The organism is Xanthomonas sp. DAR 80977, from assembly GCF_041240605.1.
Lineage (GTDB): Bacteria > Pseudomonadota > Gammaproteobacteria > Xanthomonadales > Xanthomonadaceae > Xanthomonas_A > Xanthomonas_A bundabergensis.
In genome coordinates this window covers 4323735-4779934 of record NZ_CP162487.1, presented here as the reverse complement: position 1 = coordinate 4779934, position 456200 = coordinate 4323735, and the positions used below count along the sequence as shown (strand labels likewise).

Here is a 456200-nt window from a genome sequence, read left to right as displayed (position 1 = left end):
CAGCGAATCGGCGTTCCGCAACGGCTCGCTGCAGGGCGCCTACCTGATCCTGGCCGCGCGCTCGCTGGGCCTGGATGCCGGCCCGATGTCCGGTTTCGACAATGCCAAGGTCGATGCGGCCTTCTTCGCCGGCACCGCGATCAAGTCCAACTTCCTGGTCAACCTGGGCTATGGCGACCCCGCCGGCCTGTTCCCGCGCCTGCCGCGGCTGAGTTTCGACGAAGCTGCGCGCATCGAGTAAGCCGTCCCATTTCGCTTCGCCCTCACACCGTTGTGCCCGTGTTTGCTGCAGTTTCCCCCAACCACCCGATTTCCCAGGAGCTTCGCCCATGAACAAGACCCGCACCCTGCTGCTCCCGCTCGCCCTGGCGCTGGCCGTCGTCGTCGCTCAGCCCGCCACCAGCGCCTTCGCCGCGCCGGCCGCCGCTGCCGCCACCGCGATCAAGGGCGCCACCGGCACCTACAAGCTCGACCCGTCGCACACCGACGTGCTGGTGCAGTGGAACCACCTCGGCTTCTCCAACCCCACCGCGCACTTCGGCGACGTCGACGGCACCCTGGTCTACAACGCCGAGAACGTGGCCAAGTCCAGCGTCCAGGTGACCCTGCCGCTGTCGGGCCTCAACAGCTTCACTGCCAAGTTCGACGAGCACCTGAAGAGCGCCGACTTCTTCGACGCCGCCAAGTTCCCGACCGCCACCTTCAAGAGCACCAAGGTGAGCGCGGCCGGCACCAACAAGCTGAGCGTGGCCGGCGACCTGACCATCAAGGGCGTGACCAAGCCGGTGGTGCTGGCGGTGACCCTCAACGGCGCCGGTCCGCACCCGATGCGCAAGGTGCCGGCGCTGGGCTTCGATGCCAGCACCACGATCAAGCGCAGCGATTTCGGCCTGGGCGCCTACGTCCCGAACGTCAGCGACGAGGTCAAGATCCGCATCACCACCGAGGCGCTGCAGGACGCGAAGTAAGCCTGCGCGTTGCGGTAATGGTGGCGGCCTGACATTCGGCCGCCGCCCTCCACGAAACGCCCGCCATCCGGCGGGCGTTTTCGTTTGCGGCAGTGTGGTTGGACGCGGCGATCTCGGTGGCTGGAACCGGTGGCGAAGCGTGCAACCACGAGTGTTCCAGTTGGCTGCAGTCGGGACTGAAGTCCCTCCCACAAAAGGCACACTACCCTTGTGGGAGGGACTTCAGTCCCGACGAGCAGCACCGTGGCCACCGCATCGCCAAGCCCCTGTGTAGGAGCGGCTTCAGCCGCGACCGGAGAATGAAGCGATCGGATCGATCGATTCAAGAAAAGCGTCGCGGCTGAAGCCGCTTGTGTCTTCTACGGGTCTATCGTTGAGGTGAGAGCGGAGTGCGGCAGGCCGCTAAGTCGCAGTGCGTCGCAAGCACGGGTAGGAGTCAGGGCCGCCGCACTCCGTTTCTCCTGCCCCACAAGCCCGAACAGTTGCCTGAGCCGCGAGCTCGAACCGACAAGCATGGGCATCGGCAGGAGATCTCTCGTCCCTGAGTCTACTGCGGAGAACGTCCATGTCGCTGCAACGCTTTGTCGGGATTGATGTCGCCAAGGCCGAACTGGCCATTCATGTCTTGCCAGACGGGCTGGACTGGACCCAGGCCAATACGCCCGAGGAGCAGGCCCGCCTGGCCCTGCGGCTGGCGTCGCTGGGATGCGAGCGGATCGTGCTGGAAGCCAGCGGCGGCTACGAACGGGCGGTCCTGCAAGTGCTGTCACAGGCTGGCCTGCCCGTGGTCCGGCTGTCTGCCCAGCGCCCCCGGGCGCTGGCGCACGCGTTGGGGCTCAAGGCCAAGACCGACGCCCTGGATGCGCGGTTGCTGGCCGTGGCGGCCCAATGCCTCCCCGGTCAGCCCACTGCCGTGCTGCCTGCGCCAGTGCAAGCGCTGCGCGAACTGCTTCACCTGCGCAGCACCCTGGTCGCCCAGCGCGATGCGCAGCGCCGGTGCATGGAGCACGTGACCTGCGAGGCGGTGCGTGACCAGTGGCTCGAGGTGATCGCGCTGCTGCAACAGCGCATCAAGGAGATCTCCCGGCAAATCGCCCAGGTCGGTGCGGCCTGTTCACGCTTGCCGACCGTGCCTGGGCTTGGCCCGATCCTGCGCGCCACCCTGGCGGCCCGGCTTCCCGAGCTGGGCAGCGTGCCACCGCGCAAGATCGCCGCCTTGGTCGGGCTGGCGCCGTTCAATCGAGACAGCGGCCGCTGGCACGGCCAACGCCGCATCCAGGGCGGACGCGCCGACGTGCGGCGGGTGCTGTACATGGCCACCTGGGCCGCGATCCGTGCAGGCTCGCCGCTGTCACACACCTACGCACGCCTGACCAGCGCGGGCAAACCCGCCAAGGTCGCCATCGTCGCGTGCATGCACAAGTACCTGCGATGGCTCAACGCCATCGCACGCGATCAGGCACCTTACAGCCCCCCTGCGATCGCTTCTGCATGACAGTTGACTCCTACAGTGGCTCCGCAGGGAGGCATGCTTTTTGTGGGAGGGACTTCAGTCCCGACGCATGACAGCGTGGCCGCCGCATCGCCAGGCGCTTGTGTAGGAGCGGCTTCAGCCGCGACCGAAGAATGAAGCGATCGGATCGATCGATCCAAGAAAAGCGTCGCGGCTGAAGCCGCCCCTACAGTGGCCCCCAGCGAGGGAGTGCGCTCCTTTGTGGGAGGGACTTCAGTCCCGACGCGTGAAAAACAACGGCATCCACATCGGGCGCGCAATCGCCAAACTTATGCTTCTTCTTCGCGCCCGGACTTCCAATACCCCGTCGCGCGGATCCACTCCTTGGGCACGTTGAGGCGGCCTTCGACGAACTTGCGCATCATCCGCGCGCGTGCCGATTCGCAGGCGATCCAGTAGAACGCGTCGCCGTCCGGTGCCTCGAAATCGCGCAGCGCGTCTTCCAGCAGCTGGCTGCTCAGCACGGGCACGCCGTTGCGTTCCAGCCAGGTGATGCGCACCTGCGCGCGCGACGGCAACGCCTGCCGGTCGGCGAAGCCGGGGATCTCGATCAGCGCCTCCACCTGCGCGCCGGCCGGCAGTTCCTCCAGCCAGCGGCCGATCGCCGGCAGCGCGGTCTCGTCGCCGATCAGCACGTAGGCGGCGTAATCGTCGGCGGCGACAAACGAGCCGCGCGGGCCGCCGACCACCAGCGCGTCGCCCGGGTTGGCCCGCGCCGCCCAGCGGCAGGCCGGGCCGTCGCCGTGCAGCACGAAATCCAGGGTCAGCTCCTGCGCCGCGGCGTCGTAGTGGCGCGGGGTGTAGTCGCGCGCCGGCGAGGGCGCGGCATCGGCCGGATACACTGGGCCGTTGTCGGTCATCGTCGGCAGCACGAACACGCCATCGGCGTTGGGGAAGAACAGCTTGACGTGGTCGTCGGGTCCGGCGCTGACGAAGCCGTCCAGCGCCGGGCCGCCGACCACGATGCGGCGCATGTGCGGGGTCAGCGGTTGGGTGCGCAGCACCTGCAGGTGGCGGATCCGCAGCGGATGGCGCAGCAGGCGGTTTTCATGGGTGTTCATGCGGAAAAGTCCTTGGGGGAAAGGGGAGCGGCGCGCTGCGCCGGCAGGCAGGGCGGCGATGCGGCGGCGGTGCGCGGACGGCACTCAGCCATCGGCGTCGCGCTCCATGCCGTCGGCGGCCTGCATCAGCAGCTGCGCGACGCGTTCGACTTCCGCGTCGGTCCAGCGGCCGTGGCGCGCCAGCAGGCCATGCTTGATCCGGCGCATCGCCTCGCGCACCGGTGCCGGCACGTTGGCGCGGACCAGCGCGCGCGCGCTGTGGTGGGTGCGTTCCACCGCCGCGTCCAGCTGCGCGCGCTGCGCCTGCACGAAGGCCAGGCCGTCGGCGGTGATCGCGTAGCGCTTGCGCGCCGCGTCGGCGTCCGCCTGCACCAGGCCCTGCGCCTCCAGCTGCGCCAGGGTCGGGTAGACGGTGCCGGCGCTGGGCGTGTACAGCCCATGGAACAGGTCGGCGACCGCGCGGATCAGCTCGTAACCGTGGCGCGGCTGGGTCTCGATCATCGCCAGCAGCAGCAGGCGCAGGTCGCCATGGCCGAGCGGGCGGCCGCCACGCCCGCCGCCACGACCATGTGGACCGCGGCCGGGGCTGTCCTCGTCGAACAGGCGGCGTGGGTGACGGTGATTGGGGTCGGTGGGGCGGGGCATCGTTTCGATATGTCTAAGTTTCGCGAAAAGATATATCGAATCTAGGCGGCGGGCAAGGCCGTGAGGGCGGGGGCTGTGCAGGTGGGGTGGGCGATCGTTCAGCCGCGCGGGCAGGCAGGTGGCTGGAGCCTTGGTGTTGTGTGGCGTGAGGCGTGAGGCGTGGGGTGTGCATGGCGCGGGGCGCGGCTTGATTGGTCGCGTCGCGACTGAAGTCGCTCCCACAGAAGAAGTCGCCCCCACAAAAGGCGCGGGGCCGGAAGTGGTACCGAAAGACAAGGCCCGGCCTGGGCAGTCCGCGATGCGCTGTGCAGCACTGTTGTGGGAGCGACTTCAGTCGCGACGCGGGATCGGTCGGTACTTGGCTTCGGGGCCTGCCTGTCGGGGCTGAAGCCCCTCCTACAGTGCGCCGGGCGGGTTGGTCGCGCACGTTCGACGGTCGCGCGCTTCTTGTAGGAGCGGCATCAGCCGCGACCAACGAAGTCGTCAGGCGCTCCGGCCCCGGACGCTGTCGGGACTGAACTCCCTCCCACACTGCAGCGCGCCGGTTATGTGCACGCTTCCCTGTGGGAGCGGCTTCAGCCGCGACGAACCCAGCTCAACCGCCTTCGCCCTCCTCCAGCACCCGCCGCTGCATCTCGTCCAGGTACGCGTCCAGCTCCTGCACCGAGGTGAAGATCTCGTTCAACGGCACCGCCTTGACCACGTCGAACACCTTGCGGATCTGCGGTTGCGGGTTGACCACCAGCACCCGGCCGTCGCGGGTGGCCAGCACCTTGCGCGCCTTGAAGATCGAGCGGATGCCGGCGCTGCTGATGTAGTCCAGGTGCGACAGGTCCAGCACCAGGGTGGTGATCTGGGTGGCCAGCAGCGGCGCCAGCGCCTCGTCCAGGGCCTGGTAGGTATGCGTGTCCAGGCGCCCGCTGAGGATGATGCGCTGGCGCCGGTCCTGCGTGGGTTCGATTTGCAGGCTCAACGTGGTCATGCGGGGAACTCCTGGGGGGCGGGGTCGAAGGGCTGCAGCAGGGTGATGCGCACGACGTTGCGGCCGGCGTCGTGACGGTAGTCGATGTGGTCGGCCAGCTGCCGCACCAGGTGCAGGCCGAGGCCGCCGATCGGACGCTGCGCGATGTCCGCGTCCAGGTCCGGCACCGGTGCGGCGCGCAGGTCGAAGGCCGGGCCGCTGTCGTGGAATTCCAGCACCAGCGCGCCAGTGTCCACCTGCAGCAGCACCTCCACCGGCGGCTGTTCGCTGGCCAGGTGACCGTGCTCGAGCGTGTTGCAGGCCAGTTCCTCCACGATCAGCCTGGCCCGGCTCACGTGCTCCCCGGTCACGCCGTGGCGCAGCAGCGCGGCCTCCAGCGTGTCGCTCAACTGCGCCAGCGTGTCCAGCGCCGGCACCATCTGCAGCCGTAGTTTCATGTGCCTCCCTCCCGCATCCGATCCTGGCGCAGGCGAATCGCCAGCAAGGTAATGTCGTCGGACTGCGGTGCGGCTGCGGTGAACGCGTGCACCGCGGCCAGCACCTGCGCGCACTGCGCCTGCGCGTCGATGCCGGGCTGCAGCGCGGCCAGCAGCCGCTCGGCGCCGTAAGGCTGATCGTGCGCGTCCATCGCCTCGGTGATGCCGTCGGTGTAGCTCAGCAGGGTGGCGCCGGCGGCCAGGCGCCCGCGCACCACCGGGTAGCAGGTCTGCGGCTCGATCCCCAGCGGCGGGCCCGATTCCAGCGCCAGCAGCTGCGCGTGGCCGTCGGCGCCGAGCAGCACCGGCGGCTCGTGGCCGGCGCTGGACAGCCAGTAGTCGCCGCTGTGCACGTCGATCAGCCCGCACAGCACGGTGGCGAACATGCAGGTCTCGTTGCCCTCGACCAGGCGCTTCGAAGCCGCGATCAGGATCGCGTCCGGGCGGTTGTGGCGGCGCGCGGCCACCTCCAGCACGGTCATCGCCCGGGCCATGAACAGCGCCGCCGGCACGCCCTTGTCGGACACGTCGCCGACCACGAACCACAGCAGCCCCGGCTCGGTCTCGAAGAACTGGTAGAAATCGCCGCCGACCATCGTCGCCGGCTCCAGCAGCGCGTAGGTCTCCAGGTGCTTGTGCGCGCTGTCGAAGGTGCGCCCGTCCGGCAGCATCGCCTGCTGGATGTCGCGCGCGATCGACAGTTCGCTCTGCATCCGCTGCCGCGCCTGCGCCAGCGTGGCGATCTCCGCCAACTGCAGCTTGATCGAGCCGCGCGCGCGGTCGAAGGCGCGCGCCATCACCCCCACCTCGTCCTGCCGCTCCACGTGGCGCAGCGGGTAGTCGAACTCGCCCTGGCTGAAATGCCCGGCCGAATTGGTCAGGTCCTCGATCGGCCGCGCCAGCCGTGCGGTGTAGCGGTGCAGCAGCCACAGCCACAGCAGCAGCGCGGAGCCGCCGCCCACCCCCACCCACAGCGCGATGCGGTTGAGCCCGGCCAGGATGTAGCGCTCGGACACGGTCAGCGCGAAGGTCCAGCCGGTGTCGCCGACCGCCGCGCTCTGGGTCAGGTAGCGCTCGCCGTCGGGGGCGGTGTGGGCGAAGCGCACCGGCGCATGCGTGGACAGCGCGGCGGCCAGCGGCGACAGGTCCGGCCGGGCGCGCGCCACATGCGCCTCCAGGGTGCGGTGGAAGCGCAGCGCCGGGTCCGGATGCAGCACGAACAGTCCGTCCGGCGACAGCAGCATCGGCTGCAGCCCGGCGCTGGCCGGCAGCTCGGCGACGATGGCCTGCAGCCGCTTCAGCGGCACGTCCACGCTGACCATGCCGATCGCCCGCGCCTGCGCGCCATCGCCGGGCAGGCGCAGCGGCAGGTTGTAGGTGGTGAGGTAGTCGCCGCCGGTGGAGGCGTCGCTGTACGGCTCGGACCACCAGGGTGCCTGCGCCGCCAGCGTGCGCCGGTACCAGGGCATGCTGCGGTAGTCGAAGCCCAGCGTGTCGGCCGATTGCTCGACCAGCGTGCCGTGCATGCGCCGCAGGTGCCAGGCGAAGCCGCGGTCGTCGCCCTTCAGCGCGCCGGGCTCGATCACCAGCAGCGCCCCGGCGATGTCCGGGTCGCCCTCCAGGGTGGCGTGCAGCAGGCTGCGCAGGTTGAACGGCTGGCGCCCGACCGCGGACGCGCCGGCGGCCAGGGTGCGCCCGCTCACCTGCACCGAGCCCAGCGTCGCGTCCAGGCTGCGCGCGGTCTGCTGCGCCAGCCCGGCCACCTCCTCGCGCGCATTGCGCACCACCACCTGGCGCGCGCCCAGGTAGAACAGCAGCGCCAGGCCCGCCAGCAGCGCCACCTGGATCAGGCTGCCCCACAGCATCAGCCGGGTGCGCAGGCTGTGCCGCCAGGCGACCGCGGGAGCGTCCTGCACTGACGAGAAGACGGCGATGGCGGCGCTCCGCGGGAGTCGGCTCCGATCATAAGCGCAGCCGCGCCCGCCCGCGCGGCCGTTGTCGCGCGCTGTCCCGGGCCAATGTGACAGTCCGTTCCATACGCTGCCGTACGAGGTCCGGCGGGGCGGTTGCGCTACACTTGGAGGCTTCGAAAAACACATGCAATCGCGCGCGTGCGTGCGACCTACGGGAGCGCTATGAACTGGTTGAACGAGGTGCTGCAGAACGATCCGAACCCCACTGAGACCCAGGAGTGGATCGAATCGCTCAAGGCCGTCATCGATGTGGCGGGCCCCGAGCGCGCGCATCAGCTGCTGGAGGACATGGTCGAACTGACCCGCCGCTCCGGCGCCTACCTGCCGTTCTCGCCGACCACCGAGTACGTCAACACCATCGCGCCCGCCAACGAGGCCAAGAGCCCGGGCGATGCGGCCATCGAGTGGAAGATCCGCTCGATCATCCGCTGGAACGCCATGGCCACCGTGGTCCGCGCCAACCGCAAGCCCGGCGACCTGGGCGGCCACATCGCCTCCTTCGCCTCGGCCGCCACCCTCTACGACGTGGGCTTCAACCACTTCTGGCGCGCCCCGTCCGACAAGCACCCCGGCGACCTGCTCTACATCCAGGGCCACAGCGCCCCGGGCATCTACGCCCGCGCCTTCCTCGAAGGCCGCATCAACGAGACCCAGCTCGACCATTTCCGCATGGAAGTGGACGGCCAGGGCATCTCCTCCTACCCGCACCCGTGGCTGATGCCGGACTTCTGGCAGACCCCCACCGTGTCGATGGGCCTGGGCCCGCTCAGCGCCATCTACCAGGCGCAGTTCATGAAGTACCTGGAGCACCGCGGCCTGATCGAGAAGTCCGACCGCAAGGTGTGGTGCTTCATCGGCGACGGCGAGAGCGACGAGCCGGAAACCCTGGGCGCCATCGCCCTGGCCGGCCGCGAAGGCCTGGATAACCTGATCTTCGTGGTGAACTGCAACCTGCAGCGCCTGGACGGCCCGGTGCGCGGCAACGGCAAGATCATCCAGGAGCTGGAAGGCGTGTTCCGCGGCGGCGGCTGGAACGTCATCAAGCTGCTGTGGGGCGGCTACTGGGACGCGCTGCTGGCGCGCGACACCGACGGCGTGCTGCGCAAGCTGATGATGGAAACCGTCGACGGCGAATACCAGAACTGCAAGGCCTTCGGCGGCGCCTACACCCGCGCCAACTTCTTCGGCAAATACCCGGAGACCGCGGCCATGGTCGCCGGCCTGTCCGACGACGACATCTGGCGCCTGAACCGCGGCGGCCACGACCCGCACAAGGTCTACGCCGCCTACCACCAGGCGGTGAACACCAAGGGCATGCCCACCGTGATCCTGGCCAAGACCGTCAAGGGCTACGGCATGGGCTCCTCGGGCGAATCGCTCAACCCCACCCACCAGACCAAGAAGCTGGACGACGACGCCGTGCGCGCGTTCCGCGACCGCTTCAACATCCCGCTCAGCGACAAGCAGCTGGCCGACGCCGAGCAGGTGCCGTTCTACCACCCCGGTCCGGACTCGCCGGAAGTGCAGTACCTGCAGGAACGCCGCGCCGCGCTCGGCGGCTACCTGCCGCAGCGCCGCCGCAAGGCCGACCAGTCGTTCACCGTGCCCGGCCTGGACAAGTACGACCGCCTGCTCAAGTCCAGCGGCGAGCGCAGCTACTCCACCACCATGGCCTTCGTGCAGAGCCTCAACATCGCCCTGCGCGACAAGGACCTGGGCCCGCGCATCGTGCCCATCGTGGCCGACGAAGCGCGCACCTTCGGCATGGAAGGCATGTTCCGCCAGATCGGCATCTACGCCCCGTTCGGCCAGAAGTACAAGCCGGTGGACGCCGACCAGCTGATGTTCTACCGCGAGGACCAGTCCGGCCAGGTGCTGCAGCAGGGCATCAGCGAGCCGGGCGCCATCTCCTCGTGGCTGGCCGCCGGCACCAGCTACTCGGTCAGCAACGTGCCGATGCTGCCGTTCTACATCTACTACTCCATGTTCGGCTTCCAGCGCGTGGGCGACATCGCCTGGCAGGCGGCGGACATGCGCACCCGCGGCTTCCTGCTCGGCGGCACCGCCGGCCGCACCACGCTCAACGGCGAAGGCCTGCAGCACGAAGACGGCTTCAGCCAGGTCATCGCCGGGTCGATCCCGAACGTGCGCAGCTACGACCCCACCTTCGGCTTCGAGGTCACCGTGGTCATGCAGTACGGCATGAAGCGGATGATGCAAGAGCAGGTGGACGAGTACTACTACATCACCCTGATGAACGAAAACTACACCCACCCGGAAATGCCGGCCGGTGCAGAGGACGGCATCATCAAGGGCATGTACCTGCTGCAGGACGCCGGCAAGCCCAAGAAGGGCGAACTGCGCGTGCAGCTGCTGGGCTCGGGCACCATCCTGCGCGAAGCCATCGCCGCCGCCGAGCTGCTGGACAAGGACTTCGGCGTCACCGCCGACATCTGGTCCTGCCCCAGCTTCAACGAACTGCGCCGCGATGGGTTCGATGCGGAGCGCTGGAACCGCCTGCATCCGGAAGGCGAGCAGCGCAAGCCTTATGTGACGCAGCTGCTGGAAGGGCGGCAGGGGCCGGTGATCGCCGCCACGGATTACGTGCGTGCCTTTGCCGACCAGATCCGCGCTTTCGTGCCGACGCACTACACCGTGCTGGGGACGGATGGCTTCGGCCGCTCGGATACCCGCGCCAACCTGCGGCGGTTCTTCGAGGTTGACCGCTACTACATCGCGCATGCGGCGATTGCGGCGCTGGCGAAGGATGGCAAGATGACTGGGAAGGATGTGGCTCGGGCGATCAAGCAGTACAAGATCGATGCGGAGAAGGCTAATCCGGTTGGGGTTTGATGGTTCAGCATGCTGACAAAAGGGCGGCTATGATGCCGCCCTTTTTTGCATCTAGCCTCCCGTTCAACGTCAGCCTAAACTGACCTGACCTTAATATTTGGATGAGCCATGGCCGGCGCAACATTTGATGACTCCCTCAGCAAGGTTTGTTCGCTCATTTCTTCGATGGGCCATGGGGTGCTTCTCGAGCAAGGATGGTTCGTGCGCGATGCTGCTGGGGCACTAGCGCTAATAGTTCCAGATAGGCTCGCGCATACGGTCGATATGTCCTTGCTTAGGGGAGCCATTGCTGAGCACCTTGGCCGTTACAGTCAATGTATTCCTGACAATGTGACGAAGCAGAGCGACCACTCCTTGGGCGAGATGAGCCATCTAGCATTGCCTGAAATGGTGCAGCTAGGGGACGGTTCAGAAGTGAAGGCGTGTGTTATTGATCGACGTGCAAACGGACAAGATTGGTTGCTGCCTCCGTCGATCTCTAAATCTGACGACGCTCAGCCACCTAGGCTTGTATTTTGGAGTTTGAAGGGCGGAGTGGGTAGGACAACTGCATTGTCCATGCTGGCTTCAAGTTTGGCGAATGATGGACACAACGTTCTAGTAATTGATCTGGATTTAGAGGCTCCGGGAGTTGGTGATCACTTGCTTCGTGAGAGCGATCGGCCACTCTATGGAGTATTGGATTACCTTGTAGAGCTTCGGGCGGGAAGTGTGGACGCCAACGCCATGCTTGTTGACGCGATCGGCACAAGTGGTCTCACTCGAGGTGCTGGCCTAGTGCACGTTTGCCCTGCGGTAGGATCAACAACGTACAAAAATCCAGGTTTGTTCCTCGGCAAGCTTTTTAGGGCTTATGGCGGTCAGATAATTGGTGGCGTAGAGACTACATTTGCTGGGCGCATTGATCGTTTAATATGCGGTCTCACATCGCGAGGACGCTACGACGCTGTCCTAATTGATGCTAGGGCAGGTATGAGTGAGTCTACCGCTGCATCGATTCTGAATTTAAACGGGGACGTCTTGCTATTCGGGCACAATACCCCGCAAACGTTTTCCGGATATAGTTTCGCTTTTGCTCATATGTCGCGTTTCGTGCTGGGTGGAAATTTTGAATGGGTGATGCGATTAAAGATGGTTCATGCAAAGGCGAGCCTGAAGGCGAGCGATCAGGCGGCGTTTCGCGACGAGGCCTTTGAGATTTTCTCGAAATCGCTCTATGGAGATAGTGAAGAGATCGGCTTTTCGCTCGATGATCTTGAGGCGCCACATTATGCTTGGATTATAGCAGATGATGGAAATTTTCGGGATTTTGATCCGATCGGTAATCCTGATGTTCTGTCAGGCGGCATAGCGTTGGCAGCTTTCGGTGATTTTATTAAGTCGTGTAAAGAACGGTTGAGGGTTTGACGTGGCTACCCGCGCTAACATTGTTCATAGCCTTAGAGAAGGTCTGCGGTCTCTGCCGTTAGATGTCTCCCATAACGCTTCTAGGCCGCCTGCGCCTGAGGAGGTCTACGCGCCTCGAGGGCATGAGGGGGCACTAGATCCGGATCGTGCGATTGTTGTCGGCAATCGTGGTGTTGGAAAAAGCTTCTGGTCCGGAGCGCTTATCGAGGATAAGACTCGCGAACTATTGGCTTACGCATATCCGAAGTTGAAGTTGGGCTCTGTTCGCGCTTTCCTGGGATTTTCAGGTGAGGATTTTTCGAGTGGAATTTCTCCGTCCAGTCGAATTCTTGCAGCTCTCCTAAAAGAGGGTGCAGAACCTGAGGCTATTTGGCGTGTTGTATTTATGAAGGCATTGGATGAGCGATGGAAGGATCTCACATTTAGTGATGCAGTAAGAAAGATCCAGCTGGATCCGGAAGCCTATGAGAAGGCTATGATTAATGCCGATCGCGCGCTCAAGGCTGAGGGGATCAAGCTCATTATAGTTTTTGATGCTCTTGATCGCCTTGGCGATAGTTGGCAAACGGTGCGTGAGCTGACTCGCGGACTGCTAAGGCTCGCTCTCTCATTAAGGAGCTACACGTCGATTAGGGCAAAGATATTCATTCGTCCTGATCAGGCGGATGATAATCTGGCTTTTGATTTTCCAGACGCATCCAAGCTCAGGGCGGAACGGGTTGAGTTAAAATGGTCAACAAATGACCTATATGGGTTGTTGTATAGCCGATTACTTAATTTGCCAGATTCTGCGTCTTCTCTATTAGATCTCCTCCATTCTCGGAAGTTGACTGTTACCAAAGAGCGTGGTGTTTCTGTGATTCCTGAAGGGCTAAAAATGGACGAGTCGGCCCAGGCGGGCCTCTTCTCCGTATTGGCAGGGGAATATATGGGGAGCGATCATCGCCGCGGAAGAACATATACTTGGCTGCCTAATCACTTGGGTGACGCGCACGGACAGACAGCGCCTCGAACATTTCTGACTGCATTAAAAATAGCTGCGGATAAAGGGGTGCATGATGCATCTGCATCTAAACGTCAAGCCATTGACCATCACGGAATTAAGGAAGGTGTGCAGAAAGCTTCTCAAGTTAGATTTGATCAACTCTCGGAGGATCATATTTGGATTAAAGACGTCCTGGGGGCGCTTTCAGGTATGGAGGTTCCCTGTGCGGAGCAGGCTATTATTGTGCGTTGGAAAAATGGCGGGGTGGTGAGAAAGATAAGGAAGGATGTTGAGGCGGGAAAATACCTTGGGCCGCTAGAATTGCAAGGTGGCGCTGCCGAAGCATCATTACTTGACGCGTTGACTCGATTGGGTATCACCGAGCGGCGTTCAAGTGGTAAAATAAATATTCCAGATATTTTCCGCGTTGCCGCTAGTTTGAAGCGGCGAGGTGGTGTTAAGCCCCCATCTAAATAATTAAGAATTTTAGCTTTTGGGGCCTATCCGTCCGAGCAGAGGGGCGAGCAAAGAGGCGGGGGTAATTAAGTCGCCAATTCCTATGGTCCACCGCGGCCGAGTAACGGGGTCAGGTTGACTTATTCGGTGGTCGTGGTGGGTTTGCGTGGCCGATGGGCGGGCCTGGCGCCAGCGAAGCGGTGGGTCTTGTTCTCGACCATGGTGCGGAATGCGTCGTAGCCAAGGGCGCGCTGCTGCTGGAGGTGAATGCGGATGTCGGCTAGCAGGTCGTTGGTCAGGACCTTATCGAGCAAGGTGCGATATGCGCTGCACCGGGGTGGGGGCAGAGTGCACTTCCTCAGACCATGGTGTTTGGCTACGCCGAGATCAGGCGCCGGAAGGTGAAGACGCGGTGCGGCGGCATCCCATGCAGTAGCGCGCCTTGGAAGATCCAGCCTTTCAGGCAATGGTAGAACGTGCGCTGGGACGCCCATCAGGCAATAACGCTCTGTCCCTCTCCCGCCACGCGGGAGAGGAGGGGCCGCAGCGGAAGAGAGCGCTCTTCCCCTGGCCGGCCCGCATTCGCAAGGACCGCGAATATGCCCCCGAAAATCGACAATAACGGGGTCAGGTTCACTTCTGGCTGTAAGTGAACCTACCGTCCGTTTCCCGAGAACGAACGAAGGAGGTCGAGATGAACCACAAGCGGGGAAGTTCCAAGGCACGCCGAGCGGGGTGCCTGCTGTGCAAGCCCAACAAACTTGGGCAGGGCATGGAACATAAGGTCGGACACTATGGGTTCGGCAAACTGCGTAAGGCTGCTGCTGCGGTGCAGGATCTACGAGACGCGCTGAGCCATTGATCGATGACCGAATAACGGGGCAGGTTCACTTCTGGCTATAAGTGAACCTGACCCCCGTTTTTCTAACCCCGTTTTTCAGACCCCGTTTTCAATGCTGGCGAAGGACGGAAAGATGACCGGGAAGGATGTGGCGCGGGCGATCAAGCAGTACAAGATCGACGCGGAAAGGTGAACCCGAACGGGGCGTGATACGGCATCGATGTAAAAAAGGCGGCCTTCGGGCCGCTTTTTTTTGGCACTTCATTTTTTAGATGCGAAAACGAGCGCAAAAAATAGGTTTCCCTGGCAAATTGAAAGCTTTCTGTGAGTCGCATTTTTTAGACTAAGAAGCCCTAAGTCTTGAAACTTAGCGGCGCTCGGGTCATGCTATAGCTATCTAGGGAAGGAGGACGTATGGTCGATTTCACGAAGCTGGGAAAGTCGGGAGAAAAGAAAGCTCCGGCGAGCCTCGCGGAGACATTTTCACGGCTCGATAGACAAGTAACTCACGTCGAGTTACGGCCTTCTCAAATAAAAATTTTCGAAAAGCTAGACGGTACATCCAATCAGCGCGATGTGGTGGTCAAGTTAAATACCGGCGGAGGGAAAACTACTACTGGGCTGATATATCTATGGCACAAAATGCAGCAGGCCAGCGGCGAGCCGGGTGTCTATCTTGTTCCAACTGTCCAGCTTGCCGAGCAGGTAGTTGAGGAAGGTTTGAGGGTCGGAGTTAAAGTTTCTCCGTGGCTAGCTAAAGAAAGTTATCCTCCAGAAGAGGCTTTGGCTGGAAGAAGTCTCATAGTTTGCACCTATGATAAATTTTTCAATGGGAAATCCACTTTCGCTCGTCGCGACGTAAGGCTGACGCCATCGGCTATTGTTCTCGATGACGTCCACGCGGGTGTTGAGGCAGTTAGAAAATGCTTTACTGCGGATCTGGCTGCCGAGGCGCGGGCTGAATTAATAAGTTTATTGAACGCAGATATGGAAGCGTGTGATGCCTCTGCGTGGACCAGAATTCAGATGGATGATCCAATGGGGATTGTTGAGATTCCTTATTGGATATATACGGAAAAGCTTGAGACGATTCGGTCTATTGTAAATAGGTACTCAACTATTTCAGAGGTTGCATTCGCTTGGGAATATTTATCTCAATGCCTTGAGATTTGTCGCTTGGTCCTGTCTGGAACGGGGGCTACATTGACAGTTGACCCGGTTCCGCTTGAATACGTTCCACACTATACCGGAGCAAAAAATCGCCTGTTCATGTCTGCGTCAATTCAGGATGCCTCTGTTTTAGTGCGTGAACTTGGTTGCGACCCAGTGGCAGCTAAATCGCCGATCGATATTCCTGGAGAGGGCTCAGTGGGCGAGCGCATGGTACTAGTGCCCTCTCTGGTTAATCCTGAGTTCTCACGAGAACAGCTCGCAGAAGTCGTAAGGTCCTTTACTGCGCTAACAAACATTGTCATTCTCGTTCCGTCTTATCACGTGGCCAAATTTTGGCAGGGGCTGGGTGCGACGCTGCCCGACAAAAACAACGTTGGGACTGCTGTTAATAGATTGCGCGAGACATCAAAAGGAAATTTTTTTGTTTTTGTACAGCGTTACGATGGCATTGACTTGCCGGACTCCGCATGTCGTCTGCTTGTTATCGATGGACTGCCGTTTGGAGAGAGTCTGATCGATAGGGCTGATGGAGAATTGCAAGGCGGCGTAGTAGGGATGCGCGGAAAGATCTCGAACCGGGTGGAGCAGGGTTTGGGTCGCGCTGTCCGGTCGTCATCTGACTACTGCGCAGTGCTACTCGCTGGACGTGATCTGGCAAATTTCATCTCTAGACGTGTAGTTCTTGAAAGCTTTTCTCCATTGACAGTCCGCCAGATAGAAATTGGTCGAGAAGTCTCGGAGGATATATCGAAATCGGATAATCAGGTTTTCGGAATTATTGAAACGATTCGTCAGTCGCTAAATCGAGATATCGGGTGGCGCGATTATTACGCCCAGCAAATTTCAGAACCGGCCAGTAACATAAATGCTGTGGTTGAGTCTGCTGAGTCGAGACGTCTAGTGGCAGAGCTCGAGCGAGATGCGCTCAAATGTGCCCTGGCTAGAGAATACTCAGTGGCTGCACAGAAGGTTCAATTAGCAGCGAACATCGTGCGCAGTCAGCCGCTCGCCAGATCAGTTTTAAAACAATCGTCCGCTAAGTATCTTTATTTTGTAGAGAAAGTGGCGGCGATGCAGTTGCAGGCAGCTGCATTTTCGGAAAACTCTGGGCTTTCACGTCCGCCGATGCAGCCATCAAAGCTGGAGCGGAGAATTACCTCGCAGGCTGAAGCCATTGCAATCTGGATTAAAGATTTTAGTAACAAAAGTGGTGCTTTAGTCGAGCTTGATCAGCTTAGGGCTGCGCTTTCATTTGCGCGCCGTGCAAGCGAAGTGGAGCGCGTCATACACGAGCTGGGCGGTGCCATAGGCGCGGATTCGTCTCGTCCAGAAAGAGATCACAATCGCGGTCCGGATAATCTCTGGGTATTCGATAATGTGGCTTTTTCTATAGAAATGAAGAGCGAAAAAATTGGGTCTTTGTCTAAAGACGATGCTGCGCAGTTACATGTAAGTACGCAATGGGCTGAGGGTAACGTGCCGCCTGGGATCTCAGTTTATCCAATTGTTGGAACTAACGCGCCGCGAGCGGACTCTTCTGGTGATTTCTTACCTCAGACGCTTGTGCTGGCCGAGTCTGATTTCCTAGAGATTCTTGATCGCCTTAGATCACTAGTGATGGCGCTCCTTCAGCATGGGCCCTTATTTTCAGAGGATCCTGGCAACATCCAAGGGCAATTGGGACCGCATTCACTTCTTCCTGTGCAGCTGCTTCAGCTTGGGAAAAAGATTTCAAAGTTCTAGATAGGAGGAAATAGGGTAAGAGTGCAGTTCAGTTTCTGACGCTTTGACCTTCTTCGGTCTACCGGTACGTACCAAGGCGCCGCGCGCTGCTTCAGGCGCGGCTAGATAGCATCGCGGAACAGATAATTTCTGCGCGTGTCGGCACTAAATTTTGGGCGGATCACGATGGTATTGTACGGGTTGATGGCGGAGCGAATCGTTGTAAAGCAGCATCCTGACCCAAGTTTTCTCTTGTAAGGATGACCGATGCTTGTTGCCAGCGAAATCGAGCGAGTTCCCAAAAGGTCATCAGGTATCTAGCATCTGCGAGTAGGAAGTGGGCTTGGACCAGTTTTTTAGGACCGGCTGTCACCGACGGAAGCACGTGCAGCCGAGTGGCACTGCAGGAACTGCATAGTTGGTGCGTGCATGCCTAATTGTTGGCGGTTAGGATGCAGACGAGGATAGGAGCACTGGGGGGCTGCATGGAGTACGAAGCGGGCTCAGATGGATATCCGCAGGAAGTAGTGGGATCATGGGTCAAAGACAAACACGAACTCTTAAAAGGATATGTCCGCGCATCCCGGATGGCACGCGGCAAAATGCGTGGAGAGCCGTGTCTGCTGGATTTGTACTGCGGTCCCGGCCGTTCTCGGATCAGAGGTTCAGGAAGCACTGTGGTTCCTGGTGGCACCCTGGCTGCAATGGAAGCGTCAGTGGAGGGCCGCGGTGCGTACCCGTTCAGTCGGATCATCATTGGCGATGTATCGCCAGCGAACGTCGCCGCATGCAAGGCGCGGCTCGGAATGTTGTATTCCACACGCGTCGACGAACATATTGGGGCCGCGGAAGCGGTAGTCCAACGGATTGCATCTAAGTTGCCGCGGAAGGGCCTGCATCTGGCATACCTGGATCCGTACGCTCTGCACGCGTTGCCGTTCTCGGTGATCCAATCGCTGTCGCGGCTAGGGCGGGTTGATCTGATGATCCACTTCGCCTCGCTTGATATGACACGAAATTTGGTCAGTCGTGCGGACCTGTGGCCGAGCTTCGACAAAGTGGCGCCAGGCTGGCGGGATGTGTGTCTTGGAAGCCACGGCAAGAGCGTGATCCGCCAGCGATTTTTTGAGCATTGGGTGTCGCTGATACGTGGCGTTGGTTACCATGTGTCACCGCATGCGAAAGCCATCCGCAACACTGGTCAGCGCGAGATCTATCGGTTAGTGCTGGCCAGCAAACACCCATTGGGTGCGAACATTTGGAGCACCCTGCGCGGCGGCATGGTGCAGAACGATTTTGGTTTCTGAGGTGACCTATGGCGTCCGGCTCGCGAATTGAATGGACTGAGGCGACTTGGAACCCAATTATTGGGTGCACCAAGGTGTCTGCCGGATGCAAGCACTGCTATGCAGAGGTTATGGCTCGGCGCCTACAGGCGATGGGCGTGCCTGGCTACGAGCACGGGTTCAAAAAAATCCGGCTTCGGACGGAGAAGCTGTCCGAGCCGCTGGAGCGGAAGAAGCCCACGATCTACTTCGTAAACTCGATGAGCGACCTTTTCCACCCGAAAGTGCCGGATGCCTTCATCGACCAGGTGTTCACCAAGATGTCCGCCGCTGACTGGCATACGTTCCAGGTGCTGACCAAGCGGCCGGAGCGCATGGCAGAGTACTTGCAGGGCAAGGTATTGCCTGCGCACATTTGGTTGGGCACGTCGGTCGAGAATCGCCGCCATGGTGTACCGCGTATCGATCATCTGCGCAATGTCCCTGCGTTGACGCGGTTCCTGTCGGCCGAGCCGCTGCTGGAAGATCTGGGAGAGTTGGACCTGACGGGCATCGCATGGGTCATTGTTGGAGGTGAGTCGGGTCATGGCGCTAGGCCAATGCGGCTGGAATGGGCGCGGAACATCCGCGAGCAGTGCAGGGCGGCGGGCGTCAGCTTCTTCTTCAAGCAGTGGGGTGCTCATGGTGCCGACGGCGTGCGACGGTCGAAGAAGGCCAACGGTCGCGAGCTGGACGGTCGTCGCTGGGACCAGATGCCAGCCAGCGCGCTGGCCATGTAAGTGAACTGGGGTCAGAGTGCACTTTCTCTTATGTTGTCAGTTTGACCTCCGTGGACTTAGTTGCGCAGTCAGCCCGGCGCGGTAACCATCTGGTCCGTAATGGGACCGACGAATATTAGGTAGCCACTGACGCCGCTAGAGCGAGTCAAATTTTTGATGAAGGATTCTACAAATCGCTATTGACAGGCCGCGCATCACGGTAGCACTCTTTGCATCAAGGAGCGTCGAAACTCCTCTAGTAGCGGTACCCACCTCCGACAAACCGGTGGGTTTTTTGTGCCCGATGCTCGGGCGCAAGCCGACGCGATGCCTGCGTCGGGAGGGCGGCTAATACAACACCCTTCGGGGAAATACGCCCGCCGGCTACTAGCGGTTTCGAACCTCCCGACTTCCCGTCCGCCCTGCGTGGCGGGCGGACCCCTTCATGGAACGAGGAGGCAACGATGTCGTACGACCGGTTGGACGATGAAGACATGCCCGGCTATTTCCTGCCGGAGGAGAGCCAGTTCCGGCTGGCGAAGCTGCGCGATCACGTGAGGTTCCTGGTCCGGCTGGCGCAGCCGCGCACGCCGGACGAGGAGCGTGCCGCCGAGCCTAAAGTGCGCATGGGCGAGCTGGCGGTCTGTCTGGAGCTGTTGGCCGACCAGGTGGAACTGGTGCTGGACGCGCTGTCCTATCCTGCGCAGCGGACCGACACGACGCGCGACGCCCGGCCCGCTGCCACCGTCGCCGTGGCGCCGGACATGGGCGGCGGCGCCTTCCGCGTCACGCTGGCGCAACTCGACCAGCTCACCCTGCTGGCCGAGACCGTCTCGGCCCATGCCCGTGCGGTGGCAGCCGGCGATGCAACCGCGCGTGCCGGCCAGGCATTCCCAGAGGTGGGCGACACGCTCTGCGAGGCAGCGAACGCGATGCGGGCGCTGCTGCTGCAGATCGAGCGCCAGCCGCTGCACGAACCCACGTCCAACGGCGTGCGCGAGGAGCGGGCGGTCTATGCGGTGGAGTGGGGCGCGCTGCCTGCGGGAGGCGGGCGGCTGCATTGATCGCGGCATGGGTGGGATGCGGCAGGGATGCGTCGCCGGAGCGGGCTGGCCTCGTGGTGCGGGGCCGGCCCTGGGATGCAGCGAGCGTCAGTGCGCGAGCAAAGGGAGTGAGGCGCCTGAGGGCATAAGCGGCGCTCAGGCGGCCACTCAGCCCATCATTGCGCCCCCGGCTATGCCGTGTTGCACCGCCACACCGACGGCCGCCGTGTCCCGGTCCTGCGCCTGAGCGGCCTGTGGTTGGAGCGACTGGGCTTAGCCATCGGCCGTAAGGTTCAGATCACCTGCCGAAACGGCAGATTGGTGATGGAGCTTGCAAATCCGGATCGCGATTGACGTGGACGCGCGGCAGGTGGGTGAGCTACTTTCCGCACAGCGGAACCTCCAGCACATCGGCGCGTGGCCAGTGTCCCGTTAACGCAAGGAGAGCATGCATGAAAACCAAGTTCTTTCAGTATCTCTTCTTGACCCTGACTCTGACGACAGGGTGTGCTTCCGTGTCGGCTGGCGGTGAAGACGCCGCGTCAGCGGGTGTCTCTCTATGTGAACAATCACGTGGCTGGGGGAGCAGTACATCGTCGCCAGCAAGCCAGGTTGCTCCCCAGGTGGTCGAGGACAGCAGCGGGCGTTCCTACCATTTCGATCTTGACGGGCGTGGCGGTGGAATCCGGTCCTTGGACGCCACATGTGGCTGGGGCAGCTACGCCGAGTGCGACATCAAGGTGCTTCAAGCTGACGGGACGACGTATCAGTTCTCGGAGCTCTCAACGTTCGGTCTGTGGGAATCGCGGGGTAGCCTCTATCTTCTCTATCGCATCGTTGCCCCTAAAGACGACGCGGCCGCTAGCAAGCGCCGGGTGGTGAAGGTGAGTAATCCCCCGCAGGAAGTGTGCAATGAGATAGGGGATTACTCGAACATCATGTAGCGGTGGTTCTTTGATACGGAGATCATTCTATGCCTATTGCCTATCGTGAGCTCACCCAAGAGCAGTACAACACGTTGACCGGCGATTTGATAAAGCTCACTGAAAGCCTGCATGAAAGGTCGCAGGACGTAAGGGATGGACGGGCCACCATCGGATATGGATATACCTTCAACCGTTCCAACAACACCGAGCTATGGCGCAATTCGGGAATTGCGCTTACGGATGCACAGTGGCGCCAGCTCGGGGCCATCGATGCCGCTGCTCCTGGCGACCGCACAAGACTAGGGTTGCAATTCGACAGGACGCTCAATGCCGCCGAGGGGGACAGTCTGCTTTCAGCATCAATGCCGGAGTATGAGCGGCCGATCGCTGGCCTGAATATGCCGATGTCACAGGAGCGCGCTGCGTTGGTGTCGTTGGTCTACAACCGTGGTGCCGGATCCTACGCCAACAACATGCAGCCGTTCCGGGATGCCATCACCTCGGGAGATCGCGCCGAGGCATGGTACGAAATGCGATACAACGCGTGGGGCAGCAATGCGACTGCCGAAGCGGGCCTGCGCAAGCGCCGCGTGATGGAGGCGGAACTGTTCGGTCTCTACAACGATCCGAACAACGTGACAGCCGAAGAGGCGTTGTCGACGTACCGCATGTACCAACAGCACCGGGATCGCATCAATCGGGACGAGACACGCTGGGGCGTCGATGTGGATGGAAATCCTGGCCAGCGCAATCTCATCTCAGAAGCGAACCGCGACTACGCTACCTTGCTGGCTGGTCGAGGCCAAGTGCAGACACTGGCGCAATCTTTGGAGCCTGCCCGCACACGATTGCTGTCTGATCTGCGCGAGCAACATCCGGAAATCTCCGATCGTCTGACCGATGCTGCCTTCAATGCGGGTTCGATCTATGTCGATGCTGGTCGGGATTCGGCGCGTGTGGCGGTGGACGCCAATCATGCCGCGACATTGGATGCAACGCGGACCCGTAATGGAAATGAGGTTGCAAATAACGATCTGCTGCTGGGGCAGGGCGGGAATGACACGCTGATCGGAGGTCGAGGGGATGATGTTCTGATCGGTGGAGAAGGTCGCGACGTACTACGTGGCGGTGCCGGTAGCGACACCTATGTCGTTGGTGATGGTGATGTAGTCCAAGATGCCGATCGCAATGGGCAAATCTTCTGGAGTGGCCAACGGCTGACGGGCGGCACGCGACAAGCAGAAGATCCAGAAGGTGTGTTTCGAAGTGCGGATGGCCAGCACACCTACCGGTTACAAGGTGCCGACCTGTTGATTGGCAACGGGCAGGGTCAAACCGTGACAGTCAAGGACTATCACCCTGGTAGTCTCGGCATCGAATTGGGTGAGGCGCGTGTACGGAGCGATAGCGGCGCGACGGATCTCAACTTGAACCAGCAGCAGGATCCGCCTGATCGCGTGGGACCCGACAACCCGGCGCATCCCAATCACGCCATGCTGTTGCAGATAAGAGATGGCGTTCAACGGCTTGGCAACCAAACCGGGGTGCCATTCGATGAGAGCAGCGAACGTCTATGCAGAGGTCTTTTGGCGGCATGCAAGGACAACCGGGATCAGTATCCTGATGTCGGTGGCTATTCGATGTCAGGCAATGCCCTGACACGCGTGGATCATGTGGTTGCTGGACCCGAACGCATCTTTGCCGTGCAGGGGGCGCTCAATGATCCTGCACAACTGCGTGCGCATGTTCCGGTACAGGAGGCCATGCAAACGCCTATTGGACAGTCCGATGCCAAGCTTGCAGTGGCAAATCAGGCGATCTCCCAGGAATTGGCATTGACTCAGCAGCTAGAGCAGTCACGAAGCCAGGGTCAATCCATCGGATAGTTGCTGCTACTCTGCGGCTTCTTGTTGCCTATTTTTTGCCAAGGCTTTACGGCACAAGCCGATGTTGGTTCTCGCCGCGCGCACGATCGCCAGTTGGCGATCCGCCAGCGTCGGCGTCCATCCTTCCACCGCTGCGTCGTCGTCCTTGCCGGCGTCCTCGGCATACTTGTCGAGCGTGGCCAGACATTGCGCATACAGCCCGTTCTTGTACTGGGTGATGGCCAGGTCGTTGCGAATGGCGCCTTCTTCTTCCCATTCCAGCGTCGGCAAGCAATTCGTCAGTGTGGGGGACAAGGTGGTGATCGCCGCCTTGTAGTTCTTGCCGTCATAGAAGCGCTTGAATGCAGTCCGTGTGCGATCCAGATCGTCCCGGCCGCAGCCTTCCTTCACCCGCAGGTAGGGCGCTTCGAAATCGCCGTTGTAGCCGCAGAATGCCTTGCACTCGGCGGGTGTCGCCGCGGTCACGTCAATGCCTTGCTGGGTGCTGGTGAACTTCACGCTGCAGGCGGATTGGCCGTTGTCGCCGTTGGCGACGCCCCGATAGCTGTCGATCGCTCCATCCAGCGCACATACGTCTTCCCCGGTGGTGCTTTCCAAGGAAAACGTTAACGCCCCGTTCTGTTCCTTGAGCAGCAGGCGCCCCCACCCCTTTTCTGTGACGTACTCGCCCGGTTGTAGAGCGTTGCCGGCTGCGGCTTGCGCTGCGGCCACCGACAGCCGCCCGCTGCTGGGGGCATGGTTGGGCGCGGGGGACGGCGGCTGCGCCGAACATGCTGTCGTGGAGAGCGCCGCGATTGCCGCGCAGGCTAGCCATGTGGTCTTCAGTGGAGGTGTTTTCGCCATGTCCATTCGTCGATCATGTCATCCCTGCGGCTCTTTAGCTTGCTATCCGATCTTGCGTCAAGTCGGAACGCTGCTGCCGCACTGTTAGACGCCGCTCTCGATGCCGCGATCCGCCGCTGCCGTCAACGCGTCCCGCGCCAGCCTATCCAGTGCACTGGCGGTGTCGATCACTATTCCGGCGAACAGCGTTACACCGGCGACCACCGGTCCTGGTCCTGCGCCTGCGTGGCCTGTGGCTGGAGCGACTGGGCTTCGTCAGTGGCAGCAAGGTGCGGACCACCGTGCGTGCTGGGGAGGTGGCGGTGTCGGTGGTGGAGGGCGATGCCATCAGCACGCGGATCTAGCCCGCGAAAGGCGGAGAGATTGTCGCTACCATGGCAGCGGGCGGCCTTGGCAACATGATCCAATTGCTCTTGGTTGCGACATCGATACCATCTGGAGGGTTACGCGTGCCCATCGTAAAGGACCGAGTGCGTCTTTCCCTGTTGGCGCTGCTGATCGGCTTGATCGCCGGATGCGGCGGGCCGCCACAGCCCGCAAGCAAGCCCATCGCAAAGGAGCGGAGTGATATGCGAACTGTCGTGCCGTTGGTGCGTGATTTGGTCCCGCACGATGCGGGGCCCATTGAACTGGAGTTCGACTTGCCCGCACAGGCCGATGACGCGGAACCACCGATCTTCATCGGCGTGCTACTCACAGGCCATGATTCGAGTGAGGTGGCAGATGCCGGCGACCGGCTGGTGCGTGCCGATGTGGGCGCGGTGGTGCAGCTGGAGCGCGTTCAGTCATCTGGCTCCGCCAAGGTGGGATTGGAGCGGAGCCAACGCGTTGGCAGGGGCGAGGAGGTGCCCGTTGCCGTAGCTGCCGATGGCGTTGCGCCAGGCCTGTTCGCGTTCGATGCAGATCCGATAGCGATGCAGGAAGCGGGCCTGTCTTCGGCGGACACGGTATCCAAGGAGTTCGCATTCGCTTACAGCCCATCACTCCCAGCGGGTCGCTATCGGCTCAGCTTGCGGATTGATCGACATCGCGAAGCGCTGATCGATGTGAACGCACAGCTCCTGATTGCCTACACCCGGAAAGCAAAGTAAGGGCCGCACGCCATGGACGATCATGACAAGCGCTATACGCTCACCGTCTATGTGGCCGCACCAGGCACGCCTCTGCTGCTCTCCAGAGGGACGTCCGCCGCAGGACACGTCTACTACGCGATCAATGATGGCACGGTATCAAACAGCTATGGCTTCGCTCCGGCGAAGCATGGTGAATCGAGTGGGCCAGGAAAAGTCTTTGATAGTGATGCCAAGGACTACAAGGATCCCTACTACTCGCGCACGATGGAAATCGACAAGGCGCAGTACGAGAAGCTGAAGGAGTTCGGCACGGCTCCAAACAAGTATGGCTTCAGCATGGAGTATGGCGGCGCCACGAACAGCTGCATCGACTTCACATGGGGTGCGCTCAATCATGCCGGGTTGCATCGTAAGAGCATTCTCGGCATCGGCGACAAAACCTTTGAAGGCGAGCTCAAGCCGCTGCAGAACGTGGATGACATCAAGAGCATTCCTGCGCCGATACCCGGCAGCGACTTGAACAAGGAACACCACAACGCGATGCCGGAGCGCACCCTGCTGCAAAAGGTGATCAGTTCCACGGATCTGCCTGGAGGGCGAGCAATTCCGGACGCCGGCGTTGCGGGTGCAGCACAAGAAACAGCACGGGATCCACTACACGTACAGGCAGAAGCAGCTGTACTGAAGCTGGAGCAGGGCCTTGGCCGCGACTACGACGCCAACAGCGCCAAGCTTGCCGCGAGCGCCGCGTGTCTGGCAAAGGAGAATGGCCTGTCGCGGATCGACCATGTGGCGCTGAGCGAAGACTCGCGCAATGTACGCGCGGGCGAAAACCTGTTCGTCGTCCAGGGCGCGTTGAACGATCCCGCGCATCTGCGCGCGCACATGCCGACCGAGGATGCGTTGAGCAAGCCTGTGGAGCAATCGCTGGCGCAGTTGCAGTCGTTGAACGACATGCAGGGCCAGCGTCAGGCCCAGGATGCAGAGCAGCTCGATCAGACGCAAGCCAAGCCTCAACGGATGGGCTAAACGTCGTTGGAGGGTGCAAGGCGCGGCGGCCGCGGTTTGCAGCAGCACGACTGAGGTCAGTTTGTTCGGCCCATGGGAGTCGCGGAGCAACCTCTATCTTTTGTACCGCATTGTCGAGCCCGAAGACGACATGGCGGCCAGCAAGTGTTGTGTGGTGAAGGTGAGAAATCCTTCGCTGGAAGTCTGCAATGAGATCGGGGATCACTCGAAGCTCATGTAGTTGCGCTTCTTTGGTACTGAGATCAAGCATGCCGATATCATTGGTGCCATGCAAAGGAGGGAGTAGATGGACGCAGTCATTCAGTACTTGCTGTCGGCCGGTGGACTCAAAGTGGCAGTGCCACTGGTCGTGATGGGGTTCGCCGTCATATCGGTAAGAGGCGGCTTTGGTCTGCATCGCTCGTACAGCGCAAATCGGAAGGAATTCCTAGATATATTCCAGGAGTGGGAGAAACGCGGAGATCTTTGGTTGTCGGTCAGCATTCGTCATTGCTTTGGCAAGTACCTGCCGCCCTGTTTGATTCGACGACTCATGGATAGCTCGGATCCTGCGAGTGCCTTGTTGGAGGTCTCCAATGGATGGGGTGCCTTCGTATTCGATCCAAACGCATCGATATTGCGGTGGCGTAACCCACGCAACAGCAGCTCGGGGACCAGGAAGTGGAAGCGACGCTGGTACTTGCTTGGCTACTTCGGGCTTGCCTGTACTGCGATGCTGATCGCCTATGGAGCGGTGCGGCTCGATTTGACAGACGTACAGACGTTCATCGCTTGGACGTACGCCGCGCTAGCTGCGTTCGGTGCAGTCTTCTGCTTAGTTGAAGGTGATCATCTTAAGGATGCCGGCGTGGCTGCAGAGCGGTGGCTGGGGATGGGGGAAATCGCATCGTCTTCGCTCTTTTGCCCAGAGACGCGGGAAAATACCATGCGTCAAGCGCTTGTCGATTCCAAAGGCGAGAATTCTGCTGCGATTCGGGGGTAAGCGTCGCGATTTCGGGCGGAAGTCACGCGGTTCTGCAGATTGCTGGCTTTTGGATGCGAGGCGCGTTTGCAATGCGGCCAGCGCCAAATCCCCCATTTGCGATCACGATGCCTAGGTGGCGCTGCATGTCGTCGTATCGGGCTGGGCATCTTGCTGGCTGCGTAGATGTTGGAGCCTTAGGGCGGCGTGCTCTTCTTAGGCAAGCCTGCTGCCTTGCCCGCCGCAATCGGCTAGGATTTGCGCACAGTGGACGGCGAGGGGCGCCGGCCGAACAGGGGACATCGATGAAACACCTTCCGCTGGCCGCCGCGATGGCGAGCCTGCTCTGCGCGTGTACCGTGGTCTCGCCCGATCCGGGGCAGCAGGCCGTGCTGGTGGACAAGCCCATTTTCCTGGGCAAGGGCGGCATCCGCCTGGACGATGTGCGCGAGCCCGGCCGCACCTATGCCTGGTGGACCACCTCGGCGGTGTACGTGGATGTCACGCCGCAGACCGTGCAGGTGGCGTTCGACGATTTCTCGTCCAGCGACAACATTCTGTTGGATTTCTCCACCCAGATCCAATACCGGATCACCGCGCCGGCCTTGCTGTTGTCGGGTTTCGGGCAGGACTGGTTCAAGAACAACGTGGCCAGCCAGTACGCGGCGATCGTGCGCGACCAGGTGAAGCGCTACGACATGACGCGGATGATGAGCGACCCGGACACCGCGCGGAAGATCGACGATGCGGTCACCGAGAGCGTGCGCGCGCTGGTCAAGGAGCAGGGCCTGCCGATCCAGATCCAGAACATCACCCTTGGCCGTGCGCGTCCCAATGCGGACGTGCTGCAGCAGATGAACCTCACCGCCGCGCAGCAGCAGCGGGTCAAGACGCTGGTCGAGGCCACCACCGCCGAGCGCCAGCGCGAGCAGGAACAGGTCGCCAAGGCCGATGCTGACAACGCGTACCGCAACCGCATGGGCCTGACCCCGGAACAATACCTGGCCAGCCAGATCGCCGAGATCAACGCCGAGGCCTGCGCCAAGGCGCAGGCGTGCTACATGGTGCCGTCCGGGACCTCGGTCATCGCCAAGTAGAGCGCTTCCACGCCGAAACGGGAGCGCTATCGCTGCGCAGGCTGTCGCTGCGGCACGGCAGGCGCCTCTTCCTCGATCCGCACCGGCACGCCGAGCGCTTGTGTCAGTTCGGCCTCTTTCGCCTTGCCGCCAATGGCGTCCGGGGCGATCGCGATGACGATCGCGCCGGTGCGTTCGTCCACGTAGCGGCCGTGCGCGGTCGGCAGCGCCGCCGCGATCCTGGCGGTGCTGTCGGCCAGGATCCGGTTCAAGTCCGCCAAGGCGTGCGGGGCGCCAGGCTCGAACACGACCTGCACGGTGCCGCCTGCCACCGTGTGCCGTTCCGGCGGCACGGGCGTGGTCCCCGTCAACCGCACCACGATGCGGCGCTGCTCTCGCTCGTAGTAGAGGCCTGCCAGGCGCTCGGCGTAGCGCTTGCGCAACTGCTCCACGAGCGGGCCGGTGTCCGGCTCGGCCGCGTCGGCCGGTGCGGCCACCTTGGCGGGGTCCGCGGGCGCGCTCGCCGGGCCGTCGGTGGGGCCGTTGCTCTTGCCGCATCCAGCCGCGCCCAGACACATCATCAGTGCAATTCCCGAACGTCGCATTGTGCTTCCCATGTTCGACGGAAGATCGGCCGTTCATGGACCGGCCGATCTCGTGCGCACGCTGCGCGGCAGCATGCTGCGCCCAGGTGTTACGGATAGAGCAGGTTGAGGCCCATGCTGTCATAGGCCCAATCGGTGCTGGTGTAGTAGCACGGGCTGCCGCCCGCCGTGGGCCCGGCGAAGTGGATGCCGGCGGCGAGCGTGGTTCCCGTGAACCACGGCCCGCCGCTGTCGCCGCCGACGCAGAACAGCGACGTGCCGGCGACGCGCACGTACACCGCGTTGCAGGCGACGTTGTTGTTGGGGCCGCAGATGTTGCCGGGATTGGCGACCGTGGACTGCACGCTGCCGCAGTTGTAGCCGCCGTTGCGCCCGTAGTGGCAGTGCACGGCGCCGGTGGTGGTGGCCGCGCGCGTGCGCCGTCCCGTGGCCGCACGCCAGGCGTCGGCGTAGAAGTAGCCGCCGAAGGCGACGGCGGTATTGCCCAGGCGCAGCAGGTCCGCATTCGCGTTGGCCAGCAATGCCACTTCATTCAGCGTGTGCGATGCGCCGTCGATACCCGAGTAGGTCTGCGCCGCGCCGGTATCGCAGTGTCCCGCGGTCAATACGCCGTTCTGGTTGCTGGCCGCATGGTAGACCGCGAATCCCGTGGTGCACAGCGATGAAATGCTGCCGCTGCCGTACACGGCCTGCGTCGCCGCGCGCGGCGCGGCGCCGATGCGTACCGGCACGCCGGCGAGCTGTTCGGTGCGCGCCGTCAATCCGGCCAGGTTCCTGGTGCCCGGATCCACTTCGATGACGATCGTGCCGCTGCGCTCGTCCACGTAGCCGGCATGAATGCCCGGCGCGCTCTCGTGCAGGCCCGCGGCGAGTACCCGCTGCAGGCCGTTGGCCAATTGCGCGACGGTATGCGCGGCACCGGGTTCGAAGGCGATTTCGAGCGTATCGGTGCCGAAGGTACGGAACTGGGTGCGAACCGCCTGGCTGCCGGTCAGGCGTACCACCAGCCGATCGATCGGATCGTGCTCGATGTACATGCCTGCGAGCCGGTCGGCGTACTGCGCGCGCAGCGTTTCCGCCAGGTCGGCGGCATGCGCCTGCACGTTCATGATGCTGCGTGCGCGCTGCGGGTCGACATCCAGCGCGGCCGCGATGGCGGGCAGATCGTGGTCGAGCGCCTGTGCGCGTGTCAGCGCATCGCTCGGCATCGCCTGCGGCGTTGCCGCCTGGGCCGTGCCGGCCGCCAGCATCGCCAGGGCTGCGGCCAGGGCGAGGTTGCATCCATGGGCCTTCATCGCCTTCGTCGTTTTCGCCGCTAGCCGCGCGCATACCCATTCGAGGTTCATCGTCGCTCTCCTGTGGATGGACGGTCACGGGACGCCGCGACCGACCCGACTGTAGGAAGCACGACGTCCACGTTTCTGTGATGGAGCGGAGGGTCTGGCCAGGGGGGCGAAGCTTGTCTACGGCAGGTGCCGTGGCACGGAATGCACCTCACGCCGACAGTGGCGTGGTGCCGGAAAACAGGAAGCGCCTGTCTGCATTTTCTTGCATGGCGGCAAAGCACGCACTGCACCGAAGTTTCTGGCATGGGAAAAGGGCGACAGCCGCTATCGGAATGGAGTCCTAGGAAAATCGGAACGGTCATGAAAAGTGAAAAATTTCCTGCTTGATTGGCCTCGAGATGTCTACAAACTATCCAGCGGATCGGCGTAGCGTTCCTAGCTCTCTCTGAAGCTTGGGGCGGCCTTTATGTCAGGTAGCGAACAGGGTGCTGTGGACGAGAAAGCGGGCCGGCTGGTCGTCATCGGTTCGGGGATCAAGGCGGTGTCGCACTTCACGCTGGAGGCGCAGGCGCACATCCAGCAGGCGGACATCGTGCTGTACGCGGCCGCCGATCCGGTCACCGACATGTGGATCGAGGCGCAGAACCCCAATGCCTTCGACCTCTACGAGTACTACGCCGACGACAAGGCGCGGATCATCACCTACGTGCAGATGATCGAGCGGATCATGGCCGAGGTGCGCGCGGGAAAATACGTCTGCGCGCTGTTCTACGGCCATCCCGGCGTCTTCGTGACGCCGTCGCACAACGCGATCGCGATCGCACGCGGGGAAGGCTACGACGCGGTGATGCTGCCGGCAGTGTCGGCCGAGGACTGCCTCTACGCCGACCTGGGCGTGGACCCGAGCGTTCCGGGGATGCAGATCTACGAAGCGACGGATTTCCTGCTGCGCCGGCGCAAGATCGACACCACCGCCAACTTCGTGCTGTGGCAGGTCGGCTGCATCGGCGATCTCGGGTTCAAGTTCGGCGGCTACAAGAACGACAAGTTCGATGTGCTGCTCGATTATCTCGAGGAGATCTACGGCGCCGAGCATCCGGCGATCAATTATGTCGCCAACATGTTCTCCGGCCCGCCGCAGATCGACCGCCACGTGATCGGCGACTACCGCGACGCCGAAGTGAAGGCGAAGGTGTCCGGCATTTCGACTTTCTTCATCCCGGCCAAGGACGCGATCCAGTCCGATCCGGAGATGCTGGTCAAGCTCGGCCTGGCCAAGATCAGCGAGGCGCGGCGCACGCCGCTGATCTGCGACCGCGACGACTATCCGGTGCTGGCCGAGATCGCGCATCGCAACATCCACAATCACAAGGTGCCGCCCGGCTACAAGTACAGCTTCGCCTCGGAGGCGCTGTACCAGACACTGCTCACGCTCGCGCTGGATCAGCGCGCCCAGGGCGAGTTCCGGCGCAATCCCAGGGCCTACCTGGATGCGCGCGAAGGCCTGACCGCCGAGCAGCGGCGTTCGCTGCTGCTGCAGCACACCGGCGTGACCCGGATGATGTTCAAGCGCGACCCGGACAAGGAAGCGGTGCGCTTCGTCGGCGCCGCCCTGCTCGATCCGGCACTGGCCCGGGAGTACCGCGATCGCCAGGCCGCGACCGCGCAGGCCGTCGCCGACCGCGAGATCCCGATCGGCGAGTACGAGGGCCTGCTCGCCGCCTGGCTGCGGCAGCGCGGCTACGCGGCGACGCCTTCCGCCGTGACCCGGGCCATGGCCGAGGTCCACACCAGCAAGGACAGCCTGATCGAGGCCTGATCCTCCATCGCGAATCCCTCCGCAGGAAAAAAGGACAAGACAATGGCGACCTTCGATCCGTCCGGAACCTACATGACCAGCTGGCTGCAACCGGACGGGAAAACCTATATCCCCGGCCCGGTGGTGATCGACGCCAGCAACCAGTCGATCACGGTCAACGGTGCCGCGATCAATTCCCCGGCGTTCACCGCGACCGGGGTGAGCTGGTCCGCGTCGGGCAACAACGCGACCTCGGCGCAACTCACGTTCTACCAGAATGCCGGCGTCAACGGCTTCGTCGGCCTGTTCGCGCAGGGCAGCGACCCGCTGCCGGCGGCCAACAACCTGTTCGGCAATGCCGGCACCGCGACCCAGCAGCTGTCCACCTGGAACGGGACCTACAACCTGTTCAGCCTGACCAGCGACGGCAAGAGCACGCCGCTCAGCGACAAGCTGGTGATCAGTGCCCCGCAGGTCACCTACGCCGGCGCGACCATCAAGCAGCCGGTCTACACCGGCGAGAAAGGCCCGAAGGGCGAGATCGACCAGCTCGCCTGGTCCAGCCAGAACGGCAATGCGCAGAACGCGATCATCCAGTTCTCCAATTCGCAGGCGCCGACGCTGACGCTGTACGGCGAGCTGTGGAGCAGCGGTGCGCAGCCGACCTACGTCAATCTTTCGGGCACCACCAAGTCCAGTTCCAATCCGCCGAACATCACCGTGGTCGCCGCGCTGATCAGCAACACGACGACCGAGGTGACCACCGAGGTGACGACGGAAGTCACCACCGAAGTCACGACGGAGGTCACCACCGAAGTGACCACCGAGGTCATGACCGAGGTGGCGGTCGCGGTGGTCGAAGTGCTGGCGGAGGAAGACGACAATCCCTCGCTCGGCACCGCCAAGGCCTCGCGCCCCAAGGACGATTCGGTGGCGGCGGAAAGCCTGCTCACCAAGGCCCTGGCGCTGGCGGGCTAGGCCGCCAGCCAATTGGTGCGAGCGCGGCATGGCAGCCCAGATCATCGAATCCGGTGCGTCCCCGATCCGTTCCCGCAGCGAGGCGACGGTGGAGGTGGCGGGGCACGCCCTGCCGCTGTCGTCGATCTTCGCCTACGACACCGCGCGCTGGGACCTGCGCGCGATCGTGGCCGAGTTCTTCGGCACCGACGCGCTGGAGACCCTGCACCTGGATCCGCGCTGGAATCCACAGGAGGCGGGCCTGCCGTTGCCGCACCACTTCGTCACCCGCAACAGCTGGGATGTCAGCAAGGCCTTGCGCGAGGCGGTGATCCAGCGCTCGATGGCGCTGATCCAGTCGCTGGTGTTCGAGCACGTCGCCGGTTTCGTCGGCCCGATCCGCAGCCTGCAGCCGGAGGCGATGATGCGGGTCAACTTCCACGGCTCGCGCGCGATCCTGCGCTTCCACCGCGACGAGGAATACGGGCAGCGGCCGAATCTGGTCAACATCTGGCTGCCGGTGACCCGCACCCACGGCAGCAATTCGATGTACGTGGAATCGGCGCCGGGCCTGAGCGACTTCAAGCCGGTCGAGCTCGCCTATGGCGAAGGCTTCATGTTCTACGGGACGGAGATGGTGCACGGCACGCTGGACAATCTGAGCGGCGGCACACGGATCTCCTACGACTTCCGCTTCTCGTTGTAGGTGGTTGCCGGCGTCGCTGGAACGCAGGCGCCTACTCCGCTTTCAGGTAGCCGACGAAGCCGCCACGCGGCGCCAGCTCCAGCGCGATCGCTCCGTCGCGGTGCACCTGCCGTTCCGTGCGTTCCCACGCATCCGGCCGCGCAGGCGCGTCGCGCAATTCGGTGAGCTTCCACTTTCCCTTCTTCATGAAATCCAGCTTCAGTGTCATGCGGGTAGCGGTGCCACCGTTGATGACCGCGATGAACCAGTCGCGGCCATGGCGCCTGGCCATGGCCGCCACCTTGCCCGGCTCGCTGCCGGGCAGCACGAGGGTTTCGTCCCATGTGGCGGGCACCGCTTTGATCACGTCCAATGCGGGATTGGCGAGATAGGTCTGCGGATGCCCGCCCATCGCCAGGAACGGCGAGGTGAACAGGACCATCTGCGCCAGTTCGTGCGCCCAACTGTTGCCCATCAGTTCCTTCGGCTCGAACACGGTGGGCGTGTAGTCGCCAGGCCCGACGACGTAGCGGGTGAAGGGCAGGATGGTGTCGTGCTCGGCGGCCAGCACGCGCCTGTAGCGGGTGATGTGCCACTCGTGCCCGCGCACGCCCTCGCGGGTCAGCACGTTGGGCCAGGTGCGCTCGGTGCCGGTGGGTTTCATCGCGCCGTGTAAATCGACCATCAGGCGTTCGGCCGCCGCGTCGCGCGCCACGTCCACGTACCAGTTGGACCACTCGCGGCTGGCCGGCGCCGGGAAATCGACCTTGACCCCGACGATGCCGGTGGCGGCGATCTGGCGCAGCAGCGCCTTGCGTTCGGGTGCATGCTGCACGTCGCGGCTGTGCACCCATAGCCACAGGCCGACGCCTTGCGTACGCGCATGGCGCGCGGTGGCCGCCAGCGTTTCCCACGGGTGCTGCCACGCGCGCCAGCCGTCGTCCACCAGGTAGTACTCGAAGCCGAGCTGGTGGGTCCAGTCGACCCATTGCCGCTGGTCGTCCTCGCGCGGCTCGCCGACCGCCAGCCATTGCCATGCCGAACGCCCGGGCCGGATCCAGTCGGCCTTGGCCAGTGCCGGCGATGGCGGCGGGTTGAGGTCCTGCACCAGGGTCGAGTTGACCAGCTCGGTCAGCGTGCGCGCGACGATGGTCACCCGCCACGGCTGCACGACTGCCGCATCCGTGCGCCAGCCCTGCGGATCGGCATACAGCACGCCGGACAGGCTGCCGCCCGCGCCGCGTTCGATGGCCAGGTCGCCGTAGTCGACCACCGCCGCTTCGCTCAGGGTGATCCAGAATCCCCTGCTGTGCGCGGTGAGCGGCAGGCCGTAGCGTCCGGCCACCATGCCGCGCAGGGTCGTGCAGGTGTAGCTGTTCTCGTAGTCGGGCAGCAGCGCGGTGGCCCACACCGGCGGATCGGCCTCGGCCAATGTCCATGCGGAGCGGTCGGCCTCGACCGTGCTGCCCGCGTGGGCGGGCAGGCGCAGACGGACCGCCACGCCGTCGTCGGCGACATGCAGGTCCGCCTCGAAGGTGCGGCCGTGCGCGGTGAGCGCCACCGTGGCGGTGTTGGCATGGTCGGTCGCCACCGCCTTGACGCCGTTGAACCGATAGCGGGCGTCGGTCGTGCCGCGGCGCACGCTGCCGATCGCGCTTTGCATGCCGAGCTCCAGGCCGTCCACGCGGATCCCCAGCGGCGATGGGGCGAGCAGCGCCTGGCCATCGGCCTCGATCCGGTAGCGCAACCCGCCGTCGTCGTCGCTGAGCACGGCCACGATCCTGCGATCGGGGCTGGACACCGACACCGATCTGGCCTGCACGCCGCTGGACAACGCCATCCCGAAGACCAGTCCGATCCAGAGGCCCGTGTCGCGCAGCCGGTTCCGCTTGTTCGATGCCACATCGCCCCCGGTTGGATTGCGGGTGAAGCCCGCCGGCGATCTTATCGAGTTTGCTTGCAGTGCTGTTGTCGTTGCCGGCATCTCCGGGCGGATGCAGATCGGCTGCTGGGCGATCGCCGGCGGCATGGGCGGTCGGGACGGCGGCCGCGTCCCGATGACGACGCGCGGCGGGTACGCGGCTAGCTGCTCTCCAGCCCGCAGTACACGTTGGAGAAATCGCGCTTGGCGAGGTCGCTCTTGTGGATCACGAAATACAGCTCGCCCGCGTCCCAGAAGCAGAAGCCGGGTTGCGGGTCCGAGGCCACGCGCAGCAGCACCATGAAGTCCTCGGCACGTCCGCGCAGGCGGTTGGCGGCTTCGCTCAGCGGGGTGTCGTGCTGCTTGAACACATGGCTGTTCACGCCATGCACCGGCGGGACGCTGGATTGCGCCGCCAGGCGATCGCGCAGCGACGCGACGAGTTCGTCGGCATCCTCCAGGCCGTCCAGGCCCTCGGCCGCGTCTTGGTAATACGCCTCGTCCGAATAGAAGTGCGGCACGCTGATGCAGGCGGCGGCGCTTGCGCGGTAGGGCTGGGTGCTGTCTTCCATGCCGTCGATCTGGGCGGCATCGAGCGCCAGCTCCGCCGCCGTCTGCAGGGCATCGCGCGGGCCGTCGTGGTGGACGACGCGTGGCACGAGGTCTTCCTGGTCGGAGATGAAGAAATACAGCACGCCGCTGCGCGGCAGGTAGCGTTGCAAGGGAGCCAACTGCGCGCAGTCCAGTTGCGCGATGAACTGCATGGGCTGCGTGCTGCCGTCGGCGGCGGCATGAAGTGGGTAGGGCATGTCCGGCGGCAGGTCTGGCAGTCCGCCGAAGCGGGTGTTGCCGCGCTCCCGGTAGTCGTCCGGCGCGTCCGTGGCCAGTGCCACCGCGTGCCAGGCCAGCGCCTGCATCCCGGAGCGGTACGGCGCCCACTGTGTGTCGCTGGCCAGCGCTTCCTGCAACCGGTTCGCCAGGATCGAATCGTTGCGTGCGAAGAACGCATCGTCGTCGAAGGCGATGCTGCCCCGTCCATCGGCGCCCTTGTAGCGGTAGTCCAGCAGCGCGTGCTTCTTCGCTAGCTCCAGTTCCAATCGCTCGATGCGTTCCAGGCCGGCCGGTAGCGCGGTCAAGGGGTTGTGGGTGAGATCCAGCCGCTGCAGCGCCGGCAACGCCGCCACGCTGGCGGGCACGGTCTGCAATTGGTTGCGCGCGAGCGAGAGGGTCTTGAGCGTGGCCGGGAACGGCGCTTCGGGTAGTTGCGCGAGCGCGTTGTTGTCCAGCACGCAATACTCCAGCGGCAGCGACAGCAACTGCGGCGGCAGCGCGCGGATGCCGGTGCCGGTGACGTGCAGGCGCCGCAATCCGCGCAGCGCCCCGAGTGCGGCGGGCAGCTGCGCGAGCGCGCTGGCGCGCACGATGGTCAGTTCCTCCAGATTGGCCAGGCCGGCCACCGCGTCCGATAGTTCCCGCAAGCCGTTGGCGGCGGCCGCTTCGTCGTCGTAGTAGAGGCTGAGCGAACGCAGCGCTCGATAGGCGAACAGCGCGTCCGGCAGCGTGGGTCCGGCCAGGTTGGACAGGTGCAGGTGGCGCGGCACGCCGGTAGGTGCGCTCGATACTTCGTCCATCGAGGTGAAGCGATAATTGGACCAGTCCAGGGACTGCGTCGCCAGCTTGCATGCGATGCGCACGGGATAGCGATGGCCCGCACCATCGGCCTGCAGGTAGCCGCTGAAGCCGACCCAGCCCTGTTCCAGGACCAGCTCGCCCCAGAGCTTGAGGCCGTAGCGCAGCCCGCCGGACCAGAGATAGGCATTGTGGGAGGGTTCGCGATCGTCCTCGAAACGGATCCGGCCGGTCGGAATCCCGGCGCGGTGGACGCCCTTCACCGAGAAGCGGAAATAGACCTTGGCGTCGTCCACCAGGTGCGGCCGCACGGCGGCATCCGCCTTGCGCGCGCGGGCCTGCAGGTCGATGGTCAGCTCGCCGCCGGTGCTGCTCGCCGTGTCGATGCCCGCCTTGGTCTGGCGCGGGACGTCGAAGGCCAGGTCGTCGATCCGGAACACCTCCACGCCGTCCTCGGGAATGCGGAACGGTTCCGCCGCTGCGGTCGCCGGCGCGGGATGCGCATCGGCGTCCTCGTCCTCGTCCTCATCGCCGCCGAACATGTCCTGCATCCAGGCCTCGTGTGCGGCCAGCGCGGCGGCGGGATTGCCGGTCACGCGCAGGCTGCGCAGCGCGGCCTCCAGCACCGGAACGTGCTCGGCCTCGGTCCCGGCCGGGCAGTCGCCGGCGATGTCCAGAGACAACGCGTCGCCCAGTTGCACCATGGCGAACAGGTAGGTGTAGCCATTGCCCTGCACGGTCATCTGCAAGCCGGCGCGGCCGTCGATCTCCAGCGCCTGTTCCGCCAGCACCGTCACCTCGCCGCGCCGTGTCCGGCATTCGCCACGGAACTCCCCCCACGGATCGGCGGCGGCCGCGTCGTGCGGGGTCTTGCGCCGCGCGATCACGATGCCGAGCGCGACCTCGTCGTCGGCGATGGGATACGCCGCCTTGATGAACTGGCCCACCTGCCGCACGACGGTGAAGCGATCGGGCAGCTCGATGGAGAGGGCATCGGTCTGGACGCGGCGCATGGACCTGCCATGGGGAGTGGCTGATTGGCCGCAGCTTACCTTGCCTTTTTTGCACTTGTCATGCGCGTGCAGACGCTTGCGATCCCGAAACAGAGCCTGCTGTTGGACGATCTGCTTGTTGCCTGCACATGCAGCTACGATTGGTCGATGCGCAGAACCGAACGTCGCTCCTGGGCTGGACGTACGCAGCGGGTTCGGGCAGCCTGCGGTGTCATGGAGGCGATCGCGTGGAAGTGACTCGGCACAACGATGGGCAGCGTTCCCCCGCCACCCGGCTCTACGCGCTGCTGGCACGCGAAGGCCGCAACGGCGTGATCTTCCGTCGCGGGCCCAGCAAGCAGGTGCAGCTCATTCGCTGGGACCTGCGCGACGACACATTCGAACACGGGCAATGGTTCAAGGGCCGCATCTACGAACGGCGTTGCGATCTGTCGCCGTCGGGCCGGCTGCTGGTCTATTTCGCTTCGAAACAGCACGGGGATTTCGGTACGTGGACGGCCATCTCGCGCCCGCCGTTCTTGACCGCGCTGGCGTTGTGGCCGAAAGGCGATACCTGGGGCGGTGGCGGCATGTTCGAGGACGAGCGGACGCTGCTGTTGAACCATCGCCCGCAGGAAGGCCGCGATCCGTTTCCGTTGCCGACCGGCTTCCAGGTGCCGCATGACGTGCAGCTGCGGCCGTTCGGCCGCCATTCGGGCGGCGGCGAGGACGAGCCGATCGACAGCGTGCTGCGGCAGCGCGACGGCTGGCAGGTGATCGATGCGGGCGCGGGCGAAACCGGCGGCCTGAGCTCCACCACGCTCTATCGTTTCACCCGGCCGCGCGTATGGGAGAAGGCGGGCGCCAGCGGACGCCGGCTGCAGTCGCTGTTGCATGCCGTCGGCCGCGAGAACGCAGCGTGGTACGGCCTGGACCATCGTGTCCTGGACCGCGAAGGCGCCGTGGTGCTGGACCTGCCCGGCACCGACTGGGCCGACTGGGACGGCGGCGACCTGGTGTTCGCCCGCGATGGCGGTCTGTACCGCCTCGCCAAGAGCGACATCCGGCGTTACGCGCAGGAAGGCGAGCAGGTCGTGCGCCTGCTGCACGATTTCAGCACTGCCCGCTTCGCCGCGCTCGCCCCTGCCGCGCATGCGCTCAAGTATTGAGTGAAAGCCGCCGGCAAATGCGGTGCCGATTCCGCAAGCCGGGCGCTGTGCGATTCCCATCGGAACGCTTGCAATGGCGCGCACCTTAGTGGGACAGGACTCGATTCCATTCTCGAACGAACAGCCAAGGCGCTTGCCTCACGGCATGTGCACAATGCGCCGGTCGTCTCGCGAATGCACGATGGCTGAAGAATTCATGCGCACTGCATGGGCCGTCTTCACCCGCGCAGGCGGATGCTGATCCCCACATTCGAGAGGGAATCGCACATGAGACATTCACTGTTGGTCCTGTCCATCGCCGCTGCGCTGGCCGTCGCGGGCTGCAAGCCGAACAAGGACACCGACGTACCGGCGCCATCGGCAGAAACGCCCGCCGCAAGCGCCGAGCCGACGCCGGTCGGCGGTACCGCGACCCCTACCACGCTGCCGGTCGGCGAGGCCAGCCCGGCCCCGGAGGGCGCGGCGCGCGCGAGTTCGGGCGACGACATCGCCCTGGGCTTGCTGGGAGCGGTCGACAAGAACGAAATCGCCGCGGCGAAGCAGGCGCAGGAGAAGCAGGTGACGGGCGCGGTGCTGGAATACGCGAAGATGATGGAGAAGGAGCACGCCGAGAACCTGGAAAAGACCAAGGCGCTGGGCACGCTGGCCGAAACGCCGGACGTCAAGCAACTGCAGGGCAAGGGCGAACAGGAACTGGCCACGCTCGGGCAGAAATCCGGCAAGGACTACGCCGCGGCCTACATCGACGCGATGATCGCCGGGCACAAGGACGCGCTGTCGCTGATCGACACGCAGATGATGGCGGCGGCATCGACCGAGCCGGTCAAGCAGCATCTTGCCGAGACCAAGACCCACGTCGAGCAGCATCTGGCGAAAGCGGAAGAGATCAAGAAGGCGATGTGAGCGCAGGGCGTGGCGGGTCGTCGACCTGCCACGCCCTGTTCGTCCGAGCGGCGCAGGAAGCGTCGCCGAACGCGGCATCGTGGAAGACACGCGATGGCGCGCGAGGTCGTCGATCACTCCGTGGACGCGGATCGGCCATGCTGTCGTGTATGGCCGTTTGTGCAACGACGGCGCAAGCGGATCCCGCTGCCGTGGCGAACAAGCGCTTGGCGCTACTCTCCGGCGATGAATTCAGCTGTGCGGTCGTGCCTTGCTCTGGAGTTGCCGATCGGCATGGCGTGCCTGCTGCAGGCGCCGTGCATGCGACGGCGTACGGCACGTTCGCGGTGGCATCCGCCGCCGCGTGAAACCTCGGGTCACAGGCGCGCCTGCCGATGCGCCTCGGTCTCCAGCAGATATTTCAGCCCATGCGTGAATCCGCGCGGCGCCACGCTCAGGTGGTCCTCGTCGGCGAGCACGTCCAGCTGCAGCTGCAGTGACGGATAGCGCCTCCCTCGCAGCGTCTGCGTCATCGCTTGCGCATCCGACACCATGTCGTAGTTCTGTCCATAGCGCCGCTGCTCGTATTCGCCGACGTACATGTAGACCTGCGCCGGCAAGTCCTTGTGGGTGGCGGCGAAGGCCTTTTCCTGCCCCTGCATGACGTGCTCGCCATACCAGTAGGACGGGCTGCCGAGGATGTAGCCGGAGAACGTCTCCGGCGCGCTCAGCAGGATCTGGGTGCCGAGCAGGCCACCGTAGGAGTGGCCCAGGAACAGGCGCCTGCGTTCGTCGGTGCGGTAGCGCTGCGCCACGAACGGCAGCACCTGGCTGCGCAGGTAGGCCAGGTAGTCGCCCGCCTTGCCATGCGTCGCGTCCGGTGGCGCGTCCGCTCCGCCTTCCGGCGTCGGGGTGTAGTCGCGTCGCCGGCTGGGCATGGGTTCGTCGCCGATCGCATAGGACAGGCCGACCAGGACGAAATCGTCGATGGCCGGCCCTTCGCCGTTCAAGCGGCGCGCGATCTGCCGGACCAACGGAAAGGAGTAGTCGGCGTCGGTGACGTAGAGCACGGGATAGCGGCGGCCGGGATCGTCGGCATAGGAACGCGGCAGCGCGACGAACACCTGGTAGTCGCGCCCGGAGACCGGGTCGGGCACGTTCCAGACCTGGCTGTCGGCGATTTCATAGGGCTTGCCTTCGCCGCGTTGTCCGCCCGCGACGGAGGCTATCGCCGGCGCCGCCGGCGCCTGTTTCGACGCATGTGGCGCCGACGTCGGCGCGGGTTCCTGCGACGTAACGGTACAAGCGACAAGGAGCACTGCAACCAATCCCACCGACAACGACTTGCTCAATCTCGATCTCCTGGCCTCATTGGCGTTGCCGTTCCGGCGCATGGACGGCGCTGGATCATGCCATGCCGCGATCCGGCCTGCCGGCGCGATCCGGACGATGCATCGCCGACGCTGCGCCAGCGCTGCGGTGCCGGCCGTATCGCGGCGCGAAGCCGCAAGCGTCGGCAGCCGCTAGACTTGGCCGCTCCGTGATCTGGTGCGACCGATGAACCGCTACCGCCGCTTCGTGTTGCTGGCCCTGCTGGCCGTGTTCGCCGTCGCGCAGGCGCAGGCGCAGGACGCCGATCGCCGCATCGCCGTGACCATCGACGACCTGCCATGGCAGCGCATGGGCAAGACGCCGGCCGCGCAGTTGCCGGCGTTCCATGCGCAGCTGATGGCGTCGTTGCAGCAGGCGGGCGTGCCCATCGTCGGCTTCGTCAACGAGGACAAGCTCGAACAGGATGGCCAGTTGCAGCCGCAGCGCGTGGCGATGCTGCGCGATTGGCTGGACGCGGGCTACGAACTGGGCAACCACACCTACGGCCATGTGAACCTGCACGAGGTGGGATTGCCGGCCTACGAGGACGCCATCGTGCGCGGCGAACGCCGCTTGCGGCCGCTGCTGGCCGAGTACGGGCAACCATTGCGCTGGTTCCGCCACCCGTACCTGGCCACCGGCCGCAACGACGCCGATCGCGACGCGGTGGTCGCCTTCGTCGCCGCGCGCGGCTACCGCATCGCGCCGGTCACCGTGGACAACGGCGAATGGGTGTGGGCCTTCGCCTATGCGAAGGTGCTGGAGACCGAGCCTGCAGGCGCGGCGCGCGACGCTACGCTGCTGCGGCTGCGCAAGGGCTACGTGCCGTACATGCTCAACAAGCTGGACTATTTCGAGGCGCAGTCGCAGCGGCTGTTTGGCCACCGCATCGCCCAGGTGTGGCTGATGCATGCCAACGAATTGAACGCCGTCGCGTTCCCGGAGCTGATCGCGGCCACCCGCCGCCGCGGCTATGCGTTCATCACCTTGGACGAGGCGCTGCGCGATCCGGCCTACCGGCATGCCGAGGGCTACACCGGCCGCGGCGGCATCAGCTGGCTGCACCGCTGGGCCATGGCCGAGCACAAGCCCAAGGACTTCTATGCCGGCGAGCCGGCGGTGCCGGGGTGGGTGTTCGCGCTGGCGGGGATCGAGTCGGAATAGGGTCTCGCAGGTCGGGGCAGCCGGGGCGCATCGGTGCGCTGGCGTCCTTCACTTTTTCGCGCACCGCATCGCGTCACCCTGTGCGCCTCCCTTGCCTGCGGCCATGCCCATGCGCGCCTCCAAGACCCCGCCCTGGAAGAAACCCAAGCCGCGCGGCCAGCGCGGGCAACCGTTGTCGCCGTCGCAGAAGGCCGCGGCGCAGCAGCGTGCGGAGGAAAACGGCCGACCGTATCCGAATCTGATCGACAACATGTGGGCGGTGCGGCAGCCGCGCGGCGATGATGCGGCGGACGCTGCCGAGCAGGAGTAGGTGCCTAGGTGCGCAGGCGGTTGCAGGGGATGGATGAGGTCCGATGCGGGAGGTGCAGGTGCCGCTGTTTGGTCTTGGGTCATCGGTTGCGATAGGTCTTGCCGGTGATGCCCGGTCGCGACTGAAGTCGCTCCTACAGGGACTGCGGCGGCTGCCGGCGCCTGGCGCGGATGCGTTGGCTCCGTCGCATCAGGGCGGCGATGCAGTCAGCGTGCGCAGCACCGACTTGTCGATGCTGGCGGCCACACCGATGCTGCGCCCGGCGAGGTTGGCCACCCGGTAGCGCACCGCCACGCCCAGCACCTGCGTGGCCTGCGCCAGCGAAAGCCCGTAGTCCTGCTGCAGCCAGTGCAGCATGCCCGAGGTGGCCACGCGCAGCGCTTCGTCGCTGGAGCCGGCCTGGCCCAGCGTGATGATCTGCTCAGGCGATTCCACCCGCGGCATCGCGATCGACCGGCGCTTGAGCAGTTCGACCCGGAACTCCACGTCCAGCGAGGTCTCCAGCGCCCATTGCGTGGTTTCGCCGTCGCCCTGCACGGCATGCCCGTCGCCGAGATAGAGCAGGGCGCCGGGCTGCTGCACCGGCAGGTACACCGTATTGCCCGCGACCACGGCGTTGAAATCCATGTTGCCGCCGCTGGCGCCGGTATCGCCGGTGGACAGGGCGGCGCTGCCGAAGCCCGGCGCCAGCGCCAGGCCGCCGAGCATCGGCCGCAGCGGGATCGCGAAATGCTGCATCGGCCTTTCGGCGTCGAGCGGATGCGCGAGCATGGCGTCGCGGTCCAGGCGCCAGCGCACGTGCTTGCCGAGCGCGGCGGCTTGCGCGGCCACGCGCGGGGTCTGCAGGCGCCCGACCAGGCCGTCGAGGCTGTCGGCGGAGTCGCGGTTGAGCCGCAGCGCGATCAGATGGATCGCAAGCGTATCGCCCGGCTCGGCGCCGGCGACGAAGAACGGCCCGACCTGCGGATTGCCGAACAAGGCGCGGGTGACGCCGCCCGCGTCCACGCCGCCGGAATCCAGCGTCTGCGTGCGCACCGTGTCGCCCGGCCGGATCACCAGCACCGGCGCGCGATCGGCGCTGAAGGTATTGGCGTAGTCGCTGGGCGCGAAGGTGTGCGTGTGCGGCGCGGCGGTGGCGCGGGCCGGCACGCGCCAGGCGTCGAACGCGTGGCTGGCGCGCACGTCGGCGGCATTGGGATCGGGCTGGTCGCTGTGCCCGCGCATGCGGTCGCCATCGACGCGGCCGTCGAAGCGGTAGACGCGGCCATCGGCGGAGGTGGCCACGAAGGCGACCGTATCGCCATGGCGCGTGCCGCGAACCGGGTCGGCGTCGAGTCGCCCCTGCAATTGCGTGCCGGTCGCGTCCAGCTCGAGCGTCTGATAGCTGCGGTTGCCCCACAGGTCCGTGGCCACGATCCATTGCTCGCCGCCCCAAGCCGGTGCGGATGCCGCCCATGCCAGCGCCAGGATCCAGCGCATGCCTTGCCCATCCATCGTCGTTCCCCCGGCGAGCCAATGCTTGACTACAAATGTAGTCACGAATCGCCGGTGCGGAAAATGCCGGAAGTCATGCCGGGATGGAGGTGGATCGCGCCTGTCGCGGCGTCGCACCGGTGTCCGATCCTGCGGCTTTGATGAATGTCGTCGCACCAGGGCGCGGCGCCGCCCTTGGCGCCGGCGTGTCCGTGCCCATGCTGTGCCTGCCGGCATCGAGCCGGTCACCTTTTCCAGGTACTCGGTATGACCCCGCAAGAACAACAACTCCTCGAAGACTTCCTGGCCCGCGTGCGCAGTGCCGGCGGCGCGGCGAAGGACCCGCAGGCGGACGCGCTGATCCGCGAGCGCCTGGCTGGCCAGCCCGATGCGGCCTATCTGCTGGTGCAGCGCGCATTGCTGCTCGAGCATGCGCTGGAGAGTGCCAAGGCGCAGATCGCGCAGCTGCAGCAGGCCGCGCCGCCTCCGTCGCCGGCCGCCAGCTTTCTGGGCCAGGGTTTCAACGCGGGACCGCCGCCGTTGCCGCCGGCGCCCGCGCCGCAGGCCGCGCCGGGCTGGCGCGAGCGCTTGTTCGGCGGCGGCGCCAGCGAGCCAGCGCCGGCACCGGTCGCGGCGCCGGCCGCACGCGGTCCGAGCTTTCTCGGCACCGCGGCCACGACGGCCGCGGGCGTGGCCGGCGGCATGTTCCTGTTCGAAGGCGTGGAGAGCCTGCTTGGCGGCCACCACGGCGGACTCTTCGGCGGCGGCTCGCCGCAGCCCACCGTGGTCGAGAACGTCACCAACAACTACTACGACGACGCGCCGTTGCAGGATGCCGATCAGGACTTCGCGGACGACAGCGGCGTGGACAACGACAACTGGGCCTAAGGGACTTGGCGTTCCCGCTCGGCGGTGAACCCGCCGAGCGGGCGTTGCACGGCTATTGCACCTAAGCGTTCCGCCCGGTGGCATTCCCGCTCCTCCCTTGGGAGGCGGCTGCCGCCTATCCGCACTGCCGTGTCTGCCGGTGGACTGCTTGTTAGCTGGTGCCAGGGTGGGGTCCGCTGCGGCGGACCCCGCCCTGGCACCAGCGACCAGCCATGGATCCCAGTCTTTATTTATTCAAATTTTTCCCATTTGCGTTTGGGGGGCGAAGATAAGTAACTGATACACAAGTGAATCGATAGTGGACGTGGCTTGACTATCTATTCACAATTCTATTCAATCACTCCATGAGTGACTCCCGCCTCCGCGAGTTGACCGCGCTGCTGCTCAGCCAGGGGGCACGCACCGCCGCCCAGATCGGCGCGGCGCTCGGGATCAGCCAGCCGACGGTGTCGCGCCTGTTGCTGTCCGCGGGCGACAGCGTGGTGCGTCTCGGCAAGGCCCGCGCCACCCGCTACGCGCTCAGCCGCCAGGTCGGGCGCTCCGGAAATCGCTGGCCGCTGTTCCGTATCACCGCGCAAGGCCAGGCCGAGTTGCTCGGCCAGTTGCATGCCTTGCACGGCGACGGCTACCTGTTCGCGCCTCGTGCCGCGTGTCCTGCCTTACTGCACGGCGAATTCGCCAGTGGCGTCTTCCCGGGTTTGCCCTGGTTTCTCGACGACCAGCGGCCGCAAGGGTTCCTAGGGCGTGCCTTTGCGCGCCGTGTGGCCGAGGACATCGGCGCCTCGCCCGACCTGCTGCGCTGGCAGCCCGACGACATCGTGCTGGGCTTGCTGCGCCACGGAGACGACCAGCCCGGCGACCTGGTCCTGGGCGAACTGGCGCTGCAACGCGCGCTGCAGGGGATGCTGCAACCCGCCGACACCATCGCGCCGGCGCGGCGCCTGCAGGCGTATCCGCAACGTGCCGAAGCCGCCTTGCGCGGCGAAGACGTCGGTTCCTCGGCGGGCGGCGAGCAGCCCAAGTTCGTCGCGACGTTGCAGCACGACGGCCGCTTCCAGTCGGTCATCGTCAAGTTCAGCGACCGCGCCGGCGCGCCTGCCGCACAGCGGTGGGCGGACCTGCTGCGCTGCGAACAGCTTGCCGGGCAGGTGCTGCGCGCGCACGGCATGGCTGCTGCCGACAGCGAGATCGTCGAGGCCGGCGAGCGCGTGTTCCTGCAATCCACCCGCTTCGATCGCACGCCGGAGCTCGGCCGGCGCGGTTTCGTTTCGCTGGCCGCATTGGATGCGGCCTATTACGGGCACGGCCGCATCGACTGGTGGTCGTTCTCCAGGCAATTGCAGCGCGACGGCTGGCTCGACCGCGACGATGCGCGACGGCTCGCCGTGTATGGCTGGTTCGGCGCGCTGATCGGCAACAACGACATGCACCTGGGCAATGCGGGCGCGATGCTCGCCGATACGCGTCCGCTGGCGCTGGCTCCGGCCTACGACATGCTGCCGATGGCGTTTCGTCCTATGGCGAGCGGCGAGGTGGTCGAGCGCGACTACACGCTGGCCTTGCCCACACCGGACTACCGCGAAGACTGGCGCGCGGCGGCGGTGATGGCGCTGGAGTTCTGGGAGCGCGTCGCGCAGGCCGCTGCAATCTCTTCAGGTTTCCGCGGCCTGGCGACGAGCGCATGCCAGCAACTCGGCCGGGCGATGCAGCGCATCGGCTGACATCGCGGCGGCGTGGCGCAATTGACGCCTTGGCAACGTCGCGCTCACGTGTACCGGACATGCGGGCAGGGAAGCTTGCGACTCCTTCCCCGCATGAGCCAATGCCATGACTGCAGCACAATCGCGTGTCCGCCTGCACGTTGAAGACACCGGCGGTAGCGGCCGGCCGGTGGTCCTGATCCACGGTTGGCCGTTGTCGGCCGAGGCGTGGCAGGCACAGGTCGGGCCGCTGCAGGATGCCGGCTACCGCGTGGTGGCCTACGACCGCCGCGGCTTCGGCCGTTCGGACAAGCCGTCCGACGGCTACGACTACGACACACTGGCCGCCGACCTGGCGGGCGTGCTCGAGGACAAGGACCTGCAGGACGCGGTGCTGGTGGGCTTCTCGATGGGCGGTGGCGAGGTGGCGCGCTATGTGGCCAGGCACGGTAGCGCCCGCCTGGGCGGGGTGGTGTTCGCCGCCGCGGTGCCGCCGTACATGCTCAAGACCGACGACAACCCGGAGGGTCCGCTGAGCAAGGACAAGGCGCAGGAGATGGAGCAGGGACTGACCGCGTCGCGCGAGGCGTTCTTCGACCAGTTCACCCGCCAGTTCTTCAGCGCGAATGGCGAGCTGAAGGTCAGCGAGGCGCAGCGGCAGGACGCGATCGCGCTGTGCCGGCAGAGCGACCAGACCGCCGCACTCGGTTGCATGAAGGCGTTCGGCACCACCGACTTCCGCCAGGACCTGGCAGCGGTCGATGTGCCGACGCTGGTGCTGCATGGCGACGCCGATGCGACGGTGCCGTTCGAAGGCTCCGGGCAGCGCACCCATCGCGCCATCGCCGGCAGCACGCTGGTGGTGTTGCCGGATGCGCCGCATGGCTGCAACGTCAGCCATGCCGACGCGTTCAACGCCGCGCTGCTGGCGTTCCTGGCCACGCTGGACTGAGCGCCCGCAGTGGGGACGCATCGCCGCTGGCGATGCGTCCCGCTCGTCGCGTTGCGGCTGCGGCTAGTTGCTGACGAACGTCGCCACGCTCTGCGGATCCACATAGAACGCGGTCTGGCCGTTGCTGACCTGGTACGCGCCGCCGTAGCCGACATTGACGCTGGCCGAGGTGCTGTACTTGGTGAAGCTGGCGGCGCTGCCGCTGGGCAGGCTGACCTTCAGTTCGCGGTACTGGGTGCCGGTGTTGACCGCGACCAGCACGATCTTGTTGTCGGCGCGCTTGTAGGCGGTGACGGCGACATCGCTGTACGGCGCGGCAGTCGCGCCGATCCGCTTGGCGCCGGGGCGCACGAAGCGCGCGTACTGCGCCATCGCGTAGCCGCGCTTGCTGACCGCGCCGCCTTCGGTGATCAGGCCGTAGCTGCGGCGGATGTACCACCAGATGTAGGCGCTGTAGTTGGCGGCCATGCTCTTGTGCAGCTCGCTGGCCACGCCCAGCGCGGACGGCCAGGCGTTGCCGTCGGTGTTATCGGTGTAGTGCTCGGTCATCCACAGCGGCTTGCCCTTGCTGCGCGCCAGCGGATAGTCCTTCGGCTGCACCCCGTACAGGTGCCCGCCGATGATGTCCACGTGCTGGCTGGCGCTGCTGTTGAGCAAGGCGTCGGTCAGGTTGGGATTGAAGTTCAACGATTCGGCAGCGAGCACCTTCAGGCTGCCGAAGCCGGCGCCCTGGGCGCTGAGGAAATTGGTGAAGTCGCTGGCGTTCCATTCCGCCGACTCGTAATCCGGGTGCCAGTCCGGTTCGTTCTGCACGGACAGCGCATACAGCGGCGCGCCCTGGCCGGACATGTAGTTGGAGAAGTCCAGCAGGTGCTTGGCGTAGGCGCCGTAATACTGCGACAGCAGCTTGCCGCCGTTGTTGAGGTTATTGTTCGATTTCATGTACGCCGGCGGCGACCACGGTGTGGCCAGCAACACCGCACCATGCGAGCGCGCACGCACCGCGGCCGGGACCTGTACGCTCCAATCGGCGCTGGAGGGGGCGATGCGCATGCGCATGATCGACAGGCCGATCTGGCCGTCGCCGCTGCCGAAGGCCAGATCGACCTGGGCCGGGGTGAGGTCGGCGATCCAGCCGGCGCCGCTCATGCCGCCGAATCCCTGGATGGTCTGGTAGGTCTCGTTCGGATTGACGGTGACGTTCTGCGCCGAGGCGGGCGCGGTGGACAGGACGGCCGTGGCCATCGCCAGCAGCGTCGCCAGGATCCTTGGTGTTCTCATGGTTGTCTCCGGGGGAATGCAACAGGGGTTTGTGGCAGGGCGCGACGCTACGCCGTCGCCATGACATAGACAATCGGTGCATGCGCCAACTGCGGCAACTGAGATGCACCGCGCAGGGAGGCAGGGATTGCATTCGCGAAGGGGCAGGACAGTCGCCGACTTGTCCCAGGACACGTGCATGCCGATCGAAGATGCCGCCGCCGTTGCGCAGGTCGAGCGCCGCGCGTGCCGATCGATGGGGCATCGCATGCGAGCATGCGTGTGCCAGCGCTTTGCACGGCGGCTGGCGCTGCGCTGCGCAATCCTGTGCGCGTCACCGTGGCATCGCCCGTTTTGTGCGCAGTTGCGCATCCAGGTTCGGCAAGTTGCGCAAGTGCGCGCACGGCGCATGCGTGCACAATGGCCGCTGGCGGCGACGGGGGTCACCGGCCGCCGCTCCTTCCATCGAGAGTCCGCCTATGCCATCGCCTTCCTGGTTCCCGCAGCGCGCGATCGCGCTGTTGTTCGGTACGCTGTTCGCAATGGCGACGGCATTGCCCGATGCCCGCGCGCAGGCCACGCGCTATGCCGATGCCGCGCCGTTGCTGCTGGGCGTGGCCTGGTATCCGGAGCAATGGCCGGAGGCGCAGTGGGAACACGACCTTGCGCTGATGGAGGCGGCGCACGTGCGGGTGGTGCGGATCGGCGAGTTCGCCTGGAGCCGCATGGAGCCGCGCGAGGGCCAGTACGACTTCGCGTGGATGGACCGCGCCATCGCCGCGGCGGCACGGCACCGCATGGTGGTGGTGCTGGGCACGCCGACCGCGGCGCCGCCGGCGTGGTTGACCCAGGCGTATCCGGACACGCTGCGCGTCGGCGAGGACGGCGTGCGCGACGAGCACGGCAACCGCCAGCAGTTCTCCTTCGCCAGCGCGCGCTACCGCCGTTTCGCCCATGCCATCGCCGAGCAGATGGCGCAGCGCTACGGCCGCAATCCGCACGTGGTCGGCTGGCAGCTGGACAACGAATATGCGCAGGCCTCGTTCGATCCGGAGGCCAAGGCGCAGTTCCACGCCTGGCTGCAGCGCAAGTACGGCAGCATCGAGGAACTGAACCGGCGCTGGGCGACCGCGTACTGGAGCCAGACCTACAACGACTTCGCGCAGATCCCGGTGCACGAGGACGGGCAGAACCCGGCCCTGCTGCTGGAGTGGAAGCGCTTCGTCAGCGACACCTGGACGGACTATTCGCGCAACCAGATCGAGGCGATCCGCCCGCACGCCGACCCGCGCCAGTTCATCACCACCAACACCATGGGCTGGTTTGCCGGCTTCGATGCATACAAGGTGCATTCCGTTCTCGACATCGCCGCCTGGGACGACTATGTCGCCGGCGAGCGCTACGACTGGGTGGACAATGCGGCGCGCCACGACCTTACCCGTGGCTACAAGCAGCGCAACTACTGGGTGATGGAGACCCAGCCGGGCTTCGTCAACTGGCGCGCGACCAACGTGGCGCTGCGCAAGGGCCAGGTGCGGGCGATGGCGTGGCAGGCGGTCGCGCACGGTGCCGATGCGGTCGCGTACTGGCAATGGCGCGCGGCGCCTAACGGGCAGGAGGAGTACCACGGCACCCTGGTCGGTGCCGATGGCGAGCCGGTGCCGGTGTATGCGGAGATCCAGCAGGTCGGCGCGGAATTCGCCAGGGCCGGCGCGGCGCTGGCCGGCACCACGCCGCACGCGGAGGTGGCGCTGATCAACGACTTCGACAGCCGCTGGGCGCTGGGTTTCCAGAAGCATTCGGCCGATTTCGATCCGGTCGCGCAGATGAAGTCGTTCTACCGGCCGCTGCGGCAGCAGGCGCAGGTGGTCGACCTGGTCTCGGCGCTGGCGCCGCTGGACGGCTACAGGCTGGTGGTGGCGCCGTCGCTCAACGTGCTCAGCGACGCGCAGGCGCAGCGGCTGCAGGCCTATGTCGAACACGGCGGGCACCTGGTCCTGGGCCCACGCAGCGCGATGAAGAACGCCGACAACGGCCTGCAGCCGCAGCGCCAGCCCGGTCCGCTGGGCGAGCTGCTGGGCGGCCGCGTGCAGCAGTTCTATGCGCTGGACAAGCCGATCCCGGTCGCCGGCGCCGGCGGCGACGGAACCGCGAAGATCTGGGCCGAGCAACTGCAGGCGCGCACGGCGCAGACCGAGGTGCCGCTGCGCTACGGCCAGGCCAATGGCTGGCTGGATGGCGAGCCGGCGGTGCTGACCCGGCGTGTAGGCAAGGGCCGCATCAGCTATGTCGGCGCCTGGCTCGACGACGCCACGCTCGATCGCCTCACCAGCGATTGGTTGAGCGCCGCGCAGGTGCGCGCGCCACTGGCGGACGTGCCGCAGGACGTGGAGGTCGGTGTGCGCAGCGACGGCCGCCGCCGCGTGCTGGTGCTGATCAACCACGGCACCGATCCGCAGCAGGTGCGCCTGCCTGCGCCGATGCGTTCGCTGCTGGCGGCGGGTGCCGCCAGCGACGTGGTGCAGCTGGCGCCGGAGGACGTGGCGGTGCTGGACGATCGTCGCTGAGCGCGGTTACGGTGCGCGGCTGATGCGGTGCGGCCCGAACGCCCGGTTCGGCGCGGTCGCGGGCCGGAGTCGCAGCTGAGCAGGGCGGTCGCCGTTACGCCGACGATCCGCCCGGTGCGCGTTCGCCGCTGTGTGCGTGTACGACTCGCGCGCAGGTGTCTTGCGCATCGCGCGCGGCGCGGCAAGACTTGGCGCCGTGGCGCCGGCCTCCCGCCGGCCGGGAGGGAACCCGTGCGCGCGATCGATGCCGAGCACTATCTGATGGATGTCACGCTGAAGCAGGACCGGGTGGCCTCGATGCAGGCCTGGCCGTATTCGCTGCCGGCGGTGCGCAACCTGGGCGTGCTGCGCTTCCATCCCAAGGTGACCTTCATCGTCGGCGAGAACGGCAGCGGCAAGTCGACCCTGCTGGAAGCGATCGCGGTGGCCTGGGGTTTCAATGCCGAGGGCGGGACCCGGAATTTCAACTTCAGCACGCTGGCCTCGCACTCGAACCTGCACGAGGCCTTGCGCCTGGGCCGCAGCGGCCGCCGCGCGCGCGATGGGTTCTTCCTGCGTGCGGAGAGTTTCTACAACGTGGCCAGCGAGATCGAGCGCCTGGATGGGACGCCATCGTTCGGCGCTCCCGTCATCGACAGCTACGGCGGCGTGTCGCTGCACGCGCAGTCGCACGGCGAGTCGTTCTTCGCGCTGATGCTGCACCGCTTCGGCGGCAACGGGTTCTACGTGCTCGACGAGCCGGAAGCGGCATTGTCGCCGTCGCGGCAGATGGCGATGCTGACGCGCCTGCACGAACTGGTGCAGCAGCGCTCGCAGTTCGTGATCGCCACGCATTCGCCGATCCTGATGGCGTACCCGCATGCCGACATCCTGCAGATCGGCGAGGACGGCTTGCAGCGCGTGGAGTACCGCGACACCGAACACTACCGGCTCACCCGCGCATTCCTGGAGCAGCCGCAGCGCATGCTGGAGACGCTGCTCGGCGACGATTGAAGGCATGGCGCGGCGGTTCGTCGCGGCCAGGCGCCGACCGCCGGCGCCGGATCTGTAGAATGGCGGCGCCAGCGGGCGTCGCCGCCGCCATCGCGTCGCGGCGTCTTTCTTCCCACTGGAGTTGCCTGTGCCTTCCCATCCGATGTCGCCTGTCGGCCGGCTGTTCGCCGCCGCCGCCTTCCTCGAGGGCCTGACCTGGGCCGGCCTGCTGCTCGGCATGCTGCTCAAGTACGGCACCCAGACCACCGAACTGGGCGTGTGGCTGTTCGGCCGCCTGCACGGGGTGGCGTTCCTGGTCTACCTGGTCGCCAGCGTGATCGCCGCGGTTCGGCTGCGCTGGCCGTGGTGGGCGTGGCTGTTGAGCCTGTTGGCGGCGCTGCCGCCGCTGGTCACGGTGCCGCTGGAGATGTGGTTCCGCCGCATCGGCCTGCTCGGCCTGCCGCAGCAGCGCGCGCGGCGATAGGCGCAGCCGGGCCACGTGCGAGCCGCCCGATCCTGGTGCGCGGCGCGAGGCAAGAAAAAAGCGGCCCAGGGGCCGCTTTTTTCTTGTCCATTGCCGCCGCCGCTCAGCCGTTGGTCACCAGATGGATGCGGTGCTTCTTGGCGTAGGCATTCTGCGCGGCGTCCAGCGCCGTCGCGTCCTTGTCGAGGGCGTCCGATTCGGTGTTCAGCCGCTCCAGCAGCGGCTGCACCTGGGCCTCGGTGTAGCCGTCGGGCAGCGCGGCGATCTCCTGCAGCGTCGCCAGCACCGTGTCGGTATTCTTGTAGTAGGACTTCAGCTTGACGTCCATGTCCTGCGCGTCTTCGGGAATGCCGAAACCTTCGTAGCCCCTGTTGGAGCTGGCGATCTGCTTGCGCGGATTGTCCAGCGCGTTGCGGTGCGGCTGCATCGACTTCAGCTCGCTCGCATCGGACAGCAGCCGCTCGCCGCGCTCGCCGCCGATCCACGGCTCGGTCACCGAGGTGATGCCGTTCCAGGCCGAGACGTTGTAAGTCAGGTAGTCCTCCGGCGACATGTTCTTTTTGCCGGTGGTGGGATCGCAGGCGGACAGCGCGGTCGCGCACAGTGCCAGCAGGACGAGGGTGACGAGATTCTTCAAGTGGATTTCCTTGGTGCGAACGAAGTACCGGCCGGGCGACCGGCGCGGTAGCGAAAGGACAAGGGAATCGACGCATGCGGCATGCCGGGGCGAGGCCGGCGCGATCATCCTTGATGTGTGCAATGGCGGCAGTCCGAGCCGATGCGCCGCAAGTATAGCGCCGGCACCGTTGCCGCGCGCTCGCCACGTTCCGCCGCAGCTCTAGAATGCAGGCGGTAGCGCAGGCGATGGATGGCGATGGGCAAGCGGCGGCGACGGCAACACACACGCGAATCCCCACCCGGGTTCGGCCGCCGGCTGGCCGGCCGCTTGCGCTGGCCGGTGTCGCTGCTGGTGGTCGCGCTGGCGGCGGCGAGCGCGTTGTTGAAGCTCTACCTGCTGGCGAAGGCGTTGCTGAGCGGCGTGTACACGAGCGGGTCCCGTGTCGGTTCGCCGCAGGTGTATCTGCTGGAGGTCGATCCCAGGCGCTACTGGTTCTGGATGGCATGGGACGGGGCGTTCACCGTCCTGTTGCTGCTGCTGGCCGCGGCCATCGCGTGGGTGTTCCTGGTGCTGGACAAGCCGAAGTAGCGCGCCGGCCGTTCGACCTGTCTGCTGCGTCACCTGCCCATGCAACGGCGCCAGCGCTCGGCGACGCGCTGCGCGAACCAGGCGGTGGTGAGGGTGCGGGTGATCTTCGGGCTTTCCAGGGTGATGCCGGGCAGGATCGCGCGCGGCAGCGGCTTGCCGGCGCTGCGCTCGGCCAGCGCGAAGACCTTGCGGTAGAGCGCGGTGTCGCCGAAGTCGGCGGCGTTGCCGCGCTGCAGGGCGCGGCGGATCTCCTTGTCGTCCAGCGCCAGGCGCGTGCCCAGGCTGCGCGCGGCGCGCTCGGTGGCGCCGGGTCGGTCGATGTCGCTGCCGGGGATCAGCAGGTCGCCGTCCAGCGCCAGGGTGGTGCCGCTGGCCTTCGCCAGTGCGGCCTGGAACGCCGCGTTGCGGCTGGCGTACCAGCCGGCGTTGAAGTCGGCGAAGCGGTACAGCAGGGCGTCGTAGTCGCTCGGGTAGCCGAGCAGGTGGCGGGTGCCGAACCACACGCCGCCGCGGCGGCTGAACACCTCGTGGCGCACCGTGTCCTGCAGCGGATACGGATACCCATCGGTATGCGCTTCGGCGAAGGCGATGCTCACCTGCATCGGCCCGCCGGTATGCACCGGGTTCAGCCCGCCGAACAGGCGCTGGCCCAGCGGCACGCTGCCGGCGAAGTCCTCGAAGATGCCGCTCAGTTCCTGCTCGGTGCGCGCGCTGGCGATGCGCTCGCCGTAGCTGCGGCCGTTCGGCGAATCCAATGCCAGCGCCGCGTCGAGCATGAACGCCGGAACATGCAGCGCGGCCGCGCGGCGGCCGAGTTCGGCGCGCGAAATCCTGCCCAGGCCGGGCACCGGCGGATTGGCCTGGTAGGTGGACTCCTGTTCGATCACCGCCAGCACCGCGCAGATGTTGTCGGGGCTGCTGGCCACGTCCTGCGAGGACAGGGCGACATAGACGTCGTTGGCCCAGCCGCTGCGGTCGGGGATCGTCGCCGGGATGCGCCGCGCGATGTCGGCCTTGATCTCGGTCGGGGTACGTTCCGGCGCGCGCGGCGCCTGCGTGGCACATGCGCCCAGCAGCGCGGTGGCGCACAGCGCGAGGAGGCGGGCGAGCGTCGAGCGGGTCGCGTGCTGCATGGTTCCGATGGCAGGCGCGACTTCTTCGTCGCAGGCGCCATCCTACAGGCGCTTCGGAATCGGCTGTGGCTAGCGCGGCGTTGCGTCCTCGCCGGGCACCCGCACATGCGCCGCGAATCCGCTCCGGTCCGGTGCGATGTCCGGCCGCAGCGTCAAGTCCGGGATCGCGTAGTCGCCGCCGTTCTGCTTGCGGAACGCGATCGGCGCCGCGCTCCACAGGGTGTCCAGGCGCTGGCCGAGCGCATCGCGGGTCTGCGCGAACCGCGCTGCGTCCATGCGGCTGCTGCGATAGACCACGAACGGCGGCAGCACGTCGAAGCCAGGGTAGTGCAGGATGCCGTGCTGGATCGGGAACAGCATGTCGTCGATCGGGCCGTTGATGCCGCGCGGCGCGTAATGCGACTCCCAGCCGCCGGTGGTGACGATCAGCATCGCGCGCTTGCCGGCCATGCTGCCCTCGCCGTAGCGGTCGCCCCAGCGCGCATCGGAATGTTCGCCGACGCCGTAGGCGAAGCCGTAGGCATAGACGCGGTCCACCCAGCCTTTCAGGATCGCGGGCAGCGAGAACCACCACAGCGGGAACTGCAGCAGCACCGCGTCGGCCCAGCGCAGCTTGTCCTGCTCGGCGGCGATGTCCGCGCTCTGGCGGCCGCTGGCGAAGGCGCGCTTGGAGTCCAGCGACGGATCGAAGCGATCGCCGGCGGCGCCGTCCAGGCTGTCCTGCGCATCGAGCGCCGGTTTCCATTGCATCGCATACAGGTCCGACACCTGCACCTGGTGCCCGGCGCCCTGCAGGCGCTGCACGGCGAACTCCTTGAGTGCGCCGTTGAGCGACATCGGTTCGGGATGGGCATGGACCAGCAGGACGTTCATGGGCGGGCTCGGGGAAGGAGGAGATGGGCAAGGTAGGCCACGGCTCGCTATAGTGGAAATGAATTACGGGAATTCCAGCTATTGTCATGCTTAATTTCGGACGCCTGGACCTGAACCTGCTGCTGACCCTGGACGCGCTGCTCGCCGAGCACAACGTGACCCGCGCCGCCGAGCGCCTGCATCTGTCGCAGCCCTCGGTCAGCGTGCACCTGGCCAAGCTGCGCGAGGCGCTGGACGACCCGCTGCTGCTGCCCGGGCCGCGCGGCATGCGTCCGACCGCGCGTGCCGAGGCCTTGCGCGCGCCGCTGCGGCAGGCGCTGGAGGCGCTGCAGCGCGCGGTGGCCGCGGATGCGCCGTTCGATCCCGCGCAGGCCGGTCACAGCTGGCGCGTGGCCGCGACCGACTACGGCGAATCGACCATCCTGTTGCCGGCGCTGGCGGCGCTGCGCCGCGCGGCGCCAGGCACGCGGCTGGCGGTGCTGGGGATGTCGCCGCCGCAGATCGCGCGCCAGGCCGAGCAGGGCGAGATCGACCTGGCCCTGCACACCCGCGACGGCGCGCCGCCCAACCTGCGCCAACGCACCCTGTTCGCCGAACGCTACGTGCTGGCCGGCCGCGCCGGACATCCGCGCCTGCAGCGGCGGCCGACGCTGGCGCAGTTCTGCAAGCTCGAGCACGTGATCGTGTCGCCGGACGGCGGCGGTTTCAGCGGCGCCACCGACCAGGCCTTGCGCGAGCGCGGGCTGCAGCGCCGGGTGGTGCTGTCGGTGCCGCATTTCCTGTTCGTCATCGACGCGCTGGTGCGCACCGATCTGGTGGCGATGCTGCCGGAACGGTTGGTGCGCCAGCACCCGGGCTTGCGGGTCTGCGCGCCGCCGCTGGCGGTGGCGGGTTACGAGATGGTCATGCTCTGGCACGAGCGCGTGCACCGCGATCCGGCGCATCGCTGGTTGCGCGAGCATATTGCCGCTTCGGTGTAGGGCGCGCGTTGCGGCTTTTTCCCAGCGTAGTGCGGACGCGACTGCGGATGGCTTCGGTTCATCGGTCGCGATGGGCGGTCTGTCGCGGCTGAAGCCGCTCCTGCATGGGCGTGCAGCAGGTCGGGAAGGGGGGATTGCATGCACCTTGGGAGGGGCTTCAGCCACGACGCTTTTTTCGATGTCGTCAGACCGACCGTTGCGCGTGCCGCACCGATGGTCAGAGGCGACCCGGCGCCGCTCCTGCAAGGACCTGCAACCGAATCGAGATGGACTAGCGGCGCGTCGCCAACACCCCGTCCAGCGCCAGGTCCGCGCGGAAGCCGGCCTTCTCCAGGCGCTTGGCCACCTCGCGCGGCACGTCGCGGCCGCTGGTCAACTTGTTCGGGCTGCCGGTGTAATGGAACAGGCGCCCGCCGCGGCGCAGGACCCGCGCCAGCTGGTCGTAGAACACCTGCGAATACAGTTCGCCGGCGATGCCGAAGCGCGGCGGGTCGTGCAGCAACGCATCCACCGAATCGCTGGCGATGGCGGCGATGGCCTGGGCGACGTCGGCATGCGCCAGCTGCAGGCGTCCGTCGCTGGCGGCCGGATCCGGCGACCACGGGTTGAGCGTGCGCAGCCACAGCACGTCGGCGTTCTTCTCGAACGAATGCAGCTGCGCCACGCCGGCCTCCAGCGCGCAGGCGGCGAAATAGCCCAGCCCGCCGCAGGTGTCGAGCACCCGCTTGCCGCGCGGTTCGATCAGCGCCACCTTGCGCCGCGCATCCTCGAACGGCGACAGCTGCGCGCTGGGCAGCATCTTGATGCCGTCGATCTCGAAGGTCGGCGCGCCCCATTCGGTCGGCACCAGCTTGATCAGCGCGCCGCCGAAGCGCGACACCGGCGCGAACTCCTCGCCGTCCCACCAGTAGATCGTGCGGTCCTTGAGCCTGGACGGATACGGATACGCCTGCCCGCGCCATTGCCAGCGGTCCGCGGCGAGCAGCGCCTGCCCCTCGCTGCGCTGCAGATCCAGCGATCCGGACCAGGTGGCGGCGCCGCCGGCATGGGCGGCAAGCAGCGCGTCGGCGAGCGGGCGGGTCAGCAGGGGGCCGGAATAAGGTGTCATGTCGGGAGAGGCGATGTGCCAGCGCGCATTGCGCAAGGCCAGGTCGTCGGAGCGGGGAGGGCATCGTATCCGAGCCTCGCGGCGAAGTCGTGCGCTGCCGCAGGCCCGCGCCGGCGCGCGCGGCGATGGTGGCGGTGGCGGCGGCGACGCATCATGATGCGCTCCTCCCCCCTCCAATGGCCGACGCCTCGCCGCGCCGGTGGCCAGGATCCGCGATGCTCAAAGGTGTGCTGCTCGGTTTCGCCTGCTATGCCGCCTATTCGATCAGCGATGCGTTCGTGAAGGGCCTGGAGGGCACGCTGCCGGCCTACGAGGTGGTGTTCTTCGGCGCCTTGCTGATGCTCGCCGCGCTGCCGTTCCTGAAGAAGCGCGGCGACCGCTGGCGCGAGGTGGTGGTGGCGCAGCGCCCCAGCATCTGGCTGCTGCGCGCGTTCACCGGGGCGGTCGGCAATCTTTCCGCGGTCACCGCCTTCACCCTGTTGCCGATGGCCGAGGCGTTCGCGCTGATCTTCCTGATGCCGATCTTCGTCACCGTGCTGTCGGTGCTGCTGCTCAAGGAGGAGGTGCGCTGGCGGCGCTGGCTGGCGGTGATCGTCGGCTTCCTCGGCGTGCTGATCGTGTTGCGCCCGGGCTTCCGCCACCTGGGCGAGGGCCATGTGGCGGCCATCGTCTGCGGCCTGGTCGGGGCGGTGTCGGTGATCAGCCTGCGCATGGCCGGGCCGGGCGAGAAGCGCCTGACCCTGTACGGCGCCGGCGTGCTCGGCCCGCTGCTGATGGGCGCGTTGCTGATGCTGCCGACCTTCGTGTGGCCGACCTGGCAGCAATGGGTGCTGCTGGCCGGCTATGGGCTGCTCGCCGGGCTGGCGGCGATCTTCCTGATGTACGCGTCGCGGCTGGCGCCGGTCAGCGCGGTGGCGCCGACCCAGTACAGCCAGATGCTGTGGGCGATCGGCTTCGGCTACTGGCTGTTCCACGACCATCTGGACTGGCCGATGGCGGTGGGCATCGCCTTGATCCTGGGCGCCGGGCTGTTCACCCTGGTGCGCGAGGAAAAAGTCACGCAGTGGTGGCGGCGCACCAAGATCGTGTGAGCCGCCGGCGCCAAGCGCGGCCTGCGCTGGCGTTCGCTCCGCTGCGGCTGTCCGCCGTGCGCCTCAGTGCGCAGGCCGCGCGCGATCAGCAAATCTCCGATGGCGTGCCATCCGCGCCGTGCCGATGCTGGCCTCTCACGGACGAGGCACGGCATGGCGCACGGCGCCGGTTCCTTTCTTCCATCGAACCTGGAGATTCTTCATGATCAACGAATTGGCGGGCGAGGCGATCGGCTTCGGCCAGGGGCCGTCGGGCCGCGTGGTGGCCGGCGTGGTGGCCGGCAATGGCCAGATCCGCAACGGCAGCGGCTTCTCGGTGGCGCGGACCGGCACCGGACACTATCTGCTGTCGTTCCAGCCGGCGTTCGAGACCCTGGGTGGCGCCGCCATCACCCAGATCTACGGCGGCGACGGCGACACCCGCGACAACGCGGTCATCATCCGCATCGACGCGCGGCAGGTGCTGATCAAGACCGGCGACGGCAACGGTGCGCAATCCGATCGCGACTTCAGTTTCGTGGCGCTGGGCCAGGGCGCCACGCCGGCCTGATCGGGGCTGCCGCGGCGGGGCGTTGCGCGCGGCATGGCCGCGTCCCGCCGCGGTTGCCGCTGTGCGCAGCCAGTCACCGCGCCGCTACTGGCGGACGTCGGCCGGGTCAACTATGTTGTCGGATTCTCCCCCGCCGATGGCCGCGCCCATGTCCGAACCGTCCGCCCAGCCCGACCACCTCAAGCGCAGCCTGTCCAACCGCCACCTGCAGCTGATCGCGATCGGCGGCGCCATCGGCACCGGCCTGTTCATGGGCTCGGGCAAGACCATCAGCCTGGCCGGACCGTCGATCCTGTTCGTGTACCTGATCATCGGTGTGATGCTGTTCTTCGTGATGCGCGCGATGGGCGAACTGCTGCTGTCGAACCTGGAGTACAAGTCGTTCATCGACTTCTCCACCGACCTGCTCGGGCCCTGGGCCGGGTTCTTCTGCGGCTGGACCTACTGGTTCTGCTGGATCATCACCGCCATCGCCGACGTGATCGCGATCGCCGCCTATGCGCAGTTCTGGTTCCCCGGCCTGGCGCCGTGGATCCCGGCGATGCTGTGCGTGCTGTTGCTGCTGAGCCTGAACCTGGTGACGGTGAAGCTGTTCGGCGAAATGGAATTCTGGTTCGCGCTGATCAAGATCGTGGCCATCTGCGCGCTGATCCTCACCGGCGCCGGGCTGGTGGCCTGGGGCTTCCAGTCGCCGTCGGGGCATGTGGCCTCGCTGGCCAACCTGTGGAACGACGGCGGCATGTTCCCGATGGGCATCGGCGGTTTCTTCGCCGGCTTCCAGATCGCGGTGTTCGCCTTCGTCGGCATCGAACTGGTCGGCACCACCGCCGCCGAGACCGCCGACCCGCGCCGCAACCTGCCCAAGGCGATCAACTCGATCCCGGTGCGGATCCTGGTGTTCTACGTGCTGGCGCTGGTGGCGATCATGGCGGTGACGCCGTGGCGCGAGGTGGTGCCGGGCAAGAGCCCGTTCGTGGAGCTGTTCGTGCTGGCCGGGGTGCCGGCCGCGGCCAGCCTGATCAATTTCGTGGTGCTGACCTCGGCGACTTCGTCGGCCAACAGCGGCATCTTCTCCACCAGCCGCATGCTGTACGGCCTGGCCGAAGAGCGGCACGCGCCGCGCGGCTTCGCCCGGCTGTCGCGCGCGGCGGTGCCGGCGCGCGGCCTGCTGTTCTCCTGCGCCTGCCTGCTCGGCGGCACGCTGCTGGTGTACCTGATCCCGAACCTGGTCACCGCCTTCACCCTGGTCACCACGCTGGCCGCGGTGCTGTTCATGTTCGTCTGGTCGCTGATCCTGTGCGCGTACATCGCCTACCGGCGCAAGCGCCCGCAGCTGCACGCGGCCTCGGCGTTCAAGATGCCAGGCGGCGTGCTCATGTGCTACGTGTGCCTGGCGTTCTTCGCCTTCGTGCTGGCGCTGCTGACCCTGCAGGCCGACACCCGGCAGGCGTTGCTGGCCAGCCCGGTCTGGTTCCTGATCCTGGGCATCGGCTATGCGTTGAAGCGCCGCGGTGGCGTGCGCGCCTGATGTCCGCCAGCGCGGCGTGGGCCGGCGTCGCGCGGCGACGGCGCTGGTCGGCGCAGTGTCGTGGCGTTGGCTGCCGCGGCGCTCGCCTGCGCCGTTGACGCGTGCTTCAGCCGCGGCGGAGGATGCTCGCGCCCTCCCGCCACGAAGCCGATCCCGATGATCACGATCCACCGCATCGCCGGAACGTCCGCCCAGCCGTTCTGTTGGGTGGACCTGTGCCAGCCCAGCCGCGAGGACCTGGCCGAGGCCGAACGCAACGTGGGGTTCGCCTTGCCCACGCACGCGGCGATCGGCGAGATCGAGTTCAGCAGCCGGGTGCGCATCGAGGGCGACGTGCTGTTCCTCAACGTGCCGCGCTTCCAGGACGACGACGGCCCGACCGCGCCGCTGGGTTTCGCGCTGTCGCCGCGGATGCTGGTGACCCAGCGCGAGCAGCGCATGGGCTCGCTGGAGGCGGTGGCCGCGCAACTGGAGAAGACGCCGTGCCGCAGCAGCGACGATCTGTTGCTGCGCCTGCTCGACCAGATGGTCGGGCGCCTGGCGGACCGGCTGGAAGCGCTGGAGGCGGAGATCACCGAGACCACCCGCGTGGCCTTCGACGAACCGCACAAGTCGCGCGACCTGGAGCGGATGCTGCATGCGGTCGGCGGCATGGGCCGGCGCCTGGGCGGCATGCACAACGCCGGCCAGGGCCTGCTGCGCCTGGCCACCTACCTGGACGGCGCCGCGCCGGACTGGTTCGGCGAGGGGGCGGCCAAACGCATCGGCCTGCTGCACAAGGACCTGGTCACCCTGGGCGAATTCGAGCAGCACCTGGACGACCGCGTCGAGTTCCTGCTCGACAGCGTGCTGGGCATGATCAACATGGACCAGAACAACGTGATGAAGGTGATGGCGGTGGCGTCGGTGGTGGGCATCCCGCCGACCGTGCTGGTCGGCATCTGGGGCATGAACTTCGCGCACATGCCCGAGCTCAAATGGCACGACGCCTACTACTGGGCGCTGGGCGTGATCGCGCTGAGCGTGGTGCTGCCGCTGGCCTGGTTCCGCCGCCGCGGCTGGGTGTGAGCGCGGCGGCGGCCGTCGGCGCCGCCGTGCCTAGGCGGCGAGGCTGTCGGCTTCGGTTTCCGTCTCGCTGTCGTCGCGCTCTTCGCCGCTGACGTGCTGCACCGGCGCGATGTCCCAGGACACCGTGTCCGGATCGATCAGCGCGTGGATCGCGGCGCCGCGCAGCTCGCGCATCAGCCGCCGGGCCGAGGCGGTGCCGTGCGCCACGCTGTCCCACAGCAGCATGTCGACCACGGTGCCGTCGCGGCGCCGGGCGATGCGCCGCGAGCGGAAACCGGGCTGGCGCTGCAGCCAGGCATCGACCTCGGCGTTGGCGCGCAGGAAGGTGCGCCAGGTGCAGTCCTGCAGGCGGAAGGTGGTGATTTCCAGGGCTTCGGTATGCGCTTGCATCGGCTCAGCCCTGCGCTTTGCGCGGCGCGGCGCAGTGGTGGGAAAGGGCGCGGCAGGGCGCGGCGGCGGCGCTCGGCGCAAGGGAAGGGGAGGAGGGACGCAGGATGGGCATGGGAGCACTCCGGTAGACGCGGCGGGGGATCCGGCCTGCACAGGATGCGAGCGCGGGGCGGCGGCGCGTTATCGCGATCCCGCGGAATTCTTGTCCGATCCTGCAAACCGTGCCGTGGCGGCGACCGCGCCGTCGCAGCATCAGGCAAGCTGTACGTCCCTGGATTGCCCGCCACTGCGCCCGACGCCGATGACCGCGCTTGCCGACCGCTATCAAGAAATGGCCGCACTGGTTGCCCGATTGGCCGCGCCCGACGGCGATGGCGACACCGCCATCGACGGCCTGTTCTGTTCGCACCGCACCGCGCCGTCGCCGAAGACGCATACCGCGCAGTGGCCGTGTTTCGCCCTGGTGGTGCAGGGCGAGAAATGCTTGACCCTGGGCACGGAGGAATACCGCTACGGCGTCGGCAACTACCTGCTGGTGGCGCTGGACCTGCCGGTGGTGTCGCGGATCACCCAGGCCAGCCCGGAGCAGCCCTTGCTGGGCGTGGGCATGGCGATCCGCCCGGACCGGTTGCGCGACCTGCTCGAGCGCATCCCGCTGCCGGCGCAGGCCAGCGCCGATTGCGTGCGCGGCGTGTCGGTCAACACCGCCTGCCCGGCGCTGCTGGACGCCACGCTGCGCATGCTCCGGCTGCTCGAACGGCCGGAAGACATCGCCGCGATGGCGCCGTTGATCGAGCAGGAGATCCTGTATCGCCTGCTGACCGGCCCGTGCGGGCCGAACCTGCTGCGCATCGCGCAGGAGGACAGCCCCAGCAACCGCATCGCCAAGGCGATCGCGTGGCTGCGCCAGCACTACGCCGAGCCGGTGCGGATCGAGGACCTGGCGCGGCAGGTGAACATGAGCGCGTCGTCGCTGCACCACCATTTCAACGCGGTGACCTCGATGACCCCGCTGCAATACCAGAAGCAGCTGCGCCTGCGCGAGGCGCGGCGGCTGATGGTGGTGGAGCGGATGGACGTGGGCTCGGCCGGCTACCGCGTCGGCTACCAGAGCCCGTCGCAGTTCAGCCGCGAATACAGCCGCCTGTACGGCCGCTCGCCGCGCACCGACCTGGCCGAACAGCTCGGCCTGGGTGGCTGATCGCGCCGGCGTGGCCTATCGTGCCGTGCCCGACGCCATGCGCAGGCCGCCACGATGGAGTGTTCCGACGAGACCGCGAGCAAGTTCCTGAGCTGGGTGCTGCGGCACCAGCCGCAGGCGATCGGGCTGCAGCTCGACGCGCAGGGCTGGGCATCGATCGAGACGCTGTTGCGGTTGGCCCAGCCCACGCATCCGCTGACCCGCGCGCAACTGCAGCGGGTGGTGGCGCACAGCGACAAGCAGCGCTTCGCGCTCAGCGCCGATGGCCTGCGCATCCGCGCCAACCAGGGACATTCGCTGTCCGTGGACCTGGGCCTGGCATCCGCGCTGCCGCCGCCGCAGCTGTACCACGGCACGGCGACCCGCTTCCTGGAGGCGATCCGCCGCGAGGGACTGCGGCCGGGCCAACGCCAGCACGTGCACCTGACCGCTTCGCCCGGCACCGCGTTGCAGGTCGGGCAGCGCTATGGGCAGGCGGTCGTGCTGACGGTGCGCACGCAGGCCATGGCCGAGGCCGGCCATGCGTTCCATCGCGCCGACAACGGCGTCTGGCTGACCGCGCAGGTGCCGGTGGCGTTCATCGACTTCGCAGGCGCGGACGCTTAGCGTGCCGTCCAGCACGCATGCGCGGGCTTCCCCGCGCCGCGCGCTTTGTCTAAGGTGCCTGACCATTCGTCGCGCGGGCAGGGCATGAGAAGGACCGGGGTGTGGCTGCTGTTGCTGGCGTTGCTGTCGCTCGCCTCGTTCGCGTGGTGGCGTAGCGCGCGTCCGCACACCGCCGCGCCGGCCTCCAGTGCGCCGGCGCCGACGCCGCTGGGTTGGCTGGCGCAGCTGCAGTGGGTGGCCGGCGACGGGGTGCGCGGGCTGGCCGATGGCGCCGCGGGACGCGCGCGGTTCGCCGATCCCTACGGCATCGTGGTCGATGCGCATGGCGTGCTGTACGTGGCCGACGCCAGCGACAACAACCGCATCCGCCGCATCGGCCGCGACGGCACGGTCTCCACCGTGGCCGGCGGCGCCGAAGGCTTCGCCGACGGCATCGCCAGCGCGGCGCGCTTCGCCACGCCATCGGGCATCGCCGTGGATGCGGCGGGCACGCTGTACATCGCCGACACCGGCAACCATGCGATTCGCACGCTCAGCGCGCAGGGCGTGGTGACCACGCTGGCCGGCGACGGCACGGCCGGCTTCCGCGACGGCCCGGCCGCGCAGGCGCGCTTCAACGGCCCGATGGGCGTGGCGGTGGATGCGCAGGGCCGCGTCTACGTCGCCGATACCTACAACGACCGCATCCGCGTGATCGAGCGCGACGGCCAGGTGCGCACGCTCGCCGGCGGCGAGCGCCCCGGCTATGCCGATGGTGTGGGCGCCGCCGCGCGCTTCGATACGCCGACCGACCTGAAGGTGGATCGCGCCGGCGTGCTGTGGATCGCCGACCTGCGCAACGACGCGATCCGCCAGCTGCTGCCGGACGGGCGGGTGCTGACCCTGGCCGGCGCCAGCGAGGCGTCGCCGCTGTGGCGGCCGCTGAGCCTGGGCCTGACCTTCGACGGCCACGGCTACGTCGGCAGCGACGACGGCCGCGTGTGGCAGGTCACCTCGACCGGGCACGTGCTGGTGCTGTCCGGCGAGCGCAGCGAGACCCGCCTGGCGCGCCCGGCCGGCGTGACCGTGGCCGCGGACGGCGTGGTCTACGTCACCGATGCGGGCAGTGCGCGCGTGCACCGGCTGCTGCCGACCACGCCGCAGGCCGCGGCCGCCGCCACGCCGGTGGCGATCGGCCCGGCCGCCGCACAGCCGCTGCCGGTCACCGGCGGCCGCTGGCCGCTGCGCCCGCAGGACGGCTGGCACGAGGTGGTCGGTACGCTCGGCGAAGTGCGCGGCAACTACCAGGGCGAGAGCCGCGACCATCTGCATGCGGGCCTGGATATCCGCGGCGACGTCGGCCAGACCGTCTACGCCATCGCCGATGCCAAGGTCGCCAGCCCCAGCGCGACCTGGGCGCTGGGCACGCTCGGCGAAGGCATGGCGCTGGACCAGCTCGGCTACATCCACATGCGCGTGGGCCGCACCGCGCAGGGCGCGGTGCTGGATCCGCAGCGCTTCCATCTGCTCGCCGACGACAGCGGCGCGCCGGAGCGGGTGCGCGTGCTGCGCGGCACCCGCTTCGCCGCCGGCGAGGCGCTGGGCACGATCAACGCGATGGCGCATGTACACCTGAGCGTGGGTGCCAGCGGCTACGAACGCAACGCGGTGACGCTGGGCTTCCGCGACTACGCCGATCACGTGCCGCCGCAGATCCAGCGCATCGAGCTGTCCGACGCAAACGGCCAGGCCTTGCCGGCGACGCAGGGACGCGTGCGGCTGGCGCGCGGCAGCGGCGGCGTGCGGATCGTGGTGGAGGCCTGGGACCAGGTGGACCGCAACCTGCCGCGGCGGCGGCTGGGGCTGTATGCGCTGGGCTACGAGGTGCTCGATGCGCAAGGCCGGCCGCTGCCCGGTGCCGCGCCGGCGCAGCCCAGCATCGAATTCGACCGCATGCCGGCCGACCCGGATGCGGTGAAGCTGGCCTACGCCGCCGACAGCGGCATCACCGTGCACGGCAGCGCACGCACGCGCTTCCGTTACGTGGTGACCAACACGGTGCGCGACGGCCGCATCGCCGAAGGCCTGTGGCAGCCGGACGCGCTGCCCGCCGGCGACTACCTGATCCGCATCAGCGCGCGCGACTACAGCGGCAACCAGGCCACGGCCAATCGCGACCTGCGGGTGACGCTGGAGTAGCGGGCGACAGCGCCTGGAGTGTGGAATGCGCCAGCCGAGTCGGCTGGAGAGACGGCGGAGCGGATGCTCCTGCAGGTGCGAAACACAGGTGCGAAACCCTTGTGGGAGCGACTTCAGTCGCGACGGGCCTTGCCGGTAACGCCCGTCGCGACTGGTGGCCCCAGGCCACCCAGCGTCGCCCCCACAACGTTAGTCGGCTGCCTCTCCCAACCACGGCGCCTGCGCCTTGCGGTACTCGCCGCTGGCCTTGCTCAGGTGCAGCCACTGGTCCACGTAGGCCTTCCAGGCCATGTCGTCGCGCGGCAGCAGGAAGGCCTTTTCGCTGTACTGCAGCGGCTGCTGCGGGTTCACCGCGCACAGGCCGGGAACGCGGCGCTGCTGGAAGCGCGCTTCGGAGGCGTCGGTGATCATCACGTCGGCGCGGCCTTCGGCCAGTTCGCGGAAGATCGCGGTGTTGTCGTCGAACAGGGTGAGCCGCGCCTGCGGCAGCTCGCGGCGGGCGAAGGCTTCGTTGGTGCCGCCGCGCGGTTCGATCACCCGCACCCTGGCGCGGTTGATCTGGGCGATGTCGCGATAGCGCGCCTGGTCGGCGCAGCGCACCAGCGGGATCTTGCCGTCCACGTCGAGCACCGCGCTGAACCAGGCCTGGCGCTGCCGCGGCAGCGACACCGAGATGCCGCCGACGGCGATGTCGCAGCGATCGGCGAGCAGGTCCGGCAGCAGCGTCGCCCAACGCGTCGGCACCCAATGCACCGGCACCTGCAGGCTGGCCGCGAGCGATTGCGCCAGGGCGATGTCGATGCCCTCGTAGCCGCCGTCCGCGCGCAGCAGGCTGTACGGCAGGTAGTCGCCGGTGGTGCACACGCGCAGCGTGCCGCGCTGGGCGATGGCGTCCAGGTGCGAGGTCGCGGCGCTGGCCGGCAGCGCCGCGGCGGCGCTCAGCAGGCAGGCGCCCAGCCATCGGATCATTGCGTTCTCCAGAACAGGGGTGGCATCGGTGGCGCCAGGGCGCGCTGGCTGTACGCCGGCTGTCGCCGTGTCGGCGCGCGCCACCTTAGCCGGTTTCCTCGCCGAAGGCGCAGCGCCAAGCGTGGCGGGGGTTTGCACCGGCAGTCCGGCGGCGCGTGGCGGGAGATGGCGGCGCTGGACGCCGGCTGACACGTTGCGGCATGGGAACTCACGGCACCATAGCGGAGTCCGGGGACAATCCTCCGGTGGACGCATACCTCGCTATGGAATCCCGATCGTCGTGACGTCTGCGCCTGCGGAAGACCGGCTGCTGCGCCTGGGCGCGGCGGCCACCACCTTGCTGATCCTGCTGCTGCTGGGCCGCTTGCTGCTGATCGCGCCGGCGCCGCCGCCGGCGCGCGTCCACGATGCGATGCGGCTGGTGTTCGTGCCGCGCCCGGCAGCGGCCGTCGCAGCGCCACCGCAACGGGCGCCCGCGGCGCAGGCCGCGCCGCATGCGTCGTCGCAACGCGCGCCGGCCGCCGCGCATGCAGCGCCCTCGCCGCTGCCGCCGCCGACCCGCAGCGCCGCTGCCGTGGCCGCGCCGGCCGCGCCGATGAGCGCCACGCTGTACACCCGCGACGGCAGCGCGCGGCTGCCGGACGGCGTGGCGGTGGACCCGTTCGCCGAGGCGCAGGGCACCCCGCCCGGTACCACCAATCCGCGCGACCTGGCCAAGGCCAAGCGCCTGTTCGAGCGTCCGAACCCGATCGACTACCGCTCCACCCGCTTCGAGAAGGACTGGGCCACCGACGGCACCCTGGGTGACGTGGCGGTGCAGGGCATCGGCGATGCGATGAAGAAGCTGCTGCCCAAGAGCACCCACCAGCCGGCGGTGGCGCGGCCGCCGCCGGACGTGCGCTTCAACCCGGGCTTGCACGAGCGCCCCGGCGATCTGGGCAGCGAGGCCACCGGCGACGCCTACAAGGCCGCGCCGATCGCGTTCGAGAAGGCGCCCGGGCTGGACGGCGAGGCCAGCCGCCGCATCCGCAAGGCGATCGGCGAACTGGAGCAGCGCCGTGCGGCCTGCCCGGCGGCGCAGCGCAGCCGCCTGCTGCGGCCGGCGCTGGACAACCTGGACGAACTGCAACGCGTGGAAAACGCCATGGCCAAGGGCGCCGACCCGATCCTGGCGCAGCAACTGCTGCCGCGCGAGGCCGACAGCGCCTACGACCTGGCGCGGCGCGCGCTGTGGTACGCGGACCAGAAACTGGCGGCCTGCGCGCCGTAACGGTGGCGTTTTCGCGGCCGCTTGCCGTTGCAGGAGCGGCTTCAGCCGCGACAGGCGGCCGGAGTCGGCGTTTGTAGAGCGGCTCCGGGTGGCCTCTAACTGTCTGCCGCGACAGGCGGCCCGGAGTTTCTGTCGCGGCTGAAGCCGCTCCTGCAACGGCGCGCGTCAAAACGGGTGGGCTGGCCGGTCCTCACCCGCGCCGACGCGCGGTGCGCGATGATGCGCGCCCGCCTTCGCCGGTTGCGTCTGCCGTCCCATGTTCTGTTCCCGAACGCTGCTGAGCCTGCTGCTGTGCTGCTGCGCCGTCGCCGATGCGCAGGCGCGCACGGTGTACCGCTGCGTGCGCGACGGCACGGTCAGCCTGGCGACCGCGCCGGAGCCGGGCTCGCGCTGCACGCCGAAGGAGCTGGACGATGCCGCGATCGCCACGCCCAACCTGTGGGGCAGCATGGGCGTGTTCAGCGGCACCCTGTACGAGCGCGAGCAGGACGGGCGCCTGGTGTATTCCACGCGCAACCTGCCCGGCTCGCGCCCGTACCTGCGCTTCACCGCGGTCACCCCGCCGGGCGAGGCGGCGCACCCGGGACTGGGCAAGGTCGGCGCGCCGCAGTTGAACGTGCACGCCAAGCAGTTCCGCGCCGCGGCGCGCGCCACTGGCGTGGACGATCCGTGGCTGCGCGCGATCGCGCATGCCGAGAGCGGTTTCGACGCCGCCGCGGTCTCGCCGAAGGGCGCGCAGGGCGTGATGCAGCTGATGCCGGAGGTGGCGAAGGAATACGGCGTGGCCGATCCGTTCGCCGCCGACCAGTCGATCGCCGGCGGCGCGCGCTACATGCAGGCGCTGCTGCGCCGCTACCAGGGCGACCGCACGCTGGCCGCGGCCGCGTACAACGCCGGCATCGGCACCGTGGCGCGCTACCGCGGGGTGCCGCCGTACGCGGAGACCCGCGAGTACATCGACAAGGTGATGGCGCTGTACCAGCGCTACCGCGAGGCGATGGGGATCAAGGCGGAAACGCCCGCACAGTAGCGCACGTTGCGCCCAGGCTGGCGGCGGCGTGGCTGCGCCTGCCGCTGCCGGCGCACGCCCGCATCCTGGCAGCCGCACGCCTGCCGCTACGGCGCCCTCCGCATGGCGTGTTGCATCGACCAGGCGTGCTGCGCGCCGTTCCGGCGGCCACGTGGCATTGCGCCCTCCATGGCCAGACCAGGCCAGCGGCATGCAGCAGGACTCGGCTCTCGGCCTGCAGCGCCACGCGCAGCTGGATGCGCTCGCCGCGCCGCGCCCGTGCAGCGTGCCCGGCCCGGCACCGGCGCCGATCTGCGCCGCCAGGCCTCAGCTCCCGGCCTGCAACGCACCGCCACCCGGCCATCGCCGGCAAAGCGCAGCCGGATGCGTTCGCGGCGCCGTGCCCGTGCAGTGGGCACGGCCCGGCACCGGCGCCGATCTGCGCCGCCAGGCCTCAGCTCCCGGCCTGCAACGCACCGCCATCCGGCCATCGCCGGCAAAGCGCAGCCGGATGCGTTCGACGCGCCGTGCTGGTGCGGTAAGCCCGGCCCGCCAGCGGCGCCGATCTCAGCCGCCAGGCCTCAGCTCCTGGCCTGCAGCGCCACTTCCTCGTAGGGCTGCACCACCACCCAGCCCTCGCCGGCGAAGCGCAGCTGGATGCTCTCGCCGGAGCCGCGCCCGAGCAGCGTGCCCAGGCTGAGGTCGGCGACGATCTCCGGGGTCAGGCCGCCGGACCAGGCCACGGTGGCGTTGGGGTCGGTGAACACCGGGCCGCTCTGCGCGTTCACCGGCAGCGTCAGCGGTTCGTAGTGCGAGGTGATGGCGACGATGCCGTGGCCGCTCAGGCGCACGTTGAACAGGCCGCCGGAGAGCATGCCGGCGACCTTGCGCATCATGGTGATCTGGCTGTCGATGCCGGACTCGATGGCCAGCACGTCGTTGCCGTTGACGAAGATCGACTCGCCGGCCAGTCGCAGCAGGGTGATCTTCTTGCCGGCGTCGGCCAGGTACACGCGGCCCTGGCCCTCGATCTTCATCAGCTGCATGCCTTCGCCGCTGACCGCTTTCTTCAGCAGGTTGCCCAGGCCCTGTTCCATCAGCCCCTGGCGGGTGAACTTGACCGCGCCCTTGCGCGCGACCATGGCCCCGGCCTTGGCCCAGACCAGGCCGTCCAGGCGCACTTCCAGCAGGTGCGGGCTTTCCAGTTCGAACGCGTCGGCGGAGGCGTCCTTCTCGCGCGAGGCGGACAGGAATTCCGCCAGGGTGCGTACGCTCATCTTCGGTCCTTGGTGTGGGCAAGGACCGCAGCATACCCGCCGGCCCGCGCCTCAGGGCGTGGCCGGCTCCGGCTGCCGCTGCCGCTGCGCGGCCGGCGCGGCGGGGGTCGCCGCGGCGGGCGTGGCGTACAGGTCCAGCAGCAGCAAGGTCACGCCGTTGGTCCAGCCGAAGCCGTCCTGCAGCGCGTATTCGCCGCCGCCGCCGCCCTGCGCCTTGGCGTCGACGCCGTATTTCTCCACCAGCTTGTGCTGCTGCGCGAACAGCGCCTGCACCCGCGCCAGGAAGCGGCTGCCGATGCGCTGCGCCAGCGCGTCCTGGCCGTAGCGGCGCAGGCCGTCCACCGCGATCCACTGCAGCGGCGCCCAGCCGTTGGGTTCGTCCCATTGCTGGCCGGTATGCAGGCGGGTGCTGGCCAGGCCGCCGGGGCGCAGCAGCTGCGCCTGCACGGTGTCGGCGCTGCGCTTGGCGCGCGCCGGCGAGGCGACGCCGACGAACAGCGGGTACAGCGCCGCGGCGGTGACCTGGTCGCGCAGCCGCCGCTGCTGCCAGTCGTAGTCGGCGTAGTAGCCGGCATCGCTCCACAGGTGCTTGTCGATCGCGGTCTTGCGCGCGCTGGCCAGGGCCGCGTAATCGGTGTCGCAGCCGGGCGCGCCGGGGTTCTTGGCGCAGGCCAGGGCCAGGGTCGTTTCCAGGTGGTAGAGCAGGCTGTTGAGATCGACCGGGACGATGGCGGTGGTGCGGATCGTGGCCAGGGTCTTGCGGTCGCCGAGCCAGCGGCTGGAGTAGTCCCAGCCGCTCTCGGCGCCGGCGCGCAGGTCGCGGTAGACCTCCGCGGCCGGGCGGCCCTTGGCCTCGGCCGCGGTGTGCACGTCGTGCAGCCAGGCTTCCGGGCGCGGGGTGTCGCGCGCGTCCCAGTAGCGGTTGAGCAGGCTGCCGTCGGCCAGCCGCACCACGTGCGCGTGCGCGTGGCCCGGCGCCAGCGTCTGCGCGCCTTCCATCCAGTACGCGTATTCCTTCTGCAGTTGCGGCAGGTAGCGCGCGTAGGCGGCGTCGCCTTCCACCCTGGCCTGCAGCTGCACCATGTGCGAGAAGAACGGCGGCTGCGAGCGGCTGAGGTAGTAGGTGCGGTTGCCGTTGGGGATGTGTCCGTAGGTGTCGATCAGGTAGGCGAAGTTGTCCAGCATCTGCCGGCTGCGTTCGGTCTCGCCGCTCTCGACCAGGCCGAGCATGGTGAAGTACGAATCCCAGTAGTAGACCTCGCGGAAGCGCCCGCCCGGGACCACGTAGGGCTGCGGCAGCGACAGCAGGCTGCTGTGCGCCGGCACGTCCACCTGGCGCCGCACCAGCAGCGGCCACAGCGCGTCGATGTGCTCGCGCAGGCCGGTGTCCTGGCGGATCGCCTCGGTCTGCACCGGGCCGGATTCCTCGAAGTTGGCGGCGACGAAGCTGCGCAGGTCGAAGCCCGGCTGCTGGCGCTGGGCCAGGTAGTCGGCGTTGATCAGGGCCGGGTCGCGCAGCGGCAGCGCGTCGACGAAATGCTTCTGGTCGTCGAACAGTTGCTGTTGCTGCACCGCCTGGAACAGTTCGGGGTAGGCCAGGTCCGGGGTCGGCGGCGCGGGCGCAGGCGCGGTCTGCATCGCGGCCGGCGCGGCCTGCGCCGAGGCGGTGTCGCAGCTGCCCAGCAGCAGGCCCAGCGACAGGCTCAGCAGCGGCGTGCAGCAAGGAGGAGCGGCATGGCTCATCTCGGGTCCAGAGCAGGATGCGTGCGGCATGGTAAACGACCGAAGGAGGAGGCGGGTGACTGGCGGCTGTGGCGGCGACGCGCGCCGATGGAAAAGCGGAAGCGCGTCGCGCTCCGGTCCGGGGCATGGCGCAGGTGCCCGATCTGGCGATATCGGCCGCGCGCCGGTCGGCTTGAATCGGGGCGGGTGCTGTGCGGAGGACATGCCGCTGGGGATGCAAGAGCGGGGCCAATCGGGCCGCGCTGCGGCGGCCGCGGCGCGGTGCCGGCCGTGGGGCCGGCGCCTCTGCCGGCATCGGCCGTGGCGTGCGCGGCCGGCGGGCGGCGAAAGCGGCCGATCCGCTGCCAATGGCGGCCGTCCCATGCCGGGAACGAGGGCGGCCGGCAGGCCGTGTCCCGGCCTTGGCGGTCGCGGCGATGGCGGGCGCCGGTGTGCGGTCAGCGATCCGGGCCGGCGCCGCGCGCGTGCAGCTGCGCCCGCAGCGTGGCGGCATTGGCGAGTGCGTGGCCGAGCGCGGTGTTGTCGAAGATCACCCAGGCCTCGCCCGTGTGCGGCGTGGCGGCGGCGACGCGTTCGGCCAGGCCCTGCAGCGCGTCGTCGGGGTAGTCGCTGTAGTACATGCGCGGTGCGCCGTGCCAGCGCCAGTAGGCCGGCGCCGCCGTGCCCGCCGGCTGCGCGGCGGCGGCGTTCAGCGCCGGGTCGGCGGCGACGCGGGCGATGCGATGGCGCTGCCACAGCGCCTCGGCGCGCGCGCAGAACCAGCTGGCATGGCGCGGCTCGCAGGCGATGCCGCCGTGCCAGCGGCGGCGCAGCATCGCGAAGAAGGTGGACGCACGGCGCGCATCGAAGGCCAGGCTCGGCGGCAGCTGCACCAGCAGGCAGCCGAGCCTGTCGCCGAGGTGGCCGACGTCATCGAGGAAGGTCTGCAACAGCGGCCCCACGCCGGACAGGCGCGCATCGTGGGTGATGCTGCGCGGCAGCTTGGCCGAAAAGCGGAAGTCCGCCGGCACGCTGTCGGCCCAGCGCTGGTAGGTGGCGGGACGGTGGGCGCGGTAGAAGGTGGAGTTGATTTCGACCGCGTCGAAGCGGGTCGCATAGCGTTGCAGTTGGCTGGCGCCGTCGCCGACCAGCGCGCGCTGGGCGCTGGCGATCGACCAGCCGGCGCAGCCGACGCGGATGCGCGGCAGAACGGGGGACGCAGGCGACATGACCGGCTCGGGTGGGGGACGCATGCACTGCATACACGCCGGACTGTCTGCGAATCGTCAGCGCCGCGATCGGCAGGGCATCGCGGCAGCGGCGGCAGCGCGCGCAATCGGCGGGGCTGGCACCGTGCGCCAAGCAGCGTCGGCTCAGCATGCCGCCATGCGGCGCACGGTGCGGGCGCTGCACCGCCGCGCCGCGATCCGGGCGGTGCGCAACCCGGGCGGGCTGCCGGCAGCCCGCCTACGTCAGGCTTTGCCGGTAGCGGTCCTTCTCCGCGCTGAGCGCCGCTTCGGCGCGCAGGAACACCTGCCCGATCGGTTCGTCCGCCTGCGTGGCCTGCGCGTCTCCCACCAGCACGGTCAGGCCCAGCGCACGCTGCCGTTCGGCGATCTCGTGCAGGCCGCGCAGCTTGTGCTCGGCGTCGTCGCCACGCAGCATCGCGACGAACTCCGCGCTGTCGGTCACCCGGTCCACGCTGTCGCGTCCACCGCTGTGCACGTACGCGGCCAGCGTGCGGTCGAGTTGCTGCAGGGTGCTGCCCAGCAGGCGCTCGCTCTGCCGCGCTGCCAGCGCGGCCAGTTCCTGCACCTCCAGGATCACCACGCGGTAGAGGGCGTCCGCGCCGGCGGCGGTGGGTTGCAGGACCGCGTCCCGCTCGCGCTGCAGCCCGCGTCGGCGCTCGTCGAGCAGGCGCATGGTCACGCGCGCCAATGCGCGCAGGCCGTCGCGCTGGGCCGCGCTGAGGGCGCGCGGTTCGGTGTCGAGCACGCAGACCGTGCCCAGCGGCACGCCTTCGCTGGTGACCAACGGCATGCCGGCATAGAAGCGCGCGCCCGTTTCTCCGGTCACGACCGAGATGTCGGCGAAGCGCGGATCCTCGGCGAGGTCGGCCACTTCCAGCAAGTGCTCCGGGTCGCGGATGGCGTGATCGCACACCGCCTGGCTGCGCTCGGTCTGCGCCAGGCCCAGGCCCAGCTGGGCCTTGAACCACTGGCGGTCGCGGTCCACCAGCGACATCAGCGCGATCGGCGTATCGCACAGGGCCGCGGCCACTTGCACGATGTCCTGGTAGGTGTCCTCGGGCAGGCTGTCGACGATGCGGTAGCTGTCGAGGACGTGCTGGCGTGAGGCTTCATCGGTCATGTGCATCTCTCTGGTCGGGCGCGCGCAAGATCGGGGCGCGACGCACGATAGCCTCGGTTCCGATAACGCCACGTGGATACCCGGCGGCGCGCGCGTCGCCAGGTATCCCCGCGCCGAGGACGCGGGGCGCGATGCCGGCCGCCGCCTGCCGAGCGCAGGCGGGCCGGCACTCGCGGCGGCGGCTCAGCGCTTGACCGGCTGGCCGTCGCTGTCCAGCACCTGCACCTCGCCCAGCTTCAGCGCGCGCACCGGCGCCTCGATCTGCTTGAGGTCGCCGACGATGACCCAGGTCATCGCCTGCGGCGCGACGATCTCCTTGATCGCCGCCTGCGCCGCGCCCTGGTCGATGCCTTCCAGGCGCGTCTTCAGGGTCTGCACGTAGTCGTCCGGGCGTCCGTACTGGACGATGCTCTCGACCGCGCCCAGCACCGCGCCGGTGGTCTCGAAGCTGCCCGGCAGGGCGCGGATGCGCTGGTTCTTGATCTTGGCGATCTCCTCGGCGGTCAACGGCTTGTCGCCGACCACGGCCTTGGCTTCCTTCAGGATCTCGGCGGCCGACTCGGCGGTCTTGTCGGTCTGCACCGGGGCGAAGAATAGGAACGGGCGCTGGCCCTGCGCATCGAGCATGAAGCTGTTGGCGCCGTAGGCCCAGCGCTTGTCCTCGCGCAGGTTCATGTTCAGCCGCGAGGTGAAGGTGCCGCCGAAGGCGCCGTTGGCCACGCCGATGGCGAGGTTGTTCGGCGCCTTGGTCGACGGCGCCAGCAGGCCGGCCAGGATCAGCGACTGCGGCGCGTCGGCGCGGTTGATCAGGAACACGCGCGGCTTGGGCTGCGCGGCGACCTTCGGCAGGGTCTTGCTCGGGCGCGCGGCCGCCGGCGGCTGCCAGTCGCCGAACGCCGCGTCCAGCTGCGGGATGATCTGCGCCAGGGTGGTGTCGCCGGCGACCAGGATGCGCAGGTTGTCCGGGCGCAGCCAGGTGTTCTGGAACGCGGCCAGGTCGCTGGCGCCCAGGCTCTTGATCGCCGCCTCGGTGCCGCTGCCGGTGAGCGGCACGCCGTAGGGATGCTGCGGGCCGTACAGCAGCGGCGGCAGGGTGCGCAGCGCCAGGCCCTGCGGCTGGGTCTTCTCCTGCGCGATGGAGGCCAGCCACTGGCCGCGGATGCGTTCGATGTCCTCGGCCTTGAACGCCGGGTTGCGCACGATGTCGGCGAACAGCGCCAGCGACGGCGCCAGCTGGTCGTTGAGCGCGTCCAGCGAGGCGGCGCAGCTGTCCAGCTCGCAGGCCACGCTGGTGATCGCGCCCAGGCGCTGGCGGCGCTGCGCCACTTCCACCGAATCCAGGCTGCGGGTGCTTTCGTTCATCAGCGCGGCGGTGAAGTTGGCGGTACCCAGCTTGCCGCCCTGGTCCACGGCGTAGCCGGCATCGAACAGCAGTTCGACCTGGGTCACCGGGATGGTGTGGCGCTCGGCCAGCACCACCTCGATGCCGTTCTTGAGCTTGCCGCGCTGCAGCTGCGGGAAGCTCAGGCTCGGGAACTGGGTGGTCTCCGGGAGGCCGGCGGCGCGGTCGACCTGGTTCTTGCCGACGCTGTAGCTGGCCTTGGCCGGCAGCTTGGGCGCGGGCTTGCCGTCGGCCACGGGCAGCGGCTTGACCGCCTTGTCCTCGGCCGCCGGGTCGAAGCCCTCGCCGGCCGGCAGCACGGTCAGCAGGTAGTCGCCCTTGCCGAACCAGGTGTCGGCGGCCTTGCGCACGCTGGCCGCGGTGGCCGCCTGCGCGCGCTGCAGGTCGTGCTTGTAGGCGCCCGGGTCGTTGCGATAGACCTGGCCCTCGGCCAGGATCGCGGCCTTGCCGGTGAAGCCGCCGACCTTTTCCAGGCCGCGCACGAAGCCGGCGCGGGAGGCGACCTGCGCGCGCTGCAGTTCGTCGGCGGTGGGGCCTTCGGCGAGGAATTTCTTCAGTTCGTCGGCGATGGCGGCCTCGACCTTGGCCGGGTCCACGCCGTCCTTCACGTCGGCGCTGATCTGCAGCTGGCTGGCCAGCGCGAACGGCTGGATGCTGGCCGAGACGTCGTCCACCAGGTTGTCGCGGTACACCAGGCGCTGGTACAGGCGGCTGGTCTTGCCGCCGCCGAGCACGGTGGTGGCCAGGTCCAGCAGCACCGCGTCGTCGGTGCCCAGCTGCGGCGCGACCCAGGTGCGGTAGATGCGCGGCTGCGCGACATGGTCGTGCTGCACGCCGCGGGTCTGCTTGGCCAGCGGGGTGATCCACGGCTGCTGGCGCGGCACCGGCTTGCCGGCCGGGATGTCGCCGAAGTACTGCTCGGCCTTGGCCTTCGCCTGGGCCACGGTGATGTCGCCGGCCAGCACCAGGGTGGTGTTGGCGGCGCCGTAGTTGTCGTGGAACCACTGCTTGACGTCGTCCAGCGAGGCCGCGTCGAGGTCGGCCATCGAACCGATGGTGTCGTGCTGGTACGGATGGTTGGCCGGGAAGATGTTGGCCAGGATGTTCTCGTCCACGCGCCCGTAGGGGCGGTTCTCGCCCTGGCGCTTCTCGTTCTGCACCACGCCGCGCTGGGTATCCAGTTCCTTCTGCCCGATCGCGCCGAGCAGGTGGCCCATGCGGTCCGATTCCATCCACAGCGCCAGGTCCAGCGCGGTGGTCGGCACGGTCTCGAAGTAGTTGGTGCGGTCGAACCAGGTGGTGCCGTTCATGTCGGTGGCGCCGACCTTCTCGAACGGCTGGAAATAGGTGCCCTTGTGGTTTTCCGAGCCGGAGAACATCAGGTGCTCGAACAGGTGGGCGAAGCCGGTCTTGCCGGCCGGCTCGTCGCCGGAGCCGATGTGGTACCAGATGCTCACCGCCACCACCGGCGCCTTGTGGTCCTCGTGCACCACCACGGTCAGGCCGTTGGGCAGGGTGAAGCGGGTGTAGGCGATCTCCGGCACGGTGGCCTTGGCCGCCAGCGCCGGCGGCGCGGCGCTGGCCGGGGCGATCGCGGCGCCGACGCCGAGGGTGAGGATGCTGGAGATCAACAACGACAGCGGTCGGAGCATGGGCCGGGCCTGATGAGGAGAATGGCCCAGCATAGTGGGCGCGTGCCGGGCTCGGAACGTGACTTATGGCACAGCGGGGGGCCTGGCCGCGCGCGGTGTGCCGATTGGCAGGCGCTGGGAGCGCTGTCAGTGGCGGCCGGCGTCGACGGGAAAACCCCGTCGCGTTGGATGCTTCGAGACGGCCCGGAGCCGCTCCTGCAGCGATCGCCATCCGGATGACGATGCGCCACGACGCAGTGCGATGGCCTGAAACGCGAACGGCAGCGTCGTGCGACGCTGCCGTTGCCGTCGTCGCCGCGCAATGCGCGCGGCGGCGATTTCCCTGCACGCGATCAGCGCGCGGCGCAGAAGCCGAATTCGGCCATGGCGCCGGGGGCCAGCGTCTTGTTCCAGTCCACGCCGGATGCCTTGAGCGTGCTGCCGGACTGCGTCCAGGTGGCGTTCCACAGGTTGTTGACGGTGCCGCTGATCGAGAGGGTGACCGCCCAGTTGCCGCTGGCGCTGCCGGTGTTGGTCACCTGCACGCGGTGGCAATAGCCCGCGTTCCAGTCGCTGTCGACGAGGGTCTTGGTGCTGAAGCTGGCGCTGCCCGGGGTCGGCGTGGGCGTCGGGGTTGGAGTAGGCGTCGGCGTCGGGGTGGGCGTCGGTGCCGGCGTGGTGCTGCTGGAATCGCCCCACAGCTTCTTCAGCAACGCGACCTTGTCGGTGCGCACCGAGCTCCAGTCGTCGTTGAGGATGCCGCCGGTATCGCCGCTGTTCGGATTCCACGACCAGTAGAAGCCGCTGTGGATGCCCTTGCCGATCAGGTAGTCGACCAGCGCGTTCTGCCACTTCACGTCCAGCGCATTGCCCTGGCCGTACTTGCCGCCGAATTCGCCCAGCAGCAGCGCGTGGCCGGACTGCACGAACTGGCCGAAGTGCTGCTCCCAGATCGCCGGCATGTTGGCCGGGAAATTGGAGGCGCTGAAGTAGGACTGCATGTACACGTCCGGGCCGTACACGTGCGGCGCCAGCAGCAGGCGGTTGGCCGGGATGTTCAGCGCGGTGCAGGCCAGCGGCTCCAGGTTGCCGCCCCAGAAGTGGCCGCCGCTGCTGGAGCAGTTCGCGTTCTCGCCGATGCCCTCGACCACGATCAGCCATTTCGGCGCCACCTTCAGCACCGCCGCCGAGGCGCGTTCGGCGGCCTTGTTCCAATCGGTGCCGGCATTGCCGCTGCCCCAGGTGGCGGCGCCGTGCGGCTCGTTCTTCAGGTCCAGGCCGATCACGCCCGGCACGCCGGCGTAGCGCTTGGCGACGAAGGTCAGGTCGTCGAGCCACTGCTGCTCGCTGTAGGAGGAGGTGTACCACAGCTCGGAAATCGCATTGCAGTCCGGGGTGTGGTGGTCGAGCAGCACGTACATGCCGCGGCTGCTGAGTTCGTTGATCACCTTGTCCATCACCTGCAGCGCGCTCAGCCCCTGCAGGTCCGGATTGAGGCCGTAGTCGATGCTGCTCGGCGCGGTGCCGTTCAAGGTCTGCGGGCAGAACGGCAGGCGCACGGCGTTGAAGCCCAGGCCCTGCATCTGCGTGATCATGTCCTTCCAGTTGCGCGCCCACAGGCCGTGCACGCTGTGCACATTGGTCTCGAAGCCGAACCAGTTGACGCCGCGCAGCTGCACCGCGTTGCCGCTGTCGTCCACCACCTTGCCGCCGTTGACGGCGTAGCTCCAGGCCGAACCGCTGGCCGCCAGTAGCGCCGCGGCCAGCAGGCAGCGGGTGATGCGGGATTTCCTCGACGTCGACATCTCTCTGTTCTCCGAAAGCGGCCGCCCAAGACGGAGCGGCCAAAGGTGGGGGCGCAGGCGGGGCGCATGGCGGCCATCATCGGGAGCCGATGCGGCGGGCGTCGTGATTTCCGGCACAGAAGGGCGGCTTGTCCACGGACGCTGCGGTGCGTTTGGCGAGCGCGGCGATTAGAGCATGCGCAGATGGCAATCTGAGCACTGCGTCACGCCGCACGCGGCGCTGCCGGCGCCGCATGGCTGCCCGCCGCCGGCGTCGCTACACTCGGGCGTATCCATCCATCCGAGGGGCAAGAGTGAAGCGACCGATCATGGGCATGCTGGCGCTGGCGGTTTCCGGCGCACTGATGGCGGCGCCGCCGTCCGCACCGCGTTTCGACACGCAGCGCATTTCCGCCGACGTCAAGACGCTGTCCTCCGACGCGTACGAAGGCCGCGCGCCGGCCACGCCGGGCGAGGACAAGACCGTGGCCTACCTGAGCGCGCAGTTCCAGGCCGCGGGCCTGCAGCCGGGCGGCGACCTGCGCGACGGCCAGCGCCTGTGGACGCAGGCGGTGCCGCTGCGCCGCGCCGACATCGTCGGCACGCCGCAGGTGGCGATCGAGGCCGGCGGCCAGCGCCAGGCGCTGACCCAGGGCCAGCAGATCGCCGTGCGCGCCGCGCTCGACGGCAGCAGCCAGGTCGCCATCGACGGCGCGCCGCTGGTGTTCGTCGGCTACGGGGTCAAGGCGCCGGAGCGCGGCTGGGACGACTTCAAGGGCGTGGACCTGAAGGGCAAGATCGCGGTGGTGCTGATCAACGACCCGGATTTCGAGACCGGCAAGGGCGCCTTCGACGGCAAGGGCATGACCTACTACGGCCGCTGGACCTACAAGTACGAAGAGGGCGCGCGGCAGGGCGCGGCCGGCGTGCTGATCGTGCACGAGACCGCCCCGGCCTCCTACGGCTGGGCCACGGTGGCCAGCTCCAACACCAACAGCATGTTCGACGTGGTCCGCGACGATCCCAAGTCCGCCCATCCCGCGCTCGAAGGCTGGATCCAGCGCGACCTGGCGGTGGACCTGTTCAAGCGCGCCGGGCTGGATTTCGAGGCCTTGAAGAAGCAGGCGCAATCGCGCGAGTTCAAGCCGGTGGAGCTGAAGGGCGAACGGCTGCACGCCGACTACGCGGTGAAGTCCGAGGTCATCACCTCGCACAACGTGGTCGCGCGGCTGCCCGGCAGCACCCACCCGGACGATAGCGTGATCTACACCGCGCACTGGGACCACATCGGCGTGGGCGCGCCCGACGCCAACGGCGACCGCATCTTCAACGGCGCGCTGGACAACGCCAGCGGCACCGCCGCGCTGCTGGAACTGGCGCGCGTGTTCGCCAAGGCGCCGGCGCCGCAGCGCTCGGTGGTGTTCCTGGCGGTCACCGCCGAGGAGAAGGGCCTGCTCGGCTCGGAGTACTACGCGTCCAAGCCGCTGTATCCGCTGGCGCGCACGGTGGCGGTGATCAACATGGACGGCATGAGCCCGTTCGGCCCGTCGCGCGATTTCGGCATCTACGGCACCGCCAAGCTGGACCTGCTCGAGGACCTGAAGACGGTCGCCAAGCGCTGGGACCTGCGCTACACGCCGGACCCGAAGCCGGAAGCCGGCTACTTCTTCCGCTCCGACCACTTCTCCTTCGCCAAGCGCGGCGTGCCGGCGCTGTCGTTCTCGGCCGGGCAGGACTGGGTGGATGGCGGGGTCAAGGCGGGCAAGGCCGCCTCCGACGACTACACCGCCAAGCGCTACCACCAGCCCGGCGACGAATGGCTGCCGAGCTGGACCTTTGCCGGCGCCGCGCGCGACCTGCAGGTGCTGTACACGCTGGGCACGGAGCTGGCCAACTCGTCGCAATGGCCGAACTGGAGCAGCGACTCGGAGTTCCGCGCCACCCGCGACGCCAGCGCCGCGCAGCGGCAATAGGCCGGGGCCGAGGCGTGACGACCGAGCCGCCGGACTCCGCGCCGGTGGCGCGGCGGCAGGACGACGCAGCAGCGTCGTGGCCGACGGCGGCCGCGGCCGCCGTCGCCGATCCCGATGCGGCAGAGGGCATCGATCCGCTGCATCCCGGGCTGGTGCGCACCGGCGTGGTGCTGGCGTTCCTGATCGGCGGGCCGCCGCTGGGCACCGTGCTGGTCGGCCTGCCGCTGCTGCTGCTGTGGCCGGGCGAAACCCTGCCGTTGGTCAACGCGCTCATGCTGGCGTTGATGATGGCGCTGTTTTCCTACGCGTTCGGCGGCGTGCCGGCACTGCTAACCGGCGCGGCGGCGGCGTGGTACTGGCCGCGCCTGCGCGGCTGGCGCGCGCATCTGCGGATCGGCCTGGCCGGCGCACTGCTGTCGGCGGTGTGCGTCGGCGCCGCGATCGCGTTGCTGGGCCCCCGGACCAGCCCGCTCGGCCAGGTCGGCATCGCGCTGGCGCTGTGCGGCCTGGCGGGCTTCGTCGGCGCCACCCTGGTCTCGCGCCTGCTGCAGGCGCTGCGCGGCCGCTGAGCCGCGCCGGCCTCAGCCGGCGCTGGCCTGCTGCAGCGACGGCGTGCGCCAGCCGGCGCGCACGCCCCAGAAGTAGAAGCCCAGCGCGACCACGCCGACCACGATCAGGTCCGGCCCGTAGGACAGGTAGCCATGCCCGCCGAAGGTGGTGCTGCCGGCCCACGACAGCAGCGCGATGGTCGGCAGGTAGGCGATCAGCCAGCTGGCGCCGCGCAGGTGCCGGCCGAAATCCTGCCAGCCCTGGCGGTGCTGGTAGTAGGCGTACACCGGCAGCGCCACCAGCATCAGCACGATGATCTCGCCGGTCAGCGGCCAGCGCGCCCAGTACAGCAGTTCGGTGGCCAGCACGAAGGCCGCCGCGGCCAGCACCGGCAGGCCGAAGATGCGCAGCGGGCGGTGCATTTCCGGTGCGTGGCGGCGCAGCGCCATCGCGCTGATCGGGCCGGTCAGGTAGGAAATGATCGTGGCCACCGAGATCACCGCCGCCAGCGTGCCCCAGCCGCGGAAGAAGAACAGGAACAGGTAGGACACCGCCAGGTTGAAGAACATCGCCGGGCGCGGCACGCCCCAGTGCGGATGCAGCTTGCCCAGCACCGCCGGCAGCGTGCCGTTGCGCTCCATGCCGTAGATCATCCGCGCGGTGGTGGCGGTGTAGGTGATGCCGGTGCCGCTGGGGCTGACGAAGGCGTCCACGTACAGCAGCATCGCCAGCCAGTGCAGGTTGACGATGATCGCCAGTTGCGCGAACGGCGAGCGGAAATCGATGCCGTGCCAGCCGGCCTTGGCCAGCAGCTCCGGCGGCACCGCGCCGATGTAGGCCACCTGCAGGATCAGGTAGATCACCGTGGCCAGCGCGATCGAACCGAGCACCGCGAACGGGATGCTGCGCCCGGGGTTGCGCGCCTCGCCGGCCAGGTTCACCGGGCTCTGGAAGCCGTTGAAGCTGAACACGATGCCGGCGGTGGCCACCGCGGTCAGCACCGCGGCGAAATCGATCGTATGCGTGCCGCCATGCAGGCCGACGCTGAAGTTCTCGCTGTGGAAGCCGCTGGCGACCAGCGCGATGCCGGTCAGCGCCGGCACCACCAGCTTGAACACGGTGATCAGGCTGTTGGAGCGCGCGAACAGCTTCACGCTCCAGAAGTTCAGCAGGAAATACACCAGCACCAGCGCCGCGGCGATGTACAGGCCGGGCACCGACAGTTCGCCGGCGCCGCCGGGCTGCTGCACGTACAGGTTCTGCGCCCATTGCCACGGCCACGACGCCATGTACTGCACCGAGGCCTCGGCCTCGACCGGGATCACCGACACGATCGCGATCCAGTTGGCCCAGCCGGCGATGAAGCCGACCAGCGAGCCGTGCGAGTAGTGGCTGTAGCGGACCATGCCGCCGGACTCGGGGAACATCGCGCCCAGCTCGGCATAGGCCAGGGCGATGGTGGTGACGATCGCCGCGCCCAGCAGCCAGGCCCAGATCGCGCCCGGGCCGGCCAGCCCGGCGGCGCGCCAGGCGCCGAACAGCCAGCCGGAGCCGATGATCGAACCCAGGCCGGTCAGCATCAGGGCGAACGGGCCGACATCGCGGCGCAAGGCGGTTTGGGTCATGGGGAGGTTCCTGGCGGCGACGGCAGCGGGAAACCGGGGATGATCGCAGAAGCGCGGCGGCGCCGCACTTCCGGGATTGGGGATTCGGGATTGGGGATTCGCAAAAGCGGTGGGTCGCGAAGCGTGGCTCTGCCGGCTTGCGTTCTTTCGAATCCCCAATCCCGAATCCCCAATCCCCAATCCCTGCACTTCTTACGCAAGCTTTACGCCGCAGGCACCTCGACGAATGGCGCGCTTACGCACCCCAGGCCTAGAGTCTGCGGCGTCCTTTCCGCTGGATGTGTTCCATGTCGATTCTGTTGATCCAAGGCCCGCACCGCGGTGCGCCGGCCATTGCCGTGGCCCGGCGCCTGGCCGGCGCGTCCGGTCCTTGCGTGGTGCCGGTGGCCTGCGCCGATGCGGCGCAGATCGTGGCGCGGCTGCGGCAGGGCGCGCACGACGAAACCGAACTGGTGCTGCTGGATTCGGGCGAGCTGCCGGCCGCCGACCTGGCCGATCACGGCGCGCACCTGCGCGAGGCGCTCGACGCGCTCGGCCATCCGTACATCGAGGTGCACGACGCAAGCGCGCAGGCGCTGGAGCCGCTGCTGCATCCGCGCCACGCACCGCTGCTGACGGTGATCGCCAACGGCGCGCTCGCCGACGGCTATGCGATCGCGCTGGGCGTGGCCGCGCGCCGGCTCGGCGCGCGCGCCGCGCTGGCCAACTGAGGGCGCCGCCATGTCGATCCTGTTGTTGCGCGGCCCGGACTGCGTGGCCGGCCATCGCGGCCGTCCGGCGCGCATCGCGCCGCCGGTGATGCGGCAATTGCTGGAGCACGCCGGCCGTGCCGGCAAGACCCTGGCGGTGCGCGGCTGCGCCAGCGAGGCCGAACTGCTGCTGGCGCTGGCCCAGGCCGATGCGGCGCAGGTGGAAATGCTGCTGCTGGATCCGGGCGCGTGCTCGGACAGCGCCGCCACCGCCGCCGCGGTCGCGCACCTCGGCCGGCCGTACGTGGAAGTGCACGACGACGCCTGCGACCAGCGCGAACCCTGCCTGTGCGCGGCCTCGCGGCAGCGCGTGGGGCAGGTCGGCGGCTACTGCGCGCAGAGCTACGCGCTGGCCTTGTCGATCGCGCTGGAACACCTGGGCTGCAACGGCTACGAAGGCGATGTCCACGTCGGCACCTGAGCGCGCGCGCCACTACCTGGCCGACTACGACGCCTACAGCTACGGCCAGCGGGTGGCCTGGGGCACGCTGGCGCACAGCTGGCGCGGGGACGCGCCGCTGGACCCGGAGCGCCTGCTGCAGCAGCTGCGCGCGCAGGCCGCGCAGCGGCACGGCGTGGACAGCGCCGACATCCGCATCCGCAGCGTCAGCCGGCTGTGAGCCGGGGCATGCATTTCCACGCAGGCCGCGCCGTTTTCGCGCGCGCACCGGGCAGGGACGGGGAATGGACGCGCCATCCGCGTCCAAGCGATGACGCCGCGCTGGAGCGTGCGCGGCAGCGGACCCGTGCGATGGACGACACGCCTAGGCGCGCCGACACCGGCACGCTGCGGCGGTCTACGCGAACAGCGCGGCCAGCCGCGCCACCGCCGCTTCCGAGGCGGCCCGGTCGGGCGTGGCGTCGGCATTGCCGAAGTCGCCGTCGGCCTGCGCCTGCACCAGGATGCCGTCGCGGCGCGGCACCACGTTGAGGTTGTGGCCGCGGTAGACCAGCCCGTAGTTCACGTCCGGCTGCGGCACCAGCCGCGCGGTCTGCCCGCGCACCGGCACCACGCTGTCGTCGCCGAGCAGGGCGCGCGCGCCGTAGCCGGTGGCGTTGACCAGGGTCTTCTCTTGCAGGTCGGCGAACTGGCGCGGACTGTCGAACGCGCGCGTCTCGATCTCGCCGCCGGCGGCCAGGAAATCGTCCAGCAGCAGCCGCGCATAGGCGCTGATGTTGAACACCAGCTGCGTGTAGCGGCGCACGTGCGCCACCGGGAACGGATGCTGGCCCGGCGCCAGCGGTTGCGAGCGCGGCCCCAGGTCGGCCAGGTACTGCGCTTCCAGCGCCGGGTAGTCGGGCTCGCCATTGCCGCCATGGCCGGCGGGCTGGTCGAACGGCACGTCCGACAGCGCGTAGCCGTCGCGCCACTCGACCGGATCGCCGGGCAGGCCGAGCAGGTTCTGGTACATGCCGAACGAGGTACGCGCCATCTGTTCCCAGCGCCGCGCGAACTCCGGGGTGGCGTAGGCGCTGGTGCACACCCGCGAGTCCGGCGACCACACGCCGGTGGCGAAGGAGGAGCGCACTTCCGGCGGCCGCTCCCTGGCGTAGATGCGCACGCGCAGCCCGGCGCGCTGCGCGACCAGGGCGGTGGTCAGGCCGATCGCGCCGCAGCCGATCACCGCCAGCCGGGGCTGGCCGGTGGCGCGCGCCAACTGCGTGGCGATCGCCGCCGAGCCCCACGACAGCGACCAGCCGCTGCCGCCATGGCCGTAGTTGTGGATCACGGTCTTGCGGCCGAGGCGCTCGGCCTCGATGCGCGGCCCCTGCGCGCGGAACGGGCGCGTGCACGCATGCAGCGCGACGATGCGGTCGGCGCTGGCGCGGATCGGCGCCAGCGGCGCCGGCGTGGCGAATGCGGCGGCCGGCTGCGGTGCCGGCAGTACCGGCAGGATCGGCGCTGGCGGCAGCACTGCCGCATCGCGCCGCGCGTGCGCGAGCAGGGGAGCGGCGCCGAGCGTGGCCGCGGCCAGCGCGCCGCTGCGCAGGAAGTGTCGTCGGTGCATGCCGGGCTCCTGGTCGTGACGGCAAAGTCTAAGCGAGCGCGTGCGCCCGCATCGCCGCGGCCTGCCCGCGGACAGGTCGGTGCCGCGCGGCATCGTGACTGCCATCGCAGGCGTTGCGCGCCGTGCGCCACGTTGCCGTGCATGCCGCCGGCCGGCTTCAGCACCGAGTCGGTTTCGGCGTTGCCCGCGTGGCGCGCGCCGCCTACCGTGGCGCCATCCCACGCATGCGGCGCCGCCCGCAGGAGTTCGTTCCGGTGACCAGCCCGCTTGCCGCCGTTTCCGCCGCGCCGCCGCGCATCGTCGACCTGTCGATGGCGATCGAGAACGATGTCCCGTCCGATCCGCCGGTGATGGAACCGAAGATCACCTACCACGGGCACCACCAGACCGCGCCGCAGATGGCGGCGTTCTTCCCCGGGCTCAGCGCCGCCGACCTGCCCGGCGGCGAGGGTTGGGCGATCGAGGAACTGCGTCTGACCACGCACAACGGCACCCACATGGACGCGCCCTATCACTACCATTCGACGATGGACGGCGGCGCGCCGGCGATGACCATCGACGACGTGCCGCTGGACTGGTGCCTGCGTCCGGGCGTCAAGCTCGATTTCCGCAACCTGCCCGACGGCCACGTGGTCGGCGCAGCCGAAGTCGAGGCGGAGCTGGCGCGCATCGGCCACGTGCTGCAGCCCTTGGACATCGTGCTGGTCAATACCGCCGCCGCGGCGCGCTACGGCGAGCCGGCCTACGTGGACAGCGGCTGCGGCATCGGCCGCGAGGCGACGCTGTACCTGCTCGAACGCGGCGTGCGCGTCACCGGTACCGATGCCTGGAGCTGGGACGCGCCGTTCAGCCATACCGCGCGCCGCTATGCGCAGACCGGCGATGCCAGCCTGATCTGGGAAGGCCACCGCGCCGGCATGCACACCGGCTATTGCCACATGGAAAAGCTGCGCAACCTGGAGGCGCTGCCGGCGCATGGTTTCCGCGTGTGCTGCTTCCCGGTCAAGATCCGCCGCGCCTCGGCCGGCTGGACCCGCGCGGTCGCGCTGCTCGACGGCTGAGCCTTCGCAGCAGCGCGTCCACCGCCGCGGCCGATGGCGCCGCGCCCGGTGCGCCGCGGCCACGCGGCCCTGCCGACAGTGCGCGCTGGCCGCCGCCGTGCCGCATGCCGTGCGGCATGCGACAGCGTCTCGGCGCGGCGCCGGTGCCGACTCCTCGCCAGCGCCGCGGTTTCGCCCCGACGATCCGGTGTCCCGTCCGGGCCGGCACGGTTTCGTCGCAAGGGGACTGGCGGCCGGCGCCGCCGCGGCTATGCTCGCCGCCATGTCACCGATCCCCGCCGCCATGGTTTCCAGTGTGTCCCTGATCGTCCGCCTGCTGTGCGCCTGGGTGGCCGCCGTGATCGTCGCCGGCTTCGTCTGGAGCGGCCTGTTCTACAGCATGGAGGAGCCGCCTGGCTGGTTCTTCGGCCTGCTGGCGATGCTGCTGATGCTGTCGGCGCTGGTCGCCGGCATCACCCACCTGCGCCGGGTCTGGCTGATCGCCGGGCGGCTGGACAGCGCCACCCTGTCCAGCCGCCAGCGCCGCCAGATCGAGATCCCGCTGGACACCCGCGAGGCCTTCGCGCTGGTCGATGCGGCGGTGCGCGAACTGCCGCGGGTGGAAGAGGTCGAGAGCGCCGCCGACAGCCTGCAGGTGCGCGCGAAAGTGCGCCGCATCGATCCGTACAACGGCCGCCCGCCGTCGCGCTGGAACCTGGCCGCGCGCTTCGCGGTCAAGCGCAACCAGGTGCTGGCGACGCTGACCCCCGGCGCCGGCACCAGCAGCCTGACCCTGCTGCTGGAACCGGACGCGAGCGCCTGGATCGACCTGTTCGCGGTCGACGAGGGCAGCAACTACGAGAACGCCGAGGCGCTGAGCCGCGCGGTGGCGCGCCGCGTCGCCGAGCTGCGCCGCGACGAGCAGGCCGCCGCCAAGCAGGCCGCCACCGACCAGGAACTGACCGTGGCGCGGCTGAACCTGCTGCACGCGCAGGTCGAACCGCACTTCCTGTACAACACGCTGGCCAGCGCGCAGGTGCTGGCGCGCACCGATCCGCCGCGCGCGGACCTGATGCTCGGCTATCTGATCCAGTACCTGCGCCGCTCGCTGCCCAGCGCCGAGGACGCGCTCAGTTCGCTCGGCGAGGAGCTGGAGCGCACCCAGGCCTACCTGGAGATCCTCAAGATCCGCATGGGCGCGCGGCTACAGCTGCAGCTGCAGGTGCCGGAGGCGATGAAGACGCTGGCGCTGCCGTCGATGATGCTGCAGACCCTGGTCGAGAACGCGATCAAGCACGGCCTGGAGCCCAAGCCCGGCGGCGGCACGGTCTGGATCCTGGCGCGCGCGTTCGACGACCACGTCACCATCACCGTCGCCGACGACGGCCTGGGCTTCAACAACCAGTCCAGCGGCACCGGCATCGGCCTGAAGAACCTGCGCGAACGCCTGCGCCTGACCTACGCCGGCGCGGCCACGTTCGCGATCGTGTCCAACTTCCCCAGCGGCGTGGCCGCGACGATCACCTTGCCGTGTCCGCCGCAACCGCCCGTGCCGCCGCCGCTGCCGACAGGAGTGCGACATGGTTGACGCGGTCATCGCCGAAGACGAGGAACTGCTGCGCAGCGCGCTGGTCGCGCTGCTCGGCGAGGTCTGGCCGCAGCTGCGCATCGTCGCCGAATGCGAGGACGGCGCCAGCGCGCTGGAACGCCTGGCCGAGCACCAGCCGGACGTGGCGTTCCTGGACATCCGCATGCCCGGCCTGAGCGGCATCGAGGTGGCGCGCGCGCTGGGCGAGGTGAGCCCGCGCACGCAGGTGGTGTTCGTCACCGCCTACGACCAGTACGCGATCGATGCCTTCGAGCAGGGCGCGGTGGACTACCTGCTCAAGCCGATCGTGCGCGAACGCCTGCAGGCGACCGTGCAGCGGCTGCAGGCGCGCGCCGCGCAAGGCCCGGACGTGGCGGTGCTGGACGCGCTGCTGCAGCGCCTGGGGCAGCGCCCGCCATCGCCCGCCGCGCCGCCGCCGCTGGCCTGGATCACCGCCAACAGCGGCCGCGAGACGCGGCTGATCCTGCTCGACGACGTGGTCTATTTCCAGGCCGACAACAAGTACACCACGGTGCTGACCCGCGATGGCGAAGCGCTGCTGCGCACGCCGCTGCGCGAACTGCTGGACGTGCTCGACCCGGCCGCGTTCCGGCAGATCCACCGCTCCACCATCGTCAACCTGAAGGCGGTGGCCTCGGTGGTCCGCGACGACACCGGCAAGGGCCGCATGAAGCTGCGCCACCGCGACGAAGTGCTGACCGTCAGCCAGCCGTACATGAGTCTGTTCCGCGGCATGTAAGCGCCGCCTCCCGCACTCCGCACTGGAACAAGGAATTCGCCATGCGTCTGCTTTCCGCGTTGTGGTCGTGCCTGCTCAGCCTCGTCGGCTGCCAGGGGCACGCCAATCTCGACCTGTCCACCAGCACCCACCGCGAGACGGTGGTGCATGCCAGCGAGCGCGGGGGCGCGGTGATCTTCAGCCGCACCTCCTACCGCGACGGGCTGACCACGTTCCGCTGCGTCGACAGCCGCAGCGGGCGCTGCCACTACCAGATATACGCCGCCTGCGCGGCGCCTGGCGCGACCGCCGGCAGCGGCCCGGCGGCGGCGTGCGCGCCACGCATGCTGCAGGAGTTCGACCTGCCGGTCGGCCAGCGCCGCGAGGTCGGCGGCCTGCCGCGCGACTTCAGCCAGTGCGTCGCGCCCGAGACACCGGCCGCGCCGCAGCCGTGCATGCAGGGCTGAGTACCGATAGGTCGCCGAAGCCGTTGCGTAGCTGGCTTCGCTCGTCGCGACTGAAGTCGCTCCCACAGGGGAATTTGCAGCGACCTGTCTGGGTGCACTGTGGGAGGGACTTCAGTCCCGACATCCCACCGAAGCCGTTACGATTCCCGACTCCGTTCGTCGCGGCTGAAGCCGCTCCTACAGGAAGCTCGCGGCCGACTTGCCGGGTGCACTGTAGGAGGGGCTTCAGCCCCGACAGGTTGCCGGAACTGCCGCGGCTCCCGTCTCCGTTCGTCGCGACTGAAGTCGCTCCCACAAGGGGACTTGCGGCGAGCCGTCTGGGGGCACTGTGGGAGGGACTTCAGTCCCGACCGCTTCCGGAGCCGGGTCGCTGGGTGGCTTCGTGCGGCGCTGTCGATACCATTCCTGCAACGATGCCGCAAAGCGCGGCAGTGCGTGCGTCCGGACCTTGCTTCAAGGGTGCAGCGGCGCGCCGCGGCGTCGGTGTGCAATGCGACGGTGCGGAGATGCCCCCGCACCGTCGCCGATGGCAGCGCGCGCTGCCGGTCGTGCGCGCTGACCGGCTCAGCCGGCGACGCGGAACACGCCGTTCTGGCCGCCGGGCGGCAGGCCTTCGAACTGGGTCAGGGCGGCGACCAGTTCGGCATGCAGCCGGATGCGGCCCATCTCGCGCATGATGCGGATGTCCTCGTGGCGCAGTTCGCGGTTGGCCACCACCTCGCGCTTGTACTCGAGGATCTCCGGATACTTGCGCGCCATGTTCAGCGCGTCGGCGACGCACTCCACCGTGTCGGCATCGGCCGACAGCCGCTCGCGGCTGTTGAAGGCGGTGAGCCAGCGCTCGAAGCCGGCGGTGCGGTCGAACATGTTGGCGATGAACCAGATCACGAACAGGATCGCGACCCAGGACGTGACCACGATGACGATGCGCGAGAAGGTCAGGTGGTAGTCGTGCTGCCACAGCTGGTTGGTGATGACGCCGAGGATGACCAGCGAGATCGCCTGCCAGCCGATGATCGAGGCCACCAGCCATTGCTGCTTGGCCTGGGCCAGCAGGTCCACTTCCGAACGCAGCTGCGCTTCGCTCTTGTGCTGCCAGTGCGCGACCTGTTCGGGGAACGAGCGCTGATGCAGCGCGTTGTCCTCCAGCAACAACCCCAACCCCTTGAACAAAGCGATCATGACAGGCTCCTTGCAGATGCGATGACGGACGACGACGTCGTTGGCGATCTTGAAGCAGCTTCTTTCTAGCACAACGGCCGGGATTGGCATGCTGCATCCGCACATGGCCGCGCCGCGACGCGGGGCCTGCGCACGCTTTCCGGGGCGGCTCGGCCGCCTGGCGCCTGCCGGCAGTGCCCCCGCCTGCCCGCCACCACGCGCGCAGCGGTTTGCGCGGCGCATGCAGGCCGCCCGCTACCATGGCGCGATGACCGCCATGCTGCGTACGCTCACCGCCCCTGCCGCCGCCCGCATCCGCCGCTGGGTGCTGGACGTGTTTCCGCGCGGCCAGGGCGGCATCGACTACGACCGGCCGCCCGGCGATGCCGGCCTGTTCGGCCCCGACAGCGTCACCTGGCGCATCCATGCCGAGTTCCCCGGCATGCTCTCCGGCGGCCTGTGTGCGTTGCTGCTGCAGACCCTGCATCCGCTGGCGCTGGCCGGCGTGTACGACCATTCCAATTTCCGCCAGGACCTGGTCGGGCGCCTGCGCCGCACCACCCAGTTCGTCGCCGCCACCAGCTATGCGCCATCGGCCGAGGCGCAGCGCCAGATCCAGCGCGTGCGCACGATCCACGCGCGGATCCGCGGCCAGACGCCCGACGGCCGCGCCTATGCCGCCGACGATCCGGCGCTGCTGACCTGGGTGCACGTCACCGAGGCCTACGGGTTCCTGCAAGGCTATCGCCGCTACTGCCGCGCGGTGCCGACCGCCATCGCCGACCGCTACTACGCCGAGGGCCGGCGCGTGGCCGAGGCGCTGGGCGCGCAGGCGGTGCCGGGGTCCGAGCGCGAGGTGCTGGACTACTTCGCGCAGGTGCGCCCGCAGCTGCAGATGGATGCGCGATCGCGCGAGGTGCTCGAGGTCCTGGCCGGCCTGCGCCTGCCGGTGCCGGCGGCGGGCCTGTCGCGCGAGCTGTTCCTCGGCGCCGGCGCGGCGCTGCTGCCGCCATGGGCGGGCGCGATGCTGCAGCGCAGCCGCCTGCAACGCGTCCAGGCCGCGGCCTCGGCGCGGGTGCTGCAGGGGCTGGCGCCGCTGTTCCGCATCGCGCTCAATGACGGCATCGCGCAGCGCGCCTGCCGCCGCGTCGGCATCGCCCCGCAGCGGCTGGCGCAGTGGCCCGAGTGAGCGGGTTTCGGCGTGGATGCGTGCCTAACCGCGCTCCATGACCGCCAGGCCGAATCCGCTGCGGCCATAGTCGTTGCCGTTGTAGAGCATGTAGCGTTCGCCCTCGTGATCGAACACGAAGGGATACTCGATCATCTGCGAATCCCAGCCCGCGGCGGAGGGCGCGATGCCCGCCAGGTGGTCCAGGCGCTGCCAGCGCAGGCCGTCGGCGGATTCGGCGTAGCCGATGCGGTAGGCCTCGCCGCGATACGAGTACCACATGCGCCAGCGGTCGGGATCGCGGATCACGCAGGGGCGGGAGATGGCGTATTCGCCGGCGTCGGCATAGTCGATCGCGACATCGCCGTTGCGGCGCCAGGCGATGCCATCGTCGGACTCGGCATACTTGAGGTGGTAGCGATGCCTCGGCTTGCCGTCATGCAGCTCCCAGCCGGTGCACGACAGATACCACATGCGCCACATATCCTCGCCGGGCATCACGCAGCAGCTTGCGCAGAAATGCGGCTCGGTGGCCGAGCGGTCGACGATCGGCCCGGGCAAGTGACGCGCGAACGGTTGTTCGGTTCCCGCTGCCATCGCCAGGCCGATCGAATTGCGGAAGGGCACGGTCACCCCAAGGTTCCAGCCGATGTAGTACAGATACCGTCGGCCGCGGTGCGTCGCCAGCCAGGTCGCCATCGCGCCGCTGTCGTCGAACTCGCCCAGGTCGCCAGGCTGCAGCACTGGCGCGGTGGCGGCCTCGAGGATGCGCTGAGGGTGGCGGATGTCGACGATGACGTAGGAGGTGAAACTGCGATTTGCCGCGTCGCGGCTGCTGAAATAGATCCGATAAAGGTCGCTGCGGTCGAGGCGCTCGGCGATCGGTACCGCGGCATAGGCATGCAGCCAGGGGGCCTGGCCGCTCGCGTTGAAGACCAGTCCCAGTTTCTTCCAATGCGCCGCCATGTGAACTCCCGTTGTCAGGCGCGGCCGCGGCCGCGAGTTGACGCGTGTGCGGAGCGGGTCAGCCGAGCGCGCGCGTGAATACGTCGACCACCCGGTCCTGCTGGGCTTCGCTCAGCCCCGTCCACAGCGGCAGGCGCAGCAATCGTTTGGACTGTCGCTGGGTGATCGGCAGCTCGCCCTCGGCGCGGCCGTAGCGCTTGCCGGCGGGCGAGTCGTGCAGGGGCACGTAGTGGAAGACCGATCCGATCCCCGCTGCGCGCAGCGTTTCCAGCACGCGCTGCCGATCGGCCTGCGGATGCAGCAGGACGTAATACATGTGCGCGTTGTGCTGGCAATCGTCCGGGACGATCGGGCGGCGGATGCTGCCGCTGCGTTCCAGCGCTTCCAGCGCGGCGTGATAGCGGTCCCAGCTGCGCAGCCGATCCTGGGTGATGCGTTCGGCTTCTTCCAGCTGCGCCCACAGGAAGGCGGCGGTCAGCTCGCCCGGCAGGAACGAGGAGCCGACGTCCTGCCAGGTGTACTTGTCCACTTCGCCGCGGAAGTAGCGGCTGCGGTCGGTGCCTTTCTCGCGAACGATCTCCGCACGCTGCGCCAGCGCGGCGTCGCGCATCAGCAGCGCACCGCCTTCCCCACTGATCACGTTCTTGGTTTCATGGAAGCTGTAGGCGCCGATGTCGCCGATCGCGCCCAGTGCGCGCCCCTTGTAGCTGGCCATCACGCCCTGCGCCGCATCTTCGATCACCTTCAGGCCGTGGCGTGCGGCGATGGCGAGGATGGCGTCCATCTCGCAGGCAACGCCGGCGTAATGCACCGGCACGATGGCGCGGGTGCGGGCGGTGATGGCGGCCTCGATCAGGCGCTCGTCAAGGTTCAAGGTGTCTTCGCGGATATCGACGAACACCGGAATGCCGCCGCGCAGGACGAAGGCGTTGGCGGTGGAGACAAAGGTGTACGACGGCATGATGATTTCGTCGCCCGGCTGGATGTCCAGCAGCAGGGCGGCCATCTCCAGCGCCGCCGTGCAGGAATGGGTCAGCAAGGCGCGCGCGCCGGTACGCCTCTGCAGCCAGTCGTGACAGCGCCGGGTGAATGGGCCATCGCCGGCGAGGCGGCCGTTGAAATGCGACTCGGCGATGTAGTACAGCTCCTTCCCGGTCATGTGCGGCCAGTTGAAGGGGATGGAATCGTTGCTCATTCGATGCGTGTCCACAGTCTTGGAAGAGTCGTCTGGTCGAAGCGGATCGGGGCGGCCATGGGCGTTCACCTCGCCGCCATGCATCGGTGGCGGCTGGCGAGCAGTGCGCCGGCCCGCCATACCTGCAATTGTGCCGGTTCGCCGTGCAGGCGCTGCGCGCAATACAGGTCCAGCCACTGCAGGCGTTGCTCGTTGGCGATGATTGTCACTCCGTCGCCTTGTTGCAGCAGGCGGACGAATCCGCGTCCTGCCTGGTCCTCGCGCCTGGCGACCGAGTTCGGCACCAGGGTGAAGGCGCCCAGCGAGTACAGCCGGTATCTGCCGCGTTCGGCGGCGCCATTGAAGGGGCGGTAGACGGCTTCGAAGGGGAAGGTGGCGCCCCACACCACGATGGATCCGCGCGGAAGCGATGCCAGGTCGCTGCGCGCCTGTGCGTCTGCATGCTGCACGGTCTGCCATGCAGCGACCGAGAGCCACGCATTGGCCCCTGCCGCAAGTGCCGCGACGGCGAGGATCGCGTGGCGCTTGCTGCTGTGGCCTGCATCGACGAAGAGCAATGGCGCGATGGTCAGCAAGGCGATCAGCGGCACGTACACGCGCAGGACGCCCGGCCGGCCGAGCAGGCCCAGCACGAACACGGCCGAGGCGCAGAGAAGCCAGGCAAGCGCGACCTTGCGGCTCGGCAGCAGCACGCCCAGCAGCAGTGCGGCAACCAGCAGCGGCAACAAGTTCGGATGCCAGAGCGCACGGATGCCTTGCCAGCCGGTGGCCAGCCCGTTCTCGCGAAGCGGCAGTGCGCCGGCTTCGGCCAGCATGGCTTTCAGCGCGGTCGGATCGGCAATGCGCGGGTCGGCGAAGAACCATCGACTCAGCAGGTCGATGTCGTTCGTCGTATAGCCGTGGCGCGCCAGGATGTCGGGGCGTGTGTTGAGATAGTCGCCGGCGCCGAAATCGGTGAATGCGGCGCGCACCAGATTCAGGTCGTTGAAATCCTTCCACGCCGGCGTGGCGTACGCCTGCCGGTCCAGCAGCGCGGCGGCGAGCAGCGCGATGCACAGCGCTGCAGCGGCCCAGCGCGGCGCACGCCCCTGCGCGAGGGAGCGCCAGGGCAGCAGCGGCAAGGCGACCAGCATCACCAGCAGGAATTCATGGCTGCGTACCAGGCAGCTCAGGAACATCAGCGTCGCGCCCAGCCACAGCGCCGGGATACGCCCCGTGTGGGCGTGGAGGCGCAGGCAGGCCACGGCAGCCACGGCCAGCAGCCCGGCGTTGACGGTGAACTGCGGAAGCAGCACCGGGCGTGCCAGCACCAGCGCCAGAATGCTGATCGCCAGCATCCAGCCGGTGCCGAGGCGCCTGAGGCAGTACAGCAGGGTGGTCCCGACCAGGACGAGCACCGCGAAGGTCGCAAGCGCATAGCCGTCGATGCCACCCGGCGTGGGCAACAGGCGCACGATGTAACCCCAGACCACATTGGAGAACACCAGGTTGGGCGAGCCGACGGCGGCCATGCCGTAACCATGCGCCAGCATCGCCATGCCCACATCGTCGTTGGTTTCCCAGCGCGGCGAGTAAGCGGCGCACAACGCCGCTACCGAGAACAGGACGACCAGCAATGCGCCCAGCCACTGGCGCCACTCGGCAACGGAAGGACGCGCGAGCGGCTCAGCCACGCGCGGCCACGACGGTTCCTGCCACGATCAACGCAACGCCTGCCACGCGCTGCGGCGTCAGCGGTTCGCTGAGCAGCCAGCCGCTCAGCAATAGCACGATGACGAAATTCAGGCTCATGAAGGGATAGGCGTGGCTGAGTTCGAAACGGGTCATCGCCGCCATCCATGCCAGCGAGGCCAGGAACGCTGCGGCGAAACCGGAGAAGATCGCCGGGTCGAACAGCAAGGACACCAGAAACTTGAGTTTGTCGAACGCATCGGCGGGCAGCGGACCCAGCTTGGCGATCCGCCATTTCAGGATCAATTGGCCATACACGGTGAAGGCGATCGTGGCGGCGATGTACAGATAGTCCAAAGGCCGTGGTGGCATCAGCAATGCTCCGGCAGGGAAGGGCTGGCCCGGTGCGCGGCCAAGCAGGCGGCGCGGCACGCTGCGTTTGCTGCGTGTCGGCAGGTCATATCTTTCTCAGTCGCGTGCTGGGGACGGGGGATCGCTCGGTCGCGGCACCGATATACAGGCCTTCCTGCTCGGCATCGCCCAGCAGCAGGGCGCCGGCACCGACCACGGTTCTGTCGCCGATGCGGATGTGGTCGCGCAGCGTCGCGTTCACCCCGATGAAGCATTGCTCGCCGATCTCCACGCCGCCGGAAACGACGATATGCGAGGCGAGGAAGCAGTGGCTGCCGATCGTGGAATGATGGCCGATATGGTTGCCGCTCCACAGCGTGACGTTGTCGCCGATCCGCACGAACGGCTGGATGGTGTTGTCTTCCAGCAGGAAGCAGTTGTCGCCGATCCGGCCGTCGTTGAGCACGGTGGCGTGCGAGCTGATGTAGCTGGCGAGCCGATAGCCGGCCGACTTGGCGGCCAGGTACTTCTCCTTGCGGATCGCGTTGAGCTTGGAGTAGCTCAGCGCGATGAAGATGTCGTTGGCTTCGGGCGGATAGGACGCGGCGAGGCGATCGAACGCCACCACCGGCAATCCGCAGAAGTGGCTGTCGGTGATGTACTCGGCATCGATCGTGAACGCCACCACCTCGTAGTCCGAGTCGGTGCTGAAGTAGTAGTGCGCCAGTTGCGCGATGTCGCCCGCGCCGAAAATGACCAGTGGTTGTTTGCTCACAGCGGTTTCCTCACCAGGATGGTGAATTCATACAGATCGTAATCGTGCAGGAGCGCGACATTGCGCGAATAGCGGCGCTTGCACAGATCGAAGTACCTGCAGGGATCGGCATAGTAGAGATGCTCGCGCATGCGGTCATGGTCGGAATAGCTGGTCAGGCAGTTGAACGCGAAGCCGGCGCGGCTGGTCCGGTCGAGGACGTCCAGCGTGGCTTCCACGTAGGACTGCCAGCGTGCCGGGTCGTGGCCGAGCCGCACGTTGAAAGTGCCGCTGGCCATGCCGTAGTCGGCAATGCGGTCGGGTTCCGCGGCGACGACGAACCTGGCGTTGGGGTCGGCCTCGTGCCGCTTGGCCGCAGCGGCGGCCATGTCGGCGGAGACGTCGAAGCCGGCGTAGTCCACGCCGGCGTGTCGCACCCGCAGGTAGTCGTAGAGTGCGGCGTAGCCGCAGCCCAGGTCGTTCACCGAGAATGCGCCGTCGTTGCCGACCAGCGTGCAGAGCTGGGCGAACCTCAGGGTCTGGCTGTCCTCGCCGTTCCAGTCGACACCGCGCGCCGTCTGCCCGTGCCGGGCCAGCTTGTCGCTGTAATAGCCGGCGACGTCGGCGAGCAGCTCAGTCGTGTCGTTGTGCATGGATCTGCCTCACGATCGTATAGGGGCGCTGCTTGGTTTCGGAGAAGATCTTCGACAGGTAGATGCCGATGACGCCGATGAAGGAGATGATCATGCCACCGAGCAGCCAGATCGATGCCATCACCGAGGTCCAACCGCTGAGCGGTCGTGCCAGGAATGCCCATTGCACCAGCAGGTAGGCGCTGTAGGCCAGCGCCATCAGCGAAATCGCCACGCCGACGTAGAAGATGCCGACCAGCGGCGTATTGCTGAACGAAGTGACCGAATTCACCAACAGCGAGAGCTTGCGGCGCAGGGTGTAAGTGGTCTGGCTGGTGCTGTGCTTGGTGACCGGAGACGGGTGCTGCCTGAAGCCGGTGATATGCCACAGGCCGGCCATGAACACCTCGCGTTCGCGATGCGCCACCAGCGCCTGCACGTAGCGCCTGCGCATCAGGCGCGCCGTGACCACGTTTTCCGGGAGCGCCATGCCGGTCAGCAGCTTGAACGCGCGATAGAACCACTGCCCGCTGACCCGCTCGAACGCATTGCCCTTGCGCTGCACCTGCATCCCGAACACGACGTCGGCCTCATGGCGCTGCAGCTCGTCGGCGAACGCGGCGAGCCATTCGGGTTCTTCCTCCAGGTCGCTGTCGATCAGGAACACCAGCTCGCCGGCGGCATGCGCCAGGCCGGTCATCATCGCCTTGTGGTGGCCGAAATTGCGCGAGAGATCCACGACCACGACGTGCGGATCGGCTGCGCTCAAGGCGATCGCCAGGTCCAGGCTGTGGTCCGGAGAGCCGTCGTTGACCAGGACGATCTCGTAGTCGTCCGCGACCAGTCGCTGCGCAGCGAGGCTTGCGCGCCGATGGAAGTCGGCGATGTAGGGCGCGGACTGGTAGAGCGTGGAGACGATCGAGAGCTTCATGGATGTATGTGCCTCATGTACCTGTGCGTGTCCGGGCCGCAATTGAAGAGCAGGTCGAGGATGCTCACGCCGTGCACGAAGTCGCCCCATAGTTGCGGGTATTCGGGATAGCCGGCGTAGTCGAACCAGACCAGGTCGATGCCGTACTGCCGGAACACGTCTTCGTCGATGTAGTTCTTTGCCGAGGGGCCGGAAATGTAGGTCGTGGCCCCGACTTTCGCGCACAGATCGGCCAGGCGCTCGGTCTTCGCGTCCAGCAACGCATGGTCGGACGAGCTGCTGATGACGGTGTCGATCTGCAGATAGCCGCATATCGCTTCCAGGAAGCGCCGGTTCATCCGCGAAAGATGGGTGTGGGGTTCCAGGTAGAGCGGTTGCAGCCAGGCCGCGATCTCATCGAAATACGGGGCGCGGCGATAGTTCTGCGCGAGCGAGCGCCAGTGCAGTTCGGCCCATTCGTGCCCGTCCAGTTCGGTGTCGGCAATGCGCTGATGGTACTTGCCCTTGGTCAGGACCGGTACGGTCAACCATTGCACGCCTTGCGGGGTCTTTATCTGGTTGCGGTTGCGCCAGTCGCGGCGGGTGTACTGCATGTCGTCGTACAGCACGAACTCGTCGACCGCGGCGATCAAGTCGAAATAGCCCTTCCAGGGGATGTAGTTGGATTGCAGGATGGCGACTTTCTTGGTCACTTCTGGCGCCTTGGTGTATGGCTGAATACGTCGTACCCGCCCGCCACCGCGAATGCCCGGCGATAGCCTGCAGCGGCGAGCTGGGAAGCGATGGCGTCGTGGTGATCCGCATTGACGGGAACCAGCACGTGCCGCGGCCCATCGGCTGCAGCGATCATGGCCCGGAAGGCATTCTCCGCCTCCGGCGTTTTGCCATTCCGGTACAGGTAGAAGGCGGCATCCAGTCTCTGCTGGAAGGAAATGGGCGCCGGTACGCTCGCCATCATCAGGCCGAGATAGTCTTCGCGCATGAAATACTGCGGAAAATGCGACGACAGCAGCAGCACGTTGCTGGCGATCCCGATGGGGGCCAGCACCGAACCGGGCGCGGCGCGATCAACGAACTGCTGCGCGGAAGCCCGGTCCGCTGGACCTATTTTGTATCCCGGCAAGGCGAGCGTTGCGCCATTGTCGTGCCGCAGCACCGAGGTCGGCCCGATCGTCGCCAGCAGGCCGGCAGCGGCCAGGCACAGCGCCGCCCAGATCGGGCCGGTGCGGCCGGCATTCGCCAGCGGCGCCAGCGCCAGTGCCGCGAGCAGCGGAAACGGAAGCAGGTAGAACATCCGCCAATAGATGTTCTCGGTGGTCAGGTGCAGCATGACGAAATGCGACACCCACGGATTCAGCAGCAGCACGCACAGCGTTATCACCCAGGTGGCGAAAAAGCGCCGATACGGGGAGAGCGCGAGAATCAGCGCGAGCGAGGCCACGAACAGCACCGGGGTCAGCGGGTAGTCCGGATTGACGATCAGGCGCAATTGATCCGCGAACGACTTCGGGAAGCCGGCGTTGATCTGGCTGCCTGCGGCGATGTTGTCTACCGCGTAGAAGCGAAAGCCGATCGCCATCAGCACCAGCGGCGCCAGGGAAGCGCCATAGCGCACCGCCGGCAGCAGCGCCGCGATCGGGGTGAAGGGCCTGGATTCCTGTACGTGGATCGCCAGGGCCAGGGTCATCGCCAGGAACGGCAGAAACACCATCGCCGTCGGCGTGGCGGCGGCCATGCCGATGCCAAGCGCTGCAAGGATCAGCCATGTGCTCGACCGCGGCTGGCGCAGATAGCGCAGCGAGAAGTAGATCCACGCAGGCACGCCCACGGACAGGAACATGTACTTGCCATGGAAGGCGCGGGCGATGCTCAGGTTGCCGTAGGCGCGATGCGACTCCCCAAGCGCCAGCAGCAACAGCAGGTAGAAGGCGCTGCAGATCAGGACCGTGCGGGGACGCGTTTCGAACGAGCCGATGACGACGATCGCCGCGGCGCACATCAGGAAACCGACGATTCCCGGAAACAGCACGTGGTACACGTCCAGATACGGGCGGCCGCCGAGCCAGGAAAGTGCTGCCTGGGTGAGCTCGTAGTAGGGGAAGACGCCGGATTGGGGCGTTCGCTCGAGGCCGGCCAGCCAATTCACGCTGGAGTCGATCGGAGCATCCGGATGCTCGACGTAATACACCGCCTTCGGCACGTAGATGGAGTCGTCGATATCGGGGCGGTTGATCGACATCGCCAGCCAGCCGCCAGCCAGTGCCAGCGCCAGTGCGCCGATCAGGTGCAGGCGCTGCCCGGGCTGGTCCAGGCGCCGATAGCAGCCGATCGCGTGGACCGCCGTCGCCAGCAGCGTCGCCGCCGCCACGCCACCGATGATGCAGGCGGCGACGGAGAAGCGCAGCGAGAATTGTTTGGCGAGCATCAACGATGCCGCCGACGTTGCCAGGAAGATCGCAAAGGCCGCGAGGCAGGCCGCGAGGATTTCATGACTCTCGTTCATGAAAGTAGAGGGGGGGCGATTGCGCGGAAGGCTTGCCACTGCGGCCTGGAGTCCAAAAGGGAGGCATGGAGGTCGCGCGTTCGCTTGTGCCCCATTCGATCGCCGAATGGGACCACCCTTGCCGGCCCGCTCCCTCCTTGCGCATTTTACCGTCACGCAGCGTTTTTTTTGGGGATCTTGGCGGAAGTTGGGGGCATCAGCCCGCGCGGAGCGGCGAGTGCCTGCATTCGCCCGATAGCGGTACCCTCGCTCGAAGCGGTGCGGCATGCGCCGAGATCCCCAACTGTGCAAGCGAGCCGGAGCGTGATTCCCCATTGCCGACTGTATTGTTCATGTGCGGCGACGGAGGTGCTTGCCGCAAGCGCAGGCCTGGATGCCAGGGCGATTCAAGAATGGCGTGTCGGAGCCGCTCTAAGCAGCACCTATGCTGCATCCGCGCTCCTCCGCCGACAAGACGCGCGACGTCCGCTTCAGGCAGCGCCTGCGGCGCGCGTTGCGGGCGCCGTTGCGCGCGATCCTGGTCTGGGGCCTGGGGTTGGCGGTGCTGCTGGCCTGCGGGCTGGCCTACGTGCTGGTGCAGGACCGCGACACCCGCCTGGCCGCCGCGCAGCGGCAGAGCCTGGCGCTGGCGACCGGCGCCGACCGGCTGCTGCAGCTGGAGCTGGACAACCTCAGCCAGGCGCTGCGCGGCGAAGGCGTGGGCGCCGAGGCGCTGTTGGCCGACGCGCCGGCGCGGGCACCGGAACTGATCGAGGCGTCGTTGCGCGGATTGTTGCTGCGCCATCCGGAACTGCACGATGTCGCGCTGCTGGATGCGCAGGGCCAGCGCCGGTTCGGTGGGTCCGGCGATCCAGGCGTACGCCAATGGGCGCTGGGTTCGCGCCGCAATGGCGACGATGTGTTCGTCGGCCCGTACCAGCATCTGGCCGACGGCGAAACGGTGGTGCGCCTCGCGTTGCCGCTGGCGTCGGGCGACTGGGTGGTGGCGACCTGGCGGGTCGCGGCGCTGCAACGCATCGTCGGCGGGGTCGATGCCGGGCGCGACGGCGTGGTCGCGCTGACCGACACGCATGGGGTCCTGCTTGCGGCCAGCAGCCCCGCCGCCGGCGCCACCGGTACCCGCGTGCGGCTGCCCCTGGGCCTGGTGCGCGGGCTGCCGCAGGGCAGCGCGCTGGGCATGCACCGCGCGGTGTTCGGCCAGCAGGCGCGCATGCTGGCGGTCAGCGGCGGAGGCGACTATCCGCTGCTGGCGGTGGCCGGGCTGGCGGTGCGCGAGGCGCTGGCGCCGTGGTGGTGGTTCGCCGGCGCCGCGCTGTCGGTCTATCTGCTGTACCTGGCCGGATTCGCCTACCTGCTGGGCAGCCTGCGCCGCGCCGAAGACCGCCAGCGCCAGCTGCTGGAGCGCTTGCGCCGCGGCGACGAGGACCTGCGCCTGGCGCACGAGATGGGCGGCATCGGCACCTGGCGGGTGGAGGCGGACCAGCACCACTTGCTGATCGCCGAACCCACCGGCGCCATGTTCGGCAGGCCGCTGCTGCGCACGACCTTCGATGCGTTCCTGGCCTGCGTGCACGACGACGATCGCACGCGCGTCTCCCGCCTGTTCCAGGATGCGATGCAGGGGCGCAGCGAATACAACACGGTGTACCGCGCGTACCTGCCCGATGGGCGCCTGCGCTGGCTGGCCGTGCGCGGCGCGCGGGTGCAGGGGCGCGACGGGGTGTGCATGACCGGCGCGGTGCAGGACGTCAGCGAACGGCTCGAGGTGCAGGCGCGGCTGTTCGACGCCGAGCGCCAGTTCCGGCTGGTGTTCGAGCGCAACCCGCTGCCGTTCTGGCTGTTCGCGGTGGAAAGCCTGCGCTTCCTGGAGGTGAACCAGGCCGCGATCCGCCAGTACGGCTACAGCCGCGACGAGTTTTTGGGCATGACCCTGCTCGACCTGCGCCCGCCCAGCGAGGCCGCACGGCTGATCGAGGACGTGCGCAAGCCGCGCGACGGCTTCGACGAACCGAGCGTGTGGGTTCACCGGCGCAAGGACGGCAGCCTGCTGTCGGTGCGGATCCACAGCGCCGACCTGGACTTCGGCGGCGTGCCGGCGCGGCTGATCCTGGCCGAGGACGTCAGCCAGCGCATGGCCGACGAGCGCGAGCTGGCGTTCCGCGCCAGCCACGACGTCACCACCGGGCTGCTCAATCCGCGTGCCCTGGCCGAAACATTGAACGCGCGCCAGGAGGGCGGCTATGCGGTGGCCTACGTGCAGCTGCGCGGGCTGGCGCTGATCGGCGACACCCTGGGCCGCGCCGCCGGCGATGCGGTGCGCTGCGCGGTGGCGGCGCGGCTGCGCGGGCTGGGCGAACGGTTCGGCCTGACCGCGCACCAGCCGTCGCAGGATTTCGTGCTGGCGGTGCTGGATCCGCGGCAGCTGCCGCAGGCGCTGCAGGCGCTGCTCGAGGCGGTGTCCGCGCCGGTGCAGGGCGGCGGCTTCACCCAGCAGCTGCAGGCGCACATCGGCGTGGCGCTGTGCCCGGACGATGCCGCGGGCGCCGAGGAGACCATCGGCAGCGCCGCGCAGGCCGCGCATGCGGCGCAGGCCGAGGGGCGCAGCGTCGCCCGCTTCGAACGCAGCATGTCCGCGCGCATCGGCGAACGCCTGCGCCTGGCCGGGCGCATCCATCAGGCGATCGCGCGGCAGGAGTTCGAACTGCATTTCCAGCCGATCCTGCGCGCCGACAGCGGCGCGCCGCGCCTGCTCGAGGCGTTGATCCGCTGGCCGCAGGCCGACGGCAGCTGCATCGCCCCGGACCAGTTCATCCAGCTGTGCGAGGACACCGGGCTGATCCTGCCGCTCGGCCGCTGGGTGCTGCAGGCCGCCGCGCAGGCGCGGCGCCAGTTGACGCAGCACGGCTGGGCCGAGCTGCCGGTGGCGGTGAACGTGTCGGCGCTGCAGTTCTTCGACGGCGACCTGGTCGCGGACCTGGTGCAGGCCTGCGCCGATGCCGGCCTGGCCGCCGATGGCCTGCACCTGGAACTGACCGAAAGCAGCCTGATGCGGCAGCCGCAGCAGGCGCTGGAGGTGTTGCGGCAGCTGCGTGCGCTGGGCGTGTGCGTGGCGCTGGACGATGTCGGCACCGGCTTCTCCAGCATGGCCTACCTGCGCGACCTGCCGCTGGATACGCTGAAGATCGATCGCAGCTTCGTCGCCGAGGTGGATCGCGACGCGCGCAACGCGTCGATCTGCGAGGCCTTGCTCACGCTCGGCCGCAGCCTGGGCCTGGAGGTGGTCGCCGAAGGCGTGGAGACCGAGGCGCAGCTGCAGTGGCTGCGCGCGCACGGCTGCGACCATGTGCAGGGCTATCTGCTGGGACGGCCGGCGCCACTGGCGCAGGTGATCGACGCGCTGGGCGCGCGCGAGAAAGCTACAGCATGAGATCGATGGCGTGCCGCGCGCCGGGCGCGGGCAGCGGTTCGCCGTCCCAGTAGCGGCGCAGCGGTTCGCGCACCAGGTCCAGCACGGTGGAGGCGCCGCGTGCGCCCGGATAGCGCTGCAGGTTGCGCGACTGCAGCGCGAGCATGCGCCGGTCCTGCTCGCCGACCTTGCGCAGCAGCGGCCACACCAGCCAGCGCACCGCCCACGCCGGCGCCCAGCGCCCGTCCACGTGCAGGCTGGCGAACACCTCGGTGCTGCGCGGGCCGACCGGGGTGAAGTGCAGGGTGATGCGCACGCGGCCGCCGCGGGCGTAGCGGTACTCGATCTGCGCGCTGCCGGGCGCGGCGAAATGCGCGCGTTCCAGCGTGCGCGGCGACTCGAACAAGCGGTACAGCCAGCCGCTCTGCGCGGCGGCGCCGGCGTAGTCGACATGGAAGCCTTCGCCCGTGGTCTGCAGGCTGGCGCGCATCGCGCTGCGCGCGCCGCCGCGGCGCACCAGGCCCGGATGCAGCAGATGGGTGTGCAGCGGGTCGAGGAAGTTCTCCAGCGCATCGACCACGTGCGCGTCCCAGCGCGTGCGCCACAGGAAGCGCCGCGCCGGCGGTTGCAAGGCCTGCACCAGCGGCGCCGGCCGCGCGTCGCCGTCGGGATCCGGGCGCAGCCAGATCAGCCCATCGTGTTCGCGCGCGGCGAATGCGCGCACCCGCACCGCCGGCAACGCCTGCCCGGGCGGCATGCCGGGGATCTCGCGCAGCGCGCCGTCGCGGCCGAAGCGCCAGCCGTGGTACGGGCAGGCCAGGCCATCGCCAGTGGCGCAGCCGGCCGCCAGCGGCGCATGCCGATGCGGGCAGCGGTCTTCCAGCGCCAGCAGGCTGCCGTCGGCGCAGCGCGCGATCGCCGCATGCCGGTCCATCACCGTCACCGCCAGCGGCCGCTGGCGCAGCGTGTCGGCGCGGGCGACGGCGAACCAGTGCCGGTACAGCGAGGGATGCCAGTCGTTCATGGCGCATAGCGTCGCATGCGCGGCATGCGCATGTCCGGATGCGTGCTCGAACGCTGGCGGTGCGCTAGGCGACGATCGTTCCGGTGACCCGGTTGCGTCCGCCGCGCTTGGCCGCATACAAGGCCTGGTCGGCGATGACGACCAGCTTCTGCCACTCGATCTGCGCCTGTGCCGAGATGCAGTAGCCGATGCTGACCGTGCAGGCGACGGCGGCGCTGGACGCGGCGGGAATGTCCTGGCGTTCGATCGTGCGCCGCAGGCGTTCGGCGATGTCGCGTACCACCGGTTCGTCGCCATGCGGGATCAGCACCATGAACTCTTCGCCGCCGACCCGGGCCAGCAGGTCCGGGCTGCGTATATGCCGCGCCAGCGTGTCGGCGATGGCGATCAGCACCTGGTCGCCCACGGCGTGGCCCAGGCGGTCGTTGATCGTCTTGAAGTGGTCGACGTCGATCATCAGCACCGCGATCGGCGCATTCCTGTCGCGCGCCTCCTGTGTGGCCGATTCGCCTTTTTCCCACATGACGCGGCGGTTGGCGACGCCGGTGAGCGAGTCCTGCGAGGCGTGGCGAATCAACTCCGCATTCATCTGCCGGGTCAGCATCCACAGGAACCCGGGGGTGATGATCGAGGTCAGCACCATGCGCGAGAGCAGGCCGAAGGTCGTGGTCGGGTCGTGACCCGTGTCCGCGGACGGATGGATCGACCACCATGCGATGCGCATCGCCAGCATGAACGCCCACAGGAAATGGAACGCGGCCGTGAAGCGCGCCGCGGTGCGCACGATCGCGTCGTCGCAGCGCCACAGCGCCATGCCCGTGGCGACAGTCAGCAGGCCGCGCAGCGTGCAGCCGAAGATCACCATTATCTTGTGGTTGTCGCCGGCTTCATGCAGGAAATAGATTTCCGCGGTGCCCAGAACCGCCGTCGCAACCAGGATCGGCCATGGCAGCAGCGGCCGGCGCAGATAGGCGTTCACCGCAACCAGCGTCAACACCGTGGCGATGTCGAGCGTCAGGTTGCCGATCAGGGTCAGCGCGTCATCGTGCTGCGGCGCTACCGGCAGCAGCAGAAGGAAAAAGCCCGCTGCAAAGATGCCGTAGCTCAGGCTGAGAAGCGCCAGTCCGCCGACCTGCTTCGCCTTGCGTCCAGTCAAATGAATGCCAAGGAACACCGCCGACGAGACCGCCGCCAGCAATGCATTGACGATCAGCAAGGTGCCAGCGTGAGCCAGGTGTGCAATCCATTCCACAGGTCCCCCGATCCGCGGCAGAAACGATTTTCAGGTGCCGCCCAGTATAAGGCAGCGAGAATATGCGAGCGGCGCGTTTGCGGCCATTTCCTTCGCGAAAATGTAATCCGGTATCGACCGATGCGCATGCGTGCGCGGGCCTGACAGCGGTGATCGCGCGGAGGGTCGTTTCTCCGGTCGCGGCGTGGCAGTCCAGCGGGCAGGGTCGATTCGGTCCGTCCATCCCCCTGGCATGAGAGAGCACCGGCATTATCGGCATCGCACGCCGGGTCTTTAGGAAATCTTTGGTGCGCTCGAACCGGAGACGGCGACCAGGCCGAACGTGCTCGGGCATCCATGCGGGGGGCGTTGCCCGCGCGCGTGATAATCGCAAAGGTTCTTCATTTTCATACGACTTCGGGGGCAGGCCTCATAACCGGTAGCGTCGCATCAGCGGCACGCCGATGCGTTGGGTCAGCGCGCCGAGCGCGGTGATCGGCTGGCGCCGGCGCAACGGCAGGTGGCGCGCATCCACCGCGCTGTATTCGATCACCGGGGTGCCGCCGCGCTGGCGCTTGAAACTGGCCGCGCCGGCGCTCTGGTTGAGCCGGCGACCGTGCCGCAGCGCATGCTCGAACCCGCAGGCGGTGAGCGTGCGGTACAGCGCCAGCCGCTGCGGCTGTTGCAGGTCGTAGCCGACGATCGGCGCGGTCAGCGTGCGGCCGATTCCGAACAGGCCGGTTATGCAGGCCAGCGCACCGTCCTCGCCGCGGAAGCCGTCGAAGCGCAGCAATCCTGCGCGGTGCCAGGCGCGCAGGAACCGGGCGTGGTAGGCCGGATTGCAGCGCGAATACTTGTCCAGGTACAGCTGCGCGTACAGCGCGGCGATGCGCGGATAGTCGGCTTCGCCGATGGCCCCGTTGCCGCAGCGTTGCAGGTCGGTGCGTGCGGTCAGCTTGAGGTCGCGGGCCAGGTCGCGGTGCTGCAGCAGCGCCGGCCAGTCGTCGTACAGATACACCTGGCGGCTGCCGATCAGGGTGAAGCCTTCCGCCTGCAGCGCGTCCAGCCAGTGCGGCGTGTCCACCCGATTGAGCGAGCGGAACCACAGCGCATGGTCCGGCCAGCGCGCGCGTGCGGCGTCCAGCAGGGCGCGCAATCCGCCGCGCGGCAGCGGCGGGTACAGGTTGGTGGACAGCAGCCAGTTGTTGAGGATGACCGCGCGGTCGATGCGCGCCCAGTCCAGCCACGCGCCGATGCCGCCGCACAGGCCGCGCAGCGGCGCGGCCAATGCCGGCGGCAACAGGCGCGCGGCCTCCTCGGCGGCGTAGTCGGCATAGGTGGTGCGCGGCGAACACACCCAGGCATTGCCCGCGCGCTCCTCGCTCACCGTGACCGGCATCGACAGCGCGCCGGCCTGCAGCATCTCGATGCGCGCGTACAGATTGCCGGCCACGCCCTGCGCATCGCCGCCGGCATGCAGTTCGGCGAAGCGCTGCGCCTGCACGGCGTAGTCGGCACCGGCGTCGGCGGCGTCGGTCATGGCGGCGGCAGGGCCTCGCCGTCCCATTCGATATCGCGGGTGGAGGCCTCGCGCAGGGTGCAGCGCTGCGCCAGCGCCAGCCGCGCATGGCTGCCCAGGTCGCGCAGCGCGCCGGCCAATGGGCGCCGATCGCCGCGCGGCGCCAGCACGTCGTCGGCACGGGCGTAGTCGTGGCGCCATTGCTGCAGTCGGCCGTGCCGCAGCGCGGCCGGCAGCGCGACGCCGAGCATCAACGGCCCGAGCATCGCCGCGCGCGTCGGCGCCGGGCGCACGACCGCGGCCGGCTCGCGGCGGCTGCCGTCCAGTGCCGCGACCAGCGGGTCGGCCGCGGCGAACAGGTGCAGGCCGCTGGTCGCGCGCGGATTGCATTCGATCACGCTGTGGCGGCCCTGCGCCGAGACGATCCAGTCGAAGGAGAGTTGTCCGCTGAAACCGAGCTTGCCGACCAGTTGCGCGGTGAAGCGCTCGATCTGCGGCGACGGCGCGGCGTCGAAGTAATAGCTGGAGCTGCGCTGCAGGCGGTAGCGCGGCCGGTATACCGCATGCGCCAGCAGCACGCCGTCGCGGGCCACCGCGTACGAGCAGCGTTCCTCGCCGGCGCAATGGCGTTGCGCGATCCAGTCGCCCTGTTCGGGCAATGGCGGCGCGCCGGCGGGCAAGCCGTGCGGATGCACGCGCACGTGCACGCCGAAGCGCGAGTACTCCGGCTTCAGCACCAGCGGCGCGGTGCCGGCCCAGTCGCGCGCCTGCGCAAGGCTGCGCACCCGCGCGCTGTCCGGCACGTCCACGTCGGCCTCGACCGTGCGCGCCATCTGCAGGAATTGCCACTTGCTGTGCAGCGCGCGCAGCGTGTCGAATGCGCCCACCAGCACGTCCAGCTGCGCCGGCAGCACCTGCCGGTAGCGCGCCAGATAGAACACTTCCTCGCAGGTCGGCAGCAGCAGCGCGATGCGCTCGCGCGCGACCAGCGCATTGAGGTCGGCGATATAGGCGGCCGGGGCGTAGCGCGCCGGGGCGATGCGATGGCTGGCGGCGGCCGCGCGCGACCAGCCGGAGAGGCGGCAGGCCACGCTGTCGGCCAGGTGCACGCGCCAGCCCTGGGCGGCGAAGCGGCGCGCCAGGTCCAGCGCCACCGGCGCGCGTGCGCCGGTGATCAGCACGGCCGGCGCGCTAGCCATCGGCGGCCGTGTGCGCGGCCGGCCGCCATTGCCGGCAATGCGAGGGCACCATGCGCAGCGCCGGTTCGGCAAGACGCAGCGCATGCAGCCGCGCCAGCGTGTCGCGGTAGACGCGGTGTTCGCCGAGCAGGTGGGTGACCAGCGCCGGCGGCGGCGTGCCGTCGGCGATCGCGGCGCTGGACCAGGCCGCATCGGCGACCAGGAACACCGGCCCGTGCGCGTCCTCGAACCACAGCCCATGGTGGCCGGGCGCGTGCCCGGGCAGCGGCACCAGCAGCACGCTGCCGTCGCCGAACAGGTCGCGCAGCGTGCCGAAGGCGCGCAGCGCCGCGGGTGCCGGGCACGCCGGCAGCGCTTCGAACCAGTGCATGCGCGCGCGGCTGCCGTGCAGCAGCGCCGGCAGGAAGCCTTCGCGCAGCGCCGCCAGCCGCCCGCGCCGCTGCAGGTCGTCCCAGGCCTGTTGCGCGCAGGCGATGCGCGTCTGCGCGAAGTCGGCCACGCCGCCGACATGGTCGCCGTGGAAATGCGACAGCACGATCCAGCCGATCGCCGCCGCGTCGATGCCGTCGGCGGCCAGCTGTTCGCGCAGCGATTGCCCGGGCGCCAGATGCACCGGCGTCAGCAGGCGGTACAGGCGCTCGGGAAAGCGCGCGGTGGCGTCGAGAAAATGCTGCGAGTAGCCGGTGTCGAACAGCAGGTTGCCGTGCACCGGGTGCTGCAGCAGCGCCGCCAAGGCCGGGAACTGGCACGGCGCCAGCGCCGCGCCGCGGCGCGTGGCGCGTTCGGGATGGGTGCAGTGGCCGGCTTCGTACAGCCGCCAGCGCAGCGTCGGTGCGCTCATGCGCGGGCCAGGGCCGCGATCCCGGCCTCGGTGGACAGCAGCGGCGCGTAGCCGAGTTCGCGTCGCGCGCGGCCGATGTCCAGGGTCTGCGAATAGCCGAGCACGCCGATGCCGTAGCGGCTCAGCCGCGGCTCCGGTTGCCCGCGCCGGCGCAGCGCGATCTGCTCGCCGACGGTGGCCAAGGCCAGGGCCAGGCGGCGCGGCACCGGCAGCAGGCGCACGCGCAGCTGCAGCGCCGCGAACAGCTGCGTGAGCAGGTCGCGCACCGCGATCGGCGTGCCGTTGCTGATGTTGTAGGCGCGGCCGTCGCCGAGGTGTTCGGCGCGCAACGCGGCCAAGGCCGCGGCCACCGCGTTCTCCACGCAGCACACGTCGATCATCGCGCGCCCACCGTGCACCAGCGGGAACCAGCCGCGCTGCGCCACCGCCAGCAGCCGCGGCACGATCGCGTTGTCGCCGTGGCCGAACACCGCGCGCGGGCGCAGCACCAACGCCGGCAGTCCGGCCGCGGCGGCGGCGCGCACCTTTTCCTCGGCTTCCCACTTGGTCTGCGGATAGCCGCCGATCCAGCGCGCCGGCGGGGTGAAGTCCTCGCCCACCTGGTACTGGTCGGCGAAGCGGAAATAGATGCTCGGCGAACTGAAGTGGATGAAGCGTCGCACCTGCGCGCGTTGTGCGGCGGCGAGCATGCGTTCGGTGGCGACCACGTTGGCCTGGCGGAACACCTCGGCGCTGGCCCATGGCGCGGACAGCGCGGCGCAGTGGATCACCGCGTCGCAGCCGTGCAGCAGCGGCGCCAGGTCGTCGCGGCACAGTTCGGCACGCACCACGTCGATGCGCGGGTCGCCGGCGAAGGCGGCCAACGCGGTGGCATTGCGGCCGCTGGCGCGAACCTGCGCGCCTTCGGCGGCGAGGGTGCGGACGATGTGCGCGCCGATGAAGCCGGAGGCGCCGGTGACCAGGATGCGCGCCATGTCAGTACCGCAGCACCGCGCCGCCGAACGCCAGCCCGGCGCCGGAGCCGACCAGCCCGATCAGGTCGCCGCGCACGATGCGGCCGCTGGCGATGGCCTGGTGCAGGGCGCCGGGGATCGACGCCGCCATCTGGTTGCCGCGCGTGCCGATCACGTCGATCAGGGTGTCCGGCGCCAACCGCAGCGCGACCTGCAGGTGGCGCAGGGCCTTGGCGCTGGCCTGGTGTGGCACGATCCGCTGCAGCTGCTCCAGCTCGACGCCGGCCGCGTGCAGCAGCCGTTGCAGGAAGCCCGGCAACTTCGCGGCGGCGAGCCGATAGGTGGCGCGGCCGTTCATTTCGAACAGCGAACCGGCGCGCAGCGCCTCCACGCCGTGTCCCAGGTGCAGGCGGGTGCCGCCGGCGCGGACCTGGCAATGCGCGATGCCTTCGGAATAGGTTTCCAGGCGCGCGGCCAGCAACTGCGAGCCGCTGTCGCCGCTGTCCGCGCCCAGCACCACGGCCGCGGCGCCGTCGCCGAACAGCGGCGCGGTGTCCACGTCGTCCCCGTTCAGTCCGGCGCTGGCGATCTCGCTGGACACGATCAGCACGCGCCGGTGGCGGCCGGCGGCGATCGCGCAGGCGGCCAGGTCCAGCGCGGCGATGAAGCTCAGGCAGGTGGCGTTGACGTCGAACGCGGGCAGCCCGCTGCCCTGCAGGCCGAGGCGGGCGTGCAGCAGCGCGGCGCTGCACGGGATCGCCTGCTCCATCAGGCTGCAGGCGGAGATCACGCAATCGATCTGGGACGGTTCCAGTTGCGCCGCCGCCAGCGCCGCGCGCGCGGCGCGTTCGCCCATCAGCGAGGCCGGCTCGTCGGCGCCGGCGTAGTGGCGCACGCCGACCCCGGCGTGGCGCAGGGTCCAGCCGGCGGGCTTGCCCCAGCGCCGGTCGAAGTCGTCCGCGCTCACCTGCCGGGCCGGCAGATAGTCGCCCGTGCCGAGGATGCGCACCGCGATGGGCCTGCTGGGGTCGACGGTCATTGCGAAAGCTCGCGCAAGGGGGGCGCAGCGTACTGCCAGCGGATCGGCGCCGGCAACCGCCCTTGGGAAGATCGCGCCGCTGTCTGCGGCTGGCGACCTCAGACAGTCCTCAATCGCGCAGCGACTTGGCGAAATACTTGGGCGCTTCGACAAAGCCTTCCCGCCGATAGAAGGCGTGCGCCCGTTGCCGCCGGCTATGGCAGTGCACCTCCAGGCGGTCGCAGCCGCGCTGCCGCGCCAGCGCCTCGCCCTCTGCCAGCAAACGCTGTCCCACCCCGGCGCCGCGCGCGCGATCGTCGACGCAGAAATAGCTGATGCGGCAGATGTCGCCGGCCAATGCCAACTGCGGCAGGAAATGCAGCGACAACACCCCCAAGACGCCGTCCCCTGCGGCGGCCACCAGCAGGGCCTCGTCCGGATGCGCCAGGAGCTGCGCCAGGCGGGCCTCGATGAAGTCCTCGGTTCCGGCGTAGTCCAGCGCCGCCATCAGCGCCACGATCGCCTGCCAGTCCGCCATCGCCGCGTTCCTGATCTCCAGGTTGCTGTTCTCGCTCATTTGCAGAGAGTAGGAAGTCGCCCGCGTTGGGCGCAACCGCTTTGCCGACCCGACGCAACCTGTGCGGACATCGGCGGTGCGCCCTAGCGCCCGCGGCGCTGCCCGTACCAGAAGCCGAGCGCGTCGCGCGAGCGCAGCATGCCGCGGCCGCGGCGCAGCAACTGCAGCAGCAGGCCCAGGTGCTCGCGCTTGCTGAAGCTGCGCAGCTTGCGGTCGGAGGTGTGCACCGGCTCGCGCAGGATCACGAAACGGCCGCGCCGGGCCAGTGCGCGGCTCAATGCCACGTCCTCGCCGGCGTAGTAGCGTTCGTCGAACCCGCCGGCGGCGTCGAACGCACTGCGCGTGCAGAACAGGAAGCAGCCCGGGGCGATGCCGGTGCGGCGGAACAACCAGCCGAACAGGGTTTGCGCCACGCGTTCGTGCCAGGCGATGGCGCCGAGCAACTGCACCTGCGCGCCGCCGCCGACCGCACCGGTGTGCAGCGCGCGCAGGGCCGCCGCCAGCAGCGGGGTGTTGACGCGGGTGTCGGCATCGACGAACAGCAGATAGCGGCCGCGGCTGGCGGCGGCGCCGGCATTGCGCGTGGCGGCGATGTGCCGCAGCTGCACCTCCAGCACCTGCGCGCCGTGGCGTTGCGCGATCTGCGCGGTGGCGTCGCTGCAGGCGTCGGCGACCACCAGGGTTTCGAAGTCCAGGCGCAGCGCCTGCGCGGCGACGTGCAGCGACGCCAGGGTGTCGCCGATGAGGGCGGCTTCGTCGTGGGCGGGGACGATGAACGAGATCACGCCCCGCATCATGCGACGGGCGGTGCGGCGCGGGCAAATCGGCCCACGCCGCACCGCCGTCGCGCGGCAGCGCTCAGCGCTGCAACGCGGCCATCATCGCCGGCGGGTAGCGGGTGCCGGCGGCGGCGTCGGCCGGGAAGATCGCCTCGATCTGCGCGCGTTCTTCCGCGCTCAGCGTCACCTGCAGCGCGCCCAGGTTCTCTTCCAGGTAGGCCAGGCGCTTGGTGCCCGGGATCGGCACCAGGTCCTCGCCCTGCGCCAGCACCCAGGCCAGCGCCAGCTGGCCGGGGGTCACGCCCTTGGCCTGGGCCAGGGTGCGCACCTGTTCCACCAGCTGCAGGTTGCGGGCGAAGTTCTCGCCCTGGAAGCGCGGCGAGTGGCGGCGGTAGTCGTCGGCCTCGAAGTCCTCCGGCGAGCGGATCGCCCCGGTCAGGAAGCCGCGGCCCAGCGGCGAGTAGGGCACGAAGCCGATGCCCAGCTCGCGCACGGTGGCGAACACGCCGTCGCTCTCCGGGTCGCGCGACCACAGCGAGTACTCGCTCTGCAGCGCGGTGATCGGGTGCACCGCATGCGCGCGGCGGATGGTCGCGGCGGCGGCCTCGGACAGGCCGAGGAAGCGCACCTTGCCCTGTTCCACCAGCCGCGCCATCGCGCCGACGGTGTCCTCGATCGGCACGGTCGGGTCGACCCGGTGCTGGTAGTACAGGTCGATGTGGTCCACGCCCAGGCGCTGCAGGCTGGCCTCGCAGGCGGCCTGCACGTACTCGGGGCGGCCGTCGATGCCGCGCGCGGCCGGATCGTTCGGGTCCAGCTTGATCCCGAACTTGGTGGCCAGGAACGCCTGGTCGCGGCGCCCGGCCAGCGCCTTGCCGACCAGCACTTCGTTGGTGTGCGGGCCGTACATGTCGGCGGTATCGATCAGGGTGACGCCGTGGTCCAGCGCGGCATGGATCACCGCGATCGCGGCGGCATCGTCGCTGCGGCCGCCGTAGAACGCGCTCATGCCCATGCAGCCGAGGCCGAGGGCGGACACGCGGGGGCCGTTGCGGCCGAGGGTGCGGGTTTGCATCGGGAAGCTCCTGGTGGGAGGTGGGGGGAAGATGAAACGGGAGAACGATGCGGTGCGGACCGTGTCGTCGCGCGGGGCGCAGAGGATGCGAGCGCCACGTCGCGGTGCGTTATCGCGATCGCGCAGGATTCTTGTCCGATCCTGCAAACGCGCCGTGCCGCACCGCGACTTGCGCAGACGCCGACCATGCCATGGCGGACGTTTGCGCAAGGTCAGCGCCGCGTTCGCCCACGCGGCGGTGGCCGCGTTCAGGGCGCCGGCGAGCGCGGCTGCAGGCGGGTGCCGCCGGACACCAGCTGCCGCGGCATCGGCAGGCGCACGAATGCGTGCGGGAACGGATGCGCCACCGCGCTGACCGCGTCCAGCCGCTGCAGCTGCTGCGCGTCCAGCTGCAGCTCCAGCGCGCCGAGGTTGTCGTCCAGCTGCGCCAGGGTGCGTGCGCCGACGATCGGGATCGCGCCGCCGCCAGGCCGCTGCAGCAGCCAGGCCAGCGCCACCTGCGCCGGCGAATGGCCGATCTCCGCGGCGACCTGTTTGACCACGTCGGCGATGTCCAGCGCACGTTCGGTCAGCATCTCGTGCGCATGCGCGGCATCGCCGCGCTCGGCGCTGGCCTGGCCATCGGCGGCGCGGCGCTGCACCGCGGCCAGGTCCTGGCGGCTGTACTTGCCGGTCAGGATGCCCATGGTCAGCGGCGACCAGGCCAGCACGCCCAGGCCCAGCGCCTCGGCCATCGGCACCAGCTCGGCTTCGACCGTGCGCTGCGCCAGGCTGTATTCGATCTGCAGCGCCACCAGCGGCGACCAGCCGCGCAGGTCGGCCAGGGTCTGCATCCGCGCCACCTGCCAGGCCGGCGTGTCGGAGATGCCGGCGTAGACGATCTTGCCGGCGCGGACCAGGTCGTCGAAGCCGCGCATCACTTCCTCCACCGGCGTGGTGTCGTCCCAGATGTGCAGGTACAGCAGGTCCAGGTAGTCGGTACGCAGCCGCTTCAGGCTGGCCTCCACCGACTGCAGCAGGTTCTTGCGGTGGTTGCCGCCGCCGTTGGGGTCGCCGGGGAAGGGGTTGAGGGTGTACTTGCTGGCGATCACCAGGCGGTCGCGGCGGCCTTCGGCGAACTTGCCGAGCAGGGTCTCGGAACTGCCGTTGGTATAGGTGTTGGCGGTGTCGATGAAATTGCCGCCATGGTCGACGTAGCGCGCGAACAGGCGCCCGGCTTCGGCGGCGTCGGCGCCCCAGCCCCAGTCGTTGCCGAAGGTCATCGTGCCCAGCGAAATGGGGCTGACGCGCAGGCCGGAGCGGCCGAGCAGGCGGTAGTGGTCGAGCGACATGGGGAGCTTCCTGGCGAGCGGATCGGAACCGCGGGAGGCGCAGGATGCGCCGCCCGACCAAGACGATAAACTGGCATAGTCTTCATCTTCCTTGAAGTTGAGCTTCACAATGGCCGCCAGTCCCCTCCCTGCCGTGGTCGCCTTCGCCCGCGTCGCCCACCACGCCAGCTTTACCCGCGCCGCCGACGAACTCGGCGTCTCGGCCTCGGCCTTGTCGCAGACGGTGCGCGCGCTGGAGGCGCAGCTGGGTGTGCGCCTGCTGCACCGGACCACGCGGCGGGTGGCGCTGAGCGAACATGGCGCGCGCTTCCTGGAACGGGTACGGCCGGGCCTGGCGCAGATCGAGGCGGCGTTCCTGGACCTGGACACGGTGCGCGAGCGCCCGGCCGGGCGCCTGCGCATCACCTTGCCGCGGGTGGTGGCCGACCAGCTGGTGATGCCGTGGCTGCCGTCGTTCCTGGCGCGCTATCCGCAGATCGAAGTGGAGCTGTGCGTGGATCCGGCCCTGGTGGACGTGGTGGCCGAGGGCTTCGACGCCGGCATCCGCCTCGGCGAGTGCCTGGCGCGCGACATGATCGCGGTGCCGCTGGGGCCGATGCAGCGCCAGGTGATCTGCGCCGCTCCGGCCTATTTCCGGCGCCATCGGCCGCCGCAGACCCCGGCCGACCTGGTCGACCACGACTGCATCGTGCACCGCATGAGCAATGGCCGGCGCATGGCCTGGGAGTTCACCCGCGACGGCCGCGATTTCGAGGTGGAGGTGAGCGGCACCCTGGTGTTCAACGACAGCGCCCTGACCCATGCCGCCGCGCTGGCCGGCATGGGCCTGGCGCAGGGGTTCGAATCGGTGGTCGCCGACGACGTCGCCGCCGGCCGCCTGGTGCGCGTGCTCGACGACTGGCAGCAGCCCTTCGCCGGCTTCTACCTCTACTATCCGGCGCGCGAACACCTGGCGCCGAAGCTGCGCGCGTTCATCGACCACATGCGCGCGGCGAACGCGCCGGGGTGAGGTTAAGCTCGCGCTGACTCGTTGCAGGAGCCGGCGCGATGCGTGGCCTCTACCTGGGATTGTGCGTGGTCGGAACGGTGTTGCCGCTCGCGGCTTTCTGGCCTTGGCTGCAGCACTACGGACTCGACTTGCCTTTGTTGCTGCGCCAGATCGTGGCCTCGCCGCCATCGCTTTTCGCCTGGTGCGATGTGCTGGTCGCGGCCATGACGGTGATCGCACTGGTGTTGGTCGAGGGCCGTCGCCTGGGCATGCGCAGGCGTTGGCTACCGATCGTGGCGCTGCTGACGGTCGGCGTGTCGCTGGCGCTGCCCTTGTTCCTGTGGATGCGCGAGCGGCAGCTGGCGGTTGCCCGCGACGCGGGCAAGGGGACGTGACCGAGACGGCATGGCCGTACGGCCAGGCATGCGTCGCGGGCGACGATCCGCTGTCGGGGCGGTCGCGTCGCCACCGTTGCGGTGGCGACGCAGTCACGCGGCTCAGCCCTTGAGCTTGGCCGCGTATTCGGCCACGCGCTTGCCGAGCAGGCGCGCGGTTTCCAGGTCGCCGGCACGCGGCGCCTCGTCCGGCGAGGCGTCCGACGGCGAGACCGCCAGCGCGCCGCCGAAGCCGGCGGTCCAGTTCACGTCGGCCGGGCCGTGCGCCTTGGTGTTGGCCGGCGGCAGGCCGGTGCCGACCCAGATCTGGCCGTGCTGCTGCGACAGGGTCCAGAAGTATTCGATGGTGGAGAACTTGTCGCCGTTGACCGAGGCCGAGTTGGTGAAGCCGGCGGCGACCTTGTCCTTCCACGCCTGCGTGAACCACGGCTTGGAGCTGGCGTCGGCGAACTTCTTGAACTGCCAGGCCGGGCCGCCCATGTAGGTCGGGCTGCCATAGACGATCGCATCGGCCTGGCCGATGGCCTCCCAGGCGTCGTCCGGCAGGTTGCCGTCCTGGTCGATGCGGTACAGCGTGGCCTCGCCGACGCTGGCGGCGCCGGCGTGCACGGCCTCGGCCTGCTTGACGGTATGGCCGTAGCCGCTGAAATAGACGATCGCGATCTTGCTCATGGGCGAACTCCTGGAATGAAGGGGAAGGGGCGAAGCGCGGGCATTGTGCGCATGCGCCGCCGCTCCGATCATCGCCACGCGCAGGATGTTGTGTCCGACCGGTGGCCGCGGCGTAGCGGCCGCGCGCGGATCAGGACGCCGCGGCGCCGCGCATCTCGCGCTCGATGCCGACCTCGACCAGGTAGTCGATGAAGCTGCGCACCTTCGGCGCCAGGTGGCTGCGGCTGGCATAGACCGCGTAGACGCCGATCGGGGCGAGCTGGTGGTCGGGCAGCACGCGCACCAGGCGGCCGTCCTCCAGCGCCTCCTGGGCGATGAAGTCCGGTTGCAGGACCAGGCCCATGCCGGCAATGGCGGCCTCGCGCAGCACGTCGCCGCTGTTGGCGCGCAATCCGCCCTGCACGCGCACCCGGGTCTCGCCGTCGGGGCCGTGCAGGGCGATCTCGTCCAGCGGCACGTAGCTGTAGGTCAGGAATTCGTGGCCGGCGATGTCGGCGGCCAGGCGCGGTGTGCCGGCGCGCTGCAGGTAGGCCGGCGCGGCGTACAGGTGGACCTGGGCCTCGCCGAGCCTGCGCGCGATCAGCGTCGGCGCCACCTGGCGGGTGATGCGGATCGCCATGTCGTAGCCTTCCTCGACGATGTCCACCAGCCGGTCCGACAGCGACAGGTCCAGCGCCACCTGCGGGTAGCGCGCGCGGTAGCCGGCCAGGCGCGGCCCCAGCCGGGCGATGCCGAAGCTGAAGGGGGCGTTGATCCGCAGCGTGCCGGACGGGGTCAGCGCCTGTTCGCCGACCGCCGCCTCCATGTCGTCGAACTCGGCCAGCAGCACCTGGCAGCGCTGGTAGTAGGCAGTGCCGACGCTGCTCGGGCTGACCCGGCGGGTGGTGCGGTTGAGCAGGCGCAGGCCCAGCCGCTTCTCCAGCCAGGCCACCTGCCGGGTGACGCTGGCGGTGGACATGCCCAGCGCGTCGGCGGCGGCGTTGAAGCCGTTGCGGTCGATCACGGTGACGAACACGCGCATCGCCTCCAGCGTATCCATTGTTGCCGTTCCTGAAATATATATCCGGTCGGAGGGTAATTTATCGCCCCCTGCGTCGGGAATACCCTGTGTTCCTGCTGCCATGGCCGCGCCGCGCGGCCGCTGCGCGCCGGCGTCGCCGGCCCGGCGACATCCGGTCGCCGGCTGCAGCGCCTCGTCCTCCTGGAGAAACCCGTCATGTCCCGTCTGCCCTCGCTGTACATCTCGCACGGCTCGCCGATGACCGCGCTGCATCCGGGCCTGGTCGGCGCCCGGCTGGCCGAGCTGGCGGCGGCGCTGCCGCGTCCGCGCGCCATCGTGGTGGCGTCGGCGCACTGGCTGGGGCGGCGGCCGCTGGTCGGCGCGGCGGCGCAGCCGCAGACCATCCACGACTTCGGCGGCTTCCCGCGCGAACTGCACGAGATGCAGTACCCGGCGCCGGGCGCGCCGGCGCTGGCGCGCGAGGTCGCCGAGCGGCTCGAGCGCGCCGGCCTGCAGCCCTACGTGGACGAGCGCCGCGGCCTGGACCATGGCGTGTGGGTGCCGCTGTCGCTGCTGTACCCGCAGGCCGACATCCCGGTGCTGCCGCTGTCGATCCAGCCGGAACTGGGGCCGGCGCACCAGCTGGCGATGGGCCGCGCGCTGGCGCCGCTGCGCGAGGAGGGCGTGCTGCTGGTCGGCTCGGGCAGCATCACCCACAACCTGCACGACTTCGGCCGCTACGCCGAGGGCAAGGACGCGCCCTACGTGCGCCCGTTCATCGACTGGGTGGAGCAGGCCTTGCGGCGCGAGGACCTGCCGGCCCTGCTCGACTACCGCCGCCAGGCGCCGTTCGCCGAACGCGCGCATCCCACCGACGAGCATTGGCTGCCGATCTACTTCGCGATGGGCGCGGCCGGCGAGGCTGGACTGGGCGCGCAGCGCATCGATGCCGGCATCGACGCCGGGCTGCTGGCGATGGACCTGTACCGCTTCGACGGCGCGGCGCAGCGCGCCGCGGCCTGAGCGCGACCGCAAGCATCGCGCCGCCGCGCGCCTGAGCGGTTCATCGCGGTGAAGGAAAAGACGCATCGCCGTCTCACAGGCTGAGACGGCAGGCGGGCATCGTCCGCGGGTGAATACCCTCGAAAAGCTCGCCGTGCTCGCCGACGCGGCCAAATACGACGCCTCCTGCGCCTCCAGCGGCGCGGACAAGCGCCATTCGCTGCGCAGCGGCGGCATCGGCAGCACCGAGGGCATGGGCATCTGCCATTCGTACACGCCGGATGGCCGCTGCGTGTCGCTGCTGAAGATCCTGCTGACCAACTTCTGCGTGTTCGATTGCGCGTACTGCGTCAACCGCGTGTCCAGCAACGTGCGCCGCGCGCGCTTCGCCCCGGCCGAGGTGGTGAAGCTGACCCTGGACTTCTACAAGCGCAACTACATCGAGGGCCTGTTCCTGTCCAGCGGCATCATCCGCAACAGCGACTACACGATGGAGCAGCTGGTGGAGGTGGCGCGGCAGTTGCGCGAGGAACACCGCTTCGCCGGCTACATCCATCTCAAGACCATTCCCGATGCGGCGCCGGAACTGCTGGCCGCGGCCGGCCGCTACGCCGACCGGCTCAGCATCAACGTCGAGCTGCCGACCGAACAGGGCCTGACCCGGCTGGCGCCGGAAAAGAGCGTCGGCGGCATCCGCGCGGCGATGGGCGAGCTGCGCTGGCGCATCGAGGAAAGCAAGGAGGCGCGCAAGGCCGAGCGCAAGCTCAGCGCCAAGCCGCCGCGTTTCGCGCCGGCCGGGCAGAGCACGCAGATGATCGTCGGCGCCGACGCGGCCGACGACCGCGCGATCCTGCGCACCAGCCACAATCTCTACGGCAATTACCGGCTGCGCCGGGTCTACTACTCCGCGTTCAGCCCGATCCCCGATGCGTCGTCGAAATTGCCGCTGCAGGCGCCGCCGCTGCAGCGCGAGCATCGCCTGTACCAGGCCGACTGGCTGCTGCGCTTCTACGATTTCTCGGTGGAGGAGATCGCGCCGGAGGCGGCTAGCGGCATGCTCGATCTGGACGTGGATCCGAAGCTGGCCTGGGCGCTGCGCCATCCGGAGCGGTTTCCGGTGGATCTGAATACGGCGGCGCGGGAGATGCTGTTGCGGGTGCCGGGCCTGGGCACGCGCAACGTGGAGCGTTTGTTGCTGTCGCGGCGGCATGCGCGGTTGCGGGTGGAGGATCTGGCGCGGTTGCGGATGCCGATGAAGAAGGTGCTGCCGTTCGTCAGTGTGGTGGATCATCATCCGCGGCGGCGCTTGGACGATCCGCAGCGGTTGCGGGCGCAGTTGGCGCCGGCGCCGCGGCAGGGTGGGTTGTTTGATTGACTTGATTGGGGGGCGTTGTGGGGGTTGGGCTGCTGCGATGGTTGCCGCAGCCGCAGCCGCAGCCGCAACTGCAACTGCAGCTGCAGCTGCAACTGCAACTGCAGGAGCAACTGCAACTGCAACTGCAGGAGCAAGATCAAGAGCTTTCGCGCCTGTTGGCGCGAGTCACTTTTGTCTTGGCAAAAGTAACCAAAACCGCTCCCGCCTGACACGAGCCGGTGCGATACCGCCGCACCGGTGCCCTGCGCTCCTCGCGCCGAGCGGCACGGCGCCCAAACTCGCTTCGCTCAGACAAGGGCGCCTCTTCGGCCGCTCGCCACTGCGGTGCTCGGCTCGCTTTAAGGCGGGAAGTTTCAACAGCAAAATCACCGGCAACAGCAACAGCAACAGCAACAGCAACAGCAACGGCAATAGCAACGGCAATAGCAACGGCAATAGCAACGGCGGAAGCGGCGGCGGAAGCGGCGTCGGCAATTGCGGTCGCTGCTGCGGCGGTTGCGCTGTGGTCTTCCGCTTTGGATTTGGTGGGGCGATGCGGGGGCTGGGCCGTGTTCCAGGCTGAGGTGGTGCCGCCGTGGAGTCTGGAGGCGTGGCGGGCGGCGGCGCGGGCGGCGTGGTGTGCGCAGGTGGCGCCGGAGATGGTGGTCTGGGACGGGGATGCGCAGGGCGGGTTGCTGGCCGGGACCGATGTGGCCACGTTGCCGGCGGCGGTGGCGGCGCCGCGGGTGTCGGCGGAGTTCCTGGCGTTGGCCGGGGCGGTGCTGTGCCATCGCGATCCGCAGCGGCATGCGTTGCTGTATCGGTTGCTGTGGCGTATCGCGTCCGGCGAGCGCGCGCTGTTGCAGCGGGTCACCGATGCCGATGTGCACAGGGCGCAGCAGTGGACGCAGGCGGTGCGGCGCGACAGCCACAAGATGAAGGCGTTCGTGCGCTTCCGCGAGCTGCCCGGCGAGGACGAGGCGTTCGTCGCCTGGTTCGAGCCGGAGCACCACATCGTCGATCGCATCGCGCCGTTCTTCGCGCGGCGCTTCGCCGGCATGCGCTGGGCGATCCTCACGCCGTACCGCAGCGTGCGCTGGGACGGCGCCGCGCTGCAGTTCGGCGCCGGCGCGCAGCGCGCCGATGCGCCGGCCGACGACGCGCAGGATGCGCTGTGGCGCACCTACTACGCCAACATCTTCAATCCTGCGCGGCTCAATCCGAGCATGATGCGCCAGGAGATGCCGCAGAAGTACTGGAAGAACCTGCCGGAAACCCGCTTGCTGCCGGAGCTGATCCGCGATGCCGGGCAGCGCGTGCGCGCCATGGCCGAGCGCGCGCCGGAGCCGGTGCGCCGGCGCGTTCCCGCGCCGCCGCCGCCGGCCGTTATCGAAGCCGAGGGCAGCCTGGACGCGTTGCGTGCCGCGGCGCGCGACTGCCGGCGCTGCGCGCTGTGGCAGCCCGCCACGCAGACCGTGTTCGGCGAGGGGCCGCACGACGCGGCGGTGATGGTGGTGGGCGAGCAGCCCGGCGACGAGGAGGACCTGAGCGGGCGGCCGTTCGTCGGTCCGGCCGGGCGCCTGTTCGATCGCGCGCTGGGCGAGCTCGGCATCGCCCGCGCCGGGCTGTACGTGACCAATGCGGTCAAGCACTTCCGCTTCGAGCAGCGCGGCAAGGCGCGGCTGCACCGCAATCCCGAACGCGCGCAGGTCGAGGCCTGCCGCTTCTGGCTGGCCGGCGAGCTGGCGCGGGTGCGGCCGCGTGTCGTGCTGTGCCTGGGCGCGACCGCGGCGCGCGCGGTGCTGGGCAACGGCTTTGCGCTGATGGCGCAGCGCGGGCAATGGCAGGCGCTGGCCGACGGCACCCGCGCCCTGGCCACCGTGCATCCGTCATGGGTGCTGCGCCATCGCGGCGGCGATGCGGCCGATACCGCCTATCTAGGCTTCTTGCACGACTTGCGCGTTCTTGCAGAGCAGACGCAGGCGCCGCGCGGAGTCAGTGCCGGCGACTGACCGCATGCGCGAGTCCGCCCGTCGTTGGGGTGGGCCAGCCAAAAAAAATCACGCAAAACGGGGACGGCCGTAGCCGTCCCCGCGATGCCAATACACCCCCCGACGTGTGCTTACGGCATCAAAACCTTGTCCACCACATGGATCACGCCATTGCTCTGCATCACGTCTGCGGTGGTGACGTGCGCGGTATTGCCCTTGCTGTCGGTGAGGGTGACCTTGCCGCCGCGGGTCTTGGCGATGAGCGTTTCGCCCTGCACGGTGGTCAGCCTGGCGCTGCCGCCGCCGGCCTTGATCTGCGCCAGCAGCGTCGCCGCATCGAGCTTGCCGGCGACCACGTGATAGGTCAGCACCTGGGTCAGCTTGTCCTTGTTCTCGGGTTTGAGCAGCGTGTCCACCGTGCCCGCCGGCAGTGCGGCGAAGGCGGCGTTGGTCGGCGCGAACACGGTGAACGGGCCTGCGCCCTTCAGCGTGTCCACCAGGCCGGCGGCCTTGACCGCGGCGACCAGGGTCGTGTGGTCCTTGGAGTTGACCGCGTTGTCGATGATGTCCTTGGTCGCGTACATCGGCGCGCCGCCGACCATCGGATTCGGCTTGGCCTCGGTCATCGCCGCATGGTCGTGCATCGCGGCTTGGCCGGTGTCGGCCATGGCGGGCATCGAGACGAGGCCGGCGAGGGCAAGGGCCAGCAGTTGGATCTTCATGGGATTGCTCCTTTAGGGGATGCGCGGCCAGTCGACCGTGCCTAAGCGTTACGGCGGCAGCACCGGCGCGGTTGCATCACGCCGCCCAGATAATGATGAATGGGCATCTCCGGCGGGTGTCGTCCCGTCGCCATGCGCAGTCCTGGCAGGCGCGCCTGCGCACAGGCGCAGACGCTGCAACAGGCAGGGCTGCGCTCGACGACGTGTGCCCTATCGCAACGCGTGTTGCGTTATCGGTACTGACGCGCGCAGTGCCGCTTGCCAGTGCTGGCAAGCGCAGGACGGACAAAGCGCCGTCGGCTCAGCCGCGCTGCAGCACGTAGCTGTTCTCGAAGCCATGCGCGCAGCCCAGCACATGGAAACCGTTGAAGTAGCCGGTGGCGCGGAGCAGGTCGACCGCCGGGCCGACTTCCGGCGAGTGCTGGTGGTCGCCGTAGTCGTCGAACACCACGAACCCGCCGGTCACCACGCTGGGCCCGTACAGCAGGAAATCCAGCAGCACGTTGCGCCCGGTGTGGCCGCCGTCGATATGCAGCAGCGCCACTTCCGGCTTCATGTTGTAGAAGTGCTGGGCGCAGAACTCCGAGTAGCCGCGGATGAACTGCGCATTGGGCAGCAGCAGCTGCCGATAGTGGTTGAATTCCTCGAACTGGTTGGGCAGGGCGAACGGATCCAGGCCGATCACCCGGCGCTGGCGATTGCTGACCTCGTTCATCAGCACCAGCGACTTGCCCTTCCACACGCCGATCTCCACCAGGTCGCCGGGCACGCCCTCCAGCAGCAGGCACAGGTAGCCCAGCAGCCGCACGTGGTCGTGGAACGACAGCTCGCGGCGCGGCATCGCCTGGTCGGCGGGCAGGCTCGCCTGGGCCTGCTCGAAGTGCTGGCCGATCAGGTTCCAGACCTGCGAGACGCTGTCGCCGACCGCCTGGTCGTCGATGAATGCATTGAGCTCTTGAATGGTCAGCATGGGTTCTCCGACGGCGACGCTGCGCAGGGTTCGGTGTGGCATGGGGCGGATCGATACTAGCGCGTGCCGCGGTCCGGCCGGGGAGTGCAGGTTGCGCCGCGACCGCGGCACCGCGCCAGCGGGGGTGTGCGGGCCGCCGCAGACGCGCCGCCGCCTAAATGCCGCGCGCCGCTGCCACTGGACATCGCGCCTGCGGTGCGCTTTGCTTGCCGCTTCCCCCATTCATGGTGCGCGCCTGGCGCGGCGGCGCCGTCCGGACGAGCATGCATTCGATCGAAGTGGTGTTGGCGATGTTGCTGGCGGTGGTGGCCAGCGGCTATCTGGTGCGCGTGCTGCCGTTCTCGCTGCCGTTGCCGTTGGTGCAGATCGGCCTGGGCGCGGTCATCGCCGGGGTGTTCAAGAAGGGCTACGCGCTGGAGCCGGAGCTGTTCTTCCTGCTGTTCCTGCCGCCGCTGCTGTTCCTGGACGGCTGGCGCATCCCCAAGCAGGGCCTGTTCCGCGACAAGGGCGCGATCCTGGAACTGGCGCTGGGGCTGGTGGTGTTCACCGTGGTCGGCGCCGGCTTCCTGATCCACTGGATGATTCCGGCGATGCCGCTGGCGGTGGCGTTCGCGCTGGCCGCGGTGGTGTCGCCGACCGATCCGATCGCGGTGTCCTCGATCGCCGCGCGGGCGCCGATCCCGAAGCGGCTGATGCACATCCTGGAGGGCGAATCGCTGCTCAACGATGCGTCCGGCCTGGTCTGCTTCCAGTTCGCGGTGGCCGCGGCGATGACCGGCACGTTCTCGCTGGCCGACGCTTCGCTGACCTTCCTGTGGGTGGCGCTGGTCGGCGTCGCCGCCGGCATCGGCGTGACCCTGGGCGCCAGCCTGGCGCAGCGCTGGGTCTGGCGCCAGGTCGGCGAGGAGCCGGGCGCGGCGATCCTGGTCAACCTGCTGCTGCCGTTCGCCGCCTACCTGCTGGCCGAGGCGATCAACGCCTCCGGCATCCTCGCCGCGGTCGCCGCCGGCATCAGCATGAGCTACGTGGAGCTGAGCGGCCGCGCCCCGGGCAGCATGCGCGTGCAGCGCTCGGCGGTGTGGGACATGGTCCAGTTCACCCTCAACGGCATCATGTTCGTGCTGCTCGGCGAGCAGTTGCCGGGCATCGTGCAGGGCGCGGTGCACAACATCGACGAGGCCGGGCATCTCAATCCGTGGTGGCTGCTGGGCTACGCGCTGGCGATCTACCTGGGCCTGTTGCTGCTGCGCTTCGTGTGGGTGTGGCTGTCGCTGCGCTGGAACCTGCTCAAGGCACGGCGCCGCGGCGAGGCCCAGCCCAGCCCGCCGTCGCGGATCATCGTGGCCACCTCGCTGGCCGGCGTGCGCGGCGCGATCACCCTGGCCGGCGTGCTGACCCTGCCGCTGCTGCTGCCCAATGGCGCCGCGTTCCCGGCGCGCGACCTGGTGATCTTCCTGGCCAGCGCGGTGATCGTGACCTCGCTGCTGGTCGCCAGCGTGGCGCTGCCGCGGCTGCTGCGCGGCCTGGAACTGCCGGAGGAGCCCAGCGACCGCCTGGAGGAGGACCTGGCGCGGCGCGAATCCTCGCGCGCGGCGCTGGCGGCGGTGGAGAAGCTGCGCCAGCGGCTGGTGCACGACAGCGAGCACGCCGATCTCTACAACGAGGCGGCGATCCGGGTCAGCGCCCTGTACCAGCGCCACCTCGACCACGGCGAGGCGATGGAGAGCGATCCGGAAGAGGCGCGGCGGCTGGACGACGTGCTGCGCCAGCTGCGCCACGCCGGCCTGCAGGCCGAGCGCCAGGAGCTGTTCAAGCTGACCCGCCAGCGCAGGATCTCCGACGAGATCGCGCGCCGGCTGATCCGCAACCTGGATCTGCTGGAGGCGCGGCGGAAGAGTTGAATGCCGGGATTGGGGATTCGGGATTCGGGATTTGAAGGGCGCTGCGCTGGAGGCTGGCGTTGGTTGCGGACGCGCTACTTGCCATGCTCGTGACGATGTGGCTGCTAGGCTTTTCGAATCCCCAATCCCCAATCCCCGCTCCATCACTATCCCGCATGCGGGAGACTGCTTCCGCCGAACGCGGTTTATCCGAGCGTAGCGGACCTCTACCCTGTCGGCGTTCGCAGCGCCCGACCGCTGCGCAAGGAGTTCGTGTGTCCCCGATCATTTCCATCCAGCAGCTCACCAAGACCTACGCCGGCGGCTTCCAGGCGCTGAAGGGCATCGACCTAGACATCCAGCGCGGCGAGATCTTCGCCCTGCTCGGTCCCAACGGCGCCGGCAAGACCACGCTGATCAGCGTGGTCTGCGGCCTGGTCAATCCCAGCGGCGGGCGGGTGCTGGCCGACGGCCACGACATCGTGCGCGACTACCGCGCCGCGCGCGCCAGGATCGGGCTGGTGCCGCAGGAACTGGCCACCGACGCGTTCGAGACGGTGTGGGCGACGGTGCGCTTCAGCCGCGGCCTGTTCGGCAAGCCGAAGAACCCGGCCTACCTGGAGCAGGTGCTGCGCGAACTGTCGCTGTGGGACAAGCGCGACAGCAGGATCTCCACCCTGTCCGGCGGCATGAAGCGGCGCGTGCTGATCGCCAAGGCGCTGGCGCACGAGCCGAGCATCCTGTTCCTGGACGAACCCACCGCCGGCGTGGACGTGGAGCTGCGCCACGACATGTGGCAGATGGTGCGGCGCCTGCGCGAGCAGGGCACCACCATCATCCTGACCACGCACTACATCGAGGAAGCCGAGGACATGGCCGACCGGGTCGGGGTGATCAACCGCGGCGAACTGGTGCTGGTGGAGGACAAGCGCACGCTGATGCGCAAGCTCGGCAAGAAGCAGCTGGCGCTGACCCTGCAGGCGCCGCTGCCGGCGCTGCCCGCGGCGCTGGCGGCGCAGCCGCTGGAACTGTCCGCCGACGGCGCCGTGCTGACCTACACCTACGACGTGCAGGCCGAACAGACCGGCATCGGCAGCCTGCTGCGGCAACTGGAAGAACAGGGCGTGGAGATCAAGGACCTGCATTCCAGCGAAAGCTCGCTGGAGGAGATCTTCGTCAACCTGGTGCGCCCGGCCGCCGCCGGCGCGGAGGCGCGCGCATGAACCTGCATGCGATCGCCGCGATCTACCGCTTCGAGATGGCGCGCACCTTCCGCACCCTGACCCAGTCGATCGCCTCGCCGGTGCTGTCGACCTCGCTGTACTTCGTGGTGTTCGGCGCGGCGATCGGCTCGCGCATGGGCGACATCGACGGGATCCGCTACGGCGCCTACATCATCCCCGGGCTGGTGATGCTGTCGCTGCTCAACGAGAGCGTGTCCAACGCCTCGTTCGGCATCTACATGCCGCGCTGGGCCGGCACCATCTACGAGGTGCTGTCGGCGCCGGTGGCGTGGTGGGAGGTGGTGATCGGCTATGTCGGCGCGGCGGCGAGCAAGTCGGTGCTGCTGGGCCTGCTGATCCTGCTCACCGCGCGCGCGTTCGTGCCGTACGAGATCGCGCATCCGCTGTGGATGTTCGGCTTCCTGGTGCTGACCGCGCTGACCTTCAGCCTGTTCGGCTTCATCATCGGCATCTGGGCCGACGGCTTCGAGAAGCTGCAGGTGATCCCGCTGATGGTGGTGACCCCGCTGACCTTCCTCGGCGGCAGCTTCTACTCGATCGGCATGCTGCCGCCGCTGTGGCAGAAGATCAGCTGGTTCAACCCGGTGGTGTACCTGGTCAGCGGCTTCCGCTGGGCGTTCTTCGGCAAGGCCGACGTGCACATCGCGGTCAGCGCGAGCATGACCGGGGTGTTCCTGGCGCTGTGCCTGCTCGTGGTCTGGGCGATCTTCCGCAGCGGTTACCGGCTCAAGTCCTGAGCCGGCGCCGATCGCGCGTTGCCGCTGCGACGCTTGTGCACGGGCAGCCGCCGCCGCGATCCGGCGCGGTGGAGAGGCAACGTGACGACGGATCTGGTCACTGCCGGGGCCGAAGCCCCACGTGATGCTGCACCAGCAAGCCAGCTGCAGCCCTGTGTAGGAGCGGCTTCGGCCGCGACAGAATAGGTCGGTGACTACGTCCCCGGCCTGCTGCGCAGGCGGACGCGATGCGCCCACCCGACCGCATCCAGACGAGCCGCGGCACACGATAGGGGGTCAGACCATGACCACCATCAGCGCATCGATCGCCAACGCGGACAGCTGCCATCGCACGACGCCGCGCGTCCGCGCCTGTGCGGTCAGTTGGTCTCGAGGTAGTACGCCTCGACGGCGCCCTTGATCTTCATCGTCATCGGATTGCCGCGGCGGTCGCGGGCCTTGCCGACCTGCACGCGGATCCAGCCTTCGCTGACCGAATACTCCTCCACGTTGTCGCGCTCCACGCCGTTGAAGCGGATGCCGACCCCGCGCGCGAGCGCCTCGGCGTCGTGGAACGGGCTCTGCGGGCTGATCGCCAGGTGATCGGGAGGGGTATCGCTCATCGTGGTGGGTTCGCTTGGCGGCGGACAGCGCCGTCTTCCGGGGGGCGAAGGATAAACGCCCGCGGCGCCGTTGCCGAATTTCGCCGCGCTTCCGTCGCCGCGCCGGGCGCGTCACACTGCGCATCCCGCAGCACCGATCCGCCGCCATGCCCGACAACAGCGCCGACTACGACGATCCCGACGACCTCAGCGGCGACGCGGACGACGACGATCCCGACACCCAGCAGGGCCTTATCTGGAACCTGCTGCTGCTGATCAATCCCGGCGACGAAGAGACCGCGCTGCGCCAGTTCAACGCCTACCGCGAGGCCGCGGGCGAGGCCGACAGCGACGGCGACGGCTGGCTGTGGACGCTGAAGGACGCCATCGACTGGAGTTCCGGCTTCTACGTGGACGGCCGCGACGCCGAAGCGCTGGTCGGCGCCATCGACGAACTGGCCGCGCGCTGGAACCTGCGCATCGACTGGGGCGGCGACCTCGACGACGAGGACTTCCTCGGCGCCCACGACACCGCCTCGCTGCTGGCGGTGGCCTACGACCGCCTGCGCGAGTACGGCTACAGCATCTGGTGCTGGGACACCGGCGGCGACGACCGCGCCGGCTGGATGGCGCTCAGCCGCGACGACGAGGACATGCAGCGGCTGGCGGCGATCCTGGGCATCGACCTGCGCCCGGGCAGCGATCCGTTCTAGGCGCACGCCGCGGATGCCCGCGACAGGGACCGCTTCAGCCGCGCCAACGCAACCGGAAACCACGCCGGTGCCGGCCGCCTGTCGGGGCTGAAGCCCCTCCCACAGTGCCCCCGGCCAACGTCCCGCAAGCACCCTGTAGGAGCGGCTTCAGCCGCGACGAACGGAGTCGGAAACCGTGCCAGTGCCGGCCGCCTGTCGGGGCTGAAGCCCCTCCCGCAGCGCACCAGCAGGGCATCCGAAGCCTCCTGTGGGAGCGACTTCAGTCGCGACGAACCGAGTCGGAATCCACCACGCCTTCGATGCGGCGTCGAGGCCGCTGCCCATGCCGCCCGCAAGCCGCTTCCGCGGCGGTGAGGTGGCGCGCCTGGCGGCGTTCCTCGCGCCGATTCAGTCGGCCTCGCCACGCGCCTGCGCGCGCGCCTGGCGGATCAGCGCCTTCATCAGTGCGCGATCGGTGTGGCGCGACACCGGCACCGCGCCCAGGCGGATCGCTTCGTCGCGCAAGGCGGCGGGCACGTCGTAGTGCGCGCCGCTGAGCTTGTTCTGGAAGGCGCGGCGGGGAATGCCCAGCCGCGCCGCCATCGCATGCAGTTCGTCCAGCGTATCGGCGAGCAGGTGGCCCCAGCGCTGGCCGCGCCAGGGATGCACCGCGTCGTCGATGTAGACCGCCATCGCGCCCGGTCAGGCCGGCTTGTGCGTGCCGTCGGCGTCCGCATCCGCGTCGGCCGCAGGCGTTGCCGCGGTCGCTTCGCTTGCGTCCGTGCTCGCATCCGCATCGGTCTCGGCGCCATCTGCAGCGTCGTCGCCGTCGGCATCATCGGCGGTCGCGTCGCCCTCGGCGAACTCGGCGACCAGCGCGTCCAGATACTCGGCCGCGGTCTTGCCTTCGTCGGCGGCCAGGTCGTCGATCATCTGCTGCAGCTGGGTCGAGTAGTCCAGGGTGATGGTGTTGCCTTCCTGTTCCTGCACGTTGGCCAGGTGCTTGAGCATCGCCAGCATCGGCACCGGATTGTCGGCGTTGCCCATGGTCTGGCCGCCGACCGACAGCAGCCATTCGGTGCCCTGCAGGCCGATCGCGGCCAGCACGCGGCCGCTCTCGTCCTGCAGCACGGCGTGGTTGGCGATGGGCTGTTCGCGGCCCAACCGGGCGAAGCCGCGCTTGGGTTGCTGCTTCTTGCGCTTGTCGCGCTTGGCTTTGGATTGCTTGGACACGTTCGTCTCGTTCGCGGATTGGCCGCCATTGTAAGCGGGGCGGGCGGGCATGACCTTCGGCATGCTTGACTACATTTGTAGTCATGGATAGCTTGACTACAGCTGTAGCTATCCAGCTTCGCCGGCGACGCAGGCTGCAAGCGCCGCGGTTTTGCAGCCGCGGCAGCGGGTTGCGCCTCGCGGCGGGGCCGGCGGCCTGCGTCGCGCCAGCGCATGGTCCATGGCGCCGGCCGAGCGACTGGTCGCTGCCGTGGAAGCCACTGCCTCGCTCATCCCACCCTGCTCACGAGGAGACGCATCATGCTGCATTCGAACTTCACGCTCTGGCGCCACGGCGCCGCACTGCTGGTCCTGGCCGGTACCGCCGTTGCTGCGATCCCGTGCGGACGGGCGAGCACGCAGGATGCCACGGTCGGCTTCGCCGAACTGACAGAACCGGCAGAACCGGCAGAACCGTTGGAACCGGCAGAACTGGCAGAACTGGCAGAACTGGCAGAACTGGCAGAACTGGCCGAGCTGGCCGAGTTGGCGCCGCCGGTGCCGCCAGCAGCGCCGGCACTGACCGCTTTGCCGCCCGCACCGCCGGCACCGCCGGCAGCCCCCAAGCCGCCCCGGCACGTCGCCGGCACGCATCGCCTGGTGACCAGTTCCAACATCACCCTCCTGTCCGACGATCAGCGCAATGCGTCGGTGCTGTTCGAGAAGGGCGACACCAACATGTACGGCAGCAGCGACGACCTGCGCGAGGCGCGCCGCGCGCGCCGCGGCGAGGAGACGCTGTGGTGGATCCGCAAGGACGGCAAGCGTTACGTCGTGCGCGATGCGGCCACGATCCAGCAGCTGAAGGCGGCCTATGCGCCGGTCGAGGCGCTGGGGCGGCAACAGGGCGAACTCGGCGAGCGACAGGGGCAACTGGGTCAACGCCAGGGCGAACTCGGCCAGCAGCAGGGCGCCATCGCGCAGCGCCAGGCGGGCCTGGCCGTGGAGGAAGCCAGGGCCGCCAGCGCGCAGGCGCGGCGTGCCGCCAGCGGCGGCCAGGCCGCGTCCGGGCCTGCGCCACGCACCGACGCGGCGTACGCGGACCTCGCGCAGCAGATGCAGGCCCTGGCGAAGCGCCAGTCGGCGTTGGCCGAACAGCAGGAGGGCTTCGCCAGGCAACAGGCCGCGCTGGCGCAACGCCAGCAGGTCGCCAACGCGGCGCTGCAGCGCGACATCGAACGCATCGTCCAGCAGGCGATCGCGCGCGGCGTGGCGCAACCGCTGCCGCAGTGAACGCTGCGGCGCCAACGCGGAATGCGTGGGCCGCGGCAGCGCTTTTCCGCAGCCGGATGCAACCTGTAGGAGCGGCTTCAGCCGCGACCGGGTGTTACCGGGACGGCCCGGTCGCGGTTGAAGCCGCTCCTTCAGGCCGGGCAAGCTGCCGAAGAGTGTCAGCGCTGCGCCGGACTCTCGGCCGCGGCCGTCACCGTTGCCGCAGACGGTGCAGCGCCGCCGCGCGGCTTGCCGCCGGTGACGCTGTTGACCGCGCGGATCGCTTCGCGGGCGGCGTCGGCCGCAGCTTCTGGGGAAGTGGTGCGCGGCGGCGCGATCGTCACCGTCGCCGGCTTGGCCGCGCTTGCCGCCGGCGCGGCGGCATTCGCTGCCGGCTTCGCGGCGCCCGCGGGCGCCGGCACCGGCACCGGCGGCGCCGCGGTCGCGGCCGCGCTCAGGTCCGGCGCCTTGGTGTCGGCGTCGGCCTGCGGCTTGCCCAGCGCCACGGCATGATCGCTGCCGGCCAGCGCCGCATCCTCGGCGTCCTTGGTCATCACCACGATGCTGATGCGGCGGTTGATCGGATTGTCCGGGTTCTGCTTGTCGAAAAGCACCGACGAGGACAGGCCGACCACGCGCGAGACCTTGTCCTCGCCCATGCCGCCGACCACCAGCTCGCGCCGCGCCGCATTGGCGCGGTCCGCACTCAGTTCCCAGTTGCTGTAGCCGTTCTTGCCGCTGTACTGGGTGACGTCGGTGTGGCCGGTGATGCTGATGTGGTTGGGCACTTCGTTGATGAAGCCGGACAGCTCGTGCAGGATGTCGCGCGTGTAGGGCTTGAGCACCGCGCTGCCGATGTCGAACATCGGCCGGTTCTCCTTGTCCACGATCTGGATGCGCAGGCCGTCGGGAGTCAGGTCCAGCAGCAACTGGTCCTTGAACGGCTCCAGCGCCTGGCTCTTGTCGATCGCTTCCTTCAGGTCCTGCATCAGCGTTTCCAGGCGCTCCTTCTCCTTCTCTTTCTCCTTCTCGCGCTCGGCGGCCTTGCCCTGCACGTCGCCCTTCAGGCTCTTGCTGCCGAACGGATCCTTGTTGTCGCCGCGCTGCATGTCGGCCGAGCCGCCGAGCTTGATCATCGAGGTGCTGGCGCCGCCGGGACCGGCCATGCCGGGACTCGGCGCCGGGCTCTTGCCTTCCAGCGGGCTGGGATTGCGGAAATATTCGGAGATCGCCGCGCGCTGTTCCTTGGTGGTCGCGGCGACCAGCCACAGCACCAGGAAGAACGCCATCATCGCGGTCACGAAGTCGGCATAGGCCACCTTCCAGGCGCCGCCATGGTGGCCGCCGCCCTGGACTTTCTTGACCCGCCGGATGACGACGGTGGCTTTGGTTTCGGGCATAGCGGCGGCGCTACTTGATCGTCTTCAGGTGCGTCTCGAAGTCCGAGAAGCTCGGCCGCACGTCGCTCGGCAAGGTCTTGCGCGCGAACTCCAGCGCGATCTTCGGGTTGTAGCCGCGCAGGCAGGCCAGCAGCGCGGTCTTCACCGATTCGAAGATGCGGCTGTCCTGCTCGGCGCGCGCTTCCATCGCCGCCGACATCGGCCCGACGAAGCCGTAGGCCATCAGGATGCCGAGGAAGGTGCCGACCAGCGCGGCGCCGACGTGGTGGCCGATCTCCTCGATCGGGCCGCCGATCGCGCCCATGGTGATGACGATGCCCAGCACCGCGGCGACGATGCCGAACCCCGGCAGGCCGTCGGAGACCTTGCTCAGCGCATGCGCCGGCGCCATCGCCTCGTGGTGGTGCTTTTCCAGTTCCAGTTCGAGCAGAGGTTCCAGCTCGTGCGGCTCGATGTTGCTGCCGATCATCAGGCGCAGGCAGTCGGTGATGAAATCGAGCAGGTGGTGGTCGGCCAGCACCTTCGGGTAGTTGCCGAAGATCGCGCTCTCGGCCGGCTTCTCCACATGGTCTTCCAGCGCCATGAAGCCGTCGCGCCGCGCCTTGTTCAGCAGTTCGTAGATCAGGGTCAGCGTGGACCGGTAATCGTCGGACTTGTACTTCGGCCCCTTGAACACGCCGATGGTGTCGGTGAGGGTCGCCTTGACGATCTTGCCCGGGGTGCTGACCAGGAACGCGCCCAGCGCCGCGCCGCCGATGATCATCAGCTCATAGGGCTGCCACAGCGCGCCGAGCTTGCCGTGCGACAGCACATAGCCACCGACCACGCTGAGGATGACGACGATGAAGCCAACGATGATGAGCATGGCGGAAGCAGCCTGCGGAACCGTGAACAGGGATACTTCCATTTCGGCCCGACGGCGGCTTTCTGAAGGCGGCGCTGCCGCCGCGTCCGCGTGAAGACGCAGGTGAAGACATTGCTGAAGGCGTTGCCGAAACGCGGCGACTTCGACGTACGCCGGCGTGTGGGCGGGGCTGCATTGGCGGCCACGCTGCCGCGTTGGCGCGCGTCAGAGCCACTTCGGCAAGGTCAACTCGGCCGATTCACCGGCCGCGCCACGCGCTTGCGCGCCGCGTCCGAATCGGCTGCGCCGCGGCGCGTCACCGCACTGCCGCGGCAAACGTCGCGCGGCGGCCGCATGCAGGCCCGCGCTGGCCGATGCCGCGGCCAGCGCAATGCCGCCGCTCAGGCAGGTTCGGCGTCGCCGCCGCCGCGCTGCAACGGATTGGGCAGCGCCTGGCCCTGCTCGGTGAACTGCAGCGACACCGAGTTCAGGCAGTGCCGCTCGCCGCTGGGCGGCGGGCCGTCCGGGAACACATGACCGAGGTGGCTGTCGCAGCGCGCGCAGACGATCTCGGTGCGGATCATGCCGTGGCTGGTATCGCGGATCTCGCGCACGTGGGCCGGGTGATAGGGCGCGAAGAAGCTGGGCCAGCCGGTGCCCGAATCGAACTTGGCGCTGGAACGGAACAGCGGCAGGCCGCACAGCCGGCAGGTGTAGACGCCCTCCAGCTTGTTGTCCAGGAACACGCCGCAGAACGGCGCTTCGGTGCCGTGCTGCAGCAACACCCGGCGCTCCTCGGCGTCGAGTCCGGCGATCAGGCGCTCGCGTTCGGCGGGCGTGGGAGGCGTGAGGTCGAATCGGCTCATGGCGGGGGCCTGCGGCGCGGAAGGATGCGGACAAGATGAGGGCGGCGCCGCGGCGATCAAGCCGGGTGCAGGCGGCATCGACGTGGCGGTCCGGTTGCGCTAGCGTGGGTGCGTCGATCACGGAACTACGGAGCGGTTGTGCCTTCTTCCCTCATTCGCGTGGCCGCCATCGCGGCGCTGGCGACGGCGCAGAGCCTCGATTCGGCGCCGTCCTCGCCGACCGCCACCCGGCAATCGACCACGCTGCAGTCGGCGCCGGCCGCCAGGACCGCGCCGGTGTCGTCCAGCCTGGACGACCGCCCGCAGGCCTCGCCATCGTCTGTGCGCAAGCCGGCCAAGGCCAAGCCGTCGCCCGCCAATGCCGCCGCCGCCGCCGATCGGCGGCCGGTCAAGCTGTACGACCGCAGCGGCCGTCTCATTCCCGGCGCCGTGCAGGTCGGCCCCAACCGGGTGCTGGACACGCGCAGCGGCCGCTACCACAGCACCGTGCCCAGCGGCGACGGCCAGCGCATCGACGACTAGCGCCAATGCCCGCGGCCGCGGCGTGAAAGCGCGGCAACGCGCCGTGGTCGCGATCCTCACGAACCGCTTCCTAGACTGCTCCGACGCAGGCGCTTTCGCCGCCTGCGCCGTACCTACGCTAGGAGAACCGATGAGCAAGCTTCCCGACAACACCCTGGTGGTCGTCGCCGATCGCGTCAGCGCACGCCTGTTCCGCACCAATCTGGCCGGCCAGACCTCGCTGCTGGAGCAGACCGAAGTGCTGACCCCCACGCCCATCGAAGGCGTCGAGGACGGCGACCGGCCGATGACCATGGACGAGGCCGGCTTCGTCCGCCAGCTGGCCGAGCGCCTGTACCAGAGCGCGCTGCGCAGCGACTTCGAGCACCTGGTGCTGGTCGCCGACCCGCAGACGCTGGGCCAGCTGCGGCCGCTGCTGCACAAGGAGGTCCAGAAGCGGGTGGTGTCGGAACTGGCCAAGAACCACGCGCACACCTCGCGCGACGAGCTGGAAAAGCTGCTGGCGTAAGCGTGTCCGATGCGCAGGGCGCTGCGCATTGCGCCCACTCCGTCTCCCCTCGACAGGCTTGTCCTGCTCCTGTCGGGATCAGGCGTTTCCTTCTCCCATCGGGACCATGGCCCCTTTTTCGGGGGAAGGTGCGCCGACGGGGCGGATAAGGGTATGGGCGCCGCCTCGTGTACCTAAACTCCGCGAGCCGCTTCGCGCCGTACCCTCACCCCAACTCCTTTCTCCCACGGGACTTGCTTCGGTCGCCGGCGGGAGAGGGGCTTGCGCTCAGTCGGCGATCGGCAGGCTCAGCGTCTCCTTCACTTCCTCCATCACGATGTAGCTCTTGGATTCGCGCACGTGCGGCAGGGTCAGCAGGGTGCTGCCGAGCAGCTTGCGGTACGAGGCCATCTCGCTGATCCGCGCCTTGATCAGGTAGTCGAAGTCGCCCGAGACCAGGTGGCACTCCAGCACGTTGGGCAGCTTCAGCGCCGCACGCCGGAATTCCTCGAAGATGTCGCCGGACTTGTAGGCCAGGCTGATCTCCACGAACACCAGCAGGCTGGCCTTGAGGTAATGCGGGTCCAGCCGCGCGTAGTAGCCGGTGATGGCGCCGTCGCGTTCCAGCCGGCGCACCCGCTCGGTGCACGGCGTGGTCGACAGGCCGACCCGCTCGCCCAGTTCGGTGAAGGAGATGCGCCCTTCCTGCTGCAGGATGCGCAGGATCTTGCGGTCGATCTTGTCCAGTTCGCGGGCGCGTGCGGCCATGGCGCGGGTCTCGGCAGGCTGGGGCAGGGCATTGGCCTGCCGATGAGTCGAAAATCAGGGGAAAATCCTGGGTTGCGCTTCATATACTGCCCCTAAACCCATCCCTGGCGCCATCCAGCCAGGGATTTGATCCGACAGAGGTAAGCGCATGCGGGTTCTGGTTCTCGGCAGCGGTGTGATCGGCACGGCCACGGCGTGGTACCTGGCGCGCAGCGGCTGCGAAGTGACGGTGGTCGATCGCCAGCCCGCGGCCGGGCTGGAGACCAGCTATGCCAACGCCGGGCAGGTGTCGCCGGGCTACGCCTCGCCATGGGCGGCGCCGGGCGTGCCGCTGAAAGCGCTGAAGTGGCTGTTCCAGCGCCATGCGCCGCTGGCCATCACCCCGACCGCCGACATCCGCCAGTACCTGTGGCTGGCGCAGATGCTGCGCAACTGCACCGCCGAGCGCTACGCGATCAACAAGGCGCGCATGGTGCGGCTGTCCGAGTACAGCCGCGACTGCCTGGACCAGCTGCGCGCCGACACCGGCATCGAATACGAAGGGCGCCAGCTCGGCACCACCCAGCTGTTCCGCACCCAGGCGCAACTGGACGGCGCGGCCAAGGACATCGAGGTGCTGCGCGAGTACGGCGTGCCCTACGAACTGCTCGACCGCGCCGGCATCGCCCGCATCGAGCCGGCGCTGGCCAGCGCCCCGGCCACCCTGGTCGGCGCGCTGCGCCTGCCCAACGACCAGACCGGCGACTGCCGCCTGTTCACCCAGCGCCTGGCCGCGCTGGCCGCCGCGGCCGGCGTGCAGTTCCGCTACGGCGAGACGATCGACGGGCTGCACGCCGACGGCGACCGCATCGACGGCGTGCGCATCGGCGGCCGGATCGAGCGCGCCGACCGCTACGTGGTCGCGCTGGGGAGTTATTCTCCGCAGCTGCTTGCGCCGCTGGGCATCCGCCTGCCGGTGTATCCGTTGAAGGGCTATTCGCTGACGTTGCCGATCCGCGACGCGGCGCTGGCCCCGATGTCCACGATCCTCGATGAAACCTACAAAGTGGCGATCACCCGCTTCGACCAGCGCATCCGCGTCGGCGGCATGGCCGAACTGGCCGGCTTCGACCTGTCGCTGCCGGCCCGGCGCCGCGCCACCCTGGAAAACGTAGTGAACGACCTGTACCCGCGCGGCGGCGATCTGGCCCGCGCCGAATTCTGGACCGGGCTGCGCCCGGCCACCCCCGACGGCACCCCGGTGGTGGGCGCCACCGGCTACCGCAACCTGTTCCTCAACACCGGCCACGGCACCCTGGGCTGGACCATGGCCTGCGGCTCCGGCCGCTACCTGGCCGACCTGATTGCCTCGCGCCAGCCGCAGATCAGCGGCGAGGGCCTGGACATCTTCCGTTATTCGCGCCGCGCCCCGGCGCCCGTCGCCGAGGCAAGTTCGTGCGCCCAGCCCGTGCATTGATCGATCTGCACGCGCTGCGCCACAACTACCGCCTGGCCCGGCAACTGGGCGGCGGCAAGGCGCTGGCGGTGGTCAAGGCCGATGCCTACGGGCACGGCGCGGTGGCCTGCGCGCGCGCGCTGGAAGCGGAGGCCGACGGCTTCGCGGTGGCCTGCATCGAGGAGGCGCTGGAACTGCGCCAGGCTGGCATCGCCGCGCCGATCCTGCTGCTGGAAGGCTTCTTCGACGCCGACGAGCTGCCGCTGATCGCCGCGCACGGCCTGTGGTGCGCGGTGGCCTCGCCGTGGCAGGTGGAGGCGATCGCCGCCTACGCCGCGCCGCAGCCGCTGTGCCTGTGGCTGAAACTGGACAGCGGCATGCACCGTCTGGGCCTGGCGCCGGACGAGTTCCGCGCCGCGCACGCGCGCCTGAGCGCGCTGCCGCAGGTCGAGCGGCTGGTGCTGATGAGCCATTTCGCGCGCGCCGACGAGCTGGACAGTGCGCGCACCCTGGAGCAAGCCGAGGTGTTCCGCCAGGCCACCGCCGGCCTGGCCGGGGAGACCAGCCTGTGCAATTCGCCGGGGCTGCTGGGCTGGCCGCAGCTGCATAGCGATTGGAGCCGTCCCGGGCTGATGCTGTATGGGGCCGACCCGTTCGCCGCCGGCGCCGAGCTGCCTGGCGAGTTGCGCCCGGTGATGACCTTGCAGTCCAAGGTCATCGCGGTGCGCGAGCTGGCCGCCGGCGAGCCGGTCGGCTACGGCGCGCGCTTCGTCGCGCCGCGGCCGACCCGGGTCGGCGTGGTGGCGATCGGCTATGCCGACGGCTATCCGCAGTTCGCGCCGAACGGCACGCCGGTGCTGATCGACGGCGCCCCCGGCGTGCTGATCGGGCGGGTGTCGATGGACATGCTGACCGTGGACCTGACCGAGCACCCGCAGGCCGGGCTCGGCAGCGAGGTGCAGCTGTGGGGCGCGCAGCCGCGCATCGACACCCTGGCCGCGCGCTGCAGCTCCAGCGCCTACCGCCTGCTGTGCGGACTCAAGCGCGCGCCGCGCCAGTACCTGGGTGGCTGAGCGCCGCGCGTTCGCAGGGACGCGGCGGGTGCCTCGACCGGCGGCCGCGACCGTCGACCTGAAGCGAGCGGCGCACGGCCATCGCGCGCCGAGCGAAGCGCTGGCCTCGCGGAGCCTGGCTGCAGTCGGGACTGAAGTCCCTCCCACACAGGTGCGCATCGCGTCCAAACGCTTCGCGTCCAGAACCCTCCGCTCCTCGTAGGAGCGGCTTCAGCCGCGACGAGAGAAGCCGCGATGCTTGATGCTTTCGGACGGGGTCGGGGCCGAAGCCCCTCCTGCAGGCCCCAGCCAACCAACCGCAAGCCCTGTAGGAGCGGCTTCAGCCGCGACGAGCGAAGCCGCGATGCCTGATGCTTTCGGACAGGGTCGGAGCCGAAGCCCCTCCTGCAGGCCCCAGCCAACCAACTGCAAGTCCTGTAGGAGCGGCTTCAGCCGCGACGAGCGAAGCCGCGATGCCTGCCGCTTCGGGCGGGATCGGTGCCGAAGCTCGTCCTACAGGGCCCCAGCCAACTCGCCGCAAGTCACTGTGGGAGCGACTTCAGCCGCGACGAGCGAAGCCGCGATGCCAGCCGCTTCGGGCAGGATCGGCGCCGAAGCTCGTCCTACAGGGCCCCAGCCAGTTCGCCGCAAGTCACTGTGGGAGCGACTTCAGTCGCGACGAGCGAAGCCGCGATGCATGCGCAGCGAAAGACTCGCCGCGGCAGGCGACCGCCGCGATGCCTTGCCATGGCCGCCGGGCGTCGCCCGCACAGGACATGGCAATGCCGCCAGCCAGTGCGATCCGCCGGCTCAGCGCTCGGCCACCGCCGCCTGGTCGCGGAATTGGCGGCGCAGCCAGTCGTCGAGCATGCGCTTCTCGTAGCGCAGCGGGTCGTTGCTCAGGCCGATCGAGCTGTTGAGCAGGTAGCTGGTGTCGAGCAGCTTGCGCTCGCCCTGCTCCAGCACCTGGCCGTCGGCGCCGTACAGGGTGAAGTTCAAGCTGATGCGCGGCGGGTAGATGTCGCGCATCACCCGCACGTCGTTCCACTGCGGGCCGTGCCAGGACTCGTAGTCGCCGGCGCGCTTGATGTCGGTCAGCTCCACCTCCAGCCGCTGGCCGGGCGCCAACTGCTTGCCGGCGCGCTGCTGCAGGTAGTCGGCCAGCTGCCGCACCCAGTCGCCACGCTGCGCTTCCCAGCGGTTGCGGCTGTAGCGCAGTTCGCTGAAGGCGGCCGGATCGGTCCAGCGCACCTGCACCGGGCTGTCGCCCTCGGTGCTGCGCGCGGCCTGCGGATCGGTGACGTTGCGGATCTCGGCGGAGGCGCCGCCCGCCACCAGGCAGGCCAGGGCCAGCGCCATCCAGGCATATCGGATCTTCATGGCGGATCTCCACGGAAACGGCCCCGCCAGTGTGTGCCTGCGCGCGCGCCGCCGCAATCGCGCCGTGGCCGCCCGCGGCCGCCGTTCGCCGCCGGTTCATGGGCGCGGCCAGGTGACATGCGGTTCACGCCGCGTCGCCGTGCGCTTCACGGCGCCGGCGCGACCATGGCCGCCACAAACGTGATTCGGGGATCGCATGAAGATGCCGCTGTTCCACCAGGCCCACGCCGCGTCCGACGTGCGCCTGCAGTTCATCGACTGGGCCAAGCGGCATGGGCACAGCCCGGCGAGCGGCGCGGCCAGTTTCGTCGACCAGCAGGCGGACCTGGACGCGGCGGCGCGCCACCTGCGCCTGACCCCGGGCGAGGACGTGCGCCAGGAACTGCGCCGCTACCTGGCCTCGCTGGGCGAGCAGCAGGACGTGGCGGTGCAGTTCCCGCCGATCTATGCCTTCCGCAATCCGCAGGGGCAGCCCTTCCGCTATTCGCTGACCCTGGTGCTGGCCGAGAGCGGGGTCGAGTGGAAGGCGCGGGTCTGGACCGGCCTGGAGTACCTGGGCCTGATCGTCGGCCGCGGCGCCGGTCCGCGCGCCAACTACACGCGCCTGGCGCGGATGGCGGTGGAGCACGAGCTGACCAGCGACAGCCCGCGTTTCACGCTGGGCTAGAAACAACGGATAGAGATAGAGGGAGACCGCGCATGTCCTATGCAATCGCGCCCGAAGAGGTCGCCGCCCCCGCCGCACCCGAGCAGTGCCGGCAGCAATGCCGCCAACTGGGCGTGGTGCGGGTGCAGCAGATGCTGGGGCAGTCGCCGCCGTCGCCATGGCGGCAGGAGGCCGAACGCTGGCTGGAAGAGCAGGCGCTGCGCAGCGCGCAGCTGACCCAATGGGGCGTCCTGGCCGGCATCGCGCTGTCGCTGCTGGGGATCGTGCTGGTCGTCGCCTTCCTCTGGTGAGCGGCTGCGTTCGCGGCGCCGAACGGTCGGCGCGGCTTGACGGCAGCGGAGCGGATTAACAAGATGCAGGGTCGATCGCGCCGTTTCTGGTCCTGAGCATCCGTCATCACGCCGTGGGCGCAGAGCGCGTCGTCGCTTCCGCCGCTGGCCGTCTCCAGAGCAAACTCCCTCATGCATGTCAGTACCGAATCTTCCTCCTCGTCGCTCGCGCAGGCGTCTGACCTGCACTACCGCGAGATCTTCGACAAGATCGATTCCGGGTTCTGCGTGGTGCAGGTGCTGTTCGACGATACCCGGCGCGCGGTCGACTACGTCTTCCTGGAGGTCAATCCGGCGTTCGAGCGCGAGACCGGCCTGCGCGACGTGATCGGCCGGCGCATGCGCGACCTGTCGCCGATCCACGAGGAGCACTGGTTCCGCGTGTACGGCGAGGTGGCGCTGAGCGGGCGCTCGGCCAAGTTCGAGAACTTCGCGGCCGGGTTCGGCCGCTGGTGGGCGGTGGACGCGTTCCGCGTCGGCGCGCCGGAGCGGCACCTGGTCGCGGTGCAGTTCCTCGACATCACCGAACGCAAGCGGGTGGAGCGCGACCTGGCCGAGAGCGAGGCGCGCTTCAGCGCGCTCGCCGAAGGCCTGCCGATGCCGGTGTGGGTGCTGGACGCCACCGGCCAGCTGCGTTTCACCAATACCGCCTATGCCGAATTCTTCGGCATCGACCTGCAGGCCGACGACGCGCGGCCGGGTTGGGGCGACGTGCTGCACCCGGAGGACGCCGGCGTGTTCGCGTTCGAACTGCGCAGCGCGCTGGAAGAGCAACGCAACCTGCGCGCGCTGGTCCGCGCGCGCCGCCACGACGGCGAATGGCGCTGGGTCGAGATGACCGCGGTGCCGCGCTATTCGGCCGAGGGCGAGTTCATCGGCCTGGCCGGCAGCAGCCCGGACGTAACCGAGCGCCGCGACATCGAACTGGCCCGCGAGCAGCTGCTCGAATCCGAGCGCAGCGCGCGCAACGCCGCCGAGAGCATGGCGCGGCTGAAGGACGAGTTCCTGGCCACGCTGTCGCACGAACTGCGCACGCCGCTGACCACCATCCTGGGCTGGAGCGACCTGCTGCTGCAGCGGCTGCCGCCGGGCGATCCGAGCACCAAGGGCCTGTCGGTGATCGCCAGCAGCGCGCGCGCGCAGCAGCGGCTGATCTCGGACATGCTCGACCTGAGCAGCATGCTGCTGGGCAAGGTGCAGTTGGAAGTGGAGGCGCTGGACCTGACCGAGCAGGTGCGCGAAGCGCTGCGCGCGCAGGAGCCTGTGGCCGAGGGCAAGGACCAGGCGCTGACCCTGCGCGAGCCGGCGCAGCCGTGCCTGGTGCTGGGCGATGCCACGCGCCTGCAGCAGGTGTTCTGGAACCTGTTGTCCAATGCGATCAAGTTCACCCCGGCGCATGGCCGCATCGAGCTGGCGATCGACCTGGATGCCGACGGCGAACACGTCACGGTGGCGGTGCGCGACTCCGGCGACGGCATTCCGCCGGAATTCCTGCCGCACCTGTTCGGCCGCTTCCGCCAGGCCGACGGCACCACCACGCGCCTGCACGGCGGCCTCGGCCTGGGCCTGGCGATCGTGCAGCAGCTGGTGGAGATGCATGGCGGCCAGGTCAGCGCGGCCAGCGACGGCCGCGGCTGCGGTTCGGTGTTCAGCGTGCGCCTGCCGCTGCACCGCGCCACGCCGGGCAAGCGGCCGCTGCGCGAGGTGCGCGCCTTCGCGATGGCCGAGCAGGTGGTGGAGGCGTATGCGCTGAAGGGCATGCGCCTGCTGGCGGTGGAAGACCAGCCGGACATGCTCGAATACCTGCGGCGGCTGCTCGAGGAGCAGGGCGCAGAGGTGGTCACCGCCAGTTCGGCCAGCGAGGCGCTGGCGGTGCTCGACGAGGGCGGCCACAGCGGCATCGACGTGATGGTCACCGACATCGGCATGCCGGGCATGGACGGCTACGGCCTGATCCGCACGATCCGCGAGAACATGGGCCTGCAGGCGGCCGAATTGCCGGCGGTGGCGGTGACCGCGCTGGCCCGCGCCGACGATCGCCAGCGCGCGCTGCAGTCCGGTTTCCAGGAACATCTGGCCAAGCCGTACAGCGTGGCGCAACTGGTGTCCGCGGTGCGTTTCGCGCGCCAGGAATAGCGGGATTTTCCCGGTTTTTCACGCCGTTGCCGCTAGCGTGCGCAGATTCCCCCGCAGGAGACGCGCATGACCAAGTACGCCGACGTGGTGCATACCGATCCCGACGCCATCGCCGCGCTGCAGGCGTGGCTGCCGCAGTTGCCGGAACTGGCGCAGGTGCTGGTGCGGCTGGACGACGGCAGCCAGGTCAGCGGCACCGTCTCGATCCGGCCGACCTTGCAGACCTTTCGCGACCGCGAGGAGCGCGAGGGCATCAACGGCGTGGTGCGGCTGGACGATCTGCTGCATCCCGAGCAGCAGCACTACGTGTGGCTGGACCGGATCCGCGAGGTCCAGCCGCTGGTACCGACCTCGTGACCGCCGCGTGCCTGCGCATCGCGGCATTTGACATCTATTTCACGTTTGCCGAGCGCGCGCTGTGCATCATCGGTGGTCCTGTCGACACCATGGAGAGCTGAGCAGCGATGATGCGACTTCCCCCATCCCCGGCCCGTTGGGCACTGTGTCTCCTGTCCGTCGCCGCGCTGAGTGGCTGTGGCGATACCGCCAAGCACTCCATCGAGGACGGGATGGGGCCCGATCCGGTGCTGCCCGATCCGGTCAAGCGGATGATTCCCACGGTCAAGGTCGCCGAGGTCAAGCGCTGGGCCGAAGGCGCCGCGCCGGTGCCGGCCGCCGGCCTGGCGGTGCAGGCCTTCGCCCGCGACCTGGACCATCCGCGCTGGCTGTACGTGCTGCCCAACGGCGACGTGCTGGTGGCCGAGACCGCGGCGCCGCCGGCGCCGGAAAAGGAGAGCAGCGGCCTGCGCGACAAGATCCAGGACGCGATGATGGCCAAGGCCGGTTCGACCGTGCCCAGCGCCAACCGCATCACCTTGCTGCGCGACGCCGACGGCGACGGCGTGGCCGAAGTGCGCACGCAATTCCTCTCCGGCCTGTATTCGCCGTTCGGCATGGCCCTGGTCGGCGACCGCCTGTACGTCGCCAATGCCGACGCGCTGGTCAGCTTCCCTTACAAGGACGGCGACACCCATGTCAGCGCGCCGCCCAGCTTCGTCGCCAACCTGCCCGGCGGCATCAACCATCACTGGACCAAGAGCCTGGTGGCCAGCCGCGACGGCAAGAAGCTCTATGTCGGCGTGGGCTCCAACAGCAACGTCGCCGAGAACGGCATGGACGCCGAACTCAACCGCGCCGCGATCCTGGAAGTGGACGCGCAAAGCGGCGCCACCCGGGTGTTCGCCAGCGGCCTGCGCAACCCGGTGGGCCTGGCCTGGCAACCGGGCGCCGACACGCTGTGGGTGGTGGTCAACGAGCGCGACGAGATCGGCAGCGATCTGGTGCCCGATTACCTGACCTCGGTGCGCGAAGGCGGTTTCTACGGCTGGCCGTACAGCTATTACGGCCAGCACGTGGACGAACGCGTGCAGCCGCAGAACGCGGAGATGGTGGCCAGCGCGATCAAGCCGGACTATGCGCTGGGCGCGCATACCGCGTCGCTGGGTCTGAGCTTCTACGAAGGCGCGCTGCTGCCGCAGGCGTACCGCGGCGGTGCCTTCATCGGCCAGCACGGTTCCTGGAACCGCAATCCGCCGTCCGGCTACAAGGTGATCTACGTGCCCTTCGCCAATGGCAAGCCCAGCGGCAAGGCGCAGGACGTGCTGACCGGCTTCCTCGATGCCGAAGGCAAGGCCCAGGGCCGCCCGGTCGGCGTGGCAGTGGACAAGCCCGGTGCGTTGCTGGTGGCCGACGACGTCGGCAACGTGATCTGGCGGGTGACGCCGAAGGCAGGGTCGTAGCCGGAAGCGGCCGGGGATGCTGCGCTGCGCCCGGCGCTTTCATCGCACGCAATGCATGAACGCAATGCGTAATGCATGTAAATGCATGTAGGAGCGACTTCAGTCGCGACGGGCTTTATCGGTAACGCCCGTCGCGACTGAAGTCGCTCCTACAGAAGGTCGCTCCTACAGAAGGTCGCTCCTACAGAAGTTTGTAGTTGCAGAAGTTTGCAGTTGGATCGAAGACGCAGCTCGGTAGCTGGAGAACTGCGGCGATCGATCCGCAGCCTCCGCTTCGCTCAATGTTCGCTCAATGCTCCACCGGCGCCGGCTCCACGCCGAAGCGGCGCGCATAGCCGCGCTCGCTGACCACGCGCTCCACCTCGGTGTCGCCGAGTTCGGGGGCGGCATATACCGCATAGACCACGCTGCCGTCGTCGCGTGCGCCGCGCTGGTGCAGGCGGTAGCGCGGGCGTCCGGTGCCGGTGTTTTCCGGGTAGTGCAGCGGCGGTTGGCTGCCTTCCAGGTCCACTTCGCTGTTGTCGACGACGCCACCGATGAACACTGCGCGCATATGCCTCTCCATCCGTTCGGGGTGACTTGCAGCCTAGGCGCGGCGATGTTGCCATTGCATCAATGATGCGTTCACTTGGCGCAAAACCGGGCAGGCGCCGGGCTGCCGGTAGAATGCGCGTTCCCTGTCCGAACCCGATCCCGATGCCGGCTCTGCAAGACGCTCCCCTCGACACCCTGTTCCTGCCGTTCGCCCAGGGCGCGCTGCGCTGGCCGGCCGGCAAGGTGCTGTTCCTGCGCGCGCGCGACGGCTGGGCGCTGCGCCAGCACGCGCAGCCGGCGCAACTGGTCTGCGAGCAGGGCTACCGCCCGTTCGCGACCGCCCTGCAGCAGGGCGGCTGGCAGGTCCGCGCCGAGGATGCCGCCGACCACGACGATGCCGGCGGCTATGCGCTGGTGCTGGTGCTGCCGCCGCGGCAGCGCGACGAGGCGCGGGCGCTGCTGGCGCGCGCGGTGGCGCTGGCCGCGCCGGGCGGCATCGTGGTCGCCTGCCAGTCCAACAACGAGGGCGCCCGCTCCGGCGAGGACGACCTGCAGCAACTGGCCGGCCTGGGCGGCAAGCTGACCAAGCACCATTGCCGCGTGTACTGGACCGCGCCGCTGCACGGCGGCCACGACGCCGCGCTGCAGCAGCGCTGGGCGAAGCTGGACGCGCCGCGGCCGATCCTGGACGGGCGCTTCCGCAGCCGTCCCGGCGTGTTCGCCTGGGACCGCATCGATCCGGCCTCGGCGCTGCTGGCCGAGCACCTGCCGGCCGACCTGGCCGGTCGCGGCGCCGACCTGGGCGCCGGCTACGGCTATCTGTCGGCGGAATTGCTGGCGCGTTGCCCGAAGATCGCCGCGCTGGACCTGTTCGAGGCCGATGCGCGCGCGCTGGCGCTGGCCCGGGCGAACCTGACGCAGGCGCCGGCCGCGGTGGAGCTCGGCTACCACTGGCACGACGTGACTACCGGGCTGCCGGCGCAGTACGACTTCATCGTCAGCAATCCGCCATTCCACGCGCCCGGGCGCATGGAGCGCCCGGACATCGGCCGCCGCTTCATCGCCGTGGCCGCGCAGGCGCTCAAGCCCGGCGGCAAGCTGTATCTGGTCGCCAACCGGCACCTGCCCTACGAGGCGGTGCTCGATGCCAGCTTCGGCGAGACCTCGGTGATCGCCACCCGCGACGGCTTCAAGCTGATCCTGGCGGTCCGCGCGCGCGCCACGGTGCGCCGGTGAAGCTGGTCAAGCACCTGGCCAACCTGGGCTACGGCAGCCGCAAGCAGGTCGCGCTGATGTTCCGCGAAGGCCGCATCACCGATGCCGACGGCGAGGTGCTGTACGCCGACGACCAGGTCGCGCATGCGGCGATCCGGGTCGACGGCGAGGCGCTGGACCCGGCGCCGGGGCTGATCCTGGCGCTGCACAAGCCGATCGGCTACACCTGCTCGACCAAGGACCCGGGACGCATCGTCTACGACCTGCTGCCGCCGCGATTTCGCCTGCGTTCGCCGCTGCTGTCCACGGTCGGGCGCTTGGATCGCGACACCAGCGGCCTGCTGCTGATGACCGACGACGGCGCGCTGCTGCACCGCATCGTCTCGCCGAAATCGCAGCTGGCCAAGGTCTACGAAGCGACCCTGGCCGAGGACCTGCGCGGCGACGAGGCGGCGCAGTTCGCCAGCGGCACGTTGCTGCTGGACGGCGAGACCACGCCGCTGCTGCCGGTGCAATTGGAAGTGCTGGGTCCGCGCCAGGCGCGCGTCACCCTGTACGAAGGCCGCTACCACCAGGCGCGGCGCATGTTCGCCGCGGTCGGCAACCACGTGGTCGCGCTGCACCGCAGCCGCATCGGCGGCTTCGCGCTGGAGGAGGCGCTGCCCGCCGGGAAATGGCGCGCGCTGGACGCGGCGGATCTGGCGGAGGTGTTTGGGGCCGGGAGTGGGGATTAGGGATTAGGGATTCGGGATTCGCAAGAGCGGTGGCTGTGCGCTGCCGCTTACGCTGTTACCAATCCCGAATCCCGAATCCCGAATCACGAATCACGAATCCCGGCTCTCGAACAAGCGCTTCCAGCCATCCAGTCCCAGCTTCTCCAAGGTCTGCAGATTGCGCTCCACGATCACGTCCGCGTCCGGGAACGCGGCCACCGCGCGTTCGACGCTGTCCTCGCGCAGCAGGTGAAGGGTGGGGAAGGGCGCGCGGTTGGTGTAGTTGCCGATGTCGTCCGGCGCGGTGCCGGCGAACTGGTAGTGCGGATGGAAGCTGGCCACCTGCAGGACGCCGTGCAGGTCCAGCGCGTCCACCGCCGCGTCGGCGTTGTCCAGGAAATCGTTGTAGTCGAGAAAATCCTCCAGCACCTGCGGATGCACGATCAACGTGGTGTCGATCTGCTCGGCCGGGGTGTCGCGCAGCAACAGCAGTTCCTCGCTCAACTCTTCCAGCAAGGCCTCGGGCGTGGTCGCGTCGCTGAGCACGTAGCGGATCTGCTGCTTGACGTGCACCGCCTTGGCGAACGGGCACAGGTTCAGGCCGATCACCGCGCGTTCCAGCCATTGCCGGGTCAATGCGATCGGGTCGGGGGCGGCAGCGGAAATCGTGGAGTCCATGGCGTCGGCTTGGGCGAGGGGGCGGCGCGTACCGGCGCGGGCCGGCGGACGCGGGGCGCAAGTGTATGCCGGATGCGCCGCGGCGGCTCGGTGGGGATGGCGCGTCAGGGCGCGTGCCAGCGGTTGTAGGAGATGTCCAGCCACGGCGGATGTTCGGCGTACATGTCGCGGATCAGCTGCTTGGTCAGTTCCACCAGGCCGGAATCGTCGTTGCGGCGATAGCTCATGATGATCGGCGAGGTCGCGTGTTCGTCGTCGATCAGCCGGTAGCGCAGGTCGTTGCGCATGAACCGCGCCGATGCCGGAATCAGGCAGATGCCGCTCTCGGCGGCGACCAGGCCCAGCGCGGTCTGCAGTTCGCGCACTTCCTGCAGTTCGCTGGGGTGCACGCCGTGGTCCTGCAGCAGCGACAGCACCTGGTCGGCGAAGCTGGGGCGCGGATGGTTGGGATACAGCAGCAGGCGTTGCCCGGCCAGCGCGGCCGGCGGCAGCGGCGTGTCCTGCGCGGCCAGCGGGTGCGCGATCGGGATCGCGGCCACCAGGCGTTCCTCGCGCAGCACCAGGCGCTCGACATGCTGGTCGCTGCTGCGCACGCGGCCGAAGCCCAGGTCGATGCGGCCTTCCTTCAGCGCTTCCACCTGCTGGCTGGACATCAGCTCGACCAGGCGCACCTCCAGGTCAGGACGCACCTGGCGCAGGCGCCGCACCACCGTGGGCAGGCCGCCGTACAGGGTGGAGGCGACGAAGCCGATCGAGGCCACGCGGCGCTCGCTGCGGCCGATCCGGCGCGCGGCCTCGGTCATCTGCTCGACCCGCCCGAGTACCTGCAGCGCTTCCTCGTAGAACAGGCGCCCGGCATCGGTCAGCCGCAGCGGCCGGCTGCGCCGCACCAGCAGCGGCACGCCCAGTTGCTGCTCGATCTGCTGGATCTGCCGGCTCAGCGGCGGCTGCGCCATGTGCAGGGTTTCCGCGGCGCGGGTGAAGTTGCGCTCGCGGGCGACGGCGACGAAATAGCGCAGTTGGCGCAGGTCCATGGAGGCGGTCGCCAGGAGGAAAGTGAATATGCCGTTCAGGGCATGCTGTGCTGCAGCATCCGAATGAAACCGGCATTTGCGGGCCTACTATAGCCTGAAGGTATGGAAGGGTGACGCATTCAGTCTTGGACGGCGCGGCCGCCGCGGGCCAAGAATCGGCGCCATGCACGCCACCCACGCCACGCTCCCGTCCACCGCGCCGCGCATCGAACGCGTCGAAACGCTGCTGCTCGACCTGCCCACGATCCGCCCGCACCGCCTGTCGGTGGCGACGATGCGCGGGCAGACCCTGATGCTGGTGCGCGTGCACTGCAGCGACGGCATCGTCGGGCTGGGCGAGGGCACCACCATCGCCGGGCTGGCCTATGGCGCGGAGAGCCCGGAAGGCATGCAGCTGGCGATCGACCGCTACATCGCGCCGGTACTCGTCGGCGCCGGCGCGAGCGCGGTGCAGGCGCTGATGCAACGCGTCGGCGGCCTGGTCAAGGGCAACCATTTCGCCAAGTGCGCGATCGAGACCGCGCTGCTGGACGCGCACGGCAAGCGCGTCGGGCTGCCGGTGTCCGAACTGCTGGGCGGGCGCCTGCGCGAGCGCCTGCCGGTGGCGTGGACGCTGGCCTCCGGCGACACCGCGCGCGACATCGCCGAGGCCGAGCGCATGCTCGCCGCGCGCAGGCACAACGTGTTCAAGCTGAAGATCGGCACGCGCACGGTCGCCGAGGACGTGGCGCATGTGGCCGCGATCAAGCGCGCGCTGGGCGCGCGCGCGGCGGTGCGCGTGGACGTCAACATGGCCTGGAGCGAGGCCGAGGCGGTGCGCGCCTTGCCGGCGCTGGCCGACGCCGGCTGCGAACTGGCCGAGCAGCCGGTGGCGTCGCTGGCGGCGATGAAACGGCTGATGCGCCGCTTTCCGATCGCGTTGATGGCCGACGAGATGCTGAGCGGTCCGGACAGCGCCTTCGAGGCGGCGCGGCGCGGCGCCGCCGACGTGTTCGCGGTGAAGATCGAGCAATCCGGCGGCCTGTTCGCCGCGCAGAAGGTCGCCGCGATCGCCGACGCCGCCGGGATCGGGCTGTACGGCGGGACGATGCTGGAAGGGGCGATCGGCAGCATCGCCTCGGCCCACGCCTTCGCCACCTTCGCCAACCTGCAGTGGGGCACCGAACTGTTCGGTCCCTTGCTGCTGACCGAGGACATCCTCGCCGAGCCGCTGCGCTACGAGGATTTCCACCTGCAGCTGCCGCGCGGGCCGGGCCTGGGCATCGCCCTGGACGAGGCGCGGGTGGACGCGTTCCGCCGCGATCGCCGCCGCGTCATGGTGCCGGCCGCCGCCGGCATGGAGGAATGAGCATGTTGTTCCACGTCAGCATGGAAGTGAACCTGCCGGGCGACATGCCGCCGGAGCGGGCCGCGCAGCTCAAGGAACAGGAGAAGGCGCGCTTCCAGGAACTGCAGCGCAGCGGCCAGTGGCGCCACATCTGGCGGGTGGTCGGGCAGTACGCCAACGTCAGCGTGTTCGACGTGGCCGACAACGCGGAACTGCACGCGCTGCTGCTGTCGCTGCCGCTGTTCCCCTACATGCGCATCGCGGTCATGCCGCTGTGCCGACATCCGTCCTCGCTGTACCCGGACGATCGCTAGACCCGGACCACGGGCGTGTCCTCGGGAGGGGAACGTCTCAAGGCAGCCAACGCAACCATGAGCAGAGAAGGAACACCACGATGAGCGTCAAGATCTTCGAGACCCGGGAGGTGCAGGATTTCCTGCGCAAGGTCGGCGGCCTGGACCAGGCGGCCGGCGATGCGCGGGTGAAGCAGATCGTGCATCGCGTGCTGTCGGACCTGTTCAAGGCCATCGACGATCTGCAGGTCACGCCCGACGAGTACTGGACCGCGATCGCCTGGTTCAACGACCTGGGCGCGGCCGGCCAGGCCGGGCTGATCTCGCCCGGGCTGGGTCTGGACCACTTCCTGGACCTGCGCCTGGACGCCATCGACGCCGAACTGGGCATCGCCAATCCGACCCCGCGCACCATCGAGGGGCCGCTGTACGTGGCCGGCGCGCCGGTGGCGCACGGCTTCGCCCGCCTCGACGACGGCAGCGACGAGAACGGCCATCCGCTGGTCATGCACGGCACCGTGTACGGCGAGCGGGGCGAACCGCTGCCCGGCGCGACGGTGGAGGTGTGGCACTGCGACACCCGCGGGTTCTATTCCCACTTCGACCCCACCGGCAAGCAGGCGCCGTTCAACATGCGCCGCACCATCGTCGCCGACGCGCAGGGCCGCTACCGCTTCCAGAGCATCGTGCCGAAGGGCTACGGCGTGCCGCCGGGCAGCCCGACCGAGCAACTGCTGTTCGCGCTCGGCCGGCATGGCCAGCGCCCGGCCCACATCCACTTCTTCGTCGGCGCCGACGGCCACCGCAAGCTGACCACCCAGATCAACATCGCCGGCGATCCGCTGGTCAACGACGACTTCGCCTACGCCACCCGCGACGGCCTGGTGCCGGACCTGGTGGAGCGCAACGACCGGGCCGGCATCGAGGCCAACGGCCTGTCCGGGCCGTACGCCGAGATCCGTTTCGATTTCCGCCTCACCGAACTGGTGGACGGCGTCGACAACCAGGCCAATCCGCTGCGCCGGCGCGCCGCCGCCGCCTAGTTCCCGTCGCCACGCAGGGCGGCCGCCGCGCGCATCGCCCTGCATCGGTCACCGCTGCGGCTCGCTGGCGCCGCGCCGCCCGCCGCCGCCTTCCTTCCAGGAGACAACGCCATGTCCGCCGTCATCGACAAAGCGACTGCGCTCGACGCCTTGCTCGCCAGCGCCGTCCAGGACGACCACGCCGCCGGCAGGTTCCGCTGCCGCCGCGACATCTTCACCAACGCCGACCTGTTCGAGCTGGAGATGAAGCACATCTTCGAAGGCAACTGGGTATACCTGGCGCACGAGAGCCAGATCCCCAACGCCAACGACTACTACACCACCTACATCGGCCGCCAGCCGGTGGTGATCACCCGCGACAAGAGCGGGCAGCTGCACGCGGTGATCAACGCCTGCGCGCACCGCGGCGCGATGCTGTGCCGGCGCAAGCACGGCAACAAGGGCAGCTTCACCTGTCCGTTCCATGGCTGGACCTTTTCCAACAGCGGCAAGCTGCTGAAGGTCAAGGACGAGAAGACCACCCAGTACCCGCCGCAGTTCGGCCAGGACGGCGCCCACGACCTCAAGCGCGTGCCGCGCTTCGAGAGCTATCGCGGTTTCCTGTTCGGCAGCCTGCGCGAGGACGTGGCGCCGCTGGAGCAGTTCCTGGGCCAGGCGCGGCTGATCGTCGACCAGATCGTCGACCAGGCGCCGGACGGGCTGGAGGTGCTGCGCGGCAATTCGTCCTACATCTACGACGGCAACTGGAAACTGCAGATGGAGAACGGCTGCGACGGTTACCACGTCAGCACCGTGCACTGGAACTACGCGGCCACCATGGGCCGGCGCAAGCAGGAAGGCACCCAGGCGGTCGATGCCAGCGGCTGGAGCAGGAGCGTGGCCGGCGTGTACGGCTTCGAGAACGGCCACATCCTGCTGTGGACCAAGACCATGAACCCGGAGGTGCGCCCGGTGTATCGCCAGCGCGAGGAACTCGCGCAGCGGCTGGGCGCCGAACGCGCCGGTTTCATCGTCGAGCAGACCCGCAACCTGTGCCTGTATCCGAATCTGTTCCTGATGGACCAGTTCTCCACCCAGATCCGCGTCACCCGGCCGATCGACGTGGACAGGACCGAGGTCAGCATCTTCTGCTTCGCGCCGAAGGGCGAGAGCGCGCGCGACCGCGCCACCCGCATCCGCCAGTACGAGGATTTCTTCAACGTCTCCGGCATGGGCACCGCCGACGACCTGGAGGAGTTCCGTGCCTGCCAGGCGGGCTACGCCGGCAGCGCGGCGCCGTGGAACGACCTCAGCCGCGGCGCGCCGCTGTGGATCGACGGCCCGGACGAGAACGCGCGGCGGATGGGGCTGGCGCCGCTGCTGTCCGGCGAGCGCAGCGAGGACGAAGGCCTGTTCGTGCGCCAGCACGCATACTGGGCCGCGGCGATGCGCGAGGCGCTCGCGCAGGAACGGGCGTGCGCGGCATGAGCACCGACCACCACGCGATCTGCGCGTTCCTGTACCGCGAGGCGCGCCTGCTCGACGACCGCCAATGGGACGAATGGCTGACGCTGTATGCCGAGGACGCGATCTACTGGATGCCGGCCTGGGACGACGACGACCGGCTCACCGAAGACCCGCAGTCGCAGATCTCGCTGATCTACTACGCCGACCGTTCCGGGCTGGAGGACCGCGTGTTCCGGATCAAGACCGAGCGCTCCGGCGCGTCCACGCCGGAACCGCGCACCAGCCACAGCGTGGCCAACGTCGAGGTGCTGGCCGAGCGCGGCGAGGAGATCGAGGTCCGCTACAACTTCCACACCCTCAGCCACCGCTACAAGGTCACCGACCAGTTCTTCGGGACGATGCTGCTCACCTTGCGCAGGCACGGCGACGCGCTGCGCATCGCGCGCAAGACGATCGTGCTGAAGAACGACTACATCCGCCAGGTCGTCGACGTCTACCACGTCTGACCGGCACGCCACTGCGAGCAACCGCCATGTCCTACCGCATCGCGCTGAATTTCGAAGACGGGGTCACCCGCTTCGTCGACTGCAACGACGGCGAGAAAGTGCTCGACGCCGCCTTCCGCAACAGGATCAACCTGCCGATGGACTGCGCCGACGGCGTCTGCGGCACCTGCAAGTGCCGCGCCGAGAGCGGGCGCTACGACCTGGGCGAGGACTACATCGAGGACGCGCTGAGCGCCGGGGAGGCCGCCGCCGGCCTGGTGCTGACCTGCCAGATGCGGCCGCGTTCGGATTGCGCGCTGGCGGTGCCGGCGACCTCGATCGCATGCAAGACCGGCAGCGCGCGCTTCCAGGCCGCCGTCGCGGAGGTGGTCGCGCACGCCGACGCCGCGCTGGAACTGAGGCTGGACGCGATCGGCGACGTCCCCGCGTTCCTGCCCGGCCAGTACGTCAACATCGCCGTGCCCGGCAGCGGGCAGGTGCGTGCGTATTCCTTCAGTTCCGCCCCCGGCGCGGCGGCGCTGAGCTTCCTGATCCGGCGCGTGCCCGGCGGCCTGATGAGCGGCTTCCTGGACACGGCCCGGCCGGGGCAGGTACTGGAGCTGAGCGGGCCGCTCGGCAGTTTCTACCTGCGCGAGGTGGCGCGGCCGCTGCTGATGCTGGCCGGCGGCACCGGCCTGGCGCCGTTCCTGTCGATGCTTGCGCAACTGGAGGCCCGCGGCTGCGCGCATCCGGTGCACCTGATGTACGGCGTGACCCGCGGCGCCGACCTGGTCCTGCTCGAGCGCCTGCAGGCCTTCGCCGAGCGGCTGGCCTGGTTCAGCTACGACACCTGCGTGGTCGACCCTGGCGCCGCGCATCCGCGCACCGGCTACGTCACCGAGCACCTGCCGGCGCACGTTCTGCACGACGGCGACGTGGATGTGTACCTGTGCGGCCCGCCACCGATGGTCGAGGCGGTGCGCGCGCATTTCCGCAGCATCGGCCTGGCGCCGGCCAGCTTCCACTACGAGAAGTTCACGCCCAGCGCCGCCGCGCCGGCGCAGGAGCGGGCCGCGTGAGCGCACGCTTCGCCGGCAAGGTCGTGGTGGTCACCGGCGCGGCCCAGGGCATCGGCCGCCGCGTGGCCGAGCGCGCCGCCGCCGAAGGCGCGCGGCTGGTGTTGGTGGATCGCGCCGCGCACGTGGCCGAACTGGAGCAGGCGCTGGCCCCGGCCGAGGTCGCCACGCTGGCCGCCGACCTGGAGCACTACCCGGAGAACGCGCGCGCCATGGCCTTCGCGCACGCGCGCATGGGCCGCATCGACGTGCTGGTCAACAACGTCGGCGGCACCATCTGGGCGCAGCCGTTCCAGCATTACGCGCCGGAGCAGATCGAAGCCGAAGTGCGGCGCTCGCTGTTCCCGGCGCTGTGGGGCTGCCGCGCGGTGTTGCCGTATCTGATCGCGCAGGGCGGCGGGGCCATCGTCAATGTCTCGTCCGTGGCCACCCGCAGCCTGCACCGGGTGCCCTACGGCGCGGCCAAGGGCGGCGTCAACGCGCTGACCGCGTGCCTGGCGTTCGAACATGCCGGGCACGGCATCCGCGTCAACGCGGTGGCGCCGGGCGGCACCGAGGCGCCGCCGCGGCGCGTGCCGCGCAACCCGGATGCGCAGAGCGCGCAGGAGCAGGCGTGGTACCGGCAGATCGTCGCGCAGACGCTCGAATCGAGCCTGATGAAGCGCTACGGCACGCTCGACGAGCAGGCCGCGGCGATCCTGTTCCTGGCCTCGGACGAGGCCTCCTACATCACCGGCACGGTGCTGCCGGTCGGAGGCGGCGACCAGGGCTGAGCAATGCCGCCGCAGGCGGTTCCATCGCCACATCGATCCGGCGGCGAGCCTCCGGCGATGCAGCGCCCGCAGCACGCACGACGGCCCCTGCCCGGCAGTCGCGCGTCTGCTTCAGAGCAACCCTGCCGCCGGCCGGCATGTTCCGCCTCGCCGGCCGCGATCGAATCCAGGAGACACGATGGACGCCACGGCTTCTTCCCTGCGCATCGGCATCGTCGGCGGCGGCATCGCCGGGGTCGGCCTGGCCCTGGGCCTGTGCCGGCACCGCCATCTCGACGTGCAATTGTTCGAATCGGCCGCGGCCTTCGGCGAGATCGGCGCGGGGGTCTCGTTCGGGCCCAACGCGGTGCGCGCGCTGGCCGGGCTGGGCATGGCCGAGGCCTACACCGAACTCGCCGACCGCACCCCGCCGCCATGGCAGGATGTCTGGTTCGAATGGCGCCGCGGCGAGGATGCGCAGCTGATCGGCAGCACCTGCGCGCCCGGGGTGGGGCAGTCCTCGGTGCATCGCGCCGACTTCCTCGATGCGTTGGCCGCGCGCCTGCCGCCCGGGCTCGCCAATTTCGGCAAGCGTGCCGAGCGCATCGCGCAGGACGCCGGCGCGGTGCATGCGGTCTTCGCCGACGGCAGCCGCTACCGGGGCGACCTGTTGATCGCCGCCGACGGCATCAAGTCCAGCCTGCGCGGTCCATTGCTGCAGGCGCTGGGCCATGCCGCGGCCGCGCCGCGCTTCACCGGCACCTGCGCCTACCGCGGCATGATCGACAGCGGCCGCCTGCGCGCGGCCTTCGCCGTGCAGGGTGTGGACACGCGGTTGGCGGACGTGCCGCAGATGTACCTGGGCATGGACGCCCACATCCTGACCTTTCCGATCAAGCGCGGGCGCCTGATCAACGTGGTGGCGTTCGTGTCCGACCGCGGCGAACCCGCCCCGCAGTGGCCGGCCGGACAGGCGTGGGTGCGCGAAGCCAGCCGCCGCGAGATGCTGCAGGCGTTCGCCGGCTGGGGCATCGCCGCGCGGACGCTGTTGGAGTGCATCGACGCGCCCACCCATTGGGCGCTGCACGACCTGGCCGAACTGCCGGCCTATGCGCATGGCCGTCTCGCGCTGATCGGCGATGCCGCGCACGCGATGCTGCCGCACCAGGGCGCCGGTGCCGGGCAGGGCCTGGAGGACGCGTATCTGCTGGCGCATCTGCTGGCCGACCCGGCATTGCGCCGCGGCGACCTGCCTGCGTTGCTGCAGGCCTACGACCAGGTGCGGCGACCGCGCGCCTGCCGCGTGCAGCGCAGCTCGCGCGAGGCGGGCGACCTGTACGAACTGCGCGACGGCCGGGTCGGTGGCGACAGCGGCGCACTGGCGCGCACGCTGGCCACGCGTTTCGACTGGATCTGGCAACACGATCTGCAGGCCGAAGCGGCGCAGGCGGCGCGGCTGATGCGCAGCATCCTGCGCGACCCGGACATGCTCGCGACCGACCAGCCCCGTGCGCGTGCGAGCGTGGCCGCCGGCGCGCGCCCACGCGCGCCGGCACCGTGCCGGCATGAACCCGAATGATGCGACCCCATCGTGGAGCCAAGGCAATGCAGACAGATCCGTTCGATCCCTCGCGGCTGGCGCCGGACGTGCTGGCGGCGCTCGGCGGCATGGCCGCCAGCGGCGCGCCGGCGCTGGAAGCGTTGCCGATCCCGGAGATGCGCCAGGCCTACCGCCAGATCGGCGTGCTGCTGGGCGGCGAGCCGTTGCCGGTGGCGCAGGTCCGCGACCTGGCTGCCGACGGCCCGGCCGGGCCGATCCCGCTGCGGCTGTACCTGCCTGTCGCCCGCCCGCAAACGGCGCATGCGGCCGTCGTCTATCTGCATGGCGGTGGCTGGTCGGTAGGCGACCTGGACAGCCACGACAAGGTCTGCCGGCGGCTGGCGCAGGCGGCCGGCTGCGCGGTGGTGGGCGTGGGCTACCGCCTGGCGCCGGAACATCCGGCCCCGGCCGGCCCGCAGGATGTGGTCGCGGCGATCCGCTGGCTGGCCGCGCAGGCCGGCGCACTGGACCTGGACGCGCAGCGCCTGGCGGTGGCCGGCGACAGCGCCGGCGGCAGCCTGGCGGCGGTGGCCTGCCAGCAACTGCGCGGCGAGGTGGCGCTGCGCGCGCAGGTGCTGTTCTACCCGTCCACCGACCTGTCGCCGGCGGCGCGCGAATTCCCGTCGCGGCGCGAGAACGGCGCGGTGCCGCCGCTGACCCTGGCGCTGATGCAGGCGATGTCGGATCCGTTCGTGGCCGCTTTCGACACCCGCGATCCGCGGCTATCGCCGCTGCGCGCGCCGGACCTGCGCGGCCTGCCGCCGGCACTGATCTATGCCGGCGCCTGCGACGTGCTGCGCGACGACGGCCGCCGCTACGCCGAGGCCCTGCGCGCAGCCGGCGGGGCGGTGGAGTACGTCGAGTTGCCGGGCATGGTGCACGGCTTCGTCGAGATGGCCGGGGTACTGCCGGCGGCGGTACAGGCGATCGAGTACGCCGGCGCGTTCCTGCGCGCGCGGCTGGCATGACGACACGGTCGGCGCGGCCGTCGCCGCGCCGATTCCAGGCAGTGGACACCAAGAGGAAACAGCGATGAGCGACAGTATTTTCTTGCAGGGCGATTTCTGGCACGGGGCCTTGTTCGGCGGCCAATGGCAGGCGGCCGCGGACGGCGCCGAGGCGATCGAGCCGGCCACCGGCCAGGTCCTGGGCCGTATCGGCCTGGCCGGCCCGGCGCAGATCGCCGCGGCCGCCGCCGCGGCGGCGCAGGCACAGCGCGCCTGGGCCGCGGCGCCGTATGCGCAGCGCACGCAGGTGTTGCGCAAGGCCGCGCAACTGGCCGAGCGGTTCCTGCCGGAGATCGCCGACTGGATCGTGCGCGAGAGCGGTTCCACCCAGGGCAAGGCCGGCTTCGAGGCGAGCCTGTGCGCGACCGCGCTGCACGAGGCGGCGGCGCTGCCGTCGCACAGCGTCGGCGAGGTGCTGCCGTCCACGCCCGGGCGGCTGAGCCTGGCGCGGCGGCGCCCGCTCGGGGTGGTCGGGGTCATCGCGCCGTTCAACTTCCCGCTGTACCTGGCCATGCGCGCGGTGGCGCCGGCGCTGGCCCTGGGCAACGCGGTGGTGCTCAAGCCCGATCCGCGCACCGCGGTGTGCGGCGGCGTGGTCATCGCGCGGCTTTTCGAACTGGCCGGCTTGCCGGCCGGCGTGCTGCACGTGCTGCCCGGCGACGGTGCCGCCGGCGCGGCGCTGACCGCCGACCCGCACGTGGCGATGATCCAGTTCACCGGCTCCACCGCGGCCGGGCGCAAGGTCGGCGAGGCGGCCAGCCGGCACCTGAAGAAGGTGTCGCTGGAACTGGGCGGCAAGAACTCGCTGATCGTGCTCGACGATGCCGACCTGGACCTGGCGATCGCCAACACCGCCTGGGGCGCGTATCTGCACCAGGGCCAGATCTGCATGTCCACCGGCCGCGTGCTGGTGCAGCGCGCGCTCTACCCGCGCTTCGTGGAGCGGCTGGTCGCCAAGGCCAACAGCCTGAGCGTCGGCGATCCGGCCAGCGGCCAGGTCGCGCTCGGGCCGCTGATCAACGCGGCCCAGCGCGACCACGCCGCGGCGCTGGTCGCGGCCGCGCGCCAGGCCGGCGCCACCGTCGCCGCCGGCGGCGGCTACCGCGAGCTGTTCTTCGAGCCGACCGTGCTCAGCGACGTCGGTCCCGACAATCCGGCGTTCCGCGAGGAGATCTTCGCCCCGGTCGCGGTGGTGGTGCCGTTCGACACCGACGCCGAGGCCGTCGCCCTGGCCAACGACACCGAGTACGGCCTGTCGATGGCGGTCCTCTCGGCCGACGTCGGCCGCGCGCTGGCGCTGGGCGAGCAGCTGCGTACCGGCCTGCTGCACATCAACGACCAGACCGTCAACGACGAGGTCATCAATCCGTTCGGCGGCGTCGGCGCGTCGGGCAACGGCAGCAGCATCGGCGGCCCGGCCAACTGGGAGGAATTCACCCAGTGGCAGTGGCTGACCGTCAAGGGCACAGCGCCCGCCTATCCGCTTTGAATCCCAGGAGACATTCCCGATGAACGCAACAACCAGCAATCGCCAGATCACCGTGGCGGTGGCGCGCGCGCCGCAACAGCCCTTCAGCATCGAGCAGGCGCGCATCCGCGCGCCGCAGGACGACGAGGTGCTGGTGCGGGTGGTGGCCACCGGCCTGTGCCATACCGACCTGATCGTGCGCGACCAGTACTACCCGGTACCGCTGCCGGCGGTGCTCGGCCACGAGGGCGCCGGCGTGGTCGAGGCGCTCGGCCCCAACGTCAAGGCGCTGCAGGTCGGCGACCACGTGGTGCTGACCTACGGCGCCTGCGGCCACTGCAATCCCTGCGACGGCGGCCATGGCGCGTACTGCAAGGAGTTCTTTCCGCGCAATTTCGGCGGCGGCGACGCGCATGGCCACACCGCCATCGAGGACCTGCAGGGGCAGCCGCTGCACGACCACTTCTTCGCCCAGTCCTCGTTCGCCACCTATGCGCTGGCGCGCGAGAACAACGCGGTCAAGGTGCCGCACGATGCGCCGCTGGAATTGCTCGGCCCGCTCGGCTGCGGCATCCAGACCGGCGCCGGCGCGGTGATCAATGCGTTGAAGGTGCGACCCGGCAGCAGCTTCGTGGCGTTCGGCGCCGGCGCGGTCGGACTCAGCGCGGTGATGGCGGCGCGGGTGGCCGGCGCCACCTGCATCGTCGCCGTGGACGTGGTGCCATCGCGGCTGGAGCTGGCCATGGAACTAGGCGCCACCCACACGATCGACAGCCGCGAGGGCGACCTGGTCGAGGCGGTGCGCGCGATCACCAGCGGCGGCGCCGACTTCGCGCTGGAATCCACCGGGCGTCCGGACGTACTGGCGCTCGGTATCGAGGCGCTGGGCGGGCTCGGCACGATCGGCGTGGTCGGCGCGCCCAAGCTCGGCACCAAGGCCGAGTTCGACGTCAACAACCTGCTGCTGGGCGGGCGCAGCATCCGCGGCATCGTCGAGGGCGACAGCGTGCCGCAGGTGTTCATTCCGCAGCTGGTGACGCTCTACCAGCAGGGCCGCTTCCCGTTCGACAAGCTGGTGAAGTTCTATCCGTTGGCGCAGATCAACGAAGCGGCCGCCGACAGCAGCAGCGGCGTCACCCTCAAGCCGATCCTGCGCATCGCCAGCTGACGTGCGCGATCGCGGCGGCGGCAGTGCCGCCGCCGCGACGGTCCGTCGCAGGCGGCGGCGTCCGCTCAGTCGCGGAAATTCTCGAACTGCAGCGGCAGCTCGAAATCGCTCTTCTTCAGCAGCGCCATCACGTCCTGCAGGTCGTCGCGCTTCTTGCCGCTGATGCGCAGCTTGTCGCCGTTGATCTGCGCTTCCACCTTCAGCTTGGCGTCCTTGATCGCGGCGACGATCTTCTTGGCGAGCTTCTGCTCGATGCCCTGCTTGACCGTGACCTTCTGCCGCGCGCCGGCCAGGTTGGTCTCCAAGTCGCCGAATTCCAGGCAGCGCACGTCGATGCCGCGGGCGATCAGCCGCGCGCGCAGGATGTCGGTCATCTGCTTGACCTGGAAGTCGCTGGGCGCCGCCTGGTTGATGACCTGGTCGTCGAGTTCGAAGCGGGCCTCCACGCCCTTGAAGTCGAAGCGGGTCGACAGCTCGCGGTTCGCCTGGTCGATGGCATTGGTCAGTTCGTGCTTGTCGATTTCGGAGACGACGTCGAAGGAAGGCATGGCAGTTCCTCGGGAAAGACCGCATATCCTACCGATCCGGACGCAAGGCCGCTGCCGCTGCGGGCGCGTCGCTGGGCGCCGCCGCCGATCGCGGCGATAATCCTGCGATGCCCACCTCACGTTCCAACACCGCGGCCGCCGCCTGGATGGTCGCGGCGGTCGCCTGCTTCGCGCTGATGGATGCGGCGATGAAGATGCTGGCCGCGCACTATCCGGCGCTGCAGGTCGCCACCCTGCGCGGCGGCGCTTCGCTGCCGTTCGTGTTGCTGTGGGTGCTGGCCACCGCCGGCCCGCGCTCGATCGTGCCGGTGCGCTGGAGCCTGCACCTGCTGCGCGGCGTGCTCGGCATCGCGATGATCGGCTGCTTCGCCTGGGCGCTGCGCAGCCTGCCGCTGTCCACCGCGTACACGATCTACTTCGTCGCCCCGCTGCTGGTGGCGGCGCTGTCGGTGCCGTTGCTGGGCGAGCAGGTCGGCCCGCGGCGCTGGGCCGCGATCGGCCTCGGCCTGGTCGGGGTGCTGGTGGTGCTGCGCCCGGGCGTGGGCGGCTTCGTCTCGCTGCCGGGGTTGATGGTGCTGCTGGCGGCCACCGCCTACGCGGTCGCGGCGGTGCTGGTCAGCCTGCTGGCGCGCACCGATACGCCGCAGTCGCTGGTGGTCTGGTTCCTGCTGATCATGGCGCTGGGCGCCGGCGCGCTGGCGCTGCCGGCCTGGATCCCGCTGCGCCTGGCCGATGCCGGCTGGATCGCCACGCTGGGCCTGGCCGGGGCGCTGGGGCAGGTGGCCCTGACCCAGGCGTTCCGCCGCGGCGACGCCTCGCTGATCGCGCCGCTGGAGTACAGCGGCCTGATCTGGGTGATCCCGTGGGACTGGCTGCTGTGGCGCAAGCTGCCCGACGCCTGGACCTGGCTGGGCGCGGCGATCATCGTCGCCAGCGGGCTGTACCTGCTGCATCGCGAGCGGGTCCGCGCCACCGTGCGTCCGCCGCCGCAAGTTCACCCTTAGCGGCGGCCGCGCCGGCGCAAGCGTTAGAATCGAATGGAATAACGCGCGCAACCTTGGCCTGCTAGGCTTTGCGCCCCCCCTTCCGCTGCCGGTCCCCGCGCGTTGATCCAGTTCGAGCACCTGCACAAGTCCTACTCCGTCGCCGGCCAGGCCGTCGTGGCCTTGCATCCGCTCGACCTGGAGATCCGTGCCGGCGAGGTGTTCGGCATCATCGGCCATTCCGGCGCCGGCAAGTCCACCCTGATCCGCCTGATCAACCGGCTGGAGGAGCCCAGCGGCGGGCGCCTGCTGATCGGCGGCGAGGACGTCACCGCGCTGGACCGCGCCGGGCTGCGCACGCTGCGCCGGCGCATCGGCATGATCTTCCAGCACTTCAACCTGCTGTCCTCGCGCACGGTGGCCGGCAATGTCGCCTTCCCGCTGGAACTGGCCGGCACCCCGCGCGCGCAGATCGACGCGCGGGTGGCCGAGCTGCTGGCCCGGGTCGGCCTGGCCGAGCACGCCACCAAGTATCCGGCGCAGCTGTCGGGCGGGCAGAAGCAGCGCGTCGGCATCGCCCGCGCGCTGGCCACCGGGCCGCAGATCCTGCTGTGCGACGAGGCCACCAGCGCGCTGGATCCGCAGACCACCGCCTCGGTGCTGAGCCTGCTGGCGCAGATCAACCGCGAGCTGGGCCTGACCATCGTGCTGATCACCCACGAGATGGACGTGATCCGCCGCGTCTGCGACCGCGTGGCGGTGCTCGATGCCGGGCATCTGGTCGAGAGCGGGCCGGTCACCGAGGTGTTCCTGCACCCGCGCCATCCGACCACGCGCCGCTTCGTGTCCGAGGCCGAACATGTCGACGCGGGCGAACTGCACCGCGACTTCGCCGTGGTGGACGGGCGCATCCTGCGCCTGACCTTCCTCGGCGGCGACACCTACGCGCCGCTGCTCGGGCGCATCGCGCGCGAGACCGCGGTGGACTACAACATCCTGTCCGGGCGCATCGACCGGATCAAGGACACCCCGTACGGCCAGCTGACCGTGGCCCTGGTCGGCGGCGACCTGGACGCGGCGCAGGCCGGGTTCGTCGCTGCCGGCGTGCATGTCGAGGAACTGCGCCGATGACCGCGTTCGCCACCGCCGCCGGCGGCTTCTTCCGCAATCTCGACGCCGGCAAATGGGCCGAGATCGGCAACGCCACGCTGGACACGCTGCTGATGCTCGGCGGCTCGCTGCCGCTGACCCTGCTGATCGGCCTGCCGCTGGGCGTGCTGCTGTTCCTGACCGGGCCGCGCCAGACCCACCAGCGGCCGCTGCTGTACGGCAGCCTGGCGCTGGCGATCAACGTGCTGCGCTCGGTGCCCTTCATCATCCTGATGATCGCGATGATCCCGCTGACGCTGTGGGCGATGGGCACCTCGCTGGGCGTGCGCGGCGCGATCCTGCCGCTGGTGGTGGGGGCCGCGCCGTTCTACGCGCGGCTGGTGGAGACGGCGCTGCGCGAAGTGGACCGCGGCGTGGTCGAGGCCAGCCTGGCGATGGGCGCGACCACCTGGCAGCTGGTGACCCGGGTGCTGCTGCCGGAGGCGCGGCCCGGGCTGATCGCCGGCGCGACGGTGACCACCATCGCGCTGATCGGCTTCACCGCGATGGGCGGCGCGATCGGTTCCGGCGGCCTCGGCGACCTGGCCTACCGCGACGGCTACCAGCGCTCGCACGCCGACGTGGCGCTGATCACCGTGGTGGTGCTGCTGCTGCTGGTGCAGGGGCTGCAGATGCTCGGCGATCGCCTGGTCGCGCATTACAGCCGGCGCTGAGCCGCATCGCCCGTATCGCGCCTCTGTAGGAGCGGCTTCAGCCGCGACCGCTTCACCGGTAATCCCGGTCGCGGCTGAAGCCGCTCCTACAAAAAGCCGGGCGGGCCTTTCGCCGCACATCGCGGCCGGGTCTGCTAGCTTGCTCGCAGCGCCGCCCGCCCATTCTTCTCCCACGTTTCCGGATTCCCGCCCATGAACAAACTCCCGCTTCGTCTGCTGCTCGCCACCGCCGTGCTGGCCCTGGCCGCCTGCGGCAAGTCCACCTCCGGTACCGACACCGCGCGGCTCAGCGTCGCCGCCACCGCGGTGCCGCACGCGGAGATCCTGGAGGTGGTCAAGCCGCTGCTGGCCAAGCAGGGCCTCACCCTGGACGTGCGCGTGTTCAACGACTACGTGCAGCCCAACGACCAGGTGGTGCAGAAGCAGATCGACGTGAACTACTTCCAGACCGAGCCGTACCTGGACGCCTACAACCGCGATCGCAAGAGCGCCCTGGTCACCGTGATCGGCGTGCACATCGAGCCGTTCGGCGCCTATTCGCGCCGCTTCAAGTCGCTGGCCGAGCTGCCGCAGGGCGCCGACGTGGTGATTCCCAACGATCCCAGCAACAACAGCCGCGCGCTGATCCTGCTCGACAAGGCCGGGGTCATCAAGCTCAAGGATCCGGGCAACGCCCTGTCCACCCAGCGCGACATCGTCGCCAACCCGAAGCAGCTGAAGTTCCGCGAGCTGGATTCGGCGATGCTGCCGCGGGTGCTGGACCAGGTCGACCTGGCGCTGATCAACACCAACTACGCGCTCGACGCCGGGCTCAATCCGACGCGCGACGCGCTGGCGATCGAGAGCAAGGACTCGCCGTACGTGAACTTCCTGGTCGCGCGCGCCGACAACAAGGACGACCCGCGCGTGCAGAAACTGGCCAAGGCGCTGACCAGTCCCGAGGTCAAGGCCTTCATCGAGCGCAAGTACCAGGGCGCGGTGTTGCCGGCGTTCTGAGCGAAGCCCGCGCATGCCGCTGCTGCTGGCCATTCCCCTGGCGATCGTGATCGCGCTGGCGGTGACCGCGGTGCTGTTGCCGCTGTCGCTGCTGCAGCGCTTCCGCTACGGTACCTCGCGGCGCCAGGCGCGGGCATGGCTGGCCGGCGTGCAGTTCTGGTCGGCGCTGGTGTCCAGTGCGCTGCTGCTGGGTTTCGCGCTGATCGCATCGCACTGGTGGCCCGACGCCGCGCTGCATGCCTGCATCGGCTGGGTGGCGGGCCTGGGCCTGGGCGCGCTGGGCATCTGGCTGAGCCGGTTCGAGCCGCTGCCGCAGGGCCTGTACTACACGCCGAACCTGTGGCTGGTGCTGGCCCTGACGCTGCTGGTGGTGGCGCGCATCGGCGCCGGCCTGGTACAGGGCTGGCGCAGCATGGGCGAGGGCGCGGCGTGGCCGGCGCAGGGCTGGATGAGCCACGCCAGCCTGCTCGCGGCCGCGGCCTTGCTGCTCGGCTACGCCTGCGCGTACGCGTGGCTGCTGCGGCGCCGCGTGCGCCGCTTCGATCGCTACCGCGGCTACGACCGTTCGCCGCGTTGAGCGCGGACGATCGCGGGTGTGCGGCAGCACAAAAGCAAACGGGCCCGAAGGCCCGTTTGCGGGTGACGCGGAGCGGGCGCGCTTAGAAGCGCGCGCCGACGCCGAAGCTGACCAGCCACGGATCCAGCTTCAGGTCCTGGCCGGTGCCGCTGCCGCCGACCTGCACTTCCGGACGCGAATGCATGTAGCGCGCATCGGCACGGGCGAACCAGGTCGAGTTGATGTTCATGTCCACGCCGACGGTGCCGATCGCACCCTTGGCGGTGTCCAGGCCCACGTGCTGGCCGCTGGCCGACAGGCCATCGATCTTCTCGTTGCTGAAGTTCGACTCGTAGTAGCCGACGCCGACGAACGGACGGAACACATTGTCCGCCTGGCCGAAGTGGTACTGGCCGCTGAGCGCGATCGGCTGCTGCTCGACGGTGCCGACCTTGCCCACGCCGCTGGCGTTGACGCGGTGGTTGAACTTGTCGGCCGCGCCCCACAGCTCCACTGCCCAGTTGTCGTTGATCAGCCAGCTGGCGCTGATGGTCGGCGCCGGGCCGCCGTCGACGTCGAGGCCGTTGGCCGGCTTGGAATGGGGGTCGAGCAGGGTCGCGCTGCCGACGACGGAAAAGCGCTTGCCGGATGCGGTGTCGCCATCCTGCGCGAACGCGGCGGGCGCGAACGCAAGGGCGGAAACGACAGCCAGGCTCAGCATTTGAATGGACCGCATGGGAATCTCCTCAATCTTTTTTTTGTGGGGCCACAGGAGTGGGCGCGCACACCGTATCGATGAGAAGATGAATCGATGCCGACCCCGGCCAAGCGGATGCAGGCATTGTTCAGGCACACGCTTTCGACGCTTGAAATAACGAGGTTTTAAGGCTTGGCGACATTCACCCACATGCGCGCGGCGTGACGATGCAGGACGTGTTGCAGGGTTTGCCTGCGCAGATTCGCGACGATTGCCGGGTGCTGATTCTCGGCTCCATGCCCGGTGCGATGTCGCTGCAGCACGCGCGCTACTACGCGCATCCGCGCAACCGCTTGTGGCCGTTGCTGGGCGCGTTGTGCGGCTTCGATCCGCTGCTGGACTACGACGCGCGCCTGCAGGCCATGCAGGCCTGCGGCGCGGGCCTGTGGGACGTGATCGGCCAGTGCCGGCGCAGCGGCAGCCTGGACACGGCGATCGTGCGCGGCAGCGAAGTGCCCAATCCCCTGCCCGCGCGCATCGCGCAGTTGCCGCAGTTGCGCGCGATCGCCTGCAACGGCGCCGCGGCGGCGCAGGCGTTCGCGCGTTTCGTGCAGCCGCAGCTGGCGCTGCGCGCGCCGCCGCTGGCGGTGCTGGCACTGCCGTCGACCAGCCCGGCCAATGCCGCGTTCTCGCTGGCGCGGCTGCAGCAGGCGTGGGCGCCGCTGCAGGTCTGGCTCACGCCAGCGCCCACCTAGCCCGGATCAGGGCAATGCGCGCGGCGACGGCGCGCGCAACCGCAGCCACAGCGTCTGCACCAGCAGCGCCGCGGCCAGCGCCAGCGCCACCCAGGCCGCGCTGCGCGCACCGTCCAGGCCGCTGCCGGCCTGCTTGACGTAGACCGCGGCCAGCGCCCACAGCGCCGCCGCGACATAGGCCAGGTTGCCGCGCATCGCCCGGTTCAGGCCGAGCAGCAGCGCGCCGGCCAGCGCGAACAGCACCAGGCTCCACGGCAGCATGTGCGTGGTGGACAGCCACTGGTAGGCGACGATCACCTGCGCGGTGTTCAGGAACGCGGCCAGCGACAGCCAGCCGGCGTGCAGCGACAGCGGCAGCCACGCCCACAGCGCCTGCCATGGCTCGGCGTGCGCATCGCGCGACAGGCGCAGCGCGGCCAGCGCCAGGCAGGCCAGCGCCGCCCAGATCACCGCCAGCGCCAGCAGGAAGTGCTGCTGCGAGAACACCGGCATCCACAGCGCGGTGAGGCCGAAGCCCAGCGCCGCCGGCAGCCGCACCTGCGCCAGCGCGCCGTGGCGCCGGCGCCGCGGCGACAGCTGCCACAGGCCGAAGGCCAGGTCGAGCAAAAAGATCGGCCCCCAGATCGCGAACGCGTAGCCGGCGGCGACGACCAGGGTCGGGTAGCGGTCGGAGATCGCGCCATTGGTCGGGCCGAACGCGCCGCGCTGCGAGAACCAGGCAACCAGCGGCATCGCCAACGACATCAACAGCACGAACACACGCATGGCGGCACTCCGATCGAGGTGCGGCGCATCCTATGCGCCCGCCCGTGAAGGCGATGCGCCGCCTGGCCCGGCGTTGGCCGCGGGACAATGCGCCGGCGTACAGTCCGCCGCGAACGCCGCATGCAGGCGCTTCTCGGCGCCGCGGCGCGGCCGCTGCGGGTTTTTTTGCCCGGCAAAGGTTGGCGCTGCGGCTGCGGGCCGCCACAATAGGGGTTTCCCCCTCATTAGTTGCCGGAGTTGCCCGCATGGCCGAAATCAAGGAAGCACTTGTCCCCGATATCGGTGACTACAGCGACGTCCCGGTAATCGAAGTGCTGGTGGCGGTCGGCGACACGGTGAAGAAGGACCAGAGCCTGGTCACCCTGGAGTCGGACAAGGCGACGATGGAAGTGCCGTCGCCGTTCGCCGGCGTGGTCAAGGAGCTGAAGGTCAAGATCGGCGACAGCCTGTCCGAAGGCAAGCTGGTGGCCTTGATCGAAGTGGCCGAGGACGGCGCCAGCGCCGCCGCACCGGCTCCGGCAGCGGCCAAGGCCGCGCCAGCGCCGGCCAAGCAGGAGCCGGCCCAGCCGGCGCCGGCCGCGCAGCAGGCGACCAAGCCGGTGCCGGCAGGGAATGCCGGCGGCGGCATCGTCGAGGCGCGCGTGCCGGATATCGGCGACTACAGCGACGTGCCGGTGATCGAGGTGCTGGTCGCGGTCGGCGATACGGTGAAGAAGGACCAGAGCCTGGTCACCCTGGAATCGGACAAGGCGACGATGGAAGTGCCCTCGTCGGTGGCCGGCGTGGTCAAGGAGCTGAAGGTCAAGGTCGGCGACAGCCTGTCCGAGGGCAAGGTCGTGGCGCTGATCGAGGTGGCCGGCGCCAACGCCGATGCGCCGGCCGCGGGCGCGGTCCAGGCCAGCGCCGAGACCGGCGGCGGGGTGGAGCCGGTCCCGGCCTCGGCCGCGCCGGACAAGCTCGCCCAACGCGAGATCGCGCAGGTGCAGGGCGCGGCCCCGGCCAAGGCCGCGGCGCCCGCCTCGGCCGGCACCCCGAGCAGCCCGCCGGTGGAGTTCAACGCCGACAGCGTGCTGCCGCAGAAGGTGCCCTATGCCAGCCCGGCGGTGCGCGTGTTCGCGCGCGAACTGGGCGTGGACCTGTTCCAGGTCAGCGGCACCGAGCACGGCGGCCGCATCACCAAGGACGACGTGCAGCGCTACGTCAAGGCCGCGCTGGCCGGCGGCGCAACCGCTACGGCGGGCAGCGGCGCGGCGCCGGCCGGCGGCGGCAACGGCCTGAACCTGCTGCCGTGGCCGAAGGTGGACTTCGCCAAGTTCGGCGAGGTCGAGGTCAAGCCGCTGTCGCGGATCAAGAAGATCTCCGGCGCCAACCTGGCGCGCAACTGGGCGATGATCCCGCACGTCACCCAGTTCGAGCAGGCCGACATCACCGACCTGGAAGCGCTGCGCGTGGCGCTGAACAAGGAGAACGAGAAGGCCGGCATCAAGCTGACCATGCTCGCCTTCCTGCTCAAGGCCAGCGCCGCGGCGCTGAAGCAGTTCCCCGACTTCAACGCCTCGCTGGATGCGGCCGGCGAGAACCTGACCCTGAAGAAGTACTTCCACATCGGCTTCGCCGCCGACACCCCGAACGGGCTGGTGGTGCCGGTGATCCGCGACGTGGACAAGAAGGGCGTGGTCGAGCTGGCGCGCGAGAGCGGCGAGCTGGCCAAGAAGGCGCGCGACGGCAAGCTCGGCCCGGCCGAGATGAGCGGCGGCTGCTTCTCGATCAGCTCGCTGGGCGGGATCGGCGGCACCGCGTTCACGCCGATCGTCAACGCGCCGGAAGTGGCGATCCTGGGCGTGTCCAAGTCGGCGATCCAGCCGGTGTGGAACGGCAAGGAATTCGCGCCCAAGCTGCTCCTGCCGCTGTCGCTGAGCTACGACCACCGGGTCATCGACGGCGCCGCGGCGGCGCGCTTCACCACCTACCTGAGCCAGGTGCTGGCGGACATGCGCCGCGTGCTGCTGTAAGTCCTGCCGCAACGGCGCCGCGCCCGGCGCGGCCCGTGTTTTCCCCCACCTGCGCGCGCCGCGTCCATCGCGGCGCCGCCGTAGAACTGCAATCGCCCGCCGGCGCGCCGGCCGGGCCACAGGAGAAGCTGCATGGCGGTCATTGAGGTCAAGGTCCCGGATATCGGCGACTACAGCGAGGTTCCGGTCATCGAAGTGCTGGTCGCGGTCGGTGACACGGTCAAGAAGGACCAGGGCCTGCTGACCCTGGAGTCGGACAAGGCCACGCTGGAAGTGCCGTCGGCGGCGGCCGGGGTGATCAAGGAGCTGAAGGTCAAGCTCGGCGACACCCTGTCCGAAGGCGCGGTGATCGCGCTGCTGGAGACCGAGGACGCCGGCGCCGCGCCGGCGGCCGCGCCCGCGCCGGCCAAGGCCGAGGCGCCGGCCAGCAAGCCGCCGGTGGCGCCGTCGCATCGCGCCCCGGCCGAGCCGCCGGCGCCCAAGCCGGCGCTGTCCAGCGGCAAGCCGGCCGACATCGAATGCAGGATGGTGGTGCTCGGCGCAGGCCCCGGCGGCTACACCGCCGCGTTCCGCGCCGCCGACCTGGGCCTGGACACGGTGCTGATCGAGCGCTACGCCAGCCTCGGCGGCGTCTGCCTCAACGTCGGCTGCATCCCGTCCAAGGCGCTGCTGCATGCGGCCGCGGTGATCGACGAGGTGGCCCATGCCGGCGATTTCGGCGTGACCTTCAGCGCGCCCAAGATCGCCCTGGACAAGCTGCGCACCTACAAGGACAACGTGGTCGGCAAGCTCACCGGCGGCCTCGCCAGCATGGCCAAGCAGCGCAAGGTGCGTACCGTCACCGGCGTGGCCACGTTCGTGTCGCCCAACGAGCTGGAGATCGTCGGCGCCGACGGCAAGACCCAGCTGCTGCGCTTCGAGCAGTGCATCATCGCCGCCGGTTCGCAGGCGGTGAAGCTGCCGAACTTCCCGTGGGACGACAAGCGGGTCATGGACTCCACCGATGCGCTGGAGCTGCAGGAGATCCCCAAGACCCTGCTGGTGGTCGGCGGCGGCATCATCGGCCTGGAAATGGCCACGGTGTACAGCGCGCTGGGCAGCAAGGTCACCGTGGTCGAGTTCATGGACCAGCTGATGCCGGGCGCCGACAAGGACCTGGTCAAGCCGCTGGCCGACCGGCTGAACAAGCAGGGCGTGGAGGTCCATCTGAAGACCAAGGCCACCGAGGTCAAGGCCGACAAGAAGGGCATCACCGTGGCGTTCGAGGCGGCGGCCGAGGGCGAGCAGCCGGCGCTGGGCGCGACCAGCTACGACCGCGTGCTGGTCGCGGTGGGCCGCTCGCCGAACGGCAAGAAGATCGGCGCCGACAAGGCCGGGGTCAACGTCACCGAGCGCGGCTTCATTCCGGTCGACCGGCAGATGCGCAGCAACGTGCCGCACATCTTCGCCATCGGCGACATCGTCGGCAACCCGATGCTGGCGCACAAGGCCACGCACGAGGGCAAGCTGGCCGCGGAAGTGGCCGCGGGCGAGAAGAAGGAGTGGGTGGCGCGGGTGATCCCGTCGGTGGCCTACACCAACCCGGAAATCGCCTGGGTCGGCGTCACCGAGACCGAAGCCAAGGCCAAGGGCCTGAAGGTCGGCGTGGCCAAGTTCCCGTGGGCGGCCAGCGGCCGCGCCATCGGCATCGGCCGCACCGAGGGCTTCACCAAGCTGATCTTCGACGAGGACACGCACCGCATCATCGGCGGCGCCATCGTCGGCGTGCATGCCGGCGACCTGCTGGCCGAGATCGGCCTGGCGATCGAGATGGGCGCCGAGGCCGAGGACATCGGCCACACCATCCACGCCCATCCGACCCTGAGCGAATCGGTCGGCATGGCCGCCGAGGTCTACGACGGCACCATCACCGACCTGTACATCCCGAAGAAGAAGTAAGCCGCCCCGCGCCTGGCGATGCCGACGACGCCCCGCTCGCGGGGCGTCGTCGCGTCTGCGCGGCGCCGCGGCCGCGATTGCGGAGAATGCGATGCACACCAAGCCGCTGTGTCCCGAGCTGCAGGCGCTGCTGGAGCGCGAACTGAACAGGGGCAACCGCATGCAGGAGCCGCCGCAGCGGACCGATTGGCCCCAGCCCGGCTCGGTGTTCGTGGCCTTGCGGCACGATCTGCGCAGCGCGGTGGGCGACCTGCCCGCGGCGGTACGCCATTCGGTCTGCCGCGATCCGCACTACGGCTGGCACGACGAGTGCTATTGCGAGATTCACCGGCACCTGCTGGTGGCGGGCGCGACCAAGCCGCCGTGAGCGTGTCCGCCGCGCCCGCGCCGGCATCGCCGTCCAGGCCACCGCAGGATTCGACTGCCTGCCAACCAGCCCCATAAACGACAAACCCCCGCATCGCTGCGGGGGTTTGCGTTGAAACTCCTTGCGAGTCCCGAGTCCCGAGTCCCGAGTCCCGAAGGAATCAGAACGCGAAGGTCACGCCGGCCACCGGGCCCTTGAACTCCTGCTTCAGGCCGACATTGGTCAGCGAGGCGGAGTTGGAGTCGGTCTCGCGGTCCACGTCCAGCTTGAACCAGTCGTAGCCGGCGAAGATGCCGAAGTTCTTGGTGAAGCGGTATTCGGCGATCGCGTTGGCGCGGCTCAGGTCGCCGTCGTACTTGCCGAAATCGCCCCACTTGGTGTTGAGGTACTGGCCCTGCACGCTGAACAGCCAGTGCTCGTTCGGCTGCGCGGTGAAGCGCAGGCCGACCACCGGCGCGGCGCCGTCCTCGCTCTCGTCGATGAAGGTGCCCGAATACAGGTCGCCCAGGTCGGCGTAGGCATTGGCCTGGATCTTGGCCCACTCGGCGCCGATCTGCAGGCCCATGCTGAACTGCGGGGTGTCGATCACCGCGTAGTCGTACACCAGGCTGGCGACCTGGTACTTCAGCTCGCCCTTGACGAAGCTGCCGCTGGGCACGGTGACGCCGTCGTAGCTGACGTCCTCGCCCAGTTGCTCGCGGCGGTCCTTGTCGTACTTGAAGTAGTCGAAGATCAGGCGCTGGCGGGTGCTGATGCGGAACATGCCGTCCACGCGCGGCTCCCATTCCTTGCCGCCGAAGTCGAAGTCCTGCGAACCGGAGATTTCGTTGCCGGCGATGGTGGTGTTGCCGCGCAGCGTGTTGTCGTTGTCCACGTTCATCGCGCCGAGGCGGATGGTGAAGCGGTCGTCGCCGTCTTCGGCGTGGGCGGGAAGGGCGTAGGCGGCGGCGAGCGCGCACGGCAACGCCAAGGCAAGCAAGTGTTTCATAGGGGGCAAGGCTCCGACATCTGGGGATGGATGCGCCGATGGCGAGCGCCACCGCGTGCCGCCACTATCCGTAACCCCATGTCCACCATCCGTGAAGGTATGGAGAGAACGGCGCGGCCTTGGTCACAGAATCGGAGGCAAAAAAGAAGAGCCCCGGTCGCCCGGGGCTCCATGGGTCTGCGCTGCAGATCGACGAGGATGGGCGCAGTCCCTGCAGCTTAGGACCGGATGCGGCAGGAAAAGTTCCCACGCAAATCCCTGTTGCGATGCATCAATCCAGGCCGCGGCGCGCAGGCGCGACGTGCTATCGTTGGCGGCTGGGCTCGGTCCTGGGGATGGCCGCGACCTTTGGCGGTTGTCTCGCAAATTGTCCCATTGCTATAATTCCGCGGCTCGACGGACGCGAAGACGTCCTCAACCCACCACCAACTGCAGGATTTTCTGTGCTGAACTCCGTTGATGCGGGTCGGCGGCTGATGCTGCGCGCAGCGATTTACCCGCTGGTGGCGGTGGCCGTGGTCTCCCTGGCGTTCCTGCTGCTGGGGCCGAAGTACGCCATGGGCGCCGCCGCAACCGGGCTGGCGACAGTGGCGGGGGGATGGCTGGCGGCACGCACCGCGTTGAGCGGCGGCGTGCAGGCGGCAGGTGCGGCGATGGCGCGGTTGATCGTGGCCATGGTGCTGAAGTGGGTGTTGGTGTTCGCGGTACTGGCGCTGGGCTTTGCCTGGTGGCGGCTGCCTCCTCTGGCCCTGTTGGCGGGTATCGCCGTCGGGCTGATGTTCCAGGTTCTGGCTCTGGCCAGACGTTGATCGAATCACGATAAAGGCTCAGGACTCATGGCGGGCGAGGAAGCAACCCCTACCTCCTACATCCAGCACCACCTGCAGAACCTCACCTTCCAGGTGCAGGAAGGCGGGTTCTGGCAGGTGCACGTGGACACCCTGGTCATGTCGGTGCTGTCCGGCCTGCTGATGGTGTTCGGCTTCTGGCTGGCCACGCGCAAGGCCACCGCCGGCGTGCCGGGCAAGTGGCAGGCGTTCGTGGAGATCCTGCTCGAGTTCGTCGACCGCCAGGCCAAGGACACCTACCACGGCACCAGCAAGCTGGTGACCCCGATCGCGATCACCCTGTTCTTCTGGATCCTGATGATGAACCTCATCAAGATGATCCCGGCGGACTTCATCGCCATTCCGCTCAGCTGGGCCGGCGTGCACTACTGGAAGCCGGTGCCCACCGCCGACGTCAACGCCACCCTGGGCATGTCGATCAGCGTGTTCTTCCTGATGATCTTCTTCTCGCTGCGCTCCAAGGGCGTGGGCGGGATGACCAAGGAATTCCTGACCGCCCCGTTCGGCAAGTGGATGCTGCCGTTCAACCTGATCCTCAATGTCGTCGAGTGGCTGAGCAAGCCGATCTCGCTGGCGATGCGACTGTTCGGCAACATGTTCGGCGGCGAGATCGTATTCCTGCTGATCTGGGTGCTGGGCGGTGCCGGCATCTTCGGCGCCCTGGCCGGCGGCGCGTTCGGCTTCGGCTGGATGCTGTTCCACCTGCTGGTGATCCCGCTGCAGGCTTTCATCTTCATGATGCTGTCCATCGTGTATCTGAGCCTGGCGGAAGACAGCCACTGACGTTCCTGCTTCACGCGTTTTAAGCAACCCTTCGTCCGATTCACCATCCTCAAGCAACTTTGTTCCTGGAGAAAACCATGTACTTCGCCGTCCTGACCAACCTCGCCCAAGTCCAGAGCTCCACCGTCCTCGCCGTCGGCATCATGATCGGCCTGGCCGCGCTGGGCGCCGGCCTCGGTCTGGCCATCATGGCCGGCAAGTTCCTGGAGTCGGCCGCGCGCCAGCCGGAACTGATCCCGGTGCTGCAGGTGCGCATGTTCATCACCGCCGGCCTGATCGACGCCGCGTTCATCATCAGCGTCGCGGTCGGCCTGCTGTTCGCGTTCGCCAACCCGATGATCGGCGAGTTCGTGTCGCGCCTGCCGCAGGGCGGCTGATCCAGTAGCACCGGCGGACGGCCGCAGCGATGCGGCCGCCGCTACGGATGAAGGTTCGGACGCGCCCGCCGCGATGGCGGCGCGTCCACCCCGTCACCTTTGGCTGAGCGTACCCAATGAATATCGGTCTCACCCTCTTTGCCCAGGCGCTGGCGTTTGCCGGTCTGATCTGGATCGTCGCGACCAAGATCTGGCCGCCGCTGATGAAGGCCATCGAAGAGCGCCAACAGAAGATCGCCGAAGGCCTCGCCGCCGCCGATCGCAGCCAGAAGGATCTGGCGCAGGCGCAGGAAAAGGTCAACGAAGCGCTGAAGGACGCACGCGTCAAGGCCAACGAGATCATCGACCAGGCCCACGCGCGCGCCAACCAGATCGTCGAGGCGGCCAAGAACGAGGCGATCGCCGAGGCCAACCGGCAGAAGGACCTGGCCCAGGCCGAGATCGACGCCGCGGCCAACCGTGCGCGCGAGGACCTGCGTCGCCAGGTTTCGCTGCTGGCGGTGAGCGGTGCGGAAAAGCTGCTCAAGCGCGAAATCGACGCCAACGCCCACAAGGCGCTGCTCGACGAGCTGGCGGCGGAGATCTGAGATGAGCCAGGCCCTCACACTGGCGCGTCCGTATGCCCGCGCCGCGTTCGCCGCGGCCAGCGATGCCGGCAAGCTCGCGCCGTGGTCGCAGGCCTTGGCGTTCTCCGCCCAGGTCGCGGCCGATCCGCGCGTGGCCGCGTTGCTGCACAACCCGCAGCTGCAGCGCGAACAGGCGGTGGCGCTGCTGGCGCCGCAGGTGGCCGACGAGCAGTACGCGCGCTTCCTGAGCCTGCTGGCCGAAGGCCAGCGGCTGCCGCTGCTGCCCGAGATCGCCGGGCTGTACGATCAGCTGCGTGCCGAGGCCGAATGCGTGGTCAAGGCCAACGTGACCTCGGCCAGCCAGCTCAGCGACGCGGAAGTGGCCTCGTTGAAGGTGGCGCTGAAGCAGCGCTTCGGCCGCGAGGTCGAGATCACCACGGCGGTGGACGCTTCGCTGATCGGCGGCGCGGTGATCGACGCCGGCGACGTGGTCATCGACGGTTCGTTGAAAGGCAAGCTGTCGCGCCTGCAATCCGCACTGGCCCACTAAGAAGCGGGAATGGCGAATAGAGAAGCGAGAACCCGGCCCGGCGGCGACGCCACCTGCGATTCCCGATTCCCCATTCCCGATTCTCAAAGAAGCTAACCAAAAGTCGCCATCCGCCTTCGTGCGGTGGACGATCCGAAGGAAACCAAGATGGCAACCACGCTCAACCCCTCCGAAATCAGCGAACTGATCAAGAACCGCATCGAGCAGGTCAAGCTGACTGCGGAGTCGCGCAACGAAGGCACGGTCACCAGCGTGTCCGACGGCATCGTGCGCATCTTCGGCCTGGCCGATGTGATGCAGGGCGAGATGATCGAACTGCCGAACGAGACCTATGCCCTGGCGCTGAACCTGGAGCGCGACTCGGTCGGCGCCGTGGTGCTCGGCGACTACGAGAACCTGCGCGAAGGCGACGTGGCCAAGACCACCGGCCGCATCCTGGAAGTGCCGGTGGGCAAGGAACTGCTCGGCCGCGTGGTCAACGCGCTGGGCGAGCCGATCGACGGCAAGGGCCCGCTCGGCACCACGCAGACCGCGCCGGTGGAGCGCGTGGCGCCGGGCGTGATCTGGCGCAAGTCGGTCGACCAGCCGGTGCAGACCGGCTACAAGTCGGTCGACGCGATGATCCCGATCGGCCGCGGCCAGCGCGAGCTGGTCATCGGCGACCGCCAGACCGGCAAGACCGCGCTGGCGATCGATGCGGTGATCAACCAGAAGACCACCGGCATCAAGTGCGTGTACGTGGCGATCGGGCAGAAGGCCTCGACCGTGGCCAACATCGTGCGCAAGCTGGAAGAGAACGGCGCGCTGGCGCATACCATCGTGGTCGCCGCGACCGCCTCCGAGTCGGCGGCGATGCAGTACATCAGCGCCTACGCGGGCTGCACCATGGGCGAGTACTTCATGGACCGCGGCGAAGACGCGCTGATCGTGTACGACGACCTGTCCAAGCAGGCCGTGGCCTACCGCCAGATCTCGCTGCTGCTGAAGCGCCCGCCGGGCCGCGAAGCGTACCCGGGCGACGTGTTCTACCTGCACAGCCGCCTGCTGGAGCGCGCCGCGCGCGTGTCCGAGGAGTACGTGGAGCAGTTCACCAAGGGCGAGGTCAAGGGCAAGACCGGCTCGCTGACCGCGCTGCCGATCATCGAAACCCAGGCCGGCGACGTGTCCGCGTTCGTGCCGACCAACGTGATCTCGATCACCGACGGCCAGATCTTCCTGGAAACCGACCTGTTCAACGCCGGCATCCGCCCGGCGGTGAACGCGGGCATCTCGGTGTCGCGCGTCGGCGGCGCCGCGCAGACCAAGATCATCAAGAAGCTCTCCGGCGGCATCCGCATCTCGCTGGCGCAGTACCGCGAGCTGGCGGCGTTCGCGCAGTTCGCCTCGGACCTGGACGAAGCCACCCGCAAGCAGCTCGAGCGCGGCCAGCGCGTCACCGAGCTGATGAAGCAGAAGCAGTACCTGCCGATGTCCATCGCCAACCAGGCGCTGTCGATCTACGCGGTCAACGAAGGCTTCCTGGACGACGTGCCGGTCAACAAGATCGGCGCGTTCGAGGAAGGCCTGCACGCGCATTTCGCCAACACCGCCGGCGAGCTGATCGCCAAGGTCAACGACAGCGGCGACTGGAACGGCGAGATCGAAGCGGCGTTCAAGAAGGGCATCGGCGAGTTCAAGACCACGGGCAGCTGGTAAAGAGCCGGGATTCGGGATTGGGCATTCGGGATTCGCAAGAGCGGTGATTCAGGGGACTTGGTCGATCCCCGATCATCGTTCCGGATCTCCAGATTCAGGTATTTTGGGTTGTAGGTGAGGTGAGTTTGGGAGCTTTAGCTAATCCCCAATCCCCAATCCCCAATCCCACGAGCGGAGCGAGCGAGTAATGGCAGGCGGACGCGAAATCAAAACCAAGATCAAGAGCGTGCAGAACACCCGCAAGGTGACGCGCGCGCTCGAGATGGTCTCGGCCTCCAAGATCCGCAAGGCGCAGGATCGGATGAAGACCTCGCGGCCGTACGCGCAGGCGATGAAGCAGGTGATCGGGCATCTGGCGCAGGCCAGCACCGACTACACGCATCCGTTCCTGGTGCAGCGCGACACGGTCAAGCGCGTCGGCTACATCGTGATCTCCTCCGATCGCGGCCTGGCCGGCGGCCTCAACAACAACCTGTTCCGCAAGATGCTGGGCGAAGTGCGCCAGTGGCAGGACAAGGGCGCCGGCATCGACGTGGTCACCATCGGCCAGAAGGCCTCGGTGTTCTTCCGCCGGCTCAAGGTCGACATGGTCGGCAGCGTCAGCCACCTCGGCGACGTGCCGCAGCTGGAGCAGCTGATCGGCGTGATCAAGGTGATGCTGGACGCGTTCACCGAGGGCAAGGTCGACCGCGTCTACCTGGTCTACAACCGCTTCGTGAACACGATGACGCAGAAGGCCAGCTTCGACCAGCTGCTGCCGCTGCCGGCGGCGGAGAACCAGGTCGCGCACCACGACTGGGACTACCTGTACGAACCCGATGCCGCGACCGTGCTGGAGCACGTGATGACGCGCTACATCGAGTCGCTGGTGTACCAGGCGGTGCTGGAGAACGTGGCCTCCGAGCACGCCGCGCGCATGGTGGCGATGAAGGCCGCCAGCGACAACGCCAACAAGCTCATCAGCACCTTGCAGCTCATCTACAACAAGGCGCGGCAGGCGGCGATCACCCAGGAAATTTCCGAGATCGTCGGCGGCGCAGCGGCCGTCTAAGTGCCGGGATTCGGGATTGGAGAATCGGGATTGGCAAGAGCAGCGAAGCGCGCTTTTACGAATCCCGAATCCCGAATCCCGAATCACGAAATCCATGGGATGGCGCAGGCCATCCGCACAGAACTAAAGCTAACCGGAGCAGCAAAATGAGTCAGGGCAAGATCGTTCAGATCATCGGCGCGGTCGTCGACGTCGAATTCGCGCGTGCCGATGTGCCGAAGATTTACGACGCACTGAAGGTCGAAGGCACGGCCATCACGCTGGAAGTGCAGCAGCAGCTGGGCGACGGCATCGTGCGCACCATCGCGCTCGGTTCCACCGACGGCCTCAAGCGCAACCTGGTGGCGTCCAACACCGGCCGCGCGATCTCGGTGCCGGTCGGCCCGGGCACGCTGGGCCGGATCATGGACGTGCTGGGCCGCCCGATCGACGAGGCCGGCGAGGTGCAGGCCACCGACCATTGGGAAATCCACCGCGCCGCGCCGAGCTACGAAGACCAGTCCTCGGCCACCGAGCTGCTGGAAACCGGCATCAAGGTCATCGACCTGATGTGCCCGTTCGCCAAGGGCGGCAAGGTCGGCCTGTTCGGCGGCGCCGGCGTCGGCAAGACCGTCAACATGATGGAACTGATCAACAACATCGCCAAGGCGCACTCGGGCCTGTCCGTGTTCGCCGGCGTGGGCGAGCGTACCCGCGAGGGCAACGACTTCTACCACGAGATGAAGGACTCCAACGTCCTGGACAAGGTGGCGATGGTGTACGGCCAGATGAACGAGCCGCCGGGCAACCGTCTGCGCGTGGCGCTGACCGGCCTGACCATGGCCGAGTACTTCCGCGACGAGAAGGACGCGTCCGGCAAGGGCAAGGACGTGCTGCTGTTCGTCGACAACATCTACCGCTACACCCTGGCCGGTACCGAAGTGTCGGCGCTGCTGGGCCGCATGCCGTCGGCGGTGGGCTACCAGCCGACCCTGGCCGAGGAAATGGGCGTGCTGCAGGAGCGCATCACCTCGACCAAGACCGGCTCGATCACCTCGATCCAGGCCGTGTACGTGCCCGCGGACGACTACACCGACCCGTCGCCGGCGACCACCTTCGCCCACCTCGACTCGACCGTCGCGCTGTCGCGCAGCATCGCCTCGCTGGGTATCTACCCGGCGGTGGATCCGCTGGATTCGACCTCGCGCATGATGGATCCGAACGTGATCGGCCACGAGCACTACGACACCGCGCGCCGCGTGCAGATGACCCTGCAGAAGTACAAGGAACTGAAGGACATCATCGCGATCCTGGGCATGGACGAGCTGTCCGAAGAGGACAAGCAGTCGGTGTCGCGCGCGCGCAAGATCGAGCGCTTCTTCAGCCAGCCGTTCCACGTGGCCGAAGTGTTCACCGGCTCGCCGGGCAAGTACGTGTCGCTGAAGGACACCATCCGCGGCTTCAAGGGCATCGTCGACGGCGAATACGACCACCTGCCGGAGCAGGCGTTCTACATGGTCGGCAGCATCGAGGAAGCGGTCGAGAAGGCCAAGAAGATGGCCGAGAAGGCGTAACAGCCGGGATTCGGCATTCGGGATTAGGGATACGCAAGGCGGCATCGAGGGCGAGGGATTCGGAGTGAGGGCAAGGCGGCGCGACCGCTTCGGCCAATCCCGAATCCAGAATCCCCAATCCCGCCTCGCGCCAGCGAGGTAACCATGAGCACCATCCGTTGCGACATCGTCAGCGCCGAGCACGAGATCTACCACGGTGAGGCGACCCTGGTGGTCGCCACCGGCGAGCTGGGCGAGCTGGGCATCGCGCCCAAGCACGCGCCGCTGATCACCCGGCTCAAGCCCGGCAAGGTGGTGGTGACCACCGCCAGCGGCGAGCAGCTGGATTTCGCCATTTCCGGCGGCATCCTCGAGGTGCAGCCGCAGGTGGTGACCATCCTCGCCGACACCGCGATCCGCGCGCAGGACATCGACGAAGCGTCGGTGCGCAAGGCCAAGGAAGAGGCCGAGCGCATGCTCGCCAACCGCGGCGACGGCATCGACGTGGCCGAGGCGCAGGCCAAGCTGGCGGAAGTCACCGCGCAGCTGCAGGCGCTGGAGCGCCTGCGCAAGAACCTCAAGCACTGAGCGCCGCCGCGCGCGTTGCCTGGCGCGCATGCGATCGCGACGAGGACGCCGGCTGTTGCCGGCGTTTTCGTTTGTGGAGCATGCCCGCAGCGTGCCGCGCCTTGCCGTTTCGCAGTCGCGGCCGCGATTCCGCCCCACGCGAGCCGCCGCGGCCGCCGCACAATGGTGACGCGGCGCACGGCGCTGGCTTTATCGCCGCTGACTCGGCCGCGACCTCGCGCGCCAACCGCGGCGCGCTGCAATGAAAACGTCCGGCGGCTTGGGCAAGATGGCCGCCCGATCTGCAGCTCCTTCCCCCGCGCAGACGGTTTCCTGGAGAGACACGATGACCGCTTCCGTTGCCGCCACCCTCCCGCGCGTGCTGACCGCGCTGCTGGCCGGCGCCGCCGTGATGGGCTGCGCGATGCCCGCGCGCAGCGCCACCCCGCTCGAACCGCTGCTCGACCGGATCGTCGAGCGCAATGCGATCGGCGACCAGGTCGCGCTGAGCAAATGGGACAGCGGCAAGCCGGTACTGGACGCCACGCGCGAGGCCGCGGTGCTGGCCAGCGTGCGCGAACAGGCGCCGGCGCACGGCCTGGACGCGGACGATGCGGCGCGCTTCTTCGGCATGCAGATCGAGTCCAACAAGCTGGTGCAGTACCAGCTGCTGGAGCGCTGGCGGCTGCGTGGCCGCGCCCCGGACCAGCCGCGCCCGGACCTGGCCGCGCTGCGCGCGCGGCTGGACCAGTTGCAGGGCGAGATGCTGGACGCCCTGCAGGCCAACGCCGCAGCGCGGCAGGCGCCGGATTGCCCGGCGGCGACCGCGCGCGCGGCCGAGGCCTATGCGCTGCGCTGGCAGCTGGACCAGGTCCACCGCACCGCGCTGGTGCGCAGCCTGGGCGATTTCTGCCGCTGAGTGGGGCGAGCGGGCGCCGTCGTCCCGACTGCACCCGCAGGCGGCCTGTGCGGTCGAGGGCGTGCGGGCCAGGCCATTTGCCGCAGCCTCCTTCACACTGTGGGAGCGACTTCAGTCGCGACCGGCGTTACCGGTAGAGCCCGTCGCGACTGAAGTCGCTCCCACAAGTGCCCAGCATGCCGCGCGCGATGCGCGGCATGGTTGTCCGCGCCCAGTCCCTAGCGATACACCACGTGCCGGCCCAGGAAGAACGACAGCACCGCCAGCAGGCCTTCGACCACCGGCTTGGCCAGCCACGCCAGGCGCAGGCCCAGCGCGTCCACGCACAGCGCCACCAGCCAGGTGCTGAGCAGGGTCAGCACGATCCACATCGCCATGAAGCGGCCGAAGCGCTGCCAGCCCAGGCGCGCGGCGTCGCCGCTGGCGAAGGTGATGCGCCCGTTGAGCCAGAAGCCGAGCAGGGCGCCGCACACGCGGCCGAGCACGTTGGCCGGGATCGTCGGCATGCCGGCGGCGGTCGCGGCGACGAACACGCTCCAGTCGATCAGCAGTTGCAGCAATCCGATCACGACGAATTGACTGCCCTGGCGCAGCAGACTCATGGGAGTCCCGGGTTGGGATCAAGCGCGCATGCTAGCGTCTGCGGCGCAGATGTAAATGCCGCGCGGCGGCGCGCAGGCGCGCCGTTGCGGCACGCATGCACCGCTGCCTCTAAAATCCCTGTCTACCCGGAATGGAACCCACCCATGAGCCTGCCCCTGCACGTCGTCATCCTCGCCGCCGGCGCGGGCAAGCGGATGAAGTCCGCCAAGCCCAAGGTGCTGCAGCCGGTCGCCGGCCGGCCGATGCTGGCCCACGTGATCGAGACCGCGCGCCAGCTGCAGCCGGCGGCGATCCATGTGGTCCACGGCCACGGCGGCGATGCGGTGCGCGCCGCCTTCGCCGGGCAGCCGGACCTGCTGTGGGCCGAGCAGGCGCAGCAGCTGGGCACCGGGCATGCGGTGCAGCAGGCGATGGCCGCGGTGCCGGATGCGGCCACCGTGCTGGTGCTGTACGGCGACGTGCCGCTGATCCGCGCCGACACCCTGCTGCGCCTGCTGCACTCGCCGGGGCGGCTGGCGGTGCTGGTGGCCGAGCCCGAGGACCCCAGCGGCTACGGCCGCATCGTGCGCGACGCGGCAGGCAAGGTCGCCGCGATCGTGGAGCACAAGGAGGCCGACGACGAGCAGCGCCGCATCCGCATCATCAACACCGGCATCGTCACCGCCGAATCCACCGCGCTCAAGCGCTGGCTGGCGCAGCTGCGCAGCGACAACGCGCAGGGCGAGTACTACCTCACCGATGTGTTCGCCGCCGCCGCCGCCGAATTCACCCCGGCGGAGATGGTGCTGGTGGCCGATCCGATCGAGGCCGAAGGCGCCAACGACCCGTGGCAGCTGGCGCAGCTGGAGCGCGCCTGGCAACTGCGCGCCGCGCGCGCGCTGTGCGAGCAGGGCGCACACCTGCTCGACCCGAACCGGCTGGATCAACGCGGCCGCGTGCGCGTGGGCCGCGACGTGTGCATCGACGTGAACGTGGTGCTGGAAGGCGAGGTGGAGCTGGGCGACGGGGTCAGCATCGGCCCGTTCGTGCGGCTCAAGGACGTGGTGCTGGGGCCGGGCACCGAAGTGCGCGCGCATTGCGACCTGGAAGGCGTGGTCACCGAGGGTGCGGTGCAGATCGGTCCGTTCGCGCGGCTGCGGCCGGGCACGGTGCTGGCCGACGGCGTGCACATCGGCAACTTCGTCGAGACCAAGAAGGCGGTGCTCGGCGTCGGCAGCAAGGCCAACCACCTGAGCTATCTCGGCGATGCGACGATCGGCAGCGGGGTCAACATCGGCGCCGGCACCATCACCTGCAACTACGACGGCGTGAACAAGTCGAAGACCACGATCGGCGACGACGTCTTCGTCGGCTCCAACAGCGCGCTGGTGGCGCCGGTGACGATCGGTGCGGGCGCGACCATCGGTGCCGGTTCGGTGATCACGCGCGATGCGCCGGAAGGCCAGCTCACCGTGGCGCGGGCGCGGCAGAGCACGCACGAAGGCTGGAAGCGGCCGAAGAAGAAATAGCCGGCAGCGCGCGTCGGGCGGCGCGTGACAGGCATCGCATCCGCACGCGCAGGGCCGCGCTAAGGTGGCGCGGCTGGCCAGGCATGGCGCCAGCGCCGCAACGCTCCACGGAGGTGTTCGATGCTGCTACGACGCGCGCGGTGGTGGATCCTGGTGCTGGCGTTGGCCGCGGCGAACGCCGTGCACGCGCAGACCTTTCGCCTGTACCTGGCGCCCGATGGCGACGACAGCGCGGCCGGCACCAGCGCCGCGACCGCGCTGCAGACCCTGGACGCGGCGCAGCAGCGCCTGCAGGCGCAATCGCCCAAGACCGAGGTGGAGATCGTGGTCGCGGCCGGCACCTACCTGGGCCAGTCGGTGCGCTGGACGTTCCGCAACGGCGCGCCGCTGCGCATCGTCGCCGCGCCCGGCGCGGCCACGATGCCGCATTTCGACGGACGCGGCGGCGGCACCTGGTTTACGCTGCGCGGCGGCGGCAACCAGCGCACCCAGCTGCAGTTCGTCGGCCTGGAGGTCAGCGACTACTGGATGGCGCTGGACCTGGGCAGCAGCAACGCGGCCGCCGACGGCAACGCCGGCAACGAGATCCGCGGCATGCGCTTCACCCGCATCGGCGGCATCCACGGCCAGGGCGATCCGGCGTACTCGTATGCGGCGATTCGCTTGCAGAACTCGCGCGACAACGTGATCGCCGGCAACCAGTTCAGTGCGATCGAGAACAGCAAGGAGACTTCCGGCTACATCCATGCGCTGTACCTGGCGCGGCATTCGACCGGCAACACGGTCGAGGACAACAGTTTCATCGACGTCAACGGCGACGCGGTGCGCACCCGCGATGCGTCTGACGCTACCCAGGTGCGCGGCAACCAGTTCGTGCGCGCCGGCAAGTACGCCGCGTTTTCCGACTGGTTCGATCCGGAGCAGGGCGAATGTCCGTCGCAGGGCGGGCGCTTCGTCGACAACACGGTCGGCGCCGGCTACTACGGCGCGATTCCGGCGACGGCCACCACCGGCGCCGACGACGCCTGCGGCGCGCTGGGCACGCCGCGCATCGTCGAGAGCGGCACGGTGCGCGAGTGAGGCTGTTTACCGCAACGGCGGAGCTGCAGCGTGCAGCGCGATGAGGAAATCTGTGGGAGCGACTTCAGTCGCGACGGGCGTTACCGGTAAAGCCCGTCGCGACTGAAGTCGCTCCCACAGTGGCAACATCACGTGGCACCGTCTGGACCGAAGTGTGCTAGCTCGCCGATGTCAGTGGCCATGGCACCGTTACTCCGGCGCGATTCCCGCCAGCGCCACGGCCCGCGCCGACGCTGCGCATCGTCGAGAGCGGAAACCGTACACGACTGAGCGCGTGTGCACCCTGTAGGAGCGGCTTCAGCCGCGACAGGTTCTACCGGAAATGTCTGTCGCGGCTGAAGCCGCTCCTACAGGGATGCATGAGGCGCTAGCTCGCCGACGCCAGCGGCAACTGCACCGCCACGCACAGCCCGCCTTCGTCGCGGTTCTGCAGCGACAGGCGGCCGCCGTGCGCCTCGACGATCTCGCGGGTCAGCGCCAGGCCCAGGCCGGTGCCGTTGCGCTTGGTCGAATAGAACGGCATCAGCGCGTTGTGCAAAACAGAAGCGCGGGGCGCTAACTTCCAGATGCCAGCGGCAGCTGCACCGCCACGCACAGCCCGCCCTCGTCGCGGTTCTGCAGCGACAGGCGGCCGCCGTGCGCCTCGACGATCTCGCGGGTCAGCGCCAGGCCCAGGCCGGTGCCGTTGCGCTTAGTCGAATAGAACGGCATCAGCGCGTTGTGCAGCACAGAAGCGCGGGGCGCTAACTTCCAGACGCCAACGGCAACTGCACCGCCACGCACAGCCCGCCCTCGTCGCGGTTCTGCAGCGACAGGCGGCCGCCGTGCGCCTCGACGATCTCGCGGGTCAGTGCCAGGCCCAGGCCGGTGCCGTTGCGCTTGGTCGAATAGAACGGCATCAGCGCGTTGTGCAGCACCGCTTCGTTCATGCCGCTGCCGCGGTCCAGCACCTCGATGCGCAGCCATTCGGGACGGGTGGAGACGCGGATGCGCACGCTGTCGGCCGGCGCCAGGCCCTCGGGGCTGGATTCGTGCGCGTTCTTGACCAGGTTGAGCAGCGCCTGCTGCAGTTGCGCCGGATCGACCCGGCTGTGCAGATCGGGCGCTTCCAGTTCCAGCGCGAACGGGATCTGCTGCTGCAGCCCGCCCAGGAACTGCGCCCAGTGCACGGTCTGCAGCTGCGGCTGCGGCAGCTTGGCGAAGCGCGCATAGCCGCGGATGAAACCCTCCAGGTGCCGCGCGCGCTCCTCGATGGTGCCGAACACCTCTTCCAGCCGCTCCACCTTCTGCCGCCGCACCAGCTCGGCGCCGGAGTGCGCCAGCGAGGCGATCGGCGCCAGCGAGTTGTTCAATTCGTGGCTGATGACCCGGATCACCTTCTTCCAGGTATGCACTTCCTGGCGGCGCAGTTCGGCGGTGAGCAGGCGGATCAGCAGCAGTTCGTGCGGGCGGCCGTTGAGGCGGAAGCGGCGCCGCGACAGGTGGTAGACCTGCTCCTCTTCCGGATCCTCGTCGTCGTCGATGGTGAACAGGCTGTCGCCGCCGCGCGCGACCGCTTCGCGCAGCGCCGGCGGCATGCCCAGCAGCAGGTCGTCCAGGCGCTGGCCTTCCAGTTTCCAGCCGCCGTGCAGCAGCTTGCGCGCGGCCAGGTTGGAGAACACCACGCGGCGCAGGCCGTCGCCGCCGTTGGAGGTGAGCAGCATCGCCACCGGCGTGTTCTGCACCATGGTGTCGAGCATCAGTTCGCGCTGCGCCAGGCCCTGGCGCTGTTCGCGCAGGATCTCGCCCAGCTGCCGGTGCGCGGCGACCATCTCGCCCAGTTCGTCGTCGCCGCGCCAGTGCACGCCGAAGTTGTACTCGCCGTCGCGGTAGCTGCTGACGGTGCCGGCCAGGGCGCGGAACAGCGAGCGCATCGGCGCGGTCGCGCGGCGCAGCGTCCACCACATCAGCGCCAGCAGCAGCAGCGCCGACAACGTCACCACTTCCCAGCCGCGGTCCATCCAGTACGCCAGCAGCCACGGCATCGCCGCAGCCAGCGCCAGCACCGGCAGCAGGCGCAGGAACAGGCCGACGGTGAAGGAGCGGCGCAGTTTCATTCGCGCGGGATTCCGTAGCGGTCCATGCGCCGGTACAGTGCCTGCCGGCTCATGCCCAGCTCGGCGGCGGCCTGGGCGATGACGCCGTTGGCGCGGCCGAGCACCGCCACGATGCGCTCGCGGTCCGGTTCGGCGCCGGCGGCCGGGCGCGGCGCCGCGGGCTTGGGCAGGTTCAGGTCGGCGGCCTCGATCTGGCGGCCGCCGGCCAGCAGCTCGGCGCGCTGGATGACGTTGCGCAGCTCGCGCACGTTGCCCGGCCAGGCATGCCGCTGCAGCGCCTGCACCGCGCCGGCCGACAGCGCCTTGGCGCCGGACAGGAAGTGCTCGGCCAGCGGCAGGATGTCGCCGGGGCGGTCGGCCAGCGCCGGCAGCGACAGCTCCACCGCATTGAGCCGGTAGTACAGATCCTCGCGGAACGTGCCTTCGCGGATCATCGCGGTCAGGTCGGCATTGGTGGCGCTGATCACCCGCACCTTGACCTGGCGCTCGCGGTTGGAGCCCAGCCGTTCGAAACGCCCGGTCTCCAGCACGCGCAGCAGTTTCATCTGCCCGGCCAGCGACAGGTTGCCGATCTCGTCCAGGAACAGGGTGCCGCCGTCGGCCGCTTCGAACTTGCCTTCGCGGACCTTGTTGGCGCCGGTATAGGCGCCGGCCTCGGCGCCGAACAATTCGGCTTCGATCAGCTCGGCCGGAATCGCGCCGCAGTTCAGCGCCACGAACGGGCCCTGCCGCATCGGCGAATTGGCCTGGATGATCTCGGCGATCTTTTCCTTGCCGCTGCCGTTGGGGCCGGTGATCAGCACCGGCAGTTCCGAGCGCGCGACCTGGCAGGCCAGGGCGATGGCGCGCTCGCTGGCCGGGTCGGCGAACACCGCGCCGCGCAGGTCGTAGCGCTGCGCCAGTTGCTGGCGATGGCGGCGTTCGCCGTCGCGGCGCCGTTCCAGTTCGCGCCGCGCCTCGGACAGTTCCAGCAGGTTGTTGACCGTGGTCAGCAGCTTGCGGTCGTCCCAGGGCTTGGCCAGGTAGTCGGCGGCGCCGGCCTTGACCAGTTCCACCGCGCTGCTGAGCTGGGTCCAGGCGGTCAGCAGGATCACCGGCAGGTCCGGATGGCGCGCGCGGATCGCATCGAACAGCGCCACGCCCTCCTCGCCGGAGGTGGTGTCGGCAGTGAAGTTCATGTCCTGCAGCACCAGATCGATATCGCTGTCGGCCAGGCGTTGCAGCCCGGCGTCCGGACTGTCCGCATGCACCGTCTCGATGTCGTGCAGGGAGAACAGCACTTCCAGCGCGGTGGCGACGGCGGGGTTGTCGTCGATGATCAGGATGCAGGGCATCGGGAACCTTGTCGGATGGCCGGGGCGGAACGCGGGAACGCGGGACGAGGCGGCATCATCGCAGTCCCGGCGCGGCTTGTCGTGTGCGCCAGCGGCCGCCGGCATGCGCTGCGTCCGGGTGCGCACGAGCGCGCTGTCGCCGTCGTGGTCATCTGTCTCACCGATACGCCGCAGGCGACAGCTGCGCCGCGCGCCTGGCCGGTCCGCGCATCGCCAGCCAGCCGGCCGCCAGCAACAGCACTGCGGTGGCCAGCGGATACGGCGACGGTGGCGACAGCGCCGGCGCATCCAGCAAGGCGCGTCGCAGCAGTGCGGTGGCGACCACGCCGATGGCGATGCCCAGGCCGCACAGCAGCAGGTTTTCGCGGCGCAGATGCCAACGGATCTGCGCCGCGCGTGCGCCGAGCGCGCGCCGCAGCGCGATCTGCGGGTAGCGCTGGCGCACCATCGCCTCGCTGATGGCATAGACCGTCGCGATGGTGCCGAACAGCCACAGCGCCGCGGCCGCGGCCAGCAGCATCAGCCGGTGGCGATGCAGGTGCCGTTGCTGCAAGCGCAGTTCGCCGGCATCGCCCACCTCATGCAGCCGCCCCGGCGCGATCCGCTCCGCGTCCGCCGCCAGGGACGCGCGGACCCCGGCCGGATCGCCGGGCGCGACCCGCAGCACATAGAGCGCGTTGTCCTGTTCCGGCAAGCGCAACGGCAGGATGGCGCCGTCCTCCTCCTCGCCGGCGCCCGGCGCGCGCAGCCGCTCGACGATGCCGACCACCGTCGCCGGCGGCTTGCCGCCCAGATACACCGCCTGCCCCAGCGGGTCGCGATCGGGAAACAGCCGCGCCGCCAGCGTCCGGGTCAGGATCACCCGCTGCGCGAGATCCAGCGCGGCGGGCGAGACCAGCTCGCGATATTCGGCGTCGGCGAAGTCGCGGCCGCGTTGCAGGCGCAGGCCCAGGGTCTGCAGCAGTCCGGGATCGCCGAGGTAAGTGCTCACCCGGAACTGCCCGCCGGCCCCATCGGCGCGCGGTCCCAGCAGGGCGGTCCACTGTTCGGGTCCGAACGGCAGCTGGTTGATCGCCGCCACGTTGAGTACGCCGGGGATCGCGCGCAAGGCCGCCGCCTCGCGTCGCGCCGCCGCCGCGGGCACGCGGCCGCTGAGCCGCAGCGTCAGCAGGTGCGCATCGTCGCCGATGCCGCTGGACGCGTGCATCCGCGCATGCGCCTGGCTGGCCAGCGTGCCGATGGCGAGCAGCACGGGGTAACCGATCGCCATCTGCAGCACGATCAGCGTCGCCAGCAGCGTGTGCCGGCGCAGCGATATCAGGAACCGATCCATGATCCGGAGCGTCCCGTTCAGGCGCTGCGCGTGGCCACTGCCGGCGGCACCGCGGCAGCGCGTTGCGCCGGCCACAGCACCGCGAGCTGGCCGAGCGAGAGCAAGGCCACCGCCGCGGCAGGCAGGTAGCCCAATGGCAGGCGCGACAGGTCGTAGCGTTGCATCAGCGCCTGGTTCAGCAGCAAGGCCAGCGCCATGCCCACCACGTTGCCGCTGCCGACGATCAGCAGGTTCTCGGTCTGGAAGTAACGCAGGATGTCGCGGCGGGTCGCGCCGATGGCGCGGCGAATGCCGATCTGGCGCGTGCGCTGCTGTACCCAGAAGCTGGCCAGCCCGCCGATGCCCAGGGCGGTGACGAACAGCAGGCCCGTGGTCGCCGCGAGCAGCAGCCCGATCATGGTGGCATCGCGCTGGAAGTAGCGCTGCCGCACCTGCGCGAAACTGCGCCGCCCCTCGTTCGGAATCAGCCGCAGCGGGCCGGCCTTGGCCAGCGCGCCGGCCGCGGCGGCCAACACCCGGTCGCGGTCCTGCGGGGCGCTGCGCAGCAGGTATTGCGTCTGCGAGCCAATGGGAAGCTGTGGCGACAGCGCGACCAGGCGATCGACCGCGGCGCTGCGCAGCGTCGGCCGCAGCAGGTCGTCGACCACGCCGACGACGGTGCTCTGGCTGCCGCCGTAGAGCGTCTTGCCGACGGCCGGCTGGTCCGGCCACAGCCGTTGCGCCAGTGCGCGGGTGACGATCAGCGCGCTGGGCGACGCGGTGGAGTATTCGTCGGCATGGAAATCGCGGCCGGCGACCAGGTGCGCGCCCATGGCCTGCACGAAACCTGGCGAGCCGGCGTAATAGGTGGCCTGGATGCAACCGGAAGCGTCCATCGATCGTTGCGCGCTCGCGCGTTCCAGCGCTTGCCGGTCGGCGCAGCCGCCATAGTCGTTGGAGCCGCCGGACAGCGGCGTGCTGAAGCCGAACGCGGTCGCCGCCTTGACCCCGGGAATGCTGCGCAGCGCCAGCAGGTCGGCTTGCTGCTGGGCCTGCGCATTGTCGCCGCCCTGCAGGCCACGCACCGAGATCAGCGAGAGTTCGTCCTCGGGCAGGCCGCTCGGGGTCCGCAACCGTTCGATCCGGCCGTCGATCAGGAACACCGCGTTGGCGACGAAGGCGCAGGTCAGCGCGACCTGCAGCGTCAGCAGCGCGGCGGTGAGGCGGTGGTGATGCAGGCTGGAGAGGATGGGGCGGATCGGCAGGTTCATGTCAGACGTCCTTGATCTGCAGGGCGGGGTTGATCCGGCTGGCCCGCCAGGCCGGCAGCAGGCCCGCCAGCAGCGCGGCGACCACCGCCAGCGCCACGGTGGCCAGCAGCATCTGCAGGTCCATCCGCGCGATCCTGGCGTAGTCGTCCGGGCGCTGGCGCACGCTCCACAATCCCAGTTCGGCGATCGCGGTTCCCAGTGCGCCGCCGAGCAGCCCGATCAGCGCGGCTTCGCAGCCGAACTGCAGGAACACGTGGCCGCGCCGGGCGCCGAGCGCGCGCCGCACGCCGATCTCGCTGCCGCGGCGCAGGAACTTCGCCAGCAACAGGGCGATCACGTTGACCAGGCAGATCCACAGGAAGCCCAACGCCAGCAGCGTCTGCAGGCGCACGTCGTCGGGCACCATCCGCAGGTGGCGCAGCCAGTCCATCAACGCATACAGCCGGACACGCTGCGGCGGGCGCTGGAAGCGTCCGCTGGCGTGCTGGGTCGCGGCATAGTCGTAGAGGAAGCGCTGGTAGGCGGAGACCTGCTGCGGCGTATCCAACTGCACCCAGAACTGCAGCCAGCTGGTGGAAGGATCCTTGAGGCGCGCCTGGTCGCTGCCGCTGAACGCATCCCAGCCGCTGACGCTGCTGCTGGTGTCCAGCCCCAACTCCATCGCGGTGGACAGCGGGAGGAAGAAGTCGTCCTGCTGGCCGAAGTCGCCCTTGCTGTTGGGGTCGGCATAGAACAGCGGTTGCGGATTCCATGTCCCGACCACGCCGATCACCTGGAAGCCGATCCGCTGCTCGCCGAGCGCAAGCCTCTGGCCGATCGGATCGCGCGCGCCGAACAGGGTGTCGGCCAGCGTGTGGCTGAGCACGATGACGCGGGCATGGTTCTGGTCGTCGCTTGCGCTCCAGCCGTGTCCGCGTTGCAGCGGTATGCCGAACAGGGCGAAGAACCCGGCGCTGGCGTAGCGGCCGCTCGGCTCGAGCGGCGGGGCGGCCGCGCGCGGCGGCCACAGCAACGCCTGCCCGCCTGCCATCGCCGCCTGGTGCGTGGCGCGGTTTGCGCGCAGCAAGGCCATGGCATCGGGCCAGGTGAGGTTGTCCGCCGGGTCGCCCCATTCCTGGTTTTCGGGATAGTTGGACGGCAACGGATCCAGGTGCGGGGTGTAGAGCGCACCGCTCCTGCCGGGCAGCGGATCGCGCGACATCACGTGCAGCACCGTCAGCATGGTCATGCTCGCGCCGATGCCCAGGCCGATCGCCAGCACCATCAGCGCGGTGGCGATCGGCGTGCGCAGCAGGCTGCGCCAGGCCATCATCAGGGAGTAGTGCAACATCCCGAAGTTCCTCGGTTGCGTGTCGTCGTCCGCGACAGGTCAGGCGCTGCGCGTGGCCACCGCCGGCGGCACGCGGGCGGCGCGTCGCGCCGGCCCGAGCACCGCGAACTGGCCGAGCAGCCACAGCACCAGCGCGCCGACCGGCAGGTACCACAATGGCAACCGCGGCAGCTCGTAGGCGTTCATCAGCCACAGATTGGCGGTGTAGGCCAGCAGCATGCCGAGCACGATGCCGGCGCTGGCGAGCAGGAAGTTCTCGGTCTGGAAATGCAGCAGGATCTGCCGGCAGGTGGCGCCGAGCGCACGGCGGATGCCGATCTGCTTGGTGCGCTGCTGCACCCAGAAACTGGTCAGGCCGACGATGCCCAGCGCGGTGATCATCAGCAAGGCCACGCAGACGCCGACCAGCAGCCAGGCCATGGACCGGTCGTTGCGATAGTAGGCCGCGCGCGCCTGCTGCAGGGTCTTGCTGTCCTTGCTCTGGACCATGCGCCTGGGGCCGTGCGCCAACAGGGCGGTACGCGCCTGCTTCAGCACCGCCTCGCGCTGCGCCGGGTCGTCGACCCGCAGCAGGTAGGTCCCATTGGTGTAGGGCATGTTCACCGGGAACAGCATCGCGTCCTCGTAGTCGGCGGCGCTGCCGAAGTCGCGCGGCTGCACCAGGCGTTGCACGATGCCGACGATGCGATGCTCGCCGAAGACATGGATGCTGCGGCCCAGCGCGGTTCCGTCCGGGAACAGGCGTTGCGCCAGCGCCTGGCTCAGGATCACCGCCGGCAGCGTGCCCTTGTCGTTGGGATCCTGCAGCCGTGCGTAGTCGAGGAATTCGTCCGCATTGAAACGGCGGCCGGCGACCAGCGTGAGCCCCAGCGTGTCCAGCAGCTGCGCATCGCCGAAGTAGTTGGTGGCGCGCAAGGTGCTGCGCTGCTGGGCGGCGTTGAGCGAGATGCCGCTGGAGCCTACCGTGCTGCCGAACAACGGCTGGTTGACGACGCTGGCGTTGCGCACCCCGGGGATCCGGCGCAGGGCATCCAGATCCTCGCGGGTCAATGCGGCGCTGTCGTCGTTCCTGTCCACGCTGCGGATGCGCAATTGCACGATCTGCTGTTCGACCGCCCCAGTGGGCCGCTGCATGCGTTCCAGGCGCAGGTTGATCAGGAACAAGGCGTTGCACACCACGGCGCAGCTGAAGGCGATCTCCAGCACGATGAGCAGTGCGGCGATCCTGTGCTTGCGCAGGCTGGAGAGGATGGGGTGGATGTGCACGGCTGATGGTCCTGAAAGGGATGGAGGCGCGCGGCGCGTCATTGCGACTTGAGTTGCAGCGCGGTCTGCACGCGCATCGCCTGCCACGCCGGCAGCGCGCCGGCCAGCAGACTGCTGGCCAAGGCCAACACCAGCGTGATCAGCAGCATGCTGCCGTCCATATGCGCCAGCGCGGCATAGTCGGCCGGTTGCCGCCGCACCAGCCACAGGCCGATCCAGGCGAACAGCAGGCCGAGCGCGCCGCCCGCCGCGCCGATCATCCCGGCCTCCACCAGGTGCTGGGCGAAGATCGCGCGGCGCGACGCACCGAGCGCGCGGCGCACGCCGATTTCGCCGCCATGGCGCATGAACTTGGCCAGCATCAGGCCGACGGTATTGAGCAGGCAGATGCCCAGGAACACCAGCGCCAACCACAGTTGCAGGCGCACGTCGGCAGGCACCGCGTGATTCCTGTCCAGCCAGCTCATCACGTCGCTCAGGCGGATGTCCGCCGAATGCCTGAAGCGCCCGGCATCGTGCTGCTGGCGCGCGTAGCTGTCGAGATAGTCGCGGTAAGCGGCCTGCTTGCCGGCGTCGCCCAGTTCGACCCAGTACTGGATCCACACGCAGGGGGCGTTCTCGCCGTTCGGGCCGTTCGGACTGTCGCCCCAACAATCCATCGTGCCTCTGCTGCCGAGCTCCAGGTCGCGCGAGGTGGAGAACGGAATGAACACGTCCTCGCTGTCGGCGTAGGTCTCGTTGGTCATGTCGTAGAAACGCGGGTTCATGCTCCAGTCTTCGGTCACTCCGACGATGCGCAGCACCGTGTCGCCGATCTGCAGGTCCTTGCCAACGCTGTCGATGTCGCCGAACACCTGCTCGTTCAGATGCCGCGAGATCACCGCGATTCGCGCACGCCGGCCATCGTCCTCGGCGGTCCAGGCATGGCCGTAGCGCATCGGCACGGCGAACATCGGGAAGAAATCGGCGCTGGTGTAGCGCGCCTCCACGGAAAACGGGGTCTGCTCCGCGCGCGCCGGCACCACGGTGACGCCGCCGGCGGACATCATCGCCTGGCGGTCGCCGCGCCTGTCGCGCAACAGCGCCTCGGCATCGCGGCGGGTCAGTTGCAGCGGCTCTTCGCCGGCGGGTTCGTACTTGTCGTCCGGATAGACGTTCATCTCCACATAGAACAGCTGCCCGCTCTTGCCCGGGATCGGGTCGGCGGCCAGCACGTGGAACACGGTCAGCGTGGTCATCGAAGCACCGATGCCCACGGCGATGGCCAGCACCATCAATGCGGTCAGCAGGCGATTGCGGCCGAAGCTGTGCAGCGCCAGTTTGCAGTAGTAGCCGAACATCGGGAGTCCTGGAAAAAAGGGCCGGCATGACGCCGGCCAAGGGGACGCTTCAAGCGCTGCGCGTGGCCACTGCCGGCGGTACCGCCGCGGCGCGGCGCGCCGGCGCGAACACCGCGATCTGGCCGAGCAGCCACAGCGTGATTGCACCGAACGGCAGGTAGTACAGCGGCAGCCGCGGCAGTTCGTACTTGCCCATCAGCCACTGGTTGATCGCGTAGGCCAGCAACATGCCGAGCACGATGCCGGTGCTGGCCAGCAGGAAGTTCTCGGTCTGGAAGTAGCGCAGGATCTGCCCGCGGGTGGCGCCGAGCGCGCGGCGGATGCCGATCTGCTTTGTGCGCTGCTGCACCCAGAAGCTGGCCAGGCCGACGATGCCCAATGCGGTCACGATCAGCAGCGCCACGCACACCGCGCCGAGCAGCCACACCATCGCGCGGTCGCCCTGGAAGTAGGCGTCGCGGATTTCGGCGTAGGTCTGCTGTTTCAGTACCAGCCGGCTGTTGTCCACCTTCATCAGCGCCGCGGTCGCGGCGGCGAGCACTTCCTGGCGCCGCGCCGGGTCGGTGACGCGCAGCACGTACAGGCCGTCGGTGTAGCTCAGGCGCAGCGGCAGCAGCATCGCGTAGTCGATCTCGGCCAGGCCGCTGCTCGCGGTCGGCCGCGCCAGCGTCTCGACGATGCCGACCACGCGTGCGGCCACCGGCCCGGTATAGACGGTCTTGCCCAGGGCGTTCTGCCCGGGGAACATCTTTTCCGCGGTGGCGCGATTGAGAATGATGGCGGTGCCTTTTTTCTGCACTTCCTTGTCGGTTTGCGCGGTTTCCAGATCCAGGTATTCGTCGGGAGTGAAGTCGCGCCCGGCCGCCATCCGCAGGCCCAGGGTCTGCAGCGTGCCTTCCTCGGCCATGTACTGCGCCGCATTGAGGGTGGGTCGCTCCTGGTCCGGAGTCAGCGACAGGCTGGTGTTCCAGGAGTAGTGCACGAACGGCACCTGGTTGAGCACGGTCGCGCTGCGCACGCCCGGCACCGCGCGCAACGCGGCCAGGTCCTCGCGGGTGCGCGCGGCGGCATTGACCTGCTGGCCGATGCCGCCCAGCGAGATCGTCACCAGTTCCGATTCGGCGATGCCGCTGGGCCGGTGCAGGGTCTCGATGCGGTTGCCGATCAGGAACAGCGCGTTGCACACGATCGCGCAGGCCAGCGCGATCTCGAGCACGATCAGCGCGGCGGCGGTCTTGTGCCTGCGCAGGGTGGAGAGGATGGGGCGGATGTCCATGGCGGTAACCTTGTGAGGGACCTTCGTTGGCGGTCTGCCTGCCGCGTCGCGGCGGGCGTCGTGGTCAGGAGGATTTGAGCTGCAGCGCCGGTGCGACCTGGATCGCGCGCCAGGACGGCAGCAGGCCCGCCAGCAGGCTGGCGACCAGGGCCAGGGCGAAGGTCAGCACCAGCATCGTGGGATCCAGGTGGGCCAGCTTGGCGTAGCCGGAGGGCTGCTGGCGGACCGCCCACAGCCCGAGGACGGCCAGGCCGAGACCGGCGATGCCGCCGGCCAGGCCGATGGTGCCGGCCTCCACCAGGCACTGCGCGAAGATCGCGCGGCGCGAGGCGCCCAGCGCGCGGCGCACGCCGATCTCGCCGCTGCGGCGCAGGAACTTGGCCAGCAGCAGGCCGACGGTGTTGAGCAGGCACACCAGCAGGAAGCCCATCGCCAGCCATAGCTGCAGGCGCACGTCGCCCGGCACCACTTCGTTGTGGTCCAGCCACTGCATCACGTTGCGCAGGCGCACGTTGTTCGGACGCTGGAAGCGGCCGGCGGCGCGCTGCTGGTTGGAGTAGTTCTCGAGGTAGGCCTTGTAGTCGGCGACCTGCGCCGGACTCTCCAGTTCCGCCCAATACTGGACCCAGGTGCAGGGGGCGTTGAGTCCGGTCGGCTCGCCATTGCTGTCGCCGAAGCAGTTCATGCTGCCGTTGCGGTCCATCTTCAGGTCCATCGCCACCGAGAACGGCAGGTAGGCCTGCTCGTCCGCACCGTAGGTGTTGGTGATGTCGTAGAAGCGCGGATTGGGTTCCCAGGTATCCAGCACGCCGACGATGCGGAACGTGTTCTGGTCCATGCGCAGTTCGCGGCCGACGCTGTCGGCGCCGTCGTACAGCTTCTCGTTGAGCTTCTTGCTGATCACCGCCACGCGCTCGTGGCGTTCGTCTTCCGTGCCGGTCCAGCCATGGCCGTACAGGAACGGGGTGTCGAACATCGGGAAGAAGTCGGCCGAGGTGAAGCGCACTTCCGACTTGAACGGTTTCAGCCCGCTCTTGGACGGTTCCACCGCTACCGACCCACCGGTCATCATCGCCTGCCGCTTGGCGCGCTTCTCGCGCAGCAGCGTCTCGGCGTCGAAGCGGGTGTTCTGGAAGTCCGGTTCCTCGCCGGGCTGGAAGCCGGCCTTGGGCTGCGGATCCACCTGCACGTAGAACAGCTTGTCGCTCTTCTGCGGGATGGGGTCGCCGGAGAGCACGTAGAACACGGTCAGCGTGGTCATGCTGGCGCCGATGCCCAGCGCGATGGCCAGCACCATCAGCGCGGTGAGCACCTTGTTGCGGCGGAAGCTGCGCAAGGCGAGGCGGAAGTAATAGCCGAACATGGGTGGCTCCGGGTCAGGCGCTACGGGTGGCGGTGGCGGGTGGGACGGCGGCGGCGCGCAACGCCGGGCCGAGGACGGCGAGCTGGCCGAGCAGCCACACTGCGAGGATGCCGGTGAGCACGGTGGGCGTGGACAGCCGCTCCAGTTCGAAGCGCTGCATCAGCCACTGGTTCATGACGTAGGCGAGCACCGCGCCGAGCAGCGCGCCGCCGCCGACGATCAGCAGGTTTTCCAGCTGGAAGTAGCGCAGGATGTCGCCGCGGGTGGCGCCGAGCGCGCGGCGGATGCCGATCTGCCGAGTGCGCTGCTGTACCCAGAAGCTGGCCAGCCCGCCGATCCCCAGCGCGGTGACGGTGAGCAGGATCAGGATGATCGCCAGCAGCATCCGCGCCACCGCACTGTCGCTCTTGAAGTAGTCGGCCCGCAGCTCCTGCATGGTGGCGACCTGCTGCTGCACGTAGGTGGGGTTGGCGCGCTGCATCGCCGCCGCCGCGCGCGGCAGCACCTGCGCCAGTTGCCCGGGCTTGCTGCGGATCAGGTAGCCGCCGCCCCAGCCTTCGCTGCTGGCTCGGATCTCGGCGAGCAGCGCATCGGTATCGTCGTCGTGGCCGGTGATCTCGCCGCGCAGCGGCGCCATCACCCCGACGATGTCCAGGCGCACCGGCTGGTTGAAGGTGCTGGTGTAGAGCGTGCGCCCCAGCGGCGAGGCGCCGGGGAACAGCTTGGCGGCCAGCGACGGGGTGATCAGCGCCGGCAGGCGCCGCTCGATTTCGGCCGGCGCGCCGAAAAGCGCGGAGGCGCCGGGAAGTTCCGCGTCGCGCAGGTCGCGGCCGGCGACGATGCGGATGCCCAGTGTGCGGTTCAGGTCCTGGCTGCCCAGGAACAGGCTGGCACGGGCGGCCGGTTGCGCGGCCTGCGGCTCCAGGAACAGCTGCGCCTGCGCGGGACCCCACAGCGGCGGCGCGCCAAACGCCGCCGCTTCCACGCCGGGCACCGCCTGCAGGATGTCCAGGCTGCGGCCGACGCTGCTGACGTTGTCTTGCTCGCCGATCACGCCGATGCTCTGGATCAGGCCGATGTCCTGTTCCATCGCCCCGGTCGGGGTCTGCACGCGCTGGTAGGTGCGGGCGATGATGAATACCAGGTTGCACAGCACCGCCAGGGTCAGGGCGATCTGCAGCGCCATCAGGACCACCGCGGCGCGATGGCTGCCCAGCGCGGACAGGATGGGACGCACCGGAGGCAGCGAGGTCATAGCGATTTCACCTGCAGGGCGGGGGCGATGCGCGAGGCGCGCCAGGCCGGCCAAAGGCCCGCGGCCAGCGCCGAGAGGGTGGCCACAGTCAGGGCGATGCCCAGGATCGCGGGATCGGCGTGCGCCTGCTGCGCGTAGGCCACCGGTTGCTGGCGCACCAGCCACAGGCCGATCCAGGTCAGCGGAAGGCCGAGCAGGCCGCCCAGGCAGCCGATCAGCGCCGATTCGGCCAGGCATTGCGCGAACACCGCGCGGCGGCTGGCGCCGAGTGCGCGGCGCACGCCGATCTCGCCGGCCTTGCGCATGAACTTGGCGACCAGCAGGCCCACCGCATTGAGCAGGCACACCAGCAGCACGCCGAAGGCGATCCAGGTCTGCATGCGCACCGTGGCCGGCACCACCCGCTTGTAGTCCAGCCAGTCGACCAGGCTGCGCAGACGGGTGTTGGGAGCGCGTTCGAAGCGGCCGAGCTGGCGCTGCTGCGCGCTGTAGGCGTCCAGCGTCGCGCGGTAGCGCCGCACCTGGTCCGGCGTGTCCAGCTGCACCCAGTACTGTACCCAGGTGCATTGCGCGGCCTTGGGATCGTGCAGGCCGGCCTCGCCATCCTTGCCCCAGCACTGCATCGGCCCATAGCCGTAGTCCTGCGGCAGGTCCAGCCAGGTCTCGAACGGCATGTACAGCGCCTCCGGCGGCGTGTACGCGCCGGAGTTGAGGTCGTAGAAGCGCGGCTGCGCATCCCAGGCGTCGATCACCCCGATCACCCGGAACGGGCGGGTGGCGATGGTCAGGGTCCTGCCGACGCTGTTGGCGCCACCGAACAGCGCGTCGTTGAGCTTGCGGCTCAGTACCACCACCGGCGCGCGCTGGGTATCGTCGCGATGGCTCCAGCCGCCGCCGTAGACGAAGCGCATGCCGAACATGGCGAACAGGTCGGCGGTGGCGGCGCGGGTGGTGAGCATGCGCAAGGGGCTGTTGGGCACGGGCTGGTGCACCGGCAGCCAGTTCGCGCTGGTCATGGTCTGCGCCGGCGCCGCCTGTGCCCGGTACAGCGCGGTCGCGTCCTGCCAGGTCAGCTCGTCCGGCGGCTCGCGGTCGGCGCTGGGCAGGTTGCGCGGACGCGGGTCCACCTGCGGATGGAACAGCGTGGCGCTGCGCCCGGGCAGCGGATCCCCGGAGAGGGTATGCAGCACCGTCAGCATGGTCATCGACGCGCCGATGCCCAGCGCCACGGCCAGCACCATCAGCGCGGTGAGGATGCGGTTGCGGCCGAAGCTGCGCAGCGCCAGGCGGAGGTAGTAGGCGAACATGCGGGCTCCGGGTCAGGCGCTACGGGTGGCGGTGGCGGGTGGGACGGCGGCGGCGCGCAGCGCCGGGCCAAGGACGGCGAGCTGGCCGAGCACGCACAGCAGCGCCGCGCCGATCGGCAGGTAGGTCGCAGGCAGCCGGTCCAGTTCGAAGAAGCGCATCAGCAGCACGTTGCCGGCATAGGCCAGCAGCATGCCCAGCGCCACGCCGGCGCCGACGATGAGCAGGTTCTCGGTCTGGAAGTACTGCAGGATGTCGCGGCGGGTGGCGCCCAGCGCGCGGCGGATGCCGATCTGCTTGGTGCGCTGCTGCACCCAGAAGCTGGCCAGGCCGATGATGCCCAGCGCGGTGACCAGCAGCATCGCGACGATGACGGCGACCATCAGTCCGGTCATGGCGCGATCGCTTTGGAAATACTCCTGGCGCAGGTCGAGCAGCGGCTTGCTGTAGGCGGTGTCCATCACCGCTTCGGGCACCGCCCGCGCCACCGCGGCGCGCGCCTGCGCGAGGACCCGCGGCAGCTCGCGCGGATCGGCGCGCAGCACGTACGTGCCCGACTGTTCCGCTTCGCGCACCGGGATGACCACCGACCAGTCGCTGCCGACCGCGCCGTCCTCGCTGCGGCCGGGATCGGGACGCGCCAGGTGGTCGAGCGTGCCGACCACGCGGAAGTGGCCGCCGGCCCAGAACTCCTTTCCCAGGGGATCCTGGCCCGGCCACAGATGCGCGGCCAATACGCGCGTGACCCACACGCCAGCCGCGGTCGGCAGGCCGTTTACGAGCGGCTGGTAGTCCGCGTCGCCGAACGCGCGGCCGCTGTCCGGCTTGAGTGCCAGGGCCGCGACGGCGCCAGGGCTGACCATGTAGAAATGCGGTACCCCGCCGACCTGGGTGCAGTCCTGGTCCAGGCACAGTCCGTTGTTGTTGGTCGGCGTGGCGAACGGCACGCTGTTGACCGCGCCCGCCGCGCGCACGCCGGGCGTGCGGCGCACCGCATCCAGCGCGCGGGCGTTGACGTCGGCATCGGTGCAGCCGTCGCAGCCAGACAGCGACACCAGCCCCAGCGCGGCCTCGTCGACGCCGCTGTGCAGATGCACCAGATCCAGGCGATTGCCGATCAGGAAGAAGGCATTGCACAGCACGGCGCAGGCCAGCGCCACTTCCAACGCGATCAGCGTCGCCGCGATGCGATGCCGCGACAGGGCGCTCAGGATGGGGGTGATCTGCATCGTCGCGTGCCCCGGTCACAGACTCTTGAGTTGCATGGCCGGCGCGATACGGCTGGCGCGCAGGGCGGGAAACAGGCCGGCAGCCAAGCTGCAGGCGATCGCCAACATGAAGGTGGCAGCGAACGCGGACAGGTCCAGGTGCGCCAGATCCGCATAGGCGGTGGGTTGCTGGCGCACGCTCCACAGGCCCAGCAGGGTCAGCAGCCAGCCGCCGACGCCACCGATCAGGCCGATCACGCTGGCTTCGGTCAGGCACTGCGTGAAGATCGTGCGACGCGACGCGCCCAGCGCCCGGCGCACGCCGATCTCGCCGCCACGGCGCAGGAACTTGGCCAGCAGCAGGCCGACGCTGTTGAACAGGCACAGGCCAAGGAACGCCACCGCCAGCCAGCTCTGCAGGCGCACGTCGCCCGGCACCACGCGGTTATGGTCCAGCCATTGCGGCAGGGACAGCAGGCGCGCGGTATCGGCACGGCCGATGCGCCCGGCGGCATGCTGTTGCGCGGCGTAGTCGGCCAGCAGGCGGCGGTACGCGGCGACCTTTGCCGGCGTGTCCAGTTGCACCCACAACTGCAGCCACACGCACGGCGCGTTGCGCAGGTCCATGGCGGACTCCGTCTTGCCGAAGCAGGTCCATGGCTGGATGTGACCGTCGTTGACCTCCAGGCTGCTGGAGAGCGGCATGAACACATCCTGCGGTCGGCCGTAGAAACTGGCGGTGTCGCCGTGGGCGAAGCTGCCGCCGGCCAGCGTGTAGAACAACGGCGACGGCCGCCACGGCGCCAGCACGCCGACGATGCGCACCGCCGTGCCGCGCACCAGCAGGCTGCGCCCCACGCTGTTGCGGCCGCCGAACAGCTTGGCGTTGAGGTCGGCCGAGATCACCGCCACCCGCGCCCGATCCTGATCGTCGCGCGCGCGCCAGCCGCTGCCGTAGGCGAACGGGACCTGGAACATCGGAAAGAAATCGGCCTGGGTCATCAGCAACTGGGACATGAAGGCCGGGGTGGCGCTGTCCGGGGCGCGCAGCTTGATCTGACTCTCGGCGACCATGGCCTGGCGATCGGCGCGCCCGCTGTTCCACAGGCCCATGGCCGAGACATAGTCGAGCTTGTCGTACGGCCGTTGGTTGGCCTCCTTGCCGGGGCGCGGATCGAGTTGCGCGAAGAAGATCTGCTGGCTGCGCCCGGGCAGCGGATCGCCGGACAACAGCCGCATCACCGTCAGCGTGGTCATCGCCGCGCCGATGCCCACGGCGATGGACAGCACCATCAGCGCGGTGAGCACTGGGCTGCGGCGCAGGCTGCGCAGGGCGGTGTGGACGTAGTAGCTGAGCATGCCGGTCTCCGCGCCGTCGCCGTGCCGGTCAGGGATTGGCCGCTGCGCCGCTGCCGCTGTGCGCCAGCACCGGTTCGCGCTGCAGGTCGGTGGCCTGACCGTCGACGATGTGCACGTTGCGCTGCGCGCGCGCGGCCAGTTCCGGGTCGTGGGTGACCATGACGATGGTCGAGCCCTGCGCGTTGATCTCTTCCAGCAGTTCCATCACCCCGCGCGCCATCTGCGAGTCCAGGTTGCCGGTCGGTTCGTCGGCCAGCAGCAGGCGCGGGCTGCCGGCCAGCGCGCGCGCGATCGCCGCGCGCTGTTGCTGGCCGCCGGACAGCTCGGACGGGTAGTGCTTCATCCGCGACCCCAGCCCGACCCGGCCCAGTGCGTCCTCGATGCGCTGCTTGCGCTCGGCCGCGGCCATGCCGCGGTAGCGCAGCGGCACATCGACGTTGTCGAACAGGTTGAGGTCCGGGATCAGGTTGAAGCCCTGGAAGATGAAGCCGATCTTCTGGTTGCGCATGCGCGAGCGCGCGTCGTCGTTGAGGTTGCTGACGTCCTGGCCGTCGAGCACGTACTGGCCGCTGGTGAAGGTCTCCAGCAGGCCGGCGATGTTGAGGAAGGTGGTCTTGCCGGAGCCGGACGGCCCGGTGACGGCGACGAACTCGCCCTCGCGCACATGCAGATCCAGCGAGCGCAACGCGTGCGTCTCGACCTGTTCGGTGCGGAAGACCTTGGAGACGGAGCGCATTTCGAGCATGACGTATTCCTTGGTGGTGGAGCGGGATTGGGGATTGGGGATGTCGGGATTCGGGACCAACGCTCAGGGAGGGGAAACGGCAGCGGGGCTCTCACCAATCCCCACTCCCGATTCCCCAATCCCTGCTTCTAATGCACCGTCACCTGCGGCGCCTCGCCGAACAGGTCGCTGCCGGAGACCACGACGCGGTCGCCCGGCTGCAGGCCCGAGCGCACCTCGACTTCGCCCAGGCTGGTGACGCCCAGCTCCACCGGGCGGCGGATCGCCGAGTTGCCGTCCATCACGTAGGCGTAGCGGCCGCCGGACTGTTCGACGAACGGGCCGCGCTCGAGCTTGAGCACGTTCTTGCGGGTATCCAGCAGCACCCGCGCGCTCATGCGCTGGCTCTGGCGCAGGCCGGGCGGCTGCTTGTCGGTGAAGCGGATGCGCGCGTTGACCTCGCCGTTGACCACTTCCGGCGACACCGCCGAGATCGCGCCGGCGAAGGGTTCGCCGGCACCGCTGGTCAGCTGCGCCGGCATGCCGATCGCCAGGTCGCGGGCGAAGCTTTCCGGCACCTTGATCTCCAGTTCGAACTTGGACAGGTCGACCACGCTCAGCACCGGCGCGTTGGCGGCGACATTGGTGTGCTGCGACACCTGCACCTGGCCGACCTGGCCGTCGAACGGCGAGCGCAGCGTGAGCAGGTCCACCTGCCGCTTCACCTCGGTCACCACCGCGCGCTGGCGCTCGGCGAGCAGGCGCTTGTTGCGCGCGTCCAGGCCGGCGCCTTGGGTCTGCAGGCCGGAATCCTTCTGTGCATGGCTCATGGCGATGTCGGCCTTCTTCAGCGTGTCCTGCGCCTTGGCCAGCTCCACCGCCGGCACCGCGCCGCCGTCGTAGCCGCGCTGGTAGCGCTCCAGGTCGCGGCTGGCGGCCTGCCGCTCGATCTGCGCCTGGTCGACCAGCTTGCTGGCGTTGGCGCGGGCCAGCACCGCATCCAGGTCGGCGCGGCCGGCCTCGGCCTCCAGGCCGGCCAGCGTGGCCTCTTCCTGGGCGAGCTTGCTGCGCAGTTCCGGGCTGTCGATCTCGGCCAGTTCCTGGCCCTGCTTGACCACGTCGCCGGCCACCACCTTCAGGGTCACGGTGCCGCCGGAGATCGCGTACAGGGTGGGGCTGTTGGCGGCGATCAGGCGCCCGTCGGCGGAGATGTCGCGGACCAGGTCGCCGCGGCTGACCGTGGCGATGCGCACGCGCTGCGCGTCGAACGAGCGGCTGCCGGCGATCCAGCCGCGCGCGGCGAAGGCGATGCCGAGCAGCACCGCCAGCGCGATCAGCGCGGGCCAGAACCAGCGGCGCCAGGCGGCGGCGGAGCGGGGGCGGGCGAGAACCTGGTCCTGGGCGGAAGTGTCGCGGATCATCGGTCGGGTCGGCGCAGTGAGGATGAACGAATCCAAAGCACGTCCCGTGCCAATCGCAAGTGTTTGAAAGGATTGCGGTTCCATTGCAGCGGACGGCTGTCCGCGTGTCCGCGGACACGTTCGCGGACACCGTGTCCGCGGCCGGGCCGGACGATCAGGGGCGGGTCGCGCTGTCGCGATCGGCGTCTGGAGCGTGCGTGGCGCCGGGTCCCGCACTCCCGCTCGGTCGCGCCACGTGCGGGCGCCTGGTGCCGGTCATCGCAACCCCGGGCGGCGCCACCAGGGCGTGCGATGGCCCATCCAAGTCGCGCCGGTGCGTCCTATAGGACATTCAGCGGACAAAGCTAGAATGGCGATCTTTCGGTGCAGGGTGCGGCTATGTGCGGGATCGTGGGTGCGATAGCGGAGCGGGACGTGGTGCCGGTGCTGATCGAAGGCCTGAAGCGTCTGGAATATCGCGGCTACGACTCCTCCGGCATCGCCGTGGTCGCCGGCGACGGCGTGCGCCGGGTGCGCCGCACCGGGCGCGTGGCGGAGATGGAAAGCGCGGCGCTGGCCGAGGATCTGCACGCCACGCTGGGCATCGGCCACACCCGCTGGGCCACCCATGGCGGCGTCACCGAGGCCAACGCGCATCCGCACGTCAGCCACGGCGACCTGGCGCTGGTGCACAACGGCATCATCGAGAACCACGAGCAGCAGCGCGAACGGCTGCGCGCGCTGGGCTACGTGTTCGAGTCGCAGACCGACACCGAGGTCATCGCCCACCTGATCCACCACCACGCCGCGCAGGGCCTGTCGCTGCTGGCGGCGCTGCAGGCCGCGGCGAAGGAGCTGACCGGCGCCTACGCGCTGGCCGCGGTCAGCAGGTCGCGCCCGGACGTGCTGGTCTGCGCGCGCATGGGCTGCCCGCTGCTGATCGGCCTGGGCGAGGGCGAGAACTTCATCGCCTCCGACGTGTCGGCGGTGCTGCAGGCCACGCGCCGGGTGATCTTCCTGGAAGAGGGCGACACCGCCGAGCTGAGCCGGACCGGGGTGCAGGTGTACGACGCCGAGGACCAACCAGTGCAGCGCGAGGTGCACATGTCCGAGGTGTCGCTGGCCTCGCTGGAACTGGGCCCGTACCGCCATTTCATGCAGAAGGAGATCCACGAGCAGCCGCGCGCGCTGGCCGACACGCTGGAAGCGCTGTTCGACGCCGGCGGCTTCGACACCGCGCTGTTCGGCCGCAACGCCGATGCGCTGCTGGCCGACGTCGAGGGCGTGCAGATCCTCGCCTGCGGCACCAGCTACTACGCCGGGCTGACCGCGCGCTACTGGATCGAGTCGATCGCCGGCCTGCCGTGCAGCGTGGAGATCGCCAGCGAGTACCGCTACCGCGCCGCGCACGCCAATCCGCGCCAGCTGATCGTCACCATTTCCCAGTCCGGCGAGACCCTAGACACGATGGAGGCGCTGAAATACGCCAAGTCGTTGGGCCACGCCAAGACCCTGTCGATCTGCAACGTGCCCGAGAGCGCGATCCCGCGCGCCAGCGCGCTGGTGCTGTACACGCGCGCCGGCGCCGAGATCGGCGTCGCCTCGACCAAGGCCTTCACCACCCAGCTGGCGGCGCTGTTCCAGCTCACCTGCGTGCTGGCCAAGCTGCGCGGGCGCCTGAGCGAAGCGCAGGAAGCCGATTGCCTGGAACAGCTGCGCTACCTGCCGGGCAGCGTGCAGCATGCGCTGAACCTGGAACCGCAGATCGCGGTGTGGGCCGAGCGCTTCGCCGACAAGCACAACGCGCTGTTCCTGGGCCGCGGCCTGCACTATCCGATCGCGCTGGAAGGCGCGCTCAAGCTCAAGGAAATCACCTACATCCACGCCGAGGGCTACCCGGCCGGCGAACTCAAGCACGGCCCGCTGGCGCTGGTCGACGCCAACATGCCGGTGGTGGTGATCGCGCCCAACGACGCGCTGCTGGAGAAGGTGAAGTCCAACATGCAGGAGGTGCGCGCGCGCGGCGGCGAGCTGTTCGTGTTCGCCGACCAGGACAGCCACTTCAGCGAATCCGAAGGCGTGCACGTGATCCGCACGCCGCGCCACGCCGGCCTGCTCAGCCCGGTGGTGCACACCATCCCGGTGCAGTTGCTCGCGTATCACACCGCGCTGGCGCGCGGCACCGATGTGGACAAGCCGCGCAACCTGGCCAAGTCGGTGACGGTGGAGTAGCAGCGGGCGCGGGTCGTTCGGCCGGCCTGCGTGCTGCCGCATGGCCGGCCTGCGCTGCGCACGGCATCCCCTCCACAGCAGGGTTGCGCGGCGCGATCTGGCGCCAGTGCGGGCACGGCGACACCAGCGCGGCCGAATTCCGGCGTAACCGACCCGCTACCCGGCAACGCGGTCGAAGAAGTCGACCAGGCCCTGAGGCGCGTCGTCGTCGAAGAACATCGCCAGGTTCCGCGCCGATTCCTCGGCAAAGGGCGCGCTGCGGGAGAAGAGGTCCTGTTCGTAGGCGGCGAGCGCGGCGTCGATGTCGCCGGGATGGGCAGCGAGGGCCTTGCCGAGTTCGGCGCCGTCCTGGAGCGCCAGGTTGGCGCCTTCGCCGGCGAACGGCGACATCAGGTGTGCCGCGTCGCCGAGCAGGGTCACCCCGGGCCTGCGTTCCCAGCGGTGCCCGACCGGCAGCGCGTGGATCGGACGCAGCACGGGGGCGGTGTCGCCGTCGGTGACGAGCGCGGTCAATGCCGGCGCCCAGCCGGCGAATTCCGCGGCGACCCGGGCCAGCGCCGCTGCCGGGTCGGCGAAGTCGATACGGGCGAACCAGTCCTCCGGCCTGGACAGCGACACATAGGTCTGCAGGGTGCCATCGGCATGCCGGTGCGCGAGGATGCCTTTGCCCGGCGCGACCGCCATCATCGTGCCGCCGCCCACCGCCTGCGCGCTGGCGGGGTGCCGGGTGTCGCCGTCGAACAGGCAGGTCTCGATGAAGGAGATGCCGGCATAGGCGGGCATCGCGTCGGACAGCAGCGGACGCACTCTCGACCAGGCGCCGTCCGCACCCACCAGCAGGTCGGTGGTCGTCGTCGCGCCGTCGGCGAAGCGCAGCAGGTGCTGTCCGTCGCCGAACGCGGATGCCGCGGCGAGTTTGCGTCCCCAGTGGATCGTGCCTTCGGGAAGCGCGTCGATCAGCAGCCGGCGCAGGCTGCCGCGATCCACCTCGGGCCGGTTGCCATGGCCCATGTCGGGCCGCTCGACCAGGAGGGTGCCGTGCCGGTCGACGACCCGCTTGGCATCGGCGCCGGGAAGGACGAGTTCGAGGAACGCGTCGTACAGGCCCGCCGCCTTGAGCGCGAGCTGGCCGTTGTAGGTGTGGATGTCGAGCAGGCCGCCCTGCGGGCGGGCGTCGGCCGAGGCCTCGGCTTCGTGGATCGTCGCGGCGATGCCGTGCACGTGCAGGACGCGCGCGAGCATGAGCCCGCCGAGCCCGGCGCCGATGATCGCGATGGGAGTGTGCATCTGGGCTTTTTCCTGGGAGGGGGGCGCGCCGGGCATGGTTGGCGCAAGACGGTGGAACGGCGTTCCACAATATTGGAATGCCGTTCCATTCGTGTCAAGATGGGCCATGGCCAAGAAGACGCGCAGTACCCAGCGACGCGAGGAATCGCTGACCCGGGAGCAGATCGTGGAGGCGGCGATCGCCTTGCTGGACGAGCGCGGCGAAGCGGGGCTGACCTTCCGCGCGCTGTCCGAACGGCTCGCCACCGGCCCCGGTGCCCTCTATTGGCACATCGCCGACAAGCGCGACCTGCTGACCGCCGCCTGCGATGCGATCGTCGCGCGCACCCTGCATGCGCCATTCGCAGGGGCGACGCCGGAGGCGGCGATCCGCGCGCTGGCGCTGGGCATGTTCGACGCGATCGACGCGCATCCATGGATCGGATCGGCGCTCAACCGCGCTCCCGGCGAGTTGCCGATCGTGCGCGTCGTCGAACGCATCGGCCAGCAGGTGTGCGCGCTCGGCGTGGCGGACGCGGAACAGTGGCCGGCTGTGTCCGCATTGCTGAGCTACATCCTCGGCGTCGGCGGCCAGAACGCGGCCAATACGCAGTTGGCGCGGACCCAGGGCATCGTCAGGTCCGAGTTCCTGGACGCAGTGGCGACCGTCTGGTCCGGGCTCGATCCGGCGGCGTATCCGTTCGTGCGCAGCCTGGCTGGCCCGTTGCGGACGCACGACGACCGAATGGATTTCATCGCCGGGATCGACCTGATCCTCGGTGGGCTTGCAGCGCGGCAGGGCGCGGCGCCGTCGGTCGGCGTTTCGCCGAAGCGCCGCAGGCGCTGAGCTGCGCGAACCGCCGGCACATGGTCGCCGCCGGCATTCGCGCGGCGGCGCGCATGGTTCCGGGCGGCGCCACGCCGGCGTGCGCACTGTCCGCGAGGTCGGCGGTTGCGGCGGCAACGCGGACGAGGGATCGCGGCTGCGCGCTGCCTGGCGAACCTGTGCGGGCATGGCGGCCGAACGACACCGCGGCGGCCCCCGGGCATGCGATTGGCAGCCGTCGCCCGCGGCTGCCAACGCAGTGGCCCAGGTTATGCATAAGCTCCTGGCGAGGGTTCCCACCACGCAGGAGGACGCATGTACGAGTCTTTCAGACAGGGGGCGCCGGCCGAACTGTGGCAGGCGCTGGTGCACGAGGCAGGGCAGCGGCTCGGCCGGCCGCTGGACGAATCGCGCGAGAGCTACCTGGTGTTCGTGTTGCTGCGCTACCAGGCCGACGGGCATCTGCTGTCGCGCACCCAGGCGCTGGCCTGGCTGCATGCGCAGGAGCAGGTCGGGCGCGCCCGCGCCGACGCGCTGCGCGAGGTCGGCGACGGCTGCCTGCTGATCGCCGGGCTGTTTCCCGGCGTGGCCGAGCGGCGCCGGGTCAGCGTGGACTACTTCATCGACCTGGGCCGCGGCGCCTACTACGAGGTCGCCGAAACCCGCGCCAGCGACGCCGGGCTGTTCGCGCAGCTGGCGCGCAGCTACCAGGAACTGGTGCGCACGCTGGGCGCGCTGCGTCCGCCGCGCGGCTGGCGGATCGGGGAGGATGGTTCGCTGCGTGCTTGAGCGGCAGTGCCACTGGGGTGATGCATGGGCGTGCACCGGTGGCAAGCAGCGAGTGGCCGCGAACTTGCCCGCCAGCCCATGTGGGAGCGACTTCAGTCGCGACGGCTTCACCGGTAACGCCTGTCGCGACTGAAGTCGCTCCCACAATTGTTCCTAGGCCGTTTCGTTGACGTTGGGGATGTGCCGCTAGAACCAGACCCGCACGCCCGCTACCACGCGCGTGTCGCGCGCGGCGTCTCCCGCGTCGCGCCGATAGTCGGCCGTGGCGCCGAACGCGCGCTCGTGGACCACGCCCAGATACGGCGCGAAGCGGCGGCTGATCTCGTAGCGCAGGCGCAGGCCGGCCTCGAGCGTGGACAGGCCGCTGCCGCTGCCGTGTGCGCGATCGTCGGCGAATGCCACATCCGCCTCCAGCCGCGGCTGCAGGATCCAGCGGTTTGTCAGCAGCACGTCGTATTCGCCTTGCAGCCGTGCACTGGCCTTGCCGCCTTCGCCGACGTACAGCGTGGCCGCGACCTCGAACTTGTACGGCGCCATGCCCTGCACGCCGAACGCGGCCGAGGTGCGCGCGTCGCCCGGCGCGACGTCCTGCTTGACCCCGGCCAGCAGGTCCCACCAGGGCGATACCGCGTGGCCGTACAGCGCTTCCAGGTCCGCGGATTCGGTGCGGCCACCACTGCGCTCGCCTTCGCTGCGCAGCCACAGCCGGTCGATGTCGCCGCCGTACCAGGCGCTGGCTTCCCAGGCCTGGCCGCTCCCATGGTCGGCGTCCCAGCCCTCCAGGCGGTCGATCAGCAGGTAGCCGATGCGCGACGGGCCATGCAGCATCGTGTCGGCGCGCAGCGTCGGGAACGCGGCGGCACGGTCGGCGTCGGTGAGCGGCGGGATCGGTTCGCGCGGCAGCGTGGAGGCGGGCGCATCCGTGCAGGTGCATGCCGCGCCCGACGGCGCTGCAGCTGGCGGTGCTGCAGCGGGGTGATGCATCGCGGCGTGGTCCGGCATGGCGCGATCGGCCTGCGCTGCGGCCGGCGCGTCGTGCTCCGGCGTGGCGGGGGGCATGCCCATGTGCTGCATGTCCGCATGCTCCGGCATGGCGTGGTCGCCGTGCGCTGCGTGGTCCATGGACATGTGCTGCATGCCGCCGTCGCCCGCCGCCGCGGCGGCCGGAACGGTGTCGGCGTGTGCGGCACGATCCATCGCCGCATGGTCCATGCCGGCATGCGCCATCGCTGCGTCGTCGGCGCCGCCCGTGGCGGTGGGCGGCGATGGCGGGGTGTGCATGCGCGTCCCGTCGTCGGGCGGCGGACACACGCACGCTGCAGGCGCAGGTCCAGATGCAGGCGCCGATGCGGATGCAGGGACGGCGATGCCGGCATCGGCAGCGACAGGTGCATGCACATGCTGCGCATGCGCGGCGCCGTGGGCGAGCAGCAGCGCCAGGCCGATGGCCTGCGCGAGCGTGGCGAGCGGCGCGGCGCTCATGCGTCCACCCGCACTTCGCGCATCATGCCGCCGTCCATGTGGTACAGCAGGTGGCAGTGGTAGGCCCAGCGGCCCAGCGCGTCGGCGCGCACGCGGTAACTGCGGCGCGTGCCCGGCGGCATGTCCACGGTGTGCTTTCGCAGCTGGAACTGGCCGGCGGCGTTCTCCACGTCGCTCCACATGCCGTGCAGGTGGATCGGGTGCTGCATCATCGTGTCGTTGACCAGCACGATGCGCAGGCGCTCGCCGTAGTTGAGCCGCAGCGGCTCGGCGCTGGCGAACGGGACGCCGTCGAAGGACCAGGCGAACTTCTCCATGTTGCCGGTCAGGTGCAGTTCGATCTCGCGCCCGGGCTCGCGGCCGTCGGGGTCGTCGAACAGGCTGTGCAGGTCGGCGTAGGTCAGCACCCGGCGGCCATTGCCGCGCAGGCCGATGCCGGGGTCGTCCAGCTTCGGCGCGGTGGCGGACGACTGCATGTCCACCAGCGGATTGCCGCGTTCGCTGCGCGGATGCGCGGGCGCCGCGCCAGCGCCGGCCGCCGCAGGCGCGCCGTGATTCATCGCCGCGTGGTCCATCGCGCCGTGGTCCATGCCGGCCATGCCCATGCCGGCGCCGCAGCCGCCCTCCATGCCCTTCATCGTGGCCGCGCCGGTGCCGTGGTCCATGCCGGCATGCGCGCCCATGTCGTGGCCCATGTCCTGCATGCGCAGCAGCGGGCGCGGATCGTTGGCCGGCACCGGCGCCTGCAGTCCCTGGCGCACGGCCAGGGTGCCACGCGCGTAGCCGGTGCGGCCCATGTCCTGCGCGAACACGGTATAGGCGTCCTGGCCGCTGGGTTCGACCAGCACGTCGTAGGTCTCGGCCGCGGCGATGCGCAGTTCGTCCACGCTCACCGGGTGCACGTACTGGCCGTCGGCGGCGACCACGGTCATCTTCAGCCCGGGAATGCGCAGGTCGAAGTAGGTCATGCTGGAGGCGTTGATCAGGCGCAGCAGCAGTTTCTCGCCGGGACGGAACTCGCCGGTCCAGTTGCCGCCGGGCGCGACGCCGTTGAGCAGGTAGGTGTAGGTGTTGGCATTGACGTCGGACAGGTCGCTGGGCGTCATCCGCATGCGTCCCCACATGCCGCGGTCGGCGAGGGTGGCGCGCAGGCCGTCCTCGCGCGCGTCGCGCAGGAAGTCGCCGACGGTGCGCTGGTAGGTGTTGTCGTAGGACGGCATCTTCTTCAGCCGCCGGAACAGCGCCGCCGGGTCCAGGTCGGTCCAGTCGGACAGCAGCAGCACGTGTTCACGGTCGTAGTGGTAGGGCGGCGGCTGCAGCGGATCGATCACGATGGCGCCGTACAGGCCGGCCTGTTCCTGGTGCAGCGAGTGGCTGTGGTACCAGTAGGTGCCGGACTGGCGCAGGGTGAAACGGTAGCGGTAGCTTTCGCCGGGATAGATGCCGTCGAAGCTCATGCCGGGCACGCCGTCCATGTTGGCCGGCAGCAGGATGCCATGCCAGTGCACCGAGGTCTGGGTGTGCCCGGGCAGGCGGTTGGCGACGCGGACTTCGACGGTGTCGCCTTCGCGCCAGCGCAGGATCGGCGCCGGCACGCTGCCGTTGACGGTGATGGCCGGGCGCTCGCGTCCGGTGAAGTTGACCCGCGCGCTGCCGATGCTCAGGTCGAAATCGGTGCCGTGCAGTTGGTAGGGCACGGCGCCGTCGCGCGCCAGCGCCGCGGCCTGGGCCTGGCGCAGCGACAGGCCGCCGAGGCCGGCGGCGGCGCCCAGCGCCAGTCCGGTGACGAAACGGCGCCGCGACGGCAGCGCCGGCAGGCCGGAGGAAGGTGGTTTCATGAGCTTGCCTCGATGCGATGCGATGCGCGACCGCCTGGAGCGGTGCACGCAAGGAGCGACGGCGCGCAGGCGCGCGCGGCCGCAGTGGCGCCGCCCGTGGGCGGCGGCGTCGCGATCAGGCGCTGGGAGGTCGCTCGAGCCGCGGCAGGCCGGGCGCGCCGCGGCCGTCCTGGCGGCCGCTGGGGAACGGGCGCTGCGCGGCGACCGGCAGCGCCAGCGGCAGCGCGAGCAGCGCCGGCAGCGACTGCGCATGCGGGCACTGGCAACCGGCGGCGGCGGCGCAGCAACCGTGCTTGCCGGCCTGCTTGGGACAATGGCCATCGCCATGGTCGGCAGGTGGCGGTAGCGCCGCCTGCGGGTGACAGGGCATCGCTGCGCTGGCGGTGTGCGCGGCATGCGCATGCTCGGCGGCGTGGCGCTGCGGCGTGGCATGACCCGCGTCCCCCGGCGTCGCGGCCATGCCCGGCATGCCCGGCATCGCCACGGCGGTGCCGGCGCCATTGAGCAGCAGGCTCAGGCACAGCAGCAGGCGGGTGAGCAGGGCGAGGATCGGCACGGACGGCGAAAGGCGCGAGGGGATGCGCAGAGAATACTGGAGTGATGGCCGCCGGCAAGCGCCGCGACAGCATGGCGCGCGGCCCGCGGCGCACCCTGGAGGCGGGTCCAGGGCGGGCGTACGCGCCCGGCAGCGCCCGCCAGGCCGGGCATTCGCCCCTGCGTGAGCGGCCAATGAACGCGGCGCGCACGACGGCGACAAGGGCTTGACCCTGGACCGGCATCCAGGGAGTAGCTTGGACACATGAAACCGGTCGCCACTCCGTCCCGCTTCACCATCGGCGCGCTCGCGCGCCAGGCCGAGGTCGCCATCGACACGGTCCGCTACTACGAGCGCCAGGGCCTGCTGCCGGCGCCGCCGCGGCGCGCGTCCGGCTATCGCGACTACGATGCCGCCGCGGTGGAGCGGGTGCGCTTCATCCGCCGCGCCAAGGAGCTGGGATTCTCGCTGGAGGAGATCGGCGACCTGCTCGCGCTGCAGGACGATCGCCAGCACGGCGTCGAAGGCATCAAGCAGCGCGCCAGCAAGCGCCTGCACGCACTGGACCGGCGCATCGCGCAGCTGACCGAGATGCGTGACGCGCTGGCCGTGCTGGTCGCCGAATGCCCGGGCAGCGGCGAACCCGCCTGCTGCCCGATCCTCAGCGACATCCGCGGCGACGCGGCGCCAGGCAAGCCGCAGCCGTGAACACGGCAGCCTCCACCCCCAGCACCTTGAGCCTGCCGGTGCACGGCATGAGCTGCGCCTCCTGCGCCGCAGGCCTGGAGCAGGCGCTCAACCAGCTGCCCGGGGTCCACGCGCAGGCCAACCTCGCCGCCGCGCGCGTGCGCCTGGACTACGACCCGCAGCAGGTGGATGCGCGCGCGCTGTTGCAGCGCATCGACCAGGCCGGGTACTCGGTGCCGACGCAGGCGCTGACGCTGGAACTGAGCGGCATGAGCTGCGCGTCCTGCGCCGCGGCGATCGAGGCGGTGCTGGCGAAGGCGCCGGGGGTGATCGCCGGCAACGTCAACCTGGCCGCGGCCAGGGCGCGCGTGGAGTACGTGCCGGGCATGGCCGAGCCGGCCGACCTCGTCGCGCGGATCGGCAAGGCCGGCTTCGGCGCCAGCGTCGTGCGCGAGCTGGACCAGGCCCGGCTGGAGGCGCGCGAACAGGCCGAGCGCCGCGCCTGGCGCCGCGAGCTGGGCCGGTTCGCCGCCGCCGCGCTGCTGAGCCTGCCGCTGTTCGTGCAGATGTTCGGCATGTTCGACATCGCCGGCATCGAACACACGCTCAGCGGCCGGCACGCCGAGCCGCTGCCGCGCGGGCTGCAGTTGCTGCTGGCCACGCCGGTGCAGTTCTGGCTCGGTGCGCGCTTCTACCGCGCCGGATTCGCCGCCTTGCGCAACGGCCGCGCCAACATGGACGTGCTGGTCGCGCTCGGCACCGGCATGGCCTACCTGTACAGCGCCGCGGTCACCGTGTTCGGCCTGGCCGGGCAGCATGTGTACTTCGAGGCCAGCGCCTCGATCATCACCCTGATCTTGCTCGGGCGCCTGCTCGAGGCGCGCGCCAGGCGCAGGACCTCCTCGGCGATCCGCGCGCTGCTCGACCTCACGCCGAAGACCGCCAGGGTGGAGCGCGACGGCGCGATCGTGGACATCGATGCCGCCGAGCTGGTCGTCGGCGACGTGTTCGTGGTCGCCGCCGGCGAGCGCGTGCCGGTGGACGGCGAGGTGCTCGACGGCCGTTCCAGCGTGGACGAGGCGATGCTGTCGGGCGAGGCGATGCCGGTGGCCAAGGAGCCGGGCAGCCGCCTGTTCGCGGCCACCGTGAACCAGTTCGGCATGCTGCGCGCCCGCGCCACCGGGGTCGGCGCCGATACGCTGCTGGCGCAGATCATCCGCATGGTCGATGCGGCGCAGGGCTCCAAGGCACCGATCCAGCACCTGGTCGATCGCATCGCCGCGGTGTTCGTGCCGGCGGTGATCGCCATCGCCGCGCTCACCCTGGCCGCGACCTGGTGGCTCAGCGGCAGCTTCGCCACCGCGCTGGTGCATGCGGTGGCGGTGCTGGTGATCGCCTGCCCGTGCGCGCTGGGCCTGGCCACGCCGACCGCGATCATGGTCGGGACCGGCGTCGGCGCCAGGGCCGGCATCCTGATCCGCAATGCCGAGGTGCTGGAGCGCGCGCGCACGCTGACCACGCTGGTGGTGGACAAGACCGGCACCCTGACCGAGGGCCGGCCGCAGGTGACCGCAGTGGACGTGGCGCCGGGCGGCGATGCGACCGCCTTGCTGCGCCTGGCCGCCGCGCTGGAGACCGGCTCGGCGCATCCGCTGGCACAGGCGATCGTGCGCGGTGTCGCCGACGCCGGGGTGCGTGCGCCCGCTCCGCTGCCCATGCCGGAGGCGGTCGAAACGCTGCCCGGCAAGGGCGTGCGCGGCCGCGTGGACGGCTGCGACGTGGCGCTTGGGTCGTTGGCGTGGATGCGTGAGCTGAGCGTGCAGGCGCCGGATGCCGCCGTGCTGCAGCGCGCCGAGGCGGCGCAATCGCGGGGCCAGAGCGTGGTCGGCGTGCTGCTGGACGGCCGACTCGCCGGCTGCATCGCCATCGCCGATCCGCTGCGCGCGACCTCGGCCGAGGCGGTCGCCCGGCTCGAGGCGCGCGGCATCGAGGTGGCGATGCTGACCGGCGACAACCGCCATGTCGCGCAGGCCGTCGCCGCGCAGGTCGGCATCGCGCGGGTGCTGGCCGAGGTACTGCCGCAGCACAAGGCCGAGGAGGTGCGGCGGTTGCAGGCCGAACGCGGCGCGCACGTGGGCATGGTCGGCGACGGCATCAACGACGCGCCGGCGCTGGCCGCCGCCGACGTCAGCTTCGCGATCGGCGCCGGCTCGGACATCGCCGTGGAAGCGGCCGACGTGGTGCTGGTGCATGGCGACCTGGGCGGCGTGGCCACCGCCATCGACCTGTCCGCGGCGACCCTGCGCAAGATCCGCCAGAACCTGTTCTTCGCCTTCGTCTACAACGTGCTCGGCATCCCGCTGGCCGCGTTCGGCCTGCTCAATCCGGTGATCGCCGGCGCGGCGATGGCGCTGAGCTCGGTCTCGGTGCTGGGCAACTCCCTGCTGCTGAACCGCTGGCGGCCGCGCTGAGCGCGGCGCGGCGACACCGACATTCCAACGAGGACACCGCAATGCGCCACATCGAACTCACGGTCCAGGGCATGACCTGCGGCGGCTGCTCGGCGCGGCTGCAACGGGTGCTGGAAGCCAGCGCCGGGGTCGCCGCGGCCGAGGTGGTGCTGGAGGGCGGGCGCGTCGGCGTCGACTACGACGAGGCCCGCACCGACGCGGCGGCGATCGCGCGCGCGATCGGCGAGGCCGGCTTCGGCGTCGTGGCGCGCTGAGCGGCGCCGCGGCCCTGCCGCCCGGCGCAGCCGCAGCCAGGTGAACGTCGCCACGCCGCGCCGCCCCGGGGCAGCGGCGGGGCGCGGGGCGGGCGTGTATCGTGGACGCGATTTTTCCGCCCTGCGCACCGCCATGACCCCTCGCGATTGGGTGGCCAACGCCATCCAGAAGATCGAAGCCGATTTCAACCGCTCGGCCGACACCCACCTGATTCCGCTGGACCTGCCCGGTTTCCCCGGCATCGACCTGTACTTCAAGGACGAGTCCAGCCATCCCACCGGCAGCCTCAAGCACCGCCTGGCGCGCTCGCTGTTCCTGTACGCGCTGGCCAACGGCTGGCTGCGCGAGGGGCGGCCGGTGATCGAGGCTTCGAGCGGCTCCACCGCGGTGTCCGAAGCCTATTTCGCGCGCTTGCTGGGCCTGCCGTTCATCGCGGTGATGCCGGCGGCGACCTCGCCGGAGAAGATCGCCGCGATCGAGTTCCAGGGCGGGCGCTGCCACCTGGTCGAACGCGCCTGCGACCTGCATGCCGATTCGGTGCAACTGGCGCGCGAGACCGGCGGTCATTTCATGGACCAGTTCCTGTACGCCGAGCGCGCCACCGACTGGCGCGCCAACAACAACATCGCCGAGTCGATCTTCCGGCAGATGCAGGAAGAGCCGCACCCGGTACCGGAATGGATCGTGTGCAGTCCCGGCACCGGCGGCACCGCCGCCACGCTCGGCCGCTATGTGCGCTACCGCCGCCACGCCACCGCCATCCTGTGCGCGGATCCTGAGGTGTCGGTGTTCTTCGACGGTTACCGCGAGGCGCTGGCCGGGCGCGACTATGCCGGCCTGGCCAGCACCGGCGGTTCGCGCATCGAGGGCATCGGCCGGCCGCGGGTGGAATCGAGCTTCATTCCCAGCTGCGTCGATGCGATGGTCAAGGTGCCCGATGCGCTGAGCCTGGCGGCGATGCGCTACGTCAGCGCGCGCCTGGGCCGGCGCGTGGGCGGGTCCACCGGCACCAACTTCGTCGGCGTGCTGCACGCGGCCACGCGCATGCGCGCGCAGGGCCGCAGCGGTTCCATCGTCACCATCCTGTGCGACAGCGGCGAGCGCTACGGACACAGCTACTACCGGCCGGACTGGTACCGCGAGCACGACATCGACGTGGCGCAGGCCGACGCGCAGCTGGCCGCGGCGGTGGCCGGCGCCGGACTGCCGCCGCTGGCTTGTGCCGCGCTGGCCTGACCGCCATATCCCGACCATGGCCGGCGCCGCCGGCCCTTCCCCCGCTACCGAGACTGCCGCGATGACCAACCCCCTGCTCGATTTTTCCGGCCTGCCGCGCTTCGATGCGATCCAGCCCGAGCACATCGGCCCGGCGATCGACACGCTGCTGGCCGCCGCCGAGGCCGCGGTCGCGCAGGCCGAACAGGTCGCACCGGTGAGCTGGGACAGCTTCGTGGTGCCACTGGACGACGCCACCGAGCGCCTGTGGCGCGCCTGGGGCCAGGTCAACCACCTGCAGGGCGTGGTCAACACCCCGGCACTGCGCGAGGCCTACAACGCCAACCTGCCCAAGGTGACGCGCTTCTCCAGCGCGCTGGGGCAGAACCTGGCGCTGTTCGCGCAATACCGCGCGCTGGCCGCCGCGCCCGAGGCCGCCGGCTACGACGCCGCGCGGCGCAAGGTGCTGGACAACGCGCTGCGCGATTTCCGCCTGGGCGGCGCCGAACTCGGCGATGCCGACAAGCAGCGCTTCGCCGCGATCCAGGAGGAACTGTCGGCGCTGTCGGCGAAGTTCTCGCAGAACGTGCTCGACGCCACCGATGCGTGGTCGCTGCGGATCGACGACAGTGCGCGCCTGGCCGGCCTGCCCGACGACGTGATCGCCGCCGCGCGCGCGGCCGCGGACAAGGACGGCCAGGCCGGCTGGAAGCTGACCCTGCAGATGCCGTGCTACCTGCCGGTGCAGATGTACGCCGACGACCGCGCGCTGCGCGAGACCCTGTACCGCGCCAACGCGATCCGCGCCTCGGAGTTCGGCGAGCCGGCGCTGGACAACAGCGCGGCGATCGGGCGTATCCTGGCGCTGCGCGCCGAACTGGCCGGCCTGCTCGGCTTCGCCAGCTACGCCGAGTATTCGCTGGCGACCAAGATGGCGCAAAGCCCCGACGAGGTGCTGGGTTTCCTGCGCGACCTGGCCGCGCGCGCCAAGCCGTACGCGCAGCGCGACCGCGCCGAGCTGGAGGCGTACGCGCGCGAGCACCTGGGCCTGGACGACTTGCAGGCCTGGGACCTGGCCTACGCCAGCGAAAAGCTCAAGCAGGCGCGCTACAGCTTCTCCGAGCAGGAAGTGAAGCTGTATTTCACCGAGCCGAAGGTGCTGGACGGCCTGTTCGGCGTCATCGGCGACCTGTACGGCCTGCAGGTGCAGGCGGACAGCGCGCCGCTGTGGCATCCGGACGTGCGCTTCTTCCGCGTCAGCGATGCGCATGGCCGCCTGGTCGGGCAGTTCTACCTCGACCTGTACGCCCGCGAGGGCAAGCGCGGCGGCGCCTGGATGGACGATTGCCGCAATCGCCGCGACCGCGCCGACGGCGTGCAGACGCCGCTGGTGTACCTGGTGTGCAACTTCGGCCGCGGCAGCGACGGCAAGCCGGCCACCTTCACCCACAACGAAGTCACCACCCTGTTCCACGAGATGGGCCACGGCCTGCACCAGCTGCTGACCCAGGTCGGCGAACTCGGCGTGGCCGGCATCAACGGCGTGGAATGGGACGCGGTGGAGCTGCCCAGCCAGTTCATGGAGAACTTCTGCTGGGAATGGCCGCGGCTGCAGGCGATGACCGCGCACGTGGACAGCGGGCAGCCGCTGCCGCGCGCGCTGTTCGACAAGATGCTGGCGGCGAAGAACTACCAGAGCGGCATGTTCACCGTGCGCCAGCTGGAATTCGCGCTGTTCGACATGCAACTGCACCACGCCTTCGATGCCGCCGGCGACAGCATGCTGCAGCTGCTCGAACGCGTGCGCGACGAGGTCGCGGTGAACCGGCCGCCGGCATGGAACCGCTTCCCGCATCAGTTCAGCCATATCTTCGCCGGCGGCTACGGCGCCGGCTACTACAGCTACAAGTGGGCCGAGGTGCTCAGCGCCGACGCCTACGCCGCGTTCGAGGAAGCGCCGGACCAGTTGGCGGCCACCGGCGCGCGTTTCCTGCAGGAGATCCTGGCGCGCGGCGGTAGCCGCCCGGCGCTGGAGAACTTCACCGCCTTCCGCGGCCGCGCGCCGGAACTGGAGGCCTTGTTGCGGCACAGCGGCATGGCCGGCTGATTCGCGCGCGCCGCGTCGCAACCCATGCGGCGTGGCGAGGCACGAGCAGGCGGCGATAGCGCGCACATCCGCGTGTTGCGCGCCGCAATCCGACGGCGCGCGCTTGCGCACGCATACGGCGGCGCAATCGCTCCGTCTCTGGTGGCATCGGCTTCTTGCGTTTCTTCCTGCCGCGCATGTGCCCAGACACGGCCTGGCCCGATCGGGTTAACAGGCCCTTAGCGCATCGGCGTGCTAGAACATCGCCGAACGCGATGGCTCGCACGAGCCCAGGGAAGAAACGCCGGCCACAGGGCCGGCCAGGCACAGGAGGTTCGGCATGAAACGAGGCATCTGGATGGCGCCGCTACTGCTGGCGGCCGCCGCACCGGTGATGGCGCAGAGTGGCAGCGGCTTCGCCCGCAGCGGCGCCAATCTGCGCGCCGGCCCGGCCAACGAATATCCGCGCGTGGCGACGGTGGTGAGCGGCGACAGCCTCACCGTCTACGGTTGCATCAACGACTTTTCGTGGTGCGACGTGCGCTGGCGCGAGGCGCGCGGATGGCTGCCGGCCGGCGTGGTCGAGTTCGACGCGCGCGATGGCGCCATCGCGCCGGTCATCGGGTTCGCCGTCGATCCCTATTGGGACGCGCACTACCGCGGCCGGCCCTGGGCCCGCGACCGCGCACGCTGGCGGCAGCAACCGCAGGCGTCGCCATCCGCGCCGGCGCCGGTGCCCGAGGCGCTCAAGCGCCAGCTGATCCCGCCACGCATCGCCGAGACCCGCGGCTACCAGCCGGCGCAGCCTGCGGTGGAGGCGCCGGTGCAGTCGCAATGGATTCCGCCGGGCGAGCGCATGTACCAGGCGCCGCCGCCGGATGCGCTCAACCCCAAGCGCAACAAGGAACTGGCGGAGCAGCAGCGGCGCGACGAGGAGGATCGCCGCTGGCGCGAATCCACGCACCAGTCGAGCGCGTCCCCGCCGCCATCGACGTCCGCCTCGTCGTGGTGGCCACCGAAGCCGGAGACGGTGGTGCAGGCGGCGCAGCACACGCCGCCGCCGGCACCGCCACCGAAGCCTGCTTCGCCACCGCCACCGCCACCATCCGCGCCGCCGCCCAAAAAGGAACGGACCAAGGACGAGGACGAGAAGAAGCGCCGCGACGACAGGCAACTGGAGCGCTGACGTTGCCGGCGGCCAGCGGCAGGACGCCCCTGCCGCTGCCGTGCCCAGGCCCGATCAGGGCTTGCCGAACACCAGCGCGGCGTTGGTGCCGCCGAAGCCGAAGCTGTTGGACATCACCGTGCGCAGCGTCGCCTCACGGCTCTCGCGCACGATCGGGAAACCCTCGGCGCGCGGATCCAGCGCGTCGATGTTGGCCGAGCCGGCGATGAAGCCGTCGCGCATCATCAGCAGGCAATAGATCGCCTCGTGCACGCTGGCCGCGCCCAGCGAATGCCCGGACAGCGCCTTGGTCGAGGACAGCGGCGGCACCGCGTCGCCGAATACCTCGCGCACCGCGCCCAGCTCGGTGACGTCGCCCAGCGGGGTCGAGGTGCCGTGCGTGTTGAGGTAGTCGATCGGCGCGTCCACGCCCTGCATCGCCATGCGCATGCAGCGCACCGCGCCTTCGCCGGACGGTGCGACCATGTCGGCGCCGTCGGAGGTCACGCCGTAGCCGAGCAGCTCGGCATGGATGCGCGCGCCGCGTGCCACCGCGCGTTCGTAGTCCTCCAGCACCAGCATGCCGCCGCCGCCGGCGATGACGAAGCCGTCGCGCTCGGCGTCGTACGGACGCGAGGCCAGCGCCGGGCGATCGTTGAAGCCGCTGGACAGCGCGCCCATCGCATCGAACATCAGGCTCATGGTCCAGTCCAGCTCCTCGCCGCCGCCGGCGAACATCACGTCCTGCTGGCCGTGGCGGATCAGGTCCGCCGCCGCGCCGATGCAGTGCGCCGAGGTCGCGCAGGCGGCCGACAGCGAATAGCTGACGCCCTTGATCTTGAACGCGGTGGCCAGGCTGGCCGAGACCGCCGAACACATCGTGCGCGGCACCATGTACGGGCCGACCTTGCGCACGCCGCGGTTGCGCAGCAGGTCCGCCGCTTCCACCTGCCAGTGGCTGGAGCCGCCGCCGGAACCGGCGATCAGGCCGGTGCGCACGTCGCTGACCACGGCCTCGTCCAGGCCCGCATCGGCGATCGCATCGCGCAGCGCCAGGTACGCATACGCCGACGCATCGCCCATGAAGCGCTTGAGCTTGCGGTCGATCAGCGCCTCCAGGTCCAGCTGCACGTCGCCGCCGACCTGGCTGCGCAGGCCGTGTTCGGCGGCTTCGGCGTTGAAGCGGATGCCCGGGCGGCTGTCGCGCAGCGCGCGCGAGACCGTGTCCAGGTCGTTGCCCAGGCACGAGGTGATGCCCATGCCGGTGATCGCGACGCGGCGCATCAGAACGCCTCCGTCGAGGTGAACAGGCCCACGCGCAAGTCCCTGGCGTGGTAGATCTCGCGGCCGTCCACGGACATGCGGCCGTCGGCCACCGCCATCACCAGCTTGCGGTTGATCACCCGGCTGATGTCGATCTCGTAGACCACCTGCCTGGCGCTCGGCAGTACCTGTCCGGTGAACTTCACTTCGCCCACGCCCAGCGCACGGCCGCGGCCGGGCGCGCCGATCCAGGTCAGGAAGAAGCCGGTCAACTGCCACATCGCATCCAGGCCCAGGCAGCCGGGCATCACCGGATCGCCGATGAAATGGCAGCCGAAGAACCACAGGTCCGGGCGCACATCGAGCTCGGCGCGGATCACGCCCTTGCCGTGGGCGCCGCCGCTGTCGTCGACGTGGGTGATGCGGTCGAACATCAGCATCGGATCGTTGGGCAGGCGTCCGGCCTCGGCGCCGAACAGTTCGCCGCGCGCGCTGGCGAGGAGTTGTTCGCGTGAATACGAAGTGAGGCGGCTCATGAGCAGAAATTCCCAGGGCAGACAGTCGAGGCGCGCAAGCGTGCACGACGCCTGCGCTTTCAATCAAACGTTTTATCCGTACGCACGCGTAGCGTAGACACTGCTGCAGTGCGGCGCGCTGAGCCGGATCAAGGCATGCATTCTCGGCGCATGCGCAGGCCTGGCTTATCATGCCGCTACCGTTCGCTGGCGTAGGGTGCAGGGCAGATGCGCAAGATCATTCACGTCGACATGGATGCGTTCTACGCGTCCGTGGAGCAGCGTGACGATCCCGCATTGCGCGGCAAGCCGGTGGTGGTGGCGTGGCGCGGCATGCGCTCGGTGGTCTGCGCCGCGTCCTACGAGGCGCGCGTGTTCGGCATCCGCTCGGCGATGCCGGCGTTGCGCGCCGAGCGGCTGTGTCCGGACGCGATCTTCGTGCCGCCGGATTTCGCGCGCTACAAGGCGGTGTCGCGGCAGGTGCGCGAGATCTTCCAGCGCCACACCGACCTGATCGAGCCGCTGTCGCTGGACGAGGCCTATCTCGACGTCACCGCGCCCAAGGGCGAACTCGCCACCGCCACCGAGATCGCGCAGGCCATCCGCGCGCAGATCCGCGAGGAAACCCAGCTGACCGCATCGGCCGGCATCGCGCCCAACAAGTTCCTGGCCAAGATCGCCTCGGACTGGCGCAAGCCCGATGGCCAGTTCGTGATCCGCCCGCACCAGGTGGAGGCGTTCCTGACGCCGCTGCCGGTCAGCAAGGTGCACGGCGTGGGCAAGGTGATGCAGGCCAAGCTGGCGGCGCTGGGCATCGTCACCGTCGGCGACCTGCGCGCGCACGGCGAGGCCGAACTGGAAGCGCGCTTCGGCAGTTTCGGCTTGCGCCTGTACCAGCGTGCGCGCGGCATCGACGAGCGCCCGGTGGAAGCGGACCAGCAGGTGCAGTCGATTTCTTCCGAGGACACCTTCGCCGAAGACCTGGCGCTGGACGCGCTGGAGCCGGCGATCCGGCTGCTGGCGGAAAAGACCTGGAACGCCACCCGCCGCACCGAGCGCGTCGCGCGCACCGTGGTGCTGAAGCTGAAGACCGCGCAGTTCCGCATCCTGACCCGCAGCTTCACCCCCGAGCAGCCGCCGGATTCGCTGCAGGCGTTGACCGATATCGCGCTGGCCTTGCGCCAGCGCGTCGACCTGCCCGCGTCCACGCGTTACCGCCTGGTCGGCGTCGGCCTGGCCGGCTTCCACGAACCCGAGCCGGTGCAGACGCAGGGGCGGCTGTTCCGCTGAGCCGCGCAGCGGCACGGGCGCCGGTGTCCGCCGCCGCGCGCCGATCGCCGGTTTGGCGCCGGCGCATTGCGCCTGCCTGCTCGGCGCCAGCGCATTGCGCCGGCTCAGGGCCAGCGCATCTCGCCCTTGGCCACCTTCGCGCTGAGCTGCAGCGCCTCCACGCCGCCCAGCTGCGGATAGCGCCGCTGCATCGCCGCGACCAGCGCGGCCGCGTCCTTCGCCCTGGCGGTTTCTTGGTCGAAGGCGCGGATGTAGTCGGCGGTGAAGCGCACCGCGGCCAGGTCCTGCGCCGCGCCGGGCGCGAAGTGGCCGGGAATCACCCGCTGCGGCTGCAGTGCCTGGATCCGTTGCAGCGTGGCCAGCCATTGCGCATGCGATGCCGGGGTCTGCGTGTCGGCCATCCACACGTGTTCGCCGGCCACGACCGGGATCCCGCCGAGGACGGTGCTGACCGAGGGAATCCACACGAAGGTGCGATCCGGGCTCGCGCCGTCCAGGCCGACGATCTGCAGTTCGCGGCCTTCCAGCAGCAGGCGGTCGCCGCGCAGCGGCTGCGGCAGCACGATGCGCTGCGGCGCCTCGGCGCCGAGCTTGGGCGCCCACACCTGCAGCTTCTGCGCCTGGGTCTGGCGGATATGCGCCACGGTCGCGGGGCTGGCCAGCACCTTGGCCTGCGGAAACGCCTGGGTGAGCACGTCCAGGCCGAAGTAGTAGTCCGGATCGCCGTGGCTGATGTAGATCGTGGTCAGGCGCTTGCCGGAGGCGCGGATCCGCGCGACCAGTGCGCGCGCATCGGCAGCGGAGAACTGCGCATCGACCAGCACCGCGTCCCTGGCGCCGCTGACCAGCACCGAGGCGACGCCGAAGATCGCGTTCGCGTCCGGATGGTAGACCTGCACCTGCAGCGGCGCGGCCGCCGGCGGCGTCGCGGTGCCGGCCGGGGCGGCCTGGGCCGGGGCGCCGGTGGTGGCATGCGCCGCGCCGGCGCCGGTGATGCCGAGGGCAAGGATCAGCGCCGCGCCGAGGCGCGACAACGCAAAGGAAGGCATGCGGAACTCCATCGTGGAAGGCGACGCCCTGCATCGGCATGGCGTGCGGCAATCGGGCCGCGACCGTGTGCGGCCGCGGCGCGGTCGGGCGGCTGCGTGGGCGGCCATGGCAGACCCGCCGCAGCGCGCCCGGGGTTGCGACTCAGTACGCGGCGGTGGCGATCTGGCGCAGGTACTGCGGGCGCTCGATCTCGTCGACGAACGCGCTGGCGTAGTCGGCGTAGCTGATCGCGCTGTGGCCCTGCGCATCGCTGAGCAGTGCGGTGGCCTGGGTGCGCGCGCCGCCGCGCGCCGCGCCGGGGCCGATCTCGGCGGCCGGTGCGAAGAAGGTCCAGTCCAGGTCGGCGGCGGCCTGCAAGTGCTGCAGGGAGGCGCGGTGCGCCAGCGCGTAGGGCTTGTAGGCGTCGGGGAAGTTCGGCGTGTCCACCAGCTGCACGCCCGGCGCCACTTCCAGGCTGCCGGCGCCGCCGACCACCAGCAGGCGCTGCACGCCGGCGTCGCGGGCGACGTCGATCAGGGTCTGGGCCACGGCCGGGATCGTGTCGGCGGCCGCGGCACTGGGGCCGTAGGCGCTGGCCAGCACGTCGTGGCCACGGACCGCGGCGGCGAGCGCGGCGGCGTCGTCCAGCGTGGCGACCACGATCTTGGCGCCGTCCAGTTCCGGCGGCAGCGGCTGCGTGCGGCGGACCAGGGCGGTGACCGCATGGCCGCGGCGCAGGGCTTCGTGGGCGATGTGGCGGCCGATATTGCCGGTGGCGCCGATCAGGGCGATGTTCATCGGGGTGCTCCAGGGATGGATGGGATGGGCACAGCCTAGTCCTGGCCATTAGCGCGATAAACCGCGTATAAGTCGATTATTTGTTGCATGGAACAGGCAAATGGACCGTCTGACCGCGATCGCCGTGTTCGTCGAGGTCGCCGAGCGCGGCAGCCTCACCGCGGCCGCCGAGGCGCTGGACCTGTCGCGGGCGATGGTGTCGCGCCACCTGGCCGAGCTGGAGCGCTGGCTGGGCGCGCGCCTGCTGCACCGGACCACGCGGCGGGTGACCCTGACCGGCGCCGGCGAGACCGCGCTGGCGCGGTTCCGGCCGATGCTGGCGATCGGCGCGTCGCTGCGCGAGGAACTGGCCAGCGACGACCCGGAGCCGCACGGACAGCTGCGCGTTACCGCCTCGGCCTCGTTCGGCCAGGCGCATCTGGCCGCGGCCGCGGCCGAGTTCGTCGCCCGCCATCCGCAGGCGCGGGTGGACATGCTGCTGGCCGACCGCACGGTCAACCTGGTCGAGGAGCGCATCGACCTGGCGGTGCGCATTTCCCATCGCGTGGATCCGGGGTTGATCGCGCGGCGGCTGAGCGTGTGCCGCTCGGTGCTGTGCGCCGCGCCCGCCTACCTGCAGCGGCACGGCGCGCCGCGGACCGCCGCCGACCTGGCCGCGCACAACTGCCTGGGCCATCACTACGTGGGCAAGCACGCGTGGCCGCTGCGCCACCGCGGCGAACGGGTCTCGGTGCCGGTGAGCGGCAATTTCACCGCCAACGAAGCCACCGTGCTGCTGGAGGCGGTGCGGATCGGCGCCGGCATCGCGATGCTGCCCACCTACCAGGCCGCGGCGCTGCTGCGCAGCGGCGAACTGCAACGAGTCCTGCCCGACCACGAGCTCGACAGCATGGACATCTTCGGCGTGTATGCGTCGCGCCGGCAGCAACCGGCGATCGTGCGCGTGTTCCTGGATTTCCTGGTCGCGCGCTTCGGCGAGGTGCCGTACTGGGATCGCGACTGACGCGGCGCCTACAATGCACGCCGGTCTTCGCACGTAGGAACGAGATGACGTTTCCGTATGCCGTGGTGGTGTTCGACCTGGATGGCACGCTGGTGGACAGCGGCGCCGATATCGCCGAAGCGCTCAATCGCACCCTGGCCGACTTCGGCCTGGCGCGCGTGCCCGAGGCCACCGTGCTCGGCTGGATCGGCGAGGGCGTGCGCAAGCTGGTCGAGACCGGGTGGCGGCATGCGCACGACGCCACCCCGATCGACGCGGTGATGCCGACCTTCATGCGCCACTACGCCGAATGCCTGCTGCGCAGCCCGCGCCTGTACCCGGGCGTGGCCGAGGCGCTGGCGCAGCTGCACGCGCGTGGCGTGACCCTGGCGCTGTGCACCAACAAGCCGTCGGCGTTCGTGTTGCCGCTGCTGCGCCATCTCGGCGTGGCCGACGCGTTCGCCGCGCTGCTCGGCGGCGACAGCCTGCCCGAGCGCAAGCCCAGCCCGTTGCCGCTGCTGCACCTGGCGCAGCGTTTCGCGCAGCCGCCGGCGCGTTGCCTGATGGTCGGCGATTCCGGCACCGACCTGCAGGCCGCGCACGCCGCCGGCATGCCGGCGGCCTTGGTGCGCTACGGCTATCCGCGCGACCTGGACCTGGCCACGGCCGACGTGGTGCTGCTGATGGACGACATGCGCGAGTTGCTGGCGCTGGGGTGAGGCGGGCTGCCAATCGCGCTCAGGGGTCCGTTTCGCCGCCTGCAACGTAACCGCAGCGGCGTGGCCGCGTTGGCCGGCGCCGACCCGGCGGTCGTCGCCTCAGTCATCACGGATCTGCCGCGACCTCCTGATCCGCAGACGGAGAAGACGCCGCTCTCATGCCTCATAGGTCACAGCGTAGGCCGCGTTGGTTCGTTCGATGCGTGCGAAGCCGAGTTCGCCGAAGTGCATGCCGGCGATCAGGAGCCGCTCCGTGCTGACCAGATCCAACAGCCGCGACCGCGTCGCGACTGCAAGCACCGGATCATGGTCGAAGACGATCGATACCTCCGGGTGCGGCACCTGGATCTGCGGGAAATGCACGATGTCGCCCCAGACCAGCAGGCTGCGATCGCCGGCGTCGAGACGATAGCCCGTGTGCCCGGCTGTGTGCCCTGGCAGCGACAGGGCGGCGATGCCAGGAAACACCTCGCCTGCATCGAAGATGCGCAGCCTGTCGCGATAGCCGTCGAACACCTGGCGCGCGAGCAGGAAATTGCCGCGGGCGCGCGCGGCAGCGCGGCCCATGTTGCCGTCGTCCTGCCAGAACGCGATCTCCCGACGGTGCACGACAAGTTCGGCATTCGGGAAGGCGACGTCTCCCGATGCGCCGATCAGTCCCCCGACATGATCGGGATGGGCATGGGTCAGCAGGACCGCATCGATCTGTGCGGGGCGCAGGCCTGCCAGCGACAGGTTGCGCAGCAGCCGACCGCCCCATTGCTTGAAGCCGCCGGCACCGGCATCGATCAGGATCGTGCGGCCGCGACCACGCACCACGTAACAGTTGATATGGACTGCGGAAGCGTCTTCCGCCCGCCCATCGTTCTGCATCTGCAGGGCGTCGGCCGGCTCCACGTTCATGAGCGCGTCCAGGCCGACGCTGAGATAGCCGTCGCTGATGGCGGTGATCGTGAAATCGCCGATCCGCTGGCTCGGGAACAGTGCTGTCGTCATCGCGTTTCTCCGGGGCGCCAATCAGTTGCGGGCGTGAATGCACTGCGCCGCGTAGCCGAAACAACGGATGCGGGCCTGGCAGCCGGTCGCTCGCCGGATGGCGTCATCGAGCCCTTCCATGAACTGCGCCATGACCGTTGGGGTGCGCGTCGCGGCGAGCCGGTAGCGGACGTCCGCGAAGATGGGGTGGCCGCGACCATGCAGGACCGGGACGTAGATGACATGCATGTTCTCCGCAGCGGCGAGAAGCAGGCCCGTGCAGAGGTCGGTGCAGTGGCCGGTCAGGTTCGCGAGCGCTGTGTCCGACGGCATCGCGTGCGCCGGAATGAAGAGGGTGACGTTCGGCATCGTGATCCTAGCCTGCCGTGGCGCAGGCGTTGCCGCGTGCCGCCGTCAACTGCGCCGTCATCGGGGCATAGACGTGGATGTCCGCCGGCAACCGATCTATCGCGGGCAAGTGGCTGCGGTCGAGTGTCGCCAGCCAGCGGCGTTCCGGACATTTCTCCAGTTCCACCGCACGCATGGCGCATGGATTCAGTCCCAGCCCGATCAGCGGCTCGGGGCCGGTGGCACTCGACAACAGCACTTCGTGGCTGCCCACGGCGGGAGCCCGATCGAGGCCGGCGTAGAGGTTGCGGTGCCAGTCGCCGATGTGCCGCTGCCAGCGTGCGAAGTTGCCACCGCCCTTCCGGCGATAGTCCTCGCCGGTCAGGATGTGCAGGCCATCGATCGCGTGCACTGCCAGATAGGTGGGGTAGCCGCGGCGCAAGGCCTTGAAGCGTTGTGAACTGTGGAAGCCCTCCACCGAGATGAGCGCCGGCAGCTTGTCCAGGCTGTAGAAGTCGTTCCATTCCGCTTCGCTGGCGGGATCGGCGAAGCTGCATTCCACCGTGTAGATCATTGCGTCGGCCTTGCCTTTCGTTGATGTCCGCTCATGGTAGGCCGGCGGTTTCAGCGCGAATATCGATATTCGATCACTCTTCAGTGACTCGATGTCATGGTGGACGGGTCGAATGCCGTATCACCGCCTTGGAGCCGTACATGCGCCGCAAGATTCCCAGCCACTCCGCGCTCATGGCATTCGAGGCGGCTGCCCGGCATGCCAGCTTCGCGCGTGCGGCCGAGGAACTTGCCTTGACCGAAGGAGCGATCAGCCGCCAGATCGGCCGGCTGGAAGATTTTCTGGGCGTCACCTTGTTCGCCCGGATCGGCAACCGGGTCAGGCTCTTGCCGAACGGCGAGCGTTATGCGGCACAGGTGCGCGAGACGCTCGACCGGCTGGAACGCGACAGCCAGTACCTGATGGGCCAGCGCAGCGACGGGGCCAGTCTCGACATCGCCGTGCTCCCGACCTTCGCCACACGCTGGCTCATTCCCCGCCTGAAACACTTCCAGACACGCTACCCGAACATCACCGTGCATCTGGCCGAGCGCATGCAACCTTTCGTCCTGGCCGGCAGCGGTTTCGATGCGGCCATCCATTTCGAGCATCCGGCCTGGACGGGGATGCGCACGCATCGGTTGTGGCAGGAGGTGCTGGTGCCGGTCTGCCATCCGGCGCTGCTCGCCGGGAAAGACGTTGCGACGGCGCTTGACGCGTTGCCACGCCTGCATCGCCGCCAGAACCCGGACGCCTGGCAACGCTATGCGCAGGAAGCCGGAATTGGGCTGACGCATCCGGCGATCGGCGCCCGCTACGATCTCCACGCGATGTCGATCGAGGCGGCGCTGGCCGGTCTCGGTGTCGCGCTGGTACCGCGCCTCTATGTCGCGGCCGAGCTGGCCGCCGGGCGGCTCGTTGCGCCATGGCCCGACGGCACTTCGATCTCCAAGACCTTCTGTCTTGTGCTGCCGGAACCGATCCGGTTGAACGATGCGCCAATCCAGAGGCTGGCGGACTGGCTCATCGAGGAAGCGCGGGCGTCGTCCCCCATGCCCTGAAGGTTGTGCCTGGGCCATGCCGCGCGACGCACGGCGAAGCCCGTGGCGCGGCGTCAGGCGCGACGGATGTTGCCAGCGACGCCGATGGCGTCCGATCGCCGAACCCGCGCTGGGCGAGACACGTCGCGTCGCGCGCGCATGCCTGCGATGAATGCATGTGCAGCGGGCGACGCCGTCCGGCGCAGCCCGCTGCAGAGACTCAGCGCGCCGCCGGCGCGTAGCGCAGGGTCAGCGCGTACTCGCGGCCCGGCTGGTTGTACCAGTTGATGGTCTGGTAGTCGCGATCGAACACGTTGCTGGCCTTGGCCTGCAGCGTCCAGTCCGCCGTGAACGCGTATTCCACGCGCAGGTCCAGCGTGCCGTAGCCGGCCAGGCGCACGCTGTTGGCCGCGTCGTCGTAGCGGTGGCCGCTGCCGAACGCGGTCACGCCGAGCTTGACCGGGCCGAAGCCGCGGTCCACGTCCAGCCGCGCGGTGTTCTGCGCGCGCCGCGCCAGCCAGTTGTCGCGGTTGGCGCCGTCGCTGCGGTTGCGCGGATCGGTGTGGCTGAGCTGCGCCGACAGTTCCCAGCCGGCCAGCGCGGCGTAGCCGGTCAGCTCGGCGCCGCGGATCCGCGCTTCGTCCACGTTGACCGGCAGGAAGGTCGCGGCGTCGTAGGAGATCAGGTCGTCGACGCGGTTCTCGTACACGTTCAACGTCCAGTTCCAGGTGTCGGCGTACTGCGCCACGCCCAGGTTGCCGCTCTTGGACTTCTCCGGCTTCAGCTGCGGATTGCCGGAGAACGGGTAGTACAGGTCGTTGAAGGTCGGCGCCTTGAAGCCGGTGCCGATGCTGGCGGTGAGCTTGAAGCCGCCGTCCAGCGCCAGGCCCCAGCCGAGGCTGCCGGTGGTGTGCTGGCCGAACTGCTCGTTGTCGTCGCTGCGCACGCTGGCCTGCACTTGCTGCGCGCCGAAGCGGCCCTGGTATTCGGCGAACACGCCGGTGTTGTCGCGCTGGTCCACGTCGTAGGCGGTGGTGCCGGTGACTTCCTCGCGCTGCCAGTCGGCGCCGGCGCTGAGCAGCTGGCCTTCGGCCAAACCGAAATCGCCCTGCAGCGAGGCGCTGTCGCGGCGGCTGTCGAAGGTGCTGACGAAGCTGCGGGTGCTGCTGCCGGCGGCGTGGTAGTAGCTGTCGGCCTGGTCGGTGTTGCGCCCGACCTGCGCGGCCAGGTGCACGCGCTCGGACGGGGTCCAGTCGAGCTTGCCGCCGAACACCTGCTGGGTGTTGTCGGCCTCGTTGCCGGCGAACAGCGGATCGCCGTCGTACTCGTTGCGGCTGTCGATGTTCAGCGCCTGGCCTTCGATGCGCAGGGTGTCGCTCAGCGCATAGCCGCCGCGCGCGCTGAGCGAGGTGTTGCGGTAGCCGTCGCGGTCCGGCTCGTCGACGTAGCAGCCGGCGAACAGGGTGGCCGAGCCGTTGCAGGCGTTGATGCCGTCGGTCTTCTGGTAGCCGCCCTGCACCGACAGCCAGCCGCGCTCGCCGCGGTTGCTGAAGCCGGCGCTGGCCTCGCGCAGGCCGTTGCTGCCGGCGCCCAGGCTCAGGTTCTGCTGCAGGCCCTGGCCGCCGCGGCGGGTGAAGATCTGGATCACGCCGCCGATCGCATCGGAGCCATACAGGCTCGAGCGCGGGCCGCGCACGATCTCGATGCGCTCGATCTGGCTCAGCGGCAGGTCCTGGAACGCGGCCAGGCCGGCGCTGGCCGAGCCGATGCGCACGCCGTCCACCAGCACCAGCACGTGGTCCGATTCGCTGCCGCGCAGGCTCAGCGTGGTCAGCTTGCCCAGCCCGCCCTGGTTGGAGACGCCGATGCCGGCGCGGCCCTGCAGCAGCTGCGCCAGCGACGTGGCCTGGCTGCGTTCGATCTCGGCGCGGTCGATCACCTGCGCCGGGACCACGCTGTCCTCGACCGAGATCTGGGTGCGGGTGGCGGTGACCAGGACCTGGTCCAGGTCGGTGGCGGCATCGGCGGCGAGCGCCAGCGAGGGCAGGGACAGGGCGGACGCGATCGCGACCGAAAGCAGGCGGGACGACATGGGGCAACTCCGGCGCGCCGCGGCGCGCTGTGACGGCAAGGGAGTCGCGAACGGAAGGTGCAAGCGGACGGCGCCAGACGCGGCGCGGCACGCCGCGACGCCCTCCGCATCGCAACCAGTGGACTGCAAGGCCGGTCTCCGGGCTGGCGATCTGGGAGTCGGAACTCCCGGCTGCGACGCCTTCCCATGCCAGGCACAGTGGCGCAAGTCGTCAGCGCGGATCGCTTACCGTTGCGGGGGCAGCGCCGGCCTTGTCGCAAGACGCACCGGCTTCCCGTTTCAACCTGCAGGCCGGGGCCGGCAGGTCACCTTGAAGCGGCGCGATTGTACGCGATCGCCGCCGCTGCGCGCGGATCAGTCGGCGTCGCGCTCGCCGGCGTGGCCATCGTGGTCGCGTTCGAGGTCGTGCTCGGCGTCGTAGGCGTGTCCGCCGGACGCGTCGTGCGCGTAGTCCGCATAGGGCGTGTCGCTGCGGTCGCCGTCGCGGTCGAAGTGGGTGGTCGCCACCGGTCCGGCCACCGGCAGGCCGCGCTGCGCCGGCAGCTGCGCCGCCGCGGTTTCCAGCTCGCCGAGCAGCTGCGTGCGCCGCGCCTCGGGCAGTTCCTGCCAGTGGCAGCCGGTCAGCGCGCCTTCCAGCGAATACAGCAGGTTGAGGCTGGGCTTGAAGCCGGCGCGCTTGACCTTCAGGAACGCGCCCACCGCACCGGCGGCGACCAGGTCCTGCTGCGTGCGCAGGCCGACCTGACGCAGCCAGGCCGCGCTCTTGGGGCCGATGTTGCGCAGCTTTTCGGTACTCATCGCAGCGCGTCGACGAAGACCTGGGCGATCGCTTCCAGGCCGTGCTGGTCGTCGGCGTCGAAGCGCGCCAGGTCCGGGCTGTCCAGGTCGAACACGCCGATCAGGTCGCCGTCGCGCAGCAGCGGCACCACCAGTTCCGAGCGCGACGCCGCATCGCAGGCGATATGCCCGGGAAAGGCCTCGACATCGTCGATGCGCTGGGTCTGGCCGCTGCTGGCGGCGGCGCCGCACACGCCCTTGTGCAGGGGGATGCGCACGCACGCGGGCAGGCCCTGGAACGGCCCGACCACCAGTTCCTTGCCGTCGTACAGGTAGAAGCCGACCCAGTTCAGCCGCGGCAGCGCGTGGTACACCAGCGCCGCCAGGTTGGCGGCATTGGCGATGCGGTCGGGCTCGCCGCTGACCAGGGCGCGGGCCTGGGCGAGCAGCTGGGCGTACTGTTCCGGCTTGCTGCCGGTGAGCGAAGAGGAAGCGAACATCGCGCGAGTCTAGCAGCGGCCGATGGCGGCCTGTGCGCCAACGCAGTCGTCGCGATGGGCCGCGGCGGGCGCTGACGCGGCGCGCGGCGCCGGCTATCCTGCGCGACCGCGCCGCATGCGGCGGCCTCCAGGTTCGTGCAGCGATGAGCTTCCCCGCCTTCTACGTCACCGGCACCGATACCGGCATCGGCAAGACCGTCGCCAGCACCGCGCTGCTGCATGCGCTGCGCGCGCGCGGGCAGGCGGCGGTGGGCATGAAGCCGGTCGCCAGCGGCTGCGAGCGCAGCGCCGACGGCTGGCGCAACGAGGACGCGCTGGCGCTGCAGGCGGCGAGCATGCCGCGGCCGGACTACGCCGACCTCAATCCCTATGCCTTGCCGTTGCCGCTGGCGCCGGAACTGGCCGCGGCCGACGCCGGGGTGCGCCTGGAACTGGCGCCGATCGCCGCGGCCTTCGCGCGGCTGCGCGCGCAAGCCGATGTGGTGGTGGTGGAAGGCGTGGGCGGCTGGGCGGCGCCGCTGTCGGCGACGCTGGACCAGGCCGACCTGGCGCGCGCGCTGGCGCTGCCTGTGCTGCTGGTGGTCGGCCTGCGCCTGGGCTGCCTCAACCACGCCCGGCTCAGCGCCGCGGCGATCGCCGCCGACGGCCTGCGCTGCATCGGCTGGATCGGCAACGAGATCGATCCGCAGATGCAGCGCATCGACGCCAACATGCAGATGCTGCGGGAGCGGTTGCCGATGCCGTGCTGGGGACGCCTGCCGTACCGGCCGCAGCCGGATCCGGCTGCGCTGGCGGCGTCGCTGTCTCCGTGGCAGGGCGCGCAGACGGCGCAGGACTGATTCGGCGCCTGGCCAGAAGCGCGCGCACGAATCAACAGCGGCGGCTCTCGCGAGGGAGGGCTTCTTGCTTGCAGGAGGGGTTTCGGCCCCGCCCCACGCTGCGAAAACGTCGGTCCAAGGCCCGCGCAAGAAGCGCAGGAATGCCTGACGCTTGCGAAACTCCCGAATCCCGCCCGCACGTCGCCAGCCGCAGGCCAGCCATCCCGAATCCCGAATCCCAAATCCCAAATCCCGGCCATAAAAAAGACCCGGTAGAGGGAGGGATCTACCGGGTCTTGGCTGCACGGGGGGAGGGACCCGCGCGTACCACTGGTCAGTCGTGCGGCTGCGCCGCAGCGGACTTGTCTGGTCTTGCTTATTTGGTCTTGGCTTTCGGAGCGGCCTGGTCGGTGGCCGCCTCGAACTGGCTCTTGGCGAGCTGGCCGATGGCTTCGGAGGTCTTCAGGCCCAGGCCGAACACTTCCTGGTTGGCCGTGGCCAGACGCTCGAAATTGTCGCGGGCGACCTGCAGACCCTTCGGCCACAGCGACTGCACGCTGCCGAGGTCGCGCGCTTCGGTGAGCTCGCCGAGGAAGCCGGTGGTCGCAGTCACGTTCTTCTCGAAGGTCTTCAGCTGCACGCCGAACACGCTCTCGGCGCTTTCCAGCGCCAGGCGGTTGGCGCGCGAGGCGGCGGCGGCGAACTGCTGGGTGTAGCTGCTGAACTGATCGTTGAATTGAGCGGACATCATGCAACTCCAGGAGAATGCCGATTTGCTGTTGCAGTGCAACATACGCGCATTCTGCTGCAATGCAACAAAATTTTCTGAAGCCGCTCAGGTTTCGTTCAAACTGGCTTTCGGATCAATGGGTTGGAGCCGGGTTTCCGGGCTCCGATACGGCCTGGTGTCACGCCCTGCAGGCGCCGATTGCGCTCACCGCGGCGCCGCGCAAACGGGGTTGGTCACTCGAAATTCGCCAGGACCCGCCAAGCCGCCGTTGCGAATCCCCAATCCCCACTCCCGAATCCCCGCCTCAAGCGCCCGGACCGCGATACCGGCAGCCGGACGTGCAGGTCTCGTGCACCACGATCTCGCTCAGCAGCGGCAATGCCGGCTTGAGCCGCTCCCAGATCCACACCGCCAGGCGTTCGCTGGTCGGGTTCTCCAGCCCCTCGATGTCGTTGAGGTAGTGGTGGTCGAGCTGCTCGTAGATCGGCCCGAACGCGGCCTTGATGTCGCCGAAGTCCATGACCCAGCCGGTCTGCGCGCCGGGCTCGCCGCTGACGTGCAGTTCGACCCGGAACGAATGCCCATGCAGCCGCGCGCACTTGTGCCCGGGCGGGACGTTGGGCAGGCGGTGCGCCGCTTCGAGGGTGAAGACTTTGAAGATATCCATGCGCGGCATTGTAAAGCCAGGCCGGCCGGGCCATCGCCGCGCCGATATTGCCGCATGGTGTCGATGCATGTCACACGAAGACATATTCGTATGCAGTTATGTAATTTTCGTTAAGCCGGCGGCGATGGCCCACTGGTGCGCCCCACCCACGGACGTCCATGTGAAGCCGCACATGCCCCACCTGCTCGCCATGAGCCTTGCGAGCGTCCTGCTCGCCCCCGTCGCCGCTGCCCAGTCCCGCACCGACGACGCCACCGGAAAGACCCTGGCGACGGTCAGCGTGACCGGCTCCAACATCAAGCGCAGCGACAGCGAAGGGCCCAACCCGGTGCAGGTGATCGACCGCCAGCAACTGGAGCGGTCCGGCAAGCTCACCGTCGCCGACGCGCTGCGCTCGATCTCCGCCAACACCGGCAACGCCAGCAACGAGACCACCAACAACGGCTGGGCCTCCGGCTCGGCCGGCATCGGCCTGCGCGGCCTGTCGCAGAAGAACACGCTGGTGCTGCTCAATGGCCGGCGCCTGGCCAACTACGGTTTCCCGGCCAACGGCCTGGGCGACACCTTCGTCAACCTCAACGCCTTGCCGCTGGTGGCGGTGGAGCGCATCGAAGTGCTGAAGGACGGCGCGTCCGCGGTCTACGGCTCGGATGCGGTCGCCGGGGTGGTCAACATCATCACCCGCCAGGATTTCCAGGGCGCCGAGCTCGGCCTCAGCGGCGGCACCTCGGACCAGGGCGGGCTGGATACGCAGCGCGCCAAGTTCATCGGCGGCATCGGCGATCTGGACCGCGACGGCTACAACATCCTGTTCAGCGTCGACGCCTACAACCGCGACCGGCTGGACCAGGACCAGCGCGCGCTGACCCGCTCGGGCATCTACACCGATTCGCCGGGCGGCCGCTGGAACGGCTGGTCGGCCAAGGGCGCGCGCTATCTGGTCGGCGGGCGTTCGGTGCCGATGCTCGACGCCCAGGGCCAGTGCCCGGACGGCACGGTGCTGACCGCCAGCGCGCCGATCGACGGACTGGCCGGCGACACCTGCGCGTTCAACCAGGCGCCGTACACCACGCTGATTCCCTCGACCAAGCGCTACCAGGCCTACACCAACGCCACGTTCCGGCTCGGCGACACGCTCGAGGCGTTCGGCGAGGCGCTCTACAGCGAGGTCAAGGGCGTGTCGATCTTCGGCTCCAGCCCGTACTTCACCTTGGAAGGCGGGCGCTTCGCCCTGAACGCGAACACCGGGCTGGCCGAGCCGGTCTCCAACCTGCTGCCGGCCTCCAGCCCGTACAACCCCTACGGCGTGGCGGTGCCGATCGAATACACGTTCTTCGACCTCGGCGAGTCGATCAAGACCAACCGCTCGCAGTCCTACCGCTTCCTCGGCGGCGTGCGCGGTTCGCTCGCGCGCTGGGATTGGGAGGCGGCCGCGTTCGCCGCGCGCAGCAGCGAGCACGAGACCGTGTCCGGCGGCTTCGCCAATCGCTGGACCCTGGCCCAGGCGCTGGCCGACGGCAGCTACAACCTGCTCGATCCGGCGGCCACGCCGCAATCGGTGATCGATGCGATCAACCTCAGCACCTTGCGGCCGGCGCGGTCCAGCCTGCGCGGCGTCGATGCCAAGCTGTCCGGCACCCTGTTCGCGTTGCCGGCCGGCAGCGTCGGCTTCGCCGCCGGCGCCGAGTGGCGGCAGGAGGAACTGGTGTCGCGCAACCCGTGGCAGATCGACGCCGGCCTGCAGATCCGCCCGGCGATCGCCGAGGTCGATGGCAAACGCGAGGTGTCGGCGCTGTACGCCGAGGTCAACGTGCCGCTGCTGCCATCGCTGGAACTGCAACTGGCCGGGCGCGGCGACCACTACAGCGATTTCGGCGATGCGTTCTCGCCCAAGCTCAGCCTGCGCTGGCAGCCGCTGGATGCGCTGCTGGTGCGCGCGGCGGCCTCGCGCGGCTTCCGCGCGCCGTCGCTGTCGGAGAACGCGGCCAGCACCAACATCTCCTACGGTTCGGTGGTGGACCCGTACGATCCGGACGTGCCCGGCTCGCGGCAGAATCCGACCTTCTTCACCGTCGGCAACACCGACCTGGATCCGGAGCGCACGCGCAGCTACAACCTCGGCGTGGTGCTGTCGCCGTGGGCCGACACCAGCCTCAGCGTGGACTGGTACAAGATCGAACTGGAGCACCTGATCGGCACCGGCAACGTCGCCACCCTGGTGCAGAACAACGCTCCGGCCGATGTGGTCCGCGACGCGCGCGGCAAGCTGGTCGCGGTCTACAACCGCTACCAGAACCTGAGCGAGCTGAGCACCTCGGGCATCGACGTGGAACTGCGCCAGCGCTGGCGCAGCGCCGCGCTCGGCGAATTCGGCCTGAGCAGCGCCTACACCCATGTGCGCGACTACCGGCGGCCGACCGTGGTCGGCGGTCCGCTGGAAGACTACGCCGGCAGCAACCTCGGCCCGTCGCTGCCGCGCAACAAGGCGACCACCACGCTGGACTGGAGCCTGGGCGATGTCAGCGCGGCGCTGACCTGGTACTACAGCGGCGGCTACGCGCAGAAGGCCAGCGCGGCGGCCAGCGCGGTGCAGTCGCGGGTCGACCACTACGACCAGTTCGATCTGTACCTGGGCTACCGCGGCATCGACAGGCTCACCCTCTACGCCAAGATCGAGAACCTGGCCGACGAAAAGCCGCCGTACGACGCCTCCTTCCCCGGCATCCGCGCCCCCTACGACTTCACCCAGTACGACCTGCGCGGCCGCTATTTCACCGTCGGTTTCGATTACCGTTTCTGAGTTCGCCCATGCCACGTTCAAGGAGTGTCTTCATGTCGCACCGCCGCCGCAGTGCCGGGCTGGTCCTGGTCCTCGCCGTTTCCTCCGCGTTCGCGCAGCCGGCGCCGCTGCCCGGCTACGACGCCGCGGCCGCCGAGGCGCAACGCGCGCTGGAGGCGCGCTTCGATGCCGGGCTGCAGGACGCGGACTACCGCGGCTGGCTCAAGCAGTGGTCCTCGCGTCCCAACCAGGTCGGCGCCCCGCACAACCTGGAGAACGCCCGCGACCTGCAGGCGCGGTTGCGCAGCTACGGCTGGGACGCGCGGATCGAGCAGTACGAGGTGCTGTGGCCGTCGCCGAAGAGCGCGGAACTGCAACTGCTCGGCGCGCAGCCGTACGTGGCGCGGCTGAAGGAACCGCCGCTGCCCGGCGACAGCACCTCCACGCAGACCCAGGACGTGTTGCCGCCGTACGTGATCTACGGCGGCAACGGCGACGTCACCGCCGACCTGGTCTACGTCAACTACGGCATCGCCGAGGACTACGAGGCGCTGGCGCGCAACGGCGTGGACGTGCGCGGCAAGATCGTCATCGCCCGCTACGGCAAGGGCTGGCGCGGGCTCAAGCCGCGCCTGGCGCAGGAGCACGGTGCGATCGGCGCGATCATCTACTCCGATCCGCGCGACGACGGCTATTTCCAGGACCTGCCGTATCCGGACGGTCCGGCGCGCAACCAGTGGAGCGTGCAGCGCGGCTCGGTCGCCAACTTCGCGATCTATCCCGGCGATCCGCTGACCCCCGGCGTGGGCGCGACCGCCGGCGCCAAGCGCCTGCCGCTCGCGCAGGCGCTCAGCGTGCTGAAGATCCCGACCCTGCCGATCAGCTGGGGCGACGCGCAACCGCTGCTGGCGGCGCTGCGCGGCCCGGTGGCGCCGGAGGACTGGCGCGGCGCGTTGCCGATCACCTACCGCCTCGGCGGCGACGGCGCCGCGCAGGTGCACCTGAAGGTCGATGCCGACTGGAGCGGGCGCAAGACCCTGTACAACGTCATCGCCACGCTGCGCGGCAGCGAGTACCCCGACCAGTGGGTGGTGCGCGGCAACCATCGCGACGGCTGGGTGTTCGGCGCCGCCGATCCGCTGTCCGGCACCGCCGCGTTGCTGGCCGAAGCCAAGGCGATCGGCGAACTGGCGCGGCAGGGCCAGCGGCCCAAGCGCACCCTGGTCTACGCCAGCTGGGACGGCGAGGAAGCGGGGCTGCTCGGCTCCACCGAATGGGCCGAGCAACATGCCGACGAGTTGCGGCGCAAGGCGGTGCTGTACGTGAACACCGACGGCAACGGCCGCGGCTTCCTCAACGCCGGCGGCAGCCATGCGCTGCAGCGGCTGGTCAACGGCGTGGCCGCGGATCTGCGCGATCCGGACAGCGGGGTCAGCGTGCTCGAGCGGCAACGCGCCCGCGCGCGCCTGGATGCGCTGGCGCCGAGCGCCAAGCCGGCGCAGAAGGACATCGCCAAGAAGGCCGCGGCGGGCGAGGACCTGCCGCTCAAGGCGCTGGGCTCGGGCAGCGACTACAGCCCGTTCCTGCAGCATCTGGGCCTGGCCACGCTGGACCTGGGCTATGGCGGCCAGGGCGGCGGCAACGGCGTCTACCACTCGCTCTACGACTCCTACGACTACTTCGCGCGCTTCATCGATCCGGAGTTCCGCTATCTGCCGCTGCTGTCGCAGACGGTCGGCCGCACCGTGCTGCGCGTGGCCAACGCGCCGGTGCTGCCGCAGCGCTTCGGCGACTTCGCCGATGCGGTGGCCGGCTACGCCAAGGAACTCAAGCAGCAGGCCGACAGCGATCGCGAGGCCGCGCTGACCCAGGCCGCGCTGCTGCGCGACGGCGCCTACCGCGCGGCCGACAATCCGAATCGTCCGCTGCAGCCGCCGCCGCCCAAGCAGCCTGTGCCGCCGATCGATTTCGCCGCGCTGGACCAGGCCATCGCCCGCCTGCAATCCAGCAGCCAGCGCTACGACGCGGCGCTGGCCGCCCGTGGCGGCGCGCTGGATGCGGCGACGCGGCGCAAGCTCAACGCCTCGCTGCAGCGCATCGACCAGAGCCTGCTGGCCGAAGAAGGGCTGCCGGGGCGCGCGTGGTACCGCAACCTGGTCTACGCGCCGGGCCTGGCGACCGGCTACGAGGTCAAGACCCTGCCCGGCATCCGCGAAGCGCTGGAAGACCAGCGCTGGGACGACCTGCGCACCTACATCGTGCGCACCGCCGCGGTGCTGGACGCGTATCGCGCGCAGATCGAGCGCAATGCCGCGTTGATCGAGGGCTAGGCAGCCGCTCCGGCGCGATGGCGCGTGCGGCAGCGACTGCCGCGCGCGGTGCCGGGCCGGACGGCGTGCCGTGCACGCGAGGGTCGCGTGGCGCCAATGCGGCGCGCAAAAAAAAGCCGCCCCGAAGGGCGGCTGTTCGCTTGCAGCGCGCGATCCGCGTGCGCGGATCGCGCTGGCGGCCTCAGCGCGCGCCGGGCTGGCGATTGCCGCCGTTGGCCTGGCGGCGGCCCTGGCCACGCCCGCCGTTGGGCTGGGCGCCGGCCGGCTTGGTGCCGGCATGCGCGTGCGGACGCGGCGCATCGCCGTGCGGGCGGCGCGCATGGGTGCTCTTGCGCGGCGGACGCTGGCCGCCCGGACGCTCGTCGGCCGGGTTGTTGTTGCCCCAGCGGATCGGCGTGACCGGCTCGAAGCCCGGCACGTCGCGGATGTCCATGTCGCGCTTGAGCATGCGCGCGATCGCACGCAGCAGCTTGGCCTCGTCCTGCGCCACCAGCGACACCGCCTCGCCCTGCGAGCCGTTGCGGCCGGTGCGGCCGATGCGGTGCACGTAGTCCTCGGCGACCATCGGCAGGTCGTAGTTGATGACCTTCGGCAGCTGGTCGATGTCGATGCCGCGCGCGGCGATGTCGGTCGCCACCAGCACCGTGATGCGGCCGGCCTTGAAGTCGCTCAGCGCGCGCAGGCGCTGGCCCTGGCTCTTGTTGCCGTGGATCGCCGCGGTCTTCAGCCCGGACTTGTCCAGGAACATGGTCAGCTTGTCGGCGCCGTGCTTGGTGCGCGCGAACACCAGGGTCTGCATGCGCGAATCGGCGGCCAGCAGGTGCAGCAGCAGCTCGCGCTTGCGGGTGCCATCGACCGGGTGCACGCGGTGGGTGATGGTGTCGGCGACGGTGTTGCTCGGCGTGGCCTGGATTTCCTGCGGGTCGTGCATGAACTCGCGGGCCAGCTGCTTGATGCCTTCCTCGAAGGTGGCCGAGAACAGCAGGGTCTGCCGGTTCTGCTTGGGCAGCTTGGCCAGGATGCGCTTGATCGAGGGCAGGAAGCCCATGTCGAGCATGCGGTCGGCCTCGTCCAGCACCAGGATCTCGATGCCCGACAGGTCCACGCTGCGGCGCTCGAGGTGATCGAGCAGGCGGCCCGGGCAGGCGATCAGCAGGTCCACGCCGCGGCGCAGCGCGTCGAGCTGGTTGCCCATGCCGACGCCGCCGTAGATGGTGGTGCTGGGGATGCGCAGGTACTTGCTGTAGCCGCGCAGGCTGTCATGCACCTGGGTGGCCAGCTCGCGGGTCGGGGTCAGGATCAGCGCGCGCGGCTTGCGCGGACCGGGGCCGACCGGCTGCGGCGTGGTGCCCAAGTGTTGCAGCAGCGGCAGGCCGAACGCGGCGGTCTTGCCGGTGCCGGTCTGCGCGCCGGCCATCAGGTCGTGGCCGGCCAGCGCCAGCGGGATCGCCTGCAACTGGATCGGGGTGGGGGTTTCGTAGCCCTGCTCGGCCAACGCACGCAGCAGGAAGGGCGCCAGGCCCAGGGATTCGAACGACATCGAGGAAAGCTCCGGATAACGCGCCGTCGCCGGGACGTGCCGGCGTGCAGACGCAAGTGAGGTGAGGCTCGGAGCGTTCCCGTGAACCGCGCTGCGAGAGGGTGGATCAACCCGGAGCAGACAGCGCTCGGGTTTGTCGGCACCACGAAAGGCGTCGGGCGGGGCGGGCGAGCGGATCGAACGATCCTGGCCTCGCCGGCGGTCCCTGAGGGAAACGGACGGCCGCATGCAGACCTGGCCAGTCTACGCTGAATTGGCGCATTGCACAAAAGGCGGCGCGAACCCGCCGACAGCCGGCGATTCCGTTTCACTTGCAACCAATATCCGGTCTGGTCGTACAATCGCCCGATCAGCTCCCCAGCACTGGACGGACATGAAGCTAGGTTCCCTGAAGGAAGGCGGCCGCGACGGCACCCTGGTCGTCGTTTCCCGCGATCTGACCCGCGCGGTGCGCGCCACCGGCATCGCCGCGACCCTGCAGCGCGCGCTGGAGGACTGGAGCAATCTGGCGCCGCGCCTGAACGCGCTGTCCGAGTCGCTCAACGACGGCAGCGCCGACGGCCAGTTCGACCTGGACATCGCCGCGCTGGCCGCGCCGCTGCCGCGCGCCTACGAGTTCCTCGACGGCAGCGCCTACCTGCCGCACGTGGAGCGGGTGCGGCGCGCGCGCGGCGCCGAGGTGCCGGAGAGCTTCTACACCGATCCGCTGATGTACCAGGCGGTCAGCGCCGGCTTCTACGGCCCGCGCGATGCGGTCAAGGTGGTCAGCGAGGACCACGGCATCGACCTGGAGGCGGAGATCGTGGTGGTCACCGACGACGTGCCGATGGCGCTGAGCGCCGCGCAGGCGGCCGCGCACATCCAGTTGGTCGGGCTGGTCAACGACGTGTCGCTGCGCAACCTGATTCCGGCCGAACTGGCCAAGGGCTTCGGCTTCGTGCAGTCCAAGCCGCGCTCGGCGCTGTCGCCGGTGTTCGTGACCCCGGACGAGCTGGGCGATGCCTGGCGCGACAACAAGCTGCACCTGCCGCTGCTGACCCACATCAACGGCGCCTGGTTCGGCGCGCCGGAAGCCGGCGAGGACATGCAGTTCGACTTCGCGCAACTGGTCGCGCACGCCGCCAGGACCCGGCCGCTGGCGGCCGGCGCGGTGATCGGGTCGGGCACCATCGCCAACCAGGACACCACGCGTGGCGCCTCGTGCTTCGCCGAGCAGCGGGTGGTGGAGACGCTGCGCGACGGCCAGCCGAGCACGCCGTTCATGAAGTTCGGCGACGTGGTGCGGATCGAGATGCTGGACCGTGACGGAGTAAGCATCTTCGGTGCGATCGAGCAGCGCATCGAACAGGCGCCGGCGCCCTGACCCGGCCAGCGGCGGCGCGCAGGCGACCGGCGGTGCCGCTGCACCGGTGTCCACCGGTATCGTGATCGTCCGAACGCGGAAGAGGGCAGAGCGTGGAAGAGGCGTTGCAGCTGTACACCTACTGGCGTTCCAGCGCCGCCTATCGCGTCCGCATCGGCCTCAACCTGAAGGGGCTGGCCTACCAGGCGTTGCCGGTGCACCTGCTGCGCGACGGCGGCCAGCAGCATTCGCCCGAATACGCGCGGCTCAATCCGCAGGAGCTGGTGCCGACGCTGTGCCACGACGGCCAGCCGATCCGCCAGTCGCTGGCGATCCTGGAATACCTGGACGAGCGCTGGCCGGAGCCGCCGCTGCTGCCCGACGCGGCGATCGACCGCGCGCGCGTGCGCGGGTTGGCGCAATTGGTCGCCAGCGACATCCATCCGCTCAACAACCTGCGCGTGACCCAGTTCTTCGAGAACGTCTGGAGCGTGCCGCAGTCCGAGCGCGAGGAGTGGATGCTGCACTGGATCGCGCTGGGCTTCGATGCGCTGGAACAGCTGCTCGCCGAATCGCCCGATACCGGCACCTACTGCCACGGCGAGCAACCGGGGCTGGCCGATTGCTGCCTGGTGCCGCAGGTGTTCAACGCGCGCCGTTTCGGCGTGGACATGCAGGCGTATCCGACCTTGGCGCGGATCGAGCAGGCCTGCCAGGCGCTGCCGGCGTTCGACGCGGCGCGCCCGGAGCGGCAGCCGGACGCGCAGGGCTGAGGTCCGGCGTCGGTATCTGCCCCTGTAGGAGCGGCTTCAGCCGCGACAGGCCTTATCGGTAATGCCTGTCGCGGCTGAAGCGGCTCCTACAGGGCGCGCGGCGCCGGCTCAACCGAAGCCGTGGGTGATCCGCGGCGAACTGGCGCCGCCGCCGATGCCGGTGTCGTAGTCGGCGTAGGGGTCGTGTTCGCCGCTGGAGCCCTCGGACAGGCGGAACTTCAGCGCCAGGCCGTCGCGCGAGTCGGCCGCGCGCAGCGCTTCCTCCTGCTCGATCTGGCCCTGCTTGACCATCCGGAACAGGCACTGGTCGAAGGTCTCCATGCCTTCCTCCAGCGACTCCTCCATCGCCGCCTTGATCTCGTGGATCTGGCCGCGGCGCAGCAGGTCGCGGATCATCGGCGTGTTCAGCAGCACTTCGGTGGCCGGGCGGCGGCGCTCGTTCTTGTCCTTGACCAGACGCTGCGAGATCACCGCGCGCAGGTTCAGCGCCAGGTTCATCAGCACGTTCTTGTGCGCGCTTTCCGGGAAGAAGTTGAGGATGCGCTCGATGGTCTGGTCGGCGTTGTTGGAGTGCAGCGTGGCCAGGCACAGGTGGCCGGTCTCGGCGAAGGCGATCGCCGCCTCCATCGTCGTGGCGTCCAGGATCTCGCCGATCAGGATCACGTCCGGCGCCTCGCGCATCGCGTTCTTCAGCGCGTTGTGGAAGGCGTGGGTGTCCAGGCCGACCTCGCGCTGGTTGACGATCGACATCTTGTGCCGGTGCAGGTACTCGATCGGGTCCTCGATGGTGAGGATGTGCCCGGTGGTGGTGCTGTTGCGGTGGTCGATCATCGAGGCCAGCGAGGTGGACTTGCCGGAGCCGGTCGAGCCGACCACCAGGACCAGCCCGCGCGGGGTCATGATCACGTCCTTCAGCACCTGCGGCAGGTGCAGCTCCTCGATGCTGGGAATCTTGCTGCGGATCGCGCGGATCACCATGCCGACCTCGCCGCGCTGCTTGAACACGTTGACCCGGAAGCGGCCGGCGTCCTGCAGCGCGATGGCCATGTTCAGCTCCAGCTCGCGCTCGAACTGCGGCACCTGGCCCTCGTCCATCAGCGAGTAGGCGATCTTCTTGACCATGCCCGGCGGCAGGCCGGTGGCGCCGAGCGGGTACAGCTTGCCTTCGATCTTGATATAGACCGGTGCTCCCGTGGTCAGGAACATGTCCGAGGCGTTCTTTTCGGTCATCAGCTTCAGGAAGTAGCCGATATCCATGCGCAATGGTTCCCCAACGATCCGCGGCCGCCCGTTGCAAGCGCGCCACAGGCTTCCGACAATGGCCGTGCTCGACGTCTCCGCCTACGGCCCCCCTTGATGAAAACTAGCTTCGCACAAATCCGTTGCCCGCAGTACGTGATGGCGTGCGCATTGGCATTGTTTGCCGCGCCCGCCGCCTTTGCCCAGGTCGCCTCGCCGGAGCTGTTGACCGCGCAGCAGGCGGTGCAGCGCGCGATCCAGGCCGACGCCGACCAGTACGCCCCGGACCTGATCGCCAACGCCCGCCAGGGCCTGGAGCAGGCCCAGCAGGCGGCGCTGGACCGCCGCCAACGCAAGACCGCGCCGCAGCTGGCGCTGCGCGTGGCGGCCGATGCCGACCTGGCGCGGGCGCGCAGCGAGGAGGCGGTGGCGAACGCGCAACTGCAGCAGCGCAAGGCCGAGGTGGCCGAGCTGGAGCGCAGCCTGAACACCGGGGAGGGCCGTCCATGAGCCGCCGCCTGGGCATGGCCGGCCGCCTGGCCGCGCTGCTGTTGCTGGCCGCGCCGCTGGCCGCGTTCGCCGCCGACGATCCGGAGCTGGCGGTGCTGAACCAGCGCCTGGTCGCGCTGCAGGCCGATCCGCTGAGCGCCGACCTGGCCGCCTACGAGCGGCTGCAGGCGCAGCAGGCGGTCGCCGCGTTCGCCGCGGCCAAGCGCAAGGAACAGGACGATGCGCGCTATCTGGCCGAGCGCCGGGTCGAGATCGCCGAGACCGCCGCGCGCGCCGCGCTGGCGCGGCGCCAGGTCGACCAGTTGGAGAAGACCCGCAGCGACCTGCTGGTCGAAGCCAGCCGGCGCGAGGCCGCGCGCGCGCGCCAGGAAGCCGAGCGGCTGCGGGTGCAGGCGCAGATCCAGGCCGAGGAGGCCGAAAGCCTGCGCCAGGCGGCCGAGGCCGAACAGCTGGCGCGGCAGGATGCCGAGCAGGCCCTGACCAACGTCGCCGGGCAGCAGACCGCCAAGCTCAGCGCCGCGCAGCAGAAATCGGCCAAGCTGGCCCGCGAGGAGGCCGAACTGGTCGCCGGGGCCAAGTTGCCGGCGTCGCGCTTCGAGCCGCGCGGGGAGGTCTTCACCGTCACCGGCGGCGCCTTCGCCGCCGGCAAGGCGGCGCTGTCGGCCGATGCCGCCGGCCAGGCCAAGGCGCTGGCGCAGTATCTGCAGATCGGCGCCAAGGGCCGGGTGCGGATCGAGGCCTACGATGCCGACGCGGGCGTTGCGCAGAAGCGCGCCGACGCGCTGCGCGATGCGCTGGTCGGCGGCGGCGTCGCCGCGAGCCGGCTGCAGGCGGTGGGCAAGAAGGCGCCGGCGACCAAGGCGCGTGCCGCCGAAGTGGTGATCGCGCCCTGAGCCGGGCTGGCCGTTGCGCGGCCTGCAGGCCGGTTTAACGCGGTTTTTCCCTGGGCCTGAGCGGCAAGCAACTGAATGCGGAAAGCGCGCTGTGCTTCTCTTGCCGGATCCGGTGGGGAGGCGTAGGGTCGAACTCCCAGGCGGCACATCGTCGCCTGGTTCCACGGAGACGCCGGGCCGATGAAGCAGTGGCACGCACCGCAGCAAGACGTTCCAGGGGCAGCAAGCCCGGGCGTTGCGGTGGAGTGGCTGGCGGCCCGCGCGATTCCGCTCCCAGGCAACGCCCCGTGCCGTTCCGGCCGGGGCGTTCTTGTTTCCAGCTGAAGGAGGCTATTCCTATGTTCGAAGGGCAACCGCAGACCGAAATCGACGCGCTGATCAAGTCCGATCCCGAGTTCAAGCAGCTCTATCAACGCCACAAGACCCTGGACAAGAAGTGCATGGACGCCGAATTGGGCGTGCTGCCGATCGACGATCTCACCCTGTCGCAGATGAAGCGGGAAAAGCTCGCGGCCAAGGAAAAGCTGTTGCGGCTCTACGACGAGCAGCAAAAGCCCCACTGATCCCCCTCCCACGACCAGTTCAATTGTCGCGGGCGGTGGCCGGCCTCCTCGTCGGCTTGCCACCGTCCGCGTCATCTCCTCCGTCCAAGCCGCGATCGCGGCTTTTTTCTTGCCCGGCGCGGCGCTTTGTCTGACATTCCGGCGCATACCGCGGATAATCACCGGTCCAGCCGCTACGACGGCGCGATGCTCCCGGACTCGATGGCCATTCACTCTTCCGTACTCGACCTGATCGGCGACACCCCCATCGTCAAGGCCAGCAAGCTCGACACCGGCGTGTGCGAGCTGTACCTGAAGCTGGAAAGCGCCAATCCCGGCGGCTCGATCAAGGACCGCATCGGCCTGTCGATGATCGAGGCGGCCGAACGCCGCGGCGAGCTGTCCCCCGGCGCGGTGCTGGTCGAGGGCACCGCCGGCAACACCGGCATCGGCCTGGCCCTGGTCGCCCAGCAGAAGGGCTACAAGCTGATCCTGGTGGTGCCGGACAAGATGAGCCGGGAGAAGATCTTCAACCTCAAGGCGATGGGCGCCGAGGTGGTGCTGACCCGCTCGGACGTGGCCAAGGGCCATCCGGAGTACTACCAGGACCTGGCCGCGCGCATCGCCGCCGAGACCCCGGGCGCCTACTTCATCAACCAGTTCGGCAATCCCGACAACCCGGCCGCGCACGAGTTCGGCACCGGCCCGGAGATCCTGCGGCAGATGGACGGCAAGCTGGACGCGATCGTGTTCGGCTGCGGCAGCTCCGGCACCATGACCGGCCTGTCGCGCGCCTTCGCCGCCGCCTCGCCGCACACCGAACTGGTGCTGGCCGACCCGGTCGGCTCGATCCTGACCGAATACATCGAGCAGGGCACGGTCAGCGAGAAGTCCGGCAGCTGGCTGGTGGAGGGCATCGGCGAGGACTTCCTGCCCGACATCTCCGATTTCTCGCGGGTCAAGAAAGCCTATTCGATCAGCGACGCGGAGAGTTTCCACACCGCGCGCGAACTGCTGGCCAAGGAGGGCATCCTCGGCGGCTCCTCGACCGGCACCCTGCTGGCCGCCGCGCTCAAGTACTGCCGCGCGCAGACCGAGCCCAAGCGGGTGCTGGTGTTCGTCTGCGACACCGGCAACAAGTACCTGTCGAAGATGTACAACGACTACTGGATGCTGGACAACGGCTTCCTGGAGCGCCCGCAGCACGGCGACCTGCGCGACCTGATCCTGCGCCCGTACAGCCAGCGCGACACCGTGGTGGTCGGCCCCAACGACCTGCTGACCACCGCCTACCAGCGCATGAAGCTGTACGACGTGTCGCAGCTGCCGGTGATGGATGGCGACCAACTGGTCGGCATCGTCGACGAAAGCGACGTCTTGTTGCACGTCTACGGCGACGAGGCGCGGTTCCGCGACCCGGTCTCCACGGCCATGGTCAGCAAGCTCGACCGGCTCGACGTGAAATCGCCGATCGAGGCGCTGCTGCCGGTGTTCGACCGCGGCCAGGTCGCCATCGTCATGAACGAGGGCGCGTTCCTCGGCCTGATCACCCGCATCGACCTGCTCAACTACCTGCGCCGCCGCGTGCAGTGACGCTCGCGCGCGAACGGCCCCGCTGCATGGGGCCGTTCAGACCTCGCTGCTAGAATCACGCCCCTTCTCCGGGAACCCCTCATGACGGACAACGCGTCCAAACCCAATGGCGACGGCCCTGCGCTGTCGCTGGCGACCCTGGCGATCCATGGCGGCCAGCATCCGGACCCGTCCACGGGCGCGGTGATGCCGCCGATCTATGCGACCTCCACCTACGCCCAGTCCAGCCCCGGCGAACACCAGGGCTTCGAGTACTCGCGCACCCACAATCCGACCCGCTTCGCCTACGAGCGCTGCGTCGCCGCGCTGGAAGGCGGCACCCGCGGCTTCGCCTTCGCCTCGGGCATGGCCGCCACCTCCACGGTGATGGAACTGCTGGACAGCGGCAGCCACGTGGTGGCGATGGACGACCTGTACGGCGGCAGCTACCGCCTGTTCGAGCGCGTGCGCAAGCGCACCGCCGCACTGGAGTTCAGCTTCGTCGACCTGACCGATCCGGCCGCGTTCGAAGCCGCGATCGGGCCCAGGACCAGGATGGTGTGGATCGAGACGCCCACCAACCCGATGCTGAAGATCGTCGACATCGCCGCGATCGCGGCGATCGCGCGCCAGCACGGCCTGCTGGTGGTGGTGGACAACACCTTCGCCTCGCCGATGCTGCAGCGCCCGCTGGAACTGGGCGCGGACATCGTCGTGCACTCGGCCACCAAGTACCTCAACGGCCACTCCGACATGGTCGGCGGCATCGCCGTGGTCGGCGCCAACCCCGAACTGGCCGAGCAGCTGGCGTTCCTGCAGAACTCGGTGGGCGGCGTGCAGGGCCCGTTCGACAGCTTCCTGGCGCTGCGCGGGCTCAAGACCCTGCCGCTGCGCATGCGCGCGCACTGCGCCAACGCGCTGCAGCTGGCGCAGTGGCTGGACACCCACCCGGCGATCGACAAGGTGATCTACCCCGGCCTGGCCTCGCACCCGCAGCACGCCCTGGCGCAGCGGCAGATGTCCGGCTTCGGCGGCATCGTCTCGATCGTGCTCAAGGGCGGCTTCGCCGCGGCCAAGCGCTTCTGCGAACGCACCGAACTGTTCACCCTGGCCGAATCGCTGGGCGGCGTGGAGAGCCTGGTCAACCATCCTGCGGTGATGACCCATGCCTCGGTGCCGGTGGAACGCCGCGCCCAGCTCGGCATCAGCGATGCGCTGGTGCGGTTGAGCGTGGGGGTCGAGGATGTGGGGGATTTGCAAGCCGATCTCGATCGCGCGCTGCGGAGCTGACATGCACGACGTGCTGCAACGGGCGAATCGCATTTCGCCGACCGGTCCGTTCCATGCCTGGCTGCATCATCCCAGCCTGACGATGGAGATGACCCGGCGCGACGTGCTCGGTCGCTATCGTGGGGCCAGCTTCGGCCTGCTGTGGTCGCTGATCAGCCCCTTCATGATGCTGGTCATCTATACCTTGGCGTTCGGCTATGTCCTGAAATCGCGCTGGCCCGGTACCAGCGGCAACATCGCCGACTTCGCCATGTTGCTGTTCCTCGGCCTGATCGTGCATGGCCTGTTCGCCGAATGCCTGACGCGCGCGCCCACCTTGGTCATCGGCAATTCGAACCTGGTCAAGCGGATCGTGTTTCCGCTCGACGTCCTGCCATGGACGATGGTGCTGTCGGCGCTGTTCCACGCCTGCACCAATTCGCTGGTGTTCGTCGTGCTGAACCTGATCGTGCGGCATGAAATGCACCCGACGCTGATCTTCCTGCCGATCGTGTTCCTGCCGCTGGCGGTCGGATTGCTTGGCCTGGGATGGCTGCTGTCCTCGCTGAGCGTGTTCCTGCGCGATATCGGGCAGATGACCGGCGTGATCGCCACGGCGACCTTGTTCCTGTCCTCGGCCATCGTCCCGGTCAGCACGCTGCCGCCGAAGTACCAGTTTGTCTTCCACCTCAATCCCTTGACCTTCATCATCGACGAGGCGCGCGACGTCGCGTTCTGGGGACGCGCGCCGGATTGGGCGGGATTGGGGATGTATACGCTTGGCGCACTGGCGTTCGCCTATTTCGGCTACTTCGTCTTCCAGAAGACGCGTCGGGGATTCGCCGATGTCCTCTGAACTCGCGGTCGCGGTACAGGCGGACAGCCCGATGTCCAGCGACGCCGACCTGGTGGTCGATGCGCGCGGCGTCGGCAAGTGCTATCACATCTACGATCGGCCTTCGCACCGCCTGCTGCAGGGGCTGGTGGGCGGCTCGCGGCGCTACTATCGGGAATTCTGGGCATTGCGCGGCGCCGACCTGCAGGTGCGCCGCGGCCAGACGGTCGGCCTCATCGGCCGCAATGGTTCGGGAAAATCGACATTCCTGCAGATGATCGCCGGCACCCTGACCCCGACCGAGGGCAGCATCCAGGTGAAGGGGCGCGTCGCGGCCTTGCTGGAGCTGGGCAGCGGCTTCAATCCCGAATTCACCGGGCGCGAGAACGTCTACCTCAATGCGGCCATCCTCGGCTTGAGCAAGGAAGAGGTGGATGCGAGCCTGGATCGCATCCTCGCGTTCGCCGACATCGGCGCGTTCATCGACCAGCCGATCCGCAGCTATTCCAGCGGCATGGTCGTGCGGCTGGCGTTCGCGGTGCAGGCGCAGGTGCACCCGCAGTTGCTGATCGTCGACGAGGCCTTGTCGGTCGGCGACGCCAAGTTCCAGGCCAAGTGCTTCGCGCGGCTGAAGCAGCTCAAGGACGATGGCGCGTCGATCCTGCTGGTCAGTCACTCGGCCGACCAGATCGTGCAGCATTGCGAGTTCGCCCAGTTGCTCGATAGCGGCCGCGTCCTGCGCCAGGGCAAGCCCAAGGACGTGGTCAACGCGTACTACAACCTGTTGTTCGGCAGCGGCGACAGCGAGACTCCAGCGAACGACACAGGCGAGCGCGCCGCGGATGCGCCGTTCGAAGAGACTGTGCCGTTCTCCGGCGAGGGCAGCGGCTACGAGTCGCGTCCCAACTACAATCCGCACGAATTCCGCTGGGGCGACGCTGCGGCCCGCATCACCGACTTCGAGTTGCGCTCGGCGCAAACGCTCTATCCGCCGATCCTCGAGTCCGGCCAGGAATTGCGCCTCGTGGTCAGAATCGCGTTCGAGCGCGAGGTGATCAGGCCGATCATCGGCTTCACCCTGAAGACCGCCGAGGGTGTCGTCGTCTACGGGACCAATAGCGAGTACAAGCCGCTGCCTGCGTTCACCGCCGGCGGCGCCGCCGGCAGCACGGTCGATGTCGTGGCCGCGTTCCGCTGCGACCTGGCCGACGGCGACTATTTTCTGTCCGTCGGCGTGGCCAGCCGCAGCGAAGAGGATGTGGTGCCCCATGACCGGCGCTACGACAGCATCCATTTCAAGGTGATCAATGCCGATTTCTTCGGCATGGGCGGGTTGGACATGCGGCTGGAAATCGCAGGTTCTCGCCAGGCTGTTTGATAAATCACGCCAACGATGATTCAAGAGGAAGCATTGCATGATTGATTCATTGGCAGCAGCTGGCTATGTCCTGCCCGTGGACGTTGCGGTATGGCGTCGCGACGGGTACGACAGCATCGACTACAGCGATGGCGACAGCTCCGAGGACGGGCTGTTGGCGACATTGCGCGCCGCTGCCGACGTCAGCGTGTTTTCTTCCGAACTGGCGGCCGCTTGCGTGGATTGGCCGAGCCGTTATCACCTGTCCACGGAGCGGGCGAACCTGCTGCGGCCGTTCGCGCAGCATCTGCGGCCGGGTGCGAAGGTTCTCGAGATCGGCGCCGGCTGCGGCGCGGTCACGCGCTATCTCGGCGAGAGCGGGGCGGACGTGCTGGCGCTCGAAGGCTCGCTGCGACGTGCGAGCATCGCCCGTGAGCGCACTCGTGAGCTGCGCAATGTCGCAGTGGTGGCCGAGCGGTTCCAGGATTTCTCGGTCGATCAGCGTTTCGACGTCGTGACCCTGATCGGCGTGCTGGAGTACGCCAGCCTGTTCTCCGAAGCAGAGAATCCCACGCTGCACATGCTGCAGGCGGCGAAGCAGCTGTTGGCGCCGGGAGGGCGCCTGATCCTGGCCATCGAGAATCAGCTGGGCCTGAAGTACCTGGCCGGCGTGCCGGAAGACCATCTGGGGCATCCGATGGTCGGGTTGGAGGACCGCTATCAGGCGCGCGGCGCACGCACCTACGGACGGCACGAGCTCGACTCGCTGCTGCGGCGCGCCGGCTTCGCACGCAGCCGTTTCGCGGCGCCATTGCCCGACTACAAGATGCCGGCAACGATCCTGACCGAACGCGGCATCTCGGCCGACCCCGCCCTGTTCAATGCCGGCGCGCTGGCGGCGCAGGCTGTTCGCCGCGATCCCCAGCTCACGCCCACGACATTCAATCTCCAGCGCGCCTGGCCGGTCGTCGCGGCCAATGGCTTGGCGCTGGACCTGGCCAATTCGTTCCTGGTGGAAGCGGTGGCCGACGACGTGGCGATGGCCGAACAATCGGCGTTGGCGTATCACTACAGCACGCAGCGGCTGGGTGCCTATGCGCGCGAAACGCTGTTCGTCGCGGAGCAGGGCCAATCGGTGCGGGTGCATGCACGCAGATTGTCCGACTCGCCATCGGCAGAGGGTGGGGTTCGTTTGCAGGTGCAAGGCGAGACCGACTATTTCCAGGGCCCTTTGCTGGTCGACGGAATTCGTGCGGTACTGAGTCAGTCGGGCTGGACCCAGGCAGACCTGGTCGCGGAAATGCGGCGCTATTTGCACGCATTGGCGCAAGTGCTGCACGGCGAAGGGCATGCCGTCGCGCTGGACAGCGTCGACAGCGTTTTGCCCGACGACTACCTCGATGCCACGCCATCGAATCTGTTGTGCGCCGCCGATGGCCGGATCGTCTATTTCGATCGCGAGTGGGTCGCCGAGCGCCCGACGCTCGGCTGGCTGCTGTTGCGCTCGCTGTTGTTCACCTATGGCGGCAGTGTCGTGGCGCCGATGGCGGAGGGCGCGCCGATCGATTTGCGGACCCTGCTGCTGGATGTCGTGGCTGGGTTGTTCGCTCCCTCGGCAGGCGGCGGTTTCGATCTGTGGCTCGAGCGCGAACTGGCGTTTCAGCGCCAGGTCACGGGCAAGGACCAGCGCGAAGCGATCGAGGGCATGCTCGATGCAGCCGTGCCGCGTGCAGCAGTCCCCGTTCCTGCGGCCGGGCAGCAGCACGTGGAGATCGCCGACGGGTTCGCGTCGCTTCAGCACTCGCTCAATCTGGCTGGACAGCATGGCGTGAACATGTATGCCTCCATCGCGGCGCTGCACGCCGCGCTTGGGGATGGCCTGGCGCAGACGATGCCGGCCTTGCAGCGGGTTCAGGCCGTCGTCCAGCAGTTGGCCGAGGGCCAGGGCGCCTTGCACGACCGACTCGTTGCCACCGACGACCGTCTGGTCGATTCGATCCGGCACTGGAGCGCACAGCAGGGCGAATTGACCGACCGGCTCGGCGACGCGCTGGGGCGGATGGAGCGCGGCGATGCGCTGCGTGCGCTGGAAGCCAAGGTCGATGCGCTCGCCACGGCGCAGAGCCAGCAGATGGCCATGCTTGCGCAGTTGCAAGGGCGCAGATGGTGGAAGTTGCGGTGACCGTGCCGGATGCGGGCCAACGACCGCCGACGCGAATGCGTTGGGATGCGACGCCGTTGGCCGATCTTGCCTGCGTCGCAGCCGGCGAGGTCGCTACCTGGGAATCTGTGGGGCCCGATCCGCAGTTCGCGCTGACCCAGCCGGCATTGCCGCTTGCCGCCGGCTGGTACAGGCTGCGTGGCGTCTTGCGCGAATTGGATGGACGCCTGGCCAGCCCCTGCCTCTATCCGGACTATGGCAACGGCATCGCCGAAGACACCCGGATCGATCTCGCGCTGGCCCCGGGCCGCGGCAGGTTGGATGTCGTGGTGCGCTTCCCCGAGCCATTGCAGGCGCTGAGATTCGACCCGACAGACGCCTATGCGAGGTTCGAGCTGGGGCCGCTCGAGTCTTATCGGTTGAGCGAGCGCGAGGCCTTCTGGCTGTTGTTGCGCGGCGGCGTCGGCGAGCGGCTGCGCGATGCGCCACAGGAGGCGCTGGAACTCGTCGATGACGCGCAGGCGCAATGGCGAGAGCTGGGTGCTGTCGCATCGTTGCAGGCTCTGCTCTCCACTGAGCGCAAGGATGTGACGGCACGTGATGCCGGCTATGCGACCTGGGCACTGCGCGAGGATCGGCGGCTGGCCGGACTGGTGGCGTCGCCGCGCCGCGACAGGCCAGCCCAGGCTCCGGTGCTTTCGCTGATCCTCCACGATCGGGCGGGAGCGGATTTCTCGGCATGCCTCGCTGCGCTTGGGTCGCTGGCCGGGCAGGCGATCGAAATCGTGGCCGACGCCCGGCAGCTGGGCGAGTGGCCCGTGGACCGTGCGCTGCCGATGCTGCAGACGGTGCATGCCTCGGCACCGCTGGCTGCGCGTCTGCGTGCCGCGCAAGGGGCCTACGTTGCAGTGCTGGCTGCGGACGATCGCATTCATCCGATGACCGCCGAGGCCCTCGCCGAGGTGGTCTCGCTTCCTGCCGCGACCTTGGTCTACAGCGACGAAGACAGGGTGGATGAGGATGGGCGGCGTTTCGCGCCGCTGTTCAAACCGGCGTGGGATCGCCTGCGCTGGTACGAGCAGGATTATCTGGGGCGTAGCGCGTTCGTGCGCAGGGATGCGCTGGCGGATGGCCTGCTCGATGGCCTCGACCCGGAGGTGCCGTGGTTCTCGCTGCTGTGCGCACTGATCCACGAGCGCGCCGCGCTCCCGTTGCACTTGCCGCACATGTTGCGTCACGTGCACGGTGACGCCGGCCCGATCTGCGCTCCGTTTGCGCGTGGCGAAGCGGATGCGACGGCGCGTGCGCGCGTGCTCGGCCCGGCATTGCGCGACCAAGGCGCGCGGATCCATGTGCTGGACCGGCAGCGCTTGCATGTGCAGTATGCGCTGGACGCCGAACCGGACGTCGAGATCATCATCCCCACCCGCGATCGCATCGATCTTCTCGAGCAGTGCATTTCCACGCTGCTCGCCAGGACGGAGTATTCGCGCTATCGCATCACGGTGGTGGACAACGGTTCCGTCGAAGCCAGATCGCATGCCTATTTCGAGGCGATCGGCCAGGATCCGCGCGTCCGCATACTGCGCTACGACCGCCCGTTCAATTATTCCGCGATCAACAATTATGCCGTGGCGCATTGCGCTGCCCAGATCGTGGTCTTGCTCAACAACGATATCGAAATCACCGATGCGGGATGGCTGCGGGAACTGGTGCGGCTGGCTGCGCGCCCGGGGGCGGGCGCGATCGGCGCGAAGCTGTTCTATCCTGATGGGTCGCTGCAACATGCTGGTGTCGTGTTGGGCATCGGTGGCGTCGCTGCACATGCCTTCGCTCATGCGCCGCACGATTTCGCCGGCGAGTACGGACGCGCATTGTTGGCGCAGCGCTATTCGGCGGTCACCGCGGCGTGTCTGGCGGTGACGCGCGCGGCCTACGTCGCGGTGGGCGGCCTGGATGAATCGATCGCGGTGGCGTTCAACGATGTCGATTTCTGTTTGCGGCTGCGCGCGCACGGTTACGACAATGCGTGGACGCCGCACGCCCAGGCCTACCATCACGAATCCGCCAGCCGGGGCATCGAGGACGATCCGGTCAAGCAGGCGCGGTTCGCCGGGGAGGTCGCCACGATGCAGGCGCGTTGGCAGCAGGTGCTCGGCGACGACCCGGCCTACAGTCCCTGCCTGTCGCTGGATGTGCCGGCGTTCTCGCTCGATCCCGATCGCCATGCGCCAGCGCTGGTGCGGGGTTCATATCCCGTTTATCCTGTAGAGTACGCGCCCCCGGTGATCCGGGGGGCCTTTCCCGAGAGTTAGATGTCCGAAACGATTGCACTCAGCGTCACTCCACTGCAGCAGATTGCGCCGCTAGCTCCGACATTCCCGGCCACGGCAGCGCATGATGCGATATGGCGCGCCTTCGGCAGCGATCCCCAGATAGCACTGCGTTGGCAAGGCGAAGCCCTGGCTGGGGGCTGGTATCTGCTCACCGGCGAGCTGTCGGTCTACCGCGGGCGCATGTTCGCGCCGGTGCTGTATCCGACGTATCGCGTCAGGCACAGCGGCGAGGCCGAGCGCATCGACCTTCCCTTGAATATCCCCAGCGGCGAAACCTGCCGGTTCGAGATCGTGGTCCGTCTGGTGGAGTCGACCACGGGCATCCGCTTCGATCCCTCCGTCGCGCCGATGGATTTCAGTCATTCCGCCCTGCACTTGCAGCGCATCGAGCGCGGCGAAGCCATGCGGCGTCTGTTCGGCGCATCGTTTGCCCGCCGCGAAGGCGGCGTGAACAAGCTGCGGCTATTGGCACGAACGGCGATCGATGTGTTGACCAAGGGCGTCCGCAGGATGGCCGATCGCCTCTATCACGAGTATGCGACCCGCATGTGTTCGGGGTCCTTCTCCGACTACGAGGTGTGGCAGGAGTTCTACGATTGCCGCGACGCTGCATGGAAGGAGGCCGCAGACGCGGAGCTCGCCTCGTTGACGCGCAGGCCGCTGGTATCGGTCATCGTGCCGACGTACAACACCCCCGAGCGTTGGTTGCGGCGCTGCATCGAAAGCGTGCGCGAGCAGGTGTACCCGAACTGGGAGTTGTGCATCGCCGACGATGCATCCACCGATCCTGCGGTGATGCAGGTGCTTGCCGAATATGCCGGACTCGACGATCGCGTGCGGTTCCAGCGACGGGAGCAGAACGGGCATATCTCCGCGGCGTCGAACACGGCCCTGCAGATGGCCAGGGGCGAGTTCGTGGCATTGCTCGACCACGACGACGAATTGCATCCCCTGGCCCTGCTCAAGAGCGTCCACGCGTTCGAGAACAACCCGCGCTGGCAGATGCTGTTCACCGACGAAGACAAGATCGACGTGGAGGGGAAGCGGTCCGATCCCTACTTCAAGTCGGACTGGAATCCGGATCTATTCCTTTCGCAGAACTGCGTCTGCCACCTGACCGTCTATCGTGCCGAAGCGGTGCATGCGGTCGGTGGTTTCCTCGAGGGCTTCGAGGGCGCGCAGGATTGGGATCTGACGTTGCGGATCACCGAGAGGCTCCCTCACGATGCGATCGGCCATCTTCCGCTGGTGCTGTATCACTGGCGCATGATCAGTGGCTCCACCGCGATGGCGCCAGGTGAAAAGTCGTATGCGCATCTTGCCGCGTTGCGCGCGGTGCAGGCGCATCTGGACCGGACCGGCAACGGCGGGAAGGTGCTGGAGATGGCGAGCTACAGCGGCTATTTCCGGATTTCGTATCCGCTGCCGGAACCGGTGCCGCTGGTCAGTCTGTTGATTCCCACCCGCGACCGCATCGATCTGCTCAAGCAGTGCATCGATTCGATCCTGGAGCGCACCGACTATCCCAACTACGAGATCGTGGTCATCGACAACGACTCCCAGGAGGAGGCGTCCAGGGAGTATTTCGCGCAGGTCCAGCAGGATCCGCGCGTACGCGTGCTGCCGTATCCGCATCCGTTCAACTACTCGGCGATCAACAACGCCGGCGCGCGCGTCGCGCGCGGGACGGTTCTGGGTCTGCTCAACAACGATATCGAAGTCATCAGTCGCGATTGGCTGGACGAGATGGTCGGGCACGCGCTGCGCCCCGAGATCGGCGTGGTGGGCGCGATGCTGTACTACCCGAACAACACGATTCAGCACGCTGGCGTGATCCTCGGCATCGGTGGTGTGGCCGGGCACTGCTATGTGGGCATGGCGCGTGGCTGGCCTGGCGACAAACACCGCGGTGGCTTGGCGCAAAGTCTGAGCGCGGTGACCGCGGCCTGTGCGATCGTGCGCCGTTCGGTGTTCGAGCAGGTCGGCGGCCTGGACGAGCAACTGGAAGTGGCCTTCAACGACGTCGACTTCTGCCTGCGCGTCCGCGCGGCCGGCTATCGCAACCTTTGGACCCCGTTCGCCGAGCTTTATCATCACGAATCGGCTTCGCGCGGCTACGAGACCACCCCGGAGAAGATCGCCCGCTTCAAGCGCGAGGAGAGCTTCATGAAGGCGCGCTGGGGCAAGGCGTTGCAGCAGGATCCCTACTACAACGTCAATCTCACGGTGGAGTCGACTCCATTCACGCTGGCTTATCCGCCGCGCTCCTGGGAACCGCAATCCTGGGGCCGGGCGCTTGCATGAGCGCCCTGCGCGGCGCCGCAAGCACCGGGATGAAGAGCCGTCTGCCGTGGATCGCGCTGGCGGTCGGCACGATGCTTGGCGGGTGCCACAGGCAGCCACCGATTTCCGACGAAGGCATTGCCACGGCGACCGAGCCGGCATTCGCGCCATATCCTGGGTCGATCGCTAGCTTGCCTACGGGCGGGCACTGCAGCCTGGACGCGGTCGACGGCAGGCCGGCCCAACAGGCACACGTCCGGCCGCGGAGCTGGGTAACGTTCGGCGGCTGGATGGCCGATGCGGCGGATGGCGTGCCAGACGGCGCAACCCTCGTACTGAATTCCACGGCAGCGTCATACGCGGTTCCCATCGTCGCCGGCGGAGAGCGTCCGGATGTGGCCCAGGTCTTGGGCAAGCCGGCGCTGCTGCGCTCGGGTTACAACCACAGGGCATGGCTGCCTGCCATCCAGCCCGGAAGCTATCGCGTGTTCTTGGTGTACGGGCGCGACAAGGCCGCGTCGGCATGCGAAATGGGAACGATCGTCGCTGGCGAGCCGTGAGCGCCTCGCTCTACCCCCCGCAATGATTGCGGGGGAGCGGACCCACGGCTAGTGCGTGTCGTTCGGCGAAGCGAAGCTCTCCAGCGGCCTGGGCTGGTCGCTGCCGGACAGCGCCTGGAGAAGATACGGATCGTTTAAGAGCTGGTGCAGCCGCTGCGAATTCGGATAAGGCAGTGGCAACTGTCCGCTTTCGAACGATACGTCATCTTTGGAGGCGACGTAGTACAGCACGCTCTGCGCCTGAGCCTGCGTGGCTTCGTGCCGGCCATGCAGCGCCGCCATATCGACGTGGAATCGCTCGGCCCAGCCACCGAACACGGTGAGCGCAAACAGCGCCACGATCGCGTACGTGCCGCGTTGCGCCCAGACGGGAAAGGGGCGACGGAGCTGCAGCAGGCGAACGGCGAACCATGCGTTCGCGAACAATCCGGGAATGAGGATTTCGGTATAGCGTGGGGACAGTTCCACCAAGTCGTGCCCTCGCCCATAGGCGATGGCGACGGCCTGCAGGCCACCCCAGGCCAGCAAGCCGGCCATGGTGATGTCCGTCTTGCCGACTGGCTTGGCATGCAGCGTCAATGCCAGGCCAAGCAAGCCGGGAAGCCATAGCAGCAGCGCTGGCGCGTACATGCCGCGGACCGGCCAGCTCAACACGCGCGCCAAGCCGCCGAACAGCTCGAGCGCGGACTGCGCGCGCATTGCCGCGTGCTGGGGGATGACGGGCATGCTTTTGTACGCCGCCACGGCGATCGCCATCAGGACGCAAACGGCCAGCACCGGCGGCCATTTGCGCCCAGGCAGCAGCAGGGCGGCCAGCGCATACGTGGCCGCCGCTGCGACCGGCGTCAGCAGGCCGGATGCCATCGTGAGCGCGCTGACGACGGAGAGCGCGACAACGCCACCGATGACGATCCAACGGTCGTGCTTCGCCGCGGCAAGCGAGACCGCCAGGACGGCGAACAGGATCAGGAAGTAGAACTGGCTCTGGAAGCCGACCAGGAAGTTCTCCCAGGCGTAGGGCAGGACCGCCGCGCAGATCGCCACCGCGACCAACAAAAGGCGTGCGAGCAGCGATGCGCCGATGCGCATGCCGTGCCAGACCAGGAGGGCCGGAATCATCGCGTAGATCGCCGCGCTGATTCGGGCTTCGTAGATGTTGTTCCACTGGCCGGTTGCCAGGTAACTCGCCAGCGTCACAAGCTTCGTCGGCAGGATCCGATGTTCGTTGTGGGCATGCCACAGCTCGGCAAGGCCGAGCGAACCGGACAGCAGAGGTCTCAGAAGATTGTCGCCTTCGCCGTCCCATTGATCCCAGAACGGCATGCTTACGGCGAAGTGTTCGATGTAGAGCAGGCGTGCGGCGAGCGCGACCAGGCCCACGGCCACGGCGATCAACCAGGAAGGATAGGGCTGGCTCCGGCCACGGCGATCCCCTGCATGGCGCATGGCGGCATCGTTCATGCAGGTCGCTCTTTGAAGGTGAGTGCCTTGTGGCCGAAATAGCTGGTGAAGACCGGCACCGCGACCCCGATCGCATGCGCCAGCGTTTCAGGATGGAAGCGCATGCCGATCGCAGGGAAGATCCAGCGGGCGAAGATCAGGCTGCAGGCCAGCGTCTGCAGCACAGCGGCGACGTTGATCAGCGTGAACCAGATGGCCTGGTGCTTCAGGCCGGTGCTGGCAGCTTCGAAGACGAACATGCGGTTGAGCACGAACGCCGTGAGCATGCCGATGAGATAGGCCACGACGATCGACCACGTGTACGGCATGACATGACCGAGCAGGATGCGGGAGCCGAAGTTGGCGGCTGCAGCGGTTCCTCCTGCCAGCAGAAACTTGACGAACTTGAGCGATGTCATGCGCGAAGCACGACGTCTGCCAGGCGGTCCGCCGCCTGCAGGCTCTCGGAGATCGAACGGTCCTCCGGATAGTAATAGGCGGTGTCGGCCATGAAGAACCCGTTCAGCGGGGTCCGCATCGCCGGGAGGCGTTCCTGGAAGCCTGGCGGACAGATGGTCTGCGCGAATTCATAGCGGTGGCAGTGGCTTGCCAGAACCCAGTCGCGTTGGAACGACGGATTCAGCTTCGGCAGGTAGCCGAGCACCTCTTCGATCAGCGCTTCGTTGCTCATGCTCCATTTCGGGTGCGTCTTGGGCATGTAGAACGGGGCGTACAGAATCTTCTGCCCCGGCGGCGTGGTGGGATTGAGGTTGCTGTATTCGATCACGCCAGGGATCGCGATGCCCGGGTCGCTGATGTTCATCCAGAAGTTTTCGCTGACCGGCTGCTTCAGTTTCAGGATGACGCAGGCGACCGGGATGTTCTCGACGGCGCGGATCTGGGCGCTGAAATCGCTCGGCAGGCCCGGCACCATCGCCGGCACGTACTGGATGGGAGCGGTCGATACCACGCCATCGTAGGGCAGGAACTGGCCGCCGGCGCGGACCCCGCTGACGCTGCCGTTTTCGCTGACGACTTCGTCGATGCCCTGCGACAGCAGGATGCGGCCGCCGCGCGCGGTGATGTCTGCCGCCATCTTGTCCAGCAGGGTGATCGAGCCGCCATCCAGGTAGCCGAGGCTTTCATGCATGAGGCTGCGCCGCGACAATGCGATGCGCTTGATGCGCGTGCCGATCCAACTGGCGGAAAGATTGTCCTTGTACTCGAAGAACTTCAGCCGGAATGCGTCCTTCCACATCACGTCGTACGCCTTGTCGCCGATCCACTTGCGGATCCACGTGGTCGCATTGACCTTGTCCAGCGCCGTCCAGTCCTTGATGCCTTTGGTATACATGACGTGCAAGGCATAGCGGAACTTGCTGATCGGTCCAAGATGCGGGAAGCCCAGCAACGCGAACGGCGTTCCCCACTTGTAGAGCTTTCCATTGTAGAAATAGCCCATCTTGGTATCCGTCCAATGCAGCTTGTCGGACAGGCCGTAACGGGCCAGCAGGGCGAACAGCGGATCGTCGGTCTTGCAGATGAAGTGATAGTAGCGCTCGATGGGCAGGCCATCGAAATCGAAGGTGGCGGACATGCCGCCGATGCGGTCGTCGCGTTCGTAGATATCCACGCTGTGGCCGGCGTCGAGGAGCCGAACGGCCGCCATCAGGCCCATGGGGCCGGCGCCGACGATCGCGTAGTGCTTCTTTGAGGTCATGTCATTGGCTTCAGTAGAGGGTCGCCGGCGCCGGCAATCGGTGGGTGGCGCGGCAGGCAGGGAGCAAGTTTAGCGTGTCATCGCCGTGGGTGATGCGGGCGGCGGGATCGTTCAGGTCGGCAGGTCGGGGTGCCTTGTGCGGCGCGCCAGGCGTGGAAGGCAGCCCGGATTGTCGATGCGGCGGCGCTCAGTCCGAACAGGAGCCAGCGGTCCTATACCACGGCACCTGGATGGAATGCAGAATGTAGAAACAAGCCGGAAAGGGCGACCCACATCGATTTGAAGGCGAGCGATGTCATCTTGGCCAAGGCGGCTTTGGATACCAGACGAGACCGGAGCAACCGACATTCATGCATCATTGAAATATACAGCCAATGAAAATAGCTTGTGCGTCGCCGTCCGCCCCGGTGTAGGGAGTAGCTCCCCCCGCAAGTACCGGGCAAGTCGGGGGCGTTCCCGCCCATCGGACATCGATCTTCGTGCCTTACCCATCGTAAAAGATGGGTATGGACGGTTCAGCGTTCCAACGGCGCAGGCGTTATTCCTTCTTGGTGATGGTCACCTGCCAGCCCTGCGGATTGAGCTGGATGGTGTGAGAGCCCGGCTGGTCGAGTTTGCGCAGTTCCGAAGCGGGGCCGTGGTCGACAAAACTCGGCCGCAGCATGTGGTCGCGATTCAACAGGCCGACGAACAGCATGAACAGCAATGTGCATTTGGCGCCTTGCCCTTCGCTGCCGAGCAGATCCTTCAAGCCGATGAAGCAGGTCCACCAGAACACGATCTTCAGGGCGAAGAAATAACGGTCGCCATTGAGCAGCGACAGTAGCGGTTCCACGGTGATCTTGTGCGCCGCCGCCAGCACCTCGATGATCGCGAACGCCAGCGCCAGAACCATGCCAATCCGGATGGCGGGGGCAAGCCTGCTGAAGAACAGCAGGTACGCGACAGCTGCCGCATAAGCGAGTGGCCAAAACACGGGGCGTAACGGGTTGTAGCCGAAAATATGCAGCGGCGCGGCCTGCCCCAGGGAGCCGACCACCAGATGTGCGAGGGAAGTGGCCTGGTCCTGGCCGGGAGTCGAGCCGAACAGGAACGACACCTGGACCAGGGCGCACGCGGCCACCAGCGCCCAGCATACGAGGTCGCGCTGTTCGAAATATCCGGTGGCGATGGAAAGAAGGTTCGAGCGCCTGGTGATGCGCAGGACGAGGAAGCCGACGAACGCCAGCGCCATCAGCATCGTGCAGATGATGGAAAACGGCCCGGTCAGCGCCGCGACGACGAGTGCGCCATTGAGCAGGCGCCTGGCCACCGGATTGCTGGCCTTCGTGGCGATGAAGCAGTAAGTGACCAGCGGGAATTGCAGGAACCACTGGACATTGGTGATCGTGCCGAACACCTCCCCGTTGGTGGGGGTGAGCAAGAAGGCAGCAAGCACCAGATACGGCGGAATCAGCGCGCGTAGATTCCTGGCGCATATGAAGATCGAGACTGCGGAGAGGGCGATCGCGCTGGCGTTGTAAATGAACGGAGTGAACTGCGCGCTGGCAAAAGACGCCAGCCATGCCACCAGTCTGGGCACGGCATGCAGGTACCCCGCGTAGGGGGTGAACAACAGCAGTCCCTGTTGCTCGATCTGCTGCTTCAGGAAAACGACGGCGTCTTCCGCCCACAACTGCGGATGCGACAGCGCATCGTTGGATTTCAGGCACACCAGTACCAAGGCAAGGAGAAATATGCCGAGATCGTGTCTGCCCAGGCCGATCCTGTAGTCGCTGCGCGTGTTCATCGACGTCGGGCCTCTTCAGCGCTGCAGCACGATGCGGCTGTAGCGCGGATCGGTATAGCTTTCGCGGATCGCGTCCTCGAACGGCGTCTGCCGCACGCCGAACACGGCTTCGGTATCGATGCCCTTGAAGTCGTCGCCGGCGCTGAGCGCCTTGAGCTGGTCGGCGGTGAACGGCGGCTTGGAGCTGAAGAGCGAATACACGCGCAGCAGGAAGGCGAAGAAGCCGATCGGGATATGCACGATCAGGGTATGCAGCTTCTTGACCCGCTTGATCGTCCTGATGATGTCGACATAGTCCACGCGCGTATCGCCGACGATGTCGTAGACCTCGCCATCGGGCTCGCGCTCGATGCACTTGGCGATGCAGCGGCAGAAGTCGCGTTCGTACAGTGGCTGGCGCATGAACTTGCCGTCGCCGGGAATCGGAAACACCGGGGTCTTGGCCATGAAGCGCGACAGCCAGCCCAGGTGCTTGGGGTCGAACCAGCCGAACATCAGGGTCGGGCGCAGCACGCAGTGGCGCAGGCCGCTGGCGACCACCATCTCTTCCTGCGCGCGTTTGGTATTGGTGTAGTCGTCCTTCGCCACCGAGTTCACCACCGAGGAACTGATGTGGACCAGGTACGGCACGTTGGCCGCGCGGCAGGCATCGAGTACGTGCGAGGTGGCCACCAGGTTGTTGCGGGTGAACAGCTCGGTGGTCTTGCCGGTGATCTGCGCGTGCAGCTGGGCGACGCAGGCCGCCCCCTCGAACTCGCGCGCCCAGTCGCCGGGCTCGGCCAGGTCCGCCTGCACCACGCGCACGGCCGGATGCAGGTCGCGCAGGATCTGCAGGTTGTGCGCATGCTTGTCGATCGCCACCAGCTGGGTGTAGCCCTGCTGCTCCAGTTCGACGATCAGGTTCTGCCCGACCAGCCCGGCGGCACCGGTGATGACGATCTTGGCGTGTTTGTCGGTCATGTCAGAGCTTGATCCTGCGGAAAACGAATTCGGGGATGGACTTGATGATGAACATGATCGCCCACCAGAAACCCGGCAGGTAGGCGACGGCGCGGCGGCGATCGACGGCGCGCACGATGCCCTTGGCGATCTGGTCGGGCTTGGCCCACAACGCACCCTTCTTGAAGGCGGCGGTCATCGGCGTGTCGACGAAGCCCGGCTTGATCGTCAGCACGTTGATCCCGGCCGGGCGCAGGCGCTGGCCGAGGCCGCTGAGGTAGGCGCTGACCGCGGCCTTGGCGCTGCCGTACAGGTAGTTGCTGGCGCGGCCGCGGTCGCCGGCGACCGAGGAGATCACCGCCAGCGTCGCGCCGGCCGCCAGCCGCGGCGCCAGCGCCGCGCACAGCGCGATCGTGGAGGTGCCGTTGGTGGCGAACTCGCGCAGCGACAGCTCGACCGAGGCGTCGCACGCGGCCTGGTCCGGCAGGGTGCCGTGGGCGATCAGGACCACGTCCACGCCGCCCAGGGCCGCCCATGCCGCGTCGAACGCTGCGCCGTGGTGCGCGCCGTCGTTGACGTCGAGCACGCCGACGCTGCTCCTGGCGCCGCGCACGGACAGGTCGGCCGCGATCGCGTCCAGGCGCGCGGCCTGGCGGCCGAGCAGATGGATCGCCGCACCGCGCGCGGCGTAGCGTCGGGCAGTGGCTTCGGCGATGGCCGAGGTGGCGCCGATGATGAGGACGCGTTGCATGTTCACTCCGTGACCCGGCGCCAGAAGCCGGAAGAAAAACGTGGGTCGAGATAATCGGCGAATTCCCGCCAGCGGCCGTAGGCGCGCTGGAACGACGCCGCGCTCATGCGCGCATCCTTGGCAGGGTACAGAGCGCCGCCGGCCGCGTCGACGATGCGGTCGAGCCGCTCGAGCAGCCGGAACACCTCCGGGCCGCTATTGGGGAAATCCAGCGCCAGGGTGGTGCCCGGGCGCGGAAACGACAGCATGCCGAGCGAGCGCGCGTTGCCGAATTCCTTCAGCACCGCCAGGAACGAGCCGCTGCCGCTGCGCGCGATCTCCGCCAGCAACGCGTCGATCCCATCGCGCGAGGCGGCAGGCGGCAGCACGCACTGGTACTGCAGAAAACCGGCCGGGCCGTACATCCGATTCCAGTCGCGGATGCCGTCCAGCGGATAGAAGAACGGCAGCAGGTGGCTGACGAAGCGCTTGCGCGGCGCAGGCTGGCGCCAGAAATACAGCGCGTTGAACGGCCGCAGCGACAGTTGGTTGACCAGGGAGAACGGCGGCGTCAGCGGCATGGGCAGGCCCGCGCCCGGGGGCTTGGGCCGCTCTTCCGGCAGGCCCGGGCAATGGTCGGCGCGGGTGAAGTGGCCGCGGCCGCGCGCGCGGCCGCTGGCCAGGCAGTCGATCCAGGCGACGCTGTATTCGTGGCTGTCGGCGGAGGCCGCGGACAGGGCGAAGAACTCGTCGAGCGAGCCGAAGCGGATGTTCTCCGTTTCCAGGGCGGCGCTCGCGACCCGGCGCAACTGGATCTGCGCCCAGGTGATCAGGCCGGTCAAGCCGAGGCCGCCGACGGTGGCGGCGAACCAGCCTTCGGCATCGTGGCCGGGCGTGCACACGCGGCGCGTGCCGTCGCTGCGCAGCAACTCGAAGGCGCGCACATGGTGGCCGAAGCTGCCGGTGCGGTGGTGGTTCTTGCCGTGCACGTCGTTGGCGATGGCCCCGGCCACCGTCACGTAGCGCGTGCCCGGGGTGACCGGCAGGAACCAGCCCTGCGGCAAGGCCAGGTCGATGATCTCGGCCAGGGTGACCCCGGCTTCGCAATGCAGCAGGCCGGTCGCCGGATCGAATCCGATGAACCGGTCCAGGCCACGCGTCGCCAGCAAGGTGCCGTCCGGGTTCAGGCAGCTGTCGCCATAGCTGCGGCCATTGCCGCGCGGCAGCGCATGGCCGTCGAACGCAGGCAGCTCCGCCGCGCGGTCGGTGACCGGCAGCAACACCTGCCTCGCCTTCGGATAGCGTCCCCAGGATTGCCCCGCGGCCGCCATCAGATGGCGCTCAGGGCGAACAGTCCGCACAGCACCACCACCACCTGGCTGACCCGGTCGGTGGCGGCGAACACGATCGGGTCGTCGTGCATGTCGCCGCGGTGCGCGATCACCCACACCCGGCTCACCCAGTACAGCAGCACCGGGCAGACCAGCCACAGCACTTTCGGATGGCGGTACAGCTCCACGCTCTCGGGGCTGTTGATGTACAGCGCCATCACCATCACCGCGATGTAGCCGGCGGCGGCGCCCATCGATTGCAGCAGCGACAGGTCCTCCACCGAATAGGCGCGCCCGCTGGCCTTGGTCTTGCCGCTGCTGAGCATCGCGTGCAGCTCGGTGTAGCGCTTGAGCAGGGCCAGCGACAGGAAAATGAACATCGAGAACGCCAGCAGCCAGAACGACAGCTCGATGTCGATCGCCATCGCGCCGCCGATGATGCGCACCGTGTACAGCGCGGCCAGCAGCACCACGTCGATCATCACGATCCGCTTGAGCCGCAGCGAGTACGCCAGCGTCATCACGTAATAGGCCAGCAGCACCAGGGTGAATTCCAGGTTGCAGGCCAGCGACAGCGCGAGTCCGGCCACGGTCAGCGCCGGGGCGGCGAACAGGCCGTGCAGCAGGGGAAGCCGGCCTGCGGCGAACGGACGCTTGCGCTTGCGCGGGTGCTGCCGGTCCGGGGTGAGATCGAGTAAATCGTTCAGCACATACACGCCGGACGCGCACAACCCGAACGCGACCAGCGCGATCGCCGCCTGCAGCACCGATTCCGGATCCAGGAAGCGGTGCGCGGTCAGCAAGGGGACGAACACCAGCAGATTCTTCAGCCACTGGTGCAGGCGCAGCGCCTTGAGCCAGGCGCGGGCACGCGGCGGCGCGGGCCAGTGCGCATGCACCGTGGTGCGCTGTGCGGCGGCCTTGCTGAGCGCGGTGCCATTGTTGACCACCCAGGCGCCGCCGGCCTTCTCCCACACATGCAGGTCCACGCTGCCGTTGCCGGCATAGTCGAAATTGCCGGCGCCGAACGCGTCGACCAGGACATCGGCCTTGTTGCGCCCGGAGAGATTGCGTTTGCCGTCGCTGGCGATCACCTGCTCGAACAGGCCCAGGTACTCGGCGATGGGCGTCACCAGCAGGGCATCGGAGGCGGTGCACAGCACGCGCGGGCGTTGCGTCGTGGTGCGCAGCAGTTCCAGGACTTTCTCGTTGTACGGTAGGGTCTCGGCCGGCAGGGAGACGCGCGAGGCCAGTTCGCGCTTCAGCGCCGCCTTGCCGCGCAGCAGCCACAGCGGCAGCAGGAACAGGTACAGCGGATTGCGCGCCAGCAGCGCCAGCACCGACTCGTAGAGGATGTCCGAGTTCAGCAGGGTGCCATCCAGATCCACGCACAGGGCGCGCCCCGAAACTGCCGGACGGTGGGGCGGAGGACTGGTAGGGGCGGGCATTCGATGGCCTGGCGGTCCATTGCGGGGCCGCGATTATACCTATCGAATCAAGCGCCCTCTTCGCGCGGCAGGAACTCGGCCCGCAGCATCGCCAGCGCGCCGACCAGGATGGCGTACCACAGCGTGACCAGGCGCGCGGCCACCGCCACGGCGATCGCGTCGGCGGTGGCGATGCCGAGGCGGTCGAGCATCAGCACGATCGCCAGCTCGGTGGTGCCGACGCCGCCGGGCACGAAGGACAGCGCGCCGACCAGCATCGCCAGCGGGTAGATGCCGAACGCGACGATGGGATCCAGGTCCAGTCCCATGCCCAGGCACAGGCCGACGAACACCGATGCCGTCAGTCCCCAGGCCATCAGCCCGGCGAACATGCTTTGTCCGAACTGGCGCAGGCCCAGGCAGCCACGCAGCTCCAGCGCCGCGGCCAGCGCGAAATGGGCCGGCCGTTGCAGCCAGCGGCCAGGAATCCAGCGCACCATCGCCGTCAGCCGGTCCAGCAACGGCGGCCAGGCGGCCGCGCCGAACAGCAGGCCGACGAAGGCCAAAACCACCGCCGCCAGCGCGCCCAGCGTGGGAAACACCGGGGCGGCCAGCAGCGACAGCGCCAGGATGACCAGCAGGTCGCAGGCGCGCTCGAACACGAACACGGCGATGGTGCGCCGTGCCGGCACGCCCATGCGGGCGAAATAGCGGATACGCAGCAATTCGCCGGCCTTGCCGGGCGTCGCGGTCAGCGCGAAGCCGGCCAGGTAGCCGGCCAGCCCGGCGGCAAACGGCACCGGATGGCCGTAGCGCTGCAGCAGCCAGCGCCAGCGCCAGTACCGGAACAGGTAGCTGGCGCTGACCGGCACCGTGGCCAGCGCCATCAGGTGGCCGACCTCGCCCAATCGCGAGAACGTCCCGTTGCCGCGGTCCACCCAGAACAGCGCGGCCACATAGCCTGCGCACAGCAGCAGCACGAACCCGGCCAGGTGGTCCATGCGCCGCCGCGGCAGCGGCATGCCGTCGGTGCCCGAGGGCGGCAACGGGGTCATCGGCACCGCCTCGCGTCAGCCCAGCGCCGCTTCCAGTTCCGGCAGCAGGGTGAACAGGTCGCCCACCAGCCCGATGTCGGCGATCTCGAAGATCGGCGATTCCGGGTCCTTGTTGATCGCGACGATGGTGCCGGCGTCCTTGATCCCGGTCAGGTGTTGGATCGCGCCGGAGATGCCGACCGCCACGTACAGGTCCGGGGCGATGATCTTGCCGGTCTGGCCGACCTGCAGTTCGTTGGGCACGTAGCCGGCATCCACCGCCGCGCGCGAGGCGCCGACCGCGGCGCCGAGCTTGTCGGCCAGCTTGTAGATGATTTGGAAGTTCTCCGCCGAGCCCACGCCGCGGCCGCCGGAGACCACGCGCTTGGCGCTCTGCAGGTCGGGGCGGTTGGACTTGCCGGCGGCCAGGCCGACGAAGCGGGTATGGGTGGGCAGCGTCGCGCTGACGCTGGCCGCCTCGATCGCCGCGCTGCCGCCCTTGGCTGCTTCCGGCCACGAGGCGCTGCGCACGGTGGCGACCACGGTCTGGTCGGCGGGCGCCTGCACGCTGATGATCGCGTTGCCGGCGTAGATCGGGCGCTTGAAGGCATATTCGCCATCGACCGCCATCAGGTCGGAGATCTGGTTGACCCCGAGCAGCGCGGCGACCACCGGCATCAGGTCCTTGCCGAAGGTGGTGGAGGGGCCGAACACGTGGCTGTAGCCCTGTGCCAGCTGCGCGATCTGCGGCCCCAGCACCTGTGCGATGGCGTGTTCGTTGGCCGGATTGGCGACGGTAAGCACGCGGCCCACGCCGGCGATCTGCGCGGCCTGCGCGGCGACGGCGGCCGGGTCGGCGGCCAGCACCACAATGTCGATGGCGTCCGGCGACAGCGCCTGCGCGGCGCTGACGGTCTTGGCGGTGGCCGCGTTGAGCTGGCCGTTCAGGTGTTCGGCGACGACGAGGATCTTGGCCATTACAGCAACCCCTTCTGCTTGAGTGCGGCCACCAGTTCGGCGGCGTCCTTGACCATCACCCCACGGCTGCGCTTGGGCGGCGGGGCGTAGTGGGTGGTGGCGAGGCTGTCGTTGGACTCCACGCCCAGCTCGGCGAACGCCAGGGTCTGCAGCGGCTTGCTCTTGGCCTTCATGATGTCGGGCAGCTTGATGAAGCGCGGCTCGTTCAGGCGCAGGTCGGTGGTGACCACGGCCGGCAGGTCCACTTCCAGCGTCTCCAGGCCGGCGTCGACCTCGCGGGTCACCGTGGCCTTGCCGTCGGCGACGACCAGCTTGCCGGCGAAGGTCGCCTGCGGGCGGCCCCACAGCGTGGCCAGCATCTGCCCGGTCTGGTTGGCGTCGTCGTCGATCGCCTGCTTGCCCAGGATCACCAGGTCCGGCTGCTCCTGCTCGACCAGCTTGAGCAGGGCGCGGGCCGCGGTCAGCGGCTGGATCGCGGCGTCGGTGACCACGTGGATGGCGCGGTTGGCGCCCATCGCCAGGCCGTTGCGCAGGTGCGCGGCGGCATCGGCGGGGGCCAGGGTGACCACCACCACCTCGCTGGCGATGCCGGCGTCGCGCAGGCGCAGCGCTTCTTCCAGGGCGATTTCGTCGAACGGATTGGGGGAAAGCTTGACGCCCTCGGTCACGACGCCGGAGCCGTCCGGCTTGACCTGGATGCGGACGTTGTAGTCCACCACGCGCTTGTAGGCGACGAGGATTTTCATCTTGTACGAGATCCTTCAGCAGTTCGGGAAGGCCCGGCCGCGGCGGCTGGCGCGGGGCAGTCGGTGGATTCTAACCGCCGGCGATGGACCATGCGAGGGCGTATGGTGGTCGCCGGGGAGGCGCCGACTCAGCCTGAACCGGCGGCGGTGGGCACAGGCGACCATCCCCGGCAAAGCGTATATCCTGTGCGGTTTGAACAGCGGAGCGCCTCGCAGCGCCCGATCAGGAGACGTCACAGTGGCTACTTGGCTTGTAACCGGCGGCGCCGGGTTCATCGGCGGCAATTTCGTGCTGGAAGCGGTGTCGCGCGGCGTCCGCGTGATCAATCTGGACGCGTTGACCTACGCCGGCAACCTGAACACGCTGGCGTCGCTGGAGGGCAATCCCGACCACGTCTTCGTGCAGGGCGATATCGGCGACCGCGCGCTGGTCGCGCAACTGCTGCGCGAGCACCAGCCCGACGCGGTGCTGAACTTCGCCGCCGAGAGCCATGTCGACCGTTCGATCGACGGCCCGGGCGCGTTCATCCAGACCAACGTGGTCGGCACGCTCGGCCTGCTGGAAGCGGTGCGCGATCACTGGAAGGCGCTGCCGGAAGGGCCGCGCGCCGCGTTCCGGTTCCTGCACGTGTCCACCGACGAGGTCTACGGCACGCTCGGCGAGACCGGCAAGTTCAGCGAGACCACGCCGTACGCGCCCAATTCGCCGTACTCGGCCTCCAAGGCCGCCTCCGACCACCTGGTGCGCGCGTTCCACCACACCTACGGCCTGCCGGTGCTGACCACCAACTGCTCCAACAACTACGGCCCGTACCATTTTCCCGAGAAGCTGATCCCGCTGGTGATCGCCAAGGCGCTGGCCGGCGAGCCGCTGCCGGTCTACGGCGACGGCAAGCAGGTGCGCGACTGGCTGTTCGTCGGCGACCATTGCGAGGCGATCCGCACCGTGCTGGACAAGGGCCGGGTCGGCGAGACCTACAACGTCGGCGGCAATTCCGAGAAGCAGAACATCGAGGTGGTGCAGGCGATCTGCGCGCTGCTCGATGCGCGCCGCCCGCGTGCCGACGGCAAGCCGCGCAGCAGCCAGATCACCCATGTCGCCGACCGCCCCGGCCACGACCGGCGCTATGCGATCGACGCGTCCAAGCTGAAGAACGAGCTGGGCTGGGAGCCGCAGTACAGCTTCGAGCAGGGCATCGCCACCACGGTGGACTGGTACCTGGCCAACCAGGCCTGGGTGCAGGGCGTGCTCGACGGCAGCTATCGGCTGGAACGGATCGGCACGGCGGCATAACGCGAGTCCCTCGCAAGAGCCCGCACATCCATGTGCGGACTTCCAAAGGAAGTAACCGATGACACAACGCAAGGGCATCATCCTGGCCGGCGGCTCCGGCACGCGGCTGTATCCGATCACCAAGGGCGTCAGCAAGCAGCTGCTGCCGGTGTACGACAAGCCGATGATCTATTACCCGCTCAGCGTGCTGATGCTGGCCGGCATTCGCGAAGTGCTGATCATCAATACGCCGCACGAGCAGGCCTTGTTCCGCGCGCTGTTGGGCGATGGCTCGCAGTGGGGCATGCGCCTGGAATACGCGGTGCAGCCGAGCCCGGACGGGCTGGCACAAGCCTACCTGATCGGCCGCGAGTTCATCGACGGCAAGCCGAGCTGCCTGGTGCTGGGCGACAACATCTTCCATGGCCATGGTTTGACCGAGACCCTGCGCCGCGCCGACGCGCGGCAGCAGGGCGCCACCGTGTTCGGCTATTGGGTCAACGATCCGGAGCGCTATGGCGTGGCCGAGTTCGACCAAGCCGGCAAGGTCATCGACATCGCCGAAAAGCCGGCCCAGCCGCGCTCCAACTATGCGGTCACCGGCCTGTACTTCTACGACGGCCAGGCCAGCGACCACGCGGCTGCCTTGAAGCCTTCGTCGCGCGGGGAGCTGGAGATCACCGATCTCAACCGCCGTTACCTGGAGGCGGGCGAACTGCACCTGGAACCGCTGGGCCGCGGCTACGCCTGGCTGGACACCGGCACCCACCAGTCGCTGCACGAGGCCTCCAACTTCATCGAGACCATCCAGTCGCGACAGGGCTTGCAGGTGTGCTGCCCGGAGGAGATCGCGTTCGGCCAGGGTTGGATCGATGCCGCGCAGCTGGAGCAACTCGCCGCGCCGCTGTCGAAGAACGACTACGGCAAATATCTGCATGAACTGGCTGTCCGAGGAATCGTTCCGTGAAAGTGATTGAAACCAATCTGCCCGGCTGCGTGGTGATCGAGCCGGCGGTGTTCGGCGACGAACGCGGCTATTTCTTCGAGACCTGGAACGCCGAGCGTTTCGGCCAGCACGGGTTGCCCACCAGCTTCGTGCAGAGCAACGTCTCGACCTCGGCCAAGGGCGTGCTGCGCGGGTTGCATTACCAATGGCCGCGCCCGCAGGGCAAGCTGGTCAGCGTGCTGGAAGGCGAGGTCTACGACGTGGCGGTGGACATCCGCCGCGGCTCGCCGCACTTCGGTCGCTGGGCGGCGGTGGTGCTGAGCGCGGAGAACAAGAAGCAGTTCTGGATCCCGGAGGGCTTCGCGCACGGATTCGCGGTGCTGTCCGAGCGGGCGGTGTTCAGCTATCTGTGCACCGACGTGTACGTGAAGGAAGCCGACGCCGGCGTGCGCTGGGACGACGCCGCGATCGGCGTGGACTGGCCGATCAGCCAGCCGGTGCTGTCGGCCAAGGATGCGGTGGCGCCGTTCCTGGCCGACATCGCCGCCGAACGTCTGCCGGTGTACACGCCGTGACCACGCTGGTGTTCGGCGCCAACGGCCAGGTCGGCCAGGAGCTGTTGCGCGCGCTGGCCGGGCGCGGGCCGTTGCTGGCGACCACGCGCAGCGGCCGCCTGCCCGACGGCAGCGCCTGCGAGCGCGCGGACTTCGACCAGCCGCAGACGCTGGGCGCCTTGCTCGATCGGCTGCAGCCGACGGCGGTGGTCAACGCGGCCGCCTATACCGCGGTGGATCGCGCCGAACAGGATCGCGACGCCGCGTTGCGCGCCAACGCCGAGGCGCCTGCGGCGATCGCCGGCTGGTGTGCGGCGCATGGCGTGCCGATGGTGCATTACTCCACCGACTACGTGTTCGATGGCCAGGGCACCCGCCCGTATCCGGAGGACGCGCCGACCGCGCCGCTGGGCGTGTATGGCGCGACCAAGCTCGCCGGCGAAGACGCGATCCGCGCCTCCGGCGCGCAGCACCTGATCTTCCGCACCGCCTGGGTCTATGCCGCGCACGGCAACAACTTCCTGCGCACCATGCTTCGCGTCGGCGCCGAACGCGACGAGCTGCGCGTGGTGGCCGACCAGGCCGGCACGCCGACGCCGGCGGCGCTGATCGCCGATGTCACCGCACAGGTCCTGGAACGGCGCGCTGCCGCGCAATCGGGCACCTGGCACCTGACCGCCGCCGGCGAGACCACCTGGCACGGCTTCGCCGAGGCGATCTTCGACGAGGCGCTCGCGGCGGGCCTGCTGGCGCGCGCACCGCGCGTGCTGCCGATCGCCACGGCCGAGTACCCGACCCCGGCCACGCGCCCGGCCTACTCGCGGCTGGATGTTTCCAGACTGCAGCGCGATTTTTCGCTGGTGCTGCCGCAGTGGCGCGATGGCCTGCGCCGCGTGATCGGCGAACTGGCCGCGCAGGCGCGGTCCGCGTAGCGCGCCGCGCGCCGGCAGCGAACGCAGGCACAAAAAAAGCCGGGCATCGACCCGGCTTTTTTCTTTTCGCTGCAGCAGGACTCAGGTGCGCCCGTAGGTGTCCTCGAAGCGCACGATGTCGTCCTCGCCCAGATAGCTGCCGGACTGCACCTCGATCAGTTCCAGCGGCAGCTTGCCCGGGTTCTTCAGGCGATGGGTCACGCCCAGCGGGATGTAGGTGCTCTGGTTCTCGGTGAGCAGCAGCACTTCCTCGCCACGGGTGACTTCGGCGGTGCCGCTGACCACGATCCAGTGCTCGGCCCGGTGGTGGTGCATCTGCAGGCTCAGCGTGGCGCCGGGCTTGACCGTGATGCGCTTGACCTGGAAGCGCTGGCCGTTGTCGATCGAATCGTAGGCGCCCCACGGGCGATACACCTTGCGGTGCCAGGTGGCCTCGGAGCGGCCGCTGGCCTTGATCCTGGCCACGATCTCCTTGACCTCCTGGATGCGATCGCGATGGCCGACCAGCACCGCGTCGTCGGTCTCGACCACCACCACGTCCTGCAGCCCGACCATCGCGATCAGCCGCGAACCGTAGGCATAGGTGTTGCGGCAATCGATCTCGATCACGTCGCCGTGGTGTGCGTTGCCCTGCGCATCCTGCGGCGAGACTTCGAGCAAGGCCGACCAGGAGCCGACGTCGTTCCAGCCCGCATCGAGCGGCACCACCACCGCGTCGGCGGTCTTCTCCATCACCGCATAGTCGATCGAGTCCGACGGGCTGGCGGCGAAGGCGTCCTTGTCCAGGCGGGTGAAGTCGGCATCGCGCTTGGCCGCGTCCCAGGCCTTGGCGCAGGCGTCGGCGATCGCCGGCTGGAAGCGGCGCAGTTCTTCCAGGTAGCGCGAGGCGCGGAACAGGAACATGCCGCTGTTCCAGTAGTACTCGCCCGAGGCCAGATAGCCCTGCGCGGTGGCCAGGTCCGGCTTCTCGACGAAGCGCTCGACCGCGCTGACGCCGTTGCCGGCACCGGCCTTGATGTAGCCGTAGCCGGTTTCCGGCGCGGTCGGCTTGATCCCGAAGGTGACCAGCTTGCCTTGCTCGGCGGCGGTGGCGGCCGCGCGCACCGCGGCCTGGAACGCCGCTTCGTCGCGGATCACGTGGTCGGACGGCAGCACCAGCAACAAGGGGTCGGCGCCGTTGCGGGTCGCCTCCAGCGCCGCCACGGCGATGGCCGGGGCGGTATTGCGGCCCTTGGGCTCGAGCAGGATCGATTGCGGCTTCACGCCGATCTGCTGCAATTGCTCGGCGGCGACGAAGCGATGCTCTTCGTTGGCGACCACGATCGGCGCATGCCCGGCGACGGGCGCTGCACGCAACCATGTCGCCTGCAGCATGCTGTGCTCGCCGACCAGCGGCAGGAACTGTTTCGGATAGGACTCGCGCGACAGCGGCCAGAGCCGGGTGCCGGAACCGCCGGACAGGATGATGGGTAGGACGTCGCTCATGGGCGGGGGAACTCCATAGTGCGTCTAGGGGGGAGGGGGATCAGCCGCGCAACAGGTCGGAAATTTCCTGGGTGCGCGTTTCCAGCAGTGCCGCATCGCCACGCGTTTCCACGTTCAGGCGCAACAGCGGTTCGGTATTGGAGCTGCGCAGGTTGAAGCGCCAATCGGCGAATTCGGCGCTGACCCCGTCGGTGTAGTCCAGCGACGGCGAGTGCGCGGCGTAGTGCTCCATCACCCGCGCCACCGCGGCCTTGGCATCGGCGACCTTGAAATTGATCTCGCCGCTGCACGGGAACTTCTGCATGCGCGCCTCGACCAGGTCGGCCAGCGAGCGGCCCGACTGCGACACCAGTTCGGCGATCAGCAGCCACGGGATCATGCCCGAGTCGGCGTAGGCGAACTCGCGGAAATAATGGTGCGCGCTCATCTCGCCGCCGTACACCGCGTTCTCGCCGCGCATCTTCTCCTTGATGAAGGCATGCCCGCTCTTGCACAGCACCGGGACGCCGCCGGCATCCTCGACCATCTCGATCGTGTTCCAGGTCAGACGCGGGTCGTGCACCACCTTGCCGCCTGGCTGCTTGGCCAGGATCGCCTGCGCCAGCAGGCCGACCAGGTAGTAGCCCTCGATGAAGCGGCCGTTCTCGTCGAAGAAGAAGCAGCGGTCGAAATCGCCGTCCCAGGCGATGCCGAAGTCCGCGCCGTGTTCCTTGACCGCCTTGGCGGTGGCCTCGCGGTTCTCGGGCAGCAGCGGGTTCGGGATGCCGTTGGGGAAGTGCCCGTCCGGCTCGTGGAACACGCGCACGAACTCGAACGGCAGGTGCGGCGCCAGCAGGTCGACGATGGCGCCGGCGCCGCCGTTGCCGGCGTTGACCACCAGCTTCAGCGGCTTGAGCGTGCCGAGGTCGACGTAGCTGAGCAGGTGCGCGATGTAGGCGGACTTGTCCGGGCGGCTGTGCTCGGCCGCGGTCGGAGTGCCTGCGGGCGCGGTGTCGGCCGCCACGGTGTCGCGGATCGCGAACAGGCCGGTATCGGAGCTGATCGGGCGCGCATTCTCGCGCACCAGCTTCATGCCGTTGTAGTCCATCGGATTGTGGCTGGCTGTCACCATCACCCCGCCGGCGGCCTGCAGGTGGTCGGTCTGGAAATACACTTCCTCGGTACCGCACAGGCCGATGTCGATGACCTCGCGGCCGCTGGCGCGCAGGCCGGCCGACAGCGCCGCCTGCAGCGCGGCGCTGGCCAGGCGCACGTCGTGGCCCACCACCACCGGTCCGCTCTCCAATTGCCCCGCCAATGCCACGCCGATGCGGCGGGCCAGGTCCTCGTTCAGTTCGTCGGGAACGCGACCGCGGATGTCGTAGGCCTTGAATGCGGGAAGCGGCATAGGGGAGGGACCTTGGATGGGGGAGCCTGGAGTGTAACGTTCCGGCCCTTAATCGGTCATTGCGGCAGTGCGCAGCGGACCGCGGCCGACGAGCGGCTAGACTATCTGTCTACTTCCAATGCGGATGCGGGCCAATGGGCGATACCTCCACCCGGGCGACCGGGCGACGCGGCAAGCTTTTCCCCGACGCGGCCACGGCGCTGGCCGACGTGGTGGCGGACGGCCAGACCCTGGCGGTCGGCGGTTTCGGCCTGTGCGGCATTCCCGAGGCGCTGATCGCGGCGTTGCGCGATTCCGGCGCGAACGGCCTGACCGTGATCTCCAACAACGCCGGGGTCGACGGTTTCGGCCTGGGCCAGCTGCTGGCGACCCGGCAGATCCGCAAGATGATCTCGTCCTATGTCGGCGAGAACAAGGAATTCGAGCGCCAGTACCTGGCCGGCGAGCTGGAGCTGGAGTTCAACCCGCAGGGCACCCTGGCCGAACGGCTGCGCGCCGGCGGCGCCGGCATCCCCGCGTTCTTCACCGCCACCGGCTATGGCACGGTCGTCGCCGAGGGCAAGGAGACGCGCGAATTCGATGGCAAGCACTACGTGCTGGAGACCGCGCTGCAGGCCGACGTGGCCCTGGTCAAGGCGTGGAAGGCCGATGCCGCGGGCAACCTGGTGTTCCGCAAGACCGCGCGCAACTTCAACCCGGCCTGCGCGATGGCCGGCAAGGTCTGCATCGCCGAGGTCGAGCAGGTCGTCGAGACCGGCAGCATCGACCCGGACCAGGTGCATCTGCCCGGCATCTACGTCGATCGCATCGTGCACAACCCGCATCCCGAGAAACGCATCGAACAGCGCACCCTGCGCCAGAAGGACGCCTGACATGGCCTGGACCCGCGACGAAATGGCGCAGCGCGCCGCCCGCGAACTCACCGATGGCGCCTACGTGAACCTGGGCATCGGCCTGCCGACCCTGGTCGCCAACCACATTCCCGAGGGCGTGGACGTGTGGCTGCAGTCGGAGAACGGCCTGCTCGGCATCGGCCCGTTCCCGAGCGAGGACGAAGTGGACGCCGACCTGATCAACGCCGGCAAGCAGACCGTGACCGCACGCGCCGGCGCCAGCTATTTCGGCAGCCACGATTCCTTCGCGATGATCCGCGGCGGCCACATCGACCTGGCGATCCTCGGCGCGATGCAGGTCAGCGCGCGCGGCGACCTGGCCAACTGGATGGTGCCGGGCAAGATGGTCAAGGGCATGGGCGGGGCGATGGACCTGGTGGCCGGAGTCAAGCGCGTGGTGGTGCTGATGGAGCACGTGGCCAAGGACGGCAGCCACAAGCTGCTGCCCGAGTGCGACCTGCCGCTGACCGGCGTGGGCGTGGTCGACCGCATCATCACCGACCTGGCGGTGTTCGACGTGGGCGCCGATGGCCTGGTGCTGGTCGAGGCCGCCGACGGCGTGGACGCGGCGGAACTGGCGGCCAAGACCGGGGTGCCGTTCCGCAGCGCCTGACGGCAGCGCGAACGCGCACGCCGCTCAGATGGCCACGGCGACCCGGCCGCGGCCAGTGAACGCATCGCTGACCGCGAGGCCGCGCGCCCAGTCGCCGGCATGCCAGCGGCCTTCGCCCAGGCAACGCAAGGGCGTCTGGATCAGGGTGCGGTCGAACGTGAACTGCCAGGTCTCGCTGCCGCCGACCGCGCACAGGTCGGCGACGAAATCGAGCGCGCCTTGCTGCACCGCCGCCACCGTGGCGAAGTGGGTGGGATCCAGTTCGTTGTCGGCGAAGACCGGCTCGGTCGTGCCGTCGTCGCGCGACGCGAAATGCGAGAACTGCCCATCCGGCGCGGTCAGGAAGGTTTCCAGCAGCAGGTCGTGTTGCAGGATCGGCGAGGTTTCCGTATCCGTGTTGCGGCCATCGAAGTAGCGGGCCTCGGCCCAGCCACCGGGTTCGACTTGCGCGATGCCGGCATTCACTGCGAAGTAGCCGCCCCCCAGGGCGGTTCCGGTCAACCTGCCCAGCTGCGCCTGGATGGTGCCTGCATATCCCAGGTCCGCGACCATGGCCGGCGCATCGCCAACCGTCGCGCGCCAGTAGCGCAAATAGCCCTCGCGTTCCGCGGCGGCGACGTGCAGCAGTGCCGGCATCGCCGGTGCCAGTTTCTGCGACAGCGCGCTGCGCATCTCCGGCAGCAGGACCGTGCTGCGCATGTCTGCGGCGCCAAGCTGCGCGGCGATGGCGGTCGTCGCCGGCGTGCCGAGCCGCGCCTGCAGCAGCGCATGCAGCGTGCCGGTGTAGGTGCTGCCGAGCAGCGCATCGAGGTCGGCGGCCTCGCGCAGCGTCGGCACGCCGGTGCCGCGACGCGAGGCCAGCACATAGCTGCCGCGCAGCGCGGCCAGCGGCGGACATGCCGCCTGCAGCTGCGCGAATGCCTTCTGCAACAGATACCCTTCGCGGCTCAGGAACAGGAGCTGGCCGACGCCGCGCGACAGCGCCAGGCGCGCCAGCCACAGCAGGTAGTCCGCGACCAAGGGGCCGAACACCAGATAGCCGAGCGATGCTGGCGATGCCAGGCGCAGCCGGTCGCCGAACTGCTCCGGCCGGGTATCGGCCATATCGGCCAAATGGCGACAGAGCAAGCCCAGCCACAACTGGTCTTGCCAGCCGCTGTGCGCCCCTGCTGCGGGTCGCAACGGACGCAGCGCCGGGACCACGTCGAGCAAGGCCGATGGCCGCAGCACATGCACGGGCGTGAGATAGCCGTGCATCTGCGGGCGCTGGATATCCGCCTGTTCGTTGTCACCGACGTGCAACCAGTGCCGCGCGGCGATGCCTTCGCGCGCCGGCAGCCGCTCCCAGGCCTGGCCGTCGTCCTTGCGCCAGCCGGTGTCGCAAGACACGTACCAGGCGCGCGGCAGCGCTCGCACGGCGGGTGGCAAGACCTGCTGCAGATCCGCGCCATTGAGGTACATGTCCGACACGGCGATCAGACGCCGCCCGCTGGCGGCGAGCGTGTTGGCCGCGGCGACCAGTGCCTGGCGCGGCTGCAGCAGGCGGGCTTCGGTCTCCAGTTCGAGCTTCTGCAGTGCGCCCAGGGGAAGCTCGTGCGCCTCCGCGAGCTGGGCCATCGCGGCGTAGATGGCGTCCAGGTCGACATCGCGCCCGGCCGCCGTGCGCGCACGCGCCTCGGCACGTTCGCGCAAACCGGCGAATCCGGCGACGCCAAGCGTTTCGGCGGCCAGATGGGCGAGATAGGCACGCGCGCCGGCCGGGGTCAGGAACGGGCGCGTCACCAGCGTGTCGAACACGTCCAGCGACACCACGTTTGCATCGATCGCCGACAGGGCCAGGCGCGTGGCCAGCGGCATCTGGAAGGCCTGCATCCAGTTGCGGCCGCCTTCCGTGCTCAACGCGAGCGCTCCATCCGCTGGCAGGATGCCCGCCAGCAGCCCTTGCTGGCGCACGACCGCCACGAACATCCGTTCCAGGGCGTGCTGCAAGGTGCCATCGGTCTGGCCGCGCTCTTCCGGGAAATCCTGCAGGCTCAATCCCAGTGCGTAGAGCGGCCGCAGTGCCTCCACGCGCGCCCAGAACATCGAGCCCGCCGGGAAATCGATGTAGGCGGCCGCATCGACGCCGATGCCAAGACGCTGGCCCAGTTCGCGGCAGGCCTGCAGATTGCTCAGCCAGGTGTGCGCCCACAGCGGCACGCCGCCGAAGCTCTCCGGATAGACGATGCCCAGCCTTGGTTCGGCCTGGAACATGCCGAGGATCCAGCCGATCCGCTGTGTCGAGCCGAACAGGGAGGCGGTCAGATAATTGCGCCAATCCTGGCGTTCGCTGCCGGTGTACAGCGATTTCTTGGTATGCCAATGCGCCACCACGTCCAGTGCCAGGACCTCCTCGCGGAAGGTCACGATCAACGGCGCCAGGTCGCGGCCACGGTTGGCGACCGTGCGCACCTGCAGCGTCCGCAGGTGCGGCAGCGACGACAGGCGCTGCCGGGCCGCAGCCTGCGCGGCGTCGTCGACGACCGACACCATCAGCACATACGGCACCGGCATGGCCGCCAGCGCCTGCGCCAATTCATCCAGCAGGTCGGGATAGAACACGTGGGCCATCACGCCCACGCGCAGTTGCACGCGCTCGATCGGGGTCGGCGCCGGGAACACGACATCCGACGGCGGCGCTGCCGACACCTGCGCATGCCCGGCATGGCGCAGGCGCCGCAGAAAACCGGACAAGCCCAGCGCGCGCAGCACTTTCCAGCCGCGCTCAGCGACCGCGAGCAAGCCGCGCCAACCGCCGCCGTGGCGTTCGACAGCCGCGCGCGCGGCAAGGCTGGCTTTACGCCAAGCCGCGCTCATCGCAACGTCATGCGGCGGCGAGCTGAGCCGCGGCGCAGTGCATGCAGCGTGTCGGGAGCGCGCAGGCGGCTCACAGGTTCTGGTAATTCGGCCCGGAGCCGCCTTCCGGGGTGACCCAGTTGATGATCTCGTAGGGGTCCTTGATGTCGCAGGTCTTGCAGTGCACGCAGTTGGCGGCGTTGATCTGCAGGCGCTTGCCGGCCGCGTCGTCGACGATCTCGTAGACCGCTGCGGGGCAGAAGCGGGTGCAGGGATTGCCGTATTCCTCGGTGCAGCGGGTCACGCAGATCTGCGGGTCCAGCACCTGCAGGTGCACGGGCTGGTCCTCGTCGTGTTCGGTGGCGGCGAAGTACACGCCCTGCAGGCGGTCGCGCGGCGCCAGTTCGCGCTGCACGTAGTCGCGCTTGGGTTGCTCGTGCTCGCCGAGCCGGTCCAGCGACGCCCAGTCGGCCGTCACCTTCAGCGTCCACGGCGAGGCGCCCTTGACCAGGGTTTCCCAGGCCGCGTTGAGCATGCCGAACCACAGCCCCTTCTTGAAGCCGGGCTTGATGTTGCGCACCTGGCGCAGTTCGGCCATCACCTCCGAGCCGCGCAGTTTGGCGTCGAAGCCGGCCGGATCCAGTGCCGCGCCGGCGGCCAGGTGTTCGGCGGCGAGCATGCCGCTGCGGATCGCCTGGTGGGTGCCCTTGATCTTGGGCACGTTGAGCAGGCCGGCGGTGTCGCCGATCAGCAGCGCGCCGGGCATCTCCACCTTCGGCAGCGACTGCCAGCCGCCGCTGGCGATGGCGCGGGCGCCGGCCGACAGGATGGTGCCGCCTTCCAGCAGCGGCTTCATCAGCGGGTGGTTCTTCCACTGCTGGAATGCCTCCCACGGCCGGTACTCGGGGTCGTGGTAGTCCAGCCCGCTGACGTAGCCCAGCGCCACCTGGTTGTTCTCCAGGTGGTACAGGAAGCTGCCGGCGTAGGTGGCGTTGTCGGCCGGCCAGCCCAGGGTGTGCACGATCTTGCCCGGCACCACGCGGCCTTCCGGCAGCTGCCACAGTTCCTTGATGCCGATCGAATAGGCCTGCGGGTCGCTGCCGGCGTCCAGCGCGAAGCGCTTGACCAGGCGCTTGGTCAGATGCCCGCGCGCGCCTTCGGCCAGCACCGTGACCTTGGCGCGGATGTCGATGCCGGCGGTGTAGCCGGGCTTGTGCGAACCGTCCTTGGCCACGCCCATGTCGCCGATGCGCACGCCGAGCACGCTGCCGTCGTCGGCGTGCAGGGTCTCGGCGGCGGCGAAGCCGGGATAGATCTCCACGCCCAGCGCCTCGGCCTGCGGCGCCAGCCACGCGCACAGCGCGCCGAGGCTGACGATGAAGTTGCCGTGGTTGCGCATGCCCGGCGGCACGATCGGGAACTTGCGCCCGCCGTCCTTGCTCAGGTGCCAGAACTCGTCCTCGCCGGCGGGCACGCAGATCGGCGGCGGATTGTCGCGCCAGCCGGGCAGCAGCGCGTCGAGCGGCGCGGGTTCGATCACCGCGCCGGACAGGATCTGCGCACCGACGGTGCTGGCCTTCTCGATCACGCAGACCGAGATGTCGGGGTTGAGCTGCTTGAGCCGGATCGCGAACGCCAGCCCGGCCGGACCCGCGCCGACGGTGACCACGTCGTATTCCATGACGTCGCGTTGCACTGGCTCCGGCGCACTGGCGCCGCCCTCCGATCCCGTCATCTGCTCCGCTCCCGTTGGCTCGTTCTGGCTGTCTGCATTTTCAGGCTTTGTGCGTGACGGGGCAAATTCCGCACGCTGGCGTATGGTGCCTGCAGGCATGCTAGCGTGGCGCGATGCAACTCGACCTGCCCGGCGCCGACGTCCGCTGGCTGCCCGGCTGGCTGGCGCCGGCAGAGGCGGCGGCGCTGTTCGCGCAACTGCTGGACGCGGTGAGCTGGGAGGTGCACCGCATCCGCCTGTTCGGGCGGCTGGTCGATTCGCCGCGGCTGAGCTGCTGGATCGGCGATCCGCAGGCGAGCTACCGCTATTCCGGCAGCCGTTTCGCGCCGCATCCTTGGCCGCCGGCGCTGCGGCCGCTGCGCGCGCGGCTGGCGGCGGAAACCGGGGTGGCGTTCAACAGCGTGCTGGCCAACCGCTACCGCGACGGGCGCGACGCGATGGGCTGGCACAGCGACGACGAGAAGGAACTGGGTCCGCGTCCGCTGATCGCCTCGCTGAGCCTGGGCGCGACCCGCCGCTTCGTGCTGCGCCATCGCGCCGAGCCGGCGTTGCGCCAGGCGCTGGAACTGAGTCCTGGCGGCTTGCTGCTGATGGGCGGCGAGACCCAGCGTTTGTACCGGCATGCCTTGCCGCGGACTGCGAAGCCGGTCGGCGAGCGGATCAATCTGACCTTTCGGAAAATCGCCGCGCATTAGCGGCCACGAATTCCCTTCTCCCCTCGGGACCATGGCCTCCTTTGGGGGGGAAGGTGCCCCGCAGGGGCGGATGAGGGTAGGGGCGCAGCCTGGTGCACCCAAACTCCGCGAGTCGCTTCGCGCCGGACCCTCACCCCAACCCCTCTCCCGCGGGGAGAGGGGCTATGTGCGTCGCGGCTGTTCCCTTCTCCCCCCGGGACCATGGCTCCCTTTTCGGGGGAAGGTGCCCCGCAGGGGCGGATGAGGGTAGGGGCACAGCCTGGTGCGCTCGAACTTCGCGAGTCGCTTCGCGCCGGACCCTCACCCCAACCCCTCTCCCGCAGGGAGAGGGGCTTCAGGGTCGGCGGCGCGGTGTCGGGGCGGGCGTCGGTGCCGGCGCCAGGGCCGTGGCCGCATCGGCCTGGCCCTGTTGCAGGGTCCAGCCGACGACCTGCCCGGTCACCTGCGACAGTGCCTGGCCGAAGGCGTCGGCGACCTGCGCCTGCGCGGTGCTGGCGGCCGGTTGCGCGGCGAGGAAGGTGCGCGAGGCGACCACGCGCTGGTCGGGCGTGTACAGCAGCTTGGCGTTGAGTTCGATCGTGGCCGAAGGAACATCGTGGCCGGCGTAGTCGGATTCGAAGCGGCGCAGGTCCAGCACCAGCTTGTAGTCGGCGCGGATGCCGGTGCCGAGCCGGGCCACGCCGGGGATGCGCCCGGAATCCTCGAACGCGCGCACCAGCGTGTCCTCGAGCATGTCGGTGGCCGGCTGCGCCCAGCTGACGCCGCTGTACACCTGCAGTTCGCCCGGGGTGGGGCGTACCGCGATGCGCGGGCTGTCGACCACGCGCGCAGCGCTGGGCTTGGCGATCGCCAGTTGCCAGGTCACCTGCGGCCAGGACGGGTCCGGGGCCACGCGCACGTCGGGCGCGTAGATCGTCACCGGGTCCTTGCTGCCGCCGCCGGTCAGTGCGGAGCAGCCGGCGAGCAGCAGCAGGGCCGGGGCGGCGAGCAGCAGGAGGGCGCGCGTCGGCTTCATTTGGGTTCGAACTCCTTCGGGGCGTCGCGGCCGAGCAGGTAGCGCGCGGGGTTGTTGTCCAGGCGGTCGCTGACCCGGCGCAGGTCGCGGATCAGCCCGCGCAGCTCGGTCAGGGTCGGGCCGAGCTGGCCCAGGCCGTCGTTGGCGAAGCTGTTGATCGCCGCGCGGTTCTCGCCGAGGATCTTGTCGGCGTTGCCGGAGGCCGAATCCAGCTTGCTCAGGGTGCTTTCCAGCTTGTCCAGGATCGGCGGCAGCTGCTGCACCAGGTTCTGGTCCAGGCGCTGGATGGTGCCGTTGGTGGTCTTCAGGGTCACGTCGAGATTGCGTGCGGCATCGCGCGCGCTGAGGATCAGCGACTGCATGCCTTCGTCGCGGTCGGCCAGCGAGCCGCTGATCGTTTCTAGGTTGTGCAAGGTGGCGGTGATGCTGGCCACGTTGCGGTCGCTGAGCACCTCGTCCAGGCGCTCGACGATGCGGTTGGCGGTATCGGTGATGTTCTGCAGCGCCGACGGCGTGGTCTGGATGATCGGCGCGTCGCTGGTGTCGATCGAGGTCAGCGACGGCGCTTCCGGGGTACCGCCGGAGAGCTGGATGATCGACGGCCCGGTCAGGCTGGTGATGCCCAGCTTGGCGCGGGTGTCGCTCTTGATCGGCGTGGTCGAGTTCAGCCGCACCCGTGCCACCACCTGGCGCGGATCGTTCGGCGCCAGGGTCAGCTCGGTGATCGAGCCGACCGCGATGCCGTTGTACTGCACCGGGCTGCCCACCGACAGGCCGGTGACCGCCTCGCGGAACACCACCCGGTATTCCTGCCAGGTGCGGTCGGAGGAATACTTGGCCGCCCACAGCCCGAACAGCAGCAGGGCGAGGCCGGCGACGATGGTGAAGGCGCCGATCAGGACGTAGTTGGCTTTGGTTTCCATGGCTCAGGCGTTCTCGGTCCAGGCGGTTTTGGCGTCGCGCGCCGCGCGGGCGCGCGGGCCGTGGAAATATTCCTGGATCCAGGGGTGGTCGACTTGCTCGATCTCGGCCAGCGGCGCGGTGGCGATGACCTTGCGGTCGGCCAGCACCGCCACGCGGTCGCAGATAGCGTACAAGGTGTCGAGGTCGTGGGTGATGAGGAACACGGTCAGGCCCAACGCTTCCTGCAGGGTGCGGATCAGGCGGTCGAAGGCGGCCGCGCCGATCGGGTCCAGCCCGGCGGTGGGTTCGTCCAGGAACAGCAGCGGCGGATCCAGCGCCAGCGCGCGCGCCAGCCCGGCGCGCTTGCGCATGCCGCCGGACAGCTGCGAGGGCAGCTTGTTGATCGCATCGGCCGGCAGCCCGGCCAGCTTCACCTTCAGCAGCGCCAGTTCGTAGTGCCAGCTGTCGGGCAGTTCGCCGAAGTGCTCCTTCAGCGGCACCTGCACGTTCTCGCCCACGCTCAGCGAGGAGAACAGCGCGCCGTCCTGGAACAGCACCCCGGTATTGCGCTCCACGTGCAGGCGGTCTTCGCGGCGCCTGGACTCGGTGTCCACGCCGAGCACATTGATGCGGCCGGCATCGGGATCGCGCAGGCCGAGGATGCTGCGCATCAGCACCGACTTGCCGGTGCCCGAGCCGCCGACCACGCCGAGGATCTCGCCGCGGCGCACGTCCAGGTCCAGATCCTCGTGCACGGTCTGGGTGCCGAAGCGGTTGAGCAGGCCGCGCACCGAGATGGCCAGTTCTTGATCGGGATTCGGGATTGGGGATTCGGGATTGGTCAAGGCAAACGCTCCCGGTCAGGCAGCGCACGGCGCCCGCCTTCAACGAATCCCCAATTCCCAATCTCCAATCCCGGCTCCATCACCACCCCACGTTCATGAACCACAGCGCCGCGATCGCGTCGATGATGATCACCAGCGAGATCGTCTGCACCACGCTGGAGGTGGTGCGCTCGCCGACCGACTGCGCCGTGCCTTCCACGCGCAGGCCTTCCAGGCAGCCGATCAGGCCGATCACGATCGCGAAGATCGGCGCCTTCGACAGGCCCACCAGCATGTGCCGCAGCTGGATGGTGTCGTGCATGCGCGCCAGGTACATCTGTGGCGGGATGCCCAGGTCGAAGGCGCCGACGGTGACGCCGCCGGCCAGGCCGGCGATCATCGCCACGAAGGTCAGCAGCGGCAGCATCACCAGCAGCGCCACCAGCCGCGGGATCACCAGCAGGTCCATCGGGTCCAGGCCCAGGGTCTGGATCGCGTCCACCTCCTCGCGCGCCTTCATCGCGCCGATCTGCGCGGTGAACGCGCTGGCGGTGCGCCCGGCCAGCACGATCGCGGTCAGCAGCACCGCGAACTCGCGCAGGAAGGCGATGCTGACCAGCTCCACCACGTAGATCTCGGCGCCGAAGTCGCGCAGGATGGTCGAGCCCAGGAACGCGATGACCGCGCCGACCAGGTAGGACAGCAGGGCGACCAGCGGCACCGCGTCCAGCCCGACCTGTTCCATGTGGTGCACGGTGGAAGTCAGGCGGAAGCGCCGCGGCTCGTGCACCAGGCGCAGCACCTTGACCAGGGTCTCGCCGAGGAAGCCGACCAGCGCGACGATCTCCTTGCCGTTGCGGTGCACCGCGTAGCCCAGGCGTTCCAGCGCCGCGGCGAAGCCGTAGTCGCGCTTGCGCTTGGGGCGGTCGTCGGCGACCTCCTCGATGGTGCTGACCAGCGCCTGGTGGTCGTGGCGGAAGTTCAGCGCCTCGTGGGCGATGCCGTTGCGGGTGGCGTAGCGCATCAGCTGCAGCACGCCGGCCGAATCCAGCTGGCCGATGCCGCTGGCGTCGATGCCGCTGGTGCCGGGCGGCAGCGCGCGCAGCACTTCCGAGGACGCCAGCGCGGTGGCCAGGGTCCAACTGCCGGACAGCCGCACCCGCGAGGGGTCTCGGTCGTCCGGGCTGAGTGCTGGCGGTTGTGGTTCGATCATGGGGCGTCCGGGGCGCGAGCATACCTGTTTCGCCGGCGCCGCAATGTCGTCGTGCGCCACAGGGTGGCTGTGCGCGGGGTTCGCGCCATACTAGCCGACATGCACGCCGCGCCCATCGCCAACCCGTCGTCCGCCGCCACCTATGCGCAACGGATCGCCTTCGTCTCCGAGATCGCCGGCCGCCTGCACACCTACGGCACCACCGCGCAGCGCCTGGAAGCGGCGGTGGTGGCGCTGTCGCAGCAGCTGGACCTGGACTGCGAGCCCTGGTCCAACCCGACCGGGCTGATCCTCAGCTTCAGCGATCCGACCAAGGCGATCGGCTCCAGCGACATCACCCGCGTGGTGCGGCTGGCGCCGGGCGACAACGACCTGCACAAGCTCAGCGTGGCCGACAACATCGCCGACGCGGTCGCCAGCGGGCGCATGAGCGTGGCCCAGGGGCATACCGCGCTGCGCCAGCTGGACCGCCCGCCCGGGCGGCGCTGGAAGGCGATGCAGGTGCTCGGCTTCGGCCTGGCCGCGATGGGCGTGGCCGGGCTGTGGCGGCTGCCGTGGCTGGACATCGCCACCGCCGCCGCGATCGGCCTGCTGATCGGTGCGCTGACCCAGCTCACCGACAAGCGCCCGGCGGCCAAGGAGGCCAACGAGGCGCTGGCGGCGCTGCTGGCCGGCGTCGTCGCCGCGCTGGTGGCGACCTTCGTGGCGCCGCTGAACCTCAATTCGGTGATCATCGCCTCGCTGGTGGTGCTGCTGCCGGGAATGGCGCTGACCAACGCGGTCAACGAACTGACCAGCCAGCATTGGGTCTCGGGAACGGCGCGCTTCGCCGGCGCGGTCACCACCATCCTCAAGCTCACCGTGGGCGCGGTGATCGCGGTGACCCTGGCGCAATTGCTGGGCCTGGAGCCGCTGGTGCGCGCGTCGCGGCCGCAGGCGGTGTGGGTGGAATGGGCCTCGCTGCTGGTGGCGGCGTATGCGTTCGCGCTGCTGTTCAAGGCCAACGGCCGCGATTATCCGTGGGTGATGGCCGCCTCGGTGGCCGGCTACGCGATCGCGCGCTTCGCCGGCGAGGCCTGGGGCAGCCCGGTCGGCATCTTCCTGTCGGCGATGTCGCTGACCGCGGCCGGCAACCTGTTCGGCCGGCTGGTGCAGCGGCCGGGCGCGCTGATCCGGCTGCCCGGCATCATCATGCTGGTGCCCGGCAGCGCCAGCCTGCGCGGATTGCTGACCCTGGTGCAGCAGCACGACGTGCCCGGCGGGCAGTCGGCGCTGCTGGCGGTGACGTATATCGTGATGGCGCTGGTGGCCGGCCTGCTGTTCGGCAATCTGCTGGTGCCGGCGCGGAAGAATCTCTAGCGCCGCGGCGTGCTGCGCGGGCATGAAAAACGCCGGCTTGCGCCGGCGTCCTTCGGATAATCCACCGATCCCGGAGCGGTGCCCGGATCAGTTTTTCGGCGCGGCGGACTTGCTGGCTTTCTTGGCGACCTTGGCGACTTTCTTCACCGCCTTCTTGGCGGTCTTCTTGGCCGGTGCCGCGGCCTTGGCCGGCGCCGCAATCAGGAAATCTTCGGCCTTCTTGCCCTTGGCCACCTGCTCGGCCAGCCAGCGCGGCTGCTTGCCGCGGCCGGTCCAGGTTTCCGCCGCATTGGCCGGATTGCGGTATTTCGGCGCGACCTTGCCCAGCTTGCGGCCCGGCTTCGGACCCGGCTTGCCGGCGGCCTTGCGGCCGCGCTTGGCCGGCGCGGCGCCAGCGAAGACTTCGTCGATGCTGTAACCATGGCTCTTGGCCAGGCGGGCCAGCTGGGTGCGGACCTTGGCGATGGGCGTGCGCTTGGCGACGATGGTCTGCTGCTTCTTGGCCGTCTTGATGAGAGCGCCCAACTGCTTGGCCGACAGGCCACTGAGATCGATGGTCATCTGTACTCCGGAAAATGGATGGTGAGCATACCGCCATTCCCTGGCTAGAGCGGAATCATAATATCGCTTTATCGGATTGACAAATATTCCGGGTATTTCGATATGCCGGCGGCCGCTGGATCGGCGCGTGACATTTATACGCGCCGAATTCGGATTGTCAAATCAATGCGCGGTAACGCTGTGATTCCATCGGCATATTGGCCCGGCAAATGTCGAGGCCGTGTCGTCGTGAGGGCCGCGCAAGAAAAAAGGCCGGGATATATTCCCGGCCTTTTCGAATTAACCCTGCAGGCGCGCCAGCAAGGCGGCGCGGTCCAGGCTCTCGGCCTCGCCGCCGCTGCGCGCGCGGTATTCGAAGGTGCCGGCCGCCAGCCCGCGTTCGGAGACCACCACCCGGTGCGGAATGCCGATCAGTTCGATATCGGCGAACATCGCGCCGGCGCGCAGGCCGCGGTCGTCGAGCACGGCGTCCAGGCCCGCCTGCTGCAGCTCGGCCAGCAGCGCCTCGCCGGCCGCGTCGATCGCCGGATCGCGCTTGGGATTGATCACGCACACCGCCACCGACCACGGCGCCATCGGCTGCGGCCAGCGGATGCCGGCCTCGTCGTGGTTCTGCTCGATCGCCGCGGCGACGATGCGCGAAATGCCGATGCCGTAGCAGCCCATCGCCATCGCCACGGTCTTGCCGTTCTCGTCCAGCACGGTGGCGTCCAGCGACTGCGCGTACTGGCGCCCGAGCTGGAACACGTGGCCGACTTCGATGCCGCGCGCCAGGCGGATTTCGCCGCCGTCGTGCGCGCGCTCGCCCTCGACCACGTTGCGCAGGTCGGCCACGGCGTCCGGCTCGGGCAGGTCGCGGCCCCAGTTGACCCCGGCCAGGTGGAAGCCGGCTTCGTTGGCACCGACCACGAAATCGGCCATCGCCGCCACGTCGCGGTCGGCGACCACGCGGATCGGCTGGCGCGGCTGCAGCGGGCCGAGGAAGCCCGGCTCGCTGCCGAGGTGGGCGCGGATCTCGGCCTCGTTGGCCATGCGGTAGCCGGCCAGGCCGGCGACCTTGCCCAGCTTGATCTCGTTCACCGCGTGATCGCCGCGCACCAGCGCCAGCACGAACGTGTCGCCGGCCATGACCGCGACCGACTTGACCGTGCGCTGCAGCGCGATGCCGAGCAATTCGGCCACCGCCTCGCAGGTCTTCTGGGTGGGCGTGTCGACCTTGCGCAGTGCTTCCTGCGGCGCCGGCCGCGGCGCCGGGTCGGCGGCGACCGCGGCCTCGACGTTGGCCGCGTAGTCCGAGCCGGTGGAGAACGCCAGCGAATCCTCGCCGGAGTCGGCCAGCACGTGGAATTCCTGCGAGGCGTCGCCGCCGATGTCGCCCGAATCGGCCTGCACCGAGCGGAACTGCAGGCCCAGGCGGGTGAAGATCCGGCTGTAGGCGGCCTTCATGTTCTCGTATTCGCGGGCCAGGTCCTCGTCGCTGACATGGAACGAATAGGCGTCCTTCATCAGGAACTCGCGCGCGCGCATCACCCCGAAGCGCGGGCGGATCTCGTCGCGGAACTTGGTCTGGATCTGGTAGAAGTTGACCGGCAGCTGCTTGTAGCTGCTCAGCTCCTGGCGCGCGAAGTCGGCGGCGGCCTCCTCGGCGGTGGGGCTGTAGCAGTATTCCTGCTCCTTGCGGTCCTTCATCCGCAGCATCAGGCCGCCGAACTTCTTCCAGCGCCCGGTGGCTTCCCACAGTTCGCGCGGCTGGATGGTCGGGAACAGCACTTCCACCGCGCCGGCGCGGTTCATTTCCTCGCGCACCACCGCTTCCACCTTGCGCAGCACGCGCAGACCCAGCGGCGACCAGGTGTACAGGCCGGAAGCGAGCTTGCGGATCATGCCGGCGCGCAGCATCAGCCGGTGGCTGACCAGTTCGGCGTCGGCCGGGGTTTCCTTGGTGGTGTGCAGGTGGAACTGGGAAAGGCGCATCGAGGGGCTTCGTGGACGGCGGGCGCCCATTTTGCCAGTCATTGCCGGCGCTGCGGGAACCGGACGCGGCCCGCGGCGCCGGCGCGCCGGCCGCGCGCTCACTCGGCCGCGGCGGGCTGCGGGCAGTAGGCCTTGACCGCGGCCTCGGCCAGCGACTTCTGCGCCGCGCGCTGGCTGTCGTTGAGTTCGGTGTCCGGCTTGCCGTCGCCGTCGTTGTCGGTCATCACCTTGCCGGGCTTGCTGAGGATGTCCAGGTTCTTGCGCGCCCCCAGGCAGTTGGCGGTCTCGGCCGGCGCGGCGGAGGTGGCCTCGGCCGGGGCGCCGCCGCGGCTGTCGACCCGCCGCGCCTGGTACTTGCCGCCCGGCGGCGGGCTCTCCGAATAGTGGGTGACGCCCTGCGCATCCTTCCATTGGTACAGGGTGGTGGCGCCGGCCACGCCACTGGCGGCGAGCAGGGACAGGCAACAAAGCCGGGTCAGGGCGCGCATCACGGTCTCCAGGGGCACGGGGCGAGCGCCGATTGCAGCACCCGCCGTCGGGCCTGGCAAGTCGATTAAACTGCCGGGCATGGACCCATCCCGACCGCCCCCCCGTTCGCGCACCATCTATCTGCTGCCGAACCTGTTCACCACCGCCGGCCTGTTCTCCGGTTTCTACGCCATCATCGCCGCCGCCAACGGCCAGTTCGTGCACGCCAGCGTGGCGGTGTTCGTCGCCGCGGTGATGGACGGGCTGGACGGGCGGGTGGCGCGGCTGACCGGCACCAGCAGCGAATTCGGCGTGCAGTACGACTCGCTGGCCGACCTGGTCAGCTTCGGCATGGCCCCGGCGCTGGTGATGTACCACTGGTCGCTGTCGGCGCTGAAGTTCGACGGCAGCGTGATGGGCCGGGTCGGCTGGTCGGTGGCGTTCCTGTACGCGGCCTGCGCCGCGCTGCGCCTGGCGCGCTTCAACACCCAGGTCGGCACCGTCGACAAGCGCTGGTTCGTCGGCCTGGCCAGTCCGGCCGCGGCGGGGCTGATGATGGCCTTCGTGTGGGCGTTCGCCGACGGCAACCTCGGCTGGGACGGCGAGCAGCTGCGCTACGTGGCGCTGGGCCTGACCGTGGCCGCGGCGTTGCTGATGGTCAGCCGGATCCGTTTCTGGAGCTTCAAGGGCGGCGGCGAGAAGGGCCCGCGCGCCGACCGGGTGCCGTTCCTGATGCTGGTGCTGGCGCCGGTGGTGATCGCGGTGCTGGTCATCGACCTGTCGCGCGCGCTGCTGGCGATCGGCGTGCTGTACGCCTTGTCCGGCCCCTGCTACTGGCTGTGGCGGCGCTGGCGCAAGCTGCCGGACGCGACGTGAGCGAGGCGATGGCCAGCGACGTGCCACTGTGGTCGGCCGAGCAGCACGGCTGGCTGCAGGCGTTGGGCTACACGCTCTATGTCGGGGCCGACGCCGATGTCGGCGCGGTGGTCGCGCAGCCGGCGCAGGCGCAGGTGCACGATGCCCCTGTCGCCGATGCGGCTGCGCCCGCGGTGGTGGCCGAGCACGCGGCACCGGCGTACGCGCCGCGCGCCACAGCGCCCGCGGCGCCGTCGCCGCGCGGGCGGGCGCCGGCCGCGCCCGCGGCCGATCCAGAGCCGCAACGCGCGGCGACGGCACCGGTGCGCCGCGCCGGCCTGCGCCTGCCCGATCGGCTGCAGATCGCCTTGCTGCGCGCCTCCGGGCGCAACCCGAACGATCCGGCGACGCAGGCCCTGATGGCGACCTGGCCGCTGGCCGAGCTGCGCGGCAACGCCGCCGCCAAGCGCGCGCTGTGGCCGCAGCTGCGCGCGCTGCGCAAGCAGGCGCCGCGATGAGCGCGCTGGGTTCGGCGTCCTCGCCGGCCGCGGCGACGCTGCGCCCCCTGCGCGAGGCCGACCTCGACACGGTGATGGAGATCGAGCGCCGCGCCTATCCGTTCCCGTGGACGCGCGGCATCTTCCGCGACTGCCTGCAGGCCGGCTATCCGGGCTGGGTGCTGCAGGAGCAGGGCCAGATCGTCGGCTACGGCGTGATCAGCGTCGCCGCCGACGAGGCGCACATCCTCAACGTCTGCATCGCGCCCGAGCGGCAGTCGCGCGGCTACGGCCGCCTGCTGTTGCGCGCGCTGATCAAGTACGGCGCCGACCTGGGCGCGCGCCGCGTGTTCCTGGAAGTGCGCCCGTCCAATCCCAGCGCGATCGCGCTGTACCACAGCGAAGGCTTCAACGAGATCGGCCGCCGTCCGCGCTACTACCCGGCGGCGAACGGCCGCGAGGACGCGCTGGTGATGGCGATCGAGCTGTTCTTCGAAGGCATGTCGTAACGCGCGACGGCGTGCCGTCGCCGGCGCCACGCCGGCGTGCGCGCAAGCCAGTGGCACGCTGCGGCCGTGGCGCGCGGCTTTCCTTTCGGTAATCGGGGTATTCCGACTCAGGCCGTTCTACGGTCGGCGAAATGCTGCGCAAGCGATTCCGGCCGCAATGGACCTTATCGCCGTTGCCCATCGCGACCGATGATCCCAGGCGGCCGGGCGTCGCTCCCGCGGTGCCTGCCGACGATGCCGCCTGCGGCGCCGCATTTTTCAAGCAAGTTCTGAGCGCATCGGGCATTCGCGCAATGTCGCGACTTGTCGTCGGGACAGCGTTGTTGTCCCGCAGCGGGAGCGGGTGGGCGAGCCGCATCGCGAACGCATTTTGTTAGATGCCATCCCCACATCGCAGCGCTGGATCCGCGCACGCCGCATTTGTCTCTTCCCAAGCGCAACGCGCTCCCTACAGTGCGCGCCTCTTCGGCGCTGCCACCTTTCACGGCATCACGCGCAGTTGTCCGAAGGGACAGCGAATGCGCGTGCGTCGCTTGCGTTTTCCGCGTTGCGGAACGCGCCGCGCGCGCGGCGACTCCACCCATGCCTACGAGGTTCCAGGATGAAGACACAGTCACTCATCGCATCCCCGCGCACGCTCACCCATGCGATTGCGCTTGCAGTCTGTCTGGCGGGCGCGACCGGCAGCGCCTACGCCGATGCCAGCCTGGAGGTCGCCAGCACCGGGTGGGCGACGCAGAACGGCGGCACCAAGGGCGGTTCCAAGGCCGCCGCGGCCAACGTCTACAGCGTCAGCACCGCCGCGCAGCTGAAGACCGCGCTGAAGGCCAGCGTCGGCAGCAACGGCCGCATCATCAAGATCAGCGGCATCATCGACGTCAGCGAGGGTACGCCGTACAGCACCACCGCGGACATGAAGAGCCGTGCGCGCCTGGACATCCCCACCAAGACCACGCTGATCGGCGTCGGTTCCAATGCGCAGATCCGCGAGGGCTATCTGTACGTCAAGGCCAACGACGTGATCATCCGCAACCTCACCATCGAAAATCCGTGGGATCCGCAGCCGGTGTGGGATCCGGACGACGGCAGCGCCGGCAACTGGAATTCCGAGTACGACGGGCTGACCATCGAAGGCGCCAGCAACGTGTGGGTGGACCATGTCACCTTCACCGACGGGCGCCGCACCGACGACCAGAACGGCACCGCCAACGGCCGCCCCAAGCAGCATCACGACGGCGCGCTGGACGTGAAGAAGGGCGCCAACTACGTGACCATCTCGTATTCGGCGTTCAAGTCGCACGAGAAGAACAACCTGATCGGTTCCAGCGACAGCGCCTCCAGCACCGACAGCGGCAAGTTGAAGGTGACCATCCACAACACGCTGTTCGAGAACATCTCCGCGCGCGCGCCGCGGGTGCGCTTCGGCCAGGTGCACCTGTACAACAATTACCACGTGGGCAGCACCAGCCACGCGGTGTATCCGTTCTCGCACGCACACGGCGTCGGCAAGGAGTCGAAGATCTTCTCCGAGAACAACGCCTTCGACATCGCCGGCGTCAGCAGCTGCGACAAGATCGCCGCCGACTACGGCGGCAGCGTGTACCGCGATTTCGGCTCGCTGCTCAACGGCAAGGCGCTGACCTGCTCGTGGAACAACAGCATCGGCTGGACCCCGCCGTACACCTATTCGCTACTGCCGGCGAACCAGGTGGCGAGCGACGTCAAGGCCAAGGCCGGCGCGGGCAAGCTCTGAGTGTTGCAGGCCGCCGCCCGCGATGCCGGGCGGCGGCCGATTGTCGTGTCGCGGAATTCCCACTACAGCCAGCGTCGCACGCGCCGGCAATACTCCGTGTAATCGGTGCTGAAGCGTTCGCGTAATGCCGCTTCTTCGCGCGGAATCTGTACGCGATCGACGTACAGCAGATAGAACGCCAGGGAAACACCTGCGGCCGGATGGCCGAGGCACAGCATCCAGCCCAGCAGGATCAGCGCATGTCCCAGGTACATGGGGTTGCGCGAATAGCGATGCAGCCCGGATTGCACCAAGGCACTGGCGCGCTGCGGATGCAGCGGATTGACCGTGGTCCCGGCGTGGCGAAAGTGCAGTTTGGGCGCCACGTTGGCGACCGCTCCGGCAACGATCACCGCTGCGCCCAGCGAGCGTTGACCCGGCAGGAGCAACGTCGCCGCCGGCCAGGCATGTGCGGCACCCCATGCGCACAGCGCGCCGGCGACCACGATCAGCGGCGGCGGCACGCGCAGCTTCATGCGCTTGGGGTCGTCCGCGACTTACAGCTTGGCGCGCTGCTCGCGCAGCCCGGCCAGCTGCGTGGTCCAGTCGGCCAGGCGCGCGCGCTCCTGCTCGACCACCGCCGCCGGTGCGTTCTGCACGAAGGTGGCGTTGCCGAGCTTGCCGTTGCACTTGCCGATCTCCGCGTCCACGCGCTTGATCTCCTTGTCCAGGCGGCTGCGCTCGGCGTCCAGGTCGACCAGGCCTTCCAGCGGCACCAGCAGTCGCAGCTCGCCGACGATCGCCGCCGCGGCCGGCGGTGCGTCCTGTGCCGCGTCCAGCCACTGGATCGCCTCCAGCCGCAGCAGGAACGTCAGCTGCGAGGCGAAGCGCTCCACCCGCGTGCGGTCTTCGGCGTGGCCGCCCTGCAGCAGCAGCGGCACCAGCCTGGACGGCGGCACGTTGAGTTCGCTGCGCACCCGGCGCAGCGCCGAGACCATCGCCTTGAGCCACTCGATGTCGGCTTCGGCGCCGGCATAGGCGGCCACGTCCAATGCGCCGGCAAGCGGATACGGCTGCAGCGAGATGGTCGGCGCGGCGATGCCCAGGCGCGGCGCCACCTGCTGCCACAGTTCCTCGGTGACGAACGGGGTCAGCGGGTGCAGCAAGCGCAGCAGCGTCTCCAGCACCAGCAGCAGGGTGTGGCGGGTGCTGTCGGCGGCGACGGCGTCGTCGCCGTTCAGGGCCGGCTTGGTCAGCTCCAGGAACCAGTCGCAGAACTCGTTCCAGGCGAACTCGTACAGGCACTGCGCCAGCAGGTCGAAGCGGTAGGCGGCGTAGTGCGCCTGCGCTTCGGCGCTGACCTTGTCCAGTCGCACCAAAATCCATTTTTCGGCATCGGTGACCGGCGCGTGCTTGCCCGGGTCCAGATGCAAAGCGGTGTCCGCATGGTTCGCCACCTGGGCGCGTGGCGACGCGTTTGTCGCTGTCGCGGCCGCGGGATCCTCGGGGCGCGTATTCATGAGCACGAAGCGGCTCGCATTCCACAGCTTGTTGCAGAAATTCTTGTAGCCCTCGGCACGGCCCAGGTCGAACTTGATGTCGCGGCCGTGGCCGGCCAGCGCGGCGATGGTGAAGCGCAGCGCATCGGCGCCGTGGGCGATGATGCCCTCGGGGAATTCCTTGCGCGTGGCCTTCTCGATCTTCTCGGCCATGCGCGGCTGCATCAGCCCGGTGGTGCGCTTGGCGACCAGGTCCTCGATGCTGATGCCGTCGATGATGTCCAGCGGGTCGAGCACGTTGCCCTTGGACTTGGACATCTTCTGCCCGTCCTTGTCGCGGATCAGGCCGGTGATGTACACGTCGCGGAACGGCACCTGGCCGGTGAAGCTGTCGGTGGCCATGATCATCCGCGCCACCCAGAAGAAGATGATGTCGAAGCCGGTGACCAGCACGCTCGACGGCAGGTAGCGGTCGAAGCCGCGCTCGGCCATCGCCTGCGGGTCGGGCCAGCCCATCGTCGAGAACGGCCACAGCTGCGAGGAGAACCAGGTCTCCAGCACGTCGCTGTCCTGGTGCAGGGCGACGTCGGCAGCCAGGCCATTCTTCGCGCGCGCCTGCGCCTCGTCGCGGCCGACGTAGCAGTTGCCGGCGTCGTCGAACCACGCCGGAATGCGGTGACCCCACCACAGCTGGCGGCTGATGCACCAGTCCTGGATGTTCTCCATCCAGTGCCGGTAGGTGTTGATCCAGTTCGGCGGCACGAACTTCACCTGGCCCGATTCGACCAGCTCCAGGCCGCGCCTGGCGAGCGCGTCCATCTTCACGAACCACTGGTCGGTGAGGTAGGGCTCGATCACCTGGCCGGTGCGGTCGCCGCGCGGCACCTGCAGCTTGTGCGGCTTGGTCTCCACCAGGAGGCCGAGGTCTTCCAGCTCGGCCAGCACCGCCTTGCGCGCGTCGTAGCGGTCCAGGCCGCGGTAGCGCTCCGGCGCGTTGTCGTTGATCGCCGCGGTCGGGGTGAACAGGTTGATCATCGGCAGGCCGTGGCGCACGCCGACCTGGTAATCGTTGAAGTCGTGCGCCGGGGTCACCTTGACCACGCCGGTGCCGAACGCGCGGTCCACGTAGTCGTCGCCGATCACCGGGACCTGGCGGCCGGTCAGCGGCAGCGTTACGGTCTTGCCGATCAGGTGCGCGTAGCGCGCATCGTCCGGATGCACCATCACCGCGGTGTCGCCGAGCAGGGTTTCCGGGCGCGTGGTGGCCACCACCAGGTAGTCGCGGGTCTCGCGCAGGGTCTCGTTGCCGTCGGCGTCGTGCTCGACGTGTTCGTAGCTGGCGCCGTCCTCGAGCGCGTAGGCGATCGACCACAGGAAGCCGTCTTCCTCGACGTTCTCCACTTCCAGGTCGGAGATCGCGGTCTTCAGCACCGGGTCCCAGTTGACCAGGCGCTGGCCGCGGTAGATCAGGCCCTGTTCGTGCCAGCGCACGAACGCCTCGACCACCGCCGCCGACGGCTGCGGGTCCATGGTGAAGGTGCTGCGCGACCAGTCGCTGGAGGTGCCCAGGCGGCGCATCTGCCGTTCGATGATGTCGCCCGACTGCGCCTTCCATTCCCAGACCTTGGCGATGAAGCCCTCGCGCCCCAGCGAGTCGCGGGTCTCGCCCTTGCCTTCCAGCGCCAGGTTGCGCGACACCACCATCTCGGTGGCGATGCCGGCGTGGTCGCTGCCGACCTGCCACAGCGTGTCGAAGCCGCGCATGCGGTGGTAGCGCACCAGCGCGTCCATCAGCGTCTGCTGGAAGGCGTGGCCCATGTGCAGGGTGCCGGTCACGTTCGGCGGCGGCAGCAGCACCGTGTACGGCTCGCCCTGCCCGGACGGCTTGAAGTAGCCGGCCGCTTCCCACTGGGCGTACAGGCGCGATTCGAAGGACTTGGGGTCGTAGCTGGGGGCGAGGGTGGTCATTGAGGAGCCGGGATTGGGGATTCGTGATTCGGGATTCGTTGCGGTGCCATGCCGATGAAGGGGGACAGGGCAGGGATCCATTCCGAATCCCCAATCCCCAATCCCGGCCCCATCACATGTCGTACTTGCTGACCTCGAAGCCCAGCGCCTTGTACTGCTTCCAGCGTTCGCGCAGCGGCTCGCGCGCGGCTGGATCGGCCGGCACCACTTCCAGCACGCGCTCGCAGGCGCCGAGGTAGGCGTCGTCGCGCAGGTTGATCGCCAGCGCGCGCGACGGCGCTTCCACGCCGGGCGGGACGATCAGCACCTGCGCCTCTTCCTCGTCGACATCGGCGCCGGCGATCTGGTGCGGGATGTAGGCATCGGGGTCGAACGCCCACAGCAGCTCGTCCAGCTCCTCGGCCTGCGCCTGGTCGCGCGCCAGCACCAGCGTCCACAGGTTGGCGTCGTTGGCCTTGCGCGCCAGCTCGCACACCAGCCGCAGCGGCTCGGTGAGGAAGCGCGGCTTGGCGATCAGGTAGAAGTCGGCGCGCATCAGGGCGGGGATTCGTTGTTCGGGATCGGGGATTGGCCAACGCAGGTCGCGAACGTCGGCGCAAGGTGCGGGACGGGGGAAAAGGGGAGGCGCTTTTCGCGACTCCCCAATCCCGACTCCCCAATCACGCCGCGCCGCCCGCGGCGCGGTCGAGCAACCACTGGCTCAACAGCCCCACCGGCCGCCCGGTCGCCATGCCGCGCTTGCCTTCGTCGCTGGCCACGCCGGCGATGTCCAGGTGCGCCCAGCGCTGGCCTTCGGTGAAGCGCGACAGGAAGCAGCCGGCGGTGATGGCGCCGGCCCAGCGGCCGCCGATGTTGTAGACGTCGGCGAAGCTGGAATCGAGCAGGCCCTGGTATTCGTCCCACAGCGGCAGGCGCCAGGCGCGGTCGAACACGTGCTCGCCGGCGGCCAGCAGCTCGTTGGCCAGGTCGTCGTGCTTGCTCATCAGGCCGGCGGTCTGGTGGCCGAGCGCGACCATGCAGGCGCCGGTCAGGGTGGCCACGTCGATCAGCGCCTCGGGGTTGAAGCGCTCGGCGTAGGTCAGCGCGTCGCACAGGATCAGGCGGCCTTCGGCGTCGGTGTTGCCGACCTCGATGGTCTTGCCGGACATGCTGGTGATCACGTCCGACGGGCGGTAGGCGTTGCCGTCGATCGCGTTCTCCACCGCCGGCACCACCACCACCAGGTTCAGCGGCAGGCGCGCGGTGGCCGCGGCGACGAAGGTGCCGATGACGTTGGCGCCGCCGCACATGTCGTACTTCATCTCCTCGATGCCGCCCTGGGTCTTCAGGTTGACGCCGCCGGTATCGAAGGTGATGCCCTTGCCGACCAGCACGTAGGGCTTGGCGTCGCCGCCGCCGTGCCACTTCAGCACCAGCAGCCGCGGGCGATTGGCCGAGCCGCGCGCCACCGCCAGCAGCGAGCCCATGCCCAGGTCCTGCATCTGCGTCTCGTCGAGGATCTCGGCCTCGGCGCCGTCGACGCCGTCGGCGAAGGCCGCCGCGGTCTCGGCCAGGTAGGCCGGGGTGCACAGGTTCGGCGGCAGGTTGCCGAGCTCGCGGGCGAACTTCACGCCGGCGGCGATGGCCTGGCCCTGGACCAGTGCGGTGGCGTCCTCGCCGAACACGGCCAGCTTGGCCAGGCCGCTGTCGTCGGGCTTCTTCTTGCCCAGGGTGGCGGTGTAGCGGTAGCAGGCGTGGTCGCTGGCGATCACCGCCTGGCGGATCGCCCAGGCCTGGTCGCGGCCCTTGACCTCCAGTTCGGACAGGGTGAACAGCGCCTTGGCCACCGGCCCGCTCTTCAGCGCACGGGCCGCGTCGCCGACCGCCTTCAGGTACTGCGGCACGCCGAACTTGGCGGCCTCGCCCAGGCCGACCACGAGCACGCGCGGCGCGGCGACCCCCGGCAGGTCGTGCAGCAGCGCGGTGGCGCCGGTCTTGCCGGCGACGTCGCCGCGGCCGGCCAGGGCCGCCAGGCGTCCGCCGCTGGCCGCATCCAGGGCCTGGGCGGCAGGCGACAGGCGCTTGTCGGCGAACACGCCGACGACGATGCAATCGAACGCCGCGGTAGCCGGGGCGTCGTGGTTCAGGGTGAATTCCAGGGCCATTGATCAGATTCCGTTGGCAAATCCGTACAATCGCGGGCTGTTTACGTCCAGCCGGGTTAGGCTGGCTCCGCCGCGAACGAATCCGAGAGTTTAAATCAACCCACCCCCATGCCGAAGCTCGATCGATACCTGCTGCGCGATTTCATCCAGAGCTTCTTGGCCACCCTCATCGTGTTGCTGGTGGTCAGCGTCGGCGGCGTGCTGGTCGATATCCTGGGCAACATCGCCGATGGCCGCATCCCGGCCAAGTTGCTGTTCTCCCAGCTCGGCCTGCAATTCGTGGTGTACCTGCCGCTGATCCTGCCGCTGGCGCTGATGCTGGGCCTGCTGCTGGCGCTGGCGCGGCTGTACCGCGACTCGGAGATGGCGGTGATCACCGCCATCGGCGTCGGCCCGCGGCGCCTGCTGCGGCCGATCCTGATGCTGGTGGTGCCGGTGGTGACCCTGGTCGGGCTGTGCTCGCTGTGGCTGGGCCCGTGGGCCGACCGCACCTCCGACCGGCTGATCGACGAGGCCAACCGCAGCCTGCTGATGGCCGGGCTGGAGGCCGGGCGCTTCACCCCGCTGTCCGACGGCGGCATCGTCTACATCAGCACCCTGTCCGGCGACGGCACCAAGCTGGGCAAGGTGTTCATGCAGCGGCAGAAGGACGACCGCCTGGACGTGGTCACCGCGCAGCGCGGCGCGATGTTCTTCGAGGGCAGGGCCGACCGCTACCTGCGCCTGGAGGACGGCTACCGCGTCGAGGGCCCGCTGGCCGGCGACGGCCTGGACTACCGGATGATGCGCTACGTCAGCAACGACGTGGCCCTGCCGGACCGCAGCGAGGCGCGCAAGGACGACGATCCCGAGCTGCTGCCCACCGCCAAGCTGATCGGCGACCCGCGCCCGCAGGCCAATGCGCAGCTGCACGCGCGCCTGGCGCCGCCGCTGCTGGCGCTGGCCTTCGCCCTGCTGACCCTGCCGCTGTCGCGCAGTTCGCCGCGGCAGCAGCGCTACGGCCGGATCATGCTGGCGTTCCTGGCCTACCTGGTCGGCACCAACCTGATGTTCATCGGCACCCAGTGGCTGAGCACCGACAAGCTGCCGCGCGCGCTGGGCCTGTGGTGGCTGACCCTGCCGCTGCTGGCGCTGGCGGTGTGGAGCTACCTGCGCGACGGCCGCCTGTCGCGGCCGCGGAGGCAGACGGCATGAGGCTGCGTCCGAACCTGCACGACGTCTACGTCGGCCGCGCCGTGCTCGGCACCGTCCTGCTGACCTGGGCGGTCCTGCTCGGGCTCGACGTGATCATGGCCTTGTCCAACGAATTCAAGGACATCGGCAAGGGCAGCTACAGCCTCGGCCACGCCGTGGCGTTCGTCGCCTACACCGTGCCGCGGCGCGCCTACACCCTGTTCCCGACCGGCGCGGTGATCGGCGTGCTGATGGGCCTGGGCCAGCTGGCGGCGACCTCGGAACTGACCGCGCTGCGCGCGCTGGGCCTGTCGCGGCCGCGGCTGAGCGTGGCCGCGGCGGCCACGATGTTGTTGCTGACCGTGGCGATGGTGTTCAGCGGCGAGACCCTGGCGCCGTGGGCGCAGAACCAGGCCGACACGATCAAGGCCAACGCCAAGTACAACGGCAACATGAGCATGGCCCGCTACTCCGGGGTGTGGGCGCGCGAGGGCGACACCTTCCTCAACGCGCAGGCCGGCGAGGAACACCTGGAAGGCAACGGCGGCACCTGGCTGGAACTGCGCGACGTGCGCCTGTACACGCTGGACCAGCACGGCCGCCTGGCCTCGCTGACCCACGCCACCACCGCCGAGCACCGCAGCAGCGGCTGGACCCTGAAACAGGCCTACCGCGACACCTTCGCCGAGCGCTCGGTGCAGCGCGAGAAGTTCGACAGCCTGCCGTGGGCCTCGCGGCTGGACGCCGCGGCGCTGGCCTCGGGCCTGGCCAAGCCGCGCAACCTGTCGGCGCACGACCTGCACACCAGCATCGAGTACCGGCGCCGCAACGGCCTGGACGCGCGCGACTACGAGGACCAGTACTGGAGCCGCTGGTTCTACCCGGTCAACGTGCTGGCGCTGTGCTTCGCCGCGATCCCGTTCGCGTTCGGCGCGCTGCGCAGCGGCGGCATGGGCAAGCGCCTGTTCCTGGGCATCCTGTTCGCGCTGGTGTTCTGGCTGCTGCAGCTGTTCTTCGGGCGCATGGCCGGCGCGCTCAAGTTCGACTACCGCATCGCCTACGCCTTGCCGCCGCTGGTGATGCTGACCGTGTCGTGGCTGCTGTTCCGCAAACGCAGCAGTTAGCCGATGCGCCGGTTGAGCCTGACCGGATTGGTACTGTGCCTGCTGTATGCGGCGGTGATCGCGCAATGCCTGTTGTGGGCGAACGACCCGCAAGTGAACGACAAGTCGCAGTTGGTGTGGCGACAACTCCCGGTGATATTGCCGCTCATGGTGGCGAACGGACTCGGCTTGGCGGGGTTGCTCGAGCGGTTGCCGCAGAGCGTGTCGTATGTATTGCTGGCGACGCCGATGTTCGCTGGCCTGTATGTACTCGGTTCCCTGGTGGAAGCCGAAATTCGCGGCATTTTCGCGGCGCGGAAGGCGGCATCGGCCAAACGTCGCGATGGGCGCGGACCGTGATGGCAGTCGCTGCTGCTGTACGCGTCGGCGCCCCGCGCCAGTCTTGAAGCGATAGTGTTCTTTGCCGCGCGGCCCAGCGCCGGAGCGGTCGGGTTGGGTGGCGTATCAGGTGAATGCCGCTGGCGCGGTCGTGCCGCGTCGCAGCCCTTGAAGCGCCAGTGGTGTTCGCCGCGCCGCCGCGCGCCCATGCAGTGCAGTCAGGGCTTTTGCTTCGGAAGTCGAACCAGCCGCGTGCCGCTGGCGCGGTCGTGCCAGGTCAGCCGTTCGCGATCCAGCAGCGCCCACCAGAACCCCAGGCCGCCCAGCAGCAGCGACAGCGTGCCGACCAGGTAGCGCCGCCACAGCGCGCCCCAGCCCGGCGTGCCGCCGTCGGCGCCGTGCAGGCGCAGCCGCCACGGGCGCATGCCCAGGGTCTGGCCGCCGCGGCGCCAGCTCAGCGTGGCGTACAGGCCGGCCGCGATCCAGCAGCACAGCCACAACAGCCACTGCAGCGCGCTGAACGGAGCGATGTTCTCGCGCGGCGCATGGCCTTCGAGCGTATAGCCCAGGGTGAACAGCGCCGAGATCGCGAACCACAGCGCCAGCACCGGCCAGGCGTCGTAGAACAGCGCCAGCAGCCGCCACGGCAGCAGCGCGCGCGGACGGAAAGCGACGGCGGTGGGCGAAGCGGTCATCGCCACAGCTTAGCGGCAGCGCCACCGGCGCGTCACCGGCTGCCGCCGGGGCGGCGCAGGCGCCACCCAGCGTCGGCGCTAGGTGTTTCCCCGAATCCCGCTCGCTCTTCGGCAGCCGCAGGCTGACCATCCCAAATCCCAAATCCCAAATCCCGAATCCCGAATCCCGAATCCCGAATCCCATAAGCTGCCTCCATGCCCGAACTCCGCACCCCCGCCGAACGCCGCCAGCAGGCGCAGCACCTGGCCCCGCTGCGCGATACCGATGCCGCCGCGATCCAGCAGTTCCTGGACACGGCCTGGGCCGAGCAGGGCCTGGCGCGGCAGAGCCTGGACAGCTACCGGCGCGACCTGGAGGGCTTCGCGCGCTGGCGCGACGGCGCCGGCGGCGGCCTGCCCGGGGCCGATCGCCAGGCCTTGTTCGACTACCTGGCCTGGCGTGCGCGCATGGGCTACTCGCAGCGCAGCAACGCGCGCTGGCTGTCGTCGCTGCGCGCGTTCTTCGCCTTGCGCCTGCGCCGCGGCGAGCGCGGCGACGATCCGACCGCGCTGCTGGACCCGCCCAAGCTGCCGCGCTCCCTGCCCAAGGCCCTGGCCGAGAGCCAGATCGACGCGCTGCTGGCGACGCCGGACGACACCGTCCCGGCCGGCCTGCGCGACCGCGCCATGCTCGAACTGATGTACGCGGCCGGGCTGCGCGTCAGCGAGCTGGTCAACCTGCCGGCGAACGCGGTGAACCTGCGCCAGGGCGTGCTGCGCGTCACCGGCAAGGGCAGCAAGGAGCGCCTGGTGCCGCTGGGCGAGGAATCGCAGCACTGGCTGCAGCGCTACCTGGACACGGCGCGGCCGGCGCTGGCGGCCGGGCAGGCGGTGCCGGCCAGCGACGGCATCGTGCCGATGTTCATCGATGCGGCGCGGCGCCCGCTGAGCCGGCAGCAGTTCTGGAGCCTGGTCAAGCGCTACGCGGCGCTGGCCGGCATCGACCCGGCCTCGGTCAGCCCGCACGGCCTGCGCCACAGCTTCGCCACCCACCTGCTCAACCGCGGCGCCGACCTGCGCGCGCTGCAGATGCTGCTCGGGCACAGCTCGCTGTCCACCACCCAGATCTACACCCTGGTCGCGCGCGAGCACCTGCAGAAGCTGCACAGCAAGCACCATCCGCGCGGCTGAGCGGCCGTGCCCGGGTGGCGCGGGCCGGGCCGCGGCCCGCTCAGCCTGTCTACATGGAGCGGACCGGGGGGTATGCGACAATCCAGCCCGATTCGCAGCCCTCATGGATAGCCAATGCTCCGTTTAGCTCTTTGCGCGCTGCTGGGCGCCACCTCCCTTTCCGCCTGCGCGCAGCCGGCCTCGCCCACCGCCGCCACCGCCGCCCCGGCCAAGCCGGCCGCCGCGCCCGCCGGCGCCCCGGGCGAGCAGCGCGTGCGTGCGGCGCTGCTGCAGCTGGACCCGAACTTCAAGCCCGACTACATCGGCACCGCGCCGTTCCCGGGCTTCCGCGAAGTGGTGGTCGGCGGGCAGGTGCTGTACGTGTCCGACGACGGCCGCTACCTGTTCCAGGCGCAGCCGTTCGACATCCAGGAGAAGCAGTTCGCCTCCAGCGAGGGCCTGCTGAGCTACCGCCGCAAGCTGCTGGAGTCGGCGCCGCGCACCGAGCGCATCGTGTTCGCCCCGGCCAACCCGAAGTACACCATCAGCGTGTTCACCGACATCGAATGCGGCTACTGCCGCAAGCTGCACAGCGAGATCGCCGAGCTCAACAAGCAGGGCATCGCGGTGGAGTACCTGGCGTTCCCGCGCATGGGCCTGGGCAGCCAGGACTACAAGGACATGGTCGCGGTGTGGTGCGCGGCCGACAAGAAGAAGGCGCTGACCGACGCCAAGGCCAGCGGCAAGGTGCCGGGCGCGGCCAGTTGCAAGAACCCGGTGACCATGCAGTACAACCTGGGCCAGCGCCTGGGCGTCAACGGCACCCCGGCGATCTTCGCCCCGGACGGCACCCAGCTCGGCGGCTACCTGCCGCCAGCGCAGCTGCGAGAGGCGCTGGACAAGCGCGCGGCGGAGACGGCGAAGGCGGGCGGGAGCCGCTGATAGCGGCTGGGATTGGGCATTCGGGATTGGGGATTCGCAGGGCGGTGCCCCGGTCTTCCTGAGCGGCGCTGTAACCGTCTGCCTGAGTTGCGCGGCTTCGTTCGCCTTCATCCGGCCCGGATGGCCTGATCGGCGCTGCGTGCGGCGAGCCTAGACAAGGCGGTGGACCCGCCTGGCCGCCCCCGCATGCGCCCTGAGACGGTTGCGGAGGGGGCTATTCGATGCCGGCGCGGGAGCCGGCTTTTCCGAATCCCCAATCCCGCTCGCTCTTCGGCAGCCGCAGGCTGACCATCCCCAATCCCGGCTCTCCAGCTACAATAGCCGGCCCGTTTCCTCACACGGTTCCCCGGACATGATCGTCCTCGAGGGCGCTTCCGCCCTTTCGCCGTTCCGCCGCGCTCGGCTCGAAACCCGCCTGCAATCCGTCGTTCCCGGTCTGCGCATCGCCGGCGCCTGGCATGTCTACTTCATCGACAGCAACGCCGACAGCGCGGTGGATACCGCCGCCGCGCAGCGCATCCTGCAGGCGCAGGACGCGCCGGCCGCCGCCGAGGCGGGCACCCGCTCGCGCTACGTGGTGCCGCGGCTGGGCACGCGCTCGCCGTGGTCGAGCAAGGCCACCGAACTGGTGCGCGGCGCCGGCCTGGCGATCCGCCGCGTGGAGCGCGGCACCCGCCTGGACCTGGCCGGCTGGCCGGAGGACGCCATCCAGCAGGCCGCGCTGGCCAAGCTGCTGCACGACCCGATGACCCAGTCGCTGCTGGACAGCGCGGAACAGGCGCAGGCGCTGTTCCAGGCGCCGGCACGCGGCGACGTGGAGCGCATCGCGCTGGACCAGCTGGACGCGGCCAACGCGCGGCTGGGCCTGGCCCTGGCCCAGGACGAGATCGACTACCTGCGCCAGCGCTTCGGCGAACTCGGCCGCGATCCGGCCGACGTCGAGCTGATGATGTTCGCGCAGGCCAACTCCGAGCACTGCCGGCACAAGATCTTCAACGCCAGCTGGAGCATCGACGGCAAGGAGCAGGACCGCTCGCTGTTCCGCATGATCAAGCACACCCACCAGCAGACCCCGCAGCACACGCTCAGCGCGTACAGCGACAATGCGGCGGTGGTGGAAGGGCACCCGGCCGCGCGCTACCGCCCGGACCCGGCCAGCGGCGAGTACCGCAGCGAGGCGGTGACGCCGTCGGCGTTCTGCATCAAGGTCGAGACCCACAACCATCCGACCGCGATCGCGCCGTTCCCGGGCGCCTCCACCGGCGCCGGCGGCGAGATCCGCGACGAGGGCGCCACCGGCCGCGGCGGCAAGCCCAAGGCCGGCCTGACCGGCTTCAGCGTCTCCCACCTGCGCATCCCGACGCTGCCGCAGCCGTGGGAAGGCGAGCGCCCGTTGAACCCGCGCATGGCCCCGGCGCTGGAGATCATGCTCGAGGCGCCGCTCGGCGGCGCCGCGTTCAACAACGAATTCGGCCGGCCCAACCTGCTCGGCTATTTCCGCAGCTTCGAGCTGCCCGAGACGCAGGACCTGACCCGCGCCTACGACAAGCCGATCATGCTCGCCGGCGGCCTCGGCGCGATCGACCGCATCCAGGTCGAGAAGATCCGGCTGCAGCCGGGCGACGCGGTGATCGTGCTCGGCGGCCCGGCGATGCTGATCGGCCTGGGCGGCGGCGCGGCCAGTTCGGTGGCCTCCGGCGACAGCGCCGAGGACCTGGATTTCGCCAGCGTGCAGCGCGACAACCCGGAGATGGAGCGGCGCGTGCAGGAGGTCATCGACCGCTGCGTGGCGCTGGGCGCGGACAACCCGATCCGCTGGTTCCACGACGTCGGCGCCGGCGGCCTGTCCAACGCCATTCCCGAACTGCTGCACGACTCGGGCGTGGGCGGCATCATCGACCTGGACCGCGTGCCCAGCGACGACCCGTCGCTGTCGCCGATGCAGCTGTGGTGCAACGAATCGCAGGAGCGTTACGTGCTCGGCGTGCCGCAGGCGCGCCTGGCCGAATTCGCCGCGATCTGCGAGCGCGAGCGCTGCCCGTTCGCCGCCGTCGGTGTGGCGACCGCCGAGGAAAGGCTCGTCGTGGGTTACGGTGTCCTCGGCGGCGGGAATGGGGAATCGGGAATCGGGAATGGTGAAAAGCCGGCCGCGCCCGCTGTTGCCGAATCCCCAATCCCCAATCCCCAATCCCGGCACCCCATCGACCTGCCCATGGACGTGCTCTTCGGCAAGCCGCCGAAGATGCACCGCGACGCGCGGCAGCCGCCGGCACCGCGCTGGCCGGAGCTGGACACCGACACGCTGGACCTGCGCCAGGCCGGGCTGCGCGTACTGGCGCATCCGGCGGTGGCGGCGAAGAGCTTCCTGGTCACCATCGGCGACCGCAGCGTCGGCGGGCTGACCGCGCGCGAGCAGATGATCGGCCCGTGGCAGCTGCCGCTGGCCGATTGCGCGATCACCCTGGCCGGGTTCGATACCCATGCCGGCGAAGCGATGGCGATCGGCGAGCGCACCCCGCTGGCGCTGCTCGATGCCGCCGCCGCCGCGCGCATGGCGGTCGGCGAGGCGATCACCAACCTGTGCGCGGCGCCGGTCGAGGCGCTGGCCCAGGTCAAGCTGTCGGCGAACTGGATGGCCGCGGCCAACCACGCCGGCGAGGACGCGCGGCTGTACGCCGCGGTCAAGGCGGTGGGCATGGAACTGTGTCCGCAGCTGGACCTGAGCATCCCGGTCGGCAAGGATTCGCTGTCGATGCAGGCGCAGTGGGGTGTAGCCGGGATTCGGGATTCGAAATTCGGGATTGGCGAAAGCGCGGGAACGGGAGCGGAGGGTGTTTTTGCCAATCCCGAATCCCCACTCCCCAATCCCGGCGCCACCACCACCCACAAGTCGGTATCGCCCGTCTCGCTCATCGTCTCCGCATTCGCGCCCGTCGCCGACGCGCGCACCCAGCTGACGCCGTTGCTGGCGCGCGAGGCCGAGAGCGAGCTGTGGCTGATCGGGCTGGGCGGCGGCAAGCAGCGCCTGGGCGGGTCGGTGCTGGCGCAGGTGCATGCCGAGGGCGGCCTGCCGGCGTTCGGCGGCGCGGTGCCGGACCTGGACGATGCGCAGCGGCTGCGCGCGTTCTTCGAACTGATCCGCGATGCGCGCGCGTCCGGCTTGCTGCTGGCCTACCACGACCGCAGCGACGGCGGCGCCTTCGCCACCCTGTGCGAGATGGCGTTCGCCTCGCGCCAGGGCCTGGAGATCAACCTCGACGCCTGGGGCGACGATCCGTTCCGCAGCCTGTTCAACGAGGAACTGGGCGCGGTGGTGCAGGTTGCCAACGAGGACCGCGCCGCGTTCGCCGACCTGATCGAGCGGCATGCGCTGACCGAGTGCGCGCAGCGCATCGCCCGCCCCAGCACCGCCGCGGTGGTGCGCGTGGGCCTAGCCGGCAAGACCCTGGTCGAATGGCGCTGGGAGGAGCTGTTCGACGCGTGGTGGTCGGTCAGCCACGCCATGCAGAAGCTGCGCGACAACCCCGACAGCGCCGACGAGGAACGCGCGGTGGCGCGCGATTTCGCCGCGCCGGGGCTGAAGCCGAAGCTGGTCTTCGACCCGGCCGAGGACGTGGCCGCGCCGTTCGTCGCCAGCGGCCAGCGGCCGAAGGTGGCGATCCTGCGCGAGCAGGGCGTCAACGGCCAGATCGAGATGGCCAATGCGTTCGAGCGCGCCGGCTTCCGCGCCTTCGACGTGCACATGAGCGACCTGATCGACGGCCGCGTGGACCTGGCCGGCTTCGTCGGCCTGGCCGCCTGCGGCGGCTTCAGCTACGGCGACGTGCTCGGCGCCGGCCGCGGCTGGGCCACCTCGATCCTGGAACGGCCCGCGCTGCGCGATGCGTTCGCGGCGTTCTTCGCGCGTCCGGACACCTTCGCGCTGGGCGTGTGCAACGGCTGCCAGATGCTCAGCCAGCTCAAGGACATCATCCCCGGCGCCGAGCACTGGCCGCGCTTCCTGCGCAACCGCAGCGAGCAGTTCGAGGCGCGCACCAGCCTGCTGGAAGTGGTGGAGTCGCCGTCGATCTTCCTGCGCGGCATGGCCGGTTCGCGGATCCCGGTGGCGGTGGCGCACGGCGAAGGCCGTGCCGAGTTCGACAATGCCGTGGACCAGGCCGCCGCGCGCGTGGCGCTGCGCTTCGTCGACGGCAACGGCGAGGTCGCCGCGCGCTATCCGCTGAACCCGAACGGCTCGCCCGACGGCATCACCGGCCTGACCAGCGACGACGGCCGGGTGACGATCCTGATGCCGCATCCCGAGCGCACCCCGCGCTCGCTCAACCTCAGCTGGCACCCCGAAGGCTGGGCGGATGCCTCGCCATGGCTGCGCATGTTCCGCAACGCGCGGGTGTGGGTGGGCTGAGCGCCCGCCGGCCGCGTCCGCCATTGGCGGGCGCGGCGGCATGATGCGAGCGAGCACGCCTTGCGCCGACCCGGCGCAAGGTTCGCTGCGGTGCGCGCCCTGTGCGCCGCGTCGAGCCGGCGCCTGATCCCGGCCCTTGTGGGAGCGACATCTGTCGCGACGAACCGAGCCGGGAACCGCAGCGGCATCGGTGCGCGCAACTCCGCGAGTCGCTTCGCGCCGGACCCTCACCCCAACCCCTCTCCCGACGGGAGAGGGGCTAGCGGCTGTTCCTTCTCCCGTCGGGACCATGGCCCCCTTTTCGGGGGAAGTTGCCCCGCAGGGGCGGATGAGGGTCCGGGCGCAGCCCCGTGCACCCAATCTCCACGAGTCGCGTCGCGCCGGACCCTCACCCCAACCCCTCTCCCGATGGGAGAGGGGCTAGCGGCTGTTCCTTCTCCCGTTGGGACCATGGCCACCTTTTGGGGGGAAGGTGCACCGCAGGGGCGGATGAGGGTCCGGGCGCAGCCCGTGCAACCAAACTCCGCGAGACGCTTCGCGCTGGACCCGCACCTCAGCCCCTCCCCCGGCGGAGAGGACTAGCAGCTGTCTGGCCCGCGCCTTCCGCCGCCCGGCAACGGCCGCGATCTGCGCAATCGCGCTTGTGCGCGGCCACAGGCGACCGGGCCTAGGGAGCGGCTCCAACGCGCGCCACGGCCCGGCCCGCTGCGCGTCAAACCCTTGGCAGGGCAGCAAATGTCGCGGCGCTCCCATGTCAACACATGGCAAGTGTCGTGCCGGGAATTTGGCGGAATGTCTTGTTTTGATTGAAATTTATCGAAAAATTAACAATTTAGTTGTAAATCCGGGACTTCCATCCCTGTTCGTGCCGTTTTTAGTCAAAAACTTGACGTAATCAAGATACGGGGTTAACACTCCAGACAGTTCCGCATTTCATCTCAGTTCATCAAGGCAGACGGGCCGCGACACACGCAGGCCTGTCGCGCCCGAGCCGGGGATGCGGCGCGAATACCGACAGGGGGTCGGCCGGCTGGAATGCCGGGCGAGGGTGGCTTTTTGACCAAAAACCAGCCTATTGAGGAGCAGTACTCGATGAATCGGATTTATCGCAAGGTCTGGAACAAGGCGTTGGGGATGTGGACCGTGGCCTCGGAACTGGCCAGCGGCGACTCCCGCGGCCAGCTGGTTCGCGAAGGCAGGGCCGGACGCGCGCAGGGCCTGGCCTTGTCGTCCGCGATCGCCATGGCGCTGGGCGCCGGCGGATCGATGCTGCCCTCGGCCGCACAAGCGCAGGCGCTGCAGATCGGCGACGGCGCCAGCGCCAGCGGCGACTACGCCACCGCGGTCGGCGCCGAAAGCAACGCCAGCGGCGAGCAGAGCACCGCGACCGGCGCGGCCAGCAACGCCAGCGGCGACGGCAGCGTGGCCAGCGGCGCGCTCAGCGAGGCGAACGGCCTGGAATCCACCGCCCTCGGTTACTACAGCACCGCCAGCGGCATCGGCGCGACCGCGCTGGGCGCCGAAAGCGTCGCCAACGGCACCGCCACCGCCGCGCTCGGCCTGGGCGCCAGCGCCGACGCCGACTATGCGACCGCCGTCGGCGGTTTCGCCGCCGCGTCCGGCTACAACAGCACCGCGCTGGGCAATGCCGCCGTGGCACAGGGCGAGAACAGCGTGGCGCTGGGCGCCGATGCGCTGGCCGATCGCGACAACAGCGTCTCGGTCGGCAAGGCCGGCGGCGAGCGCCAGATCACCAACGTCGCCGCCGGCAGTGAAGCCACCGACGCGGTCAACGTGGCGCAGCTGGATGCGGTGAAGCAGACCGCCGACACCACCGCCAAGTATTTCCAGTCCAGCGGCAGCGCCGACAGCGATGCCGGCGCCTATGTCGAGGGCGACAACGCACTGGCCGCCGGCGAAGCCGCCAACGCGATCGGCAACGGCAGCAGCGCGCTCGGCAGCGGCGCCACCGGCATCGGCGCCAATGCGACCGCGGTGGGCAGCAACGCGACCGCGACGGGCGCCTCGGCGACCGCGGTCGGCGGTGCGCTGTCGATCGTCGACGAGAACGGCGAGGTGCTGCTGGAAGGCACCACCAGCGCCGCGGCGCAGGGCGCCAGCGCGTTCGGCGCCGGCGCGCAGGGCAATGGCGCGTTCAGCACCGCGCTGGGCAGCGCCGCGCGCGCCGATGGCGTGCAGAGCACGGCCACCGGCTTCTCCGCCGAGGCGTCCGGCCTCGCCAGCACCGCCAACGGCGGCTTCAGCCAGGCCGGCGGCGATTTCGCTTCCGCGTTCGGCTATGGCGCCAATGCCAGCGGCGGCAGCGCCGTGGCGCTCGGCGAATCGAGCCTGGCCAGCGGCGAATCCAGCACCGCGGTCGGCGGCAGCGTGCTCGGCCTGTTCGCCACCGAAGCGCAGGGCGAAGGCGGCTCGGCGTTCGGCGCCGGCGCCTGGGCCAACGGCGCGTTCTCCAGTTCGATCGGCTGGCTGAGCTCGGCCGATGGCGCGTTCAGCACCGCGCTCGGCGGCGCCTCCTGGGCGCAGGCCGACGACTCCACCGCGCTGGGCTACGGCGCCAAGGCGTCGGCCGCCGGCAGCGTCGCGCTCGGCCAGGGTTCCACCGCCGACCGTGCCGACACGGTGTCGGTCGGCAGCGCCGGCAACGAGCGCCAGATCGCCAACGTCGCCGCCGGCACCGAGGGCACCGATGCGGTGAACCTGGACCAGCTCGACGCGGTCGCCAGCGTCGCCGACACCACCGCGCGCCTGTTCGCCGCCAATGGCGAAGGCAGCGCGCTGGCGCAGGGCGAGGAGGCCACCGCCTCTGGTTCCAACGCCCTGGCCGACGGCGACTACGCCACCGCGCTCGGTTCCAGCAGCTTCGCCGCCGGCACCGCGGCCTCGGCGATCGGCAGCGGCGCCGTGGCCAATGGCCGGAACGCCAGCGCGCTCGGCGCCAACGCCACCGCCGACGGCGAATCGGCGACCGCGCTCGGCGGTGTCGCCACCGTGTACGAGTACGACGAGAACGGTTTCATCGTCGGCAGCCGCGAGCAGACCACCCAGGCGCTGGGGACTGCGGCCACCGCGGTCGGCGGCGGCGCGCAGGCGCTGGATCCGCTGAGCACCGCGGTCGGCACCGGCAGCTACGCCAGCGGCGTGCAGAGCACCGCGCTGGGCTACCACGCGCAGACCTTCCAGGACGGCGCCACCGCGGTCGGCGGCCTGTCCGAAGTGTCCGGCGCACTGGGCACGGCGGTGGGCTACGGCTCGCGCGCCGCGGGCGATTACGCCACCGCCGCCGGCATCGGCGCGCGCGCGACCGCGACCAGCACCGTGGCGGTGGGCATGAACTCGCTGGCCAGCGGCACCGACAGCGTCGCCATCGGCGGGGTCAGCACCGCCGCCGAGAGCGCCGGCAACAGCGTCGGCATCACTGCCGCGACCGGCGTCGGCGGCGTCGCCCTCGGCGCGGGCGCGGAGAGCCAGGGCGATTACGCGATCGCGCTGGGCTACAACGCCAACGTGTTCCCGAACCTGCCGGGCAACGTCGATTCGGTGGCGATCGGCCACAGCGCCGGTTCGTTCGCGGCATACACGGTCGCGCTCGGCGGCTACGCGCTGACGTCGGGAGAAGGCGGGGTGGCGATCGGCCACGAGTCCACCGCGTGGACCGCCAACAGCGTCTCCCTCGGCGCCCGCTCGGTGTCGTCGATGTTCCACGACAACAGCACCGCGATCGGTGCCGACAGCGCGGCCAACGGCACCGACGCGACCGCGATCGGTTACGGCGCGCGGGTGAGTGGTTGGATCGAAGACGCGCAGAACCGTTCGGCGTCCAGCGCGGTCGCGCTCGGCGCGTACTCCTATGCGGACCGCGACAACAGCGTCTCGGTCGGCGATGTGGCCAACGGCCTGACCCGGCAGATCACCAGCGTCGCCGCCGGCACCGAGGCCACCGATGCGGTCAACGTCGCGCAGCTGCAGGCGGCGGGCAAGTACCTGCAGGCCAGCGGCAGCAGCAACAGCGATGCCGGCGCCTACGTCGAGGGCGACGATGCGCTGGCCGCGGGCGAGGCGGCCAATGCCATCGGCAACGGCAGCACCGCGCTCGGCGGCGGCGCCGATGCGCTGAGCAGCGGCGCCACCGCCGTGGGCAGCGGCGCGGTGGCGGCAGGGCAGAACAGCGCCGCGTTCGGCACCAACGCGCAGGCCACCGGCCCGGCCGCGGTGGCCGTGGGCGGGGTCGCGGTGGACGAGAACGGCGATCCGCTGATCACCAATGGCGGCGTGGCGGTGGATACCGGTGCGACCAGCGCCGGCGTCGGCGGCACCGCGCTGGGCGCCAGCGCCGATGCCGGCGGCTTCGCCGCCTCGGCGGTGGGCGTGGGCGCCTATGCCAGCGGCGCGCAGGCGTCGGCGTTCGGCGCGGTGGCCAATGCCACCGGCGACTACGCCACCGCGGTCGGCACGCAGAGCGCGGCGAGCGGCGCCAGCAGCGTCGCCGTCGGCGGCCCGGCCGACCTGATCCCCGGCCTGGGCCTGTTCGTGCAGACCCAGGCCAGCGGCGAGAGCGCGGCGGCGTTCGGCGCCGGCGCGATCGCCTCGGGCGATTACAGCCTCGCCAGCGGCAGCCTCAGCGAGGCCTCCGGCCTGGAAAGCACCGCGCTGGGTTACTTCGCCTATGCGCCGGGCTCCTTCGCCAGCGCGCTCGGCGCCGAGTCCTGGGCCAGCGGCGCCAACAGCACCGCGATCGGCTACTACAGCACGGCGCTGGCCGCCGACAGCGTGGCGCTGGGTTCCAACTCGGTCGCACGCCGCGCCAACACGGTGTCGGTGGGCGACGCCGGCAGCGAGCGGCAGATCGCCAACGTCGCCGCCGGTACCGAGGCCACCGATGCGGTCAACGTGGCGCAGCTGGACGCGGTCAAGCAGACCGCCGACACCACCGCCAGGTTCTTCACCAGCAGCGGCAGCGGCACGGTCGGCGCCTACGCCGACGGCGAGGGCGCACTGGCTGCGGGCGATGCGGCCAATGCCTACGGCAACGGCGCCGCCGCGTACGGCAGCGGTGCCGCCGCGATCGGCAACGACGCGGTCGCGCTCGGCAACGGCAGCACCGCCGGCGGCGCCGGCAGCACCGCGATCGGCGGCCAGGGCCAGGCCTTCGACCAGTACAACCAGCCGATCGTCGATGCCGACGGCAATGCGCAGCTGATCGGCGCCAACGCCGGCGAGAACGCCACCGCCATCGGTGCCGGCGCACAGGCCACCGGCGCCGTGGCGACCGCCACCGGCTACGGCGCGCAGGCCACCGGCGACCACAGCACCGCCGGCGGCTACAAGGCACGCGCCACCGGCAGCTACAGCCTGGCGCAGGGCGACAACGCCTGGGCCAGCGGCGACGACGCCAGCGCCAGCGGCGCCTATGCCTGGGCCACCGCCGACGGCGCCTCGGCGTTCGGCGCCTCGGCCTGGGCGACCGGCACCAATGCCTCGGCCTTCGGCACCGGCGCGTGGGCCAGCGGCAGCGGCGCCACCTCGATCGGCTTCAACAGCTGGGCACCGGGCCTCAGCGCCACCGCGGTGGGCCGCGGCGCGTTCGGCTACGGCAACTACAGCGTGGCGATGGGCTTCCAGGCGCTGGGCAACCAGGTCAACACGATCGCCCTGGGCACCAATAGCCTTGCCGATGCGGAAAGCGCGGTGGCGATCGGCGCCGGCAGCGAGGCGACCGCCTCCAACGCCGTTGCGCTGGGCGCAGGTGCCGTCGCGGACCGCGCCTACAGCGTGTCGGTGGGCAGCGCCGGCAACGAGCGCCAGATCACCAACGTCGCCGCCGGCACCGAGGCCACCGACGCGGTCAACGTGGCGCAGCTGGATGCGGTCAAGCAGGCCGCCGAAACCACCAGCAAGTACTTCCAGGCCAGCGGCAGCGACGCCAGCGATGCCGGCGCCTATGTCGAAGGCGACAACGCGCTGGCCGCCGGCGAGGCGGCCAATGCGATCGGCGACGGCAGCACCGCACTGGGCGGCGGCGCCAATGCGCTGGCCGCCGGCGCCACCGCGATCGGCTTCAACGCCGTCTCCAGCGGCGCCGATGCGGTCGCGCTCGGCAGCGACAGCCAGGCGCTGGGCCAGGACAGCATCGCCATCGGCAACGGGGCGCTGGCCAGCGAGATCGGCGCCACCGCCAGCGGTGCCGGCGCGCAGGCCAGCGGCACCTATTCCACCGCCACCGGCAGCGAAGCGGTGGCCTCGGACAACCAGGCCACCGCCAACGGCTTCCGCAGCAGCGCCTCCAACGTCGGCGCCACCGCGCTCGGCGGCTACAGCGAAGCCAGCGGCTACCTGTCCTCGGCGCTGGGCTACGGCGCGCTGGCCGCCGGCGACTACGGCACCGCGGTCGGCGTCGCCTCCACCGCCTCCGGCACCAGCAGCGTGGCGGTGGGCGAGTACAGCGTGGCTTCCGGCGAGGAGAGTGTGGCGGTCGGCGGCACCTCGTTCTTCGGGCTGATTCCGGCCGAGGCCTCGGGCGCCAACTCCTCGGCGTTCGGTGCCGGTGCTGGCGCCACCGCCGACTTCAGCACCGCCATCGGCAGCCTGGCCTATGCCAGCGCCGAGGACGCGAGCGCGTTCGGCTACGGCGCCTATGCGTCCGCCAGCAACAGCGTGGCCCTGGGCACGCTGTCCGAGGCCGACCGCGCCAACACCGTGTCGGTCGGCAGCGCCGGCAGCGAGCGGCAGATCGTCAACGTGGCCGCCGGGACCGAGGCCACCGATGCGGTCAACGTGGCGCAGCTGGATGCGGTCAAGCAGTCCGCCGATGCCACCGGCAAGCAGTTCAAGGCCAATGGCGGCGAAGATCCGGCCGACGACGTCGGCAGCTATGTCGAGGGCAACTACGCCACCGCCGCCGGCGAGGCGTCCAACGCCTTCGGCACCGGCGCCTCGGCGTTCGGCAGCGGCGCGCTGGCCGGCGCGCAGTACGCCACCGCGTCCGGCTACAACGCCACCGCCACCGGCGAGTCCAGCACCGCGATCGGCGGCTCGCTGTACTACACCGACGACGCCGGCAACGTGCTGCTCGACGGCACCACCACCGCCAGCGACGCCGGCGCCACCGCGCTCGGCGCGGGCGCGCAGGCCACCGCCGCGTTCAGCAGCGCCAGCGGCGCCGGCGCCACCGCCAGCGGCGTGCAGTCCACCGCCAACGGCTACAAGGCCGAGGCCACGACCGACTACAGCACCGCGGTCGGTGCGTTCAGCAGCGCCAGCGGCACCCGCACCAGTGCGTTCGGCTACGGCGCGGAGGCGGCGGGCAACTACGCCTCGGCGTTGGGCTGGGGCAGCACCGCGGCCGGCGCCTATGCCTCGGCACTGGGCTACAGCGCCCGCGCCACCGGCGAGGATGCGACCGCGCTCGGCGCGTCGGCCTGGGCCACCGCGGCGCAGACCACCGCGGTGGGCCAGTTCGCCTGGGCCACCGCACAGGGCGGCACCGCGATCGGCCAGGACGCCTACGCCTACAGCGGCATCAACGCCACCGCGCTGGGCACCAGCGCCTGGGCCAGCGGCAGCAACAGCGTCGCGCTCGGCGCCGGGTCGCGCGCCAGCGAAGCCAACGTGGTGTCGGTGGGCGGCGGCAACGGGGTCAGCGCGCCGGCCACGCGCCGCATCACCAACGTTGGCGCCGCGCTCAACGCCACCGATGCGGTGAACAAGGCGCAGCTCGACGCGGTGGCCGCGGCCGCCGGCGAGACCAGCGCCGACTTCCAGAGCTCGGGCAGCGGGGTGGCCAGCGCCAGCGGCGCGAACAGCACCGCGGCCGGTGCCGGCGCCACCGCCAGCGGCCTGCGCAGCACCGCGCTGGGCGTGGCCAGCGTCGCCAGCGGCGCCGGCGCCACCGCGTCGGGCGCCAGCAGCTCGGCCAGCGGCGCGCGCAGCACCGCGATCGGCCTGCAGACCAACGCGATCGGCGAGAACGGGGTGGCGCTGGGCTACAACAGCTTCGTGCGCAACAGCGGCAGCAACGGCGTGGCGATCGGCGCCAACGCCGGCGTGTCGGCCGACAATGCGGTCGCGCTCGGCGCCGGCTCGCGCGTCTACGAGGCCGACACGGTGTCGCTGGGCAGCGGCAACGGCCGCGGCGGCCCGGCCACGCGGCGCATCGTCAACCTCACCGCGGGCAGCGTCGCCGCCGGCAGCACCGAGGCGATCAACGGCAGCCAGCTGTACCAGTCGCTGAGCAACATGGCCACGTTCCTGGGCGGCGGTGCCGGCCTCGGCGCGCAAGGCCTGTTCGTGGCCCCGACCTACGTGATCCAGGGCGCCAGCTACAGCAACGTCGGCGATGCGTTGGCGGCGCTGGACGGCAAGGTCAGCGAGCTGGATGCGCGCAGCGGCGGCAGCGCCAGCGTGGCCCGCAGTGCGCGCGTGGCCAGCGTGGCGTCGGTCGCCGAGTCGGAACCGGCTGTCGCCACCGCGCAGGCCGCGTCGGAGCCGGCGACGGTGTCCGGCAGCGCGTCCACCGCGCAGGTCGGCGAGGCGGCCGTGGCCGATGCCGGCACCGGCGCCACCGCGGTCGGTACGGCGGCGCGCGCCAACGACGTCACCGGCACCGCGATCGGCGGCAGCGCCTATGCGCATGGTCCCAACGACACCGCGATCGGCAGCAACGCCAAGGTCAACGCCGACGGCAGCACCGCGGTGGGCGCCAACAGCCACATCGCCGCGGTGGCGACCAATGCGGTGGCGATGGGCGAGGGCGCCAGCGTCACCGCGGCCTCGGGCACCGCGCTGGGCCAGGGCGCCAGCGCCACGGCGCAGGGGGCGGTCGCGCTGGGCCAGGGCTCGGTCGCCGACCGTGCCAACACGGTGTCGGTGGGCAGCGCCGGCAACGAGCGCCAGGTCGCCAACGTCGCCGCCGGCACCCAGGCCACCGATGCGGTCAACAAGGGCCAGCTCGACAGCGGCGTGGCCAATGCCAAGTCGTACGCCGATTCGCGCTTCAACACGATGGCCGACAGCTTCGACGTGCTGCGCGGCGACGTGGATGCGCGCTTGCGCGACCAGGACCGCCGCATCGACCGGCAGGGCGCGATGAGCGCGGCGATGCTCAACATGGCCACCAGCGCCGCGGGCATCCGCACCCAGAACCGGGTCGGCGCCGGCGTCGGCTTCCAGAACGGCGAGTCGGCGTTGTCGGTGGGCTACCAGCGCGCCTTCAGCGAGCGCGCCACGCTGACCATCGGCGGCGCGTTCAGCGGCGACGACAGCTCGGTCGGCATCGGTGCCGGCTTCGGCTGGTGAGCCATCGCGGACGGCGGCGCGCGCCGCCGTCCGCCCATGCAATGGCCTGAGGGGGCAGACCAAAGGACCTTGGCTGGGCCGGCCAACGGATTCGGGAAAAAGGAGCTTTTTTACGGCCGCAACTGTCGCCTGATCCACGAAACTTTGAAGAGGACGTCAACGTGATCGACAAGCAAAACCTTCGTATCAATGCCATCGCCGCCGCCATGCTGATGATGTCGCTGGGGGCGCCGAGCGCATTCGCGGCCGGGGCCGCGTCGCCGCTGCCGGTCAAGCAGCCGGCCAAGGCCGCGCCGGCCGACGCGCAGACTTCCAGCCGCATCGTGGTGCGCTACAACGCCGGCACTGCCGCGGCCAGCGACCGCAGCGCCAAGCTGTCGGCGGTGCAGTCGGCGGTGAGCCGCGCCAGCCTCGGCGGCAGCAACGGCATCTCGCGTGCCGCCGCCGCCAGCGTGCGCGCCGAGTACGTGCGCACCCTGGGCGTGGGCGCCGACCTGATCCGCCTGTCGGGCAAGCTGAGCAAGGCCGACGTGGACAAGGTGGTGGCGGAAATCGCCGCCGACCCGGCGGTCAAGTACGCGCAGGTGGACGTCAAGCTGCAGCGCAGCGACCTGCCCAGGGCCGCGCTGGAGCAGCCGCAGCTGGTGCCCAACGACCCGCTGTACGCGCAGTACCAGTGGCACCTGAGCAGCGCCACCGGCGGCATCAACTCGCCGGCCGCCTGGGACGTGTCCAAGGGCGACGGCGTGGTCGTGGCGGTGCTGGATACCGGCATCCTGCCGAACCATCCGGACGTGGCGGTGAACCTGCTGCAGGGCTACGACTTCATCTCCGATGCGGAGACCTCGCGGCGTCCGACCGACGCGCGCGTGCCCGGCGCGCTGGACTACGGCGACTGGGTCGAGAACGACAACGAGTGCTATGCGGGCTCGCTGGCCGAGGACAGTTCCTGGCACGGCAGCCACGTCGCCGGCACCATCGCCGAGGCCACCAACAACGGCATCGGCATGGCCGGCGTCGCGCCGAACGCCACGGTGTTGCCGGTGCGCGTGCTCGGCAAGTGCGGCGGCTACCTGTCCGACATCGCCGACGCGATTACCTGGGCCTCCGGCGGCACCGTCGCCGGCGTGCCGGCCAACGCCAATCCGGCCGAGGTCATCAACATGAGCCTGGGCGGCAGCGGCACCTGCGATACGCTCTACCAGGACGCGATCAACGGCGCGGTCGCGCGCGGCACCACCGTGGTGGTGGCGGCCGGCAACAGCGCCGGCAACGCCGCCAACTTCCGTCCGGCCAGCTGCGCCAACGTGATCGCGGTCGGCGCCACGCGCATCACCGGCGGCATCGCCTACTACTCCAACTATGGCGCGGCGGTAGACCTGTCCGGTCCGGGCGGCGGCGGCAGCGTCGACGGCAACCCGGGCGGCTTCGTCTGGCAGAACGGCTATACCGGCGCGACCACGCCGACCTCGGGCAGCTACACCTACATGGGCATGGGCGGCACCTCGATGGCCTCGCCGCACGTGGCGGCGGTGGCAGCGCTGGTGCAGAGCGCGGTGATCGCCGCCGGCAACGCGCCGCTGACCCCGGCCGCGCTGGAGACCCTGCTGAAGCAGACCGCGCGTCCGTTCCCGGTGTCGATCCCGACCAGCACCCCGATCGGCACCGGCATCGTCGATGCCAAGGCCGCGCTGGACAAGGCGCTGGAAGTGCCGTGCGATCCGCAGACCGAAGAATGCGCGCCGCCGGCGACCGCGCTGACCAACAAGGTGGCGGTGAGCGGCCTGACCGGCGCGGCCGGCAACGCGGTGCTGTACAGCTTCGAGGCCAAGGCCGGCGCGGTGCTGAGCTTCCTCACCTACGGCGGCAGCGGCGACGTGTCGCTGTACGTGAGCTTCGACAAGGAGCCGAGCACCACCAGCTACGACGCCAAGTCGACCCGTCCTGGCAACAACGAGACGGTGCGCTTCACCGCGCCGCAGGCCGGCACCTACTACATCAAGCTGGTCGGCACCTCGAGCTACAGCGGGGTCAGCCTGGTCGCGCGCCAGTAAGCGTGCGCCAGGCGGCGCCGGAAACGGCGCCGGAGCAACCAGGAAACCCGGCTTCGGCCGGGTTTCCTGCATTCGGGCGGCGGCAAATCGCGACTGTGCCGCGGATGCCGCTGGTGGCGGATCGCCCCGCGCGGCGCCGTGGACGGGCCGCCCATGGCGGTTGTGCGCTGCAGCGCCGGTGTCGCTGCAGCCATGCGCACGGCGCCGCAACGCACGATGCTGCGCGCCGCACATGTCATGCCAATGACGCCCTGCCGCGCCGCCGCGGCCTCGTAGACAGTCGCGGCGGCCGATGTCGCGCGAGCGGGCGGCAGGTCGCGCCGAACTGCTAAAGTCGCCGCACGCTCTGGAGGGATTGTGTGAACGCGCTCGTGAAGGACACTGCTGCCGCTGCCGATACGCCCGAGGCGCGCATCGTCGAGGCCTTGCTGGCCAAGGGCCGGCTCAAGGATGGCGACCTGCTGCGCGCGCGCCAGTTGCAGCGCGAATCCGGCGGCGGCCTGCTGTCGCTGCTGGCGCGGCTGGGGCTGGTCTCCGAGCGCGACCACGCCGAGGTCAGCGCCGAAGTGCTGGGCCTGCCGCTGCTCGATGCCAAGCAACTGCCGGCCACCGCGCCGGAGAACCTGCCCGAGGCGCAGCCGCTGTCGCTGCGCTTCCTCAAGCAATTCCACGTCTGCCCGCTGGGCGAGCGCGACGGCGCGCTGGAACTGTGGATGTCCGATCCGCACGAGGCCTATGCGGCCGATGCGGTGCGCCTGGCCACCGGTTTCCGGGTGCTGCCGCGGGTCGGCCTGCGCTCGGAGATCGACGACCTGATCGAGCGCTGGTTCGGCCAGGGCCGCAGCGCGATGGGCGCGATCGTGGAAACGGCCGACGGCGACAGCACCGCCACCGACGACATCGAGCACCTGCGCGACCTGGCCTCGGAAGCGCCGGTGATCCGGCTGGTGAACCTGGTGATCCAGCGCGCGGTGGAACTGCGCGCCTCGGACATCCACATCGAGCCGTTCGAGAACCGGCTGAAGGTGCGCTACCGCGTCGACGGCGTGCTGATCGACGGCGAGAGCCCGCCGGCCAACCTGACCGCGGCGGTGATCAGCCGGGTCAAGATCATGGCCAAGCTCAACATCGCCGAACGCCGGCTGCCGCAGGACGGGCGCATCATGCTGCGCGTGCAGGGCAAGGAACTGGACCTGCGCGTGAGCACCGTGCCGACCGCGCACGGCGAGAGCGTGGTGATGCGCCTGCTCGACCGCGAGACGGTGGTGTTCGATTTCCACCGGCTCGGCTTCACCGATGCGTTCCTGCCGCAGTTCCGCAAGGTGCTGGAGCAGCCGCACGGCATCCTGCTGGTCACCGGCCCCACCGGCTCGGGCAAGACCACCACGCTGTACACCGCGCTGAGCCAGCTCAACACCGCCGACGTCAAGATCATCACCGTCGAGGATCCGGTCGAATACCAGATCGAGGGCATCAACCAGATCCAGGCCAAGCCGCAGATCGGGCTGGATTTCTCGCATGCGCTGCGCAGCATCGTGCGCCAGGACCCGGACATCATCATGATCGGCGAAATGCGCGACCTGGAAACCGCGCGCATCGCGATCCAGTCGGCGCTGACCGGCCACCTGGTGCTGTCCACGCTGCACACCAACAACGCCGCCGGCGGCATCACCCGCCTGCTCGACATGGGCGTGGAAGACTACCTGCTGACCTCCACCATCAACGGCATCCTGGCGCAGCGCCTGGTGCGGCGGCTGGAGCCCACCCACGCCGAGCGCTATCCGGCCTCGCCGGAGGAGATCGAGAAGTTCGACCTGCGCCGGCTGCAGCCCGAGGGCGAGATCTTCCTGTTCCGCCCGCTGCCCTCGGCGATCGCGCCGACCGGCTACCTCGGCCGCACCACGATCATGGAATTCCTGGTGATGAACGACGCGCTGCGCCGCGCGGTGATGCGCCATGCCGGCATGGGCGAGATCGAACAGCTGGCGCGCGAGGCCGGCATGCGCACGATGTACGAGGACGGCATCGGCAAGGCGCTCAGCGGCCAAACCACGATCGAGGAAGTGCTGCGCGTGACGGAGGAAACCTGATGCGCGCGGCACCCAGCGCGGCAGCGCGCGGCGCCATGGTTCCGCGACGGTCGCGTCAGCACGCGCAGAGCGTGCGTTCCGATTCCCGATTCCCGATTCCCGATTCCCAGCCCTGATGCCCCTTTACCGCTACAAAGCGCTCAACCCGCACGGCGAGATCCTGGAGGGCCAGATGGAGGCCGCCAGCGACGCCGAGGTGGCGCTGCGCCTGCAGGAGCAGGGGCATATGCCGATGGAGGCCAAGCTCGCGGCGCAGGGCGGCGGCACCTCGCTGCGCGGCCTGTTCCGGCCCAAGCCGTTCGACGGCGCGGCGCTGGTGCAGTTCACCCAGCAGCTGGCGACCCTGCTCGGCGCCGGCCAGCCGCTGGACCGCGCGCTGTCGATCCTGCTCGAACTGCCCGAGGACGAGCGTTCCAAGCGCACCGTCGGCGACATCCGCGACGCGGTGCGCGGCGGCGCGCCGCTGTCGGCCGCGCTGGAGCGCCAGCACGGCCTGTTCTCGCGCCTGTACATCAACATGGTCCGCGCCGGCGAGGCCGGCGGCAGCCTGCACGACACGCTGCAGCGCCTGGCCGAGTACCTGGAGCGCAGTCGCGAACTGAAGGGGCGGGTGATCAACGCGCTGATCTATCCGGCGATCCTGGTCAGCGTGGTCGGCTGCGCGCTGCTGTTCCTGCTCGGCTATGTGGTGCCGCAATTCGCGCAGATGTACGAGAGCCTGGACGTGCAGCTGCCGTGGTTCACCCAGGCGGTGCTCAGCGTGGGTCTGTTCGTGCGCGACTGGTGGATCGTGCTGCTGGTGGTGCCGGGGCTGGCGCTGCTGGCGGTGGACCGCAAGCGCCGCGACCCGGCGTTCCGCGCCGCGTTCGACGCCTGGCTGCTCAAGCAGCGCTTCATCGGCGTGCTGATCGCGCGGCTGGAAACCGCGCGCCTGACTCGCACCCTGGGCACCCTGCTGCGCAACGGCGTGCCGCTGCTGGCCGCGCTGGGCATCTCGCGCAACGTGCTGTCGAACCTGGCGCTGACCGCCGACGTCGGCGCCGCGGCCGACGACGTCAAGAACGGCCACGGCCTGTCGGCGTCGCTGTCCAAGGGCAAGCGCTTCCCGCGGCTGGCGCTGCAGATGATCCAGGTCGGCGAGGAATCCGGCGCGCTGGACACGATGCTGCTGAAGACCGCCGACACCTTCGAGCAGGAGACCGCGCAGGCCATCGACCGCCTGCTCGCCGCGCTGGTGCCGTTGATCACCCTGGTCCTGGCCTCGGTGGTCGGCCTGGTGATCATCTCCGTCCTCGTCCCCCTGTACGACCTCACCAATGCGATTGGGTGAGGCCATGCGTTTGCGAACCATTGGTTCGCGCATGGCCGAACGCCCGGCCATGGATGGCCGGGCCGGCGGTTCCGGCGCACGTGGTGTTGCGCCAGGGATGGCAGCGTGGGCCCGCGGCGCAGCGGAGCATCGAATCGAAGGAGGCCATGCGCTTGCGAACCATTGGTTCGCGCATGGCCGAACGCCCGGCCACGGATGGCCGGGCCGGCGGTTCCGGCGCACGTGGTGCTGCGCCAGGGATGGCAGCGTGGGCCCGTGGCGCAGCGGAGCATCGAATCGAAGGAGGCCATGCGCTTGCGAATCACTGGTTCGCGCACGGCCGGTCTCTCAGGGCGCGGCGATATCGCGCCACGGATGGCAACGACCACGCCACCAGCATCCGCGCGCCGCGTCACGCGACAAGTGCGATATGCGTCCATCGCTGCCGCACCGCCGTTCCCGCGCATGAAGCGCAGCTGCACGACCCGCACGCTGCGGCGACCATCGTCACCGCGTTCGGCTACATAAGGTTTTTCACCGCAAGGATCCGATGCAATGCGAAATATCCGCTCCCTGACCCGTTCCCCCTCCGCCGCGCGCCAGTCGGGCATGAGCCTGCTGGAAATCATCATCGTCATCGTGCTGATCGGCGCGGTGCTGACCCTGGTCGGCAGCCGCGTACTCGGCGGCGCCGATCGCGGCAAGGCCAACCTGGCCAAGTCGCAGATCCAGACCATGGCCGGCAAGATCGACAACTACCAGCTCGACACCGGCAAGCTGCCGTCCAAGCTCGACGACCTGGTCACCGCGCCGGGCGGCGTCAGCGGCTGGCTCGGCCCGTATGCCAAGGCCACCGAACTGAACGATCCGTGGGGCCATCCGATCGAGTACAAGGTGCCCGGCGACGGCAAGCCGTTCGACCTGATCAGCCTGGGCAAGGATGGCCAGCCCGGCGGCAGCAGCTACGACGCCGACATCAAGTACGAGTGACCCCGGCGCCGTGATCCAGGCCCCTGCCCGCGGTCCCCGGCGCGGTGCGCACGCGTGCGCACCGCTGGCGCGTGCGCGCATGCGCGGCGTGTCGCTGCTGGAGATGCTGCTGGTGGTGGGCCTGATCGCGATCGCGGCGGTGCTGGCCGCGTCGGTGCTGACCGGCGGCATCGACGGCATGCGCCTGCGTTCGTCGGCCAAGGAGATCGCCGCGCAACTGCGCTACACGCGGGCGCAGGCGATCGCCAGCGGCCAGCCGCAGCGCTTCCTGATCGATCCGCAGGCGCACCGCTGGCAGGCGCCGAACGGCCGCCATGGCGAGATCCCGGCGTCGCTGGCGATCCGCTTCAGCGGCGCGCGCGAGGCGCAGCGGCGCGAAGACGAAGGCGCGATCCAGTTCTTCGAGGACGGCGCCGCCACCGGCGGGCGCATCGAGTTGCTGACCCGCAAGGCCAGCTGGCGCATCGACGTGGCCTGGCTGACCGGCGAGGTCAAGGTCGGGCGGCCGCCGCAGCAGGGCATGCCATGAAGGCGCAGCGCGGCTACACGCTGATCGAGGTGATCGTGGCGTTCGCGCTGCTGGCGCTGGCGCTGACCCTGTTGCTCGGTTCGCTGTCCGGCGCCGCGCGCCAGGTGCAGCGCGCCGACCAGCTCAGCCGCGCCACGCTGTACGCGCAATCGCTGCTGGCCGCGCAGGGCGTGGAACAGCCGCTGCAACCGGGCCGCGAACAGGGCAGTTTCGAGCAGGGCCGCTACCGCTGGACCCTGGACGTGGCGCCGTACGTGGATGCGCGGCGGCCGCCGGACCCGACCATCACCCCTGGCGCGCCGACCCTGCTGCAACTGAACCTGCAGGTGCGCTGGGGCGAGGCGCCGGCGCAGGCGCTGCAGTGGAAGACGCTGCGCCTGGTCAGCGCGCAGAACAACGGGGTGCCGCAGTGAACCGCGCACCGCGCCGCGCCGCCGCGCGAGGCTTCACCCTGATCGAAGTGCTGCTGGCCACGGTGCTGCTGGTCGGCGGCCTGACCCTGGCCTTCGCCACGCTGCGCTCGGCCACCGCGATCAGCGGCCGCGGCGAGAGCATCGCCGGACGCAGCGAACGCATGCGCGCGGTGGAAGGCTTCCTGCGCCGGCGCCTGAGCGGGGCGCAACCGATGGCGCTGGAGATCGACAGCCGCACCCTGCAGCCGGTGCGCTTCGTCGGCGAGCCGCAGCGCATGCAGTTCGTCGCCGATCTTCCCGACTACCTGGGCCGCGGCGGCCCCTACGTGCACGACCTCAGCGTCAGCGGCGACGGCGGCCAGCAGCGCCTGGCGATCGCGCTGGTGCAGGTGCAGGCCGGCAAGCAGATCGCCGACGCCAAGCCGCGCCCGCCCGAGCCGCTGGCCGAGGGCCTGCGCCAGGTGCGCTTCCGCTACCGCGGCATCGATCCGGAGCGCGGCAGCATCGGCCCCTGGCAGGAACGCTGGGAACGCACCGACCAGTTGCCGCTGCTGGTGTCGATCGAACTGAGCAGCGACGACGGCATGGTGTGGCCGCCGCTGGTGGTGGCCTTGCGCCAGGCCGGCGGCGCGGAGGCGCGGCAATGAGCGCGGCGCCGGGGCGCGCGCGCGGCGCGGCGCTGGTGCTGGTGCTGTGGCTGATCGCGCTGCTGACCGCGCTGATCGGCGCGTTCGCGCTGACCGCGCGCACCGAGGGCCTGCAGGGCAAGGTGCTGGGCGACGGCGCGGCGGCACAGGAACGCGCCCGCGCCGGGCTGGAGTACGCGCTGACCCGGCTCGCCGGCACGCCGACGCAGCCGGGCTGGCGCGCCGACGGGCGCCGCTACCGCTGGCAGTACGAGGACGCCACGATCGACCTGCGGGTCACCGACGAGAGCGGCAAGGTCGACCTGAACCTGGCCGACGCGCCGTTGCTGGCGGCGCTGGTGCGCGCGGTCGGCGGCGATCCGCAGCGCGCCGACGCCATCGCCGCGGCGATCGTGGACTGGCGCGACCCGGACAACCTCAGCCAGCCCAATGGCGGCGCCGAGGATCCGGACTACGCCGCCGCCGGGCTGCCGTACGGGGCCAAGGACGCGCCGTTCGAGAGCCTGGCCGAACTGCAGCTGGTGCTGGGCATGGATGCGGACCTGTACGCCAAACTGCTGCCGAACCTGACCCTGTACAGCGGGATCTCGCGCCCGGCGCCGGATTTCGCGCCGGCGCCGGTGCTGACCGCGCTCGGCCTGGATGCGCAGCAGGTGCTGGCGCAGCGCGAGCGCAACGACCCGATGCAGGCCGCGGCGATCGGCGGGGGCGGCGGCACCTACAGCATCGAGAGCCGCGCGCGCCTGGCGGCCGGGCGCGAGGCGGTGCTGCGCGCGGTGGTGCGCCCAGGCTCGTCGGCGCTACCGGGCACCGCCTACACTGTGCTGCGATGGGAAGAAGGATCGACCGTTCGATGACTGCGTGGCGGGACACGATGGAGAAGCTCGGCGTGCGCATGGCGCCCGGTGCCGGCGGCTTGCTGGCCTGGTGGCAGCGTTCGCTGATGGCGTGGCTGCCGCCGCGCTGGCAGCTGCAGCTGGGCTGGTCGCAGGCGCGGCTGCTGCTGTGGCGCGAGGGCGACCAGCTGTTGGTCGCGCGCCAGATCGATGCCGAACTGGGCACGCCGCTGGCCTTGCCGTGGCCGCTGCTGCCGGGCGATCTGGAGGCTGTGCTCGGCCCGCGCCTGGCCGCGTTGCCGCGGGTCTGGCTGCTGCCGGCGCAGGCCGCGCTGCAGCGCACGCTGCGCCTGCCGGCCGCCGCCGCCGAGCACCTGCGCGACGTGGTCAGGTTCGAGATCGACCGGCAGACGCCGTTCCAGGCCGACCAGGTGGTCTACGACGTGCGTCTGGGCGCGCGTCGCGACGATGCGCAACTCGACGCCGAACTGGTGGTGGCGCCGCGCCGGGTGCTGGAGGACCTGCACGCCAGCGCCGGCGCGCTGCGCCCGACCCTGGCCGGGGTCGATGTCGCCGCCGCCGACGGCACGCCGCTGGGCGTGAACCTGCTGCCGCCGGAGCAGCGCCACCGCCGCGCCGATCCGATGCGGCGCTGGAACGCGATCCTCGCCGCGACCGCGCTGCTGGCCTTGTTCGCCGCCGGCTGGCAACTGCTGGACAACCGCCGCGACGCGCTCGAGCAACTGCGCTCGCAGGTGGACAGCGGCGCGCAGCGCGCGCGCGGCGTGGCCGCGCAGCGCCAGCAACTGGTCGACCTGGTCGAGGGCGCGGCGTTCTTCGACCAGCTGCGCGCCGAGCGGCCGACCTCGCTGGAAATCTGGAACGAGCTGAGCAAGCGCCTGCCCGAGGGCACCTACCTGGAAAAATTCTCGGTCGAGGGCGACCAGTTGCAACTGATCGGACTCAGTAGCGAGGCATCCTCCCTGGTCGGGCGGCTGGAGGGCTCGCCGCTGTGGCGCACGCCGTCGCTGACCGGCGTGCTGCAGGCCGATCCGGGCAGCCACCGCGACCGCTTCACCCTGACCGCCGAACTGGCCGGAACCAAACGCAAGGAGGCCGCCAATGCCGGTGCAGGTCGATAAGCGCGACCGCTGGCTGGCGCTGGGCCTGCTGCTGGCGGTGCTGGCGCTGGCCTATCTGCTGCTGGTGCATCCGTGGCTGACGGTGCCGATGCGCGAGGTCGATGCGCAGATCGAGGAGCTGCGCCAGCGCGAACTGCGCGTGCGCATGCAGTTGCAGCAGGCGCCGCAGGTGGCGCAGCGGCTGCAGCAGGCGCAACGCGATCTCGCCACGCGCCCGGGCTTCCTGCGCGAGACCTCGGCCGAGCTGGCCTCGGCCGGGCTGGTGCAGCGCCTGGAAAGCGCGGTGGTCGCCGCCAGCCCCGGCAACCGCAGCTGCGCGATCAGCAACCGTTCGCCGCTGGCCGCCGACAACCGCCGCGACCGCTTCACCCGCGTCGCGGTGCAGGTGCGGCTGCGCTGCGGCACGCCGGAACTGGCAGCGGTGCTGCACGCGCTGGAAAGCGGCAGCCCGGCGCTGTTCGTGGACAACCTCAACGTGATGGCGCAGCGCTACCAGCTGTCGCCGGGCGAGAGCGGCAACGGCCTGGACGTGGCCTTCGAACTGGCCGGCTATCTGCGCCCGAACGCGATGCCGCCGCCGCCGGGCATGCCGCCCCCGCCGCCGCCGGGCGGCGCGGCGCCGCCGTCGGGCGCGCCGGTGATGGATGCCGGCGGCTCCGCCGGCCCCGGGCCGAGCGAGCCACCGCCCGCGCCCGCGCCGCCGCCGGTGCGCGATGCCGCGATGCCGGCGCCGCCGCAGCAAGTGGAGGGCGCGCATGCGAATTGAAGCGATCGGCCTGCGCACCGTGTGGCTGGCGACGCTGGCGCTGTGGGGGCTGCTGATCTGGGCCTTGGGCCTGGCCGGCCTCGGCCAGCGCATCGTGCCGCTGCCCGACGATCCGGCCATGACCCAGCGCCTGCCGAGCCTGCCGGCCGCGTCCGCGCAGCGCCTGGGCGACTATTCGCGCTACGCCGAGATCGCCGCGCGCCCGGTGTTCGCCGAGGACCGCCGGCCGCATCCGTTCTTCCTCAGCGCCGACAACGGTCAGGCCGCCGCGCCGAGCGTGCGCCTGACCGGGGTGCTGCTCACCGACAGCTTCAAGATGGCCACGCTGACCACCGAGCAGGGCGAATCGCTGCGCCTGCAGGAAGGCCGCGATCCGGTGAAGGGCTGGCGGCTGCTGTCCCTGGAGCCGCGCCGCGCCGTGGTCAGCGGCGGCAGCGGCACCCAGACCCTGGAGCTGCAGGTGTTCGACGGCAAGGGCGGGCAACCGCCGACCGCGCTCGGGCAGGGGGCGCGGCCGCCGGGCATGCCGCCGCTGCCGCCGCCGCAGCAGGCGGCGCCCACGCCGGTGGCCAACGCACCGGCCGCGCCTGCCGCCGCCACGCCGCAGGCGGGCGCGAACGGCACGACGGCGAGCCCGGCGCCGAACGCACCGGCGGCCGCGCCGGCGCCGTCGTCGGAACAGTTGCAAGCCATCCGCGAACGTATCGAAGCCCGCCGCCGGCAGTTGCAGCAGCAGCGCCAGAACGGCACCACCCCCGGCCAGAACCCTTGAAGAGTGATCGCATGACGCCGCGCTTGTTTTCCCTGTTCCTCGCGATCGGCCTGGTGGCCGGCTGCGCCACCACGCCCTCGCCGGACGTCCGCCGCGGCGCCGCGATCAATCCCAATGTCGGCGCCGCCGGCAGCACCAGCGCCATCGCCGGCGGGCCGGCCGGCGCGGCCGATCCCAACGACCTGCCGGACCGGGTCGCGCCGGTGATCCGCCGCGGCAGCGGCACCATGATCAATTCCGGCGCCGCGGCCGCGCCGGCGCCCTCGCTGGCCAACGCCAGCAGCGGCAGCGCCACCTTCAATTTCGAGGGCGAGTCGGTGCATGCGGTGGTCAAGGCGATCCTCGGCGACATGCTCGGGCAGAACTACGTGATCGCGCCGGGCGTGCAGGGCACGGTGACCCTGGCCACGCCCAAGCCGGTGTCGCCGGCGCAGGCGCTGAACCTGCTGGAGATGGTGCTGGGCTGGAACAACGCGCGCATGGTCTACAGCGGCGGCCGCTACAACATCGTGCCCGCCGACCAGGCGCTGGCCGGCACGGTGGCGCCGAGCACCGCCTCGCCGGCCAGCGCGCGCGGCTTCGAGGTGCGGGTGGTGCCGCTGAAGTTCATCTCCGCCAGCGAGATGAAGAAGGTGCTGGAACCGTACGCGCGACCCAACGCGATCGTCGGCATCGACGGCTCGCGCAACGTCATCACCCTCGGCGGCACCCGCGCGGAACTGGAGAACTACCTGCGCACCGTGCAGATCTTCGACGTGGACTGGCTGTCGGGCATGTCGGTGGGCGTGTTCCCGATCCAGTCGGGCAAGGCCGAGCAGGTCGCCGCCGACCTGGAGAAGGTGTTCGGCGAGAACAGCAAGACCCCCAGCGCCGGCATGTTCCGCTTCATGCCGCTGGAGAATGCCAACGCGGTGCTGGTGATCACCCCGCAGGCGCGCTATCTGGACCAGATCCAGGAGTGGCTGGACCGCATCGACAGCGCCGGCGGCGGCAGCCGGCTGTTCTCCTACGAACTGAAGTACATCAAGGCCAAGGACCTGGCCGACCGCCTGGCCGAAGTGTTCGGCGCCGGCGGCAGCCGCGGCGATTCCAGCGCCTCGCTGATGCCCGGCACGCAGCTGAGCCAGATGGGCGGCGGCGGCCTCAACGGCAGCAGCGACGGCAGCCTGGGCGGCAGCAGCAGCCTCAACGGCAGCAGCGACAGCCTGTCCTCGAGCAGCGGCAGTTCCTCCTCCGGCAGCAGCGGCGGCCTGGGCAACGGCAGCCTGCAGCTGTCGCCGCGCACCTCCGGCAACGGCAGCGTGACCCTGGAAGTGCAGGGCGACAAGGTCGGCGTGTCGGCGGTGGAGGAGACCAACACCTTGCTGGTGCGCGCCACGCCGCAGTCGTGGCGCTCGATCCGCGACGTGGTCGAGAAGCTCGACGTGATGCCGATGCAGGTGCACATCGAGGCGCAGGTGGCCGAGGTCAGCCTGACCGGCGACCTGCAGTACGGCGTGAACTGGTTCTTCGAGAATTCGGTCAACGCCTCCGCCGACAGCACGGTGAGCAACAGCACCGGGCTGGGCGTCGGCGCCGGCCTGCCCAGCGCCGCCGGGCGCAACATCTGGGGCGACATCGCCGGCAAGGTCGGCAGCAGCGGCCTGGGCTGGACCTTCCTCGGCAAGAACGCCGCGGCGGTGATCAGCGCGCTGGACAAGGTCACCAACCTCAAGCTGCTGCAGACCCCGTCGGTGTTCGTGCGCAACAACGCCGAGGCCACGCTCAACGTCGGCACGCGCATCCCGATCAACTCGACCTCGATCAACACCGGCCTGGGCACCGACACCAGCTATTCGTCGGTGCAGTACATCGACACCGGCGTGATCCTGAAGGTGCGGCCGCGGGTGACCAAGGACGGCATGGTGTTCCTGGACATCGTGCAGGAAGTCAGCACGCCCGGCTCGCGGCCGGCGGCGTGCACCTCGGGCACCTCCACCGTGACCAACAGCTCGGCCTGCAACGTGGACATCAACACGCGCCGGGTCAAGACCGAGGCGGCGGTGCAGAGCGGCGACACCATCATGCTCGCCGGCCTGATCAACGACAGCACCAGCGACGGCAGCGCCGGCGTGCCGCTGCTGAGCAAGCTGCCGGTGGTCGGCGCGCTGTTCGGGCAGAAGACGCAGCAGAAGAACCGCAACGAAGTGATCGTGCTGCTGACTCCGACCATCGTGCGCAACCCGCAGGAAGCGCGCGATCTCACCGACGAGTACGGGCAGAAGTTCAAGGCGATGCAGCCGCTGCCGGCATCGGGCAAGAAGTAGGCGCAGGTGACCCTGCCCATCGTGCTGCTGCCGGTCGGCGTCGACGACGCGGCGCTGGACGCATGCCTGGGCGCGCTGGAAGCGCATACCCCGGCCGGCACCCGGGTGTGGCTGGCCGACGACGCGCAGGCCGGCCCGCGCGGGCAGCGCGTGGTCGAGGCCTGGCTGGCGCGGACCCGCCTGCAGGCCGACTACACCCGGCGCCCGCGCATGCTCGGCGAGGTCGCGCACCTGGACGAAATGCTGCGCGCCTGCGCCGCCGCCGACGTGGTGGTGCTGGCCGCCGATGCGCAGCCGTTGCCCGGCTGGCTGCAGCAACTGGGCGCGTGCCTGGCGCGCGATGCGGCCATCGCCAGCGCCACGCCGTGGAGCAACGCCGGCGAAGCCTGCGCCTGGCCGCGGCTGGGCGAGATCAATCCGCTGCCCGAGGACGGCGAACGCCTTGCGCGCGCCTGCGTGGCGCTGCCGCCGGAGCATCCGGAACTGCCGTCGGCGGTGTGCCACGCGGTGGCCCTGCGCGGCGCCGCGCGGCAGCGCGCCGGCGGCCTGGACGCGAGCAGCTACGGCTCCTGGTACGCGGCGCTGATCGACCTGTCGCTGCGCATGGCCGGGCTCGGCTGGCGCAACGTGCTGTGCGAGACCGCCTACGTCGCGCGCAGCGGCGAGGGCCGCGCCGCCGACGGCGACATGGACGCGCTGGCCACGCGCTGGCCGGCCTGGCATGCGCGCCTGGCCGGCTTCCTGATGCACGACCCGCTGCGCGCGCGCCGCGAGGAACTGCAACGCCTGTACGCCGAACTGCCGCCGCCGGACCCGCAGCGCGCGCTGTTCGAGGCCTAGCGCGCGTCGGCGCGGACATTGCAATCGGCCAATTGGCGGAATGTTGTCAGTCGGCGGAGTGTTGTGGTTGCAGGTGGGTCGAGGCCGTAGACCGCATCCGCACCGCCTCGCCCTTCCGCGTTGGCGCATTGCGCTGCCAATGTTGCACGGGCCAGCCTCACGCCGGCGGCGCCTGCACCTCCACCGTCACTTCCAGCACGTCGTGGCGCCAGGACTCGATGTCGAATTCCACCGCGCGGCCATCGGCGGCGTAGCTGACCCGCTGCAGCAGAAAGCACGGCGTGCCGGCGGTGGACTGCAGCAGCGCGGCCTGCTCGGCGTCCAGCGTGGCCGGATACATCGACAGCCGGCTGCGCGCCTGGCGCAGCCCGAGCCGTTGCCCGAGCACGGCGCTGAGCGAGCCGGCCAGGTCGTGCTCGAGCAGGCTCGGCGCCCACGCGGCCAGGATCGCATTGGTCTCCAGCAGCACCGCGCGGCGGCCGATCCAGCGCCGCCGCTGCAGCACGAACACCTCAGCTTCGGCGTCGTCCAGTTCCAGCTGCCGCGCCAGCGTGGCGCCGGCCGCCTGGCGCCGCGCGCCGAGCAGTTCGGTGCGCGGCGTGCCGCCCTGCGCGGCCACGTACTGCATGAAGCCGGCGATGCTGGTGGGGTCGTGGCGCACGCGCGGCGCGCTGACGAACCAGCCGCGCCGGTTCTCGCGGTAGATGTGGCCCTCCGATTCCAGCTGCTGCAGCGCTTCGCGCAAGGTGATGCGGGTGCAGCCGAACAGCGCGGCCAGCTCGCGTTCCACCGGCAGGCGCTGGTCCGCGGCCCATTCGCCGCCGGCGATGCGCGCCAGCAGCGCATCGACGATGCGCTGGCCGAAGCCGGCGGCCGGGTTCAATGGCGTGGGCATGCGTTCTCCGTCGCGCGATGGCGCTGTCCTTGCGCATGGTCGCAGACAACGCCGGGTGCGCGGCACATGCCCATGCCGATCATGCGCCCGCTCATGGCGACGACGGCGCGGCGCCGGCGCGGCGCAGGTCGGCCTGCCACAGGCGCAGGCCGTAGATCGCCAGCACCACGAAGCCGGCGTACAGCGCCGCGGTCGGATACAGCCCCTTGTAGACGAAGACGCCGACGTAGAGGCAGTCGAGCACGATCCACAAGCCCCAGTTGGCGATGCGCTTGCGCGCCGCCCAGAAGCTGGCGACCAGGCTGAAGGCAGACAGCGTCGCGTCCAGCCACGGCAGCGCGGCATCGGTGTGGCGATGCATCAGCCAGCCCAGCAGCGCCGCGCCGGCGGCGCCGGCCAGCAGCGACAGCGCGCCTTCGCGCAACGGCAGCGGCCCGACCCGGACCTTGCCGTGGTCCAGCCGGCCCTGGCTCCAGCGCCACCAGCCGTAGCCCTGCAGGAATACGTAGACGCCTTGCAGCAACATGTCCGAGTACAGCTTCCACTGGTAGAACAGCCACGCGTAGAGCAGTACCGCGACGACGTTGACCGGCCAGCACCAGCGCACCCGGCGCGCGGTCAGCCACACGCCGAGCACATTAACCAGCACGGCGAGGAGTTCGAGTGGGGACATGGGTGGAAGGCCGGGATTGGGGATTGGGGATTGGGGATTGGGGATTGGAGATTTTCCGCGAGCGCGAAGCAATGCGCTCGTTTGTGGGAGCAGCTTCAGCCGCGACAGGCTTTCCAGGGACGTCCCGTCGCGGCTAAAGCCGCTCCTGCGACAGTGACGCTCCGTGTCCATCCCGCTCTTGGCCTTTACGAATCCCCAATCCCGAATCCCCAATCCCGGCCCTCAGAAATCGAACTGCAGCGCCAGCCGCGCAGTGCGCGGCGCGCCCAGGAACAGGTAGTCGTCGCCGAGGTATTCGCCGACGTCGCGCCAGTAGCGCTTGTCAGCCAGGTTGTCCACGCTCAGCCGCAGCGTGGTCGGCACCGTGCCCAGCCGCGTCGCGTAGCGCGCGCCCAGGTTGTAGACGGTGTAGCCGCCGACGGCGACGCGGCCGCTGCGGTCGGCGTACTTGGCGCCGCTGTACTGCGCGCCGCCGAGCAGCGCCAGGCCGGTCGCGCCGGGCACGTCCCAGCTAGCCTGGGCGCTGGCGCGCAGCCTGGGCACGTTCAAGGCCTGGTGGCCTTCGTAGGCCGGCGTGCCGGTGTCCTCGGCGCGCGCGCGGATGCCGGCGACGCTGGCCTGCAGGTGCAGGCGTTCGCCGATCGCGCCGTCGGCCGACAGCTCGATGCCGCGGTTGTGCAGGCGGCCCTGCTGCAGGTACAGGAAGCTGCCGTCGGCCTGCGGCTGCGCGTACTGGTAGGCCTGGCGGATGTCGAACAGCGCCGCGCCCAGCGCCAGCCCGGCGCGTTCGTACTTGATGCCGGCCTCGCTCTGGTAGGCGCTGGTCGGGGCGAGGATCGCATCGGCATTGCTGGCGAACCACGAGGCAGTGCCGCCCGGCGCCAGGCCCTTGGCGAAGCTGGCGTACAGCGACAGCGCCTGCTGCGGCTTGAACAGCAGCGCCGCCTGCGGCAGCAGTTCCGAGCGGCGGGTGCGCCGGGTCAGCACGCCGTCGCGGTCCCAGGCGCGTTCGTCGTAGCGCACCTGGCGCGCGCCCAGCAGCAGTTGCCAGGCCGCGCCGATGCCGATCCGGTCGCTGGCCTGCAGCGCGGTCTGCGTGCTGTCCAGGCGCCGCCGCTTGGGATCGAGCTCGGCATCGGCCTGGGTCAGCAACGGCGGATCGGCGTCGATGTTGCCGCTGCCGATCCATTCGTTGATCGAGCCGTGCTGGTCGATGGTGCGGTGCAGGTAGTCCACGCCGGCATTGAGCTGGTGCTGCAGCGGGCCGGTGGCGAAGCTGCCGGACACGGTCGCCTGCAACTGGTCGTTGCGGCGCGTGTCGTCGGGGTTGCGGTAGTCGTAGATGTCGTAGTCGCCTTCGCGGCTGAAATAGTTGGGGACCGCGTCGCTGGCGCAGCTGGCCGCGCCGTAGCAGCCCCAGGCGAAGCTGGAATAGTCGTCGATCACCGCGCGGCTGTGCGCTGCCGCCAGTTGCGCCTGCCAGGCGTCGTTGAAGCGGTATTGATAACGCAGCTGTGCATTGAGCGCGTCGATGCCGACCGGCTTGGACCAGGGTTGGTAGGCCAGCAGCCGGTGCACCGACACGTCGCCGGGCACGCGCTCGCCGCCGAGCAACTGGTAGCCGGGCACCGAGCGCTGCTGGCGGTCCTGGTATTCCACGTCCAGCTGCAGCGTCGATTGCGCATCGATCTTCCAGTCCGCGGCCAGCGACAGGAAATTGCGGTGGCCGTCGGCATGCTCGACGTAGCTGCGGATGTCCTCGTGCGCGGCGTTGACCCGCAGCCCGAACTGGCGGTCGCGGCCGAACCAGTCGCCCAGGTCCACGGCGGCGTAGCGGCCGCCGTCGTCGTCCGTGCCCAGCACCAGCGAGCGCACCTGCTGCGGGCGCTTGGTCGTGTAGTCGATCACGCCGGCCGGCTCGGTGAGGCCGGACTGTAGGCCGGACAGGCCCTTGAGCACCTGCACCTGTTCCTTGTTCTCCAGCGCCACGTTCTGCTCGCCGGTGACGGTCAGGCCGTTGATCCGGTAGCTGTTGGCGGCGTTGAGCGAATAGCCGCGCACCACGAAGTTCTCGTAGTAACCGATCGGCGCGTAGCTGTCGCCGACCGAGGCGTCGGCGCGCAGCACTTCGCTGAGCACGCGCACCTGGCGGTCGTCCAGCTGCGCACGGTCGATCACCGCGATCGATGCCGGCGTGTCCAGCAGCGCGGCATCGCCGTAGCCGGCCAGTTCGGAGCGGTGCCGCGGCTGCTCGCCTTGCACGTTGACCGCGTCCAGTTCGACCGGCGTCTGCGTGGCGCTGGCGGTGTCGACGCGGTCCGCGGCCAGCGCCTGCGCCGGCGCGGCGATGGCCAGTGCGAGCGCCAGTGCGAGCGGCGCGTGGGGGGAAGAACGGTGTGCCATGCGGAACCTCAAACGGATGAAAGGGGGGAAGGGCGGCGGCGCAGGGGGCGGCCGCGACATCGGATGCGAAGCGCGAAAGGTTGCAAGCAAGCCGTCATTGCGGCGGCTCCGTCGCGTGCGTGGGCGCGCCGCCCGTCGCGCGCGGCCGCGCCGCATCGGCATCCGCGTCGGCAGCGCGTTCGCTCGCGCTGGAGGCATCTGCCAGCGTCGCCAGCGGCAGCGCCGGATCGGCCGCCCATTCCTGCAGCGAGCCGTCGTAGACCGCCACCGCGGTCTCGCCGAGCAGGCTCAGCGCCAACGCCACGGCGGCGGCGCTGATGCCGCCGCCGCAATACAGCAGCAGCGGCCGTGCTGCGGCCTGCAGCGGCGCCAGGATCCCCGCCAGCTGCGCCGGCGGCAGGTAGTGGCCACCGGCGTCGAACAGCGCGCGTGCCGGCAGGTTGCGGCTGCCGGGGATATGCCCGCGGCGCGCGTAGCGGCTCGGCGCGTGGCCTGCGAACAGCGGCGCCGACAGCGCGCAGACCAGGGTTCCCGCTGCGTCCCCGGCCAGCACCGCCTCGATGTAGCGCCGATCCACCCACGATTCCGGCCGCGGCGTGGCCGTGAGCATCGCCCATGCGGTTACCGGCATTGCGGGCTCGCCGCTGGCGACCGGCAAGCCGGCGGCGTGCCAGGCGCGCCAGCCGCCGTCCAGCACCTGCGCGTCGATGCCGACGCTGCGCAACATCCACCACAGCCGCGCCGCCCAGAAGCCGTCGCTGCGATCGTAGAGCACCGGCATGCAGCCGTCGCCGATGCCCAGCCGCTGCAGTGCCGCGAGCAGCGCCTGACGCTGCGGCAGCGCGAAGCCGAAGCCGGCCTGCGGATCGCTCAGCGCATGCAGCAGATCGGCATGCCGCGCGCCGGGAATGTGCGCCTGGCGCCAGCCGTCGGCGCCGCTGGCCGGGCGGTAGTCGCCGTCGAAGCGCGGTGCCGGCAGTTCGACGCTGGCGTCGAACAGCCGCAGCCGCGGATCCTGCAGCCGTGCGGCCAAGCTGGCGACGTCGACCAGCGGCGTGGCGGGCGCGCTCATCGCCACGCCGCCGCGCGCCGCTGCAGGTGCTGCAGCAGGCGCTGGCCGTCGTCGCCGCCGAACCAGTCGGCGTGGCCGAGCAGGTAGCGCCGGTAGGCGATGTCCGCATTCGCGTCCGAGCCGGTGATGCCGGCGAAGTACTCGATCTCGCTGAGCGCGAAATCGGCATGCACCAGCGGCAGCAGCGCCGCCAGCAGGCGCAGCTGCGCAGGGTCCAGCGGCAGCACCGCGGCGTAGCCGTGCAGCAGCGCGTCCAGCTGGTCGAGTTCGGCGACGGCGCGGCGGCCTTCGTCCAGGTGCAGCCATGGCACCAGGTTGCGTTCGATCGCGGTGGCCAGGTCGTACAGCGCGAAGTTGCGGTCGGCCAGGCCGAAGTCGAACACCGCGCTGACCTCGCTGGCATCGCCGTGGCCGCGCCACAGCAGATTGGAGGCGTGCCAGTCGCCGTGCGTCCACAGCGCCGGCGGCGGCGAGCGCAGCAGCGGCCAGGCCTGCGCGTGCCAGGGCAGCAGATGCGTGCGCAGGTCGGCATGCCAGTCGCGGCGCTGCAGCCAGGCGGCCAGCGCCGGCCGCCGCGCCAGGTCCTGCTGCAGCGCCGGCAACGGCTGCGGCTGGCCGAACAGGCGCAGGTTGGCGACCAGCAGCGTGGTGCTGCGCGGTGCGGCGGCATAGCCGCTGGCGGCGCGGTGCAGGCCGGCCAGCGCGCGCCCGGCGGCATGGGCGTGGGCCGTGCTGGCGAACGCGGTCCACGACGCGGCCTCGCGGTAGACGTCCTCGCCCTGTGCGGCGCGCTGCACTTCGTAGGTCCAGTCGCCCAATTGCACCGCAGTGGCGCCCTCGGCGCTATGCAGCAGCAGCGGCACCGGCGCGCCGCGTGCGCGCAGGTGGGCGATGAAGCGGTGCTCCTCGCCCAGCGTGCGCACGTCGCGCAGGCTGCGGTGATGGCGCTTGACGAACAGCGTGCCGACCCCGGTCTCGACCTCGGCCGCCGCGGAGAACGGGCGCGGGCTGTGCCAGCGCAACGCGCGCACCGCGTCGTGCAGCGCGAAGCGCCGCAGCAGCGTGTCCACCTCGTCGGCGCGCAGCGGCGGCCAGTCGGCGGCCGCGGTGGCCGCGCTCATGCTGTGCATCTGGTGCTGCGCGCTCATGCCGGTGTCTCGGCCAGGAAGCGCGGATCGGCGGCATCGCGCCAGGCCTCGGCGTCGGCAAGCACGCCATGCTGCGCCAGCCAGTGCGCATAGCCCTGCAGCAGCGGCTGGCGCATCCGTCCCCAGCGCCCGCCATGCAGCCAGGTCGGCGCGATCGCGTGCAACGAGGCCGACAGCAAGGTGCGCGGGAAATACGGGGTGGCGCGCTCGTAGGCGTCGAGCGCGTCCAGCGGCGCGGCCGCCGCGGCCAGGAACCCGCGCGCGGTGGCGGCGAGGAACGCGCGCACCTGTTGCGGTTGCGCGGCCAGCGTGCGCTCGTGCGCGCCGAGCAGGTAGCTGTGGTAGGCGGGCGCGCCGAGCGCGGCGACCGGCCAGGTCACCCGCCGCGCGGCCTCGATGCGGCTGTCCATCAGCGCCTCCCAGGCCCAGTAGCCGCCGAAGCTGGCATCGGCGACGCCGGCGGCCAGGTCTTCCGGCCGCAGTTCGCGGCTGCCGGCATCCACGATCGTCACGGCGTCCGGATCGCCTCCGTCGTGCGCGACCAGGTGCCGCACCATCGCCAGCCCGCGCGGCGTCGGGTTCATCGCCAGCCGGCGCCCACCCAGGTCGCGCGGGCGGGCGATGCCCAGGCCGGTCAGGGTCTGGATCGCCTCGAGCCCGCACTGGTTGATCGCCGCGATCGCGCGCAGCGGCTCGCCGCCGGCGCGGCGCACCAGCAGGCGGTTGCTGGGGAACACCGCGAAGTCGCAGTCGCCGCGCAGCAGGTGCGCCAGGCCGTCGCCATGCCAGGGGTCGGGCAATTGCAGCACCAGCTCCAGGCCGCAATCGCGGTACCAGCCGCGCTCGCGCGCCAGGTAGAAGCCGGCCGAGTTCGGCCACGGATGGAAGTATTCGAGCATGACGCGCAGCGGGCGCATGGCGGGGACGGCCGGCGGGGACGGGAAGCGCATGCTTGCCCCGGCATCTGGTCTAGACCAATGATCTGCGGTGCTATTGATACGTCCGATGGATATATCGGCTGAATGGACGACGGCGCCGCCGGGCCGTCGGCACGCGCGCAGGCCGGAGCGGCGTACGCGGTTTCTGGGTCGTGGCGGCAGCCTTGGACAGGAACGAGCGCTGGCCGGCATCTGCACTGTGCGAGGGAAAGGGCGCGGACAGTTCCGCGTCCCCGTGGATGGCGGCCTGCTGCAAGGCGGGCCGCGCGTCCACGGTCGCAGAGTATGCGCGGCAACGGGGGCTCCGTGCCACGCCCGCGGCGCGCTGGCCGTGCCGGGTTGCGGGATAATCGGTGGATGAGCGAACAGCAGATGGCCGTGGTGGTGGTGACCTACGAGAGCGGCAGCACCATCGACGCCTGTCTGCAGCGGCTGCGCGCGGCCGCCGAGGTGGCGCAGATCCGCGTGGTCGACAACGCCTCGCGCGACGACACCCTGGCGATCGTGCAGCGCCACGCGCTGGAGGACCGGCGCGTGCGCTTCATCGCCAATCCCGACAATCCCGGCTTCGCCACCGCCTGCAACCAGGGCGCGGCGGCCAGCGACGCGGCGTGGCTGGCGTTCGTCAATCCGGATCTGCTGGTGGAGGCCGACACGCTGGCGCTGCTGCGCGCGCAGGTCGCCGCGCTCGGCGACGCGCTGCTCGGGGTGGAGCAGGTCGACGAGCACGGCCGCGCCGACGCCGCGGTGCGCCGCCGCGATCCGGACTTCGCGGCGATGCTGCGGCACCCGCTGGCCGGTTCGCGGCTGGCGGTCGCGGCCGATCCGGCGCAGCCGCTGCAGCGCGTGCAGGCGATCTCCGGTGCGCTGATGCTGCTGCCGCGCGCGCTGTTCGAGCGGATCGGCGGCTGGGACGCCGGCTACCGCCTGCATGCCGAGGACCTGGACCTGTGCCGCCGCGCGCGCCAGGCCGGGGCCACGGTCGCGGTGCGCAACGACATGCGCGTGCTGCACGTGCGCGGCGTCTCCAGCCGCAAGCGGCCCTGGTTCGTGGAATGGCACAAGCATCGCGGCCTGTGGCGCTACTTCCGCAAGTTCGAGGCGCCGACGCGCCCGGCGCCGGTGCGCGCGGCGGTGTGGGCGGTGATCTGGCTGCATGCCTGGGTGACCTTCGCCAGGCTGTGCTGGCGGCGTCCCGGCTGAACGCAGCACCAGGCTGGTGCATGCGCTGCGTCAGGCTGTATGCGTGATGAGCAGTTCATTTATTGCGTGATGTGAAGCACACGGAAAAAGTGCTACGTTCCGATCGCGATTCCGCTACGGGATCGTTTCCTGCTCCCTGTTCCAGGGGCCCCCCTCCAGGAAACAACGGCGATGAACCAGCCCTACGGCGAGCGTGCGCGCTCGTGGTCGCACGCATGTGCGGCACCCCCTTCTATGGCGAACACCGGTGGCCTGCGGCAGCAGCCGGGCCGGCGCACGCGCGCACTGCTGCCGGCGCTGGCGCTGGGCCTGGCGGCCATGGCGGCCGGACCGTGTTTCGCCGGTGCCTGGGTGCAGGACGAGGGCGCCGCGCTGGCGATCCTCAAGGCCAGCCACAGCGATGGCGGCGCGGTCTACAACAGCCACGGCCAGAGCCAGAATTTCCCCGATGCCGGGCGCAGCCGCCAGGACCAGCTGAACTTCTATGCCGAGTATGGATTGAGCGCCGACCTGACCCTGGTCGGCAACTTCTATTTCAGCAAGGTCGGCTACCGCAACGACAGCGGCTACGGCGACCAGCACACCACCGGCTGGGCCGACCAGGAAATCGGGCTGCGCTACCGCCTGGACCCGGACGGCCGCGACGGCCCGTGGCAGGGCGCGGTGCAGGTGCTGGCGCTGATTCCCGGCTACGGCCGGCAGGGCGCCGACGACCGCGACCATCCGGCGCTGGGGCAGGGCGACTACGGCGCCGAACTGCGCTACAGCGTCGGCCGCGGCTACCGGGCCGGCAGCCGCGACGGCTACGTGGACCTCGGCGCGGCGGTACGCCTACGCGGCGGCGACTCCGCCGACGAGGCGCGGCTGGACATCAGCAGCGGCCTGGCGCTGGCGCCGCGCTGGATGCTGATCGGCGAACTCAACGTGATCCAGGGCCTGGGCAACGGCAACGGCCCCAATCCGGTCTACGCGCCCGGCACCCCGATCCGCGGCAACAACTACGACCTGACCAAGCTGCAGGCCTCGCTGCTGCACACGCTGCCCGGCGGCACCCAGTTGCAGCTCGGCTACCAGCAGCCGGTGGCCGGGCGCAACACCGGCGGCGCCGGCGGCCCGTTCGTGGCCGCCTGGTGGCGGTTCTGAGGAGGCGGCCGTGAACGAGTCCATGGCCGGCGCCAGCGCCGGCGACGCGATCGGCCCGCTCGGCAGCGTGCCCGAACCGCGCGGCTGGCAGACCCCGATCGGCACCGCGCTGGTCGAAGCCGGGGTCATCGACGCGGCGCAGCTGCAGGACGCGCTGGCGCTGCAGGCGCGCTGGCGTTCGCGCCTGGGCGATGTGGTGCTGGCCCAGCGCGGGGTCACCGCGCTGCAGTTCTACACGGTGCTGTCGGCGCATTTCGGGCTGAACTTCGTCAACCTGCTGCAGCAGCCGATCGACCCGGCGCTGTTCGAACCGGAGCGGCTGGCCGAATACGCGCAGCGCCTGGTGCTGCCGTGGCGCCGCGAAGAGGGCCGGCTGGTGCTGGCGGTGGCCGATCCCGGCCCGGAGACCTTCGCCTGGGCGCGCAACCTGTACGGCGCGGACGTGCGCTTCGTCGGCACCTCCAAGTTCGACATCGTCTGGGGCCTGCAGCAGCAGGCCGACGCGCAGCTCACCCACGACGCGCTGAACCTGCTCGCCGAGCATGCGCCGGAGCATTCGGCCAGGCAGGTCGTGACCCGCAAGCAGGTGGTGTTCCTGTGGGCGCTGGCGGTGCTGCTGGTCCTGGCCCTGGCGCTGTGGCCGGTGGCGAGCCTGATCGCGATCAACACGGTGATCGGGGTGGCGTTCCTGGCCACCTTCGGCCTGAAGTTCGCGCTGGCCTGGCGCGGCGCGCGGCGCCGCATCGACATCAAGGTCAGCGACGAGGAGGTCGCCGCGCTCAGCGACGAGGACCTGCCGGTGTATACGGTGCTGGTGCCGATGTACAAGGAGCCGGACGTGCTGCCGATCCTGGCCAACGCCCTGCGCCGGCTCGACTACCCGACCTCCAAGCTGGACGTGAAGCTGGTGCTGGAGGCCGACGACATCGAGACCATCGAGGCGGCCAAGGCACTGGGCCTGGAGGCGTTCTTCGAGATCATCCGGGTGCCGCCGTCGCAGCCCAAGACCAAGCCGAAGGCCTGCAACTACGCGCTGCAGTTCGCGCGCGGGCAGATGCTCACCATCTACGACGCCGAGGACAAGCCGGAGCCGGACCAGCTCAAGCGCGCGGTCGCCGCGTTCCGCAAGTCGCCGGCCGACGTGGCCTGCATCCAGGCGCGGCTGAACTACTACAACGCCGACGAGAACTGGCTCACGCGCATGTTCACGCTGGAATACACGCTGTGGTTCGACTTCTACCTGCCGGCGCTGGAAACGCTGCGCATCCCGATCCCGCTGGGCGGCACCTCCAACCATTTCCGCCTGGACATCCTGCGCAAGGTCCATGCCTGGGACCCGTACAACGTCACCGAGGACGCCGACCTGGGCGTGCGCCTGACCCAGCAGGGCTATCGGGTCAGCGTGGTCAACTCGACCACGTTCGAGGAAGCCAACGTCAGCATCCCCAACTGGATCCGGCAGCGCTCGCGCTGGCTCAAGGGCTACATGCAGACCTGGCTGGTGCACATGCGCGATCCGGTGCAGCTGTACCGGTCCACCGGCTTCCGCGGTTTCTGGGGCTTCCAGCTGTTCGTCGGCGGGACTTTCTTCACCGCGCTGGTCGCGCCGCTGATGTGGTTGAGCTACGGCCTGTGGCTGGCGGCGGGGTCGAAGTTCTTCGATCCGTTCTTTCCGCCCGCGCTGCTGTACCTGAGCCTGCTCAACCTGCTGCTGGGCAACGGCTTCCTGATCTACATGACCCTGGTGGCCGCGTTCAAGCGCGACTACTTCCGGCTGGCGCCGTACGCGCTGACCGTGCCGCTGTACTGGCTGCTGCAATCGATCGCCGCCTACAAGGGGCTTTGGCAACTCATCCGCAATCCGTTCTACTGGGAAAAGACCACCCATGGCATCAGCAAGCACATGGCCGAAGAGCGCCGCGCCGCCCTCGACGACTGAGACGCCGGGCCGCTACCGCGGCGCGCCGGTGTTCGTGGCCACCGCTGCGCTGCTGGCGCTGCTGTGCCACCGGTTGCTCGCGCACGGCTACATGAGCGACGACGCGATGGCGCAGTACGCCAAGCTGCTGCTGTTGCGCGACGCGGCCGGTTTCCGCACCGAATACCTGGGGTTCCTGTACGCGCAGGCCTCGCTGTACCTGGGCCTGCTGATCGGCGGCGTGCCGGGGCTGTCCACGCCGTTGCTGCCGTACCTGGTGGACGTGCTCGCCGGCGCGGCGATGGTGACCCTGCTGTGGCGCGATCTCGCCGCCGGCCTGGGCCGCGGCTGGGCCTGGGGCCTGTGCGCGGCGCTGGTGCTGCAGCCGTTCTTCCTGTGGCCGACGCTGTCGGGCAACAACCAGGGCCTGGGCCTGCTGGTGTTCTACCTGACCTGCCGCGCGCTGCGCCATTTCCGCGGCGACCCGGAAGCCTTCGCCTACCTGCGCCTGGCGCTGGGCCTGTGCCTGCTGTTCTTCGTCGACGAACGCGCCTGCTTCCTGGCCGTGGCGATGGCGCCGTGGCTGGGCCTGATCGCGCCGCAGGGCATGTTGCGGCGCGCGCCGGTGTCGTTCTACCTGGTCTGCTACCTGCCGTTCCTGTTCGCGGTCGCGACCTGGATGTACCTGAACTACCTGTTCTTCGGCGACGCGCTGCTGTTCGTGCGCGACCAGCATTCGGCGTTCCGCGGCAGCTACGCGCAGGCCGCGCTGCAGCCGTGGCTGCAGCAGGCGCTGGCGCGGCCGTGGTGGCCGCCGCTGTACCTGGCGCTGGCCGGCCTGGTCACCACGCCGCTGCTGTTGCTGGTGCGGCGCGCGCGCCTGGGCAGCACCTGGCGCTGCGTGCTGGTGGCGACGGTCACCGTGATCGGCGCCGGCACGCTGGCGGCGTGGGCGCGCTTCAGCGCACAGCCGCTGGATTTCCTGGCGCTGATGGTGGTGCCGGCGGCGCTGGTGCTGGGCGATCTGCGCCGCGAACTGCGCTGGCCGGCCCTGGCGCTGCTGCTGCTCGGCGCGGTCGCCAGCAGCTGGGTCATCGCCCAGACCGCCGCCTCGACCACCCGCGACTGGGCCGCGGCGTTGCGCGCGCCGGTGGCGCCGCGGCATCCGGACGAAGCGCGGCTGGGCGCCTGGCTGGCCGAGGCGCGGCTGCCGACCCTGCTCGACGACCGCGCCGGCTACGCGGTGATCGTGGCGCGCGGCGACGCGCAGGGCCTGGTCCTGCCGTTCGACCCGCGCTACAAGCGCGCGCTGGACGACCCGCGGCAGATGCCGGCGCAGGTGGTGGTGGCCGACCCGGCGAGCCAGGCCGGGGCGCTGGACAGCGTCAACCGGCGCCTGCCGCAGCTGTGGCAACAAGGCCTGCCCGGCTACAGTCTGGTCTACCGACAAGGGTCCTACCGGGTATGGCGTCGATTGCCGTGAGGTGGCTGGCCGGCATGCTGTTCGCGATGAGCGCGTGCGGCTGCGGCGCGGCCACGCCCGCGGCGGCGCCGTGGATGGGCGCCAACGTCAAGGTGTCGGCGCAGGCGCCGTGGGGCAGCGCGGCGGCGCAGCGCTCGCTGCAGCAGTTGGCGGATGCCGGTGCCGAACGCGCGCTGCTGGTCGCCTTCGTCTGGCAGGCCACGCCGCAGTCCGACGATCCGGTGCTGGGCAGCGACAGCAGCGTGGAACAGGTGCGCGCCGGGCTGCGGCAGATGCGCGCGGCCGGCCTGCAGCCGGTGCTGAAGGTGCATCTGTGGATCCCGGGACACTGGGCCGGCGATGCCGCGCCGGCCGATCGCGAAGCCTGGTTCGGCGCCTACCGGCGCGCGCTGTTGCAGCTGGCGCAGGTCGCCGCCGAGGAGCGCGCCGAGGCCCTGATCGTCGGCACCGAATTGCGCGGCCTGCAGGACGCGCCGCAGTGGCCCGAGCTGGTCGCGGCGGTGCGCCAGGTCTACCGCGGCCCGCTCGGCTATGTGGCCGACGGCCTGGAGCAGGCCGAGCGCTTCGGCTACTGGGACCGCTTCGATTTCGTCGGCACCAGCCTGTACCCGGCGTTGGCGGCGGTGCCGGCGCAGCGGCTGGCGCAGATGCGCGCCGCGGCGGCGCGGGTGCAGGCGCTGGGCACGCGCAGCGGGCGCCCGGTGTGGGTGGCGGAACTGGGCCTGCGCTCGGCGCGCGGCAGCCTGGCCGCGCCCTGGGAGAGCCCCGAACAGCGCAGCGCCGCGGTGGATACCGCCTTGCAGGCGCAGGTGCTGAAGGACTGGCGCCGCGTGCTCGGCGAACAGCGCATCGCCGGCATCGCGATCTGGTGCTGGTACACCGATCCGGACGCCGGCGGCGCGCACGACAGCGATTTCACCGTGCAGCACAAGCCGGCGCAGGCGGTGCTGGCGCGTGGCGCCGCGCCCTGACGCTTCCTGCAGGAGCGGCTTCAGCCGCGACCGGCATTACCGGTAGCGCCGGTCGCGGCCGAAGCCGCTCCTGCAGAAGAGCCGGAGTGAGCCGGCAACACGCTGGGCGCATAATCGCGCGATGATCATCGATTCGTTGCTCGACACCGACCTCTACAAGTTCACGATGATGCAGGCGGTGCTGCACCAGCATCCCGGCGCGCAGGTGGAATACCGCTTCAAGTGCCGCACCCCGGGCATCGACCTGGCGCAGTTCCTGGAGCAGATCTCGGCCGAGATCGACGCGCTGTGTGCGCTGCGCTTCCGCGACGAGGAACTGGACTACCTGCGCGCACTGCGCTTCATCAAGCCGGACTTCGCCGATTTCCTGGCGCTGTTCCACCTCGACCGCAAGTACCTGCAGCTGCAGGCCTCGGCCACGGTGCCGGGCGAGATCGAGCTGAGCATCCGCGGGCCGTGGCTGCACACCATCCTGTTCGAAGTGCCGCTGCTGGCGATCGTCAACGAGGTCTGGTTCCGCAACACCGGCGGCGACGACCAGGCCGAGGGCCTGCGCCGGCTGCAGGCCAAGATCGCGCTGCTGCGCGACAGCAGCGGCTACGGCGCCTGCGCGATCGCCGACTACGGCACCCGCCGCCGCTATTCGCGCGCCTGGCATGGCGAACTGCTGCCGGTGCTGCAGCAGACCCTGGGCACGCAGTTCGTCGGCACCAGCAACGTGTATTTCGCCCGCCGCTACGGGCTGACCCCGCTGGGCACGATGGCCCACGAATACCTGCAGGCGTTCCAGGCGCTGGGCCCGCGGCTGCGCGATTCGCAGGCCGCGGCGCTGGAATCGTGGGCGCGCGAATACCGCGGCGACCTCGGCATCGCCCTGTCCGACGTGGTCGGGCTGGACGCCTTCCTGCGCGATTTCGACCTGTACTTCTGCAAGCTGTTCGACGGCATGCGCCACGATTCCGGCGACCCGTTCGAATGGGGCGAGCGCGTGCTGGCGCACCTGCAGCGGCACCGGGTGGACCCGCGCGGCAAGGTGCTGGTGTTCAGCGACGGCCTGGACATCGACAAGGTGATGCGGCTGTACGCGCATTTCCACGGCCGCTGCATGCTCGCCTTCGGCGTGGGCACCAACCTCACCAACGACCTGGGGCCGGCGCCGCTGCAGATCGTGATCAAGATGGTCCGCTGCAACGGCCAGCCGGTGGCCAAGCTCAGCGATTCGCCGGGCAAGAACCTGTGCGACGACCCCGCCTACCTGGCCTACCTGCGCCAGGTCTTCGACGTGGCGGCCGATCGTCAATAGTGGGACGTGGGCATGCCGACAGGCGCTCCCATTGCGGCGAGAATGGGGGCCGTCGTCCGGTCGGCGGAGACTTTGCTGTGGCGCAGCAGTGGGCTATGATTGGCGGGCAAAGTGAGAACTGTGTCGCATTAGTGGCAGTCCCCGCCATATTGGCATTGCGTTTGCTAGGTACCCTTGCAGCGCACGCGCCGTGCCATTTTTCCAGCAGAGGCATCACCCGATGAGCTCTCCCGAGCTACACACGCATTTCCGCACCCAGGCCTGTTCGCGGCAGTGGCGCGGCTTTCTGCGGGCGTTGGCCCAGGAGTTCGCGGCGGAGCTGGCGGCGGAGGACATGGCGCTGCTGATGGCGCGGATCGGCCGCCGTTTCGCCGACGAGCACCCGATCGGGGCCTGCGCGACGCTGGACGAGGTGCAGGCCGGGGTCAACCGCGTGTGGGACAGGTTGGAGTGGGGCTATGCGCGTTTCGAGGAGCAGGCCGACCGGGTCGACCTGCACCACGTCGGCTCGCCGTTGCAGATCGCCCTGGCCGGGGAGACGGCCGGAGCGGATGGATTCCTGGAAGGGGTGTACCACGCCTGGTTCGAGCAGGCCGGCATGTTGGCGGGTCTGGGGATCCGCGCGGTGCCGGCCGTCGAGGAAGACGTCCGCCGTTTCGTGCTGTGCCGGGTCGCCTGAGCGGGCTGCCCGGATTCCACCGGCTACACAATCATCTTAGGGGGTGATCGATGTCCAAGAAGAACGACCATGCGGGCGCCGACGCGGCCGACGACATTTCCAGCCTGTTCGCCAAGCTCGGCAGCCAGGGCGCCAGCGCGTACCAGGACTTTTCCGCGGCGCGGCTGAGCGCGCCGGAGCCGGTCGCTGCCGAACCGCTGCCGCCGGCGGCACCCGCGCCGACGCTGTCGGTGGTGCGCGCGCCGGCCGAACCCCGGCTGGTGGTGGCGTTGCCCGCGGCCAGGCCGGTCCCGGCGGCCGAGCCGGCCGCGCCGGCGCCGGCCGCCACGACGGCTACGCCGCTGACCCAGCTGTTCCAGCGCCTGCTCGACGGCGGCCGCGATCGCGCGCCGACGCCCAACAGCCCGCTCAAGCGGATCCTGATCCGCTGACCCGTGCGCGGCCGCCGTGCCGCGTCTCGCCGTCCTGTCGCCGCGCGGAGGGGAAAACGCGCGCCGGCCTCGCCCCACTTCGCTAGGAATCGCTGATGAGCGCTGCGTCCGCATCGCGTACCGGTCAACCCATGCACACACTGGCCACCTGGTCGCTGTGGGCGCTGGGCGCCTTGTTGTTGGTGTTCGTGGTCGCCATTCCGATGGACGTGCCGCAGCAGATGCTGTTCTCGCTGGTGGTGTTCGCCGCGGCGCTGCTGCTGCGCCGCAGCGGCAGCCGGCTCGCCGTGCTGGTGATGATGTCGCTGTCGCTGGCGATGTCCTCGCGCTACATCTGGTGGCGCATCACCCAGACCATGGGCGTGAGCAGCGTGGTCGATCTCAGTCTCGGCCTGGGCCTGCTGCTGGCCGAGGTGTATGCCTTCACGATCCTGGTGCTGGGCTATTTCCAGGTGCTGTGGCCGCTGAACCGGCGCCCGGTGCCGCTGCCCGCCGACCAAGGCGCGTGGCCGACGGTGGACCTGTTCATCCCCACCTACAACGAACCGCTGTCGGTGGTGCGCTCCACCATCCTGGCCGCCAGCGTGATGGACTGGCCGGCGGACAAGCTCAACATCTATCTGCTCGACGACGGCCGCCGCGACGAGTTCCGCGACTTCTGCGCGCAGGCCGGCATCCACTACGTCACCCGCACCAACAACTTCCACGCCAAGGCCGGCAACATCAATGCCGCGCTGAAGAAATCCAGCGGCGAATACGTGGCGATCTTCGACTGCGACCACATCCCGACCCGCTCGTTCCTGCAGGTGGCGATGGGCTGGTTCCTGCGCGACCGCATGCTGGCGGTGGTGCAGATGCCGCACTACTTCTTCTCCGCCGATCCGTTCGAGCGCAACCTCGGCAACCACGGCAAGGTGCCCAACGAGGGCGAGCTGTTCTACGGCCTGCTGCAGGACGGCAACGACCAGTGGGACGCGACCTTCTTCTGCGGCTCGTGCGCGGTGATCAAGCGCAAGCCGCTGGAGGAAGTGGGCGGGGTGGCGGTGGAGACGGTGACCGAGGATGCGCACACCGCGCTGAAGCTGCACCGGCGCGGCTACCGCAGCGCCTACATCACCGTGCCGCAGGCCGCCGGCCTGGCCACCGAGAGCCTGTCCGGCCACGTCGCCCAGCGCATCCGCTGGGCGCGCGGCATGGCGCAGATCGCGCGGCTGGACAACCCGCTGCTCGGCAAGGGCCTGCGCCTGTCGCAGCGGCTGTGCTACGCCAACGCGATGCTGCACTTCTTCTACGGGCTGCCGCGCATCATCTACCTGACCGCGCCGCTGGCCTACCTGTTCTTCGGCGCGCACGTGATCCACGCCTCGGCGCTGATGATCCTGGCCTACGCGCTGCCGCACATCATGCAGGCCAACCTGACCAACCTGCGTACCCAGGGCAAGTTCCGCCACCTGCTGTGGAACGAGGTCTACGAGACCACGCTGGCCTGGTACATCCTGCGTCCGACCCTGGTGGCGCTGTTCAATCCCAAGCTCGGCAAGTTCAACGTCACCCCCAAGGGCGGCCTGGTCACGCGCAGCTATTTCGACCGGCAGATCGCCAAGCCCTACCTGTTCCTGCTGGTGCTGAACCTGGCCGGCCTGGCTGCGGGGGCGATGCGCCTGATCTACACCGATGCCACCGGCGAAGCGCAGACGATCTGGTTCAACCTGGCCTGGACCGTCTACAACGTGCTGCTGCTCGGCGCCACCATCGCCACCGCCAGCGAGATGCGCCAGGTGCGCCGCTCGCACCGCGTGCCGCTGGACATCCCGGCCACGCTGTACCTGCCCGACGGCCAGGAACTGGCCTGCCGCAGCGTCAACTTCTCCACCGGCGGCATGGCCCTGAACCTGGTCGAGACGGCGCCGGTGGAGCCGGACACGCTGGTCGACGTGGGCCTGTCGCATCGCAACAGCGAAAAGCGCCTGCCGGCGATCGTGCGCCACGACCGCGACGGACACATCAGCGTGCAGTTCCGCGCCATGTCGATCGAACAGGAGCGCTGGCTGGTCGCCTGCACCTTCGCCCGCGCCGACATCTGGGTGTCGCAGTGGGGCCGCCACGACCGCGACAACTTCTGGAAATCGATGGGCCAGGTGTTCGCCGCGAGCATGCGCGGCTTCCAGCGCCTGGGCCAGCATGTCGGCGACAGCGTGCGCGGCGGCTTCCGTTCGCGTCCGGCCGGCGAGGAATCCGCGCCGTGACGCGCGTTGCCCGGTCCTTCCTTCCCTCTTTCTTCCGGTTGCCCTCGATGCGCCTACCTGCCTTGGCTGCGTGCTGCCTCACCATCCTGTCCGGCCTGGCGCTGGCGCAGGAACCGACTCTCCCCGCCGCGCCGACCGCGCCGCCCGCCACCGGCGCGGCCGCGGTGCCAGCGCCGGCGGCCCCCGTGCTGGGCGTGCAGGAGCGTTCGGCGACGCTGAAGCAGCTGGGCATGGACTACGAGATCACCCTGCGCGGCATCCAGGGCAGCGCAGGCGTGTCGTTCAGCGCGCGCACCGACGAAGTGGTCGAGGCGGCGACGCTGCACCTGAGCTACAGCTACTCGCCGGCGCTGCTGCCGGAGCTGTCGCACCTGAAGGTCACCGTCAACGGCGTCACCGTGGCGACCCTGCCGGTGACCCGCGAGAACGCCGGCAAGCTGCAGCAGACCGACGTGCCGATCGACCCGCGCCTGGTCAGCGACTACAACCAGCTCAACCTGCAACTGATCGGGCACTACACCCGCGAGTGCGAGGACCCGGACCACACCAGCCTGTGGGCCAACATCGACCCGGCCACGCGGCTGTCCCTGAGCACCACGCCGCTGGTGCTGGCCAACGACCTGGCGCTGCTGCCGGTGCCGTTCTACGACAAGCGCGATACGCGCCGGCTGGAACTGCCGTTCGTGTTCCCGCAGCGCCCGGACCTGGCCACGCTGCGCAGCGCCGGCATCGTGTCCTCGTGGTTCGGCGCGCAGGCCGGTTACCGCGGCGCGCTGTTCAGCGTCTCCATCGGCGACGTGCCGGCCACCGGCAACGCGGTGCTGTTCGCCACGCCGAACACGCTGCCGGCGGAACTGGCCACCGCGCAGAACGGCCTGGGCGAGATTGCCGGCCCGACCCTGGCGGTGCTGTCCAACCCGCGCGATCCGGCCGGCAAGCTGCTGCTGGTGCTCGGCCGCAACGACGCCGACCTGCAGCAGGCGGCGACCGCGCTGGCGCTGGGCACGCCGTTCAACGGCGCCGTGGCCAGGATCGGCGAACTGAAGCAGGCGCAGCCGCGCAAGCCCTACGACGCGCCGAACTGGATCTCCAGCGACGGCCCGGTACGCTTCGCCGACCTGGTCGCGCAGACCTCGCAGTTGAACGTCAGCGGCTACCACCCGGACCTGATCCGGGTCGGCCTGCAGCTGCCGCCGGACCTGTTCGTGTGGCAGCGCGACGGCATCCCGGTCAACCTGCGCTACCGCTACACGGTGCCGGACGTGCGCAACAAGTCCGCGCTCAACGTCAGCATCAACGATGCCTTCGTCACCACCCTGCCGCTGAGCGGGCGTGCGTACGCCGAATCGCTGCCGCTGCAGTGGTGGCACGACCTCAAGGCCAAGGGCGCGATGCCGGTGGAGCAGAAGCTGCTGCTGCCGACCGGCCCGTTCTCGGCCAACAGCCAGCTGCGCTTCCACTTCTTCTTCGACCGCCCGCAGGCCGGCGAATGCAAGAACACCTTCCCCGACGTGTCCGGCGCGATCGACGCCGACTCGAGCGTGGACCTGAGTTCGTTCCACCACTACATGGCGATGCCGAACCTGGCCGCGTTCGGCAATGCCGGCTATCCGTTCACGCGCCTGGCCGACCTGTCCGAATCCACCATCGTGGTGCCGGACGAGGCCAGCGACCAGGACATGTCCAACCTGCTGACCCTGCTCGGCAAGCTCGGCGCGTCCACCGGCTATCCGGCGCTGCGCGCCACGCTGATCCATGCCGGCGAGGTGGACCAGCACGCCGACAGCGACCTGCTGGTGTTCGGTTCCTCGCGCTCGCAGCCGCTGTTCCAGCGCTGGAGCGAGCACCTGCCGATCGGCGAGGGCGCCAGCGGCCGGCGTTTCTCGATGACCGACTGGGCGCGCGACAAGCTGCCCGGTTTCCTGTCCTTCGACGCGCGCCGCACCGACCTGCCGACCACTGCCGAAGTGGCGGTGAAGCCGGCCCCGGGCGACGTGGTGCTGATGGGCTTCGAGTCGCCGCTCAAGCCCGGGCGCAGCGTGGTCGCGCTGCTGGCCGAGGACCCGTCCAGCGTCGGCCAGCTGTTCGACGCCTGGTTCGAGCCGGCCACGCTGAAGGATTTCCAGGGCAGCGTGGTGTTGCTGCAGCAGGGCAAGATCCGCAGCCTGGCCGGCAACCAGACCTATTACGTCGGCCACCTGCCGCTGCCGACCTGGGCGCGCTGGTACTTCTCGCAGCATCCGTTGCTGCTCGGCCTGGTGGTGGTGGTGCTGAGCCTGCTGCTGGCGCTGGCCGCGCGCGTGGTGCTGCGCCGGCATTCGGCGCAACGGTTGCGGGAAGGGCAATGACCCCGCACGCGCGCCAGCGCCGCTGCCTGCTCGGCGGCGTGCTCGCCGCGGGCGCCGCGGCGCTGCTGCCGTCGCCGCCGGCCGTGGCCGCGGCGGCCGCCTGCGCGCCGTGGCGCGAATGGACCAGCTTCGTCGCCAAGCACATCGACGACAGCGGGCGGGTGATCGACTTCAGCAACGCCGACCAGCGCAGCACCTCCGAAGGCCAGTCCTACGCGCTGTTCTTCGCGCTGGTCGCCAACGACCAGGTGCTGTTCGACCGGCTGCTCGGCTGGACCCGGCACAACCTCAGCGGCGGCCGTCCGCAGCAGGTGCTGCCGGCCTGGCTGTGGGGCCGCGCCGGCGATGGCAGTTGGCGCGTGCTCGACGACAACACCGCCAGCGATGCCGACCTGTGGATCGCCTATGCGCTGCTGGAGGCCGGGCGGCTGTGGAAGCGGCCCGGCTACACCCAGGCCGGCATGCAGACGCTGGCGCTGGTGCGGCGCCAGGAACTGGCCGACCTGCCCGGCTTCGGCGGCATGCTGCTGCCGGCAGTGAAGGGCTTCGCCAAGCCGCAGCGCTGGACGCTCAACCCCAGCTACCTGCCGATCCAGCTGCTGCGCCGTTTCGCCGCGGCCGATCCGAAAGGACCGTGGGCCGGACTGGCGCAGCGCAGTGCGCGCCTGCTGCGCGACAGCGCGCCGGTCGGCTTCGCCCCGGACTGGATCGGCTGGGACGGCCGCGCGTTCGTGGCCGATCCGGACAAGGGCCCGCTGGGCAGCTACGACGCGGTCCGCGTATACCTGTGGGCCGGCATGCTCGATGCCGGCGAACCGCTGCGCAAGGCACTGCTCGAGGACCTGTCCGGTCCGCTGCAGCAATTGCAGGCGCAGGGCCACTTCAGCGAGAAGGTCGACACCCGCCTGGGCGTCGGCAGCGGCACCGCGCCGCCCGGCTTCGCCGCCGCGCTGCTGCCGTACCTGAGCGCGCTGCGCCAGCCGCTGCTGCTGAAGGCGCAGGCGCAACAGATTCCCGCGCCCGGCGATGCCGCCGCGGCGAAGCTTCCCTATTACGATCGGGTGCTGGTCCTGTTCGGACGCGGCTGGCTCGATAACCGCTATCGCTTTTCCGCAGACGGCCTGCTGCAGCCCGCCTGGAGAACCCAATGTTCCGCATGAACCTCAAGCCTCTGTACCTGGCCGGCATGATCGACCTGTGCCTGCTCGCCGGCAACGCGCACGCGCAGGCCGGCAACGCCACCCAGCAACTGGTCAGCCAGGGCAACTACTGGCACGACCAGGGCCGCGACGACCTGGCCGCCGATACCTGGCGCAAGCTGCTGCGGGTCGATCCGAACCAGCCCGACGCGCTGCTCGGCCTGGCCCAGATCGACCTGGCGCAAGGCCGCCAGGGCGAGGCGCGCAAGCGCCTGCAGCAGTTGCAGAAGGTGCATCCGCAGGCGCCGCAGACGCAGCGCCTGAGCCAGGCGATCGGCGGCACCGGCGACAGCATCAACCTGCGCAATGCGCGCCGCGCCGCCTCGGCCGGCCGCTACGTGGAGGCGGTGCGCGAGTACCAGGCGCTGTTCGACGGCAAGGCGCCGCCGGACCACCTGGCGCTGGAGTACTACCAGGCCCTGGCCGGCACCCCGCAGGGCTGGGACGGCGCCCGCGACGGCCTGCGCCGCCTGGCCGCGGCGCAGCCCAACAACAGCGCCGCGGCGCTGGCGCTGGCGCAGGTGCTGACCTACCGCGAGCCGTCGCGGCGCGAGGGCATCGCCCAGCTCGGTGCGATGAGCAAGCGTCCCGACGTCGGCGGCCCGGCCCGCGCCGCGTGGCGCCAGGCGCTGCTGTGGCTCAATGCCGGCAATGCCGACGCGCCGCTGTACCAGGCGTTCCTGGCGGCCAATCCGAACGATGCCGAGGTCGCCGCCAAGGCCACCAAGCTGGGCGAGCAGCGCGCGGCGCAGGCCGGCGATCCGGCCGGCGAACAGCTCGGCGAGGCGTTCAAGGCGCTCAACGCCGGCAACCTCGCCGTGGCCGAACAGCGCTTCACCCAGGTGCTGCGCGCGCGTCCGCGCGACACCGACGCGCTTGGCGGCCTGGGCTCGGTGCGTCTGCGCCAGCAACGCTTCGGCGAGGCGCAGGAACTGCTGCGCCCGGCCGCGGCCGGCAATGGCAAATGGCGGTCGGCGCTGGACAGCGCCCGCTACTGGCTGCAACTGCAGCAGGCGCAGGCCGCGCGCGGCCGCGGCGACAGCGACGAAGCGCTGCGCCTGACCCAGCAGTCGCTCAAATTGCAGCCCAACGAAGCCACCGGCTACGTACTGCTCGGCGACCTGCAGTCGGCCACCGATGCGGCCGCGGCCGAGCGCAGCTATCGGCAGGCGCTGGCGCTGAGCGCCGACAACGCCGGCGCGCTGCAGGGCCTGATCGGCCTGTACAGCCGCCAGGGCCGCGCCGACGAGGCCAGCGCCCTGTTCGCCAGACTCAGCCCGGCGCAGCGCGAAAAGGCCGGCGGTGAAGCCACGCTGCGCTCCAACGTGCAGCGCGCGCGCGCCAAGCAGGCGCTGGAGGCCGGCGACACGGTCTCGGCGCAGAGCGAACTGGAAGCGGCGATGGTCGAGCGCCCCGGCGATCCATGGGTGCGGCTGGACCTGGCGCGGCTGTACCAGCAGGCCGGTCGCCCGGACCAGGCGCGCAGCGTGATGGACGGCCTGCTCGCGGTGCACGGCGACATGCCCGAGGCGCTGTACGCCAATGCGCTGCTGGCGCAGGAACGCGGCGACTGGGCCAGCGCCTACGCCAGCCTGGAGCGCATCCCCAGCGCGGCGCGGACCGCGGAAATGAGCGCGCTGCGCAACACCGCCTGGGTCGAGCAGCAGGCCGCGCAGGCGCGGCTGTTGCAACAGCAGGGCCGCGCCGGCGAGGCGCAGCTGCTGCTGGCGCGCACCGAGGCCGCGCTCGGCGGCGCGCTGGAACAGCCGGCGCTGCTGGCGTCGATGGCCGGCGCCTACGCCGACATCGGCAGCAACCAGCGCGCGCTGACCCTGGCGCAGCGCCTGGTCGCGCAGAACCCGGGTACCGAGGCGCGATTGCAGTACGCCAGCGTGCTGCTGCGCGCGCAGCAGGACGCCGAACTGGCGGCGACCTTGCGCCAGTTGCGCGACACCGACATGAACGCCGAGCAGCAGCGCCGCTACCAGGCCCTGCGCAGCGGCTACACGCTGCGCCAGGTGGACGCGCTGCGCGAACTGGGCAACCTGGAAGCGGCCTACGACGCGCTGGCGCCGCTGCTGGCGCAGCAGAACCAGGATCCCAAGGCGGTGGCCGCGCTGGCGCGGCTGTACGCCGCCGCCGGCGACCAGCGCCAGGCGCTGGTGCTGTACCAGCAGCAGCTGCAGCAATCGCCCAACGACCTGGACACGCTGATCGCCGCGGCCAACACCGCCGCCGCGCTGCGCGACCTCGACAGCGCCGAGGACTATCTGCAGCGCGCGCTGGCGCAGGCGCCGGACTCGCCGGCGGTGCTGAGCGCGGCCGGCCGCGTGTACCGCAGCGCCGGCAAGAGCCGCAAGGCCGAAAGCTATTTCCGCGCCGCGCTGGCGGCGCAGGCGCGCGAGGCCGGCCAGCACGACAACGGCCTGCCGGCGGCCAACGGTCCGGCGTCGTTCGCCGGCGCCGGGCGCCCGCTGAACCCGTTCGCCGGCATGAGCGGACGCATGCCGCGCAGCCCGGCGGTGATCTCCGACAGCCTCGGCGGCGGCTACCCGGCGCCGGCCTACGCCAGCGCCGCACAGGCGCCGCTGCCGGCAGCGCCGGCGGCGAGCGCCTATGCCGGCGGCGACGACCTGCCGCCGCCGGCCAGCGCCAGCGCCGCTCCCGCCGGCGTGCAGCTGGCGGCGCTGCCGGTGCCGGGCCAGCGTGCGCCGGCCGCCAGCCTGGCCCCGTCCTACTATCCCGACGACCGCGTGGTCGCCACCGGCAGCGCACGCCAGGCGCAGGCGCTGGCCACGCCGGCGCGGACCGGCACCGTGCTCGACGAACTGCGCGAAGTGCAATCGGAGAACAGCGACAGCCTGGCCGCCGGCGCCACCTACCGCGCCCGCGACGGCGAGGCCGGGCTGGGCAAGTTGAACGACCTGGAAGTGCCGCTGCACGGCGAGTTCGCGGTCGGCGAGGGCAAGCTCAGCGTCGATGTCACCCCGACCCTGCTCGATGCCGGCACGCTGGACAACGCCTATTCCACCGCCAGCCGCTTCGGCGCCGGCCCGAGCGCTGCGATGGGCGACGCCCTGGCCGCCGATCGCACGCCGATCGATGACCTGATCGGCAGCGACCTGTACCAGCTGCTGCTCACCGAAGGCGACACCACCGCCACCCGCAACGCGCTGCGTACCTACGCGGTGAACACCGGCCTGTACAACGAGCTGTACAACGACACCGACGCCAGCCTGACCAACGCGCAGCGCGAGGCGGCGGCGCTGCAGGCGCTGTATGCCGAACCGCTGTCGGTGTTCCTGCTCGGCAACGTCGCCGCCGACGTCTCGATCAGCACCCTGGCCAGCGCCATCCTCGACGACGCCTCGCGCAGCGCCGACCTCAGCGCCGCCGACATCACCCGCTTCAAGGCGCTGGCCGCCAACACCACCGCGGCCAGCCTGACCCCGGCCGGCTTCAGCCAGGCGCTGTACACGATGGCCGCCAACGGCAACGGCGCGCGGCGCCTGGACCAGAACACCAATGGCGTCGGCGTGTCGGTGAAGTACAAGAACGGCGGCTTCGCGGCCGACCTGGGCAGCACCCCGATCGGCTTCCCCGAGCAGCGCATCGTCGGCGGCGCCGGCTACCGCGGCCAGATCGGCGAGAACCTGAGCTACTCGGGCCAGGTGTTCCGGCGCGCGGTCAGCGACAGCATGCTGTCCTTCGCCGGCGTCGACGACGGCCGCGCCGGGCTGCGCTGGGGCGGCGTGACCAGCAACGGCGTGCGCCTGTCGGCCACGCTCGACAACGGCCTGCTCGGCGGCTACGCCAACCTCACCGCCGACCGCGTGATCGGCCACAACGTCGCCGACAACGACCACCGCCAGGTGGACCTGGGCGTGTACGTGCACGCGCTGGAGACCGAGAACCAGTCGCTGACCGCCGGCCTCAACCTGACCGCGATGCAGTACGACAAGAACCTCAGCGGCTACACCTACGGCCAGGGCGGCTACTTCAGCCCGCAGGACTACGTCGATCTCGGCTTCCCGGTGCACTGGAGCGGGCGCTCGTCCGGGCGCAAGGTCAACTGGAGCGTGGACGCCAGCGTCGGCGTGCAGCATTTCCGCAGCGACGACAGCAACTACTTCCCGACCAGCGCGCAGATGCAGCAGGACGCCTACGACGCGGCATCGCTGGCCGCGCTGCTGGGCCTGGTGGACACCTACACCGCGCCGGTCTACGCCGGGCAGAGCAAGACCGGCGTGTCCTACAACATCGCCGGCGCGGCCGAGTGGCAGCTGGCCCCGCAGCTGTTCCTGGGTGGCAGGCTGATCTTCAACAACGCCCGCGACTACAACCAGTTCAGCACCAACCTCTACGTACGCTTCGTGCTCGACCGGCTCGGCGCCGGCCTCGGCCGCCGCCCGCAGGTGCTGGCCTCGCCGTACGTGGGCGAGTAGGGCAGGGGCCTGGCGATCGGGCCGCCCGGTGCACTGTAGGAGGGGCTTCAGCCCCGACCGGTAGCCGCAACCGGCGTGGTGTGCGGCTGCGTTCGTCGCGGCTGAAGCCGCTCCTGCAGGGGCCCGCGGCAGGCCGGCTGGGTGCACTGTAGGAGGGGCTTCAGCCCCGACCGGTAGCCGCAACCGGCGTGGTGTGCGGTTGCGTTCGTCGCGGTCGAAACCGCGCCTGCAGAGGCCTGGCGATCGGCCGGCTGGGTGCACTGTGGGAGGGGCTTCAGCCCCGACGCCATCCGCAACCGGAACGCTGGCAGCCGCACGAACGCCCCACAACGCTGCAGGCGCGCCGCGCTCGGCGGATAATCGGCGGCATTCGGCGACAGGAGCAGGCCATGATCCGCGACATCATCCGCATGGGCGACCCGCGCCTGCTGCGCATCGCGCAGCCGGTCGGCGACTTCGGCAGCGCGCAGCTGCAGGCGCTGGTCGCCGACATGTTCGAGACCATGGACGCCGCGCGCGGGGTCGGCCTGGCCGCGCCGCAGATCGCGGTGGACCTGCAATTGATGGTGTTCGGCTTCGACAGCAACGCGCGCTATCCCGATGCGCCGCCGGTGCCGCGCACGGCGCTGGCCAACGTGCAGATCGAGCCGCTGTCCGACGAGCTGGAGGACGGCTGGGAAGGCTGCCTGTCCATTCCCGGGCTGCGCGCGGTGATCCCGCGCTACCGCCGCATCCGCTACCGCGGCGTGGACCCGCACGGCACCCCGGTGGCGTGCGAGGCCGAAGGCTTCCATGCGCGGGTGGTGCAGCACGAGCACGACCACCTGATCGGCCGGCTGTACCCGTCGCGGATCCGCGACTTCGGCAGGTTCGGCTTCGAGGACGTGCTGTCCTACGAGCTGTAGCGCACCCGCCGTAGCGCGGTCCGCGCCGCGCACGGCCTGCACTGCGCCCGCCCGTCGCGGCAGGGCACGGCAGCGGGCGTCCGCGTCCGGTATCCCTCGACACACGGTGTCTACCGGCCGGACTGGCTATTTTGTGCCGCATGCCCCATTGTTGTGTGACGTTGGTCACTTATTTTCGGTGACCCACATGGAGTGTGCTGGTGAAAGTTCTTTCCGTTTTTGGTACGCGCCCCGAAGCGATCAAGATGGGGCCGCTGGTCCGCGCGCTGCATGCCGCGCCGGACATCGACTCCCTGGTCTGCATCACCGGACAGCATCGGGCGATGCTGGACCAGGTGCTGGGCCTGTTCGCGATCGCGCCGGATCACGACCTCGATGTGATGGTGCCCGACCAGACCCTCAACGGGCTGTGCTCGCGGTTGTTCGACAAACTCGACGCCCTGTACGCGCAAGTGCAGCCTGACCGGGTGCTGGTGCACGGCGATACCAGCACCGCGATGACCGCCGCGTTGGCCGCGTTCCATCGGCGCATTCCGGTCGGCCACGTCGAGGCCGGCCTGCGCACCGGCAACCTGCAGCAGCCCTGGCCGGAAGAAATGAACCGGCGGGTGATCGACGTGGTCGCCGACCATCTGTTCGCGCCCACCCATGACGCGCGCGGCAACCTGGAGCGGGAACACCTGTCCGGCCGCATCAGCGTCACCGGCAACACCGTGATCGACGCGCTGCAACTGACCGTCGAACGGCTCGCGCGCGATACCGCGCTGCGCGAGGCGGTCGATGCGCAGTTCGCGTTCCTGGATCCGCGGCGCAAGCTGCTGCTGGTCACCGGGCACCGCCGCGAGAGCTTCGGCGACGGCTTCGCCAACATCTGCCGCGCGCTGGCCGAACTGGCGCAGCGCCAGGACCTGCAGATCGTCTACCCGGTGCACCTGAACCCGAACGTGCAGGGCCCGGTGCACGCGCAACTGGGCGGCCTGCCCAACGTGCACCTGATCGCGCCGCAGGACTACCTCAACTTCGTGCGCCTGATGCAGCGCGCACACGTGGTGCTTACCGATTCCGGCGGCGTGCAGGAAGAAGCGCCGGCGCTGGGCCGGCCGGTGCTGGTGATGCGCGATGTCACCGAGCGTCCGGAAGCGGTGAAGGCCGGCGTGGTCGCGCTGGTCGGCACCGATCCGGCGCGGATCGTGGCCGCGGTCGCCGCGGCCTGCGCCAAGCCGGCAAGGCCCGCGCAGTTCCTGCCCGGCGCCAGCCCCTACGGCGATGGCCGCGCCTCGGCGCGGATCGTGGCCGCGTTGCGCGGCCTGCCCTTCGACCAGTTCGCGCCCGGCCCGGCCGTGGCGGTTTCCCACCTTCCTCTCTTAGAAGCGACACCATGACCCAGACCCGACGTCGTACCGCACGCTTTCCCACGGTCGTGCCGCTGGCCCTGGTCCTGCTGGCCCCGTTGACTCCCGCCGCCGCCGCCGCCGCCGACTCCGTCGCCGGCCAGTTCGGCGAGTGGACGGCCGAGACCACGGTGCAGCGTTCGATGACCCTGCGCGAGCTCGGGTTCAAGCAGCCGCTGGTGCTCAGCGGCCAGGACGGCCAGCGCGAGATCTACCTGCCGGTGCCGGCAGGCGTGGCGACCCGCGATGCGCAGCTGCAGGTGGATGCGCGCTACATGCGCGGGCATCCCGGGCGCAGCGCCAGCCTGCTGTCGATCGACGGCGACCCGGTGTCGGCGCGTTCGCTCACCGACGCGCAGGGCGACCTCGGCCAGGTGATCGGCATCGACGGCTTCGCCCGTCCCAGCGGCTTCGTGCGCTTCGGCGTGGGCTGGTGGTCGGTGGTCTCCGAGCGCGAGTGCGCCGACCAGAGCGCGCCGGCCAACGTGCTGCGGCTGTCGCCGGACTCGCGCTTCAGCTATCGCTTCGACGGCCGCGCGATCGACACCGTGGCCAAGGCCTGGGGCGCATTGCCGGCCACGGTGCGGCTGCTGGTGGAAGGCCGCGCCACCCGCGCCGACAGCTACGACACCGCCTGGCGCGTGGGTGCGGCGCTGCAGAACGGCGGCAAGCGCGTGCAGGTGGTCGCCTTGCCGGCGGTGGGCGCGAGCGTGGACCTGCGCGGGCTGGCGATCCCGGTCAGCCTGGCCGGCATCCCGGCCTACGCGGCGCTGTCCGACGGCAGCGCCCGCCACCGCATCGGCAGCCTGGCGGAGGTCGGCGCGCTGCTCTCGCTCGGCGACGCCGGTCCGCTCGCGGTCGACGTGGCGGTGCTCAGCGATCCGCTGCGCGCCGGCGTGCGCGCCGCGCTGGATGCGCTGGCCGGCGAGGTCGCCGGCGCCGCGCCGGACGCGGCCAGCGCGTTCGCCGCTTGGCGCAGGACCGACATGGCCGGATTCGAACAGCCGGCCGCGCCGGCGTCGGTGGCGGTGGCCCTGGTCGGCGGGCGTCCGACCCTGCTGGTCGCCAACGGCGCCGGCGCCAAGGCCGCCGGCCTGCTCAGCGAACAGTGGCGCGCCTATGCGCTGGGCGGTTCGCTGCAGGTCGGCGCGGCGCTGCTGCCGCCGGCCGACAAGGGCGTGGTGCTGCTCGGGCGCCTGGGCAACATCGCCGGCACCCTGGACATCGTCGCGCGCGGCGAGCGCAGCGTGAACTTCGACCTGGGTGGGCTGTCCAGCGATGGGCGCGTGCCCAGCGAGGTGGTGCTCGACGTTTCCGCGGCGCCGAATCCGGCCGGGCAGGGCGCGGTCGCCTCGATCTTCTTCAACGACTACCTGGTGGGCGCCAAGGTGCTCGACGGCGACGGCAAGCCGCAGCGCCTGATCGCCAAGCTGCCGCGCTTCGCCCTGGCCGCGCGCAACCAGGTACGGATCAGCTTCCTGCGCCAGCCGGCGCGTGCGTATTGCCACGACCCGGCTACCGGCTACCCGGTGTCGGTGCTGCCCAGCAGCCACATCCGCCTGGCCGAGCGCAGCCTGGGTGGCGATTTCGTCGGCGCGGCCGCGCAACTGGCCGGTCCGCACGAGGTGTTCGTGCCCGCGAGCTGGCTGCAGGATGCGCCGGCGTCGCTGGCCAAGGTGATCCACATCGCCAGCGCGACCGGGGCCTCGCCGATGCAGGCGCTGCTCAAGGTCGGCGATCCCGCGACCGCGATCGCGCCCAGCGGCGCCTACCTCAGCTTCGTGCTGGCCCCGCAGGGCCTGGCGCAGAGCGGGGCGCTGCGCGACGGCAAGCTGGTGGTGTCCGGCCCGGACAAGCAGGTGCTGCTGGACCTGGCCGGGCTCGACCGCGCCGCCTTGGTGGAAGTGGTCGGCAGCGGCGCGAACACCGGGGTGATCTACCGCGAGCTGGGCACGCAGGGACCGCAGATCGAAGAGCCGTTCCGGCTGGTCCACGGCAACCTGGCGCTGCTGGATGCGCGCGGCGTGGTGCAGGACTTCGATGGCCAGGACCCGACCGGCGCGCGCCTGGCCGAGCAGGCCGACCCGCAACCGATCTGGGAGCAGCACATGGTGTGGCTGCTGGCGCTGGTGGCGCTGATCGTGTTCATGCTGCTGGCCGCGCGGGTGACGCAGGTGCGGCGTCGCCGCACGTCCGCGCAGAGCGGGCACTGACCGCACGTGGACAGCCTGTCCTGGAACATCCACCTGGCCAACTACTACGCCTTCCTGGAGACGGCGGCGGTGGTGGTCGCGGTGGTGATCCTGATTTCCAGCCTCGACGACCTGTTCATCGATGCCTGGTACTGGGTGCGCGAGATCTGGCGCAGCCTGATCGTCAAGCAGCGCAGCCAATACCGGCCGTTGACCCAGCAGGACCTGCTGCAGCGGCCCGAACAGACGCTGGCGATCATGGTGCCGGCCTGGGCCGAGTACGACGTGATCGGGCAGATGGTCGAGAACATGATCGACGTGCTCGACTACCACGACTACGTGGTCTTCGTCGGCACCTATCCCAACGATGCGCAGACCATCGCCGAAGTGGAGCGCATGCGCCGCCGCTACAAGCGCATGCGCCGCATCGAGGTGCCGCACGAAGGCCCGACCAGCAAGGCCGACTGCCTGAACTGGCTGGTCCTGGCGATCTTCGAGTACGAGAAGCAGAACGGCATCGAATTCGCCGGCGTGGTCCTGCACGACAGCGAAGACGTGCTGCACCCATTGGAGCTGCGCTTCTTCAATTACCTGTTGCCGCGCAAGGACATGATCCAGCTGCCGGTGACCTCGCTGGACCGCGAGTGGTACGAACTGGTCGCCGGCGTGTACATGGACGAGTTCGCCGAATGGCACGCCAAGGACCTGGTGGTGCGCGAGAGCGTCTCCGGCATGGTGCCCTCGGCCGGCGTCGGCACCTGCTTCTCGCGCAAGGCGCTGCTGGCGCTGAGCCAGGTCAGCGACAACCAGCCGTTCAACACCGAGAGCCTGACCGAGGACTACGACGTCGGCGCGCGCCTGGCGGCGATGGGCATGCATTCGATCTTCGCGCGCTTCCCGGTGCAGTTCCGCGTGCGCCGCCCGTCGTGGTTCGGCTGGGGCCCGGTGCGCGAGCGCACCTTGCAGATGGCGCTGTGCGTGCGCGAGTACTTCCCCGACAACTTCCGCGCCTCGTACCGGCAGAAGGCGCGCTGGGTGCTGGGCATCGGCCTGCAGAGCTGGGAGACGCTGGGCTGGCGCGGCTCGCTGGCCACCAAGTACCTGCTCGCGCGCGACCGCAAGGGCATCGTCACCTCGTTCGTCAGCGTCTTCGCCTACCTGATCTTCCTGCAGCTGATGCTGTTCTGGCTGTTCAAGGCCAGCGGCGCGTGGACCGCGCAGTTCCCGACCATCTTCCAGAGCGGCACCTGGCCGATGAACGTGGCGCTGCTGACCACCGCGGCGCTGGCCACGCGCGTGGCGCAGCGCTTCTATTTCGTCAACCGCCTGTACGGCTGGGAGCATGCGCTGATGTCGATCCCGCGCATGGTGGTCGGCAACATGATCAACTTCATGGCGACCGCGCGCGCCTGGCGCCTGTTCCTGCTGTACCTGCTGTTCGGCAAGCGCATGGTGTGGGACAAGACCATGCACGATTTCCCCAGCGCCGCGCAGCTGGTGCATACGCGCCGGCGCCTGGGCGAGCTGCTGGCCACCTGGGAGGCGGTCGAACCCGAGCGCCTGCAGCAGGCGCTGCAGCAACAGCAGGGCGGACGCCAGCAACCGCTGGGCCGGATCCTGGTGGCGCAGGGCTGGCTGGACGACGAGACCCTGGCCGAGGCCATCGCCTTCCAGGGCGACCTGCCGCGCGCGGCGATCGACGTCGATTACCTGCAGGCCGGGCAGTTCCCGCTGTCGGTCGAGGCCTGCGTGCAGTGGCGGTTGCTGCCGCTGCCGTCGAGCGTGCCCGGCGAATTGGCGGTCGCGGTGTCCAACGCGCTGCCCGAGGCCGAGCAGGTGCGGCTGCTGCACGACGTCGACGCGAGCGTGCTCAAACAGTCGATCGCGCGCGAAAGCGAGATCAACGCCGGCCTGCGCCTGATCAGCGGCGAGCGCTACCGCGTCGATGCGGTGCCGCTGCTGGGCGATCTGCTGGTGGAGCTGCGCCTGATCGCGCGCGACCAGTTCGAGCGCGTGCTGGACGACTACAAGCCGCAGCGCGACGGTCGCATCGGCGATCACCTGGTCAAGCAAGGCGTCGCCACCGAAGCGGCGATCGCCGCGGCGGTGCGCGAGCAGCAGCGCCGTTCCGGCCAACCCCGCTACAGCGCCGACGGAGAGCTGCAGGCATGAGAACCACCTTGCTCTCCAGCGTGATCGCGCTGAGCCTGCTCGGCCTGGGCAGCGCTGCTGCGCACGCGCAGCAACCGCCGCTGGCCGGCGCCGCCTACCGCATCGCCGAGGATGCCTACGCGGCCTATGCGCGGGGCGATTACCAGCAGGCCAACCGCCAGGCCGCCGAAGCGGCGCGACTGCGCCCGGACGTGACGCGCCTGCGCCTGTTGCAGATCTACGCGCTGCAGAAGCTGGGCCGCGGCGACGACGCGCGCGCGCAGGCACGCCGCGCGCTGGCCGATGGGCTGCAGGATCCAGCGCTGCCGGGCCTAGCCGCCGCCACGACCGCCGCATCCACGGCCGCTGCGCGCGCCGGCGGTGCCCCAGCGCCGCGTGCGACGGCGCATCCGAGCGCGGCCGAACAGGCCTACCGGCGCGCCTTCGCGCTGGCCACCCAGGCCTACGACGCCTACAACGCCGGCCGCATGGCCGAGGCCGCCGGCAAGGCCGAACAGGCGTTCCGCCAGCAGCCGCAGCAGGGCGGGTGGGCGCTGTTGTGGGTGTCCGCGCTGGAAACGCAGGGCGATCTGGACGCGGCCCGGCAGGCGGCGAACTCCGCGCTGGCGCTGGGCGCGCCCAACCGCAGCGAGGTGCTGGCCGGTCGCGAGCGCATCGAACGCGCGCAGGCGAGCGCGGCGGCCCAGCTCGGCGAGCAGGCGCTGGCCGCGCAGCGCCCGGAGGACGCGATCGCGCCGGCACGCAGGGCGGTGCAACTGGCGCCCGCTGACGGCCACTACCGCCTGCTGCTGATGCGCGCGCTGCTCCTCGGCGGGCATCTGCAGGACGGCGTGGACGCCGCGTCCGCCACGCTCGCCCAGGATGGCGCGGATACCGATGCGCGGGTGATGCGCGGTTACATGCTGCAGCGGCTGGGCCGCGCTGCGCAGGCCAACGCCGATTTCGACGCGGCGCTGGGCCAGGCGCAGCTGGACCCGCAGCAGCGGCGCAACGTGCGCCTGCTGGCGGTCGATGCGGCCGTGGCCGCCGGCGACCGTGCCCGCGCCGAGCGCCTGCTGGCCCCGCTGCGGACCGATGTGCCGGCGGACGCGGACGCGGCCACCGGCAAGGGGTTGGCCGCGGCGGTGGCCGAGCGCGAGCGCGCGCTGCGCGGCGCGCGTCCCGGCCAGGCGCTGACCCAGGCGACCTATCCGGCGCCGATCCAGCAATGCCGCCAGGCCGCGGACGGCAGCCGGTGCACGTTGCTGCCGGCCGACCTGCAGGACGGGGGCGGCGCCGCGCGCACGGCCTATGCCGCGTACGCACGGCAGGACTACCCGGCGGCCATCGACAACGCCCGCGAGGCCGTGCGCACCGACCCGGACAGTGCGTCGCTGCAGGCATTGCTGACCACCGCGCTGGCGGCGGGCGACCCCACCCAGCAGGCCGAGGCGCGCCAGCGCCTGGACACGGCGCTGGCCGCGACCCCGGACGATGCCGGCCTGCTGATGCAGCGCGGCTACCTCGCCCGGCGCATCGGCACGCCGCAGCAGGCCTTGGCCGACTTCCGCGCCGCCGACGCCACCGGCAAGGCGCCGCCGACGGTGGTGCTGGACCAGGCCTATGCCAGCGCCGCCGCCGGCGACCGCCGGCAGGCGGCGCAGCTGCTGCGCACGGCCATCGACCGTGCCGATGCGGGCCAACTGCCGCTGGACACGACGCAGCGCGAGGCCACCCGCCAGTCGATCGCGGAGGTCTCGCGCGAATGGGGCATGACCCTGTCGGCCGGCTACCGCGGCGCCCGCCAGGCCGCGACCAACCTCGGCGGTGCGGCGGTCAGCACGCCGGGCGATTCGGTCTTCGGCACGCTGGAAGCGTTCTGGCGTCCGGCCGCGTTCAACGACCGCCACGGCACGCTGGAAGCCTACGCGCGCCTGGCCAACACCCTGTACGACGAGGGCGGCACCTACGAGTCCCTGCTCGCGGTGGATCCCTGCACCGGCGAAGCCACCGCCGATGCGCGCGACCGCGCCGAGCGTCTCAGCCGCTCGCGTTCGGTCGCCGGCTGGCCGTCCACGGTCGGTTCGCTGGGCCTGCGCTACGCGTTCGCCCAGACCGGCCTGAGCGTGGGCATCGAACGCCGCCAGTTCCTCGGCAGCGGCAGCCGCCGCGGCGGCGTCTATGCGGACGCGGCGGACGTGCGCTGCCGCATCCAGACCCGATCCGAGCGCCCGTTGCAGGTCGACACGCTGGCCCGTTACCGGCTCGACAGCGACGCAGGCGGCTGGATGACCTACCTGACCTACGGCTTCTACCATGGGACCGGCTTGCGCACCGATACCCGCCAGTGGTGGACCGTCAGCGGCTACGCGCAGGCCGGCTACAGTTGGGACGACAACCGCGCCCGCTTCAGCGTGGACAGCCTGGACGGCAACGGCGATCCAGCGCAGCGCCTGTCCGATTCCGATGGCCGCCTGCGTCGCCAGCAGGCCTTCGCCGCGGCCGAGGTGCGCGCCGGCCGCAGCTACCGCGTCGGCGCCGGGCAGGCTCCCTGGGTGCTGACCCCGTATCTGGTGGTGGGCGCGGACTGGCTCGACCAGCGCTCGCGGGTCAGCGGCATCGAATACCCGCTGATCGGCGAGCAATCGTTCGCTCTGTCCGACACCGAGCGCAGCTGGTCGCTCGGCGCCGGCCCCGGCGTCGGCGTGCGCTACTGGTTCCGCGAAGACCATTACCACGCGGCGCGCTCCTACCTGGACCTGACCGTGCAGTACCGCTACGCCCTGGGCGGCGGCGATACCCAGCGCGCCAAGGGGCTGTTCGCCACGGCGACCCTGTCCTACTGAAAACGGCGTGTCCAGCCGCGGCCCGATGCCGCGCTCGGGCCTGCCCGTGCGCGCCGCAGCCTGCGCCGGACGGACCTACCCGCGCCCGCTGCGCCACTGCCGGCGCAGCGCCTGCGCGCGCGGGGTGTCCTGCGACAGCCACGGATCCAGCGCGAACGCGTAGATGCCGGCGGCGCCGCTGCGCCGCGCCCACGCCAGCTGCTTGGCGATGCGCGCGGCATCGGCGGTCTGCGCCTGGAAGTCGCTGCCATCGGCGGCCGTGCCGGGCAATTGCTCGAACAGTTCGACCACCACGTCGAAATCGACCTGGCGCGCGCGCAGCAGCGCCAGCAATGGATTCACCCCGTCCAGGTTGTCCAGCCCGGCCACGCCGACGCCGTCCTGCACCATCGGCCGCAGCGGCACCTGGTCGAGGATGCGGGTCCACAGCTGCGCCAGCGAACCGGTGGTCGGCAACCGGCTGAAATACGTTGAGATCGCAGTGACCTGCCCAGTGCCGGCCTTGGCCGCAGCGCACAGCGCACCGAGCCAGGCGCACAGACGACGCTGCCGATCGTCCTGCGCCCAGTGGAACTGTTCCAGCTCGTACGGCAGGTACCAGCCGGCGAAGTTGTCCTGCCTGGCCCACGGCGCGGTCTGCAGGTAGCTGCGCGCGTTGTCCAGGGCCAGCGCCAGGAAGGCATCCAGCGCGGCCGGGTCCGGCGCCTGCAGCGCCCGCCACCAGCCGCTGTGGTAGGGCAGGCCGACGCGCACCTGCAGGCCCGCGCCGGCGGCGCTGGAGAAGATCCGCTGCATCACGCCGTCGGGCACGGTCCAGTCCGCCTCATCGCCGCCGCCGTACAGCCCGGCCCACTGCAGCACGATCTGCCGGCAGCCCATGCGCTGGGCGAGCGCCATGTGCCGCTGCCAGTCCTGCGCGCTCAGCTCCAGGTGGCTGCGCCACGGCTGGATGAAGCCGCCATCGAAACGCGGTGGAGTCGAACAGCCCGGCAGCATACCCAAGCCGAACGCCGCCGGCGCCAGCACCGCCAGCCGCAGCAGGTCGCGCCGGCCGGACGAGACGGGACGGGAGCCAAAGCGATCGTTGTTCATTGCGTCCGCGCGTGGCGAGATCCAGGCCGCAGTTCTACAGCATCGCCACCAACGAGCGTGTCGCGCGGGTGCGATGGAGCTTCGGGGTGACGTTCTCCAGCGGCGTGTTCGGGCCGAGGCCGGCATTGTTGACCATCACGTCGAGTCGGCCGAACGACGCGCAAGCCGGAGCGTGCGGATGCAAGGGTGAGCGACACCGGCAACAGGCGCCGGGCGCGTCGATTCGCGAAGAGGTCGACACGAGTGGATAGTTCGGTGTCTCTGCAGAGGCGGGCAGTGTTCCAATGGGCTGCCTCCCATGCCGAGCCAGCGGCCAACGCCGGGAGCACCGGTGGAGGTTCCGTGCGCTACCCTATCCGCGAGTTCGGGCATGGTCCGGGGAAGCCGATGGAACACGAGATCACCCACCTGCTGGTGCAGGCGCGTGCGGGTGCGCCGGAGCGGCTCTCGGCGGTCTTCGAATTGTTGTATCCGGAACTGCACCGGCTGGCCGCCACGCGGCTGGGGGCCGGCGAGCGCACGCTCAGCCCGACGGTGCTGGTCCACGAACTGTACCTGCGCGCGACCACCGGCGAGCCGCTGTCCACCGTCAATCGCCGGCACTTTTTCGTCGCCGCGGCCAAGGCGATGCGCTGGATCGTCATCGACCATGCCCGGCGTCGCGCCAGCGAGAAGCGTGGCGGCGGGCAGGTGGCGGTCACGCTCACCGTCTCGTTGGCTGCCGACGACGGTCCGGAGCCGCGGGTGCTGGAATTGAACGAAATGCTGGAGGCGCTGGGCGAAATCAATCCGCAGCGGCGCGAAGTGGTCGAACTGCATTTTTTCGCCGGGCTCGAGTTCGCCGAAATCGCCGAGCTGCTGGATTGTTCGTTGCGCACGGTCTACCGCGAGTGGGAACGCGCGCGCGCGTTCCTGCACGCGCAATTGCGCGAGCCGTGACGCATGGACGCCGGCGAGAAGGAGATCTGGCACGAGGCCGATCGGATTCTCGACGAATTGCTCGATCTGCCCGCGCTGGAACGCTTGCCGCGGTTGCGGCAACTCCCGCTGGCGCCGGCGCTGCGCGAATGCGTGACACGCCTGCTGGCCGCGCACGAGGAAACCGGCGGTCCGCTTGATACCGGTCCGCTGCACGACTGGGTCACGGCGGCCGAAGCCGCCGCCGGACCTGCTGCGGATCTCGGCGGGCACCGGCTGGGCCGCTGGCGTCTGCTCGAACCGATCGGCCAAGGCGGCATGGCGGTGGTCTATCGTGCGGTCTCGTGCGAACCGCCACTGGACCAGCAGGCCGCGGTCAAGCTGTTGACCCTCGGCGCCCTGGCGCAGGGCGGGCGTGAGCGTTTCCTGCGCGAGCAGCGCTTGCTGGCACGCCTGCGCCACCCCTACATCGCCCCGCTGTACGACGCCGGCGTGGCCGCCGACGGCACTCCGTGGCTGGCCATGGCGCTGGTCGAAGGCGAGCGCATCGACGATTGGTGCGAGCGCCATGACGCCGACCTCGACGCACGTGTCGGCCTGGTCCTGCAGGTGGCCGAGGCGCTGGCTTGCGCACACCGCAATCTGGTGATCCATCGCGATATCAAGCCGTCGAACGTGTTGGTGGACGCCGACGGCCACGCCCGCTTGCTGGATTTCGGCATCGGCGCCCTGGTCGATGCCGAGCACAACGAACGCACCACTACCGGCCTGCACGCGTTGACCCCCGAATATGCCGCGCCCGAGCAGTTCGCTGGTGCCACGCCGACCACCGCGATGGATGTCTATGGGCTGGGCACGCTGCTGTACCGTCTGCTCGGCGGCCGGCCGCCGGGGCGGCCGAGCCCGGGCCCGTTGGCGCCCCCGTCGCGAGTCGCCGCGTGTGCCACCGTCGACGCCGCGCCGCGCCGCTGGGCGCGGCAATTGCGTGGGGACCTGGATCTGATCGTGATGAAGGCGCTGGCGCCGGAGCCGGAACGCCGCTACTCCAGCGTCGAAGCCCTGGCCACGGACCTGCGCCACTGGCAGGCCAGACGGCCGATACAGGCGCGTGCGCCCAGCCTCGGCTATCGGCTGCGTCGTTTCCTGTCCCGCAATCGCTGGGGCGCTGCCGCGTGCGCGGCGCTGGCGATGGCCTTGCTGGGCGGAGTCGCCGTGGCCGGGTGGCAGGCGCACTGGGCGCGGGAAGAAGCGCGACGCGCGCGCGCGGCCGCTGCCGAGTCCGAGGCCCAGCTCACCTACGTGGACAGCCTGCTGGAGCTGCTGGTGGTGCCCGCCAACGCGCCGGCGCAGAAGCGCGACGTCGGCGCTCTGGTGCGGCGGGTGGCCGAGCGCGCGCGCAAGGATCTGGCCGGACGCGATGCCGCGCTGGCGCGGGTGGAAAACACCCTGGCCGATGTGGCCGCTTATGGCGGCGACTATCCCCAGTCCGCCGAACTGGCCCGGAGCGCTCTGGCGCGTCGACGCGCCGGTTTCGGCGACGACGCGCCGGAAACCGCAGAGGCGATGCAGACCATGTCGTTTGCGCTACGGCAGAAGAACACGGCGAAAGACAGGGCCGAAGCGTTGGCACTGGCCGAGCGCGCCACCGTGATCCTGCGCCGCCACGCCGCCGACACGCCGCAACTGGTGATGGCGTTGGACCATCTGGCATTGCTGCAGATGGAGCGCGACGACACGGCGCGGGCGTCGGCGCTGACCGACGAGGCCCAGTCCATCTGCGATCGCCGCGTGCATGACCATCCCATCTGCGAACGGCCGTTGTTCCGCCGTGCCGACCTGCAGTTCCGCCTGGGGCACTTCCAGGCAGCGATAGCGGGGTTCAGCAGGTTGCTGGAGCTGAAGCGGCAGCGCCTGGGCCCGGACGACGCACAGACCCTGCAGGTGGGCAGCCTGTTGGCAATGAGCTACAGCCGGTCCGGCGCCGGCGCCAGGGCGGTGCCGCTGCTCGAGCAGATCCTGGCGCAGCAGCGCCGGATCTACGGCAGGCCGACCGAGGAAATGCTGTTGACCCAGCAGAGCCTGGCCGAGGCCCTGAGCCAGTCCGGAGATCATCCACGCGCGCTGCGGCAGTTCGGCGAACTGATCGAACAGATCCGGCCCGTTCTTGGGGAAGGCAGCGCGCAGATGGCGTATGCATTGTGCTCGCAGGGCATGGCCGAGTACGACATGGGCCGCTACCGGGAGGCCGCCAGAGACTTTCAGCGCAGCCGGGCGATCTACGCGGCGATGTTCGGCGCCGATTCGGCCTTCGCGATGGCCAACCTGCTCTTCTACGCCGATACCCTGCGCGAACGTGGCCAGCCACACGACGCGCTGCCGCTGCAACGGCAGGCGCAGGCAACGATGGAACGGTTGCTCGGGGCCGATTCGTTGTACGTCGCCCGTGGCCTGAGTCGCCTGGCGGCCACCGAAGTCGCCGTCGGCGACGGCGCCTCCGCACTGGCGCATTACGACCGCGCGGTGGCGATCTATCGCGCCGGCCTGCCTGCCGACAACCCCTTGCCGGCAGTGATTGCCGCTCCCCGCAGCAACGCGTTGCTGCAGCTGGGCCGGGTCGATCAGGCGCGTGAAGCCGCGCGTGCCGCACTGGACGAAATCCAGGCCAAGGCCCGCCATCACCCGCTCTATTACGGTCAGGCCCTGGCCCCGTATGTGCGGGCCACATGCGCCACTGCGCCCGCCGCCCCGACGGAGTGTGCCGAGGCACGCCATCTGGCGGCCGTTGAACTGCGGCGCGAAGACCTCGCCGGACGCGCGCGCCTGCTGCTGGTCGCGGCGCTCGACGACACGGCGGTCGCGATCCGCCGCTGACCCCGGCGCGAGCCGCACCAGCAACATTCACATTCCTTTTGGCGGAAGTGCCGGCATGGCAGGCCTGCCTGGCAGTTCATGGCCCTGTTTTGCGGATGTCTAGGTACAGGGCCCCGTTCCGGCCGGCCCGTCAGCGGAGCAAGCAAACCATGAACAGTTTCCACCGGACGGCCGCATCCAGCCCGGCGCTGGCAGGCCGAGGTCGCTCCCGCAGATGAGGCTGCAGGGACTGGCCGCCGCCGGTGGCAGTCCTCAGCCGTGCAGCTTGGCCAACCGTGATTTCGTTGACTGGACAACCTAGGAGTACACATGAAATACAGGAACAGCCGATTCAAGCCGAATCGTCCGCACGTCGCGATCGCGTGCGGACTGGCGATCATGCTCGCGCTTTCCGGTTGCGCGTCAACGCCGAACCGGCCCTTGCAGAGCAGCGCCCGTGAGGCGTTTCCCGACCTGTCGCAAGCGGTGTCGGGCAATGAAGTGCCGGCGGAGGCGATGAAGGTCGCGGTCTATGAGGCTGGATTCGAGGATGTCTTCCGTGTTGCCAGCGTCTCGGCGAGCCAGGCCCAGCTCAATGTCGAGCAGGTCGACAAGAAGAACGGGCTGATCTTCGCCACCCGCGATGCCATGCTGCTGCCGGGCATTTCCGCTTACGACCAGCCATCGCCGCATCGTTTCTTCTACGTCATCTCGGTGAAGGAGCTGGATGCCAAGCGCAGTCAGGTGCGGGTCGTTGCCAAAGTGCAGGCGGAATGCCAGAACAGCGTGGAGGGCGGCAACAGGGCGCTGTTGGGCGTCCTTTCGTTTGGTATGACCGAAATCGCGTTAGCGCCGATCCGTAGTGCCTGCGAGCGGATCACGCATACGCGTTGGGCGCAGAGCACGTGGACGGCGGCATTGGAGATGGGGCAACTGCAGGTGTTCATGCGCAACAACCTGCTGGCTGCGGGATTGCTATGACCATGGTGATGGGACTGTCCACGGGCCTGGACGGCGGGGGGGCGTCGTGTCCAGGTTCCAGTTGAGCGGGGTCTTCCTGTCGATCTGCGGGGCACTGGCGGCGGGAGCGGCAGACGCGCAGCTGGCCAAGTCGATCAGGCTCGAATCCGCTCCGGTCGGTGCGCAGGTCTTCCTGTTGCAAGGAAGCGGCCGCAAGCAGGTGTGCGCGGCCACCCCATGCGACTGGCAGGCCGATTTCCACAGCGACCGTTCCGTGCTGCGGCTTGGTTTCGAGCTCGCTGGCCATGAGGGCGCCACGCTGGAAGTTTCACCCGGGCTGAGTCATGTCAAGGCAAGTCTGAAGGCGGAGAAGGGCGCGGTCCGCGCGCCTGCGCAGACTGCGCGGGTGCAGCAATTGCAGTCCAGGCTGATGCCGGCGATCGCGGAAGTCGTACGGGTGGGGGAGGCGAACAGCAAGGTCTCGCGGGCGTCCGGGGCCGCCAGCCTGCGCGAGATCGGTGGGCGCACCTACGTCCATCTGCCCCTCAAGGTATGGAACCTCGAACCATTCGTCGTTGACGGCAAGGGATCGCTGGTGCGCGCGATGTGGATGAGTTCGGGAGGAGGCTACGACACCTTGCTGGAGGAGCGGCTCGCCGGCGAAGGAATCGATGGGACGATCGTCGAGGCCACGATCGGCGATCCGGCCGACAGCGATTTCTCGGTGGCTGGCCAGGCCGAAGCCACGGCCGAGATGACCTGCATCCCCGGCACAGTGATGGTTTACACAAGCTGTGCCACACAGGCGCCTACCTACGAGACGTCCTGCTCCAACGGGACCTGCAATACGCGCCAGAGCGGCACGCACTGCGCTCCCGGCAACGTTGCGCAGTACAACGCTTGCGCAACGCGCGCGCCCGTCACGAAGTACACGGTCAAGGCCAATCCCCGGATCGGGATCAATCCCCAGGCCAACGCGGGCAGGGTGCGTCTGATCGGCATTTCCCATTGGTCGGGGAGCGATAGCCAGGGCGCGCCGACATGGCTGCAGACCGATGCGGCGGGCCGCGTCGTCCATGTTGCCGGCCCACCCCCATCGGGCGCACTCAAGCGCGACTTGGGATTGCCGTGATCGCGTCGCGGCCGCGACGGACCTGGCCCGGACAGTCGACGCAGGGTGGGCACAGCAGGTGCCCACCCCTTTGCTTTCACGCCCGATCCGGAAGCGGTGGGCAGCTTTGCTGTCAGCCTACTTCAGCGCCTTGAAGCGCAGCCGCTTCGGACCGGCGTCGTCGCCCATGCGGCGGCGCTTGTCGGCCTCGTACTCGCGGTAGTTGCCCTGGAAGAACTCCACGTGCGAGTCGCCTTCGAACGCCAGGATGTGGGTCGCGATGCGATCCAGGAACCAGCGGTCGTGCGAGATCACGAAGGTGTTGCCGGGGAACTCCAGCAGCGCGTCTTCCAGCGCGCGCAGCGTCTCGATGTCCAGGTCGTTGGACGGTTCGTCGAGCAGCAGCACATTGCCGCCCTGCAGCAGGGTCTTGGCCATGTGCAGGCGGCCGCGTTCGCCGCCGGACAGGGTGCCGACCAGCTTCTGCTGGTCCTGGCCCTTGAAGTTGAAGCGGCCGATGTAGGCGCGCGACTGGATCTCCACGCCGTTGATGTTGAGGATGTCCAGGCCGCCGGAGACTTCCTGGAACACGTTGTGGTTGCCCTCCAGCTTGTCGCGGCTCTGGTCCACGTAGGCCAGCTTCACCGTCGGCCCGAGCACGATCTCGCCCGAGTCCGGCTTCTCCTTGCCGGTGATCATCTTGAACAGCGTCGACTTGCCCGCGCCGTTCGGGCCGATGATGCCGACGATGGCGCCGGACGGCACCAGGAAGCTGAGGTCGTCGATCAGCAGGCGGTCGCCGAACTTCTTGGTGACGTGCTTGAACTCGAGCACCGCATTGCCCAGGCGCTCGCCCGGCGGGATGAAGATCTCGTTGGTCTCGTTGCGGCGCTGGTAGTCCACCGACTGCAGTTCTTCCAGCCGCGCCAGGCGCGCCTTGCCCTTGGTGCGGCCGCCCTTGGCGTTCTGCCGCGACCACTCCAGTTCCTTCTGGATCGCCTTCTGCCGCGACTTCTCCTGGTTGTCTTCCTGCTTCAGGCGTTCTTCCTTCTGCATCAGCCAGTCGGTGTAGTTGCCCTTCCACGGGATGCCGCGGCCGCGGTCCAGTTCCAGGATCCATTCGGCGGCGTTGTCGAGGAAGTAGCGGTCGTGGGTCACCGCCACCACGGTGCCGGTGTAGCGCGCCAGGAACTGCTCCAGCCATTCCACCGACTCGGCGTCCAGGTGGTTGGTCGGTTCGTCGAGCAGCAGCATGTCCGGCTTCTGCAGCAGCAGCCGGCACAGCGCCACGCGGCGCTTCTCGCCGCCCGACAGCGGGCCGATCACCGCGTCCCACGGCGGCAGGCGCAGCGCGTCGGCGGCCACTTCCAGCTGCTGCTCGAGCAGGTGCGCATCGCCGGCGGCGAGGATCGCCTCCAGGCGCTGCTGCTCGGCGGCGAGCTTGTCGAAATCGGCGCCTTCCTCGGCATAGGCCTCGTAGATCCTGTCCAGCGCGGCCTGCGCCTGCAGCACTTCGCCGACGCCTTCCTCGACCGCTTCGCGCACGGTCTTGGCCGGGTCCAGCTCCGGCTCCTGCGCCAGGTAGCCGACCTTGATGCCCGGCTGCGGGCGCGCTTCGCCGCTGAAATCGGTATCCACGCCGGCCATGATCTTCAGCACCGTCGACTTGCCGGCGCCGTTGAGGCCGAGCAGGCCGATCTTGGCGCCCGGGAAGAACGACAGCGAGATGTCCTTGATGATCTGGCGCTTCGGCGGCACCGTCTTGCTGACGCCGTTCATGGTGTAGATGTATTGCGACATGGGGTCTCCGGAAGGCGCAGGACGCCCGCCGGCCGGGGCCGGAAGGCGCGAAATGGATGTGCGCGATTATAGCGGCACCGGCGTAGCCACGTCGGCCGCCGGCCTGCATGCGCTGCTTGCCGGAGCGGTGCCGGGAGCGGCTGGGTTCAGGTCGCCGCAGCGCGTACCAAGCGGCGCTGGCGCTGCCGGTAGACCAGCGTGCACGCCACCAGCAGCAGCATCGCCAGCCACTCGCTGCCCAATGCCGCCTGCATCGCCGCCAGGCTGCCGCCGCCGCGCGCGCGCGCGTAGACCGCGCCCAGCGCCGCCGGGCCCAGGCCCATCGCCGCCTGCAGGACGGTGGAGAGCATGGCGCTGCCCGCGCCCGCATGTTCGGTCGGCACCTGCGACAGACCGATGCGGTAGAAGCAGGCCACGATCCACGCCTGTCCGGCGCCGATCAGCGCCGTCGCCGGCGCCAGCGCGAGCCAGCCGGGATGCGGCCACACCGCGTGCAGGGTCCAGGCCAGCGCGAGCAGGCCCAGCATCTGCACCGTGCAGCCCAGCAGCAGCGTCGGCAGCAGCCCGAACCGGGCCACCCCGCGCGCGCTGAGCAATGCCGAACAGAAGTACGCCACGCCGAGCACGATGAAGGCATTGCCCGACTGCAGCGGCGACAGCCCGGCGCCCGACTGCAGGGTCAGCGCGAGCACGAACATGAAGCCGCTCCAGCAGGCGAAGAACAGCGCGCCCAGCAGCAGCGCGAAGCGCACGCTGGGCAGGCGCAGCAGCGCTGGCGGCAGCAGCGGCACGCGGCCGCGGCGCTCCTGCCAGGCTTCGGTGCGGGCCAGCGCCGCCAGCAAGGGCACGGTCGCGGCCAGCACCGCCAGGCACGGCGCCGACCAGTGCAGCGTGGGGCCGAGCGCCAGCGGCAGCAGCAGGCAGGCCAGGAACAGCCCCAGCAACCCGGCGCCGGCCAGGTCGGGCGGCATCCGCCGCGCCGCGCGCGTCTCCGGCACCGCGCGCAGGCCCGCCAGCGCCAGCACGCAGAACGGCAGGTTGATCAGGAAGATGGCGCGCCAGCCGGAACCGGCGATGTCGGCGGTGACCAGGGTGCCGCCCAGCACCTGGCCGATGACGAAGGCGATCCCGCCCAGCGAGCCGTACAGCGCCAGTGCGCGCGCATGCGCCGCGCCGCGCAGGCTGACGTGGATGGTGGCGAGAATCTGCGGCACCGCCAGCGCCGCGCCCAGGCCCTGCAGCACGCGGCCGGCGAGCAGGGCGGCCACCGATCCGGCCAGCCCGCACAGCAGCGAGGCCACCGCGAACAGCAGCACGCCGGCGGCGAACACGCGGCGCCGGCCCAGGTTGTCGCCCAGCCGCCCGCCCGCGGCCAGGCCCACCGCGAACGCCACGCCGTACACCGCCACGATCAGTTCCAGCGCCGTCGCCGAGGCGTGCAGCGTGTGGGCGATGGAACCGAGGGCGACGTTGATGATGGAAAAGTCGATCAGCGGCAGCATCTGCCCGAGCAGCAGGATCGCCAGGCCCCAGGCACCCAGCGTCGGCGGCGAGGCGCTGGGGCAGGCGCATGCGGGCGGCTGCCGGTCGAGACGGTCGAGGGAATGGGGCGTGGTGGCGGGAGCGGAGGGCGTGGTCATGGCGCGCAGTATGCGAACCTCTTAAACTGGTACAAGTAGTTATTTATCCTGGTACTGGCGCTTCCTGCCTGTGGCTGGGAGCGCCGCGGTGGAACAGGGAGAAGAGCGAGATGCTGGGTGAGCGGGTAAATCCCATGGTCGATGCGGCGGGCGGTGGCGCCGTTGCCGCGCACGGTGCTGCGCTGGCGGCCGAACGCGCGCGCGCGCTCGGCGCCTTCCTGCGGGCGCGCCGCGAGAGCCTGGATCCGGCGCGGCTGGGCCTGCCGCGTGCGGGCAGGCGCCGCACGCCGGGCCTGCGCCGCGAGGAGGTGGCCGCGCTCGCCGACGTCGGCGTCACCTGGTACACCTGGCTCGAACAGGGACGGCCGGTGCGCGCCTCCGCACGCGTGCTGACTGCCATCGCCGGCGCCTTGCAGTGCTCGGATGTGGAAACCGGCCACGTGCTGGCGCTGGCCGGATTGGGCGATGCGGCGCCCCGGCTGCAGCCGCTGTGCGAGCCGTTGACCGACACCGGGCGCATGTTGCTCGATCAGCTCGGCCCCTGGCCGGCGATGCTGCAGAGTCCGCGCTTCGACATCCTCGGCGCCAACCCGGCCTTCGAGCGGCTGATGGGGGTGACCCTGGCGGATCTGCCGGAAGCCGATCGCAACTGCGTCTACCAGGCGTTCACCAACCCGCACTGGCGCGCCCGCCTGGCCGATCGGGACAACGTCCTGCAGCACATGGTGGCGCTGTTGCGTGCCGCCATGGGCGAGCATCTGGGCGAGCCGGCCTGGGAGCGCCTGCTGGCGCGCTACCGCGCCGCCTCGCCCGAGTTCGATGCCTTGTGGCAACAGCGGCGCGAGGTGAGGGGGGTGGAAAACCAGCTCAAGCGCTTCCACCACCCGCAGGCGGGCGAACTGCACCTGCAGCAGGTCAACTGGTGGTCGGCACCGCGCAACGGCAATCGGCTGGTGGTGTACCTGCCTGCCGACGAGGCGGCGCGGGCCGCGCTGCTGCAACTGCATGCGCAATCGGCCGGGGTTGCCGCGCCGGCCCACCGCCACTGAGCGCAGGTGCGCAGTCCGGGACCAGGGGGCTGGGACGGCGCAGATGGCCGGTGCGTGCCGGGTTGCGGCGGACAGGCCCGCGCCGGTGCCGCCGATCACGTCGAAAGGCCGTTGTGGACAGGAAAAAGAGGGCCGAAACGTAATGCGCGCTTACCCGTTTCGGGAAAGCTGAATACGTAACCGGTTCCAGCAGGAAGCGGTTCAGACGACAAGCGCATTAATGCAGTCGTGACACCAAAAGTGACGGAGCAGCCATGAACATCAAACGCATTGCCACCCTTGCCCTTTCGTCCCTGCTGGCGCTGGGTTTCATGGCGCCCGCGGCGTATGCCCGCGACGGCTGGGACGACCGCGACCCGCGCGGCTGGCACGACCGCGATCACGACCGCCGCGACTACGACCGCCGCGACCGCGATCGCGACCGCTACTGGCGCGAACGCGAGCGCCATGACGATCGCCGCTACTACAGCCAGGGCTATCGCGACGGCTACCGCGGCCGCCCGGACGTCGTCTACTACCGTCCGGGTCCTCCGGGCCCGCCGCCGTGGGCCCGCGGCCAGCGCTACTACGGTCCCAACTACGTGGTCTACGACTACGACCGTTACCAGGTGCGGCGTCCGCCGTACGGCTACCGCTGGGTGCGCGACGACCGCGGCAACCTGCTGATGGTCGCCATCGCCAGCGGGATCATCGCCGACCTGGTGCTCAACGGCCGCTGAATCCTGGCCGCAACGCACGCCACGACGGCCTCCTCCGGGAGGCCGTCGTCGTTTTGGTTCGCCGCCGGACCTGCGCGGGGCTTAAACTAGCGGTCTGCCTTTTGTCCATGCCCCCGGAGACCCGATGTTCCCGCGCGACGCCCGCATCGAAACCTACGACCCCGAACTGGCCCAGGCCATCGCCGCCGAAGCCGGCCGCCAGGAGGACCATGTCGAGCTGATCGCCAGCGAGAACTACTGCAGCCCGCGGGTGATGGAAGCCCAGGGCAGCCAGCTGACCAACAAGTACGCCGAGGGCTACCCGGGCAAGCGCTACTACGGCGGCTGCGAATTCGTCGACATCGCCGAGCAGCTGGCGATCGACCGGGTCAAGCAATTGTTCGGCGCCGACTATGCCAATGTGCAGCCGCATTCGGGCTCGCAGGCCAACCAGGCGGTGTACTTCGCGCTGCTGCAGCCAGGCGACACCATCCTGGGCATGTCGCTGGCCCACGGCGGCCACCTGACCCACGGCGCCAAGGTCAACGCTTCCGGCAAGCTGTTCAACGCGGTGCAGTACGGCGTGAACGAGCAGGGCCTGATCGACTACGACGAAGTCGAGCGGCTGGCGCTGGAGCACAAGCCGAAGATGGTGGTGGCCGGGTTCTCGGCGTATTCGCAGAAGATCGACTGGGCGCGCTTCCGCGCCATCGCCGACAAGGTCGGCGCGGTGCTGTTCGTGGACATGGCGCACGTGGCCGGGCTGGTCGCCGCCGGCGTGTATCCGAGCCCGCTGGAGCATGCGCACGTGGTCACCTCGACCACCCACAAGACCCTGCGCGGCCCGCGCGGCGGCATCATCCTGGCCAAGGGCGCCAGCGAGGACCTGGTCAAGAAGCTGCAGTCGATCGTGTTCCCGGGCATCCAGGGCGGTCCGCTGATGCACGTGATCGCGGCCAAGGCGGTGGCGTTCAAGGAAGCGCTGGAGCCGGAGTTCAAGGACTACCAGCAGCAGGTGGTGAAGAACGCGCAGGCGATGGCCAAGACCCTGATCGCGCGCGGCTACAAGATCGTCTCCGGCGGCACCGAGAACCACCTGATGCTGGTGGACATGATCGGCAAGGACGTGTCCGGCAAGGACGCGGAAGCGGCGCTGGGCAAGGCCCACATCACCGTCAACAAGAACTCGGTGCCCAACGACCCGCGCTCGCCGTTCGTGACCTCGGGCCTGCGCCTGGGCACCCCGGCCATCACCACCCGCGGCTACCTGGAGCAGGACAGCGTCGACCTGGCCAACTGGATCGCCGACGTGCTCGACGCCCCGGCCGACGACGCGGTCATCGCCCGCGTGCGCGAGGCGGTGACGGCGCAGTGCAGGAAGTATCCGGTGTATGGCTGAGCGGCCGGGATTGGAAATTGGGGATTCGGGATTGGCGAAAAGCCTGGTTCCCGGCGATCCTGCCTTTCCCAATCCCCAATCCCCAATCCCAAATCCCCGCCCCTGATGCATTGCCCCTTCTGCCAGCACACCGACACCCGCGTGATCGATTCGCGCGTGTCCGAGGACGGCGCGACGATCCGTCGCCGCCGCGAGTGCGAGGCGTGCGGCGAGCGGTTCAGCACGCTGGAGACGATCGAGCTGAAGCTGCCGACGGTGATCAAGAGCGACGGCGGCCGCGAGGCCTTCGATGCGCGCAAGCTGCGCACCAGCTTCGATCGCGCGCTGCAGAAGCGGCCGGTGGCCGAGGAGCAGATCGAGGCGGCGGTGCGCGCGGTGGTGCACCAGCTGCGCATGTCCGGCGAGCGCGAGCTGCCGTCGATCCGGGTCGGCGAATACGTGATGGCCGAGCTGCGCAAGCTCGACCATGTCGGCTACGTGCGCTTCGCCTCGGTCTACCGCAGCTTCCAGGACGTGGCCGATTTCCGCGAGGAGATCGAGAAGCTCGAGCGCGAACTGCCGGTCGGCAGCGAGCAGTTGCCGCTGCTGGAGCTGGTCCGCGCCGACAAGCCGGCCGACAAGTCCGGCAAGCGCTGAGCCGGCATGCGTATCGTCTGCCTGGCCGAGGCGCCGCAGCATATTCCGGCCTTGGCCCGCGCACACCTGCAGGCCTTCGGCGAGCTGCTGCCGGAGTGGAACCTGGCCGAGGCCGAGGCCGACCTGCGCAGCCATCGCTGCGACAGCCGCATCCCGACCAGCTGGATCGCGCTGGACGGCGAGGACTGGCTGGGCTCGGTCAGCCTGCTGCAGAACGACGATGCGCGCATCCGCCAGTTCTCGCCGTGGCTGGCGACGCTGTACGTGCGCCCGCAGGCGCGCAGCGGCGGCGTCGGCGCGCAACTGGTCGCGCATTGCGTGCAGGCCGCGGCGCGGCTGCAGCCGGGTCCGCTGTACCTGTATTGCGAACCGCGGCTGGTGCCGTACTACCAGGGCCTGGGCTGGCAGCCGCATGTGCAACTGCCGCTGGGGCCGCTGCAGGTGACGGTGATGCGCATCGACGCGGGCGCAGCGGCGGCGTGAGCGAGTTCTGCGCCGACGACCATCGCTACATGGCGCAGGCGCTGCGCCTGGCCGAGCGCGGCGCCTACACCACGCGTCCCAACCCGATGGTCGGCTGCGTGATCGTGCGCGACGGCGAGGTGGTGGGCGAAGGCTTCCACCAGCGCGCCGGCGGCCCGCATGCGGAGGTGTTCGCGCTGCGCGACGCCGGCGCGCGCGCGCGCGGCGCCACCGCCTACGTGACCCTGGAGCCGTGCGCGCACTACGGACGTACCCCGCCGTGCGCGCTGGCACTGATCGAGGCCGGCGTGGCGCGGGTGGTGGCGGCGATGGCCGACCCGTTCCCGCAGGTCAACGGCGGCGGTTTCGCGCTGCTGCGCGAGGCCGGCATCGCGGTCGGCGCGGGGCTGATGCAGGCGCAGGCGCGAGCGCTCAACCGCGGCTTCCTGTCGCGGGTGGAGCGCGGCCGGCCGTGGCTGCGGGTCAAGCTCGGCGCCAGCCTGGACGGGCGCACCGCGCTGGCCAGCGGCGAATCGAAGTGGATCACCGGCGCGGCCGCGCGCCAGGACGTGCAGCGCTGGCGCGCGCGCGCCGGTGCCATCCTCACCGGCGCCGGCACCGTGCTGGCCGACGATCCATCGCTGACCGCACGCCTGGACGACGGCGCCGAGGTCGTGCCGCCCTTGCGCGTGGTGCTGGATGCGCAGTTGCGCACGCTGCGGCAGGCCAAGGTGCGCGACGGCGCGGCGCCGACCCTGTACCTGCATGCGCCGGGACTGGCGCCGGCGCCGCTGCCTGGGGCCGAGTTCGCCGCGGTTGCGCTGCAGGCAGGCCGCTTCGACTTGGAGGAGGTGCTGCGCCTGCTCGCCGAACGCGGCATCAACGAGGTCCAGGTCGAGGCCGGCGCGACCCTGAGCGGCGCGTTGCTGCAGGCCGGCCTGGTCGACGAACTGCTGCTGTACCTGGCGCCGCTGCTGCTCGGCGGCGACGCGCGCCCGCTGCTGGCGGGGCTGGGCATCGACACGATGGCGCAGCGCGTACCGCTGCAGTTGCTGGAGACGCGCCAGGTCGGCGACGACCTGCGCCTGCTGCTGCGTCCAGTGGCGGCGGACGCCGCCTAGCCGCGGCGCTGGGTCGAGAGTACCTGGCCGATCCCGGCCGGCCCGTTCGGCGATGTGCGGGGTTCATTGGTTCGACCGGCGCGGTGCGTAGCGCGCGTGCAGGTTCGACCAGCGGGCGCGCCATGGCGTACGGCATGCCGGCGACGCCCGCTTCCGGACAAGGTCCCCTTTCGCCGATGCTCGGACGGCTGGCGACGGCGCCCGATGCCTGCGCAGCGCTCGGCATGCGCGCGGCGCGGCGCACAAGGTTGCCGCCTTCGCCGCGACGCTATGTCCCATCCGCGAGGCGCCGGCGCCGGCGGCCGCCCGGCCGAGCCCTGCTAGAATGCGCACGCCGGTTCGCCGGCAACCACAAACGTCTTCAGGGCGGGGTGCGATTCCCCACCGGCGGTAGGTGCGTTCGCGCACGAGCCCGCGAGCGCTTGGGCAGTCGGAACCGGCACGCAGGTGCGGGGTCGAGTGCGCAAGGTCAGCAGATCCGGTCCGATGCCGGAGCCGACGGTATAGTCCGGATGAAAGAAGACGGCCTTCGCGCAGCCTCGCGGCTGTGCGTGCGCCTGTATGCCTTGTGGCGTTTTTCGCTCACCATGCTTGCGAGAAACGTTTATGTTCACCGGAATCATCGAAGGCGTCGGCCGCCTGGCCGCGCGCCAGCCGCAGGGCGGCGATATCCGCTTCACCTTTGCCACCGGCAGCCTGCCGTTCGCCGACGTGCAGCTCGGCGAGAGCATCGCGGTCAACGGCGTGTGCCTGACCGTGGTGGCCTTCGACGCGGCGTCGTTCCAGGCCGACGCGTCCACCGAAACCCTGGCCCTGACCACGCTCGGCGCGCTCGCCGAAGGCGCGGCGCTGAACCTGGAGCGGGCGATGCGCCCGAGCGACCGGCTCGGCGGGCACCTGGTCAGCGGCCATGTCGACGGCCTGGGCACGGTGCAGTCGGTCCATGACGATGCGCGCGCGCAGCGCTGGCGCTTCGCCGCGCCACCGGCGCTGCTGCGCTACATCGCCAAGAAGGGCTCGATCTGCGTGGACGGGGTCAGCCTGACCGTCAACGACGTCGACGACGCCGGCTTCGAGGTGGCGCTGATCCCGCACACCGTGGCGCACACCGCATTCGCGCACACCGCGGTCGGCGCGGCGGTGAACCTGGAGATCGACCTGGTCGCGCGCTACGTCGAACGCCTGCTGCACGGCCGCCAGGACTGAGTTCCGCCGCGCCTGTCGCCTGCCGCATCGTCGCCGCTGCCCGCGGCGGCGCCTTCCGTCTTCTGCGAGTCCCTCATGTCGCCATCCACCACCCCCAGCCTGAACTTCGCCCCCGTCCCCGAGCTGCTGGAGGAAATCCGCGCCGGCCGCATGGTGGTCATCGTCGACGACGAGGACCGCGAGAACGAGGGCGACCTGATCATGGCCGCCGAGCTGGTCAAGCCCTCGGACATCAATTTCATGGTCACCCACGCGCGCGGCCTGGTGTGCCTGTCGCTGACCCGCGAGCGCTGCGCGCAGCTCGGGCTGGCGCCGATGGTCCAGCACAACACCGCGCAGTTCCACACCAACTTCACCGTCAGCATCGAGGCCGCCGAGGGCGTCACCACCGGCATTTCCGCCTACGACCGCGCACATACCGTGCGCACCGCGGTCAAGCCGGACGCCAAGCCGCACGACCTGAGCCAGCCCGGCCACATCTTCCCGCTGATCGCCCAGCCCGGCGGCGTGCTCACCCGCGCCGGCCACACCGAGGCCGCCGGCGACCTGCCGCTGCTGGCCGGGCTGGAGCCGGCCGGGGTGCTGGTGGAGGTGCTCAATCCCGACGGCAGCATGGCGCGGCGCCCGCAGCTGGAGGAATTCGCGCGCCTGCACGGGCTGAAGATGGGCTCGATCGCCGACCTGATCGCCTACCGCCTGGCCACCGAGCACACCGTCGAGCGCATCGACGAGCGCGCCATCGAGACCGAATTCGGCGGCTTCACCCTGGTCACCTACCGCGACCGCATCGCCCACGACCTGCATTTCGCGCTGGTCCGCGGCACCCCGGACGCGGACACGCCGACCCTGGTGCGGGTGCAGGTGGAGAACCCGCTGGCCGACCTGCTGCACTGGCGCCGCGACGATTTCGGCGTGGCCGCCAGCGACGCGCTGCGCGCGATCGCCGCGGCCGACAGCGGGGTCATGGTGGTGCTGTCGGCGCCGCGCGACAGCCAGGCGCTGCTGGCGCGGCTGCGCAAGCAGCCGGACGTGGCCGCCAACAGCAAGGACGTGGGGCAGTGGCGGCGCAACGGCGCCGGCAGCCAGATCCTGGCCGACCTGGGCCTGGGCAAGCTGCGCGTGCTGGGCACCCCGCGCCGCCAGGTCGGCCTGGCCGGGTTCGGGCTGGAGGTGGTGGAACACGTGGAGCCGGGACTCGGGACTCGGGACCCGGGACCCGGAAAAGGCTGATTCCTCCGCTGGCACGCGCTCGCCGTGCTCTAAGCTCTTCCGAGTCCCGAGTCCCGAGTCCCGAGTCCCAGGCAAGCCGCCTGCTAAACTCTCCCACCCCCTGAACCCGCCACCGCCATGACCCACTACGAAGGCGACCTCCGCGCTCCTGCCGCGGCCCGTTTCGCGATCATCGCCAGCCGCTGGAATGCGCGCATCACCGACGTGCTGGTCGCCGGTGCGCGCGAGAGCCTGTCCGGCAACGGCATCGCCGACGACGCGGTGGACGTGATCCGCGTGCCTGGCGCGTGGGAACTGCCGCTGGCCGCCGCGCGCCTGGCTGCCGCCGGCCGCCACGCGGCGATCATCGCGCTGGGCTGCGTGATCCGCGGCGACACCCGCCACTACGAGCACGTGGCCGATGGCTGCGCCGAAGGCCTGCTGCGGGTGTCGCTGGACTTCCGCATCCCGGTGCTCAACGGCGTGCTGGCGGTGGAGCAGGTCGAGGACGCCGAGGCGCGCGCCGGCGGCAGCCATGGCAACAAGGGCGAGGAAGCGGCGCTGACCGCGCTGGAAATGGTCAATCTTTTGGAGCTGCTGCCGTGAACAAGCCCGCTGGCCACAAGCATGTCCGCCGCGACGGCGTCGATCCGGTGCTGCGTTCGCGCGCGCGCCGGCGTGCGCTGCAGGCGATCTACGCCTGGCAGATCGCCGGCGGCACCGCGCAGCACGTGATCGCGCAGTTCGCGCACGAGCAGGCGCACGAGATCGCCGACCTGGTCTATTTCGAGAACCTGGTCGAGGGCGTGCTCAAGCACCGCGCCGAGCTGGATGCGGCGCTGGTCGGCTACCTGGACCGCACGGTCGAGGAAGTGGACGCGATCGAGCGCGCGGTGCTGCGCCTGGCCGCCTACGAGCTGCTGCACCGCCACGACGTGCCGTACCGCGTGGTGATCAACGAAGCGATCGAGACCGCCAAGCGTTTCGGCTCCGAACACGGCCACACCTACGTCAACGGCGTGCTCGACCGCGCCGCGCTGGAATGGCGCACGGTGGAGTCGGGCGGCGCCGGCGGCGCCTAGCGGCGCGGGATTCGGCATTCGGGATTGGGGATTCGCAGGAGCGGCATTCCTGTCCGGGCCACGGCCGTTGCCCCGTTTTTGCCAATCCCGAATGCCCAATCCCCAATCCCGGCCCCACAAATGCCCGAATTCGACCTGATCGATCGCCTGCGTGCCCGGATCGGGACGCATGCGGACGTGCCGCTGGGCATCGGCGACGATGCGGCGCTGCTGCAGCCGCCGCCGGGCGAGCAACTGGCGATCACCACCGACACGCTCAACGCCGGCGTACACTTTCCGGCGGAGACCGCGCCTGCCGATGTGGGCTGGAAGACGCTGGCGGTGAACCTGTCCGACCTCGCCGCGATGGGCGCGCAGCCGCGCTGGTGCACGCTGTCGCTGTCGTTGCCGCACGAGGATGCGGGCTGGATCGACGCCTTCGCCGACGGCTTCTTCGCCCTGGCCGACGCGCACGCGATCGTGCTGGCCGGCGGCGACACCACGCGGGGGCCGTTGTCGCTGTCGGTCACCGCGATCGGCAGCGTGGCGCCCGGCGCGGCGCTGCGCCGCGATGGCGCGCAGCCGGGCGACGACATCTGGGTCAGCGGGCGCCCGGGCGAGGCGGCCGCGGCGCTGGCGCTGTGGCAGGCCGGGCGCCTGGACGTGACGCGTGCGGCCGCCGATCCGGTCCACGAGCATCTGCGCCAGCGCCTGCTGCGGCCGTCGCCGCGGGTCCAGGCCGGGCTGCGCCTGCGCGGCCTGGCGCACGCCTGCGTCGATATCTCCGACGGCTTGCTGGCCGACCTGGAGCACATCTGCGTGCGCAGCTGCGTCGGCGCCGAACTGCGGCTGGACGCGCTGCCGGCGGTCGCCGCGCCGGCGGAGGCGAGCGCCGCGCAGGTGCATGCCTGGCAACTGGGCGGCGGCGACGACTACGAGTTGTGCTTCACCGCCGCGCCGGCGCAGCGCGCGGCCATCGTGCAGGCGCTGCAGGCGATCGGCGAGGAGGCCACGCCGATCGGCCGCATCGTCGCCGGCAACGGCATCGTCGTGCGCGACGCGCACGGCCAGCCGTGGCAGCCGCCGCGGCGCGGCTACCAGCATTTCGCCGGGTAGGGGAAATCCGCGAGTCGCTTCGCGCCGGACCCTCACCCCAACCCCTCTCCCGGTGGGAGAGGGGCTAAGGCTAGCGCGGCCGTTCCCTTCTCCTCTCGGGAGAAGGTGCCCCGCAGGGGCGGATGAGGGTACGGGCGCAGCCTCGTGCCCCCACCTCTGCGAGGCGCTTCGCGCCGTACCCCCCAACCCCTCTCCCGACGGGAGAGGGGCTAAGGCGCACCACGGTTGCTTTTTTTCCCATTGGGAAGAGGTCCCGCAGGGACGGATGAGGAGCTGACTGGGCGCTCCATGGACGGCCACGAGGGCGCCACCATACCGTGCCGCACTGCGGCGTGAACTTGTCCGTACCTGCTGGTATGGTCGCGGCTCGACTCCCCACGTCGCGTACCCGGAACCGTTTCTGGCAGCTGGGCCATTCCGGTCCGGCGCCGCTTGGGAGGCAGTACATGCGTACGTCCGTGTCCCGTTGCATCGCCCTGTGCGCGATGCTGTTGTTCTCCGCCGCCGCCTTCGCCGGCGGTTTCAGCAAGCAATACCAGACCATCTCCAGTTGGGACGGCACCAAGCTCGGCGCGCTGGTGCTGGTGCCGCAGGGGCAGGGCGCCGGGCCGTTCCCGCTGGTGGTGATGCCGGCCAGCTGGTCGCTGCCGAACCTGGAATACGTGGGCCGCGCCAGCGAGCTGGCCAGCGACGGCTACGTGGTGGTCAGCTACACCTCGCGCGGGTTCTGGGATTCGGCCGGCGTGATCGACATCGCCGGGTCGCCGACGGTGGAGGACGTCAGCGCGGTGATCGACTGGGCGTTGGCCAATACGCCGGCCAATGCCGGGGCGATCGGCGTGTCCGGCATTTCCTACGGCGCCGGCACCAGCCTGCTCGCCGCCGCGCGCGATCCGCGGATCAAGGCGGTGGCCGCGCTCAGCGGCTGGGCCGACCTGCAGGCCTCGCTGTACGCCAACGCCACGGTCAGCCAGCAGGGCGTGGACCTGCTGGTGGCGTCCGGCGCGATCACCGGCCGGCCCGGCCCGGACCTGGCGCAGATCAGCGCGCGGGTCGCCCTCGGCGACTACGACGGCGCGGTGCAGGGCTTCCTGCCCAAGGCCGGCGAGCGCAGCGTGATCAACGAGGTGCAGGCGCTCAACCGCAACGGCCCCGCGGTGCTGATGGCCAATGCGTTCAACGACGGCCTGTTCCCGCCGAACCAGTACATCGACCTGTACAACCGCCTGAGCGTGCCCAAGCACCTGATGTTCAGCCAGGGCGACCACGCCACCGCCGAACTGCCGGGTGCGCTCGGCCTGCCAAACGAGGTCTACGCCGAGACCACCCGCTGGTTCGACCATTACCTCAAGGGCCAGGCCAACGGCGTGGACAGCGAGCAGCCGGTGCAACTGGCCACCCTCGGCGGCACCTGGCTGCGCTATGCCGACTGGAACAGCGTTCAGGCCGGCGCCACCAGCTACGCCCTGACCCGCCCGAGCGGGCTGATCGCGACCGGCGCGCTGAGCAGTGGCGCCAGCAACGGCTGGAGCCACCGCATCGCCACCGGCGTGCCGACCCTGGCCGATTCGGGCGTGCTGCTGGTCAGCGGCCTGCTGCAGGGCCTGGGCCAGCCGGTCACCACCTCGATCCCGCTGGTGGACCGCAACGGCGCCGCGGTGTGGAGCGGGCCGGTGCTCGCCAGCACCAAGCGCCTGGCCGGCAGCCCGTCGCTGCGGGTGACGGTGACCCCGAGCCAGGCCAACGTCTCGCTGTTCGCCTACCTGTACAGCATGAACGGCCTCGGCGTGGCGCAACTGCTCAGCCATGCGCCGTATTCGCTGCGCAACGCGACCCCGGGCGTGGCGACCACGATCGACCTGCCGCTGCAGGCGACCGCCGCCGAGATTCCGGCCGGCAACCGCCTGGTGCTGGTGGTGGACACCACCGATCCGCGCTACACCTCGGCCAGCCGCTTCGGCGGCAGCGTCAGCTTCAGTTCGCCAGCGTCGGCGCCGTCGCGCCTGAGCGTGCCGCTGCACTGACAAGGCGTTCGAGGGGAAGGCCGGCGCAAGGCCGGCCTTCCCTGCGCCTCGCCACGCCCGTGCGGCAGCAGAAATTACGCGGAATTTACGCCGCCCCCGGCGTCGGCCGATAGCGACTTTACGGCCCCGCGCCGGAACATGACCAGGTCGGCGGAACGGTTCCGCCCTTGGACCTCAGCTCATGTTCTCCCCGTTTTCCCGCAGCGCCCGCCGGCCCGTGTCGTGCGGCGCGCTTGCGCTTTCCCTGCTGGCCGGCGCCGCCTGCGCGCACGCCGCCAGCGTCAGCGGCAATGCCACGCTCACCAGCGACTACGTCTGGCGCGGCAGCACCCAGAGCGATGGCGATCCCGCCGTCCAGGCCGGTCTGGCCCTGGCTGCCGACAACGGTGCGTATGCATCGCTGTGGGCGTCGTCGATCTCGTTCGACAGCGCCCCGCACGCCAGCACCGAAGTCGACGGCGTGCTCGGCTGGCGCGGCCAGTGGACCCCGGACTGGGCCTGGGACGCGAACCTGACCCGCTACCAGTACCCCTCGGCCGCCGCGCTGAACTGGACCGAGCTGGGCGCCACCGTGACCTGGAAGCAGCGCGTATGGGCGCAGTTGGGCTGGTCGGACGACGCATTGGCCAGCGACAGCACCGGCACCTATGCGCAGCTCGGTGCGCGCTATCCCTTCAACGACCGCGTCCGCGTCGAGGCGGCAGTGGGCCACTACTGGCTGGCCCGCGGCTACGCCGACAGCTACAGCCACGGCCTGGTCAGCGCAGTGTTCACCCTGCCCAGCGGCCGCCAGGGCGGCCCCGGGCTGGAGCTGCGGCTGACCGCGCACGACACCGATCGCGCCGCCGAGCGGCTGTTCCCCGACATGGCCGGCGCGCGTTTCGAAGCCGCGCTGCAGGCCACCTTCTGAGTCCCGAGGAGAGATGACATGCCGACCTGGCTATCGCTGATCTGCGGCGTGGCGGTGATCGTCGCCGCCGGCTACCTGCTGTACGTGATCCTGCGTCCCGAAGACTTCTGAGCCGAGTGCTGCCTCCATGATCGATACATTGCTTGTTTACGCACTGGCGCTGTTGCTGGGCTGGCCGCTGGGCCTGTACCTGGCCAAGGTGATGCGCGGTGCGCCGATGCGCGGCGACGCGCTGTTCGGCTGGATCGAACGCCCGCTGTACCGCCTGCTCGGCACCGATCCGGCGCGCGGCATGAGCTGGCGCGGCTATGCCGGCGCGTTCCTGGCCAGCAACCTGGTGCTGGGCGTGCTGGTGTTCGCGCTGTTCGTCACCCAGGCGTGGTTGCCGCTCAATCCCGATGCGGTGCCGAACCTGCGCTGGGACGTGGCCCTGCACACCATGGTCTCGTTCCTGACCAACACCGACCAGCAGCATTATTCCGGCCAGGCGCAGCTGTCCTACCTGTCGCAGGCGGTGGGCGTGGTCGGGCTGCAGTTCGTGACCCCGATGATGGGCCTGGCGCTGGTGGTGGCGACGCTGCGCGCGCTGTTCGGTGGGCGAGCGGTCGCAAGCTCAGCCGATGCCCTATCGGCATCGGCTGCGAACGGGAGCGCCCGGCCATGGATGGCCGGGCAGGAGGATCCGGAGCCGACGCCGTCGCGCCATGGACGGCAGCACGCAACCGCTGTAGCACCAATGCAGCACACCACGCTCAGCGCCGACGACGCCGACGTCGGCAACTACTGGGCCGACGTGATCCGGCCGACGCTGCGTTTCCTGCTGCCGCTGTGCCTGCTGTGGACCGTGCTGCTGACCCAGCAGGGCGTGCCGTCGACGCTGGCGGCCGGCCCCGTGGCGACGCCGCTGGATGCCAGCGCCGGCATGGCGACGCAGAAGATCCCGCTCGGCCCGGTGGCGGCGATGGTGGCGATCAAGCAGCTCGGCACCAACGGCGGCGGCTGGTACGGCCCCAACAGCGCGATGGCGCTGGAGAATCCGACCCCGTTCTCCAACCTGCTGGAAACGCTGGCGATCGTGCTGATCCCGGTGGCGATCGCGTTCATGGTCGGCCCGTTCACCGGCCGGCGCAAATTCACCGCGCTGGTGTTCGGCAGCATGCTGGCGATGTCGCTGGCCTCCACCGCGGTGTCGGTGTGGTCCGAAGGCCATTCGGCCAGCACCGCGAGCGCGGCGCTGATGGAAGGCAAGGAGGTGCGTTTCGGCGTGGATGCGTCGGCGGCGTGGTCGTCGCTGACCACGCAGACCTCCAACGGCTCGGTCAATGCGATGCACGATTCGCTGGCGCCGCTGACCGGCGGCGTGGCCATGGTCAACATGCTGGTCAACGCGATCTGGGGCGGCATCGGCTGCGGCCTGCAGCAGTTCCTGGTGTACCTGCTGCTCAGCGTGTTCCTGGCCGGGCTGATGACCGGGCGCACGCCGGAGCTGTTCGGCCGCAAGATCGAGGCCGGCGAGGTGCGCCTGCTGGCGCTGCTGATCCTGCTGCAACCGCTGGTGCTGCTCGGCTTCACCGCGCTGACCCTGGCCATGCCGGCGGCGATCACCGCCACCTCCAATCCCGGCTTCCACGGCATCAGCCAGGTGTTCTACGAGTACACCTCGGCGTTCGCCAACAACGGTTCCGGGTTCGAGGGCCTCGGCGACGGCATTTCCTGGTGGAACCTGACCTGCACGCTGGTGCTGATCCTGGGCCGCTATCCGGCGCTGATCGTGCCGCTGATCGTGGCCGCGCAGATGGCGCGCAAGCGGGTGGCGCCGGAAACCGGCGGCAGCCTGCAGGTGGAGACGCCGACCTTCGCGCTGACCCTGATCGCGGTCATCGCGGTCCTGACCGTTCTGCAATTCACGCCGGCACTGGTGTTGGGCCCGATCGCCGATCACCTGACCCTGGCCGCGCACTGAGACGACGACAATGAGCACCCCGTTTCCGCAAGCCTCTTCCCCCGTCCACAAGCCCGGTCTGCTCGACGGCCCCGCGTTGCGCGCGGCGCTGCGCGCCAGCGTGCTGAAACTCTCGCCACGCCATCTGCTCGGCAGCCCGGTGATGGCGGTGGTGTTCGCCGGCACCTTGCTGTCGGCCTTGATCACCGTGGCCGGGCAGGGCGCGCCCGCGTTCGGCTGGGCGGTGACCGCGATCCTGCTGGTCACCGTGCTGTTCGGCAATTTCGCCGAAGCGGTGGCCGAGGCGCGCGGCCGCGGCCAGGCCGCCTCGCTGCGCCGCGCGCGCAAGGACCTGGTGGCGCGCCGCGTCGGCAGCGCGCAACTGGACGGCGAAACCAGCATTCCCGCCGCCGAGCTGAAACCCGGCGACCTGGTGGTGATCTCCGCCGGCGAACTGATCCCGGCCGACGGCGAGATCGTGCACGGCGTGGCCACGATCAACGAGGCCGCGGTCACCGGCGAATCGGCGCCGGTGCTGCGCGAGGCCGGCACCGACCGCTCCGGCGTGATCGGCGGCACCAAGGTGCTGTCCGACGAGATCGTGGTGAAGGTCACCGCCGAGCCCGGCCACAGCTTCCTGGACCGCATGATCGCGCTGGTCGAGGGCGCCAACCGGCAGAAGACCCCGAACGAGATCGCGCTGACCATGCTGCTGGCGGCGATGACCCTGACCTTCCTGATCGTGGTCGCGACCTTGCCGGTGATCGCCGGCTTCGTCGGCGTGCAGATCGATCCGCTGCTGCTGATCGCGCTGCTGGTGTGCCTGATCCCGACCACCATCGGTGGGCTGCTGCCGGCGATCGGCATCGCCGGCATGAACCGCGCGCTGTCGGCGAACGTGCTGGCCAAGTCGGGCAAGGCGGTGGAAGTGGCCGGCGACGTGGACGTGCTGCTGCTGGACAAGACCGGCACCATCACCCACGGCGACCGCCAGGCCACCGCGTTCCATGCGCTCAGCGGCGTGGATACGGCGCAGCTGCGCGAGGCGGCGATGCTGTCCTCGCTGGCCGACCCGACCCCGGAAGGCAAGTCGATCGTGCGCCTGGCGCGCGAGCAGGGCCTGCCGCCGGCCGATCCGGACGGCGCCAGCTTCGTCGCCTTCACCGCGCAGACCCGTATGTCCGGCGTGGACCTGCCCGCGCAGGGGCAACAGCCGCCGCGTTCGATCCGCAAGGGCGCGGCCGATGCGGTGATCCGCCACGTCACCGCGCTGGGCGGGCAGGTGCCGGCCGAGTTGAAGGGCCGTGTCGAGCAGGTCGCGCGCAGCGGCGCCACGCCGCTGGTGGTGGCCGAGGGCCGCCACGTGCTCGGCGTGGTCGAGCTGTCGGACGTGGTCAAGCACGGCGTGCGCGAGAAGTTCGCGCGGCTGCGCGCGATGGGGGTGAAGACGGTGATGATCACCGGCGACAACCCGCTCACCGCCGCGGCGATCGCCGCCGAGGCCGGCGTCGACGACTACATCGCCGAGGCCACGCCGGAAGACAAGCTCGCGCGCATTCGCGCCGAGCAGGCCGGCGGGCGGCTGGTGGCGATGGTCGGCGACGGCACCAACGACGCGCCGGCGCTGGCGCAGGCCGACGTCGGCCTGGCGATGAACTCGGGCACGCAGGCGGCCAAGGAAGCCGGCAACATGGTCGATCTGGATTCGGATCCGGCCAAGCTGCTGGCGGTGGTGGAAGTGGGCAAGCAGCAGCTGATCACCCGCGGCGCGCTGACCACGTTCTCGCTGGCCAACGACGTGTCCAAGTATTTCGCGATCCTGCCGGCGCTGTTCGCCGCCTCGATCCCGCAGATGGCGGCGCTCAACGTGATGCGCCTGTCCAGCCCGGTGCACGCGGTGCTGGCCGCGTTGATCTTCAACGCGCTGGTGATCCCGGCGTTGATTCCGCTGGCGCTGCGCGGCGTGCGTTTCACCCCGGCCACGGCGACCTCGCTGCTGCGCCGGAACATGCTGATCTATGGCGTCGGCGGCGTGCTGCTGCCGTTCGTCGGGATCAAGCTGATCGACCTGCTGCTGGTGGCGCTGGGCTGAGCCCGGCGCCGATCTTCCGCTTCATTTTTCCGGATCTCCCGCGATGAACGTTTCCCCGGTTTCTGCTTCCTATCGCGAACCGCTGCGCTGGCGCGCGGCGGTGGTGCTGCCGCTGCTGGTGCTGGGCGCCGCCGCACTGTATTCGCTGCTGTCTACCGTGGTCGCCGGCGCGCTGTTCCCGGCGCAGGCCAACGGCAGCCTGCTCGAGCGCGATGGCCGCGTGCGCGGCTCGGCGCTGGTCGCGCAGCCGTTCGCCGCGCCCGGCTATTTCCAGCCGCGTCCGTCGGCGGCCAAGTTCGACCCGATGGCCGCGGCCGGCAGCAACCAGGCGCGCAGCAATCCCGAGCTGCAACAGCGCATCGCCGACGCGCGCGCGGCGCTGGCCGCACGCGACGGCGTCGCCCCGGCGCAGGTGCCGGACGACCTGCTGACCCAGTCCGGCAGCGGCCTGGATCCGGACATCAGCGTGGCCGCCGCGCAGCAGCAGGTGGCGCGCGTGGCCGAGGCGCGCGCGCTGCCGGCCGCCACCGTCGCCGCGCTGGTCGCCGCGCAGGCGCAGCCGCGCCAGTTCGGCGTGCTCGGCCAGCCACGGGTGAATGTGTTGGCGCTGAACATGGCGTTGGATGAAGCCGGGAATGGGGAGACGGGAATCGGGAATGGGGAAACACAAAAGCCGTAGTGCCGGCGGCCCAAGGCTGTAGGCTCTGCGAATCCCGACTCACGAATCCCCACTCCCGGCTCTCGAATGTCCGATCCCCGCACCCAACAGGCCGACGCCCTGATCGGCGCGCTCCAGCGCGAACGCGGCGGGCGCCTGACCGTGTTCCTGGGCGCGGCGCCGGGGGTCGGCAAGACCTACGCGATGCTGTCGCGCGCGCGCCAGCTGCAGCAGCAGGGCAGCGAGGTGGTGGTCGGGGTGGTCGAGACCCATGGCCGCGCCGAGACCGCGGCCCTGCTGGACGGGCTGACCGTGCAGCCGCGGCGGCGCGTGGAGTACCGCGGCCGCACGCTCGAGGAGATGGACCTGGACGCGCTGCTGGCGCGGCGCCCGCCGCTGGTGCTGGTCGACGAACTGGCCCACCGCAACGCGCCCGGCAGCCGCCACGAGCGGCGCTGGCAGGACGTGCAGGAACTGCTCGACGCCGGCATCGACGTCTACAGCACGGTCAACATTCAGCACCTGGAAAGCCTCAACGACGTCGTACACCGCATCACCGGCATCCGCGTCGGCGAGACCGTGCCCGATGCGATCTTCGACCGGCTGCGCGACATCGTGCTGGTCGACCTGCCGCCGCGCGAGCTGATCGAACGCCTGCAGCAGGGCAAGGTCTATCTGCCCGAGCAGGCCGGACAGGCGCTGCAGGCGTTCTTCTCGCCGTCGAACCTGGCCGCGCTGCGCGAACTGGCGATGCAGACCGCGGCCGACCGCGTCGACAACGACCTGCGCGACGTGCAGGCTGCGCAGGGCCGCACCGGCGTGGCCCTGCGGCGGCGGGTGCTGGTGGCGATCGACGGGCGCGGCCAGTCCGACTACCTGGTGCGGGTGGCGCGGCGCGTGGCCGAACGCCGCGGCGCGCCGTGGAGCGTGGTCACCGTGCAGACCCAGGCGCAGCCCGACGAGGCCTGGCAACTGGAGGTCGATCGCGCCTTCGCGCTGGCGCGGCGGCTCGGCGGCGACGCCGCGCTGCTGCACGGCGCCAGCGTGGCCGACGCGCTGCTCGACCATGCCGCGCACAACGGCGTGTCCACGCTGCTGCTCGGCCGCACCCGCGAACGGCCGCTGGCGCGGATGATCAACCGCACGCTCACCCAGCAGCTGCTGCAGCGCGGCGCGCACTACGAACTGGTCATCATCAGCTCGCCGGAGGCGCGCGCACGCGCGCGGCGGCGCTGGCGCCGTCCCGGCCACTGGCTGTCGCGCGACGACCTGGTGTTCGCCACGGTGGCCTCGCTGCTGGCGGTGGCGGTGGGCTGGATCGCCGAACGCTGGGTCGGCATCGACGACCTGTCGATGGTGTTCATCGTCGCGGTGGTGATGGTCGCGGCGAAGACGCGCATGGCCGCGGCGGTGCTGTCGGCATTGCTGAGCTTCTTCGCCTACAATTTCTTCTTCATCGAACCGCGCTACACCCTGCACATCGGCGCGCGCCAGGGCGTGGTCACGGTGCTGCTGTTCCTGGTCGCCGCGCTGGTCGCCGGGCGCCTGGCCTCGCGCCTGCGCATGCAGGTGCTGGCGCTGCGCGCGGCCAACGCGCAGACCACCGCGCTGCAGCGGCTGGGCCGCGAACTGACCAGCGCCGCCGACCTGGGCCAGGTGCTGGAGGCCGGGCGCCGCGCGCTGGCCGCCACGCTCGAGGCCGAGGCCTGGGTGCGGCTGCAGCCGCTGGAGGCGGCGCACGCCGCCGCGCAGGATGGCGCGCACGACTACGCGCCGTCGATGGCGGCGGTGGACCGCAGCGCCGCCGACTGGGCGCAGCGCCACGGCCAGGCCACCGGCCGCTTCACCGACACCCTGGCCGGCGCCAGCTGGTGGTTCCTGCCGGTGCGCCACGAGCGCGGCGCGATTGGCGTGGTCGGGCTGAAGTTCGCCGCCGGCGTGCAGCGCCCCGGGCTGGAGCAGCAGCGCCTGGCCGAGGCCATGGTCGAGGACATCGGCCAGGCCGCGCTGCGCACGCGGCTGGTCGCCGACCTGGAGAGCGCGCGGGTCAGCGGCGAGACCGAACGCCTGCGCTCGGCGCTGCTGTCGTCGGTCTCGCACGACCTGCGCTCGCCGCTGGCGGCGATGATCGGCGCGGCCAGCAGCCTGGCCAGCTACGGCCAGGCGATGGACGCCGACGACCGCCGCAGCCTGCTGGAGACGATCCAGCTGGAAGGCGAGCGCCTGGACCGCTACATCCAGAACCTGCTCGACATGACCCGGCTCGGCCACACCGGGCTGACCTTGAACCGCGACTGGATCGACGTGGACGAACTGATCGGCTCGGCTGCGCGGCGGCTGCAGCGCTACCAGCCGCAGGTGCGCCTGGACATCGCCCTGGCTGCGGAACTGCCGACGCTGTGGGTGCATCCGGCGCTGGTCGAACAGGCGATCTTCAACGTGCTGGAGAACGCGGCGAAATTTTCGCCGGAGGGCGAGGCGATCCGGGTCGCCGCGGCGATGGTCGACGGGCGCCTGCGCATCGACATCGGCGACCGCGGCCCGGGCATTCCCGAGGACGAGCGCGCACGCATCTTCGACATGTTCTACAGCGTCGAGCGCGGCGACCGCGGCCGCCACGGTACCGGCCTGGGCCTGACCATCTGCCAGGGCATGATCGGCGCGCACGGCGGCAGCGTCGAGGCGCTGCCCGGCGCCGATGGCCGCGGCACCACGATCCGCATTACCCTGCCGTTGATCGAACCCGCCGCCCCGCCACCCCGCCCCGATGCCGACTGAGTCCCACGCCGATCCGATTCCGCCGCCGCGCGTGCTGGTCATCGACGACGAGCCGCAGATCCGGCGTTTCCTGGACATCAGCCTGCGCGCGCAGGGCTACCGCGTGCTGCAGGCGGCCAGCGGCGGCGACGGCCTGGCGCAACTGGCCGCGCACGGCGCCGAACTGGTGGTGCTGGACGTGGGCCTGCCCGACCAGGACGGGCACAGCGTGCTGCGCGAATTGCGGCAGTGGTCCACGGTGCCGGTGATCATGCTCACCGTGCGCGCCGGCGAGGCGGAGAAGGTGCAGGCGCTGGACGCCGGCGCCAACGACTACGTGACCAAGCCGTTCGGCGTGCAGGAACTGATGGCGCGCATCCGCGTGCTGCTGCGCATGCAGCCGGCCGCCGGCGAAGCCGAGCCGGTGTTCGACGACGGCCACCTGCACATCCACCTCGGCCTGCGCGAGGTGCGCCTGGACGGCGAGCCGCTGCCGCTGAGCCGCAAGGAATACGCGCTGCTGGCCCTGCTGCTGCGCCACAGCGGACGCGTGCTCACCCAGCCGCAACTGCTGCGCGAAGTGTGGGGGCCGACCCACCAGGAGGACACCCACTACCTGCGCATCCTGGTCGGCAAGTTGCGGCAGAAACTCGGCGACAGCGCGGTGGCGCCGCGCTACATCGCCACCGAACCGGGCGTGGGGCTGCGCTTCGTCGGGGTGCAGAACAATCCCGAACTTCATTGATTTCCGGATGCGGCGGACAAGGCGTTCGTCGCGACAGGTGCGTGGAGAGGGCTGTCACGACTGGACGGCTCAAGATCAGGGAAATACGTTTCAGCGTTTGATCCTGCTTGGCTGGCACGCAGTGCATTGTTGAAAGCATTTCACGCCCTGCGGGCGCGAGTCACTTTTCTTTGCTTGTGCAAAGAAAAGTAACCAAAAGAAAGCACACCCGTCCTCGCGCCTTCCGCGCTGCGCGCTCCAGGTTCGCGGTCGCGGCGGAAGGGGTCCGGTAAGTCAGAAGCCAATCCAAAGTCACGAGCAACAGCAACAGCAACAGCAACAGCAACAGCAACGGCAAAGCCGAAAAGGCAGTCGATCGCTTGACGTAGCGCAAAACCAAGGGATTTCAGCGGCGCTGATCAGACGTCCAAATTATCGGGCGCGAATCTTCCTTGAACGCGCAAGCTGCATTTTTACGGCCCCAGTCCCGCTACTCGTCCGGCAACACCTTGCCCGGATTTAAGATGCCGTCCGGGTCCAGCGCGCGCTTCACCGCGCGCATCGCGTCCAGCGTGGCCGCGTCGAAGGCCTGCGCCATGTAGTCGCGCTTGGCCACGCCGATGCCGTGCTCGCCCGACAGCGTGCCTTCCAGCGCCAGCACCAGCGCGAACAGGCGCGGCAGCGCGGCATGCGCACGCGCGGTCTCTGAGGCGTCGTCGGGCGCGTACATGATGTTGACGTGCAGGTTGCCGTTGCCGGCATGGCCGAAGGCGACGATCGGCAGGTCGAATTCCGCCGCCAGCGCCTCGACTCCGGCGACCAGCTCGGGAATGCGCGACACCGGCACCACCACGTCCTCGTTGATCTTGCCCGGCTTGATCGTGCGCAGCGCCGGCGACAGCGCGCGCCGCGCGGCCCACAGCCGGTCGCGCGCGGCGCCGTCGGTGGCCACGTCCAGCGACAGCAGGCCGTCGCCCTCGGCCGCCGCGCCCAATGCCTGCAGCGCGTAGGGCAGGGTGTCGTGGTCGCCGTCGGCCTCGATCAGCAGCATCGCGCCGGCCTCGGGTACGTCGCTGCCGTTGCGGCGCAGCAGCGCGATCGCGCTGCGGTCCATGAATTCCAGCATCGCCGGCGTGGTCGGTTGCGCCATCAGCCGCGACACCGCCGCCGCGGCGCTGCCGGCATCGCGGTAGAACGCGCGCAGCCCGGCCTGCGCCAGCGGCCGCGGGGTCAGCTTCAGCGTGGCCTCCACGATCAGCGCCAGGGTGCCTTCGCTGCCGACCAGCAGGTGGCTCAGGTCGTAGCCGGTGGCGTCCTTGGTGTAGGCGCCGCCGCAGCGGATCAGCTCGCCGGCGCCGGTCACCGCGACCACGCCGAGCACGTTGTCGCGGGTGGCGCCGTACTTCACCGCGCGCGGGCCGCCGGCATTGGTCGACAGGTTGCCGCCGACGCTGCAGATCTCGGCGCTGGACGGGTCCGGCGGCCAGAACAGGCCGTGCGGCGCCAGCGCCTGCTGCAGCTCGCCGTTGAGCACGCCCGGCTCGACCACCGCGCAGCGGTCCTGCGGGCGCAGCTGCACGATGCGGTTCATGCGCGCGAACGACAGCACCACGCCGCCGTCGAACGGCACCGCGGCGCCGGCGGTGCCGGTGCCGGCGCCGCGCGCGACGATCGGCACGCGGTGCGCGCGGCAGGCGCGCACGATCGCCTGCACCTGCTCGCGGGTCTGCGGCAGCGCCACCGCGTCGGCCAGCGCCCAGCGCCGCGAATCGTCCTCGCCGTAGCTGCGCCGGCTGGCGTCGTCGGTGCGCCAGCCGTCGGCGCCGAGCAGGTCGGCGAGGGTCTGGGCCAGGGAAGCGGGCAGCGGCGTGGTCATGGCAGCGATCGCGAAGCGGGAGAGGGCGGCGGTTGCAGCAGTTTCCAGGTGACGACCGCCGCCGCCAGCGGCAGCCACACCCAGCGCAGTTCGGATAGCAGCGTGGCGACGCCGCGCGCGCCGAAGAAGCCGTTGGCGAACGGCGACACCCGGATCGGCCGCCACGGCGCGAACCAGCGCTGCTCGCTCCACGGCCAGGCCAGGGCGACGCCGAGGCCGCCGGAGGTCAGCGCATCGAGCAGCGGATGCGAGGCGGTGCAGACGAACATCCAGGTCGCCGCCTGCAGCGGGCGCGCGCGCAACGGCCGAGACAGGGCCGCACCGATCGCGCCCAGCACGGCGGCGAACAGCAGCGAATGGCTGGCGCCGCGATGGCCGAACGCATCGGCGTAGGGAATGTGCAGGGCGAACGCGACAACGTCCAGGTCCGGCAGCATCGCCGCGACGATGCCGGCGCCGAGCAGGCGCGCGGAAATGCGCCCGCGCTCGGCGGCGGCCCACAGCGCCAGCGGCACCGCGGCGTGGGTGAAGATGCTGGGCACGTCAGCAGTCGTCGGCGCGAAACGCGTCGCGCAGCCAGGTCAGCCGCGGCGGTTCGCCCTCGGCCTCGACCACGTCGAAGCGGCATGGCCAGTTCGCGTAGTGCGGATGCGCGGCCAGGAACAACTGCGCGGCCAGCAGCAGCCGGCGGCGCTTGCGCAGGTCGACCGAGGCGGCGCCGCCGCCGAACGCGGCGGTGCGCCGGTAGCGCACCTCGACGAACACCAGGCACTGCGCCTGCTGCATCACCAGGTCCAGTTCGCCGCCGCGGTAGCGCACGTTGGCGGCGATCAACTGCAGGCCGGCGCGCTCCAGTTCGGCGCGCGCCGCCGCTTCCACGTCGTTGCCGCGTTGCTGGCGGTCAACGCCCATCGGGCAGCGGCGTCGCGCGCCCGCCGCTGAAGGTGGACCAGGCCGGGGTGCGCAGGATGTTGCCGAAGCCGTCCAGGTGCAGCACGCCGGTGGCGCCGCGCAGGTTGGCCTCGGCGCCGGTGGCCAGCTTCTCCAGGTAGGCGCTGATCTGCCAGGCGTCGTAGCCGAACGCGAACAGGCGCCCGGCCGGGCCGCGCGCGGTCGGCAGCGTCTCGGCCACGCTGGTCGCCGCCGGCAGGCCGCCGACGCCGCGCACGTTCCACAGTTCGCTCGGGTAGGCGATGCCGTCCAGCACCAGGTCGTCCTCCGGCTTGCCGGTGCCCAGCACCAGCTGCGAGGTCGCCACCCGGCTCTTGCCGGCGAAACCGGCCAGCGCCAGCTGCGGCGCCAGCGCGCGCGCGGTGCCGCCCTTCACCGCCAGGAACACCGCGTCGGCGGCGCCGGCGTTGCGCAGCTGCGCGCCGACATCGCCGGGTACCTCGGCCACGCTGACGCTGGCCGCGACCTTGCCGCCGCGCTCGCTGAAGCGCTCGCGGAACGCGGCCACCGCACGGCGGCCATTGTCGTCGTTGCTGCCGATCACCAGCGCGTTGCGGCGCTCGTGCGCCAGCAGGTACTCGGCGGCGGCGATGCCGTCGTCTTCCGGCGCCAGCGAGAAGCCGGCGCTGCCGGCGGGCGGGGCGCCGGTGCCGCGGTTCAGCGCCAGCAGCGGCACCGGCAGCGCGTCGCGCGCGAACAGCGCAGTGACCTCGTCGCGGCCGAGCGGGCCGACCACGAAGTCGGCGCCGCCGTCGATCGCCTTCTGGTAGGCGGCCAGCGCCCCGGCCGCGGTGCCGGTGGTGTCGATGAAGTTGATCTCCGGGCGGCGCCGGGTCTCGCCGTAGTAGCCGGCGAGCAGGCCGTCGCGCACCGGTGCGGCGGCGGTGGCCAGATTGCCGCTCAGCGGCAGCAGCACCGCCAGCTTGGCCGGCGGGCGGTAGCCGTCGCGCTCGGCCGGCGGCCGCTTGCTGGTGTCGAAGCCCCATTGCTCGCCGCGGTCGAACGGCCGCGGCAGCGCCAGGCCGCGGCTGATCAGCGCGCGCCCGGCGAAGTTGTACAGCGGATCGCCGGCCGGCAGCGCGGCGGCGCGGGCCTGCAGCGTGGCGTCGTTCAAGGCCGCCAGCTGGCGCACGATGGCGCGCTGGTTGTCGGTGCGCGCCTGGCCGGTCAGGCCGATGTCGGCGCGGGCGCGTTCGTCCAGCGCCGCGGTGGCGTCGCCGGTGCCTTCCAGCGCCTGCGCGCGGGCCAGGTGCCAGCGCGCGCGCAGGTTCTGCGGCACCGCCTGCGGATCGCTGCCCAGCGCCTGCAGCGCCTGCGCCGGCTGGCGGTCGGCCAGGGCCAGCTCGGCGTTGACCAGGGCCAGCCGCACCTTGCTCAGGCCCGACAGCTGGCGCGGCTGCACCTGCGCGACCAGGCTGCGCGCGCGGGCGACGTCGCCGCCCTCGTACCAGGCGAAGGCGGCATCGGCCAGCAACTGGTTGCGCTCGCTGCCGGTGGCGCTGGCGGCCTGGGCCTCGAGCTGCGCCGCCGCTTCCCGCGGCTTGCCCTGGTCCAGCAGCGCCAGCGCCGCGGACTGGGCCGGCGACGACGCGCTCTGCGTCACGCTGGTGGTGGCGCAGCCGGCGAACAGCAGCGCCAGCAGCGACAGGGCGGAAATCCTTGCGAATCGCTTGTTCATTTCTGGTCCATTCGGCAGGGCACGCCGGGGCGCGCCGGGGAAAACCGCTACGATTCTACCCTTGACCATGGAAAGCCGTAGATGAGCGCCCAGCCCGGAACCCTGCATGTCGTCGCCACGCCGATCGGCAATCTCGCCGACCTGACGCCGCGCGCGCAGGAGGTGCTGCGCGCGGTCGCCGCGATCTGCGCCGAGGACACCCGCCGCAGCGGCCAGCTGCTGTCGCACTTCGGCATCGACAAGCCGCTGCTGGCGCTGCACGAGCACAACGAGGAGGCGCTGGCGCAGCGCATCGTCGCGCGCCTGCTCGGCGGCGACTCGCTGGCCCTGGTCAGCGACGCCGGCACCCCGCTGGTCAGCGACCCGGGCTACCGGCTGGTGCGCGCGGCGCGCGAGGCCGGGGTGCGGGTCAGCCCGGTGCCCGGCGCCTGCGCGGCGATCGCCGCGCTCAGCGTGGCCGGCCTGCCCAGCGACCGTTTCACCTTCGAGGGCTTCCTGCCGGCCAAGGCCTCCGCGCGCCGCGAGCGCCTGGCGCGGCTGGCCGGCGAGCCGCGCACCCTGGTGTTCTATGAGTCCTCGCATCGCATCGTCGAGTCCCTGGCCGACTGTCGCGCCGCCTTCGGCGACGCGCGCCCGGCGGTGCTGGCGCGCGAGCTGACCAAGCTGTTCGAGACCGTGCTCGACGGCAGCCTGGCCGAACTGCAGGCGCGAGTGGAGGCCGACGACAACCAGCGCAAGGGCGAGTTCGTGCTGATCGTGCAGGGCGCCGGCGACGACGCCGATGCGCAGCTGGCCGAAGGCCGCCGCGTCTACGCCGCGCTCAGCGCGCACCTGCCGCCGTCCACCGCCGCCAAGCTGGCCGCGGAGATCACCGGCGCGCCGCGCAAGGCGTTGTACGGGGGGTGAGGCGGCGGGCAGCCGCGCGGTTCGTCGGCGTGCCGGATGGGCAGGGAACAATGTTTCCCCGCACGTGCGACAATGCGCGCGGCGGAGTCGGCCAGACAGTCGCGTCATCGTGGTGCATTTCGGTGCAACGCGGTGCCGAGGAAAGTCCGGGCTCCATAGGGCAAGGTGCCAGGTAACGCCTGGGCGGCGCGAGCCGACGGAAAGTGCAACAGAAAGATACCGCCTAAGCCTGCGCAAGCAGGCCGGTAAGGGTGAAATGGTGCGGTAAGAGCGCACCGCGAGTCCGGTAACGGACCGGTACGGCAAACCCCACCTGGAGCAAGACCAAATAGGGACCTCATGGCGCTGCCCGCGTCGGGTCCGGGTAGGTTGCTCGAGCGCCGCGGTGACGCGGCGCCTAGAAGAATGACTGTCCACGACAGAACCCGGCTTATCGGCCGGCTCCGCCGCTTTTTTCGCGCGTCGCGCTAAAAAAGCCCCAAACTTTTGCGTAGCAAAAGTTTGGGCCCCGGGCTCTTTGCCCCCCAAATCCCCGCGGCTTCGCCGCGCCCCCTTTACTAAAGGGGGCTTTGCTCCAGATGCATGGCGCGCTCTGCGCAGATGGCTCTGTCCATAGGTGGCGCGCGTGCTGTCGCTGTGGTCCTTCCTGTCGACGTGGCTGCCACGCGGGCTCGGCTGTTGTGGGAGGGACTTCAGTCCCGACTGCAGGGCCGATCCGGCAGTGGGCGCTGCTTCCCCAGATTCGGCGCCTTGCCGGCTTGCGCAGCGCGCATGTGTGGCATCCGTGCTGCGAGCCTCGACCGGAGATCTGCAGCAGATGGAAGCGCCGCGTCTCGCTTTTGCTGTCGCTCTTACCGGGTCCCGAGTCCCGAGTCCCCGGTCCCGAGCCCCTCCAGCCGCGTCTCCCCCAGGAACACGCCATCGGCGCCGAAGCGGCGCTCATGGATCCAGCCGCGGCCGTCGCCGTCCACCGCGACGATGGTGCTGGCGCGGGTGCCGTAGTCGTGGCCGCGGATGAAGGCCGGCGACAGGCGCCGCTCCAGCGCCAGGCCCACGCCGGTGTCGGGCAGCCGCGCGTCGTCGGCGATGGTTTCGTCGGCCAGCGCCCGCCACAGCGGGGCCAGGTCGTCGTCGCCGGCGGCGATCCAGTCGGCCACGGCCGCGCACAGGCGCACGGTCTTCGGCCAGGGCGCGTCCAGCGTGCCGTTGGACATGCCGTGGATGCCGGGCGCCAGGCGCTGCCGGGCGGGCGGGTGGTTGCCCAGGTACTCGGCACCGTCGGCGTCGGCCAGCAGCAGGTTGAACGGCGGGTAGGCGTCGGCGCGCAGCGCCAGGGCCTCGGCGAAGGCGGCCGCCGGCGCGGCGCCGGCCAGGTAGTCGGCGACCAGGGCGCCGCGCGAGGCGCCGGACATCGACGCCAGCGGGTCGCGCACGTTGGTGACCACGGTGCAGCGGCCGGCGTCGTCCAGGCCCACCCAGCTGCCGCCGGAACGCAGGTCGCGCCCGGCCAGCACGCGCTGCGCCGGGGCCGGCCAGCGCTGCAGCGGCGCGGTCGGGCGGGCGTGGAATTCGTCGCGGTTGCCGACCAGCAGCAGGCGCCAGCGCGGGTGCGATTGGAGGGCGAGGGCGACCAGGCACATGGGCCGGAATTGTGCGGTTTTGCGCAGTGGCATGCGAGCCGGCCGGCGGCGGAGGCGGCAACTGGCCGCCGTCTTAACGGCTTGTGCACAGGGCTGAATTTCCGCTCAATCTCAAAATATGAGACGAAACAGCAACTTGTGGATAAGCTTTGAACAAGTCTCTAAAGAATGGCGCAAGCCATTGATGTGGCTAGCGATTTATCGCTCGCAAAGTTGTTGACAACCTTTCGCGCGCTGCTAAGGTGGGCACCTGAGGGAAAACCGGGTTTTTTGTGGTTTTTCGTGGTTCAATGACCGCCCAGGCGGATTTGGAAAGGTGTAGGCGTCGTGTTTCAGGGCGAGACCGCAATCACAGTGGACGACAAGGGGCGTATGGCGGTTCCCACCGCGTACCGCGACCTCGTCGCGCGTGCGAGCGGCAATCGGCTGGTGCTGACCTACAACCCGTTCGAGGCCGGATGCCTGTGGCTGTACGCGGAGAAGGAGTGGGAGCGGGTCCGTGACGACGTCATGGCCAAGCCCAACACCCAGCGCGTGGTGCGGGTGCTGCAGCAGAAGCTGGTTGGTTCCTCGGCCGCGCTGGAGCTGGACGCCAACAGCCGCATCACCATTCCGCCGAGCCATCGCGCCGCGGTGGGCATTGAAAAGCGCGCCGTGCTGTTGGGCATGGGCGACAAGTTCGAACTGTGGAGCGAGCAGGCTCATCGCGCACTGATCCAGCAGACGTTGTCTGACGAGGATCTGGGCGATGGATTGCTCGATCTGAAGTTGTGAGCCGGGGTGTCCGGATGCGCGGACAGGCGCAGGCCGGTCACCTTCCGGTGTCGCAACCGCCGGCGGCGCATGTGCCGGTGTTGTTCGCGCAGGTCATGGACGGGCTGCAGGTGATCGAAGACGGAATCTATCTGGATGGCACGTTCGGGCGTGGCGGACACGCGCGCGGGGTGCTGCACAAACTCGGCCCGGGAGGCCGGCTGCTGTTGATGGACAAGGATCCCGAGGCGATCGCCGAAGCCGAACATGCGTTCGGCGGCGACGCGCGCGTGTCCATCCGCCGCGGCAGCTTCGCCGAACTGGGGCAGTGGGACGCCGCCGCCGGCCTGGACGGGGTGCTGTTCGACCTGGGCGTGTCCTCGCCGCAGCTGGACGTGGCCGAGCGCGGTTTCTCGTTCGGCAAGGACGGCCCGCTGGACATGCGCATGGACCCGGAGGCCGGCGAGAGCGCCGCGCAGTGGCTGGCGCACGCCAGCGAGCGCGACATCGCCGACGTGCTGTGGACCTACGGCGACGAACGCCAGAGCCGGCGCATCGCCCGCGCGATCGTGGCGCGCCGCGCCGAGCAGCCGCTGACCCGCACCGCGCAGCTGGCCGAGCTGATCGCCAGCGTGATGCCGCGCGGCGACAGCAAGACCCATCCGGCCACGCGCAGCTTCCAGGCGATCCGCATCCACATCAATCGCGAGCTGGCCGACCTCGAAGCCGGGCTGGACGCGGCGCTGGCCAAGCTCAAGCCGGGCGGCCGGCTGGCGGTGATCAGCTTCCATTCGCTGGAAGACCGCATCGTCAAGCAGTTCATGAACCGCCACGCCAAGGCCCCGCCGAGCAACCGCCGCCTGCCCGAGGCGCAGCCGTTCGTGCCGACCCTGCAACTGCACGGCGGCGCGATCAAGGCCGACAGCGCCGAGCTGGCGCTCAATCCGCGCGCGCGCAGCGCGGTGCTTCGGGTGGCCGAGAAGCTGGGATTGGGGATTGGGGATTCGGGATTGGGCAAGCGCTCGTCTCCAATCCCCAATCCCGAATCCCCAATCCCGGCGTCTCCGGCAGGAGATGCCCAATGAGCCGGTTGCTGCTCATCGTCCTGCTCGCCTGCACCGTCGCCTCGGCGATCGGCGTGGTGTACATGCGCCATCGCCATCGCCAGCTGTTCGTCGAGCTGTCGCGGCTGGAGCACAACCGCGACGAGCTGAACATCGAATTCGGCCGGCTGCAGCTGGAGCAGGCGACCTGGGCGGAAAGCAACCGCGTCGACCAGGTCGCGCGCGAGCGGCTGGGCATGAAGTTCCCGGAAACCGGCGACATCGTGGTGGTGCGGCCATGAGCAAGACCGGCCGCAACCGCCCGCGCAGCAACTTCAATCTCCGTGGCCGGCTGGTGCTGGTCGGCGCGGCGCTGAGCCTGTGCTCGGTCACCCTGATCGGCCGCGCCGCCTACGTGCAGCTGATCAACAGCGACTTCTACCAGCGCCAGGGCGAGGCGCGCTACCTGCGCGAACTGCCGATCGCGACCTCGCGCGGCATGATCACCGACCGCAACGGCGAGCCGCTGGCGGTGTCCACGCCGGTGGAGTCGATCTGGGTCAATCCGCAGGAGCTGCTGCGCAATCCCGACCGCATTCCGCAGCTGGCGCAGGCGCTGGAACTGCCGAGCGACGAACTGACCGCCAAGCTGTCGCAGAAGGCGGACAAGGAGTTCATGTACCTCAAGCGCCGGATCAATCCGGACAAGGCGCATGCGGTGGTCGCGCTGGGCATCCCGGGCGTGTTCTCGCAGCGCGAGTTCCGCCGCTTCTACCCGCAGGGCGAAGCGATGGCGCACGTGCTCGGCTTCACCAACATCGACGACCGCGGCCAGGAAGGGCTGGAGCTGGCCTTCGACGAATGGCTGCGCGGCAAGCCCGGCTCCAAGCGCGTGATCCGCGACCGCAAGGGCGCGATCGTGGAGAGCATCGACCTGGTCAAGCCGGCCGAGCCGGGCAAGGACCTGACCCTCAGCATCGACCGCCGCATCCAGTTCCTGGCCTACAAGGAGCTGCGCAACGCGCTGGTGGAGAACAACGCCGCCGGCGGGTCGATCGTGGTGATGGACGTGGCCACCGGCGAGATCATGGCCATGGTCAACCTGCCGACCTACAACCCGAACTCGGTCACCGGGGTCAACTCCGATGCGCGCCGCAACCGCGCGGTCACCGACCTGGTCGAGCCGGGTTCGACGATGAAGCCGTTGACCATCTCCACCGCGCTCAAGGCCGGCGTGGTGACCAAGGACACGCTGATCGACACCAACCCGGGCTACATGGCGATCGGCCGCTTCACCATCAAGGACGTGCCGCGCAACAATGGCGTGCTGACCGTGACCGGGGTGATCACCCGCAGCTCCAACATCGGCGCGGCCAAGATCGCGGCCAAGCTGCCGGACCAGGCCTTCTACGACCAGATCCACAGCTACGGCTACGGCAGCGCCCCGCACAGCGGCTTCCCCGGCGAGTCGGCCGGCGTGCTGCCGTCGCCGGGACGCTGGAGCGGCTCGTCCAAGACCACCATGTCCTACGGCTACGGCCTGTCGGTGACGCCGCTGCAGATCGCGCGCGCGTACTGCGCGCTCGGCAACGGCGGCAAGCTGGTCACGCCGACCTTCGTCAAGGGCCAGCACGAGGAAACCAAGGAAGTGCTGAGCCCGGCGATCGCCAAGGAAGTGGTGTCGATGATGGAGACCGTGGTGACCCAGGGCGGCGCCAAGGGCGCGGCGATCCTCGGCTACCACGTCGCCGGCAAGACCGGCACCGCGCGCCTGAACGGTCCGGGCGGCTATATCCGCGGGCACTACAACGCGCTGTTCGCCGGCCTGGTGCCGGCGACCAATCCGCGCTTCGCCACGGTCATCGTGATCAACGATCCGCAGGGCGCCAAGTACTACGGCGGCCTGGTCTCGGCGCCGGTGTTCCACAACGTGATGGAAGGCGCGCTGCGCCTGATGGACGTGCCGCCGGACGACATCCAGGCCTGGCTGGCGGCGCAGGCCGCCGGCAAGAGCGGGCATGCGCCGCCGCCGGTGGCGGTGGAGCCGGATCCGGCCGTGGTGCCCGACGCCGCCGCCGAGGTGGAGGCCGCGCTGCCCGTCGCGCGCGCGATCGCGCCGCCGCCGGCTGCGCAGCCGGTGCCGCTGCAGGAGACCCGCCAGTGAGCCGCGCGCTGCCGCTGTCGCAGTTGCTGCCGGGCGTGGCGCTGGCGCGCGACGTGCAGGTGTCCGGGCTGGTCATGGACAGCCGCGCGGTGCGCGCCGGCGACGCGTTCGTGGCGATCGCCGGGTTCGGCGCGCACGGGCTGGGCTTCGTCGCGCAGGCGCGCGCCAACGGCGCCGCGGCGATCCTGTTCGAACCGCCGGCGCCGGCCGACCTGCCGGCCCCGGCCGACGCGATCGCGGTGCCGGGCCTGCGCGCGCGCATGGGCGCGATGGCCGACCAGTTCCATGGCCATCCGTCGCAGACGATGACCATGGTCGGAGTCACCGGCACCAACGGCAAGACCTCCACCGTGCAGCTGCTGGCGCAGGCCTGGCAGAGCCTGGGCACGCGCAGCGGCAGCATCGGCACGCTCGGCGTCGGCCTGTACGGCGACGTGGTGCCGACCGGTTTCACCACCCCGCTGGTGCTGCAGACGCATGCGCTGCTGGCGCAGTTGCGCGATGCCGGCGCGCAGGCGGTGGCGATGGAAGTGAGTTCGCATGCGCTGGACCAGGGCCGCGTCGATGCGGTGCACTTCGACGTGGCGGTGTTCACCAATCTCACCCGCGACCATCTGGACTACCACGGCGACATGGCCGGCTACGGCGCGGCCAAGGCGCGCCTGTTCGCCACGCCGGGACTGAAGGCGGCGGTGGTCAACCTCGACGACGCGTTCGGCCGCGAGCTGCTGGCGACGCTGGACCCGGCGCTGCGCCGCATCGGGGTCAGCTCGCGCGGCCAGGCCGGCGCCACGCTGCGCGCCGAGGCCTTGCGCCTGGACGCGCGCGGCATCGGCTTCGACCTGCTGCTCGGCGACGCGCGCCATCCGGTGCAGTCGGCGCTGCTCGGCCGTTTCAACGTGGACAACCTGCTGGCGGTGGCCGGCGCGTTGCATGCGCTGGACGTGGCGCCGGCGCGCATCGCCGCCACGCTGTCGCAGCTGCAGCCGATCCGCGGGCGCATGAACCGTCTCGGCGGCACCGAGGCGCAACCGCTGCTGGTGGTCGACTACGCGCACACCCCGGACGCGCTGGAGCAGGCGCTGGACAGCCTGCGTGGCCACGCCCACGGCCGCCTGCTGTGCGTGTTCGGCTGCGGCGGCGAGCGCGACACCGGCAAGCGCCCGCAGATGGCGGCGATCGCGCAGCGCCTGGCCGATGCGGTGATCGTCACCGACGACAATCCGCGCGGCGAGGACGGCGACCGCATCGTCGCCGACATCCTGGCCGGGTTCACCGACCTGCAGGCGGTGCGCGTGCAGCGCGACCGCGCCCAGGCCATCGCCCAGGCCGTGGCCGAAGCCGGCCCCGAGGACATCGTGCTGATCGCCGGCAAGGGCCACGAGCCCTACCAGGAGATCGCCGGCATCCAGCATCCGTTCGACGACACCGAGGTCGCCGCGCAGGCGTTGCAGGCGCGCGCCGCGCAGGCCGCCCACGCCCAGGCCCAGGCCGGGGAGGGCGCACGATGAAGCGCCTGCCGCTGTCGATGATCGCGCACTGGGCCGGCGCCGAGCTGCATGGCGACGACGTGGCGATCGACGCGATCGCCCACGACACCCGCACGCTGGCGCCGGGCAGCCTGTACGTGGCGCTGCGCGGCGAGCGTTTCGACGGCCACGACTTCGCCGCCGACGCCGCCGCGCGCGGCGCCAGCGCGTTGCTGGTGGACGTGCTGCAGCCGCAGATCGAGCTGCCGCAGATCCTGGTCGCCGATACCCAGCTGGCGCTGGCGCGGATCGCCGCCGGCATGCAGCGCGGCCGCGCCACGCGGGTGGCCGCGATCACCGGCAGCAACGGCAAGACCAGCGTCAAGGCGCTGCTGCTGGCGATCCTGCAGCATGCCTGCAGGGTGAACGGCGGCAGCGTCTACGCCAACCCCGGCAACCGCAACAACGAGATCGGCCTGCCGCTGGCGGTGATCGAAGCGCCGGACGCGGCCGACTACGCGATCTACGAGATGGGCGCCGGCAAGCCGGGCGACATCGCCTACCTGACCGACATCGTCGCCCCGCACGCGGCGCTGGTGAACAACATCGCCCCGGCGCACCTGGAGCGCATGGGCAGCCTGCTCGGCGTCGCGCAGACCAAGGGCGCGATCTACGCCGCGCTGCCGGCCGACGGCACCGCGGTGATCAATGCCGACGACGCGTTCGGGCTGTGGTTCGAGCAGCGCCTGCCGGCGCCGCTGGCCCCGCGCGTGCTGCGCTTCGGCCTGCAGGCCAGCGCCGAGGTCACTGCCACGCAGTTGCGCATGCGTCCGGACCGCTCGCAGTTCGTGCTGGTCACCCCGCACGGCGAGGCCGAGACGACGCTGCCGCTGCCCGGCCGCCACAACCTGATGAACGCGCTGGCCGCCGCGTCGCTGGCGCTGGCGCTGGACATCGCGCCGGCGCTGATCGCCGCCGGCCTGGCCCAGGTGCAGCCGGTGCCGGGGCGGCAGATCGCGCACACGCTGCCCGGCGGCGCGGTGCTGATCGACGACAGCTACAACGCCAACCCCGGTTCGCTGGCCGCGGCGATCGACGCGCTGGCCGCCGCCGGCGGCGAGCGCTGGCTGGTGCTGGGCGACATGCGCGAACTCGGCGACGGCGCGCAGGCGCTGCACGCCAGCGGCGGCCGCCGCGCCCGCGACGCCGGCCTGACCCGGCTGTACGCGCTGGGCCCGCTCAGCGCCGTCGCCGCGCAGGCGTTCGGCGAGAACGGACGGGTGTTCGACAGCCACGCGGCGCTGATCGCCGCGTTGCGCGCGGATCTGCGTGCGGTCGGGACTCGGGACTCGGGACTCGGGACTCGCGAAGAGCAGGATCAAGAGCAGGAAACAGAACAAATGCATGAGAGCACCGGTGCGGCGTCCGCTGGCGTTGCGCCCCTCCGAATCCCGAATCCCGAATCCCGAATCCCGGCCACCATCCTGGTCAAGGGTTCCCGCGGCAGCGCCATGGACAAGATCGTGAGCGCGCTGCTGGCGCAGGGAGAGGAGGCGCCGCATGCTGCTTGAACTGTCCCGTTGGCTGCAGCAGCTGGAGAGCCTGTTCGGGCTGTTCGGCTACCTGACCTTCCGCGGCATCCTCGCGGCGCTGACCTCGCTGTTCCTGTCGCTGTGGCTGGGCCCGGCGATGATCCGCAAGCTGGCGCAGTTCAAGGGCGGCCAGCCGATCCGCAAGGACGGCCCGCAGACCCACTTCTCCAAGGCCGGCACGCCGACCATGGGCGGCTCGCTGATCCTGCTCACCGTGCTGCTGTCGGTGCTGCTGTGGGGCGACCTGCGCAACCGCTACGTGTGGCTGGTGCTGGCGGTGATGCTGGCGTTCGGCGTGATCGGCTGGTACGACGACTGGATCAAGATCGTGCGCCGCGACCCGAACGGGCTGAAGTCGCGCTGGAAATACCTGCTGCAGTCGATCTTCGGCCTGGCCGCGGGCCTGTTCCTGTACTACACCGCCGACGTGCCGGCCGCGATCACCTTCTACATCCCGATGTTCAAGTCGATCGCGCTGCCGCTGGCCGGGATCAGCTTCGTCGCCATCGCCTACTTCTGGATCGTCGGCTTCTCCAACGCGGTCAACCTGACCGACGGCCTGGACGGGCTGGCGATCATGCCCACGGTGCTGGTGGCCTGCGCGCTGGGCGTGTTCGCCTACGCCTCGGGCAACGTGGTGTTCTCCGGCTACCTGAAGATCCCGGCCATTCCCGGCGCCGGCGAGCTGGTCATCATCTGCGCGGCGATCGCCGGCGCGGGCCTGGGCTTCCTGTGGTTCAACACCTACCCGGCGATGGTGTTCATGGGCGACATCGGCGCGCTGGCGCTGGGCGCGGTGCTCGGCACCATCGCGGTGATCGTGCGCCAGGAACTGGTGCTGGTGATCATGGGCGGCGTGTTCGTGATCGAGACGCTGTCGGTGATGATCCAGGTCGCCTCGTTCAAGCTCACCGGCAAGCGCGTGTTCCGCATGGCGCCGATCCACCACCACTTCGAGCTGAAGGGCTGGCCCGAGCCGCGGGTGATCGTGCGCTTCTGGATCATCTCGGTGGTGCTGGTGCTGGTCGGCCTGGCCACGTTGAAGGTGCGCTGATGAACGACGCCGCACGCCAGGCAACCCGACTCGAGGCCATCGGCGGCCGCTACGACCCGTGGCTGCTCGGCGCCGTGGTGGCGCTGGCCTCGCTCGGCGTGGTGATGGTCGGTTCCAGCTCGATCGAGTTGACGGTCAGCCCGTTCTACTACCTGACGCGCCACCTGCTGTTCCTGGCCGGCGGCGTCGGCCTGGCGATCTGGGCGATGCGCACCGAGCTGAAGAACATCGAGCAGTACAACCAGCTGCTGCTGCTGGCCTGCTTCGGCCTGCTGCTGGTGGTGTTCGTGCCGGGCCTGGGCAGCACCGTCAACGGCGCGCGGCGCTGGATCAATCTGGGCATCTCCCGCTTCCAGACCGTGGAAGCGGTGAAGGTGCTGTACATCGTGTGGCTGTCCAGCTACCTGGTGCGCTTCCGCGACGAGGTCAACGCCACCTGGCCGGCGATGCTCAAGCCGCTGGGCGTGGCGGTGGCGCTGGTCGGCCTGCTGTTGCTGCAGCCGGACTTCGGTTCCTCAACGCTGCTGCTGGCGATCACCGCCGGCATGCTGGTGCTGGGCGGGGTCAACCTGCCGCGCATGTCGATGCCGATCGTGATCGGGCTGCCGGTGTTCGCCTTCATCGCGATCCTGGAACCCTACCGCCTGCGCCGCATCACCTCGTTCCTGGACCCGTGGGCCGACCAGCTCGGCTCCGGCTACCAGCTGTCCAACGCGCTGATGGCGGTGGGCCGCGGCGAACTGTTCGGGGTCGGCCTGGGCGGCTCGGTGCAGAAGCTCAACTACCTGCCCGAAGCGCATACCGACTTCATCTTCTCGGTGATCGCCGAGGAACTGGGCTTCACCGGCGTGTGCCTGATCATCGCGCTGTACGCGCTGCTGGTCGGGCGCGCGTTCTGGCTGGGCATGCGCTGCGTGGAAATGAAGCGCCACTTCTCCGGCTACATCGCCTTCGGCATCGGCCTGTGGATCAGCCTGCAGAGCTTCGTCTCGGTCGGCGTCAACCTGGGCATCCTGCCGACCAAGGGCCTGACCCTGCCGCTGATCTCCGCCGGCGGTTCCAGTGTGCTGATGACCTGCGTGGCGATGGGCCTGCTGCTGCGCGTGTCCTACGAACTCGACCGTGCCGAGCGCCAGGTGGCGAAGGTGCGCAGCGACGCGGCGCCGACGGTCAAGCAGACCGTGGACAGCGCCGAGGACCTGCAGGCCGCGCGCGAGGCCAGCGCCAGCGCGGTGGCCGCGGCGATCCAGGCCGGCACCCCGGCGCGCGGCACCAGCCGCATGCAGCCGCGGGTCGAGCCGACCTTCGGGAGGCTCGGATGAGCGTGTCCGCGCCGCTGGCGTCCACCGCAACGACCGCCGCCGCTGCGCGCCCGGTGATGATCCTGGCCGGCGGCACCGGCGGGCACATCTTCCCGGCGTTGGCGGTGGCCAAGGTGCTGCGCGCGCGTGGCGTGCCGGTGGTGTGGCTGGGCGCGGCCGGGCGCATGGAAACGCAACTGGTGCCGCAGCACGGCATCGAGATCGACACCATCGAGATCGGCGGCCTGCGCGGCAAGGGCGCACTGGCGCTGTTCGGCGCGCCGCTGCGGGTGCTGCGCGCGATCCGCGCCGCCGGCTTCGTGCTGCGCCGGCGTGCGCCGCGCGCGGTGGTCAGCTTCGGCGGTTTCGCTGCCGGCCCCGGCGGCATCGCCGCGCGCCTGCTGAAACTGCCGCTGCTGGTGCACGAACAGAACCGCGCCCCGGGCCTGACCAACAAGGTGCTGTCGCGCGTGGCGAGGCGTGTGCTGACCGGTTTCCCGGGCAGCTTCGCCGCGCGCGAGGAAGCGGTGGGCAATCCGGTGCGCGCCGAGATCGCCGCGCTGGCGCCGCCGGCGCAGCGCTTCGCCGCGCGCGACGGCGCGGTGCGCCTGCTGGTGCTCGGCGGCAGCCAGGGCGCGCGCGCGCTGAACCAGGCGCTGCCGCGCGCGCTGGCCGCGCTCGGCGCGCAGGTCGAGGTGCGCCACCAGTGCGGCGAAAAACTGCGCGACGAAGCCGCCCAGGCCTATGCCGAGGCCGGCGTCGCCGCCAGCGTCGAAGCCTTCATCGGCGACATGGCCGCCGCCTACGCCTGGGCCGACCTGATCGTCTGCCGCGCCGGCGCCTCGACCCTGGCCGAACTGTGCGCGGTCGGCATCGGCAGCGTGCTGGTGCCGTTCGCCGCCGCGGTCGACGACCACCAGACCCGCAACGCCGAATACCTGGTCGAGCGCGGCGCCGCGGTGTTGCTGAAGCAGGACGACGCCCTGGCGACCAACCTGCAAGGCGTGCTGCGCGACCTGCTCGGCAACCCCGCGCGGCGCCTGGCGATGGCCGAAGCCGCGCGCAGCCTGGCCAAGCCGGATGCGGCCGAGCGCATCGCGGACATCATTCTGGAAGAGGCCGGGAGTCGGGATTCGGGATTGGGGATTCGTAAAGAGCAGGAGCACAAGCAGGACACCATGCAGACATCCGTACAGGGCGAGGCGCCGCGGCAACAGGCCACGGGCGACGCCACCAATCCCCAATCCCCAATGCCGAATCCCGGCACCTCCGCAGGAGGTGCCCTGTGATCCGCCGTCTCCACGACACCGGCGATTTGGTCCGCGCGTTCCCGCGGGTGCACTTCGTCGGCATCGGCGGTACCGGCATGAGCGGCATCGCCGAGGTCATGCTGACCCTGGGCTACGAGGTCTCCGGTTCGGACAACGCCGACAACGCGGCGACGCGGCGCCTGGTCAAGCTCGGCGCGCGGGTCATGCGCGGGCACTCGGCGGCCAACGTGCTCGGCACCGATTGCGTGGTGGTGTCCAGCGCGATCCGCGACGACAACCCGGAGCTGATGGAGGCGCGCAGCCAGCGCATCCCGATCATGCCGCGCGCGGCGATGCTGGCCGAACTGATGCGCTTCCGCCGCGGCATCGCGGTGGCCGGCACCCACGGCAAGACCACCACCACCAGCCTGGCCGCGGCGGTGCTCAGCGAAGGCGGGCTGGATCCGACCTTCGTGATCGGCGGCCAGCTGCTCGCCGCCGGCGCCAACGCCAAGCTCGGCGGCGGCCAGTGGCTGGTGGCCGAGGCCGACGAGAGCGACGGCAGCTTCCTGCGCCTGAACCCGCTGATCTCGGTGATCACCAACATCGACGCCGATCACCTGGAGAACTACGGCAACGACTTCGCCCGGGTCCAGGCCGCGTTCGCCGAATTCCTGCAGCGCCTGCCGTTCTACGGCTTGGCGGTGCTGTGCATCGACGATCCGGAAGTGGCCGCCTTGGCCGCGAAGACCCCGCGCCACGTGATGAGCTACGGGCTCAGCGAGAATGCCGACGTGCGCGCCGAGGACGTGGTCCAGGACGGCCCGCGCATGCGCTTCACCCTGCGCCTGCCGGAAGGCAGCAGCACGCCGGTGACGCTGGCGTTGCCGGGCCGGCACAACGTGCTCAACGCGCTCGCCGCCGCCGCCATCGGCTGGCAGCTGGGCGTGGCGCCGGCGGCGATCGCCAGCGCGCTGCAGAGCTTCGCCGGCATCGGCCGCCGCTTCAACGATCTGGGCGAAGTGACCACCGCGGCCGGTGCGCGCGTGCGCCTGGTCGACGACTACGGCCACCATCCGCGCGAACTGGCCGCGGTGTTCGCCGCCGCGCGTGGCGGCTGGCCGGACAAGCGCCTGGTGGTCGCGTTCCAGCCGCACCGCTACAGCCGCACCCGCGACCAGTTCGACGCCTTCGCCGCGGTGCTGTCGGAAGTGGATGCGCTGGTGCTCAGCGAAGTCTACCCGGCCGGCGAAGCGCCGATCCCGGGCGCCGACGCGCGCTCGCTGGCGCGCGCGATCCGTGCGCGCGGCCGCAGCGAGCCGGTGGTGGTCGGGCAGGTGTCCCAGCTCGGCGAAGTGCTGCCGGACGTGCTGCAGGACGGCGACCTGCTGTTGATGATGGGCGCCGGCGACATCGGCTACGTCGCCCAGCACATCGCCCAGGACGGCTTCGGCGGCGGAGCCAAGCCATGAGCGCGCAGACGTTCCCGCCGCTGCGCCACACCGATCCGGCCGTGTTCGGCCGCGTCGCGGTGCTGCTCGGCGGCACCTCCAGCGAACGCGAGGTGTCGCTGGATTCGGGCCGCAACGTGCTCGAGGCGCTGCGCGCGCGCGGCGTCGACGCGGCCGCCGTGGACGGCATCCCGGCGCTGGCGCAGGCGCTGGTGGACAAGCGCTTCGACCGCGTGTTCAACGTGCTGCACGGGCACAACGGCGGCGGCGAAGACGGCATCGTGCAGGGACTGATGGAGGCGTTCGGGGTGCCGTATACCGGCTCGAACGTGCTCGGCTCGGCCTTGAGCATGGACAAGATCCGCACCAAGCAGGTGTGGCTGTCGCTGGGCCTGTCCACGCCGCGCTATGCGCGCCTGGCGGCCGGCGCGAGCGCGGCGGAAGTACACGCCGCGGCGCGGCAGGTCGGCTTGCCGGTCATCGTCAAGCCGGCCAACGAAGGCTCCAGCGTCGGCGTCAGCCGCGTGTTCGACCAGGCCCAGCTCGAAGAGGCGGTGACGCTGGCGGCGCGCTACGACGGCGCCTTGCTGATGGAGCAGATGATCGAAGGCGACGAACTCACCGTCGCCATCCTCGGCGATGTGGCGCTGCCGTCGATCCGCATCGTGCCCAAGGGGCAGTGGTACGACTACAACGCCAAGTACATCGCCGACGATACCCAATACCTGTGTCCGGGCCTGGACGGCGATGCCGAGGCGCAGCTCGCGCAGCTCGCGCTGGACGCGTTCCGCGCCGCCGGTTGCCGCGGCTGGGGCCGCGTCGACGTGATGCGCGACCGCGCCAGCGGCCAGCTCTACCTGTTGGAAGCCAATACCGCCCCGGGCATGACCAGCCACTCGCTGGTGCCCAAGGCCGCACGCCAGCTCGGCATCGGCTTCGAAGAACTGGTGTGGCGCGTGCTGGAGCAGACGCTGTGAAGCCGGGATTCGGGATTGGGGATCGGGGATTCGCACAGCGGCAGCATCGCGCTGCCGGTGCGCCCGCGCGCGTGTCCTGCGCGAATCCCCAATGCCGAATCCCGAATCCCGCGGCACGGAGTGCCGCATGAGCGCCCTGCTGCGCATCCTCGCCTGGTTGCTGGCGCTGGCGCTGGTCGCGCTGCCGGTGGTGGCGGTGCTCAACGGCTGGGTCGGCGCCGAGCGCTGGCCGCTGAGCCGGCTGCAGGTCAGCGGCGATTTCAAGCGCGTGCCGGCCGAGCAGCTGCGCCAGGTGGTGCTGCCGTACGCGCGCCGCGGTTTCTTCGCGGTGCGCCTGCAGGACGCGCAGGACGCGATCGAGCGCCTGCCGTGGGTGGAGAGCGCGCGCGTGCGCAAGCGCTGGCCGGACGTGCTGGAAGTGCGCGTCACCGAGCACCGCCCGTTCGCGCGCTGGGGCGCCGACCGCATGCTGTCCGAGCAGGGCCGCATCTTCGCGCTGCCGAGCGAGCTGCGCGGCATGGCGCTGCCGCAGCTGGCCGGGCCGGATGCCAAGGCGCAGGACGTGGTCGCGCTGTACAACGAATCGCGCGCGCTGTTCGCGCCGGCCGGGCTGCAGGTCAACGGCGTGGCGATGGACGCGCGCGGCAGCTGGTCACTGCAACTGGGCGACGGCGTGCAGGTCGTGGTCGGCCGCGACGACGCCCGCGCCCGCCTGGCCCGCTTCGCCCGCGTGCTGCCGCAACTGGCCACCCCGGAACAGGCGCCGATCGCCCGCGCCGACCTGCGCTACACCAATGGGTTCACGGTCGAAAGGCAGGCATTGGAGATTCGGGATTCGGGATCGGGAAAGAAACCGGCTTCGCAACGCTCCGCTTCAGCCGACGTGCCCCGCATCCCAAGCCATCCTGCCTTCACCAATCTCCAATCCCGAATCTCAAATCCCGGCTCCAAGACATGAACCGCAAAGGCGACAAATCCCTCATCGTTGGACTGGACATCGGCACCTCCAAGGTCGTCGCGCTGGTCGGCGAGTATTCGCCCGGCAACCCGATCGAGGTGATCGGCATCGGTTCGCACGAATCGCGCGGGCTCAAGCGCGGCGTGGTGGTGGACATCGAATCCACCGTGCAGTCGATCCAGCGCGCGGTCGAGGAGGCGGAGCTGATGGCCGGCTGCGAGATCCGCTCGGTGTACGCGTCGATCTCCGGCAACCACGTGCAGTGCAAGAATTCGCCCGGCATCGTGCCGATCCGCGACGGCGAGGTCACCTGGAACGACCTGGACCGGGTGCTGGAAGCGGCCAAGGCGGTGGCGATCCCGGCCGACCAGCGCATCCTGCACGCGATCCCGCGCGAGTACGTGCTCGACGATTCGCAGGAAGGCATCCGCAATCCGGTCGGCATGACCGGCGTGCGCCTGGAGGTGCACGCGCACCTGGTGGTGTGCGCGCAGTCGGCCGCGGCCAACATCAGCAAGTGCGTGCAGCGCTGCGGCCTGCAGGTGGACGACCTGATCCTGTCCTCGCTGGCGTCCTCGGTGGCGGTGCTGACCGCCGACGAGCGCGAGCTGGGCGTGGTGCTGGTCGACATGGGCGCCGGCACCACCGACCTGGCGGTGTTCGTGCAGGGCGCGATCTGCCACACCGCCTCGCTGCCGATCGCCGGCGACCACGTCACCAACGACATCGCGCACATGCTGCGCACGCCCACCCCGGAAGCCGAGCAGATCAAGGTGCGCTACGCCTGCGCGCTGGCGCAGCTGGCCACCGCCGAGGAAAGCATCCAGGTGCCGAGCGTCGGCGACCGCCCGCCGCGGCGCATGCCGCGCCATTCGCTGGCGCAGGCGGTGCAGGGCCGCTACGAGGAGATCTTCGAGATGGTGCAGGCCGAACTGCGCCGCTCAGGCTTCGAGGAACTGGTGCGCGCCGGCATGGTGCTGACCGGCGGCGCCTCGAAGATGGAAGGCGTGGTCGAGCTGGCCGAGGAAATGGTGCAGATGCCGGTGCGCGTGGGCATCCCGCAGCACGTCACCGGCCTGGGCGAAGTGGTCGGCAACCCGGTGCACGCCACCGGCGTGGGCCTGCTGCTGATGGGCAGCCAGATCGAACACCCGCGGCGCCCGTCGCTGCCCACCGGGCGCGCCGGCAGCCTGTTCAAGAAATTGAAGAATTGGTATCGCGGAGAGTTCTGAGGGCTGGGATTCGGGATTCGGGATTTGGGATTTGGGATTCGTAAGAGCAATAGCAAAAGCAAAAGCAACAAAGCGGAGAGCGGAGAGAGGGTAGGCGACAGGTTTTTTTTGTGGTGATTCCGCCGCGGAGCGGGAAACGGTATCGGCGATCGCGCATTTGCGAATCCCCAATCCCGAATCCCCAATCCCGGCTTCCAAACAACAACACTCGCCGGACGGAGAGGCGGGAACGAGGATCGGAGCTGTTCCGAATCCCCACTCCCCAATCCCGAATCCCGGCTCAAAGAGGACACGGACATGGCGCATTTCGAACTGATTGAAAAGATGGCACCCAACGCGGTAATCAAGGTGGTCGGCGTGGGCGGCGGCGGCGGCAACGCGGTCGCGCACATGGTCAGCAGCAGCGTGGACGGCGTGGAGTTCATCACCGCCAACACCGACTCGCAGGCGATCAAGAACTGCGGCGCCAAGCTGCAGCTGCAGCTCGGCACCAACGTCACCAAGGGCCTGGGCGCCGGCGCGAACCCGGAAGTGGGCCGCCAGGCCGCGCTGGAAGATCGCGAACGCATCATGGACGCGCTGCAGGGCGCGGACATGGTGTTCATCACCGCCGGCATGGGCGGCGGCACCGGCACCGGCGCCGCCCCCGTGGTCGCGCAGCTGGCCAAGGAGATGGGCATCCTGACCGTGGCCGTGGTCACCAAGCCGTTCCCGTTCGAAGGCCGCCGGCGCATGCAGGTCGCGCTGAAGGGCATCGAGGAACTGAGCCAGCATTGCGACTCGCTGATCACCATCCCCAACGAGAAGCTGATCACCGTGCTCGGCCGCAACGCCACCATGATCCAGGCGTTCCGCGCCGCCAACGACGTGCTGCAGGGCGCGGTGCAGGGCATCGCCGACCTGATCGTGCGTCCGGGCCTGATCAACGTCGACTTCGCCGACGTGCGCACCGTGATGTCGGAAATGGGCCTGGCGATGATGGGCACCGGCTCGGCCCGCGGCGACGACCGCGCGCAGGCCGCGGCCGAAGCGGCGATCCAGAACCCGCTGCTGGACGACGTCAACCTGGCCGGCGCCAACGGCATCCTGGTCAACATCACCGCCGGTCCGGACTTCACCATGGCCGAGTTCGACGAGATCGGCCGCACCATCGAAGGCTTCGCCTCGGAAGACGCGACCGTCGTGGTCGGCACCGTGCTCGACCCGGATATGCAGGACGAAGTGCGCGTGACCGTGGTCGCCACCGGCCTGAACCGCGCCGTGTCGCGCCAGACCCAGCGTCCGGAGCAGCGCGCGCCGATCAAGCTGGTGCGCAACGCCACCACCGGGCAGCCGGAATTCGGCGACTTCGAGCATGGCGGCGACGCCGTGTCCAAGGCGGTCGGCGGCGCGATGGGCCTGGGCCTGCGGCGTCCGAGCAGCGATGCGATGGGCGTGTCCGCGCCGGCACCGGCGGCGGCCGACCTGCCGAACGACTACCTGGACATTCCTGCGTTCCTGCGCCGCCAGGCCGACTGATGCCGTCCCTGGCGCGACAGACCGGCTGGCGGACGGCCCAGCCTGGCCATCCCTGGCCAGGCGCGGGTCGGCGTGCGAAGCAGTGCTTCGCAAGCGCGCTGCCCGCCCTGCGCCGCCAGGCCGACTGACCGCGCCAGGCCGGCCCTGCGCCGGCCGCAACACCGCCGATCGGGATTGTCCGCCCGAGCGGCGCGCCGTGTCCTTTGCTGCCGGGTCGCCTCGACCCGGCAGGTTTTTGCGACCGCGACGCCGGCTGTGGCCAGTGTTGCGGAAATAGGATGCTGTGACCGTATTGTTAAAATTTGGCTAAACGCGTGATATTCTCGATTCCGTTCAGTTCCCGTCTGAGCGGACGTTCCCAAACTGTCTCCCATGACCCAGCAACGCACTCTCAAGAACACGATCCGCGCCACCGGCGTGGGCCTGCATAGCGGCGACAAGGTGTACATGACGCTGCGTCCGGCGCCCGCCGACCACGGCATCGTGTTCCGGCGCGTGGACCTGGAACCGGCGGTGGAAGTGCCGGCCGACGCCGAGCTGGTCACCGAGACCACGCTGTGCACCGGGCTCAGCCGCGGCGAGGCCAAGATCCAGACGGTGGAACACCTGATGTCGGCGATGGCCGGCCTCGGCGTGGACAACGCCATCGTCGAGCTGTCCTCGGCCGAGCTGCCGATCATGGACGGTTCGTCCGGCCCGTTCGTGTTCCTGCTGCAGTCCGCAGGCATCGTCGAGCAGGGCAAGCCCAAGCGCTTCATCCGCATCAAGCGTCCGGTGGAAGTGCGCGACGGCGACAAGATCGCCCGCTTCGAGCCGTACGACGGCTACAAGCTGGGCTTCACCATCCAGTTCGACCACCCGATGATCCCGGCCAAGCAGTCGCGCCAGGAGATCGAGTTCTCGACCATGGCCTACATCAAGGAAATCTCCCGCGCGCGCACCTTCGGCTTCATGCGCGACCTGGAGTACATGCGCGAGCGCAACCTGGGCCTGGGCGGGTCGATGGACAACGCCATCGTGCTCGACGAGTTCCGCGTGCTCAACGACGACGGCCTGCGCTACGCCGACGAGTTCGTGCGGCACAAGATCCTCGATGCGATCGGCGACCTGTACCTCGCCGGCGGCGCCATCCTGGGCGCCTACGAAGGCTACAAATCCGGCCATGCGCTGAACAACAAGCTGGTCCGTGCCCTGCTCGCCGAGCAGGCCGCGTGGGAGTGGGTCAGCTTCGATTCCAAGGCCGTGCCGGCGCCCGTGGCCTACGGGGCCGTGGCTTACGCCTAAAGTTTCCCGCCCCTCGGCCGGGGGCGGTTTCGGATCACGGAATGGGCGATCCGTCGCGCTTTTGGCGCCACTTAACTTCTATTTAACGAATCGATAACGACCTCGACGCCGGCGCCCGCTAGGATGCGTCGGGTCGTGACGTGCGTGTCTACGTACGCAGACCGCCGCGGCCGGACGCCGCGGGGCCTTTGGATGTCGTGGAGTCGACGTCCTGCAGGGATGCCAGCGCGTCGCGCAATCCCTTGTGTGTCGCTGCGGAAACCGGTGCTGGCGTGCTTCTTGCCTGTTGCATTGGGGAATGCGCAGGTGCAGTCGCAATCTTGACGGTCACCCTGGTGGCCTTCAGCCCGAGGGACCGGGCCGCAACGAGGATATCGGCCTCGGCGAGCCTGACCCGGGCGTGCCAGACCGGAGAGTCAACGAGAAAAACGAGCTGTTCGCCGTTCACATTGGCCAACCGGCAACGGGACGCCAGATTCGGCGGCAGATGGGGGCGCAGTTGTCGGTCCAGCGCGTCGAGCCACAAGGCACGCCGCAACGGGTCGCCCACCTTGTCCGCCAATGCGGCGTCCAACGCCGGCATCGGCGCGGTGGTATGGCCCTCGCCGGACTTTCGCTTAGACATGAAAACTCATATGGCGTTTAAGAAGATCGTAATCAATTCGCGTGAAAAGGGGATCAAGGACTTGCCGTGGCGATTCCGCGAGTTCGCGGACCGGCGTCCCCTGGCCGTGCTGGGCGCCGTCCTCGGCGTGGGCATGGTACTCGGCATCGGCGTCAGCGCCGCGACCGGCCTGGTCGGCTCGGCGCAGTTGCGGGCCAAGGTGCAGAAGCAGGATGCGGAGCTGGCGCAGGTGCGCCGCGACGCGCAGACCCAGGTCAACGCGCTGGCCGCGCGGCTGGGCGAGCTGCAGGCGCAGGCCACCCGGCTGAACGCGCTCGGCGAACGCCTGACCCGCATGGGCAAGCTGCAGGACGGCGAATTCGACTTCGACCAGCCGGTCGGCGTCGGTGGCGGCGACGACGAGGTCAGCCAGGACATGCCGGCGCCGCAGCTGGGCAAGGAACTGGACGGGCTGCAGCAGCAGTTCGCCACCTCCGGCCAGCAGCTGTCGGTGCTCGAATCGCTGCTGTTCGACCACCAGCTCGACCAGAACGCGGTGCCGTCGCGGATGCCGATCCGCAACAGCTACATCACCTCCGGCTTCGGCGGCCGCGCCGATCCGTTCGGCGGCGGCGCCGGCAACCACAAGGGCATCGACTTCCATGCCAATGTCGGCGACTCGGTGCTGGCCGTGGCCGATGGCGTGGTCAGCTACTCGGGCGTGCGCGGCGGCTACGGCAACGTGGTCGAGGTCGATCACGGCAACGGCTATGTCACCCGCTACGCGCACAATTCGCGCTTGTCGGTGAAGGTCGGCGATCTGGTGCGGGTCGGCCAGGAAGTGGCCAAGGCCGGCTCCACCGGCCGTTCCACCGGCGCCCACGTGCATTTCGAGGTATGGAAGGATGGCGTGGTGATGAATCCGGCCAAGTTCCTCGGCGATGGCGCCACCCCGGTGGGCCGCCGCGGCCGCGGCTGAGCGGCGCTGGGGCGGCGTTGCCGGCGCTTGAATCGCCGGAGGCCGCCCCAAGCTACAATACGCTTTGCCACGACAGGGCGCCTCGCGCCCTGTTTCGTTTGCGGCCCGCCGATTCCCTGGGGGATTGGGCCGTACGGGCGTTCCTTTCCAACCGGTTCCTTCAATGATCAACAGTCTGCTTACTCGCGTTTTCGGTAGTCGCAACGAACGCCAGCTGCGTCAGCTCCACCGTATCGTCGCCAAGGTCAATGCGCTGGAACCGGAGATGGAGCAGCTCTCCGACGCGCAGCTGCAGGCCAAGACCCCGGAACTGCGCGGGCGCATCGCCGGCGGCGAGAGCCTGGACAAGGTGCTGCCGGAAGCGTTCGCGGTCTGCCGCGAGGCCAGCCGCCGCGTGCTCGGCATGCGCCACTACGACGTGCAGCTGATCGGCGGCATGGTCCTGCACCTGGGCAAGATCGCGGAAATGCGCACCGGCGAAGGCAAGACCCTGGTGGCGACGCTGCCGGTGTACCTCAACGCGCTGGAAGACAAGGGCGTGCACGTGGTCACCGTCAACGACTACCTGGCGCGCCGCGATGCCGCGCAGATGGGCAAGCTGTACAACTGGCTGGGGCTGAGCGTGGGCGTGGTCTATCCGGGCATGCCGCACAGCGACAAGCACGCCGCCTACGCCGCCGACATCACCTACGGCACCAACAACGAATTCGGCTTCGACTACCTGCGCGACAACATGGCGCTGTCCAAGGCCGACCGCTACCAGCGCGGCCTGAACTACGCCATCGTCGACGAGGTCGACTCGATCCTGATCGACGAGGCGCGCACCCCGCTGATCATCTCCGGCCCGGCCGACGATTCGCCGGAGCTGTACATCCGCGTCAACCGCATCGTGCCGCAGCTGAGCAAGCAGGAGTCCGAGGAAGGCGAGGGCGACTTCTGGGTCGACGAGAAGGGCAAGCAGGTGCACCTGTCCGAGGCCGGCATGGAGCATGCCGAGGAACTGCTGCGCGCGGCCGGGATCCTGACCAACGACGAGGACCGCCTGTACGGCGCGCAGAACCTCAGCGTGGTGCACCACCTCAACGCCGCGCTGCGCGCGCATGCGATCTACCAGCGCGACGTGGACTACATCGTGCGCGACGGCGAAGTGGTCATCGTCGACGAGTTCACCGGCCGCACCCTGCCGGGCCGGCGCTGGTCCGACGGCCTGCACCAGGCGGTGGAGGCGAAGGAAGGCGTGCCGGTGCAGCGCGAGAACCAGACGCTGGCCAGCATCACCTTCCAGAACCTGTTCCGCATGTACAAGAAGCTGTCCGGCATGACCGGTACGGCCGACACCGAAGCCTACGAATTCCAGAGCATCTACAACCTGGAAGTGGTGGTGATCCCGACCAACCGCCCGACCATCCGCAAGGACTGGCCGGACCAGGTGTTCCTCAACCGCCAGGGCAAGTTCAACGCGGTGCTCGCCGACATCGAGGACTGCGCCAAGCGCGGCCAGCCGGTGCTGGTCGGCACCACCTCGATCGAGACCTCGGAGATGCTGTCCGAGCACCTGCGCAAGGCCGGGGTCAAGCACGAGGTGCTCAACGCCAAGCAGCACGAGCGCGAGGCGCAGATCGTCGCCAACGCCGGCCAGCCGGGCGCGGTGACCATCGCCACCAACATGGCCGGCCGCGGTACCGACATCGTGCTCGGCGGCTCGCTGGAAGCGGAGCTGCACGCGCTGGGCGAAGACCTGAGCGAGGCCGAGCGCGCACGCCTGAAGGCGGCCTGGCAGGAGCGCCACGACGCGGTCAAGGCCGCCGGCGGCCTGCACATCATCGGCACCGAGCGCCACGAGTCGCGGCGTATCGACAACCAGCTGCGCGGCCGCTCCGGCCGCCAGGGCGATCCGGGTTCCTCGCGCTTCTACCTGTCGCTGGAAGACAACCTGATGCGCATCTTCGCGTCCGACTGGGTGCAGAAGGCGATGCGGATGATGGGCATGAAGGAAGACGACGTCATCGAGGACAAGATGGTCAGTCGCCAGATCGAGAAGGCGCAGCGCAAGGTCGAGGCGCACAACTTCGACATCCGCAAGAACCTGCTCGACTTCGACGACGTCAACAACGACCAGCGCAAGGTGATCTACGCGCAGCGCGACGAGCTGCTCGACGCCGAGTCGGTCAAGGACAACGTCGACGGCATCCGCGACGACGTGATCTACGACCTGGTGGCGCGCTTCGTGCCGCCGAATTCGGTCGACGAACAGTGGGACTTGCCGGGCCTGGAAGCGACCCTGGCCAGCGACCTGGGCCTGCCGCTGTCGCTGACCGACCTGGTCAAGCGCCACGAGGAACTGGATGCGGCCGGCATCGCCGAGAAGGTGCGCGAGGAAGTCGATCGCCACTTCCAGGAGAAGGAGACCGCGGTCGGCGGCGAGACCATGCGCGCGCTGGAGAAGCACGTGATGCTGACCGTGCTCGACCAGAGCTGGAAGGAGCATCTGGCGCGCATGGACTACCTGCGCCAGGGCATCCACCTGCGCGGCTATGCGCAGAAGCAGCCCAAGCAGGAATACAAGAAGGAAGCCTTCGAGCTGTTCTCGGAGATGCTCGAGCACGCCAAGCGCGAGGTGGTGACCTTGCTGGCGCGCGTGCGCATCCGCAGCGAGGAGGAAGTGGCGGCGCTGGAGGCGCAGGAACGGCAGCAGATGGAGGCGCAGCTGCGCCAGGCGCAGTTCCAGCACCAGGACGCCGGCGGCTACAGCGCCGACGAGGAAGCCGAGCAGCTGGCGCTGGGCGCCAACCCGCCGCAGGTGGCGCAGGTCACCCGCGAGGCGCCCAAGGTCGGCCGCAACGATCCGTGCCCGTGCGGCAGCGGCAAGAAGTACAAGCATTGCCATGGGCAGTTGAGCTGAGGGCGAGCGCTGTTGCTGAGCGCTGTTGCGCGATCGCGCAACAGCCCCACACTTCGCTGCGCGAAGTGCGGGCCCCGGCTCACCGCTCCCAAAACCTCGTGCCTATCGGCGCGCCCCTTTATTAAGGGTGTTCCTTCTCCCCTCGGACCATGGCCCCCTTTTCGGGGGAAGGTGCCCCGCAGGGCGGATGAGGGGATGGCGCAGCCTCTTGCATCCAAACTCCGCGAGGCGCTTCGCGCCGGACCCTCACCCCAACCCCTCTCCCGACGGGAGAGAGGCTAGGCTTTTGCTGCAGACGGGGTGCGGTGATTGGTCAAACCCTTGATCTACAGCCCTGCTTTGTGCGGGGCGTTTTGTTTTTGGGGGAGGCTTGGGGCGGGCTTGCCTGTATGGCATGTCGTGCGTTCTGCGGGTAGGGTGCCCGGTGTCGCCCTTGCCGTCGGATGCTTGCCGTGGAGCCTTCCCCCAGTCTCGAATTGAAGGTGTTCGTGCCGGCGCGCGACTTTGCGCTGTCCGTGGACTTCTATCGCGAGGTGGGATTCGTGCCGGAGCCGCTTGGCGACGGACTCGTCTGTTTCCGCCATGGCGAGCACTGTGCGTTCCTGCTGCAGGATTTCTACGAGCAGGGGCTGGCGCACAACCTGATGCTGCACCTGGCGGTGATGGACGCGGATGCGTGGTGGCGGCGGTTCGAGGCGGCCGACCTGGCCGGCCGTTACGGCGCGCGCGTCGGCGTGCCGGAGGACCGGCCGTGGGGCATGCGCGACTTCACCCTGCACGATCCGGGCGGGGTGCTGTGGCGGATCGGGCACGAGTTGCCGGAGTGAGCGAAGTGCCAGCATCCAGGCCGCGTTGATGCCGCCGGCGCCGCCATGCGTGAAGAGTCCATTTGCATGGCGCCATGCGGCCGGTGACGGCGTCGTCGCCGCGTCGTCCCCGGCCACCGCGCCGCAGGCTGGCCGAACGCACGCGGAGCGTTGCGATGACACGCGGATCGGCGACGATGTGAAGCGAGTTCATTGCGTTGGCACCGCCGAAGACGGCAAGCTTGCGTCATGTCCGAACCGCTCAGATCCATCCATGTCGTCGCCGGGGTCATCACCGATGCCCGCGGCCGTATCCTGCTGACCCGGCGTACCGAGGGCCGCGATCTCGCCGGTCTGTGGGAATTCCCCGGCGGCAAGCGCGAGCCTGGCGAGACGTCCGAGCAGGCCCTGGTGCGCGAGCTGCAGGAGGAACTGGGCATCGAGGCGACGGTCGGCGCGCAGCTGATGGAAGTGCCGCAGCGCTATCCGGACAAGCGGCTGCGTCTGGAGATGCGCCAGGTGCTGTCGTGGAAGGGCACCGCGCGCGGCCGCGAAGGCCAGGCGCTGACCTGGGTGACGCCGGACAAGCTGGGGCGTTACGCGATGCCGCCGGCCGACCAGCCGGTGGTGGCGATGCTGCGCCAGCCCGATCGCTATCTGGTCACGCCGGAGCCGGTCGAGCCCGAGCGCTGGCTGGCGGCGCTGGAGCGCGCGCTGCAAGGCGGCGTGCAACGCGTGCAGTTGCGCGCGCGCAGCCTGCCGGCCGCCAGCTGGCAGCCGCTGGCGCGGGCCGCGGCGGTGCTGTGCGCGGCGCGTGGCGCGCAGGTGCTGGTCAACCGCGATCTGGCCCTGGCGCAGGAACTGGGCATCGGCGTGCATCTGGGGTCGGAGCAACTTGCGCAGTTCGACGCGCGCCCGCTGCCGCCGGGGCAATGCGTCGCCGCGTCCTGCCATCGCCTGGAGGAGCTGCAGGCGGCGCAGCGGATCGGCTGCGACTTCGCCGTGGTCGGCCCGCTGGCGGCCACCGCCAGCCATCCCGGCGCGGCGACGCTGGGCTGGGACGCGTTCGAGCGCCTGCGCGAGGAAGTGGCGCTGCCGCTGTACCCGATCGGCGGCCTGCTGCCGGCGCAGGTGGCCGAAGCGCGCCGCCATGGCGGCCAGGGCATCGCCGCGATCCGCGGCCTGTGGCCGGTGGACGTGGACGCTGCCTGAGCGGACTGCGCGGCGTCGCGCGACGCCGTCGATCGCGGCCCGTTGCGCGACGTGAGGGTGTTGGCGACGCGGCGCGCGGCGCGCAGCGCAGAACATGTTCCGATCGAGATGCCGCAGGTGTGGGAGCGACTTCAGTCGCGACCGGCCTTGCCGACGCGGCCCGCCGCGACTGACTTCGCCCCTACGACGCCCGGCCGGCTGCAAAGCGCCGAGTCGGAAACGCGCTAGAAACTGATCCAGAAGCAGTTGTACTGCCGGCGCAGGCCCAGCACGGTCGAGGTCGGTGTCGCGCTGCCGCCGAAGGTCTGCTCCAGGCGCAAGCCGGTCGCGCGTGCGCGCGGCGGCGTAGCGCTGTCGCCGAGCGGGGCCTCGGTCGATGCCTGCGCTGTCGCAGGCGTGGTGCTGGAGGTGCGTTGCTCCGCAGTGGCCAAGGCGTCGGCCGCGGCGGGTACGGCTGGCGGGTAAGACGCCGGCTCCGGCGTCACCGGCACGATCGCGACCAGCGGCCGCTGGACGATCGCGTCCAGGCGGTCGAGGATGCGCCGCGCCGCGTCGTCCGAGACGCCGTTCCACCAATACAGCGTGGACAGGCGATTGACGTCGCGCGCGTCCACCGCGGTGCGGATCTGCTGCGCCAGTTCGCTGAGCCGGCGCACGCACTGCGGCCGGTACAGGCCGCTGGCGCCCTCGCTGGCCGCACTGGGCGCGGCGCGTGGCGGCAGCCGGTCGATCGCGCCCAGGTCCTCGCAGCGGCGATCGCTGAACACCGTGGCGCCGTCGGCGCCGGTGCAGCGGTTGACCTTTTGCGCAGCTGCGGGCGCGGCGCACAGGCAGAGCAACAGGAGCATCGACGAAGGCGCGCGCATCGCCCCAGCCTAGCCGCAGGCCTGGTGTCTGGGAAGCTGCCACGCGTGAAGGCGAGACCGGCGGTGCGGTTAACTGCGGGATCGGCATCGATGCGGATCCTTCGCGCGGGCGGGGTGCCTGGCTGCTTCGCTCGTCGCGACTGAAGTCGCTCCCACAGGTTGTTCGCTGAGGCGAGGCGCCGAGGCTCTCGTAGGAGGGGCTTCAGCCCCGATCGGCTCCCGGGACGAGAGGTTTCCGGCTTCGTTGGTCGCAGCTGAAGCCGCTCTTACAGGGGATTTTGCGAGGCGAAGGATCAGTGCTCTTGTAGGAGGGGCTTCGGCCCCGGCCGGGTCCCGGACCAAGAGGCATCCTGCTGCGCTCGTCGCGGCTGAAGCCGCTCCTACAGGGAATTTTGCGGGGGGACTTCTGCGAGGCGAGGCGGCAAGGCTTTTTGTGGAAGGAACTTCGGGTGGCCTCGGGCCATCAGTCCCGATGCTGTCCGGCATCGGGATGCCTTCCGCCTCGCCGATGGTTGCTTACGTCGCACCGCAGGCGCGCGTGCCGGGCCGGGCGCGGACCGCGCTCACGCCAGGCGCGACAGCACGCCGACGGTGGGCTTGGCCAGGTTGAGCGTGTAGAAGTGCAGCGACGGCGCGCCGCCGGCGATCAGGCGTTCGCACAGCGACGCGACCAGGTCGGCGCCGAACTCGCGGATGGCGTCGGCATCGTCGCCGTAGGCCTGCATGCGCTTGCCGATCCAGCGCGGGATCTCCGCACCGCATTGCTCGGAGAAACGCCGCAGCTGGCTGAAATTGGAGATCGGCATGATCCCCGGCACGATCGGGATCTGCACGCCGAGCTTGCGCACCGCATCCACGAAATGGAAATACGCGTCGGCGTTGTAGAAGTACTGGGTGATCGCGCCATCGGCGCCGGCGTCGACCTTGGCCTTGAAATGGCGCAGGTCGCTCAGCGCGTCGCTGGCCTGCGGATGCGTTTCCGGATAGGCGCCGACCTCCAGGTGGAAGGCGTCGCCGTGCTCGGCGCGGATGAAGGCGATCAGGTCGGCGGCGTAGCGCAGGTCGCCGGGATGGCCCATGCCCGAGGGCAGGTCGCCGCGCAGCGCGACCAGGCGCCGGCAGCCGATCGCGCGGTACAGCTTGAGCAATTCGCGGATCTCTTCGCGGCTGCCGCCGACGCACGACAGGTGCGGCGCCGCCTCGAAACCATGATGCTGCTTGAGGTGGCGCACCGTCTCGGAGGTGTAGCTCAGGGTCGAGCCGCCGGCGCCGAAGGTGCACGACACGTACTCCGGCGCGTAGGCCTTCAGGCGTGCGGCGGTGCGGTCCAGCTGCGCCCGCTGCTCGTCGGTCTTGGGCGGATAGAACTCGAAGCTGATGGCGGTCATGGGCGCGGCGCGTCAGGTGATGCGTGGAGTATATCTCTTCATCCGGATGGATGCGAAACCTTGATGGGCGTCCTGCCCGGCTGCACGCCTGGCCGCCGCCTGGGCGCTGTCCGCGATGGCCAGGCCGCAACGGACGCCATGGCGCCTGCTGCGGTCCGTCCGCGCGGGATCAGCGCTTCCACATCCGCGCCTGCCGCGGCGGCAGGCTGAAGGTGTAGCTGCCGCTGGAGATGCGCACCACGTTGCCGGAGCCGAGCGCGTCGCTGTAGTCCACGTTCCAGCGCAGCACGCTGCCGTTCATCGCCACCGTGGCGTTGACCGCGGTGCCGCACTTGTTGATGCCGACGATGCCCAGGTCGCCGCGGCGGAACAGCAGGTGGCAGGCATCGTGCGACAGCACCTGCATGTCGCTGCCCTGCGCGGCGTTGTGGAAGCCGATCATGCGCTTGAGGTCGTCGCGCTGGTAGGCGTCCACCCAGCGGTTGTCGCCGCTCTCGTTGTTGTCCGAGTACACCATCGGCACGCCGCCGTCGCGGCCGAGCAGATACGCATAGGCCAGGGTCTCGTCGACCGGGTCGAGGATCGCGTAGCGGAAGCCGGCGTTGTTGGGAATGTCGTGGGTGACGGCGAAGGTCACCGCGCGACTGCCGGGCAGCGCCTGGCCGTAGGCGCCAGGATCGACCAGCAGGTCCATGCTGCCGCCGTAGGCGAAGGCGTTGCGGATCGAGTTGAACAGCGGGAAATCGTAGGCCGCATGCGGCGTGGCCTGCAGATAGGGCGCCAGGAACTGGTCGTAGTCGGCGTTGCCGGCGCCGCCGCCGGTGATGACCTCGCCGAACACGTGCACCCCGGAACGGATGCCGGCGTCGAGCACGCGATTGAGATGGTCGAAGGTCATGTGCTTGGCCGCGTCGATGCGGAAGCCGGTGACGCCCAGCGCCTTCAGCGACTGCAGATAGCTGCGCTCCTGCTGCACCACCCAGTCGTTGCCGACCAGGTCGGGCAGGCCGGGATCGCTGCCGCCGCCGCAGATGCGGTAGGTGCGCACCTGGTAGGCGTCGTTGTAGTCGGTGATGCATTGCGCCGGACCGAAGTCGCCGGCGCCGAGGAAGTTCACCGACAGGTCGCCGAACAGCCGCAGCGATGCGTAGCGCGACGGGTCGGAGGCATACTGCGACAGCACCGCGCTGCCGGGGTAGTTGAGGTCCGGACGTGTCGCCGCCTCGTTGGCCATGTGGTTGAGCACCACGTCGGCATAGGTTTCCACGCCGACATCGGCCAGCGCCTGCACCATGCTGGCGAAGTCCTCGGTGTCGCCGAGCGGGTTGTCGATCACGCGCATGTCCTGCGGCTGGTAGCGCGCCCACCACGCGCTTCCCTGCGAGCGATAGGCCGGCGCCACCATCACCTTGTGATAGCCGGCCGCGGCGATCTGCGCCGCCCGCGCCTCCACGGTGGCGTAGGGCCAATTGAAGGCGTGCAGGATGACATCGGCCTGGGCGCTGGCGGTGGCCAGGGTCAACAGCAGGCCGACGAGGAACGTGCGCCAGCGGTGCGGGCGCACTGGAGCGGTTGCAGCGGCGGGCAGTTCGCGCATCACACAGATCTCCTTCGGTCGGGACGCCGCGCATGCCGAGCGCGATGCGTGGCGTCGGGAAATCCGGCCCCCTTCCGGACGCGCAGCACACGGCGTGCCGCGCTGCGTGGATGCTAAGCGCGCATCGCGGCGCAGCATGCGCGGGCTACATACGTATTCATTGCATTGGACGATGCAAAGCGGGATCGGTATCCGGTTCTGCCGGCGCTGTGCGGCGCGCGAGCGCATCGCATGCGAGGCATGCATGCCGATGCGGCCGCGAGCTCGCGTAGTCGCGGTAGACGGCGTTTCCCAGTGCTAAAGTCATCCGCCTCACCTGCACATGCGGACTCGCACGATGACACTCGATACCTTCTATCCGATCGGTACGCCCGGCATCCCCTGGGGGCAAGCGGAAAAGGCGGCGTGGCTGGCGCGGCAGCGTCGCCAGCGCAGTTATCAGGCGGACGTGGTGGCGGCGATCGAACGCATGCGCGGGCAGCTGGAGATCGTCGACTACGGCGTGCTGGATGGCGCCGGGGAGCATTATCCGCTGCTGGCGTTGCGCAGCCGCGCGTGGGACGACGCACTGCCATGCATGCTGGTGACCGGCGGCGTGCATGGCTATGAAACCAGCGGCGTGCACGGTGCGCTGCAGTTCGCCGAAGGCCACGCGTCCGAGTACGCCGGCCGCGCCAACCTGCTGGTGGCGCCGTGCGTGAGTCCGTGGGCCTACGAGCGCATCCATCGCTGGAATGCGGATGCCATCGATCCCAACCGGTCGTTCCGCGAGGACAGCCCGGCGCAGGAATCGGCCGCGCTGCTGCGGCTGGTCGCGCCGCTGCGCGGGCGCATCGCGATGCACATCGACCTGCACGAGACCACCGACAGCGACGAATCCGAGTTCCGGCCGGCGTTGGCCGCGCGCGACGGCGTCGCCTACGAGCCCGGTGGCATTCCCGACGGGTTCTACCTGGTCGGCGACAGCGAGAATCCGCAGCCGGCGTTCCAGCAGGCGGTGGTGGCCGCGGTCGCGCAGATCACCCATATCGCGCCCGCCGATGCCGAGGGCGAGATCATCGGCTCGCCGGTGGTGGCGCACGGCGTCATCAACTACCCGGTGAAGAAACTGGGGTTGTGCGCAGGCATCAGCGACGCGCGCTACACCACGACCACCGAGGTCTACCCCGACAGCCCAATTGCCACACCGGAGCAATGCAATGCCGCGCAGGTGGCGGCGATCCGTGCGGCGATCGACTACGCGTTGGCGCATCCCTAGTACATGCCGGACCTGGAGTAGGGGACATGCTGCGTGTCTGCGCGATGGCTGCACGCGGCGCCACACCGGCTTTCCTATGGAAGCGGTTCAACCCCGACGCTTTGCTGGCAAGGCGTCGGGGTTGAAACTCCTTCTGCACAAGGCGGGGCGCAACAGCGGCCTGGTCGGATCAACGCCTCTGCCCGGGTTTGCAGCGGTCGTGGTGCCCATCGTGCATCGAGCGCGCTACGCTTGCCCCACTCCTCGTGCCCGTCGCCGCCATGTCCATCGTCCTGACTCCCTTCGCCCGCACCCGCCTGTTCCCGCGCGACGCTCGCCGCAACGCGATCCAGGACTGCACGCCCGAACAGTTCGAGCGCCAGCTCAACGACGCCGCGCCGCTGCGCGTGCTGGACGGTTACGCGCCGTTCTGCAAGCTGCACGTGCATCCCAACTGGACCTCCACCCGCTGCCTGACCGTGCCGATCACCGAGGCCAATCGCCGCCTGCTGCGTTCCGGCTACGAAGCGCGCAGCAGGGAGGAACTGCCGGTGCTGGTGCGCTGGTTCGAAGGCATCGAGCCGCCGGTCGCCGCGTACCTGCTGCCGATCCTCTACAGCCGCGAGCAGCTGGCACGCGAGGGCGCGCCGATCGAGGCCGACTGGGGCGTGGTCGGCTGCCTCTACACCGCCGAACCGCAGGAGATCCCGATGGCGCCGATCACCATGCTGCGCAACGCGCTGGGCGTGGAGGAGGGCGGCTCGGGCGTGGCGCTGGACCGCGAGGCCTACCGGCGCAGCGTGGCGTTCTGGGAGAGCAATGCGAATTGGCGGCCATAGGACGTATCAGCCATCCCTCGCGAGTCGCTAACCTGCACTAGTCGACGAAGCTGTCTGGATATCTCCTCCAGACGAGCCTTTATCAAACAGAACGGGCGCCTTCCGGCGCCCGTTCTTTCAGCTTTTAGCGTTCGGCGATAGACCCGCCAACCACTCAGTACCGGTAGTGCTCCGGCTTGTACGGGCCGTCGACCGAGACGCCGAGGTAGGCGGCCTGGTCGTCGCTGAGCTTGGTCAGCTTCACGCCGATCTTTTCCAGGTGCAGGCGCGCCACTTCCTCGTCCAGCTTCTTCGGCAGGCGGTAGACCTGCTTTTCGTAGCTGTCCTTGTTCTGCCACAGGTCGATCTGCGCCAGGGTCTGGTTGGCAAAGCTGTTGGACATCACGAAGCTGGGGTGGCCGGTGGCGCAGCCCAGGTTGACCAGGCGGCCTTCGGCCAGCAGGAAGATCGCGTTGCCGTTCGGGAACACGAACTTGTCCACCTGCGGCTTGATGTTGATCTTCTGCACGCCCGGATACTTGTACAGCGCATCGACCTGGATCTCGTTGTCGAAGTGGCCGATGTTGCAGACGATGGCCTGGTCCTTCATCTGCGTCAGGTGCTCGATGCGGATGATGTCCTTGTTGCCGGTGGTGGTGACGTAGATGTCGGCCTGGCCCAGGCTGTCCTCGACGGTGTTGACCTCGAAGCCTTCCATCGCCGCCTGCAGCGCGCAGATCGGGTCGATCTCGGTGACGATGACGCGGGCGCCGTAGGCGCGCAGGCTGTGCGCCGAACCCTTGCCGACGTCGCCGTAGCCGCAGACCACGGCGACCTTGCCGGCCAGCATCACGTCCATCGCGCGCTTGAGGCCGTCGGCCAGCGACTCGCGGCAGCCGTACAGGTTGTCGAACTTGCTCTTGGTCACCGAGTCGTTGACGTTGATCGACGGCACCAGCAAGGTGCCGGCCTCGGCCAACTGGTACAGGCGGTGCACGCCGGTGGTGGTCTCCTCGGACACGCCCTTCCAGTCCTTGACCACGCGGGTCCAGTAGCCGGGGCGCTCGACCGCCACGCGCTTGAGCAGGTCCTTGATCACCTGCTCCTCGTGCGAGGAAGCCGCCTCGTCCACCCACTTGGAGCCGTTCTCCAGCTCGTAGCCCTTGTGGATCAGCAGGGTGACGTCGCCGCCGTCGTCCACCACCAGCTCCGGACCGGTCTGGGTGCCGTCGGCCAGGGTGAAGGTCAGCGCGTCGAGGGTGCAGTCCCAGTATTCCTCCAGGCTCTCGCCCTTCCAGGCGAACACGGGGGTGCCGGTGACGGCGATCGCCGCGGCGGCGTGGTCCTGGGTGGAGAAGATGTTGCACGAGGCCCAGCGCACGTCGGCGCCGATGTCCTTCAGCGTCTCGATCAGCACCGCGGTCTGGATGGTCATGTGCAGCGAGCCGGTCACGCGCACGCCGGCCAGCGGCTTGGCGGCGGCGTACTGGCGGCGGATCGACATCAGGCCCGGCATTTCGTGCTCGGCGATGTCCAGCTCCTTGCGGCCCCAATCGGCCAGGGAGATGTCGGCGACCTTGTAGTCGCCCTCGGTGGAAAAGCTCTTGCGTACAGCGTTCATCGGTAGTGCTCCGGTCAATGGCGAGAAGACTCGCGAAGGTCCGGGCGCCGTTGTCGCTCAAGCCTGCCGCCGAGCCTGGCCGGGTCTGGAGGCGGGAGCCCCGCATCGACACGGTCGCAGCGCCCCTCGGCGGAGGGGTGACCGATTATAGCGGCTGCCGGCCGCGGCGCTTGAATGGGGCCGGTTGGCCTGGGATGCGGTGCACGCCGGTCATCCAGCGGCGGCCCCGTGCCGGGGTCTCGCCCTTGGGCCGGGTGGTCAATCGGCCAGCGCTGCCGAGCACGCACCGGCATCCGGAGGGACGGCTGCAGTCGCGACGCGCCTGGCCTGGCGTCGTCGCGACTGCAGGCGCTCCCACAGGTCCCGGGCGCCTCGCATGGCCGGCGATGGTTCGCTTTGAAACCGTCGCCGCGCCAGGCGAGGGACTAATACTTTTGGGTTAGTCTTGCGGCGCCCCCACCGCCGAGCCATGCGTTTCCGATGAACGAGTACCGCAGCAGCATCGTGTTTGCCACGCCCGATATTCCCTTGCGCGACGACGTACGCCGATTGGGGGCGCTGGTAGGCGACCTGCTCGCCGAGCAGGTGTCTGCGGAGTTCCTGGACGAGATCGAAACCATCCGCACCACCGCGATCGCGCGCCGCGAGAGCGATGCGCCGCCGTCCTCGCTGAGCCAGCAGCTGTACGCGCGCGCGCCGCGCGATGCCGAGGCGCTGGTGCGCGCCTTCAGCACCTATTTCCAGGTGGTCAACATCGCCGAGCGCGTGCACCGCATCCGCCGCCGTCGCGACTACCAGCGCAACAGCGCCGACACGCCGCAGCCGGACGGCCTGCACGACGCGTTGCGCCGGCTCAAGGCGCAGGGGGTGAGCGCGCAGGAACTGGGCGAATGGCTGCCGCGCATCGACGTGGAGCCGGTGTTCACCGCGCACCCGACCGAGGCGGTGCGCCGCGCGCTGCTGGAAAAGGAGCAGCTGATGGTGGCCAGCCTGGTCGACAACCTCGACGGCATGCGCACGCCCGGCGAGCGCGCCACCGATGCGGCGCGCTTCCGCATGGCGCTGACCGCGTCGTGGCAGACCGCCGATTCCTCGCCGGTGCGGCCGACCGTGGAGGACGAGCGCGAGCACGTCGGCTTCTACCTGACCCAGGTGCTGTACCGGGTGGTCCCGGTGATGTACGAGACCCTGGAGCATGCGATCGAGGAAACCTACGGCGAGCCGGTGCCGCTGCCGCGGCTGCTGCGGTTCGGCACCTGGGTCGGCGGCGACATGGACGGCAATCCGAACGTGGATGCCGGCACCATCACCGCCACGCTCGACGCGCAGCGCCGCGCGGTGCTGGACCGTTACCTGAAGGAGCTGTGGCAACTGGCCAGCCTGCTCAGCCAGTCGACCACGCTGGTGGCGGTCAGCGATGCGTTGCTGGCGCAGCTGGAACGCTACCGGCAGTTGCTGCCCGAGGCCGCGGCGCGCTCGCGGCCGCGCCATGGCGACATGCCGTACCGCCTGCTCAACGACCTGATGCGCGCGCGCCTGCAGGCGACGCTGGACGACGCGCCGGGCGCCTACGCCGCGCCGGCCGAACTGGAGCAGGACCTGCAGCTGATCCTGGACAGCCTGCAGGCCAACAAGGGCCTGCACGCCGGCTGGTTCGCGGTGCGCCGCCTGTTGTGGCGGGTGCGCAGCTTCGGTTTCCACCTGGCGCGGCTGGACGTGCGCCAGGAGTCCAGCGTGCATGCGCGCGCGGTCGCCGCGGCGCTGGGCGAGGACGATTGGGAGGCGCGCTCGGCCGAGGCACGCGCGGCCACGCTCGGCACCTATGCCGGCGGCGAGCGGACCCTGCCGGCGGCGCCCGACGATGCCGGCAACGCGCGGCTGGACGCGGTGTTCGCCGCGCTCGCCGATGCGCGCACGCGGCACGGCGCCGATGCGCTGGGCAGCTACATCATCAGCATGGCGCACAACCGCGCCGATGTGCTGACCGTGCTCGCGCTGGCGCGGCGCGGCGGCCTGGTCGACGCCGAGGGCGCGGTGCCACTGGACATCGTGCCGCTGTTCGAGACCGTGGACGACCTGCGCGGCGGCACCGACACCTTGCGCGACCTGCTCGCCGATCCGGTCTACCGCCGCCACCTGGCCGCGCGCGCCGACGTGCAGATGGTGATGCTCGGCTATTCGGACAGCGGCAAGGACGGCGGCATCGCCGCCTCGCGCTGGGGCCTGCAGCGCGCGCAGGTGGAACTGCTCGAGGTGGCCGCCGAACTCGGCATCCGCCTGACCTTCTTCCATGGCCGCGGCGGTTCCATCGTGCGCGGCGGCGGCAAGACCACGCGCGCACTGGAAGCGGCGCCGCGCGGCAGCGTCGATGGCCGCCTGCGCGTCACCGAGCAGGGCGAGGTGATCCACCGCAAGTACGGCATCCGCGCGCTGGCGCTGCGCTCGCTGGAGCAGATGACCGGCGCGGTGCTGCTGTCGAGCATGCGCCCGCGCGCGCCGGACGCGCGCGAGGAGGCATGGCGGCCGGTGATGGACATCGTCGCCGAGCACAGCACCCGCGCCTACCGCAGTTTCGTCGGCGATGCCGAGTTCATGCGCTATTTCCGCCTGGCCACGCCGATCGACGTGATCGAGCGGATGACCCTGGGCTCGCGGCCGTCGCGGCGGCTGGGCCAGGACGCGGCGCTGGACAACCTGCGTGCGATCCCGTGGGTGTTCGCCTGGAGCCAGGCGCGCGCGGTGATCCCCGGCTGGTACGGCGTGGGCAGCGGCCTGCGCGCGGCGGTGGAGGCCGGCCATGAGGAAACGCTGCGCGAGATGGCCGCCGACTGGCCGTTCTTCCGCACCTTCCTCGACGACATCGCGATGGTGCTGTCCAAGGGCGACCTCAACATCGCCGAGATGTTTTCGCGCCTGGCCGGGCCGCTGCACGAGCGCTTCTTCCCGCGCATCCGCGACGAACTGGCCCTGACCAAGGGCTGGGTGAAGGCGCTGACCGGGCAGGCCTCGCTGCTGCAGCACGATCCGCGCCTGGCGCTGTCGATCCGCCTGCGCAATCCCTACATCGACCCGATCAGCGTGCTGCAGGTGGACCTGCTGCAGCGCTGGCGGGCCACCGACGGCGAGGACGAGGCGTTGCTGCGGGCGCTGGTGGCCTGCGTCAACGGCGTCTCGCAGGGCGTGCAGAACACCGGCTGACAGGCGCCGGCAGCGCCGCCGCCGCGTCGCGCGCGCAGCGGTGGACGCGACCGGCACGCGGTCAGGCTTGCAAGCGGACAAAATTGTCCGATAATCCGCGGCATGGACCTGCGCACCGATGCCGCCCAACGCCGCCGCCTGCTGCTCGACGCGGCCGACGAAGTGTTCTGCGAGCACGGCGTGCTGGCGCCGCTGGAGCTGGTGGTCGAGCGCTCCGGCGTCGGCCGCGCCACCCTGTACCGCAATTTCGCCGACCGCGCGGACCTGATGCTGGCGCTCATGCAGCGCGCCCTGGACGGGCTGGAAGGCTGCGCGCGCGACATCGGCGAGCGCCCCGACGGCCTGTTCCTGCTGTTGCGCGACGTTGCCGAACACATCGCGATGTCGGCGCCGCTGGCCGACTACTGGCGCTCGATGCCGCGCGACCATCCTGCGATCGAAGTGGCGCATGCGCGGCTGATGGGTGTCCTGCTGCCGTTCCTGCGCCGCGCCACCGACGCCGGGCTGTGCCGCCCGGGTCTGGACGGCGAGGACCTGGGCCTGCTGATGGACATGCTCGGCGCCTGCCAGCGCGGCAGTGACGAGGCCGAACGCAAGGCCTTGGCGCTGCGCAGTTGCCGGCTGCTGTGCCACGCGCTGGCCACGCCCGCTGCGGCGGCGACGCTATGAGTCGGCGGCGCGGCCAGGGGCAGGGCAGCGACGCCGGCGTGGCCGCGCGCGACGCCGTGCGGCCGCGCTGGCCGCTGCGCCTGCTGCGCGCGCTGGCGGCGCTGGCGATCGTGCTGGCCGGCATCTGGGGCGCGCTGTTCCTGGCCTACCTGCCGCATACCGGCAGCGTGGTGCGCTACGCCTCGGCGCTGCTGTGGCTGGCGATGGGCGGCGCCGCGCTGTGGGGCCTGCGCCATCCCCGCGAGTACCGCGTGCTGCCGTGGATCTTCGCCGTCGCCTGCGCCGGCCTGGTGTTCGGCTGGTCGCAGCTGCTGCCCGAGCAGAACCGCGACTGGGCCGACGACGTGGCGCAGCCGCTGCAGCCGCAGGTCGAAGGCCACATCGTCACCCTGCACAACGTGCGCAACTTCGCCTGGCGCAGCGACAGCGACTACACGCCGCGCTGGGAAACCCGCCAGTACGACCTGGACCGGCTGGTCTCGGCGGACCTGGCGCTGTCCTACTGGATGGGGCCGGCGATCGCCCACACCCTGGTCTCGTTCGGCTTCGACGACGGCCGCCGGGTGGTGTTCTCGCTGGAGATCCGCAAGGAGCGCGGCGAAGCGTTCTCGGCGCTGGCCGGGTTCTTCCGCAACTTCGAGCAGGTGATGATCGCCGCCGACGAGCGCGACATCCTGGCGGTGCGCAGCAACGTGCGCGGCGAGGACGTCTACCTGTACCGGCTGAACATCCCGCGCGCGCAGCTGCGCCAGCTGTTCATGGGGTACGTGGCGCAGGCGCAGCAGCTGCAGCGCACGCCGAAGTTCTACAACACCGCCACCAGCAACTGCACCACCATCGTGTTCGAGCTGGTACGCAAGTTCGAACCGCAGCTGCCGCTGGACTACCGCCTGCTGCTGTCTGGCTACCTGCCGTCCTACGTCTATGCGCAGCACGGCTTCGTGCCCGGCTATGCGCTGGCCACGCTGCAGGCGCGCGGGCGCATCGGCGCGCGCGCGCGCCAGGCCGGGGCCGGCGCCGACTTCTCGCAGCGCATCCGCGTGGGCATTCCCGGCGAGGAAGCGTCCGGAGCGGCGGACTGATGCGCGCCGCCCGCGTCGTGCGGCAGCTGGCGGCGCGCGCGCTGCTGGCGGTGGGCCTGCTCGCCGGCTCCGGCTGCGCCATGGTCACCGTGCAGTCGCGCGCGGCCGGCGACTACATCGCGACCAAGCGCGGCGACGTGCTCAGCACCGGCGAGCTCAGCGACGCCAGCCAGGAAACGCTGCGCGTGGTCGCGATCGAGCGCAAGGCCTGCGAGGCGGACATCCCCGCCTGCGCCGCGCAATTGCGCACTGTGCAGGGGCTGGACGAGGAGCGGCGCCTGGCGGCGCTGTCGGAACTGTGGCTGCGCGCGGCCACCACGCGTACCCCCAAGGGCACCGCCGCGCTCGACGATGCGGCCTTGCAGGCATGGCTGGAAACCGCGCGCTACGCCTATGCCTACCTGTTCTATACCGAACGCCCGGCCAGCGCGCGCGCCTTCGAGGACCGGCAGACGCAGGTGCGCGACTACTACAACTACGCGGTGCAGCATGTGGTCGGCACCCTGTTCGAGCGCTGGCGCGCGCGCAGCGCCAGCGGCGAGTTGCACGACGACGACACGCTGGCCACCGCCGGTTGGCAGGCGCGCGCGCAGCTGGACAGCTTCCGCCTGCCGGGCGGGGTGGCGCGGCCGAATGCGATGGTGCCTGCCGCCTCGCTGCGCTTCGAGGGCCTGCGCAGCACCTATCGCCGCGACGGGTTCGGCGCCGAACTGGTGGCGGAAGTGTCGCCGGCGCAGGTCGGCGATCCGACCGCGGTGCTGGCCGCGGATCCGGGCCAGGCGCGCCGCGATACCGCCGGCTACAGCGAACTGTCGTACGCGCCGACCACCGTGCTGCTGCGCTTCGACGGCGACAGCCTGGCGCAAGTGCTGGACACGCACAGCGTGGTGATCGCGCCATACGATCCGTACCGCGACAACGAGGTCGTGGTGCACGGTCAGCGGCTGCCGCTGGCCGCCAACTTCACCGCCGCGTACGGGCTGTGGCTGGCGCGTTCGGGTTTCGCCAAGCAGTCGCTGCGCTCGATGCTCGGGCGCCAGTACGGCCTCGAGCAGCCGCACCTGTACCTGATGCAGCCCTACGACCCGAACCGGCGCATCGTGCTGATGCTGCACGGCCTGGCCAGCAGTCCCGAAGCCTGGGTCAACGTCGCCAACGAGATCATGGGCGACGAGCAACTGCGCCGCCATTACCAGATCTGGCAGGTCTACTACCCGACCAACATGCCGATCGCCTGGAACCGCGCGCAGATCGAGACGCTGCTGCAGCAGACCCTGCACGACTTCGATCCGCAGGGGCAGGCGCCGGCCTCGCGGCACATGGTGCTGATCGGCCACAGCATGGGCGGTGTCATCGCGCGGCTGCTGGTCAGCAACTCCGGCGATCGCATCTGGAACGACCTGCTCGCCGGCCGCGACCTGAGCGGCGAGCGTGGCGCGCGCATCCGCGAGCGGCTGCAGCCGTTGTTGCGCTTCGCGCCGCTGCCGCAGGTGGACCGCGCCATCTTCATCGCCGCGCCGCACCGCGGCACCTCGTTCGCCGAAGGCCGCATCGGTCGCCTGGTCGGCGGGTTGATCCGCCTGCCGGCCACCTTGCTGGCGCGCTTCACCGACGTGATGCGCGATATCGGCGGCGACGATGGCGTGCCGCCACGCCTGCCCAACGGCATCGACAATCTGCGCGATACCGATCCGTTCGTGCGCGCGGCCGCCGAGCTGCCGATCTCGCCGGCGGTGCGCTACCACTCGATCATCGCCCGGCGCGATCCGGCGGTACCGCTGGCCGACGCCGACGACGGGCTGGTGCCGTACCGCAGCGCGCACCTGGAGGGCGCCGCATCGGAGCTGGTCATCACCTCCGGGCACAGCGTGCAGGAGACGCCGCAGGCGATCCTGGAGGTTCGCCGCATCCTGCATGCGCAGATCGCGTCGGAGTGATCTGGGCCGTTGATGTGTGCCGGGCCATTGCAGCTTGTGGGAGCGACTGAAGTCGCTCCCACAAGGAATTGCGGCGAGCTGGCTGGGTGCACCGTAGCAAAGACTTCAGCCTAGACTGATTCCGCCGCCGGCACGAGCCACCACGTCGTTCGTCGCGACTGAAGTCGCTCCCACAAGGTCATGCGGCAAGCCGGCTGGGTGCGCTGTAGGAGGGGCTTCAGCCCCGACTTTGCCCGCGGCCGGTAGGTCCGCCGCTGCGTTGGTCGCGGCCGAAGCCGCTCCTGCAGTGGCGTTGCATAAGCCAGGTGTCAGGAGAACGCGCTGACACCATGTGCGCCTGCGATACGCACGTATGCATCGCCATGTATCGCGTTTTCGTTCACATATGAACTCCGTCACGCATCTGCAAACATCGCCGCACACAATGCGCCGCAGTTGTTAACGGGACGTCAGTTCGCACGGCCCGGCTCCGACACGGAACCTCCCCCAGATGGTCGCCCAGTCGCCTGCTCGATGCCGGCGATACGGGCAGCGCTTTGCCTTCTCCGGCCGCGGCGTCGTCGCGTGCCGGGACACCACCCCCACGTCCTGATGGAATCCACATGAACCACGTATCGCACCGCGCCAGGCCGCATCGGCTTGCCGGTTCCATCGCCCTGGCCCTGAGCCTGGCCCTCGCCGCCACCGCCCACGCCGAAGATGCCGCGCAGGAACAGGCGCAGAGCACCGCCAGCGACGACACCGCGCCGGCCGCGGCCAAGAGCAACGCGCAGACGCTGACGGCGGTGACCGTCGCGGCGAACCGCTACAACGCCGCCGACATGCAGATGGCGGCCAGCAACACCGCCAACGTGCTGTCGGCCGACGACCTGAAGTACACCGCCGTGCACAACATCGCCGAGGCGCTGGGCCTGCTGCCGGGCGTCAACGTGGTCAATACCGGGCAGTCCTACTTCGGCGGCGTCGACGGCGCCGCGCGCGGCGAGGGCATGTTCGCTTCGGTGCGCGGCCTCAATGCCGAATACAACGTCAACCTGATCAACGGCGTCAACGTCGCCCAGGGCATGCCGTACAGCCGCAGCGTGCAGCTGAGCCTGCTGCCGCCCTCGGGCCTGCAGACCATCGTGTTGAACAAGACCTCCACCGCGGCGATGGACGGCGATGCGATCGGCGGCACCATCGACTACCGCACCCCCAGCGGCTTCGACTACAGCGACGCGATCGGCGGCAGCATCACCGCCAGCGGACGCATGGAAAGCCGCGCCCGCGACTACGACGAGAGCGGCCTGGGCAAGGGCGCAGCCGGCGAGTTCCACGCCAAGTTCGGCAGCGAGAACCAGTTCGGCATCTACGCCAGCGCCTACTACGACGAGCGCCATTACGTGAACAGCGAAGTGGCCAGTTCTTCCGCCGCACGCAACGACGGCTCGTGGAAATTCTCCCGCACCACCGCGACCGGCGCCCTGGCCGCCGGCTACGATCCGGAAGATTCGCTGCAGTCCACCGGCACCAACATCGGTTACTCCGGCGGCGACACCAAGCGCTACGGCGGCAACGTCTCCTTCGACTGGCACGTGGATCCGACCCTGCAGCTGTACGCACGGGCCACCTACGCCTACGCCAAGACCGAGCAGAACACCGGCTATACGCAGTTCGTGCCGGCCAGCGTCAGCTACACCCAGATCGGCAGCACCGGCGTGTACCAGCCGCAGATCAACCGCGTCGCGGTGCGCTAC

At 69.6% G+C, this 456200-nt stretch carries 383 protein-coding genes, 1 other RNA gene, 3 pseudogenes and 3 riboswitches (2 of these 390 cut by a window edge); of the genes and pseudogenes, 237 read left to right on the top strand and 150 right to left on the bottom strand.

Annotated features, from left to right (window positions below; all coding sequences use genetic code 11):
- From AB3X10_RS20355 to AB3X10_RS20345, 3 genes are all read left to right on the top strand, one after another.
- Positions 1-241: the end of a malonic semialdehyde reductase gene (locus AB3X10_RS20355; RefSeq protein ID WP_369977218.1), read on the top strand. The gene continues 350 nt to the left of window position 1, outside the view; 241 of the gene's 591 nt are visible here — the last part of the coding sequence; its start codon lies beyond the left edge, outside the window; it ends in the stop codon at positions 239-241.
- An 88-nt stretch (positions 242-329) separates the two neighbouring features.
- Entirely contained in the window at positions 330-968 is a 639-nt protein-coding gene (locus tag AB3X10_RS20350) for a YceI family protein (protein WP_369977217.1), read from the top strand.
- Positions 969-1533: 565 nt separating this feature from the next.
- A complete protein-coding gene (locus tag AB3X10_RS20345) occupies positions 1534-2463 on the top strand; it encodes an IS110 family transposase (RefSeq protein ID WP_369975348.1) in 930 nt (309 codons plus the stop codon).
- A gap of 287 nt (positions 2464-2750) precedes the next feature.
- Here AB3X10_RS20345 and AB3X10_RS20340 read toward each other — a convergent pair whose 3' ends face one another.
- The 5 genes from AB3X10_RS20340 to AB3X10_RS20320 all read right to left on the bottom strand — a co-directional run bounded on the left by AB3X10_RS20340 (position 2751) and on the right by AB3X10_RS20320 (position 7510).
- Entirely contained in the window at positions 2751-3542 is a 792-nt protein-coding gene (locus tag AB3X10_RS20340) for a siderophore-interacting protein (protein WP_369977216.1), read from the bottom strand.
- A gap of 84 nt (positions 3543-3626) precedes the next feature.
- Positions 3627-4187 (bottom strand): PadR family transcriptional regulator, encoded by a 561-nt coding sequence (locus AB3X10_RS20335; RefSeq protein ID WP_369977215.1) that lies wholly within the window; start codon positions 4185-4187, stop codon positions 3627-3629.
- A 595-nt stretch (positions 4188-4782) separates the two neighbouring features.
- On the bottom strand, positions 4783-5169 hold the full coding sequence (locus AB3X10_RS20330) for an STAS domain-containing protein (protein WP_369977214.1): 387 nt from the start codon (positions 5167-5169) through the stop codon (positions 4783-4785).
- Positions 5166-5606: an ATP-binding protein gene (locus AB3X10_RS20325; protein ID WP_369977213.1), complete on the bottom strand. Its 441-nt coding sequence runs from the start codon at positions 5604-5606 to the stop codon at positions 5166-5168. Before AB3X10_RS20325 ends, AB3X10_RS20330 begins: the two co-directional genes overlap by 4 nt.
- Complete coding sequence (locus tag AB3X10_RS20320) at positions 5603-7510, bottom strand: SpoIIE family protein phosphatase (RefSeq protein WP_369981915.1); 1908 nt, start codon at positions 7508-7510, stop codon at positions 5603-5605. Before AB3X10_RS20320 ends, AB3X10_RS20325 begins: the two co-directional genes overlap by 4 nt.
- Before the next feature lie 270 nt (positions 7511-7780).
- Here AB3X10_RS20320 and aceE point away from each other — a divergent pair, with 270 nt between their 5' ends.
- The 3 genes from aceE to AB3X10_RS20305 all read left to right on the top strand — a co-directional run bounded on the left by aceE (position 7781) and on the right by AB3X10_RS20305 (position 13340).
- Positions 7781-10471, top strand: coding sequence for a pyruvate dehydrogenase (acetyl-transferring), homodimeric type (gene aceE, locus AB3X10_RS20315; RefSeq protein WP_369977212.1), 2691 nt, complete (start codon positions 7781-7783; stop codon positions 10469-10471).
- A gap of 108 nt (positions 10472-10579) precedes the next feature.
- Positions 10580-11878, top strand: a complete 1299-nt coding sequence (locus AB3X10_RS20310) for a KGGVGR-motif variant AAA ATPase (RefSeq protein WP_369977211.1) — start codon at positions 10580-10582, stop codon at positions 11876-11878.
- Between the two features lie 247 nt (positions 11879-12125).
- Positions 12126-13340 (top strand): hypothetical protein, encoded by a 1215-nt coding sequence (locus AB3X10_RS20305; RefSeq protein ID WP_369977210.1) that lies wholly within the window; start codon positions 12126-12128, stop codon positions 13338-13340.
- A 119-nt stretch (positions 13341-13459) separates the two neighbouring features.
- On the opposite strand, the gene AB3X10_RS20300 is transcribed toward AB3X10_RS20305, so the two are convergent.
- Positions 13460-13633 carry a hypothetical protein gene (locus AB3X10_RS20300; protein WP_369977209.1) on the bottom strand — a complete coding sequence of 58 codons (174 nt, stop codon included), beginning with the start codon at positions 13631-13633 and terminating at the stop codon, positions 13460-13462.
- A gap of 380 nt (positions 13634-14013) precedes the next feature.
- On the opposite strand from AB3X10_RS20300, the gene AB3X10_RS20295 reads away from it, so the two are divergent.
- From AB3X10_RS20295 to AB3X10_RS20260, 8 genes are all read left to right on the top strand, one after another.
- On the top strand, positions 14014-14181 hold the full coding sequence (locus AB3X10_RS20295) for a hypothetical protein (protein WP_369977208.1): 168 nt from the start codon (positions 14014-14016) through the stop codon (positions 14179-14181).
- Between the two features lie 393 nt (positions 14182-14574).
- Positions 14575-17076 (top strand): DEAD/DEAH box helicase, encoded by a 2502-nt coding sequence (locus tag AB3X10_RS20290; protein WP_369977207.1) that lies wholly within the window; start codon positions 14575-14577, stop codon positions 17074-17076.
- A gap of 464 nt (positions 17077-17540) precedes the next feature.
- The gene (gene tcmP, locus AB3X10_RS20285) at positions 17541-18362 is read left to right on the top strand and encodes a three-Cys-motif partner protein TcmP (RefSeq protein WP_369977206.1); all 822 of its coding nucleotides are present in this window, start codon (positions 17541-17543) and stop codon (positions 18360-18362) included.
- A gap of 8 nt (positions 18363-18370) precedes the next feature.
- Positions 18371-19120 (top strand): DUF5131 family protein, encoded by a 750-nt coding sequence (locus AB3X10_RS20280; RefSeq protein ID WP_369977205.1) that lies wholly within the window; start codon positions 18371-18373, stop codon positions 19118-19120.
- Positions 19121-19563: 443 nt separating this feature from the next.
- Positions 19564-20163, top strand: coding sequence for an XAC0095 family protein (locus tag AB3X10_RS20275; RefSeq protein WP_369977204.1), 600 nt, complete (start codon positions 19564-19566; stop codon positions 20161-20163).
- Positions 20164-20340: 177 nt separating this feature from the next.
- The gene (locus AB3X10_RS20270) at positions 20341-20496 is read left to right on the top strand and encodes a SymE family type I addiction module toxin (protein WP_369977203.1); all 156 of its coding nucleotides are present in this window, start codon (positions 20341-20343) and stop codon (positions 20494-20496) included.
- Between the two features lie 98 nt (positions 20497-20594).
- On the top strand, positions 20595-21086 hold the full coding sequence (locus AB3X10_RS20265; protein WP_369977202.1) for a hypothetical protein: 492 nt from the start codon (positions 20595-20597) through the stop codon (positions 21084-21086).
- Positions 21087-21115: 29 nt separating this feature from the next.
- The gene (locus tag AB3X10_RS20260; RefSeq protein ID WP_369977201.1) at positions 21116-22954 is read left to right on the top strand and encodes an XVIPCD domain-containing protein; all 1839 of its coding nucleotides are present in this window, start codon (positions 21116-21118) and stop codon (positions 22952-22954) included.
- 6 nt (positions 22955-22960) lie between these two features.
- Here the strand turns inward: AB3X10_RS20260 and AB3X10_RS20255 are convergent, their stop codons facing one another.
- On the bottom strand, positions 22961-23803 hold the full coding sequence (locus tag AB3X10_RS20255; protein WP_369977200.1) for a hypothetical protein: 843 nt from the start codon (positions 23801-23803) through the stop codon (positions 22961-22963).
- A 143-nt stretch (positions 23804-23946) separates the two neighbouring features.
- Here AB3X10_RS20255 and AB3X10_RS20250 point away from each other — a divergent pair, with 143 nt between their 5' ends.
- The 5 genes from AB3X10_RS20250 (at position 23947) to AB3X10_RS20230 (ending at position 27957) form a co-directional block, all read left to right on the top strand.
- Positions 23947-24141: a SymE family type I addiction module toxin gene (locus AB3X10_RS20250; protein ID WP_369977199.1), complete on the top strand. Its 195-nt coding sequence runs from the start codon at positions 23947-23949 to the stop codon at positions 24139-24141.
- A gap of 105 nt (positions 24142-24246) precedes the next feature.
- The gene (locus AB3X10_RS20245; RefSeq protein ID WP_369977198.1) at positions 24247-24888 is read left to right on the top strand and encodes a hypothetical protein; all 642 of its coding nucleotides are present in this window, start codon (positions 24247-24249) and stop codon (positions 24886-24888) included.
- Between the two features lie 12 nt (positions 24889-24900).
- Positions 24901-25899: an XVIPCD domain-containing protein gene (locus AB3X10_RS20240; protein ID WP_369977197.1), complete on the top strand. Its 999-nt coding sequence runs from the start codon at positions 24901-24903 to the stop codon at positions 25897-25899.
- A gap of 286 nt (positions 25900-26185) precedes the next feature.
- Positions 26186-26881: a hypothetical protein gene (locus AB3X10_RS20235; protein WP_369977196.1), complete on the top strand. Its 696-nt coding sequence runs from the start codon at positions 26186-26188 to the stop codon at positions 26879-26881.
- 284 nt (positions 26882-27165) lie between these two features.
- The gene (locus AB3X10_RS20230) at positions 27166-27957 is read left to right on the top strand and encodes an SPFH domain-containing protein (RefSeq protein ID WP_369977195.1); all 792 of its coding nucleotides are present in this window, start codon (positions 27166-27168) and stop codon (positions 27955-27957) included.
- Positions 27958-27983: 26 nt separating this feature from the next.
- On the opposite strand, the gene AB3X10_RS20225 is transcribed toward AB3X10_RS20230, so the two are convergent.
- Both AB3X10_RS20225 and AB3X10_RS20220 read right to left on the bottom strand, forming a co-directional pair.
- Positions 27984-28517, bottom strand: a complete 534-nt coding sequence (locus tag AB3X10_RS20225; RefSeq protein ID WP_369977194.1) for a hypothetical protein — start codon at positions 28515-28517, stop codon at positions 27984-27986.
- 113 nt (positions 28518-28630) lie between these two features.
- A complete protein-coding gene (locus AB3X10_RS20220; RefSeq protein ID WP_369977193.1) occupies positions 28631-29836 on the bottom strand; it encodes a hypothetical protein in 1206 nt (401 codons plus the stop codon).
- A gap of 481 nt (positions 29837-30317) precedes the next feature.
- On the opposite strand from AB3X10_RS20220, the gene AB3X10_RS20215 reads away from it, so the two are divergent.
- The 3 genes from AB3X10_RS20215 to AB3X10_RS20205 are packed head-to-tail and all read left to right on the top strand — an operon-like array spanning position 30318 to position 33288.
- Complete coding sequence (locus AB3X10_RS20215) at positions 30318-31646, top strand: SAM-dependent methyltransferase (RefSeq protein ID WP_369977192.1); 1329 nt, start codon at positions 30318-30320, stop codon at positions 31644-31646.
- A gap of 42 nt (positions 31647-31688) precedes the next feature.
- Positions 31689-32603 carry a hypothetical protein gene (locus AB3X10_RS20210; RefSeq protein ID WP_369977191.1) on the top strand — a complete coding sequence of 305 codons (915 nt, stop codon included), beginning with the start codon at positions 31689-31691 and terminating at the stop codon, positions 32601-32603.
- Between the two features lie 28 nt (positions 32604-32631).
- Positions 32632-33288: a hypothetical protein gene (locus AB3X10_RS20205; RefSeq protein WP_369977190.1), complete on the top strand. Its 657-nt coding sequence runs from the start codon at positions 32632-32634 to the stop codon at positions 33286-33288.
- A gap of 31 nt (positions 33289-33319) precedes the next feature.
- On the opposite strand, the gene AB3X10_RS20200 is transcribed toward AB3X10_RS20205, so the two are convergent.
- Together AB3X10_RS20200 and AB3X10_RS20195 are read right to left on the bottom strand one after the other, a co-directional pair.
- On the bottom strand, positions 33320-35107 hold the full coding sequence (locus tag AB3X10_RS20200; protein WP_369977189.1) for a glycoside hydrolase family 97 protein: 1788 nt from the start codon (positions 35105-35107) through the stop codon (positions 33320-33322).
- Between the two features lie 242 nt (positions 35108-35349).
- On the bottom strand, positions 35350-37830 hold the full coding sequence (locus AB3X10_RS20195; protein WP_369977188.1) for a DUF1963 domain-containing protein: 2481 nt from the start codon (positions 37828-37830) through the stop codon (positions 35350-35352).
- A gap of 140 nt (positions 37831-37970) precedes the next feature.
- On the opposite strand from AB3X10_RS20195, the gene AB3X10_RS20190 reads away from it, so the two are divergent.
- Together AB3X10_RS20190 and AB3X10_RS20185 are read left to right on the top strand one after the other, a co-directional pair.
- Positions 37971-38978, top strand: coding sequence for a hypothetical protein (locus tag AB3X10_RS20190; RefSeq protein ID WP_369977187.1), 1008 nt, complete (start codon positions 37971-37973; stop codon positions 38976-38978).
- A gap of 234 nt (positions 38979-39212) precedes the next feature.
- Positions 39213-39881, top strand: a complete 669-nt coding sequence (locus AB3X10_RS20185; protein ID WP_369977186.1) for a DUF4142 domain-containing protein — start codon at positions 39213-39215, stop codon at positions 39879-39881.
- A gap of 356 nt (positions 39882-40237) precedes the next feature.
- On the opposite strand, the gene AB3X10_RS20180 is transcribed toward AB3X10_RS20185, so the two are convergent.
- Positions 40238-41254, bottom strand: coding sequence for an alpha/beta hydrolase (locus AB3X10_RS20180; RefSeq protein WP_369977185.1), 1017 nt, complete (start codon positions 41252-41254; stop codon positions 40238-40240).
- A gap of 163 nt (positions 41255-41417) precedes the next feature.
- Between AB3X10_RS20180 and AB3X10_RS20175 the strand changes: the two genes are divergently transcribed.
- Positions 41418-42395 (top strand): polysaccharide deacetylase family protein, encoded by a 978-nt coding sequence (locus AB3X10_RS20175; RefSeq protein ID WP_369977184.1) that lies wholly within the window; start codon positions 41418-41420, stop codon positions 42393-42395.
- Positions 42396-42504: 109 nt separating this feature from the next.
- The gene (locus AB3X10_RS20170; protein ID WP_369977183.1) at positions 42505-42705 is read left to right on the top strand and encodes a hypothetical protein; all 201 of its coding nucleotides are present in this window, start codon (positions 42505-42507) and stop codon (positions 42703-42705) included.
- A 189-nt stretch (positions 42706-42894) separates the two neighbouring features.
- Here the strand turns inward: AB3X10_RS20170 and AB3X10_RS20165 are convergent, their stop codons facing one another.
- The gene (locus tag AB3X10_RS20165; protein ID WP_369977182.1) at positions 42895-44184 is read right to left on the bottom strand and encodes an acetamidase/formamidase family protein; all 1290 of its coding nucleotides are present in this window, start codon (positions 44182-44184) and stop codon (positions 42895-42897) included.
- 261 nt (positions 44185-44445) lie between these two features.
- Between AB3X10_RS20165 and AB3X10_RS20160 the strand changes: the two genes are divergently transcribed.
- The 3 genes from AB3X10_RS20160 (at position 44446) to AB3X10_RS20150 (ending at position 47718) form a co-directional block, all read left to right on the top strand.
- Positions 44446-45066, top strand: a complete 621-nt coding sequence (locus tag AB3X10_RS20160; RefSeq protein ID WP_369977181.1) for a DUF2076 family protein — start codon at positions 44446-44448, stop codon at positions 45064-45066.
- A 344-nt stretch (positions 45067-45410) separates the two neighbouring features.
- Positions 45411-46787, top strand: coding sequence for a type II toxin-antitoxin system HipA family toxin YjjJ (yjjJ, locus tag AB3X10_RS20155; protein WP_369977180.1), 1377 nt, complete (start codon positions 45411-45413; stop codon positions 46785-46787).
- A 106-nt stretch (positions 46788-46893) separates the two neighbouring features.
- On the top strand, positions 46894-47718 hold the full coding sequence (locus tag AB3X10_RS20150) for an alpha/beta fold hydrolase (RefSeq protein ID WP_369977179.1): 825 nt from the start codon (positions 46894-46896) through the stop codon (positions 47716-47718).
- Positions 47719-47781: 63 nt separating this feature from the next.
- On the opposite strand, the gene AB3X10_RS20145 is transcribed toward AB3X10_RS20150, so the two are convergent.
- Positions 47782-48999, bottom strand: coding sequence for a glycoside hydrolase family 30 beta sandwich domain-containing protein (locus AB3X10_RS20145; RefSeq protein WP_369977178.1), 1218 nt, complete (start codon positions 48997-48999; stop codon positions 47782-47784).
- 458 nt (positions 49000-49457) lie between these two features.
- Between AB3X10_RS20145 and AB3X10_RS20140 the strand changes: the two genes are divergently transcribed.
- The 3 genes from AB3X10_RS20140 (at position 49458) to AB3X10_RS20130 (ending at position 53001) form a co-directional block, all read left to right on the top strand.
- Complete coding sequence (locus tag AB3X10_RS20140) at positions 49458-51545, top strand: beta-galactosidase (RefSeq protein ID WP_369977177.1); 2088 nt, start codon at positions 49458-49460, stop codon at positions 51543-51545.
- A gap of 231 nt (positions 51546-51776) precedes the next feature.
- Positions 51777-52538: an AAA family ATPase gene (locus tag AB3X10_RS20135; RefSeq protein WP_369977176.1), complete on the top strand. Its 762-nt coding sequence runs from the start codon at positions 51777-51779 to the stop codon at positions 52536-52538.
- A gap of 142 nt (positions 52539-52680) precedes the next feature.
- Complete coding sequence (locus AB3X10_RS20130) at positions 52681-53001, top strand: DUF3817 domain-containing protein (protein WP_369981913.1); 321 nt, start codon at positions 52681-52683, stop codon at positions 52999-53001.
- Positions 53002-53104: 103 nt separating this feature from the next.
- Here the strand turns inward: AB3X10_RS20130 and AB3X10_RS20125 are convergent, their stop codons facing one another.
- The gene (locus tag AB3X10_RS20125; protein ID WP_369977175.1) at positions 53105-53638 is read right to left on the bottom strand and encodes a hypothetical protein; all 534 of its coding nucleotides are present in this window, start codon (positions 53636-53638) and stop codon (positions 53105-53107) included.
- Between the two features lie 231 nt (positions 53639-53869).
- Between AB3X10_RS20125 and AB3X10_RS20120 the strand changes: the two genes are divergently transcribed.
- Positions 53870-54208, top strand: coding sequence for a hypothetical protein (locus AB3X10_RS20120; RefSeq protein ID WP_369977174.1), 339 nt, complete (start codon positions 53870-53872; stop codon positions 54206-54208).
- 29 nt (positions 54209-54237) lie between these two features.
- Here the strand turns inward: AB3X10_RS20120 and AB3X10_RS20115 are convergent, their stop codons facing one another.
- Both AB3X10_RS20115 and AB3X10_RS20110 read right to left on the bottom strand, forming a co-directional pair.
- Positions 54238-55341 carry a DUF1615 domain-containing protein gene (locus AB3X10_RS20115; RefSeq protein ID WP_369977173.1) on the bottom strand — a complete coding sequence of 368 codons (1104 nt, stop codon included), beginning with the start codon at positions 55339-55341 and terminating at the stop codon, positions 54238-54240.
- A 69-nt stretch (positions 55342-55410) separates the two neighbouring features.
- Positions 55411-56214 carry an NAD(P)H-dependent oxidoreductase gene (locus AB3X10_RS20110; RefSeq protein WP_369977172.1) on the bottom strand — a complete coding sequence of 268 codons (804 nt, stop codon included), beginning with the start codon at positions 56212-56214 and terminating at the stop codon, positions 55411-55413.
- Between the two features lie 86 nt (positions 56215-56300).
- Here AB3X10_RS20110 and AB3X10_RS20105 point away from each other — a divergent pair, with 86 nt between their 5' ends.
- Entirely contained in the window at positions 56301-57194 is an 894-nt protein-coding gene (locus AB3X10_RS20105; protein ID WP_369977171.1) for a LysR family transcriptional regulator, read from the top strand.
- A 271-nt stretch (positions 57195-57465) separates the two neighbouring features.
- On the opposite strand, the gene AB3X10_RS20100 is transcribed toward AB3X10_RS20105, so the two are convergent.
- Positions 57466-58302, bottom strand: coding sequence for a class I SAM-dependent methyltransferase (locus AB3X10_RS20100; RefSeq protein WP_369977170.1), 837 nt, complete (start codon positions 58300-58302; stop codon positions 57466-57468).
- A 215-nt stretch (positions 58303-58517) separates the two neighbouring features.
- Between AB3X10_RS20100 and AB3X10_RS20095 the strand changes: the two genes are divergently transcribed.
- From AB3X10_RS20095 to AB3X10_RS20080, 4 genes are all read left to right on the top strand, one after another.
- A complete protein-coding gene (locus AB3X10_RS20095; protein ID WP_369977169.1) occupies positions 58518-59393 on the top strand; it encodes a DMT family transporter in 876 nt (291 codons plus the stop codon).
- 202 nt (positions 59394-59595) lie between these two features.
- Positions 59596-59943 carry a hypothetical protein gene (locus tag AB3X10_RS20090; protein ID WP_369977168.1) on the top strand — a complete coding sequence of 116 codons (348 nt, stop codon included), beginning with the start codon at positions 59596-59598 and terminating at the stop codon, positions 59941-59943.
- Positions 59944-60091: 148 nt separating this feature from the next.
- Positions 60092-61471: a D-serine/D-alanine/glycine transporter gene (cycA, locus tag AB3X10_RS20085; RefSeq protein ID WP_369977167.1), complete on the top strand. Its 1380-nt coding sequence runs from the start codon at positions 60092-60094 to the stop codon at positions 61469-61471.
- Positions 61472-61627: 156 nt separating this feature from the next.
- Positions 61628-62539 carry a CorA family divalent cation transporter gene (locus AB3X10_RS20080; protein WP_369977166.1) on the top strand — a complete coding sequence of 304 codons (912 nt, stop codon included), beginning with the start codon at positions 61628-61630 and terminating at the stop codon, positions 62537-62539.
- Between the two features lie 30 nt (positions 62540-62569).
- Here AB3X10_RS20080 and AB3X10_RS20075 read toward each other — a convergent pair whose 3' ends face one another.
- Positions 62570-62929, bottom strand: coding sequence for a hypothetical protein (locus tag AB3X10_RS20075; protein WP_369977165.1), 360 nt, complete (start codon positions 62927-62929; stop codon positions 62570-62572).
- A 301-nt stretch (positions 62930-63230) separates the two neighbouring features.
- Between AB3X10_RS20075 and AB3X10_RS20070 the strand changes: the two genes are divergently transcribed.
- The 3 genes from AB3X10_RS20070 (at position 63231) to AB3X10_RS20060 (ending at position 66914) form a co-directional block, all read left to right on the top strand.
- Positions 63231-64130 (top strand): AraC family transcriptional regulator, encoded by a 900-nt coding sequence (locus AB3X10_RS20070; RefSeq protein ID WP_369977164.1) that lies wholly within the window; start codon positions 63231-63233, stop codon positions 64128-64130.
- Between the two features lie 54 nt (positions 64131-64184).
- A complete protein-coding gene (locus AB3X10_RS20065) occupies positions 64185-64736 on the top strand; it encodes an RNA 2'-phosphotransferase (protein WP_369977163.1) in 552 nt (183 codons plus the stop codon).
- Between the two features lie 84 nt (positions 64737-64820).
- A complete protein-coding gene (locus AB3X10_RS20060) occupies positions 64821-66914 on the top strand; it encodes a gluconolaconase (protein ID WP_369977162.1) in 2094 nt (697 codons plus the stop codon).
- 189 nt (positions 66915-67103) lie between these two features.
- Here AB3X10_RS20060 and AB3X10_RS20055 read toward each other — a convergent pair whose 3' ends face one another.
- Complete coding sequence (locus tag AB3X10_RS20055) at positions 67104-67883, bottom strand: transporter substrate-binding domain-containing protein (protein ID WP_369977161.1); 780 nt, start codon at positions 67881-67883, stop codon at positions 67104-67106.
- Positions 67884-68163: 280 nt separating this feature from the next.
- Between AB3X10_RS20055 and AB3X10_RS20050 the strand changes: the two genes are divergently transcribed.
- Positions 68164-69153, top strand: coding sequence for a hypothetical protein (locus AB3X10_RS20050; protein ID WP_369977160.1), 990 nt, complete (start codon positions 68164-68166; stop codon positions 69151-69153).
- 256 nt (positions 69154-69409) lie between these two features.
- Positions 69410-70183, top strand: coding sequence for a lytic transglycosylase domain-containing protein (locus AB3X10_RS20045; protein WP_369977159.1), 774 nt, complete (start codon positions 69410-69412; stop codon positions 70181-70183).
- Between the two features lie 560 nt (positions 70184-70743).
- On the opposite strand, the gene AB3X10_RS20040 is transcribed toward AB3X10_RS20045, so the two are convergent.
- The 6 genes from AB3X10_RS20040 to AB3X10_RS20015 form a co-directional block, all read right to left on the bottom strand.
- Positions 70744-71439, bottom strand: coding sequence for an AIM24 family protein (locus AB3X10_RS20040; protein WP_369977158.1), 696 nt, complete (start codon positions 71437-71439; stop codon positions 70744-70746).
- 51 nt (positions 71440-71490) lie between these two features.
- Positions 71491-73182, bottom strand: coding sequence for an alpha,alpha-trehalase TreA (gene treA / locus AB3X10_RS20035; protein WP_369977157.1), 1692 nt, complete (start codon positions 73180-73182; stop codon positions 71491-71493).
- Positions 73183-73619: 437 nt separating this feature from the next.
- On the bottom strand, positions 73620-74390 hold the full coding sequence (locus AB3X10_RS20030) for a DUF72 domain-containing protein (RefSeq protein WP_369977156.1): 771 nt from the start codon (positions 74388-74390) through the stop codon (positions 73620-73622).
- A 238-nt stretch (positions 74391-74628) separates the two neighbouring features.
- Entirely contained in the window at positions 74629-75531 is a 903-nt protein-coding gene (locus AB3X10_RS20025) for a GAF domain-containing protein (RefSeq protein WP_369977155.1), read from the bottom strand.
- A 183-nt stretch (positions 75532-75714) separates the two neighbouring features.
- A complete protein-coding gene (locus tag AB3X10_RS20020) occupies positions 75715-78585 on the bottom strand; it encodes a M16 family metallopeptidase (protein WP_369977154.1) in 2871 nt (956 codons plus the stop codon).
- A 332-nt stretch (positions 78586-78917) separates the two neighbouring features.
- Entirely contained in the window at positions 78918-80369 is a 1452-nt protein-coding gene (locus tag AB3X10_RS20015; RefSeq protein ID WP_369977153.1) for a cellulase family glycosylhydrolase, read from the bottom strand.
- 293 nt (positions 80370-80662) lie between these two features.
- On the opposite strand from AB3X10_RS20015, the gene AB3X10_RS20010 reads away from it, so the two are divergent.
- Both AB3X10_RS20010 and AB3X10_RS20005 read left to right on the top strand, forming a co-directional pair.
- A complete protein-coding gene (locus AB3X10_RS20010; RefSeq protein ID WP_369977152.1) occupies positions 80663-82321 on the top strand; it encodes a M28 family metallopeptidase in 1659 nt (552 codons plus the stop codon).
- 14 nt (positions 82322-82335) lie between these two features.
- Positions 82336-82890: a hypothetical protein gene (locus AB3X10_RS20005; RefSeq protein ID WP_369977151.1), complete on the top strand. Its 555-nt coding sequence runs from the start codon at positions 82336-82338 to the stop codon at positions 82888-82890.
- A gap of 12 nt (positions 82891-82902) precedes the next feature.
- Here the strand turns inward: AB3X10_RS20005 and AB3X10_RS20000 are convergent, their stop codons facing one another.
- On the bottom strand, positions 82903-84495 hold the full coding sequence (locus AB3X10_RS20000; protein ID WP_369977150.1) for an APC family permease: 1593 nt from the start codon (positions 84493-84495) through the stop codon (positions 82903-82905).
- Positions 84496-84782: 287 nt separating this feature from the next.
- On the opposite strand from AB3X10_RS20000, the gene AB3X10_RS19995 reads away from it, so the two are divergent.
- The 3 genes from AB3X10_RS19995 to AB3X10_RS19985 are packed head-to-tail and all read left to right on the top strand — an operon-like array spanning position 84783 to position 85864.
- Positions 84783-85205, top strand: coding sequence for a hypothetical protein (locus AB3X10_RS19995; protein ID WP_369977149.1), 423 nt, complete (start codon positions 84783-84785; stop codon positions 85203-85205).
- Between the two features lie 10 nt (positions 85206-85215).
- Entirely contained in the window at positions 85216-85665 is a 450-nt protein-coding gene (locus tag AB3X10_RS19990) for a type II 3-dehydroquinate dehydratase (RefSeq protein WP_369977148.1), read from the top strand.
- Entirely contained in the window at positions 85646-85864 is a 219-nt protein-coding gene (locus tag AB3X10_RS19985; RefSeq protein WP_369977147.1) for a hypothetical protein, read from the top strand. The genes AB3X10_RS19990 and AB3X10_RS19985 overlap by 20 nt, the downstream gene beginning before the upstream one ends.
- Before the next feature lie 177 nt (positions 85865-86041).
- On the opposite strand, the gene AB3X10_RS19980 is transcribed toward AB3X10_RS19985, so the two are convergent.
- Positions 86042-87253, bottom strand: coding sequence for an FAD-dependent oxidoreductase (locus AB3X10_RS19980; RefSeq protein WP_369977146.1), 1212 nt, complete (start codon positions 87251-87253; stop codon positions 86042-86044).
- A 254-nt stretch (positions 87254-87507) separates the two neighbouring features.
- On the opposite strand from AB3X10_RS19980, the gene AB3X10_RS19975 reads away from it, so the two are divergent.
- The 4 genes from AB3X10_RS19975 to AB3X10_RS19960 all read left to right on the top strand — a co-directional run bounded on the left by AB3X10_RS19975 (position 87508) and on the right by AB3X10_RS19960 (position 91087).
- Positions 87508-88314, top strand: a complete 807-nt coding sequence (locus tag AB3X10_RS19975; protein ID WP_369977145.1) for a cyclase family protein — start codon at positions 87508-87510, stop codon at positions 88312-88314.
- Positions 88315-88597: 283 nt separating this feature from the next.
- The gene (locus tag AB3X10_RS19970; RefSeq protein ID WP_369977144.1) at positions 88598-89881 is read left to right on the top strand and encodes a sensor histidine kinase; all 1284 of its coding nucleotides are present in this window, start codon (positions 88598-88600) and stop codon (positions 89879-89881) included.
- On the top strand, positions 89874-90641 hold the full coding sequence (locus tag AB3X10_RS19965) for a LytR/AlgR family response regulator transcription factor (protein WP_369977143.1): 768 nt from the start codon (positions 89874-89876) through the stop codon (positions 90639-90641). Before AB3X10_RS19970 ends, AB3X10_RS19965 begins: the two co-directional genes overlap by 8 nt.
- A 41-nt stretch (positions 90642-90682) precedes the next feature.
- Positions 90683-91087, top strand: a complete 405-nt coding sequence (locus AB3X10_RS19960; protein WP_369977142.1) for a hypothetical protein — start codon at positions 90683-90685, stop codon at positions 91085-91087.
- Positions 91088-91651: 564 nt separating this feature from the next.
- On the opposite strand, the gene AB3X10_RS19955 is transcribed toward AB3X10_RS19960, so the two are convergent.
- Positions 91652-92269, bottom strand: a complete 618-nt coding sequence (locus AB3X10_RS19955; RefSeq protein WP_369977141.1) for a hypothetical protein — start codon at positions 92267-92269, stop codon at positions 91652-91654.
- A gap of 247 nt (positions 92270-92516) precedes the next feature.
- Here AB3X10_RS19955 and AB3X10_RS19950 point away from each other — a divergent pair, with 247 nt between their 5' ends.
- The gene (locus AB3X10_RS19950; protein WP_369977140.1) at positions 92517-93437 is read left to right on the top strand and encodes an oxygenase MpaB family protein; all 921 of its coding nucleotides are present in this window, start codon (positions 92517-92519) and stop codon (positions 93435-93437) included.
- A 24-nt stretch (positions 93438-93461) separates the two neighbouring features.
- Here AB3X10_RS19950 and AB3X10_RS19945 read toward each other — a convergent pair whose 3' ends face one another.
- The 9 genes from AB3X10_RS19945 to AB3X10_RS19905 form a co-directional block, all read right to left on the bottom strand.
- Positions 93462-94382 (bottom strand): hypothetical protein, encoded by a 921-nt coding sequence (locus AB3X10_RS19945; RefSeq protein ID WP_369977139.1) that lies wholly within the window; start codon positions 94380-94382, stop codon positions 93462-93464.
- A gap of 58 nt (positions 94383-94440) precedes the next feature.
- Positions 94441-95577 (bottom strand): dTDP-4-amino-4,6-dideoxygalactose transaminase, encoded by a 1137-nt coding sequence (gene rffA, locus AB3X10_RS19940; RefSeq protein WP_369981910.1) that lies wholly within the window; start codon positions 95575-95577, stop codon positions 94441-94443.
- 65 nt (positions 95578-95642) lie between these two features.
- Entirely contained in the window at positions 95643-97250 is a 1608-nt protein-coding gene (locus AB3X10_RS19935; RefSeq protein ID WP_369977138.1) for a hypothetical protein, read from the bottom strand.
- Entirely contained in the window at positions 97243-97680 is a 438-nt protein-coding gene (locus AB3X10_RS19930) for an EamA family transporter (protein WP_369977137.1), read from the bottom strand. Before AB3X10_RS19930 ends, AB3X10_RS19935 begins: the two co-directional genes overlap by 8 nt.
- A gap of 25 nt (positions 97681-97705) precedes the next feature.
- Positions 97706-98374, bottom strand: a complete 669-nt coding sequence (locus tag AB3X10_RS19925; protein WP_369977136.1) for an acetyltransferase — start codon at positions 98372-98374, stop codon at positions 97706-97708.
- On the bottom strand, positions 98371-99006 hold the full coding sequence (locus AB3X10_RS19920; RefSeq protein ID WP_369977135.1) for a class I SAM-dependent methyltransferase: 636 nt from the start codon (positions 99004-99006) through the stop codon (positions 98371-98373). Before AB3X10_RS19920 ends, AB3X10_RS19925 begins: the two co-directional genes overlap by 4 nt.
- Positions 98987-99916 (bottom strand): glycosyltransferase family 2 protein, encoded by a 930-nt coding sequence (locus AB3X10_RS19915; protein WP_369977134.1) that lies wholly within the window; start codon positions 99914-99916, stop codon positions 98987-98989. Before AB3X10_RS19915 ends, AB3X10_RS19920 begins: the two co-directional genes overlap by 20 nt.
- A complete protein-coding gene (locus AB3X10_RS19910) occupies positions 99913-100608 on the bottom strand; it encodes a WbqC family protein (protein ID WP_369977133.1) in 696 nt (231 codons plus the stop codon). Before AB3X10_RS19910 ends, AB3X10_RS19915 begins: the two co-directional genes overlap by 4 nt.
- Entirely contained in the window at positions 100605-102419 is a 1815-nt protein-coding gene (locus AB3X10_RS19905) for a DUF6077 domain-containing protein (protein WP_369977132.1), read from the bottom strand. Before AB3X10_RS19905 ends, AB3X10_RS19910 begins: the two co-directional genes overlap by 4 nt.
- Before the next feature lie 424 nt (positions 102420-102843).
- On the opposite strand from AB3X10_RS19905, the gene AB3X10_RS19900 reads away from it, so the two are divergent.
- On the top strand, positions 102844-105846 hold the full coding sequence (locus tag AB3X10_RS19900; RefSeq protein WP_369977131.1) for an EAL domain-containing protein: 3003 nt from the start codon (positions 102844-102846) through the stop codon (positions 105844-105846).
- Here AB3X10_RS19900 and AB3X10_RS19895 read toward each other — a convergent pair.
- From AB3X10_RS19895 to AB3X10_RS19845, 11 genes are all read right to left on the bottom strand, one after another.
- Positions 105836-106849 (bottom strand): Rieske 2Fe-2S domain-containing protein, encoded by a 1014-nt coding sequence (locus AB3X10_RS19895; RefSeq protein WP_369977130.1) that lies wholly within the window; start codon positions 106847-106849, stop codon positions 105836-105838. The two genes, AB3X10_RS19900 and AB3X10_RS19895, sit on opposite strands and share 11 nt — an antisense overlap.
- A 64-nt stretch (positions 106850-106913) precedes the next feature.
- Positions 106914-108047, bottom strand: a complete 1134-nt coding sequence (locus AB3X10_RS19890) for a diguanylate cyclase (RefSeq protein ID WP_369977129.1) — start codon at positions 108045-108047, stop codon at positions 106914-106916.
- A 463-nt stretch (positions 108048-108510) separates the two neighbouring features.
- Positions 108511-109620, bottom strand: a complete 1110-nt coding sequence (locus AB3X10_RS19885; RefSeq protein ID WP_369977128.1) for a hypothetical protein — start codon at positions 109618-109620, stop codon at positions 108511-108513.
- Positions 109617-110798, bottom strand: a complete 1182-nt coding sequence (locus AB3X10_RS19880; RefSeq protein WP_369977127.1) for an ATP-grasp domain-containing protein — start codon at positions 110796-110798, stop codon at positions 109617-109619. The genes AB3X10_RS19885 and AB3X10_RS19880 overlap by 4 nt, the downstream gene beginning before the upstream one ends.
- Positions 110791-111639 (bottom strand): MBL fold metallo-hydrolase, encoded by an 849-nt coding sequence (locus tag AB3X10_RS19875; protein ID WP_369977126.1) that lies wholly within the window; start codon positions 111637-111639, stop codon positions 110791-110793. Before AB3X10_RS19875 ends, AB3X10_RS19880 begins: the two co-directional genes overlap by 8 nt.
- Positions 111636-112613 carry an NAD-dependent epimerase/dehydratase family protein gene (locus tag AB3X10_RS19870; protein WP_369977125.1) on the bottom strand — a complete coding sequence of 326 codons (978 nt, stop codon included), beginning with the start codon at positions 112611-112613 and terminating at the stop codon, positions 111636-111638. The genes AB3X10_RS19875 and AB3X10_RS19870 overlap by 4 nt, the downstream gene beginning before the upstream one ends.
- Position 112614: 1 nt before the next feature.
- On the bottom strand, positions 112615-113631 hold the full coding sequence (locus tag AB3X10_RS19865; protein WP_369977124.1) for a 3-oxoacyl-[acyl-carrier-protein] synthase III C-terminal domain-containing protein: 1017 nt from the start codon (positions 113629-113631) through the stop codon (positions 112615-112617).
- Positions 113632-113740: 109 nt separating this feature from the next.
- Positions 113741-114148 (bottom strand): GNAT family N-acetyltransferase, encoded by a 408-nt coding sequence (locus AB3X10_RS19860; RefSeq protein WP_369977123.1) that lies wholly within the window; start codon positions 114146-114148, stop codon positions 113741-113743.
- Positions 114149-114270: 122 nt separating this feature from the next.
- Positions 114271-114972, bottom strand: a complete 702-nt coding sequence (locus tag AB3X10_RS19855) for a glycosyltransferase (protein WP_369977122.1) — start codon at positions 114970-114972, stop codon at positions 114271-114273.
- 73 nt (positions 114973-115045) lie between these two features.
- A complete protein-coding gene (locus tag AB3X10_RS19850; protein ID WP_369977121.1) occupies positions 115046-116041 on the bottom strand; it encodes an aldo/keto reductase in 996 nt (331 codons plus the stop codon).
- A gap of 248 nt (positions 116042-116289) precedes the next feature.
- Entirely contained in the window at positions 116290-117372 is a 1083-nt protein-coding gene (locus AB3X10_RS19845) for an aldo/keto reductase (RefSeq protein WP_369977120.1), read from the bottom strand.
- 109 nt (positions 117373-117481) lie between these two features.
- Between AB3X10_RS19845 and AB3X10_RS19840 the strand changes: the two genes are divergently transcribed.
- Both AB3X10_RS19840 and AB3X10_RS19835 read left to right on the top strand, forming a co-directional pair.
- The gene (locus AB3X10_RS19840; RefSeq protein WP_369977119.1) at positions 117482-118381 is read left to right on the top strand and encodes a LysR family transcriptional regulator; all 900 of its coding nucleotides are present in this window, start codon (positions 117482-117484) and stop codon (positions 118379-118381) included.
- A 38-nt stretch (positions 118382-118419) separates the two neighbouring features.
- Positions 118420-118755, top strand: a complete 336-nt coding sequence (locus AB3X10_RS19835; protein ID WP_369977118.1) for a DUF2834 domain-containing protein — start codon at positions 118420-118422, stop codon at positions 118753-118755.
- Between the two features lie 102 nt (positions 118756-118857).
- Here the strand turns inward: AB3X10_RS19835 and AB3X10_RS19830 are convergent, their stop codons facing one another.
- Together AB3X10_RS19830 and AB3X10_RS19825 are read right to left on the bottom strand one after the other, a co-directional pair.
- A complete protein-coding gene (locus tag AB3X10_RS19830; RefSeq protein WP_369977117.1) occupies positions 118858-119427 on the bottom strand; it encodes a flavodoxin family protein in 570 nt (189 codons plus the stop codon).
- Between the two features lie 130 nt (positions 119428-119557).
- Positions 119558-120466, bottom strand: a complete 909-nt coding sequence (locus tag AB3X10_RS19825; protein WP_369977116.1) for a LysR family transcriptional regulator — start codon at positions 120464-120466, stop codon at positions 119558-119560.
- 177 nt (positions 120467-120643) lie between these two features.
- On the opposite strand from AB3X10_RS19825, the gene AB3X10_RS19820 reads away from it, so the two are divergent.
- The 4 genes from AB3X10_RS19820 to AB3X10_RS19805 all read left to right on the top strand — a co-directional run bounded on the left by AB3X10_RS19820 (position 120644) and on the right by AB3X10_RS19805 (position 124795).
- Positions 120644-121450: a DODA-type extradiol aromatic ring-opening family dioxygenase gene (locus AB3X10_RS19820; RefSeq protein ID WP_369977115.1), complete on the top strand. Its 807-nt coding sequence runs from the start codon at positions 120644-120646 to the stop codon at positions 121448-121450.
- Positions 121451-121559: 109 nt separating this feature from the next.
- A complete protein-coding gene (locus AB3X10_RS19815) occupies positions 121560-122804 on the top strand; it encodes a putative DNA modification/repair radical SAM protein (RefSeq protein WP_369977114.1) in 1245 nt (414 codons plus the stop codon).
- A gap of 41 nt (positions 122805-122845) precedes the next feature.
- Positions 122846-123013 carry a hypothetical protein gene (locus tag AB3X10_RS19810; protein WP_369977113.1) on the top strand — a complete coding sequence of 56 codons (168 nt, stop codon included), beginning with the start codon at positions 122846-122848 and terminating at the stop codon, positions 123011-123013.
- A gap of 339 nt (positions 123014-123352) precedes the next feature.
- Positions 123353-124795 (top strand): UdgX family uracil-DNA binding protein, encoded by a 1443-nt coding sequence (locus AB3X10_RS19805; RefSeq protein ID WP_369977112.1) that lies wholly within the window; start codon positions 123353-123355, stop codon positions 124793-124795.
- Between the two features lie 110 nt (positions 124796-124905).
- On the opposite strand, the gene AB3X10_RS19800 is transcribed toward AB3X10_RS19805, so the two are convergent.
- Together AB3X10_RS19800 and AB3X10_RS19795 are read right to left on the bottom strand one after the other, a co-directional pair.
- Positions 124906-125451, bottom strand: coding sequence for a fasciclin domain-containing protein (locus AB3X10_RS19800; protein ID WP_369981908.1), 546 nt, complete (start codon positions 125449-125451; stop codon positions 124906-124908).
- Between the two features lie 346 nt (positions 125452-125797).
- Positions 125798-126466: a class I SAM-dependent methyltransferase gene (locus tag AB3X10_RS19795; RefSeq protein WP_369977111.1), complete on the bottom strand. Its 669-nt coding sequence runs from the start codon at positions 126464-126466 to the stop codon at positions 125798-125800.
- Positions 126467-126729: 263 nt separating this feature from the next.
- Here AB3X10_RS19795 and AB3X10_RS19790 point away from each other — a divergent pair, with 263 nt between their 5' ends.
- The 3 genes from AB3X10_RS19790 (at position 126730) to AB3X10_RS19780 (ending at position 130327) form a co-directional block, all read left to right on the top strand.
- The gene (locus AB3X10_RS19790; RefSeq protein WP_369977110.1) at positions 126730-128367 is read left to right on the top strand and encodes a Na+/H+ antiporter; all 1638 of its coding nucleotides are present in this window, start codon (positions 126730-126732) and stop codon (positions 128365-128367) included.
- A gap of 254 nt (positions 128368-128621) precedes the next feature.
- Entirely contained in the window at positions 128622-129569 is a 948-nt protein-coding gene (locus AB3X10_RS19785) for an ABC transporter ATP-binding protein (protein WP_369977109.1), read from the top strand.
- Positions 129566-130327, top strand: coding sequence for an ABC transporter permease (locus tag AB3X10_RS19780; RefSeq protein WP_369977108.1), 762 nt, complete (start codon positions 129566-129568; stop codon positions 130325-130327). Before AB3X10_RS19785 ends, AB3X10_RS19780 begins: the two co-directional genes overlap by 4 nt.
- A 359-nt stretch (positions 130328-130686) precedes the next feature.
- Here AB3X10_RS19780 and AB3X10_RS19775 read toward each other — a convergent pair whose 3' ends face one another.
- Positions 130687-130929 (bottom strand): DUF3297 family protein, encoded by a 243-nt coding sequence (locus AB3X10_RS19775; protein ID WP_185814098.1) that lies wholly within the window; start codon positions 130927-130929, stop codon positions 130687-130689.
- A 146-nt stretch (positions 130930-131075) separates the two neighbouring features.
- Between AB3X10_RS19775 and AB3X10_RS19770 the strand changes: the two genes are divergently transcribed.
- Positions 131076-131621 carry a DUF6630 family protein gene (locus AB3X10_RS19770; RefSeq protein ID WP_145705078.1) on the top strand — a complete coding sequence of 182 codons (546 nt, stop codon included), beginning with the start codon at positions 131076-131078 and terminating at the stop codon, positions 131619-131621.
- A 387-nt stretch (positions 131622-132008) separates the two neighbouring features.
- On the opposite strand, the gene AB3X10_RS19765 is transcribed toward AB3X10_RS19770, so the two are convergent.
- Both AB3X10_RS19765 and AB3X10_RS19760 read right to left on the bottom strand, forming a co-directional pair.
- Positions 132009-132293 carry a DUF4031 domain-containing protein gene (locus AB3X10_RS19765; protein ID WP_145705080.1) on the bottom strand — a complete coding sequence of 95 codons (285 nt, stop codon included), beginning with the start codon at positions 132291-132293 and terminating at the stop codon, positions 132009-132011.
- A 9-nt stretch (positions 132294-132302) separates the two neighbouring features.
- Positions 132303-132833 (bottom strand): hypothetical protein, encoded by a 531-nt coding sequence (locus AB3X10_RS19760; protein WP_369977107.1) that lies wholly within the window; start codon positions 132831-132833, stop codon positions 132303-132305.
- A 300-nt stretch (positions 132834-133133) separates the two neighbouring features.
- On the opposite strand from AB3X10_RS19760, the gene AB3X10_RS19755 reads away from it, so the two are divergent.
- Entirely contained in the window at positions 133134-134105 is a 972-nt protein-coding gene (locus tag AB3X10_RS19755) for a hypothetical protein (RefSeq protein WP_369977106.1), read from the top strand.
- Between the two features lie 158 nt (positions 134106-134263).
- Here AB3X10_RS19755 and motB read toward each other — a convergent pair whose 3' ends face one another.
- From motB to msrB, 3 genes are all read right to left on the bottom strand, one after another.
- Positions 134264-135484 (bottom strand): flagellar motor protein MotB, encoded by a 1221-nt coding sequence (gene motB, locus AB3X10_RS19750; protein WP_369977105.1) that lies wholly within the window; start codon positions 135482-135484, stop codon positions 134264-134266.
- 10 nt (positions 135485-135494) lie between these two features.
- Positions 135495-136349 carry a flagellar motor stator protein MotA gene (gene motA / locus AB3X10_RS19745; protein ID WP_369977104.1) on the bottom strand — a complete coding sequence of 285 codons (855 nt, stop codon included), beginning with the start codon at positions 136347-136349 and terminating at the stop codon, positions 135495-135497.
- A 380-nt stretch (positions 136350-136729) separates the two neighbouring features.
- Positions 136730-137194 carry a peptide-methionine (R)-S-oxide reductase MsrB gene (gene msrB / locus AB3X10_RS19740; RefSeq protein ID WP_369977103.1) on the bottom strand — a complete coding sequence of 155 codons (465 nt, stop codon included), beginning with the start codon at positions 137192-137194 and terminating at the stop codon, positions 136730-136732.
- 138 nt (positions 137195-137332) lie between these two features.
- Between msrB and AB3X10_RS19735 the strand changes: the two genes are divergently transcribed.
- The gene (locus AB3X10_RS19735; protein WP_369977102.1) at positions 137333-137716 is read left to right on the top strand and encodes a hypothetical protein; all 384 of its coding nucleotides are present in this window, start codon (positions 137333-137335) and stop codon (positions 137714-137716) included.
- Positions 137717-137846: 130 nt separating this feature from the next.
- A complete protein-coding gene (locus AB3X10_RS19730) occupies positions 137847-138224 on the top strand; it encodes a host attachment protein (RefSeq protein ID WP_179568823.1) in 378 nt (125 codons plus the stop codon).
- A 267-nt stretch (positions 138225-138491) separates the two neighbouring features.
- On the opposite strand, the gene AB3X10_RS19725 is transcribed toward AB3X10_RS19730, so the two are convergent.
- Positions 138492-138971, bottom strand: a complete 480-nt coding sequence (locus AB3X10_RS19725; RefSeq protein WP_145705095.1) for an AsnC family transcriptional regulator — start codon at positions 138969-138971, stop codon at positions 138492-138494.
- Between the two features lie 148 nt (positions 138972-139119).
- On the opposite strand from AB3X10_RS19725, the gene AB3X10_RS19720 reads away from it, so the two are divergent.
- Both AB3X10_RS19720 and alr read left to right on the top strand, forming a co-directional pair.
- Positions 139120-140427, top strand: coding sequence for a D-amino acid dehydrogenase (locus AB3X10_RS19720; protein ID WP_369977101.1), 1308 nt, complete (start codon positions 139120-139122; stop codon positions 140425-140427).
- A complete protein-coding gene (alr, locus tag AB3X10_RS19715; protein ID WP_369977100.1) occupies positions 140406-141479 on the top strand; it encodes an alanine racemase in 1074 nt (357 codons plus the stop codon). Before AB3X10_RS19720 ends, alr begins: the two co-directional genes overlap by 22 nt.
- Before the next feature lie 789 nt (positions 141480-142268).
- On the opposite strand, the gene AB3X10_RS19710 is transcribed toward alr, so the two are convergent.
- Entirely contained in the window at positions 142269-142838 is a 570-nt protein-coding gene (locus AB3X10_RS19710) for a DUF3016 domain-containing protein (protein WP_369977099.1), read from the bottom strand.
- Positions 142839-143034: 196 nt separating this feature from the next.
- Here AB3X10_RS19710 and AB3X10_RS19705 point away from each other — a divergent pair, with 196 nt between their 5' ends.
- The 5 genes from AB3X10_RS19705 (at position 143035) to AB3X10_RS19685 (ending at position 147769) form a co-directional block, all read left to right on the top strand.
- On the top strand, positions 143035-143505 hold the full coding sequence (locus AB3X10_RS19705; protein WP_369977098.1) for a hypothetical protein: 471 nt from the start codon (positions 143035-143037) through the stop codon (positions 143503-143505).
- 32 nt (positions 143506-143537) lie between these two features.
- The gene (locus AB3X10_RS19700; protein WP_369977097.1) at positions 143538-143795 is read left to right on the top strand and encodes a hypothetical protein; all 258 of its coding nucleotides are present in this window, start codon (positions 143538-143540) and stop codon (positions 143793-143795) included.
- Positions 143796-143966: 171 nt separating this feature from the next.
- The gene (locus AB3X10_RS19695; protein WP_369977096.1) at positions 143967-145970 is read left to right on the top strand and encodes an ATP-binding protein; all 2004 of its coding nucleotides are present in this window, start codon (positions 143967-143969) and stop codon (positions 145968-145970) included.
- Positions 145971-146036: 66 nt separating this feature from the next.
- A complete protein-coding gene (locus tag AB3X10_RS19690) occupies positions 146037-146327 on the top strand; it encodes a DUF3247 family protein (protein WP_369977095.1) in 291 nt (96 codons plus the stop codon).
- 107 nt (positions 146328-146434) lie between these two features.
- The gene (locus AB3X10_RS19685) at positions 146435-147769 is read left to right on the top strand and encodes a sorbosone dehydrogenase family protein (RefSeq protein WP_369977094.1); all 1335 of its coding nucleotides are present in this window, start codon (positions 146435-146437) and stop codon (positions 147767-147769) included.
- A 289-nt stretch (positions 147770-148058) separates the two neighbouring features.
- Here AB3X10_RS19685 and AB3X10_RS19680 read toward each other — a convergent pair whose 3' ends face one another.
- Positions 148059-148322 carry a hypothetical protein gene (locus AB3X10_RS19680; protein ID WP_145705108.1) on the bottom strand — a complete coding sequence of 88 codons (264 nt, stop codon included), beginning with the start codon at positions 148320-148322 and terminating at the stop codon, positions 148059-148061.
- 143 nt (positions 148323-148465) lie between these two features.
- Here AB3X10_RS19680 and AB3X10_RS19675 point away from each other — a divergent pair, with 143 nt between their 5' ends.
- Positions 148466-149539, top strand: coding sequence for a class I SAM-dependent methyltransferase (locus tag AB3X10_RS19675; RefSeq protein WP_369977093.1), 1074 nt, complete (start codon positions 148466-148468; stop codon positions 149537-149539).
- On the top strand, positions 149536-150252 hold the full coding sequence (locus AB3X10_RS19670) for a pseudouridine synthase (protein ID WP_369977092.1): 717 nt from the start codon (positions 149536-149538) through the stop codon (positions 150250-150252). The genes AB3X10_RS19675 and AB3X10_RS19670 overlap by 4 nt, the downstream gene beginning before the upstream one ends.
- Positions 150253-150342: 90 nt before the next feature.
- Here AB3X10_RS19670 and AB3X10_RS19665 read toward each other — a convergent pair whose 3' ends face one another.
- Positions 150343-150909 (bottom strand): DUF1415 domain-containing protein, encoded by a 567-nt coding sequence (locus AB3X10_RS19665; RefSeq protein ID WP_369977091.1) that lies wholly within the window; start codon positions 150907-150909, stop codon positions 150343-150345.
- A 104-nt stretch (positions 150910-151013) separates the two neighbouring features.
- Positions 151014-151943, bottom strand: coding sequence for a LysR family transcriptional regulator (locus AB3X10_RS19660; RefSeq protein WP_369977090.1), 930 nt, complete (start codon positions 151941-151943; stop codon positions 151014-151016).
- A 163-nt stretch (positions 151944-152106) separates the two neighbouring features.
- Here AB3X10_RS19660 and AB3X10_RS19655 point away from each other — a divergent pair, with 163 nt between their 5' ends.
- The 11 genes from AB3X10_RS19655 (at position 152107) to AB3X10_RS19605 (ending at position 163608) form a co-directional block, all read left to right on the top strand.
- Complete coding sequence (locus AB3X10_RS19655) at positions 152107-153291, top strand: muconate/chloromuconate family cycloisomerase (RefSeq protein ID WP_369977089.1); 1185 nt, start codon at positions 152107-152109, stop codon at positions 153289-153291.
- A 2-nt stretch (positions 153292-153293) separates the two neighbouring features.
- Positions 153294-153584: a muconolactone Delta-isomerase gene (catC, locus tag AB3X10_RS19650; RefSeq protein WP_369977088.1), complete on the top strand. Its 291-nt coding sequence runs from the start codon at positions 153294-153296 to the stop codon at positions 153582-153584.
- Positions 153585-153664: 80 nt separating this feature from the next.
- Positions 153665-154606: a catechol 1,2-dioxygenase gene (catA, locus tag AB3X10_RS19645; protein WP_369977087.1), complete on the top strand. Its 942-nt coding sequence runs from the start codon at positions 153665-153667 to the stop codon at positions 154604-154606.
- A 111-nt stretch (positions 154607-154717) separates the two neighbouring features.
- Entirely contained in the window at positions 154718-156073 is a 1356-nt protein-coding gene (locus AB3X10_RS19640; protein WP_369977086.1) for a Rieske 2Fe-2S domain-containing protein, read from the top strand.
- On the top strand, positions 156070-156558 hold the full coding sequence (gene benB / locus AB3X10_RS19635; RefSeq protein ID WP_369977085.1) for a benzoate 1,2-dioxygenase small subunit: 489 nt from the start codon (positions 156070-156072) through the stop codon (positions 156556-156558). Before AB3X10_RS19640 ends, benB begins: the two co-directional genes overlap by 4 nt.
- A 26-nt stretch (positions 156559-156584) precedes the next feature.
- Complete coding sequence (gene benC, locus AB3X10_RS19630; RefSeq protein WP_369977084.1) at positions 156585-157616, top strand: benzoate 1,2-dioxygenase electron transfer component BenC; 1032 nt, start codon at positions 156585-156587, stop codon at positions 157614-157616.
- The gene (locus AB3X10_RS19625; protein ID WP_369977083.1) at positions 157613-158386 is read left to right on the top strand and encodes a 1,6-dihydroxycyclohexa-2,4-diene-1-carboxylate dehydrogenase; all 774 of its coding nucleotides are present in this window, start codon (positions 157613-157615) and stop codon (positions 158384-158386) included. The genes benC and AB3X10_RS19625 overlap by 4 nt, the downstream gene beginning before the upstream one ends.
- Before the next feature lie 178 nt (positions 158387-158564).
- Positions 158565-159944 (top strand): salicylate 1-monooxygenase, encoded by a 1380-nt coding sequence (gene salA / locus AB3X10_RS19620; protein ID WP_369977082.1) that lies wholly within the window; start codon positions 158565-158567, stop codon positions 159942-159944.
- 26 nt (positions 159945-159970) lie between these two features.
- The gene (locus AB3X10_RS19615; protein ID WP_369977081.1) at positions 159971-160933 is read left to right on the top strand and encodes an alpha/beta hydrolase; all 963 of its coding nucleotides are present in this window, start codon (positions 159971-159973) and stop codon (positions 160931-160933) included.
- 64 nt (positions 160934-160997) lie between these two features.
- Positions 160998-162461, top strand: coding sequence for a benzaldehyde dehydrogenase (locus AB3X10_RS19610; protein ID WP_369977080.1), 1464 nt, complete (start codon positions 160998-161000; stop codon positions 162459-162461).
- A gap of 19 nt (positions 162462-162480) precedes the next feature.
- The gene (locus AB3X10_RS19605; protein WP_369977079.1) at positions 162481-163608 is read left to right on the top strand and encodes an NAD(P)-dependent alcohol dehydrogenase; all 1128 of its coding nucleotides are present in this window, start codon (positions 162481-162483) and stop codon (positions 163606-163608) included.
- Positions 163609-163673: 65 nt separating this feature from the next.
- Here the strand turns inward: AB3X10_RS19605 and AB3X10_RS19600 are convergent, their stop codons facing one another.
- On the bottom strand, positions 163674-164156 hold the full coding sequence (locus AB3X10_RS19600; protein ID WP_369977078.1) for a YajQ family cyclic di-GMP-binding protein: 483 nt from the start codon (positions 164154-164156) through the stop codon (positions 163674-163676).
- Between the two features lie 107 nt (positions 164157-164263).
- Between AB3X10_RS19600 and AB3X10_RS19595 the strand changes: the two genes are divergently transcribed.
- From AB3X10_RS19595 to AB3X10_RS19575, 5 genes are all read left to right on the top strand, one after another.
- Positions 164264-165160, top strand: coding sequence for a DMT family transporter (locus AB3X10_RS19595; protein ID WP_369977077.1), 897 nt, complete (start codon positions 164264-164266; stop codon positions 165158-165160).
- Between the two features lie 102 nt (positions 165161-165262).
- The gene (locus tag AB3X10_RS19590) at positions 165263-166270 is read left to right on the top strand and encodes a methionine ABC transporter ATP-binding protein (RefSeq protein WP_369977076.1); all 1008 of its coding nucleotides are present in this window, start codon (positions 165263-165265) and stop codon (positions 166268-166270) included.
- A complete protein-coding gene (locus AB3X10_RS19585; protein ID WP_369977075.1) occupies positions 166267-166962 on the top strand; it encodes a methionine ABC transporter permease in 696 nt (231 codons plus the stop codon). Before AB3X10_RS19590 ends, AB3X10_RS19585 begins: the two co-directional genes overlap by 4 nt.
- Positions 166963-167154: 192 nt before the next feature.
- Positions 167155-167958, top strand: coding sequence for a MetQ/NlpA family ABC transporter substrate-binding protein (locus AB3X10_RS19580; RefSeq protein ID WP_369977074.1), 804 nt, complete (start codon positions 167155-167157; stop codon positions 167956-167958).
- A gap of 13 nt (positions 167959-167971) precedes the next feature.
- Complete coding sequence (locus AB3X10_RS19575; protein WP_369977073.1) at positions 167972-168535, top strand: DUF1453 domain-containing protein; 564 nt, start codon at positions 167972-167974, stop codon at positions 168533-168535.
- Between the two features lie 82 nt (positions 168536-168617).
- On the opposite strand, the gene AB3X10_RS19570 is transcribed toward AB3X10_RS19575, so the two are convergent.
- Positions 168618-169250 (bottom strand): OmpW/AlkL family protein, encoded by a 633-nt coding sequence (locus AB3X10_RS19570; protein ID WP_369977072.1) that lies wholly within the window; start codon positions 169248-169250, stop codon positions 168618-168620.
- Between the two features lie 188 nt (positions 169251-169438).
- Here AB3X10_RS19570 and AB3X10_RS19565 point away from each other — a divergent pair, with 188 nt between their 5' ends.
- Entirely contained in the window at positions 169439-169966 is a 528-nt protein-coding gene (locus AB3X10_RS19565) for a DNA-deoxyinosine glycosylase (RefSeq protein WP_369977071.1), read from the top strand.
- Between the two features lie 6 nt (positions 169967-169972).
- On the opposite strand, the gene AB3X10_RS19560 is transcribed toward AB3X10_RS19565, so the two are convergent.
- Positions 169973-170731: a hypothetical protein gene (locus AB3X10_RS19560; RefSeq protein ID WP_369977070.1), complete on the bottom strand. Its 759-nt coding sequence runs from the start codon at positions 170729-170731 to the stop codon at positions 169973-169975.
- Positions 170732-170976: 245 nt separating this feature from the next.
- Here AB3X10_RS19560 and aceF point away from each other — a divergent pair, with 245 nt between their 5' ends.
- The 3 genes from aceF (at position 170977) to AB3X10_RS19545 (ending at position 175048) form a co-directional block, all read left to right on the top strand.
- Positions 170977-172743 carry a dihydrolipoyllysine-residue acetyltransferase gene (gene aceF / locus AB3X10_RS19555; RefSeq protein ID WP_369977069.1) on the top strand — a complete coding sequence of 589 codons (1767 nt, stop codon included), beginning with the start codon at positions 170977-170979 and terminating at the stop codon, positions 172741-172743.
- Positions 172744-172875: 132 nt separating this feature from the next.
- On the top strand, positions 172876-174681 hold the full coding sequence (lpdA, locus tag AB3X10_RS19550) for a dihydrolipoyl dehydrogenase (RefSeq protein ID WP_369977068.1): 1806 nt from the start codon (positions 172876-172878) through the stop codon (positions 174679-174681).
- Between the two features lie 91 nt (positions 174682-174772).
- Positions 174773-175048, top strand: coding sequence for a hypothetical protein (locus AB3X10_RS19545; protein WP_369977067.1), 276 nt, complete (start codon positions 174773-174775; stop codon positions 175046-175048).
- A gap of 160 nt (positions 175049-175208) precedes the next feature.
- On the opposite strand, the gene AB3X10_RS19540 is transcribed toward AB3X10_RS19545, so the two are convergent.
- A complete protein-coding gene (locus tag AB3X10_RS19540; RefSeq protein WP_369977066.1) occupies positions 175209-176036 on the bottom strand; it encodes a hypothetical protein in 828 nt (275 codons plus the stop codon).
- A gap of 443 nt (positions 176037-176479) precedes the next feature.
- On the opposite strand from AB3X10_RS19540, the gene AB3X10_RS19535 reads away from it, so the two are divergent.
- From AB3X10_RS19535 to AB3X10_RS19490, 10 genes are all read left to right on the top strand, one after another.
- Positions 176480-176845, top strand: a complete 366-nt coding sequence (locus AB3X10_RS19535; RefSeq protein WP_104558638.1) for an ATP synthase subunit I — start codon at positions 176480-176482, stop codon at positions 176843-176845.
- A gap of 27 nt (positions 176846-176872) precedes the next feature.
- A complete protein-coding gene (gene atpB, locus AB3X10_RS19530; protein WP_369977065.1) occupies positions 176873-177667 on the top strand; it encodes a F0F1 ATP synthase subunit A in 795 nt (264 codons plus the stop codon).
- 77 nt (positions 177668-177744) lie between these two features.
- Positions 177745-178044 (top strand): F0F1 ATP synthase subunit C, encoded by a 300-nt coding sequence (atpE, locus tag AB3X10_RS19525; protein WP_046978353.1) that lies wholly within the window; start codon positions 177745-177747, stop codon positions 178042-178044.
- A gap of 116 nt (positions 178045-178160) precedes the next feature.
- Entirely contained in the window at positions 178161-178631 is a 471-nt protein-coding gene (locus AB3X10_RS19520) for a F0F1 ATP synthase subunit B (protein ID WP_145705139.1), read from the top strand.
- 1 nt (position 178632) lies between these two features.
- On the top strand, positions 178633-179160 hold the full coding sequence (locus AB3X10_RS19515; protein ID WP_369977064.1) for a F0F1 ATP synthase subunit delta: 528 nt from the start codon (positions 178633-178635) through the stop codon (positions 179158-179160).
- A gap of 147 nt (positions 179161-179307) precedes the next feature.
- Positions 179308-180855, top strand: coding sequence for a F0F1 ATP synthase subunit alpha (gene atpA / locus AB3X10_RS19510; protein ID WP_369977063.1), 1548 nt, complete (start codon positions 179308-179310; stop codon positions 180853-180855).
- A gap of 187 nt (positions 180856-181042) precedes the next feature.
- Complete coding sequence (gene atpG, locus AB3X10_RS19505; RefSeq protein ID WP_179568764.1) at positions 181043-181906, top strand: F0F1 ATP synthase subunit gamma; 864 nt, start codon at positions 181043-181045, stop codon at positions 181904-181906.
- A 146-nt stretch (positions 181907-182052) separates the two neighbouring features.
- Positions 182053-183459 (top strand): F0F1 ATP synthase subunit beta, encoded by a 1407-nt coding sequence (atpD, locus tag AB3X10_RS19500; RefSeq protein ID WP_369977062.1) that lies wholly within the window; start codon positions 182053-182055, stop codon positions 183457-183459.
- 144 nt (positions 183460-183603) lie between these two features.
- Positions 183604-184026 (top strand): F0F1 ATP synthase subunit epsilon, encoded by a 423-nt coding sequence (locus tag AB3X10_RS19495; protein ID WP_145705148.1) that lies wholly within the window; start codon positions 183604-183606, stop codon positions 184024-184026.
- Between the two features lie 325 nt (positions 184027-184351).
- Positions 184352-184924 carry a chorismate mutase gene (locus tag AB3X10_RS19490; protein ID WP_369977061.1) on the top strand — a complete coding sequence of 191 codons (573 nt, stop codon included), beginning with the start codon at positions 184352-184354 and terminating at the stop codon, positions 184922-184924.
- A 218-nt stretch (positions 184925-185142) separates the two neighbouring features.
- Here the strand turns inward: AB3X10_RS19490 and AB3X10_RS19485 are convergent, their stop codons facing one another.
- Complete coding sequence (locus tag AB3X10_RS19485; RefSeq protein WP_145705152.1) at positions 185143-185526, bottom strand: GtrA family protein; 384 nt, start codon at positions 185524-185526, stop codon at positions 185143-185145.
- A 144-nt stretch (positions 185527-185670) separates the two neighbouring features.
- Here AB3X10_RS19485 and glmU point away from each other — a divergent pair, with 144 nt between their 5' ends.
- Both glmU and AB3X10_RS19475 read left to right on the top strand, forming a co-directional pair.
- Positions 185671-187035, top strand: coding sequence for a bifunctional UDP-N-acetylglucosamine diphosphorylase/glucosamine-1-phosphate N-acetyltransferase GlmU (gene glmU / locus AB3X10_RS19480; protein WP_369977060.1), 1365 nt, complete (start codon positions 185671-185673; stop codon positions 187033-187035).
- 120 nt (positions 187036-187155) lie between these two features.
- A complete protein-coding gene (locus AB3X10_RS19475; RefSeq protein WP_369977059.1) occupies positions 187156-188115 on the top strand; it encodes a right-handed parallel beta-helix repeat-containing protein in 960 nt (319 codons plus the stop codon).
- A 367-nt stretch (positions 188116-188482) separates the two neighbouring features.
- On the opposite strand, the pseudogene AB3X10_RS19470 reads toward AB3X10_RS19475, so the two are convergent.
- The 17 genes and pseudogenes from AB3X10_RS19470 to AB3X10_RS19390 form a co-directional block, all read right to left on the bottom strand.
- Positions 188483-188659, bottom strand: a pseudogene (locus AB3X10_RS19470) (ATP-binding protein); the annotation flags it as partial.
- Between the two features lie 11 nt (positions 188660-188670).
- A pseudogene (locus tag AB3X10_RS19465) lies at positions 188671-188847 on the bottom strand (ATP-binding protein); the annotation flags it as partial.
- 11 nt (positions 188848-188858) lie between these two features.
- Positions 188859-190211 carry a sensor histidine kinase gene (locus AB3X10_RS19460; RefSeq protein WP_369977058.1) on the bottom strand — a complete coding sequence of 451 codons (1353 nt, stop codon included), beginning with the start codon at positions 190209-190211 and terminating at the stop codon, positions 188859-188861.
- Positions 190208-191545: a sigma-54-dependent transcriptional regulator gene (locus AB3X10_RS19455; RefSeq protein WP_369977057.1), complete on the bottom strand. Its 1338-nt coding sequence runs from the start codon at positions 191543-191545 to the stop codon at positions 190208-190210. Before AB3X10_RS19455 ends, AB3X10_RS19460 begins: the two co-directional genes overlap by 4 nt.
- A gap of 157 nt (positions 191546-191702) precedes the next feature.
- On the bottom strand, positions 191703-192878 hold the full coding sequence (locus AB3X10_RS19450; RefSeq protein ID WP_369977056.1) for an ABC transporter permease: 1176 nt from the start codon (positions 192876-192878) through the stop codon (positions 191703-191705).
- Between the two features lie 17 nt (positions 192879-192895).
- Complete coding sequence (locus tag AB3X10_RS19445) at positions 192896-194128, bottom strand: ABC transporter permease (protein WP_369977055.1); 1233 nt, start codon at positions 194126-194128, stop codon at positions 192896-192898.
- Between the two features lies 1 nt (position 194129).
- Positions 194130-195458, bottom strand: a complete 1329-nt coding sequence (locus AB3X10_RS19440) for an ABC transporter permease (RefSeq protein WP_369977054.1) — start codon at positions 195456-195458, stop codon at positions 194130-194132.
- A gap of 39 nt (positions 195459-195497) precedes the next feature.
- The gene (locus AB3X10_RS19435) at positions 195498-196724 is read right to left on the bottom strand and encodes an ABC transporter permease (RefSeq protein WP_369977053.1); all 1227 of its coding nucleotides are present in this window, start codon (positions 196722-196724) and stop codon (positions 195498-195500) included.
- Between the two features lie 38 nt (positions 196725-196762).
- The gene (locus tag AB3X10_RS19430) at positions 196763-198064 is read right to left on the bottom strand and encodes an ABC transporter permease (protein ID WP_369977052.1); all 1302 of its coding nucleotides are present in this window, start codon (positions 198062-198064) and stop codon (positions 196763-196765) included.
- A gap of 49 nt (positions 198065-198113) precedes the next feature.
- The gene (locus AB3X10_RS19425; protein WP_369977051.1) at positions 198114-199340 is read right to left on the bottom strand and encodes an ABC transporter permease; all 1227 of its coding nucleotides are present in this window, start codon (positions 199338-199340) and stop codon (positions 198114-198116) included.
- A gap of 64 nt (positions 199341-199404) precedes the next feature.
- The gene (locus tag AB3X10_RS19420; RefSeq protein ID WP_369977050.1) at positions 199405-200703 is read right to left on the bottom strand and encodes an ABC transporter permease; all 1299 of its coding nucleotides are present in this window, start codon (positions 200701-200703) and stop codon (positions 199405-199407) included.
- 13 nt (positions 200704-200716) lie between these two features.
- Positions 200717-201958: an ABC transporter permease gene (locus AB3X10_RS19415; RefSeq protein WP_369977049.1), complete on the bottom strand. Its 1242-nt coding sequence runs from the start codon at positions 201956-201958 to the stop codon at positions 200717-200719.
- Positions 201955-203265, bottom strand: a complete 1311-nt coding sequence (locus AB3X10_RS19410) for an ABC transporter permease (protein ID WP_369977048.1) — start codon at positions 203263-203265, stop codon at positions 201955-201957. Before AB3X10_RS19410 ends, AB3X10_RS19415 begins: the two co-directional genes overlap by 4 nt.
- A 12-nt stretch (positions 203266-203277) precedes the next feature.
- A complete protein-coding gene (locus AB3X10_RS19405; RefSeq protein WP_369977047.1) occupies positions 203278-204492 on the bottom strand; it encodes an ABC transporter permease in 1215 nt (404 codons plus the stop codon).
- 15 nt (positions 204493-204507) lie between these two features.
- Positions 204508-205830: an ABC transporter permease gene (locus tag AB3X10_RS19400; RefSeq protein ID WP_369977046.1), complete on the bottom strand. Its 1323-nt coding sequence runs from the start codon at positions 205828-205830 to the stop codon at positions 204508-204510.
- A 28-nt stretch (positions 205831-205858) separates the two neighbouring features.
- Positions 205859-206575 carry an ABC transporter ATP-binding protein gene (locus tag AB3X10_RS19395; RefSeq protein WP_369977045.1) on the bottom strand — a complete coding sequence of 239 codons (717 nt, stop codon included), beginning with the start codon at positions 206573-206575 and terminating at the stop codon, positions 205859-205861.
- Positions 206576-206703: 128 nt separating this feature from the next.
- Entirely contained in the window at positions 206704-207975 is a 1272-nt protein-coding gene (locus AB3X10_RS19390; RefSeq protein ID WP_369977044.1) for an efflux RND transporter periplasmic adaptor subunit, read from the bottom strand.
- Between the two features lie 378 nt (positions 207976-208353).
- Here AB3X10_RS19390 and glmS point away from each other — a divergent pair, with 378 nt between their 5' ends.
- Positions 208354-210186, top strand: a complete 1833-nt coding sequence (gene glmS / locus AB3X10_RS19385) for a glutamine--fructose-6-phosphate transaminase (isomerizing) (protein ID WP_369977043.1) — start codon at positions 208354-208356, stop codon at positions 210184-210186.
- A 156-nt stretch (positions 210187-210342) separates the two neighbouring features.
- Here the strand turns inward: glmS and AB3X10_RS19380 are convergent, their stop codons facing one another.
- Positions 210343-211473: an FAD-dependent oxidoreductase gene (locus AB3X10_RS19380; protein WP_369977042.1), complete on the bottom strand. Its 1131-nt coding sequence runs from the start codon at positions 211471-211473 to the stop codon at positions 210343-210345.
- Here AB3X10_RS19380 and AB3X10_RS19375 point away from each other — a divergent pair.
- Positions 211427-212299: a TetR/AcrR family transcriptional regulator gene (locus AB3X10_RS19375; protein ID WP_369977041.1), complete on the top strand. Its 873-nt coding sequence runs from the start codon at positions 211427-211429 to the stop codon at positions 212297-212299. The two genes, AB3X10_RS19380 and AB3X10_RS19375, sit on opposite strands and share 47 nt — an antisense overlap.
- Positions 212300-212593: 294 nt before the next feature.
- On the top strand, positions 212594-213067 hold the full coding sequence (locus tag AB3X10_RS19370; RefSeq protein ID WP_228318523.1) for a hypothetical protein: 474 nt from the start codon (positions 212594-212596) through the stop codon (positions 213065-213067).
- Positions 213068-213253: 186 nt separating this feature from the next.
- Here AB3X10_RS19370 and AB3X10_RS19365 read toward each other — a convergent pair whose 3' ends face one another.
- The 3 genes from AB3X10_RS19365 to AB3X10_RS19355 form a co-directional block, all read right to left on the bottom strand.
- Entirely contained in the window at positions 213254-214189 is a 936-nt protein-coding gene (locus AB3X10_RS19365; protein WP_420018517.1) for a copper resistance protein B, read from the bottom strand.
- A gap of 356 nt (positions 214190-214545) precedes the next feature.
- Positions 214546-216387 carry a copper resistance system multicopper oxidase gene (locus tag AB3X10_RS19360; RefSeq protein WP_369977039.1) on the bottom strand — a complete coding sequence of 614 codons (1842 nt, stop codon included), beginning with the start codon at positions 216385-216387 and terminating at the stop codon, positions 214546-214548.
- Between the two features lie 115 nt (positions 216388-216502).
- The gene (locus AB3X10_RS19355) at positions 216503-216943 is read right to left on the bottom strand and encodes a CopL family metal-binding regulatory protein (RefSeq protein WP_369977038.1); all 441 of its coding nucleotides are present in this window, start codon (positions 216941-216943) and stop codon (positions 216503-216505) included.
- A gap of 243 nt (positions 216944-217186) precedes the next feature.
- Here AB3X10_RS19355 and AB3X10_RS19350 point away from each other — a divergent pair, with 243 nt between their 5' ends.
- From AB3X10_RS19350 to AB3X10_RS19325, 6 genes are all read left to right on the top strand, one after another.
- Positions 217187-217630 (top strand): heavy metal-responsive transcriptional regulator, encoded by a 444-nt coding sequence (locus AB3X10_RS19350; RefSeq protein WP_369977037.1) that lies wholly within the window; start codon positions 217187-217189, stop codon positions 217628-217630.
- The gene (locus AB3X10_RS19345) at positions 217627-220080 is read left to right on the top strand and encodes a heavy metal translocating P-type ATPase (protein WP_369977036.1); all 2454 of its coding nucleotides are present in this window, start codon (positions 217627-217629) and stop codon (positions 220078-220080) included. Before AB3X10_RS19350 ends, AB3X10_RS19345 begins: the two co-directional genes overlap by 4 nt.
- A gap of 41 nt (positions 220081-220121) precedes the next feature.
- Complete coding sequence (locus tag AB3X10_RS19340) at positions 220122-220334, top strand: heavy-metal-associated domain-containing protein (RefSeq protein WP_369977035.1); 213 nt, start codon at positions 220122-220124, stop codon at positions 220332-220334.
- A gap of 133 nt (positions 220335-220467) precedes the next feature.
- On the top strand, positions 220468-221571 hold the full coding sequence (locus AB3X10_RS19335; RefSeq protein WP_369977034.1) for a PLP-dependent cysteine synthase family protein: 1104 nt from the start codon (positions 220468-220470) through the stop codon (positions 221569-221571).
- Positions 221572-221632: 61 nt separating this feature from the next.
- Entirely contained in the window at positions 221633-223657 is a 2025-nt protein-coding gene (locus AB3X10_RS19330; RefSeq protein ID WP_369977033.1) for a M3 family metallopeptidase, read from the top strand.
- A 319-nt stretch (positions 223658-223976) separates the two neighbouring features.
- Entirely contained in the window at positions 223977-224822 is an 846-nt protein-coding gene (locus AB3X10_RS19325; protein WP_369977032.1) for an SH3 domain-containing protein, read from the top strand.
- 54 nt (positions 224823-224876) lie between these two features.
- Here AB3X10_RS19325 and fabB read toward each other — a convergent pair whose 3' ends face one another.
- Together fabB and fabA are read right to left on the bottom strand one after the other, a co-directional pair.
- Entirely contained in the window at positions 224877-226085 is a 1209-nt protein-coding gene (gene fabB, locus AB3X10_RS19320; RefSeq protein ID WP_369977031.1) for a beta-ketoacyl-ACP synthase I, read from the bottom strand.
- The gene (gene fabA / locus AB3X10_RS19315; protein ID WP_369977030.1) at positions 226085-226600 is read right to left on the bottom strand and encodes a 3-hydroxyacyl-[acyl-carrier-protein] dehydratase FabA; all 516 of its coding nucleotides are present in this window, start codon (positions 226598-226600) and stop codon (positions 226085-226087) included. The genes fabB and fabA overlap by 1 nt, the downstream gene beginning before the upstream one ends.
- A gap of 207 nt (positions 226601-226807) precedes the next feature.
- Here fabA and dinB point away from each other — a divergent pair, with 207 nt between their 5' ends.
- Positions 226808-227869, top strand: a complete 1062-nt coding sequence (gene dinB / locus AB3X10_RS19310) for a DNA polymerase IV (protein ID WP_369977029.1) — start codon at positions 226808-226810, stop codon at positions 227867-227869.
- Positions 227870-227973: 104 nt separating this feature from the next.
- Here the strand turns inward: dinB and AB3X10_RS19305 are convergent, their stop codons facing one another.
- Both AB3X10_RS19305 and AB3X10_RS19300 read right to left on the bottom strand, forming a co-directional pair.
- Positions 227974-228918 (bottom strand): MBL fold metallo-hydrolase, encoded by a 945-nt coding sequence (locus tag AB3X10_RS19305; RefSeq protein ID WP_369977028.1) that lies wholly within the window; start codon positions 228916-228918, stop codon positions 227974-227976.
- Between the two features lie 142 nt (positions 228919-229060).
- A complete protein-coding gene (locus tag AB3X10_RS19300) occupies positions 229061-229696 on the bottom strand; it encodes an NAD(P)-dependent oxidoreductase (RefSeq protein WP_369977027.1) in 636 nt (211 codons plus the stop codon).
- A 100-nt stretch (positions 229697-229796) separates the two neighbouring features.
- Between AB3X10_RS19300 and AB3X10_RS19295 the strand changes: the two genes are divergently transcribed.
- Together AB3X10_RS19295 and gph are read left to right on the top strand one after the other, a co-directional pair.
- Positions 229797-230699 carry a LysR family transcriptional regulator gene (locus AB3X10_RS19295; RefSeq protein WP_369977026.1) on the top strand — a complete coding sequence of 301 codons (903 nt, stop codon included), beginning with the start codon at positions 229797-229799 and terminating at the stop codon, positions 230697-230699.
- A 44-nt stretch (positions 230700-230743) separates the two neighbouring features.
- Positions 230744-231397: a phosphoglycolate phosphatase gene (gph, locus tag AB3X10_RS19290; RefSeq protein WP_369977025.1), complete on the top strand. Its 654-nt coding sequence runs from the start codon at positions 230744-230746 to the stop codon at positions 231395-231397.
- 156 nt (positions 231398-231553) lie between these two features.
- Here the strand turns inward: gph and AB3X10_RS19285 are convergent, their stop codons facing one another.
- From AB3X10_RS19285 to AB3X10_RS19275, 3 genes are read right to left on the bottom strand one after another with little or no spacing between them, the layout of a single operon-like run.
- On the bottom strand, positions 231554-232393 hold the full coding sequence (locus AB3X10_RS19285) for an MBL fold metallo-hydrolase (RefSeq protein ID WP_369977024.1): 840 nt from the start codon (positions 232391-232393) through the stop codon (positions 231554-231556).
- A 21-nt stretch (positions 232394-232414) separates the two neighbouring features.
- Positions 232415-232741 carry a hypothetical protein gene (locus AB3X10_RS19280; protein WP_369977023.1) on the bottom strand — a complete coding sequence of 109 codons (327 nt, stop codon included), beginning with the start codon at positions 232739-232741 and terminating at the stop codon, positions 232415-232417.
- A gap of 7 nt (positions 232742-232748) precedes the next feature.
- A complete protein-coding gene (locus AB3X10_RS19275; RefSeq protein ID WP_369977022.1) occupies positions 232749-233294 on the bottom strand; it encodes a hypothetical protein in 546 nt (181 codons plus the stop codon).
- Positions 233295-233434: 140 nt separating this feature from the next.
- Between AB3X10_RS19275 and AB3X10_RS19270 the strand changes: the two genes are divergently transcribed.
- On the top strand, positions 233435-234334 hold the full coding sequence (locus AB3X10_RS19270) for a LysR substrate-binding domain-containing protein (RefSeq protein WP_369977021.1): 900 nt from the start codon (positions 233435-233437) through the stop codon (positions 234332-234334).
- 199 nt (positions 234335-234533) lie between these two features.
- Here AB3X10_RS19270 and btuB read toward each other — a convergent pair whose 3' ends face one another.
- The 3 genes from btuB to AB3X10_RS19255 form a co-directional block, all read right to left on the bottom strand.
- On the bottom strand, positions 234534-236405 hold the full coding sequence (gene btuB, locus AB3X10_RS19265; protein WP_369977020.1) for a TonB-dependent vitamin B12 receptor: 1872 nt from the start codon (positions 236403-236405) through the stop codon (positions 234534-234536).
- 111 nt (positions 236406-236516) lie between these two features.
- Positions 236517-236733: riboswitch (cobalamin riboswitch) on the bottom strand.
- A 26-nt stretch (positions 236734-236759) separates the two neighbouring features.
- Positions 236760-237203: a TfoX/Sxy family protein gene (locus AB3X10_RS19260; protein WP_369977019.1), complete on the bottom strand. Its 444-nt coding sequence runs from the start codon at positions 237201-237203 to the stop codon at positions 236760-236762.
- Complete coding sequence (locus AB3X10_RS19255) at positions 237200-237682, bottom strand: GAF domain-containing protein (RefSeq protein WP_369977018.1); 483 nt, start codon at positions 237680-237682, stop codon at positions 237200-237202. Before AB3X10_RS19255 ends, AB3X10_RS19260 begins: the two co-directional genes overlap by 4 nt.
- 143 nt (positions 237683-237825) lie before the next feature.
- On the opposite strand from AB3X10_RS19255, the gene bioD reads away from it, so the two are divergent.
- Entirely contained in the window at positions 237826-238521 is a 696-nt protein-coding gene (gene bioD / locus AB3X10_RS19250; protein WP_369977017.1) for a dethiobiotin synthase, read from the top strand.
- A 355-nt stretch (positions 238522-238876) separates the two neighbouring features.
- On the opposite strand, the gene AB3X10_RS19245 is transcribed toward bioD, so the two are convergent.
- Both AB3X10_RS19245 and queD read right to left on the bottom strand, forming a co-directional pair.
- Positions 238877-239248 (bottom strand): phasin family protein, encoded by a 372-nt coding sequence (locus AB3X10_RS19245; protein ID WP_369977016.1) that lies wholly within the window; start codon positions 239246-239248, stop codon positions 238877-238879.
- A gap of 286 nt (positions 239249-239534) precedes the next feature.
- Positions 239535-239897 carry a 6-carboxytetrahydropterin synthase QueD gene (queD, locus tag AB3X10_RS19240; protein WP_369977015.1) on the bottom strand — a complete coding sequence of 121 codons (363 nt, stop codon included), beginning with the start codon at positions 239895-239897 and terminating at the stop codon, positions 239535-239537.
- A 172-nt stretch (positions 239898-240069) separates the two neighbouring features.
- Between queD and AB3X10_RS19235 the strand changes: the two genes are divergently transcribed.
- Positions 240070-242697 carry a TonB-dependent receptor plug domain-containing protein gene (locus AB3X10_RS19235; RefSeq protein WP_369977014.1) on the top strand — a complete coding sequence of 876 codons (2628 nt, stop codon included), beginning with the start codon at positions 240070-240072 and terminating at the stop codon, positions 242695-242697.
- 32 nt (positions 242698-242729) lie between these two features.
- Complete coding sequence (locus tag AB3X10_RS19230; RefSeq protein WP_369977013.1) at positions 242730-245006, top strand: transferrin receptor-like dimerization domain-containing protein; 2277 nt, start codon at positions 242730-242732, stop codon at positions 245004-245006.
- A gap of 181 nt (positions 245007-245187) precedes the next feature.
- On the opposite strand, the gene AB3X10_RS19225 is transcribed toward AB3X10_RS19230, so the two are convergent.
- A complete protein-coding gene (locus AB3X10_RS19225) occupies positions 245188-246546 on the bottom strand; it encodes a DEAD/DEAH box helicase (protein WP_369977012.1) in 1359 nt (452 codons plus the stop codon).
- Between the two features lie 373 nt (positions 246547-246919).
- Between AB3X10_RS19225 and AB3X10_RS19220 the strand changes: the two genes are divergently transcribed.
- Positions 246920-247909, top strand: a complete 990-nt coding sequence (locus AB3X10_RS19220) for a fumarylacetoacetate hydrolase family protein (RefSeq protein ID WP_369977011.1) — start codon at positions 246920-246922, stop codon at positions 247907-247909.
- 92 nt (positions 247910-248001) lie between these two features.
- The gene (gene maiA, locus AB3X10_RS19215; RefSeq protein WP_369977010.1) at positions 248002-248661 is read left to right on the top strand and encodes a maleylacetoacetate isomerase; all 660 of its coding nucleotides are present in this window, start codon (positions 248002-248004) and stop codon (positions 248659-248661) included.
- A gap of 108 nt (positions 248662-248769) precedes the next feature.
- On the opposite strand, the gene AB3X10_RS19210 is transcribed toward maiA, so the two are convergent.
- The gene (locus tag AB3X10_RS19210; protein ID WP_369977009.1) at positions 248770-249918 is read right to left on the bottom strand and encodes a PilT/PilU family type 4a pilus ATPase; all 1149 of its coding nucleotides are present in this window, start codon (positions 249916-249918) and stop codon (positions 248770-248772) included.
- 99 nt (positions 249919-250017) lie between these two features.
- On the opposite strand from AB3X10_RS19210, the gene AB3X10_RS19205 reads away from it, so the two are divergent.
- The 11 genes from AB3X10_RS19205 (at position 250018) to AB3X10_RS19155 (ending at position 264218) form a co-directional block, all read left to right on the top strand.
- The gene (locus AB3X10_RS19205; protein WP_369977008.1) at positions 250018-250410 is read left to right on the top strand and encodes a DUF4398 domain-containing protein; all 393 of its coding nucleotides are present in this window, start codon (positions 250018-250020) and stop codon (positions 250408-250410) included.
- On the top strand, positions 250407-251303 hold the full coding sequence (locus AB3X10_RS19200) for an OmpA family protein (RefSeq protein WP_369977007.1): 897 nt from the start codon (positions 250407-250409) through the stop codon (positions 251301-251303). Before AB3X10_RS19205 ends, AB3X10_RS19200 begins: the two co-directional genes overlap by 4 nt.
- A 338-nt stretch (positions 251304-251641) precedes the next feature.
- The gene (locus tag AB3X10_RS19195) at positions 251642-251866 is read left to right on the top strand and encodes a YdcH family protein (RefSeq protein ID WP_009575526.1); all 225 of its coding nucleotides are present in this window, start codon (positions 251642-251644) and stop codon (positions 251864-251866) included.
- Positions 251867-252067: 201 nt separating this feature from the next.
- Positions 252068-253438 carry a pyridoxal-phosphate dependent enzyme gene (locus tag AB3X10_RS19190; protein ID WP_369981906.1) on the top strand — a complete coding sequence of 457 codons (1371 nt, stop codon included), beginning with the start codon at positions 252068-252070 and terminating at the stop codon, positions 253436-253438.
- Positions 253439-253519: 81 nt separating this feature from the next.
- Positions 253520-254707 carry a cystathionine gamma-synthase gene (locus AB3X10_RS19185; RefSeq protein WP_369977006.1) on the top strand — a complete coding sequence of 396 codons (1188 nt, stop codon included), beginning with the start codon at positions 253520-253522 and terminating at the stop codon, positions 254705-254707.
- A 1-nt stretch (position 254708) separates the two neighbouring features.
- Positions 254709-255542, top strand: a complete 834-nt coding sequence (locus AB3X10_RS19180; protein ID WP_369977005.1) for an ABC transporter permease — start codon at positions 254709-254711, stop codon at positions 255540-255542.
- 31 nt (positions 255543-255573) lie between these two features.
- Complete coding sequence (locus AB3X10_RS19175; protein ID WP_420018516.1) at positions 255574-256899, top strand: ABC transporter ATP-binding protein; 1326 nt, start codon at positions 255574-255576, stop codon at positions 256897-256899.
- Between the two features lie 37 nt (positions 256900-256936).
- On the top strand, positions 256937-259060 hold the full coding sequence (locus AB3X10_RS19170; RefSeq protein WP_369977003.1) for a methyltransferase: 2124 nt from the start codon (positions 256937-256939) through the stop codon (positions 259058-259060).
- Positions 259057-261354, top strand: coding sequence for a glycosyltransferase (locus AB3X10_RS19165; protein WP_369977002.1), 2298 nt, complete (start codon positions 259057-259059; stop codon positions 261352-261354). The genes AB3X10_RS19170 and AB3X10_RS19165 overlap by 4 nt, the downstream gene beginning before the upstream one ends.
- Positions 261355-263679 carry a glycosyltransferase family 2 protein gene (locus tag AB3X10_RS19160; protein ID WP_369977001.1) on the top strand — a complete coding sequence of 775 codons (2325 nt, stop codon included), beginning with the start codon at positions 261355-261357 and terminating at the stop codon, positions 263677-263679.
- Positions 263676-264218 carry a hypothetical protein gene (locus AB3X10_RS19155; protein ID WP_369977000.1) on the top strand — a complete coding sequence of 181 codons (543 nt, stop codon included), beginning with the start codon at positions 263676-263678 and terminating at the stop codon, positions 264216-264218. The genes AB3X10_RS19160 and AB3X10_RS19155 overlap by 4 nt, the downstream gene beginning before the upstream one ends.
- A gap of 48 nt (positions 264219-264266) precedes the next feature.
- On the opposite strand, the gene AB3X10_RS19150 is transcribed toward AB3X10_RS19155, so the two are convergent.
- The 11 genes from AB3X10_RS19150 to AB3X10_RS19100 all read right to left on the bottom strand — a co-directional run bounded on the left by AB3X10_RS19150 (position 264267) and on the right by AB3X10_RS19100 (position 276352).
- On the bottom strand, positions 264267-265679 hold the full coding sequence (locus AB3X10_RS19150) for a hypothetical protein (protein WP_369976999.1): 1413 nt from the start codon (positions 265677-265679) through the stop codon (positions 264267-264269).
- Complete coding sequence (locus tag AB3X10_RS19145) at positions 265676-266077, bottom strand: GtrA family protein (protein ID WP_369976998.1); 402 nt, start codon at positions 266075-266077, stop codon at positions 265676-265678. The genes AB3X10_RS19150 and AB3X10_RS19145 overlap by 4 nt, the downstream gene beginning before the upstream one ends.
- The gene (locus AB3X10_RS19140) at positions 266074-267378 is read right to left on the bottom strand and encodes an NAD(P)/FAD-dependent oxidoreductase (protein ID WP_369976997.1); all 1305 of its coding nucleotides are present in this window, start codon (positions 267376-267378) and stop codon (positions 266074-266076) included. The genes AB3X10_RS19145 and AB3X10_RS19140 overlap by 4 nt, the downstream gene beginning before the upstream one ends.
- Positions 267379-267916: 538 nt before the next feature.
- Entirely contained in the window at positions 267917-269167 is a 1251-nt protein-coding gene (locus AB3X10_RS19135) for a hypothetical protein (protein WP_369976996.1), read from the bottom strand.
- Positions 269168-269182: 15 nt separating this feature from the next.
- On the bottom strand, positions 269183-270127 hold the full coding sequence (locus tag AB3X10_RS19130) for an NAD-dependent epimerase/dehydratase family protein (RefSeq protein ID WP_369976995.1): 945 nt from the start codon (positions 270125-270127) through the stop codon (positions 269183-269185).
- Between the two features lies 1 nt (position 270128).
- Positions 270129-270857, bottom strand: coding sequence for an SDR family oxidoreductase (locus tag AB3X10_RS19125; protein WP_369976994.1), 729 nt, complete (start codon positions 270855-270857; stop codon positions 270129-270131).
- 2 nt (positions 270858-270859) lie between these two features.
- The gene (locus AB3X10_RS19120; RefSeq protein ID WP_369976993.1) at positions 270860-272167 is read right to left on the bottom strand and encodes an FAD-binding oxidoreductase; all 1308 of its coding nucleotides are present in this window, start codon (positions 272165-272167) and stop codon (positions 270860-270862) included.
- The gene (locus tag AB3X10_RS19115; RefSeq protein WP_369976992.1) at positions 272167-273555 is read right to left on the bottom strand and encodes a UbiA family prenyltransferase; all 1389 of its coding nucleotides are present in this window, start codon (positions 273553-273555) and stop codon (positions 272167-272169) included. Before AB3X10_RS19115 ends, AB3X10_RS19120 begins: the two co-directional genes overlap by 1 nt.
- Before the next feature lie 107 nt (positions 273556-273662).
- A complete protein-coding gene (locus AB3X10_RS19110; protein WP_369976991.1) occupies positions 273663-274649 on the bottom strand; it encodes a lysylphosphatidylglycerol synthase transmembrane domain-containing protein in 987 nt (328 codons plus the stop codon).
- Positions 274650-274664: 15 nt separating this feature from the next.
- Positions 274665-275606: an electron transfer flavoprotein subunit alpha/FixB family protein gene (locus AB3X10_RS19105; protein WP_369976990.1), complete on the bottom strand. Its 942-nt coding sequence runs from the start codon at positions 275604-275606 to the stop codon at positions 274665-274667.
- Positions 275606-276352 (bottom strand): electron transfer flavoprotein subunit beta/FixA family protein, encoded by a 747-nt coding sequence (locus AB3X10_RS19100; protein WP_145705275.1) that lies wholly within the window; start codon positions 276350-276352, stop codon positions 275606-275608. Before AB3X10_RS19100 ends, AB3X10_RS19105 begins: the two co-directional genes overlap by 1 nt.
- A 238-nt stretch (positions 276353-276590) precedes the next feature.
- Between AB3X10_RS19100 and rfbB the strand changes: the two genes are divergently transcribed.
- The 4 genes from rfbB to rfbD are packed head-to-tail and all read left to right on the top strand — an operon-like array spanning position 276591 to position 280057.
- Positions 276591-277646 carry a dTDP-glucose 4,6-dehydratase gene (gene rfbB, locus AB3X10_RS19095; RefSeq protein ID WP_369976989.1) on the top strand — a complete coding sequence of 352 codons (1056 nt, stop codon included), beginning with the start codon at positions 276591-276593 and terminating at the stop codon, positions 277644-277646.
- Between the two features lie 58 nt (positions 277647-277704).
- Positions 277705-278592, top strand: coding sequence for a glucose-1-phosphate thymidylyltransferase RfbA (rfbA, locus tag AB3X10_RS19090; protein WP_369976988.1), 888 nt, complete (start codon positions 277705-277707; stop codon positions 278590-278592).
- Entirely contained in the window at positions 278589-279146 is a 558-nt protein-coding gene (rfbC, locus tag AB3X10_RS19085) for a dTDP-4-dehydrorhamnose 3,5-epimerase (RefSeq protein WP_369976987.1), read from the top strand. Before rfbA ends, rfbC begins: the two co-directional genes overlap by 4 nt.
- Complete coding sequence (gene rfbD, locus AB3X10_RS19080; RefSeq protein WP_369976986.1) at positions 279143-280057, top strand: dTDP-4-dehydrorhamnose reductase; 915 nt, start codon at positions 279143-279145, stop codon at positions 280055-280057. The genes rfbC and rfbD overlap by 4 nt, the downstream gene beginning before the upstream one ends.
- A gap of 81 nt (positions 280058-280138) precedes the next feature.
- Here rfbD and AB3X10_RS19075 read toward each other — a convergent pair whose 3' ends face one another.
- Together AB3X10_RS19075 and AB3X10_RS19070 are read right to left on the bottom strand one after the other, a co-directional pair.
- Positions 280139-281542 carry a mannose-1-phosphate guanylyltransferase/mannose-6-phosphate isomerase gene (locus AB3X10_RS19075; RefSeq protein WP_369976985.1) on the bottom strand — a complete coding sequence of 468 codons (1404 nt, stop codon included), beginning with the start codon at positions 281540-281542 and terminating at the stop codon, positions 280139-280141.
- 40 nt (positions 281543-281582) lie between these two features.
- Positions 281583-282929, bottom strand: a complete 1347-nt coding sequence (locus AB3X10_RS19070; protein WP_369976984.1) for a phosphomannomutase — start codon at positions 282927-282929, stop codon at positions 281583-281585.
- A 134-nt stretch (positions 282930-283063) separates the two neighbouring features.
- Between AB3X10_RS19070 and AB3X10_RS19065 the strand changes: the two genes are divergently transcribed.
- Together AB3X10_RS19065 and AB3X10_RS19060 are read left to right on the top strand one after the other, a co-directional pair.
- Positions 283064-283801, top strand: a complete 738-nt coding sequence (locus tag AB3X10_RS19065) for a CoA transferase subunit A (protein WP_206230157.1) — start codon at positions 283064-283066, stop codon at positions 283799-283801.
- Position 283802: 1 nt separating this feature from the next.
- On the top strand, positions 283803-284435 hold the full coding sequence (locus AB3X10_RS19060; protein ID WP_369976983.1) for a CoA transferase subunit B: 633 nt from the start codon (positions 283803-283805) through the stop codon (positions 284433-284435).
- A gap of 24 nt (positions 284436-284459) precedes the next feature.
- Here AB3X10_RS19060 and AB3X10_RS19055 read toward each other — a convergent pair whose 3' ends face one another.
- Entirely contained in the window at positions 284460-287291 is a 2832-nt protein-coding gene (locus AB3X10_RS19055) for a rhamnan synthesis F family protein (RefSeq protein WP_369976982.1), read from the bottom strand.
- A 70-nt stretch (positions 287292-287361) separates the two neighbouring features.
- Entirely contained in the window at positions 287362-289005 is a 1644-nt protein-coding gene (locus tag AB3X10_RS19050; RefSeq protein WP_369976981.1) for an electron transfer flavoprotein-ubiquinone oxidoreductase, read from the bottom strand.
- A 113-nt stretch (positions 289006-289118) separates the two neighbouring features.
- Here AB3X10_RS19050 and AB3X10_RS19045 point away from each other — a divergent pair, with 113 nt between their 5' ends.
- A complete protein-coding gene (locus AB3X10_RS19045; protein WP_369976980.1) occupies positions 289119-289700 on the top strand; it encodes an alpha-ketoglutarate-dependent dioxygenase AlkB family protein in 582 nt (193 codons plus the stop codon).
- 334 nt (positions 289701-290034) lie between these two features.
- On the opposite strand, the gene AB3X10_RS19040 is transcribed toward AB3X10_RS19045, so the two are convergent.
- The 4 genes from AB3X10_RS19040 to AB3X10_RS19025 all read right to left on the bottom strand — a co-directional run bounded on the left by AB3X10_RS19040 (position 290035) and on the right by AB3X10_RS19025 (position 293655).
- Positions 290035-290715 carry an ABC-type transport auxiliary lipoprotein family protein gene (locus AB3X10_RS19040; RefSeq protein ID WP_369976979.1) on the bottom strand — a complete coding sequence of 227 codons (681 nt, stop codon included), beginning with the start codon at positions 290713-290715 and terminating at the stop codon, positions 290035-290037.
- On the bottom strand, positions 290712-291638 hold the full coding sequence (locus AB3X10_RS19035; protein WP_369976978.1) for an MlaD family protein: 927 nt from the start codon (positions 291636-291638) through the stop codon (positions 290712-290714). Before AB3X10_RS19035 ends, AB3X10_RS19040 begins: the two co-directional genes overlap by 4 nt.
- A gap of 3 nt (positions 291639-291641) precedes the next feature.
- On the bottom strand, positions 291642-292463 hold the full coding sequence (locus tag AB3X10_RS19030) for an ABC transporter ATP-binding protein (protein WP_369976977.1): 822 nt from the start codon (positions 292461-292463) through the stop codon (positions 291642-291644).
- A gap of 79 nt (positions 292464-292542) precedes the next feature.
- Positions 292543-293655, bottom strand: a complete 1113-nt coding sequence (locus tag AB3X10_RS19025; RefSeq protein WP_369976976.1) for an ABC transporter permease — start codon at positions 293653-293655, stop codon at positions 292543-292545.
- Positions 293656-293754: 99 nt separating this feature from the next.
- Here AB3X10_RS19025 and AB3X10_RS19020 point away from each other — a divergent pair, with 99 nt between their 5' ends.
- Entirely contained in the window at positions 293755-295014 is a 1260-nt protein-coding gene (locus AB3X10_RS19020) for a threonine/serine ThrE exporter family protein (RefSeq protein ID WP_369976975.1), read from the top strand.
- An 87-nt stretch (positions 295015-295101) separates the two neighbouring features.
- Here the strand turns inward: AB3X10_RS19020 and AB3X10_RS19015 are convergent, their stop codons facing one another.
- The 3 genes from AB3X10_RS19015 to AB3X10_RS19005 all read right to left on the bottom strand — a co-directional run bounded on the left by AB3X10_RS19015 (position 295102) and on the right by AB3X10_RS19005 (position 298037).
- The gene (locus tag AB3X10_RS19015; protein ID WP_369976974.1) at positions 295102-295575 is read right to left on the bottom strand and encodes an H-NS family nucleoid-associated regulatory protein; all 474 of its coding nucleotides are present in this window, start codon (positions 295573-295575) and stop codon (positions 295102-295104) included.
- A gap of 279 nt (positions 295576-295854) precedes the next feature.
- The gene (locus AB3X10_RS19010) at positions 295855-297549 is read right to left on the bottom strand and encodes a proline--tRNA ligase (RefSeq protein WP_369976973.1); all 1695 of its coding nucleotides are present in this window, start codon (positions 297547-297549) and stop codon (positions 295855-295857) included.
- A 98-nt stretch (positions 297550-297647) separates the two neighbouring features.
- Complete coding sequence (locus AB3X10_RS19005) at positions 297648-298037, bottom strand: DUF4124 domain-containing protein (RefSeq protein WP_369976972.1); 390 nt, start codon at positions 298035-298037, stop codon at positions 297648-297650.
- A gap of 79 nt (positions 298038-298116) precedes the next feature.
- Between AB3X10_RS19005 and pssA the strand changes: the two genes are divergently transcribed.
- The 4 genes from pssA to AB3X10_RS18985 all read left to right on the top strand — a co-directional run bounded on the left by pssA (position 298117) and on the right by AB3X10_RS18985 (position 301631).
- Complete coding sequence (gene pssA, locus AB3X10_RS19000; protein ID WP_369976971.1) at positions 298117-298893, top strand: CDP-diacylglycerol--serine O-phosphatidyltransferase; 777 nt, start codon at positions 298117-298119, stop codon at positions 298891-298893.
- Between the two features lie 8 nt (positions 298894-298901).
- Positions 298902-299390: an alanine acetyltransferase gene (locus tag AB3X10_RS18995; RefSeq protein ID WP_369981904.1), complete on the top strand. Its 489-nt coding sequence runs from the start codon at positions 298902-298904 to the stop codon at positions 299388-299390.
- On the top strand, positions 299387-299878 hold the full coding sequence (rimI, locus tag AB3X10_RS18990; protein ID WP_369976970.1) for a ribosomal protein S18-alanine N-acetyltransferase: 492 nt from the start codon (positions 299387-299389) through the stop codon (positions 299876-299878). The genes AB3X10_RS18995 and rimI overlap by 4 nt, the downstream gene beginning before the upstream one ends.
- A gap of 601 nt (positions 299879-300479) precedes the next feature.
- Positions 300480-301631 carry a pectate lyase family protein gene (locus tag AB3X10_RS18985; protein WP_369976969.1) on the top strand — a complete coding sequence of 384 codons (1152 nt, stop codon included), beginning with the start codon at positions 300480-300482 and terminating at the stop codon, positions 301629-301631.
- Between the two features lie 62 nt (positions 301632-301693).
- On the opposite strand, the gene AB3X10_RS18980 is transcribed toward AB3X10_RS18985, so the two are convergent.
- The 4 genes from AB3X10_RS18980 to AB3X10_RS18965 all read right to left on the bottom strand — a co-directional run bounded on the left by AB3X10_RS18980 (position 301694) and on the right by AB3X10_RS18965 (position 307221).
- Complete coding sequence (locus tag AB3X10_RS18980; protein WP_369976968.1) at positions 301694-302146, bottom strand: methyltransferase family protein; 453 nt, start codon at positions 302144-302146, stop codon at positions 301694-301696.
- Between the two features lie 21 nt (positions 302147-302167).
- A complete protein-coding gene (locus AB3X10_RS18975) occupies positions 302168-305077 on the bottom strand; it encodes a valine--tRNA ligase (RefSeq protein ID WP_369976967.1) in 2910 nt (969 codons plus the stop codon).
- A gap of 112 nt (positions 305078-305189) precedes the next feature.
- On the bottom strand, positions 305190-305615 hold the full coding sequence (locus AB3X10_RS18970) for a DNA polymerase III subunit chi (RefSeq protein WP_369981902.1): 426 nt from the start codon (positions 305613-305615) through the stop codon (positions 305190-305192).
- A gap of 121 nt (positions 305616-305736) precedes the next feature.
- Positions 305737-307221 (bottom strand): leucyl aminopeptidase, encoded by a 1485-nt coding sequence (locus AB3X10_RS18965; RefSeq protein WP_369976966.1) that lies wholly within the window; start codon positions 307219-307221, stop codon positions 305737-305739.
- 108 nt (positions 307222-307329) lie between these two features.
- Between AB3X10_RS18965 and lptF the strand changes: the two genes are divergently transcribed.
- From lptF to AB3X10_RS18950, 3 genes are read left to right on the top strand one after another with little or no spacing between them, the layout of a single operon-like run.
- On the top strand, positions 307330-308415 hold the full coding sequence (gene lptF / locus AB3X10_RS18960; RefSeq protein WP_369976965.1) for an LPS export ABC transporter permease LptF: 1086 nt from the start codon (positions 307330-307332) through the stop codon (positions 308413-308415).
- The gene (gene lptG / locus AB3X10_RS18955) at positions 308412-309518 is read left to right on the top strand and encodes an LPS export ABC transporter permease LptG (protein WP_369976964.1); all 1107 of its coding nucleotides are present in this window, start codon (positions 308412-308414) and stop codon (positions 309516-309518) included. The genes lptF and lptG overlap by 4 nt, the downstream gene beginning before the upstream one ends.
- Positions 309519-309521: 3 nt before the next feature.
- A complete protein-coding gene (locus AB3X10_RS18950) occupies positions 309522-309857 on the top strand; it encodes a hypothetical protein (protein ID WP_369976963.1) in 336 nt (111 codons plus the stop codon).
- Between the two features lie 197 nt (positions 309858-310054).
- Here AB3X10_RS18950 and AB3X10_RS18945 read toward each other — a convergent pair whose 3' ends face one another.
- Positions 310055-310531, bottom strand: a complete 477-nt coding sequence (locus AB3X10_RS18945) for an RDD family protein (RefSeq protein WP_369976962.1) — start codon at positions 310529-310531, stop codon at positions 310055-310057.
- 195 nt (positions 310532-310726) lie between these two features.
- Here AB3X10_RS18945 and xerD point away from each other — a divergent pair, with 195 nt between their 5' ends.
- The 17 genes from xerD to AB3X10_RS18855 all read left to right on the top strand — a co-directional run bounded on the left by xerD (position 310727) and on the right by AB3X10_RS18855 (position 341033).
- The gene (gene xerD, locus AB3X10_RS18940) at positions 310727-311701 is read left to right on the top strand and encodes a site-specific tyrosine recombinase XerD (protein ID WP_369976961.1); all 975 of its coding nucleotides are present in this window, start codon (positions 310727-310729) and stop codon (positions 311699-311701) included.
- 114 nt (positions 311702-311815) lie between these two features.
- Positions 311816-312622 carry a DsbC family protein gene (locus AB3X10_RS18935; protein ID WP_369976960.1) on the top strand — a complete coding sequence of 269 codons (807 nt, stop codon included), beginning with the start codon at positions 311816-311818 and terminating at the stop codon, positions 312620-312622.
- Positions 312623-312974: 352 nt separating this feature from the next.
- Positions 312975-317027: a phosphoribosylformylglycinamidine synthase gene (gene purL / locus AB3X10_RS18930; protein ID WP_369976959.1), complete on the top strand. Its 4053-nt coding sequence runs from the start codon at positions 312975-312977 to the stop codon at positions 317025-317027.
- Between the two features lie 1092 nt (positions 317028-318119).
- Positions 318120-326339 carry an ESPR-type extended signal peptide-containing protein gene (locus tag AB3X10_RS18920; protein WP_420018511.1) on the top strand — a complete coding sequence of 2740 codons (8220 nt, stop codon included), beginning with the start codon at positions 318120-318122 and terminating at the stop codon, positions 326337-326339.
- Between the two features lie 161 nt (positions 326340-326500).
- Positions 326501-328393: a S8 family peptidase gene (locus AB3X10_RS18915; RefSeq protein WP_369976958.1), complete on the top strand. Its 1893-nt coding sequence runs from the start codon at positions 326501-326503 to the stop codon at positions 328391-328393.
- Between the two features lie 359 nt (positions 328394-328752).
- Positions 328753-330483, top strand: coding sequence for a type II secretion system ATPase GspE (gene gspE, locus AB3X10_RS18910; protein WP_369976957.1), 1731 nt, complete (start codon positions 328753-328755; stop codon positions 330481-330483).
- A 115-nt stretch (positions 330484-330598) separates the two neighbouring features.
- The gene (gene xpsF / locus AB3X10_RS18905; RefSeq protein WP_369976956.1) at positions 330599-331813 is read left to right on the top strand and encodes a type II secretion system protein XpsF; all 1215 of its coding nucleotides are present in this window, start codon (positions 330599-330601) and stop codon (positions 331811-331813) included.
- A gap of 534 nt (positions 331814-332347) precedes the next feature.
- Positions 332348-332782, top strand: a complete 435-nt coding sequence (gene gspG / locus AB3X10_RS18900; protein ID WP_145705350.1) for a type II secretion system major pseudopilin GspG — start codon at positions 332348-332350, stop codon at positions 332780-332782.
- Between the two features lie 79 nt (positions 332783-332861).
- Positions 332862-333311 (top strand): type II secretion system protein XpsH, encoded by a 450-nt coding sequence (gene xpsH / locus AB3X10_RS18895; RefSeq protein WP_369976955.1) that lies wholly within the window; start codon positions 332862-332864, stop codon positions 333309-333311.
- Positions 333308-333724, top strand: a complete 417-nt coding sequence (gene xpsI / locus AB3X10_RS18890) for a type II secretion system protein XpsI (protein WP_369976954.1) — start codon at positions 333308-333310, stop codon at positions 333722-333724. Before xpsH ends, xpsI begins: the two co-directional genes overlap by 4 nt.
- Positions 333721-334371 carry a type II secretion system protein J gene (locus AB3X10_RS18885; protein WP_369976953.1) on the top strand — a complete coding sequence of 217 codons (651 nt, stop codon included), beginning with the start codon at positions 333721-333723 and terminating at the stop codon, positions 334369-334371. Before xpsI ends, AB3X10_RS18885 begins: the two co-directional genes overlap by 4 nt.
- Complete coding sequence (locus AB3X10_RS18880; protein WP_369976952.1) at positions 334368-335228, top strand: general secretion pathway protein GspK; 861 nt, start codon at positions 334368-334370, stop codon at positions 335226-335228. The genes AB3X10_RS18885 and AB3X10_RS18880 overlap by 4 nt, the downstream gene beginning before the upstream one ends.
- On the top strand, positions 335225-336349 hold the full coding sequence (locus AB3X10_RS18875; RefSeq protein WP_369976951.1) for a PilN domain-containing protein: 1125 nt from the start codon (positions 335225-335227) through the stop codon (positions 336347-336349). Before AB3X10_RS18880 ends, AB3X10_RS18875 begins: the two co-directional genes overlap by 4 nt.
- Positions 336330-337115, top strand: coding sequence for a type II secretion system protein GspM (gene gspM / locus AB3X10_RS18870; protein WP_369976950.1), 786 nt, complete (start codon positions 336330-336332; stop codon positions 337113-337115). The genes AB3X10_RS18875 and gspM overlap by 20 nt, the downstream gene beginning before the upstream one ends.
- Complete coding sequence (gene xpsN, locus AB3X10_RS18865) at positions 337105-337887, top strand: type II secretion system protein XpsN (RefSeq protein WP_369976949.1); 783 nt, start codon at positions 337105-337107, stop codon at positions 337885-337887. The genes gspM and xpsN overlap by 11 nt, the downstream gene beginning before the upstream one ends.
- Before the next feature lie 11 nt (positions 337888-337898).
- A complete protein-coding gene (gene gspD / locus AB3X10_RS18860) occupies positions 337899-340193 on the top strand; it encodes a type II secretion system secretin GspD (protein WP_369976948.1) in 2295 nt (764 codons plus the stop codon).
- 6 nt (positions 340194-340199) lie between these two features.
- A complete protein-coding gene (locus AB3X10_RS18855) occupies positions 340200-341033 on the top strand; it encodes a glycosyltransferase (RefSeq protein WP_369976947.1) in 834 nt (277 codons plus the stop codon).
- 157 nt (positions 341034-341190) lie between these two features.
- Here the strand turns inward: AB3X10_RS18855 and AB3X10_RS18850 are convergent, their stop codons facing one another.
- The 6 genes from AB3X10_RS18850 to AB3X10_RS18825 all read right to left on the bottom strand — a co-directional run bounded on the left by AB3X10_RS18850 (position 341191) and on the right by AB3X10_RS18825 (position 348141).
- Positions 341191-341928 carry a UTRA domain-containing protein gene (locus AB3X10_RS18850; protein WP_369976946.1) on the bottom strand — a complete coding sequence of 246 codons (738 nt, stop codon included), beginning with the start codon at positions 341926-341928 and terminating at the stop codon, positions 341191-341193.
- A 91-nt stretch (positions 341929-342019) separates the two neighbouring features.
- Entirely contained in the window at positions 342020-342601 is a 582-nt protein-coding gene (gene pnuC / locus AB3X10_RS18845; RefSeq protein WP_369976945.1) for a nicotinamide riboside transporter PnuC, read from the bottom strand.
- A gap of 222 nt (positions 342602-342823) precedes the next feature.
- On the bottom strand, positions 342824-345004 hold the full coding sequence (locus tag AB3X10_RS18840) for a TonB-dependent siderophore receptor (RefSeq protein ID WP_369976944.1): 2181 nt from the start codon (positions 345002-345004) through the stop codon (positions 342824-342826).
- A gap of 94 nt (positions 345005-345098) precedes the next feature.
- Positions 345099-346076 (bottom strand): sulfurtransferase, encoded by a 978-nt coding sequence (locus tag AB3X10_RS18835; RefSeq protein ID WP_369976943.1) that lies wholly within the window; start codon positions 346074-346076, stop codon positions 345099-345101.
- Positions 346073-347224 carry a phosphotransferase enzyme family protein gene (locus AB3X10_RS18830; RefSeq protein ID WP_369976942.1) on the bottom strand — a complete coding sequence of 384 codons (1152 nt, stop codon included), beginning with the start codon at positions 347222-347224 and terminating at the stop codon, positions 346073-346075. Before AB3X10_RS18830 ends, AB3X10_RS18835 begins: the two co-directional genes overlap by 4 nt.
- Positions 347221-348141: an ABC transporter substrate-binding protein gene (locus AB3X10_RS18825; RefSeq protein ID WP_369976941.1), complete on the bottom strand. Its 921-nt coding sequence runs from the start codon at positions 348139-348141 to the stop codon at positions 347221-347223. The genes AB3X10_RS18830 and AB3X10_RS18825 overlap by 4 nt, the downstream gene beginning before the upstream one ends.
- A gap of 378 nt (positions 348142-348519) precedes the next feature.
- Between AB3X10_RS18825 and AB3X10_RS18820 the strand changes: the two genes are divergently transcribed.
- The 17 genes from AB3X10_RS18820 (at position 348520) to AB3X10_RS18740 (ending at position 377016) form a co-directional block, all read left to right on the top strand.
- Positions 348520-349365: a glycosyltransferase gene (locus AB3X10_RS18820; protein ID WP_369976940.1), complete on the top strand. Its 846-nt coding sequence runs from the start codon at positions 348520-348522 to the stop codon at positions 349363-349365.
- 171 nt (positions 349366-349536) lie between these two features.
- On the top strand, positions 349537-350508 hold the full coding sequence (locus tag AB3X10_RS18815) for a hypothetical protein (RefSeq protein WP_369976939.1): 972 nt from the start codon (positions 349537-349539) through the stop codon (positions 350506-350508).
- A gap of 22 nt (positions 350509-350530) precedes the next feature.
- Positions 350531-352447 carry a glycosyltransferase family 2 protein gene (locus AB3X10_RS18810; RefSeq protein ID WP_369981894.1) on the top strand — a complete coding sequence of 639 codons (1917 nt, stop codon included), beginning with the start codon at positions 350531-350533 and terminating at the stop codon, positions 352445-352447.
- Positions 352395-353909 carry a hypothetical protein gene (locus AB3X10_RS18805; protein ID WP_369976938.1) on the top strand — a complete coding sequence of 505 codons (1515 nt, stop codon included), beginning with the start codon at positions 352395-352397 and terminating at the stop codon, positions 353907-353909. The genes AB3X10_RS18810 and AB3X10_RS18805 overlap by 53 nt, the downstream gene beginning before the upstream one ends.
- Complete coding sequence (locus tag AB3X10_RS18800) at positions 353891-354880, top strand: glycoside hydrolase family 113 (RefSeq protein ID WP_369976937.1); 990 nt, start codon at positions 353891-353893, stop codon at positions 354878-354880. The genes AB3X10_RS18805 and AB3X10_RS18800 overlap by 19 nt, the downstream gene beginning before the upstream one ends.
- Positions 354881-355001: 121 nt before the next feature.
- Positions 355002-356183: a nicotinate phosphoribosyltransferase gene (gene pncB, locus AB3X10_RS18795; RefSeq protein ID WP_369976936.1), complete on the top strand. Its 1182-nt coding sequence runs from the start codon at positions 355002-355004 to the stop codon at positions 356181-356183.
- A gap of 220 nt (positions 356184-356403) precedes the next feature.
- Positions 356404-356862 (top strand): cellulose biosynthesis protein BcsD, encoded by a 459-nt coding sequence (bcsD, locus tag AB3X10_RS18790; protein WP_369976935.1) that lies wholly within the window; start codon positions 356404-356406, stop codon positions 356860-356862.
- 50 nt (positions 356863-356912) lie between these two features.
- Positions 356913-357293: a hypothetical protein gene (locus tag AB3X10_RS18785; RefSeq protein ID WP_369976934.1), complete on the top strand. Its 381-nt coding sequence runs from the start codon at positions 356913-356915 to the stop codon at positions 357291-357293.
- A gap of 95 nt (positions 357294-357388) precedes the next feature.
- Positions 357389-359539: a UDP-forming cellulose synthase catalytic subunit gene (bcsA, locus tag AB3X10_RS18780; RefSeq protein WP_369976933.1), complete on the top strand. Its 2151-nt coding sequence runs from the start codon at positions 357389-357391 to the stop codon at positions 359537-359539.
- Positions 359540-359586: 47 nt separating this feature from the next.
- Positions 359587-361887 (top strand): cellulose biosynthesis cyclic di-GMP-binding regulatory protein BcsB, encoded by a 2301-nt coding sequence (gene bcsB, locus AB3X10_RS18775; RefSeq protein WP_369976932.1) that lies wholly within the window; start codon positions 359587-359589, stop codon positions 361885-361887.
- Positions 361884-363047 (top strand): cellulose synthase complex periplasmic endoglucanase BcsZ, encoded by a 1164-nt coding sequence (gene bcsZ / locus AB3X10_RS18770; RefSeq protein WP_369976931.1) that lies wholly within the window; start codon positions 361884-361886, stop codon positions 363045-363047. Before bcsB ends, bcsZ begins: the two co-directional genes overlap by 4 nt.
- The gene (locus tag AB3X10_RS18765) at positions 363035-367531 is read left to right on the top strand and encodes a cellulose synthase subunit BcsC-related outer membrane protein (protein WP_369976930.1); all 4497 of its coding nucleotides are present in this window, start codon (positions 363035-363037) and stop codon (positions 367529-367531) included. The genes bcsZ and AB3X10_RS18765 overlap by 13 nt, the downstream gene beginning before the upstream one ends.
- Positions 367532-367920: 389 nt before the next feature.
- The gene (gene def / locus AB3X10_RS18760; RefSeq protein ID WP_369976929.1) at positions 367921-368436 is read left to right on the top strand and encodes a peptide deformylase; all 516 of its coding nucleotides are present in this window, start codon (positions 367921-367923) and stop codon (positions 368434-368436) included.
- Positions 368437-368636: 200 nt separating this feature from the next.
- Positions 368637-369818: a non-hydrolyzing UDP-N-acetylglucosamine 2-epimerase gene (wecB, locus tag AB3X10_RS18755; protein ID WP_369976928.1), complete on the top strand. Its 1182-nt coding sequence runs from the start codon at positions 368637-368639 to the stop codon at positions 369816-369818.
- Positions 369815-372040: a hypothetical protein gene (locus AB3X10_RS18750; RefSeq protein WP_369976927.1), complete on the top strand. Its 2226-nt coding sequence runs from the start codon at positions 369815-369817 to the stop codon at positions 372038-372040. Before wecB ends, AB3X10_RS18750 begins: the two co-directional genes overlap by 4 nt.
- Before the next feature lie 6 nt (positions 372041-372046).
- The gene (locus AB3X10_RS18745) at positions 372047-374191 is read left to right on the top strand and encodes a glycosyl transferase family protein (RefSeq protein ID WP_369976926.1); all 2145 of its coding nucleotides are present in this window, start codon (positions 372047-372049) and stop codon (positions 374189-374191) included.
- Positions 374188-377016, top strand: coding sequence for an NfrA family protein (locus tag AB3X10_RS18740; protein WP_369976925.1), 2829 nt, complete (start codon positions 374188-374190; stop codon positions 377014-377016). Before AB3X10_RS18745 ends, AB3X10_RS18740 begins: the two co-directional genes overlap by 4 nt.
- 75 nt (positions 377017-377091) lie before the next feature.
- On the opposite strand, the gene AB3X10_RS18735 is transcribed toward AB3X10_RS18740, so the two are convergent.
- On the bottom strand, positions 377092-378108 hold the full coding sequence (locus AB3X10_RS18735; RefSeq protein WP_369976924.1) for a DUF4434 domain-containing protein: 1017 nt from the start codon (positions 378106-378108) through the stop codon (positions 377092-377094).
- 186 nt (positions 378109-378294) lie between these two features.
- Between AB3X10_RS18735 and AB3X10_RS18730 the strand changes: the two genes are divergently transcribed.
- The 4 genes from AB3X10_RS18730 to AB3X10_RS18715 all read left to right on the top strand — a co-directional run bounded on the left by AB3X10_RS18730 (position 378295) and on the right by AB3X10_RS18715 (position 383968).
- A complete protein-coding gene (locus tag AB3X10_RS18730) occupies positions 378295-379047 on the top strand; it encodes an ECF-type sigma factor (protein WP_369976923.1) in 753 nt (250 codons plus the stop codon).
- Positions 379048-379050: 3 nt separating this feature from the next.
- The gene (locus tag AB3X10_RS18725; protein WP_369976922.1) at positions 379051-381897 is read left to right on the top strand and encodes a protein kinase domain-containing protein; all 2847 of its coding nucleotides are present in this window, start codon (positions 379051-379053) and stop codon (positions 381895-381897) included.
- Between the two features lie 309 nt (positions 381898-382206).
- Positions 382207-382857 (top strand): hypothetical protein, encoded by a 651-nt coding sequence (locus AB3X10_RS18720; protein ID WP_369976921.1) that lies wholly within the window; start codon positions 382207-382209, stop codon positions 382855-382857.
- A gap of 61 nt (positions 382858-382918) precedes the next feature.
- Entirely contained in the window at positions 382919-383968 is a 1050-nt protein-coding gene (locus AB3X10_RS18715; RefSeq protein WP_369976920.1) for a hypothetical protein, read from the top strand.
- A 117-nt stretch (positions 383969-384085) separates the two neighbouring features.
- Here AB3X10_RS18715 and ettA read toward each other — a convergent pair whose 3' ends face one another.
- On the bottom strand, positions 384086-385747 hold the full coding sequence (gene ettA, locus AB3X10_RS18710) for an energy-dependent translational throttle protein EttA (protein ID WP_145705407.1): 1662 nt from the start codon (positions 385745-385747) through the stop codon (positions 384086-384088).
- A 146-nt stretch (positions 385748-385893) separates the two neighbouring features.
- The gene (locus AB3X10_RS18705; RefSeq protein WP_369976919.1) at positions 385894-387387 is read right to left on the bottom strand and encodes an MFS transporter; all 1494 of its coding nucleotides are present in this window, start codon (positions 387385-387387) and stop codon (positions 385894-385896) included.
- Between the two features lie 134 nt (positions 387388-387521).
- On the opposite strand from AB3X10_RS18705, the gene AB3X10_RS18700 reads away from it, so the two are divergent.
- The 19 genes from AB3X10_RS18700 (at position 387522) to AB3X10_RS18610 (ending at position 408472) form a co-directional block, all read left to right on the top strand.
- Complete coding sequence (locus AB3X10_RS18700; RefSeq protein WP_369976918.1) at positions 387522-388436, top strand: helix-turn-helix transcriptional regulator; 915 nt, start codon at positions 387522-387524, stop codon at positions 388434-388436.
- A 254-nt stretch (positions 388437-388690) separates the two neighbouring features.
- Entirely contained in the window at positions 388691-389155 is a 465-nt protein-coding gene (locus AB3X10_RS18695; RefSeq protein ID WP_369976917.1) for an RcnB family protein, read from the top strand.
- 124 nt (positions 389156-389279) lie between these two features.
- Positions 389280-390533: a serine hydroxymethyltransferase gene (gene glyA / locus AB3X10_RS18690; protein WP_369976916.1), complete on the top strand. Its 1254-nt coding sequence runs from the start codon at positions 389280-389282 to the stop codon at positions 390531-390533.
- Positions 390534-390638: 105 nt separating this feature from the next.
- Positions 390639-391169 (top strand): transcriptional regulator NrdR, encoded by a 531-nt coding sequence (nrdR, locus tag AB3X10_RS18685; protein WP_046979536.1) that lies wholly within the window; start codon positions 390639-390641, stop codon positions 391167-391169.
- Positions 391170-391175: 6 nt separating this feature from the next.
- The gene (locus AB3X10_RS18680) at positions 391176-391652 is read left to right on the top strand and encodes a GNAT family N-acetyltransferase (RefSeq protein WP_369976915.1); all 477 of its coding nucleotides are present in this window, start codon (positions 391176-391178) and stop codon (positions 391650-391652) included.
- 29 nt (positions 391653-391681) lie between these two features.
- A complete protein-coding gene (gene ribD, locus AB3X10_RS18675) occupies positions 391682-392752 on the top strand; it encodes a bifunctional diaminohydroxyphosphoribosylaminopyrimidine deaminase/5-amino-6-(5-phosphoribosylamino)uracil reductase RibD (RefSeq protein WP_369981893.1) in 1071 nt (356 codons plus the stop codon).
- A 353-nt stretch (positions 392753-393105) separates the two neighbouring features.
- A riboswitch (FMN riboswitch) is annotated at positions 393106-393280 on the top strand.
- 78 nt (positions 393281-393358) lie between these two features.
- Positions 393359-393958 (top strand): riboflavin synthase, encoded by a 600-nt coding sequence (locus AB3X10_RS18670; RefSeq protein ID WP_369976914.1) that lies wholly within the window; start codon positions 393359-393361, stop codon positions 393956-393958.
- A 99-nt stretch (positions 393959-394057) separates the two neighbouring features.
- Positions 394058-395188: a 3,4-dihydroxy-2-butanone-4-phosphate synthase gene (gene ribB, locus AB3X10_RS18665; RefSeq protein WP_369981891.1), complete on the top strand. Its 1131-nt coding sequence runs from the start codon at positions 394058-394060 to the stop codon at positions 395186-395188.
- 117 nt (positions 395189-395305) lie between these two features.
- Positions 395306-395773 carry a 6,7-dimethyl-8-ribityllumazine synthase gene (gene ribH, locus AB3X10_RS18660; RefSeq protein WP_145705423.1) on the top strand — a complete coding sequence of 156 codons (468 nt, stop codon included), beginning with the start codon at positions 395306-395308 and terminating at the stop codon, positions 395771-395773.
- Entirely contained in the window at positions 395770-396249 is a 480-nt protein-coding gene (gene nusB / locus AB3X10_RS18655; protein ID WP_369976913.1) for a transcription antitermination factor NusB, read from the top strand. Before ribH ends, nusB begins: the two co-directional genes overlap by 4 nt.
- Positions 396250-396369: 120 nt before the next feature.
- Entirely contained in the window at positions 396370-397344 is a 975-nt protein-coding gene (thiL, locus tag AB3X10_RS18650) for a thiamine-phosphate kinase (protein ID WP_369976912.1), read from the top strand.
- A gap of 446 nt (positions 397345-397790) precedes the next feature.
- The gene (locus tag AB3X10_RS18645; protein WP_369976911.1) at positions 397791-399368 is read left to right on the top strand and encodes a CocE/NonD family hydrolase; all 1578 of its coding nucleotides are present in this window, start codon (positions 397791-397793) and stop codon (positions 399366-399368) included.
- 181 nt (positions 399369-399549) lie between these two features.
- Positions 399550-400278 carry a TorF family putative porin gene (locus AB3X10_RS18640; protein WP_369976910.1) on the top strand — a complete coding sequence of 243 codons (729 nt, stop codon included), beginning with the start codon at positions 399550-399552 and terminating at the stop codon, positions 400276-400278.
- An 18-nt stretch (positions 400279-400296) separates the two neighbouring features.
- Entirely contained in the window at positions 400297-400389 is a 93-nt protein-coding gene (locus tag AB3X10_RS18635) for a potassium-transporting ATPase subunit F (protein WP_046977662.1), read from the top strand.
- 16 nt (positions 400390-400405) lie between these two features.
- A complete protein-coding gene (gene kdpA / locus AB3X10_RS18630; protein WP_369976909.1) occupies positions 400406-402241 on the top strand; it encodes a potassium-transporting ATPase subunit KdpA in 1836 nt (611 codons plus the stop codon).
- Between the two features lie 10 nt (positions 402242-402251).
- Positions 402252-404312 carry a potassium-transporting ATPase subunit KdpB gene (gene kdpB / locus AB3X10_RS18625; protein ID WP_369976908.1) on the top strand — a complete coding sequence of 687 codons (2061 nt, stop codon included), beginning with the start codon at positions 402252-402254 and terminating at the stop codon, positions 404310-404312.
- Between the two features lie 43 nt (positions 404313-404355).
- Positions 404356-404991 carry a potassium-transporting ATPase subunit KdpC gene (kdpC, locus tag AB3X10_RS18620; protein ID WP_369976907.1) on the top strand — a complete coding sequence of 212 codons (636 nt, stop codon included), beginning with the start codon at positions 404356-404358 and terminating at the stop codon, positions 404989-404991.
- Positions 404992-405057: 66 nt separating this feature from the next.
- Complete coding sequence (locus tag AB3X10_RS18615; RefSeq protein WP_369976906.1) at positions 405058-407748, top strand: ATP-binding protein; 2691 nt, start codon at positions 405058-405060, stop codon at positions 407746-407748.
- Positions 407738-408472: a response regulator gene (locus AB3X10_RS18610; RefSeq protein ID WP_369976905.1), complete on the top strand. Its 735-nt coding sequence runs from the start codon at positions 407738-407740 to the stop codon at positions 408470-408472. Before AB3X10_RS18615 ends, AB3X10_RS18610 begins: the two co-directional genes overlap by 11 nt.
- Positions 408473-408941: 469 nt before the next feature.
- On the opposite strand, the gene AB3X10_RS18605 is transcribed toward AB3X10_RS18610, so the two are convergent.
- From AB3X10_RS18605 to AB3X10_RS18590, 4 genes are read right to left on the bottom strand one after another with little or no spacing between them, the layout of a single operon-like run.
- Positions 408942-410327 (bottom strand): FAD-binding oxidoreductase, encoded by a 1386-nt coding sequence (locus tag AB3X10_RS18605; RefSeq protein WP_369976904.1) that lies wholly within the window; start codon positions 410325-410327, stop codon positions 408942-408944.
- Positions 410324-410869 carry a metal-dependent hydrolase gene (locus tag AB3X10_RS18600; RefSeq protein WP_369976903.1) on the bottom strand — a complete coding sequence of 182 codons (546 nt, stop codon included), beginning with the start codon at positions 410867-410869 and terminating at the stop codon, positions 410324-410326. Before AB3X10_RS18600 ends, AB3X10_RS18605 begins: the two co-directional genes overlap by 4 nt.
- 1 nt (position 410870) lies before the next feature.
- Positions 410871-411239 (bottom strand): YraN family protein, encoded by a 369-nt coding sequence (locus AB3X10_RS18595; protein WP_228321897.1) that lies wholly within the window; start codon positions 411237-411239, stop codon positions 410871-410873.
- Positions 411229-412956, bottom strand: a complete 1728-nt coding sequence (locus AB3X10_RS18590) for a penicillin-binding protein activator (protein WP_369976902.1) — start codon at positions 412954-412956, stop codon at positions 411229-411231. The genes AB3X10_RS18595 and AB3X10_RS18590 overlap by 11 nt, the downstream gene beginning before the upstream one ends.
- 81 nt (positions 412957-413037) lie before the next feature.
- Here AB3X10_RS18590 and rsmI point away from each other — a divergent pair, with 81 nt between their 5' ends.
- Together rsmI and rnpB are read left to right on the top strand one after the other, a co-directional pair.
- Positions 413038-413862, top strand: a complete 825-nt coding sequence (rsmI, locus tag AB3X10_RS18585) for a 16S rRNA (cytidine(1402)-2'-O)-methyltransferase (RefSeq protein ID WP_369976901.1) — start codon at positions 413038-413040, stop codon at positions 413860-413862.
- 83 nt (positions 413863-413945) lie between these two features.
- Positions 413946-414311, top strand: an RNA gene (rnpB, locus tag AB3X10_RS18580) — RNase P RNA component class A.
- A gap of 402 nt (positions 414312-414713) precedes the next feature.
- Here rnpB and AB3X10_RS18575 read toward each other — a convergent pair.
- Entirely contained in the window at positions 414714-415502 is a 789-nt protein-coding gene (locus tag AB3X10_RS18575; RefSeq protein ID WP_369976900.1) for an NRDE family protein, read from the bottom strand.
- 372 nt (positions 415503-415874) lie between these two features.
- Between AB3X10_RS18575 and AB3X10_RS18570 the strand changes: the two genes are divergently transcribed.
- The 15 genes and pseudogenes from AB3X10_RS18570 (at position 415875) to lpxC (ending at position 433548) form a co-directional block, all read left to right on the top strand.
- Positions 415875-416276 carry a division/cell wall cluster transcriptional repressor MraZ gene (locus AB3X10_RS18570; RefSeq protein ID WP_221231962.1) on the top strand — a complete coding sequence of 134 codons (402 nt, stop codon included), beginning with the start codon at positions 415875-415877 and terminating at the stop codon, positions 416274-416276.
- Positions 416277-416290: 14 nt separating this feature from the next.
- A complete protein-coding gene (gene rsmH, locus AB3X10_RS18565; RefSeq protein ID WP_369981889.1) occupies positions 416291-417340 on the top strand; it encodes a 16S rRNA (cytosine(1402)-N(4))-methyltransferase RsmH in 1050 nt (349 codons plus the stop codon).
- Complete coding sequence (ftsL, locus tag AB3X10_RS18560; protein WP_369976899.1) at positions 417337-417600, top strand: cell division protein FtsL; 264 nt, start codon at positions 417337-417339, stop codon at positions 417598-417600. The genes rsmH and ftsL overlap by 4 nt, the downstream gene beginning before the upstream one ends.
- Positions 417597-419462: a peptidoglycan D,D-transpeptidase FtsI family protein gene (locus tag AB3X10_RS18555; RefSeq protein ID WP_369976898.1), complete on the top strand. Its 1866-nt coding sequence runs from the start codon at positions 417597-417599 to the stop codon at positions 419460-419462. Before ftsL ends, AB3X10_RS18555 begins: the two co-directional genes overlap by 4 nt.
- Complete coding sequence (locus AB3X10_RS18550; RefSeq protein WP_369976897.1) at positions 419459-420973, top strand: UDP-N-acetylmuramoyl-L-alanyl-D-glutamate--2,6-diaminopimelate ligase; 1515 nt, start codon at positions 419459-419461, stop codon at positions 420971-420973. The genes AB3X10_RS18555 and AB3X10_RS18550 overlap by 4 nt, the downstream gene beginning before the upstream one ends.
- Complete coding sequence (locus AB3X10_RS18545) at positions 420970-422502, top strand: UDP-N-acetylmuramoyl-tripeptide--D-alanyl-D-alanine ligase (protein WP_369976896.1); 1533 nt, start codon at positions 420970-420972, stop codon at positions 422500-422502. Before AB3X10_RS18550 ends, AB3X10_RS18545 begins: the two co-directional genes overlap by 4 nt.
- Positions 422492-423577: a phospho-N-acetylmuramoyl-pentapeptide-transferase gene (gene mraY, locus AB3X10_RS18540; RefSeq protein ID WP_369976895.1), complete on the top strand. Its 1086-nt coding sequence runs from the start codon at positions 422492-422494 to the stop codon at positions 423575-423577. The genes AB3X10_RS18545 and mraY overlap by 11 nt, the downstream gene beginning before the upstream one ends.
- Entirely contained in the window at positions 423577-424899 is a 1323-nt protein-coding gene (ftsW, locus tag AB3X10_RS18535) for a putative lipid II flippase FtsW (protein ID WP_369976894.1), read from the top strand. The genes mraY and ftsW overlap by 1 nt, the downstream gene beginning before the upstream one ends.
- Positions 424896-426167 (top strand): undecaprenyldiphospho-muramoylpentapeptide beta-N-acetylglucosaminyltransferase, encoded by a 1272-nt coding sequence (gene murG, locus AB3X10_RS18530; protein WP_369976893.1) that lies wholly within the window; start codon positions 424896-424898, stop codon positions 426165-426167. Before ftsW ends, murG begins: the two co-directional genes overlap by 4 nt.
- Complete coding sequence (gene murC, locus AB3X10_RS18525) at positions 426164-427600, top strand: UDP-N-acetylmuramate--L-alanine ligase (RefSeq protein WP_369976892.1); 1437 nt, start codon at positions 426164-426166, stop codon at positions 427598-427600. The genes murG and murC overlap by 4 nt, the downstream gene beginning before the upstream one ends.
- Positions 427597-428556 (top strand): D-alanine--D-alanine ligase, encoded by a 960-nt coding sequence (locus tag AB3X10_RS18520; protein ID WP_369976891.1) that lies wholly within the window; start codon positions 427597-427599, stop codon positions 428554-428556. The genes murC and AB3X10_RS18520 overlap by 4 nt, the downstream gene beginning before the upstream one ends.
- Positions 428557-428683: 127 nt before the next feature.
- A pseudogene (locus tag AB3X10_RS18515) lies at positions 428684-429407 on the top strand (cell division protein FtsQ/DivIB); the annotation flags it as partial.
- Positions 429408-429510: 103 nt separating this feature from the next.
- Positions 429511-430746, top strand: coding sequence for a cell division protein FtsA (gene ftsA / locus AB3X10_RS18510; protein WP_003465508.1), 1236 nt, complete (start codon positions 429511-429513; stop codon positions 430744-430746).
- A 297-nt stretch (positions 430747-431043) separates the two neighbouring features.
- Entirely contained in the window at positions 431044-432264 is a 1221-nt protein-coding gene (gene ftsZ, locus AB3X10_RS18505; RefSeq protein WP_369976890.1) for a cell division protein FtsZ, read from the top strand.
- 372 nt (positions 432265-432636) lie between these two features.
- Positions 432637-433548 (top strand): UDP-3-O-acyl-N-acetylglucosamine deacetylase, encoded by a 912-nt coding sequence (lpxC, locus tag AB3X10_RS18500; protein WP_369976889.1) that lies wholly within the window; start codon positions 432637-432639, stop codon positions 433546-433548.
- Positions 433549-433696: 148 nt separating this feature from the next.
- Here lpxC and AB3X10_RS18495 read toward each other — a convergent pair whose 3' ends face one another.
- Positions 433697-434173, bottom strand: a complete 477-nt coding sequence (locus AB3X10_RS18495; protein ID WP_369976888.1) for a DciA family protein — start codon at positions 434171-434173, stop codon at positions 433697-433699.
- Positions 434174-434183: 10 nt separating this feature from the next.
- Here AB3X10_RS18495 and AB3X10_RS18490 point away from each other — a divergent pair, with 10 nt between their 5' ends.
- The 4 genes from AB3X10_RS18490 (at position 434184) to AB3X10_RS18475 (ending at position 440051) form a co-directional block, all read left to right on the top strand.
- A complete protein-coding gene (locus tag AB3X10_RS18490) occupies positions 434184-435131 on the top strand; it encodes a peptidoglycan DD-metalloendopeptidase family protein (RefSeq protein WP_369976887.1) in 948 nt (315 codons plus the stop codon).
- A gap of 163 nt (positions 435132-435294) precedes the next feature.
- Positions 435295-438033, top strand: a complete 2739-nt coding sequence (gene secA / locus AB3X10_RS18485; protein WP_369976886.1) for a preprotein translocase subunit SecA — start codon at positions 435295-435297, stop codon at positions 438031-438033.
- A gap of 452 nt (positions 438034-438485) precedes the next feature.
- Positions 438486-438860, top strand: a complete 375-nt coding sequence (locus tag AB3X10_RS18480) for a VOC family protein (protein ID WP_369976885.1) — start codon at positions 438486-438488, stop codon at positions 438858-438860.
- A 228-nt stretch (positions 438861-439088) separates the two neighbouring features.
- Positions 439089-440051 carry a Nudix family hydrolase gene (locus tag AB3X10_RS18475; protein WP_369976884.1) on the top strand — a complete coding sequence of 321 codons (963 nt, stop codon included), beginning with the start codon at positions 439089-439091 and terminating at the stop codon, positions 440049-440051.
- 224 nt (positions 440052-440275) lie between these two features.
- Here AB3X10_RS18475 and AB3X10_RS18470 read toward each other — a convergent pair whose 3' ends face one another.
- From AB3X10_RS18470 to AB3X10_RS18460, 3 genes are all read right to left on the bottom strand, one after another.
- Complete coding sequence (locus AB3X10_RS18470) at positions 440276-440917, bottom strand: DUF4124 domain-containing protein (protein ID WP_369976883.1); 642 nt, start codon at positions 440915-440917, stop codon at positions 440276-440278.
- Between the two features lie 563 nt (positions 440918-441480).
- A complete protein-coding gene (gene metF / locus AB3X10_RS18465; protein WP_369976882.1) occupies positions 441481-442305 on the bottom strand; it encodes a methylenetetrahydrofolate reductase [NAD(P)H] in 825 nt (274 codons plus the stop codon).
- Between the two features lie 169 nt (positions 442306-442474).
- Entirely contained in the window at positions 442475-443902 is a 1428-nt protein-coding gene (locus AB3X10_RS18460; RefSeq protein ID WP_369976881.1) for an alpha-amylase family protein, read from the bottom strand.
- Between the two features lie 337 nt (positions 443903-444239).
- Between AB3X10_RS18460 and AB3X10_RS18455 the strand changes: the two genes are divergently transcribed.
- Positions 444240-445160 (top strand): M14 family metallopeptidase, encoded by a 921-nt coding sequence (locus tag AB3X10_RS18455; protein WP_369976880.1) that lies wholly within the window; start codon positions 444240-444242, stop codon positions 445158-445160.
- 260 nt (positions 445161-445420) lie between these two features.
- Positions 445421-445978: a DUF3228 family protein gene (locus AB3X10_RS18450; protein WP_369976879.1), complete on the top strand. Its 558-nt coding sequence runs from the start codon at positions 445421-445423 to the stop codon at positions 445976-445978.
- Between the two features lie 154 nt (positions 445979-446132).
- Here the strand turns inward: AB3X10_RS18450 and ahcY are convergent, their stop codons facing one another.
- On the bottom strand, positions 446133-447578 hold the full coding sequence (ahcY, locus tag AB3X10_RS18445) for an adenosylhomocysteinase (protein WP_369976878.1): 1446 nt from the start codon (positions 447576-447578) through the stop codon (positions 446133-446135).
- 35 nt (positions 447579-447613) lie between these two features.
- Positions 447614-447712, bottom strand: a riboswitch (S-adenosyl-L-homocysteine riboswitch).
- A gap of 346 nt (positions 447713-448058) precedes the next feature.
- Here ahcY and ppc point away from each other — a divergent pair.
- The 5 genes from ppc to AB3X10_RS18420 form a co-directional block, all read left to right on the top strand.
- Positions 448059-450776, top strand: a complete 2718-nt coding sequence (gene ppc, locus AB3X10_RS18440) for a phosphoenolpyruvate carboxylase (RefSeq protein ID WP_369976877.1) — start codon at positions 448059-448061, stop codon at positions 450774-450776.
- A 102-nt stretch (positions 450777-450878) separates the two neighbouring features.
- Positions 450879-451445 (top strand): TetR/AcrR family transcriptional regulator, encoded by a 567-nt coding sequence (locus AB3X10_RS18435; RefSeq protein ID WP_369976876.1) that lies wholly within the window; start codon positions 450879-450881, stop codon positions 451443-451445.
- A 56-nt stretch (positions 451446-451501) separates the two neighbouring features.
- Positions 451502-452527, top strand: a complete 1026-nt coding sequence (locus tag AB3X10_RS18430) for a DUF4105 domain-containing protein (RefSeq protein WP_369981888.1) — start codon at positions 451502-451504, stop codon at positions 452525-452527.
- Positions 452527-454464, top strand: a complete 1938-nt coding sequence (locus AB3X10_RS18425; protein ID WP_369976875.1) for an esterase/lipase family protein — start codon at positions 452527-452529, stop codon at positions 454462-454464. The genes AB3X10_RS18430 and AB3X10_RS18425 overlap by 1 nt, the downstream gene beginning before the upstream one ends.
- A 602-nt stretch (positions 454465-455066) precedes the next feature.
- On the top strand, positions 455067-456200 hold the start of the coding sequence (locus tag AB3X10_RS18420; protein WP_369976874.1) for a TonB-dependent receptor. 1677 nt of this gene lie beyond the right edge of the window; 1134 of the gene's 2811 nt are visible here — the first part of the coding sequence; its start codon is at positions 455067-455069; its stop codon lies beyond the right edge, outside the window.

What these genes read in the sequence shown, in the direction of transcription:
- AB3X10_RS20310 (WP_369977211.1), top strand. Translation starts at nt 10,580, where the DNA reads ATGGCCGGCGCAACATTTGATGACTCCCTCAGCAAGGTTTGTTCGCTC.
- AB3X10_RS18880 (WP_369976952.1), top strand. Translation starts at nt 334,368, where the DNA reads ATGAGCGCGGCGCCGGGGCGCGCGCGCGGCGCGGCGCTGGTGCTGGTG.
- AB3X10_RS20195 (WP_369977188.1), bottom strand. Translation starts at nt 37,830, where the DNA reads ATGCGCCGCGTCCAGACCGATGCCCTCTCCATCGAGCTGCCCGATCGC.
- kdpC (WP_369976907.1), top strand. Translation starts at nt 404,356, where the DNA reads ATGAACGTTTCCCCGGTTTCTGCTTCCTATCGCGAACCGCTGCGCTGG.
- lpdA (WP_369977068.1), top strand. Translation starts at nt 172,876, where the DNA reads ATGGCGGTCATTGAGGTCAAGGTCCCGGATATCGGCGACTACAGCGAG.
- AB3X10_RS20065 (WP_369977163.1), top strand. Translation starts at nt 64,185, where the DNA reads ATGGAGTGTTCCGACGAGACCGCGAGCAAGTTCCTGAGCTGGGTGCTG.
- metF (WP_369976882.1), bottom strand. Translation starts at nt 442,305, where the DNA reads ATGACCGCCATCAGCTTCGAGTTCTATCCGCCCAAGACCGACGAGCAG.
- ahcY (WP_369976878.1), bottom strand. Translation starts at nt 447,578, where the DNA reads ATGAACGCTGTACGCAAGAGCTTTTCCACCGAGGGCGACTACAAGGTC.
- AB3X10_RS18495 (WP_369976888.1), bottom strand. Translation starts at nt 434,173, where the DNA reads ATGTCTAAGCGAAAGTCCGGCGAGGGCCATACCACCGCGCCGATGCCG.
- AB3X10_RS19775 (WP_185814098.1), bottom strand. Translation starts at nt 130,929, where the DNA reads ATGAGCGATACCCCTCCCGATCACCTGGCGATCAGCCCGCAGAGCCCG.
- AB3X10_RS19035 (WP_369976978.1), bottom strand. Translation starts at nt 291,638, where the DNA reads ATGGAAACCAAAGCCAACTACGTCCTGATCGGCGCCTTCACCATCGTC.
- AB3X10_RS20000 (WP_369977150.1), bottom strand. Translation starts at nt 84,495, where the DNA reads ATGACCCAAACCGCCTTGCGCCGCGATGTCGGCCCGTTCGCCCTGATG.
- gspD (WP_369976948.1), top strand. Translation starts at nt 337,899, where the DNA reads ATGACGCCGCGCTTGTTTTCCCTGTTCCTCGCGATCGGCCTGGTGGCC.
- rffA (WP_369981910.1), bottom strand. Translation starts at nt 95,577, where the DNA reads ATGAGCAACGATTCCATCCCCTTCAACTGGCCGCACATGACCGGGAAG.
- AB3X10_RS19710 (WP_369977099.1), bottom strand. Translation starts at nt 142,838, where the DNA reads ATGAAGATCCGATATGCCTGGATGGCGCTGGCCCTGGCCTGCCTGGTG.
- AB3X10_RS20175 (WP_369977184.1), top strand. Translation starts at nt 41,418, where the DNA reads ATGAACCGCTACCGCCGCTTCGTGTTGCTGGCCCTGCTGGCCGTGTTC.
- AB3X10_RS19700 (WP_369977097.1), top strand. Translation starts at nt 143,538, where the DNA reads ATGTCCTATGCAATCGCGCCCGAAGAGGTCGCCGCCCCCGCCGCACCC.
- AB3X10_RS19100 (WP_145705275.1), bottom strand. Translation starts at nt 276,352, where the DNA reads ATGAAAATCCTCGTCGCCTACAAGCGCGTGGTGGACTACAACGTCCGC.
- AB3X10_RS20075 (WP_369977165.1), bottom strand. Translation starts at nt 62,929, where the DNA reads ATGCAAGCGCATACCGAAGCCCTGGAAATCACCACCTTCCGCCTGCAG.
- rsmH (WP_369981889.1), top strand. Translation starts at nt 416,291, where the DNA reads ATGCGCGGACAGGCGCAGGCCGGTCACCTTCCGGTGTCGCAACCGCCG.
- AB3X10_RS19900 (WP_369977131.1), top strand. Translation starts at nt 102,844, where the DNA reads ATGCTGCATCCGCGCTCCTCCGCCGACAAGACGCGCGACGTCCGCTTC.
- AB3X10_RS18980 (WP_369976968.1), bottom strand. Translation starts at nt 302,146, where the DNA reads ATGAAGCTGCGCGTGCCGCCGCCGCTGATCGTGGTCGCCGGCGCGCTG.
- xerD (WP_369976961.1), top strand. Translation starts at nt 310,727, where the DNA reads ATGCCCGAACTCCGCACCCCCGCCGAACGCCGCCAGCAGGCGCAGCAC.
- AB3X10_RS19425 (WP_369977051.1), bottom strand. Translation starts at nt 199,340, where the DNA reads ATGGACATCCGCCCCATCCTCTCCACCCTGCGCAGGCACAAGACCGCC.
- AB3X10_RS20265 (WP_369977202.1), top strand. Translation starts at nt 20,595, where the DNA reads ATGAAAACCAAGTTCTTTCAGTATCTCTTCTTGACCCTGACTCTGACG.
- AB3X10_RS20040 (WP_369977158.1), bottom strand. Translation starts at nt 71,439, where the DNA reads ATGAGCGTACGCACCCTGGCGGAATTCCTGTCCGCCTCGCGCGAGAAG.
- AB3X10_RS19205 (WP_369977008.1), top strand. Translation starts at nt 250,018, where the DNA reads ATGAAAACTAGCTTCGCACAAATCCGTTGCCCGCAGTACGTGATGGCG.
- AB3X10_RS19340 (WP_369977035.1), top strand. Translation starts at nt 220,122, where the DNA reads ATGCGCCACATCGAACTCACGGTCCAGGGCATGACCTGCGGCGGCTGC.
- AB3X10_RS19415 (WP_369977049.1), bottom strand. Translation starts at nt 201,958, where the DNA reads ATGACCTCGCTGCCTCCGGTGCGTCCCATCCTGTCCGCGCTGGGCAGC.
- AB3X10_RS19565 (WP_369977071.1), top strand. Translation starts at nt 169,439, where the DNA reads ATGCAGGACGTGTTGCAGGGTTTGCCTGCGCAGATTCGCGACGATTGC.
- AB3X10_RS19235 (WP_369977014.1), top strand. Translation starts at nt 240,070, where the DNA reads ATGCCCCACCTGCTCGCCATGAGCCTTGCGAGCGTCCTGCTCGCCCCC.
- AB3X10_RS19850 (WP_369977121.1), bottom strand. Translation starts at nt 116,041, where the DNA reads ATGCAAACCCGCACCCTCGGCCGCAACGGCCCCCGCGTGTCCGCCCTC.
- AB3X10_RS19220 (WP_369977011.1), top strand. Translation starts at nt 246,920, where the DNA reads ATGAAGCTAGGTTCCCTGAAGGAAGGCGGCCGCGACGGCACCCTGGTC.
- AB3X10_RS20015 (WP_369977153.1), bottom strand. Translation starts at nt 80,369, where the DNA reads ATGTCGACGTCGAGGAAATCCCGCATCACCCGCTGCCTGCTGGCCGCG.
- AB3X10_RS19140 (WP_369976997.1), bottom strand. Translation starts at nt 267,378, where the DNA reads ATGACCTCAAAGAAGCACTACGCGATCGTCGGCGCCGGCCCCATGGGC.
- AB3X10_RS19980 (WP_369977146.1), bottom strand. Translation starts at nt 87,253, where the DNA reads ATGCACCGACGACACTTCCTGCGCAGCGGCGCGCTGGCCGCGGCCACG.
- AB3X10_RS19585 (WP_369977075.1), top strand. Translation starts at nt 166,267, where the DNA reads ATGACCGCGTTCGCCACCGCCGCCGGCGGCTTCTTCCGCAATCTCGAC.
- AB3X10_RS19005 (WP_369976972.1), bottom strand. Translation starts at nt 298,037, where the DNA reads ATGCGCGCCCTGACCCGGCTTTGTTGCCTGTCCCTGCTCGCCGCCAGT.
- AB3X10_RS20170 (WP_369977183.1), top strand. Translation starts at nt 42,505, where the DNA reads ATGCGCGCCTCCAAGACCCCGCCCTGGAAGAAACCCAAGCCGCGCGGC.
- AB3X10_RS20320 (WP_369981915.1), bottom strand. Translation starts at nt 7,510, where the DNA reads ATGCTGTGGGGCAGCCTGATCCAGGTGGCGCTGCTGGCGGGCCTGGCG.
- AB3X10_RS20295 (WP_369977208.1), top strand. Translation starts at nt 14,014, where the DNA reads ATGAACCACAAGCGGGGAAGTTCCAAGGCACGCCGAGCGGGGTGCCTG.
- AB3X10_RS18725 (WP_369976922.1), top strand. Translation starts at nt 379,051, where the DNA reads ATGGACGCCGGCGAGAAGGAGATCTGGCACGAGGCCGATCGGATTCTC.
- AB3X10_RS19920 (WP_369977135.1), bottom strand. Translation starts at nt 99,006, where the DNA reads ATGCACAACGACACGACTGAGCTGCTCGCCGACGTCGCCGGCTATTAC.
- AB3X10_RS18455 (WP_369976880.1), top strand. Translation starts at nt 444,240, where the DNA reads ATGACACTCGATACCTTCTATCCGATCGGTACGCCCGGCATCCCCTGG.
- AB3X10_RS20160 (WP_369977181.1), top strand. Translation starts at nt 44,446, where the DNA reads ATGACCCCGCAAGAACAACAACTCCTCGAAGACTTCCTGGCCCGCGTG.
- AB3X10_RS19720 (WP_369977101.1), top strand. Translation starts at nt 139,120, where the DNA reads ATGCGGGTTCTGGTTCTCGGCAGCGGTGTGATCGGCACGGCCACGGCG.
- AB3X10_RS19360 (WP_369977039.1), bottom strand. Translation starts at nt 216,387, where the DNA reads ATGAAACCACCTTCCTCCGGCCTGCCGGCGCTGCCGTCGCGGCGCCGT.
- AB3X10_RS19175 (WP_420018516.1), top strand. Translation starts at nt 255,574, where the DNA reads ATGTCCAGCGACGCCGACCTGGTGGTCGATGCGCGCGGCGTCGGCAAG.
- ettA (WP_145705407.1), bottom strand. Translation starts at nt 385,747, where the DNA reads ATGTCGCAATACATCTACACCATGAACGGCGTCAGCAAGACGGTGCCG.
- queD (WP_369977015.1), bottom strand. Translation starts at nt 239,897, where the DNA reads ATGGATATCTTCAAAGTCTTCACCCTCGAAGCGGCGCACCGCCTGCCC.
- AB3X10_RS19450 (WP_369977056.1), bottom strand. Translation starts at nt 192,878, where the DNA reads ATGGATCGGTTCCTGATATCGCTGCGCCGGCACACGCTGCTGGCGACG.
- gph (WP_369977025.1), top strand. Translation starts at nt 230,744, where the DNA reads ATGACGTTTCCGTATGCCGTGGTGGTGTTCGACCTGGATGGCACGCTG.
- ftsW (WP_369976894.1), top strand. Translation starts at nt 423,577, where the DNA reads ATGAACGACGCCGCACGCCAGGCAACCCGACTCGAGGCCATCGGCGGC.
- AB3X10_RS19685 (WP_369977094.1), top strand. Translation starts at nt 146,435, where the DNA reads ATGATGCGACTTCCCCCATCCCCGGCCCGTTGGGCACTGTGTCTCCTG.
- AB3X10_RS20100 (WP_369977170.1), bottom strand. Translation starts at nt 58,302, where the DNA reads ATGACACCTTATTCCGGCCCCCTGCTGACCCGCCCGCTCGCCGACGCG.
- AB3X10_RS18850 (WP_369976946.1), bottom strand. Translation starts at nt 341,928, where the DNA reads ATGCCCACGCCATTGAACCCGGCCGCCGGCTTCGGCCAGCGCATCGTC.
- AB3X10_RS18935 (WP_369976960.1), top strand. Translation starts at nt 311,816, where the DNA reads ATGCTCCGTTTAGCTCTTTGCGCGCTGCTGGGCGCCACCTCCCTTTCC.
- AB3X10_RS20325 (WP_369977213.1), bottom strand. Translation starts at nt 5,606, where the DNA reads ATGAAACTACGGCTGCAGATGGTGCCGGCGCTGGACACGCTGGCGCAG.
- AB3X10_RS19690 (WP_369977095.1), top strand. Translation starts at nt 146,037, where the DNA reads ATGACCAAGTACGCCGACGTGGTGCATACCGATCCCGACGCCATCGCC.
- kdpB (WP_369976908.1), top strand. Translation starts at nt 402,252, where the DNA reads ATGAGCACCCCGTTTCCGCAAGCCTCTTCCCCCGTCCACAAGCCCGGT.
- AB3X10_RS19325 (WP_369977032.1), top strand. Translation starts at nt 223,977, where the DNA reads ATGAAACGAGGCATCTGGATGGCGCCGCTACTGCTGGCGGCCGCCGCA.
- AB3X10_RS19270 (WP_369977021.1), top strand. Translation starts at nt 233,435, where the DNA reads ATGCGCCGCAAGATTCCCAGCCACTCCGCGCTCATGGCATTCGAGGCG.
- AB3X10_RS19830 (WP_369977117.1), bottom strand. Translation starts at nt 119,427, where the DNA reads ATGAGCAAGATCGCGATCGTCTATTTCAGCGGCTACGGCCATACCGTC.
- lptG (WP_369976964.1), top strand. Translation starts at nt 308,412, where the DNA reads ATGAGGCTGCGTCCGAACCTGCACGACGTCTACGTCGGCCGCGCCGTG.
- AB3X10_RS18470 (WP_369976883.1), bottom strand. Translation starts at nt 440,917, where the DNA reads ATGCGCGCGCCTTCGTCGATGCTCCTGTTGCTCTGCCTGTGCGCCGCG.
- cycA (WP_369977167.1), top strand. Translation starts at nt 60,092, where the DNA reads ATGTCCGAACCGTCCGCCCAGCCCGACCACCTCAAGCGCAGCCTGTCC.
- AB3X10_RS18815 (WP_369976939.1), top strand. Translation starts at nt 349,537, where the DNA reads ATGAACCAGCCCTACGGCGAGCGTGCGCGCTCGTGGTCGCACGCATGT.
- AB3X10_RS20130 (WP_369981913.1), top strand. Translation starts at nt 52,681, where the DNA reads ATGTCGCCTGTCGGCCGGCTGTTCGCCGCCGCCGCCTTCCTCGAGGGC.
- AB3X10_RS19180 (WP_369977005.1), top strand. Translation starts at nt 254,709, where the DNA reads ATGCACGACGTGCTGCAACGGGCGAATCGCATTTCGCCGACCGGTCCG.
- AB3X10_RS19375 (WP_369977041.1), top strand. Translation starts at nt 211,427, where the DNA reads ATGAGCCCGCCGAGCCCGGCGCCGATGATCGCGATGGGAGTGTGCATC.
- ftsA (WP_003465508.1), top strand. Translation starts at nt 429,511, where the DNA reads ATGAACCGCAAAGGCGACAAATCCCTCATCGTTGGACTGGACATCGGC.
- AB3X10_RS19605 (WP_369977079.1), top strand. Translation starts at nt 162,481, where the DNA reads ATGAACGCAACAACCAGCAATCGCCAGATCACCGTGGCGGTGGCGCGC.
- AB3X10_RS19965 (WP_369977143.1), top strand. Translation starts at nt 89,874, where the DNA reads ATGGTTGACGCGGTCATCGCCGAAGACGAGGAACTGCTGCGCAGCGCG.
- AB3X10_RS19545 (WP_369977067.1), top strand. Translation starts at nt 174,773, where the DNA reads ATGCACACCAAGCCGCTGTGTCCCGAGCTGCAGGCGCTGCTGGAGCGC.
- AB3X10_RS19050 (WP_369976981.1), bottom strand. Translation starts at nt 289,005, where the DNA reads ATGACGGGATCGGAGGGCGGCGCCAGTGCGCCGGAGCCAGTGCAACGC.
- AB3X10_RS19330 (WP_369977033.1), top strand. Translation starts at nt 221,633, where the DNA reads ATGACCAACCCCCTGCTCGATTTTTCCGGCCTGCCGCGCTTCGATGCG.
- fabA (WP_369977030.1), bottom strand. Translation starts at nt 226,600, where the DNA reads ATGAGCCGCCTCACTTCGTATTCACGCGAACAACTCCTCGCCAGCGCG.
- motB (WP_369977105.1), bottom strand. Translation starts at nt 135,484, where the DNA reads ATGCCCGAAACCAAAGCCACCGTCGTCATCCGGCGGGTCAAGAAAGTC.
- AB3X10_RS18975 (WP_369976967.1), bottom strand. Translation starts at nt 305,077, where the DNA reads ATGACCACCCTCGCCCCCAGCTACGACCCCAAGTCCTTCGAATCGCGC.
- AB3X10_RS19990 (WP_369977148.1), top strand. Translation starts at nt 85,216, where the DNA reads ATGTCGATCCTGTTGTTGCGCGGCCCGGACTGCGTGGCCGGCCATCGC.
- AB3X10_RS19370 (WP_228318523.1), top strand. Translation starts at nt 212,594, where the DNA reads ATGTACGAGTCTTTCAGACAGGGGGCGCCGGCCGAACTGTGGCAGGCG.
- AB3X10_RS19845 (WP_369977120.1), bottom strand. Translation starts at nt 117,372, where the DNA reads ATGTCGCTCGACCACTACCGCCTGCTCGGCCGCTCCGGCCTGCGCGTC.
- AB3X10_RS19610 (WP_369977080.1), top strand. Translation starts at nt 160,998, where the DNA reads ATGAGCGACAGTATTTTCTTGCAGGGCGATTTCTGGCACGGGGCCTTG.
- benB (WP_369977085.1), top strand. Translation starts at nt 156,070, where the DNA reads ATGAGCACCGACCACCACGCGATCTGCGCGTTCCTGTACCGCGAGGCG.
- AB3X10_RS19460 (WP_369977058.1), bottom strand. Translation starts at nt 190,211, where the DNA reads ATGAAACTGCGCCGCTCCTTCACCGTCGGCCTGTTCCTGCGCCTGCTG.
- AB3X10_RS19305 (WP_369977028.1), bottom strand. Translation starts at nt 228,918, where the DNA reads ATGCCTTCCTTTGCGTTGTCGCGCCTCGGCGCGGCGCTGATCCTTGCC.
- AB3X10_RS20205 (WP_369977190.1), top strand. Translation starts at nt 32,632, where the DNA reads ATGGCAGCCCAGATCATCGAATCCGGTGCGTCCCCGATCCGTTCCCGC.
- AB3X10_RS18610 (WP_369976905.1), top strand. Translation starts at nt 407,738, where the DNA reads ATGCCGACTGAGTCCCACGCCGATCCGATTCCGCCGCCGCGCGTGCTG.
- AB3X10_RS18705 (WP_369976919.1), bottom strand. Translation starts at nt 387,387, where the DNA reads ATGACCACGCCCTCCGCTCCCGCCACCACGCCCCATTCCCTCGACCGT.
- aceF (WP_369977069.1), top strand. Translation starts at nt 170,977, where the DNA reads ATGGCCGAAATCAAGGAAGCACTTGTCCCCGATATCGGTGACTACAGC.
- aceE (WP_369977212.1), top strand. Translation starts at nt 7,781, where the DNA reads ATGAACTGGTTGAACGAGGTGCTGCAGAACGATCCGAACCCCACTGAG.
- msrB (WP_369977103.1), bottom strand. Translation starts at nt 137,194, where the DNA reads ATGAGCCGATTCGACCTCACGCCTCCCACGCCCGCCGAACGCGAGCGC.
- AB3X10_RS19390 (WP_369977044.1), bottom strand. Translation starts at nt 207,975, where the DNA reads ATGATCCGCGACACTTCCGCCCAGGACCAGGTTCTCGCCCGCCCCCGC.
- AB3X10_RS19025 (WP_369976976.1), bottom strand. Translation starts at nt 293,655, where the DNA reads ATGATCGAACCACAACCGCCAGCACTCAGCCCGGACGACCGAGACCCC.
- AB3X10_RS18635 (WP_046977662.1), top strand. Translation starts at nt 400,297, where the DNA reads ATGCCGACCTGGCTATCGCTGATCTGCGGCGTGGCGGTGATCGTCGCC.
- AB3X10_RS19015 (WP_369976974.1), bottom strand. Translation starts at nt 295,575, where the DNA reads ATGACCATCGATCTCAGTGGCCTGTCGGCCAAGCAGTTGGGCGCTCTC.
- nrdR (WP_046979536.1), top strand. Translation starts at nt 390,639, where the DNA reads ATGCATTGCCCCTTCTGCCAGCACACCGACACCCGCGTGATCGATTCG.
- btuB (WP_369977020.1), bottom strand. Translation starts at nt 236,405, where the DNA reads ATGTCGTCCCGCCTGCTTTCGGTCGCGATCGCGTCCGCCCTGTCCCTG.
- AB3X10_RS19380 (WP_369977042.1), bottom strand. Translation starts at nt 211,473, where the DNA reads ATGCACACTCCCATCGCGATCATCGGCGCCGGGCTCGGCGGGCTCATG.
- AB3X10_RS19350 (WP_369977037.1), top strand. Translation starts at nt 217,187, where the DNA reads ATGAAACCGGTCGCCACTCCGTCCCGCTTCACCATCGGCGCGCTCGCG.
- AB3X10_RS18720 (WP_369976921.1), top strand. Translation starts at nt 382,207, where the DNA reads ATGAAATACAGGAACAGCCGATTCAAGCCGAATCGTCCGCACGTCGCG.
- AB3X10_RS20070 (WP_369977164.1), top strand. Translation starts at nt 63,231, where the DNA reads ATGACCGCGCTTGCCGACCGCTATCAAGAAATGGCCGCACTGGTTGCC.
- bcsB (WP_369976932.1), top strand. Translation starts at nt 359,587, where the DNA reads ATGCGCCTACCTGCCTTGGCTGCGTGCTGCCTCACCATCCTGTCCGGC.
- AB3X10_RS20230 (WP_369977195.1), top strand. Translation starts at nt 27,166, where the DNA reads ATGAAACACCTTCCGCTGGCCGCCGCGATGGCGAGCCTGCTCTGCGCG.
- AB3X10_RS19790 (WP_369977110.1), top strand. Translation starts at nt 126,730, where the DNA reads ATGCATTCGATCGAAGTGGTGTTGGCGATGTTGCTGGCGGTGGTGGCC.
- AB3X10_RS18475 (WP_369976884.1), top strand. Translation starts at nt 439,089, where the DNA reads ATGTCCGAACCGCTCAGATCCATCCATGTCGTCGCCGGGGTCATCACC.
- AB3X10_RS19405 (WP_369977047.1), bottom strand. Translation starts at nt 204,492, where the DNA reads ATGCAGATCACCCCCATCCTGAGCGCCCTGTCGCGGCATCGCATCGCG.
- AB3X10_RS18570 (WP_221231962.1), top strand. Translation starts at nt 415,875, where the DNA reads ATGGCGGTTCCCACCGCGTACCGCGACCTCGTCGCGCGTGCGAGCGGC.
- lpxC (WP_369976889.1), top strand. Translation starts at nt 432,637, where the DNA reads ATGACCCAGCAACGCACTCTCAAGAACACGATCCGCGCCACCGGCGTG.
- AB3X10_RS19280 (WP_369977023.1), bottom strand. Translation starts at nt 232,741, where the DNA reads ATGCCGAACGTCACCCTCTTCATTCCGGCGCACGCGATGCCGTCGGAC.
- AB3X10_RS19055 (WP_369976982.1), bottom strand. Translation starts at nt 287,291, where the DNA reads ATGAGCGCGGCTTGGCGTAAAGCCAGCCTTGCCGCGCGCGCGGCTGTC.
- AB3X10_RS19335 (WP_369977034.1), top strand. Translation starts at nt 220,468, where the DNA reads ATGACCCCTCGCGATTGGGTGGCCAACGCCATCCAGAAGATCGAAGCC.
- AB3X10_RS18425 (WP_369976875.1), top strand. Translation starts at nt 452,527, where the DNA reads ATGCGCGCCGCCCGCGTCGTGCGGCAGCTGGCGGCGCGCGCGCTGCTG.
- AB3X10_RS19070 (WP_369976984.1), bottom strand. Translation starts at nt 282,929, where the DNA reads ATGCCGCTTCCCGCATTCAAGGCCTACGACATCCGCGGTCGCGTTCCC.
- AB3X10_RS20240 (WP_369977197.1), top strand. Translation starts at nt 24,901, where the DNA reads ATGGACGATCATGACAAGCGCTATACGCTCACCGTCTATGTGGCCGCA.
- AB3X10_RS19870 (WP_369977125.1), bottom strand. Translation starts at nt 112,613, where the DNA reads ATGGCGCGCATCCTGGTCACCGGCGCCTCCGGCTTCATCGGCGCGCAC.
- AB3X10_RS18670 (WP_369976914.1), top strand. Translation starts at nt 393,359, where the DNA reads ATGTTCACCGGAATCATCGAAGGCGTCGGCCGCCTGGCCGCGCGCCAG.
- catC (WP_369977088.1), top strand. Translation starts at nt 153,294, where the DNA reads ATGTTGTTCCACGTCAGCATGGAAGTGAACCTGCCGGGCGACATGCCG.
- AB3X10_RS18810 (WP_369981894.1), top strand. Translation starts at nt 350,531, where the DNA reads ATGGCCGGCGCCAGCGCCGGCGACGCGATCGGCCCGCTCGGCAGCGTG.
- AB3X10_RS19615 (WP_369977081.1), top strand. Translation starts at nt 159,971, where the DNA reads ATGCAGACAGATCCGTTCGATCCCTCGCGGCTGGCGCCGGACGTGCTG.
- AB3X10_RS19020 (WP_369976975.1), top strand. Translation starts at nt 293,755, where the DNA reads ATGCACGCCGCGCCCATCGCCAACCCGTCGTCCGCCGCCACCTATGCG.
- bcsD (WP_369976935.1), top strand. Translation starts at nt 356,404, where the DNA reads ATGAGCTCTCCCGAGCTACACACGCATTTCCGCACCCAGGCCTGTTCG.
- xpsI (WP_369976954.1), top strand. Translation starts at nt 333,308, where the DNA reads ATGAAGGCGCAGCGCGGCTACACGCTGATCGAGGTGATCGTGGCGTTC.
- AB3X10_RS19705 (WP_369977098.1), top strand. Translation starts at nt 143,035, where the DNA reads ATGAAGATGCCGCTGTTCCACCAGGCCCACGCCGCGTCCGACGTGCGC.
- AB3X10_RS19765 (WP_145705080.1), bottom strand. Translation starts at nt 132,293, where the DNA reads ATGGCGGTCTACATCGACGACGCGGTGCATCCCTGGCGCGGCCAGCGC.
- AB3X10_RS19655 (WP_369977089.1), top strand. Translation starts at nt 152,107, where the DNA reads ATGCACGCCACCCACGCCACGCTCCCGTCCACCGCGCCGCGCATCGAA.
- AB3X10_RS18640 (WP_369976910.1), top strand. Translation starts at nt 399,550, where the DNA reads ATGTTCTCCCCGTTTTCCCGCAGCGCCCGCCGGCCCGTGTCGTGCGGC.
- ftsL (WP_369976899.1), top strand. Translation starts at nt 417,337, where the DNA reads ATGAGCCGGTTGCTGCTCATCGTCCTGCTCGCCTGCACCGTCGCCTCG.
- AB3X10_RS20345 (WP_369975348.1), top strand. Translation starts at nt 1,534, where the DNA reads ATGTCGCTGCAACGCTTTGTCGGGATTGATGTCGCCAAGGCCGAACTG.
- AB3X10_RS19075 (WP_369976985.1), bottom strand. Translation starts at nt 281,542, where the DNA reads ATGAGCGACGTCCTACCCATCATCCTGTCCGGCGGTTCCGGCACCCGG.
- rfbA (WP_369976988.1), top strand. Translation starts at nt 277,705, where the DNA reads ATGACACAACGCAAGGGCATCATCCTGGCCGGCGGCTCCGGCACGCGG.
- AB3X10_RS18490 (WP_369976887.1), top strand. Translation starts at nt 434,184, where the DNA reads ATGGCGTTTAAGAAGATCGTAATCAATTCGCGTGAAAAGGGGATCAAG.
- AB3X10_RS19995 (WP_369977149.1), top strand. Translation starts at nt 84,783, where the DNA reads ATGTCGATTCTGTTGATCCAAGGCCCGCACCGCGGTGCGCCGGCCATT.
- bcsZ (WP_369976931.1), top strand. Translation starts at nt 361,884, where the DNA reads ATGACCCCGCACGCGCGCCAGCGCCGCTGCCTGCTCGGCGGCGTGCTC.
- AB3X10_RS20235 (WP_369977196.1), top strand. Translation starts at nt 26,186, where the DNA reads ATGGACGCAGTCATTCAGTACTTGCTGTCGGCCGGTGGACTCAAAGTG.
- AB3X10_RS19010 (WP_369976973.1), bottom strand. Translation starts at nt 297,549, where the DNA reads ATGCGCCTTTCCCAGTTCCACCTGCACACCACCAAGGAAACCCCGGCC.
- AB3X10_RS19955 (WP_369977141.1), bottom strand. Translation starts at nt 92,269, where the DNA reads ATGATCGCTTTGTTCAAGGGGTTGGGGTTGTTGCTGGAGGACAACGCG.
- ribH (WP_145705423.1), top strand. Translation starts at nt 395,306, where the DNA reads ATGACCCACTACGAAGGCGACCTCCGCGCTCCTGCCGCGGCCCGTTTC.
- kdpA (WP_369976909.1), top strand. Translation starts at nt 400,406, where the DNA reads ATGATCGATACATTGCTTGTTTACGCACTGGCGCTGTTGCTGGGCTGG.
- xpsH (WP_369976955.1), top strand. Translation starts at nt 332,862, where the DNA reads ATGCGCGGCGTGTCGCTGCTGGAGATGCTGCTGGTGGTGGGCCTGATC.
- secA (WP_369976886.1), top strand. Translation starts at nt 435,295, where the DNA reads ATGATCAACAGTCTGCTTACTCGCGTTTTCGGTAGTCGCAACGAACGC.
- murG (WP_369976893.1), top strand. Translation starts at nt 424,896, where the DNA reads ATGAGCGTGTCCGCGCCGCTGGCGTCCACCGCAACGACCGCCGCCGCT.
- AB3X10_RS19170 (WP_369977003.1), top strand. Translation starts at nt 256,937, where the DNA reads ATGATTGATTCATTGGCAGCAGCTGGCTATGTCCTGCCCGTGGACGTT.
- atpG (WP_179568764.1), top strand. Translation starts at nt 181,043, where the DNA reads ATGGCAGGCGGACGCGAAATCAAAACCAAGATCAAGAGCGTGCAGAAC.
- AB3X10_RS18695 (WP_369976917.1), top strand. Translation starts at nt 388,691, where the DNA reads ATGAACATCAAACGCATTGCCACCCTTGCCCTTTCGTCCCTGCTGGCG.
- ppc (WP_369976877.1), top strand. Translation starts at nt 448,059, where the DNA reads ATGAACGAGTACCGCAGCAGCATCGTGTTTGCCACGCCCGATATTCCC.
- AB3X10_RS19495 (WP_145705148.1), top strand. Translation starts at nt 183,604, where the DNA reads ATGAGCACCATCCGTTGCGACATCGTCAGCGCCGAGCACGAGATCTAC.
- AB3X10_RS18645 (WP_369976911.1), top strand. Translation starts at nt 397,791, where the DNA reads ATGCGTACGTCCGTGTCCCGTTGCATCGCCCTGTGCGCGATGCTGTTG.
- AB3X10_RS19410 (WP_369977048.1), bottom strand. Translation starts at nt 203,265, where the DNA reads ATGTTCGCCTACTACCTCCGCCTGGCGCTGCGCAGCTTCGGCCGCAAC.
- AB3X10_RS19520 (WP_145705139.1), top strand. Translation starts at nt 178,161, where the DNA reads ATGAATATCGGTCTCACCCTCTTTGCCCAGGCGCTGGCGTTTGCCGGT.
- AB3X10_RS18605 (WP_369976904.1), bottom strand. Translation starts at nt 410,327, where the DNA reads ATGACCACGCCGCTGCCCGCTTCCCTGGCCCAGACCCTCGCCGACCTG.
- AB3X10_RS19875 (WP_369977126.1), bottom strand. Translation starts at nt 111,639, where the DNA reads ATGAGCGCACCGACGCTGCGCTGGCGGCTGTACGAAGCCGGCCACTGC.
- AB3X10_RS20290 (WP_369977207.1), top strand. Translation starts at nt 14,575, where the DNA reads ATGGTCGATTTCACGAAGCTGGGAAAGTCGGGAGAAAAGAAAGCTCCG.
- pnuC (WP_369976945.1), bottom strand. Translation starts at nt 342,601, where the DNA reads ATGTCCCCACTCGAACTCCTCGCCGTGCTGGTTAATGTGCTCGGCGTG.
- ribD (WP_369981893.1), top strand. Translation starts at nt 391,682, where the DNA reads ATGGCGCAGGCGCTGCGCCTGGCCGAGCGCGGCGCCTACACCACGCGT.
- AB3X10_RS20275 (WP_369977204.1), top strand. Translation starts at nt 19,564, where the DNA reads ATGTCGTACGACCGGTTGGACGATGAAGACATGCCCGGCTATTTCCTG.
- AB3X10_RS18800 (WP_369976937.1), top strand. Translation starts at nt 353,891, where the DNA reads ATGGCGTCGATTGCCGTGAGGTGGCTGGCCGGCATGCTGTTCGCGATG.
- atpB (WP_369977065.1), top strand. Translation starts at nt 176,873, where the DNA reads ATGGCGGGCGAGGAAGCAACCCCTACCTCCTACATCCAGCACCACCTG.
- AB3X10_RS19560 (WP_369977070.1), bottom strand. Translation starts at nt 170,731, where the DNA reads ATGCGTGTGTTCGTGCTGTTGATGTCGTTGGCGATGCCGCTGGTTGCC.
- AB3X10_RS19135 (WP_369976996.1), bottom strand. Translation starts at nt 269,167, where the DNA reads ATGAACACGCGCAGCGACTACAGGATCGGCCTGGGCAGACACGATCTC.
- AB3X10_RS18965 (WP_369976966.1), bottom strand. Translation starts at nt 307,221, where the DNA reads ATGGCCCTGGAATTCACCCTGAACCACGACGCCCCGGCTACCGCGGCG.
- AB3X10_RS20200 (WP_369977189.1), bottom strand. Translation starts at nt 35,107, where the DNA reads ATGGCGTTGTCCAGCGGCGTGCAGGCCAGATCGGTGTCGGTGTCCAGC.
- AB3X10_RS19865 (WP_369977124.1), bottom strand. Translation starts at nt 113,631, where the DNA reads ATGACCGTCGACCCCAGCAGGCCCATCGCGGTGCGCATCCTCGGCACG.
- AB3X10_RS20335 (WP_369977215.1), bottom strand. Translation starts at nt 4,187, where the DNA reads ATGCCCCGCCCCACCGACCCCAATCACCGTCACCCACGCCGCCTGTTC.
- AB3X10_RS20110 (WP_369977172.1), bottom strand. Translation starts at nt 56,214, where the DNA reads ATGAACGTCCTGCTGGTCCATGCCCATCCCGAACCGATGTCGCTCAAC.
- def (WP_369976929.1), top strand. Translation starts at nt 367,921, where the DNA reads ATGATCCGCGACATCATCCGCATGGGCGACCCGCGCCTGCTGCGCATC.
- AB3X10_RS19695 (WP_369977096.1), top strand. Translation starts at nt 143,967, where the DNA reads ATGCATGTCAGTACCGAATCTTCCTCCTCGTCGCTCGCGCAGGCGTCT.
- AB3X10_RS19795 (WP_369977111.1), bottom strand. Translation starts at nt 126,466, where the DNA reads ATGCTGACCATTCAAGAGCTCAATGCATTCATCGACGACCAGGCGGTC.
- AB3X10_RS19490 (WP_369977061.1), top strand. Translation starts at nt 184,352, where the DNA reads ATGACCGCTTCCGTTGCCGCCACCCTCCCGCGCGTGCTGACCGCGCTG.
- AB3X10_RS19675 (WP_369977093.1), top strand. Translation starts at nt 148,466, where the DNA reads ATGCCGGCTCTGCAAGACGCTCCCCTCGACACCCTGTTCCTGCCGTTC.
- AB3X10_RS19420 (WP_369977050.1), bottom strand. Translation starts at nt 200,703, where the DNA reads ATGTTCGGCTATTACTTCCGCCTCGCCTTGCGCAGCTTCCGCCGCAAC.
- AB3X10_RS19730 (WP_179568823.1), top strand. Translation starts at nt 137,847, where the DNA reads ATGAGCAAGCTTCCCGACAACACCCTGGTGGTCGTCGCCGATCGCGTC.
- AB3X10_RS20145 (WP_369977178.1), bottom strand. Translation starts at nt 48,999, where the DNA reads ATGAGAACACCAAGGATCCTGGCGACGCTGCTGGCGATGGCCACGGCC.
- AB3X10_RS20220 (WP_369977193.1), bottom strand. Translation starts at nt 29,836, where the DNA reads ATGAAGGCCCATGGATGCAACCTCGCCCTGGCCGCAGCCCTGGCGATG.
- AB3X10_RS18615 (WP_369976906.1), top strand. Translation starts at nt 405,058, where the DNA reads ATGTCCGATCCCCGCACCCAACAGGCCGACGCCCTGATCGGCGCGCTC.
- salA (WP_369977082.1), top strand. Translation starts at nt 158,565, where the DNA reads ATGGACGCCACGGCTTCTTCCCTGCGCATCGGCATCGTCGGCGGCGGC.
- AB3X10_RS19600 (WP_369977078.1), bottom strand. Translation starts at nt 164,156, where the DNA reads ATGCCTTCCTTCGACGTCGTCTCCGAAATCGACAAGCACGAACTGACC.
- AB3X10_RS19540 (WP_369977066.1), bottom strand. Translation starts at nt 176,036, where the DNA reads ATGAAACACTTGCTTGCCTTGGCGTTGCCGTGCGCGCTCGCCGCCGCC.
- AB3X10_RS18945 (WP_369976962.1), bottom strand. Translation starts at nt 310,531, where the DNA reads ATGACCGCTTCGCCCACCGCCGTCGCTTTCCGTCCGCGCGCGCTGCTG.
- AB3X10_RS18835 (WP_369976943.1), bottom strand. Translation starts at nt 346,076, where the DNA reads ATGAGCGCGCCCGCCACGCCGCTGGTCGACGTCGCCAGCTTGGCCGCA.
- AB3X10_RS18920 (WP_420018511.1), top strand. Translation starts at nt 318,120, where the DNA reads ATGAATCGGATTTATCGCAAGGTCTGGAACAAGGCGTTGGGGATGTGG.
- AB3X10_RS20280 (WP_369977205.1), top strand. Translation starts at nt 18,371, where the DNA reads ATGGCGTCCGGCTCGCGAATTGAATGGACTGAGGCGACTTGGAACCCA.
- AB3X10_RS18995 (WP_369981904.1), top strand. Translation starts at nt 298,902, where the DNA reads ATGGCCAGCGACGTGCCACTGTGGTCGGCCGAGCAGCACGGCTGGCTG.
- AB3X10_RS19485 (WP_145705152.1), bottom strand. Translation starts at nt 185,526, where the DNA reads ATGAGTCTGCTGCGCCAGGGCAGTCAATTCGTCGTGATCGGATTGCTG.
- AB3X10_RS18590 (WP_369976902.1), bottom strand. Translation starts at nt 412,956, where the DNA reads ATGAACAAGCGATTCGCAAGGATTTCCGCCCTGTCGCTGCTGGCGCTG.
- AB3X10_RS19255 (WP_369977018.1), bottom strand. Translation starts at nt 237,682, where the DNA reads ATGTTCGCTTCCTCTTCGCTCACCGGCAGCAAGCCGGAACAGTACGCC.
- AB3X10_RS20080 (WP_369977166.1), top strand. Translation starts at nt 61,628, where the DNA reads ATGATCACGATCCACCGCATCGCCGGAACGTCCGCCCAGCCGTTCTGT.
- AB3X10_RS18765 (WP_369976930.1), top strand. Translation starts at nt 363,035, where the DNA reads ATGTTCCGCATGAACCTCAAGCCTCTGTACCTGGCCGGCATGATCGAC.
- AB3X10_RS18840 (WP_369976944.1), bottom strand. Translation starts at nt 345,004, where the DNA reads ATGGCACACCGTTCTTCCCCCCACGCGCCGCTCGCACTGGCGCTCGCA.
- AB3X10_RS20165 (WP_369977182.1), bottom strand. Translation starts at nt 44,184, where the DNA reads ATGCGCTGGATCCTGGCGCTGGCATGGGCGGCATCCGCACCGGCTTGG.
- AB3X10_RS19840 (WP_369977119.1), top strand. Translation starts at nt 117,482, where the DNA reads ATGGCCGCCAGTCCCCTCCCTGCCGTGGTCGCCTTCGCCCGCGTCGCC.
- AB3X10_RS19245 (WP_369977016.1), bottom strand. Translation starts at nt 239,248, where the DNA reads ATGTCCGCTCAATTCAACGATCAGTTCAGCAGCTACACCCAGCAGTTC.
- AB3X10_RS20180 (WP_369977185.1), bottom strand. Translation starts at nt 41,254, where the DNA reads ATGCGCCGGAACGGCAACGCCAATGAGGCCAGGAGATCGAGATTGAGC.
- AB3X10_RS19575 (WP_369977073.1), top strand. Translation starts at nt 167,972, where the DNA reads ATGCCGCTGCTGCTGGCCATTCCCCTGGCGATCGTGATCGCGCTGGCG.
- bcsA (WP_369976933.1), top strand. Translation starts at nt 357,389, where the DNA reads ATGAGCGCTGCGTCCGCATCGCGTACCGGTCAACCCATGCACACACTG.
- treA (WP_369977157.1), bottom strand. Translation starts at nt 73,182, where the DNA reads ATGAGCCATGCCGCTCCTCCTTGCTGCACGCCGCTGCTGAGCCTGTCG.
- AB3X10_RS19835 (WP_369977118.1), top strand. Translation starts at nt 118,420, where the DNA reads ATGCGTGGCCTCTACCTGGGATTGTGCGTGGTCGGAACGGTGTTGCCG.
- AB3X10_RS19160 (WP_369977001.1), top strand. Translation starts at nt 261,355, where the DNA reads ATGTCCGAAACGATTGCACTCAGCGTCACTCCACTGCAGCAGATTGCG.
- AB3X10_RS19275 (WP_369977022.1), bottom strand. Translation starts at nt 233,294, where the DNA reads ATGATCTACACGGTGGAATGCAGCTTCGCCGATCCCGCCAGCGAAGCG.
- AB3X10_RS19970 (WP_369977144.1), top strand. Translation starts at nt 88,598, where the DNA reads ATGGTTTCCAGTGTGTCCCTGATCGTCCGCCTGCTGTGCGCCTGGGTG.
- pssA (WP_369976971.1), top strand. Translation starts at nt 298,117, where the DNA reads ATGGACCCATCCCGACCGCCCCCCCGTTCGCGCACCATCTATCTGCTG.
- AB3X10_RS19885 (WP_369977128.1), bottom strand. Translation starts at nt 109,620, where the DNA reads ATGACCGACGCCGCCGACGCCGGTGCCGACTACGCCGTGCAGGCGCAG.
- AB3X10_RS19145 (WP_369976998.1), bottom strand. Translation starts at nt 266,077, where the DNA reads ATGACATCGCTCAAGTTCGTCAAGTTTCTGCTGGCAGGAGGAACCGCT.
- AB3X10_RS18785 (WP_369976934.1), top strand. Translation starts at nt 356,913, where the DNA reads ATGTCCAAGAAGAACGACCATGCGGGCGCCGACGCGGCCGACGACATT.
- AB3X10_RS19755 (WP_369977106.1), top strand. Translation starts at nt 133,134, where the DNA reads ATGCTGCATTCGAACTTCACGCTCTGGCGCCACGGCGCCGCACTGCTG.
- AB3X10_RS19770 (WP_145705078.1), top strand. Translation starts at nt 131,076, where the DNA reads ATGCCCGACAACAGCGCCGACTACGACGATCCCGACGACCTCAGCGGC.
- AB3X10_RS19680 (WP_145705108.1), bottom strand. Translation starts at nt 148,322, where the DNA reads ATGCGCGCAGTGTTCATCGGTGGCGTCGTCGACAACAGCGAAGTGGAC.
- AB3X10_RS20020 (WP_369977154.1), bottom strand. Translation starts at nt 78,585, where the DNA reads ATGCTCCGACCGCTGTCGTTGTTGATCTCCAGCATCCTCACCCTCGGC.
- rimI (WP_369976970.1), top strand. Translation starts at nt 299,387, where the DNA reads ATGAGCGCGCTGGGTTCGGCGTCCTCGCCGGCCGCGGCGACGCTGCGC.
- AB3X10_RS19475 (WP_369977059.1), top strand. Translation starts at nt 187,156, where the DNA reads ATGCTGCTACGACGCGCGCGGTGGTGGATCCTGGTGCTGGCGTTGGCC.
- AB3X10_RS20260 (WP_369977201.1), top strand. Translation starts at nt 21,116, where the DNA reads ATGCCTATTGCCTATCGTGAGCTCACCCAAGAGCAGTACAACACGTTG.
- AB3X10_RS20060 (WP_369977162.1), top strand. Translation starts at nt 64,821, where the DNA reads ATGAGAAGGACCGGGGTGTGGCTGCTGTTGCTGGCGTTGCTGTCGCTC.
- AB3X10_RS20115 (WP_369977173.1), bottom strand. Translation starts at nt 55,341, where the DNA reads ATGCAGCACGCGACCCGCTCGACGCTCGCCCGCCTCCTCGCGCTGTGC.
- AB3X10_RS18545 (WP_369976896.1), top strand. Translation starts at nt 420,970, where the DNA reads ATGAAGCGCCTGCCGCTGTCGATGATCGCGCACTGGGCCGGCGCCGAG.
- AB3X10_RS18735 (WP_369976924.1), bottom strand. Translation starts at nt 378,108, where the DNA reads ATGAACAACGATCGCTTTGGCTCCCGTCCCGTCTCGTCCGGCCGGCGC.
- AB3X10_RS20140 (WP_369977177.1), top strand. Translation starts at nt 49,458, where the DNA reads ATGCCATCGCCTTCCTGGTTCCCGCAGCGCGCGATCGCGCTGTTGTTC.
- yjjJ (WP_369977180.1), top strand. Translation starts at nt 45,411, where the DNA reads ATGAGTGACTCCCGCCTCCGCGAGTTGACCGCGCTGCTGCTCAGCCAG.
- AB3X10_RS19155 (WP_369977000.1), top strand. Translation starts at nt 263,676, where the DNA reads ATGAGCGCCCTGCGCGGCGCCGCAAGCACCGGGATGAAGAGCCGTCTG.
- AB3X10_RS19915 (WP_369977134.1), bottom strand. Translation starts at nt 99,916, where the DNA reads ATGAAGCTCTCGATCGTCTCCACGCTCTACCAGTCCGCGCCCTACATC.
- AB3X10_RS19440 (WP_369977054.1), bottom strand. Translation starts at nt 195,458, where the DNA reads ATGTTGCACTACTCCCTGATGATGGCCTGGCGCAGCCTGCTGCGCACG.
- glmU (WP_369977060.1), top strand. Translation starts at nt 185,671, where the DNA reads ATGAGCCTGCCCCTGCACGTCGTCATCCTCGCCGCCGGCGCGGGCAAG.
- lptF (WP_369976965.1), top strand. Translation starts at nt 307,330, where the DNA reads ATGCCGAAGCTCGATCGATACCTGCTGCGCGATTTCATCCAGAGCTTC.
- AB3X10_RS19040 (WP_369976979.1), bottom strand. Translation starts at nt 290,715, where the DNA reads ATGAAGCCGACGCGCGCCCTCCTGCTGCTCGCCGCCCCGGCCCTGCTG.
- atpA (WP_369977063.1), top strand. Translation starts at nt 179,308, where the DNA reads ATGGCAACCACGCTCAACCCCTCCGAAATCAGCGAACTGATCAAGAAC.
- AB3X10_RS19230 (WP_369977013.1), top strand. Translation starts at nt 242,730, where the DNA reads ATGTCGCACCGCCGCCGCAGTGCCGGGCTGGTCCTGGTCCTCGCCGTT.
- AB3X10_RS18830 (WP_369976942.1), bottom strand. Translation starts at nt 347,224, where the DNA reads ATGAGCGCGCAGCACCAGATGCACAGCATGAGCGCGGCCACCGCGGCC.
- AB3X10_RS18740 (WP_369976925.1), top strand. Translation starts at nt 374,188, where the DNA reads ATGAGAACCACCTTGCTCTCCAGCGTGATCGCGCTGAGCCTGCTCGGC.
- AB3X10_RS19960 (WP_369977142.1), top strand. Translation starts at nt 90,683, where the DNA reads ATGCGTCTGCTTTCCGCGTTGTGGTCGTGCCTGCTCAGCCTCGTCGGC.
- AB3X10_RS20210 (WP_369977191.1), top strand. Translation starts at nt 31,689, where the DNA reads ATGGCGACCTTCGATCCGTCCGGAACCTACATGACCAGCTGGCTGCAA.
- atpD (WP_369977062.1), top strand. Translation starts at nt 182,053, where the DNA reads ATGAGTCAGGGCAAGATCGTTCAGATCATCGGCGCGGTCGTCGACGTC.
- AB3X10_RS19445 (WP_369977055.1), bottom strand. Translation starts at nt 194,128, where the DNA reads ATGAACCTGCCGATCCGCCCCATCCTCTCCAGCCTGCATCACCACCGC.
- AB3X10_RS19880 (WP_369977127.1), bottom strand. Translation starts at nt 110,798, where the DNA reads ATGGCTAGCGCGCCGGCCGTGCTGATCACCGGCGCACGCGCGCCGGTG.
- AB3X10_RS20150 (WP_369977179.1), top strand. Translation starts at nt 46,894, where the DNA reads ATGACTGCAGCACAATCGCGTGTCCGCCTGCACGTTGAAGACACCGGC.
- AB3X10_RS19200 (WP_369977007.1), top strand. Translation starts at nt 250,407, where the DNA reads ATGAGCCGCCGCCTGGGCATGGCCGGCCGCCTGGCCGCGCTGCTGTTG.
- AB3X10_RS20095 (WP_369977169.1), top strand. Translation starts at nt 58,518, where the DNA reads ATGCTCAAAGGTGTGCTGCTCGGTTTCGCCTGCTATGCCGCCTATTCG.
- AB3X10_RS19300 (WP_369977027.1), bottom strand. Translation starts at nt 229,696, where the DNA reads ATGAACATCGCCCTGATCGGCGCCACCGGCAATATCGGCCGCCACATC.
- AB3X10_RS18950 (WP_369976963.1), top strand. Translation starts at nt 309,522, where the DNA reads ATGCGCCGGTTGAGCCTGACCGGATTGGTACTGTGCCTGCTGTATGCG.
- AB3X10_RS20255 (WP_369977200.1), bottom strand. Translation starts at nt 23,803, where the DNA reads ATGGACATGGCGAAAACACCTCCACTGAAGACCACATGGCTAGCCTGC.
- AB3X10_RS19045 (WP_369976980.1), top strand. Translation starts at nt 289,119, where the DNA reads ATGCAACTCGACCTGCCCGGCGCCGACGTCCGCTGGCTGCCCGGCTGG.
- tcmP (WP_369977206.1), top strand. Translation starts at nt 17,541, where the DNA reads ATGGAGTACGAAGCGGGCTCAGATGGATATCCGCAGGAAGTAGTGGGA.
- AB3X10_RS20030 (WP_369977156.1), bottom strand. Translation starts at nt 74,390, where the DNA reads ATGTCGCCTGCGTCCCCCGTTCTGCCGCGCATCCGCGTCGGCTGCGCC.
- AB3X10_RS18680 (WP_369976915.1), top strand. Translation starts at nt 391,176, where the DNA reads ATGCGTATCGTCTGCCTGGCCGAGGCGCCGCAGCATATTCCGGCCTTG.
- AB3X10_RS19825 (WP_369977116.1), bottom strand. Translation starts at nt 120,466, where the DNA reads ATGGATACGCTGGAGGCGATGCGCGTGTTCGTCACCGTGATCGACCGC.
- AB3X10_RS19640 (WP_369977086.1), top strand. Translation starts at nt 154,718, where the DNA reads ATGTCCGCCGTCATCGACAAAGCGACTGCGCTCGACGCCTTGCTCGCC.
- AB3X10_RS20120 (WP_369977174.1), top strand. Translation starts at nt 53,870, where the DNA reads ATGGCGATGGGCAAGCGGCGGCGACGGCAACACACACGCGAATCCCCA.
- AB3X10_RS19285 (WP_369977024.1), bottom strand. Translation starts at nt 232,393, where the DNA reads ATGACGACAGCACTGTTCCCGAGCCAGCGGATCGGCGATTTCACGATC.
- AB3X10_RS18520 (WP_369976891.1), top strand. Translation starts at nt 427,597, where the DNA reads ATGAGCGCGCAGACGTTCCCGCCGCTGCGCCACACCGATCCGGCCGTG.
- AB3X10_RS20350 (WP_369977217.1), top strand. Translation starts at nt 330, where the DNA reads ATGAACAAGACCCGCACCCTGCTGCTCCCGCTCGCCCTGGCGCTGGCC.
- AB3X10_RS19780 (WP_369977108.1), top strand. Translation starts at nt 129,566, where the DNA reads ATGAACCTGCATGCGATCGCCGCGATCTACCGCTTCGAGATGGCGCGC.
- AB3X10_RS19515 (WP_369977064.1), top strand. Translation starts at nt 178,633, where the DNA reads ATGAGCCAGGCCCTCACACTGGCGCGTCCGTATGCCCGCGCCGCGTTC.
- AB3X10_RS19950 (WP_369977140.1), top strand. Translation starts at nt 92,517, where the DNA reads ATGACCGCCATGCTGCGTACGCTCACCGCCCCTGCCGCCGCCCGCATC.
- AB3X10_RS19065 (WP_206230157.1), top strand. Translation starts at nt 283,064, where the DNA reads ATGGGCGATACCTCCACCCGGGCGACCGGGCGACGCGGCAAGCTTTTC.
- AB3X10_RS19210 (WP_369977009.1), bottom strand. Translation starts at nt 249,918, where the DNA reads ATGGATATCGGCTACTTCCTGAAGCTGATGACCGAAAAGAACGCCTCG.
- AB3X10_RS18820 (WP_369976940.1), top strand. Translation starts at nt 348,520, where the DNA reads ATGAGCGAACAGCAGATGGCCGTGGTGGTGGTGACCTACGAGAGCGGC.
- AB3X10_RS19400 (WP_369977046.1), bottom strand. Translation starts at nt 205,830, where the DNA reads ATGCTCAGCTACTACGTCCACACCGCCCTGCGCAGCCTGCGCCGCAGC.
- AB3X10_RS20185 (WP_369977186.1), top strand. Translation starts at nt 39,213, where the DNA reads ATGCTGATCCCCACATTCGAGAGGGAATCGCACATGAGACATTCACTG.
- fabB (WP_369977031.1), bottom strand. Translation starts at nt 226,085, where the DNA reads ATGCGCCGCGTCGCGATCACCGGCATGGGCATCACCTCGTGCCTGGGC.
- AB3X10_RS19660 (WP_369977090.1), bottom strand. Translation starts at nt 151,943, where the DNA reads ATGGACCTGCGCCAACTGCGCTATTTCGTCGCCGTCGCCCGCGAGCGC.
- AB3X10_RS18750 (WP_369976927.1), top strand. Translation starts at nt 369,815, where the DNA reads ATGACCCAGACCCGACGTCGTACCGCACGCTTTCCCACGGTCGTGCCG.
- AB3X10_RS19595 (WP_369977077.1), top strand. Translation starts at nt 164,264, where the DNA reads ATGCCCACCTCACGTTCCAACACCGCGGCCGCCGCCTGGATGGTCGCG.
- AB3X10_RS18460 (WP_369976881.1), bottom strand. Translation starts at nt 443,902, where the DNA reads ATGCGCGAACTGCCCGCCGCTGCAACCGCTCCAGTGCGCCCGCACCGC.
- atpE (WP_046978353.1), top strand. Translation starts at nt 177,745, where the DNA reads ATGTACTTCGCCGTCCTGACCAACCTCGCCCAAGTCCAGAGCTCCACC.
- AB3X10_RS19130 (WP_369976995.1), bottom strand. Translation starts at nt 270,127, where the DNA reads ATGACCGACAAACACGCCAAGATCGTCATCACCGGTGCCGCCGGGCTG.
- benC (WP_369977084.1), top strand. Translation starts at nt 156,585, where the DNA reads ATGTCCTACCGCATCGCGCTGAATTTCGAAGACGGGGTCACCCGCTTC.
- AB3X10_RS19060 (WP_369976983.1), top strand. Translation starts at nt 283,803, where the DNA reads ATGGCCTGGACCCGCGACGAAATGGCGCAGCGCGCCGCCCGCGAACTC.
- AB3X10_RS19800 (WP_369981908.1), bottom strand. Translation starts at nt 125,451, where the DNA reads ATGCCCGCCATGGCCGACACCGGCCAAGCCGCGATGCACGACCATGCG.
- gspM (WP_369976950.1), top strand. Translation starts at nt 336,330, where the DNA reads ATGCCGGTGCAGGTCGATAAGCGCGACCGCTGGCTGGCGCTGGGCCTG.
- AB3X10_RS19110 (WP_369976991.1), bottom strand. Translation starts at nt 274,649, where the DNA reads ATGACCCCGTTGCCGCCCTCGGGCACCGACGGCATGCCGCTGCCGCGG.
- AB3X10_RS19195 (WP_009575526.1), top strand. Translation starts at nt 251,642, where the DNA reads ATGTTCGAAGGGCAACCGCAGACCGAAATCGACGCGCTGATCAAGTCC.
- AB3X10_RS19985 (WP_369977147.1), top strand. Translation starts at nt 85,646, where the DNA reads ATGTCCACGTCGGCACCTGAGCGCGCGCGCCACTACCTGGCCGACTAC.
- AB3X10_RS19190 (WP_369981906.1), top strand. Translation starts at nt 252,068, where the DNA reads ATGGCCATTCACTCTTCCGTACTCGACCTGATCGGCGACACCCCCATC.
- dinB (WP_369977029.1), top strand. Translation starts at nt 226,808, where the DNA reads ATGCGCAAGATCATTCACGTCGACATGGATGCGTTCTACGCGTCCGTG.
- AB3X10_RS18435 (WP_369976876.1), top strand. Translation starts at nt 450,879, where the DNA reads ATGGACCTGCGCACCGATGCCGCCCAACGCCGCCGCCTGCTGCTCGAC.
- AB3X10_RS20090 (WP_369977168.1), top strand. Translation starts at nt 59,596, where the DNA reads ATGATCAACGAATTGGCGGGCGAGGCGATCGGCTTCGGCCAGGGGCCG.
- AB3X10_RS19665 (WP_369977091.1), bottom strand. Translation starts at nt 150,909, where the DNA reads ATGGACTCCACGATTTCCGCTGCCGCCCCCGACCCGATCGCATTGACC.
- rsmI (WP_369976901.1), top strand. Translation starts at nt 413,038, where the DNA reads ATGAGCGCCCAGCCCGGAACCCTGCATGTCGTCGCCACGCCGATCGGC.
- bioD (WP_369977017.1), top strand. Translation starts at nt 237,826, where the DNA reads ATGAGCTTCCCCGCCTTCTACGTCACCGGCACCGATACCGGCATCGGC.
- AB3X10_RS19455 (WP_369977057.1), bottom strand. Translation starts at nt 191,545, where the DNA reads ATGCCCTGCATCCTGATCATCGACGACAACCCCGCCGTCGCCACCGCG.
- AB3X10_RS19905 (WP_369977132.1), bottom strand. Translation starts at nt 102,419, where the DNA reads ATGAACGAGAGTCATGAAATCCTCGCGGCCTGCCTCGCGGCCTTTGCG.
- AB3X10_RS19725 (WP_145705095.1), bottom strand. Translation starts at nt 138,971, where the DNA reads ATGGCCGCACGCGCCCGCGAACTGGACAAGATCGACCGCAAGATCCTG.
- AB3X10_RS19260 (WP_369977019.1), bottom strand. Translation starts at nt 237,203, where the DNA reads ATGAGTACCGAAAAGCTGCGCAACATCGGCCCCAAGAGCGCGGCCTGG.
- xpsF (WP_369976956.1), top strand. Translation starts at nt 330,599, where the DNA reads ATGCCCCTTTACCGCTACAAAGCGCTCAACCCGCACGGCGAGATCCTG.
- AB3X10_RS19225 (WP_369977012.1), bottom strand. Translation starts at nt 246,546, where the DNA reads ATGTCGTTCGAATCCCTGGGCCTGGCGCCCTTCCTGCTGCGTGCGTTG.
- AB3X10_RS18875 (WP_369976951.1), top strand. Translation starts at nt 335,225, where the DNA reads ATGACTGCGTGGCGGGACACGATGGAGAAGCTCGGCGTGCGCATGGCG.
- purL (WP_369976959.1), top strand. Translation starts at nt 312,975, where the DNA reads ATGATCGTCCTCGAGGGCGCTTCCGCCCTTTCGCCGTTCCGCCGCGCT.
- AB3X10_RS19570 (WP_369977072.1), bottom strand. Translation starts at nt 169,250, where the DNA reads ATGCGGTCCATTCAAATGCTGAGCCTGGCTGTCGTTTCCGCCCTTGCG.
- thiL (WP_369976912.1), top strand. Translation starts at nt 396,370, where the DNA reads ATGCCCGAATTCGACCTGATCGATCGCCTGCGTGCCCGGATCGGGACG.
- AB3X10_RS18985 (WP_369976969.1), top strand. Translation starts at nt 300,480, where the DNA reads ATGAAGACACAGTCACTCATCGCATCCCCGCGCACGCTCACCCATGCG.
- glyA (WP_369976916.1), top strand. Translation starts at nt 389,280, where the DNA reads ATGTTCCCGCGCGACGCCCGCATCGAAACCTACGACCCCGAACTGGCC.
- glmS (WP_369977043.1), top strand. Translation starts at nt 208,354, where the DNA reads ATGTGCGGGATCGTGGGTGCGATAGCGGAGCGGGACGTGGTGCCGGTG.
- motA (WP_369977104.1), bottom strand. Translation starts at nt 136,349, where the DNA reads ATGCTCATCATCGTTGGCTTCATCGTCGTCATCCTCAGCGTGGTCGGT.
- pncB (WP_369976936.1), top strand. Translation starts at nt 355,002, where the DNA reads ATGATCATCGATTCGTTGCTCGACACCGACCTCTACAAGTTCACGATG.
- AB3X10_RS19895 (WP_369977130.1), bottom strand. Translation starts at nt 106,849, where the DNA reads ATGAACGACTGGCATCCCTCGCTGTACCGGCACTGGTTCGCCGTCGCC.
- AB3X10_RS20105 (WP_369977171.1), top strand. Translation starts at nt 56,301, where the DNA reads ATGCTTAATTTCGGACGCCTGGACCTGAACCTGCTGCTGACCCTGGAC.
- AB3X10_RS18825 (WP_369976941.1), bottom strand. Translation starts at nt 348,141, where the DNA reads ATGCGCCCGCTGCGCGTCATGCTCGAATACTTCCATCCGTGGCCGAAC.
- catA (WP_369977087.1), top strand. Translation starts at nt 153,665, where the DNA reads ATGAGCGTCAAGATCTTCGAGACCCGGGAGGTGCAGGATTTCCTGCGC.
- AB3X10_RS19395 (WP_369977045.1), bottom strand. Translation starts at nt 206,575, where the DNA reads ATGCTCGAAATGCGCTCCGTCTCCAAGGTCTTCCGCACCGAACAGGTC.
- AB3X10_RS18575 (WP_369976900.1), bottom strand. Translation starts at nt 415,502, where the DNA reads ATGTGCCTGGTCGCCCTCGCCCTCCAATCGCACCCGCGCTGGCGCCTG.
- AB3X10_RS20340 (WP_369977216.1), bottom strand. Translation starts at nt 3,542, where the DNA reads ATGAACACCCATGAAAACCGCCTGCTGCGCCATCCGCTGCGGATCCGC.
- AB3X10_RS18700 (WP_369976918.1), top strand. Translation starts at nt 387,522, where the DNA reads ATGGTCGATGCGGCGGGCGGTGGCGCCGTTGCCGCGCACGGTGCTGCG.
- AB3X10_RS18555 (WP_369976898.1), top strand. Translation starts at nt 417,597, where the DNA reads ATGAGCAAGACCGGCCGCAACCGCCCGCGCAGCAACTTCAATCTCCGT.
- AB3X10_RS19820 (WP_369977115.1), top strand. Translation starts at nt 120,644, where the DNA reads ATGTCCCGTCTGCCCTCGCTGTACATCTCGCACGGCTCGCCGATGACC.
- AB3X10_RS19150 (WP_369976999.1), bottom strand. Translation starts at nt 265,679, where the DNA reads ATGAACGATGCCGCCATGCGCCATGCAGGGGATCGCCGTGGCCGGAGC.
- AB3X10_RS19365 (WP_420018517.1), bottom strand. Translation starts at nt 214,189, where the DNA reads ATGGACCACGCAGCGCACGGCGACCACGCCATGCCGGAGCATGCGGAC.
- AB3X10_RS19295 (WP_369977026.1), top strand. Translation starts at nt 229,797, where the DNA reads ATGGACCGTCTGACCGCGATCGCCGTGTTCGTCGAGGTCGCCGAGCGC.
- AB3X10_RS20045 (WP_369977159.1), top strand. Translation starts at nt 69,410, where the DNA reads ATGTTCTGTTCCCGAACGCTGCTGAGCCTGCTGCTGTGCTGCTGCGCC.
- AB3X10_RS20025 (WP_369977155.1), bottom strand. Translation starts at nt 75,531, where the DNA reads ATGACCGATGAAGCCTCACGCCAGCACGTCCTCGACAGCTACCGCATC.
- AB3X10_RS19430 (WP_369977052.1), bottom strand. Translation starts at nt 198,064, where the DNA reads ATGTTCGGCTACTACTGCAAACTGGCGCTGCACAGCTTCGGCCGCAAT.
- AB3X10_RS20055 (WP_369977161.1), bottom strand. Translation starts at nt 67,883, where the DNA reads ATGATCCGATGGCTGGGCGCCTGCCTGCTGAGCGCCGCCGCGGCGCTG.
- AB3X10_RS18595 (WP_228321897.1), bottom strand. Translation starts at nt 411,239, where the DNA reads ATGGGCGTTGACCGCCAGCAACGCGGCAACGACGTGGAAGCGGCGGCG.
- AB3X10_RS19125 (WP_369976994.1), bottom strand. Translation starts at nt 270,857, where the DNA reads ATGCAACGCGTCCTCATCATCGGCGCCACCTCGGCCATCGCCGAAGCC.
- AB3X10_RS18805 (WP_369976938.1), top strand. Translation starts at nt 352,395, where the DNA reads ATGGCATCAGCAAGCACATGGCCGAAGAGCGCCGCGCCGCCCTCGACG.
- mraY (WP_369976895.1), top strand. Translation starts at nt 422,492, where the DNA reads ATGCTGCTTGAACTGTCCCGTTGGCTGCAGCAGCTGGAGAGCCTGTTC.
- ftsZ (WP_369976890.1), top strand. Translation starts at nt 431,044, where the DNA reads ATGGCGCATTTCGAACTGATTGAAAAGATGGCACCCAACGCGGTAATC.
- xpsN (WP_369976949.1), top strand. Translation starts at nt 337,105, where the DNA reads ATGCGAATTGAAGCGATCGGCCTGCGCACCGTGTGGCTGGCGACGCTG.
- AB3X10_RS19185 (WP_369977006.1), top strand. Translation starts at nt 253,520, where the DNA reads ATGACGGACAACGCGTCCAAACCCAATGGCGACGGCCCTGCGCTGTCG.
- AB3X10_RS19580 (WP_369977074.1), top strand. Translation starts at nt 167,155, where the DNA reads ATGAACAAACTCCCGCTTCGTCTGCTGCTCGCCACCGCCGTGCTGGCC.
- AB3X10_RS19105 (WP_369976990.1), bottom strand. Translation starts at nt 275,606, where the DNA reads ATGGCCAAGATCCTCGTCGTCGCCGAACACCTGAACGGCCAGCTCAAC.
- gspG (WP_145705350.1), top strand. Translation starts at nt 332,348, where the DNA reads ATGCGAAATATCCGCTCCCTGACCCGTTCCCCCTCCGCCGCGCGCCAG.
- AB3X10_RS20330 (WP_369977214.1), bottom strand. Translation starts at nt 5,169, where the DNA reads ATGACCACGTTGAGCCTGCAAATCGAACCCACGCAGGACCGGCGCCAG.
- AB3X10_RS19860 (WP_369977123.1), bottom strand. Translation starts at nt 114,148, where the DNA reads ATGGCGGACTGGCAGGCGATCGTGGCGCTGATGGCGGCGCTGGACTAC.
- AB3X10_RS20225 (WP_369977194.1), bottom strand. Translation starts at nt 28,517, where the DNA reads ATGATGTGTCTGGGCGCGGCTGGATGCGGCAAGAGCAACGGCCCCACC.
- AB3X10_RS19945 (WP_369977139.1), bottom strand. Translation starts at nt 94,382, where the DNA reads ATGGCGGCGCATTGGAAGAAACTGGGACTGGTCTTCAACGCGAGCGGC.
- AB3X10_RS18450 (WP_369976879.1), top strand. Translation starts at nt 445,421, where the DNA reads ATGTCCATCGTCCTGACTCCCTTCGCCCGCACCCGCCTGTTCCCGCGC.
- AB3X10_RS19120 (WP_369976993.1), bottom strand. Translation starts at nt 272,167, where the DNA reads ATGGCGGCCGCGGGGCAATCCTGGGGACGCTATCCGAAGGCGAGGCAG.